Raw genomic sequence first — 461,373 nt, 5'->3', positions numbered from 1 at the left:
AACATGGTCGCAAGGCGCTTTCGTCTTGCTGGACAAGCAACACGATATGTCCGGCATCGTGGTACTGAAAGGACTGCAAGCCGATACCCGCTACGAGTATCAGGCGGGCTGGCTGACCACGGTTGACCCGTGTGAAACAGTCGATACCGTCAATGAACTTGCACTGCGATGGCCCGAACCTGTTTATACGCTTAAAACCTGCTCGAACAATAAGCACCTGCCCCGGTCTTATATCCTTGGTTCGTGTCGTTACTTGCACATGACGTTAGGCATACCCTTTTTCCCCGAACGAGGGGACCGTATATTTGCAGCGATCAATACGCTGATCCAACACTGCGAAACACCGGTTGACGGGATACTGATGTTGGGGGACCAAGTGTATGTCGACGATCTGAACATTGTCGCGCCAGACCGCGAATACCAGGACATTCTGCACAAATACCAGACCGCGTTTTCTCAGCCACATATCCGCCAGCTGATGGCCAGCGTGCCGACGTACATGATTCTGGATGATCATGAAATCGAGGATAACTGGCCGGCCAAAGCCAGCAGCAGTGACCAATCGCTGTTCAACAATGCCATCCGCGCCTATGAGCTCTATCAGTGCAGCCACAGCCCGGCCCACGCGCTTTTACCTTCAGGACAACTGGAGCGCAGCATTCCCCACTACTGGTATCAATTCGCTGATGGAGACATTGAATGGTTCGTACTGGATACCCGGACCCGGCGCACGCTTTCCAAAGAAGACCGGCGCATTCTCGACAGTGAACAGGAACACGCGCTGCTCGACTGGCTTGTCACCAGCAGTGCGAGGGTCAAGCTGGTAGTCAGCAGCGTCATGTTCTATCCGGACCTCAAGAGCGATGGCGGCGATGCCTGGAAGTCCTTCCCGGCGCAACGCGACCGAATCCTTGAAACCATCCACAGCAACAAGATCCAGAATGTAATCTTTATCGCCGGTGATGTGCACGGCTCGATGACCAGCCAGCTGACCCATAGTCAAGACCCGGACTTCATGGTCCACACCATCGTCTCCTCACCGCTGTGCAACAGCAGGCTGATACCGTATGCCAAAGCCGACAGTTTCATCCTCGACCAGCCGCTCGCCAGCCTTGGCGGCAGCAGCTATAACCAGAAGCTCACCAGCAACGTGATCAGCCAGGACAACTTTGCGCGCATAACCATCGATTCCGAGCACATCGGCGTCGATTATTACGACAAACACGGCACCCTCGTGCAATCAGTGAATATTGCGCTGCGCTGACGCCCAAGGCCCTCTGTACTTATGTGGCAGGTGTGGACTTGCGTCTGCCGCTGGACATCGGTTTCCCTGCCACCTGCAGAAATCCTTCGCCCTGCCGACAAACGTTTATAGCACTTAGCCTTCATCCTTACTTGTCAGTCTGTGCCGCATGATGCAACCTTGCCACAAGCAACAGTAAAGAGGGCGCGAGCCCGGCGCGATCAGCATTTTCGAAGCGAGTTTCCCCCATGAAAAGCCAACCCGATGCCGCCAGCCGTATGGTGGCCGAGGTAGTGACGCAGTTGCCTGTGCCCTCGCGGCTCGGCATGCTGCGTTTCGAACGGCTGAATGAGGCTAGCTGGGCGCTGCTGTTCCTTGATCCCAATTGCGAACGTCAATTCGGTCTGGCTGCCGTCGAACTCTGTGCACTGGTGGACTCGCCCTATGCCAGCCTGATGGAGCCTGAAGCGCGCTATCAATTGCATGACGCGATTCAGCAGCAGTTGACCACCAGCCCGCATTACCTGATCCGCTACACGCTGCACACCGCCCAAGGGCCTTTGAGCCTGCTTGAACTGGGTGAAGCCTACAAACAACACAATCGGCACCTGCTACGCGGTTACCTGATGGTGGTCGATGGCCCGTTCAGCAACAACCCGCAACTGCCGGCACTGGATCTGGAGACCCAGAACACTCGTCTGCAGATCGCCCTGGAACTCAACCAGCGGGCGCAGCAGGAACAACTCCAGCACCTTGAACGGGTGCGGGCCCAGCAGGAGCTGATTCTGCTCCTGGCCCGTCAGCGCTACAGCACCAATAATTCCCTGCTGGAAGCCGCCGAACTGATCACCCGCAGCGCCTGCGACATCTATGAGATCGATTGCGCAAGCATCTGGAATCTCGTAGACCAGCGACTGGTGCCGATCTCCGCGTATAACCGTGGCTCCCGGGAATACTGGATGCCCGACGTCATCGACGCGAGCGTGTTCCCCGATTACCTGGAAGCGCTGCACACCAGCCGGGCGATCGACGCCCACAACGCCATACACGATCCACGCACCCGGGAAATGGCCGAGCACCTGAGAGCGCACAACGTCAACGCCATGCTCGACGCCAGCATCCGCATCGACGGCCAGCTGGTCGGTGTGCTGTGTCTGGAGCAGATCGGCGTGACCCGCGCCTGGCAGTCGGATGAAATCGCTTTCGCTGGCGAGCTGGCCGATCAGTTCGCTCAGGTCATCAACAACCACAACCGACGTACCGCCACCAGCGCCCTGCACCTGTTCCAGCGCGCGGTCGAGCAAAGCGCCAACGCCTTTCTGCTGGTCAATTGCGAGGGCGTGGTGGAGTACGTCAACCCGAGCTTTACCGCGATCACCCAATACAGCACCGAAGAAGTCCACGGCCACAAACTGTCGGAACTGCCGGCGCTGGAAAACCTCAGCGAATTGCTGTTCGACGCGCCATCGAGCCTGGCCAAGAGCAACAGCTGGCAGGGCGAGTTCAAGAGCCGGCGTAAAAACCTCGAACCCTACTGGGGTCAGCTGTCGATCTCCAAGGTCTACGGTGACAATCGCGAACTGACCCACTACATCGGCATCTATGAAGATATCACCCACACCAAGCTCGCCCAGCAGCGCATCGAGCGCCTGGCCTACACCGACAATCTGACCAACCTGGGCAACCGTCCGGCGTTCATCCGCAACCTCGACGAACGCTTTGCCCGCGACAGCGACACGCCGATCAGCCTGCTGCTGGTGGACATCGACAACTTCAAGCGGATCAACGACAGCCTCGGCCACCAGACCGGCGACAAACTGCTGATCAGCCTGGCCCGCCGTCTGCGCAACAGCCTCAGCTCGAGCGGCAGCCTGGCGCGTTTCGCCAGTAACGAATTCGCCGTGCTGCTCGACGACACCGACCTTGAGACCGGCCAGCAGGTCGCCCACCAGTTGCTGATGACACTCGACAAACCGATGTTCGTCGACAACCAGTTGATCAGCGTCACCGGCTCCGTGGGCCTGGCCTGTGCGCCGCTGCATGGCCGCGACCCGCAAACCCTGATGCGCAACGCCGGGCTCGCCCTGCACAAGGCCAAAGCCAACGGCAAGCATCAGGTTCAAGTGTTCACCGAAGCGCTGAACGCCGAAGCCAGCTACAAACTGTTCGTCGAAAACAACCTGCGTCGCGCCCTGACCCAGAACGAACTGGACGTGTTCTACCAGCCCAAGCTCTGCCTGCGCAGCGGTCGTCTGCTGGGGATGGAAGCCTTGCTGCGCTGGAATCACCCGGAAAAAGGCATGATCCGCCCCGACCAGTTCATCAGCGTTGCCGAAGAAACCGGACTGATCATTCCCATCGGCAAATGGATCGCCCGTCAGGCCTGCCGCATGAGCAAAGACCTGACCGCCGCCGGTCTGGGCAATCTGCAAGTGGCGATCAACCTGTCGCCCAAGCAGTTTTCCGACCCGGACCTGGTGGCGTCCATCGCCAACATCCTCAAGGAAGAAGCGCTGCCGGCAAACCTGCTGGAGCTGGAGCTGACCGAAGGCTTGCTGCTGGAAGCCACCGAAGACACCCACTTGCAACTCGACCAGCTCAAGCGTCTGGGCCTGACCCTGGCCATGGACGACTTCGGCACCGGTTACTCATCCCTGAGTTACCTGAAGAAATTCCCGATCGACATCATCAAGATCGACCGCAGCTTCATCCACGAAATCCCGGACAACCAGGACGACATGGAAATCACCTCCGCGGTGATCGCCATGGCCCACAACCTGAAGCTCAAAGTGGTCGCCGAAGGTATCGAGACCGCCGAGCAACTGGCGTTCCTGCGCCGCCACCGCTGCGACGTCGGCCAGGGTTATCTGTTCGACCGGCCAATCCCAGGCTCCGAGCTGATCGAAAAGCTCAAACGCTACCCGCGCGGCCCAATCGCCTGACAGCGCTGTAACACTCGGGCAAACTGTCAGTCTGATTCCTTACCGTTAACTCAATCTGACTGAGAGGACTGATCATGGTCTTGCGCTCGGAAATTCTGGTGAACAAAAACGTGCTTCCAACCAAAGAACAGGCTCTGCCTGGCCGCGAAACTCCGATGACCGTGCCGGAAAAACACTTCGTCCACGACGCGCCGCTGCTGGGCCCGTTCGTCACCGACGTGGATTTCGCGATCTTCGGCCTGGGCTGCTTCTGGGGCGCGGAGCGCAAGTTCTGGCAGCGCGAAGGCGTGGTCAGTACGGCGGTGGGTTACGCCGGTGGCTTTACGCCGAACCCGACGTATGAAGAAGTCTGCTCGGGCCTTACCGGCCACAGCGAAGTGGTACTGGTGGTCTACGAGCCGGAAAAAGTCAGCTACGAAGCGCTGCTGAAGATGTTCTGGGAACTGCACAACCCGACCCAGGGCATGCGCCAGGGCAACGACATCGGCACCCAGTACCGCTCGGTGATCTATGCCACCAACCCGACTCAACTGGCTGCGGCCAAGCACAGCGAGCAAGTATTCCAGGCCGAGTTGACCAAGGCAGGCAAAGGCACCATCACCACCGAAATCGAAGAAGCACCGACGTTCTTCTTCGCCGAGGCCTATCACCAACAGTACCTGGCCAAGAACCCTGAAGGGTATTGCGGGATTGGCGGTACAGGCGTGACTTGCCCGATCTGATTTTCGGACGCTGAAAAGCTTCGTCGGATCGCCGCCCGGAGCAAGCCCGCTCCCACAGGTTATGTGATCGACATAAATCCCTGTGGGAGCGGCGGTGCGACGATTCGACTTGCCCGCGAAGACGACCTGCCAGCCGGTGCAAACATCACTGACATGAACCGGATTAACGGATCACTTACTCCGAAATCAACCAATCCATCTGCCAGCCACCCTGAGTCTGCCCCAGTTTCTTCGACAGCCACGGCAGCAACTCACGCAACTCCTCCTCCAGCCCCCACGGCGGATTGGCAATCGCCAGCCCTGAACCGTTCAGGCTATTGGGCGTATCCAGCGGATGCACCAGCAACTCCACCCGCAACAGCTTCGGCGCACCGGTGCCGGCCAGGTCCTGATAGAAGCGGCGCAACATCCGCTGATCCTTCACCGGATACCAGATCGCTGCCACGGTCTGGCGCATCCGGCCAATCGCCTCTTTCAACGATGCCGCACAGCGCTGCATCTCATCGAGCTGCTCGAACGGCGGATCGATCAACATCAACGCGCGCTTCTCCGCTACCGGCAGCAAGGCCCGCGGCACATGCCAACCTTCACCCAGGTGCACCGCAACGCGGCGATCACCTTTCATGTTGTCCTTGAGCAAGCGCCCGTCTTCCGGATGCTTCTCGTTGAGCAACAGCCGATCCTGCGAACGAGTCAAACGCCGCGCCAGCTCCGGCGAACCCGGGTAATAACGCAACTCGCCATCCGGATTCATCTCATGCAGCACTTGCATGTAATCAGCGGTCAGCAATGGCAAATCCGGCTCACCCCACAACCGGGCGATACCTTCCAGATACTCGCCAGTGCGGCTGGCCTCGTCGCCCTTGAGGTCATACAGACCAATCCCGGCGTGAGTATCGAGATAGGCAAACGGCTGCTCCTTGCGCGACATCAAGGCGATGAGGCGGGTCAAGGTCAGGTGTTTGAAGACGTCGGCGTGGTTGCCGGCGTGGAAGGCGTGGCGATAGTTCATGGTTGCTCCTGCGCAGGAGCCGAAGTTTACCTTGTACGGCGCGCAACGTCAGGGGTTCACAGCTGGGCGGACAGACGCCGCACAACTTGTGGCGAGGAGGCTTGCCCCGTCGGCTGGTCCGCGCCCGGGCGAAGCAGTCGCAAAAACCTCCAGAATCTTTGTCGCCTGACAGGACGCTTTCGCGGGCAAGCCCGGCTCCCACAGGGTGATGCGATCTAATGTGGGAGCGTGGCTTGCCCGCGAAGACGCCAGCAAGGCACCTGCCGTTTAATCGGCAGACATAAAAAAACGGCCCGCCTCCAGAAGGAGGCGGGCCGCTTTTATGCCACCTGATGATCAGAGCATCAGCTCATCTCACTCAGCTGTTCAGCTGGAAGTCTTTCTCGGCAGCGGCGAAACGCTTGAGCATACCGGCAGTCGGAGCACCCATCTTGCTGACGAAGAAGATCGCCAGGCTGGCGAAGATGAAGCCCGGGATGATTTCGTACAGACCCAGCAGTTCGAAGTGCTTCCAGACGATCACGGTGATCGCGCCGACCAGGATACCGGCCAGTGCGCCATTACGGGTCATGTCTTTCCAGATGACCGAGATCAGTACAACCGGACCGAAGGCGGCACCGAAACCGGCCCAGGCGTAGCTGACCAGACCCAGTACACGGTTTTCCGGGTTGGCAGCCATGGCGATGGCGATCAACGCAACCAACAGCACCATGGCACGACCGACCCATACCAGCTCGACCTGAGAAGCTTTCTTGCGCAGGAAGGTCTTGTAGAAGTCTTCGGTCAGGGCGCTGGAGCACACCAGCAACTGGCAGCTCAAGGTGCTCATCACGGCAGCCAGAATGGCCGACAGCAAGATACCGGCAATCCATGGATTGAAGAGGATCTTCGCCAGTTCGATGAACACCCGCTCGTTGTTGTCACTCACCGGCATCGCCACGGCAGGGTTCGCCGAGAAGTAGGCAATACCGAAGAAACCTACAGCCACGGTGCCGCCCAGGCACAGAATCATCCAGGCCATGGAGATGCGACGGGCATTGGCGATCGACTTGACCGAATCCGCCGCCATGAAGCGCGCGAGGATGTGCGGCTGGCCGAAGTAGCCCAGACCCCAGCCCATCAGCGAGATGATGCCAATGAAGGTGGTGTTTTTCAGCATGTCGAAGTTGCCTGGATCTTGCGCTTCGATGGCCAGGAAGGTGGTATCGACGCCGCCGGTAGCCAGCAGCACGATGATCGGCGTCAGCAACAGCGCGAAGATCATCAGCGTGGCTTGCACGGTGTCAGTCCAGCTCACAGCCAGGAAACCACCGACGAAGGTGTAGGCAATGGTCGCCGCAGCGCCGGCCCACAGCGCAGTCTCGTAGGACATGCCAAAGGTGCTTTCAAACAGACGAGCACCGGCAACGATGCCGGAAGCGCAGTAGATGGTGAAGAACACCAGAATCACGATCGCCGAAATGATCCGCAGCAGACCGCTTTTGTCTTCAAAACGGCTGGAGAAGTAATCCGGCAGGGTCAGTGCGTCGCCGTTGTGCTCGGTCTGCACGCGCAGACGCCCGGCCACGAACAGCCAGTTCAGGTAGGCGCCGACGATCAGGCCGATGGCGATCCAGCTTTCCGACAGACCGGACATGTAGATAGCGCCCGGCAAGCCCATCAACAACCAGCCGCTCATGTCCGAAGCACCAGCGGAAAGCGCGGTTACCACGCTGCCCAGGCTACGGCCGCCCAGAATGTAGTCGGAAAGGTTGTTGGTGGAGCGATAGGCCATGAAGCCGATCAGCACCATTGCCGCGATGTAGATCACGAACGTGATCAGGGTTGGATTACTTACGCTCATTGTGTGAAGCCCTGGCATTGTTTTTATGTAGCGGCGGCTGTTGAACCGTCGGCAAACGACTGCGTTTGTCAGACGGTTCCGGGGTCCGCGCATTTATGACTGATGTTTCCCCAGGAAAGCCATCAGCCGATGAACCGATCTTTTGGACCGGTTGCACCTTGGGCGCGAATGCTATTCAACAAAGTAAATAAGGTGCAACCTGTTTCACTCGAATAAGTTGCACCTAGTCGGATTCTCAGTGAAAAAACCTGTTTTTGCTCCTTTTCGGAGCAAGAATCTGTTTTCCCATAAGTAAAAGCACCAAGCAAGCGCAGCTTTCTCTATGGCGGAATTTATTTCCTGACGAGTTGCCTGTTTTTCCGATAAAAAAAGGGTTGCACCCGGTTGCACCTCTGTCTGCTCGCGGCTAATCTTGCCGCCAGCTGATGTCACGCAGTCGTGGCAAACATGAGGATAAAAATATGGCTACCACCACCCTTGGGGTCAAACTCGACGACCCGACCCGCGAACGCCTCAAGGCCGCCGCGACCTCGATTGATCGCACGCCGCACTGGCTGATCAAGCAGGCAATTTTCAATTACCTGGAGAAACTCGAGGGTGGTGCAACCCTGTCCGAGCTGAACGGTTTGAATGGCAAGGAAGTTGACGAAGCGGGCGAGATCCACGTCGATCACGCGCACCAGTGCTTCCTCGAGTTCGCTGAAAGCATCCTGCCGCAATCGGTGCTGCGCGCCTCGATCACTGCCGCCTACCGTCGCCCGGAGCCGGAAGTGGTGCCGATGCTGATGGAACAGGCTCGCCTGCCCGCCGCGATGGCCGACGCCACCAACAAGCTGGCTGCCTCGATTGCCGAGAAACTGCGCAATCAGAAGAGCGCCGGCGGCCGTGCCGGTATCGTTCAAGGCCTGTTGCAGGAATTTTCCCTGTCGTCCCAGGAAGGCGTGGCGCTGATGTGCCTGGCCGAAGCGCTGCTGCGCATCCCGGACAAAGGCACCCGTGACGCGCTGATCCGCGACAAGATCAGCACCGGTAACTGGCAGCCGCACCTGGGCAACAGCCCGTCGCTGTTCGTCAACGCCGCCACCTGGGGCCTGCTGCTGACCGGCAAACTGGTCGCCACCCATAATGAAGCCGGCCTGACGTCGTCCCTGAGCCGCATTATCGGCAAGAGCGGCGAGCCGATGATCCGCAAGGGCGTCGACATGGCCATGCGCCTGATGGGCGAGCAGTTCGTCACCGGCGAAACCATCGCCGAAGCCCTGGCCAACGCCAGCAAGTTCGAAGCCAAGGGCTTCCGTTATTCCTACGACATGCTCGGCGAAGCGGCACTCACCGAGCACGACGCGCAGAAGTACCTGGCCTCGTACGAACAAGCCATCCACTCGATCGGCAAAGCCTCTCACGGTCGTGGGATTTATGAAGGTCCAGGCATTTCCATCAAGCTGTCCGCCCTGCACCCGCGTTACAGCCGGGCCCAGTACGAGCGCGTGATGGACGAGCTGTACCCGCGCCTGCTGTCGCTGACCCTGTTGGCCAAGCACTACGACATCGGCCTGAACATCGACGCCGAAGAAGCCGACCGCCTCGAGCTGTCGCTGGATCTGCTGGAGCGCCTGTGCTTCGAGCCGCAACTGACCGGCTGGAACGGCATCGGTTTCGTGATCCAGGCGTACCAGAAGCGCTGCCCGTACGTGATCGACTACGTGATCGATCTGGCGCGCCGCAGCCGTCATCGCCTGATGATCCGCCTGGTGAAGGGCGCGTACTGGGACAGCGAAATCAAACGCGCCCAGGTCGAAGGCCTGGAAGGCTATCCGGTCTACACCCGCAAGGTGTACACCGACGTTTCCTACATCGCGTGTGCTAGAAAACTGCTGTCGGTGCCGGAAGTCATCTACCCGCAGTTCGCCACCCACAACGCCCACACCCTGTCGGCCATCTACCACATCGCCGGTCAGAACTATTACCCCGGTCAGTACGAGTTCCAGTGCCTGCACGGCATGGGCGAACCGCTGTACGAACAGGTGGTAGGTAAAGTTGCCGAAGGCAAGTTGAACCGTCCGTGCCGCGTCTATGCGCCGGTCGGCACCCACGAAACACTGCTGGCCTATCTGGTCCGTCGTCTGCTGGAAAACGGTGCGAACACCTCGTTCGTCAACCGCATCGCCGACCAGTCCATCTCGATTCAGGAGCTGGTGGCCGATCCAGTGGCCAGCATCGAGCAGATGGCCACGCTGGAAGGCGGCTTCGGCCTGCCGCACCCGCGCATCCCGCTGCCGCGCGATCTTTATGGTGCCGAGCGCGCCAACTCCAGCGGCATCGACCTGGCCAACGAACATCGTCTGGCGTCGTTGTCCTGTGCGCTGCTGGCCACTGCGCATAACCACTGGAAAGCCGCGCCGATGCTCGGCTGCGCGTCCAGCACTGAAACCCCTGCGCCAGTCCTGAACCCGTCGGATCTGCGTGACGTGGTTGGCCATGTGCAAGAAGCCACCGTCGACGACGTCGACAACGCCATCCAGTGCGCCCTGAACGCCGCCCCGATCTGGCAGGCCACCCCGCCCGCCGAACGCGCCGCGATCCTCGAACGCGCTGCCGACCTGATGGAAGGTGAGATCCAGCCGCTGATGGGCCTGCTGGCTCGCGAAGCCGGCAAGACCTTCGCCAACGCCATCGCCGAAGTGCGTGAAGCCGTGGACTTCCTGCGTTATTACGCAGTGCAGGCGCGCAACGATTTCACCAACGACGCCCACCGCCCGCTGGGCCCGGTGGTCTGCATCAGCCCGTGGAACTTCCCGCTGGCAATCTTCAGCGGTCAGGTCGCTGCTGCTCTGGCCGCCGGTAACCCGGTACTGGCCAAACCGGCCGAACAAACCCCGCTGGTGGCCGCGCAAGCCGTGCGCCTGATGCTCGAAGCCGGGATTCCGCAAGGCGTGCTGCAACTGCTGCCGGGCCGTGGCGAAACCGTTGGCGCCCGTCTGGTCGGCGACGATCGGGTCAAAGGCGTGATGTTCACCGGTTCCACTGAAGTCGCGCGTCTGCTGCAACGCAACGTCGCCGGTCGCCTGGATGCTCAGGGCCGTCCGATTCCGCTGATCGCCGAAACCGGCGGCCAGAACGCGATGATCGTCGACTCTTCGGCGCTGACCGAACAAGTGGTTATCGACGTCGTATCCTCGGCCTTCGACAGCGCCGGTCAACGTTGCTCGGCGCTGCGGGTGCTGTGCTTGCAGGAAGATTCCGCCGACCGCGTCATCGAAATGCTCAAGGGTGCCATGGCGGAATGCCGTCTCGGCAACCCGGAGCGCCTGTCCGTGGACATCGGCCCGGTGATCGACGCCGAAGCCAAGGCCGGCATCGAGAAGCACATCCAGGCCATGCGCGACAAAGGTCGCAACGTGTACCAGGTGGCCATCGCCAATAGCGAAGAAGTCAAACGCGGCACCTTCGTCATGCCAACCCTGATCGAGCTGGAAAGCTTCGACGAGCTGCAACGGGAGATCTTCGGTCCGGTGCTGCACGTGGTGCGCTACCAGCGCAAAGAGATCGATCAGCTGATCGGGCAGATCAACGCTTCCGGCTACGGCCTGACGCTGGGCGTACACACCCGCATCGACGAAACCATCGCCAAGGTGATCGACAACGTCAACGCCGGTAACGTCTACGTCAACCGCAACATCGTCGGCGCTGTGGTCGGTGTGCAGCCGTTCGGTGGCGAAGGCCTGTCGGGTACCGGTCCGAAAGCCGGTGGTCCGCTGTACTTGTACCGCCTGCTGTCGACGCGTCCTGTCGATGCGATCGAACAGTCCTTCGTGCGCGGCGATGCCCTGAGCGCGCCGGATGTGCGTCTGCGCGATGCCATGAGCAAGCCGCTGACGGCCCTGCAAACCTGGGCCGACAGCAATAAGTTCAGCGACCTGAGCGCCCTCTGCGTGCAGTTCGCCGCCCAATCGCAAAGCGGCATCACCCGCACGCTGAACGGCCCGACCGGCGAGCGCAACAGCTACGCGATCCTGCCGCGCGAGCATGTGCTGTGCCTGGCGGACGTCGAAGCCGACCTGCTGAGCCAACTGGCCGCGGTAGCAGCGGTGGGCAGCTCGGCGGTATGGCCGGAAGCGCAGTTGACCAAGGCTTTGTTCGCACGTTTGCCGAAGGAAATTCAGGCGAAGATCAAGCTGGTGGCCGACTGGACCAAGGACGATGTGATCTTCGACGCGGTCCTGCATCACGGCGATTCCGACCAGCTGCGTGCGGTCTGCCAGCAAGTGGCCAAACGTGCCGGCGCGATCGTCGGGGTTCACGGCCTGTCCCACGGCGAAACCAGCATTGCGCTGGAACGTCTGGTGATCGAGCGAGCACTGAGCGTCAACACTGCTGCTGCGGGTGGTAACGCCAGTTTGATGACTATCGGTTAAACCGAAAAAGCCAGGCGCCTGCAATGGGCGCCTGGTTATTTACCCCCACAATTTTGTGGGAGCGGGCTTGCCCGCGAAGGCGTCATGCCTGACACACCGCGTCGTCCTCTTCGCAGGCAAGCCAGCTCCCACAGGGTCTGCAGCATGCCTCCTCTGTGTTTTGCCCCTCCATCACCCAGATCAATCATCCTGTTCAGCACACGCTCCCCACGCCTAGACTCGGCCTATTCCAAAAAAAGGTAAGCCGCCATGTCCGAGACGTTGCTCAGTTCCCGCAATCTGGCTTTCGAGCTGTACGAAGTCCTCGATGCCGAGGGCCTGACTCAGCGTGAGCGGTTTGCCGAACACAATCGCGAGACCTTCGATGCCGCCATCGGCACGGCACGCAGCATTGCCGAGAAGTTCTTTGCCCCACACAACCGCAAGGGCGACGAGAACGAGCCGCGCTACGAGGACGGCAAGGCGATCCTGATTCCAGAGGTGAAACCGGCGGTCGATGCCTTCCTCGAAGCCGGCTTCCTCAACGCTGCGCGCAGTTTCGAAGCCGGTGGCATGCAATTGCCGACCCTGCTCTCGCAAGCCTGCTTCGCGCATTTTCAATCGGCCAACGCAGCATCGACCTCGTACCCGTTCCTGACCATGGGCGCGGCGAACCTGATCGAAAGCTTCGGCACCGATGAGCAGAAACAGCGCTTCCTGCAACCGATGATCGACGGGCGTTTTTTCGGCACCATGGCCCTGACCGAGCCCCATGCCGGTTCCTCGCTGTCGGACATTCGCACCCGCGCCGAACCGGCCGCCGATGGCACTTACCGACTCAAGGGCAACAAGATCTTCATCTCCGGCGGCGATCACTCGCTGTCGGAAAACATCGTGCACATGGTGCTGGCCAAGCTGCCGGATGCACCGGCCGGGGTGAAGGGCATTTCGCTGTTTATCGTGCCCAAGTTTCTGGTCAAGGATGACGGCAGTCTCGGTAAACGCAACGACGTACTGCTGGCCGGGCTGTTCCATAAGATGGGCTGGAAGGGCACCACCTCGACCGCACTGAACTTCGGCGATAACGGGGAGTGTGTCGGCTATCTGGTGGGCAAACCACACCACGGCCTGAGCTACATGTTCCAGATGATGAACGAGGCGCGGATCGGCGTCGGCATGGGCGCGGTGATGCTCGGCTATGCCGGTTATCTCTACTCGCTGGAATACGCTCGCGAGCGCCCGCAAGGTCGCCTGCCGGACAGCAAGGACCCGAATACCGCACCGGTCTCGATCATTCAGCACGCCGACGTCAAACGCATGTTGCTGACCCAGAAAGCCTACGTCGAAGGCGCTTTCGACCTCGGCCTGTATGCCGCGCGCGTGTTCGATGACACCACCACCCTTGCGACCGAAGCCGAACGCAAACAGGCCCACGAGCTGCTGGACCTGCTGACGCCGATCGTCAAATCCTGGCCGTCGGAGTTTTGCCTGAAGGCCAATGAACTGGCGATCCAGATCCTCGGCGGTCACGGCTATACCCGCGAATACCCGGTGGAACAGTACTACCGTGACAACCGCCTGAACCCGATCCACGAAGGCACCCACGGCATCCAGTCGCTGGACCTGCTGGGGCGAAAACTCGCGCAGAACGGCGGCGCCGGGCTCAAGCAATTGATCCGCTTGATTGCCGACACTGCCGAACGCGCCCGCACTCATGAATCCCTGAACGCATTGCGCCAGCCCCTCGAGAAGCTGGTTGCCCGGTTGCAAAGCGTGACCATCGGCCTGCTGACCGATCTGGGCCAAGGCAAGGTCAACAGCAGCCTGGCCAACTCGGCGCTGTACCTCAAAGTGTTCGGCCACACGGTAATCGGCTGGCGTTGGCTGGAGCAGGCGATCCGTGCCGAAGAAGGGTTGGCCAAGGGGAATGCAGCGGATCTCAGCTTCTATAAAGGCAAACTGCAGGCCGCCCGGTACTTCCTGACCTGGGAAGTGCCGGGCTGTCATCATGAGCTGGCGATTCTTGAGGCGCGGGATGATACATGCCTGGCGATGCAGGATGAGTGGTTCTGATCGGAGCTTTGTAGCGCTGCTGAAATCCATTCGCGGGCAAGCCCGCTCCCACATTTGACCGCGTTGTCTGGTTTATCGCGGACTACTGTGGGAGCGGGCTTGCCCGCGAAGGCGTCAGCACAAACAACATAAATTTCAGCTCAGCCTGAACCCACCCATCTGCCGCGCCAAATCATCGGCCAGCCGCTGCAAGGTCTGGCAATCTTCGCGACACGCCCGCACTTCTGCAGCCGTCGCCCGCGCCAGATCGGAAATCCCCTGCACATTCCGGTTGATCTCTTCAGTCACCGCCGACTGTTCTTCAGTAGCGGTCGCCACCTGATGGTTCATGTCGCTGATACGTTCAACCTGCCCGGTAATCGCCGTCAGCGAAGCACCGGTGCGTTGGCTGGATTCGACCCCAGTGCCGGTCGCCGCTTGCCCGGAATGCATTGAAGACACCGCATTCTCCGCGCCCTGCTTGAGGCTGCCGATCATCTGCTGAATCTCGTCGGTGGACGACTGAGTCCGCCGCGCCAAGGTCCGCACTTCATCGGCAACCACCGCGAAGCCACGCCCCATATCCCCGGCCCGCGCCGCTTCAATCGCCGCATTCAACGCCAATAGATTGGTCTGCTCGGAAATCCCGCGAATCACCGCCAACACCTGATCGATAGAGGCCACCTGATTCGCCAGTTCGCCCACCGCACCGGCGGCAATACCAATCTCATCGGACATGCTTTCGATATGCCGGATTGATCCACCGACCACTTCCCGAGCCTGCAAGGCTTCGTCGCGAGCGGTTTGCGAGGCGACGGCCGCATTGCCGGCGTTCTGCGCGATTTCCTGCACAGTGAGGCCCATCTCATGCACCGCAGTGGCGACCATGTCGGTCATTTCCTGCTGACGACCGGAACGTTCGGCGGTGTTGTCCACCACCAACGCGACTTGCCCGACGGCGGTGCGTAAACGCTCGCTGGTGGCCAGGACTTCGCCGATCATCTCGCGCTGGCTGTCGAGGAATCGATTGAAACCGCGGGCCAGATCACCCAGCTCATCGGCGCGACTGGAATCTAACCTGTGAGTCAAATCGCCACCACCGCTACCAATCGCCACCAATGCCGTTGTTACCTGACGGATCGGCCGCACCAACCCACGGGCCAGCAATACCACCAATAACAGACAAACCAGGGCCACACCCAAGCCAATGGCGCTGGTCATCCACATCGCCTGCCGGGCCTCGGCGTAGATCTGCGATTGCGGCACTTCGGCCACCAAGGTCCAGCCCAGATCCCGCAACGGCAGGCTCAGAGCCAGGAAGTCTTCGCCATCACGGATGAAACTGCTGCTGATCAGCCCTTGATGCCCCATCACCGCCTGTGCCGCCGGGCCGCCGATCTGCTCGGCCAATTGACGTTTTCCGCTGAATTCAGCCTCCGGATGAACCTGAATCAAACCGTCGGAACGCACCAGATAGACCTTGCCGCGTTCGCCGAAGCTGAAGTTTTGAATCAGCTCCGACAGCTCGCGCATGCTTAGGCCCAACCCGGCAACACCCACGACTTTGCCCCCCCGCAAGACCTTGAAGTCGATAAACAGCGCAAGCTCACCGGTACTGGTGTCTTTGTCGATATTCAGGGTGCGTGGTTGGTTGCTGTCGAGGAAGGTGTAGAACCAGGCATCGGCTGGACTGGATCGGCTCAGGGTCCGATCAAGGCCTTTTTCGGTGTAGTAGTGACTTGAAGCAGAACCCGCGATCACCGCGGTAAAGGCGTTGTGCTCGGCGCGAATGCCTTCCAGATAGCTGACAAAGCTGTTGGTCCGGGCACTGTCTTCGCCCCCGGCCAACCAGTCGCGCACCATGCTGTTGCTGGCGATGTCTTTGGCGGCGGTCAGCGGCTGGACCAGAATCCGTTCGATGTCATTGCGCATCGCTTCAATGCTGGAGGGCAGTGCCTTCTCCACCAGATAGCTCTGGGCCAGGCGGTTGACCACCAGGGTATAAATGCCGACCACGATCAGAATACTGACCAACAGGGCGGTGCCCATACTCAGGATCAACTGCCATTGAATACTACGTCGCCAGAACTGCATGGAGCACCCCCAAAGAATAAGAGGCTGAAACACTGCAACAGCCGTGCCGATTGTATACAAACTGAAAAACAGTTTGTTCGACGATCTATTCTTTGGTTGTGCTCAATTTGATCAGGCCTGAGCGATCGTCCTTGAAATCACTTCAACCGTGGCGCTGACTTGCTCTTGGTAACGGTCGAGTTCCTGTTTGTGGCGTTTTTGCATGTCGAGTTGCTGCGAACATAGATTCATCGCCGCCAGCACCAGCAGCCTGTCCCCGATCAAGGTCGGGTATTTCTTCTTGGTGTCGGCCAAAGCGGCCTTCAACATTAGCGCGGCGTCCAGCAGGGTCTGCTCTTCCCCGGCCGGAGCCTTGATCGAATAGTCCTCCCCGAGAATCGAGACGACTTTTATCCCGTCGGCGCCATTTTTCATGCGCTGACAGGACCGGTGCTGACACGCTCAACCAGGGCTTGAATACGTGCCACGGTGGCGCCCTGCTTTTCTTCCTGCTCCATCAGGCTCAGTTGCAGGCTTTCGTTTTCATCCTTGGCCTGGGCCAGTTCCGCACTCAGGGTTTCGTTCGTGCCGAGCAGCTCGTGGTTCTGTTGCACCAGGTCGCTGACCAGCTGTTCCAATTGACTTAGGGATGCTTCCAACATTTTGATTTTCCAGGCATTTTCAAAGGGCGCGTACGATAAAGAAAAGCCATCACGGATGCCAGGGTTATCCGGGCGCCAAGCCTTGATTTTCCTGGCGACGACCTTGCTTGCGAGTTTTAAAGACTGCGATTCATCCAGCAGGTTCCAGACACTTCGTCGCACTGCCTCGCCTGCGACAAAAGCGCGCAGGGGCTCAAGACTTTGCTCTTATGACCGATAGGTCACCTATACCCAGTCTCAGGCCCCCCGCACGGACGCGCTCTTCTCAGGTAGACATCATGTCCCTTCGCAATATGAATATCGCACCACGGGCGTTTCTCGGCTTTGCCTTGATCGGCAGTCTGATGCTGATCCTGGGTGTGTTTGCCTTGAACCAGATGAGCAAGATCCGCGCGGCCGGTGAAGACATCACCCTGAACAGCGTGCCCAGCATCAAGAGTCTCGATGAGTTCACTCAACTCACCTTGCGCTTGCGGGTACTGTCCTACCGTCTGCTGGTCAACCGCGAGCCGGATGTCCAGCAAAAGACCATGGAGCTGTTCGACACCCGCAACCAGCAGATCCGTGCCGCCCAATCTGTCTACGAAAAGCTGATCAGCAGCCCGCAGGAACGCGCAGCCTACGACCAGTACGTGCAGCTGCTGGGTCAATATCGCCCGATTGAAGACCGGATGAAGTCACTGTCGCGCAATAACCAGATCGACGAACTGCGCACGCTGTTGAACACCGAATTGCTGAGCAACTCCGAAGCGATCAACTCGGTGCTGAACCGCCTGCTGGAAATCAACACCCAAGCGACTACCGACACCAGTCAGCGAGCCGCCGATCAGTACGCCTGCGCGTTCAACCTGGTAGTGACATTGCTGGTCATCGCCACCGGCCTGACCTGCCTGTTTGCCTGGTTGTTGACCAACAGCATCACCCAACCGATCGCCAACGCCCTGAGCGCCGCCGAAGAGATTGCCGAAGGCAACCTGACCCGGCCGATCAAGGTCGACGGCAGCGACGAAGCCGGGCGCCTGTTACTGGCCATGTCGAAGATGCAGGACAAACTGCGTGACACCCTGCAACGGATTTCCGGTTCGGCCACGCAGCTGGCTTCTGCCGCTGAAGAATTGAACAGCGTCACCGACGAAAGCGCCCGTGGCCTGACCCAGCAGAACAACGAAATCGAACAGGCTGCCACCGCAGTCAATGAAATGACCAGCGCCGTGGAAGAAGTCGCGCGCAATGCGGTGAGCACCTCCGAAGCCTCGAAAAACGCCACCACCTCTGCCGGTGACGGCCGCGATCTGGTGCAGGAAACGGTCAGCGCCATCGAACGCATGAGCGGCGACGTGCAGAGCACCGCGACCCTGATCGGCAACCTGGCGGAAGAATCGCGGGACATTGGTAAAGTGCTGGATGTGATTCGCGGGCTGGCCGACCAGACCAACTTGCTGGCCTTGAACGCAGCGATTGAAGCCGCACGCGCCGGTGAAGCCGGTCGCGGTTTTGCCGTGGTAGCGGATGAAGTGCGTGCCCTGGCGCATCGCACCCAGCAGTCCACCAGCGAAATCGAACGCATGATCGGCAGCATCCAGAGCGGTACCGAACACGCCGTCAACTCGATGCGCAACAGCACCGAGCGCGCCGAGTCGACGCTGAACATCGCCAGGGGCGCCGGCCTGTCGCTGGATACCATCAACAGCGCCATCGTCGAAATCAATGAACGCAACCTGGTCATCGCCAGCGCCGCCGAAGAACAGGCGCAGGTCGCCCGTGAGGTCGACCGCAATCTGGTGAACATTCGCGATCTTTCGGTGCAATCGGCCACTGGCGCCAACCAGACCAGCGCCGCGAGTAGTGAGCTGTCGCGATTGGCGGTGGATTTGAACACTATGGTTGGGCGGTTTAGCCTCTAATCGATTGATCGTCAGATCGTTCCCACGCTCTGCGTGGGAATGCAGCCCGTGACGCTCCGCGTCACAAAGCGGACGCAGAGCGTCCAGTGAGGCATTCCCACGCGGGAGCGTGGGAACGATCGCCTCCAAAAGCTTTTTGACAGCACCGCATTTCAACAGGTTAGAATCGCTGGCACGCAGACTGCATGGTCAGTTTGTGCCCGCCTTTCTGCTTCTGGAGTACCGCCATTGAATGCGACCACCATCAACAGCCTGTTCTTGATCGGCGCGTTGCTGGTAGGTGCGAGCATTCTGGTGAGTTCTCTTTCGTCCCGTCTCGGCATCCCGATTCTGGTGATTATCCTGGCCGTGGGCATGACTGCCGGCGTTGACGGCGCCGGCATCGTCTTCGACAACTACCCCACCGCGTATCTGGTCGGCAACCTCGCCCTTGCGGTGATCCTGCTCGACGGTGGCCTGCGCACCCGGGTCGCGAGTTTCCGCGTGGCGCTATGGCCGGCACTCTCGCTGGCCACGATCGGCGTGCTGATCACCACCGGTCTGACCGGCATGGCGGCTGCCTGGTTGTTCGACCTGAACCTTATTCAAGGCTTGCTGATCGGCGCCATCGTCGGTTCAACCGACGCCGCTGCGGTGTTCTCGCTGCTGGGTGGCAAGGGCCTGAACGAACGGGTTAGTGCCAGTCTCGAGATCGAATCCGGCAGTAACGATCCGATGGCGGTGTTCCTTACCGTGACCCTGATCGACATGCTCGCCAGCGGCGAGACCGGCCTGCACTGGAGCCTGCTGGCTCACCTGATCCGCGAGTTCGGCATAGGTGGCATTATCGGCCTCGGCGGCGGCTGGCTGATGCTGCAATTGGTCAACCGGATCAAGCTGGCCTCCGGTCTTTACCCGATTCTGGTGGTCAGCGGCGGCCTCGTCATCTTCGCCCTGACCAACGCCCTGCATGGCAGCGGTTTCCTCGCGGTGTACCTGTGCGGGCTGGTGATCGGCAACCGCCCGGTGCGCAGTCGTCACGGCATTCTGCACATGCTTGATGGCATGGCCTGGCTCGCGCAGATCGGCATGTTCCTGGTGCTGGGCCTGCTGGTTACGCCCCACGATTTATTGCCGATCGCCCTGCCCGCTCTGGGTCTGGCGCTATGGATGATTCTGTTTGCCCGGCCACTTTCGGTAATCGTCGGCTTGCTGCCATTCAAGGCCTTCCACGGGCGCGAGAAGGCCTTTATCGCCTGGGTCGGGCTGCGCGGCGCAGTCCCGATCATTCTCGCGGTGTTCCCGCTGATGGCCGGGCTGCCCCATGCTCAGCTCTATTTCAATCTCGCGTTCTTTATCGTGCTGGTCTCGCTGCTGGTGCAAGGCACCAGCCTGCCGTGGGTCGCCAAACTGCTGAAAGTCACGGTCCCGCCAGAGCCTGCACCGATCTCCCGAGCGGCGCTCGAAGTCCATGTCACCAGTGAGTGGGAGCTGTTCGTCTACCGCCTCGGCGCTGAAAAATGGTGCATCGGCGCCGCACTGCGCGAGCTGAAAATGCCCGAAGGTACCCGCATCGCGGCACTGTTTCGGGGTCAGCAACTGCTCCATCCGTCGGGTAGTACGGTGCTCGAAGTCGACGATTTGCTCTGCGTAATCGGCCATGAACACAACCTTCCAGCCCTCGGAAAGCTGTTCAGCCAAGCGCCACAACGGGGTCTGGATTTGCGCTTCTTCGGCGACTTCGTACTCGAAGGAGACGCCCAGCTGGGCGCGGTTTCGGCGCTGTACGGGCTGCAACTCGACGGCCTCGATCCGGACATGCCACTGAGCCGCTTCATTACCCAGAAAGTGGGCGGTGAACCCGTAGTCGGTGACCAGGTGGAGTGGAACAACACCATCTGGACAGTTGCGGTGATGGACGGGAACAAGATTGGTAAAGTGGGCGTCAGATTCCCCGAAGGAAGTCGCCCGGGTCCCGGGCTCTTCCTCTAAACTGCCCACTTTCCATCTGTTTCGATCGGTATCTATGTCAACCCTGCGCACTTATCTTGCCATTGTCCTGCTTGGGCTGAGTCTTTCCGTCGGCGTACTGCAAGCGGCTGATCTGCCCAGCAGTGAGTCAGTCCAGCAGAGCCTGAACAAAATTGCCGAGCGCAAACTGCCCGAGGCTGACCAGAAGGCCCTGCAAGCGATTCTGCAGCAGACGCTGACCCAGTTAGCGAACAAGCAGGATTACGAGCAGAAACTGGCCAGCCTCAAACAGCAACTGAGCACGGCGCCACGCCAGAACACCGACAACCAACGCGAACTGGCGCGCCTCAAGGCCACCAAAGTGATACCTGTGGCGCAGCGTTATGCCACCCAGCCAGTTCCGCAGCTCGAGCAATTATTGACCGAGCGCAGCAATCAACAGGGTGAATTGCAGAAAGCCCTGGCCGAGGCCAACAGCCTGACCATCACCGCCCAGACCCGTCCGGAACGGGCTCAGGCCGAGATCAGCAGCAGCCAGACACGCATCCAGCAAATCAACAACCTCCTGAAAATCGGCAAGGACAACGGCAAGCCACTGAGCGCCGAACAGCGCGTTCTGTTCGATGCCGAACTGGCCGCGCTCAACGCGCTGATTCCGTTACGCCGTCAGGAACTGGCCGGCAACAGCCAACTGCAGGACCTGGGCAACAGTCAGCGCGACTTGCTGACGGAAAAAACCGCGCGCATGGAGCAGGAAATCCAGGACCTGCAAACCCTGATCAACCAGAAGCGCCTGGCGCAGTCCCAGGAGACGGTGACCCAACAGTCGATCGAAGCGCAAAAGGCCGGCGGCAGCACTCTGCTCGCCACCGAAAGCGCAGCCAATCTGAAACTGTCCGACTACCTGCTTAAAAGCACCGACCGCCTCAACGAAGTCACCCAGCAAAACCTGCAGACCAAGCAGCAACTCGACAGCGTGACCCAAAGCGATGCAGCCCTGGACGAGCAGATCAGTGTGCTCAAGGGCAGCCTGCTGCTCTCCAAGATTCTCTACAAACAGAAACTATCCCTGCCGCGCCTGAGGCTCGACCGTGATCTGGCCGACCAGATCGCCGATATTCGCCTGTACCAATTCGAGGTCAGCCAGCAACGAGAGCTGCTCAGCAACCCGAGCAGCTACGTCGATACCCTGCTGGCGACCCAGCCGCCGGAGCAAGTCACGCCCCAACTGCGCAAGACCCTGCTCGAGCTGGCGATCACCCGCGCCGATCTGCTGGAGCGGCTGAACCGCGAGCTGAGTGCCGTACTCAACGAGTCCATCACCCTGCAACTGAATCAGAAACAGCTGCTCAGCACTGCGCAAAGCCTGCGTGCGACCCTCGATGAACAGATGTTCTGGATTCCCAGCAACAAGCCGCTGGACTTCGAATGGATGCGAGCGGTGCCTGATCGGCTGGAAAGACAGGTCACCACCCTGCCATGGGCGTCAAGCCTGAGCGAGCTGGCCGACGGCCTGACCCAGCGCCCGCTGCTATTCCTGCCGCTGGCGTTGCTGATCGGCGCCTTGCTGTGGCGCCGCAAATACCTCTATGCCCGGCTGAACAAGGTCCATCAGGACATCGGCCATTTCAAACGCGACAGCCAGTGGCATACGCCGCAGGCGATTCTGATCAACATCCTGCTGGCGATGCCGGTTTCCCTGGCATTGGCCTTGTGCGGCCTGGCCTTGCAGATCGATGCCCGCGGACAGAACACCAACCTGGGCGCCGCGCTATTGCAAATTTCCCAGGCCTGGCTGGTGTTCTACACCGCCTACCGGATCCTCGCGCCGGGCGGTGTAGCCGAACTGCATTTCCGCTGGGAAAAACGTCAGGTTGAATTTCTCCAGGGCTGGATCCGCCGACTCGGGCTAGTGGTGTTGGCGCTGGTGGCAGTGGTCGCCGTCGCGGAACTGCAACCCGCGACATTGTCCGAAGACGTCCTCGGTATGCCCGTGGTCCTGACCTGCTACGCCTCGATGGCCTGGCTACTCAGTCGCCTGCTGATCAGCAGCCCGACGCACCACAACACCTCGCTGTTCCGCAAAGCCGTCGGGGTAATATTCACCGCCCTGCCGATCGCCTTGTTCATCGCCGTGTGCTTCGGCTACTACTACACCGCGCTGAAACTCAGCGACCGACTGATCAACACCCTCTACCTGCTGATGTTCTGGCTGGTGATCGAAGCCACCTTCGCCCGTGGCCTGGGGGTCGCGGCGCGGCGCCTGGCCTATCAGCGTGCGCTGAGCAAACGCCAGGCGGCCAAGGAAGCCGGTGATGGCGAAACAGTGGTTGAAGAGCCCACACTGGACATCGAGCAGGTCAACGAACAGTCCATGCGCTTGATCCGTCTGGCGCTGCTCGGTGGTTTCATCGCCGCGCTGTATTGGGTCTGGTCGGACCTGATCACGGTCTTCTCCTATCTGGACAACGTCACCCTCTACGAATACACCAGCGGTACCGGTGCCAACATCAGTATGGTGCCGATCAGCATTGGTGACGTGCTGGGGGCGATCATCATCATCGGCATTACCTTCGCCCTGGCGCGCAACCTGCCCGGTCTGCTCGAAGTGTTGGTGCTGTCCAAGCTCAACCTGGCCCAAGGCAGCGCCTACGCCACCACCACATTGCTGTCCTACGCAATCGCCGGGGTCGGTTTCGTTTCCACGCTGTCCGCACTTGGCGTGAGCTGGGACAAATTGCAATGGCTGGTGGCGGCGCTCTCGGTGGGTCTGGGTTTCGGCATGCAGGAGATCTTCGCCAACTTCATCTCGGGGATCATGATCCTCTTCGAACGCCCGGTACGGATCGGCGACACCATCACCATCGGCACCCTGTCCGGCACGGTGAGCAAGATCCGCATTCGTGCCACGACGATCACCGACTTCGACCGCAAGGACATCATTGTCCCGAACAAGACGTTCATCACCGGGCAACTGATCAACTGGTCGCTGACCGACACCATCACTCGGGTCACCCTCAAGCTCGGCGTCGACTACGGCTCCGACCTTGATATGGTCCGCGACCTGCTGCTCAAGGCCGCCAATGAAAACCCGCGCGTGCTCAAGGAACCAGCGCCGTCGGTGTACTTCCTGAATTTCGGCGAGAGCACGCTCGACCACGAGCTGCGTATTCACGTACGCGACCTCGGCGACCGCAACCCGGCGCTCGATGAGATCAACCGCTTTATCAACCGCGAGTTCAAGAAACACCACATCAACATCTCGTTCCGGCAGATGGAGGTCTACCTGAAAAACCTCCAGGGCCAGGAATACAAAATGGTGCCCATCGAACCGACCACCAAAACCATCGCTCCAGTGCCCACTGGCAAACTGTCGCCGGAGCCGCCGTCGGCCGAACTCGACTAACCACGCTATCCCTAGCAGAATGCTCGGACATTCTGCTGGAGATGGCCGTTGAAAGCCCTCGACGAACTGACCTTCGACAATCGCTTCGCCCGCCTGGGCGACGCGTTCTCAACCGATGTGCTGCCCGAACCCATCAACGATCCGCGCTTGGTGGTGGCCAGCCCCGCCGCCATGGCGCTACTCGATCTGGACCCGGCGGTAGCCGAGACGCCGGTGTTCGCCGAACTGTTCAGCGGGCACAAGCTCTGGGCGCAAGCCGAGCCTCGGGCGATGGTCTATTCCGGGCATCAGTTCGGCTCCTACAACCCACAACTGGGGGACGGTCGCGGGCTGTTGCTGGGCGAGGTCTACAACGAAGCTGGCGAACATTGGGACCTGCACCTCAAGGGCGCCGGACAGACGCCCTATTCGCGCATGGGCGATGGTCGAGCGGTGCTGCGCTCATCGATTCGCGAGTTTCTCGCCTCTGAAGCGCTGCATGCGCTGGGCATTCCCACTACCCGTGCAATGTGTGTGATTGGTTCGAGTACAGCCGTCTGGCGCGAGAAGCAGGAGCGCGGGGCAATGGTGCTGCGCCTGGCGCCAAGCCATGTGCGCTTCGGGCATTTCGAATATTTCTACTACACCAAAAAACCCGAGCAACAGAAGCAGCTCGGCGAGCATGTGCTGGCGATGCATTTCCCGGAGTGTCTGGAGCAACCCGAACCGTATCTGGCGATGTTCCGCGAAATCGTCGAGCGCAACGCCGAGCTGATCGCCAAATGGCAGGCCTATGGTTTCTGCCACGGCGTGATGAACACCGACAACATGTCGATCCTCGGCATCACCTTCGATTTCGGCCCATTCGCTTTTCTCGATGACTTCGACGCCAACTTCATCTGCAACCACTCCGATGACCAGGGCCGCTACTCCTTCAGCAATCAGGTGCCCATCGGCCAGTGGAACCTCAGCGCCCTGGCCCAGGCCCTGACGCCGTTCATCAGCGTCGACGCGCTGCGCGAAACCCTTGGCCTGTACTTCCCGCTGTACCAGGCTCACTACCTTGATCTGATGCGTCGCCGCCTCGGCCTGACCACCGCCGAAGACGACGACCAGAAACTCGTCGAACGCCTGCTGCAATTGATGCAAAACAGCGGCGTCGACTACAGCCTGTTCTTCCGTCGACTGGGCGATGAATCCGCCGAGTTGGCGGTCGTTCGTCTGCGCGCCGACTTCGTCGATCTGCAGGGCTTCGATGCCTGGGCCGAGCTTTATACCGCGCGCGTTGTCCGCGAAAATAATGACGATCAAGAGCAGCGCCGCACCCGCATGCACGCGGTCAACCCGCTCTATATCCTGCGCAACTATCTGGCGCAGAAAGCCATCGACGCGGCTGAAAGCGGTGACTATGCAGAGGTTCGTTGCCTGCACGCGGTGCTGAGCAATCCGTTCGAAGAACAGCCGGGAATGGAAAACTACGCCGAACGCCCACCCGAGTGGGGCAAGCATCTGGAGATCAGTTGTTCGTCGTGAGGATGGGTTCAGTCTTGAGGGTCAATTGCACTGACAACTCGTGAAACGATGTCCATCATCGTCACGTCGTCGAGACGCTCAATGAACTTCGCAGAGCCCTCTCGGACTCGTTGCTCGATATCGAAGCTGCGCACCTGATTACACACAGCGACACCATTGGTTTCGTGCCCGGTGACAACCACGGCCAAACCTGAGTTTCGGCTGAAGCTACCGCCACTGGTCACCGGGACGGTCATGCTCACACCCAAGGCATTGATCTCTCGCGGTGTTATCACAACAAAACGGTGGCGGTTCATCATCTCTCGACCCGCCACCGGGTTCGGATCAATCCAGTAAACATCGCCTCGTTGCGGGGCCAGTCGACGAACCATCAGCCCAACTCCCGGCCAACTGGATCGCCTTCACGGGCCCAAGCCGTTTCAGCGTTCAACTCGGCGATTGCGTCGGAACCCTCCAGCAGTTGAGCCAAGGTATAGCGTTTGCGCACTGGCTGTGCGACCGGCCGAGCGATCAACTCGCCATCGACTACATTCAGCTCCAGTTGCGCACCCACCTCCAGATGAAGCAGTTTCAATAAAGTCGGCGGGATGGTCATCACTGCGGCACCGCCTTGTCGGCGGATTTTGGAAGTCACGGACATGAGTGGACTCCGATACAAAATAAGGTTGATATCGATGCCTCGATAAGTGCAACAAACGTAGCACAAAAATGGGAGCAAAGTGAAATCCTCACTAGGTCACTTGAAAGTAATGAACGCTGTTCCACAGCCTAGACCTGAGGCATCAGCGGCCAACCTCAAATATGTGAGCGTATGCGACAGCCGCCTGCGTCTTGATAATCTCCGCCTGCGACTCCAAATAAGCCTCATTGCCTATTCTCCCGGAGCCCGCTCATGTCCGACCCACTGCTGATCCCCTGCCCTCACTGCAACGGCCTCAACCGCATCCCCGCCGAACGCCTGAACGACAAGCCCAAGTGTGGGCGCTGCAAAGCCGAAGTCCTGCTGAGCAAGCCCTTTGAATTGACGCAGGGCGATTACGCCAGTCAGATAAAAGGCGATTTGCCGTTGCTGGTGGATGTATGGGCGCACTGGTGCGGGCCATGCAAGTCATTTGCGCCGGTGTTCGAGCAGGCGGCGGGGGAGTTGGCGGGCAAGTGCCGCCTGGCAAAACTGGACAGTGAGGCCAATCAGCAGCTGTCGGCACAGTTGGGGATTCGTTCGATTCCCAGCCTGATTCTGTTCAAGAACGGCCGGGAAGTGGCACGCCAGAGCGGTGCCTTCCCGCTGCCACAGTTGCTGAGCTGGTTGCGCAGTCAGGGCATCTGACTGCTAGCTGTCAGGCGTTTTCCAGCAGTGCGTGCAACTCAACGAATTGCCGGGTCAGTTTGTGCCGTGGGTCAAGGTGGATCAGCGGCATGTTGGCCTGATGGGATTCGCGCATGCGCACTGAGCTGCCCAGGTACACCGGCAGCACCGGCAGACCTTCGCCGATCAGTTCGTCGAGCATCTGTTGCGGCAGGCTGGCGCGGGCCTGGAACTGATTGACCACGATGCCTTCGACTTGCAGGTCTTCGTTGTGGTCCTCCTTGAGCTCTTCGATTTCCGCCAGCAGGCCATAAAGCGCCTGGCGCGAGAAGCTGTCGCAGTCGAAGGGGATCAACACGCGGTCGGCAGCGATCAAAGCAGACACTGCATAGAAGTTCAGCGCCGGCGGGGTGTCGAGATAGATCCGGTCGTAGTCCTCTGCCAGCTCATCCAGCAGCTTGCGCAGTTTGTTGATCTTGTGTTTCGCCTCGAGCTTGGGCTGCAGGTCCGCGAGCTCGGCGGTGGCGGTGACCACGTGCAGGTTGTCGAACGGGGTTTCGTAGATATCCACCTGGTTTTTCTTCGAAAACGGCCCGGAAGACAGGGTCTGCTTGAAAAAATCAGCGATGCCCATGGGGATATCGTTGCCGGTAAGCCCGGTGAGGTATTGGGTGGAGTTGGCCTGGGCATCGAGATCCACCAGCAGTGTCCGATAGCCTTCATGGGCACTGACCGCTGCCAGATTGCAGGCAATGCTGGACTTGCCTACGCCACCTTTCTGATTGAACACCACGCGCCGCATGTCAAAACCTCCGTGTATCAAAGAATGACCGAGTGTAGTGGTCCACGGCTCTGCTTAGCTACCTCGTCGGAGGAAGACTACGCAGTCAATTTCACTCTCTTCAAAAAAACACGGACCATTCACTCAATTGCTTAGGAATCGACTGGCAGATGCTGCCTCGAAAAACCGGACAATACCAAACAGCACTTTTCCCTGGAAAATCTGTCTATTCCATTGAGCAATATGTAACCAGCGTTTGCTACAAGTCAGCTGTGCCGGGATAATGCGCCCCACTCGGCCATAGCGCCATGTCAGGCCGGTCGCCCAGAGCGATCCGCCGCGTCAAGGAAGCCCGCAGGGGCGGGATGAATGTCTGTGATCAACTTCAACATCGCCCAATGGCGCGCCTGGGCCCCTGGGCTCGAAAGCGTGGGCGATTGGCAGACCTGGAGTCGACAACCGGTCGTGCTCGACAGTAGCGATGCCGCCCCCGACGTCTCATTTCTCCCCGCGATGCAGCGCCGGCGCCTCAGTCGCCTGGCGCGGATGGCCTTCAGTGTTGGCTGGCCATTGGCCGAGGGCCATGAACAGCTACCATTGGTCTTTATTTCCCGTCATGGCGAAACCCCGCGGATCTTCGAGATTCTCGGTGATCTGGCGGCCGACCAGCCATTGTCGCCTACCCAGTTCAGCCTGTCGGTGCATAACGCGATAATCGGTTTGTGGTCGATCATGCGCGGCGAAACCAGTGAAATGACCGCCCTCGCCGCTGCCGGCGACGGCCTCGAACACGGCATGTTAGAGGCCGCAGCGCTGCTTGACGAAGGCGCACCAGCGGTGCTGCTGGTGGTCACCGAAGAGCAGCCACCCGAGGCCTACGCCAGCTGGATCGATGACGTGCCCTTCCCGTACGCCGTCGGCCTGTTGCTGACCCCAGGCAATGACTGGCAGCTGTCGCTGAGCAGTGCCACAGGCGAATCGGCCAAAGCCGACTGGCCCCATGCCCTGAGTCTGTTGCGTATGCTGTTCAGTGCGCAAACCACCTGCCAACATGCCTGGAAGAACCGTGTATGGAACTGGCAACGCAACCAGTAACCGGAAAAAAGCGTGACGCCTATTACTGGCGCCTGCTGGCTACCGCTGCAAGCTTCGCGCTGTTCGGCCTGGTCGGATTATGCCTGCGGCTGGCGGTTTTCCCGCTGCTCAGCCGCCTGCCGGGCGATGCTCAGGTGCATCGGCAACGGGCGCGGCGCACCATCGGTCGATTGTTCTGGTTTTTTATTCGCTTCATGGCCCGCACCGGGGTATTGACCTATGAGGTCATCGGTGCGGAAAAACTCGGCCGCCCGGGACAGATGATCATCGCCAATCACCCGTCGCTGATCGATGTGGTGTTTCTGATCGGTCTGGTGCGCAATGCCAACTGCGTGGTCAAGAAAAGCCTGTGGCAAAACCCCTTCACTCGCGGCCCGCTACGTTCCACCCAATACATCAGCAATGATGGCAGTATGGACATGCTCGATGCCGCCGCGGATGCTCTGCGAAGCGGGCAGACGCTGATCATCTTCCCCGAGGGCACCCGCACCCGGCCTGGCCAGCCGCCGGCCTTTCATCGGGGCGCCGCGGCAATCGCCCTGCGGGGTGCGAAAATCGTGACCCCGGTGGTGATCAAGGTCAACCCGACCACCCTGACCAAAGCCGAACCCTGGTATCGCATCCCGCCGCGCCGCGTGCACTTCAGTTTCCGTGTCGGCGCCGATATAGATCCACAGACCTTTGCAACGCAGGGCTCGGCACCGCAGGCCTCGCGCAAGCTCAACGATTATCTGCACCACTACTTTATCAAGGAGCTCGCCGAAGATGAGCGATCTACGTAACGACATCAAACAGCTGATCATTGACGCCCTGGGCCTCGAAGACATCAGCGCCCAAGACATCGGCGACGAGCAGATTCTTTTCGGTGAAGGCCTGGGCCTGGATTCGGTAGATGCCCTCGAACTGGGTCTGGCGATCCAGAAAAAGTACGGCATCAAGATCGACGCCGACGCCAAGGACACTCGCAATCACTTCACCAATGTGGCCAGCCTTGCGGCTTTTGTCACTGCAAAACAGACAGCTTGAGACCGGACCATGCAAACTCGTGATGACATTTTCAACACCCTGCGCGATGCCTTGGTCGAACTGTTCGAGCTGGACCCCGAACGCGTCACCCTTGAATCCAACCTGTATCAGGACCTGGAAATCGACAGCATCGACGCCGTTGACCTGATTGACCATATCAAGCGCCAGACCGGCAAGAAAATCGCCGCCGAAGAGTTCAAGGCGGTGCGCACTGTCAGTGACGTGGTCGAGGCGGTCTATCGCCTGGTTCAACCGGCCGCATGAACCGATTGATCGGCCTTGGCCTGCTGCTGGCGGGCCTGCTGTACCCCTTTGCGGTGTATTACGGCATGGAGCATTTCGCGCCGTGGCAGTTCGGTCTGCTGCTCGGCGGCCTGTGGCTCGCCCGCGCGCTGACTGGCGGGCGGCGTCCCGGCAGCCTGTGGATGGCCACCGCTGCGATTGCTTTTTGTCTGTTGCTGGCGCTGTTCGATAGCCCGCTGTTGCTGCGCTGGTACCCGGTGCTGATCAGCGGTTTCATGCTGGCGCTGTTCGGCCTGAGCTTGAAATACGGACCGCCGATGGTCGAACGTCTGGCGCGCTTGAGCGAGCCGGAACTGCCAGACAAGGCGATTCGCTATACCCGGCAGGTAACGATTGCCTGGTGCGTGTTTTTTCTCTGTAACGGTTTGCTCGCCGCCGCCCTGACCCTCTGGGCGCCGCTGAGTTGGTGGATGTTGTACAACGGCCTGATTTCCTACGGGTTGATGGGCTTGCTGTTTGCCATTGAATGGCTGTTACGACAACGCGTACGAGGCCGCGCATGAATTGGATAAAACTTGAGCATCTGTTGCTCAAGGCTCAGCCGGGGCGCGCCGTCACGGCTGACCCGGCAATGAATCACGTTGAGCTTTGCGAGCAGGCGTCCAGCCTCGCTGCCGGCCTGCAAGCCCACGGCGTGCAGCGCATTGCCGTGTATCTGGAAGACGCCGGTGAGCTGGCGATAGCCTTGCTCGGCGCCTGGCGGGCCGGGGTCAGCGTGTTGTTGCCCGCTGACCTGCAAGCCCAGACCCGTCAACGCTGGTCGAATGAGGTCGACCTGTGGCTGACTGACCAGGCGGACGACGCAGCGCTCAGCGATCTGTTTCAAGCTCCGTTGCCCGCCGCCGAACTGGATCCGGATCAATGCCGCCTGAGCCTGTGCACATCCGGCTCCAGTGGCGAACCCAAGCGCATTGAAAAAAACCTGCGGCAACTGGCCAACGAAGTCGAAGCCCTGGAGCAACTGTGGGGCGCCGATCTGGGCGAGGCCTGTATCATCGGCAGCGTCGCGACCCAACATATTTATGGTTTGCTGTTCCGCGTGCTCTGGCCACTGTGTGCCGGACGCCCGTTCGTGCGTCAACAACTGCCGTTTCCCGAAGACTTGCAGCGCGCCAGCCGCGAACACCCGGTCTTCGCCTGGATTGCCAGCCCGGCGTTGCTCAAGCGCATGGGCGACAACCTCGACTGGCCGGCCTTGAGCTGTGTGCGACGGGTGTTTTCTTCCGGCGGCGCGCTGCCGGCCGAGGCCGCGCAGAGCCTGAAGCAACGCCTGCAACAATGGCCGACGGAAATTTTCGGCAGCTCGGAAACCGGCGGCATCGCCTGGCGTCAGGGCGACAGTCTCTGGCAGCCGTTCGCCGATGTACAACTGAGCCAGGACAATGACGGTGCGCTGCGCATTGCTTCGCCATACCTGCCCGTCGGTCACGTCGAACAGACCTTCGATGCTGCACGAATTGCCGCTGACGGGCGCTTCGAGCTGCTCGGGCGATTGGACCGGATCGTCAAACTGGAAGAAAAACGTATCTCGCTGCCGATGCTCGAACAGGCACTGCTCAATCATGAATGGGTCGCCGACGCGCGCCTCGGCGTGGTTCAGGAAAACCGTGCATCCCTTGGTGCCTTGCTGGTGCTGAGCGAACAAGGCCTGCATGCCCTGCGCAATCAGGGGCGGCGCACCCTGACCCAGGACCTGCGCCAACACCTCAGCCAGCATTGCGAGGCCCTGGCCTTGCCACGGCGTTGGCGCTTGTTACGGCAACTGCCGTTTAACGCCCAAGGCAAACTGCCGCAAGCCGAGGTCGAAGCCCTGCTGCTGGCCCCACGCCCGAAAGCGCCGCAAGTATTGGAACAAGTCGAAGCCAATGGCGAGTGGAGCCTGCAACTGGCGGTTCCGCCGGACCTGGCCTGTTTCAGTGGCCATTTCCCGAAAACGCCGGTATTGCCCGGCGTGGTGCAAATCGATTGGGCGCTGAGCCTGGGTCGGCAGTTGCTGGCGTTGCCGGAGAAATTTGCCGGAATGGAAGTGTTGAAGTTTCAGCAACTGATGCGCCCCGGAGATCTGGTTCAGCTGCATCTGCGATTCGACCGTGAGCGCGGCAAGCTGTATTTCACTTATCGCAACGACACTGCGACCTGCTCCAGTGGGCGGATATTGTTGGAGGCAGCGCATGCATAACCCCTGCGCCATCATCCCGGTCTACAACCACGAAACCACCGTCACGGCCGTGGTCGAGGCGCTGCTCGCCAACGGTCTGCCGTGCGTGCTGGTGGACGATGCCAGCAGTCCGGCCTGCGCTGCTGTACTTGAGCAACTTGCCCGGCGCGACCAGATCTTTCTGGTCAAACTCGCCGTCAACCAGGGCAAGGGCGGTGCGGTCATGGCCGGCTTTCGCGAAGCCTCGCGCCTGGGTTTCAGCCACGCCCTGCAAGTGGATGCCGATGGTCAACACGACCTGCGCGACATCAAGACCTTCATCGACGCTTCGCGCACTCATCCGCAAGCGCTGATTTGTGGATACCCGCTATACGACGCCAGCGTGCCGAAAGGCCGTCTATACGCACGTTACCTGACTCACGTGTGGGTCTGGATCAACACCCTGTCATTGCAGATTCCCGATTCCATGTGCGGTTTCCGCGTCTATCCATTGTCGCCGACTCTGGCGCTCATCAACTCGGTGAAGGTCGGCAAACGCATGGACTTCGACACGGACATCATCGTGCGGCTGGCCTGGCGTAATCAGCCGATGCACTGGCTGCAAACCAGGGTCCATTACCCGCAGGACGGTATCTCGCATTTCCGTCTGTTCCACGACAACGTGCTGATTACCAGCATGCACACCCGGCTGTTCTTCGGCATGCTGGTGCGCGCGCCGATGATCCTTTGGCGACGGTGGCAGGCATGAGCATCAACGCAGACAAAGCGCATTGGGCCGAGCGCAAGGAACGCGGCAGTTTCTGGCTGATGAAGCTCACCGCGTTCGGCGTCAAAGTGCTCGGTCGTCGAGCGTTGAGCCCGCTGCTGTACGGTATCGTCTTGTACTTTTTCCTGTTCGGTCGCAGCGCCCGCAAGAGTGCCTGGCAATACCAGCAATACCTCGCCGACTGGAGTGGACGCAGCGAATTGCGCCCCACCCACTGGCGGGTATTCGGCCAGTTCATGGCCTTCGCCGACTCCTTGCTCGACAAGCTCGATGTATGGAACGGCAAGCTTGGCATCGAGCACATCGAAATCGTCGACCCGGCGCTGCTGCGCCAACAGTTGCGCGGCGAGCGCGGGCAAATGCTGGTGGGCGCCCACCTGGGCAACCTTGAGGTCTGTCGCGCGCTGGCCGAACTGGGCGAAAAAGTGACGATGAACGTGCTGGTGCACACCAAGCACGCCGAACGCTTCAACCGCCTGCTCGGCGAAGCCGGCGCGATCAATCTGCGACTGATTCAGGTCAGCGAGCTGGACCCGGCAATCATGCTGCAACTCAACCAGCGGCTGGATCGCGGCGAGTGGCTGGCGATTGCCGGCGATCGCGTACCGCTGCATGGCGGGCGTATCGCGCGAGTCGACTTTCTCGGTCATCGGGCAGCATTCCCACAAGGCCCCTGGCTGCTGGCCGGGCTGTTGAAGTGCCCGGTCAATCTGTTGTTTTGTCTGAAGCACAATGGGCGCTATCGAGTGACTCTCGAACCCTTCACCGAGGCTGTAATCTGGAAGCGTAGCGACCGCGAACAAGTGATCGCCGATTGGACAGCACGCTACGCCGAACGCCTGGGGCAGTACTGTCTCGAAGCGCCCCAACAATGGTTCAATTTTTACCCTTACTGGAAGACCGATGACGACGCATCCGCTTGAGCCGGTAACCTTCGGCGAACTCCCTTTGCGCATCGAAGACGTGTTGGCCCTGGCCAACCGTCAGGTGCCGACGCAGTTGCAAGGCGACCCTGAGTTCCGTCAGCGCATCGCCAAGGGCGCGCAATTCCTCGACTCCTTGCTGGACAAGGAAGGCGTGATCTACGGCGTCACCACCGGCTATGGCGATTCCTGCGTGGTCGCGGTGCCTTTGCATCATGTCGAGGCGCTGCCCCGTCATCTGTACACCTTCCACGGCTGCGGACTGGGCAAAATGCTCGATGCTCAGGCCACCCGTGCGGTACTCGCGGCGCGTTTGCAGTCGCTGTGTCAGGGCGTGTCCGGGGTTCGCGTGGAACTGCTGGAGCGTCTGCAAGCTTTCATCGATCAGGACATCCTGCCGCTGATCCCGGAAGAGGGCTCGGTGGGCGCCAGTGGTGATCTGACGCCGCTGTCTTATGTGGCCGCGACCTTGTCCGGCGAGCGTGAGGTAATGTTCCGGGGTGAGCGCCGACAAGCGGCCGACGTGCACCGCGAACTCGGCTGGACTCCGTTGGTGCTGCGCCCCAAAGAAGCCCTGGCGCTGATGAACGGCACCGCGGTGATGACCGGTATCGCCTGCCTGGCTTACGCCCGCGCCGATTACCTGCTGCAACTGGCCACACGTATCACCGCACTGAACGTGGTGGCGCTGCAAGGCAACCCGGAGCATTTCGACGAGCGCCTGTTCGCCACCAAACCGCATCCGGGGCAAATGCAGGTCGCCGCGTGGTTGCGCAAAGACTTGGCCATCGACGCGCCGACCGCGCCGCTGCATCGCCTGCAAGATCGTTATTCGCTGCGCTGCGCGCCCCACGTACTCGGCGTGTTGGCCGACAGCCTGAACTGGCTGCGCTCGTTCATTGAAATCGAGCTCAACAGCGCCAACGACAACCCGATCATCGACGCCGAAGCGGAACGCGTCCTGCACGGCGGGCACTTCTACGGCGGGCATATCGCCTTCGCCATGGACAGCCTGAAAACCTTGGTGGCCAACGTCGCCGACCTGCTGGACCGACAGCTCGCGCTGCTGGTGGATGTGCGTTACAACCACGGTCTGCCGAGCAACCTGTCCGGCGCCAGCGCTGAGCGGGCAATGCTCAACCACGGCTTCAAAGCGGTGCAGATTGGCACCAGCGCCTGGACGGCCGAAGCACTGAAAAACACCATGCCGGCCAGCGTGTTCTCGCGCTCCACCGAGTGCCATAACCAGGACAAAGTCAGCATGGGCACCATTGCCGCCCGCGATGCGATACGTGTGCTGGAGCTGACCGAACAAGTCGCCGCCGCCACGTTGCTGGCCGCCAATCAAGGCGTCTGGCTGCGCAGTCAGGCGCAAGACGCGCGGCCATTGCCGCCGGCTTTGGCCCAGATGCACGAAGAGCTTGCCAAGGACTTCCCGCCGGTCATCGAAGACCGCGCGCTGGACGCCGAATTGCGCCTGTGCCTGCAACGTATCGCCGAGCAACACTGGAGGCTGCATGCGTAGCAAGGGAGTAATTCACGCCGATACGGAAATCCTCGTGCCGTTCTTCGACATCGACACGATGGACGTGGTCTGGCACGGCCATTACGTCAAATACCTGGAAGTCGCCCGCTGCGCCTTGCTGGACAAGATCGGCCACAACTACATGCAAATGAAAGCGTCCGGCTACGCCTGGCCGGTGATCGACCTGCAACTGCGCTACGTGCGCGGCGCCACCTTCGGTCAGAAGCTCAATGTGCGCGCAAGCCTGGTGGAGTGGGAAAACCGTCTGAAGATCAACTACCTGATCAGCGACCTCGAAAGCGCCGAACGCCTGACCCGCGCCAGCTCCGTGCAGGTTGCGGTCGATCTCGCCAGCCGCGAAATGCAGCTGGCCTCGCCGCAAGTATTTGTCGATGCGGTTGAGAAGGTGCTGCCATGAACCTGTTCGGGTACACGCCCCTTCGTAGCAGCTGGCGAAGCCTGCGTTCGGCCGCGCAGCGGTCGCAATCCGGGGCATCCGATTCTCCTGAAAGACCGCGGACTCAGGCTTTACGACCGCTGCGCGGCCGGACGCAGCCTGGCGGCAGCTGCTATGGGAAGTGGATAGGTCTCCTGGCTTTGCTCGGCTTTTCATCGCTAGCGCAAGCCTTCGACCTGCACCAACTCAGCGATCAGCTGGCCAAGCCTGAAGTGATCCACGGCAGCTTCATTCAGGAAAAACACCTGCGTGCCCTGCCGCAGCCGCTGACCAGCAAAGGCACGTTCGTGCTGGCGAAAGATCACGGTCTGCTCTGGCTGCTCAAGAGCCCGCTGCAACAGGACTACCGCATCAGCACCAAGGGCATTGCCCGCCGCGACGGCAACGGTTGGCAATTGCTGCCGAACAAGAGCGCCGGTGCCGAGCAGAACCGTATATTCCTCGCCGTGCTGCAGGGCGACAGCAGTGGCCTGCAACGGGACTTCGACCTGCAACTGCAAGGCGACGCCCAGCAATGGAAGCTGACGCTGACCCCACGCTCCGTGCTGCTCAAGCAAGTCTTCACCCAGATCAACATCGACGGTGGTGAACTGGTGAAACGCATCGAGCTCCTCGAAACCCAGGGCGACAGCACCGTATTGCGCATGCACGACAGCACCAGCGCCAAACCTCTGAGCGATGCGGAGCAACATGACTTTGCCCAGTGAACGCTGGTTGCCGCGCCTGTTCCTGATCCTGCTGGTAGCCGTATTGGCCCTGGCCGGCTGGCAATGGCGTGGCGCGGCGCCGCTATCCGCCAACCTGATGGAACTGGTGCCGGGCACCGCGCCGGATCCACTGGAGCTGCGCGCCGAACAACGCATCCAGGAGCCGCTGAACCGCGAAATGCTGGTACTGGTCGGCCACGCCGATCGCCAGCAGGCCATCGCCATGGCTCAGCAACTGGGCGAGCGCTGGCAGGCCAGTGGTTTGTTCGAGAAGGTCCAGTGGAACCTGCAAGCGGACTTGCCGGCATTGCGTACGCAGTTGCTGCACGGGCGACTGGCGATGCTTTCGGCGGCGGATCGGCAACAGCTGATCGAGCAGCCACAGGCGTTTATCCAGCAACGCGTACAAGCGCTGTTCGACCCCTTTACCGGCTTCAGCCTGGTGCCAAGCCAGGACGACTGGCTGGGTTTGACCGGGCGTATCCAGAACAGCCAGCCGCAGCGTGGCGCGGTGCAGCTGGATATTGGCAGCGGCGCGTTGATCGCCGATGCCGACGGCAAGAGTTGGGTGCTGCTGCGGGCTCGCACGCAAGGCAACGCCTTCGATATGCACTTGCCGCTGCAAGTCGCCGAGCTACTCAAACAGAGTCGAGAACAAGCAGCGCAGGCCAACGTGCAATTGCTCGCGGCCAGCGGCCTGCTGTACGCCGCCGCCGGCCAGCAACAGGCAAGCCGCGAAATCACCTGGGTTGGCGGCGGTGCCACCGTCGGCATTCTGTTGCTGCTGTTGTTCGCCTTCCGGCGTTTTCGCGTGCTGCTGGCCTTCGTGCCGGTGCTGGTGGGCATGCTGTTCGGCGCGGTGGCTTGCGTGGCGCTGTTCGGCCATATGCATGTGATGACCCTGGTGTTGGGCTCAAGCCTGATTGGCGTGGCGGTCGATTACCCGCTGCATTACCTGTCCAAGAGCTGGAGCCTGAAGCCTTGGCACAGCTGGCCGGCGTTGCGCCTGACCTTGCCAGGGCTGACCCTGAGTCTGGCCACCAGTTGCATCGGTTATCTGGCGCTGGCCTGGACGCCGTTCCCGGCATTGACCCAGATTGCGGTGTTCTCCGCCGCCGGTTTGCTCGGCGCCTATTTGTCCGCCGTGTGCTTGCTGCCGGCCATGCTCAAGGGCATCGATCTGCGCCCGGCGCAGTGGCCGCTGCACGTCGCACAATTTTTGGTGGACACGCGTAATGCGCTGCTGCGTCGGGTTCGCAGCCCGCTGCTGTTGGGATTGCTGCTGCTGTTTTGCTTTGGCGGCCTGTGGCAACTCACCACCAGGAACGACATCCGCCAATGGATCAGCGCACCGCCACAACTGATGGACGAAGCTCAGACGATTGCGCGGGTCACCGGCTATCAGCCCACCAGCCAGTTCTTCCTGGTGCGCGCTGCCGATCAGCAACAACTGCTTGAACGTTCCACGGCCCTGAGCCAGCGCCTGGATCAACTGGTCAATCTGGAAAAGCTTCAGGGCTACCTGTCGCTGGATCAACTGGTCAGCCAGCCCAGCGAACAACAACAGGTTCGCGAGGCGCTGAACAAACTGCCGCCGTTCTGGCAGCCGCTGCTCGATCTCGGTATACCGGCCAGCGCACTGCAAGCCGAGCTGACGCAGTTGCACAAACTCCCTATCCAGGACATCGACGCCGCCCTGATCGGACCGCTGGCTGAACCATGGCGCTCGTTGTGGCTGGGAGCCACCGACGATGGCGTGGCCGGGATCGTCAGCCTGCAAGGGTTGAACAACCCGGAGTTGCTGCGGGTTCAGGCGCTGGATTTGCCTGGCGTGCAGTTGGTGGATCGACTGGGGGATCTGAACAAGGTGTTCGCCGCGACCCAGATCAGCGCCGCTGAATTGAAACTGCTGTCTTGCATCCTGATCGTGCTGCTGCTGATCCTGCCGTTTGGCTTCGGTGGTGCGCTGCGGATCGTCGCGCTGCCGTTGCTGGCGGCGCTGTGCAGTCTGGCCAGCCTCGGCTGGCTGGGGCAGCCGCTGACCTTGTTCAGCCTGTTTGGCCTGCTGTTGGTGACGGCCATCAGCGTCGACTACGCGATTCTCATGCGTGAGCAAATTGGTGGCGCGGCGGTGAGCCTGCTCGGCACCCTGCTGGCGGCAGCGACCACCTGGCTGTCGTTCGGCCTGCTGGCGATTTCCAGCACGCCAGCGGTGAGCAACTTCGGCCTGTCGGTGAGCCTGGGGCTGGCCTTCAGCTTCATCCTCGCACCATGGGCCAGGCATCAGACCCACGCCAGACCCGTCGCGGAGCCAGTAGCATGATGATCGCCTTGTTCTGGCTACTGGCCTTGGCGCTGTTTGCCGTGGCGACCCGTGTGGGTCATCGCTTCGGGCTGATCCCGATCGTCAGCCAGCTGCTGCTGGCGACTTTCGGCCTGCCGCTGTTGATGCTGTTGTGGATCGAACCGCACTGGCAGTTGAGCGGCGCCGAACTGGTGTCGCCGGGCTGGCTGAAAAATCTCTACAGCCTGAGCTTCGCGCTGCTGCTGGGGCACATTCTCAGCGACGTGATCGACCTGCGGCTGGATCGCCAGAGCCTGAAAATCGCCCTGCCGAGTTTTTGCATTCCGTTCGCCATCGGGCTGGCCACTGCTGTTTGGCTGTTGCCGAGCCAGCCGTGGTTGAGTTCGCTGGCGGTGGGTTTGCTGTTCGCGATCACCGCGATTCCGGTGCTCTATCTGTACCTGCGCCATATCGACTATCCACCTGCGGCAACTCGCCGGCTGGTGCAGACCGCAATCCTCATCGACCTGACTTGCTGGAGCCTGTTCGCCATCGCCCAAGGCAGCCTGCACCTGAGCAGCCTGCTGTTGCCATTGGCCGGCGCCTGTCTGCCGTTGTTGCTGCGTGTGCTCGGTGTGCGCCAGCCGCTGCTCCACAGCCTCGGCTTCTTTGTGCTGCTGGTGGTCGCTGAGCACTTCAAGCTCAACGCGCTGATTTTCGGCATCGGTTATTTGCTGTGCATGGCCGCCCTCAAGCTGCCGCTGGTGCTGCCGTTGAAGGCCGCCTGGATGAGCCGTTTACAGACCTATATTGCGATTCCACTGATCCTGACCTTCGGCATCGTGCAGATCAACGTGCATAGCGCCATGGACAGCCTCAGCTGGGTCCAGCTTGGCGCATTGCTGGTCTTGCCGATCCTCAGCAAACTGCTGGGCAACTGGCTCGGTTTGGGCTGGGCCGGCGCGTCCTTTGTCGGCGCCAGCCGCTGGCGGGAAAGTCTGCTGCTGAACATTCGTGGGTTGAGCGAGATCGTCTTCCTCAACCTGCTGCTGCAACAACAGCTGATCAGCCCGGCGCTGTACTTCGCGTTGATGCTGATGGGCTTGATCGCAACCTTGCTGCCGGCACTCGCCGGTATCCGCCGTATTCCTTCACACACCGCCGTCCCGGCAAGGAGCACCAGTGCCAACAGTTGAAATGGAAACTCGCCAGGTTGTGGTGATTGGCGCCGGTCCATCCGGTGCAATCGCGGCCGCGCTGCTCAAGCGTAAAGGTCACGACGTGCTGATTATCGAGCGCCAGCACTTTCCACGGTTCTCCATCGGTGAAAGCCTGCTGTCCCACTGCCTGGATTTCGTCGAAGAAGCCGGCATGCTCGACGCCGTGAACGCCGCTGGTTTCCAGCTGAAAAACGGCGCGGCCTTCGCCTGGGGCGAGCGCTACAGCGCCTTCGATTTCGGTGACACCTTCAGCAACGGCAAGCCGACCACCTTCCAGGTGCTGCGCGCCGACTTTGACAAACTGCTGGCCGATCAGGCCGAGTTGCAAGGCGTAGATATTCGCTACGGCGAAGAGATCATTGGCGTCGACTTCGACCTGCCAAAACCCCAGCTGAGCGCTCGTCGCGAAGATGGCAGCGAATACCGCATCGAGGCCGACTTCGTGCTCGATGCCAGCGGTTATGGCCGCGTATTGCCGCGCTTGCTGGACCTGGAAGCACCGTCGAATTTCCCGGCGCGTCAGGCGGTGTTCACCCATGTTGAAGACCACATCGACAGCCCGCGTTTCGAGCGCGAGAAAATCCTCATCACCACACACCCGATCCATCGCGATATCTGGTTCTGGACCATCCCGTTCAGCAACGGGCGCTGCTCGGTGGGCGTGGTGGCGGCAAAGGAACATTTTGCAGGCCGCACTGGCGACCCGGATGAATGCCTGCGCGGCTTCATCGCTGAAACCCCGAGCCTTTCAGGCGTGCTGCAAAACGCCGTGTGGGACACTCCGGCGCGAGCCATCGGCGGTTACTCGGCCAACGTCAAGACCCTGCACGGACCGGGCTTCGCTCTGCTGGGTAATGCCGCGGAATTCCTCGACCCGGTGTTCTCCTCCGGCGTGACCATCGCCATGCGTTCGGCGAGCATGGCCGCCGGCGTGCTGCATCGCCAGTTGCAGGGCGAAAGCGTCGACTGGCAGCGCGAGTTCGCCGAACCCTTGAAGCGCGGCGTGGATACCTTCCGTTGCTACGTCGAAGGCTGGTACGCCGGGACTTTCCAGGATGTGATTTTCCATTCGGGCGGTGCGTCGGAGATTCGCCGCATGATCAGTTCGATCCTCGCCGGCTATGCTTGGGATGAGCGCAACCCGTTTGTCAGCGAACCCAAGCGTCGCCTGCGAATGTTGTCGGAAATCTGCGCGAGTGATGTGGAATGATCCGTGCCCTGCTCTTGAGCTGTGTCCTGCTGCTGAGCGCCTGCGCCAGCCAGGCGCCATTGCCCGAGAGAAACCCGACCTTGCTGCTGCCACTGCAATTGCACATCGAACGCCAGCAGGCCGAGCAACGTCAGGACTGGCTGCTGGTGATCCAGCGTGAGGGGCAAAGCATCCGCTGGTCGATGATGGATCCGCTGGGAATCCCGCTGGCCCGTCAGCGACTGATTGATGGCGAGTGGCAGGCCGACGGCCTACTCCCGCCCAATCCGGAAGCCCGCGAGCTGTTCGCCGCCTTGCTGTTTGCATTGACACCCAAGGGCGAACTGCTTGGCAACTATCCGACGGCACAGCAACAAGGCTCGCAGCGCTCCCTCGGCCCGCGCTGGAAGATTCGCTATCAACAACCATTGGACTTCGATCTGAACCTGCCTCAAAACCTGCATTATCATGTCAGTCCGCTGACCACCGGGATTGCCCCATGACGGCTTATTTGAATGCCCTTGGGCTGATCTGCGGTTTAGGCCGCAGCAAGCGCGAAGTCGCGCGCAACCTGTTTGCCGGCGACGGCTCAGGCCTGCGCGTCGAAGCCGGCTGGGTGCCTGATCGTGCGTTGCCAGTGGTGGCAGTGCAGGGCGAGCTGGCGAGCATTCCCGCCGAACTGGTCCGGCAAAGCAGCCGCAATAACCAGCTGTTGCTGGAAGCTGCATTACAGATTCGTGATGACATCGACCAGGCAATTCAGACCTACGGTCGCGGTCGCATCGGCATCGTCCTTGGCACCAGCACCTCGGGCATCGATGAGGCCAGTCGCGGCATGACCAGCTACCTGCGCGACCACCAGTTCCCCGCCGGCTACGACTATCAGCAACAGGAACTCGGCGCCCCGGCGAACTTCCTCGCCGACTGGCTGCAACTGAGCGGTCCGGCCTATGTGATTTCCACCGCCTGCACCTCCAGCGCCCGGGCCTTGATGAGTGCTCAACGGCTGTTGGACCAGGGCCTGTGCGATGTGGTGCTGTGCGGCGGTGTCGATAGCTTGTGCAAGCTGACACTCAATGGTTTCTCAGCGCTGGAAGCCGTGTCCGAGCAGCGCTGCAATCCGTTTTCGGTCAATCGCAACGGCATCAATATCGGCGAAGCGGCGGTGCTGTTCCTGATGAGCAAAAGCGCCAACGGTTGCCCGCCGATTGCCTTGCTGGGTGGCGGCGCCAGCTCCGATGCCCACCATATTTCCGCGCCGGAACCGAGCGGTCGCGGCGCGCTGCAAGCCATGGACAAAGCCTTGAACCGCGCGCACTTGAGCCCTGAGCAGATCGGTTACCTGAACCTGCACGGCACCGCAACGCAACACAACGACGCCATGGAAAGCCTGGCGGTCGCGGCGTTGTTCCCGGGCGGCGTGCTCTGCTCATCGACCAAGCCCATGAGCGGTCACACCCTCGGCGCGGCCGGGGCATTGGAAGCAGCCTTCTGCTGGTTGAGCCTGGCCGCCGACAACAGCGAACACGCCTTGCCACCGCATGTCTGGGACGGCCAGGCCGATCCCGAACTGCCGCCACTGAAATGGGTGACGACCGCTGATCGCCTCGACCAGACCGCACCACGCTGCCTGATGAGCAACTCTTTTGCCTTCGGTGGCAACAACGTCAGCCTGATTATCGGAGACGCCCCATGATTGATTGGCCGCTCGCCGAACTGACTCCCCACGCTGGCGACATGATCCTGATCGATCAGGTGCTGGCGTTCGATGAAGAACAAATCCACACCCGTCTCACCGTCAAGCCCGGCGGCTTGTTTAACCAGACAGACGGCAGCCTGCCAGCCTGGGTTGGCGTCGAGCTGATGGCGCAGACCGTCGCCGCCTACGCCGGTTGTCGCGCGCGACTGCGCGGCAATGCCGTCGAGTTGGGTTTTCTGCTCGGTACGCGTAAATTCGAATGCAATGTCGAACACTTCCCCGCCGGCACCGAACTGACCATCCACGCCCTGCGCTCACTGGAAGACGACAACGGCATGGGCATATTCGAATGCCACATCAACGCGCCCGGCATCCATGCCACCGCACGCCTGAATGTGTTCTGCCCGCCTCAGCCGGCCAACTATCTTCATGAATCCCCGGCCTCTTCAACAGGAACCCAGCCATGACTGAATCCGTACTGGTCACCGGCTCCAGCCGTGGTATCGGCCGTGCCATTGCCTTGCGTCTGGCCCAGGCAGGCTTCGATCTGGTGTTACATTGCCGCAGTGGTCGCAGCGACGCCCAAGCGGTTCAGGCCGAAGTCGAAGCACTGGGCCGCAGCGCGCGCATCCTGCAATTCGACGTGTCCGATCGCGCCAGCTGCAAAACCATTCTCGAAGCCGACGTCGACTCCCACGGCGCCTATTACGGTGTGGTACTGAACGCCGGCCTGACCCGTGACGGCGCCTTCCCGGCGTTGAGCGAGGAAGACTGGGATATGGTGATGCGCACTAACCTGGACGGTTTCTACAACGTGCTGCACCCGGTGATGATGCCGATGATTCGTCGTCGCGCCGCTGGGAGAATTGTCTGCATCACCTCCGTTTCGGGGCTGATCGGCAATCGCGGGCAGGTCAACTACAGCGCGTCCAAGGCCGGCCTGATCGGCGCGGCCAAAGCCCTGGCCATCGAACTGGGCAAACGCAAGATCACCGTCAACTGTGTTGCACCGGGCTTGATCGACACGGCGATGCTCGACGAAAACGTCCCGGTCGAAGAACTGCTGAAAATGATCCCCGCACAACGCATGGGTACCGCGGAGGAAGTCGCCAGCGCGGTGAATTTCCTGATGTCCGCCGAAGCGTCCTATATCACCCGGCAGGTCTTGGCCGTCAACGGAGGCCTGTGTTGATGAAGCGCGTCGTCGTCACCGGCATGGCCGGCATCACCTCATTGGGCAGCGACTGGGAAACCATCGCCGCCAACTTCCGCGCCAACCGCAGCGGCATCCGCCGCATGGATGAGTGGGATCGCTTCACTGAATTGAACACCCGGCTGGCCGGGCCGATCGATGACTTCAAAGTGCCCGCCCATTGGACCCGCAAGCAATTGCGCAGCATGGGCCGGGTCTCGCGCCTGGCGGTTGGCGCAGCCGAACAAGCCTTGGCCGATGCCGGCCTGCTGGGCGATGAGTCGATCAAGGACGGCCGCATGGGCGTGTCCTGTGGCTCCTCCACCGGCAGCACCGACGAGATCAAAGCCTTCGGCAAGATGCTGCTGAACTCGGTGGCAGAGGGCCTCAACGCCAACTCCTACGTGCGGATGATGCCCCACACCACAGCGGCCAATATCAGCATCTTCTTCGGCCTTACCGGCCGGCTGATCCCGACGTCCAGCGCCTGTACCAGCGGCAGCCAGGGCATCGGCTATGCCTATGAATCGATCAAGTTCGGCCGTCTGCCGCTGATGCTCGCCGGCGGCGCCGAAGAGCTGTGCCCGACCGAAGCCATGGTCTTCGACGCGCTCTACGCCACCAGCCTGAAAAACGATGCACCGCAGACCAGCCCGCGCCCTTACGACACGGCTCGTGATGGTTTGGTGATCGGTGAAGGCGGCGGCATGCTGGTACTCGAAGAACTGGAACATGCACTGGCGCGCGGTGCACACATTCACGCCGAGATCGTCGGTTTCGGCAGCAACGCCGACGGCCAGCACGCCACCCGTCCGGAGGTGGTCACCATGCGCCGGGCCATGGAACTGGCGCTGGAAGACGCCGGGCTGGAGCCGTCCGCCATCGGCTACGTCAATGGTCACGGCACCGCCACCGAGCAGGGCGACATCGCCGAAACCCTGGCCACCAGCAGTCTGTTCGGCAGCCGTATGCCCATCAGTTCGCAAAAGAGCTTCCTGGGCCACACCCTTGGCGCCTGTGGTGCGCTGGAGTCGTGGTTCAGCATCGAAATGATGAACCGCGACCAGTACGTGCACACCTTCAACCTCGATGACATCGACCCGCGTTGTGGCGAACTGGACTACCTGCGCGGCGAATTCCGGCAGATGAGCAACCAGTACGTGATGAACAACAACTTTGCTTTTGGCGGGGTGAATACTTCGCTGATTTTCCGTCGCTGGCAGTAACTGGCAATTGAGTCGTCGTACACGACGAAAGCAGCCTGGAATGAATTCTCGCTGCCCATGAACGACAAAGGGCGCCTTTCGGCGCCCTATTCACAGACAGGTTGGCTTGTCATCGCCCTATTCCTGTCTGGCTCTGCGATGGCTGGTTACCCAGGATCCTCAGAGTCTCACAAGCCCCTTTCGGGAACGCGGCCAGTATTGCCCGAAACCAAGCAACCGGCAACCGGTGGCAAACCGCCCAATAACCTCAGCACAAAGGCTTTATAGCCCGAGGGCGCTACGGACAGCTGCTTTGATCGCGGCAAACTCCTCTACTGAAAGTTGTGAGATTTCGTAAACACGCTTTCCTTGCCGATCTCTTCGCTTGATCCGGTCAAGTCTGGGAAGACTGACGGTTGCGACCATATCGCACTTTGCCCAACAAACAGGACTCCCTCCTTGAAGATGGTTTTCAAGCTCCAGATGGTGATCGAGAAAAGACTCTGGAGCCGTGGTGCTCAGCGGCACAACCGTCACCAATAGCCTGTTGGTCCTGTGTTTGCGTATGACGACAACGGGCCGGACCTTGACCATCTCAGGTATTTCATAGCCTCTGAAATCGCAAATCAGCACGCTGCCTTCCTTGGGTTGGTATTGAAGTGGCATCCATGGCACTCGCCAAAAAGAAATCGATTCTGCGCAAGTGTTGAACAAATCCCTAAGCCCGATCCGTTACCTGAAATGTCAACTCCTCGAATCGCTCTCACACCGAAGCATCCCTGTGATCAACCAACTACATTCGCTCTAGCAGGGCCGGCTCAAAACCACCGCACATGAACTATCGGTTTGTGCCTCAACCAATAGGCTCGGCCCTGGTCAACAACTCGACAAACGCCTTGGCCATCGGCGAGTTTTGATCTTTCCTCTGCACCAGCCACACCGCCGAGATCGCTTGCGGGTCGAGCAGCGGTCGATAGACCACGCCGTCGATGCGCATTCGCCGATAAGACGCCGGCAGCACCGACACACCGAGCCCGGCTGCCACCAAACCGATGATGGTCATCGCCTCACCGGCCTCTTGAGCGAAGTGCGGGCTGAAGCCGGCATCGCGCGCCAGGCTGAGCAGTTGCGTATATAACCCGCTGCCATAGCTACGTGGGAAAAACACAAAAGGCTCGAGGGCCAGCGCCGACAGGAACAAACCCTCCTCACTGCCAGCCACCAGTGGGTGCTTGGCACTGAGTACCGCCACCAAAGGCTCGCGCATCAACTCGACTACGGTCAACGAATCCGGCAGGGGCAACGGCCGCATGATGCCAACCTGGATTGACTCATCCACCAGCGCATCGGCAACCCGGGTGCTGCTCATTTCCCGCAGGTTCAGGTGCACCGACGGGAAGCGCTGGCGAAACGCGAAAATCGCTTGCGGGATAGTCGAGCTGAACGGTGCCGACGAGGTAAAGCCGATCTTCAGTTCGCCCAGCTCACCCAGTTGCGCGCGTCTGGCCACGTCGGCGGCTTTGTCGACCTGCGCCAGCACCAGACGCGCCTCTTCCAGAAACAACCGCCCGGCTTCGCTGAGCTCGACCCGACGATTGGTCCGCTCGAACAAGCGCGCGCCGACCTCTTGCTCCAGCGCCTGAATCTGCTGACTCAACGGCGGCTGGGAGATACCCAGCACCTGTGCGGCGCGGCCGAAGTGCAGTTCTTCGGCGACGGCGATGAAGTAGCGCAGATGACGCAATTCCATGAAAACTCCATTAGGTCGTTAAACCTATCAAACAGGTCGAACAATATATTGGAAAGAATCATTAGCCAGCTATATGCTTTTTTCATTGCCTGACCGGCTGCGCCCCACCGAGGTTCCCCGTGAAAACTGCCGTTGCCCCGCTAGCCCATGAAATGCCGCCTTCTGCGCTGGACGATGGGGTCGCTGAACTGCACGACATCTACATCGAAAAAGGCACGCCGATGTTCATGCGCACGGCGCTGGCGCTGTTTTCCGGCGGTTTCGCCACCTTCGCCCTGCTCTATTGCGTACAGCCAATGATGCCGCTGCTGTCCCACGAGTTTTCCATCAACGCCGCGCAGAGCAGTCTGATCCTCTCGGTCGCCACCGGCATGTTGGCCATCGGGCTGCTGATCACCGGACCGATTTCCGACCGTATCGGGCGCAAACCGATGATGGTCGCGGCGCTGTTCGCCGCGGCCCTGTGCACCCTCGCCAGCGCAATGATGCCGAGCTGGCAAGGGGTGCTGGTGATGCGCGCGCTGACCGGTTTGTCCCTGAGCGGGCTGGCAGCGGTGGCCATGACTTACCTGAGCGAAGAAATCCACCCGCAACACCTCGGCCTGGCGATGGGGCTGTATATCGGTGGCAACGCGATTGGCGGTATGTCTGGCCGCTTGATCACCGGTGTGTTGATCGATTTCGTCAGCTGGCATACAGCGATGCTGGTGATCGGCGGACTTTCGCTGATCGCCGCAGCGGTGTTCTGGAGAATCCTTCCGGAGTCGCGCAACTTTCGTGCTCGCTCGCTGCACCCGCGCAGCCTGATCGACGGCTTCACCATGCACTTTCGCGACGCCGGTCTGCCGTGGCTGTTTCTGGAAGGCTTTCTGGTGATGGGCGCCTTCGTGACGCTGTTCAACTACATCGGCTATCGCCTGCTGGCCGCGCCATACCACATGGACCAGGCGTTCGTCGGCCTGCTCTCGGTGGTGTACCTGTCGGGCATCTACAGCTCGGCGAAAATCGGTGCGCTGGCCGACACATTCGGCCGGCGCAAAATGCTCTGGGGCACTATCGTTTTGATGCTCGCGGGGATTGCCCTGACCATGTTCACCCCCTTGGTACTGGTGCTGATCGGCATGCTGCTGTTCACGTTCGGCTTCTTTGGCGCGCACTCGGTGGCCAGTAGCTGGATCGGGCGCCGGGCGACCAGGGCCAAAGGCCAGGCTTCGTCGCTGTACGTGTTCTGCTATTACGCCGGGTCGAGCATCGCCGGCACGGCAGGCGGCGTGGCCTGGCACCTGGGGGGCTGGAACGGGATCGGGTTGTTCATTGGCGGATTGCTGGTGATTGCACTGCTGGTGGCGTTGAAGCTGGCCAGGCTGCCGTTGTTGCCGAACAATCAACCGATGTAGGCAGAACATCTAGAATGCCTGCAACACCAGCCGCGCCTCCAATAGCTTGCCGCGTTTCTCCAGGGTCAGCGATTGCAGCGCGGCACCTTCTTGCTCGGTGTTGTCCAGCCAGGCCAGCAAGACCAGCGCGTCGCCGCTGACCGTCAGCCGCAACAAGTTGCCCTCTACGTCGAACTGTTGCAGTTCAAGGCCAGCCGCGACGACACGCTCACTGACCTGAGTGGACAGCGGTTGAGTCGTGGTGGCGCGCCCAACGGGTGGCTGAGCGCGCTGGACCTCCATGGCCAGAGCAAGCCGTTGCTGATACTGCCGCTCGGCCACCAACAACCGTTGCTGAGCCGGTTGCCAAACCATGCTGAAGGCCAGCACTGCCAGCATAAACACCCCAAGTCCACTTAACAGCTGTCGATCACGTAGCGACTGGCGGTTCCATATTTCAGTCACGACCACAGGCAAAGCTATGGATTTGCCCATCATGATTTTTCCTCGAGAGTCAGTACTGCCTGCACCCGGTTCTGCTCCTTGCTGGCACCGCCAAGCTTGATCGACATACCGCTCTTTTGCCCGCGCTCACGCAGTTGTTCCAGTTCCGCGAAACTGCTGGCGGTGAGTTGCATTTTCCAGCCCTCACCGGCCCGGAATTCGATACGCTGAACCTCGACGCTGCTGCCGCCAATAACCTGCTCAGTCAGGTTCACCAGGCGGGAGATCTGTGTGTGCTGATTGACACTGCCTTTGCTTTGCAAAGCCTTGAGTTGCGCAGACAGATCAACAATGCGGGTCTGCTCCGGATACATCGCCTTGAAGCGCTGTACACTCTGGGAATACAGCCGCTGAGCCTCGCGCTCGAAAAAATGGCTGCGGGCTTCAGTGAAACCCCAGGACAACGCGAATAGTGCCACCCCCGCCAGTAAGGCTGTCGACCATGGCCAGCGGCGGCGAGCCTGGCGGAACTCGCCTTGTAGCAGGTTGATCGATTGCCCTGCGTTCCCCAGCAACAAACTATTGTGCCCCTCATCCAACCAGCAGATATCCGCGGGAAAGAGCGGTTCGAGTGTCGCCACCGCCTCTGCCGGCACAGCCAGGCGAAAATCCAGCGCACCGCCGAGGATCCATCGGCCAAACCACCACACGGCATAAGCCTGATCGTCCGGCAACAGTTGCGCATCGACATGGATGCCTGAGGTTTCGATACCCAGTTCGGTGAGCAGGTCCAGCAGCGCCTTGAAGCGAGCCTTGTGGATAACCAGAACCGGATAGCAGCCCTCCTGATCGCGCTGCCCGACACACAGATGCAGAACTTCAAGCTCTTCCCCCAGTTGATCTTCGATGGCAAAGACGATTGCCTGAACACTCGGCCGCCGCCTTGAGGGCCACTTTTGGGTACGAAACCAGCCACACATTTCCATCGGTAGCAGCACTTGAATTGCCTGCCCGTCCAGGTCTTTTGCGGCTTCGGCCAAGGTGGTGGCTTGCCGCTCGCCAGATGCCCGCAATATGCAGCTCGGCCAGTCGGGCGACGGATCGGTCAGCCCTTCGGCGCTCAGGAAAAGCCAGGTTTTCATCGGAAAGATTCACTTGTAAGCGGGGCCAGAAGGCGTCGTTGCTTGATGCTCCACTGGCGGCTTTTGAGATCACGTTCGACATCCGTGACCAGCCGTAAGTGGCTTTGCCCAAGGGCGACTTCAACCGTGATGCGGAACCAGCGACTGCTCACGCCAAGGCCATGACTGCTCAGGCTCAGCCCAGAGAGCAGCGGCTCTTCGGTAAACGCTTGAGCAGAGCGGTAGCCTTGTGCCGGACGCTGGCTGACGACGGCTCCGGCGATGGCCGGGGTCATGCCCTCCAGCGTCATCAACAACTGAGCCGGCGCGGTATTGACGTTCAGGCTGGCGTCCTTGGGCAGTAGCGCGACCCACGGTTGCAGGCGCCGGAGTACCTCGCCATCGATTCCCGGCAGCAAACGCAATTGGCTGAGGTCGTTCAAACCATCCGCCAGGCTCGAGGTTTGCAACGCCTGCAAATCCAACGGAGGTATTCCCAGCCCTGTCAGTAACCGCGACCAACGCTCCAGAGTGACCTGATCGATCTGCCCGTTCTTGAACAAGGTATTGAGGTTGAAGCGTCCGCCCAGATCTTCGATGCTGACCCGAATGTCCCCGTTTTCCACCTCGAACGGCGGCTTGGGCCGAGCCCATTCCTGCGCCAGGTTGACAGTCCTCTGTTCGTCCAGCTCAGGGTTGCGCAATAGCTGCATGGCCCAGGCTTCGCCGGAGAATCCCAACTGCCGCAACTGCACCTGGTGGAGTTGTTGCGCACTGCTTTGCACGACGAGGCGATGATTTCGCAACATCCCGGCGGTGATCAGCAGCGCCAGACTCATGATCAACAGCACGCTGATCAGCGCCACGCCACGTTGGCGAGCATTCATTGCGCGCTCCCCGGCAAGAGCACCACGCGACGGATCTGCTCAAAGCGTCCCGTCGACAGCGTGACTTCCAGCGCTTTGGGCCGGGATTCAGGTTTGGCCTGGCTTGCCGGCCAATCGTTGCGCCATCCCGTCTTGCTGTCGAACAATCGCCAACTCAAGGCACTGACTTCGGCAAGGAGTTTTTGTCGTTGGAGCAACGGCTGCTCGGCACCGCTGCTTTCACGCCAGAGCGTGCCCTTGTCGAGGCGATAGCTGACGTTCTGCAATTCGCTGCGTGGTTGATCCAGCGGGTTACGCCAGTTACTGCGCTGCAACTGTAAAAGCGTCTGTTTCAATACGATGGATTGCTCGGTCACCTGCAAAATATCGCGTTCGATTACCGCGAGCGCGCGCTGCAGGTTTCTGAGCTCTCGTTCATGGACAGCGGTGCTGCGTTCGGCGCGTACCACGCCATCGAACAGCCTCCAGCAGGCGAGCCCAAGCAAGGCAAAGATCGCCATGGCGATCACCAGCTCGAGCAAGGTGAAGCCCTTCGGACTATTCATTGCGAGCCTGTAGCCAACTGGTGGTGCGGTGTACGATCTGATCACTGCCTGAACGGCTAACGCTGAGATCGACCTTGAGCAGACGCGGATCTGCTGCCGGCCCGACGGCCTGGTTCAGGACCCAGTCACGTCGGTCGAAGTGCCGGATCAGCTGCTGGCGACCTTGGGGCAGCGCTGCCTGCAGGTGTAACTCACTCAGTTGATTGTCGGCCAGCCAGGCACCGCAGAGCTGCTCCTCCAGACGGACATTCTGCTTCAGGGCATATTGGCCGGCGGCCATCACGGCAGCTGCCAGTGTTGCGAAAACAACCAGAGCGATCATGATTTCCAGCAGGGTGAAACCTCGATGGACTGTCCTGGATTTACGCTGCCTTCTGGGTTTCTTTCGTTTCTTGCTATTCATCGATCGTCGGCTCGCCTAGTCCGTCACTGGAGATGCTTGACCAGCGCTGCTCATCCGTTTCGATGTGCAGCGTGAAGGCACTGGTTTCATCGCTGCTGAGCAGCCACAAATGGGGTTGTCCGGGTCGATCCCCGAGTTTCAACGCTTGCCCCTCCTGCTCCAGACGCAGTTGCAACCCGGCAGGCAAGCGATAACCCGCTCCTACCAGGCGCCAATCCGAACCATCGAGCTTCAGCACCTGATAACCGTCGGTCTCCAGCCGCACGCCGTACTCACGGCCTTCAAGTACTGCTTGCTCTCGAAGTTTGTGCAGAAGCTGAATCAACCCGCTGGCTTCCTGCCGCGCCTGGCGCGCAGGATTGTTGCCGGTCGCAAAGCTCACCATACCGAGCAGAACACCGATCAACACGATGACCACCATCAACTCCAACAAGGTGAAACCCCGCGAATGCTTCGGCACGTATCAGCCTTCCCAGTTGCCGATATCGGCGGCATAGCCTTCGCCACCGGACACACCATCGGAGCCCAGGGAATACAGGTCATAGCCACCATCGGCGGAATTCACACCGGGATTGAGGTATTGATACGGCGTGCCCCATGGATCGATCGGCAGGCTTTTGAGATAACCCTGGGGGTTCCAGTTCTTCGGCACCGGCGCGCCCAGCGGACGCTTGCTCAGCGCTTCCAGACCTTGCTGGGTCGAGGGGTAGTGGAAGTTGTCGAGGCGATACATCTCCAGGCTGGTGGCAATGGCCTGAATATCGGTTTTGGCCGCGGTGACCTTGGCTTGGTCGGGGCGGCTCATGAACTGCGGGACGACAATGGCGCCGAGCACGCCGATGATGACCACCACGACCATGATTTCGATCAGGGTGAAGCCGCGTTGGGCCTTGGCTGTTTTGTTCTGGACAGGGTTCATGGGTCAACTCACCAGTTGGTTAAGGCTAAGAATCGGTAACAAAATGGCCATGACGATCAGCAGCACAACGCCACCCATCAGCACCAACATGGCCGGTTCGAACAAACTCACGACCAGCGCAATGCGCGCCGCGAGGGTTTTCTCCTGCTGCTCGGCAGCCCGCGCGAGCATGCTATCGAGCTCGCCCGCGCGTTCACCGCTGGCGATCATGTGCAGCATCATTGGGGGGATATCGCCGCTCAGTTCGAGCCCTCGGGTCAAGGTCCCGCCCTCACGCACTGAACATGCGACGTCGCGCATGCGCGCGCGAATGGTCAGATTGCCGATCACCGCTGCGGCGATTTCCAGGGCGTCGACCAGCGGTACGGCGCTCTTGCCGAGGATCGCCAGCGTGCTGGCAAACCGCGCCGCCTCCATGGCCCGAAACAACCCGCCCAGCAGTGGCGCCCTCAAGACCAGCGCATGCCAACGCAAACGCAACGAGGGTTGGTGCAGAGCCCAACGCACCGTCACGGCGAGACCCAACAACAGCGCCAGCAACACCAGACCGTGGCTGCGCAGGCCGTTGCTCAGGGCGATCATTGCCTGGGTCAACAGCGGCAACGGCTGACCGCTGTCGACGAAGATTTTCACCACGTCCGGAACCACGTACCCGAGCAGAAAACCGACAATCGCCAGCGACGCGAACAGCAGGATCATCGGATACACCAATGCCAGCTGAATTCGCTGGCGAGACAACTGACGAGCCTCGGTATAAGCCGCCAATTGCTCGAGTACATGGCCCAGATGACCGGAACGCTCACCCGCCGCAATGGTGGCGCGAAACAGTTCTGGAAAGGCCCGTGGGAAACCAGCCAGCGCCGCTGCCAGTGCATACCCTTCCATCACCCGCGCCCGTACCGCCGACAGCAAGCTGCTGACCCGACGCTTCTCGCTTTGTGCCGCGACCGCACGCAGGGCTTCTTCGAGCGGCAACCCGGCCTGAATCAAGGTGGACAACTGCAGGGTCAGCAAGGCCAGTTCGCTGGCACTCAACCTTGTGGTGTTTCCAAAGACGGCACCTTGAGGTCCCTGGTTCTTTGCCGCCCGCAACTCAGTCGGCAACAAGCCGCGTTCGCGCAATAGCTGCCGGGCGTGGCGTGGGCTGTCTGCCTCCTGCTGCCCTCGGCAATAACGACCATTGCGGTCCTGAGCCTGGTACTCGAATGCCGGCATGTCTTAGTCCTCCTGAGTGACCCGCAGCAACTCGTCGAGGCTGGTCAGACCTTCCAGTACCAGCCGCTGGCCATCCTGAAACAGACTGCGCGACACCAGCCGTGCCTCGCGGGCAAGTTCCTGCTCACTGGCGCCCTGATGAATCAACTCGGACAAGGCTGCCGTGACGCTGACCAACTCATAAATCCCGATCCGCCCGCGATAGCCTTGCTGGCATCGGTCGCAACCCTGGGCCTTGAACAGGCGCGGAGCGGCCTGACTGTCGAGCCCCAGTCGCTGGCAGGCGGCAGCGTCGGTGAGATCGGGCACCTTGCACTCCGGGCAAAGAGTGCGCAGCAGACGCTGGGCCAGGACTCCGACCAGCGATGAGGCCAACAGGTAGGCATCGACGCCCATATCCACCAGCCGGGTGACCGCGCCGACCGCGCTGTTGGTATGCAGGGTCGACAGCACCAGGTGTCCGGTCAACGAAGCCTGTACCGCAATTTCAGCGGTTTCCCGGTCGCGGATTTCGCCCACCATCACCACGTCCGGGTCCTGACGCAGAATGGCCCGCAGACCTCGGGCAAAGGTCATCTCGACCTTCGGGTTGACCGGTGTCTGGCCGATCCCCGGCAAGTGGTATTCAATAGGGTCTTCGACCGTAAGGATGTTGCGGGTCTGGTCATTAAGGCTGCTCAGCGCCGCATACAGGCTGGTGGTCTTGCCAGAACCGGTCGGGCCGGTCACCAGAAAGATCCCGTGGGGTTTGCCGAGAATCTGCTGAAAGCGCGCCAGAGTGTCGACAGGCATGCCCAGGCGTTGCAAATCGAGGCGGCCGGCCTGCTTGTCGAGCAGCCGCAGGACCACTCGTTCACCGTGAGCCGAAGGCAAGGTCGAGACCCGCACATCGACCTCGTGCCCGGCCAGTCGCAGCGCGATTCGACCGTCCTGCGGGATACGTTTCTCGGCGATATCGAGGCGGGCCATGACCTTGATCCGCGACACCAGCAGGTTGGCCAACTCGCGCTTGGGTCTGAGTACTTCGCGTAACTGCCCGTCGACCCGCATGCGCACCGACAGATACTGTTCGAAGGTTTCCAGATGAACATCCGAAGCCTTCTCTCGCACCGCCTCACTGAGCAGTGCGTTGATCAGTCGGATAATCGGCGCATCACCTTCCTGTTCGAGCAAGTCGGCGGTCTGCGGCACCTGATCGGCCAGGCTGAGCAGATCAAGTTCTTCATCCAGCCCTTGGGCGACCTGTTCGGCAGCACTCTGGCCATCGCTGTAGCAACTCGCCAGACGCGCCGCGAACACGGCAGGCTCAAGCACCTGAAGTGGCAGCTCATGCCCGATCAGACGCCGGGCCTCCGCCAAGGCAGTTAACGGTGTATCGGTACGAATCGACAGACTCAATGCCTCGCCCGTCCCTTCCAATAGCACCCCGAAACGCCGGGCGAAGCCAAATGGCAGCTGCTCGCAAAACGCCCACTGCCGCGTCATGGCGCACTCGGCGCAGGCTTGCGCAGGTCGATGGATTGCGCATCAGTGGAGCCGTCGAACAGTTGGTGCGGGTCACGGGGCAGCAGCAGCGAATTATTCTGTCGCGCCGTCGGCTGACTGAGGTCGCGCAAGTCGTTGTAACGATCCTGACTGATCTCGGCGAGATCCTGCTTGCTGCGCACAATCGTCGGACGCAGAAAGACCATCAAGTTGCTTTTAGTCTGAGTGTCTTTGGTCCAGCGAAAGAGCGCCCCCAGATACGGGATATTGCGCAACAGGGGGACACCGCTTTCCTGGGTGAGCACACTGTCCTTAATCAGGCCGCCGATGACAATGATGTCGCCATCGTTAGCCAGGATCGTGCTTTTCAATGCGCGTTTGTTGGTGATCAGGTCCGAAGAATCCACACCGGATACCGAGGGTGCGATATCCGAAACCTCCTGTTCGACCTCCAGGCGCAAGGTGGAACCATCATTGATGTGCGGTTTGATCTTCAGACGAATCCCGACATCCTTGCGCTCCACGGTCGTGAAGGGGTTGTCCGCACCACTGCTATTGGTGGCATAGGAGCCGGTCTTGAACGGTACGTTCTGACCCACGATGATTTCCGCCTCCTGGTTATCCAGAGTCAGCAGGCTCGGGGTGGACAGGAGGTTGCTACGGGAGTTGCTGGCCAAAGCGGAAATCAACGCGCCGAAACGATCTCCGCCAAGCCTGAGAAGCGAGCCCTCTGGAGCGGTTTTTTTATCATCAAACTCTATCCCCCCGACAATCGGAATGTTGGTGCCGGGAAAGTTGATGAAGCCTTTGGCATCCCCGGTACTGATTCCCCACTGAACCCCCAGCGCTTCGACAATGTCGCCGGAAATCTCCACGATAGCGGCATGGATCAGCACTTGGGCGCGCGGTTGATCCAACTGACGGACGATGTTCTCGATCGTCCTGACCTGGGCCGGATCTGCGACTAACACCAGCGCATTCTGGCTCTCATCAGCCTTGACCATAACCTGTGTGGCTGGAGTGGAATCTTTTGCGCTGCCAAGAGGGGCGTCCTGTTTCAGGCCCTGCCCCATGGCATCCAGCACCTCGGCCAACTGCTTGGCATCGCTGTGCCGCAGGCGGATCACCCGGGCGTTATCGAGCTTGGCAGTCGCCGGGATATCCAGCGAACGAGCCAGCCTGGTCAAGCGTTGACGCACGGCCTGCGTACCGATGATCACCAGGCGGTTAGCGCGTGAATCGGCAATCACCAGGCTCCCCGTATCCGCTCCAGGTTTGCCAAGAGACGACTCCATCACCTTGGCAACATCAGTCGCCAGACCATGGCGCAACTCCACGACGACATGGGCATTCTTTGCCCCGGAGTCCAGCTTGCGAACGACCTGCCCGATGCGCCGGACATTGCTGGCTGTGTCAGTGACCACCAGAGCATTGGCTGAAACCGACGGACCGACATAGCCATTGGCCGACACCAGTGGTCGTACCAGACCTGCGAGGTCAGCGGCGCCGCTGGAATTGAGTTCGATCACCTCCGTGACGAACTGCGCTGCTGGCGAGGTTTGAGCATCACCGTTGCCAGCTCGTGTCTTGGCTTCCGTCACCGGCGTGATCAGTATTCGATCGCCCTGATCGATCACCGTGAAGTTGTGGGCATCAAGCACCGAATAGAACAGCCGGCGGACCCCTTCGCGGTCCAGCGCCTGCCTGGACATCACAGTGATACGACCCTGAACCCGAGGGTCAAGGATCACCGTCGTGCCTAGTATCGACGACATTTCCTCCACGACATCTCGCAGTTCGGCGTTGTTCATTGCCAGTTGCCATTGCTGCTCCTCGGCCAATGCCGAACCCTGGAGCAGCAATGCCGCCAACGCTGTAACCCGCAACGCCAGGCGCAATACGCCCAACCTGAAACTGTTCATTCAATCACTCTGAGGCAGATCGGCAGTCGGCCGAAGATAATGGGGAGAAGGTGCGGGGGCCGGGGCCGGGGCCGGGCCCTGACCTCCCGCCTTGACCGCCTGCAAGGAGCGCCCGCCAGTCAGTTGTAGAGGTAACAACTCCTCACGACCCTTGCGCCAGAGCACTACTTGCGCAATTTCCACGCGACGCAGGACGCTGCCGCCGGGCAAGCTTTCGCCAACCTGATAAATGCGCTCACCATCGGCCCCCGCCAATAACGCCCGGGACTCGCCGGTACTGGAAACAAAACTCGCACGTAGCGTCAGCGGTTCGGCACTGCGCACCAATGCACTTTCCGCGGCCAGACCGAGCACCGTCGCGACGGCGGCAGGATCCAGCTGAGCCCGCGAATCAACAACGGCTGCAGATGCGACTGGAAGCTCACGTTGCATCGCCATGGCCTCGCGCAGCGCCCACTCTTTCCAGGTCAAGGACGCTCCGTAACCCAACGGTAGAACCAGCAAAACGACCCTGAGCAAGACTGGCCAATGACCGGACACTGCCACTACTGAAAACTTCAATCCCGATTCACATCAATCATGTTTTTCTGTCCAGCTGAGACTCGGAAAGACATACGTTCAAGAACGCTGCGCCCCGAGAGTTCATGTTTAATGACGGCAGTTACGTGCAAGGCGATCAAGAGCGCGAGCAACAGACAAGCCCACACATGAACCGTTACAGACAGCGCGATAAAATCAGGGTCATCCAACGGTTGAGGGATAAAGAAAAGATCGAAGACACTGATCGCTCGATCCATCATTAAAATACCCGTCACCAATACAACACCAATGACCAGATAAATAAACCTGTGTACGAACAGCGCGAGATACTCGGCGAGTGAACGACAGTGCGCGCCCGCAGAGCGCTGATACCTAAAAGAAAGGTAAAGTCTTAAAGCAAAAAATGGCAAATACAGCGTGGTCAACGATACATTAACGAAAGCCACCCACTCCTTGACCGCCAATGGCACATCGAATAGCGATACATAGAAACCGCTTATCAGCGCCCACAAAATAACTATTGCGGATAACCAGTGCAAAAATTTTTGTTGCCCTGAATAACCTGACTCTCTCATCTTCAAGCTCATAACCCAGTCGCGCTGATAACAAATCGCAGTCAGCCAGAGACTCCAGACAATCACGTATTAGTGACTGCCCGGAGCGTTGCCAGATCAAGCTATTTCTGGTCCCAGGCCATATGCCAGTGAGCACCGACACCGGGTTCAAACCCATTAGCCGTTGGACTGTATTGCTTGCAGTAACCGGACTCTGGGAATGGCTTGCATTCATAGATCAGACCGTTTTTTGGCTGCAAGACTTTAGTACCCGCCGTGTAGCTGCCAACGTTTTCCGGGAATACAAAATCATAGTCCCCACCACCGCCTTCACCGGTCATCTCGGTTTCCTCGAAGGCCTGGCGTGTGGTACGACCATCTTCGGTGGTCCCTACCAGTTTCACACCGTGTTTACCCGGCGCTGTACGCACATCGACGTTCAGCCAGATATTGCTTTGCGCAACCACGAGTTGTTTGGTGTAACCCACTTGCTTGTTGTTGGCATCGAAAATGGTTGCCTCGATATTCATCGTTCGATTGTTAACAATGGGAAACGATACTTTCGCGACGCCTTTTTCCAGCTTGTATTCAGTGCCAAGGCCGCCGAAGTTCATTCGGGCATCGGCATCCTCTTGCATGTCCAGCGCCACTTCGTAACGGATGACACCGCTCTCTTTCTGGGCATACAGCTTGTTCGTGCCCTTCACCGGCTCGATATCACCTTGTTCATTGCGGATGCCCGCGCGTATCAGCTTCTGGGTCTTGTTGATCTGCTCGGCCAATTTGAACGACCAGTTTTCCGGCTTGCCTTCCTCGGCGTTGTCAATGGAGATTTCGACGCTGTACTGCGCGTTCTCCCCAGTGGAGGTGAAGGCTCGGGCCTTGACTTTGTCACCTGCCAATAAGGTCGTTGCAGGGGTAATGCTGCCAACAGAATTCCAGCCGCCCGGCAGTTCGGCTTCGGCCAGGATATTCACGTCTACGACGTTATGAAACGCCGCATCGGTGTCGCCAACGGTCCACAATCCGAGAATCACATGATGACCGGTCTTGTCTGCAGGAATGACACACGCATGCTTATCACCGGAGACCGGCAGTACATTCCCACCGTCGACAAAGCAGAACGGCGTACTATCGAAAGAGGCACGCTTGAGCGGCTCATTCGGATTCCAGCCATTTTTTGTGATGAAGTATTCATGTTTGGTGGCCGGGTGAGCGGCCGTATATTTCCAGTCGAAACTGATATTACGGTCTTTGATTTCGGTCAGGTGCCAGCGAGTAGCCGACTGAGCATCCACTGCAGAGAACAGGCCGATACCACCACTGGCAATCTTGCCATCAACCGGCCCCTGCAGAGGAGCACCACCAACACCGGCAGGAAACCCCTTGAAGGTTTCACCCACGCTTTGCGGTTCGTACTGCGCGCCGCCACAGTCTTTATTGAGACCTTTCTGGCAGAGAAATGCGCGGGACGGTGGTTCATTCAAATAACCATGAGCGGCAACATTCTGTGATGCCAACATCATCGCCAATAGGGTCAACGAAGAAGCACATACGGCTAACACGCTCCCTTTATACACAGTTTTTTTCATATTATTAACTCCAAACCGATTATTAATGTCGCAACAGAAACTTGTGAAACTTTTTATCGAACTACAAACGCCCACAACCTGCTTGCGCCGAAATTGGAATTCCAGCCGTAGTATCGAGCAACATTATTTAAGACCAAAGTACGACACAACAAAAATCGAGCGTTGAAGTTTCGCGCAACAAAAAAGACTTAAACCCTCAAGCAGCTCAATTGTTTTTTTGTGGACTATTGGCCAAGCAGAAGACTGAGTGGAATGTGGGGAGCACTCTACAGTTATGAGTTGTCTTTATATGTAGGAAAAATCTTACATCAGCACAAGAAATATCATCATGCCTATTAATCGGGCAAGGTTAGTAACACAGACTTACAAAGGACGGCATTTTTTCTAAAAAAGAGAGGGAGTCGCGCATCAAGGGAGAAACGCCTGTCCGGTGTTGCCAGACAGGCTGTAACAGGTAATCCAGGAAAGGATTACTGATGGTATTGTGCAGAAAGCTCATGCACCGCGCGCAGGAAAGCGCCGGCGTGTTCCGGGTCGACTTCCGGGGTGATGCCGTGGCCAAGATTGAATACGTGGCCGCTGCCTTTGCCGTAGCTGGCGAGGATGCGACCGACTTCGGCGCGGATGGCTTCAGGCTTTGCGTAGAGCACGGTCGGGTCCATGTTGCCTTGCAGGGCGACTTTGCTGCCGACGCGCTGGCGAGCTTCGCCGATGTCGCAGGTCCAGTCCAGGCCAAGGGCGTCAGCGCCGGCGTCGGCGATGCTTTCCAGCCACAGGCCGCCGTTTTTGGTGAAGAGGATCACCGGCACTTTGCGGCCTTCGTGTTCGCGGATCAGGCCGCTGACGATTTTGCGCATGTAAGCCAGGGAGAATTCCTGGTACGCCGCCGCCGAGAGGCTGCCGCCCCAGCTGTCGAAGATCTGCACCGCTTGCGCGCCGGCCATGATCTGGCCGTTGAGGTAGCTGGTGACCGTCTGCGCGAGTTTGTCCAGCAGCAGATGCAAGGCTTGCGGGTTGTCGTAGAGCATGGTTTTGGTCTTGCGGTAGTCTTTCGACGAGCCGCCTTCGACCATGTAAGTGGCCAAGGTCCATGGGCTGCCGGCAAAGCCGATCAGCGGCACGCGACCGTTCAGTTCGCGGCGGATGGTGCTGACCGCGTCCATGACGTAGCCGAGGTCTTTGTGTGGATCAGGGATTGGCAGGGCTTCGATGTCGGCCATTGTGCTGACGACTTTCTTGAAGCGCGGACCTTCGCCAGTTTCGAAGTACAGGCCTTGGCCCATGGCATCAGGGATGGTCAGGATATCGGAGAAGAGGATCGCCGCATCCAGTTCTGGATAACGGTCGAGCGGCTGCATCGTGACTTCGCAGGCGAACTCCGGGTTCATGCACAGGCTCATGAAATCACCGGCCTTGGCGCGGCTGGCGCGGTATTCAGGCAGGTAGCGACCGGCCTGACGCATCATCCACACGGGGGTGACGTCTACGGGTTGCTTGAGCAGGGCGCGAAGGAAACGGTCGTTCTTCAGGGCAGTCATGTCGGCATCCGGAAAAAAAGTGCGGGCATTTTCTCAGAGCGCGACGCAAAAGGCACGGCAAGAGCCGTGCCTTTTGTCTATCGGGTCAATTTGTCGCGCTGGTTAAACTCGGCAGCACGTCTCCAAGACCCGTGGGGGAGCTGCGACCAAGCGTGTTCCTGAAGGGCTGAGAAGGTTTCACATGCAGGTCCCTTAGGCTTGCATGCACTTGCTCGTCAGAGATATCCGCAATCTCGACGTCACATTTGCTCGCACTCTTCCGAGACCCGCTTAACAGCGAATTAACCGCTCCTTCCTAGCATCCGCGCCACTTTATGGAGGGGTGTCGATGTATAGAAAACTGCGTTTCGCGTCAGGTTCACTGGTACTGGCGATTATTGTCAGCGGCTGTACTCAGGCATCCGACACGCTGGAATCCGCACCTGTAAAGGTGAGCATCGAAACCCTGGAAGCCAAACCCCTTTCCATCAGCAGCGAACTGAGTGGACGCATTGCGGCACCGCGAATGGCCCAGGTACGCGCCCGAGTGGCTGGGGTGGTGCTCAAAAGTGTGTTCGCGCAAGGCAGTGAAGTGAAACAGGGCGACGTACTGTTTTACATCGACCCTGCGCCCCTTCAGGCTGATCTGGACAGCGCCCTGGCCGGGCTGAAAAGAGCTCAAGCCGATGCCTCACGCGCGCGCCTGCAAGAACAACGCTACCGCCGATTGATCTCAGGCAATGCGATCAGCGCCCAGGAGTATGACAACACGCGCGCGGCTGCTCAGCAGGCCGAGGCTGACGTCGCGGCCAACCAGGCGATTGTGCAACGCGCCCGTCTGAATTTGAGTTATTCCACCGTCACCGCCCCCATCTCCGGGCGCATCGGTCGCGCCCTAGTGACCGAAGGCGCCTTGGTCGGACAGAACGAATCGACACCGCTGGCACTGATTCAGCAACTGGACCCGATCCACGTCGACCTTACTCAATCGACCCGTGAACTCAACGAACTACGCCGTGCATTCCGCTCCGGCCAATTGCAGCAACTTGGCCTGGACCAGGCCAAAGCTACTTTGCTCCAGGACGATGGCAGCCTCTATCCGTTGCCCGGCAAGCTGCTTTTCAGCGATATCACCGTCGATCCGGGTACCGGCCAAATCATCCTGCGCAGCGAGTTTCCTAACCCCGATCTCGATTTGCTGCCCGGCAGCTTTGTGCGTGTGCGGCTGGAGCAGGCCATCGACCAACGCGGTATCAGCGTTCCGCAGCGCTCCATCGTGCGCAACAGCGCAGGGTTGGCCCAAGTGTTCCTGGTCGATGACGAGCTGCGCGTGAGCCTGAAAACGGTGCAACTGGGAGCAATGAATCAAGACCGGTGGATCGTCACCGACGGCCTCAAATCGGGCGACCGCATCGTCGTCGAAGGACTGCAACATGCTCGCCCCGGCGAGAAAGTGCAAATCGACAACTCCGCTCTTCCACTTGCCCAGGCTACTGGTCAATAAGCAGGAGGCTAGTTTATGCCGCAGTTCTTTATCGACCGCCCGGTGTTCGCCTGGGTAATCGCCCTGTTCATCCTGCTCGCTGGCGCACTGGCTATACCGCAGTTGCCAGTGGCTCAATACCCCAACATTGCCCCGCCCAAAATCGAAGTTGTCGCTACCTACCCGGGGGCTTCGGCACAGGCGATGGATCAAAGTGTCGTCAGCCTGATCGAGGAAGAGCTCAGCGGGGCTGATCATCTGTTGTATTTTGAATCGCGCAGTAGCCAGGGCTCCGCCACGATCACCTCGACATTTAAACCAGGCACCAATCCGGAGCTTGCACAGGTCGACGTACTCAATCGCTTGAAAGTCATCGAGTCGCGCCTTCCACAAGCGGTGATAGAACAGGGCTTGCGCGTGGAGAAAGTCTCCACAGGCTTCCTGTTGTTCATCTCGCTTATCGGCACCAGCGATGATGTCGACAACGTTGCCCTCAGCGACTACCTGGCGCGCAATGTGGTAAACGAAATCAAGCGCCTGGACGGCGTCGGCAAGGTCCAGATGTTCGGCTCCGAGCGAGCCATGCGTATTTGGGTCGATCCGCAAAAACTGATTGCTTTCAACCTCACACCTGCGGACGTCAATGCCGCGATCGCTGCTCAGAACACCTTGATAGCAGCCGGCAGCCTCGGGGAATTACCAGTTGGTAGCAGTCAGGAAATCACCGCGATCGTCCTCGTTGAAGGCCAATTGTCGAGCCCTGAAGCGTTCGCCGACATTGTGCTGCGCGCCGACACCAATGGGGCCATCGTGCGCCTGGGCGACGTCGCCCGGGTCGAAATAGGCAGCCAGGAATACCAGTTCGGCACGCGTCTCAATGGCCAACCTTCCAGCGAACTGGGTGTGCAACTGACGCCCGGTGGCAACGCATTGAGCACTGCGACGCTGGTGCGCGCAAAGATGGATGAGTTGACGCTCTATTTCCCGGCTGACGTGAAGTATCAGATCGCGTATGACACCTCGCCTTTCGTCAAGGTCTCGATCACCAAAGTGGTTTACACACTGCTCGAAGCGATGGTGCTGGTGTTTGCGGTGATGTACCTGTTCCTGCAAAACATCCGCTACACATTGATTCCGACATTGGTGGTGCCGGTGGCCTTGATGGGCACCTTTGCGATCATGCAGGTGCTGGGGTTCTCCATCAATGTGCTGACCATGTTTGGCATGGTGCTGTCGATCGGCATCCTGGTGGATGACGCCATCGTGGTGGTAGAGAACGTTGAACGAATCATGCTCCAGGAGCGGCTCTCGCCCAAGGAAGCAACGCGCAAGGCGATGAAGCAAATCAGCGGGGCCATCGTCGGCATTACCCTGGTGCTGGTTGCCGTATTCATCCCGATGGCGTTCATGCAGGGCTCCGTTGGGGTCATTTACCAGCAGTTTTCTCTGACCATGGCCACGTCCATTCTGTTCTCGGCATTCCTTGCCCTGACCCTGACACCGGCGCTGTGCGCCACGCTGCTGAAGCCCTTTGAACCGGGCGACCACGCTGCCCGCGGGTTCTTTGGATGGTTCAACCGCCGATTCGAACAACTGACCGACCGCTATCAGGACGGGGTCGCTTATGCGCTGAAACGCAGCGGGCGTTATCTGTTCATCTATGGCGGGCTCCTGATTGTGCTGGTGGTGAGTTTCAGTCGCCTACCCTCCTCGTTTCTTCCGGTCGAAGACATGGGCTATACGATCACCGACATTCAACTGCCCCCCGGTGCGAGCCAAAATCGCACGGTCGAGGTCATCAAGCAGATCGAAGCGCATAACGCCACCGAGCCGGGTGTGGACAACAGCACGTTCGTTCTCGGTTTCAGTTTTTCCGGCAGCGGACAGAACGCCGGATTGGGTTACACCGTGCTCAGGGATTGGTCGCAGCGGGGCAGCAATGACACGGCGGCAGCCATCGCCGAACGGGCGAACGCGGTCGTGAGCCAAATCAAAGGGGCAGAAGTGTTCGTCGTATTACCACCACCGATTGATGGTCTCGGCACGTCCAGCGGTTTCGAATTCCGCTTGCAGGACCGTGGCGGCCTTGGGTATGCGACGCTGATGAAGGCGCGCAGCGATTTGCTGGAAGCAGCTCAAGCCAGCCCGATCCTGATAAACGTCCGCGAAAGCGCCTTGGCCGAAGCGCCGCAGGTAAAACTGGACGTCGACCGCCGACACGCCAATGCGCTGGGCGTCTCCTTCGCCGATATTGGCAACGTAGTGTCCACCGGCATCGGTTCGGCCTATATCAATGACTTCCCCAATCAGGGGCGGATGCAACGGGTGGTGGTCCAGGCTGAGGGCGACCAGCGCAATCAGGTCGACGATCTGTTGAAGATGCACGTACGCAACAACGAGGGGAAAATGGTGCCTTTGTCCGCATTCGTCCAGGCCAATTGGATTCAAGGGCCTGCGCAATTGAACCGTTACAACGGCTACCCGTCGATCAGCATCTCCGGGGAACCGGCCCCCGGCTTCAGCACCGGAGAAGCCATGGCGGAAATCGAACGTCTGGTGGCGCAAGGACCAGCCGGTCTGGGGCAGGAATGGACCGGGCTATCGTTGCAAGAACGCTTGTCCGGCAATCAGGCGCCCATCCTGCTCGGCCTGTCGTTGTTGGTTGTGTTCCTGTGTCTGGCGGCGTTGTACGAGAGTTGGTCAATTCCGACGTCAGTGCTGCTGGTCGTGCCCCTCGGCGTGCTCGGCGCGGTCCTGGCGGTCACCCTGCGCGAGATGCCCAACGACGTATTCTTCAAGGTCGGATTGATCACCATCATTGGCCTGTCGGCGAAGAACGCGATTCTGATCATCGAATTTGCCAAGAGTCTCTATGACGAAGGTCACGATCTGATCGACGCCACGCTGCAAGCCGCGCGGTTGCGGTTGCGGCCGATTGTGATGACATCGCTGGCGTTCATTCTTGGCGTGGTGCCCATGGCGATTGCCACGGGTGCCAGTTCGGCGAGCCAACAGGCCATCGGCACGGGAGTGATCGGCGGGATGTTCACCGCGACGCTGGCGGTGGTGTTTGTACCGGTGTTTTTTGTGGTGGTGATGCAGCAGGTGAAAACCCGTCGTCGCTGAAGATCAACTGCAGGAGCGGGCTTTCTCGTAAAGAAAAAGCCCGCTGCCACATTTTGACCGTGCTGAGGACCAGGACCGAAGGTTAAACGCCCAAGTAATCCAGGATCCCTTCGGCGGCGTTGCGGCCTTCGAAGATCGCCGTTACTACCAGGTCAGAACCGCGCACCATATCGCCACCGGCGAAGATTTTCGGGTTGCTGGTCTGGTGCTTGTACTGGCCTTGTTCCGGCGCCACGACGCGGCCCTGGCTGTCGGTCTGGATGTCGAACTGTTCGAACCACGGCGCAGGGCTTGGGCGGAAGCCGAAAGCGATGACCACCGCATCAGCCGGGATGATCTCTTCGGAACCCGGAATCGGCTCGGGGCTGCGACGGCCACGGGCGTCCGGTTCGCCGAGACGGGTCTCGACCACCTTCACACCTTCGACGCGGTCTTCACCAACGATAGCGATCGGCTGGCGGTTGTAGAGGAACTTCACGCCTTCTTCCTTGGCGTTCTTCACCTCTTTGCGCGAGCCTGGCATGTTCGCTTCGTCACGACGATAGGCGCAGGTCACCGACTTGGAGCCCTGGCGGATCGAGGTGCGGTTGCAGTCCATCGCCGTGTCGCCGCCGCCGAGTACCACGACCTTCTTGCCTTTCATGTCGACGAAGTCTTCCGGCGACTTTTCAAAGCCCAGGTTGCGGTTGACGTTGGCGATCAGGAAGTCCAGCGCGTCATACACGCCCGGCAGGTCCTCACCGGCAAAGCCGCCCTTCATGTAGGTGTAGGTGCCCATACCCATGAATACGGCATCGTATTCTTCGAGCAGTTGCTCGATGGTCACGTCCTTGCCCACTTCGGTGTTGAGGCGGAACTCGATGCCCATGCCGGTGAAGACTTCGCGCCGATTGCTCAGCACGGTCTTTTCCAGCTTGAACTCGGGGATGCCGAAGGTCAGCAGACCACCGATTTCCGGGTTCTTGTCGAACACCACCGGGGTCACGCCGCCGCGTACCAGCACGTCGGCACAACCCAGGCCAGCAGGCCCTGCGCCGATCACCGCAACACGCTTGCCGGTCGGAATGACCTTGGACATGTCCGGACGCCAGCCCATGGCGAACGCGGTGTCGGTGATGTACTTCTCCACCGAACCGATGGTCACCGCGCCAAAGCCGTCGTTGAGGGTGCAGGCACCCTCGCACAGACGATCCTGCGGACAAACCCTACCGCAGACTTCCGGCAAGGTGTTGGTCTGGTGCGACAGCTCGGCGGCGGCGAGGATGTTGCCCTCGGCCACCAATTTGAGCCAGTTGGGAATGAAGTTGTGCACCGGGCACTTCCATTCACAGTACGGGTTACCGCAACCCAGGCAGCGGTGGGCCTGATCGGCCGACTGCTGGGGTTTGAAGGGTTCGTAGATTTCCACAAACTCTTTCTTGCGTTGACGCAACAGTTTCTTCTTCGGATCCTTGCGCCCGACCTCGATGAACTGGAAGTCATTATTCAGACGTTCAGCCATGTTAAAACCTCATCAAACTCTTCAGGCGCATATCACTGCGGGTTGGCACGGGTGCTGGAAAGCAACGATTTCAAGCTGGCAGCCTTGGGCTTGACCAACCAGAACCGACGCAGATAGTCATCGAGGTTTTCGGCGAGGTTACGACCCCACTCGCTATTGGTTTCCTCGACGTATTCGTTCAGCACACGTTGCAGGTGGCTGCGATAGGACTCCATCGCTTCGCCGCTGATCCGCTGGATTTCCACCAGTTCGTGGTTGACCCGGTCAACGAAGGTGTTGTCCTGGTCCAGCACGTAGGCGAAACCGCCGGTCATGCCCGAGCCAAAGTTGTAGCCGGTCTTGCCCAGTACGCAGACGAAACCGCCAGTCATGTACTCGCAGCAGTGATCGCCAGTGCCTTCGACCACGGTGTGAGCACCGGAGTTACGCACGGCGAAACGCTCGCCCGCCGTACCGGCAGCGAACAGCTTGCCGCCAGTGGCGCCGTACAGGCAGGTGTTGCCGATAATAGCGCTGTCCTGAGTCTTGTAGGCGCTGCCGATCGGCGGAACGATAACCAGCTTGCCGCCGGTCATGCCTTTGCCGACGTAGTCGTTGGCGTCGCCTTCCAGGTACATGTTCAGGCCGCCAGCGTTCCACACTCCGAAGCTCTGACCGGCAGTGCCTTTGAAACGGAAGGTGATCGGCGCTTTGGCCATGCCCTGGTTGCCGTGAGCACGGGCGATTTCACCGGAGATCCGCGCGCCGATGGAACGGTCGCAGTTGCAGATATCCAGCGCGAAATCAGCGCCGCTCAGGTCGTTGATGGCCGAGGTGGCCATCTCGACCATTTGCTCGGCCAGCAGGCCTTTGTCGAACGGCGGGTTGCGCTCGACCTGGCAGAATTGTGGCTTGTCTGCCGGGATGTGATCGCTGCCGAGCAACGGGGTCAGGTCCAGGTGATTCTGCTTGATGGTCTGACCTTCGAGAATTTCCAGCAGATCGGTGCGCCCAATCAGCTCTTCGAGGGAACGCACGCCCAGCTTGGCCAGCCACTCACGGGTTTCTTCGGCGACGTAGGTGAAGAAATTCACCACCATGTCGACGGTACCGATGTAGTGATCCTTGCGCAGTTTTTCGTTCTGAGTCGCAACGCCGGTGGCGCAGTTGTTCAGGTGGCAGATACGCAAGTATTTGCAGCCCAGCGCGATCATTGGCGCGGTGCCGAAGCCGAAGCTTTCAGCGCCAAGAATCGCCGCCTTGATCACGTCGAGGCCGGTTTTCAGGCCGCCGTCGGTCTGTACCCGAACCTTGCCGCGCAGGTCGTTGCCGCGCAGGGTCTGGTGGGTTTCGGCCAGGCCGAGTTCCCACGGTGCGCCGGCGTATTTGATCGAAGTCAGCGGCGAAGCGCCGGTGCCGCCGTCATAGCCGGAGATGGTGATCAAGTCCGCGTAGGCCTTGGCCACACCGGCGGCGATAGTACCGACGCCCGCTTCTGCGACCAGTTTCACCGAGACCAGCGCCTTCGGGTTGACTTGTTTCAGGTCGAAAATCAGCTGCGACAAGTCTTCGATGGAATAGATGTCGTGGTGCGGCGGAGGCGAAATCAGGGTCACACCCGGCACTGCATAACGCAGCTTGGCGATCAGACCGTTGACCTTGCCACCTGGCAACTGACCACCTTCGCCCGGCTTGGCGCCCTGAGCGACCTTGATCTGCAGCACTTCGGCGTTGACCAGGTATTCCGGGGTGACCCCGAAACGGCCAGTCGCGACTTGCTTGATTTTCGAGCTCTTGATGGTGCCGTAACGCGCCGGGTCTTCGCCGCCTTCACCGGAGTTGGAACGCGCACCCAGGCGGTTCATGGCTTCGGCCAGGGCTTCGTGAGCTTCCGGCGACAGAGCACCGAGGGAGATGCCCGCGGAGTCGAAACGCTTGAGCACCGACTCCAGCGGTTCGATTTCGCTGATATCCAGCGGCTGCTCAAGGGTTTTGACCTTGAACATGTCGCGGATCATCGAGATCGGACGGTTGTCCACCAGCGCCGTGTATTCCTTGAACTTGCTGTAGTCGCCCTGCTGCACAGCGGCCTGCAAGGTGCTGACCACGTCCGGGTTGTAGGCGTGGTATTCGCCACCGTGGACGAACTTCAACAAACCGCCCTGCTGGATCGGCTTGCGCGGGCTCCAGGCTTCGGCAGCCAAGGCTTTCTGCTCGGCTTCGAGGTCGACGAAGCGCGCACCCTTGATGCGGCTCGGCACGCCACGGAAGCTCAGGTCGCACACCTCTTCGGACAGACCGATGGCTTCGAACAGCTGCGCACCGCGGTACGAAGTGACGGTCGAGATGCCCATCTTCGAGAGGATCTTGAGCAGGCCTTTGGTGATGCCTTTGCGGTAGTTCTTGAACACCTCATAGAGGTCGCCCAGCACTTCACCGGTGCGGATCAGGTCGCCCAGCACTTCGTAGGCCAGGAACGGATAAACGGCAGAGGCGCCGAAACCGATCAGCACGGCGAAGTGGTGCGGATCGCGCGCAGTGGCGGTCTCGACCAGAATGTTGGAGTCGCAACGCAGGCCTTTTTCGGTCAGGCGGTGGTGCACCGCGCCAGTGGCCAACGAAGCGTGGATCGGCAATTTGCCCGGGGCGATGTGGCGGTCGCTCAGCACGATCTGGGTGCGACCGGCGCGCACGGCTTCTTCAGCCTGATCGGCGACGTTACGCACCGCCGCTTCGAGGCCAACGCTCTCGTCGTAATTGAGGTCGATGATCTGACGCTCGAAGCCTGGGCGGTCGAGGTTCATCAGCGAGCGCCACTTGGCCGGGGAAATGACCGGCGAGCTGAGGATCACGCGCGAGGCGTGTTCCGGCGACTCCTGGAAGATGTTGCGCTCGGCGCCGAGGCAGACTTCCAGCGACATGACGATGGCTTCGCGCAGCGGGTCGATCGGCGGGTTGGTCACCTGCGCGAACTGCTGACGAAAATAGTCGTAAGGCGTACGTACACGCTGGGACAGCACGGCCATCGGCGTGTCGTCGCCCATGGAGCCGACCGCTTCGTAGCCTTGCTCGCCGAGTGGACGCAGCACCTGGTCGCGCTCTTCGAACGTGACCTGGTACATCTTCATGTACTGCTTGAGCTGGTCGACATCATAGAACGCCGAACCGTGGTCGTTGTCTTCCATGGTCGCCTGGATGCGCAGGGCATTCTTGCGCAGCCATTGCTTGTACGGATGACGCGACTTCAAGCGGTTGTCGATGGCATCGGTGTCGAGGATCTGACCGGTCTCGGTATCCACCGCGAAAATTTGCCCCGGACCCACGCGGCCCTTGGCGATCACGTCTTCAGGCTGGTAGTTCCAGACACCGATTTCCGAAGCCAGGGTAATGAAACCGTTCTTGGTGGTGACCCAACGCGCTGGACGCAGACCGTTACGGTCGAGCAGGCACACCGCGTAACGACCATCGGTCATTACCACGCCGGCCGGGCCGTCCCACGGTTCCATGTGCATCGAGTTGTATTCGTAGAACGCCCGCAGATCCGGGTCCATGGTTTCGACGTTCTGCCACGCAGGCGGAATGATCATCCGCACGCCACGGAACAGGTCGATGCCACCGGTGACCATCAGTTCGAGCATGTTGTCCATGCTCGAGGAGTCGGAACCGACGCGGTTCACCAGCGGGCCGAGTTCTTCCAGATCCATCAGATCGTTGGCGAACTTGGTGCGACGGGCCACGGCCCAGTTGCGGTTACCGGTGATGGTGTTGATCTCGCCGTTGTGGGCGAGGAAGCGGAATGGCTGAGCCAGCGGCCATTTCGGCAGGGTGTTGGTCGAAAAGCGCTGGTGGAACACGCAGATCGAAGTTTGCAGGCGCTCATCACTGAGGTCCGGATAGAAGGCGGTCAAATCCGCCGGCATCATCAGGCCTTTATAAATGATGGTCTTGTGGGAAAAGCTGCAGATGTAGTGATCGACATCGGCGGCGTTGGCCACGGACGAACGACGACGGGAACTGAACAGCTTGATCGCCATGTCCTGATCGCTCAGGCCTTCGCCGCCGATGAACACTTGTTCGATCTGCGGCAGGCGCTCCAGCGCCAGGCGGCCGAGGACGCTGGTATCGATCGGCACTTTGCGCCAGCCGACCAGGGTCAGACCTTCGGCAAGGATCTCGCGGTTCATGTTCTCGCGAGCGGCTTCGGCTTTGACCGGATCCTGGTTGAAGAAGACCATGCCCACGGCATATTGCCTGGGCAGTTCGACGCCGAAGGTTTCCTGGGCGATGGCACGCAGGAACACATCCGGTTTTTGAATCAGCAGACCGCAACCGTCACCGGTCTTGCCGTCGGCGTTGATCCCACCGCGGTGGGTCATGCAGGTCAGGGCCTCAATGGCCGTTTGCAAAAGGGTATGACTGGGCTCGCCCTGCATATGGGCTATCAGGCCGAAACCGCAGTTATCCTTGAATTCATCTGGTTGGTACAGACCTGCTTTCATAGACACTTTCTCACCAGGCTGCCTCTTAACGAGGCAAATTTCTTTTCAATTCAACCACTTACCATCCACGCCGAACGTACGCCAGCTTTGCGGGGGCAAAAGGGAGGTCATTGTACACACCGACACAGAGGCTCACAAATTTGACGACGAAATGTCGCAAATCTATGTCGCATTTGTGAAAGGTTTAAAGCGATATGCTGTGCTAGTCAAAACTTTTTTTAATTTTGACTGCAACGACTCAAAGACTACTGTGACGCAGACGCCACAAGGCACGCGGCCCGGAGGCGGCATGCCCTTGCAGAAATTTTGAGGTGCCGGGAGAGGCGGCCTGGGTAAGGCCGCCGAATCTTCAGCGAGTTGTTGCCAGTTCCTGTTGGACGCTGGCGACAGTGCGAGGCCAAGGTTTACCAGCCTGAACCTTCGCTGGCAAGACCTTGATAGCGGCGACGGCTGCGTCGCGGTTGGCAAAATTACCGTAAGTGATCACGTACAGTGGTTTGCCTTGCAGGTTTTTCTTGAAATAACGGTACTCACCGCCCTGCTCTTTGACGAAGCTTTGCGCAGCGGCTTCAGATCTGGTGCCGAGGATCTGCACCACGTAGTTGCCCGGCGTCTGGCCGGCGTACCAGCTACCGCCGGTAGCGGCTTTGGCGACGGTAGCTGGCTTCTCGGCAGGCTTGGCGGCTGCGACTGGCTTGGCCGGCGCTGGAGCCGGTTTGGCAACAGGCACAGGGGCTGGCTTGGTAGCAGCGACCTGGGCTGGCTTGGCGGCCGGAACTGGTGTTGGGGCTGGTGTTGGCGCCGGACCTGCCGCAAGGCCTGCAGGCGGCGCGACAGTGGTCACGGTCGGCGGCGTATCGCTGGAACCTTCGACCGGCACACCGTCGTCGCCTTCGGTAATACCCCCGGCGGCTTCAGCCAAAGGACCGCGCATCACCGGTTGCGACTGCCCGACCAGCGGCAGCGGCATTGGCTGCGAAGAACCGGCGAATTCGACATTCGGGCTGCCGTTACTGTTCGTTTGCGGCGCCGCTTGCCCTAATGGCAATTGCGCCTGTTCGGTGGCTGGAGCACCGGTAGTCGGCGCCTTGCTACGGCCCGGCATCATCCAGGCCGCTGCTACCGCCACCACGACGACAGCGGATATCGCCAATACGTGTTTCTTCGGCATATTGAACCCCATACTTGGACGCTTGACCGCTGAGCGGCTGGCAATCATGGCTTCGATCATTGCATCGCGGGCGACCTGGTTGATAGTGCCGGGCCAGCCATCGGAGCTTTCATGAATATCAGAGATCTGATCCGCCGTGAAAAGTTCGATTCCCCGGCCGGCACCTTCGAGACGCTGGGCCAGATACTCACGGGTTTCTTCTTCGGCGTAGGGTTGCAATTCAATGACGTGGAAGCGCTCTTCCTCGGCACTCAACTGCTCAAGTCCTGCGATCAGCGAAGACTCACCGAACAGGAATACATGCGGACGACCTTCGGGAGCACCCGCGGCCAGCGCCAACAGCGCCTCCAGCGCGGACTCGTCGAGTTGCTCGGCATCATCCACCAGCAAATAAACTTCCTGACCGGTCAGTGCAAGTTGCACCACCTGTGCCAGAACCGCCCCGATTTCAGCCTGGGCAACGTTCAGAGCCTGGGCCACCTGACGCAGCACACCTGCCGCATCGCTGGCGCCACGGGCGGAAACCACCACGCTTTGCACTGACTGCTTGTTGGTGCTCGCCACCAGCGCCTGACGCAGCAAGGTCTTGCCGCTGCCTTGTGGCCCGGTGACTACCAGCAGCAGCTGGCTGTAACGGGCCAGGTGATGCAATTGCCCCAACACCGGCTTGCGCTGAGCGGGGAAGAATTTGAAGCCAGGCACCCGTGGAGCGAAAGGGTCATGACTCAATTGGTAATGGCCGAGGAACGCCTCGTCGGCATGCAAACTAGTCATCGGGATCTTATTAACCTTTAAGCTGAGCCAAAGCGCGGTAATCCGCACCCAGCGTGGCCTGCAAAACCTCTTTCGGATAATCGTCGGTCACTACGGCTTCGCCCATTCGGCGCAATAGCACCAGACGCAAACGACCGTCGATCACTTTCTTGTCAATTGCCATATGTTCGAGAAAATCTGCTTCGGTCATATCCGCCGGGGGAATGACCGGTAGCCCGGCACGCTGGAACAGGCGAATCCCGCGATCACGCTCTTGCGCGGTGATCCAGCCCAGTCGCGTGGACATCTCAAGGGCCATCACGGTTCCGGCGGCAACCGCCTCACCATGCAACCAGACACCATAGCCCATGTGGGTTTCGATGGCGTGACCGAAGGTATGTCCCAGGTTGAGCGTGGCACGCACCCCGGACTCACGTTCGTCGGCTCCAACCACAGCAGCCTTGGCTGCGCAGGAGCGTTCGATGGCAACGGTCAGGGCCGCCTGATCCAGAGCCCGCAGTCGATCGACGTTTTCTTCGAGCCAGGTGAGGAATGGCTCGTCGCAGATCAACCCGTACTTGATGACTTCCGCCAGACCCGCAGACAGTTCCCGGGGAGGCAGGGTATTGAGCGTCGCGGTATCGATCAGCACCACATTGGGCTGATAGAAGGCACCGACCATGTTCTTGCCCAGCGGATGGTTGATCCCGGTTTTGCCGCCCACTGATGAGTCGACTTGCGACAGCAGCGTGGTCGGCACCTGGATGAAATCGACGCCACGCTGATAGCAGGCAGCCGCAAAACCGGCCATATCACCAATAACGCCGCCACCGAGAGCAATCACCGTGGTGCGCCGATCATGCCGCGCAGTCAGCAAACCGTCGAAAATAGTCTGTAGGGTTTCCCAGTTCTTGAAGGCTTCGCCGTCGGGCAAGACGATGGAAATAACCGAAAACTGCGCAAGGCTGCGGGTCAGACGCTCGAGATACAGCGGCGCAACGGTCTCGTTGGAGATGATTGCCACCTGCCGCCCGGCGATATGTGGCGCCAGCAATTCGGGCTGATCCAACAAACCTTCGCCAATATGAATCGGGTAGCTACGCTCGCCTAAATCGACCTTAAGTGTCTGCATGTGTCCCCACAGTAAAAATGGAAGCCGGTGTCCTACGCTGCATTAACGGTCGGCAACACCTGATTTTCTGACGTCATCCGATAGCCATAGGCCATGAGCTGAAGCGCTCATGACCGGACGCCGAGGATAGCGCATTTCGCCTTGCGCATTAACGGGGAGGAAGCTGTTGCAAGCGCTCAAGAATATCCAGAACCACCATTCGCGGCGGTCGCTCATCAGTTTCCACCACCAGATCGGCGATTTCCCGATAAAGCGGGTCGCGAATTGCCAGCAGATCTCTGAGGGTTTTCGCCGGATCTGCGGTGCGCAACAGCGGACGATTGCGATCGCGGGAGGTGCGGCCGACCTGCTGCTCCACGGAAGCATGCAGATAAACCACACGCCCGCCAGCATGCAATGCCCGACGATTGGCATCGCGCATCACCGCACCGCCGCCAGTCGCCAGCACCACACCATCAAAGGCACAGAGCTCGGCAATCATCGCCTCTTCGCGATCACGAAAGCCCGGCTCTCCTTCTTTATCGAAGATCCACGGGATATTGGCACCCGTGCGCAATTCAATTTCCTTATCGGAATCTTTGAACGGCAGGCGCAGCTCTTTGGCCAGCAAACGTCCAATGGTGCTTTTTCCAGCCCCCATTGGTCCAACAAGAATCAAATTTCGCACAGAATCAACGACTCACAGCAATCGCCTGGTTATTCATGATACGCGGAGTCAGGAATACCAGCAGCTCGGATTTTTTCTCCGAAACTACATCCCTTCGGAAAAGGCGGCCAAGATACGGCACATCTCCAAGAAATGGCACCTTATCTACAACCTTGCTTTGAGTATTTGAGAAAACACCGCCGATTACGATGGTCTCACCGTCGTTGACCAGGACCTTGGCGTTGACTTCGTTTTTCTTGATCGGCGGGACATCGTTGAGTTTGTTCAGATAGTCCGGCTCATCCTTGGTGACCTTGACCTCCATGATGATGCGATTGTCCGGGGTGATCTGCGGTGTCACCTCCAGCGACAGTGACGCCTCCTTGAAAGACACCGAGGTTGCACCGCTGGAACTGGCTTCCTGATAAGGGATTTCCGTGCCTTTGAGGATCTTCGCGGTTTCCTTGTCGGAAGTGACCACCTTGGGCTGGGAGACAATTTCCCCGTTGCCGGTCTTCTCCATGGCCGTCAGCTCCAGGTCCAGCAGCACGTTATCGGTAATGAAAGCGATGCCCAGACCCGATGTGTTGCCGACCGTGCCCATATCGACGAATGGCGAGTTGGTATTGGTGCCCGTCGGCGTGCCGATAGTCGATGACCCGGCGGTCCCGTTGCTGACGCCCGAGGTGTTCCAGTTCCCCTTGTTCTGGATCGAGCCACCCCAACGCACGCCAAGGCTTTTGTCGTAATCGACATTGGCCTCGACGATTCGCGCTTCGATCATCACCTGACGCACCGGGATATCCAGCTGGGCAACGATGCGCCGCAACTCATCGAGACGGTCCTGGGTCTGGTAGGCAATGATGTTGTTGGTCCGCTCATCCACGGTGATAGACCCGCGCTCGTCGATTTTCGCCTCGGCACTGGTCACCGACTGGAACAGCTTGGCGATATCGGCAGCCTTGGCGTAATTGACCTGCAATAGCTCACGTCGCAGTGGCGCCAGTTCGGCGATCTGCTTTTGCGACTCAAGCTCCTGACGTTCGCGGGCGGCGATTTCATCCGCCGGGGCAACCAGCAGGACGTTGCCGATCATGCGCTTGTCGAGTCCTTTGGTTTTCAGCACAAGGTCCAGGGCCTGGTCCCACGGCACATTCTGCAAGCGCAAGGTGATGCCGCCCTGCACCGTGTCGCTGGCAACCAGGTTGAGATTGGTGAAGTCGGCGATCAACTGCAGCACCGAGCGCACATCGATATCCTGAAAATTCAGCGACAGTTTCTCGCCGCTGTAGGCAAAGCGATCGGCGTTACGCTTGTGCAAGTCGTCAGTGGTCATGGGCCGGACACTGACGGTCAGCTTGTTGTCGGTCTGATAAGTCGAATAGTCGAAGGCACCACCACTGGGCTCAATGGTGATGCTGGCTTTATCGGAGGACGCACTGGCGTTGACGAACTGCACTGGAGTGGCGAAATCCTTGACGTCCAGCCGGACCCGCAGCGGTTCGGGCAGCTGGGTTTTTGCGAAATTCAGGGTGATTTTGCCATCGTGCTCCTGGATATCCGGGCTGATGCCCGGATCCGACAACTCAATCACGACATTGCCTTCACCCAGCGCCCCGCGCTGAAAATCCACACCTCTGATGGCTCTACCTGTTGGCGCAAACGCTTTGGCCGGCGCAGGCGCGGCCACTCGCGGGGTACTCGACTGGGGCTTTTGTGCAACCGCCGCGCCCTGACCGACCACCACAAACAGGTTGTTGCCTTCGACGCGCGCGCTATAGGGTGCCGGCGTCGTCAGATTGATGATCAGCCGAGCGCGATCCTTGGCCTCGACTACCGTCACACTCCGTGCGTTGCCTGTGCCCAGATCGCGACTCTTGCTCGCCAGTTGAGTGGTTACCCCCGGCAGGTCGAGGGCAATTCGCGCCGGCTGCTCGGTGGTGTAACCATGGGGCGCGGGAGGCGGTCCATCGAATCCCAGCTTCAATTCGATTCGGTCACCCGGCAGCGCGGCAACATCCAGCGTCTTGAGGCTCAAAGCCTGTACCACCGGCGACATCAGCACCATCCATAGCGCAAAACCGAGGGATGCAATAGTCCTGTTCATGATTCGAATTCCACTATTGGTGCTCTTTCAAAGGAATGGTCCGCGGTCGCTCCAGCCAGGCACCCTCGCCATCAGGAACGATTTCAACCACATCGACTTGCGAGGCACTAATGGCCATGATCCGGCCATCGTTGCGCCCCAGGTAATCGCCGACTTTCAACCGATGCACACCGCCGGCACCACGCAGCAAGGCAAAGGAGCCTGAGGCATTGGAGATCGTGCCGACCATTTCAAACTGCTCGATATTGAAACCTTCGAGAAACTGCTTCAGCCGATTCGGGTCCGGCTTTACGTTGCGCGATCCATGCTGGCGGCCCGCCAGATCTACCCTGACCGGCGGTAGAAACGGGCTGCGCAAGGACTCGGCGTTGTAGGTGAACGCCTGGTAAGACCTGAATGTCGGTGTGGGTTCAATCTTGCCGGGAGGTCGCAGGCGCACCTCGTTCATGTAGGCGTCCAGATCGCTGAAGTCACTCTCGCTACCGCAGCCGGACAACCCCATCAGTACCACAATCATCAAGAACCAGTGGGCCGCATTCATTTCAGCAGCCCCTTGTCGTTGTAGCGATAGGTCCTGGCCAGGATGCTCATGCGCAGTTTCGAACCGATGTCCGGCGTGACCGGCTTGATCTCGAAATCATGCAGGGTGACGATCCGCGGCAAGCCGGCCACGCCACTGACAAAGGTCGCCAAGTCATGGTAGGCACCGGTGACGGTGATCTGAATCGGCAATTCGATGTAAAACTGCTGAGTTACCTCTGGCAGCAACTTGATCTCCTCGAACTCCATCCCGCTACCCAGGCCCATACGCGTGATGTCTTCCAGCAAACCGGGAACCTCGGTATCACCGGGAAGCTGACGCAGCAGCAATCCGAAGGAGTTTTCCATCTCCTTCATCTGCTCGGTGTAACGCTCCAGGTTCGCCGCCATATGGGCCTTGGACGCGAACTGCTCCTTCAGGGTTGTTTCATCCGCACGCTGCTGGTCGAGCTGATTCTGCAGATCCTTGACGAAGAAGTTGTAACCCAGGGCCAGCACCAGGACCATGAGCAAGGCGCCGACCATGGCTTTGACGGCCGCCGGCCACGCCCCCATGTTGCTCATGTCCAGATCGTTCAGGTCGATCTTGCGCAGCCCCTCGAACCATTCGGACGGAGTCATTTCGCACTCTCCGCGTTGGCCGGCTGAGTCTGACGAACGGTCAGCCGAAAGACGTTGGCCTGATCCACCGCACCGCTCGTATTGGCCTTGACCTCGGTCAGGCTCGGCGCCTCGAGCCAGTCGGAAGCATCCAGATTGCGCATCAAGTCGGAGACTCGATTATTCGACGCCGCCACCCCCGTTATGGAAAGAGTCTTGCCAGTCATCTTCACCTCAGTGAAATACACCCCGTCCGGCAGCGTGCGGGCCAGTTGATCGAAGATTCGCCCGCTGACTGGCCTATTGCCCTGCAAGTCCTGGATGATTTTCATCCGCTCCACTAGCTGCTGACGACGGGTCTTCAACTCGCTGATCTGCTTGATCCGCTCATCGAGCAGAGCAATTTGCTGACTGACATGATGATTACGGGCCGTTTGCCGATTGATCTCACCGCCGATGTACTGGTCAGCGCTAACCACCGCACCTACCGCCACCACCAGCACAGCCACCAAGGCCGTCAGAAACCGCTTGCGGCGCTCTTCTCGCAGCTCTTCGCGCCAGGGTAAAAGGTTGATCCGCGCCATCAGTCGAAACTCCTGAGGGCCAGACCGCAGGCAATCATCAGGGCTGGTGCATCATTGGCCAACGCACCGGCGTTGACCTTGCTGCCCAGCGTCATATCGGCGAACGGGTTGACCACCTGAGTCGGCGTACCAAGGCGTTGCTCGATCAGTCGATCCAGCCCGGAGACCGAGGCCGTGCCGCCCGCCAACAGGATGTAGTCGACTGCGTTGTATTGCCCCGAGGCAAAGAAAAACTGCAGAGAGCGTGAGACCTGCTGCACCACAGCGTCCTTGAACGGCTGCAGAACCTCGCGGACGTAATCGTCCGGCAAGCCCCCCTGTTTTTTTGCCAACCCCGCCTCTTCCATCGACAAGCCGTAGCGGCGCTGGATTTCCTCGGTCAATTGGCGCCCGCCGAAAAGCTGCTCGCGGGTATAGATGATCCGCCCGTCATGCAGGACGCTCAGGGTGGTCATGGTGGCACCGATGTCGACCACCGCCACCGTCAAACGGTCCTCAGAGCCGGCCAACTGCGCTGCGAGCAAACCGAACGAACGCTCCAGGGCATAAGCCTCGACATCGACCACCCGGGCGGTCAACCCGGCAAGGGCCAGGGCCGCTTCACGGACCTCGACGTTTTCCTTGCGGCAGGCCGCCAGCAGCACTTCGACGCGCTCGGGATTGCGTGCCGAGTAGCCCTGGACTTCAAAATCGATGGCGACTTCTTCGAGTGGATAGGGAATGTACTGATCGGCTTCGAGCTTGAGCTGGCTTTCCATCTCGTCATCGGAAAGCCCGGCGTCCATCTCGATAGTCTTGGTGATCACCGCCGACCCGGCCACCGCAACGGCCACGTTCCTGACACCGGTCCTGGCCTTGAGCAGCAGACGCGACAAGGCCTGCCCCACCCCCTCCAGCTCGGCGATGTTCTTCTCGACTACAGCGTTGGCCGGCAGCGGTTCTACCGCATACGCCTCCACCCGGTAGCGGTTCCCCGAGCGACTTAGCTCCAGAAGCTTGACCGAGGTGGAGCTGATATCGATCCCCAAAAGCGTATTGGCTTTTTTGTTGAAGAGTCCTAGCACTAGCAATTCCCTATGACTATCCGTGAGTTACGGACTCTTTATTATTCGATGCGTTCAATGGCTGTGTCTTGACAGAAGACGCCAATGACGCTCGCGACCGAAAAATGCTTATAATGCCTAGCGTTTTTCCGCTTTTATCTCAAGCGTGGGTCGATCCTGTTTACCGTGAAGCTCCTGACGCCCAATTCATTCTCTTCTCTGGAAATTCAAAAGCCTTGATTCGTCTGCTGAAATTTTTCGGGTGGTCCATCGTTGCTGTTTTCTGCGGACTGCTCCTCGGCCTGAGCGGTGCGTTTCTTTATCTTAGCCCTGGGTTGCCGTCCGTGGAGGCGCTAAGAAGCATTCAGCTGCAGATTCCTTTGCGGGTCTACAGCAGCGACGACAAGTTGATCGCAGAATTTGGCGAAATGCGCCGCACACCGATCCGTTTCGCCGACATTCCCCCCAATTTCATCAATGCATTACTTTCTGCTGAAGACGACAATTTTGCCAATCACTATGGCGTCGACCCCAGCAGCCTGATGCGTGCCGCCACACAATTGGTAAAAAGCGGACACATTCAGTCCGGCGGCAGCACCATTACCATGCAGGTCGCGAAGAACTTCTTCCTCACCAGCGAACGCAGCTTCTCGCGCAAGACCACGGAAATCCTCCTGGCCTTGCAGATTGAACGTCAGCTGACCAAGGATGAAATCCTTGAGCTCTATGTCAACAAGATCTACCTGGGCAACCGCGCCTACGGGATCGAGGCGGCAGCGCAGGTTTATTACGGCAAATCGATTCGCGATGTCACGCTCGCGCAGATGGCGATGATCGCCGGCCTGCCGAAAGCACCTTCGCGTTTCAACCCCCTGGCCAACCCGGCACGCAGCAAGGAGCGGCGCGACTGGATCCTGGGGCGCATGTACAAGCTCGGAAAAATCGACCAAGCGGCCTATCAGTCGGCCGTGACCGAGCCGCTCAATGCCAGTTACCACGTCCCGACGCCAGAAGTTAATGCACCGTACGTCGCTGAAATGGCTCGCGCCGAAATGGTCGGCCGTTATGGTAGCGCCGCTTACACCGAAGGCTTCCGCGTCACCACCACGGTGCCGAGCAATCTGCAGGAAATGGCCAACACCGCCGTCCATGAAGGCCTGATCACCTACGACCAGCGCCATGGCTACCGCGGACCGGAATCTCGCTTGCCGGGCAAGACCCGTGAAGCCTGGGCCCTGGAACTGACCAAGCAGCGTCAAATCAACGGACTTGAACCGGCCATCGTCGCTCAGGTCGACAAGAACGGTTTGCAGGTCCTGACCCGCACTGGCGAAGAACACGTCAGTTGGGACAGCATGAAATGGGCCCGACCGTTCCTGAACACCAACAGCATGGGCGCCAATCCGAAGCAGCCGTCGGAAGTTGCTCAGGTCGGCGATCTGATCCGCGTGCAACGTCAGCCGGACAGCTCGTTGAAGTTCGGCCAGATCCCGCTCGCCCAAGGCGCATTGGTCTCGCTCGATCCGACCAATGGTGCCATTCGCTCTCTGGTTGGCGGCTTCGCTTTCGAGCAGAGCAACTACAACCGCGCGCTGCAGGCCAAACGGCAGCCGGGTTCGAGCTTCAAGCCATTCATCTATAGCGCCGCGCTGGACAATGGTTACACCCCAGCCACTCTGGTGAATGACGCGCCGATTGTGTTCGTCGATGAGTACCTGGACAAGGTCTGGCGTCCGAAGAACGATACCAACACCTTCCTCGGCCCGATCCGTATGCGCGAAGCCTTGTACAAGTCGCGTAACCTGGTATCGATCCGCCTGCTGCAAGCGCTGGGTGTCGACCGCACCATCGATTACATCAGCAAGTTCGGCTTCAACAAGCAGGACCTGCCGCGCAACTTGTCCCTGGCACTGGGTACAGCAACCCTGACCCCGATGGAAATCGCCACCGGCTGGGCCACCTTCGCCAATGGCGGTTACAAGATCACCCCGTACATCATCGACAAGATCGATAGCCGCAACGGTGACAACCTGTTCACCGCCAACCCGCCCAGCGTCCCGGTCGGCGACACCGCCAGCAGCGCGATTGCAGCGCCGGTAGCCAATACCTTTACGGTCAACCCGACACCTGGCGAAGCCCCCGCAGCGCAGACTGCGATGCAAACGCCAGCAGTCGCTGAACGCATCATCGACGGCCGCACCACTTACATCCTCAACAGCATGCTGGAAGACGTGATCAAGCTCGGCACAGGGCGTCGCGCACTGGCGCTGGGCCGCACCGATCTGGCGGGCAAGACCGGGACCACCAACGAATCCAAGGATGCCTGGTTCTCCGGTTACAACGCCGATTACGTGACTACGGTCTGGACCGGTTTCGACCAGCCGGAAAGCCTTGGTCGGCGCGAGTTCGGCGGCACCGTCGCACTGCCGATCTGGATGAGTTACATGGCCGCGGCCCTCAAGGACAAACCACCCCACACCCAGAACGAACCGGAAGGCATCCTCAGCCTGCGGATCGATCCGCTCAGTGGCCGCGCAGCTACACCAGGCACGCCGAACGCCTACTTCGAGCTATTCAAGAGCGAAGACACCCCGCCTTCAGTCAACGAGCTGGGTACCGGCAATATACCCGGCAGCCCGCTGCCAGCGGATGAAGCGGCGCCGATCGATTTGTTCTGATCACCACGATACTAAAAAGCCCCGCCTTCGAGAGAAGAGCGGGGCTTTTTGCTGCGCCTGGAATTGCGCACTGGCTGAAATCAGGCTCGCCTGTCATGCCGCCATCGCGAGCAAGCTCGCTCCCACAGAGGTACATGCATTCCAATGTGGGAGCGAGCTTGCTCGCGATGAGGGCCTGACAGCCAACACAAAAACCCACAGGCAATAAAAAGCCCCGACTCTCACAAGCCGGGGCTTTTTTGTTTGACGCGACTACGGCTTAGCCGTTGAAGACGTCATCCACGCTTTTGAGCGGGTAGTTCTTCGGATACGGCAGGGTAGCAACGCCGGTCTCGATCGCGGCCTTGGCCACGGCATCGGAGATCACGGTGATCAGACGTGCGTCCATTGGTTTCGGAATGATGTACTCACGACCGAATTCCAGTTTGATGCCGCCGTAGGCGTCACACACTTCCTGAGGCACCGGCAGCTTGGCCAGTTCGCGCAGGGCGTTGGCGGCAGCCACTTTCATTTCTTCGTTGATGCGCTTGGCGCGAACGTCCAGAGCACCACGGAAGATGAACGGGAAGCCCAGTACGTTGTTGACCTGGTTCGGGTAGTCCGAACGGCCGGTAGCCATGATCACGTCGTTGCGGGTAGCGTGAGCCAGTTCCGGAGAGATTTCCGGATCCGGGTTCGAGCAAGCGAAGACGATCGGGTTGGCAGCCATCAGCAGCAGGTTTTCTGCGCTCAGCAGGTTTGGGCCGGACAGGCCGACGAACACGTCAGCGCCCTTCAGCGCGTCGGACAAGCTGCGCTTGTCGGTAGCGTGAGCGAACACCGCTTTGTACTGGTTCAGGTCATCACGGCCAGAGTGGATTACGCCGGTACGGTCAACCATGAAGATGTTTTCGATATTGGCGCCCATGCTCACCAGCAATTTCATGCAGGAGATAGCGGCAGCACCGGCGCCCAGGCAGACGATCTTCGCCTCAGGCAGGGTTTTGCCAGCGATTTCCAGGGCGTTGATCATGCCGGCCGCAGTAACGATCGCGGTGCCGTGCTGGTCATCGTGGAATACCGGAATGTCGCACTGCTCGATCAGAGCGCGTTCGATTTCAAAGCACTCTGGTGCCTTGATGTCTTCCAGGTTGATGCCACCGAAGGTGATGGAGATGCGCTTGACGGTGTCGATGAAGGCTTGCGGGCTTTCGGAGTCGACTTCGATGTCGAACACGTCGATGCCGGCGAAGCGCTTGAACAGCACGCCCTTACCTTCCATCACTGGCTTGGACGCCAATGGGCCGAGGTTACCCAGGCCGAGAATCGCGGTGCCATCGGAAATGACTGCAACCAGATTGCCCTTGCCGGTGTACTTGTAAGCGAGTTCAGGGTCGCGGGCGATTTCGCGGACTGGTTCGGCTACACCGGGGCTGTAGGCCAGCGACAGGTCGCGGGCGGTAGCGGTGGCTTTGGTGAGCTCGACGCTCAGCTTCCCTGGACGAGGATGGGCATGATATTCGAGAGCGGCAGTTTTCAAATCAGACATATGGGCATTCCGCTTTTTACTGTGGGACTGACGGACCGCCGAGGATACTCGTGTCGCAAAGTCCCTACAAGACTGACCGGTCACTGGTGTCAAGGGCCCTACCCTAAGACTTTGGGCCAAGAGCCACGAAACTGAAGGGATAGACTGTTCACAATCAATAGAAAAAATGTCTACAATTTTTTATTACGGTGCCGTCTGCAACATCGCCGGATCGGTCAGCAGCAAGAGCCAGCGTGCCTGCCCGGGTTTCAGCCCGCCGCGGCGCGAACGATCCACCACCCAGCCACGAGCCTCGATCTGCTTGCCTTTGAGCTTTTCAAGCGACGTGACATCGAATTGATCCAGCATATCGGGTGCAACCCGCAATACAACCGAATCCTGCAACTCGATCCAAACCCCGCCGCGATTGCGCTGAACCTTGCTCACACGACCACTGAGCATGGCGAAACCGGATGCGCTGATCTGCTCCGCTTTCAGTACAGGTAATTGGCGCCACAACCCGAGGCCGGCCTGACGTGCACTGCGTTCCGCCGCTTGCTGGCAGCCGACCAAATCGACGTTCGGTGCCACCACCACCTGAAAACCGAGGCCTTCTGCAAGCATCTGAGCTTCGAAATTGGCACCATCAACGCCGTAGACATGGGCCAGAGTCCGGCCGTAATGGTCCTTGCTTTCTTTACCCGGCAGCAAACCGACCCGCCCGTCGCTGGCGGCCACCAGGGTTTCCAGGCGTTTGCGCGCCGCCACGGCGAACGGCTCGTCGGAACGGCCCTGTTTGCCCAGCTCCGGCGTATTCAAACCGATCATACGCACACTGCGGCCATCGCTGAGGCGCAAGGTGTCGCCATCCACCACCCGCTGCACCGCGACCGACGTCAGCCCGCTCGGCACCGGGCAGAAGGCTTGGGCACCGGAAAGCCAAATCGCAGACACAAAAAAGGCGCCCGCGAGGGACGCCTTTTTCATCAGCAAAGAAAAGCCCATCGGGCCCTTCAACCTTACTCTGCAGCTGCAGGAGCTTTGGTCTTGCCAAAAGCACCGAAACGGTCTGCGAAACGCTGTACACGGCCGCCAGTATCCAGAGTCTTCTGCTTACCGGTGTAGAACGGGTGGCATTCGTTGCAAACGTCGATCGCCAGTGGCTTGGCATAGGTCGAACGAGTTTCGAACTTGTTGCCGCAGCTGCAAGTTACGGCAATTGCCGGGTATTCTGGATGGATATCGGTTTTCATGGTGTATTCCTCAGGCTAGCGTGCCGCCACCCAACACTATTGTTGAATACCGCACGTAATTAGGCCGCGGATTCTACCAGACCTTTGCAATCGCGCAAGCTGTCCCTTAAACCAGCCGTCTGCTAGGCTCCGGGCCTTCTTCACCGCCCGCTTACCGAGAAATCCCCGCGTGCCCGACGCCATTCTGCGCCTCGCTTTGCCCTCGCCGCTGCGCCGCCTGTTCGACTACCGCGCCCCCGCGGGTGTTCTGCGTGCTCATCTGCATCCGGGCATGCGCCTGCGCGTGCCGTTCGGTCGTCGCGAGATGATCGGCATTCTGGTGGAGATCACCGACCACAGCGAAGTCCCGGCGGAAAAGCTCAAACCGGCGCTGGCACTGCTCGACGCCACACCGCCCTTGCCTCCGGCGCTGTTCAAGCTGTGCCTGTGGACTTCCCAGTATTACCAGCACAGCCTGGGCGACACCCTGAGCTGGGCGCTGCCCGTATTGTTGCGCCAGGGCGAACTGGCTGAAGCTCGTCAGGAACGCTTCTGGTCGATCACTCCGGGCGCACGCCTCGACGATCCGCGCATCAGCCGGGCGCCACGCCAGCGCGAAGCCTTGGCAACACTGGCGCAGCATCCCCACGGCGTGGCCCATCAGTTGCTCGGCAAACTGATGCTGAGCAAGGACAGCCTCGACCTGTTGCTGGCCAAAGACCTGGTGCAGGTGGAAATCCGCAAGCATGCGCCCGGCGAACGCCATGAACACTGGCTGGCGCAACCGGAGCTGCCGCTCAACCCGGAGCAGCGCGCCGCCTATGAAGCGATTCGCGCAGGCTTCGACAGTTTCCATGCGTTCCTGCTGGCCGGGGTCACTGGCAGCGGCAAGACCGAAGTCTATTTGCAGTTGATCCGTGAAACCCTCGAGGCTGGCAAGCAGGCATTGGTGCTGATTCCCGAGATCAACCTCGGCCCGCAAACCCTGGCGCGCTTCGAACAACGCTTCAACGCCCGCATCGCGCTGGTGCACTCGGCAGTCAACGACCGCGAACGGCTGGAGGCGTGGCTCGCAGCCCGAGATGGCGACGCCGATATTATTATCGGCACGCGCTCGGCACTGTTCACACCGATGAAGAACCCCGGCCTGATCATCATCGATGAAGAACACGACGGCTCCTATAAACAGCAAGAAGGCCTGCGCTATCACGCCCGCGATCTGGCCCTGGTGCGCGCGCGCCAGGAAAACATCCCGATCGTGCTCGGCTCGGCTACGCCTTCGCTGGAAAGCCTGCACAACGCCTACACCGGTCGTTACGGCCTGCTGCGCTTGAACCAACGGGCCGGCGGCGCGCAGCAGCCACGTTTCCTGCGCCTGGACGTTAAAAGCCGCCCGCTGGACAGCGGCATTTCCGGGCCGATGCAGCAAGCCATCGGCCAGACCCTCGCGGCCGGGCAGCAAGTACTGGTGTTTCTCAACCGCCGCGGCTTCGCGCCGACGCTGCTGTGCCACGACTGCGGCTGGATGTCCGAATGCAATCGCTGCGATGCGCGGATGACGGTACATCAGCGCTCCGGCGAACTACGTTGCCATCACTGCGGCTATGTCGAGCGCGTACCCCGCCACTGCCCACAATGCGGCAAAGTTGATTTGCGTCCCGTTGGCGCGGGTACTGAGCGAGCCGAAGAGCGACTGGGGATTCTCTTTCCGGATTACCCGGTGCTACGAGTCGACCGCGACAGCACCTCGCGCAAGGACGCGATGAATCAGCTGTTCTCCACCATCCAGAAAGGTCAGCCGTGCATTCTGGTGGGGACGCAAATGCTCGCCAAAGGGCACCATTTCCCGCGGGTGACCCTGGTGTCTATTCTGGACGCCGATGGCGGGCTGTTTTCCGGCGACTTCCGCGCCAGCGAGCGCATGGCGCAGTTGATCGTCCAGGTCGCCGGGCGTGCGGGGCGCGCCGAAGAACCCGGCAAAGTGATCATCCAGACCCACTTGGCCGATCATCCGCTGCTGGTGCAGCTGGCCGAACAAGGCTATTTCGCCTTTGCCGAGCAAGCCTTGAGCGAACGCCGGGCCGCCGGCCTGCCGCCTTTCGCGCACTTGGCACTGTTACGGGCGGAAGCGCACAAACCGGGGCAAGCCGAAGGCTTTCTCGATGAGGCCTGCAGCGAAGCCGAGCGTTTGCTGGGCGAGCAGAATCTGACCGGCATCGAGCTGCTCGGCCCGGTGCCGGCGCCCATGGAGCGCCGTGCCGGCCGTTACCGCGCGCAACTTTTGCTGCAAGCCAGCGCCCGGGCACCGCTGCATCGATTGCTGAGCAGTTGGCTGCTGGCGCTGGAGCAAATGCCCAGTGGGCGGCAGGTCCGTTGGTCGCTGGATGTTGATCCGGTGGATCTGTATTGATTGGTATATCGCTTTCGTGGGCAAGCCCACTCCCACAGGGTTCCCTATATCCTGTGGGAGCGGGCTTGCCCGCGAAGGCGTCAGAATAGTCACCACATATCCATAACCTGCCCGCTATAGTTGGCAAGCCCGTCTTCGCAACGGATAATGCCCAGTTTTTCCACCAGCGCATCGAAGCGCCGCCGCGCCTGCGGTCGAAAGAGAAGACCATGAAAGACACCATTCGCCAGCTGATCCAGCAAGCCATCACCCAACTCGTCAACGAAGGTGTGTTGCCTGAAGGCCTGACGCCGGCGATCCAGGTGGAGAATTCCCGCGACAAGACGCACGGCGACTTCGCCAGCAACATCGCCATGATGCTGGCCAAGCCTGCGGGCATGAAGCCGCGCGATCTGGCAGAAAAAATCATCGCCGCCCTGCCGGCTGACGAGAACGTCTCCAAAGCCGAAATCGCCGGCCCTGGCTTCCTGAACTTTTTCCAGAACACTCAAGCCCTGGCGACCCGCCTGGACGCGGCGCTGGCCGACGACCACATCGGCGTACGCAAAGCCGGCCCGGCACAGCGCACAGTGGTCGATCTGTCGGCGCCGAATCTGGCCAAAGAGATGCACGTCGGCCACCTGCGCTCGACCATCATCGGCGATGGCGTGGCACGGGTTCTCGAGTTTCTCGGCGATACCGTGATCCGTCAGAACCATGTCGGCGACTGGGGCACCCAGTTCGGCATGCTGATGGCTTATTTGCAGGAAAATCCGATCACCAGCGACGAGCTGTCGGATCTGGAAAACTTCTACCGCGCCGCCAAGCAACGCTTCGACGAATCCGCAGAGTTCGCCGATCGCGCCCGTGGCCTGGTGGTGAAGCTGCAGGCCGGTGATCCTGATTGCCTGGCGCTGTGGACGAAGTTCAAGGACATCTCGCTGTCCCACTGCCAGAAAATCTACGAACTGCTGAACGTCAAACTGACCCCGGCCGACGTCATGGGTGAAAGCGCCTACAACGACGATCTGGCCAATGTCGTCAGCGACCTCAAGGGCAAAGGCCTGCTGGTCGAAAGCAACGGCGCCCAGTGCGTATTCCTCGAAGAATTCAAAAATGCCGATGGCGACCCGCTGCCGGTTATCGTGGTCAAGGCTGACGGCGGTTACCTCTACGCCACCACCGACCTGGCAGCCGTGCGCTACCGCAGCGGCGTACTGAAAGCCGATCGCGCGCTGTACTTCGTCGACCAGCGCCAGGCCCTGCACTTCCAGCAAGTGTTCGAAGTGGCGCGCCGCGCCGGCTTCGTGACCCATCCGATGGAAATGGAGCACATGGGCTTCGGCACCATGAACGGCGCCGACGGCCGTCCGTTCAAGACCCGTGACGGCGGCACCGTGAAGCTGATCGACTTGCTGATCGAAGCCGAAGAGCGCGCCTACACGCTGGTGAAGGAAAAGAACCCGGAACTTGCCGAAGCCGATCTGCGCAATATCGCCAAGGTCGTGGGCATTGGCGCGGTGAAGTACGCCGACCTGTCCAAGCATCGCACCAGCGACTACAGCTTCAACTTCGACCTGATGCTCAACTTCGAAGGCAACACCGCGCCTTACCTGCTGTACGCCTACACCCGTGTGGCCGGGGTGTTCCGCAAACTGGGCAAGGACTTCAGCGAAGTGGAAGGGCAAATCGTGCTCCAGGCGCTGCACGAACATGAACTGGCGGCCAAACTGGCGCAATTCGGCGAAGTGCTGAACAACGTCAGCGACAAGGGCACGCCGCATATTCTCTGCACCTACCTGTACGACGTTGCCGGTCTGTTCTCCAGCTTCTACGAGAACTGCCCGATCCTCACTGCAGAAACGCCGGCACAGATGCAGAGCCGCTTGCGTCTCGCGGCATTGACCGGCCGCACACTCAAGCAAGGCCTGGAATTGCTGGGTCTGGAAACTCTGGAGCGCATGTAAGTTGGCGGCCAAGAAAAAACCTGCACCCAAGCGTGGCGCCAGCCGTTATCAAGCTCCTGCAAAACAACCGATCCCGGGCTGGCTATGGATGGCCATCGGTCTCACCGTGGGCGCTTTCATCGTCTTTTTGATGAAGCTCGAACCGGGCCAGGGCGATGACGTCAAGCGGGTCAAGCAAGAGCAGCAGAAAGCCACCAGGATTGCCGAAGCCAACAAGACGCCTCCGAGCCCACAGCAACCGGTGAAGCCGAAATACGACTTCTACACCCTGCTGCCGGAATCCGAGGTCATCGTGCCGCCGGATGCCGTGCCGGAAAAAACCCTGCCGACTCCGCAGCCGGTGCCCGTGACCCCGGTGACTCCGGCCGAAGCAGCGAAGATCGACACTGCAAGGGCCCAGGCGGCACTCGCCGGCATTACCCCGCCGCCAGCACCGCCCGTCTCGAAAGCAGCGCCGGTGACCAGGTTCTTCCTCCAGGCCGGCTCGTTCCGCAAAGAGGCGGATGCCGACAAGGTTCGCGCGCAGATCATCCTGCTCGGGCAGGCGGTTTCCGTTGAGTCCGGGACGGTGAAAGATGAAACCTGGTATCGGGTGCTGGTCGGGCCGTTCAGCAATCGTGAACAGCTGACCACGGCACAGAAACAATTGGCCGGCAGCGGTTTCAGCAATCTGTTGTTACAACAACGCCAAAGCCGCTAACGCTAAACCCTGTGGCGAGGGAGCTTGCTCCCGCTCGGCTGCGCAGCAGTCGTAAACCCGGCCAATGCGGTTCATCTAACGTGCTGCGGTTACCTGTTTTGGGAGCGCTGCGCACTCCAGCGGGAGCAAGCTCCCTCGCCACAGGTGCTGCCCTGACCACAGGTTGAGCAGCAAACACCGCTCGTCCCCCGGCCTCTCCCACGGTTGAAATACGCCCCACCACCCCCATATGAGTTTCCATCAGGGCATTTTCGCCCCGCTGCGTGGAGACTCTCCCTTGACCACCATCGTTTCAGTTCGCCGCCATGGCAAAGTCGTCATGGGCGGCGACGGCCAGGTTTCTCTCGGCAATACCGTGATGAAAGGCAACGCGAAAAAAGTTCGCCGCCTGTATCACGGTCAAGTCATCGCCGGCTTTGCCGGGGCTACCGCTGACGCCTTCACTCTGTTCGAGCGCTTCGAAGGCCAGCTCGAGAAGCATCAAGGTCATTTGGTTCGCGCAGCCGTAGAGCTCGCCAAAGAATGGCGCACCGATCGCTCCCTCAGCCGCCTGGAAGCCATGCTGGCAGTCGCCAACAAAGACGCATCCTTGATCATCACCGGTAACGGTGACGTGGTTGAGCCCGAAGAAGGTCTGATCGCCATGGGTTCCGGTGGCGGTTACGCTCAGGCCGCAGCCAGCGCCCTGCTGAAAAAAACCGATCTGTCAGCTCGCGAAATCGTCGAAACCGCGCTCGGCATCGCCGGTGACATCTGCGTGTTCACCAACCACACCTTCACCATTGAGGAGCAGGACCTCGCCGAGTAAGCCTGTGCAGGCCTAGCGCCACGGCTTTCATTCTTGCTTGAGGACCGCAAATTATTATGTCCATGACTCCCCGCGAAATCGTCCACGAACTCAATCGCCATATCATCGGCCAGGACGATGCCAAACGCGCCGTCGCCATCGCGCTGCGTAACCGCTGGCGCCGGATGCAGCTGCCCGAAGAGCTGCGCGCCGAAGTGACGCCCAAGAACATTCTGATGATCGGCCCGACCGGCGTCGGTAAAACCGAAATCGCCCGGCGCCTGGCCAAACTGGTCAACGCTCCGTTCATCAAGGTCGAAGCGACCAAATTCACCGAAGTCGGCTATGTCGGCCGCGACGTCGAGTCGATCATTCGTGATCTGGCCGATGCAGCGATCAAGCTGCTGCGCGAACAGGAAATGACCAAGGTTCGTTTTCGCGCCGAAGACGCTGCCGAAGACCGCATCCTCGATGCACTGCTACCTCCGGCACGCATGGGCTTCAACGAAGACGCCGCGCCGAGTCATGATTCCAACACCCGCCAACTGTTCCGCAAGCGCCTGCGCGAAGGCCAGCTGGATGACAAAGAGATTGAAATCGAAGTCGCCGAGTCGGTCGGTGTCGACATCTCTGCGCCACCAGGCATGGAGGAGATGACCAACCAGCTGCAGAACCTGTTCGCCAACATGGGCAAGGGCAAGCGCAAGAATCGCAAGCTCAAGGTCAAGGAAGCGCTGAAACTGGTACGCGACGAAGAAGCCGGTCGCCTGGTCAATGAAGAAGAACTGAAAGCCAAGGCCCTGGAAGCGGTCGAGCAACACGGCATCGTGTTCATCGACGAAATCGACAAGGTCGCCAAGCGCGGCAATTCCGGTGGCATCGACGTGTCCCGTGAAGGCGTACAGCGCGACCTGCTGCCGCTGATCGAAGGCTGCACGGTCAACACCAAGCTGGGCATGGTCAAGACCGACCATATCCTGTTCATCGCTTCCGGCGCGTTCCACCTGAGCAAGCCGAGTGACCTGGTGCCTGAGCTGCAAGGCCGTCTGCCAATCCGCGTCGAACTCAAGGCGCTGACCCCTGAAGACTTCGAACGCATCCTCAGCGAGCCCCAAGCGTCGCTCACCGAGCAATACCGTGAGCTGTTGAAGACCGAAGGCCTGGTCATCGAGTTCTTGCCCGACGGCATCAAACGCGTGGCCGAGATCGCCTGGCAGGTCAACGAAAAGACCGAGAACATCGGCGCCCGTCGTCTGCACACCTTGCTCGAGCGCCTGCTTGAAGAGGTGTCGTTCAGTGCCGGTGATCTGGCCAGCGCCCATGATGGCAAAGCGATCCTGATCGACGCCGACTACGTCAACAGCCACCTCGGCGAATTGGCGCAGAACGAAGACCTCTCTCGTTATATCCTGTAAGCAATACTTACAGTGGTAGCGGACCTGTGGGAGCGAGCTTGCTCGCGATAGCGGTATGACCTTCAACGACACTGTTGAATGTTATGGCCTCATCGCGAGCAAGCTCGCTCCCACAAGGTCCCACACGAGACGGACTACAGGTCATGACCAAACTCCCCATCGCCATCGAACTGCACAAAGCCTCGAAAACCCTGACGCTGAAATACGCGCCGGATGAGGTGTATCAGCTGCCCGCCGAATTCCTTCGCGTGCACTCTCCTTCCGCCGAAGTCCAGGGCCATGGCAAACCTATCCTGCAGTTTGGCAAGATCGGCGTAGGCCTGAACAAGGTCGAACCGGCTGGTCAGTACGCACTGAAATTGACCTTCGACGACGGCCACGACAGCGGCCTGTTCACCTGGGAATATCTGTACCAACTGGCGCAACGCCAGGACGCACTTTGGGCGGATTATCTTGCAGAGCTCAAGGCGGCCGGAAAGTCCCGCGACCCGAGCGAATCCATCGTCAAGCTGATGCTCTAAATCAAGCCTCTCGCTCTTTAGAGGGCATTTTCTAATTTCATCTGTTTGAATGCTCCGCTGCGCTGGCCGACGATTGGCACGCTTGCGAAAAAAATTAAACTCGGGTAACCAATGGAACTGGCAAGTTCCCTGCAGTGCTCTGTGCAATAAAAAGCAGCCATGCGCAATTAACGGTCACCCGAGCAGTAGTACCTGGCGTTGCTGTGTGACTTCACAGTGGGTCCCGGTACTCGTCTCAGGACAATGGAGCGTCGTAGATGAGTAATAAGAGTAACGATGACCTGAAACTTCAAGCTTCGGAAAACACCCTGGGGCTGAACCCCGTCGTCGGTTTGCGTGGAAAAGATCTGCTGACTTCGGCTCGAATGGTCCTGACCCAGGCCATCAAACAACCCATTCACAGCGTCAAGCACGTCGCACATTTTGGTGTTGAGCTGAAGAACGTGTTGTTCGGCAAATCGACGCTGCACCCGGAAAGCGATGACCGTCGCTTCAACGACCCGGCCTGGAGTCAGAACCCGCTCTACAAACGCTATCTGCAAACCTATCTGGCGTGGCGCAAGGAGCTTCACGACTGGATCGGCGACAGCAACCTGCCCGAACAGGACATCCACCGCGCTCACTTCGTGATCAACCTGATGACCGAAGCCATGGCTCCGACCAACAGTGCGGCCAACCCGGCGGCGGTCAAACGCTTCTTCGAGACCGGCGGCAAAAGTCTGCTCGACGGCCTCTCGCATCTGGCCAAGGACCTGGTACACAACGGCGGTATGCCGAGCCAGGTGAACATGGGCGCCTTCGAAGTCGGCAAGAGTCTGGGGACGACTGAAGGTGCAGTGGTTTTCCGCAACGACGTACTCGAACTGATCCAGTACCGGCCTATCACCGAACAGGTGCATGAGCGCCCGCTGCTGGTAGTCCCGCCACAGATCAACAAGTTCTATGTGTTCGACCTGAGCCCGGACAAAAGCCTGGCGCGCTTCTGCCTGCGCAACCACCAGCAGACCTTTATCGTCAGCTGGCGCAACCCGACCAAGGAGCAGCGTGAGTGGGGTCTGTCGACTTACATCGACGCGCTGAAAGAAGCCGTCGACGTGGTTGCCGCCATTACCGGCAGCAAAGACATCAACATGCTCGGCGCCTGCTCCGGCGGCATTACCTGCACCGCGCTGCTGGGTCACTACGCCGCCCTCGGCGAGAAGAAGGTCAATGCCCTGACGCTTCTGGTCAGTGTGCTCGACACTACCCTCGATTCCCAGGTTGCGCTGTTCGTCGACGAGCAGACCCTGGAAGCCGCCAAGCGCCACTCGTATCAGGCCGGCGTGCTGGAAGGCCGCGACATGGCCAAAGTCTTCGCCTGGATGCGCCCCAACGATCTGATCTGGAACTACTGGGTCAACAACTACCTGCTGGGTAACGAACCACCCGTCTTCGACATTCTGTTCTGGAACAACGACACCACCCGGTTGCCAGCTGCGTTCCATGGCGACCTGATCGAAATGTTCAAAAATAATCCACTGATCCGCGCCGACGCACTGGAAGTGAGCGGCACGCCGATCGACCTTAAACAGGTCACTGCCGACATCTACTCACTGGCCGGTACCAACGACCACATCACACCCTGGAAGTCTTGCTACAAGTCGGCGCAGCTGTTCGGCGGCAAGGTCGAATTCGTGCTGTCCAGCAGCGGGCATATCCAGAGCATTCTGAACCCGCCGGGCAATCCGAAATCACGTTACATGACCAGCATCGACATGCCGGCAACCGCCAACGAATGGCAAGAAAACTCAACCAAACACACCGATTCCTGGTGGCTGCACTGGCAGGCCTGGCAAGCCGAGCGCTCGGGCAAACTGAAAAAATCCCCGACCATTCTGGGCAACAAGGCCCATCCGTCCGGAGAAGCCGCGCCGGGCACCTATGTCCATGAGCGTTAAGTTGTAGGCAGTCGAGAAGTCCGCGGCGCTCGGAGGTGCCGTGAGCCCTACCCATACAGCCGAGGCCAGGCCTCGAGTAATCTGGAGCACGCTCAGGACGGCGTGCCCGACGGTTTAACCCACAGGGCTTCCGAGATGCCGCAACCGTTCATTTTCCGTACTGTCGACCTGGATGGCCAAACCATCCGCACCGCGGTACGCCCCGGCAAGTCTCATATGACGCCCTTGCTAATCTTCAATGGCATCGGCGCCAACCTGGAGCTGGTGTTTCCGTTCGTCCAGGCGCTTGACCCGGACCTGGAGGTGATTGCCTTCGACGTTCCCGGTGTTGGCGGCTCGTCGACGCCCAACAGGCCTTATCGCTTTCCCGGCCTGGCCAAACTGACCGCGCGCATGCTCGACTACCTGGACTATGGCCAAGTCAATGTCGTGGGCGTGTCCTGGGGTGGCGCACTGGCCCAGCAGTTTGCTTACGATTACCCGGAGCGCTGCAAGAAGCTGGTTCTGGCAGCCACCGCCGCAGGCGCCTTTATGGTGCCGGGCAAGCCGAAAGTGTTGTGGATGATGGCAAGCCCACGGCGTTACATCCAGCCGTCCCATGTGATTCGCATTGCGCCGCTGATCTATGGCGGATCCTTCCGTCGCGACCCCAACCTGGCCGCAGAACACGCCAGCAAGGTGCGTTCGGGCGGCAAGCTGGGTTACTACTGGCAGCTGTTCGCGGGTCTGGGCTGGACCAGCATTCACTGGCTGCACAAGATCAATCAACCGACCCTGATACTGGCCGGTGACGACGATCCGCTGATCCCGCTGATCAATATGCGCATGCTGGCCTGGCGGATTCCCAACACCCAGCTACACATAATCGACGATGGTCATTTGTTCCTGATTACCCGGGCCGAAGCCGTCGCACCGATCGTCATGAAGTTTCTCGAAGAGGAGCGCCAGCGGGCAGTGATGCATCCGCACCCGACGCCGCCTGGCAGACCATAGAGACCGGATAATCGCCTGCGCAAGAATGGTCTGGAGCGACTATGGTGTCAGTCTTGGATTGATATGTAATGGCTTGACGAAGGAGTGTTGACTCATGCGAGACAAACCCGCGACGGGCTCTTTGCCCACCCCCGCCGCATTCATCAATGCCCAGAATGCGATTACCGGTCTGCGCGGCCGGGATCTATTCTCGACCTTGCGCAGCGTGGCCGCCCACGGTCTGCGTCACCCGGTGCACAGCGCCCGCCATGCTCTGGCCCTGGGCGGTCAGCTGGGCCGGGTGTTGCTGGGCGAAACCCTGCACACGCCGAACCCGCAGGACAACCGCTTTGCCGACCCGACCTGGAAACTGAATCCGTTTTATCGTCGCAGCCTGCAGGCCTACCTGAGCTGGCAGAAGCAGGTGAAAAAATGGATCGATGAAAGCGACATGAGCCTGGATGACCGCGCCCGCGCGAACTTCGTCTTCGCCCTGCTCAATGATGCCGTGGCCCCTTCCAATACCCTGCTCAACCCGCTGGCTATCAAGGAGCTGTTCAACTCTGGCGGTAGCAGCGTGGTTCGTGGTCTCAGCCATCTAATCGATGACCTGATGCACAACAACGGACTGCCCAGCCAGGTCAACAAACACGCCTTCGAGATCGGCAAGACCGTGGCAACCACCGCAGGTTCGGTGGTGTTTCGCAATGAAATGCTTGAGCTGATTCAATACAAGCCGATGAGCGAAAAGCAGTACGCCAAGCCGTTGCTGATCGTGCCGCCACAGATCAACAAGTACTACATTTTCGACCTCAGCCCAGGCAACAGCTTCGTCCAGTACGCGCTGAAAAATGGCCTGCAAGTGTTCGTGATCAGCTGGCGCAACCCGGATGTTCGTCATCGCGAATGGGGCCTGTCCAGTTATGTGGAGGCGCTGGAGGAAGCACTGAATGTTAGCCGCGCGATCACCGGCGCGCGTGACGTCAATCTGATGGGCGCCTGCGCCGGGGGCCTGACCATCGCCGCCCTGCAAGGCCATCTGCAGGCCAAGCGGCAACTGCGGCGGGTCTCCAGCGCCAGCTACCTGGTCAGCTTGCTGGATAGTCAGATGGACAGCCCGGCCACGCTGTTCGCCGACGAACAGACGCTGGAAGCAGCCAAGCGCCATTCCTATCAACGAGGTGTACTCGACGGGCGCGAGATGGCGAAAGTCTTCGCCTGGATGCGCCCCAATGACCTGATCTGGAACTACTGGGTCAACAACTACCTGCTGGGCAAGGAGCCGCCGGCCTTCGATATCCTGTACTGGAACAACGACAACACGCGCCTGCCAGCGGCATTGCATGGCGACCTGCTGGACATCTTCAAGCACAACCCCATGAGCCACGCCGGTGGACTGGAAGTGTGCGGCACGCCCATCGACCTTCAGAAGGTCAATGTGGACAGCTTCAGCGTGGCCGGTATCAACGACCACATCACTCCGTGGGACGCCGTTTACCACTCGACCTTGCTGCTGGGTGGCGAACGGCGCTTCATACTGTCCAACAGCGGGCACATCCAGAGCATCCTCAACCCGCCGGGCAACCCCAAGGCCAACTACATCGAGAATCCCAAGCTCAGTGGCGATCCACGCGCCTGGTACTACGACGGCACTCACGTTGAAGGCAGCTGGTGGCCACAGTGGCTGAGCTGGATTCAGGAGCGCTCCGGCGCCCAGCGGGAAACCCTGATGACCCTCGGCAACCAGAACTATCCACCGATGGAGGCGGCGCCAGGTACCTACGTGCGCGTGCGCTGAATCTTCTCTACGCCACGGTCGGGCTATTGGCCGTGGCATGACTCAATAACCAAGAAGACTGGATGAAAACCCGCGACCGGATCCTCGAATGTGCCCTGCAATTGTTCAACCAAAAGGGCGAACCCAATGTCTCCACCATGGAAGTTGCCAATGAGATGGGCATCAGCCCAGGCAACCTCTACTACCATTTTCATGGCAAAGAGCCGCTGATCCTCGGTTTGTTCGAGCGCTTCCAGACCGAACTGGTGCCGCTGCTCGACCCGCCGGCGGACGCACAACTGGACGCTGAAGATTACTGGTTGTTCCTGCACCTGATCGTCGAACGTCTGGCGCACTATCGCTTTCTGTTCCAGGACCTGTCCAACCTGGCCGGACGCTTGCCGAAACTGGCCAAAGGTATTCGCAACCTGCTCAATGCCTTGAAGCGTACCCTGGCTTCGTTGCTGGCACGCTTGAAGGCGCAGGGGCTGCTGGTCAGCGAGACTCAGGCGCTGGGGCAACTGGTCGAGCAGATCACCATGACGCTGCTGTTTTCACTCGACTATCAACGGATTCTCGATCGCGAGGGAGAAGTACGAGTGGTGGTGTACCAGATCATGATGCTGGTAGCGCCGCACTTGCTGCCACCCGTGAAACTGGCGACCGAGCAAATGGCGTTGCGGTATCTGGATGAGCATGATTGAGATAATTGGGTAGGGCGAAAGAGTTTTTGTGTCTGACAAATAGCTTTCGCGGGCAAGCCCGCTCCCACAAGAGCGGCGCTGTACCTGTGGGAGCGAGCTTGCCCGCGAAGAGGCCCGATCAGGCACCGGGAAATTTTCCGTCAAAAACAAAAACGCCCGACCTTTGCAGGCCGGGCGTTTTTGTGAGTCCCGAAAAAATCAGGACTGACTGGTAGGCGTCGGTGAAGCCGGCGCAACAGTCGGGGTGACCGCAGGAGTCGGTGCAGCAGCGGAGTTACCTGTGCTGACCGGGACTACGGGTTTTGCGGCAACTGCTGGCTTGGGTGCGGCAGCTTTTGGCGCAGCTGGCTTCTTGGCAACCGGCTTCTTCGCAGCGGCAGGTTTAGCTGCTGCCTTGACTGCTGGTTTAGCTGCGGCGGTTTTGGCGGCAGGTTTGGCTGCAGGTTTCGCCGCCGCTTTTACCAGTGGTTTGGCTGCAGTTTTTGCTGCTGGTTTGGCCGTAGCGGTTTTGGCAGCGACTGGCTTGACCGAAGCACCGGTCAGGCGTTCGATCTGCTTGGTCAGAGTATCGACCTTGCTGTGCAGCGCCTTCACTTCATTGCGGCTAGGCACGCCCAGACGCGAAATGGCACTGTTCAGACGCTTGTCGAAAGCCTCTTCCAGCTCGCCCCATTTGCCCAGCGCACGGTCTTTGACATCACCGACGCGGGATTTGGCCGAACTGGCGGAGTCCTTGGCGGCATCGACTGTTTTACCGACAGCGCTTTTGGTGAGCTTCTCGGCTTTCTCGCCATCTTTGACCAGAGTCTCGAACAGCTTGCTGCCGTCAGTGTCGATCTTCGAGTACACGCCTAAACCAGCCAGCCAGATTTTGCGGGAGTAGTCTTCGACTTTCCCAATCCAGGAGCTGCCTTCTTTTTCAGTAGTCTTTTTACCAGCCATCCCGTTCTCCTTAAGATTTACGCGCGACGCGTTCGAGCAATGCCGTCAGCCCATCGAGCTTGGCAGAGAGTGTCTCAACATCATGTTTAGACGCAATGCCGAAGCGATTCAAGGTACTTGCGACACGCGTGTCAAAAGCCTTCTCGACTTTATCGAGCTGCACTTCGACTTTGCCTTTGAAACTGGTGACGTCGCTCTTGACGTTATCAATCTGACTGTTGGCGGCTTCAAGCTGTTCAGTCACAACTTTTTTGCCTTTCTTTTCAACAGTTTGACCAGTCTTTACCAACTCTTGAAAATACTCGCTACCTTCGTGACCGACCTTGGCGTAGGCACCCAGGCCAGCCAGCCAGATCTTGCGGGCATACACTTTCACTTCGCTCAGAGTAGTTGGCTGAACGTCGACTTTTTTCTTCAGACTAACTTTGGCCATGGTGCACCTCACGCGCAAAAGGTTTGAGGAACTGCCCGCTGGAATGAGGGCTCAGGCACAAAGTAGTGAGAAAAATTAGAAACGGCACCCTAACAACTGACACAAACCTTTGGGCACACCACAAACAAATGTGGGAGCGACGGTGCGACGATTCGACCTGCTCGCGAAGAGGCAGGCACATTCAACATTGATGTCGACTGAAAGACCGCTTTCGCGAGCAGGCTCGCTCCCACAGGGATCGCATTCCACAATTGGATCGGGTCACGCCAAGGCTTTATCCAGCGCCCTTTCGATTTCCGATTTGATGGTGCCGCTCATGGCGGACATCAACAGGCCCAGTTCGACATCGACCCTGATCGAGTCCTCGCCCACATGCACCGCCCCTTTCACACCGGAGCGTTTGAGGTTCAGGGTGTCGCCGGACCACTGCGGCTCCAGGCCATATTGATCGGACAGTTTCTGCGCCAACTTGTCGGCCTTCTCGCGGGCCGCTTCCTTACCCAGGCCGTGGGCACGCTCAACACTAATACGGGCCATCGAATGACTCCTGCTTTATGAATACTTCCTGAAGCATCTTGACCGTTGCTGCGTCAAAACGTCCTGGCGGTTGCCTATCTTACATTCAGCCTTGCCAAGACAAAGACCGTCACCGGGATTAGAATGTCCCGCAATCTCTTTTGGTGACAGCGATATGACTGATCAGCGCAAAGGCAGCGATGCCGAACCCACCACTCACTTCGGCTTCAAAAACGTTCCGGAAAGCCAAAAGGCGGAAAAAGTCGCTGAGGTTTTCCACTCGGTGGCCGCCAAGTACGACCTGATGAACGACCTGCTGTCGGGCGGCATGCACCGGCTGTGGAAGCGTTTCGCGATCGAGCTGTCCGGCGTACGCACCGGCAATCGTGTGCTGGACATCGCTGGCGGTACCGGCGATCTGACCAGAAAGTTCTCGCACCTGGTGGGCCCGACCGGTCAGGTGGTATTGGCTGACATCAACGAATCCATGCTCAAGGTCGGTCGCGATCGTTTGCTGGATCTGGGTGTGGCCGGCAACGTCGAGTTCGTCCAGGCCGACGCCGAAAAACTGCCGTTCCCGGACAACCATTTCGACTGCGTGACCATCGCCTTCGGCCTGCGCAACGTGACGCACAAGGAAGACGCCCTGCGTTCCATGCTGCGCGTACTCAAGCCCGGCGGGCGTCTGTTGGTGCTGGAGTTCTCCAAGCCAACCAATGCGTTGATGTCCAAAGCCTACGACGCCTATTCGTTCGCCTTCATGCCACTGATGGGCAAGCTGATCACCAATGATTCGGAAAGCTACCGCTACCTGGCCGAGTCGATCCGCATGCACCCGAACCAGGAAACCCTGAAGTCGATGATGGTCGAGGCCGGTTTCGACCGAGTGACCTATCACAACATGACCGCCGGCATCGTCGCCTTGCATCGCGGCATCAAACCCTGATGTTGCTCAGCGGCCTGCTCGCCGGCGTCGAACACGGTCTGAACCGCGTGCTGCGTCTCGACAGCACGGCCTTGCCGCGCCTGGCGCATCTGAACGGCAAGGTGATTGCTGTCGATTGCCGCAGCCCGGCGTTGCAACTGTTCATCATGCCCAGCGATGAAGGCCTGATGCTCGCCGCCCATTGGGCCGCCGATGCCGATTGCACCTTGCGCGCTCCGGCGTCGAGCTTGCTGAACCTGGCGCTGAGCAAGGACAAGACCTCGATTCTTCACGCCCCTGAAGTCGAACTCGAAGGTGACAGCGCCGTACTGCTGGAACTCGCGGCAATCCTGCAAGACCTCGAGCTGGACTGGGAGTACGAGCTTTCACGCTGGCTTGGCCCGGTCGCCACTCCGCTGATCGGCGACTATTTGCGCAGTCGCGCACGCTGGTATCAGCAAGGTTTCGCCAGCCTGAACCAGAACCTTGCCGAGTACCTCAGCGAAGAGTCGCGCGCCCTGGTAGGCCAACGCGAAGCCGAAGCCCGCTTTAGCGAACTAGACCAGATCAAGCTCGATCTGGAACGTCTTGAGGCGCGTTTCGAGCGTCTTTCCCGATCCCTTGATTCAAGCGATAACGCATGAAGCTGCTTGCCGTCCGCCGTTTGTTGCGCATCCAGCGCGTCGTAATCCGCTACCGCCTCGATGACTTGTTGTTCGCTCTGCCGCTGCCCTGGTTTCTCCTGGCGCTGCGCCATGCCTTGCCGTGGCGCTGGTTTCCGCGCAAGACACTGGCGCTTACCCGCGGTGCCCGCCTGCGCCTGGCGTTGCAGGATCTAGGGCCGATTTTCATCAAGTTCGGGCAGATTCTTTCCACTCGCCGCGATCTGTTGCCCGAAGACATCGCCGACGAGCTGATGCTGTTGCAAGACCGCGTACCGCCGTTCGACTCTCAAGTGGCAGTGGATCTGATTGAAAGCCAGCTCGGCAAGAAAATCAGCGAAGTCTTCAGCCGTTTCGACTTCGAACCGCTGGCCTCGGCCTCGGTGGCCCAGGTTCACGCCGCGCAGCTGAAAAGCGGTGAAGAAGTGGTGGTCAAGGTCATACGCCCGGGCCTCAAGCCAATCATCGCCCAGGACCTGGCCTGGCTGTTCATCCTCGCCCGCGCCGCCGAGAAACTCTCCGCCGACGCCCGCCTGCTGCACCCGATGGAGGTGGTCCAGGACTACGAAAAAACCATCTTCGACGAACTCGACCTGTTGCGCGAGGCGGCTAACGCCAGCCAGTTGAGACGTAACTTCGAAGACTCACCGTTGCTTTACGTGCCGCAGGTCTACTGGGACTGGTGCCGGCCGAAAGTCTTGGTGATGGAGCGCATCTACGGTGTTCAGGTCACCGACCTGGCAACCCTGGCCGACCAGCGCACCGATATGAAAATGCTCGCCGAACGCGGCGTGGAGATCTTCTTCACCCAGGTGTTCCGCGACAGTTTCTTCCACGCCGACATGCACCCCGGCAACATCTTCGTCAGCACCGTGCAGCCGTGGAGTCCGCAGTACATTGCCATCGACTGCGGCATCGTCGGCAGCCTGACCCCGCAAGACCAGGACTATCTGGCGCGCAACCTGTTCGCCTTCTTCAAGCGCGACTATCGCCGCGTCGCCCAACTGCACATCGATTCGGGCTGGGTGCCGGCGGAAACCAAACTCAATGAATTCGAAGCGGCGATCCGTACCGTTTGCGAACCGATTTTCGAAAAACCATTGAAAGACATTTCCTTCGGTCAGGTGCTGATGCGTCTGTTCCAGACCGCACGGCGCTTCAACATGGAAGTGCAACCGCAGCTGGTGCTTTTGCAGAAAACCTTGCTGAACATCGAAGGCCTGGGCCGTCAGCTGTACCCGGATCTGGACCTGTGGAATACCGCCCAGCCGTTCCTCGAACGCTGGATGCGCGATCGGGTCAGCCCGAAAACCCTGCTGGGCAACCTGCAGGGTCAGGTCGAGCAACTGCCGCGCCTGGCCAACATGACCCGCGATCTGCTGGAACGCATGTCGCAACCCCATGCCGATCCGCCGCGACAGTGGCACAAGCGCAAGGACGACCTGTTCCTGCGCCTGCTCGGCACCGCACATCTGGCCGGCGGTACGATACTCGCTGCCGGTGGTCCGTTGAATGAGTTGGGGCATTGGCCGGCCGGAATCATGGTTGCCGTCGGCTTGTATCTGGTCGTGCGCCGATAGCCAGTGGCGCGAGGGGCTGGCACACTGTTTCAAACGCCTGGGCACAGCAACAAGCGCTGAGCCCGCTGTCGGAGTCGAAGATGAAAGATTGGCTGGATGAGATCAAATGGGACAGTGACGGCCTGGTGCCGGCGATTGCCCAGGATCACCAAACCGGGCGTGTGCTGATGATGGCCTGGATGAACCGCGAAGCACTGGTACTGACCGCCGCTGAAAACCGCGCCATCTACTGGTCCCGTTCCCGTGGCAAGCTGTGGCGCAAGGGTGAAGAGTCCGGCCATGTGCAACAACTGCATGAGATGCGCCTGGACTGCGACGGCGATGTCATCATCCTGATGGTCGAACAGATCGGCAACATCGCCTGCCACACCGGCCGCCAAAGCTGCTTCTACCGCGTCTATGAAAACGGCGAGTGGAAGACCGTCGACCCGGTACTCAAAGACCCGCACGCTATCTATTCGGCAGGACACTGAACATGAGCGATACCCTGACCCGTCTGGCCCAGGTGCTGGAAGAGCGCAAAGGCGCAGCGGCCGACAGCTCCTATGTCGCCAGCCTGTACCACAAGGGCTTGAACAAGATTCTGGAAAAAGTCGGCGAGGAATCGGTGGAAACCATCATCGCCGCCAAGGACGCCGCCATCAGCGGTGACTGCAGCGATCTGATCTACGAAACTGCTGATTTGTGGTTCCACAGTCTGGTCATGCTCGCCCAACTGGGGCAGCATCCACAGGCCGTGCTGGACGAGCTGGAGCGGCGCATCGGTACGTCCGGGCATGTCGAGAAGGCTTCGCGCCCGTCCGCTTGAACACTACTTAAGAGAGGAATTGCAGCATGGGCATTTTTGACTGGAAACACTGGGTCGTCATCCTGGTTGTCGTGGTACTGGTGTTCGGCACCAAGAAACTTAAAAACCTCGGCACCGACGTCGGCGAGTCGATCAAGGGCTTTCGCAAAGCCATGAACGACGACGAAAAATCTGCTGATCCGAACGCAACACCGGCCCAGCCAGTTCCACCGGTACAGCCACAGACGTCGACCCTGAACGAGCCACACACCATCGACGTGAAAGCACAAAAAGTCGAAGAGCCGATCCGCAAAGACTCGTGAGCACTGACTAATGTTTGGTATCAGCTTCTCTGAACTGCTGCTCGTCGGCCTCGTTGCCCTGCTGGTGCTCGGCCCCGAGCGTCTGCCGGGTGCTGCGCGCACGGCCGGCCTTTGGGTCGGGCGCTTGAAACGCAGCTTCAACGCGATCAAACAGGAAGTTGAACGTGAAATCGGTGCCGACGAGATTCGCCGGCAACTGCACAACGAACACATTCTGTCGCTGGAGCAGGAGGCGCGGAAAATTTTCACGCCGACTCAGCAGGAGCCAACGCCGGTGCCGCCGGTGGCAGAGCCGACGATTCATGCCCCGACGGCTGAAGCTACGCCGGTGCTTGCAGCCGCCGAACCTGCACCTGCAACTCCTGTAGAACCTGCTCCTCCTGCGGCTACGCCTGTTGCGCCAGCCCCCCACGACCCAACATTGCCGTCGCGAGCCCCATGAGCGCTGATAAACCGGAAAACGACCAGCACATGCCGCTGGTTTCGCACCTCACCGAGTTGCGCACCCGCCTGCTGCGCTGTGTCGCGGCGATTTTCGTGATCTTCGCCGGGCTGTTTGCCTTCACCCAGCAGATCTACACCTTCGTCTCCACGCCGCTGCGCGAGTACCTGCCGGTGGGCGCGACGATGATCGCCACCGATGTGTCCTCGCCGTTCCTCACACCGCTCAAGCTGACGATGATGGTCTCGCTGTTTTTAGCGATCCCGGTGATCCTGCATCAGATCTGGGGCTTTATTGCGCCCGGCCTGTACAAGCACGAGAAGCGCATCGCGATGCCATTGCTGGTCTCGAGCATTCTGCTGTTCTACACCGGGATGGCTTTCGCCTACTACCTGGTGTTCCCGCTGATCTTCAAGTTCTTCGCCGCCGCCACCCCGGCCGGCGTGGAAATGATGACCGACATCAGCAGTTACCTCGATTTCGTCATGACGCTGTTTTTCGCCTTCGGCGTAGCGTTCGAAATCCCGGTGGCCGTGGTGCTGCTGGTGTGGATCGGCGTGGTCGACGTCAAATACCTGAAGAAAATCCGCCCGTACGTGATCATCGGCTGCTTTGTGGTCGGCATGATCCTTACCCCACCGGACATCTTCTCGCAGACGTTGCTGGCGGTGCCCATGTGGATTCTGTTCGAAATCGGCATCCTCTTCAGCAGCCTGATCAGCAAGCGCGGTGAGCACCCGGACGACCAGCCGGCTGACGATCACAACGACCAGCCACCAGCGACCCAAGCGTGAACCTGCTGCTCCTCGAAGAGGCCGACTTCATTGCGGCCGACCGGGTGATCCTGCGTGATCGGCGCCTGACCCACATGCAGGAAGTCCATCGCTCTGTCGTCGGTGACAGCCTGCGGGTCGGGCGCATCGGCGGGCTGATGGGCAGCGCCGAGCTGCTGCGTCTGGAAGCCTCTGAGGCGGAACTGCGGGTCAGCCTCGACCAACCGCCGCCGGCCAAACTGCCGTTGACGCTGCTACTGGCTCTGCCACGACCGAAGATGCTCCGTCGTGTGCTGCAAACCGTCGCCGCGATGGGTGTGCCGCGGGTGGTGCTGGTCAACAGCTACCGGGTCGAAAAGAGCTTCTGGCAAACACCGTTCCTTGAGCCTGAAGCGGTTCGCGAGCAATTGATCCTCGGCCTGGAACAGGCCCGGGACAGCGTACTGCCGCAAATCATCATCGAAAAACGCTTCAAACCCTTCGTCGAAGACCGTCTGCCAGCAATGGTCGAGGGCACCCTCGGGCTGGTCGGTCATCCCGGCAACTACCCGCCCTGCCCACGCGGCCTGAATGAGCCGGTAACCCTGGCCATCGGCCCGGAAGGCGGCTGGATTCCCTACGAGATCGACCTGCTGGCCAAGGCCGGCCTGCAACCGGTACAGCTCGGCGAGCGCATCCTGCGGGTCGAAACGGCCGTGACCGCCCTCCTCTCACGACTGTTCTAAAGCCCGGCACAACTCCTGTGGCGAGGGAGCTTGCTCCCGCTCGGCTGCGCAGCAGTCGCAAATGGGTGACCGCGGTGTATCTGATCAAACAGGGATACAGATTTCAGGACCGCTTCGCGCTCCAGCGGGAGCAAGCTCCCTCGCCACAATAGTTCGCAGCTTCGCGCCTACAGATTGCCTCCGGCCTGCCGATACACTCCCAATAGACCCATTCATGCCCCAAGGGAGTGCACAGCATGTACCGATGGTTAGCCCAGAGCCTGGGAAATGTGAGCGTCAATCTGAAACTCGGCACAGGCTTCGGTCTGGTGCTGCTCCTGACCCTGTTGATCACCGTTACTGGCTGGATGGGCCTGAGTAATGTGATCGAGCGCGGCGACAAGCTGGGTTACATTTCCACGCTGAACGAGCTGACCAAAGACCTGCGCATCGCCCGCCTGGACTACGAAGTGCGCAGAGGCGAACAAGGCCCGGCTGCGGTCAGCGACCTGCTGAACAAGCTCGACGATGGCTTGCACATCGCACGTAAACTGCTTAAACAACCTGACAGCCTCGCCATGCTCGACCAACAACTGGCCGCCATGAGCGAATACAAACGCGCCTTCGCCGACATAACTCAGGCAACCGCCAACCGCGAAGCCGCCCGCGCCAAACTCGGCGCCACCGCCGACAACGCCGTGGCCCGCGTGGCTGAAGTCGAGAAGTCGATACTGCAAGGCGACAGCGTCGCGCAGTTCAACAGCGTGATCGATCTGAGCAAGCTGATCCAGCAAGCGCGCTTCCAGGTTCGCGGCTACACCTACAGCGGCAAGCCCGAGGCCGAACAACCGGCGCTGGACGCGATCGACAATGCCCTGAAGAACCTCGCCAGCTTGCCAGCCACACTGCCGGAACAGCACATCGCCAACCTGCAACAGGCCACTGATTCGCTCAAAGGCTACCGGGCAGCCGTTAGCCAGTTCCGTGACTCCCAAGTGGCCAGCGCTGCCGCCCTCAAACGCATGGCAGACCAGGACAACATCCTGTTCGACACCAGCAAGCAGCTGACCGCCGCGCAAACCGCCAAGCGCGACAGCGATGCAGCGCAGGCAAAAAACACCCTGACCCTGGTTACCGTGCTGGCGCTGGTGTTCGGCCTGATTGCCGCCTGGGCCATTACCCGGCAGATCGTCATTCCACTGCAACAGACCCTCAAAGTGGTCGAGCGCGTGGCTGCCGGCGATCTCAGCCAGAACCTCGACGTCCAGCGCCGCGATGAACTTGGCCAACTGCAACGCGCCATGCAACGCATGACCGTCAGTCTGCGGGAACTGATCGGCGGCATCAGCGAAGGCGTGACGCAGATCGCCAGCGCCGCCGCGCAGCTGTCAGCCGTCACCGAACAGACCAGCGCCGGGGTCAACAGCCAGAAAGTCGAGACCGACCAGGTCGCCACCGCCATGCATGAAATGACCGCCACGGTGCAAGAGGTCGCGCGTAACGCCGAAGAAGCCTGCGAAGCCGCTATCGCTGCCGACCAGCAGGCTCGTGAAGGCGACAAGGTGGTGGGTGAGGCGATCGCGCAGATCGAACGCCTGGCCACTGAAGTTGGCAACTCCACCGACGCCATGAGCCATCTCAAGCGCGAAAGCGACAAGATCGGCAGCGTGCTCGACGTGATCAAGTCGGTGGCGCAACAGACCAACCTGCTGGCCCTCAACGCGGCCATCGAAGCCGCCCGCGCCGGTGAGGCCGGACGCGGTTTCGCGGTGGTCGCCGACGAAGTGCGCAGCCTCGCCCTGCGCACCCAGAAGTCCACCGAAGAAATCGAAGAGCTGATCGTCGGCCTGCAAAGCGGCACCCAGCAAGTCGCCAACATCATGGACAACAGCCGCAGTCTGACCGACAGCAGCGTCGAGCTGACCCGTCGTGCCGGTGGCTCACTGACCAACATCACCCGCACCGTGTCAGCGATTCAGGCGATGAACCAGCAGATCGCCGCAGCCGCCGAACAGCAAAGCGCCGTGGCCGAAGAGATCAACCGCAGCGTACTGAATGTGAGGGATGTTTCGGAACAGACCTCGGCCGCCAGTGAAGAGACCGCCGCTTCCAGCGTTGAACTGGCACGGCTGGGGACTCATCTGCAGATGTTGGTGGGTAAGTTCAGGGTTTGAAGATTACCTCGGTCCACTCAGGACCGAGGTGATGCCTTCGCGGGCAAGCCCGCTCCCACAAATACACCGCGTACAAACTGTGGGAGCGGCGGTGCGGCGATCCGACTTGCCCGCGAAGACGGCCTCTCAGGCGACGAGCCTATAAGACTTGCCGCAAAAACGCCTGAGCCCGCAAATCCTTCGGCGAAGCAAAGAATTCGTCCGGCGGGGAATCTTCCAGCAGCTTACCGTGATCGAAGAACAGCACCCGATCCGCCACTTCCCGGGCGAAGCCCATTTCGTGGGTGACGCAGACCATGGTCATGCCTTCCAGGGCCAGGGTTTTCATCACGTCGAGGACTTCACCGACCATTTCCGGGTCGAGCGCCGAGGTCGGTTCATCGAACAGCATGACCTTGGGTTCCATGGCCAGCGCCCGGGCTATTGCCACGCGCTGTTGCTGGCCGCCGGAAAGGCGTGACGGGAACTCATTGGCCTTCTGCGCGATACCGACCTTTTCCAGCAACGCCCGGGCCTTGGCTTCGCGCTCCTGCTTGCCGCGCTTGCGCACGACTTTCTGCGCCAGGCAGAGATTTTCCAGCACCGTCATGTGCGGGAACAGGTTGAAATGCTGGAAGACCATGCCGACTTCGCGGCGGTAGGCGTTGACGTCGGTTTTCGGGTCGGCCAATTCCAGGCCGTCGATGCTGACGGAACCCGAGTCGAACTCCTCCAGACCATTCAGGCAGCGCAAGAAGGTCGATTTACCGGAGCCGGACGGGCCGATCACCACCAGTACTTCGCCCCTGGCCACTTGTGTGGTGACGTTATCCACCGCGCGGACCACCTGCCCACGGGTGTCGAAGACTTTTACCAGATCGCGGACTTCAATCACTTTGCGCGAGCCTCCGCTCAAGCCGGCTGGCGATTTTCGACAGCGGCAGGTTGATCAACAAATACAGGCCCGCCACGCAGAACAGAATTTCGAATGGCGAGAACGAGGTGGTGATGACTTCCCGACCGCTCTTGAGCAGCTCGGTAATGGCGATCACCGACACCAGCGAGGTGTCCTTCACCAGGCTGATGAACTGCCCGGCCAACGGCGCAAGAACGCGCTTGAAGGCTTGCGGCAGAACCACATGGCGCATCGACTCTCCAGCGCTCAAACCCAGCGAACGCGCGGCTTCGTTCTGGCCACGGGCAATCGACTGCACGCCCGAACGAATGATTTCCGCCACATAGGCGCCAGTGAACAGCGACAGCGCGGCAATCCCGGCGAACTCACGGGAGAGGTTCAATACTGTGCCGATGAAGAAATAAAAGATGAAAATCTGCACCAGCAGCGGCGTACCGCGCACCAGTTCGACATAAATCGTCGACAGATCGCGCAGGGTCGAGTTGTTCGACAGCCGGCACAGCCCGGTAGCCAGTCCGATCAGCAGCCCGAGCACACCGGAAACCACCGATAGCCAGAGCGTGGTCCACAGGCCCCACAACAGCGGTCCGGCGGCCCAATGGCGGGTGACACCAATCACATCGCCTTCGGCCACGTCATCGCCTCGGGCCACTTGCAGGCTGTTGTCGTCGACGCTCAGGTGCTGTTCGTCACCGGCGTCGTTACGCAGGGTGACTTCGGCCTTGTCGCCTTTGCGCACCAGTTCACTGACGGTGGAGATGTCCGCCGCTCGCTGGGATTCTTCGGCGTGGTAGGCGAAATATTGCGGCACGCGGTTCCAGCGCCATTCGTAGGACATCAGCGAGGTGGCGTAATACAACGCGCCGGCCAGGCCGATCAGCACCAGCACGGTTAAAACGTGCCAGGGCCATTGGGCTTTTTTCTGTTTCATTGCTCTGCAAGTTCCGAGGTCAGTGTCGCTAGATAGGCCGTCTTCGCGGGCAAGCCCGCTCCCACAGGGTATGTGTCAGGCCACAAATGCGTGATCGACCGATAACCTGTGGGAGCTGGCTTGCCTGCGAAAGTGGCGACGCGGTCTAACTGGTGCGCGCCGCCAAATGTCAGCCTTACTCCATATCCTTGAGCCAGGCGGTGTCTTTGAACCACTTGTCATGGATACGATCGTAGGTGCCGTCTTCGTGGATCTGGCGCAGGAAGTTGTTGATGAAGTTGATGCTGTCGTAGTCACCTTTCTTCAGACCGAAGGCCAGCGGTTCGTAGGTGAACGGCTTGTCGAGGAACACCAGCTTGCCGTTACCCACTTTGTTTAACGCCACGACGTTGTAGGGCGCGTCGTAGATGAAGGCGTCGGCCTTGCCGTTGACCACGTCGAGCACCGCTTCCTGCTCGTTGTCGTAGCCATGGTAGTTGGCTTTGGAAATCAGCTTCCTGGCGACCATCTCACCGGTGGTGCCCAGTTTGGAGGTGATGCGGTAGTCGGCGCTGTTCAGGTCTTTATAGGACTTGATGGTGCCTTCCAGTTCCTTGCGGATCAGCAGGGTCTGGCCAACCACGATGAAGGGGTCGCTGAAGTTCAGGCGCAGATTGCGTTCCTGGGTCAGGGTCATGCCGCTGCCAATCATGTCGAACTTGTCGGTCAACAGAGCCGGGATGATGCCGTCATAACCGGTGGAAACCATCTCCAGCTTGACGCCCATGGCCTTGGTCATGGCTTTGAGCAGGTCGACTTCGAAGCCAATAATCTCGCCGCGCTTGTTGGTCATTTCGAATGGCATGTAGGTCGGGTCCATGCCGACTTTCAGCGTGCCGCGCTTGACTGCGTCATCGATGGCGCCGGCCTGAGCCGTGTTGACTGCGATCATTGCCGTGACGCCGACCAGCAGCATCGAGAGATACTTTTTCATCATCAAGTCCCATGAACCCATTTTTTTGAGGCACGCAAAAAGCAGGTTTTCGTTGGAAAACCGGCAGATACGAACAATAAGTTGTCCGGGCGCACCAATTCGGGGAGCGATGCTAACTCACTCGTTTGTTTGCACAAGGGTTCAGGCAGGATTTGTTGTTGCGCGGCGGCAGAAAGGACGGTGGGAATGATCAAGCCCCACAAACAAAAAACCCCGCTTCTTCTCAGGAGCGGGGCTTTTCATCAGGCCAGCTGTACTTCAGCAGACAGTGGCTTCAACGGCAGTAACGGCGCATGCGGATCGGCTTCGATCGACTGGCGCCAGGCGCTCAGCCACTCGGCGTGACCTTCGCTCCAGACCTGCTCATGCAAACGACCCAAAGCCACCGGATCGCTGAGCAGAGCCAGGCGCTCGTCGTTGCCGAGTGCCGCAGGGCCGACTTTCAGCGCATGACGAACCCGCTCGACACGCAACCACTCGATCGGCTCAGCCTGAGTGTGACGCGAGGTAGCCAGGGCACAAGCCAAAGCGTTCTGCTGCGGATCGACGACTGCTCGCACGAAGCCTTCTTTGAGTGCATGCCAACGGTTTTCGTGGGTGTACTGATCGGTCGCCAGCAAGGCCTGTGGCGGTGCGTATTCTTCAGGGATCAGGAACAGGCTTTCATCACGGGATTTGAGACCCAGCCCGACGCGGCTGGAGATCACCGAAACCGGGATCGACAGCATCAGCGAGCCGACAATCGGCACCAGCCACCAGAGGAAACTCGGGTTGAGCCAGATCACCAACAGGGCCCAGAAGAAGCCCAGCAACGTTTGTGGACCGTGGCGTTTTACCGCTTCGCTCCAAGGCGTGGAGTCGTCATCACGTTGCGGCGAGTTCCAGGTCGCGGCCCAGCCGAGGAACGCGGCGAGAACGAAGCGCGTGTGGAAAATCATCCGCACCGGTGCCAGCAGCATGGAGAACAGCATCTCCAGCAGCATCGACAGGGTGACCTTGAACTTGCCACCGAACTCTTTCGCGCCCTTGGCCCAGATCAGGATGATGCTCAGCAACTTCGGCAGGAACAGCAGCACGATAGTCGTCGAGAACAGCGCAATCGCTTTGTCCGGCTGCCATTGCGGCCACAGCGGATACAGCTGCCGCGGTTCGAGGAAGTATTGCGGCTCCATCAGCGTGTTGACCGCCAGCAAGGCCGTCGACAACACCAGGAAGAGGAACCACAACGGCGCCGACAGGTACGACATCACGCCGGTCAGGAACACCGCACGGTGCACCGGGTGCATGCCTTTGACCAGGAACAGCCGGAAGTTCATCAGGTTGCCGTGGCACCAGCGACGGTCACGCTTGAGTTCGTCCAGCAGGTTTGGCGGCAGTTCTTCATAGCTGCCGGGCAAGTCGTAGGCAATCCACACGCCCCAGCCGGCACGGCGCATCAGCGCAGCTTCGACGAAGTCGTGGGAGAGGATCGAACCGGCGAACGCGCCCTTACCGGGCAATGGCGCCAGGGCGCAATGCTCGATGAACGGTTTCATGCGGATGATTGCGTTGTGACCCCAGTAGTGGGATTCACCCAACTGCCAGAAGTGCAAGCCAGCGGTGAACAACGGACCGTACACACGTGTGGCGAACTGCTGCATACGCGCATAAAGAGTATCCATGCCCGAGGCACGCGGCGCGGTCTGGATGATCCCGGCGTCCGGCGTGGCTTCCATCAGGCGCACCAGACTGCTCAGGCATTCGCCGCTCATCACGCTGTCGGCGTCGAGCACGACCATGTACTTGTAGTCACCGCCCCAACGACGGCAGAAGTCGTCGAGGTTGCCGCTTTTACGTTTTACCCGGCGGCGACGGCGGCGATAGAAGATCTTGCCAAAGCCCTTGGCTTCACGGCAGACATCCAGCCAGGCCTGCTGCTCGGCGACGCAGATGTCGGCGTCGTTACTGTCGCTGAGCACGAAAAAGTCAAAGCGATCCAGGTTACCCGAGGCCGCAACCGATTCGAAGGTTGCCCGCAAACCGGCGAACACCCGCGGCACGTCTTCGTTGCAGATCGGCATCACCAATGCGGTGCGCGCGTCCTTGGCGATCGGCTCGTTGCCAGCGCTGGCGCCGGAAATGCGGTACTTGTCACGCCCGGTGATCAACTCGAGGAAGCCCATCAGTGCGGTCCAGAAGCCCGCCGAGACCCAGCAGAACAGAATCCCGAACATAATCAGGATGCTGGTTTGCAAGGCATATGGCAGCACTTGCGTGGCGGTTTGGGTCAGCGGTTGATGCAGGACTTCGTCCAGGTCGACGAACGACCAGCCCTGGTACGGCATGATGCCTTTCATGTACCAGCCGGCGACGATGGTCTGACCGAGCATCAGCACCAGCAGAATGTAACGGCGGATCGAACCGACCGTACGCCAGCGAGCCGCCGGCAGCACGTTCTCATCCTTCGGCGGCGCAGGCGGGTTGGTGCGTCCGGTCAGGCGACGCCAGCCACGCACCAGAATATTGGTGCGCCACGGCTCCGGCACAACCCTGGTCCGGCGGATCGGCGGGGTTGCCTTGAGGCAGACCCGGCCTTGCGCATCGACCGCCAACATCTCGGCCTCCTCCAGCTCTTGCGCGGAGTTCAAGGTCAGGCGGCGGCCTACTGAAGCTTGTACGGTCTCGGCAGATGCGTCGAAAGCCCCGGACGACAGGCGTTCATGCAGCTCACTGAACGATTTGCAGCCCGCCAGTTCGGCGCGCTGCGCATCGCTCATCGGTAGATGCGCCAGATACTCGGCAAGAGTCTCTGGCTGTGCTTGATAATTACTCATCGGCAGGCAACTGGTAGCTCCAGGTCTCGGTCAATACTTGTTCAGTTTTTACCGGTTCCGAGGTGGCGGGGGCCGCTTCGGCAGCAACAGGCTGCTTGGCGTCTTGTTCTTTCTGCACGTTCTGCTCTTGTTTCTCTTTCTGCTCTTGCTGCGCGTGTTTCTCTTGTTGCCTGGCGGCGATTTTCTCGGCCTTGGCAATGGAAGAGTTGGCGGTCACGGCAGGAGCTTTGACCGGCTCGGCAGCCACGATGTCCTTGACCAGCGCGGCACGCATCTCGGTCGACTTGCTCGGATCCTTGATTTTCATGCGTAGCGTCAGGCGCCAGCCCTGGGTCTCTGGATTGTAGCGAACGCTGTTTTCCACCAGTTCGGCGTTGTCGCCAACGCTGACCTGGCTGCGAACTTCCGCGTCCTCCGGCAGAGCCTTGAGGGACGGACCTTCGAAGTCCACCAGATAAGCGACGCTGCCGTCCGGCTGACGGATCAGGTTGGACTGCTTCACGTCACCGGTAGAGCGCAGAGTCTGCTGGACCCAGGCGCTGTCGACCGGATGCAGTGCAGCTTCGTCCATGGTCCAGTGCATGCGGTAAGCGAATTCCAGCGGCTGGCCTGGCTCAGGGAGTTTTTCCGGGCTCCAGAAAGCCACGATATTATCGTTGGTTTCGTCGGCGGTCGGAATCTCGACCAGATCAACGGAGCCTTTGCCCCAGTCACCCTTGGGTTCGATCCAGGCGCTTGGGCGCTTGTCGTAGCGGTCGTCGAGGTCTTCGTAGTGGCTGAAGTCACGACCCCGTTGCAGCAGGCCGAAACCACGCGGGTTCTCGACCGAGAAGTTGCTCACGGCCAGGTGTTTCGGGTTGTTCAGCGGACGCCAGATCCATTCGCCATTGCCGGCATGGATCGACAGACCGCTGGAGTCGTGCAGCTCGCGACGGTAGTTGAGCACTTTCGACGGCTGGTTGGCGCCGAACAGGAACATGCTGGTCAGCGGTGCAATGCCGAGCTTGTTGACCTTGTCACGCAGGAACATCTGCGCCTTGACGTCGACGATGGTGTCGCTGCCCGGACGCAGAGTCAGTCGGTAGGCGCCAGTCGCGCGTGGCGAATCCAGCAAGGCGAAGATCACCAGATGCTTGTCGCCCGGTTTGGGTTGCTGAATCCAGAACTCGGTGAAGCGCGGGAATTCTTCGCCGGACGGCAGCGCGGTATCGATGGCCAGCCCACGGGCGGACAAACCGTAGATGTGACCTTTACCGATAACGCGGAAGTAGCTCGCGCCCAGCATGGTCATGATCTCGTCTTGCTTGTCGGCCTTGTTGACCGGATACAGCACACGGAAACCGGCATAACCCAGTTGTTCGGTGGCCTTTGGATCGAATTTGACGTCGCCGAAATCGAAACGACTCGGGTCGTACTTGATCTCTGCGACGGTGCTCGCGGTGATTTCGTTGATCTTCACCGGCGTGTCGAAGTGCATGCCCTGGTGATAGAACGACAGCTTGAACGGGGTCTTCTGGTCGGCCCATTCGGCTTTTTCGGTGCGGAAACGAATTTTTTGGTAGTCCGCGAATTTCATTTCGCGAAATTCGTTCGGCAGATTACTGCGTGGAGCTTCGTACTTCTGCCCGGCCAGCTCTTTTGCCTTGACCGATACATCATCCAGATTGAATGCCCAAAGCTGGCCGGCGCTGAGCAGACAAAGCAGTGCAGAGCCTGTCATCAGTGCGTTTCGTAACCGTTTGGCAGACAATTTTGGTGCATTACAGGGACTAACAATCACGAGCAACCCTCGCCGAAAACAGATCAAAAAACCAACGGCCAGCTATCTATATGCCAGGTTGGCGAGCATTGTTCCGACTCCGATGGGGCTAAATGATTCCCCAAACGGTCCCGGACAAGTCTCTACCTAAGTCAAAATGGACCAACGAACGCTGATCCCCGTAGCGCGCGATTATCTAGCAGGCTGCGTTACAACGCATCAGGGATAACGAAGTATTTATCGCGAAAACACCCTGCTTTCGACCAAAAAGGGCTTAAAAGGGTGTTTCAAGCGCTTTCAGGTCTGTAACAGGAAGGTTACCGGGCCATCATTGACCAAATGCACCTGCATGTCCGCGCCAAATATCCCTGATGCCACATTGCCATGCAACTGCTGCGCCCGTGCAACTAAATAGCCAAACAGCTCTTCACCCAAGGCAGGAGTCGCGGCCGTGGAAAAGCTCGGGCGCAAACCATTTTTTGTATCCGCGGCCAGGGTGAACTGCGACACCAGCAACAAACCGCCACCGACATCGGCCAAAGACAGGTTCATCTTGCCCTCGGCATCACTGAACACCCGATAGTTAAGCAGCTTATGCAGCAGTTTGTCGGCACTGGCCCGGGTGTCCTCCGGTTCGACGGCCACCAGCACCAGCAACCCCTGGTCGACCGCGCCGACAATCTCTCCCGCCACTTCGACTCGCGCGCCACGCACACGTTGCAGCAGGCCCTTCATGCTTCTTCAGGCGGCAGGTCGAGCAAACGCCGGGCCATGTGGCTGGCCGCGCGCACCAGCGCATCGGTAATGCCAGGTTCCGACGCCGCGTGACCGGCATCGCGAATGACCTGTAACTCACTGTTCGGCCAGGCCTGATGCAGCTCCCAGGCGTTATCCAGCGGGCAGATCACATCGTAACGGCCATGGACGATCACACCCGGCAAGTGGGCGATTTTCTGCATGTCGCGAATCAGCTGGTTAGGCTCAAGGAAGGCGTTGTTTGTGAAGTAGTGGCATTCGATCCGGGCAATCGACAGCGCGCGCTGTGGCTCGGAGAAACGATCGACCACCAGCGGGTTGGGACGCAAGGTTGCGGTACGCCCTTCCCACGTCGACCAGGCTTTGGCCGCGTGCATCTGGGCGATCTGGTCGTTGCCGGTCAGACGCTTGTGGAAGGCCGTGAGCAAATCATCGCGCTCATCGAGCGGGATCGGTGCCACATAGTCCTGCCAGTAATCCGGAAACAGGCGGCTGGCACCACCGGCCTGGTAGAACCATTCGATCTCCTGCGCACGGCAGAGAAAGATCCCGCGCAGAATCAAACCGTGAACCCGCTCCGGATGGGTTTGCGCATAGGCCAGCGCCAGGGTCGAGCCCCAGGAGCCACCGAACAGCACCCATTTGTCGATACCCAGGTGCAGGCGAATCCGCTCAAGATCGGCAACCAGATCCCAGGTGGTGTTGTTTTCAAGGCTGGCATGAGGTGTCGAGCGACCGCAACCGCGCTGATCGAAGGTAATGATGCGATACAGGTTCGGATCGAAGTAACAACGGCTTTGCGCATCGCACCCCGCTCCTGGTCCGCCGTGGATGAACACCACCGGCAAACCTTCCGGTGAACCACTTTCGTCGACATACAGTACATGTGGCTTATCGACGGCCAGATCGTGCCGGGCGTAGGGTTTGATCTGCGGGAACAAAGTCTGCATTGCGCGCTCCGTAAGGGGTCGAGGTCATCCCTGTAGGGACTTCTATTATTCTGCCGTCCGGCATCATAAACCCGAATTGTGCAATGAGCATGTCCTTGAAGAAATTGGGGGTGTTTCAGGATAACAACGACCCTGACCGAAGGCGGACGCGGAGCGTCCAGGGCGGCATTCCCACGCAGAGCGTGGGAACGATCTTTGACAGGGGTCGCCTCAGCGCGCGTAGTGCTTCTGCCCCCAATCCAGCAGCCCTTGCAACAGTTCCTTGAGCACCACTTGAGTCGGCGCGGCCAGATCAGGGCGATAACGGAACGGCTCGATCTCTTCCATATAAGTGCGTTGCCCCAGCTCAAGCTGCACCGCATGGATGTTTTCGGCCGGGTTGCCATAATGCCGGGTGATGTGGCCGCCCTTGAAGCGACCGTTCAGCACATGACTGTAGTCCGTGTGTCGAGCACAGATGGCCTCCAACTGATTAGCAAGCTGCGGATCGCAGCTGGCGCCATTGAAGGTACCGAGGTTGAAGTCCGGCAATTGCCCTTCGAACAGGTGCGGGATCACCGAGCGGATCGAATGCGCGTCGAACAGCAGCGCATAACCGAATTCGGCCTTCAGCCGCGCCAGTTCTTGCTGCAAGGTGCTGTGATACGGCGTCCAGACCTGCTCGAGATAACGGGCGCGCTCCTCGGCAGATGGCTCCAGCCCTTCGCGGAACAACGGCACACCGTCGAACAGCGTCGCCGGGTACAAACCGGTGGTGGCGCCGACATATAAAGGCTTGTCGTCGGAAGGCCGATTGAGGTCGATGACGAACCGCGAATATTCGGCCGCCAGGGTGCTGGCGCCCAACTCCTGCGCAAACTCATAGAGCTGCGGGATATGCCAGTCGGTGTCCGGCAGGCTTTGCGCCTCGGGAATCAGTCCGGCTTCTACCGCAGGTGTCAGACGCAGGCCGGCATGGGGCATGCTGATCAGCAACGGCAGCCGGCCTTGTTTGAAGTTCAGAACCTTATCCACAGCCATTCTCCTAAATCGTGACTTCGACGCCGTGACGCACGACGCGTTTATCCAGGTCGCCGCCCAGCCAATACGCCAGATCCGCCGGACGATCGATCTGCCAGGCGACGAAATCCGCCACCTTGCCGACTTCCAGCGAACCATGGGTTTTGTCCATGCCCAGCGCCGTGGCTGCATGAATAGTCGCGCCGGCCAAGGCCTCTTCCGGGGTCATACGGAAACAGGTGCAGGCCATGTTCAGCATCAGCCGCACCGACAACGCCGGCGAGGTGCCTGGGTTGAGGTCGCTGGCGATGGCGATTTTCACCCCGTGTTTGCGCAAAGCCTCCATCGGTGGCAGCTGGGTTTCGCGCAAAAAGTAGAAAGCGCCCGGCAGCAAGACCGCAACGGTGCCGGATTTGGCCATGGCGATGGCGTCGTCTTCGGTCATGAACTCCAGATGGTCGGCCGACAACGCGTGATAACGCGCCGCCAGACTCGATCCATGCAGGGATGACAGCTGCTCGGCGTGCAGTTTCACCGGCAAACCGAGGTTCTGCGCGGCGATGAACACCCGCTCGACCTGCGCCGGCGAAAACGCCAGGTACTCGCAAAACGCATCCACCGCATCCACCAGCCCTTCAGCGGCCAGCGCCGGGAGCATTTCGCTGCAGATGTGCTCGATGTAGTCGTCAGCGCGATCCGCATATTCCGGCGGTAGGGCATGAGCAGCCAGGCAGGTGCTGCGCACACTGACCGGGAGTTCAGCGCCAAGACGGCGAGCGACCCGCAGCATTTTGCGCTCGTTGGCCAGGTCGAGGCCGTAGCCGGACTTGATCTCGACACTGGTGACGCCGTCGCGCAGCAAGCTTTTCAAGCGCTTATGCGCACTGGCGAACAACTCATCTTCGCTGGCGGCCCGAGTCGCGCGCACGGTGCTGGCAATGCCACCACCGGCGGCGGCGATTTCGGCATAACTCACGCCCTGCAAACGCTGCTCGAACTCGCCGCTGCGATTGCCGCCGAACACCGTGTGGGTATGGCAGTCGATCAGCCCGGGGGTGACCCAGGCTCCAGCGAGGTCGTGCACCTCAGGGTATTCGCCAGCCGGCAGCTCACTGCGCGGGCCGATCCACTCTATGTGCGCTCCTGACGTCACGATGGCGGCATCCTCGATGATCGAGTAGTTGCCCTGCGCCATGCTTGCGACGTGGCAGTGTTGCCAGAGAGTTTTCATCCGAGGCCTCCGTTAAGTTATCGATGAGACAAAGAAGGGTCGCGGTTGACCTCGACCACCTGTCCGGCCGCCGGTTTGACCCACAGTTTATAAGCGATCACCAGCAGCACGATCCACACCGCACCCACCACCAGCGCTGCCTGGGTATCCGGGAAGTAACCCAGTACGCCGAAGACGAACAGCATGAACACAATCGCCGCCGCCGGCGCATAAGGCCAGAACGGAACCGGGAATTGCAGCTGAGCGACTTGTTCGCGAGTCATGGAACGACGCATGGCCACCTGGGTGATCAGAATCATCAACCAGACCCAGACCGTGGCGAAGGTCGCAATCGAGGCAATCACCAGGAACACGTTTTCCGGGATCAGATAGTTCAGCACCACGCCACCCAACAGAGCTGCGCCCATGACCACCACGGTCATCCAGGGCACGCCTTGTTTCGACAGTTGAGCAAAACCTTTTGGCGCCTGACCCTGCTGCGCCAGGCCGTACATCATGCGTCCGGCACCGAAGATGTCGCTGTTGATCGCCGAGACTGCTGCCGAGATCACCACGATGTTGAGGATGGTCGCCGCCGAGCTGATGCCCAGGTTGTCGAAAATCTGTACGAACGGGCTGCCCTGGCTGCCAATCTGCGGCCACGGATAGATGGCCATCAGTACAAACAGCGTCAGCACGTAGAACAGCAGAATCCGTAGTGGCACCGCATTGATCGCCCTTGGAATCACCCGCTGTGGGTCCTTGGCCTCACCCGCAGTGATACCGATGATTTCGATACCGCCGAAAGCGAACATCACCACCGCCAACGATGCGATCAAGCCACCGATGCCGTTAGGCATAAAGCCGCCATGGGCCCAGAGATTGCTCAGGCCGGTGGCCTGTTCAGTGCTGGCCGAACCGATCCCGAACAGCATGATGCCGAAACCGCCGAGGATCATCGCGACGATGGCGGCGACTTTCAGCAGCGACAGCCAGAACTCCATCTCACCGAAGACTTTAACGTTGCACAGGTTAAGCCCGCCGATCAGGAACACGATGCCCAGCACCCAGACCCAGCGTGCGACTTCCGGGAACCAGAAGCCCATATAGATGCCGAACGCGGTGACGTCGGCCAGGCAGACGATGATCATCTCGAAGGCGTAGGTCCAGCCGAGGATGAAACCCGCCATCGGTCCCAGGTAGGTGCTGGCGTACTGCCCGAAGGAACCGGCGACCGGATTGTGCACGGCCATTTCGCCAAGGGCACGCATGACCATGAACACCGCCGCGCCACCAATCAGGTACGCCAGCAATACCGCAGGACCGGCCATTTGAATGGCCGAAGCAGAACCGTAAAACAGCCCGGTGCCGATCGCCGACCCCAGCGCCATGAAGCGAATATGTCGAGCCGATAGCCCGCGTTTCAAGCCTTTTGCTTGCTGCTGCATTTCTCGTCCTTAGTTGTTTTTATCGGAGAAGATCGTTCCCACGCTCCTGCGTGGGAATGCCTCAATGGACGCTCTGCGTCCGCTTTGAATGTGACGCGGAGCGTCACGGGCTGCATTCCCACGCAGAGCGTGGGAACGATCAGTGCATCAAAGGCTAGGCAGCAACTTCGCCAATACCAGTTCGTTCAAGCAACGGCTCGCCAACAACTCGCTCGCTGCGTTGATGTCCGGAGCGAAGAAGCGATCCTTCTCGTAGAACGGCACTTTGCTGCGCAGGATGGCGCGGGCTTTTTCGAGTTTGCTCGAAGTCTTCAGACCGTCGCGCAGGTCCAGGCCCTGGCAGGCGGCGAGCCATTCCACAGCGAGAACGCCACGGGTGTTTTCGGCCATTTCCCAGAGACGCTTACCCGCGGCAGGCGCCATGGAGACGTGGTCTTCCTGGTTGGCGGAAGTCGGCAGGCTGTCGACCGAATGCGGATGCGACAGCGCCTTGTTTTCGCTGGCCAGGGCCGCAGCAGTCACCTGAGCGATCATGAAGCCGGAGTTGACTCCGCCATTGGCCACCAGGAATGGCGGCAATTGCGACATGTGCTTGTCCATCATCAGCGAGATGCGGCGTTCGCTCAGCGAGCCGATTTCAGCGATGGCCAGCGCCATGTTGTCCGCGGCCATGGCCACTGGTTCGGCGTGGAAGTTACCGCCGGAAATCACGTCGCCTTCAGCAGCGAACACCAACGGGTTATCCGACACGGCGTTGGCTTCGATGCTCAGCACTTCGGCAGCCTGACGGAACTGGGTCAGGCAGGCACCCATGACTTGCGGCTGGCAGCGCAGGGAGTACGGGTCCTGAACCTTCTCGCAGTTCTCGTGGGAATCGGAGACTTCGCTGCGCTCACCCAGCAGGTCGCGATAAGCGGCAGCCGCGTCGATCTGGCCTTTTTGACCACGAGCAGCGTGAATACGAGCGTCGAACGGCGAGCGCGAGCCCAGTACCGCTTCAACGGTCATACCGCCAAGAGCCAGAGCGCCAGCGAACAGGTCTTCGCCTTCGAACAGGCCACGCAGCGCGTAGGCGGTGGAAACCTGAGTACCGTTGAGCAGCGCCAGACCTTCTTTGGCCGCCAGTGTCAGCGGCTCCAGACCGGCTTGCTTCAAGGCGCTCACAGCGTCCAGCCATTCACCTTTGTAGCGGGCCTTGCCTTCGCCCAGCAGCACCAGCGACATGTGCGCCAGTGGTGCCAGATCGCCGGAAGCACCGACCGAACCCTTGAGCGGAATATGCGGGTAAACCTCGGCGTTGATCAGTGCGATCAGCGCATCGATCACCTGACGACGGATCCCGGAAAAACCACGGCTCAGGCTGTTGACCTTGAGCACCATCACCAGTCGCACCAGCGCGTCACTGATTGGCTCGCCAACACCGGCAGCGTGGGACAGCACCAGGGAACGCTGGAGATTTTCCAGGTCCTCGCTGGCGATGCGGGTCGAGGCCAGCAGACCGAAGCCGGTATTGATGCCGTAAGCAGTACGATTTTCAGCGAGGATCTGTTCCACGCAGGCAACGCTGGCTTCGATCTGTGCCGAGGCGCTGTCGTCGAGGCTGATGGTTACTGGCTGCTGGTAGACGGTACGCAGTTGGGCAAGGGTCAGTTGGCCAGGAATAAGGTTAAGCGCAGTCACATTTATGCTCCTTTTGAGAGTTTATATTAACTATCCAGACGCTCCGGATGATTCCGTTGTCCGTCGCTACCCGCATTTTATCGGGGTAGCGCCTTGGCACGCTGGCTTTTGTTGGAATCAGTGCAGATTCGGTAAAGCGGTTTGCAGCAATTTCGGGTCTTTCAAAACACTTGCGGCGCTGGCGATATCCGGCGCCAGCCAGCGGTCCTGGTCATAGGCAGGAACGCGTTCGCGCAGTAGTCTCCATGCGGCGTCAGTGCCCGCGCCGAAGCGCTGATCCTTGAGAAATTCGAAGGCCTGGGCCGCCAGCAAGTATTCGATGGCGAGGATCTGCGTGCAGTTTTCCAGCGCCTGATGCAACTTCAGTGCGGCATTGGTGCCCATGCTCAGGTGGTCTTCCTGCAGGCCCGAGGTGACGTAGTTGTCGAGCACCGCCGGTTGCGCCAACTGACGGTTTTGCGCGCACAGCGAGGCGGCGACGTACTGGACGATCATCATCCCCGAGTTAACCCCGGGATTGCTCACCAGAAATGCCGGCAAGCCGCTGACGTGCGGGTTGATCAGACGATCCAGACGACGCTCGGCAATCGAGCCGATTTCCGCCATGGCAATCGCCAACAAGTCCGCAGCCAAAGCCACCGACTGGCCGTGCGGGTTAGCCTGGGACATCACCCGATAGTTGTCCGGTGTGCCCAACAGCAGTGGGTTGTCGGTGGTGGAGTTGAGTTCGGTTTCGATCTGCCGGGTGGAGTGGTCCAGTTGATCGCGAGCCGCGCCATGCACTTGCGGGATCGAACGAATGCTCAGTGCGTCCTGGGTACGAATACCTTTGCTACTGGCGATCACTTCACTGCCGTCGAGCAGGCTGCGCAGGTTAATGCCAACCTGCTGCATGCCCGGATGCGGCTTGAGGGCGATGATTTCAGCGTCGAACGCGTCGATCTGACCGCGCTGGGCTTCGAAGCTCATGGCGCCGATCACGTCGGCCCACTGGACCAGTCGTGTCGCGTCAGCCAGGGCCAGACAGCTCAGACCGGTCATGCACGGAGTGCCGTTGACCAGGCACAGTCCGTCTTTCGCGCCGAGTTGCACCGGCGTCAGACCTTCTTCAGCCAAGGCTTGCTGCGCCGAGACGATCTGCTCGCGATAGCTGACCTGGCCGACACCCAGCAGACAGATGCCGATATGCGCCATGTGCGTCAGGTAGCCGACCGAACCCTGGGACGGCACTTGCGGCGTGATGCCACGGTTGAGCAAAGCCAGCAGCGCTTCAACCACCTGCCGATGCAGGCCGGATTTACCGTGGCTGTAATTGATGATCGCCGCGCACATGATCGACCGCGTCTGCTCGTCGGTCAGCGGTGCACCGACGCCACAAGCGTGACTGAGCAAGGTATTGCGCGACAGTTGGCTCAGTTGCTCGCCTTGCAGCGAGACATTGCACAGCGCACCCAGACCGGTATTGACGCCATACGCGCGCTCGCCACTGACGACGATGCGCTGGACGATGGCCTGGGCATTGTCTATGCGCGCCCATGTTTGCGCCGACAGCTCAAGCTGTGCGCCATGACGAGCTACGGCAACCACATCCTGCCAACGCAACGGGGCGTCGGCGATAACGATTTTTTCAGCCTGGGACATCATTAACCTCAACCATACATTCTGAATACTGATGCAGCTTCACCGACGCTTTCGCGGGCAAGCCCGCTCCCACAAGGGACAGCGCTGAACCTGTGGGAGCGGGCTTGCCCGCGAAGGGGCCGGCACAGCCACCACAAATCTCTTAAACCACCGCCGCCCGCCGCTGCACAAAGCGGTCGACATACTCATCCGCCGGCGAGTGCAGGATCTCCCGTGGCGTACCGACCTGAATCAACCGACCGTCCTTGAGAATCGCAATGCGATTGCCGATGCGCACGGCTTCGTCGAGGTCGTGAGTAATGAACACGATGGTCTTGTGCAGCGTCTTTTGCAGCTCGAGCAACTGGTCCTGCATCTCGGCGCGGATCAGCGGGTCGAGGGCGCTGAAGGCTTCGTCCATCAGGATGATGTCGGTGTCCGCCGCCAGTGCGCGGGCCAGGCCGACGCGCTGACGCATGCCACCCGACAGCTGATGCGGGTATTTGTTTTCGTAGCCCTTGAGGCCCACGGTATTGATCCAGTGCAGCGCGCGTTCGGCGCACACTTCCTTGGTCTCGCCACGGACCTTCAGGCCGTAGGCAACGTTGTCCTGCACACTCTTGTGGGGCAACAGGCCGAAGCTCTGGAACACCATGCTGATCTTGTGCCGACGGAATTCGCGCAGGGCTTCCATGTCGTATTGCAGGATGTCCACGCCGTCCACCAGGATCGCACCGCTGGTCGGATCGATCAGGCGGTTGAAGTGGCGAACCAGGGTCGACTTACCAGAACCGGACAAACCCATGATCACGAAGATCTCGCCGGTGCCGATGGACAGCGACAGATCATTCACGCCGACCACGCAGCCGGTCTCGGCCAGTACCTGATCCTTGCTCTTGTTCTGGCGAATCATCTCCAGCGCGTCCTTGGAACGGGCGCCGAAAATCTTGAAGACGTTTTTGACTTCGATTTTGCTGATGGCTGCGTTACTCATTTGTTCACCTCATGCCGTGGCCGACCGTAGGCCTGAGTAATGCGGTCGATGACCACTGCGAGAATCACGATCGCCAGACCGGCTTCCAGGCCGCGACCGACGTTGAGGGTCTGGATACCTACCAGGACATCTTCACCCAGGCCACGGGCACCGATCATCGAGGCAATCACCACCATCGACAGGGCCATCATGGTGGTCTGGTTGATCCCGGCCATGATGCTCGGCAGGGCCAGTGGCAGTTGCACGCCAAACAGTTGCTGCATGCGGTTGGCGCCGAAAGCGTTGATGGCTTCCATCACTTCGTTGTCAACCTGACGAATACCCAGATCCGTCAGACGAATCAGCGGCGGTGCGGCGTAGATCACCGTGGCGAAAATCGCCGGGACCTTGCCCAGACCGAACAGCATCAGCACCGGAATCAGGTACACGAAGCTCGGCATGGTCTGCATGATGTCCAGCAGCGGCATCAGGAACGAACGCAGGCGATTGCTGCGCGCCGACAGAATGCCCAGCGGAATGCCGATCAGTACCGAAATCACCGTCGCCACCATCATCAGCGCCAATGTCTGCATAAGCTTGTCCCAGAGGCCAACCGCGCCCACCAGGAACAACAAGCCGACGATCACCGCAGTGGTCACCACTTTACGGGTGGCGTGCCAGGCAATCCCGGCGACGATTGCCAGCATCAGCCACCAAGGCGCCGCACGCAGCAGGCCTTCGAGGTTGACGATGGCCCACAGCAGGGTGTCAGAGATTTGCCGGAACACGTCACCGTAGTTGGTGACCAGCGAATCGACCCAACTGTTGACCCAGTCGGCGATGGAGAATGTGAAATTTTCGGGAAACATAAAGGGGCTCTCGATCAAGTGGTTGAGGTGAAACTCCCGGCTGACCTAACGGCCAACCGGGAAGGTTCAACCTACAAAGCCGCGTCGATTTTCCTGGCTGCGTCGTCACTCACCCACGCGTGCCAGACTTCAGGATGTTCCTTGAGGAAGATCTTCGCCAGCTTCGGCGATTCGATACGCTCCTTGGCCATGCGCCCCAGGTTCTGGTTGAGCAGGTCGATAGGCAGGTTGACCTTCTCCAGCACTGCGACCAGTTCCGGTGCTTGTTCGTGGAACGTCTTGGACAGGCCGACCTTGATGGTCACGCTCTTGTCCACGCCCGGTTTCTCTTCCAGTTTCACCAGATCCACCTGGCCCATCAGCGGCGTTGGCGACCAGTAGTAAAACAGGATCGGCTCGCCGCGCTTGTAGCTGGAAAGAACAGCCGCATCCAGCGCCGGGCCAGTGCCTGGACGGAAGTTGGTGTAGCTGCTTTCCAGACCGTAGCTTTTAAGCATATTGCTGTTGTCCAGTTCACAGGTCCAGCCGGCCGGGCAGTTGTAGAAACGGCCTTTGCCTGGCTCTTCCGGGTCTTTGAACACGGCGGAATACTTGGCCAGATCAGTAATGTTTTTCAGGCCTGGAGCCTTGGCTTCCAGTTTGCGCTTGGCGTCGCCTTCAATCACGTAGCGCGGCACGTACCAGCCTTCGATAGCACCCACCACTGGCGCGCCGACACCGACGACCTTGCCGGCCTTCTCAGCCTTGTTCCAGACTTCGCTGCGGCCTACCCACTCCTCGGCGAAAACCTGTATGTCATTGCTGCTCAGGGCGTTTTCCATGGTGATGGAGTTACCCGGCAGACTGTCGGTTTTGCAGTCGTAACCTTTTTCCAGCACGACTTGCAGCACGTCAGTCAGCAGCATGGCGCTTTCCCAGTTCAGACCGGCAAACTTCACCGGTTTGCCGGATTCGCACCAACCTGCTGCCTGAGTGGCACCGGCACTGGCGAGTACACCCAAGGAAAGCATAGTGGTCAGCAGGGTCTTATTCATTTTCATTGTGTGACGCTCCTAAACATGAAATGGATTACGGCAGTCAAAAGGCATCCAGCCCTGTCCACGTCCAATCAAGGTCTAGACCGCAGCAGCGCGGCCTGCCCCACTTAGCTTTTGTTCGATGACCGCGCCCTGCTCGATCGGCAGGATGAGGCGGTCGGGCACTGCGTACTCGATCCCTGTAGGAGCCTGGCTTGTGTGGGAGCGGGCTTGCCCGCGAAGGCGTCCGACCTGATACACCGCGTCGTATTCTTCGCTGGCAAGCCAGCTCCCACAGGATTTGCTCGCCCCCCGAGGTTTTGCGTTATCAGCCAGTGATCATCGGCAGATTCAGACCTTGCTCGTTGGCGCAGTCGATAGCGATCTGATAACCGGCATCGGCGTGACGCATGACACCGGTGGCCGGGTCGTTGTGCAGCACACGAGCGATACGCTCGGCTGCTTCGTCAGTACCGTCGCAGACAATCACCATCCCGGAGTGCTGGGAGAAGCCCATGCCGACACCGCCGCCGTGGTGCAGGGAAACCCAGGTCGCGCCGCTGGCGGTGTTGAGCAAGGCGTTGAGCAGTGGCCAGTCGGACACGGCATCGGAACCGTCCTGCATGGATTCGGTTTCGCGGTTCGGGCTGGCCACGGAACCGGAGTCCAGGTGGTCGCGACCGATCACGATCGGCGCCGACAACTCACCGCTGCGAACCATCTCGTTGAACGCCAGACCAAGCTTGGCGCGCAGGCCCAGACCGACCCAGCAGATACGCGCTGGCAGACCCTGGAAGGCAATACGCTCGCGCGCCATGTCCAGCCAGTTGTGCAGGTGCGCGTCGTCCGGGATCAATTCCTTGACCTTGGCGTCGGTTTTGTAGATATCTTGCGGATCGCCCGACAGCGCAGCCCAACGGAACGGGCCAATGCCACGGCAGAACAGCGGACGGATATACGCCGGTACGAAGCCTGGGAAATCGAACGCGTTTTCTACGCCTTCTTCCTGAGCCATCTGACGGATGTTGTTGCCGTAGTCGAAGGTCGGAATACCCATTTTCTGGAAGTCGAGCATCGCTTTAACGTGCACGGCCATGGATTGCTTGGCGGCTTTGACCACAGCGGCGGGCTCGGTCTTGGCGCGAGCGCGGTATTCGTCCCAGGTCCAGCCAGCCGGCAGGTAACCGTTTAGTGGGTCGTGGGCGCTGGTCTGGTCGGTGACCATGTCCGGGCGCACGCCGCGCTTGACCAGTTCTGGAAGGATTTCAGCCGCGTTGCCCAGCAGGGCGATGGAAATCGCTTTGCCTTCCTTGGTGTATTTGGCGATACGCGCCAGAGCGTCGTCGAGGTCGGTGGCTTGCTCATCGACATAGCGGCTGTTCAAACGGAAATCGATACTGACCTGTTGGCATTCGATGTTCAGCGAGCAAGCGCCGGCCAGGGTCGCGGCCAGGGGCTGAGCGCCGCCCATGCCGCCGAGGCCTGCGGTCAGAACCCAACGACCTTTCAGGTCATCGTTATAGTGCTGGCGACCGGCTTCGACGAAGGTTTCGTAAGTGCCCTGGACGATGCCCTGGCTGCCGATGTAGATCCAGCTGCCGGCGGTCATCTGGCCGTACATGGCCAGGCCTTTGGCGTCCAGCTCGTTGAAGTGCTCCCAGCTCGCCCAGTGTGGAACCAGGTTGGAGTTGGCGATCAGTACGCGAGGAGCGTTGGTGTGAGTCTTGAACACGCCGACCGGCTTGCCGGATTGCACCAGCAGGGTCTCGTCGTCATTCAGGTTGGTCAGGCTCTCGACGATCTTGTCGTAGCATTCCCAGTTACGTGCCGCACGACCAATACCACCGTAAACCACCAGTTCTTTAGGGTTCTCGGCGACTTCCGGGTCGAGGTTGTTCATCAGCATCCGCAGCGGCGCTTCTGTCAGCCAGCTTTTGGCGGTCAGCTTGTTGCCGCGGGCGGCGCGGATTTCAACGTCACGACGCTTAGTAAAAGAAACAGGGGTCGTAGGTTTATTCTCAGTCACGAAAAGAACTCCTCAGCAATCAATCCAAAACCAACCCAGGCAGTGGGCGAGCAAGCCAATGCGCACACTGTGCACACCGGCGAATCAGTGGACGATGGTCGAGTCTTCGTGACTCATACGCATACGTCTTTACTTGTACATACAAGCATATGCAATCAAGCGGCCAACTCGCTGATTGAGCGCTCAAGAAAGTTTTGAAAGGAGCTGAAAGCCGTTTGGATCAAGGGTTCTGAGACAAGATGATTTTTTTCGAGAGATTTCTCGGAAGAGAAACAGCTGTTACCGAAACCTGGTTTTGCGCCACGCTGGGGCGTTCGGTAACAATTTGAGAGATGTTGGTGCGCGATGGGAAACAGGTTGAACCAGGTGAAACATTCGCGGGCAAGCCCGCTCCCACGGAGTCCGAGTCAATCTATTTTTTTGTGATCGACAAATAACCTGTGGGAGCGGGCTTGCCCGCGAAGAAAGCGCTGCGGTTTTGGATCAGACCACTGTCAGCTCAATCACACAGCACTGACCGGTGACAGCAATCTCAAGCAATTCACTGTTACCGCTGAACTGCAGGCAATCATGTCGCCCGAGCACTTCAGGCGCGCGGTTACCCAACTCGACCCGGGTCTGCTCAGCCACACTGAAAATCAGCACCGTATTCGCCGAGCTGAAAAACCGCTGTTCACCCTCAAGCCATTGCAACCGCGCGCTGAAGCGTTCCGGTGCATAGATCAGATTGAAGTCACGAATCGGTCCGCCGAGCAAAGCGCAGAAAACCTGGCTCTCGCCGCTGAAGGCAAACGGATCCAGCGGTAACAGTGACCGCGTATCCTGCCCGTCGACCCGCAAGGTCATTCCCGGACCTTGCAGCACAGTGATAACCCGCTGATAACCGGCGAAGGTAGAGAACCCACCCGACTCACCAATATCGGCAATCGACAGCCGCCAGCCAAACCCATCCAGGCCAGTGCCTGCATCGCGGGTGATCTCTTCAGTGCTGCCGCCGCCGTTTTTCCACGGCATGCGCGGATAGTTGGCCGCGCGCAAAACGTTCAACTGACTCATTTATGTCTCTTTATTTGTGTCTTTTTATTTGTGTCTTTTTATTTATGAAACCGTCCTTCCAGACGATGACGGGAACCGGGGTGGATCAAGCGCGCGGCGGTCACTGGCTGACGGCCGGACCAGGTGCGGCGACGAATCAGCAGGCACGGCTCGCCGCGGTCGATCTGCAGCAGCTTGCATTCTTCCGGCTCGGCCAGAATCGCTTCGACCACGTGTTCGCCTTCGGTCAGCGGTGCGACCTGGTTCAGATAGGCGTAGGGCGTTTGCAAGGTGAAGTCTTGTTTGAGGTAGTCCGGTGCCACCGCTGCATTGACGAAACGGTCTTCGATTTGCACCGGAATATCGTTCTCGAAATGCACGATCAGCGAATGGAAGACCTTCTGCCCTTCGCGCATATCCAGCGCGACGGCACGCTCGGAGCCGGCGGACTCTTCGCCAAGGGTAATCACCTTGCAGGTATGGCGATGGCCACGGGAGGCGATTTCATCGGCGATGTTATGCACTTCGAACAGGGCCGACTGGCTTTTGGGCTCGGCGACAAAAGTCCCGACACCCTGCATACGCACCAGCAGACCGTCAGCCGTCATCTCGCGCAAGGCGCGATTGATGGTCATGCGGCTGAAACCCAGCTGGTTGACCAACTCGCTTTCCGACGGAACGCGATAGTGCGGCGGCCAGTTTCCACTCTCGATTTGCTGAGTGATCATCTGTTTGACGCGGGCGTACAAGGGCGCCGGACTGTCGCCCATATGGGCAGCCAGCGGGGAAACGGCAGGCGGAGTCGGCACGGGGAATCCTTGGTCGTTGATAAAGGTGGATAGCTTGCCGGAGTTTACCGAGCAGGCAAACGTCTGTATATGTATATACAAATAACACACGATGGGGTGCTGAACCATGTCCGCCTTCTTTGCCGAACGCGCGCTACTGCCTAGTGGATGGGCCAATAATGTACGTTTTGAGGTCAGCGCCGATGGCTTGCTGACCCACATCCAGGCCGATGCCAGTGCAGATGGTGCCGAGCGATTAAGCGGTCCGCTGCTGCCGGGCATGCCCAATCTGCACTCCCACGCATTCCAGCGGGCGATGGCCGGGCTGGCGGAAGTTGCCGGCAATCCGAACGACAGTTTCTGGACCTGGCGCGACTTGATGTATCGCCTCGTCGGAAAAATCAGTCCGGAGCAACTCGGGATCATCGCCCGTCAGCTCTATATCGAAATGCTCAAGGCCGGCTACACCTCGGTCGCCGAATTCCATTATGTGCATCACGACACCACTGGTCAGCCCTATGCCGACCCGGCCGAACTGTCGTTGCAGATCAGCCAGGCAGCCAGCGCTGCCGGCATCGGCCTGACCCTGCTGCCGGTGCTCTACAGCCACGCAGGCTTCGGTGGCCAGGCGCCCAATGAAGGCCAGCGGCGCTTTATCAACAGCACCGAAAACTATCTGAATTTGCAGGCACGCCTGCAACCGCTGCTGGTACGGCAACCGGCTCAGCAATTGGGGTTGTGTTTCCACTCGTTGCGCGCGGTAACACCGCAGCAAATCAGTGACGTGCTGGCGGCCAGTGATAAACAGTGTCCGGTGCATATTCACATTGCCGAGCAACAAAAAGAAGTCGAGGACTGCCTGAGCTGGAGCGGTCGTCGTCCGCTGCAATGGCTGTACGAAAATACCGAGGTCGATCAACGCTGGTGCCTGGTTCACGCGACTCACGCCAATCCGCAAGAAGTCTCGCTGATGGCCAACAGCAAGGCCATCGCCGGCCTGTGCCTGACCACTGAAGCCAACCTCGGCGACGGGATTTTCCCGGCGGTGGACTTCCTCGCTCAAGGCGGACGGATGGGCATCGGCTCCGACAGCCATGTATCGCTGAGCGTGGTGGAAGAACTGCGCTGGCTGGAATATGGCCAGCGTCTGCGCGATCAACGACGCAACCGCTTGTATCGCGGCGATCAACCGATGGTCGGCCGCACGCTCTACGACGCCGCACTGGACGGTGGGGCGCAAGCCCTGGGGCAGCCGATCGGCGCCCTGGAAGTCGGCAAGCGTGCCGACTGGCTGGTGCTCGACGGCAATGACCCATACCTGGCCACGGCCAATGGCGACGCAATTCTCAATCGCTGGCTATTCGCCGGTGGCGATCGCCAGGTTCGGGACGTGCTGGTCAACGGTCAATGGGTGATCCGCGACGGCCATCATGCCGGGGAAGAAGACAGCAGCCGGGCGTTTACCCAGGTGTTGCGCGAGTTGTTGGGCTAAACAAGCATGATCGTTGATGATCGTTGATGATCGTTCCCACGCTCTGCGTCACTAGTGTCCGGAAAACGAAAACGCCCCCGACCTTGCGGTCGGGGGCGTTTTTTTTAACAGCTAACTAATGAATCAGTTGCCGCTTTTCTTGGCAGCGCGGGTGCGCTCGCTTTCGCCCAGGATCTTCTTGCGAAGACGGATGGACTTCGGCGTAACTTCACACAATTCGTCTTCTTGAACGAATTCCAGAGCTTGCTCCAGAGTGAAGCGGATAGGCGGAACCAGTGCGATGGTTTCGTCTTTACCGGAAGCACGCATGTTGTCGAGCTTCTTGCCTTTGGTTGGGTTTACACCCAGATCGTTGTCGCGGCTGTTGATGCCGACGATTTGACCTTCGTACACGTCTTCGCCGTGACCGAGGAACAGCTTGCCACGAGCCTGCAGGGTTTCCAGCGAGTAAGTCAGCGCCTTACCGGTAGCAACCGAAACCAGCACGCCGTTCTGACGGCCGGACATGTCGCCGGACTTCATCACGTCGTAACGGTCGAAGATCGAGGTCAGGATGCCTGCACCGGAGGTCAGGGTCAGGAACTCGTTACGGAAACCGATCAAACCACGAGCCGGGATGTTGTACTCAAGGCGAACGCGGCCTTTGCCATCCGGAACCATGTTGGTCAGGTCGCCTTTACGGATACCGATCTGTTCCATGATCGCGCCCTGGGATTCTTCCGGCAGGTCGATGGTCACGTTTTCGTACGGTTCGTGTTTCACGCCGTCAACCAGACGGATGATCACTTCCGGACGACCAACACCCATTTCGAAGCCTTCGCGACGCATGGTTTCGATCAGTACCGAGAGGTGCAGCTCACCACGGCCGGAGACTTTGAACTTGTCGGCGGTGTCGCCTTCTTCAACGCGCAGAGCAACGTTGAACAGCAGCTCCTTGTCCAGACGTTCCTTGATGTTACGGCTGGTGACGAACTTGCCTTCTTTACCGCAGAAAGGCGAGTCGTTTACCTGGAAGGTCATGGAAACGGTTGGTTCGTCAACGGTCAGCGGCTTCATCGCTTCGACGTTCAATGGGTCGCACAGAGTGTCGGAGATGAACAGCTGGTCGAAGCCGCTGATGCAGACGATGTCGCCGGCAGCTGCTTCGTCAACGTCGATACGGTGCAGACCGTGGTGACCCATCAGCTTGAGGATACGACCGTTACGGCGCTTGCCGTCAACGTCGATGGCCACAACCTGGGTGTTCGGCTTGACGCGACCACGAGCGATACGGCCAACGCCGATAACACCCAGGAAGCTGTTGTAGTCCAGTGCCGAGATTTGCATCTGGAACGGACCGTCACGGTCAACCAGTGGAGCAGGAACGTGGTCGACAATGGCCTGGTACAGCGGGGTCATGTCTTCCGCCATGGCGGTGTGTTCCAGACCGGCAATACCGTTCAGGGCCGAGGCGTAAACGACTTGGAAGTCGAGTTGCTCTTCGGTAGCACCCAGGTTATCGAACAGGTCGAAGATCTGGTCCAGAACCCAGTCCGGACGCGCGCCTGGACGGTCAACCTTGTTGATCACCACGATTGGACGCAGGCCGGCTTCGAAAGCCTTCTTGGTCACGAAACGGGTTTGCGGCATAGGGCCGTCTTGAGCGTCAACCAGCAGCAGAACGGAGTCAACCATCGACATTACGCGTTCAACTTCGCCGCCGAAGTCGGCGTGGCCCGGGGTGTCCACGATGTTGATGTGGTAGCCGTTCCAGTTGATGGCGGTGTTTTTCGCCAGAATGGTAATACCGCGCTCTTTCTCCTGGTCGTTGGAGTCCATCACGCGTTCGTCGTTGAGCTCGCCGCGTTCCAGGGTGCCGGATTGACGCAAGAGTTTGTCTACCAGGGTGGTTTTACCATGGTCAACGTGAGCAATGATGGCGATGTTGCGTAGATTTTCGATCACTTGTGTATCTCGATCAGAGGATTCGGTGTGCTGACAAGTCTTGGCAGCGATTTACAGTAGAGTCAGGCCTTGCCGTTACAGCTTGACGGCGGCGTCGGGGGGCCGGTGACGCAGGCCACAGGCATACAGCCCCGGGCTCTTAGCTCGGTCGATAAACGCGCACATTGGCATGCCCCTCACTGAGCAAATGGTGGGCATGCAGGCGACTCATCACGCCTTTGTCGCAATACAGCAGGTACTGGCGAGTAGGGTCCAGTTCCTTGAAACGAGCGTTCAATGCATAAAACGGCATCGCTTGTACCTCGATGCCAGGCAGCGCCAGCGGCTCGTCTTCCTGAGCATCCGGATGACGGATGTCAATCACGATCTGACCGGCCAGCGCTTCACTGACTTCTTCGACCTGCAAATCCTGGCCCAATTCATCGATAACCCGATCGATCGGCACCAGCTTGGCGTTCTCGAGCGCACGCTCGAGCACCGCCATATCGAACTGTTGTTCTTCGTACTCCACGCGGTTGCGCTTGGCGTGGGTCTTGGGGTTGACCGAAATCACCCCGCAATATTCCGGCATATGTTTAGCGAAGTCGGCAGTGCCGATCTCGTTGGCCAGATCAATGATGTCCTGCTTGTGACTGGCGATCAGCGGGCGCAGCACCAGCTTCTCGGTCACGCAGTCGATCACCGACAGATTCGGCAGCGTCTGGCTGGAAACCTGGGAGATCGCCTCACCGGTAACCAGCGCGTCGATTTCCAGCCGGTCGGCAATTCTTGAAGCAGCGCGCAACATCATACGCTTCAATACTACGCCCATATGACTGTTATCGACTTTACCGAGAATTTCTCCGAGCACTTCCTCGAACGGCACGCTGACGAATAGCACGCGCTGGGAGCTGCCGTACTTCTTCCAGATGAAATGCGCGACTTCCATCACGCCCAGTTCGTGGGCGCGGCCGCCGAGATTGAAGAAACAGAAATGGCTCATAAGCCCGCGGCGCATGATCTGGTAGGCCGCCACCGTCGAATCGAAACCGCCGGACATCAACACCAGGGTCTGTTCAAGGGCGCCCAGCGGATAACCGCCGATGCTGTTGTGCTGGCTGTGAATCACAAACAACCGTTGGTCGCGAATTTCCATCCGCACTTCGATTGCAGGCGTTTTGAGGGAAATTCCGGCGGCGCCGCACTGACGACGCAGCTGGCTACCGACGTATTTCTCGACTTCCATCGAGGTGAATTCGTGCTTGCCGGCGCGCTTGCAGCGCACTGAAAAGATCTTGCCCGGCAAGGCATCGCCGAAGTGCTGTTTGCACTTGGCGACGATGTCATCGAAGTCGCCCAACGGGTATTCATCGACCTGCAGGAAATGCGCGATGCCCGGCATGCAGCTCAGGCGATCCATCATGTCCTTCAAGGCTTTCGGCTCGCTGACACGGGTTTCCAGCACGAGGTTGTCCCACACACCGTTCACCACCACAGCCGGGTCCAGATCGCGGAGCACGGCACGGATGTTTTTGGCCAGCTGGCGGATGAAACGCATCCGTACCGGGCGGCTCTTGATGATGATCTCGGGGAAGACTTTTACGATTAGTTTCATGAAAACAGCGCGCGAGGGGCCAGCCGAAAAAGGGGGGCGCGGATTATAGCGGAAATTGCTCAAGGTTTAACCAGTTAATATGCAGATGGTTGCTCTCGCACTAAAACAGGGCGCGGCGGGCTTACAGAGCTACATTTCAGTGCGTTGGTTTTACGGAATTTCCCGTTTTCACCTTTATATGCGTGAGTTTGGGGCAAAAAACCCATCTCGGGGCACTGGCATGCAATTTGCTCCCTTGTGAGGCAGGTTGCCATGGCAGAGTATTCGCGCCGGCATCACCCACATTCCAAGGGCATCCACTACTAAGCCCGAAGCCACCCGGAGGACACTATGTCGAAGTCGGTTCAACTCATCAAAGATCATGACGTCAAGTGGATTGATCTGCGCTTCACGGACACCAAAGGCACTCAGCACCACGTGACCATGCCGGCTCGCGATGCGCTGGATGAAGCTTTCTTCGAAGAAGGCAAAATGTTCGACGGTTCCTCCATCGCTGGCTGGAAAGGCATCGAAGCCTCCGACATGATCCTGATGCCGGACGACTCCACTGCCGTTCTCGACCCGTTCACCGAAGAGCCGACCCTGATCCTGGTTTGCGACGTGATCGAGCCTTCGACCATGCAAGGCTACGACCGTGACCCACGTGCGATCGCCAAGCGCGCCGAGGAATACCTGAAGTCGACCGGTATCGGCGACACCGTATTCGTAGGTCCGGAACCAGAATTCTTCATCTTCGACGAAGTGAAGTTCAAGTCCGACATCTCCGGTTCCATGTTCAAGATCTTCTCCGAACAAGGTTCGTGGATGTCTGACCAGGACGTGGAAGGCGGCAACAAAGGCCACCGTCCAGGCGTCAAAGGCGGCTACTTCCCGGTTCCTCCGTTCGACCACGACCACGAAATCCGTACCTCCATGTGCAACGCCATGGAAGAAATGGGCCTGGTCATCGAAGTTCACCACCACGAAGTGGCGACTGCCGGCCAGAACGAAATCGGTGTGAAGTTCAACACCCTGGTTGCCAAGGCTGACGAAGTTCAGACCCTGAAGTACTGCGTACACAACGTAGCCGACGCTTATGGCCGCACCGCGACCTTCATGCCTAAGCCTCTGTACGGCGACAACGGTTCGGGTATGCACGTTCACCTGTCCATCGCCAAAGATGGCAAGAACACCTTCGCTGGCGAAGGCTATGCCGGCCTGTCCGATACCGCTCTGTTCTTCATCGGCGGCATCATCAAGCACGGTAAGGCACTGAACGGCTTCACCAACCCGTCGACCAACTCCTACAAGCGTCTGGTCCCAGGTTTCGAAGCTCCAGTAATGCTGGCCTACTCGGCTCGCAACCGTTCCGCTTCGATCCGTATTCCTTACGTGTCCAGCCCTCGCGCTCGCCGTATCGAAGCTCGCTTCCCGGATCCAGCAGCCAACCCGTACCTGGCCTTCGCTGCCCTGGTAATGGCCGGCCTGGACGGTATCCAGAACAAGATTCACCCAGGCGATGCTGCTGACAAAAACCTGTATGACCTGCCGCCTGAAGAGGCGAAAGAGATCCCACAAGTTTGCGGCAGCCTGAAAGAAGCCCTGGAAGAGCTGGACAAAGGTCGTGCGTTCCTGACCAAAGGCGGCGTTTTCAGCGACGATTTCATCGATGCTTACATCGCCCTGAAAAGCGAAGAAGAAATCAAGGTTCGTACCTTCGTACACCCACTGGAATACGAGCTGTACTACAGCTGCTAATCCAGTAACGCTTGCGCAAGCGGCGTAACAGAGGCCTCCTTCGGGAGGCCTTTTTTGTGGGCCATTTCTGACACGAATTCGGACCTCACCCCAAGACATTCACAGACAAATCCGACATTAATCCCGTTGCGGTGCACGTAGCCTGACAGCCCTCACGCCACACACCTCAACGGATAGAGCCATGAAAACAACAAATGCCCCCGGAACCTTACTCGTTACTCTCGCCTGCCTATCCCTACTGGCCTGCAGCAATACCAACGAAAAACCCGGGATCGAAAAGGAAGTCTTGCTCCAGAGCAGCAGCTCCTGGGACGGCACGCCCTACGCTTCCTATCCAAAAGGCAGCCCCGAACTGACCCTGCTCAAACTCAAGATACCTGCCAACACCGAACTTAAATGGCACACTCACCCAATTCCAAATGCAGCTTACATATTGGCCGGAGAGCTCACCGTGGAAGCCAGAGACAGCGGCCAGACTCGAGTACTCAAGCAGGGGCAGTCCTTGGCCGAGATGGTCGACACCGTGCATCGCGGCAAGACCGGCGACAATCCGGTAGAACTTATAGTGTTCTATGCTGGCAGCCAGGGCATTGCGCTGTCGGAGTAACGCGGCTCAATCCATCGGGAAATCTGAATGCGGCCATTTCTTCCATTCCTGCTTTTACTTCTCGCCCTGCCGGTGGCCGCGCAGATCTACAAATACACCGATGCCAATGGCAACACCGCCTACAGCAGCCAACCGCCCGATGGCACCCGCAGCCAGGCCATCGAACTACCGCCGCTCAACAGCGTCGAGCGCCAGCAACCCGTTCCACCACCCGTCAGCCCGACACAAAACACCAGTAAGCATGCCACTGGCGCTGCGTACGGGGTCCTGGAGCTGAGCGGATTGCCCAGCGACGAAGCCCTGCGCGCCAACAATGGCACCTTCACCGTGGACGTCCTGCTGCAACCGCGCCTGCAAGGCGGGCATCGTCTGCGCCTGCTGCTGGACGGCCAACCCTATGGTCAGCCGAGCAATGTCCCACGCCTGCAACTGGTGAATGTCGATCGCGGCGAGCATAGTCTGGCGGTGCAAGTGCTGGATGGAGAGACCATTGTGCAACAAAGTCCGACCGCCACCTTTACCGTGCAACGGGTGCATAAACCTTGATGCCTTCCAACAGTGCCCTGGCGCTCTGCCTGCTACTGATCGCTCTTCCGGCAGCAGCAGAGGTCTACACCTACATCGACGCCCAAGGGCATCGGGCCTTCACCGACCAACCACCGCCGGGCAACGCCAAACGTGTTCAATTGGCACCGGGCAATCGCATGTCAGCGAACCCGAGCGGAGCCACTTCAACGTCGTCAGCAAAAAAGCTCAGGAGCAACCGCTCTTCCACTATCAGATGTTGCGCGTTCTGGTGCCGGATCCGGATGCCACTATCCGCAACACCCAAGGCGAGCTGATTGTCAGCGTCACCAGCGAGCCCGGCTTGCAACGCGGTCACCGCTATCGCTTGTTGCTGGACGGCCGGCCGACCGCCGACCCAGGACCCAGCCCGGTATTTGCCCTGAGCAATATCGACCGCGGCAGTCATCACCTGGCGGTGGAAATTCTCGACGAGCAAGGGCGGATGGTCGAACGCACGCCCAGCCAGCCCTTCCATATGCTGCGTGTCTCCCTTGCCCAGAAGCGTCAGGCCAAACCTTGCACCCTTGCCGATTACGGCCAGCGTCCAGAATGTTCCTTGGCAGACAAACCTAAAGAAGAAAAAAGCATTTTTTCATTCTTTTAAACGCCGCTCCGAATGGCGCACTATGTTGGTGCAATGACTTGCACCCTATTCACTAATCAACCCATTTTGGTTCGGAAATATCAGGCGAAGCTGGCAGAACGCCACGCAATCGAGCTTTAAACGCCTGTTTCAGGCGTTTGGCGCTTCTTTTCGGAGCCTTGGTTTGGTTTTTGCATTTTCCTTGCATCAGCGCTTTATTCGCGCGCGCAATCCGGGACCGGCCTCGGGTTGCTCTGCTCCAAAAGAGGTCCTAATGACCATCAGCGACGCACTGCACCGCTTGCTACTCGACAACCTGACTACCGCAACCATTCTGCTCAACAGCGATCTGCGCCTCGAGTACATGAACCCGGCGGCGGAAATGCTGCTGGCCATCAGCGGCCAGCGCAGTCATGGGCAATTCATCAGTGAGTTGTTCACCGAATCGGCCGAAGCCCTGAGCTCGTTGCGCCAGGCCGTCGAGCAGGCGCATCCGTTCACCAAGCGCGAGGCAATGCTCACCGCCCTGACCGGCCAGACCCTGACCGTCGATTACGCCGTGACGCCGATCCTCAGCAATGGCGACACCCTGCTGCTGCTGGAAGTCCATCCGCGTGATCGCCTGCTGCGAATCACCAAGGAAGAGGCCCAGCTGTCCAAACAGGAAACCAGCAAAATGCTGGTGCGTGGCCTGGCCCATGAGATCAAGAACCCTCTGGGCGGGATTCGCGGCGCTGCGCAGTTGCTGGCCCGCGAGCTGCCGGAAGAAAGCCTCAGGGACTACACCAACGTCATCATTGAAGAGGCCGATCGCCTGCGTAACCTGGTGGATCGCATGCTCGGCTCGAACAAACTGCCGTCACTGGCGATGACCAACATTCACGAAGTGCTCGAGCGCGTGGGCAGCCTGGTGGAAGCCGAAAGCCAGGGCTGCATCACTTTGGTGCGCGACTACGACCCAAGCATTCCCGATGTATTGATTGACCGCGAACAGATGATTCAGGCCGTGCTCAACATCGTGCGCAACGCCATGCAGGCCATCAGCAGCCAGAACGAACTGCGCCTGGGCCGGATCAGCCTGCGCACCCGTGCGATGCGCCAGTTCACCATCGGCCATGTGCGCCATCGGCTGGTGACCAAGATCGAAATCATCGACAACGGCCCGGGGATTCCCGCCGAGTTGCAAGAAACCATCTTCTTTCCAATGGTCAGCGGCCGTCCGGACGGTACCGGGCTGGGCCTGGCCATTACTCAGAACATCATCAGCCAGCACCAGGGCCTGATCGAATGTGACAGCCATCCTGGCCACACCACGTTCTCGATCTTTCTGCCACTGGAACAAGGAGCCCCGACGACATGAGCCGTAGTGAAACCGTATGGATCGTCGATGACGACCGTTCTATCCGTTGGGTTCTGGAAAAGGCCTTGCAACAGGAAGGCATGACCACGCAAAGCTTCGACAGCGCCGATGGCGTGATGAGCCGCCTCGCTCGCCAGCAACCGGACGTGATCATCTCCGACATCCGCATGCCGGGCACCAGTGGTCTGGACCTGTTGGCGCGGATTCGCGAACAGCACCCGCGCTTGCCAGTGATCATCATGACCGCGCACTCCGATCTGGACAGCGCTGTCGCGTCCTATCAGGGCGGCGCTTTCGAATACCTGCCCAAGCCGTTCGATGTCGACGAAGCCGTCTCCCTGGTCAAGCGCGCCAACCAGCACGCCCAGGAACAGCAGGGCCTGGAAGTCGTTCCAGCGCTGACCCGCACCCCGGAAATCATCGGCGAAGCGCCGGCGATGCAGGAAGTGTTTCGCGCTATCGGCCGTCTCAGCCACTCCAACATCACCGTCTTGATCAACGGCGAATCCGGTACCGGTAAAGAGCTGGTGGCCCACGCCCTGCACCGTCACAGCCCACGGGCGGCGTCACCGTTCATTGCCTTGAACATGGCAGCGATTCCCAAGGACTTGATGGAGTCCGAACTGTTCGGCCACGAGAAAGGCGCGTTCACCGGTGCCGCCAACCTGCGCCGTGGGCGTTTCGAACAAGCCGATGGCGGTACGCTGTTTCTCGATGAGATCGGCGACATGCCGGCCGACACCCAGACGCGTCTGTTGCGGGTACTGGCTGACGGTGAGTTCTACCGGGTCGGCGGTCACACGCCGGTCAAGGTCGATGTGCGGATCATCGCCGCGACGCACCAGAATCTGGAAACCCTGGTTCACGCCGGGAAATTCCGTGAGGACTTGTTTCACCGCCTCAATGTGATTCGCATCCACATTCCCCGGATGTCGGATCGCCGCGAAGACATTCCGACCCTGGCCAGGCACTTCCTCAGCCGTGCCGCGCAAGAACTGGCGGTCGAGCCGAAACTGCTTAAAAGCGAAACCGAGGAATACCTGAAAAACCTGCCCTGGCCCGGCAACGTGCGCCAGCTGGAGAACACCTGCCGCTGGATCACAGTGATGGCTTCGGGTCGCGAAGTGCACATCAGCGACCTGCCGCCGGAACTGCTGAACCTGCCGCAAGATTCTGCACCGGTGACCAACTGGGAGCAGGCATTGCGCCAGTGGGCCGATCAGGCGCTGGCACGCGGTCAATCGAGCCTGCTCGACAGCGCGGTGCCAAGCTTCGAGCGGATCATGATCGAAACCGCCCTCAAACATACCGCCGGCCGCCGCCGCGACGCCGCCGTGCTGCTGGGCTGGGGCCGCAACACCTTGACCCGCAAGATCAAGGAGCTGGGGATGAAGGTCGATGGTGGTGATGATGACGAGGGTGATGAGGGCTAAACAGCCTTTAGATCTGCGCTGATCTCTAGATCCAATCGCGAGCAGGCTCGCTCCCACAGGGATTTCGAGTGTTCACAAATTATGTGACCACTGAAGATCCAGATGTGGGAGCGAGCTTGCTCGCGATGCTTTTGGGGTCAGCATGCACCGCCGCAATGCACCGTGAACCGCAATCGCGCACGACAACCGGGCTGAAACCCCGCCTTCTTGCGCAAAAAAATCCATATCGCAAAAACACGAAAGCCCCGAATCACGGGGCTTGCGGCGCTGCTCAGTGACTTTCTATTTCAACTTGTTAAAAACTGGCACGCCCCCTGCAATAACTCAATCACTACCCAGTTTCGGGGACCTTGGTACAGGCAGGCCGGGGATTCCCCTCTTTACACCGGGCTCATACCGCAACTGCGACGAGCCCATACCGTTTTGGGGTCCTTGGTACAGGCAGGCCGGGGATTCCCTCTTTACACCGGGGCTCACGACGCTCACAGCGACGAGCCCCATCCCGTTTCGGGAACCTTGGTACAGGCAGGCCGGGGATTCCCTCTTTTATTGCTCCCGGAGATGGATCTCCAGCCGCCAGCGGTCCTCGACCTCAGCGCCAGCCCACTCGCCATGTAATGGCCGAGCCGCCACCAGCGTCAGCAACAAACCCTCATCACTCAAACGCACCCGCCAGTTCACGTCTTTGTCGTTGACCTTCAACTGACCTTTCTGCGCCTTGCCCGTCGCATCGAACAACAGCGCGACGGTCCCGTCGATAAGCTCACCGTGGATCTTCGGCTCATTGTTGAACCACACCACCAAACCGTCAGCGGCAACCTCCACCTGCTGCAGCTCAGTAGGCTCAGGCGCCGTCAGACGACCGATCATCAGCCCCACCATCACACCGAAAATGGCCATCGCGCCGAGCACCTTCGGGAATAGCTTCGGCCGCGGGTCTTCTTCAGGCGTAGAATGCAGCCCATCTTTACCTTCGGAGCCGTGCATGTTTCACGTCATCCTTTTTCAACCAGAAATTCCGCCGAATACCGGCAACGTTATCAGGCTGTGCGCCAACAGTGGCTGCCACCTGCATTTGATCGAACCGCTGGGCTTCGAGATGGACGATAAACGCCTGCGCCGGGCCGGTCTCGATTATCACGAGTATGCCACTTTGCAACGCCATGCCGACCTGGCCAGTTGCCTGGAAAGCCTCGGTCACCCACGGCTGTTCGCCTTTACCACCAAGGGCTCGCGGCCTTTCCACGACGCGAGCTTCGCCGAGGGCGATGCTTTCCTGTTTGGCCCGGAAAGTCGTGGCTTGCCGGCCGAGGTACTGGACGCTCTCCCAGCCGAGCAACGCCTGCGCCTGCCGATGCGTGAAGGCTGCCGCAGCCTCAACCTGTCCAACACAGTGGCCGTGGCGGTTTACGAAGGCTGGCGTCAGTTGGGCTTCAAGTAACACCACATAACAAATGTGGGAGCGAGCTTGCTCGCGAAGGGGTCATCAGCTTCAACATTAATGTTGACTGACATACCGCTTTCGCGAGCAAGCTCGCTCCCACATTGGACTTGCTTCGACGCGCAAAACCGCTTATTGAACGGTCGGAGTCTCGCCAGCTGCCTGCATGCGTTGCAGTTCTTGCGCATACAGTGCGTCGAAGTTCACCGGCGCCAGCATCAGGGCCGGGAACGAACCGCGAGTCACCAGGCTGTCCAGGGTTTCGCGAGCGTACGGGAACAGGATGTTCGGGCAAAACGCGCCCAGGGTGTGGCTCATCGAAGCGTCGTCGAGGTTCTTGATCAGGAAGATCCCGGCCTGTTGCACTTCGGCGATGAACGCGACTTCTTCACCGTTCTTCACGGTCACCGACAGGGTCAGCACGACTTCGTGGAAGTCACCTTCCAGAGCTTTCTGACGGGTGTTCAGATCCAGACCGACGCTCGGCTCCCACTGCTGACGGAAGATCGCCGGGCTTTTCGGGGCTTCGAAGGACAGGTCACGCACGTAGATGCGCTGCAGGGAGAATTGCGGAGCAGTTTCGTCTTCGCTGGCAGCAGCAGTGTTCTGTTCATCAGTCATTGCAGATCCTTCTCACTTTTAGGGTCTTGTAGGGTTTTGAATTCAAGCCTCGAGCAGCGCGTCCAGCTTACCGGCGCGCTCCAGGGCGTGCAGCTCGTCGCAACCACCGACATGGGTGCTGCCGATCCAGATTTGCGGCACGGACGTACGACCGGCCTTGCTGGACATTTCAGCGCGCACCTGCGGCTTGCCATCGACCTTGATCTCTTCGAAGGCTACACCTTTGCTCTCGAGCAGATACTTTGCACGCGAGCAATAAGGGCAATAGTCGCTGGAATAGACAACGACGTGGTTCATATCACTTCACCAGCGGCAGATTGTCGGCTTTCCAGCTGGAAATACCACCGGACAGCTTAGCGGTGGTGAAGCCGGCCTTTATCAGTTCGCGGGCATGAGTGCCGGCAGTCTGGCCCATGGCGTCGACCAGAATAATGGTCTTGGCCTTGTGCTTTTCCAGTTCACCGACGCGAGCGGTCAGTTTGTCCTGAGGAATGTTCAACGCGCCTACGATGTGACCGGCGGCGAAATCCTTGGCCGGACGAATGTCAATTACCACGCCTGCGTCTTTGTTAACTAGCCCGGTCAGTTCACCGGTGCTCAGGCTGCGGCCGCCGCCTTGCATCTGATAAGCGATCAGCAACGCCAGCAGTACGACGAAGATACCGACGAGCAAATAGTGGTTAGTGGCAAATTCAATCAGGTGAGCAACCATCAAGGAGGTTCCAGGGCGTTAAAATGTCGGCCAGTATACACAGCCGCCATGGTCGACCAAACCCCGCCCGGCGGTGACGGCGATTGAACTTGCCTTTAAACTGCCACTCTTTTTTCCATACCCTTTTTAATCCAGCCACGAGTGGGATCTATGACTACCACGCCTAAACCTTTGGTCCTGATAATTCTGGATGGCTTCGGCTACAGCGAAAGCCAGGAACACAACGCCGTCTATGCGGCCAAAAAGCCGGTGCTAGACCGTTTGTGCGCCACGGTGCCGAACGGCTTGATCTCGGGCTCGGGCATGGACGTCGGCCTGCCGGACGGACAAATGGGCAACTCGGAAGTCGGCCACATGAACCTCGGCGCCGGCCGCGTGGTGTACCAGGACTTCACCCGGGTGACCAAATCGATCCGCGACGGCGAGTTTTTCGAGAATCCGACCCTCTGCGCTGCCGTAGATAAAGCCGTTGCCGCTGGCAAAGCGGTGCATATCCTCGGTTTGCTGTCCGACGGCGGCGTGCACAGCCATCAGGACCACCTGGTGGCCATGGCCGAGCTGGCATTCAAGCGCGGTGCCGAGAAAATCTACCTGCACGCCTTCCTCGATGGCCGTGACACGCCGCCGAGAAGCGCCCAGTCGTCGATTGAACTGCTGGACGCAGCCTTCGCCGCACTCGGCAAGGGCCGGATCGCCAGCATCATTGGTCGTTATTTCGCCATGGACCGCGACAACCGCTGGGATCGCGTGTCCCAAGCCTACAACCTGATCGTCGACGGCAACGGCGAATTCAACGCCGCCACCGCTCAGGACGGCCTGCAAGCGGCGTACGAACGTGGCGAGAACGACGAATTCGTCAAAGCCACGACCATCGGTGAGCCGGTCAAGGTCGAAGACGGCGATGCCGTAGTGTTCATGAACTTCCGTGCCGACCGCGCCCGCGAGTTGAGCCGAGTGTTCGTCGAAGACGATTTCAAAGACTTCGAGCGCGCCCGCCAGCCGAAATTGGCGGATTTCGTCATGCTGACCCAATACGCAGCCAGCATTCCGGCACCGTCGGCGTTCGCGCCAGGCAGCCTGGAAAACGTGCTGGGCGATTATCTGGCGAAAAACGGCAAAACCCAGCTGCGCATTGCCGAGACCGAGAAGTACGCCCACGTGACCTTCTTCTTCTCCGGCGGCCGTGAAGAACCCTTCCCGGGCGAAGAGCGCATCCTGATCCCGTCGCCGCAAGTCGCCACTTATGACCTGCAGCCAGAAATGAGCGCGCCAGAGGTCACCGACAAAATCGTCGATGCCATCGAAAACCAGCGTTACGACGTGATCATCGTCAACTATGCCAACGGCGACATGGTCGGCCACAGCGGCGTGTTCGACGCGGCAGTGAAGGCCGTTGAATGCCTGGATCTGTGCGTTGGCCGGATTGTCGACGCACTGGAAAAAGTCGGCGGCGAAGCGCTGATCACCGCTGATCACGGCAACGTCGAGCAGATGTCGGACGACACCACCGGTCAGGCCCATACCGCCCATACCACCGAACCAGTGCCGTTCATCTATGTCGGCAAACGCGACCTCAAGGTCCGCGAAGGTGGCGTACTGGCCGACGTCGCGCCAACCATGCTCAAACTGCTGGATCTGAAGCAGCCCGAAGAAATGACTGGCACTTCGATATTGGTCTAATGAGATAGGAAACACACCGCAAATCGAGTGTGGGAGCGAGCTTGCTCGCGATAGCGGACTGACAGTCAACATCAATGTTGAATGTAATGCCGTCATCGCGAGCAGGTCGGATCGCCGCACCGTCGCTCCCACATTGGTTTTGCGGTGTTTTTAAGTGCCTGGCCTGCCTGAACCCCACTCCAGTCATCACACAGCCTGAATTGGGCGTTTTTTTTGCGGTCCGCGGCGGGCATACTAGGCTGTCCCTTTCCTTGGTGTCGCCCGCCTCTATGCTTCGCGCCCTGATAGCCCTTGCTCTGATCTGCCTGCTCCAACCGGCCTTTGCCGATGAGCGCACGCAAACCCAACAACAGTTGGACGCCACGCGTCAGGATATTGCCGAGCTGAAAAAGCTCCTTGGCAAGCTGCAGGAAGAAAAATCCGGTGTGCAGAAAGACCTGCGTGGTACCGAAACCGAGATGGGCAAGCTGGAGAAGCAGGTCGAGGCTTTGCAAAAAGAGCTGAAGAAGAGCGAAGCCGAGCTGCAGCGACTCGATGAAGAGAAAAAAAAACTCCAGAGCGCGCGCATTGAACAGCAACGACTGATCGCCATTCAGGCCCGAGCGGCCTACCAGAACGGCCGTCAGGAATACTTGAAGCTATTGCTCAACCAGCAAAACCCGGAAAAATTCGCCCGGACGCTGACCTATTACGACTACTTGAGCCAGGCGCGCCTGGAGCAGCTGAAAAACTTCAACGAAACCCTGCGCCAACTGGCCAACGTCGAGCAGGACATCGCCCTGCAGCAAGCTCAGCTGCTGGTGCAGAAAAGCAGCCTCGACAGCCAGCGCGACGAACTCGACAAAGTCCGTAAAGAGCGCCAATTGGCACTGGCCAAGCTTAACGACGATGTAAAAGCCCGCGACGAGAAACTCCAGGCCCGCCAGCAAGATCAGGCCGACCTGTCGAAAGTCCTGAAAACCATCGAAGAAACCCTGGCCCGTCAGGCCCGTGAGGCAGAAGAAGCGCGACAAAAAGCACTGATCGCCCAGCAGGAAGCCGAAAAAAAGCGCTTACTTGAGGCACAAGCGGCCGCCAGCGACGATAGCCCGCGCAAACCGGCCAAAGCAGTACCCGGCCCCCTGGTTTCCAGTGCCGGAGAATCCTACGGCGGCCCGTTTGCATCAGCGCGCGGCAAACTTCCATGGCCAGTTGATGGTCGACTGCTTGCGCGCTTTGGCGAGACCCGTGGCGATGATGCCCGTACCAAGTGGGACGGCGTGATGATCAGCGCCTCTGCCGGCAGCCAGGTACACGCTGTGCACGGCGGTCGCGTGGTGTTTGCCGACTGGTTGCGTGGCGCCGGGTTGCTGGTCATTCTTGACCATGGCAACGGCTACTTGAGCCTGTACGGGCACAACCAGACATTACTTAAAGAAGCTGGCGACATTGTCAAAGCCGGTGAATCCATCTCCACTGTAGGTAGCAGTGGCGGCCAGGACACTCCTGCGTTGTATTTCGCTATTCGTCAGCAGGGTCGCCCAAGCGATCCGGCACAATGGTGTCGCGTGCAAGGATAAGCGCGCCATCCAAATTTCAGGAGTTCGTTCGACATGCTGCATTTGTCCCGCCTCACCTCGCTGGCCCTGACGATCGCCATTGTGATCGGTGCGCCCCACGCGTTTGCTGCCCAAGCCGCTCCTGCGCCAACAGCCGCGACTACCAAGGCGCCATTGCCGCTCGATGAGCTGCGCACCTTTGCCGAAGTCATGGATCGAGTCAAGGCAGCGTATGTCGAACCCGTAGACGACAAGACCCTGTTGGAAAATGCCATCAAGGGGATGCTCAACAACCTCGATCCGCACTCGGCCTACCTCGGCCCGGAAGACTTCGCTGAGTTGCAGGAAAGCACCAGCGGCGAATTCGGTGGTCTGGGCATTGAAGTCGGTTCCGAAGACGGCTTCATCAAAGTCGTCTCGCCGATCGACGATACCCCGGCGTCCAAAGCCGGCATTCAGGCCGGCGACTTTATCGTCAAGATCAACGGCCAGCCGACTCGCGGCCAGAGCATGACCGAAGCAGTCGACAAGATGCGTGGCAAGATCGGCGAGAAAATCACCCTGACCCTGGTTCGCGACGGCGGTGCGCCGTTCGACGTGACACTGGTCCGCGCCACCATCCAGGTCAAGAGCGTGAAGAGTCAGTTGCTCGAGTCCGGCTACGGTTACATCCGCATCACCCAATTCCAGGTCAAGACCGGCGAAGAGGTCTCCAAGGCTCTGGCCAAGCTGCGCAAGGACAATGGCAAGAAGCTCAGCGGTATCGTCCTCGACTTGCGCAACAACCCGGGCGGCGTGCTGCAGTCGGCGGTTGAAGTGGTCGACCACTTCATCACCAAAGGCCTGATCGTTTACACCAAAGGCCGTATCGCCAACTCCGAACTGCGCTTCTCCGCGACCGGCAAAGACGAAAGCGAAGCCGTTCCATTGGTGGTGTTGATCAACGGTGGCAGCGCCTCGGCGTCGGAAATTGTCGCCGGCGCCCTGCAAGACCAGAAACGCGCGATCGTGATGGGCACGACCAGCTTCGGCAAGGGCTCGGTGCAAACCGTGCTGCCGTTGAACAACGACCGCGCACTGAAGATCACCACCGCGCTGTACTACACGCCGAACGGCCGCTCGATTCAGGCCCAGGGCATCGCGCCGGACATCGAAGTGCGCAGGGCTAAAATTACCAACGAGCAGGACGGCGAATACTTCAAGGAAGCCGATCTGCAAGGTCACCTGGGTAATGGCAACGGCGGCGCCGACAAGCCAACCGGCAAAGCCGGCAAGGCCAAGCCAATGCCACAGGACGATGACTATCAGCTGGCCCAGGCCCTGAGCCTGCTCAAAGGTTTGAGCATCACCCGCGGCAACTGAGATGCGCTTTGCGCTCATCCTCGGCTTGCTGTGCTGTCTGGCGGACGCTGCTCATGCAGCGTCCACCGAGACGGCAACACCCCCACACAAGGCTTACCTGAGCCTGATCATCGATGACCTCGGGCAAAACCTGCCACGCGACCGCCGCGTGCTGGCGCTGCCCGGGCCGGTGACCGCGGCGATCATGCCCGACACTCCCCACGCTGCTGAATTTGCCCGCGAAGCGCACCGTGCAGGAAAGATCGTCATCCTGCACATGCCCATGGATCCGGCCACAGGCCCGTTCGCCTGGCATCCCGGCCTGCCCATGGAAGAGCTTGAAAAACGCCTGAATGCGGCGTTCCAGGCCGTGCCCTACGCCAGCGGCATCAACAACCACATGGGCAGCCGCATGACCGTCGAACCCAAGGCCATGGCCTGGCTGATGGCAGACTTGCAGCGCCGCCACAAATTCTTCGTCGACAGCCGCACCAGCGGCAGAACCGTGGCCGCCGCCGAAGCGCAGAAGATTGGACTGGCGAACGTGTCGCGGGATGTGTTCCTCGACGATGAGCAGACTGAACAGGCCATCACTGCTCAATTGCAGACCGCAATCAACCTGGCACGCAAACAGGGCTCGGCGGTGATGATCGGCCACCCCTATCCGCAAACCCTGGCTGTACTCGAACGCGAACTGCCAAAGCTCAAGGCCCAGGGCATTGAGTGGATCAATATCAAGTCGATGATCAGCCTGCGCGGCAATCGCGCGATGACCGGGCATGGCAAGGGTGGGGCGTACCGGTAAAGCGAGTATCCAAAGCCGAACATCGTTTTGTGGCGAGGGAGCTTGCTCCCGCTCGGCTGCGCAGCAGTCGTAATCCGGTAGATGCGGTTTACCTGAAACACCGCGGTGCCTGGTTTTAGGGCCGCTTCGCGCCCCAGCGAGAGCAAGCTCCCTCGCCACAGGTTCAGCGCTGGCGGCTAGAGATACCGAGCCATGATGTCGTCGACCACGCCCTCCTTGCGCAACTGATCCAGCGCAGCCTGAAGCTTTGCCACCACCTCATCCGGCACGTTCTTGTTCAACGCCAGATAGAGCTCTGCGCTGTTAAAACGCAATACCGTCTTGAGCCCGGTCACCCCGTCCTGCCGCGCGAGGTAGCGACCGGCCGGGTCGCCGGTGGCCCAGAGATCGATCTGACCGTGGACGAGTTTCTTCGCGTTGTCCTGATCACGCAGCACCACGATGGGTGCCAGGCCTTGCTTGGTCAGAGTCTCGGCAATCGCATCGCCTTTGTAGGCGCCGATCTTGTACTTACGCGCTTGAGCGAGTGACTCCAGGGTGATCTTGCTGTCAGCCTTGGCCAGCATGATCCAGTCGTCCGGGCCGATGGGGCCGACCCATTTGAAGAGTTTTTCGCGATCCGGCAAACGCGCCATGACGAACACGCCATACCCCGGCTTTTCCAGGGCGAGTTTGTAGACTCGCTCCCAAGGGAAGCGCAAGGTCAGGCTGTAGTTGATCTCGGCGCGCTTGAACATTTCACGGACGATATCCACGGCGATACCGTTGATGTTTTCGTCTTGAGCGAAGTTTTTACCGTTCTTCGCCATGTTGTACGGCGGGAAATTTTCCGTCAGCAACACCAGCGAGGTGTCGGCGTTGTCTGCTGCGTGAGCGGCGCCAGCGAGCAATACCGAAGCGCTGGCGAGTACAAGGAGAAGACGTTTGAACATGACCGACTACCCAAATCCATGGCGTGCCCAAGAGTGCCGTGAGCCCGCCATGCTGTCCAGTGGCCTTTATCGAACCACAATACCGCGATGCGCCATGTAGGCTTTGGCTTCCGGCACCGTGTATTCGCCGAAGTGGAAGATACTGGCCGCCAACACTGCGCTGGCGTGGCCTTCCAGAATGCCGTCAGCCAGATGCTGCAGATTGCCGACACCGCCGGACGCAATCACCGGAATCCCCAACGCATCGCTGATGGCACGAGTGACGCCCAGATCGAAGCCGTTCTTCATGCCGTCCTGATCCATGCTGGTCAGCAGGATTTCACCGGCACCCAGGCCTTCCATCTTCTTCGCCCACTCCACTGCGTCCAGACCTGTCGGCTTGCGACCGCCGTGGGTGAAGATTTCCCAGCGCGGGGTTTCACCCGGCAAGGACACCTTCTTCGCATCGATAGCAACGACGATGCATTGCGAGCCGAAATGCTGCGCCGCCTCACCGACAAACTCAGGATTGAACACCGCTGCGGTGTTGATCGAGACCTTGTCCGCGCCGGCATTGAGCAGATTGCGAATGTCCTGCACGGTGCGCACACCGCCGCCGACCGTCAGCGGGATGAACACCTGGCTGGCCATGCGTTCGACGGTATGCAGCGTGGTATCGCGGCCATCGACGCTGGCGGTGATATCGAGAAAAGTAATTTCGTCCGCGCCTTGCTCGTCGTAGCGACGAGCGATTTCCACCGGGTCGCCGGCATCACGGATGTTCTCGAACTTGACGCCCTTGACCACGCGGCCGTTATCAACGTCCAGGCAAGGGATGATGCGTTTGGCCAGCGCCATGGTGAGTCCTCAGCCTTTGTACGAATCGCAGAAAGCTTGCGCTTCAGCGACGTCGAGGGTGCCTTCGTAAATCGCCCGGCCGGTAATCGCGCCGATAATCCCCGGCGCCTTGGCGTCGAGCAGCGACTTGATGTCACCCAGGTTGTGAATACCGCCGGAGGCGATCACCGGGATTCGCGTAGCGGCCGCCAGTGCGGCGGTGTACGACACGTTGCAGCCCTGCATCATGCCGTCTTTGGCGATATCGGTATAAACGATCGCGGACACACCGTCGGCTTCGAAACGCTTGGCCAGGTCGATCACCTGCACGGTGCTGATTTCAGCCCAGCCGTCGGTGGCGACAAAACCGTCTTTGGCGTCCAGACCGACAATCACCTTGCCCGGGAACGCGCGGCAGGCCTCGGCAACGAATGCCGGATCCTTGACCGCCTTGGTACCGATGATCACATAGCTTACGCCAGCCTTGACGTAGTGCTCGATGGTTTCCAGCGAACGGATACCGCCACCGATCTGGATTGGCAGGTTCGGGTAGCGCCTGGCAATTGCAGTGACCACTTCGCCGTTGACCGGCTGGCCTTCGAAAGCGCCGTTCAGGTCGACCAGATGCAGACGGCGGCAACCGCCTTCCACCCACTTGGCAGCCATGCTCACCGGATCATCGGAGAACACCGTGGAATCTTCCATGCGGCCCTGGCGCAGACGTACACAGGCACCGTCTTTAAGATCGATAGCGGGAATAATCAGCATCTGGCAAACCTTCAAATTCGATTTTTCAGCTTCACTCGGAAATCAGTTTTTCTCGAGCGCCCACAAGTCGCTTTCGATGCTCTCGAACCTCTCTTTGAGGTGCGTCTGCACATCGAAAATCGCCCTGTTGTAATAATGCGGAGCAATTTCGCGGGTAAACAGATCAAGGATTTCAGCCGCCTCGAAGGAGCCCAGGTCGAGCTCGAAGCGGTCTTCCATGAAACGCTTGATCTTGCTGTTGGCTTCGTTCTCCTGCTCAGGCGTGAGCGTGAGCATCGGCGGCTTTTTCCTGGCCATTACCAGCGACCATCCCACGCGGCGAAGTTCTGCAGCAATTGCAGGCCATGGGTGTGGCTCTTCTCCGGGTGGAACTGCACGGCGAAACGCGAGCCATCAGCCAGCGCTGCAGCGAAATCGACGCCGTAGTGACCGCCACCCACCACCTGCCGCGGGTTGCCGGCAGCGATGTAGTAGCTGTGCACGAAGTAGAACCGCGCCAGGTCCGGAACGTTGTGCCACAGCGGGTGATCCACCGCCTGGCGCACTTCGTTCCAGCCCATGTGCGGGACTTTCAGGTGTTCGCCGTCTTCGTGCAGACCTTTGCCGAAGAACTTCACCTGGCCTGGAAACAGGCCGATGCAGTCGACGCCATCGTTCTCTTCGCTGTGGTCGAGCAAGGCTTGCATGCCGACGCAGATGCCGAGAAACGGGCGATCCTGGCTGACTTCACGCACCAGCGAGTCGAAACCCAGACGACGGATTTCCGCCATGCAATCACGAATCGCGCCAACGCCGGGGAATACCACCCGGTCGGCTTCGCGAATCACGTCGGCATCGCTGGTGATCAACACCTTGCCGGCACCGACGTGCTCGAGGGCCTTGGCCACCGAGTGCAGGTTGCCCATGCCGTAATCGATAACCGCGACCGTCTGCATCAGAGCACGCCCTTGGTCGAAGGCATTTGCCCGGCCATGCGCTCATCCAGCTCGACGGCCATGCGCAGCGCGCGGCCGAACGCCTTGAACACGGTCTCGATCTGGTGGTGGGTGTTGTGCCCACGCAGATTGTCGATGTGCAAGGAGACGTTGGCGTGGTTGACGAAGCCCTGGAAAAATTCCTGGAACAGGTCGACATCGAAGCCGCCGACGGTAGCGCGGGTATAGGGCACGTGCATCTGCAGGCCTGGACGGCCGGAGAAGTCGATCACCACGCGCGACAGCGCTTCATCGAGCGGCACATAGGCGTGGCCGTAACGACGGATGCCTTTCTTGTCGCCGATGGCTTTGCTGAAGGCCTGACCCAGAGTGATACCGACGTCTTCCACGGTGTGGTGGTCGTCGATATGCAGGTCGCCCTTGCTCACGATATCAATGTCGATCAGCCCGTGACGGGCGATCTGATCCAGCATGTGCTCAAGAAAAGGAACACCGATATCAAATCGGGCCTTTCCGGTGCCATCCAGGTTAATCGAGGCTTTGATCTGGGTTTCCAGAGTGTCGCGCTCGACGGACGCCTTACGTTCGGCCATCACCAGCTCCGCAAAATCATTGGGCGAAAAAGGCAGCCATTATAGGCTCGCGGGCGCCAAACAGAAACACGAAGGACGATATCACTGACGAGCTGAAAATAGCGCCGCCAGCGATATACATGTCAGTACAAGCGGTTTCGTTGCAAAACCGCGAAACAAATGTGGGAGCGAGCCTGCTCGCGATGAGGCCTCCACATTCAACATCTCTGTCGACTGTCAGACCGCTATCGCGAGCAGGCTCGCTCCCACAAAGGTGATGCGTTTACTTAATGGAACAACACTGCAGTCTTCTGCAACGTCACCCAAACACCCCAAGCCAGCGGAATACCCACAACCAGCCACGCCGCAACCGCCAACGGCACACTCCCCGAAGCGGCTTTCCACTCCAGAACGGTGGTGCTGTCAGCGCCCTTGTCGTGGCCCAGCGCCTGCTCGGCGGCCAGTTCGGCATCGGTCATGAAGTACTTATCGGCCACCGGACGCACCAGCAGGTTGCAAAGGAAACCCAGCACCAGCAGGCCTGCGAGGATGTACAAGGTGATGTCGTACGCCGCGGCGCGCTCGACGCCGATGCTCAGCTGATACTCACGCAGGTAGTTCACCAGCACCGGACCAAGCACGCCGGCTGCAGCCCAGGCAGTGAGCAGACGACCATGGATCGCGCCGACCATTTGCGTACCGAACAGGTCCGCCAGGTAAGCCGGAACCGTTGCAAAACCGCCGCCGTACATCGACAGGATGATGCAGAATGCCGCCACGAACAGCGCGATGCTACCTAGGTGACCGAGGTTCGGAATCAGTGCGTAGAGCGCAAAACCCAAAGCGAAGAACACGAAGTAAGTGTTTTTGCGCCCCAGATAGTCCGAGCACGAAGCCCAGAAGAACCGGCCGCCAATGTTGAACAGGCTCAGCAGGCCCGTGAAGCCCGCCGCGATTGCAGCGATTTGACCAAGTTGCGCGGCGTCCAGCTGACCGAAGGTCAGACCGTTACCCAGCAATTTACCGGCGAAGACTTCCTGCAGCAGCGGCGAAGCCATGCCGAGGATGCCGATACCGGCAGAAACGTTCAGGCACAGCACCAGCCAGACCAGACGGAATTGCGGAGTCTTCCAGGCCACGTTCACGTGAACGTGACGATGAGTGATCATCGCATTGCCGGCTTTTTTCGCTGGCGCAGTCCAGCCTTCAGGCTTCCAGCCGGTTGGCGGAACGCGGTACGACAGCGCGCCACCGATCATGAACACGAAATAAATCGCCGCCATTACCAGAAAGCTCTGCCACACGCCGACGCCCGCTGGCGAAGCGAAGTGCCCCATCAAGGCTGCCGCCAGCGGAGCACCCACCATCGCGCCGCCACCGAACCCCATGATCGCCATGCCAGTCGCCATGCCACGCTTGTCCGGGAACCACTTGATCAGGGTCGAGACCGGCGAGATGTAACCCAGTCCCAGGCCGATACCGCCGATGACCCCGGAGCCGATCCACATCAACCATATTTGATGGGTATAGATGCCCAGCGCGGAGATCAGCAGACCGCCACACCAGCACAGTGCCGACACGACACCGGCCTTGCGTGGCCCGGCATGTTCCAGCCAGCCGCCCCAGATCGCTGCCGAGCAGCCGAGGAAGATGAAGAACAAGGTGTAGATCCAGCCGAGCATCGAGATCGGCCAGTCACACTGGGACGAGAAAATTTGCGCGACAAAGCTCATGTCCGCCGCGCACGCCACCGGAGCGGTCACGCCCACAGCCTTGGACAGCGGCAACCAGAACACCGAGAAGCCGTAGGCCATACCGATGCACAAGTGAATGGCCAGAGCGGCCGGTGGTACCAGCCAACGGTTGAAACCGGGCCTGGCGATGATGCGTTCCTTGGACAAGAACGCTGGCTGGGCGGCGATAATGCCTGCCTCGGTGCTAGTGCTCATTCGTGTTTCTCCCTTTTTTATATGGGTCCGCCAGCCACTCTCCATCCCACAGCCTTAATGCACGCCGGCATGACCGTTGGTTTATCGGGTGAAGCTTCACCGGGTGCGACATCAAGTCGCAGAAGGACGGGCGAACTGAGGGAGGTTACCATTTGCCCATGGCAGAAAAACCAGACCGATATCACTTTTACCCTGTCACCTGCTCTCGAACTGTCCAAGGAAATCCCATGCCCATCGTTGTCGAGTCGCTGAACGAAGCCACCTATCAGGATCAGCAAGACCTGCAGAAAATCTATCGCGATGCTCCGCACTGGCTGCTTGCGCCGTTCAGCGATGATCTGCAGTTGATCGAAAACAGCCTGCAAAACGGCACACTGATCGCCGGGCGCTTCAATGACCGATTGCTGGGTGCGGCACGCCTGCAAAGGCACGATGACGTCTGGTACTTGTCCCATTTGTGCGTACGAAAAATTACCCGGCGCCGCGGTGTGGCCGAGCGTTTGGTGAGCGAAGCACAAAAAATGGCTGAACGAACTGGCGCGAAACTGCGTCTACTGGCACCTGCCGGGCACCCGGAAGTGCAAGCACTGGCAGCCAAACTGCAACTGCCGCTGGAGGTGCTCCAGGATCCGTGACCAGCCGTCAGGTTCAGAGGGCTATACTCCCCGGCTAAATACGTATTCGACACACTACAAGGACTCGCCCATGAAAGCGTTTGGCAAAATCCTGGGTTTGGTAATTCTCGGGCTGTTGCTGATCATCGTGGCTCTGGGCTTTGCCCTGACCCACCTGTTCGATCCCAACGACTACAAAGACGAGATTCGCCAGATTGCCCGCGACAAGGCCCATATTGAGCTGACGCTCACCGGCGATATCGGTTGGAGCCTGTTCCCCTGGCTTGGCCTGGAATTGCACGAGGCCAGCGTCGCGACCCTGGCCAACCCGACCCAACCTTTTGCCGACCTGCAGATGCTCGGCCTGTCGGTACGGGTCCTGCCGCTGTTGCGCCGCGAAGTGCAGATGAGCGATGTCCGCGTCGAAGGCCTGAACCTGCGTCTGAATCGCGACAAGGACGGCCACGGCAACTGGGAAGACATCGGCAAGGCTGCACCCGTGGCCACGCCCGCTGGCGGTAATGCACCAGCGACCACTGAACCGGCGCAAACCACCACCTCAGCCCCTGGCAAAGTAATCCAGCCGGCCCGCCTGGACATCGACAGCCTGACCGTGAACAACGCGCGCGTTGAATACAACGATGAACGAAGTGGCAAACAATTCAGCGCCGAAAGCATCCAGCTGAGCACCGGGCCGGTGCATGACACGACGAATATCCCGGTCAAACTGACCGCATTCCTGGGCAGCAACCAGCCCGTATTGCGCGTCAGGACCGAACTCAACGGCGAACTGCGCTATGAGCGCGCACTCCAGCGCTATCAGTTCGAAGACATGAAACTGACCGGCGAAGCCTCTGGCGAACCGCTGCAAGGCAAGACCATGACCTTCGCCGCCCAGGGCCAGTTGCTGCTCGACAAGGCCGCCAACGTTGCCGAATGGACCGGTCTGAAAATCTCCGCCAACCAACTGCGCGCCTTGGGCGAGCTGAAGGTCAACGATCTGGACAAGACGCCGCAGATCAGCGGCGGACTGTCGATTGCACAGTTCGATCTGGCGAAGTTTGTCGACAGCATCGGCCAGAAGCTTCCAGCGATGGCCGAGGGCAGCCTGAGCAAGGTTGAACTGGCCAGCCGCGTCAAAGGTACGCCCACCAGCATCGCCCTCGAAGACCTGAATCTGAAACTCGACGATGGCACCTTCACCGGGCGCATTGCCGTCGATGATTTCGCCAAGCAGTCACTGCGCGTGCAGCTCAAGGGCGACACGTTCAACGTCGATCGCTACCTGCCGCCAGAATCCGCAGAAGCCAACAGCGCGGCGGTGGCCCGTAAGGCCGAAGTGAAAAGCAGCGAAGACACTGCCACGGCCGGTCCCGCCACCTCCCCTCTGCCGCCGGCACCGACCAAGGGCGCCTGGAGCACTGAAAAACTGCTGCCGGTCGAACGCCTGAGCAAACTGGATATCGATGCTGACCTGAGTTTCGGCCAACTGATCCTGGACAAATTGCCGATCCAGAACGCAGCGCTGAAAGCTTCCGGCCAGGGCGGTCTGCTCAAGCTCGAAAACCTGCGCGGGGATCTCTACAACGGTAGTTTCGAAGCCAATGGCAACCTTGACGTGCGCCAGCCAGTGCCGTTGTTGAGCATGCAGACGCGCATCAACAAAGTACCGGTCGAACGCATCCTCGAAAGCCAGGGGCAAACACCACCGGTCAAAGGCCTGGTTACGCTGAACAGCCACCTGACGGGCAGCGGCAATAGCCAGAAGACCCTGATCGACAGCCTCAACGGCACTGCCAGCTTCGTCCTCAACGATGGCGTACTGCTCAACGCCAACCTCGAGCAACAACTCTGCCAGGGCATCGCCACACTCAACCGCAAATCCCTCGACGGTCCATCGCGGGGCAAGGACACACCGTTCCAGGAGCTCAAGGGCAACCTGACCGTGCGTAACGGCGTGGCCAGCAACCCGGATCTGAAAGCGCGTATCCCCGGCTTGACCGTCAACGGCAACGGCGACGTCGACCTGCGAGTGCTGGGCATGGACTACCGCGTCGGCATCGTCATCGAAGGCGACAAGCGCGACATGCCGGACCCGGCCTGCGAGGTCAACCAACGCTATGTCGGCATTGAGTGGCCGCTGCGTTGTCGTGGTCCGCTGGAGCTGGGCGCCAAGGCCTGCCGTCTGGACAATGATGGCCTGGGCAAGGTCGCGGCCAAACTGGCCGGCGACAAGCTCAACGAAAAGCTTGAAGAGAAACTCGGCGACAAAGTCAGTCCGGAACTCAAAGACGCCCTCAAGGGGCTGTTCAAACGATGAAAGCCGAGCAATTTTCAACCGCGGTGCTGGATTGGTACGACCGCCATGGCCGCCACGATCTGCCTTGGCAACAGGGCATCACCCCGTATCGGGTGTGGGTCTCGGAAATCATGTTGCAGCAGACTCAGGTCAGCACCGTGCTGAACTACTTCGACCGCTTTATGGCGTCCTTGCCGACGGTCGAAGCCCTGGCCGCTGCACCCGAAGACGAAGTGCTGCATCTGTGGACCGGCCTGGGTTATTACACCCGCGCCCGTAACCTGCAGAAGACCGCGAAAATCATCGTCGCCGACTACGGCGGCGAGTTTCCCCGCGACGTCGAGAAGCTCATCGAGCTGCCCGGTATCGGCCTGTCCACCGCCGGCGCCATCGCCAGCCTGAGCATGGGCCTGCGCGCGCCGATCCTCGATGGCAACGTCAAACGGGTGCTGGCGCGCTTTACCGCACAAGAGGGCTACCCGGGCGAACCCAAGGTCGCCAAACAGCTGTGGGCCAATGCTGAGCGCTTCACACCCCACAGCCGGGTCAACAACTACACCCAGGCGATGATGGATCTTGGCGCGACACTCTGCACCCGCAGCAAACCCAGCTGCCTGCTCTGCCCGCTGGAAAGCGGCTGCGAAGCGCACATGCTTGGTCTGGAGACCCGCTACCCGGTGCCCAAACCACGCAAGAGCGTCCCGCAGAAGCGCACCCTGATGCCGATGCTGGCCAACCGCGATGGCGCCATCCTGCTTTACCGACGCCCCTCCACGGGCCTGTGGGGCGGTCTCTGGAGCCTGCCGGAACTGGATGACCTCGGCGACCTGGAACATCTGGCACTGCAACACTCGCTGGAACTGGGCAAGCATCACGAACTGCCGAGCCTGATTCACACCTTCAGCCATTTCCAACTGGCTATCGAACCCTGGCTGGTTCAGGTCCATTCGTGCGGCCATCACGTGGCCGAGGCCGACTGGCTCTGGTATAACCTCGCCACCCCGCCGCGCCTGGGCCTTGCCGCCCCGGTGAAAAAGCTGCTCAAACGCGCGGCCGACGTATTGAACGCAGGAGAGTCGTCATGACCCGCACCATCATGTGCCGCAAGTACAAAGAAGAACTGCCCGCTCTTGAGCGCGCCCCATTCCCGGGCGCCAAAGGCCAGGACATTTTCGATCACGTCTCGGCCAAGGCCTGGACTGACTGGCAGAAGCACCAGACCCTGCTGATCAACGAAAAACGCCTGAACATGATGAACGCCGAAGACCGCAAATATCTGCAGGGCGAGATGGACAAGTTCTTTTCCGGCGAGGATTACGCCAAGGCCGACGGCTACGTGCCACCCGCTGAATAACCCGCTGCAATTGGGTTGGGACCGTAAGCGACGGTAATAATTAAACTTTTTTTCAAAACTTGCTTGACGACCCCCCGAAAAACCAGTTTAATGCGCCCCGTTGCCCAGATAGCTCAGTCGGTAGAGCAGGGGATTGAAAATCCCCGTGTCGGCGGTTCGATTCCGTCTCTGGGCACCACATTCAGCTTTGATGTGGTGTCAACCACCACATCAAAGCCCACAAAAAACCCGCCTTGTGCGGGTTTTTTGTTGTCTGGGATTTCATAAGCTCAGGTTGCGCCATGGGCATCTATGTCACAGGAAAACTGGCGGCCAAGCTGGCAACCGCCAGCTTGTTCCAAGCGCTGCGTTCAGACCATTTTTTCAGCGACCATTACCCGATTGCGGCCGGTCCGCTTGGCCTTGTACAGCATCTCGTCGGCAGCCTTGAGAACAGCTCCGACTTCATCGACATGCTGCAACCGGTGGGCAACACCTATGGAAATGGTAATCTGCCCGACGGGCTCAATCAGCAATTGCTCGACCTGTCGCCGCAGACGCTCGGCAACCTGTTCGGCGATCTCGGGGGCAACGTCAGGCAGCAGAATGAGAAACTCCTCGCCCCCCACCCGGCAGAGCACATCGTCATTCCGCGAGCCGTTGCGCATCAACCGGGCCAGACTCTGCAACACCTGATCGCCCACATCATGTCCGTGCGTATCGTTGACGGATTTGAAGTGGTCGATATCCAGCGACACTACCGCGAAAGGCCGCTGCTCGGATTTCAATAGGTCCAACGCCAGGTCCAGGCCACGGCGATTGTGCAATCCGGTCAAAGGATCGGTCTGCACATCCAGGCGGAGTTTGTTGATCTTGTAATGCAGGAGGTTGATGCCAACCAGCATCGCGCGCTTGATTTCAGAGGATTCGAAGTACCAGGAGCGCACATTCTGGATACGCTCGGCAGTCGCCGATCGATCCATATCCTGGGCACTATCAGCCAGTTGCCGCAGCGGTCGGGAAATCAGCTGGGCGAACCACCAGATGAACAGCAGGGTCAGCAGCGCCAGCGGTAAGGTATTGCGCAGCACGCTGAACATTAACTCATTCAGCGAAGCCAGGCTGGCCTGTGTCGGTCGCTGTGCTACGACCCCCCAGCGAGTCAACGGCACCACGGCATAGCCAGCCAACATATCGACGCCCTCACTGTTGTGCAGACGCATGCCGCCCGTGTCGCCACTGATCAGCGCATCGATCACCGGGTTCTTTCCAACTGCTTCACCCACCCGAGCAGGGTTTGGGTGATACAACAAGCGCCTGTTCTGATCGACTACATACAGATAGGAGCCATCGCGGTAGTAATGTTCACCAAGCAGGTTGTTGAGGATGCTCTTCTGCTTCAGGTAGACAGTACCGCCGATATAGCCCAGGTATTGCCCGGCATTGTCGATAACAGGGTACGAAATGAATACCAACAGATTGCCTGCCACCGAGACATAGGGCTGACTGACCAGCGGCCGCCGTTCACGCAAGGCCTCGATGGCACCAGGCGACTCCAGCTTTTTCCCGCGAATCTCAAGGGTATCTGGCGAGGTAGCCAGTACCCAGCCGTTAGCATCGACAAACACCACGGAGTTGAAACTGTTCGTCTGCAGGCGCAGACGTTCGGCCTCAGTCATCAGCAGGGAGGTATCCCTGAAATTTTTGGCCAGCAGGCCGGCGCTGTAGGCTAGTTGTTGATGTGTTGACTGCAGGAATTGATCAACGCTGTCGGCCAGCTTGCTTGCATAAGCGCGATTGCTCGCCAGCGTATTGTCGATCAACAATTGACGCTGGACGCGATAGCTGGCGTAGAACGTGTTGGCCAGGGTGATCAGGGCACTGAGAAAGGCAAGGGACAGGATCAGGCGGCGTAAATTCACACGAAACACGTGTGAAAAAGAGATGTTCGACGCCATTAGATCAAATCCACGATGTAGTAAAAGGCCAGCATCTTAGAGGATGTACGAAGCCTTTCGTACTGACCCGCTGAAATCTCTACCACTTCAAGCTGGAGCAGTCCTGCCTCTACCGGCGCTATCTCCATCCCCAGCAGATTCGGCTTGCTTCGTTGCAGCCCACAAAAAACCCGTGTACGGGCTTTTTGTGGCCTGTGATTTTTGTAGGAATGCTAACGACTGCCAGGGGTTAATTTGTATCACTCCAGTGAAATACCAGATCACGAACCGCCCCGCCTTTGAGTTCAACATCACTTCGTTTTTCCTGACCTGCGCGAGTGGCGACGACGAGGTATTTACCCGGCGGCAACTGAACGTAAACGATAGGACCGATGTCACTCAGGGCCAGTACTGATTGCCCCTGCATGTTCTGAATCGCGAGACTGACATCAGGCGTGTATTCATTGGCCGGGCCAGCGGAAAAGGTCATATGCAGGTTGTACCCCTTGACCTGCTGAATGGCCCGTGACTCGTCCAGACCAATGCCGCCTGACAGGTAGGTAACTCCATTTTGCTGTTTCGGTTCCAGCTGCACACCAGACATATCAATCGGCTCGTTGGTCGCAGTGGCAGCCTGCAGCACCGCCGGAGATACCCCCAACAGCCCAAGCATGACAGCCCCAAATGCGAATAAACGGAAGGACTTCATAATGATGACTCCCGGGTTCCTGTAGAACCCAACAAATGGGATGCCACCATTGAGAAGCCATGCCATAAAACGGTGGTGTCCCGATTCAGGTCTCTCCCCTGTACTGTTGATCCGTCTGGCTTTAATAAGTTTATGCATTGCTCGGCCATTTAGATCAATTTGGCGTGAATCCTCCAAAAAACCGGAATGGATGGGGCCAGACAGTAAGGCCTTTAAAAAGCAGAGCCGATATTTTCAGCCGCGCCTATAGTGAGCAGCGGCTTGATCGTTCTTCCGCCCTTCCTGAAAAAGAGCAAGTGCCCATGAGCCTGCAGAGTCCATCCTTGCTCTCGCAATCGACGACCGTTCAAGCTCCGCCGCCATTGCTCAGGACCGGGCCCAGCGAGTCATTCAAGGAAATTGCCGCCGATGGTTTCGTCCTTGGTGGTTTCACCTGGCGCCATCGTCATGGAGACGTCGAGCGTGCGGTGGTGATCATCAATGCGGCAACCTCAGTGCGCTGCCGGCATTACTTTCGCTTCGCTGATTATCTGTTCGACAACGGTTTCGACGTCATCGCCTACGATTATCGCGGGATCGGCGAGTCACGACCGGCATCCTTACGTGGCTTTGACGCGTCGTGGTCAGATTGGGGCGCGCTCGATTTCGAGGCGATGTTGCAACGCGCACGCCGGGAATTTCCCGGCCAGCCCATAGACGTGGTCGGCCATAGCTTCGGCGGCTGCGCGGCCGGGCTCGGCGCCTCGGGGCAGCTGATCCGACGCCTGGTGACCGTGGGCGCTCAATTCGCCTACTGGCGCGATTACGCTGCGGCCAACCGTTGGCAGATGTTCTGCAAGTGGCATCTGCTGATGCCGCTGGTGACGATGTTCTGCGGTTACTTCCCCGGCAAGCGTCTGGGCTGGCTTGAAGACACCCCTGCCGGCGTGGTCCGGGACTGGAGCACCCCGACCGCACAGTACGAGAGACGCCCCAGCGGGCGAATGTTTGATGAGCTGCCATTTTCCACTGTCACGGCGCAAACACTTGCCATCAGCCTCAGCGACGATCCCTACGGCACCATTTCAGCCATCGAGCGACTGCTTGGCTACTTCACTGCCAGTACGAACACGCACCTGCGAATCGCCCCAGAAGACATCGGCGAAGTAGAAGTCGGACATTTCGCTTTTTTTCGTAGCCCTTACCAAGCCACACTATGGCCCATTGCATTGTCCTGGCTGCAAAACGGCAAGCTTGCCCCCGGTACCCAGGGGCAATTAATACCACGCCTTGCACCTGACTGATCTGCCCCCTCTCAACGGAATACGGAACGAAGCCCATGGCATCCGCGAACAAACAACACAAACGCGCCTCCCGCGCTAAAGCCAAGGCCAAACAGAACCGAACCCAGCGCGCGGGCGCCCCAGTCGAAGCGCTGGATCCGAATGACGATCGCATCGACTTTGAATCGGTGGACTTGACCGAGCTGTTCCAGAAAATGCGCGCCGCCGCAACCACCAGCCAGCAAGCGATGTGCGCGGCCTTTCTGGGAGATCCGCTGCTTGAGCTGGTGCTTGAGCAGGAAGGTGAAGAAGGCGCGACCGACTTCATACTCGCGGCACTCATCGAGTATCGCCAGTGGTCTACCGAGGCGGACGAGGCAGCAGCTCTTGCCTGGATCGAGAGCGCGCAATTCCAGGCCGACTACGTGGCTGCGTCGGAGGCATTGTTGAAGTCTTCAGACTGACTTATTCGAGCCGACTCAAAACGGCCGCCGTCATCACATGACGGCGGCCGTTTTCGTTAGAAGAGTGCCACGATTCCCCTCCACCCTTCGTCAGTCATGACGTATATCCCGTTGACATATCCCGCCCACATTCTATGCTTGGGCTTGCTGCCGCTATACAGAGCCAAGGAGAATCGAATGGAACAGACCACCCTTTTCATGAGCAATCGAAGCCAGGCAGTTCGGCTGCCCAAAGCAGTGGCAATGCCTCAAGACGTGAAGCGGGTCGATGTCGTGGCGATCGGCCGAACCCGTATCATTACCCCTGCTGGCGAAGCCTGGGATAGCTGGTTCGACGGAGAAAACGTGAGCCCCGACTTTATGGCCGGTCGTGAACAACCAGCCGATCAGGAGCGCGAGTCGTTCTAATGATCAAGTTCATGCTCGATACCAACATCTGCATCTTCACCATCAAGAACAAACCACAAATCGTGCGCGAGGCGTTCAATCGTCACCATGGTCAACTGTGCATCAGCGCTGTCACGCTGATGGAACTGATCTACGGTGCTGAAAAGTCAGCAGCACCGGAAAGGAATCTGGCGGTAATCGAAGGTTTCTCCGCTCGGCTTGACGTACTGCCCTATGACTATGAAGCAGCTGCGCATACCGGCATGATCAGATCCGAACTTGCTAAAGCGGGAACACCGATAGGCCCGTATGACCACATGATCGCTGGCCATGCTCGCTCCCTGGGCCTGATTGTAGTGACGAACAACCTTCGAGAATTTGAACGTGTTCACGGCTTGCGCGTTGAGGACTGGGTAACCCCCCGCTGAAACCGGGCTGCTTCCAGTCCGGCTACGTTGCTGCGTCAGAGGCATTGCTGAAGTCTTCAGACTGACTTTTTCGAACTGACAAAAAACGGCTGTCGTCATCACATGACGGTGGCCGTTTTCATTTGTAGCCTTTTCCTTCCGAACAACCAGACCCTTCCCACAAAGCCGGATCAGCGTTTACAGGCATCCTCTTCTGCCTGATTCGGTCAATGCTCCTGCCGCACTCGACCGCGCACAGCTCTTACTGCGGGAGACTCCATGAGCACACTCACCTCAATCAACGATCAGAATCTACAACTCGCCCCACTGCTCGGCAGTCTCGGCGAGTTGATCCGCCAGGCACGCCAGAAAGCGCTGCGAGCGGTGGACACGCTGCAAGTGCAAACCTGCTGGCAAATCGGTCGGCATATTGTTGAATTCGAGCAGGAAGGCGCTGAGCGGGCCGCCTATGGCAAGCGATTGCTGCCAACACTGGCCAAGCTGCTGACTGAAGAGTTTGGAAAAGGCTTCGATGAGCGAAACCTGCGCCACATGCGAGACTTCTACCGAACATTCCCAATTTGGAACGCAGTGCGTACCGAATTGAGCTGGACCCACTACCGCACTCTGCTACGAGTTGAAAACAACAACGCCCGCCAGTGGTACATGAACGAAACCGCCACGCTTAACTGGTCAACCCGCGCACTGGAACGACAAATTGCAACGCTCTACTACGAGCGCCTGCTGGCCAGCAAGGATCGCCCTCTGGTCGAGCAAGAAGCAGCCACCCATCTTCAGACTCTCAACAAAAGCCCGCGAGAGTTCGTGCGCGACCCTGTGGTGCTGGAGTTCCTTGGTCTGCCTAACGCCGGAACCCTTCTGGAAAACGACCTCGAACAAGCGCTGATCGATCAACTGCAAGGATTCTTGCTGGAACTCGGCAAAGGCTTCGCTTTCATCGCTCGGCAGCAACGCATCAGTACCGAAAGCAAAGATTTCTACCTTGATCTGGTGTTCTACAACTACCTGCTCAAATGTTTCGTGATCTTCGACCTCAAACGCGGCGAACTGAGCCATCAAGACATCGGCCAGATGGACATGTACGTGCGTATGTACGACGACCTCAAGCGACGGGCCAACGGTGGGCATTATTCTTTGTGCGCAGAAAGATGAGTCTGTGGTGCGCTACTCGGTACTCCAAGGCAACGAACAGCTGTTCGCCAGCAAATACAAGCTTGTGCTACCGAGCGAAGAAGAGCTTCGCACCGAACTGGATCGCGAGCGGGCGGTACTGGAGGAGCGCCTGCTCAGTCAGGGTCCGCAATCGGAATGATTTATCGGCTCTTCACTTTGCGCTTTAATGCCCGGCAATATCCCTCCTGAAAATGACCGAAACCAATGGCATCCCTGAACAAACAACAGAAACGCGCCAAACGCGCGAAGGCCAAAGCCAAGCAATTGCGCATGGGAACCAGAAAACCCCTGGGATTGAATGACGATCCGGCCGACATAGGCGAACAAATTCCAAAAGATATCCTGGATATGTTCTACCTCATGAAGGACGCGGAAGAGACCAGTCGCGTCGAGATGCTGGTAGGGATGCTCCACTCGCTCAGCAAAATCATCGACGACCAGCCGGAACTGCTGGACATGGAAAATGCCGAGAACGAGGCAATGGCCGCCACCCACCTGGCCGCGGACCTGCTGATTGATTACCGCATGTGGGCCGACGGTATTGATCGCGAGCAAGCCCAACGCTGGCTTGAAGATCCTGAAGTCATAGCTGATTTCGGGACCGCGCTGGACAGCTACAAAAAGGCACTCGATGTGCTTATGGAAACGAACGAGTAAATCCATTCGTTAAAGCACCCAGAAACAAAAACGGCCGCTGTCATCCCTGACAGCGGCCGTTTTGCATGACGTGATTGAATCAAACCATCAATTCAACACCACCGCCCCAAGCTTCTCGAGCCTGCGGCGACGCGCCACCAGCAGACCTGCCGCGATCACCAGAATGCTCAGCGCACCGGTCGCGAGGATTTCCACGCGATGCGCTTCCTGGAACAGCATGATGGTCAGTATCCCGACGATGAACACGATCACCGCGTAGGTCAGGCCCGGGAACAGCCACATCTTGTAGGCGATTTTCTCGCCGACGGCCATGCGCTTCTGGCGCATGCGCAACTGGGATACGGCGATCACCAGGTACACCAGCAAGGCGATAGCACCGGAACTGGCGAGCAGGAATTCGAACACCGCAGCCGGAGCCACGTAGTTGGCGAATACCGCGAGGAACGCAGCTGCCGTGGACAGGATCACAGCCCAGTACGGCGTGCCGCTGTTGTTGGTGATTTTTGCGGCGGCCGGTGCATCGCCACGATTGCCCAGGGAGAAGAGCATGCGCGAGGCGGTATACAGCGCCGAGTTCAGGCAACTGGTCACGGCAACCAGGACCACCAGATCAACGATCAGTTTGGCGTTGGGAATGCCCATGCGGTCGAGCACGGTCTGGTAGGAACCGACCTGCGCCAGGCCTGCGTCGTTCCACGGCACCAGCGCCACAACGATGAAGATCGATACCAGATAGAACAAGCCAATCCGCCAGATCACCGAGTTGGTGGCCTTGGAGATTTGCTGGCCAGGATTCTTCGATTCGGCGGCGGCGATGGTGACGATTTCGGTGCCCATGAACGAGAACATCGTGGTCAGCATCGCGGCCAGAACCGCGCCCATGCCGTTGGGCAGGAAGCCTTGGGTATCGAACAGGTGCGAGACACCACTGACCTGGCTAGTCGGCAGCAGGCCGAAGATCGCCAGCACGCCAAGGATGATAAAGCCGATGATCGCGACCACCTTGACCAGTGCGAACCAGAATTCGAACTCACCGTAATTCTTCACACTGAACAGATTGGTCACCGTCAGCAGCAAGGTAATGACCAGCGTGAACGCCCAGATTGCCACGTCCGGGAACCAGGCGTGGAGGATGGTCGCGGCGGCGTTGGCTTCCAGCGGGATCACCAACACCCAGAACCACCAGTACAGCCAGCCAATGGTGAAACCGGCCCAGTGACCGATCGCCCGATCGGCATAGGTCGAGAACGAGCCGGTGTCCGGCGAAGCAATGGCCATTTCGGCCAGCATGCGCATTACCAGTACCACCAGCGTACCGGCGGCGGCATAGGCCAGCAGCACAGCGGGACCGGCGGCGGCGATGGCGTGTCCGGAGCCGACGAACAGGCCGGCGCCGATGACTCCGGCGATCGACAGCATGGTCACATGCCGCGGTTTGAGCCCCTGTTCGAGACCATTGGAGCTTTGGGTATTGCTCATTGAAACTACCTTTGCGATGAAGAGCGATTCAGTCCACCCCGTCTGCAGACTTTCTCGTAAAAAGTATCCAACGGGGCGTTCCTTATTTTTTACGCAAGTTTTGCGCCAAAATATTTCAGAGTCCCGGCATACGGGGACTTCGGGACGACCGGTCGATAATCGCAAGTCATTGAGTTTAATGGCTATTTGCCACAGCGTTACCCTGCACCCCACTTCAAGGACGAAATACCGCACCGGAAACACCCTGAAAAAATCAGTCGCGCACAATAAAGGGGCAGATCAGTTATCTGATGCCGCTTAGCGCTTCCAACACCCGGTCAAAGCTGGCACCATCGCGCCCTTTTTCAGGCGACACCCGCCGGAATTTAGGTTCAAACGAGTGTTCGGTTGTTGATGGCGCGACAGTCTGCTGTACCGATGCGACAACCTGCCACACACCACCCGTTTACCCCCCGTAGCGCTGTTGGCTGTCATTCCAACGCTATGCTAGCTTGGCCGCCTCGCCAGGAAGGCCACCAATAGCAGGAGTGCAATAGAACACAATGAGGACTGCAAATGGCTGAGGCCACGCCCGCGCTTGAAATCCGCAACTTGCATAAACGCTACGGCACGCTTGAGGTACTCAAGGGTATCTCGCTGACCGCACGCGACGGCGATGTGATCTCGATCCTGGGTTCCTCCGGTTCCGGCAAGTCCACTTTCCTTCGTTGCATCAACCTGCTGGAAAACCCGCATCAGGGCCAGATTCTGGTGGCCGGCGAAGAGCTCAAACTCAAGGCCGCGAAAAACGGCGAGCTGGTCGCTGCCGACGGCAGGCAGATCAACCGCATGCGCAGCGAAATCGGTTTTGTGTTTCAAAACTTTAACCTCTGGCCACACATGAGCGTGCTCGACAACATCATCGAAGCACCGCGCCGCGTACTCGGCCAGAGCAAAGCCGAAGCCACCGAAATCGCCGAAGCCCTGCTGGCCAAGGTCGGCATCGCTGATAAACGCCACGCCTACCCCGCGCAACTCTCCGGCGGTCAGCAGCAACGCGCGGCGATCGCCCGCACCCTGGCGATGCAACCCAAAGTCATTCTGTTCGATGAGCCGACTTCGGCCCTTGACCCGGAAATGGTTCAGGAAGTACTTAATGTGATCCGCGCACTGGCTGAAGAAGGCCGCACGATGCTACTGGTCACCCATGAAATGGGCTTCGCCCGTCAGGTTTCCAGTGAAGTCGTGTTCCTTCATCAGGGTCTGATCGAAGAGCAAGGATCGCCACAGCAGGTTTTCGAAAACCCGCTTTCGGCACGCTGCAAACAGTTCATGTCCAGCAACCGCTAACGGAGCAAACCCCAATGCAGAGCTATAAAAAATTCCTCCTGGCCGCTGCCGTTTCCCTGGCATTCAGCGCCACCGCCGCTGCCGAAACCCTGAAGATGGGCATCGAAGCGGCCTACCCACCGTTCAACAATAAAGATGCCAGCGGCCAGGTCGTCGGTTTCGACGTCGAAATCGGCAACGCCCTGTGCGCCAAGATGAAAGCCGAGTGCAGCATTGTCACCTCCGACTGGGACGGCATCATCCCGGCCTTGAATGCCAAGAAGTTCGACTTCCTGATCTCATCGATGTCGATCACCGACGAACGCAAGCAAGCCGTCGACTTCAGCGACCCGTACTACTCGAACAAACTGCAATTCATCGCGCCTAAAGCCAAAACCGACTTCAAGACCGACAAAGACTCGCTGAAAGGCAAAGTCATCGGCGCCCAACGCGCGACTCTGGCCGGTACCTGGCTGGAAGACAACCTGGGTGACACGGTCGAGATCAAACTCTACGACACCCAGGAAAACGCCTACCTGGACCTGACCTCAGGCCGCGTCGACGCGATCCTCGCGGACAAGTACGTCAACTATGAGTGGCTCAAAAGCGATGCCGGCAGAGCCTACGAGTTCAAGGGCGACCCGGTGGAAGAAAGCGACAAGATCGGTATCGCGGTACGCAAGGGCGACCCGATTCGCGAGAAGCTGAACGCTGCGCTGAAAGAAATCGTGGCTGACGGCACCTACAAGAAGATCAACGACAAGTACTTCCCGTTCAGCATCTATTGATACTGACTTGCTGACCGTCACCGCAACCCAGCGGTGACGGTCCTTGGCAAAGCCTGCTGCGATCTAAAAAAAGAATTCCATGAATATCGATCTCTACGGATTCGGCCCGGCGCTCGCCGCTGGCGCGCTGATGACCGTCAAACTGGCTCTCTCGGCATTGTGCCTGGGGCTGGTTCTCGGTCTGCTCGGCGCCTTGGCCAAGACTTCCCCGTACAAGCCGTTGCAATGGCTTGGCGGCACTTACTCGACGCTGGTTCGAGGCATTCCGGAACTGCTTTGGGTACTGCTGATTTACTTCGGCACGGTCAACCTGATGCGCGCGCTGGGTGAGTTTTTCGGCAACCCCGATCTGGAACTCAATGCCTTCGCTGCCGGTGTGATCGCCCTTGGCTTGTGCTTTGGCGCCTACTCCACGGAAGTTTTCCGTGGTGCGATCCTGGCGATCCCCAAAGGCCACCGTGAAGCCGGCGTGGCCCTTGGCCTGTCGAAATTGCGGATTTTCACCCGGTTGATCATGCCGCAGATGTGGCGCATTGCCCTGCCGGGGCTGGGCAACCTGTTCATGATCCTGATGAAGGACACCGCGCTGGTGTCGGTGATCGGTCTGGAAGAGATCATGCGTCACTCGCAAATCGCGGTGAACTTCTCCAAACAGGCGTTCACCTTCTATATGGTCGCAGCCTTCATGTACCTGGGCCTGACGATTCTTGCCATGACCGGTATGCACTTTCTGGAACGACGCGCCGCTCGCGGCTTCGCGAGGAGCACGCAATGAACTGGGAAGTGATCATCAAATGGCTGCCGAAGCTGGCGCAGGGCGCAACCCTGACCCTGGAACTGGTCGCCATCGCCGTCATCCTCGGCTTGCTGCTGGCCATTCCGCTGGGCATCGCTCGCTCGTCGCGGCTCTGGTACGTGCGCGCCCTGCCTTATGCGTACATTTTCTTCTTCCGTGGCACGCCGCTGCTGGTGCAGTTGTTCCTGGTCTACTACGGCCTGGCGCAGTTCGACGCTGTGCGTGAGAGCGCCATGTGGCCTTACCTGCGCAGTCCGTTCTGGTGCGCCACCGCCACCATGACCTTGCACACGGCGGCCTACATTGCCGAGATCCTGCGCGGCGCAATCCAGGCCATTCCACCCGGCGAGATCGAAGCCGCCCGAGCCCTCGGCATGTCGCGGCCCAAAGCGCTGTTCTACATCATCCTGCCGCGTGCGGCACGGATCGGTTTACCGGCCTACAGCAACGAAGTGATCCTGATGCTCAAGGCCAGCGCCCTGGCCAGTACCGTGACCTTGCTGGAACTGACCGGCATGGCCCGGACCATCATTGCGCGGACCTATATGCCAGTAGAAATTTTCTTCGCTGCCGGCATGTTCTACCTGCTGATGGCCTACGTTCTGGTACGCGGCTTCAAGCTGCTGGAACGCCGGTTGCGGGTCGATGCCTGTCAGGGACGCTGATCTGTCGCAGGTTTTGAAGGGCGAGCGACTGCTCGCCCGTTTCAAGGCACTGGATGCGTTTCTGATCGAGCATCAGGCACTGTGGCGACCGCGCCCTTTCACCCATCGGCAACTGCCGTGGGAAGCGCAGCATCCCGAGTTGGCCAACTGGCTACGGCAACGTTCGCTGGACGACGCTGAAGCCAGTCACAACTATCCGCAACACCTCGATGCCCCGGCACCGTTCTCCGAGCTGGCGGCCACATCGGCCGCCCTCAGCGCTGTCGGCGAACTGCCCAGCCAGCCGCTTGAACCTGCTGCCCACCGCTTGAACGTCGATGTCCCCGGGCGCAAATGGCAGCAGATCGAGGCCTTCGCCAGTTGCCTGCAATTTGCCGAAACACCCAAGCACTGGCTCGATTGGTGTTCAGGTAAAGGCCACTTGGGACGTCGTCTGCTGCAAGCCGGGCAACAGCTGACCTGCCTGGAATACGACCCGGCGCTGATCGATGCAGGCGAACAACTCAGCCGACGTCATCAACTGCCTGTTACCCATCTCCAACAAGACGTCCTGGCAGCGAACACGGCAGCTCGCCTGACCAGCGAACACACCCCGGTCGCCCTGCATGCCTGCGGCGATCTGCATGTGCGCCTCATGCAACTCGCCAGCAATGCAGGCTGCAAGCAACTGGCAATCGCCCCCTGCTGCTACAACCGCATCCAGAGCAGCGAGTACCAGGCACTTTGCGTCGCAGCCAAGGCATCTGGCCTACAGTTGTCACTCGATGATCTGGCGCTGCCTCTCAGCGAAACCGTCACCGCTGGCGCTCGCGTACGACGCCTGCGTGATACCTCGATGGCCCGGCGCCTGGCCTTCGATCTGCTGCAACGGCAACTGCGCGGTTGTGACCAGTACTTGCCGACACCGTCACTGCCCAGCGCCTGGCTGGACAAGCCATTCGCCGATTACTGCCGCGATCTCGCCGCACTCAAGGACTTATCCACAGTCGCCGAGCAGGATTGGTCGGCACTGGAAGCTGCCGGCTGGAAACGACTGGCGCAGGTGCGCAATCTGGAATTGGTGCGTGGCCTGTTTCGTCGGCCACTGGAACTCTGGCTAGTGCTCGATCGCGCGCTTTTTCTGGAAGAACAAGGCTACGACGTGCGCCTCGGATTATTCTGCGAAACCCCGCTGACACCGCGCAATTTGCTGCTGCTGGCTGAACGTCGGTAATTCGGATCCATTGCCCCTCTAGCCTGTGGATAACTCTGTTGATGAATTTCGCGCGAAGGCTCTGAAAGCAACGCCTCAGCGCAAAAAACTCTACTGGTCATTTTTTGTTCATAAAATAAACGACCGAAAAAACAGCCAGTTGCGAAGCAATAATATCGGATCCAAAAAATAGCCCATTCCTTGCCTTTTCGCCCAATCAGTTGTGCATAAGCATTCGAGCAAAAGCACATAACCCCTTTCGAAAAGCTGAGCTATCGTCTTCAGACGCCAGAATGCACTGGCGAAAGGACAGCAAGGAGCCGGCACACCATGAGCACAGTGAACAGTGCGCAGGAAGCTGTAGATACCGTCGCCGATCAGGCCATTCTCGCCGCGATTCAGAAAACCTTCGCCGTCGGCGGCGCCATCATCAATAACGCGACCGGCGAAGTCATCGCCGCCATGCACAACAACGTACTGATGCCCTTTCCGGGTAACACCACCACGTACTTCTTGCCTCACGACCCGACCGCCCACGGCGAGCGACAACTGGTCGACTGGTACTACGAAAACGCAGCGGCGCAGAACCTTCCTCCGCCCAACCAACTGACGGTCGTGACCACCCTGGACCCTTGCGCCATGTGCGCGGGCTCGTTGCTCACCGCTGGCTTCAATGTCGCCGTCAGCGCGATCGATACCTATGCCGGGATCAACTACAACAGCGAGTTCGACTTCCCGTCCCTACCCCCAGAGATTCGCCAGCAGGCGCAAGCCACCTGGGGCTATTACGCCGTCGGCGATCCGCTCGATCGTGCCTACCAGGGATCAAAAAGCCCGATATTCGCCGGTCAGTGCATCAATTCACGGGCCTACTACCTCACCGCTTCGATATTCGACGCCAGCGTCAATACGGTGCGTGAAGCGAGCAACAACAGCGGTGTGGATCCCTCTGAACTGAAGAACCCCGCAACACTCCCGGCCGACAGCCCGGTGCGCAAGGCGTTGACCAGTTTGAGCCCTTACGCCTTGACCGTCAGCTGTACCAACCCGCGAGACCCGGGTGCGGAACTGGCGCCGCCGCTGTTAGCGACCGCGCAGCAAGCCAGCGTCTTCAACTCCGTGGCCTTGCTCGACCCATTCGGCAATCTGCTGGTGTGCCTGGGCGGGGTAGAGAACGAATCACCGATCAAAACCGCCTTCATGGAAACCACCCGCGGCTACGCCGTCATGCGCTGGACCTTGATGAATGACCCACACCCGGAGGTTCGCGCACAAGCCGAGCAATACCTGACCCACCCCAAATACGGCACCTTCGTGTTCCTCTACGCCCCCGACCCGAGCACCCCGCAAGCCGTGATGGCCCTCGGTGCTTACGGCTCGACCATGGAAGGCGAGGTTCCGCAGAGTTATCCGTCGAACCTGCAATACGTGCTGCTGCCGGGTAACACCACACCTCAGGCGCTGTCGACCCTGGCCCAGGACCTTCCGCCGTTCTACACCGAAAGCGTGCAAGTGGGTCCGGCTCAAGTCCTGAGCCAGGATCTGATCGATGCGGTCAAGAAAGGCGTTTAAGGTCGCCTGATCCCTGAGCACTGTAGGAGCGAGCTTGCTCGCGATGGACGTTAACGAAAACGCGTGTTTTCTGAATAAACGCGTCGCCCTTGAGTCCATCGTCGGAACGCCGCCCGGAGCAATCAAGCGTCGACCGGCTGCTCCTACAAAGGCGTTTGGATCCATCACCTCGCCAGCCTGTGGATAACTCTGTTGATGATTTTTACAGAAAGCCACTAAATCCATAGCTCGACGAGCAAAAACCCGCCTGGTCATTTTTTGTTCATAAAATAAATGATCGAGAAAACAGCCAGTTGCACAATGATGAGAACCGCTCCACAAAATCAGCCGAAAAATCCTCCGGCGGGCAATCCGTTGTGCATAAACCCTGAAGCGAAAGGGCATAACGACCACTCAGGGACGACGCCTTGGGCTGCGCTCTTCTAGACTCAATAGAGGGTCGTAGACAGAATCGAACACGTCGCTTTGGTGCAGATGAATCAAAGGCAGCGTGGCAAGCTGCCGGTTATGCCCTGAACAGGTGCGGCAAAGACCGCACTGGGCCCAAACAAGATGCCCGCTCAGGGTGCCCTGGCCAACGGCCTGAAAATGCCACGATACCGTGACGTGGTGTGAGTGCCGCAGCCGACACTTTCGGACAACCGACAACCGCCTGGTTTGCCCGTGATCGTGAGGATTGCTGTATGCCTGATGAGATGTTGCACCTGCCTATGGTCAACAGCCTGCTGGAGCGCCACAAGGGCTCCCCGGGCGCACTGTTGCCGATCCTTCATGAGATTCAGGAGGGCATCGGTTACATCCCCGATGTCGCCATCCCCGAGATTGCCCACGCCCTCAACCTGAGTCAGGCCGAGGTTCGCGGGGTGATCAGCTTCTACCATGACTTCCGCACCGCGCCCCCGGCCCGACATATCCTGCGCCTGTGCCGGGCCGAGTCCTGCCAGAGCCGCGGCGCCGAGCAGCTCGCTGCGCAGTTGCGCGAACGCCTGCAACTGGACGACCACGGCAGCAGCGCCGACGGCAACATCAGTCTGCGCCCGGTGTATTGCCTCGGAGCCTGCGCCTGCTCGCCCGCCCTGGAGCTGGATGGCCAGCTGCATGCGCGGCTCAGCGCCGAACGCCTGGATGCCCTGCTCGACGCTTGCCGGGAGGACGCATGATGCCGTGCCTCTATCTACCCGCTGATTCGCTGGCCCGTGCCGTGGGCGCCGATGAGGTGGCCGCTGCCCTTGCCACGGGGGCACAGGAACGCAATCTGCCGCTGGACCTGCAACGCACCAGCTCTCGCGGCCTGTACTGGCTGGAACCGCTGCTGGAAATGGACAGCCCGCAAGGCCGTATCGGCTTCGGCCCGCTGACCGCTGCCGATGTGCCGTCCCTGCTCGATGCGCTGCAAGGCGAGCCGTCCGCCCACCCACTGGCCTTGGGCCCGGTGGAGCAGTTGCCTTATCTAAAGACTCAACAACGCCTGCTGTTCGCCCGCGCCGGCATTACCCGGCCGCTGTCCCTGGAGGATTACCGGGCCCACGGCGGCTTCGAGGGCTTGACCCAGGCCATCGCCCTGGGCGGCGAGCAGACCGCGACCGCGGTGTTCGATTCGGGTCTGCGTGGCCGTGGCGGCGCGGCCTTCCCGGCCGGGATCAAATGGCGCACGGTGCGCGGCACCCAGGCTGCGCAGAAATACATTGTGTGCAACGCCGACGAAGGCGACTCCGGCACCTTCGCCGACCGCATGCTGATGGAAGGCGACCCCTTCCTGCTGATCGAAGGCATGGCCATTGCCGGTCTCAGCGTCGGGGCCAGCTACGGCTACATCTATGTGCGCTCGGAATATCCACAGGCCGTGGCCACACTGCGCGAGGCGCTGGAAATCGCCCGGTCCGCCGGTTACCTCGGCGCCAATGTCGGCGGCAGCGGCCAGGCCTTCGATATGGAAGTGCGAGTCGGTGCCGGCGCTTACATCTGCGGTGAGGAAACCGCACTGCTGGACTCTCTCGAAGGCAAGCGCGGGATCGTCCGCGCCAAGCCCCCCATCCCCGCCTTGCAGGGTCTGTTCGGCCTGCCGACGCTGGTACACAACGTGCTGACCCTGGCCTCGGTGCCGCTGATTCTGGCCAAGGGCGCGCAGTTCTATCGCGATTACGGCATGGGCCGCTCCCTGGGCACCATGCCCTTCCAGCTGGCGGGCAATATTCGTCATGGCGGCCTGGTGGAACGGGCCTTTGGCCTGACCCTGCGGGAACTGGTGGAAGACTACGGCGGTGGTACCGCCAGTGGCCGGCCGCTGAAGGCCGCCCAGGTTGGCGGCCCCCTCGGCGCCTGGGTGCCACCAGAGCAATTCGACACGCCGCTGGATTACGAAGCCTTCGCCGCCATCGGCGCGATGCTCGGTCACGGTGGGGTGGTGGTGGCTGACGACAGCCTGGACATGGCCCGCATGGCGCGCTTCGCGATGCAGTTCTGCGCCGAGGAATCCTGTGGCAAATGCACCCCATGCCGCATCGGCTCGACCCGCGGCGTGGAGGTGATCGACCGCCTGCTGGCCGCGCCTGACCAGAGCGGTCGTGATGAGCAGGTGATCATCCTCAAGGACCTGTGCGACACCCTGCAATACGGTTCGCTGTGCGCGCTGGGCGGCATGGTCTCCTATCCGGTAGCCAGCGCCCTCAAGCACTTCCCCGCCGACTTCGGTCTGCAGCCCTCGGAGGCCGACCAATGATCACTCTCTTTGACCCGAACACCGATATCGATCTTGGAACCCCGGCCCGCGACAGCCAGGTGCAAATCACCCTGAACATCGACGGCCGCAGCATCAGCGTGCCCGAAGGTACCTCGGTGATGCGCGCCGCCGCGCTGCTGGGCACCACCATTCCCAAACTGTGCGCCACCGACAGCCTGGAAGCCTTCGGCTCCTGCCGCATGTGCCTGGTGGAGATCGACGGCATGCGCGGCTACCCGGCGTCCTGCACCACGCCGGTCAGCGAAGGCATGAGCGTGCACACCCAGACGCCGAAGCTCGCGACCCTACGCCGCAACGTCATGGAACTGTACATCTCCGATCACCCGCTGGACTGCCTGACCTGCTCGGCCAACGGCAACTGCGAGCTGCAAACCGTAGCCGGCCAGGTCGGCCTGCGGGAGGTGCGTTACGGCTATGAAGGCGACAACCATCTGGCCGACCTGAAGGACACCTCCAACCCCTACTTCGACTACGACCCGAGCAAGTGCATCGTCTGCAACCGCTGCGTGCGCGCCTGCGAAGAAACCCAAGGCACCTTTGCCCTGACCATTACCGGGCGCGGTTTCGAATCCCGGGTCGCGGCCGCCGGTGGCGAGAACTTCCTCGACTCGGAATGCGTGTCCTGCGGCGCCTGTGTGCAAGCCTGCCCCACCGCGACCCTGATGGAAAAAAGCGTGGTCGAACTGGGTCAGCCCGAACGCAGCGTGATCACCACCTGTGCCTATTGCGGCGTGGGCTGCTCATTCCGCGCCGAGATGAAAGGCGACCAGCTGGTGCGCATGGTTCCAGACAAGAACGGCCAGGCCAACCACGGCCACTCCTGCGTCAAAGGGCGCTTTGCCTGGGGCTACGCCACCCACCCGGATCGCATCACCAAGCCGATGATCCGCAAGCACATCAACGACCCTTGGCAGGAAGTCAGCTGGGATGAAGCGGTGACCTACGCCGCCAGCGAATTCCGCCGGCTGCAGCAACAATACGGCCGCGACTCCATTGGTGGCATCACCTCCAGCCGCTGCACCAACGAAGAAACCTATCTGGTGCAAAAACTGGTGCGCGCCGCCTTCGGCAACAACAACGTCGACACCTGTGCGCGGGTCTGCCACTCGCCGACCGGCTATGGCCTGAAACAAACCCTGGGCGAGTCCGCCGGCACCCAGAGTTTCGACTCGGTGATGCAGGCCGACGTGATCCTGGTGATGGGCGCCAACCCCAGCGACGCCCACCCGGTGTTCGCCTCCCAGCTCAAACGCCGCTTGCGTGAAGGCGCGCGGCTGATCGTCATCGACCCACGACGCATTGATCTGGTGGACTCGGCGCATGCCCGCGCCGAACTGCATCTGGCCCTGCGCCCAGGCACCAACGTCGCCATGCTCAACGCCCTGGCCCACGTCATCGTCACCGAAGGCCTGCTCGACCAGGCCTTTATCGACGCCCGTTGCGAGAGCAGCGATTTTGCCCACTGGAGCGAATTCGTCAGCCGCGCGGAAAACTCGCCGGAAGTCCTTGGCGCCATCTGCGGCGTAGCCGCTGCCGACATCCGTGCCGCCGCCCGTCTGTATGCCACCGGCGGCAATGCGGCGATCTACTACGGCCTGGGCGTCACCGAGCATAGCCAAGGCAGCACCTCGGTCATGGGCATCGCCAACCTGGCCATGGCCACCGGCAACATCGGCCGCGAAGGCGTGGGCGTGAACCCGCTGCGCGGGCAGAACAACGTCCAGGGCTCCTGCGACATGGGCTCCTTCCCCCACGAGCTGCCCGGCTACCGGCACGTCTCCAACGAGGTGGTACGAGCGCAGTTCGAACAGGCCTGGAACGTCACCCTGCAACCCGACCCGGGCCTGCGCATCCCCAACATGTTCGAGGCAGCCCTGGGCGGCAGCTTCAAGGGCCTGTATTGCCAGGGTGAAGACATCGCCCAGAGCGACCCCAATACCCAGCACGTCACCGCGGCGCTGTCGGCCATGGAATGCGTGGTGGTGCAGGACATTTTCCTCAACGAAACCGCCAAGTTCGCCCACGTGTTCCTGCCGGGCTGCTCGTTCCTGGAAAAAGACGGCACCTTCACCAACGCCGAGCGGCGCATCTCCCGGGTGCGCAAAGTCATGGAGCCGCTGGGCGGCAAGGCCGACTGGGAAGGCACCGTGGCCCTGGCCAACGCCCTGGGTTACCCCATGAACTACCGGCACCCGTCAGAAATCATGGATGAAATCGCCAGCCTGACGCCGACCTTCACCAAGGTCAGCTATGACTCACTGGAGCGCCACGGCAGCCTGCAATGGCCGTGCAACGAGGCGGCGCCGGACGGCACGCCGACCATGCACATCGAGGAATTCGTGCGCGGCAAGGGGCGCTTCATGCTCACTGGCTACGTGCCCACCGAGGAAAAGGTCAACAATCGCTATCCCCTGCTGCTGACCACCGGGCGCATCCTCAGCCAGTACAACGTCGGCGCCCAGACCCGGCGTACCGACAACGTCGCCTGGCACGCCGAAGACCGCCTGGAAATCCACCCGACCGACGCCGAAAGCCGTGGCATCAACGAAGGTGACTGGGTCGGCATCGGCAGCCGCGCCGGACAGACCGTACTGCGTGCGCGGGTCTCCGAACGGGTAGCCCCGGGAGTGGTGTACACCACCTTCCACTTCCCTGAATCGGGGGCCAACGTCATCACCACCGACAACTCCGACTGGGCCACCAACTGTCCGGAGTACAAGGTCACCGCCGTGGAAGTCAGCCGCGTCTACCACCCTTCCGAGTGGCAAAAACGCTACCAGGAATTCAGCGACGAACAACAACGCCTGCTCGACGAACGCCGCCAGGCACGCACCGCCGGAACAAAAGCCGAGGTACGCCGATGAGCACCGCCAGCCTGATCAAAATGGCCAACCAGATCGCCCAGTACTTCGCCGGCGAACCAGACCAGCAACAGGCCGTGCTCGGCGTGCGTAATCACCTGCAGATGTACTGGACGCCCGGCATGCGCAAGGAGTTGCTGGCCTGGCAGACGGCGCATCAGGGGGCAGACTTGCACCCACTGGTGCAGGCGGCGGTAAATGGGGCTGGCTGGGAGGCTTAGGTTTACACAATCCCTCGGGATTGCCCCCTGGCCTGTGAAGACAGGCCAAGGGGCGTTCCAGAGGCTTTTAAAGTCGACCATTCGAGGGCGCGGAGAACCCACACACCCCCAAGCGCAAAGCCTCAGCACGCCCCACGCAAAAAATAGTCAGATTTCAGGGGTTTACAGAACCAAACCAATCGCTATAATCGTCGCCCAACACGCCGGTATAGCTCAGTTGGTAGAGCAACTGACTTGTAATCAGTAGGTCCCGGGTTCGACTCCTGGTGCCGGCACCATACAAAACGAAGGCTCGCAGAAATGCGGGCCTTTGTTGTTTCTGGCCTCCAGAAATCCAGCTGCCACAAACAGTCCCTGTAGATACCGTTTTAACCCTCACCTGCACCAAAATCTGGCTACACACCTACCCGTTACAATTTCACTTCAGCGTGACGTTGACGACCTGCTCCAGCGACCTAAAATGCACTCCAATACACCCGCCAAGCCTAGGTTGACCCAGTCAGCAAGCTCAAATCGTGCGGGTTTTTTATGTCTGGAGAAAACTGCATGAGGCCCTTCAACAAGCCGGCCCTCAGCGTAGAACAGCTATTGGAATGGCTAAAGCACGAGGCATGCACGTCGATCTGTCCACTGATGGTCAAGCTGGCTGAAGTTGAGATTGCCGGTACTCGACATCGATTCGCTACTCACTTATTGCCTAGGAAAACCCTGGCAGTTCAGCCGCTAAATGAAGGTCAGAAAACGGCCAAATCCGGTCATTCGAGACCCGCGAGAGTAGCTTGGCGAACTACGCAGGCAGTCCATCCGAGCAAGGGCATGGTCCAGCCCGGTCGGTGTCACCTGTGACACGCAAACCTACGGTTTCAGAGCGACTGCGCCAACAGCGAACCCGTCGCGAACTGAAAAGGCCGTCTCGCGAGACGGCTTAGTTTTCTCAGGATCGGAACAACCCGACCTATTCGCTGCGATGGCTTTCCATGTCGGCAATGACCTGTGCAGATACGTCGAACACGAGGCGGTGGTTGTCGAACAGATCGTCCTGATCCGATACGAGGTCGACGGCGATATGCCCGCAGTTGAACATCAGCAATAGTTGACCCCCGTCCGGCAGCGGGACGATACGAATAGCTTCGGCTTCACCTGTGGTGGAGATGATGGCTTTGGCGATAAGCAGACGGGTGTGTGAATCAATCAAAAGAGTAGGCATGGCAGCTACTCCGCTTTAGCGAGTATTTCTCAAGCGCCCCCACAAGTAGGATTAAATCGGCGCACCTTTGAGTGTAGCCCATGCGCACAGGCTGCCTAGAGGGATCAAGATCGGCGACCGGCAGAGAACGGCCAGAATCGGGCATTAGTCGCGCGATGTAAAACGTATACGGGGTCAGCGACCAGAAAGCGTTGAACGGAGGCAACCGGCCCGACGCGAAACGCAGGATGTACCGATGGAGCGAGGCGCCCAGGTTTTGGCCGCTGGCGTCGAGATAAAACGGTAAAGGGTCTCTTCCCTGTAATTGCCTTAGACGCCAGTGCCCGTGTCGAAGAACCAGAGATTTACCATAAACGCCGTTATTCGCATTGACGTAGGGGCTCGGGCGGATTTTCCCCTGCACGGCTAGCTCAGGCTATGGCTTGTTGATATCATTTTGATCTCGCTTTGATAGCAATCTCCTTTCCAACACCAGGACGTGCGACGTGGCCAAGTTTTTCTATGCCGATTGTGTAATTACCGATATTGAAATCACGACCAGTACCGAGCATCAAATGATTGTGACGGCCCGGATTGATGGGCGAGAGCTCAAAAAGCTGAGCATGAGCGAGGAGATGGTTCGGTATTTCAATGGGGTTGGCCAAGGCACACAGAATCGAATCTGGTTCTATAGAATCGGCTTGCTCGGCGTCACCATCATCGCCGCGGTTGAAAATGCGGCCGGTGAACGTCTGGAAAGATTTGCCGTTTCGATGGGGATGAAGCTCTATGACCTGTTCATTCGGCCGGCTGCTGCGGGGTTCCTGCTCTGGGTTTTGGTGTGGGTGGTTTTATTCATTCCGGTCGCCGGCCTCGGTGTCAGTTCCAGGGACTCTTACGACATTATTAACCCGATTGGGATCTATGGCGGCATTGCCTTGGGCCTCTGGGTTTCCTATAAGTCGCTGGATAGTTATAAAAAATTGGCGAATCTGGATGCCTGGGAAGCCGGTGATATGAGCCGCTACACCAAAGCGGTGAAGCCGAAGTTCGGATCAGGCCTCGCGGCAATGAAAAAATAGGGTATTTCCGAGACATACCAGACCACTCGGTCGCTTGTTAAAAATCCCGCCCTCTTCGGCGGGATTTTTTGTGCTTTGGTTTTAACAAAAAACTCCGTTATTCGCAGTCTCATTCGCTTACCTTGGCTCGACTTACCGGCTGCTTTGGGTCGTATAGCGACCATCACTCATTGTGACTGATTCACCCTTGTCCTCCCTCAACGTGGAGGACGAGCCATGAACACTATTGCTAAATACAGCCATCAGCCTTGGAACAAGGGAAAGCTTGTCGGGCAGAAAGCCCCGCTCCGAGTCAGAGATATCTGGGCCATCCGCGTAAGACTTCAGCTTGCTGAGAAGACACGTGATTTGGCGCTCTTCAACTTGGCCATCGACAGCAAGCTGCGTGCCTGTGACTTAACCAAGCTGCGAGTACGAGACATAGCCCATGGGGAACATGTGTCGTCACGAGCCATCGTGATGCAGCAGAAAACCCAGCATCCAGTGCAATTTGAAATCACTGAGCAAACCCGAATGGTTCTGGAGGCTTGGATGCATCAGGCCCGCCTCCGCAGCGAGGACTTCTTGTTTCCGACCCGGTTGCACGACTCAGACCATCTTTCCACCAGGCAATACGCTCGAATAGTCAAAGCGTGGGTGACAGCCATTGGCCTTGACCCAACCATGTACGGTACTCACACGCTACGGAGAACCAAAGCATCGTTGATCTATCGCAGGACGAAGAACCTGAGAGCTGTCCAACTCCTGCTTGGTCATACGAAGCTTGAAAGCACTGTCAGATACCTGGGAATCGAGGTCGATGATGCCCTGGAAATGGCGGAACAGACGGAAGTCTGATCATCCATAGTGACGGTCGATGCTAGACCGTCGCTATCCGACCCTTAGCTGCCTGTCAGACCTAGCATTACATCCTCGTCTCTCCGCGCGCCTGGTCCGACAATGTCCTAACATCTTCATTGGACATGAATGCAAAAAGGAGTTTTCTATACTCTTCCAGCGCCTCCTCCAACTCATCCAACTCAAGTTTAATTTTAGTCAGGTCTAATATTTCGCTGTCTTGAAGATCCAACGTTTTAATCACAAGCTCCCCAAGAGCTTCCGGGCTTTCTCCAATCGGCATAACCGTCCTAAAAAATAGGCCTGCCCCCAAACCAAATAAGTTCAAAACCCTCCCACGTTTAGAGCCTACAATTATCGCGATACGCTTTTGTGCTTTAGGATCTATGATGGATAAGTCGCTTCGGTCTTTAAGGTAGTTTTGTATCTCATGGAGGCGCGCACCTTGCCGCCTAAGAACGGCATCCCAAATTTTCAAACGCATAGCTAATGCTTCACTGCTTGCGCTTTTTACATATTCAATTGGGTTTGGTGAAGCAAGCTCTAACAGTTGGCACCCATCCTCTTGTACGTCCTTTAAAAGGTAGTAGATTTTGAGTAATCCAAGATTGTCAGCTCTCTTTTCTGCTTCCTGTGCCTTTTTATTAAATCTGATCAGCGCTTCAGCTAGCGTTTTAACGAGCGTACCTAATTCTGCGATCATGCTGCACCTTGAAAATTAAGGGTTTTCAGCCAGCGATGGCGTATTAAAAAAACAGGAGACGGACAGCTCCGACCCGAAGCGCCAAGGGCTTACATCGCTCCCTTGGCAACCGGGCGCACACGACCCTTTGCAGACATGACCGTAAAGTTTTAGCAGGCGCCATGCCGAATGTAATGCGTTCCTAGAACACCGACGCGAACAACTACTTCATGCGCTGGAAAGCTATACGCCAACAATTCGGATATCTGGCGCTGATATGTCTCGTAGTGGTCCAGCGTAAAATCATCAAAGTGGACTATTACGTACACCAAGCCAGACGGTGCAAGAGACTTAATCTGCGCCACCGCAGCCTGAATAGTTAAATCAAGCTTATTAAGGAGCTGGGGGGTTAATTCATAGTAAATGGAGCTATCAAATGACTCTCCGGCAACCGTTTTATCTATTTCATCCTGAGACACATTGATGGTTTTCACTTCGCAGTAGCACGGCACACCATTAGCTTCGTACGAAATATCCGGGGACTTTTGATTTTTCACGGTTCGCAATAAGCGAATATTGCATAGTTCCTGCGAAACAAGGTACTCGTATGCCAATGCTTCATTCAGTAGATCAAAAAACTGATGCTTTCCCCGAAGTTCTCGTGACCCAGGGAATACCTTCTGTGCTTTTTCAGAAAGGACCAACCAAGAATCTGAATCCAGTATGCGGAGTGCATTTTCGTAGACATGCACCTGAGGAAAGGAGTCAGGAAACAAAGACTCTGTTTCACGCCTGCTCTTTATCCACCAGTCATTTGGATGTTTCTTTTCTATCTCTTCAATTAGCTCATTAAATCCGGGCATGCCATAGCGCCTATTGGGCGACATTACTGTCGTATAGCGTTCCTTGTCGTCCTGTCAGCCCTTAACCCATCTATCGACGGGAAACGTGATGGGGTGCCGGCAAGCCCGATTACGGTAAAGAGGGTAGCAGGACATCACCTATATGCCACTGGTCTGTCGGCTCGTAGCCCAGCACGGCGGAATCTGCACCCCGACGGTGCCGACCGGCGTATCCCCGAGTAGCCCCGACCCGAAACGCCAAGGGCCTGCATCCTCCCTTTGGCGACCGGGCGCACACGACCCAATATAGCTGCCACCCGCGAGCCCGGCACCGCCATGTGGGATAAGTGTTAACCCCTGAGATCGCTACCGAGCGAGTTTCTTAGCTCACCAATTCCTGAAGAAAATCCGTGAGCGCTTTCTTTGGATCGTCCTCTTCCGAAACGATCATCTCGATTCCCCACTGACCCAACACCTCCTGTGCGACAGGGTTTGGTCGATTCGTGAAGACGTAGGACTTTGGTCTGGCAGATGGCAGCACCGAGCGCCCCCACATCTCTGTCAGCCGATAAAACAGGAGTCGAATGTTGATATCCGAAATGCTGTATCCGATGAAGAGAACGGAATTCCCCAAGACATCGTTGCTGAGCTTGATGTCCAGCGGAGAGTCATAATTCAATCGCTGAAAGTAACTGGTTTCGTCGAGAACGATTGATGTCTCGTCATCAAAGTCCCCATGGAATTTCACTATCTGGCGCCGGCCTTCAGTGGCAGATACGAGGTCGGCCACGCTTGCGATCTTGTCGTATGGCACATCGAACTTGTCGTGGGCCATTTCCAGCCATCGATCGTAGTTGGTGGTGTAGATCCGCGAAAATCGTCCAAGGGTAATCAGTCGATGGATTTCAGAAGTGGAGATATCTGTACTGGGCTTGTGCCATTCGCGATCCATCCAGCTCCGAAGCGGCCCAAGAGTACCTTTCTTCCTCTTGTAGTATTCCGCAAGTGCAAGCGGTGTTCCGTAAGTGGAGAAGATCTTCGGGTCGTAGCCCAGGTCCTGAGCGATGCGTGCGATAAGCTCGCCCCAGGTAGGCAAGCTAAGATTGGCAGACACCCCAGCGCCTACAAAAAGCATTAGCTTGCCGGTGCGGTGCGCACGTAGCAACTCAGCGTTCATCTTACGCCCTCACAAGTTTTGAGATATTCGGCGAACTGGTCGAGAGCTTTTCGGCGCATGGAAATAGCGTCCTTGGCCGGTCCCATCTCAGCGAAAGTTTGGGTGTGCCCGTTCGGGACGAAAACGCAGTCCCATTGAAAGTCCGTTGGACCGGCCGGTACAAGAGGCACCGTTCCCTCGATGGAGCCTTCGAACAGACGAATCTCGCGCCCATCACAATACCCGAGCACCGTTTTTGCGGTCACTGCGGCATCTTCGAGACCCGCTACAAGCTTAACGAATCGATCTGCCTCCAGCTTGTCCCAGAATATCTGGGTCAAGCCTGCAGGAAGCCCATTGAGCCCGCTCAGGTAGAGCCCTGTGTGCTCGACGAAGAGCGGGCGACCTATAGCCTCAAATGCCTTGGTCAACTTGTCCCGCACCAAGCTGTGGACATCCTCGGTCTGCAGCTCTTCAATTTTCCGCGACACCGACACGACTTCCACTCCGACAGGGGCAAGAATTCGCTGTACCTCGTTGACCTTGTGCTGATTCCCAGACATGAATCGGATTTTCAATCTAGACCCTCTATAAATGAGTACCGCTTGGCGACGTCGAACTGCTCGTAAATATCACTGGCGGAGAGTCCCTCGGTCATCGCCGTCGCATGATCATCTGCTAGGCCTCGCTGATGAATTGCTGGATTGTCCGAGCAAATTACAAAAGGGACCTGGTGACGCCGAAACTCCAACAGAGGATGGGCCTCGTCGACAGGAACAGCTCCGGTGAGCCTGTTGCTGATTGGGCATACTTCGATGCAGATATCTTGCCTTGCCAGAAGATCTAGCAGGTGAGGGTCCTTGCTAGCCGCTGTTCCATGGCCAATACGATCTGCGCCAAACAATTCCACGGCTGCCCGAACGTTGTCCACGCGACCAGTTTCGCCCGCATGGATGGTGATCCCGAGTCCGAATCGATCCTTCGCCTTCCGAAATAGCGACGGTAATTCGGCTGGATACGCAATTTCCTCGTCGCCTGCCAGATCAAGCCCCACCACATCACCCGGTTCACCGAGATCTTGGTAGGCCTGAAGAAGTTTGGACAAGCCAACCGAGCTGTAATCGCCGCGTGTCACCGTGAGGATCAAACCGAGACGCATACCGAAGCGGTTAGATGCAGCTCTGGAGGATTCTAAAAGGCGCTCCAGGGCTTGAGTGGGCGAGCAATTTTGTAGAGCGGCAAGGTACAAAACGCTGCTTCGGAGTTCTACGAAGCGCACGTTGTTCTGCGCGAGGCTCGCAACGACTGCCAAGGAAAGGCGATCCAGGTTCTCGCGTTTTTTGGGGAAGAGCCGCAACACCTGCCAAGGGGTCAGGTATGACGCCAACGACTGACACGGGGTGTGTCGCAACATGTCCCGCTCAACTAGGAAACCAGGCGGTAGCTCTGTTAATTCGTCCGCAAAGATGTCTTGAATAGTCGAAAGCGGGATTGCTCCGTTCATGTGTACATGAAGTTCTGCGCGATCCCGCTCGCTGAGCTCCGCCGCCAAGCTCTTGTGCACAATCTCATGCCCGATGGCCCCATTCCGCGTCTTGGCTAGGTCAATCTGGCATTGATTCAATCGCTATCCTTAGTCGCTAGTCGCTAGTCGTGAGTCTCGTTTTCACTCCCCCGACTGCCTGCTTGTTTACGATAATCTCAAAAAGCCACCCTGTTTATCAGTTGGTCAGGTAGTTCGTCTACAGTTGCTGACTCAGTATTTCTTTACAGCCAAGGCTCGAGGGGGTTGGCACTTTAGAACCAGATGTGGGTCGGTGGCAGTTGAGAACATGATCATTTAGTGTCGCAGCAATGATGCTGGACGCGGCGCCAGGGGGCACAGATGGATTTCAGAGCAGCTTTAGCCGAAAACTCCAAAGCTACCTGATCGTAGATGACCGCTTTTGGCCGTCTTCTGCCTGTCGCCACGGCAGCTTTTGGCGGATTCCTGCCTATTCTCTACGGAGGGGATGAATCGACAACGTTCGAATTCAGGAGGTTTACCATTCCGTATGCGGCTCTGAATTACTTGCAGACCGACAACGTGCTGACATCTAAAAAATCCCGAGTTCGATTCCACCGAACGCCATAACTAGCTGATTTATTTATAGTTACTAGTTGGGGTACGCCGAATTTTCCAGCGAACTCCAGATGCCCGAAAAAACTAGTCTCGCCGAAACATACCGTTCGTCTGGTGCCGCAAATCAAACTCCAGAGTGATCCACCGAAAGCTCTGAAAGCCACGAAAAATCACTGCGATTTTCCGGTCAGGAGCGGCGTACCCCTACGCCACGTCTATCAATCCCCCTCACCGACCTGCAAATACCGCACGGCCAAACCCCGCGAACGCGCCTAAAACCTTTTGACGGCGGCGGCATGTACCTTTTCGTAAAACCCAACGGCGTGAAGACCTGGCGCTTGAAGTACACCATGCCCACCGGCACGGAAGGCACACTCATTATTGGCAACGAGTCCATGCCATCGAATCAATATTTCTGAGTCAGCACACCAGAGGGAGCGCCCCGATAAGGCGGTATGGTGATTTAATCCAGATTAATCACTACGACCCCTTTGGTCGGACCTTCCTCGGATACCGGAGGCGGTATGAAAATGTTATTTCTCATTCGCCATGCCAAGTCGAGTTGGGATGACGCTGCGCAGCCCGACAAAGACCGCCCATTGAACGATCGCGGCAGACGCGACGCGCCCAAGATCGGTGAGCGCTTGGCCAAGCGCGATCTGAAGCCCGATCTGATCCTGTCGAGTCCGGCCGTGCGTGCGCTCGAGACGGCGAAGATCATCGCCAGGAAGCTCGATTACCGGCGCAAGGACATAGTCGTGGACGATCGGCTGTATGCCGTCGAGGCGAATGACCTGCTCGAGGTCATCCGCACGCTGGGCGACCGGCTGAAGTCCGTGATGATCTTTGGCCATAACCCCGCGTTGGTCGAACTCGCGCAGCGGCTCTCCAGCGAGATCACCGACATGCCAACGTGCGCCGTCGCCGAGTTCAGGTTCGATGCGAAGTCATGGTCAGAAATCGGCGATATCGAGCCCGCACGAGTGGCGCTCGACTATCCAAAAAAATCCTAGGGAAATTCTGGAAAAGTGCGACTCCTTTGGCCCTATCCACTTCTCAGAGGTCATTGTTCCCGGATGCCGCTCCCGCCTGGGGCTATTTGCCGAGAAAGGGGGCGGTTTCCACTTCCAGCATCAGCAACACCATTTCCGTCAACTCGGCGTCGGACTTCTGTCCCGCATAGAGGTCATGGAGTGCTTTGGCGAAGGGAATGCGCAGGTCCTGGTTTTCTTCGCGGGCGGTATCGCTGTATTGCATCAGTTCGCTGATGGCTCGCAGCACAGCCGCTTGCCACCGAGCGGTGGTCCTGGGACCATCGCTGGTGATTGCAAGCAACTTATCCTTCGTCAGCTGGCGAAGGGCTGGTTCCCGCAACGGCTTAAGCGGCTTTGGGTTGCGAGTGATCTTTGACATACCGGACGATACTCAGTGTCTCCTGCCGGAACTGCTCGTAGTCGATCTGCTGGGCGTTAATAAAGGTGCTGCCCATCATGGTCAGCGAGCCCATAAAGCTGGCTTCGGAAATTTCCTCGTCGCTCGCGCCAAACAAGCGCGCGGCTTCGGTATGGAACAGGGCGCAATACTTACAACGGGTCGCCCCGGACACCGCCAGACCTATCAACTCCTTGTACTTATTAGGAATCTTGGTATCTGCCAGCCAGAAGTCCCGAGCCATGCCCCAGAATCCGTTCGCTCCGCCTTCCGGCATCTGCTTAATCCACTCTGGTACCTGACCTAGGGTCTGTTCAATTTCTCGATAAGTATCTTGAATGGCCATTTGACACCTCCTGCCTCTCTGGAAACATCTGCTCCAGAGGTACAACTAGTTTAGTTCGCTGGCAGCCATGCCAGAGCCGGCAACAGGACGACTCCAGCAATGAATGCTTAAACATCGTAGAAACAACAGGATGGATTTAGATTTTTTTGGCGTAATGACGTACCACTAAGTACCTGGAGTTATCAAATTTGGCGGGGTGACTCAGAGACAAATAGCCCGGCACTTGGCCGGGCTCAGAAAGAACGCAATGGACAACTCGGTCCAAGCCCCAATGCCGTTCAGTTAAGGGATTTCAGGCTCACCACACTCCTCGTAGCAGCTGGCGAAGGCTGCGCGGCCGGACGCAGGCTTCGCCAGCTGCTACGGTTCGCGTGAAGGAAAACCTTGTGTACCTGAGTGTTCATAGTGCGCGCTCCAATATCGCAGCGCAGTCGACGTTGATCGACGACGCTGCGAACAGGTCTTAGTGACCGGCACTCTGACCACCATCAACGTGCAGGATTTCGCCGGTGACGAATCCGGCGGAGTCCAGGTACACAACGGCCTGGGCGATGTCGCTGATCTCACCCATGTGCCCGACCGGGTGCAAACTCCCCAGCGCTTCATGGGTTTCTTCGCCGTGCATCGGAGTTTTGATGATGCCGGGGCTGACCGCGTTCACACGAATGCCACGCTTGGCGTATTCGATGGCCAGGGATTTGGTCGCCGCGTTGAGGCCCCCTTTGGTCAACGACGCTAGTACCGAAGGCACGCCGTCGATGGCGTGGTCCACCAGGCTGGTGGTGATGTTGACGACGTGGCCGCTGCCTTGTTTTTCCATCTCGGCGATGGCGAGTTGGGTGATGTAGAAGAAACCATTCAGGTTCACCGACAGCACCGCGGCGTAGTCTTCGTGGGTGTAGCTGGTGAACGGCTTGGCGACGAAGATCCCGGCGTTGTTGACCAGGGTGTCGATACGGCCAAAACGCGCGATCGCTTCACCAATCACGCGCTCGGCGATCGCCGGGTCGCCGATGTCGCCCGCCACGGTGAGGATGTCCGGGTCGGTGGACGGTTTGATCGAACGCGAGGTGGCAACCACCCGGTAATCGAGATCACGGAAGGCCTTGACCATACCTGCGCCGAGACCTTGGGATGCGCCAGTAATAACAATGACTTTTTTCGAACTGCTCATGATGAACCTCTACAAAATATTGGGGTTTGAAAAGTGATCGATCAGGCTTCGGCGGGCGCCTGCGCCATTTGCCTCAGCATGTGTTCGTAGTACTCGACCGATTGCGAACCGGACACCAGCTGACGACCGTTGAGGACCATGGCCGGTACCGAATTGATGCCGTGCTCGCGGTAGAACACTTCAAGCTCACGCACCTCGTTGGCGAACTCTCCAGACGCCAACACCTCATGCGCACGGGCCGTATCCAACCCCGCTTCAGCGGCCAGGCGCACCAGCGTCTCGCGATCGCTCGGGTTCTGGCCGTCGGTGAAACAAGCGCGCAGCAAGACTTTCTTGAGCTCGATCTGACGCCCTTCCTGCAACGCCCAGAACAACAGACGGTGAGCATCAAAGGTGTTGTAGAAGTGGCTGCGTTTTTCCAGATCGAACTGGAATCCGATGGCCTGACCACGGACCATCAGCATCTCTTTACCGGAGGCGACTTCCTCGGCACTGCGCCCGTATTTACGCATCATGTGCTGGACCGCGTTCTCGCCGACCGCCGGCATATCCGGGTTCAGCTCGAAAGGCTTGAAGGTCAGTTCGACCGAAACCTAACCAGCCAGGTTGTCGATGGCTTGCTCCAGTGCCGTCGCGCCCAAGGCGCATCACGGGCACACCACATCGGAGACGAAATCGATGGTGACGGACGGAGTCATGACTGATCCAGCGCGAGTTGTCTTCGGTACTCGGTGGTGGTCATCCCGGCATACCCCCAGTTATCGGTGTCGATTTCTTCGATCACGATGTGGGTCAGGTCCGGGCGTTTGTGGAGGACGCGTTCCAGGGTTTCAGTGATTTCAGCGATCACCTGAGCTTTCTGCTCCGAAGTGACGCCGTCGCGGGTAATGCGTACGCTGACGAAAGGCATGACAACTCTCCAGTGACCTCCCTTCGACATGATGGGTAGGTAGTGGAGGTCAATGTATTGGGTTGTTTTGGAGGGATAAAGACGGGTACAGGAACATCATTAGTGACGTGATGTAATGAGTTCGGCGAAGGTACATTGATAGGCGGGAGACTAGCTGGGCCTGCCGAGGCCATGGCATTAGCCAATGACCACAAGCAGCTATCTGCGCCCTATTAACGAAAAGCCCGGCACTTGGCCGGGCTCAGAAAATGTCGCGAATTTTATGGCGAGCTTATAATAATTCTTCCCTGCACTAATCTCATACCGCGTGTAAGTCACGTAACGCTTCAGGATGTTGGCTTGCCACGCGCAGCAGCGTCTGCGCAGCTCCCGTAGGTTGTCGACGCCCTTGCTCCCAGTCCTGCAACGTACGCAAACTGACTCCAAGCAGCTTGGCGAACGCATTTTGAGAAACACCCACTTTGGCCCGCGCTTCGGCAGCAGCTGACAGCTGCACCTCCGTTACGCGAGCGCCTTTGCCGGCTTTCATTTGACGCACAGAGTCCAGCAAGTCCTTCTGGAACTGTTCCAGTTCATTGTCCATTGCTGATTTCCTCCTTCAGCTGCTTGAGGAAGGCTGCGGGTAAATTGTCGAACTTCGCCTTGGTATAGGCGATTAGCAACCAAATAGAGCCTTCAGAAAGCGTGTTGTAGTAAATGACACGTGTACCACCTCGTTTGCCCATCCCGCTACGGGACCAACGAACCTTACGCAGACCTCCGCTGCCAGGAACAACATCGCCGGCCAACGGATTGACCGCCAACCAAGCAATGAATTCATGTCGTTCGCCATCGTCCCAGATGGACTCAGCATAGCGCTTGAAAATTTCGGTTTCGATAATGGTATACATGACCAGACTATACGGCATAGCCGTATAGTCGGACAATGCACGTTTGTCTGCTTGGATCTGACACTTGGCTGCACGCCGAAATCATCCCGTGATCGACTAGCACTAAATTCAACTCTAACCCTTGTACTAGAGCCTTTGATACTCATCCCGGATTTTATTGAAATTATGGCTGGCCAATAATTATTGCCCACCCATAAAAATCCCCAATTCCGCACAATAGCGGCTATGCGCAGGAGACCTTCGGGTCTGCCGATGTCGCGAAGATGCTTGCCGAGGATGCGGCGATGGAACGAGGCTCGGAGCGCAATGCCTGGGCTTCAGTGCGCACAACCATCCAGACCACAAGCCTGGATGCTCGATAAAGATTCGACCGTCGCAGTGCCGACCGACTGGCTCAGCCAGGTGGCGAAGGCTTCAGGTTTGCCGAGCCAGGGGCCGATGTCGATCCGTGTGAACTGGCCTCCTTGCTCCAGCACCAAAGTCGGGAAGCCCTGGCCGCCGACCTGCGCCAACAGCGCGCGGCTTTCTTTTATATGGTTCTGGGTTGCGCTCGCAGCGGCTGCTTCAAACGCTTCATCGAAGGCTCGAGGTTCGAGACCGATGGCCCCGGCGAGTTCCAGCAAAACGTCTTTATCGGCGATGCGCCGTCCTTCCACGTAATGCGCTGTTTGCAAACGACCCAACAACTCAAGGCCACGTCCGGCCAGTTGCTCGGCAGCGAGGATGGCCGCAATCGGCGGCGCCGAATCGAAGACCGCCGAGTGATCGCGCAACAAGCCTTCGAAATACGCCTCGCCGAACGGCTGTCCGGTGTGTTCGGCGATGCGCCGGTCATGGGGCATGACGTAATCGCGCAACTGTGGCGAAACGCTCTGGCGATTATTACCCGTCATCATGCCGCCGCCGTGGGCGATGATCGGCAGAACGGCCTGTGCCGCTTGCACCAGCGGTTTGGCGCCATAGCACCAGCCGCACAGAGGATCGTAGATGTAGTGAAGGGTCGCAACGGACATGATTGGCTCCAGCAAAAGTCGTGAAAACTCGATGCCGGCAGCCTAATCCCCTGCGCGCCAGTGAAAAACGCTGGAATGGCTTTTAGTCTGTTTCGTGAATCGGTCGAATGCTGGCGAGGGGGTAAGCCCTAATGCCAGTAAGTTAAGGCGCAGGACCCGTGGGAGCGGGCTTGCCCGCGAAGAACGATGACGCGCAATGCCTGAAAAACCGCAGTGTTCGCTTCGCGGGCAAGCCCGCTCCCACAGGTTTCTTACAGTTCCTGAAAACACCGGTCAAAAAAAAAGCGCTGCCATCCGGGCAGCGCTTTTACCAATCCTTTGTTTTCTTATCCTTCCATCACATCCCACAACGCTTCCAGTTCTGCCTCGCTGAATAAACCAGCGGGGTAGCGCTCGATCATCATCCGGCGCGGATCAGTATCTCTGATCTGACGCGTTCCATTGGACTTCAACCAGTGCGCCAGAACCTGGAGCGATTCGCTATTCATTGCCAAGGGATGGGATGCCCGCTCGCTGACCACGTTCATTTCGGCGTTCATTTCAACGCTCTCTCCCGGTTTGTGAGCGGCTAACTTATCCAAGGTTTATGACAGAACATCGCAGTTCTTCACGTCCGTGAATGACTCCCAGACAGATACAAGAGCTGTGCCAATGTGTCGATTTGTTTGAACGTTGGTACAAAAAAGCCCGCAGTCCTGACGGGCTGCGGGCTTGATGCGGGTCTAGCTATTGGATCTATCGCCTCTGCCGACCTTCAGGTGACAACAGCTGTTACAACCTCACTCAACCTTTGTGCGGCGCTGGCTGTTGTTGGGTAAGGCAATGGATATTGCCGCCGCCCAGTAACAGTTCACGGCCGGGCACCATCACCACCTCGTGCTGCGGGAACAGGTTCTGGAGAATCTCTTTCGCCTGGTTATCCAGCGGATCGTCGAAGCTCGGCGCAATGATGCCGCCGTTGACGATCAGGAAGTTGACGTAGGAACCCGCCAGACGCACCGAAGGATTACGCTCTTGAGTGCCGTCCACCGGATCGACGCCGGCACACTCTTCTTCGGTCGCGTAGAGCGGCCCCGGAATCGGCATTTTGTGCACCGTGAAGGTGCGCCCCTTGGCGTCGCGGCTGCTTTCCAGCACTTTCATCGCCGCCTGGCAACGCGGGTAGTTCGGGTCCTGCGGGTCATCCGTCCAGGCCAACAGCACTTCACCCGGGCGCACGTAGCAGCAGAAGTTATCCACATGGCCGTCGGTTTCGTCGTTGTACAAACCGTCCGGCAGCCAGATGATTTTATCCACAGCCAACTGCTCGCTGAGTACCGCTTCGATCTCGGCACGGTTCAGGTGCGAGTTGCGATTGCGGTTGAGCAGGCATTCTTGCGTGGTGATCAGCGTGCCTTCGCCGTCGACGTGAATCGAACCGCCTTCAAGCACGAAGTCTTCGGTACAGTAACGCTGGCAGCGCTCGATCTCCAGAATCTTGCCGGCAACCTGCTCGTCACGGTTCCACGGCGAATACAGACCGCCGTCGAACCCGCCCCAGGAGTTGAAACCCCAGTCGACACCGCGGACTTCACCGTTGTCGTTGATGACAAAGGTCGGCCCCGTATCACGGACCCAAGCGTCGTCGCTGGACATCTCTACCAGGCGAATATTCGGCACATTCAGACGCGCCCGAGCGTTTTCGTACTGCGCGGCGGAAACCGCCACGGTTACCGGTTCGAAACGCGCGATGGCCTTGGCCACTGCCGCATGCGCGGCCTGCGCCGGCTTGCCACCCAGGCGCCAGTTGTCCGGACGCTCGGGCCAGATCATCCAGGTCTGGGTCTGCGGTGCCCACTCGGCCGGCATGTAAAAGCCGTCGGCGCGAGGCGTGCTGTGCAAAGTGGTCATGGCGATCAGGACTCCAGCGAACCGTCGAGGGTCTTGATCGCACCGTACAGGTTCGGGCGACGGTCACGGAACGAACCCCAGGCACTGCGGGTGTGCTCCAGTTCGTCGAGGTCGAAGCTGTGGACCAACACGCCTTCTTCGGTTTCGTTGAGTTCTTCAACTTTTTCACCGAACTGGTTGGCGATGAACGACGAGCCGTAGAAGGTGATGTCGTAGCCGTCCTGCTCTTCATTGCCGATGCGGTTGCTGGCGATCAGCGGCATCAGGTTGGCGCCGGCATGGCCCTGCTGCACGCGCTGCCAGTGGTCGCGGGACGAGATGGTCTTGTCGTGCGGCTCGCTGCCGATGGCGGTCGGGTAGAACAGAATTTCCGCGCCTTGCAACGCCATGCTGCGAGCGCACTCCGGGAACCACTGATCCCAGCAGATGCCGACACCGATCTTCGCGTAACGGGTGTTCCAGACTTTGAAGCCGGTATCGCCCGGGTTGAAGTAGTACTTTTCGTGGTAGCCAGGGCCATCCGGGATGTGGCTTTTACGATAAATCCCGAGGTTGCTGCCATCGGCATCGATGATCGCGATGCTGTTGAAGCGTGCGCGGCCGGCCAGTTCGAAGAAGCTGATCGGCAGCACGACTTGCAGCTCTTTGGCGACTTTCTGGAAGTGTGCGATGGCGACGTTGGTCTCAACCGGAGTGGCCAACTGTAGGTAATCCGGATTCGGCTTCTGGCAGAAATACGGGCTCTCGAACAATTCCTGGATCAGGATGATTTGCGCGCCCTTGGCAGCGGCCTCACGGACCAGCTTCTCAGCGGTCTCGATGTTGGCTTCAAGGTCCCAGGAACAGGCCATCTGGGTAGCGGCGACAGTAACGATACGGCTCATGAATCATCTCCTGGGCAGGTGCAGAGGGTCGATATTGGCATCGACCGATGACAGAAATGGGAACGGTGAGGCGTGAGTTAGCCACGCGTTGGTGTTATGGCGACTTTATATCCGATAAAAATCGGCTTTAAAAGCATTTAAATCTCAATCCATCGAAATTATTTCAAATAATACCGATAACAATCGAATTAACCACCTATTGATCGTTCCCACGCTCTGCGTGGGAATGCAGCCCGTGACGCTCCGCGTCACAAAGGCGGACGCAGAGCGTCCATAGAGGCATTCCCACGCGGGAGCGTGGGAACGATCTTTCTTGAGTGCTTTTACAGCCCTTCATCCAACACCTTCGACAAGGTATCGACAAAGAAATCCACGCTTTGTCGGGTGGTGACCATCGGCGGTTTGATCTTGAGGATGTTCAGGTAGTCGCCGGTTGGCTGCATGAAGATTCCCAGCTCGCGCAAGCGATCGCACAGCGCGGTGGTTTCTTCGGTGGCCGGCTCCAGGGTTTCACGATTGCGGATCAACTCCACCCCCAGATAGAAGCCCGAGCCATGGACCGCACCGACCAGTGGATGACGGTCGATCAGCGCTTCAAGACGCTCCTTGAAATGCCCGCCAACGATCTGCGCGTTCTCCCATAGCTTCTCTTCTTCCATCACGTCCAGCACCGCCATGCCGATCCGGCAACTGACCGGGCTGCCACCCGCCGACGAGAAAAAGTAACCCTCGGCTTCCAGCGCTTCAGCGATTTCCCGACGAGTGATCACCGCGCCCAATGGCTGACCGTTGCCCATGCCTTTGGCCATGGTGATGATGTCCGGCACCACGCCCTGCTCTTCGAAACCCCAGAAGAACTTGCCCATCCGGCCATAACCGACCTGCACTTCATCGGCGATGCACACACCGCCCTGCGCGCGAACCAGCGCGTACACCTGTTGCAGGTAACCGGGCGGCAGCGAAATACCCCCGGCATTGCCATACACCGGCTCGCAGATGAAACCGGCCAACTGGCGGTTCTGCTCGGCCAGCTTCGCCAGATTGTGCTCGACGCTGCGTACGTAATCCGGCGCACTGTCGAGGCCACGGAACTCGCCGCGATAAGTGTTCGGAGCGGTCACCGGGTGCACCCAATCTGGACGGCTGCTGAGCGCTTTGGGATTATCGGCGATCGACGTCGACACCGCGTCGGCGGCCACCGACCAGCCGTGATACGCCTCAAGCACGCTGAGCATGTCGCGCCCGCCGCTGTAGGCCCAGGCCAGACGAATCGCCAGGTCATTGGCCTCGGTGCCGCTGTTGACCAGAAACACCCGATCCATGGAGTCCGGCGCCAGTGCCAGCAAACGTTCGGAGAACTCGGCAATCGCCGCGTAGTGGAAACGCGAGTTGGTGTTGAGCAGCGACCACTGCCGGCTGGCTTCAGCGGCCATGCGCGGATGACCGTGACCGAGCACTGCGACATTGTTGAGCATGTCCAGATAGGAGCGGCCCTGCATGTCGATCAGGTGATTGCGCCAGCCACGCTCGATGCGCGGCGGGTCGACGTAATAGTGTTTTTGCGAGCGGGCGAAACTGGCGTCGCGCCGGGCCAGCAAGTTCTGTGAATCGAGTTCCGGCTCAGCATCGCAGGCCAGGCCCAACAGCGCCGCCGGCGACGGGCATAACGCCTGCCAGGCGGGCGCTTGTGAAGCCGTGCAGAACAGCGGCGGACTGAATTCCAGGCCTCGGCACAACTGCACCCGAAATGCGCCGTCGACCTCACCCAACACCTGGCCTTTGACCAGCGCGGCTCCCGAATGCAACGAAGGTCTGACACCCCACAGGCGCACGCTCAACTGCGCGCTGTCCAGTCGCAAGGCGCCATCGGCCGCCAGGTGCAAAACCCCGGCAAACGGGGCCTCCACGGCAGTGCCTCGCGGTACCTGCAATTGCACATGCAACGGGAAGGTATCCGGTTCAGCGGCACTGTCCGGGCGAGTCCGGGACAAACGGTATTGCCCATAACGGCTGGCCGCCAGGTGGTGCGCTGAAGCGGCCTCGGCCAGCAAGCGCTCGTCGATGCCCTCCTGCTCCCAGTTGCCAGCCTCGAAATGCGGACTGAGCACACCGAGATCGATCAGCGCGAACTCACGCCCCACCAGCCCCGGCAGCAACGGCGCGAAGCCTTCGCTGGCAATCGGCGGCAGCGAATGCCCGACCGCGGTGAGGATCGCCGCCTCCATCAGGTCGAACGGGACCGACGTGGCGACGCGGAAAATTTCCCACTCGTGGGTAAGGTTGTCGCGGCTGTAGTGATTCTGCGGATCGATGCTGACCTGCTGCTCCCCGCTGAGCACCAGCACCGCCGCACGAGCGACGATCAGCGGCCAGAGCGCCAGCAACTCCTCGTGCTGCAACGGATTGACCGCGTGATAAGCCTGGACCGCCGGCAGAATGCAGAACGGATCACCGTCGGCATGATGTAGCAGCGCAGCGCACGTCACCGACAGATCGGTAATGCGCCAGGTGCGAATCAGGTCGCCGAAATCGATAACACCCTGCAACTGCCATTGGCGGTGCTGATCCCGCAGCCAGACCACGTTGTCATCCGTGATGTCCATGTGGATCGCCTGCACCGGCAGCTTCGCCACCAGCGGTTGCAAACGTCGTTCGGCGTGCAGCGCAGCATCAGCGATCGACGCTCGCTGGCGTTCATCGCTGATCACCGGCAACAGATGAGTGATCAGCGCGTTGGCGTGGCGGGCATCCCATTGCAGCGCGCGTTCCAGCCCCGGGTGCTGGAAGTTGGCCAGGGCCAGATCCATCTCTCCACAGAGTCGTCCCAGACCGGACACCAGCTCATGTCCCAGGTGCTTGAGGTGGGTCAGCGACTGGCCTTCGATGTAATCGAGCAACCGCACGTGCACCGCTTGTCCGGCCACTTCCAGAGAGAGCAGGTCTTCACCGTTGTTGGCCGCAATCACCCGCGGCACATGCAACTCGGGGTGCGCGCCCAAGTGCCTGAGCGCCGCGTGCTGGGCTTTAAGCTCGATCTGCGCGTAGTCGCCGCGACAGATTTTCAGGACGAAGCGCCCCTCGTCGCTGTCTAGCCGGTAGTTGAGATCCTGCTGGCTGCCCAGCGAGTGCAGCGTGCCGCTCAGACCGTAATGCGCCTGCAGCATCTCCAGCGCTTGCTGCGCAGTCACTTGCGGGCCCGGCAGACTGGCGCGATGAATCAACGTGGCGAGCGACATACAACGACCTCTGGAATTTTTATCAGGCACCTATATCGCCACTGCGACCATCGATACGCAACCCCCTTGATGCAGGTCAGTCATCGGCGACGGCTGAATATTCAAGCGCCCCAGCCATTCAAAGACGCTTCCTACGCAATGCGTCGAAGGGCAGGAATGTTCGGTTTTTACCTCCACCCATAGGCTGGCTGGGATATTCCTATCGGGATCAATGGAGAAAACCTGGATGAAAGATAACCTCTCACACATGATCATGGGCCTTCAGCCTGATGACGACTTCCCATGCTTTGAAAAAAACCTGGCCATTTCAACAATCGATCTTGTACCGATCATGGGTTGGCAAAACGACAATGACTGTGTCTTTGACTATCACCTCACCGAGCAACAAATTCGCGATATAGAGAAATCCTGCTCATTGGAGTTACCTAAACATTTAGTGCTTTTTCTGATCACTGACGCCTGATTGCTATTCAAACCTGCCCCACCCGGCCTGACCCGAAATCTGATCAACCCCTCTTGCACAGCCCCGCACCTACCGACAAGCTATGCCCATTCGCTCTACGCCCGTCTTACGGAAGAAGGCTACCGATATGCGCATTCTCATAACCGGCGGCGCCGGTTTTATTGGTTCGGCCCTGATCCGCCATCTGATTCAGCACACCGAGCATGAAGTGCTCAACCTGGACAAGCTGACCTACGCCGGCAATCTGGAGTCGCTGAGCAGCATAGCGACCGATACCCGCTATGAGTTCGTGCAGGCCGATATTGTCGATCAAGCCGCTGTCAGCGCAGTGCTGGCGCGGTTCCAGCCCCATGCCATCATGCATTTGGCGGCGGAGTCTCATGTCGACCGCTCCATCGATGGTCCGTCGGATTTCATCCAGACCAACATCGTTGGCACTTACAGCCTGCTGGAGGCCACTCGCGCCTATTGGCAGACACTGGCCGAACCCGAGAAAAGCGCCTTTCGTTTCCACCATATCTCCACAGACGAGGTCTACGGCGACCTGCATGGCGTCAACGATCTGTTCACCGAAACCACGCCTTACGCACCGAGCTCACCCTATTCGGCCAGCAAAGCCGCGTCCGACCATCTGGTTCGCGCCTGGCAGCGCACCTACGGCTTACCTGTGCTGCTGACCAACTGCTCGAACAATTACGGGCCGTTCCATTTCCCCGAGAAACTGATTCCACTGGTGATCCTCAACGCCTTGGCCGGGAAACCGCTGCCGGTGTACGGCAACGGCCTGCAAGTGCGCGACTGGTTGTTCGTCGAAGATCATGCCCGTGCACTGCTCAAAGTGGTCACTGAAGGTGTGGTCGGCGAGACCTACAACATCGGCGGTCATAACGAGCAGAAGAACATCGATGTGGTGCGCGGCATTTGCAGCCTGCTGGAAGAGTTGGCGCCACAACGCCCGGCCGGCGTTGCGAAATTTGCCGAGCTGATCACGTTCGTCAAGGACCGCCCCGGTCACGACCTGCGTTACGCAATCGATGCCAGCAAGATCGAGCGCGAACTCGGCTGGGTTCCCGAAGAGACCTTTGAAAGCGGCCTGCGCAAAACCGTGCAGTGGTATTTGGATAACCTGGAGTGGTGCCGCCACGTTCAGGACGGCAGCTATAAAGGCGAACGTCTGGGCTTCACTGATTTCAAGGATCTGATCGCCTGATCGAGACATTGTTCTAATATGCCCGTTTTCCGGGCAACGCCGATCACGGCCATTACCCGTTCACTATTGCTGGAGAAAACCAATGAATGTAGTCACCACCGACCTGCCCGGTGTTCTGATCATCGAACCCAAGGTGTTTGGTGACGAGCGCGGTTTCTTCTATGAAAGCTTCAATGCCAAGGCTTTCGAGGCAGCAACCGGTCTGAACACGCAGTTTGTTCAGGACAACCATTCCCGCTCGCAAAAAGGTGTGCTGCGCGGTTTGCACTATCAGCTTGAAAACACTCAGGGAAAACTGGTGCGGGTCACCGCCGGCGAAGTACTTGATGTAGCAGTGGACATCCGCCGCAGCTCGCCGCATTTCGGCCGCTGGGTTGCCGTGCGTTTGTCGGCTGAAAACCATCGCCAGCTCTGGGTCCCGGAAGGTTTCGCCCATGGTTTCGTGGTGCTGAGCGACTTCGCTGAATTCCTCTACAAAACCACCGACTACTACACGCCATCGGCCGAACGCTGCATTCGCTGGGACGACCCGACTCTGGCCATCGACTGGCAGGTCAGTGAAACACCGCAGCTATCGGCAAAGGATCTGGCCGGCAAAACTCTGCAAGAGGCCGATTTGTTCCCGTGAGCGTTCTCGTTCGCGGCTAGGCATAATGCGCTTGTACCCACAGGCGCTCGACAACCATGACTCCAACCCTTCCCCGCAGACCCCGTTGGCGCAGTCTGGCGCTGCTCGCCTTGTGCCTGGCGCCGTTGCTGTGGCCGCTGGAGCACCTGGCCGAGCGTTACTACCGCAGCGAACTGGCGGGGCAGAACCGTCAGACCCTCGATCTGTACGTCGCCAACCTGCTGGGCACGCTGCATCGCTACGAAGTGCTGCCGCAGATCCTTGGTGATTTGCCGGCCCTGCGTGCCACGCTTGCCGCGCCGGACCAGAGCGTCACTCAAAATCATGCCAACCAACTGCTCAAAGACATCTGCGTCCAGACCGGTGCCGAAGTCATGTACCTGATGGACCCCACCGGCAAAACCCTGGCGGCGTCCAACTGGGACAAAAAAGACAGTTTTGTCGGGCGTAATTTCTCTTTCCGGCCGTATTTCATCGAAGCCATGGCCGGGCGCCTGGGGCGCTTCTTCGGCCTGGGAACAACTTCAGGCAAACGCGGTTATTTCTTTGCCGCCGCCGTGCGCGATGGCGAGCAAATCATTGGCGTACTGGTGACCAAGGTCGACCTCGACCACACTGAAAGCCTGTGGGGCAAAACCCCGGAACAACTGCTGGTGACCGACCACAACGGCGTGGTGATCCTCACCTCGCGGCCGGAATGGCGCTTTCGCGCGACCCGCCCGCTGACCGACGAAGAGCGCAAGGCGATTACCGCGGTCCAGCCGTACCCGACCCGCGATCCGCAGCCACTGGAGCTCATTTCTGACGCCTGGTTGACCCAGACCCGGCAAATCGAGGAAACCGGCTGGAGCGTCAGCATCCTCGCCCCGCGCACCCTGATTGACCGCCCGGTGCGCACCGTGGTGGCGATCGGCGGCGCGACGCTGTTGGTGTTGATGCTGCTGCTCGGCCTGATGATGCAGCGGCGGCGTCATTACCTGGCCCGCATCGCCTTCGAAGCCAAGGGCCGTCACGAGCTGGAGATACGCGTCGCCGAACGTACCAGCGACCTCGAAGGCCTCAACCGTCGCCTCAAACAGGAAGTGCTGGAGCGCGAACATGCCCAGCAGGAGCTGGTCCACGCACAGGATGATCTGGTGCAGGCCGGCAAGCTATCGGCGCTGGGCACCATGTCGGCAAGCATCAGCCACGAACTCAATCAACCGCTGGCGGCGATTCGCAGCTACGCGGAAAACGCCGAAGTGCTGCTCGATCACGATCGCACCGAGGACGCCCGCGGCAACCTGAAACTGATCAGCGAGCTGACCGAACGCATGGCCTCGATCATCGCCCACTTGCGGGCCTTCGCCCGTCGCGATCGGCATGCGCCGGAAAGCGTCGCCCTGCAACCGGCGCTGGACGATGCACTGGCCTTGCTGGCCAAACGCAGGCGCGCCATGGAAGTGGAATTGATCCGCGACCTGCCGGCCGCCACCCTGTGGGTCGAGGCCGGAGAAACCCGCCTGCGCCAGGTGCTCGGCAACCTGCTGGCCAATGCCCTCGATGCGCTGACCGAAAAGGGCCCACCGCGCAAACTCTGGCTGAGTGCCGAATCCACCGCCGAGGGCGTCAACCTGTACATTCGCGACAATGGCCCGGGGTTTTGCATGGAAGCCCTCGGCCGCGCCAGCGAGCCTTTCTACACCACCAAGACCCGCACCCAAGGGCTCGGGCTGGGACTGGCGATCTGCGACACCCTGATGCGCGCCTTTGGCGGTGAACTGTCATTCGCCAACCACCGCGATGGCGGCGCCTTGCTAACCCTGCGACTGCGCGCCGGTGCGCCGGGAGTCAACCTGCAACCCTCCGAGGACCGTAGTGCATGAGCAACGCAATCGACAACCGCATCCAGGTGGTGTTGATCGACGACGATCCACATTTGCGCCAGGCCCTGAGCCAGACCCTCGACCTCGCCGGGCTGAAAGTCCTGCCGCTGGCTGAGGCCAAGGGCCTGGTCGGGCGTCTTGAACGTGACTGGTCGGGCGTGGTGGTCAGCGACATTCGTATGCCCGGCATGGATGGCCTCGAACTGTTGACCGAACTGCACGAGCAAGACCCGGAGCTGCCGGTGCTGCTGATCACCGGTCACGGTGACGTGCCGCTGGCGGTGCAGGCGATGCGCGCCGGGGCCTATGACTTCCTGGAAAAACCCTTTGCCAGCGACGCCCTGCTCGACAGCGTACGTCGCGCCCTGGCCTTGCGCCGGCTGGTGCTGGACAACCGCAGCCTGCGCCTGGCCCTGAGCGACCGCAATGAGCTCAGCACGCGGCTGGTAGGACAGTCGGCGCCGATGCTGCGTTTGCGCGAGCAGATCGGCGCTCTGGCAGCGACCAAAGCCGATGTGTTGATCCTCGGCGAGACCGGTGCCGGCAAGGAGGTGGTGGCCCGTGCGCTGCACGATCTGTCGAACCGTCGCAGCGGGCCATTTGTCGCGATCAATGCCGGCGCCCTGGCGGAATCGGTGGTCGAGAGCGAACTGTTCGGCCACGAACCGGGCGCTTTCACCGGCGCGCAAAAGCGCCGCATCGGCAAGTTCGAATTCGCCAACGGCGGCACGCTGTTCCTCGATGAAATCGAAAGCATGAGCCTGGATGTGCAGGTCAAAATGCTGCGCTTGCTGCAAGAACGGGTAGTCGAGCGTTTGGGCGGCAATCAGCTGATCCCGCTGGATATCCGCATCATCGCCGCGACCAAGGAAGACTTGCGCCAAGCGGCGGATCAGGGGCGTTTTCGCGCCGACTTGTATTACCGCCTGAACGTCGCACCATTGCGCATCCCACCGCTGCGCGAACGCGGCGAAGACGTGTTGATGCTGTTCCAGTACTACGCCGACGAAGCCAGCGCCCGCCACGGCCTGCCGCCCCACGAACTGCAACCGAAGCAACGGGCATTGTTGCTGCGCCATAACTGGCCGGGCAATGTGCGCGAACTGCAGAACGCCGCTGAACGCTTCGCCCTCGGCCTGGAACTGGCCCTGGACAACAGCGCCCCGGACGGCAGCGGCGCACCGATTACCGCAGACATCAGCGGCGGCCTGAGCGAGCAAGTGGAGAGCTTCGAGAAAACCTTGATCGCCGCCGAGCTCGCACGCTCCCACAGCTCGCTGCGCAGCCTCGCCGAAGCCTTGGGCATTCCGCGTAAAACCCTGCATGACAAACTGCGCAAACACGGCCTGAGCTTCGCCGACGGCGGCACCCACAGCAGCGCCGACGAACTCGATTGAGCCATGCCGACTAATCTTTGAATAGCATCCTGAAACAAGAGGTCCGTGCATGAACCGCGACAGTCGTCACCTGGAATCAATCCTCCATAGCGACATCCCCCTCACGCGGGACATGGGCCTCAAAGTGCTCGACTGGCAGACCCGACAACTGCGCCTGCACTTGCCGCTGGAAGCCAACGTCAATCACAAAAGCACCATGTTCGGCGGCAGCCTGTACTGCGGCGCGGTGCTGGCCGGTTGGGGCTGGCTGCATTTGCGCTTGCGTGAAGAAGGCATCGAAGACGGGCATATCGTGATTCAGGAAGGACACATCAGCTATCCGTTGCCGGTCACCAGCGATGCGACAGCGATTTGCGATGCGCCGAGTGCGGCGGTATGGAAAAAGTTTCTGGCGATGTACCAGCGTTACGGACGGGCCCGGCTGACGCTGCACTCACGCATCGTCAATGCCGGCAGCGATGAGGAGGCAGTGCGGTTTACCGGGCAGTATGTGTTGCACAGGTAGTTTGGGCGCTGACTTCAAGATCCACCCCTCACCCTAACCCTCCCGGAACGCCGGACCGCCCCAAAGGGGCGAGGGAACTGATCTCGGGTGTCTGTCGAGCTGCTGCGACCTGTGAAACCAAGTCGATTGTGGATTCAGCCTGGTACTTTCAGGTCGCAGAACATCCTCAGAAACCCACATTCTGCTCCCTCGCCCCTTTGGGGCGGGGGCGTTCCGGGAGGGCTGGGGTGAGGGGTGGATTTTGGATCTGACTTTCAAGACCGGGCCAACACCAACAACCTCTCCCGCCAGGCGGCTTTGGCCGGCAACGCCAGGAAGAATGCATTAAGCAGCGATTCGCGCGCCGGATAACTGAATGGTTCGCCGTTCAAATTCAGCACCTCGCCACCCGCCCCTTCCAGCACGCCTTGTGCGGCAGCGGTGTCCCATTGGGACGTCGGCGCCAGGCGTGGATAACAATCCGCAGCCCCTTGCGCCAACAGGCAGAACTTCAGCGAACTGCCGATGTTCGCCAATTGCAGCTCACCCAGGCTGTCACTCAACCCGGCCAGCAAACGCTCCTGCTCAGGACTCGAATGCCGACGGCTGGCGACCACGGTGAACGCCTCCCCCGCGGCCGGAGTCTCGCGCACATGGATCGGCGCAGGCTCAGCGCCTTTGTCCGCACGCCAGGCACCCAGGCCGGCCCCACCGAAATAGCAGCGGCCGTTGGTCGGCATCGACACCACGCCAAACACCACGCGGCCCTGTTCGATCAACGCGATGTTGACGGTAAATTCTTCACTGCCGCAAATGAATTCCTTGGTCCCGTCCAGCGGGTCCACCAGCCACCAGCGCTGCCAACCGGCACGCACGCTCAACGGGATGTTCGCGTCTTCTTCCGAAAGCACCGGGATACTGGGGTCCAGCGCCGTCAGACCGGCGAGGATCAGATGATGAGCCGCCAGGTCAGCCGCGGTCACCGGCGAGTCATCAAGCTTGGCGGTAACCGCTACGTTGGCGCGCCAGAACGGCAGGATGGCTTCACCAGCCTGAAGTGCCAGTTCGATGACCGGCGCCAATAACGGATGGGGGAGATTCATGGAAAACTCGCTCATGGCTGGAATGCCCCACGCTCGGTCAGCAGATCACGGGCCAGGTACAACGCCGCCAAGGCACGGCCTTCGGTGAATTGCGGGTTCTGCGCCAGAGCAGACAATTCCCGCAGATTGACGCGATCCACGCGCATCGGCTCGGGCTCGTCGCCCTCAAGTCGTTCTTCGTAAAGCTCGGTCGCCAGCACCACCTGAATCTTCTGGCTCATGTAACCGGGCGACAACGACAACTCGGTCAGATGCTCAAGCTGACGCGCGCCAAAACCGGCTTCTTCCTTGAGCTCCCGCTCGGCCGCCGCCAACACATCTTCGCCGGGCTCGATCAGCCCCTTGGGCAATGACAATTCGTATTCGCCAGTGCCGCCGCAATACTCTTCGATCAATACCGCATGGTCGTCATCGACCATCGCCACAATCATCACCGCGCCATAACCGACACCCTTGCTGACCAATCGCTCATAGGTACGTTCGACGCCATTGGAAAAGCGCAACTGCAACTCTTCGACGCAGAACAAACGACTGGTGGCGACGATCTCGCGGGCGAGTACGGTGGGTTTCTGGCGCATGACAAGCTCCTTGGCGTGAACGCGCTACTATACCCGGGCTTTCCCGATTGTTTGTGTCGGATATCTTTCTATCGTTCGAGAAGTTTTCCATGCCCTCATTGCCCTGGCGCGACATCGATACCGTTCTGCTGGATATGGACGGCACGCTGCTGGACCTGCACTACGACAACCATTTCTGGATGGAACACCTGCCCCAGCGTTACGCCGAACTGCATGGCGTGAGCCGGGCCATGGCCGAGCTTGAGCTGCAACCGTTGTTCGAGCGCAATGCCGGTCAGTTGCAGTGGTACTGCCTGGACTTCTGGAGCGCGGAACTGAAACTGTCGGTGCGCGAACTGAAACTGGAAACCGCTCATCTGATTGCCCTGCGCCCGGGCGCCGACACCTTTCTGGAGGCGATCAAGCAGGCCGGCAAGCGTGTGGTGCTGATTACCAACGCCCACCGCGATTCACTGTCATTGAAGCTGGAGAAAATCGAACTGGCGCCGTATTTCGAACGCCTGATCAGTTCCCACGATTACGGCTTCGCCAAGGAAAGCCCGCAGTTCTGGGATGCCTTGCAAGCCGACATCGGCTTCGACCCGGCCCGCAGCCTGTTTATCGACGACACCTTGCCGATCCTGCGCAGCGCCCGCGACTTCGGGGTTGCGCATCTACTGGCAGTCAGCCAGCCGGACAGCCGCAAAGGACCGAAAGACACCGCAGAATTTGCGGCCGTGGGGGATTATCGGGAGTTGATAGCAGGGCTTTAGACCGAGTCGGTCGAGCGCGACCCCGGCTCATCGCGAGCAGGCTCGCTCCCACAAGGTCAGCGCAGATCCTGTGGGAGCGAGCCTGCTCGCGATTGCCTTCACGCGGTTTTGAAAGTTATTCAGGAATCCGCAACACCTGCCCCGGATAGATTTTGTCCGGGTGCGACAGCATGGGTTTGTTGGCTTCGAAGATTTTGTTGTACTTGTTGGCGTCGCCGTATTCAGCCTTGGCAATCGCGCTGAGGGTGTCGCCTTTTTTCACGGTGACGAAACGCGCCGCCGGAGCGACAGGGCCGGTCACGGTGATCTGGTCGCAGGAGCGAGGTTGCGATCCGACCAATGACTCAAAGCGCGTTAGAATCCCCAGCCTGACCGCGCCCTGGAGCGAAGATGGACATCAAACAGCTGAAATTCCTCATTGCCCTCGACGAAACCCGTCACTTCGGCCAAGCCGCGGCCCGCTGTCACATCACTCAGCCAACCTTGTCCATGCGCTTGCGCAGCCTCGAAGAAGAGCTCGAGTTGCAGTTGGTCAACCGCGGTCAGCGCTTTGAAAGTTTTACCGCACCGGGCGAGCGTGTGCTGGCCTGGGCCCGCACCGTGCTGGCAGCCTACGACGGTCTGCAAGCCGAGGCCGCGGCTTGTCGCGGCAATCTGGTCGGGACCTTGCGTCTGGGCGTCGTGCCGCTGTCGAGCTTCGACCCGCTGGCGCTGATGCAACGCCTGCACAAAGAACACCCGAGCCTTCGCTTCGAACTCTCGGCACTGAGTTCCGAGGAGATTCTTGAGCAACTGGCGAGCAATCGCCTCGACCTCGGCGTTTCGTACCTGGAGCGACTGGACAGCGAACGCTTCGACTCGCTGGCGTTCAGCGAATCCCGCATGGGCCTGCTCTACGACCAACGCTTCTTCAGCTTCGGCGAAAAGCCCTTGAGTTGGGAGGCGCTGATCGAGTTGCCGCTGGGCATGCTCACCAGCGGCATGCACTTTCGCCAGTCCATCGACCACAACTTCCATAGCCGCGGCCTCAACCCGCAACCGCTGCTGCAAACCGACGCCGTCCATCAACTGCTACAAGCGGTACACGGTGGCCTGTGCTGCGCGGTGATACCCCTGGACGGTGGCCTTGAAGCCTTGACCGACGACTTGCGCCTGCAACCGATTGAAGACGCCCAGACCCTCGCCCGCCTGGGCTTGATCATGCGCCGCGGCGCACCACGTTCAGCCTTGGCCGAGGCCTGTTTTGCGCTGTATGAACAATCGCTGACAGAGTCTTGATCGACGGCATCTATCGGCAGATCGGTATAAGCGATTAGACGCGACACTTTGACGCGCCTAGTCTTATCAGTAGTCAATACGACCTGAAACTGCCGGTAATACTCATGAACGCCAAGCGCCCGACCCGCGCGGCGCCTGCCCTTGAAACGCCCGCGCCCGCCGCCAGTCAGAGCTACCACTACTGCAACCTTGAGCAAACCGAATCGGCCAGCACTGCGCTCGCTGAGGAAGTTGCATTGGCGATTGCCTACAATGGCATCAACCAGGCGGTGATGCTGGTCACCCCGAGCGACCTTGAAGACTTCATCGTCGGCTTTAGCCTGGGCAGCGGCATCATTACCGACGTCTGCGACATCTACGACCTGCAACTCAGCGGATCCGGCTCGGCGCAGTACGCGCAAGTGCAGATCGCCAGCCGCGCCTTCTGGAACCTCAAACAGCAACGCCGCCAACTGGCCGGCACCAGCGGTTGCGGGCTCTGCGGGGTAGAAGCGGTTGAGCAGGCATTGCCTGATCTGCAGGTGTTGCCCGGCGCGCCCTTGCCGCCGGCCGAGTGGCTCGACGGGTTGCGTCAGCGCATCAGTGCTTTTCAGCCATTGGGTCAGCACAGCGGCGCAGTGCATGCGGCAGTGTTCATGAACAACCAGGGCGAACTGCTACTGGGTCGCGAAGACATCGGTCGGCACAACGCCCTCGACAAACTGATCGGCGCGCTGATCCGGCAGAACATCCCCACTGCTGGCGGCCTGGCCATTGTCACCAGCCGTTGCAGCCTGGAATTGATCCAGAAAGTCTTGCGCGCCGGCATTCAGACCTTGGTCAGTCTGTCGTCGCCCACCGGCCTGGCCCTGCAATGGGCGCGCCGGCACAACCTCAATCTCATCCACCTGCCGCAAAAAAGTGCGCCGCGGGTCTATAGCCCAGCGATGGAGAATCAAGCGTGAGTCCTCAGCATCAAGCCGACCAAAAGCCAACCCCGCGTTACAAGCCCTACAGAGGCGCGGCCGGCGGTTGGGGCGCACTGATCAGCGTCGCTCAAGCCTGGTTGACCAGCGACAACGCACTGAAAAACCTCCGCATGATGCTCAAGACCAACCAGAACGGCGGCTTTGACTGCCCGGGTTGCGCCTGGGGCGACTCGCCGGAAAGCGGCATGGTCAAGTTCTGCGAAAACGGCGCCAAAGCGGTCAACTGGGAAGCCACCAAACGCCGGGTCGACGGCACCTTCTTCGCCAAACACAGCGTCAGCTCATTGCTGGAACAGAGCGATTACTGGCTCGAGTATCAGGGTCGCCTGACCGAACCGATGAGCTACGACGCTGAAACCGATCGCTACACACCCATCAGCTGGGATGCGGCTTTCGCGTTGATCGGCAAACACTTGCAGAACCTCAGTAGCCCCGATCAGGCCGAGTTCTATACCTCCGGCCGGGCCAGTAACGAAGCGGCATACCTTTATCAGCTGTTCGTGCGCGCGTTTGGCACCAACAACTTCCCCGACTGCTCGAACATGTGCCACGAAGCCAGCTGTGTGGCCCTGGAGCAAAGCGTCGGTGTGGGTAAAGGCACAGTAACCTTCGACGATTTCGAACACGCCGATGCGATTTTCGTCTTGGGGCAGAACCCTGGCACCAACCACCCACGAATGCTCGAACCGCTGCGCGAAGCAGTGAAACGCGGCGCTCAAGTGGTCTGTGTCAATCCGCTCAAAGAGCGCGGACTGGAGCGCTTCCAACACCCGCAACACCCTATCGAGATGCTCACCAACGGTGATCGCCCGACCAACACCGCCTATTTCCGGCCGGCGCTGGGCGGCGACATGGCGTTGCTGCGCGGTATGGCCAAATTCCTGCTGCAATGGGAGCGCGAAGCGCAGCTGACGTATGAACCGGCGGTGTTTGACCACGACTTCCTCAACGAACACACCGCTGGTGTGCTCGATTACCTGGCCGCCATCGACAAAACTCCATGGGAACAGATCGTCGAACAGTCCGGGCTGCCCCTGACCGATATCGAACAAGCCGCACACATGTACGCCAAGAGCAAAAATGTGATCATGTGCTGGGCAATGGGCATCACCCAGCATCGCCATTCGGTAGCGACCATCCAGGAAATCGCCAACCTGATGCTGCTGCGCGGCAACGTCGGCCGGCCGGGCGCCGGCCTGTGTCCGGTACGTGGCCACAGTAACGTGCAGGGCGACCGCACCATGGGCATCAACGAGCGCCCTGCGGCATTCTTCCTCGATGCGCTGGAGCGGCGCTTCCAGTTCAACGTACCGCGGGAAAACGGTCACAACGTGGTGGAAGCGATTCATGCGATGCTCGACGGGCGCTCGAAAGTCTTTATCGGCCTGGGCGGCAACTTCGCCCAAGCCACCCCGGACAGCACACGGACCTTCCAGGCCCTGAGCAACTGCGACCTCACCGTGCAGATCAGCACCAAGCTCAACCGCAGCCATCTGGCTCACGGTAAAGCAGCGCTGATTCTGCCGTGCCTGGGCCGTACCGACATCGACATGCAAACCGAAGGCCCGCAAGCGGTGACCGTGGAAGACTCGTTCAGCATGGTCCACGCCTCCAACGGCCAGTTGCAGCCGCTGTCCAGACAGATGCGTTCGGAGCCATCGATCATTGCCGGCATCGCCGCCGCGACATTGGGTACACACCCGGTGGACTGGAACTGGATGGTGGCCGACTACAGCCGCATCCGCGAGCTGATCGCCGACACCATTCCCGGCTTCAAGGACTTCAACCAGCGTATCGAGAACCCGGGCGGTTTCTACCTGGGGAGCTCTGCCGGTGAGCGGCGCTGGAACACCCCGTCAGGCCGCGCCAACTTCCGCGCGAACGTCCTGCCGGTCGATCTGGTGCACGAGCGCACCCGCGCCACTGGCGTGCTGCCAGACCTGATCATGCAGTCGATGCGCTCCCACGATCAGTACAACACCACCATTTATGGCCTCGATGACCGGTATCGCGGTGTGAAGGGACAACGTGATGTGTTGTTCGTCAACGAAGCCGACATTATCCGTCTGGGCTTCAAACCCGGGCAGAAGGCTGACATCGTGTCGATCTGGGACGATGGTCGCGAGCGTCGGGTAAAAGGCTTCACCTTGCTGGCGTTCGATATTCCCGCCGGACAAGCCGCTGCCTATTACCCGGAAGTGAACCCGCTGGTGCCTCTGGAAAGCACCGGCGATGGCAGTCACACACCGACATCGAAGTTCATCGCGATTCGATTGGAAGCGGCGAGTGATAATGGGTTGATCATGGCGAAGTCGGCGTAAGGCAGGAGAATTTGCGTCGTCGGCAAGGCCGTCTTCGCGGGCAAGCCCGCTCCCACAGGTATTGCGCTGTCCCTTGTGGGAGCGGGCTTGCCCGCGAAGGCGTCAGAGCGATCAATAGAGATCTACTTGCCGCCCACCACCAATAACTTTCCTGCGCCCACAAAAAAGGCCGTTTCCCCACGAAAACGGCCTGTCACCAGTAGCAAAAGACCGGCGAAAAACACTTAAGTTCCACCCAAAAAACAGTAACTTATAGAATTGTGTACAAGTCGTGTTACTCGTCGGATTTCGATTGTAACGATGGCAACACAGCCTCAGGATCGCGCCGTCATCCCCTTGAGGTTCCCCCATGAAGTTCTCCTCGATTCTCTTGTTGTCCCTTGGCCTGGTCAGTGGCATTGCTTCTGCCGGAGGCACCACCCAAGCAGGTGTGGGCGGCGCATTGGGCGGGGTTCTAGGCTCGGTCGTCGGTCAGTCGATTGGCGGCAATACCGGTTCTACCATTGGTGCAGCCTTGGGCGGCGCGGGCGGTAGTGCGGTCGGTGCCGACAAACGCAGCCGTGGCGAAGCAGCCATTGGCGGCGCACTCGGTGCCGCGGGCGGCAACGTGGCCGGTCGCGCCCTGGGCGGCACCACCGGCAGCATGATCGGCTCCGCAGCCGGCGGTGGCGTGGGTGGCGCGCTGGGTAACCATTTGGGCAACGACAATGAGGATGACGACGACCGCCGTTACAGCCGTCGCGGGCACGATGATCGCCGCTACTACCGTGACCACCCGGGCCGCGGCCATGCCTACGGGCATCGCAAGCACAAGCACCGTTATCACGACGACGACTGATGCCTGAAAAGCTTCGCGGACAGGTTCATCGAAAAATCGCAGCCCCGCAGGTTGCGATTTTTTTTGAGGCTCACACCACCAACCGCTCCAAGGCCCCGCGCAAACCGGCAGGAATCGCCACTGGCTGATTCGACGCCCGATCCACAAACACATGCACGAACCGCCCCGCCGCACAGACGTCCTCCTCTCCCGCCTTGAACACCGCCAATTCGTACTGCACCGAACTGTTGCCCAGTTTGCCCACCCGCAAGCCGATTTCAATGCGCTCGGGGAAAGCAATGGAAGCGAAGTAATCACAGGCCGAACTCACCACAAAACCCACCACCTCGCCGTCATGAATATCCAGTCCACCGACTTCGATCAGATAAGTATTCACTGCCGTGTCGAAGAAACTGTAATAAGTGACGTTGTTCACATGGCCGTAGACATCGTTGTCGTGCCACCGGGTGATGATCGGCTGGAAGTGACGGTAATCAGCGCGTTGCGGCATGCGATCGGTCATTGAGTGGTCTCTGTTTTGATGTCAGCGCAGTCTACCGATCCGCAAAGCCTTTACCCACTGCCGACAACTCCCCGATCAACCGCGCCGGCGTCCATAATTCACCTTGCTCAGCCTCGAGCCGCAATAACCGCCCATGGATATCCGCCAGGCCCTGCTGATCCGCCCAAGCCATCGGCCCGCCTTTATCTGCCGGGAAACCGTAGCCGTTGAGGTACACCAGATCGATGTCATGGGCTGACTCGGCAATGCCTTCCTGAAGGATCTTCGCCCCTTCATTGACCAGCGCCAGCAGGCAGCGCTCGAGGATTTCCTCAGACCCTATTTCGCGGCGCTTGTAGCCCAGCCCTTCGCTGACCTGCAGCACCAGCGCATCGACTTCCACATCGTGTCCGGCCTGACGGCTGCCCGGCTCGTAGTGGTAATAACCGTTGCCGCTCTTCTGGCCGAAACGACCGAGTTCGCACAGGCGGTTTTCCACCTGCACCTCTGGCTCGTCCTGACCAACGCCCGCCAACTGCCGCGCCCGCCACCCCAGGTCAATACCGACTACGTCGTACATGCGAAACGGCCCCATGGCAAAACCGAAGCCTTGCAGTGCTGCATCCACCTGCTGTGGATAAGCGCCTTCGAGCAACATCTTGCGCGCTTGCAGCACATACGCATTGAGCATTCGATTACCAATAAAGCCATGGCAGTTGCCCGCCACCACACTGACCTTGCCCATGCGCCGGCCCAGATCGAGAGCAGCCTTTAGCACCGTCGGCGCGGTTTGCGCGCCACGGACGATTTCCAGCAGTTTCATAATGTGCGCCGGACTGAAGAAGTGCAGGCCCAGCACCTGTTGCGGGCGGCGGGTAGCAGCGGCGATGGCGTCGATATCCAGCGCAGACGTATTGCTGGCCAGAATCGCCTCAGGCTTGAGCAAGCCGTCCAGTTCGCGGAAGATTTTCTGTTTGAGTTCGAGGTTTTCGTAGACCGCCTCGATCACCAGATCCACCTCGCGGATCGCCGGATAATCGGCCGCCGCCGTGACCCGGGCAATCCGCGCATCGGCCTCGGCCTGATCGATCCGGCCCTGCCGCACGTTGTGTGCATAGGTCTCGGCCACAGTCGTCAGCGCCTGTTCGAGCATCCGGGCATTGTTGTCCACCCATTGCACCGACACCCCGGCGTTAGCCAGGCACATCACAATGCCCCGGCCCATGGTGCCCGCGCCAATCACGGCGGCGCGCTGAATATCGAACGGCGTCTGGCTCATGTTTGCTCTCTTGTTGGCGATCCAAAGACAACAGCCACCATAGTCAGCCCAGCCGTATTTTTGAAATTTATTCGTGTGATGGGCGGCATTCAGCGGATGGATTTTCCGTCTGAGAGATCTGTCTAGAGATTCGCCTCAGCCCACTCCCGCACCTCGGCGTAGGGGTAATCCTCCAACGCCGCAAATCCCGGAATCGCCCGGGCCTTGAGTTTGGTGAACAATGGCACACTGATTCCGCACAAAAACCGTGTCAGCCGCTCCGCACCTGGCAAACTGGCGTTGTACTGCTGGTGCCTGTGGATAAAGTCGCCGCACAGTGCCTGGAAGTTCTTATCCACAAGCGCTGGCAACACGGGAGGTTCTGGCAGGCGAGCGACCTGATCGTGGCACACCGAACAATGCCCGCACTGCTGCGGCGCGTTTTCGTCGCCGAAATACTGTGCCAGTCGATAACCGAGGCAATGCTCGGTGGCGAACAAATCCAGCATCGCGTGGATCCGTGCGATCTCGGTGCGTTCGTGCTGTGTGAAGTACCCATGCAATTGCGCGCTCAACGCCTGCGCATCGAAATCCGTTATCAGCAGGCTGTAGACCTCGGTCATCTGCTTGCTTTCCAGTTCGACCCAGCCCTTCTCCTGGAAATAATCCAGCGCCTTCACCACACGGTTTCGCTCGGCCTGATGCTGTAGATACAGCGCATCGAAGTTCACCGTGGCCCAGGTCCGGGCGCGGCTCGACGTCTGGATAATCGCCGAGACAAAGTCCCGCCGCTCGCCCTCGAAACGCGCCAGCAAGGCGTCGGGCTCGAGCAAAAACCTGAAGCGGTATTCGGCAAAGTAAGCATAACGCGGCGCGATCAAACCGCGCAGTTCCAGTTGCACCAGCAAGGTCTTGAGCGGCAACTGGCGAATGTTGCTCTGATCCGCCAGCGGCCCCAGCAGAAACTCCCATTGCCCATCGGGGCTGGCCGCCTGCAGTTCATCCAGCACACAACGAATGCCGTCCAGCTCCGGCGTGTCGCCGTAAACGAAGTTTTCCAACACATTGAGGCTGTCGCGGTTGGCCAGCACCAGACAGTCGGAAGGCTGGCCATCACGGCCGGCGCGGCCGATTTCCTGGCTGTAGTTCTCGATGGATTTCGGCAAGTCGAAATGCACCACGTTGCGGATGTCGCTCTTGTCGATGCCCATGCCGAAGGCGATGGTGGCGACGATGCAATTGGACTGCCCGCCCATGAACCGCCGCTGAATCGCTTCGCGCTGCTCATGGGGCAAACCGGCGTGATAAGCCTCGGCCTGGATACCGTGCCGACTCAAGTGCTGAGCAATCTGCTCGGCAGTCTTCTGCAAGGTGACGTAGACGATGCTCGGCTGCCCGGCGCGCTGGCCCAGCCACTCGACCAAACGCCGACGCTTGTCCTGCCCGCGTACCGGCTCCACCAGCAAGTTGAGATTGGGCCGATAGAAACCGGTGGTCACCACATCGTCCGGGGCGATGGCGAATTTCGCCTGCATGTCGGCGATCACCTTCGGCGTCGCGGTAGCGGTCAGCAGCAAGGCTTGAGGGATGTTGAACTGGCGCTGATAGGCCGGCAGTTTCAAATAGTCCGGGCGGAAGTTATGCCCCCACTCCGAGATACAGTGCGCCTCGTCCACCACCAGCAACGAGATCGGCACCTGCTGCAAAAAGTTGCGGAAGCGCTCGTTCTTCAGGCGCTCCACGGAGATCATCAAAATCTTCAACTCGCCGGAGCGCGCTCGCGCCATCACCTCATTGGCCTCATCGCGGCTCTGCGCCGAATCGATACTCGCCGCAGCAATGCCATGGCGCTGCAAGAACCCCAGTTGGTCCTGCATCAACGCCAGCAACGGCGAGACCACCAGCGTCAGGTGCGGCAGCAGCAAGGCCGACAGCTGATAGCACAACGACTTGCCGGACCCGGTAGGAAAAATCGCCGCCGCCGACCGCCCGGCCAACACCGCACTGACCGCCGTCTCCTGGCCCGGCCGAAACTGTGGATAACCGAAGACCTGTTCAAGGGTGTTGTGCATAAGCTGTCACTCCGTTGACCGCTGAGATGCCTGAAGCCTAGCGCGGCAAGCTCAGCGGATCGAGAAAAGGTCGGTGGTAAAACACTACAGGTTGATACAAACGGCACAACTAATTACCTCACGGCCCCACCCCTTCAGCCGATAAGGTTCATCGCTCATGCCTCGATTCACCTGGCGTGAGCAAAAAAACCGGGCATGTCAGGTCAATACACCGTCCGCGCCTCTCGCCCGTAGAAAAACCACCGTCCGCGGCCCCTCATCACAACAGGAAGCCTGATGCCCGCGGATCCTACATGAAGGATCGCATCATGCAGTTTATGTTTTCAGTGCTGTCGCGCACCGGCCAGCTGGCCGTGCCGCTGTTATTGGCCGGATGCCTTACCGTCCCGGAAAAACCCACAGTAGAGCCAGGCGCAAAAGCCTTTGAAACACCCGAGTACCAGGCGCAAAAAGGCTTGGCCGTGATCAAGGCCTCGACGCTTTACGCCCGCGGCGGCACAGGTCAGGGCGTGAACGTTGCCCTGATCGACTCAGGCTTGAACGCCAGCCTGCCAGCGTTTCAGGGGCGCCTGGCCGACCCTGGCTACGACTTTGTGCGCAACCTGCCCGGCACCATTGACCCCAAGGGCCACGGCACGCAAATGGCCGGCATCCTCGCCGCGAACAAGGACGATCAAGGCATGCACGGCATGGCCTTCAACGCTCAACTAATCCCGATGCGGTTCGGTGACGACAAGGAACCCTTCTACTTCGACAGCGAAATCGCCAGGTCCTGGCAGGCCGGATTCGACAAGGGTGCACACATCATCAGTAACTCCTGGGCCAACCCGATAGAAGCCAACACCAATGAAACCGCGATCTATGAACGGTTGATGGGTGACTCACTCGAAGTGGCCAAAAAGCTGGTGGAGCAAGGTGCGGTGTTTGTGTTCTCCACCGGCAATGAAGTCAAGCGTGAACCCTTGGCCGAACCGGGACTTCCGGCCTTGGTGCCCGAACTGGAAAAGGGCTGGATTGCGGTCATGGCCCTGAAGAGTGATGGCACCGCCATCAATCTCAAGTCCAACTACTGTGGTCTGGCGGCGCGCTGGTGCATCGCTGTGCCAGGCGGTGACGGCGGAGCCGGCCTGCTGACCACCGGCAACGACGGCAGCTATGTGCAAACCGCCGGCACCTCGCCTGCTGCCGCACTGGTCAGCGGCGCCCTTGCGGCCCTGCAAAGTCGTTACCCTAAACTCAGCCCGCAGCAAGTGCGCGAGTTGTTGCTCAGCAGCGCCAACCGCACCGGCATCTACGCCAATAGCGAAGCTTATGGGAGAGGCTTGCTGGACCTCGATGCCGCCTCGCGCCTGGCACCTGAATAAATGGTCGAATAGTCAGGCAAGTTCTCAAGGCCGAATCTCGACACAAGTGATGTCATCGTCACCGCTCGCATTCTCGATCGTTCCTGCTTCCAGAGAGGCCAATTGTCTGTCCCTGGACAGATCCGCCCAAAATCCGTCACTGGCCAGCAGCCAGCGTGAACCGGGCTGGAGATCAAATCGACTGATGCAAGGATCCAGTTCACGTCGCCCACTGAAACTACGTGTCAGCCGGTGACGGCCAACATCACGAGCAATGTCCGCATGAGCAAGGTCGCCACGCCAGTTAGGCTGGCAGTGAGGCACCGTCAGCCATTCAATTGAATCCCCTTGCGAGTGTCGGCCGAAGCAGCAATCTCCACCATGGATGACCGTGATAACGTCGGGGCCAAACACCGCTATCAAATAGCTGACGCACGCCACCTTGTACTGACTGACCAACGCATGTCGAGCACTGGACAAAAGCTCCAGGAGCATCGTGTCTGCTCCACCCGCCCTCAGCAGATCTTCGTTCAGCGCAGAGAATCCGGCCTCCAAATACCTGACCAGTGCATAAGCCAGCTCACCACTCTCGGCGGATGTGCTGCTGCCGTCGGCGATTACGTACAAATGGAAGTCGCCCTGGCTGGCGAAGCCGGCATGATCGCGATTATCGGCGGTGCGGCTTCCTTGAAAGGTCATCAGTCTATGGCTGGGCACCCGGCTAATTTCCTTCACACATCTTGGCAAAACGACGACGAAGTATTTGCTCGCGCTCACCATCATTTCGCGTAGCGCTTTGCAGGACGTAACCGAAATCCCGGTTTCGGAGTAAAGCTGTGAAGTGCTCGGCCAGATACTGTTTTAGGGGCGCTGCAGCTTCACTGACTTCGGCGATCAGTTCTTCGCGGCCATCGACCAGGTTGACGATGTCTTCTATGTCTTTGCTGTTGAGCACATCACCCAGGCCCCTACCGGCGTAGGCTGCGAATTTGGTTGCCAAAAAGCAGGCTGGAGAGAACACCCTGATTTCAAGACCGCTCGGCAAGGTATGCAACTGTGCCTGCTGAAAACCTTGATCAAACCAGATATTGGAATAGCCCAGGATGGATTCATCTGACGGCATAAAATCAACTTTTAAATCGCCCAGACGCATCCGGCAGTTCACCTCATCCTGAGGGCTCTCCATGAAGCCGCGCTGACGAAGTTGCTCCATCAACCTGGGCCAGCCTGCATAACCCGTGAGGTGAACAACCAAATCCACATCATCAGTAAAACGCAGATCTTCCAGCGTGACTTCGTCAGTCACCAACAACGCCGTAGTGCAACCACCGACAAACGCTACTTGCTGCCTTAACTCATCACCCAAAGCATGTGCGACAACGTCCAGCATTTCCAGAAGCTCTTGCTGTTTCTTACTCATGAAGAATCCATTTTCTTAGCATTGAATTCGCGACCTCAGCTTCTCGCGGACTTCCGATGCGAACCGCATCGATCAACGCCAGATAGTGATACAGCAAATAATCCGACTTCACGGCCTGAGGCACTGTCTTGTAAATCGGAGTGATCGCCTGACCTTTTCTCTTCCCTTGCGCCGAAGGCCAAACCGGGATCAGCTCACCGGCACTCATTAGCTTGCCCTCAAGGATGGGCGCAGCAAACGCAGTAGGAATACCTCTCACCATTGCGCCCGGCCTGGCGGGAAAGAAATACTTGAACCCATGCGCCACCAGATCCAGTAAACCTCGTCGGTTGACGCGCGGAAGGTTCTCTTCCAGGTATGAAATCACCAATCCCACCTCCCGACAGCGCTTGAGGGAGCTGGATATCTCGCTTTTGCCCAACCCCAGGGCAGCGGCCAACCCACGAACGGTATAGCTTTCCGTATTAACCGGGGGTTCGTCATAGGGGTCATCGTCCCAACCTTGCCAGTCCAGCGCATCGGAAAGTTGAACACCAATGCTTTTCACTGTCCGCTCAATGTCGATGTAATGTCCCGCGCTCTCTCTGATCTCTTGAGCCTCCTGCTCATCAAGTCGACGAGTAACATTGAGCCGGATTTTTTTGCTCTCATCCCCCAGCTCCTGCTCCTCCAGGCTGACGAGCTTGAAGAGAAGCAAAATATCTTGACCTTTCATAAACCACCTCACCACGCTTGTCCGCAGTCCGTGGACTGAGGACACTGTAAGATAGAAGTGGGTTTACCTGTCAACCGGAAAAACAAGCAGGCCTTTTAGCCGGTATTGAGTAGGACCTACTGATAAACGCACAACGCGCCGGAGTTCGGCGCGTTGTGGGTTCAGCTCAGCATAAGAGAATCAGCCGTTTTTGACCCGCTCGATGGCCTTGTCATACACCGGATTGGCTTTCTGTTCCCTGGCCAACTGGTAATGACGCAATGCATCGGAGAACTGCCCTGCGGCTTCATAGATACGGGCAATGTTGTAGCAGGAACTGGCGCGCACAGTGGCCGCCGAATTGCCGCTGGCCAGAGCGATGGCCTTGCGGTTGGCCCAAATCGACTCAGCCGTGTTGCCGGCCTTCTGATACGCCAGACCGAGGTTGCTGTAGGCCTGGCCGTAAGCGTTGTTCAGCTCGATAGCCTGACGGTAGAAGTCGATGGCCTGGGACAGGTCGCCAGCGTGGTAGGACGCTTCACCTTTCTGATTCAGGGTTTTCGCATCAGACTGTGCGGTCGAGCTTACAGCGACGGCGGTCACTGCCACGTTGTCATTCAGCAGCGGCGATACTTCGTTCAATACGTTCGCCGCATCGACCGTCGCGCCGGTGAAGTTGTTGATGTCCTGGAAGTCGCCGCTGCCGGTCATGCGGAACACGGTCCACAAGTTACCGCTGCGGTTCTTCGGAACGTAATAAGTGCGGACCAACGACTGGCCCATGTACACGAACACCGTGGCCTGGCTGTTCGACAACGCACGCGAACTCGGGTTACCGCCATTGGAGTAGTCATGCACGGCATAGACGTAGCTTTCGCCGTAATGCTTCTTCTCAAGGGTGATGGTTTCCGGGCCATAACTGGTGGTGTCGTCGACATCCAGATGGGCGTCGGTGCCCTGCTGGCTGTCGAAGTAGATGTTGTTGCCCGGGAAGATCATGTGGGAATCGAGGTCATTCGGGGTTTCACCCCAGGTCAGCACGACACGCAGACCGTCGAGGTTTTCCATCACCGGGCTGATGGCATAGGTCATGCCTTTGCACGGGCATTTCACCACCAGATTGGAGTAGCCGGTTTTTTTGATGATCAGCAGATTGCTCGCATCATCGGCAAACTCGGTGATCAGGCTGACCTGGCCTTGAGCATTGGTGCGACCCACCACGCTCTGCGCGCCATTGCGCTGCAACAACAGCTCGGCATCAGCGATCTTCTGATCCTTGACCACCGCACTCAATACTTCGATCGGCAGTTGTTCGGCCTGCACCGAGAAAGCCGCTGCCCACAGCGACAACACTGAAGCCACGCGAAACAATCGCATACCTAATTCCCTTTAAGTGTAAGAAGCGGACATCGAGAAATGTCCTACAGATTTTGGCGGGAACCATACACAAAATTTGCCGTTTTCGCCCCATATTCGTTGGAGGGATGAACCTTTACCGGGCAGCAGCGAACTGCCGGCCCTGATCGTTTGAACTACAATTGCCTCGTGCACGGTGAGGCCAATGTGATGAGCGAACTGACGTTTGAGCAAAAGCAGGGTCATTACGACAAGATCCGCCGGTCAAACTATTTGGCGAGTCTGCGTCTGGAAGGCTTTGACACAACAGGTGCCGACGCCGACAAACCGCCCCCCACCCGGGAAGCGGTACTGCGTAAATACCTCAAGAAGCCAAGCTGATGCCCGGTCAATATGGGGGCAACCTGGATCCTTATCGCTATCCAGATAGCGGTGTCCTGCGCAACCGCCTCAATATTCACGACGAAAGCCTCCTTCAGGAAGCGGAACGAGAACTCTGCGAAATCGCTGCTTGCACACTTCGTCTATCCCCGCCGCCCTATGACCTGAGCTTTTTTCAGCTGATTCATAAAACGCTATTTTCGGACCTCTACGATTGGGCCGGTGAGCTGAGAACAGTGAATATCCAGAAGGACGACACCCTGTTCTGCACCGCCGAACGAATCGTCCCTGAGGCCGAAAAGATATTTCGCGCCATGGAAAAAGCCTCCTGGTTCACCGGTGCATCCAAAGCCGATCTGGTGGTCAAGGTTGCCGAGGCTTATGGCGATCTCAACGTCATTCACCCTTTCCGGGATGGCAACGGTCGGGCTCAACGCATCCTGTTCGAGCACATCATCATCAATGCCGGTTTTTCCGTCGATTGGTGGCTGGTCGATATTGCTGATTGGGTCCCGGCCAACATAGACGCCGTAGCCTGCGACTACCGGGGGCTGGAGGCGATATTCAAACGCTGTATCGGCAAGTTCCCGCGCTAGATGATCTGAACTTTATAACCCAACACTGTAATCGACTTAACAAACCCAACTTCCACTTATAGCGCCAAACTTACATACAACCAGAACAAACCCGGCAACACTTACAAACTTCCCCATCGAACTTTTCCACGTAAACTTTCATGCTCCTTAACTTCACAAGAGCATTACAAGTGACTACATTAACCATCTATTTTTGCGGCACTAGCTCCACCAAGTTTGATACTGCAAATGATGCCTACTGGAATGGTGAACTCATTTCCACACTGGCCGCTCACGAACTTGGCAAGGAGTTTGCACACTGGCTAGTGGTCGATGGCCCGGGCAGCAGTAATCTTCAAGCTGACGAACTGTTCTTCAAATCGGAGCACTACGGAATGTCCGGCAGCCTGTTTGGCAAGGGCTGGGAAGAAAACGTAAAACACGCAATGCAGGTCGTGAAAGGCACATGCGCATGGGAGCGGCTGGAGCTGACGGAAGCCGAATATAAACGACTGAAAGCCGCGGGTGTTCCTATTGACGAGGTCACTGCGGAAGGTTCGTGGTTCTGGCGAAAGTACAATTACGGTGACAGAACCGTCACCCAGCAGAAGCTGCAGGAACAGATCATCAAGACCTTTCGCAAGGATGGTGTCATCCCGACTCAGGTCAATCTGGTGGGCTGGAGCCGCGGCGCGATCAGCTGCCATATGCTGGCCAACATGATGCTCAAGGACAGCGAACTTAAAAATGTCCCTATCAATATCTTCGCGGTTGATCCGGTTCCAGGTCCAATGAACTTTCAGGCCGAGCGGGTTACCTTGGGCGCCAACGTAAAAGAGTATGTTGGCTTCTACGCAAGGGATGAGCGTTCCAGGGGTTTTTCCTGCGTTATTCCGCAAACCCTTGGCTCCACTAAAACCCATCTATTCCCAATGGCTGGCCGCCATGGAACATTAGTCGGCAATGCCGCGGCCAATGGCATCAAAGGACCAAAAGTATTATTTGAACCCGGTCTAATCGTTCGTCACTTTGCGGAAACGTGCCTGACGCGATGGGGTGTCAACCTGGATAAGAAAATCAACTTGTCCAGCGCTGTTCTGCAAAACCATCACAACGCGATAAAGGCCGCCGAGGCCAAATACACGTTGATGCATAAAGAGTCGTACACCTATTTCACCGAACTCGACCACGGGGAACGTGCCGTTTCTTTGGGTAGCAAAGGCGTCAGCTTCTCTGCTGTGAAGGGTGCGCAGTTCAAACCGGCCAACGGTTTGGCGGCGAGCCTGACATTCGATGGTTCGGCCTATCAGGACATTCGTTGATACACGTGCACTGAGGCACCCACGCGCTCTACCTGCTGACCCAGGTCGCAACGCATGATGAATTGGAAAGCCCCTGCCTGACATCACGCACTAACAGGCAAGCCACGCCCTTGTGGGCTTGCCTGTGATGAATACGCCGCGTAATTTCAGTTCCAACCAGGATTTGCCTGAGCCTAATCGGATATACCTGCATGAACCTCGCTCCCAACTTCCCCGATGACCATGCCATGCACCTGCTCATGCAGTTGCTGCACGAAGAGCTCGGTCTGCCCGAACGTAAAACCATCAGCCTCAACACCTCAATCAATTTCGACCTGGGTTGCGACGGCGCCGATGCCCGGCACCTGATGGAAGCGCTGGAAGAACAGTTCGCCATCGACTTCATCGACTACGACGCCTATCGCTACTTCCAGCCCGAAGGCTTTGACGTGTTCCTCAAGCGCCGAGCCAAGGGACGTAGCGACAAAGTTCCGCTGACCATTGGCATGCTCTACCAAGCGATAAAGATGCAACGATGGGATACACAGGCGTTGGAAGGCGTCTGTTCGAATGCGTAAGTGGCATTATTCTGGCTGTTTAACACTTTTTCAGCTGGAATAATGGCAGTTGCACTTTTGATGGTCTGAATCGCACCCACAAAAAAGCCGCCCCAACGGGCGGCTTTCTCTTACCTCAAACCACTACCGATTCTTACAACTTCGGACCAGCAGCCTTGATCGCATCGCTCACATCAAACTTCTTGAAGTTCTCAACGAACAGACCAGCCAACGCTTTAGCAGCTTCGTCGTAAGCAGCCTTGTCAGCCCAGGTGTTACGTGGGTTCAACAGGCCGGTTTCAACGCCCGGTACAGCCAGTGGCACGTCGAGGTTGATGGTGTCGAGGTGTTCGGTTTCTACGCCGATCAGCGCGCCGCTCTGGATCGCTGCGATGACGCCACGGGTGGTCGGGATGTTGAAGCGTTTGCCGACGCCGTAGCCGCCGCCGGTCCAGCCGGTGTTGACCAGGTAGACCTTGGAGCCGAAGCCGCGGATGCGTTTGATCAGCAGTTCAGCGTATTCGCCGGCCGGACGCGGGAAAAACGGTGCGCCGAAGCAGGTGGAGAAGGTCGATTTGATGCCGCTGCCGGAACCCATTTCGGTCGAGCCCACCAGTGCGGTGTAGCCGGACAGGAAGTGGTAGGCCGCTTGTTCTTCGCTGAGGATCGAGACTGGCGGCAGTACGCCGGTCAGGTCGCAGGTCAGGAAGATCACAGCGTTTGGCTCGCCGCCGAGGTTTTTCGGCGCGCGTTTTTCGATCAGTTCACGCGGGTAAGCGGCGCGGCTGTTCTGGGTCAGGCTGTCGTCGGCGTAGTCGGCCTTTTTGTTGGCATCGAGTACGACGTTTTCCAGTACGGCGCCGTGCTGGATGGCTTTCCAGATGACTGGCTCGTTCTTCTCGGAGAGGTCGATGCACTTGGCATAGCAACCGCCTTCGATGTTGAACACTACGCCAACGCCCCAGCCGTGTTCGTCGTCGCCGATCAGGTAGCGGCTTTCGTCAGCGGACAGGGTGGTTTTACCGGTGCCGGACAGGCCGAAGAACAAGGTTACGTCGCCCTCTTCGCCCATGTTGGCCGCGCAGTGCATCGGCAGAACGTCGACTGCTGGCAGCAGGAAGTTCTGGACCGAGAACAGGGCTTTTTTCATTTCGCCGGCGTAGCGCATGCCAGCGATCAGCACTTTCTTGGCCGCGAAGTTGATGATCACGGTGCCGTCGGAGTTGGTGCCATCACGCTCTGGTACGCACTCGAACTCAGGAGCGTTGAGGATCTGCCACTCGTCCTTGCCGCCAGCGTTGTACTGTTCCGGGTTGATGAACAGGCAACGGCCAAACAGGTTGTGCCAGGCAGTCTGGGTGGTCATTTTGACCGGCAGGTAGTGCGCAGGGTCGGAACCGACGTGCACATGGGAAACAAAACGCTCGCGCTCGCCCAGGTAGGCTTCAACGCGGTTCCACAGGGCATCGAACTTGTCGGCCGGGAACTTGCGGTTGATCGGGCCCCAGGCGATGGCGTCCTGGGTGGAAGGCTCTTCAACGATGAAACGGTCGACTGGCGAGCGACCGGTGCGGTGACCGGTTCGCACTACCAGAGCGCCGGTATCGGACAGCTCGCCTTCACCGCGGTTCAGGGCTTCTTTAACCAGATCGTCAACACTCAGATCGGTGTACACGGCGTTATTGGCTTGCGTCATGAGGTTCCCCGTCGGCCAGTGGCCGAGTGCTCCAAACGTTTTGTAGTAGAAAGTCGTGCACTACTACCGCGAAAAAAGTGGGCCGGATTATGCCAGAAAAGACCAAAAAAAGTAGGGCCCTCCCGTCAGAACGGCGATATTCCGGCACCAAGCAGTGAATTTACCTGCGCTGAAGCGTTTTAGTGACGGGTATCTGACGGCGTATCGACGCCCGCTCCAGCGAACAATTGAGCGACATCCGCAGCGTCGAACAGGTAGCGCTCATTGCAGAACTGGCAATCGATCTCGACGCTACCGCCGTTTTCGATGACCAGTTGTTGAGCGTCTTCCTGGCCCAGGCTCACCAGTGCATTGCCCGAACGATCGCGCGAGCAGCTGCAGCGAAAGCGTAGTGACTGCACGTCGAACATGCGCACGGCTTCATCATGGTAGAGGCGGTGCAGCACGGTTTCGTTGTCCAGGCTGAGCAGTTCGTCAGCGGTCAGAGTGCTGGCCAGGGTGGTGATGTGCTGCCAGCTGGCGGCGCGCTCTTCCTCGTCCTTGATCCGATCGGCCGGCAATTGCTGCAGCAGCAGACCACGGGCGCGACGACCATCGGCGTTGAGCCAGAAACGCGTGCCAACTTGCTGGGACATGACGAAGTAGTTGGTGAAGCATTCCGACAAATCGGCGCCGTCGAGGTCGACGATGCCCTGGTAGCGCTGGCCATGGGTTGGATCGACAGTCAGCGCCAACACGCCTTGCGGCATCAGGTCGTTGAGGGTGGCGTCCGGAGTGATCTGCTCGGCGTGATAACGGGCCAGGCCACGAATTTCGCGCTTGCTGGAACACTCGATCATCAGCAAGGGCACCGGACCTTCGGAACGGGCCTGGAGGATCAGCAAGCCATCGAACTTCAAGGTGCCGACCAGCAACGCCGCCGCTGCCATCAACTCGCCGAGCAGTTGCGCGACTGGCTCCGGGTAGGGGTGTTTAGCGAGAACTTCGGCGTAGCTACGCTCCAACGCAACCAGCTCGCCGCGGGCGTCGCTCTCATCGAAGATGAAGCGTTGGGTGTAGTCGTTATCCGGTAGATCGGTCATAGGTCTGGGTATCTGAAGTAATGACAAAAATGGTTACAGGGTATTCTGGCACCGAATGGGTGCCTGATTCCCGGCCACCGGAAGCATTTTATGAACAATCCGGGTTTGTTCCAAGCAAGGTGAGTGTCAGGGAAGAACGTATCTACCGGTTTTACGACTGCTGCGCAGCCGATCGCGGGCAAGCCTTGCTCCTACAGCCCTCAATCGCTGTTGCTTCCATGAAACTTGAACAAATCCCGCCGCTGTTTCTTGGAGGGCTTGCCTTCGGTGCTGACGCCCAAGGCGCCGGCCTTGCGCATCGCGGCGGCGTTTTCGCGCTTGGCGATGCTGGCTTCGGTTTCGGCGTACAGCAGATGGGCTTCCGGCGCGCCCCGGCGCACGGCCGATAGCGCCAGGACCGTCACGGTGCGCTCTTCGAAACCGGTGCGGATCTGAAACTCATCGCCGATTCTCGGCTCTTTGCCCGGCTTGCAGCGCTCACCCCGGCAGTGCACTTTGCCGCTTTCAATCGCCGCTTTGGCCAAGGCGCGGGTTTTGTAAAAGCGCGCAGCCCATAACCACTTATCCAGACGGACTTTGTCGTCCTCTTCGGTTTTTTGTGCCATGGGATTTCCTCATTCTGAAATATTTCTGAACTGTACTACCGTTTCTCTTGTGCCATGAATTACACCAGCTCAGTTTAGAATGCGTGCCTCTCCAGAGCCTCGTTCGAGGGCTGGAAATCCGGGCCGTAGATATCTGTCGCCTTTTACCCATTATTCTGCGTGAATACCGCGAATTCGGCCGCTTGCGGCGCGAGCGGTTTTTTCACCGGTTGAGCACATTTGAAGACTTTTGACCATTTGACCGTTGTCGGTCTGCGCGAGTGGGTGGCGCTTCCAGATTTGGGAGTGGCAGGCCTGCGGGCGAAGATCGACACCGGCGCCAGCACCTCCAGCCTGCATGCCACCGAGATCGAGCCGTTCGAGCGCGACGGGGAGCAGTGGGTGCGTTTCAACGCCCACCTGGGCACCGTGGTGCAACTGCGCCATCGTCACTGCGAAGCGCCGCTGGTGGCGATGAAAACCATTAAAAGCTCCAACGGCCAGGCGCAGGTGCGTTACGTGATCAGCACCACCCTGGCACTGGGCGACCGGATCTGGCGGGTGGAATTCACCCTGGCCTGCCGCAAGGCCATGCGTTATCGCTTGTTACTCGGTTCCAAAGCCCTGATCGACGGCCAGTTGGTAGTCAATCCGGGTATCAAATACGTTCAAGACAAGCCGGCATTCCCGGCATCCACTACCTCTGCCACAGGTGTTGCATGAAGATCGCTGTGCTGTCGCGTAACCCGCGTCTGTATTCCACTCGTCGTCTGGTCGAGGCCGGCACCGAGCGTGGCCATGAAATGGTGGTGATCGATACCCTGCGCGCCTATATGAACATTGCCAGTCATAAGCCGCAGATCCACTATCGCGGCAAGCCACTGGCAGGCTTCGATGCGGTGATCCCGCGGATCGGCGCTTCGGTGACGTTCTATGGCTGCGCGGTATTGCGCCAGTTCGAGATGATGGGGGTGTTCCCGCTCAACGAATCGGTGGCCATCGCCCGCTCGCGGGACAAACTGCGTTCCCTGCAATTGCTTTCACGACGCGGGATCGGCCTTCCGGTCACAGGTTTTGCCCACTCACCGGACGATATTCCCGACCTGATCGAGATGGTCAACGGTGCGCCGTTGGTGATCAAGGTGCTGGAAGGCACCCAGGGCATCGGCGTGGTGATGTGTGAAACAGCCACGGCAGCGGAATCGGTGATCGAGGCGTTCATGGGCCTCAAGCAGAACATCATGGTTCAGGAATACATCAAGGAAGCCGGTGGTGCGGATATCCGCTGCTTCGTGGTCGGCGACAAGGTGATCGCGGCGATGAAGCGTCAGGCCAAGCCCGGCGAGTTCCGCTCCAACCTGCACCGTGGCGGTAGCGCCAGCCTGATCAAAATCACCCCCGAAGAGCGCATGACCGCCCTGCGCGCGGCCAAGGTCATGGGCCTGAGCGTGGCGGGTGTGGATATCTTGCGTTCCAACCACGGGCCGTTGGTGATGGAGGTTAATTCCTCGCCGGGGCTGGAAGGGATTGAAACCACGACGAACAAGGACGTGGCAGGGATCATCATTGAGCATCTGGAGAAGAATGGCGGGCCGAATATGACACGAACCAAGGGGAAGGGTTGAGGCTCTGCCCGGATCCATTGTGGCGAGGGAGCTTGCTCCCGCTGGAGGCCGAAGGACTCCCAAAGCCAGCAACCGTTTTCTATCAGATAAAATACGGTAGCTGGTTTTACGACCGCTGCGCGGCCGAGCGGGAGCAAGCTCCCTCGCCACAGGGGACCGCGTCCATCTGCTACACCGCATCCCTCGGCAACATCAGCCCCAGCGGCAAGCGCACCCGCGCTTCCAGCCCGCCGCCTGCGCGGTTGCGCAGTTCGACATTGCCGCCGTGCATGGAGGCGATCCGTTTGACGATGGCCAAACCAAGCCCGGTGCCTTTGCCGCCTCGGGCGCGGTCGCCGCGAGTGAATGGGTTGAAGATCGCTTCCAGCTCCGACTGATCAATACCAGCCCCGCGGTCCATCACGCTCAACACCACGTAAGGCGCGCTCATGTCTCCCGACACATAGGCGGCCACTTCGACTCCGGTGCCGGCGTGATGCAAGGCGTTGCCGATCAGGTTGTTCAACAGACGTTTCATCGAAACCCGACGCAACGGGAACGGCTGGATCGGCTCCAGACGCAGGCGAACCCGTTCATCGTTCTGGTTGTAAGGCGCCGCAACTTCACGCACCAGATCGCTGAGGTCGACTTCTTCGACCGTCTCGTCACGACCATCGCGAATGAACGCCAGGAACTGATCGAGAATCGCGTCCATGTCTTCGATGTCGCGAATCATGTCGTCGGTCAGGTCGCTGTGGTCGCCCATTAGCTCCAGAGAAAGCCGTAAACGAGTCAACGGCGTGCGCAGATCATGGGACACGCCGGCCAGCATCAGCTCACGCTCACGTCCGGCCTGTTCGACGTCCTCGGCCATCTGGTTGAAGGCCCGATACACCTCGGTCATTTCACTCGGGGTGTCGCTAATCGGCAGACGCACGCTACGCCCCTGGCCCAATTGGCGGGCGGCATACACCAGACGCTTGAGGGGTTGGTTGAGTTGGCTGACGAAGATCCACGCCGAGGCTGTGGATAACAAACCGATCGCCAGGAACCAGCCCAACACGCTCCAGATTCTCTGGCCACGCAACGGGTGTGGATACAATGGCACTTTCAACCAGCCGTCCCCCAGACTCGGCGCGCGCACCCACAGGGCCGGCGGTGCGTGCATGCGCAAGCGCACTTCGGTGTCGGCGCCCAGTTCATCCTGCATCTGTCGCTGGTAGATCTCGCTGTACGGCCAGTGCTGCTCGCCTTCCGGCACGCCAGCACCCACCACGCGAATCAGCGGTGCGGCTTCGGCGATTTTTTCGCGACTGGCTTCGTCCGCCGCCCAATAAGACCGCAAGACCAGTGCGACACCGTGGCTGTACTGGCGATCCACCAGCACGTCTTCGTTCATCAACAGATAAACCAGGGTCAGCGCCTTGGAAAACAGCACGACGATCAGCACCAGCCAGAGGGTGCGGGAGAAAAAACTTTGGGGGAACCACAGGGGGGTTTTCATAAACAGCAACTACACACTTTGCAGGAGCGAGCGGCGCTCGCAGAATTGCGGATTGCGAGTCGCCCGGGCGGTGTCATGTGACAAAGCGCCCGGGAAACCCGCTCCTACAAATCACCGGTCACTTGGTCGCGGTGCCGTCCGGCACGAATACATAACCTACGCCCCAGACTGTCTGAATATAACGCGGTTTGGACGGATCGGGTTCGATCATCCGGCGCAGGCGGGAGATCTGCACGTCGATGGAACGCTCCAGGGCATCCCACTCGCGGCCACGGGCCAGATTCATCAGTTTGTCGCGGGTCAGCGGCTGACGAGCGTTCATCACCAGCGCCTTGAGCACGGCGAACTCACCGGTGGTGAGCATGTGTACTTCGTCGCCACGCGTGAGTTCGCGGGTAGCCAGGGACAGTTCGTAGTCACCGAAGCTCACGCTTTCGTCTTCGCTGCCCGGTGCGCCCGGCACCGGTGCCGATTGACGGCGCAGGACCGCTTTGACGCGGGCCATCAGTTCGTCCGGGTTGAACGGTTTGGCCAGGTAATCGTCGGCGCCCAGTTCGAGGCCATGGATGCGGCTCAGCTCATCGCCCTTGGCAGTGAGCATGATAATCGGGATCTGATTCTTCGCCATGCGCAGGCGCTTGAGGGCGCTCAGGCCGTCTTCGCCGGGCATCATCAGGTCGAGCACCACCAGGTGGAAAACCTCACGGCCCAGCAGACGGTCCATTTGTTCGGTGTTCGGCACCGCCCGGGCACGGTAGCCCTTGCTGACGAAAAAACGTTCCAGCAGGCTGCTCAGCCCCGGATCGTCATCAACGATGAGAATTTTTTCGCCTTCAGCAATTTGTGCAGTGCTGCTCATAGGATGCTCCTTTGATCTCGGCGCGCATTATGGCGTAGCTGCCGTTATACGCACCGAGTGCATTGTTAGCAGATTTTTCCTCGATCGCCAGAAAACCAGCCCTTATGCCTACATGGCACGATGCCCCGAAGAACCGAACGCTGGTTATAATGCGCCGCCTTTTGTGTAGGGCAACGTCTGATCGTTACTGTGAGTGGCCGCTAACTATTTTTCATGGTCGCGCAGTAATTTTTCGATTTCACGGGTCAACAGGCTGCCTTTTGATCCAGGTAGCGGCGCCGGCCAGGCCGCTCAACCAGACTCGCCAAGCCTTATAGAACAGTGCCTGCGAGCCTGCTTTCACAATTTGCCAGGTGGTTTTATGGACAGCATCAACAGCCGCATCGCCGAGGAACTCGGTGTACGCCCGCAACAGGTCGAAGCGGCCGTCGCGCTACTGGATGAAGGCTCCACGGTGCCCTTCATCGCCCGTTACCGGAAAGAAGTGACCGGCAGCCTCGATGACATTCAGTTACGGCATCTGGAAGAGCGCCTGCGCTACCTGCGAGAACTCGACGAACGGCGCATCAGCATCCTCGCCAGCATCGAAGAGCAAGGCAAGCTGACGCCGGAGTTGGCCCGCGACATCAAACTTGCCGACACCAAGACCCGCCTCGAAGACTTGTACCTGCCGTACAAACAGAAGCGCCGCACCAAGGGCCAGATCGCCCTGGAAGCCGGCCTCGGCGAGCTGGCTGACGGCTTGTTCAACGACCCGACACTGACCCCGGACACCGAAGCCGCGCGCTTCGTCAACGCCGAAAAAGGCGTTGCCGATGTCAAGGCGGCCCTCGAAGGCGCCAAGTACATCCTCATGGAGCGCTTCGCCGAAGACGCCAACCTGCTGGACAAGCTGCGCAGCTACCTCAAGCAGGAAGCCACCCTCAGTGCCCGCGTGATCGCCGGCAAGGAAGAGGAAGGTGCCAAGTTCCGCGACTATTTCGAACACGATGAACCGCTGAAAAGCATGCCGTCGCACCGTGCGCTGGCGATTTTCCGTGGTCGCAACGAAGGCATCCTCAGCTCCTCGCTGAAAGTCGGCGAAGAGCTGCCGGGCGCCATGCACCCGTGCGAAATCATGATTGGCGAGCGTTTCGGTGTGCAGAACCAGAATCGTCCGGCCGATAAGTGGCTGGGTGAAGTGGTGCGCTGGACCTGGAAGGTCAAGCTTTACACCCACCTGGAAACCGATTTGCTGGGCGAACTGCGCGACGGCGCGGAAACCGAGGCGATCAACGTATTCGCCCACAACCTGCACGACTTGCTGCTGGCCGCACCGGCCGGCCCGCGCGCGACCCTGGGCCTTGACCCCGGCCTGCGTACCGGCTGCAAAGTCGCGGTGGTCGATGCCACCGGCAAGCTGCTGGACTACGCCACCGTTTACCCGCACGTGCCAAAAAACCAGTGGGACCAGACCATCGCCGTGTTGGCCGCCCTGTGCGCCAAGCACTCCGTGGATCTGATCGCTATCGGCAACGGCACTGCCAGCCGCGAAACCGACAAGCTGGCCGCTGAACTGATCAAAAAATACCCAGCCATGAAGATGACCAAGGTCATGGTCTCCGAAGCCGGCGCTTCGGTGTATTCGGCATCGGAACTGGCATCGAAAGAATTCCCGGACCTCGACGTGTCGATCCGTGGCGCGGTATCGATTGCCCGTCGCTTGCAGGATCCGTTGGCTGAGCTGGTGAAAATCGATCCGAAATCCATCGGTGTCGGCCAGTACCAGCACGACGTGTCGCAGCTGAAACTGGCGCGCGGCCTGGATGCAGTGGTCGAGGACTGCGTGAACGCCGTCGGCGTCGACGTGAACACCGCTTCGGTGGCGCTGCTGGCGCGGATTTCCGGCCTCAACGCGACGCTGGCACAGAACATCGTGACTCACCGTGATGAAAACGGTGCGTTCAAGACCCGCGCCGCGCTGAAGAAGGTCGCTCGCCTGGGTGAAAAAACCTTCGAACAGGCTGCCGGTTTCCTGCGGGTGATGAACGGTGACAACCCGTTGGATTCGTCTGCGGTTCACCCGGAAGCCTATCCGCTGGTACAGCGTATCGCCGCGGAAACCGACCGCGATATCCGTTCGCTGATCGGCGATGCGAGCTTCCTCAAGCGTCTCGACCCGAAGAAGTACACCGACGAAACCTTCGGTCTGCCAACGGTCACCGACATTCTTCAAGAACTCGAAAAACCTGGTCGCGACCCGCGTCCCGGGTTCAAGACTGCCGAGTTCCAGGACGGTGTCGAAGACCTCAAGGACCTGGAACTGGGGATGATCCTCGAAGGCGTGGTCACCAACGTGACCAACTTCGGTGCTTTCGTCGATATCGGCGTGCATCAGGACGGTTTGGTGCACATTTCCGCCCTGTCGGAGAAATTCATCAAGGATCCGCGTGAAGCGGTGAAGGCCGGTGATGTGGTCAAGGTGAAGGTCATGGAAGTCGACATCCCGCGCAAACGCGTCGGCCTGTCGATGCGCATGAGCGACACCCCGGGCGAGAAGATCGACGGTGCCCGTGGCGCCCGCCCTGGCTCGGCTCCACGCCAGTCGCAAAACACTGCTCCGCGTAAAGAAGCCACGGCGCCAGCGCCGAGCAACAACGCCATGGCTTCACTGTTCGCCAACGCCAAGCAGTTGAAGAAACGCTGATGGAAATCCCCGCCGGCCTCACTCAGAGCGCCTTCAGCGAGTTGATCGGTTGTCGCTTGCAGCGTCTGGACGTCGGCATTGCCGAAGTCGCCCTGACGCTGACGCCGCCGCTGCGCAACCGCGGTGGCAAGCTGCATGGCGGGGCGTTGTTCAGCCTGGTGGATATTGCCATGGGGCTGGCCTGTTCCAGCTCCCATGGTTTCGACCAGCAGAGCGCGACCATCGAGTGCAAGATCAACTATATGCGTGCCGTTTCTGACGGCGATGTGCTGTGCGTCGCCAAGGTGATCCACCCTGGCCGGCGTACGCTGGTGGTCGAAGCGGATGTGATGCAAGGCGACAAGCTCGTCGCAAAAGCACAAGGCACGTTCGCTGTCCTATAGCTCCCTGCCATCAATTTGAGTTAATTTCGGCGCAATGCATCCTGTAGGAGCGAGCTTGCTCGCGAAGGCGGCGTGTCAGGCGACTTAAATGCTGACTGATACTCCCTCTTCGCGAGCAAGCTCGCTCCCACAGAGGATTGCGGCGATCAATCTTTGGCTGGCTGGCACAGCTCCAAAAAACCAGGCGACAACGCCAGTTTCAACTTCACCCTTGTAGACCGTCTTGCCCACCCCCATATTGGGGCGACTGACGCGTGAAGGAATCCAACTTGAGCGAACTTCTCAACCGCCGCCTGGCTCTGCTTGGCGAGCGCGCTAACCTCTCTCTGCTCGAACAGTGCCTGCACGGCATCGAGCGCGAATGCTTGCGCGTCACCGGTGAGGGCCGTCTGGCGCAGACGCCGCATCCCGAAGAACTGGGATCTGCACTGACCAACGAGCAAATCACCACCGACTATTCCGAGTCGCTGCTGGAGTTCATCACTCCAGCCCTGCCCGACCCGGCGCAAATGCTGAGCAGCCTCGACAAGATCCACCGTTTTGCCTACAGCAAACTCGGCAACGAGTACCTGTGGAGTCCATCGATGCCGTGCCCGTTGCCGGCCGAGGAAGATATCCCGATCGCTTACTACGGCACCTCCAACATCGGTAAGCTCAAGTACGTGTACCGCAAGGGTCTGGCCCTGCGTTACGGCAAGACCATGCAATGCATTGCCGGGATTCACTACAACTTCTCCCTGCCGGAGAAACTCTGGCCGCTGCTCAAGCAGGCCGAGGGGTTTGTCGGCACTGACCGCGACTATCAGTCGGCGGCCTATATCGCGCTTATCCGTAACTTCCGTCGTTATAGCTGGCTGCTGATGTACTTGTTCGGCGCTTCGCCGACGCTGGATGCAGGCTTCCTGCGCGGTCGCTCCCATCAGCTTGAACAGCTGGATGCAGACACCCTGTATCTGCCTTACGCCACCAGCCTGCGCATGAGCGATCTGGGTTACCAGAGCAACGCTCAAGCCGGTCTGACGCCGTGCTACAACGATCTGGAAAGCTACACCCATAGTCTGCGCAAGGCTGTCGCCACGCCCTATGCGCCATACGTCGAAATCGGCACCCATCAGAACGATGAATGGGTTCAGCTCAACACCAATATCCTGCAGATCGAAAACGAGTACTACTCCAACATCCGCCCAAAACGCGTGGCCTACACCGGCGAACGGCCGATCCAGGCGCTGGTGGCCCGTGGCATTCAGTACGTCGAAGTGCGGTGCCTGGACATCAACCCGTTCCTGCCGATGGGCATCGATCTGCCGGAATCGCGTTTCCTCGACGCCTTCCTGCTGTATTGCGCGCTGAATGAAAGCCCGCTGCTCGAAAACAATGAGTGCGGCAACTGCACCTCGAACTTCCTCACCGTGGTCAAGGAAGGTCGCCGTCCGGGCCTGCAATTGCAGCGCCAAGGTCAACCGGTGGATTTGAAAGAGTGGGCCAGCGAGTTGCTTGAGAAGATTGCGCCATTGGCCGCGCTGCTCGATCAAAGCCACGGCGGCGATGCCCACAGTAAAGCGCTGGACGCGCAACGGGCGAAGGTCAAGGATCCATCCCTGACCCCGTCCGCTCAGGTGCTGGCCGCCATGCATGAGCGTAAAGAGAGCTTCACCCGGTTCTCCCTGCGCCAGAGCCAGGCTCACGCCGAGTACTTTCGCAGCGAACCGCTGAGTGCCGAAGACCAGGCTCGTTTCGAAGAGTTGGCCCGCAGTTCGCTGGCGCAACAGGCGGAGCTGGAGCAGAACGAAGTCGGCGATTTCGATGTGTTTGTCGGGTCGTATCAGGCGAGTATTCTGGCGATCAGCAACTAACCCCTGAAGGTCCCGCGGACCTTATCGCGAGCAGGCTCGCTCCCACAGGATTTGTGTGACCCCTGTGGGAGCGAGCCTGCTCGCGATGACCGCGCAGCGGTCGCTCTTAGAATTTTCCGCTCATATACTCATTCCAAAAAGTTATTTATTTTAGAATTCTTAGATCATTTAGTCTCTTTGTCAGCCGACCCTCGGCCGTCTGACAAGGAGCTTCTCAATGAAAACGTATTTTCCCCTTCGCCTCCTGGCAGCCGCGTCCCTGGCTGCGGTGAGCTTCTTTGCCCAGGCGGCTGACGTTACCGTCGCCTACCAGACCACCGTTGACCCGGCGAAAGTCGCCCAGGCCGACGGCGATTATGAAAAAGCCACCCATGCCAAAATCGACTGGCGCAAATTCGACAATGGCGCCGACATCATTGCTGCCATCGCCTCGGGCGATGTGCAGATCGGCTACCTCGGCTCCAGCCCGCTGACCGCTGCGATTACCCGCAAAGTCCCGGTGCAGACCTTCCTTATCGCGACCCAGATCGGCGCCGCCGAAGCCCTGGTGGCCCGCGATGGTTCCGGAATCAAAACCCCGCAAGATCTGATCGGCAAGAAGGTCGCCGTGCCTTTCGTTTCCACCGGCCACTACAGCCTGTTGGCAGCGCTGAAGCACTGGAACATCGACCCGTCGAAAGTGCAGATTCTCAACCTCGCCCCGCCGGCGATCGTGGCGGCGTGGAAACGCGGCGACATCGACGCGACCTACGTCTGGGATCCGGCACTGGGCGTGGCCAAGGAAAATGGCAAAGTGCTGATCACCTCGGGCGAACTGGCCAGGTTCGGGGCGCCGACCTTCGACGCCTGGATCGTGCGTACAGATTTCGCCGAGAAACACCCGGAAATCGTCACCGCGTTCGCCAAAGTCACCCTGGATGCCTACGCCGCTTATCGCAAGGACCCACAAGCCTGGCTGGCTGAAAAAAGCAACGTCGACAAACTGGTGAAGCTCTCCGGTGCCAAAGCCAGCGACATCCCATTGCTGCTGCAGGGCAACGTCTATCCGTTGGCGGCTGACCAGGTGATCACCCTCGGCGCGCCGACCACCAAAGCCATCACCGATACCGCTGTGTTCCTCAAGGAGCAAGGCAAGGTCGAAGCGGTACTGCCGGACTATGCTCCGTACGTCAGCGCCAGGTTCATCACTAACTGATCGGGAGCAAACAGCGATGGCCTTGTTAGAACTGGAGCGCATCAGCGCACAGTACCCCGGCGCGGTCGAGCCGGTGCTGGCGGATATTTCCCTGAGCCTTGGGCCACAGCAATTACTGGTCGCCCTCGGCCCTTCCGGCAGTGGCAAGACCTCGCTGTTGAACCTGATTGCCGGTTTCGTCGAGCCGAGCGCCGGGCGTATCACCCTCGACGGCGTGCCGGTCAAAGGCCCGAGCGCCGAGCGCGGCGTGGTGTTTCAGGATGACGCGCTGCTGCCGTGGCAGGATGTGTTGGCCAACGTCGGCTTCGGTCTGGAGCTGGCGGGCATTCCCAAGCCGCAACGGGAAATCCGTGCCCGGGAAATGCTTGCACTGGTGGACCTGGCCGGCTTCGATCAGCGCCGCATCTGGCAACTGTCTGGCGGCCAGAAGCAGCGTGTCGGTCTGGCCCGAGCCCTCGCCGCCGACCCACGGGTGTTGCTGATGGACGAACCCTTCGGCGCCCTCGACGCCTTCACCCGCGAGCAGATGCAGGAACTGCTGCTGCAAGTCTGGAAGCGCACCGCCAAACCGGTGTTCCTGATTACCCACGACATTGAAGAAGCCGTGTTCCTCGCCACCGACCTGATGTTGCTGGCACCCAATCCGGGGCAAATTGTCGAGCGTCTGAGCCTGGACTTCGGTCAGCGTTACGCCACCGGTGAATCGGCCCGGGCGATCAAGTCCGACCCGCGTTTTATCGAAACCCGCGAACACGTGCTGGCCCGAGTGTTCTCCCAACGCAGCACCGTCCAGCGGCAGGAGCGTGCATGAGCAGCTACGGATTACCGGCCACGGCCACCAAAACCGCCGTCAGCTCATCCGCGGTGATTGCTGCTCGTCGTGGTCTGAATACCCGCTGGATCAGCCTGCTGACCCTGATCACGCTGCTCGCCATCTGGTGGGCCGTGACCGCCAGCGGATTGATTGAACCGCTGTTTTTGCCGCCACCCTCCGCCGTACTGCAAAAAGGCTGGTTGCTGGCGACTACGGGCTATATGGATTCGACGCTGTGGCAGCATCTGGGCGCCAGCCTCAGTCGTATCGGGCTGGGCCTGGGCTTTGCGGTATTGACTGCCGTCCCGGTCGGCATCGCTATCGGTCATAACCGCATCGCGCGCGGCGTTCTCGACCCGCTGATCGAGTTCTATCGCCCTATTCCACCGCTGGCCTATCTGCCATTGATCGTCATCTGGTGCGGGATTGGTGAGCTGTCCAAAGTACTGCTGATCTACCTGGCGATCTTCGCCCCGATTGCCATCGCCACCGCCACCGGCGTGCGCACCGTCGACCCGGCCAAACTGCGCGCCGCGCAATCGTTGGGCGCGACACGGGCACAGTTGATTCGCCATGTGATTCTGCCCAGCGCCTTGCCGGACATTCTCACGGGTGTGCGGATTGGCCTGGGGGTCGGTTGGTCGACCCTGGTTGCCGCCGAATTGATTGCCGCCACCAGTGGCCTGGGTTTTATGGTCCAGTCGGCCGCGCAATTTCTGGTCACCGATGTGGTGGTGCTGGGGATTCTGGTGATCGCGCTGATCGCCTTCGTCATGGAAATGGGTCTGCGCGCCCTGCAACGCAAGCTGGTGCCGTGGCACGGCCAGGCACATTGATACGCACTGCAGAACTGACCACGCCGACATTTCGGCGCCGAATTCGAGAACGACCATGAGCCTGACCATCACTCCCCTCAGCTGTGCACTCGGCGCCCGGATCAGTGGCGTCGACATCTCCCAACCGCTGAACGTAGAACAACGCGACGCCATCGAGCAGGCGCTGTTAACGCATCAAGTGCTGTTCTTCCGCGAGCAGCCATTGAACCCACAGCAGCAGGCGCGTTTCGCCGCCAATTTCGGTGACCTGCATATTCACCCGATCTACCCGAATGTGCCGGAACAGCCTGAAGTGCTGATCCTCGACACCGCCGTCACCGACGTGCGTGATAACGCCATCTGGCACACCGACGTGACCTTCCTGCCGACTCCGGCGCTGGGCGTAGTTCTCAGCGCCAAGCTGTTGCCGGCGTTTGGCGGCGATACCTTATGGGCCAGCGGCATCGCGGCTTATGAGGCGTTGTCGGCGCCGATGCAAACCCTGCTGCAGGGGCTGACCGCGACCCACGACTTCACCAAATCCTTCCCGCTGGAACGCTTCGGCACCACCGCCGAAGACCTGGTGCGCTGGGAAGAAGCCCGCCAGAAAAATCCACCGCTGTCGCACCCGGTGATCCGCACTCACCCGGTGAGCGGGCGCAAGTCGCTGTTCGTCAACGACGGCTTCACCACTCGCATCAACGAGCTGTCGGAAACCGAAAGCGAAACAATCCTGAAACTTCTGTTCGCCCACGCCACCCGCCCGGAATTCACCATCCGCTGGCGTTGGCAGGAAAACGATGTGGCTTTCTGGGACAACCGAGTAACGCAGCATTTCGCAGTTGATGACTATCGCCCGCAACGGCGCGTGATGCACCGCGCAACCATTCTTGGGGATGTGCCGTTTTAGCAGGCCAATGATCGTTCCCACGCGGGAACGATCATCTGTTTCAAGCCGACAACTCTCGCAATGCCGCTGCAGCCAGAAACCCGGACCGTGAGCTGTAACGATGATCCCGTTTTACGGTTTGATCGATACGCTCAAGCAGGTGCTCAGGAAGCGTGGCATTAAATCGAACCGACTTCCCAAAGTAAGGTGTCACGTCAAACTCAACTACACCCCATACACCGCCGGCAAAGTCGGGATTATCAAGGTGATCATCTATTTCGTGCACCTGTGGAAGTGGATCGCCATCCGCGACCAGCCCTTCGTAATGCAAGGACAATGCTTCTTTCACGTTTTCGAATGCCTGCGCCACAGTGCTACCTGCTGAGAAGCAACCCGGCACGTCAGGGACAATCACTCCATAGTCTGAGTCGGCATCCTTGTGCAGAACGACTGGGAATTTCATGTTGGTGGACCCTTCCTCTAAATCCGGTTTCGCTGGAGACCGGCTTTTTTTCAATGCGACCCCATGAGGGCTCTCGTACCCGCTTACCGGCTTCATTTCAGTCCGGCCTGTTTCAATATGCTGTTGATCGTACCTTTCGGAAGATCGGAGTCCGGGTGCTTGATGGTGACCCTACCCGGCTTGTTCGGATGTTTGTATTGGTGATGACTGCCTTTCACCGCCACCAAATACCACCCGTCCTCCTCGATCGCTTTGATCATTTCCCGACTTCGCATCACCCTCGCCCTTTTCGACAGCATCTGTGGAGCACTGTACGCAATAAAGGGCAACCTCAATACACACCATACACACCCTGTTAAATATTAGTCCACAACCTCCTCGCCCGTTTCTACCCAGACCAACGCTTACTGAGCCGTGGCAAACACCTCGCTCAACCAATCCACAAACACCCGCACCCTCGGCGACATGTGTCTGTTGTGCGGATAAAGCACTGAGACCGGCATGGGCGGCGGTGGCGTGTCGAGGAGGATTTCCTGCACCAGTCCTTGGGAGATCTGCGTCGCCATGCGGTAGTGCGGGCACTGGATAAGGCCCAGGCCGGCGACCGCCGAGGCGGCGTAGATTTCTGCGCCGAACACCGACAGCGCGCCATCGATAGGGATTTCTTTCAGCTCGCCGTCGACCATGAATTCGAACGGGAATAGTTTGGCGGTGGTACGCGAGACGTAGTTCACCGCGCGATGCTGTGCCAGGTCGTCAAGGCACTTCGGTTCACCGTATTTACGCAGGTAGGCCGGGCTGGCGCAGGTCACCTGGCGCAAGGTCGCGATGCGGCGACCAATGAGCGACGAATCGCCCAAGATACCGGCCCGCAACACGCAATCGACGCCTTCAGCGATCAGGTCGACGAAGCGGTCTGCTTCGCTGATGGACAACTCGATCTCCGGGTAACGCTCCATGAACTGCGGCAACGCCGGGATCACGAAGTACTTGGCCAGGGTGCCATGCAAATCGACTCGCAACCGCCCTTTCGGCGCCACCGAGCGAAACGCCAGCTCTGCCTCTTCCAGCTCCGCCAGCAACTGAACGCAACGCAGGTAGTACGCCTCGCCATCCAGGGTCGGGCGCACACGGCGGGTGCTGCGTTCGAGCAGCCGGGTGCCGAGCCAGGCTTCGAATTGGTTGAGGGTATGGGTCAGGGTGGCGCGGGGCAGGTTCAGGTCATCGGCGGCTAACGTGAAGCTGCTGCGCTCGTAGATCCGCACGAAAACCTTCATCGCTTTGACTTGATCCACGCTGGGCTCCTGGCACTCGATTGTTGGCGATTATTGAACAGTAAAGACAAATCTGCTGCATTTATCGCCATGAGTAAACATGTGAATCTGCTCCCACACCCAGCAAACAACTCACTGGCTCCAGGAAAACTTCGCCATGACTACTCACACTTCGAAAGTCGCAATCGTTACCGGCGCCTCCCGCGGCATCGGCGCGGTGATCGCCAGACAACTCGCCTCTCAAGGCTTCGCGGTTGCCATCAACTACGCCAGCAGCGCCAGGGAAGCCTCGGCGCTGGTGGTGGAACTGCGCCAGGCCGGTCACCAGGCCATAGCGATCAAGGCCGATGTGGCCAACGCTGCCGACGTGAGCCGGATGTTTGATGAAGCCGAAGCGCAACTGGGCAAGGTCGACGTACTGGTGAACAACGCCGGAATCCTCAAAGTCCTGCCGCTGGCCCAGCACAGTGATGAATCGTTCGAGCAGACCTTCGCCATCAACACTCGCGGCACCTTCAATACCCTGCGCGAAGCGGCAACCCGCCTGAATGCCGGCGGCCGGATCGTCAACTTCTCCAGCAGCACCGTGGCCATGAACCTGCCGGGCTACGCGGTATACATCGCCAGCAAAGCCGCGGTGGAATCCTTCACCCAGGTGTTCGCCAAGGAACTGCGCGGTCGCAACATCACCGTCAACGCAGTCGCTCCCGGCCCGGTCGCCACTGAGTTGTTCCTGAACGGCAAAAGCGAAGAGCAGATCCAGACCTTCGCCAGAATGCCGCCTCTGGAACGTCTCGGTCAGCCAGAAGACATCGCTGACGTCGTCTCCTTCCTGGTCAGCCCGGCGGCCAGCTGGGTCAACGGGCAAATCCTGCGCGCCAATGGCGGCCTGGTTTAAGCCCGCGATCAACGGATCGGCTTGAGACTATTCGCGGGCAAGCCCGCTCCCACAAGGTCCACGCGATACCCTGTGGGAGCGGGCTTGCCCGCGAAGACGGCAGAACAGACAACTGAGCTCTGTGAGCTCTACTTCTGCGTTCCGTCATCATGCTGCAGATTGGCCTGGGTCAGGTTGCAGCCTGCCGGCACGCTGCGGGTCAGCCAGACGTTGCCGCCGATGGTCGAGCCTTTGCCGATGGTGATCCGTCCGAGAATGGTCGCACCGGCGTAGATCACCACGTCGTCTTCGACAATCGGGTGGCGCGGGTGGCCTTTTTGCAACTGACCGTCCTCATCGGCGGGAAAACGTTTCGCACCCAGGGTCACGGCCTGATAAATGCGCACTCGCTCACCGATGATCGCGGTCTCGCCGATGACCACTCCCGTCCCGTGATCGATAAAGAAGCTGGCGCCGATCTGCGCGCCGGGGTGGATATCGATGCCTGTTGCCGAGTGGGCGATTTCCGAACTGATCCGCGCCAGCAACGGCAGTCCGGCGCGGTACAAGTGATGAGCCAGGCGATGGTGGATCACCGCGAGAATCCCCGGATAGCACAGCAACACTTCATCCACACTGCGCGCCGCCGGGTCTCCGTGGAAGGCCGCCAGCACGTCGGTATCGAGCAGGCTGCGCAGCCCCGGCAAAGCCAGCGCGAAACCCTGGATCAGCTGGATCGCCTTGATCTCGACGTCGTGATCGACCTTGGCGCTTTGCCGGGCCACATAACGCAGCTCAAGCCGTGCCTGGGCCAGCAAGGCATTGAGCGCCACATCCAGGGTGTGGCCAACGTAAAAGTCTTCACTCTCTTCGCGCAGATCCACCGGGCCCAGACGCATCGGAAACAGCGCGCCACACAGTGCTTCGAGAATCTCGGCCATGGCGGCACGAGACGGCAATTCGCGCCCGCCCTGCTCGTCGCTGATGCGCCCGTTCTGAGTGCGCCACTGGTCTCGGGCTTCACGCAGTTGGTCGACGATGGTCTGCAACTGCCAATGGCTGGAACGCTCGCTCACGGTAAAGACTCCTCATTCATGCGGCCGGACTGTCTGGCCACGGAAACGGCATTCACTTTACGGTACGCACTCAAACCTGAATTAAGAACGAATTGTGCTGTTAACCGAACATTTGGGCATAAGCGTTTGGCGGTTGCTGGAGTAATAAGGCCTGCCTATAGTCCAGACATCTCCTACAGCCAGCGCGGACCCCATGATCAAACAACAGCTTGCTCGCTTCAATCGCCTGGAACTCCTCGGCAATGCCACCGCGCTGGAAAAGCTCGACCGCCTGTCGACCTGGCTGGGTCGCGATATTTATGTCAAACGCGATGACACCACCCCGCTCGCGCTGGGCGGCAACAAGTTGCGCAAACTTGAGTATCTGGCCGCCGATGCCCTGGCCGCTGGTGCCGATACGCTGATCACCGCGGGCGCTATCCAGTCCAATCATGTACGCCAGACCGCGGCGCTGGCCGCCAGGCTGGGTCTTGGTTGCGTCGCGCTGCTGGAAAACCCCATCGGCACTCAAGACAGCAACTACCTGGCCAACGGCAATCGCCTGCTATTGGATTTGTTCGACGCCAAAGTCGAGCTGGTGGACAACCTGGACAACGCCGACGATCAATTGCACGCCCTCGCCGAGCGCCTGCGGTCCAACGGCAAAAAACCGTATCTGGTTCCGATTGGCGGCTCCAACGCCTTGGGGGCTTTGGGTTACGTACGGGCCGGCCTGGAGTTGGCCGGGCAGATCGAAGATAGCGGTTTGAAATTCGCCGCCGTGGTATTGGCCTCCGGCAGCGCCGGGACCCATAGCGGTCTGGCCCTGGCGCTGAGCGAAGTGCTGCCGGATTTGCCGGTGGTGGGTGTCACGGTTTCCCGCACTGATGAAGCCCAGCGGCCGAAGGTGCAAGGTCTGGCCGAGCGCACCGCCGAACTGCTCGGCGTGAGTTTGCCGGCGAGCTTCAAGGTGCAGCTGTGGGACGAATATTTCGCCCCGCGCTATGGCGAGCCGAATGCCGGCACGCTGGCGGCGATCAAACTGGTGGCAAGTCACGAAGGCTTGTTGCTGGATCCGGTATACACCGGCAAGGCCATGGCCGGATTGCTCGACGGCATCGGCCGCAATCGCTTTGATGACGGCCCGATCATCTTCCTGCACACCGGTGGGGCGCCGGCGTTGTTTGCGTATGCGGGGATGTTTTAAGAGCGAGCGTTGCCGATTGTTCCCACGCTCTGCGTGGGAATACCTCCATGGACGCTCCGCGTCCAAGTGACGCAGAGCGTCACAGGCTGCATTCCCACGCAGAGCGTGAGGAACGATCAATGTGATCGCTGTTATTCATAAAAAGAATAACAAAGTAAATTTATATTATTTTCATGTCTAAAAAAGCCGTCATATAGTCGTGCCGCAGGCGAATATGCCAAAAGACGCATAGGCTGCTTTAAGGCAGGATGTTGCAGTCATCCAGATCCATAGATTTGCCTGCTTTTCCAAATGCATCTTCATAAGAAAATACAGGGGCTTTTCATGAATTTTTCCGCACTACGTAGAAATCTGCTTATCGGTTCGCTGGGGCTGGCACTGGGTGCCGGTCTGCTGGGGCAAGCAGTGGCCGGTGAGCAGCTGAAAAAGATCAAGGACGCTGGCGTGATCAACGTCGGTCTGGAAGGCACCTATCCTCCGTTCAGCTTCGTCGATGAAAGCGGCAAGCTGGCCGGCTTCGAAGTGGAATTCTCCGAGGCGCTGGCCAAAGAGCTGGGCGTGAAGGTGAAGCTGCAGCCGACCAAATGGGACGGCATTCTCGCGGCGCTGGAATCCAAGCGTCTGGATGCAGTGATCAACCAGGTCACCATCTCCGAAGAGCGCAAGAAAAAGTACGACTTCTCCACGCCCTACACCATCTCCGGGATTCAGGCCCTGACCCTGAAAAAGAATGAGGGCACCATCAAGACCGCCGCCGATCTGGCCGGCAAGAAGGTCGGTGTGGGCCTTGGTACCAACTACGAGCAGTGGCTCAAGGACAACGTCCCGCAAGCCATCATCAAAACCTACGACGATGATCCAACCAAGTACCAGGATCTGCGCGTAGGCCGCATCGACGCCATTCTGGTAGACCGCCTGGCGGCTCTCGAGCTGGTAGGCAAAGCCAAGGACACCGCAGTCTCCGGCGCACCCTTCTCCCGCCAGGAAGCCGGTATCGCGCTGCGCAAAGGCGAGCCTGAACTGCTGACCGCCATCAACCAGGCCATCGAGAAACTGCGGGCGGACGGCACCTTGAAGAAACTCTCGGAAAAGTACTTCAACGCTGACGTCACTCAATAATGGAAGCACTGCACTTCCCGCAGCTCCAGGCGGCGCTGCAGCTTGCGCTGGACTCCGCGCCCTTTCTGATCAAGGGCGCGTACTACACGGTGTTCCTCAGTCTGGGCGGGATGTTTTTCGGCCTGTTGCTGGGGTTCGGCCTGGCCTTGATGCGCCTTTCGCGCTTCAAGCTGGTGAGCTGGATCGCTCGCGTCTACGTGTCGTTCTTTCGCGGCACGCCGCTGCTGGTGCAGTTGTTCGTGATCTATTACGGCTTGCCGCAATTGGGTATCGAACTTGATCCACTGCCAGCGGCATTGATCGGCTTCTCGCTGAACATGGCCGCCTATGCCTGCGAAATCCTCCGTGCCGCGATCAGTTCGATCGAACGCGGCCAGTGGGAAGCTGCCGCCAGTATCGGTATGACGCGCGCACAAACCTTGCGCCGGGCGATCCTGCCGCAAGCGGCGCGCACCGCTCTACCGCCGCTGGGCAATAGCTTTATTTCGCTGGTCAAGGACACCGCGCTGGCAGCCACTATTCAGGTCCCGGAGTTGTTCCGTCAGGCGCAGCTGATTACCGCCAGAACCTTCGAAATTTTCACCATGTACCTTGCCGCCGCACTGATCTACTGGATTCTGGCCAGCATGCTCGCGCACCTGCAGAACCGTCTGGAAGAGCGGGTCAATCGGCACGACCAGGAGTCTTGAACGCATGATTGTGGTTGAAAAACTGACGAAGCAATTCAATGGTCAGACGGTCCTCAATGGCATCGACTTGCGGGTCGGGGAAGGTGAAGTGGTTGCAATCATCGGGCCCAGCGGGTCGGGCAAGACCACCTTCCTGCGCTGCCTGAATTTTCTCGAAGAACCCAGCAGCGGCCGGATCAAGGTGGGTGACATCGAGATCGATGGCAGCCGCCCGTTGAACCAGCAGCAAGGGCTGGTGCGCAGGTTGCGTCAGCACGTGGGTTTCGTGTTCCAGAACTTCAACCTGTTCCCCCATCGCACGGCGCTGGAAAACGTTATCGAAGGCCCGCTGGTGGTAAAAAAGATGCCCAGGGACAAAGCCGTCGCCCTGGGCCGCGCGCTGATGGCCAAGGTGGGGCTGGCCGGCAAGGAAGACGCTTATCCACGCAGACTTTCCGGTGGTCAGCAACAGCGTGTCGCGATTGCCCGGGCACTGGCTATGGAGCCGGAAGTGATTCTGTTCGATGAACCCACCTCAGCCCTGGACCCGGAACTGGTGGGTGAAGTGCTGGCGACTATTCGCGGACTGGCCGAAGAGAAACGCACCATGGTGATCGTCACCCACGAAATGGGCTTTGCCCGGGATGTGGCCAACCGGGTGGTGTTTTTCGACAAGGGTGTAATCGTCGAGCAGGGAGAAGCCAAAGCGTTGTTTGCCAACCCGAAAGAAGAGCGCACCCGGCAGTTTCTCAGCAAGTTTCTTACTGTCGACATTTAATTATCGGATCCAACAACTCGCACCAGGGAAGGAGCGAGTATTACCGAGATACATCTGCGTTTAAGTTCCCCCCCTTCCCGCCGACCAGCAGCTTTGTATAGCGGCAGCTCGCGCTAAAATAACATCTCCGGTTATCCGTCATATCAACCACTCGGCAGTGTGATTATTAATTGTATGCTGCGTCCATACATACCTCCGGTTACACATTCCCCTCAAAAAGCCACAATAATCCCGGCTGTGACTTGTTTGGCTTTATCGGCCGGCAAGGCAGTGGCCCGGCGCAATAGCCTGCGGGTAAAAGTAACAGGGAGCACACACTAAAATACCAATTGCACGTAGGTTTTTTCTGAATAGATGCCTATCGATAAGTTTACCGATGCCTTTGCTTGACATGAACTATTCCGCCCCCTTAGCTAAACAAAAAAGACATCAGGGTTAATTACACACTCTGACATTTTTAAGTTAGTTGGCTTATCACTTTTGTAACTTGCGTGGCGCTATATAGGTAAAGGCTTGGCACTGACGTTGTGTTCCTGCCCGAAACGGATTTCGCCGCACTCTATCAAGGAGAACGACATGACACGTACCTCGGCAAAACCTGAACTTGGCGCTCCGTTTCTGACGCAGAATCCTATCCATGGCATAGGCGTCATAGCTGCCGCTCATCTGCTGATCGACATACCGCCCTATGCCGCTATGAACGAAGGTGACCTCATCGAATTGTTCTGGGACGGCTGCTATGTGGCGTCCAGGTCACTCAGGGCTGCCGACATCGGCCAGCCTGTCAGCTTGCGGGTGCCGGAGAGTTTTATTCAAAACGGTACTTCGCGAATCCATTACCGGGTCATGCAAGTCGGGCAGGGTCCCGCGCTGTCGGCCGCACGACGGGTTCAGGTCAAACTCGACTGCCCGGGCGGGCAGCCGTCGGAACTCTGTGGTGACGAAAACCAGAGCCTTGAGCCGCTGGGTATCCCGCAGATGATCCGCCGCCAGGGGGTCAACCCCAACCAGATCAAGCGCGGTGTACCACTGACCATAGAACCCTACCTGAACATGGCGGCCGAGGATGCGATTACCCTGCGTTGGGGCGACGTGCGTATGGACCTGCCCAATGTCACAGCCGATGAAGTCGGCAAACCCATCAACGTCTGGGTGCCACCGGCAGTGATTCTGGAAGCAGGGGAAGACAATCAACTGGAAATCACCTACTGCATCCTTGACCGGGTGGGTAACAACTCGCGCTGGGCGCCGCCCCGAAAACTGAAAATCGGTTGTACCAACCCGTACAGCAAAATGCCGAGGAGAACGGTGCTTCAAGCCGCCGAAACCAGACGCCGCTAAGGCCATCCCCCGCCTGCTCTGGGGCTTATGCTCCAGAGGCGGGACATTGACGACAGACCTTCTATGTATATTCCTAAAAGTTAGTTTATTAATTATTTATACGCGATTAGGGTATATATACCGGACCACCGGACATTCTTGTTTTCCGATTTCGCCGCAGCTTTCGCGGCATTTCCATGAGATGTGAGGTAGGTATGGTCAAAATCACCCCGGTGCAAATCGCCAGGGCATTGCGTGCAGCCAAGGAGCGGCACTGATGTCTAGTCTGGTAGATGCATCCGTCCAGAGTGATCTGGACATCGCCCCGCTGTTGTTGCCCGCACGCATCTTGCGTAACGACGCCCAAGCGTTACAAGCCGCCCATGAACTCGCTGACGCCGCCCGCCTGCAAGCATCGCAGCGCGACCGACAGCGCAAGTTGCCATGGTCGCAAATCGAGCAGTTCACCCGCAGCGGCCTGGGCAGTATTTCCATTCCCCGTGAATTCGGTGGCCCACAGGTTTCATTCGTCACTCTGGCTGAGGTGTTCGCGATCATTTCCGCGGCCGACCCGGCGCTGGGGCAGATCCCGCAAAACCAGTTCGGCATTCTTAACGCCCTATTGGACAGCGCCACCGAACGGCAAAAAAAGCAGCTGTTGCAGAGCGTCCTCGAAGGCTGGCGGATCGGCAACGCCGGGCCGGAACGCGGCACCAAAAACACCCTTGAGCTCAAAGCCAGGATTACCGCCAAAGGTGACGGCTTCGTCATCAGCGGCCAGAAGTTCTACTCCACCGGTGCCTTGTTCGCCCACTGGATTGCCGTCAAAGCCCTGAACGACGAAGGCAAGCAAGTGATGGCGTTTGTCCGCCGAGGCACGCCGGGCCTGCGCATCGTTGACGACTGGTCAGGCTTTGGCCAACGGACCACCGCCAGCGGCACCGTGCTGCTCAACAACGTGCCTGTCGAAGCCGAACTGGTGGTGGATAACTGGCGGTTGAGCGAAGTCCCGAATATCCAGGGCGCGGTGTCGCAATTGATTCAGGCCGCCATCGATGCCGGCATTGCCCGTGGGGCGATCGACGACAGCATCAGCTTTGTCCGCGAACGCTCGCGGCCGTGGATCGACGCCAAGGTCGAACGCGCCAGTGATGCCCCCTACGTGATCGCCGACATCGGCAAGCTGAAAATCGAACTGCATGCTGCCCAAGGGCTGCTGCGCAAGGCGGGTCAAGTGCTCGATCAGGTCAGAGCCGCACCCGTGACTGCCGAATCCGCTGCCCGCGCATCGATCGCCGTGGCCGAAGCCAAAGTACTGACCACCGAAATCTCGCTGCTGGCCAGCGAAAAACTTTTCGAACTGGCCGGCAGCCGCGCAACCCTCGCCGAATTCAACCTCGACCGCCACTGGCGCAACGCTCGCGTCCACACCCTGCACGACCCGGTGCGCTGGAAATACCACGCCGTGGGCGCCTATCACCTAAATGGCACCTTGCCGGCCCGGCACTCCTGGATCTGACGACCAGAACATTTTTGAGCAGACTTCTGGAGAAACACATGACTCTTTCTCAACACGTCGCGGTGATAACCAGCGATGAACAAGCCCTGATCGTCGCCAGCGACCTGGCCGAAGACTTCAAACGCGACAGCGCATTACGCGATCGCGAACGCCGTCTGCCGCATCCCGAGCTGGAAGTGTTTTCACGCTCCGGCCTGTGGGGCATCAGCGTGCCAAAAGCCTACGGCGGCGCGGGCGTTTCCAACGTCACCCTGGCCAAGGTCATTGCGCTAATCGCCCGGGCCGACGCCTCCTTGGGGCAGATCCCGCAGAATCACTTCTATGCCCTCGAAGTGCTGCGGGTAAACGGTAACCCTGAGCAACAAAAACGCCTCTACGCCGAAGTATTGGCCGGTCAGCGTTTCGGTAATGCTCTGGCGGAACTCGGCACCAAAACCGCTCACGACCGCGTCACCAGCCTGAACCGCGATGGCGAGGGTTATCGTATCAACGGCCGCAAGTTCTACTCGACCGGCGCCATTTACGCACAACGCATTCCGACGTCGGTGGTGGATGCAAACGGCGTCCAGCAGTTGGCCTTCGTCGCTCGCAACAGCACAGGCCTGAGCGTGATCGACGACTGGAGCAGCTTCGGCCAGCGCACCACTGGCAGCGGTTCGGTGGTGTTCGATAACGTGTACGTCGCGGCCGAGGATGTGATCCCGTTTCAAAGCTCCTTCGAGCGCCCGACGCCGGTCGGCCCGCTGGCGCAGATTCTCCACGCCGCCATCGACACCGGTATCGCCCGCGCCGCTTATGAAGACGCGCTGCACTTTGTGCGAAGCAAAACCCGGCCGTGGATTGATTCCGGCAACGATAGAGCCACTGAGGATCCGCTGACCCTCAAGAGCTTCGGCCACTTGAGCATTCGCCTGCACGCCGCCGAAGCACTGCTGGAGCGCGCCGGCGAATTCCTCGACAAGGCGCAAGCTCAAACCAACGCCGAGACCGTCGCCGCTGCTTCAATTGCCGTCGCCGAAGCTCGCGCCATCAGCAGCGAAATTTCCCTGGCGGCCGGCAGTACCTTGTTCGAACTGGCCGGCAGCCAGGCAACCCTGGCCGAGCATGGTCTGGACCGCCACTGGCGCAACGCCCGGGTACACACCCTGCACGACCCGGTGCGCTGGAAATACCACGCGGTCGGCAACTACTACCTCAACGATGAAAATCCTCCGCTGCGGGGGACCATTTGATGGCCGAGCCGTTGAATACAAGGAAAAAGATCCTGCTCAATGCTTTCAACATGAATTGCATCGGGCACATCAACCATGGCCTGTGGACTCATCCGCGGGACACTTCGACCCAATACAAAACCCTCTCGTACTGGACCGAACTGGCGCAACTGCTGGAACGCGGGCTGTTCGACGGCTTGTTTATTGCCGACATCGTCGGCGTCTACGACCTGTATCAAAACTCGGTGGACGTGCCACTCAAAGAGTCGATCCAGCTACCGGTCAACGACCCGTTGCTGCTGGTGTCGGCCATGGCTGCGGTGACAAAAAATCTCGGCTTCGGCCTGACCGCCAACCTCACCTACGAAGCGCCGTATCTGTTCGCCCGGCGCATGTCGACCCTCGATCACCTGAGTAGTGGCCGGGTCGGCTGGAACATCGTCACCGGCTACCTCGACAGCGCCGCCAAGGCCATGGGCCTGAACGAACAGGTCGAGCATGACCGGCGTTACGACCAGGCCGATGAATACCTGCAAGTGCTCTACAAACTCTGGGAAGGCAGCTGGGAAAACGACGCGGTACTTAACGATCCAAAGCAGCGGATCTATGCGCAGCCGGAAAAGGTCCACAAAGTCCGGCACCACGGCGAGTTCTATCAGGTCGAGGGCTATCACCTCTGCGAGCCTTCGCCGCAACGCACACCGGTGCTGTTCCAGGCCGGTAGTTCGGATCGAGGCTTGCAGTTCGCCGGACAGCATGCCGAGTGCGTGTTTATCAGCGGGCAGAACAAGGCGTCGACCAAGGTGCAAGTGGACAAGGTCCGCGCCAGTGCCATCGAGGCCGGTCGCAACCCGGCAGACATCAAGGTGTTCATGGGCCTCAACGTGATTGTTGGCACCACTGAAACGCTTGCCTGGGCCAAGCATGCCGAATACCTGAGCTACGCCAGTGCCGAGGCCGGCGTTGCGCATTTCGCCAGTTCCACCGGCATCGATTTCGCCGAATACGAGCTCGATGAGCCGATCCAGTACGTGAAAAGCAACGCCATCCAGTCCGCCACCAAGACCCTGCAAAACAACGACTGGACCCGGCGCAAATTGCTCGAACAACACGCCTTGGGCGGACGCTACATCACCCTGGTCGGCTCGCCCGAACAGGTCGCCGATGAGCTTGAATCCTGGATCGCCGAAACCGGTCTGGACGGCTTCAACCTGACCCGTATTGTCACACCGGAAAGCTATGTGGATTTCATTGAACTGGTGATTCCAGAGTTGCAGCGCAGAGGGTCGTACAAGACAGCGTATGACCAAGGGAGCCTGAGGGAAAAGTTGTTTCATGCAAAGGCGCATTTACCCCAACAACACACGGGCGCCAGCTACCGACACTGACCCCTGTGGCGAGGGAGCTTGCTCCCGCTGGACCGCGTAGCGGGCCCAAAAACAGCCACCGAGTTGTTTCAGATAAAACTCGGCGGCCGTTTTGCGACTGCTTCGCAGCCGAGCGGGAGCAAGCTCCCTCGCCACAGTGAAGCGCCACGAACTCAAAAACTGACTACTGACTGGAAACTACCCATGACCAAAAACCTCTTCACCCAACCAGTCAAAGCACTGGCCCTCGCCCTCGGACTGTTCAGCGCCGTCACCCACGCCGCCGACACACCACTGAAAGTCGGCACCACCGCCGCCTTTGCCATTCCACTGGAAGCGGCCGTCATCGAGGCCGGCAAGCAAGGCCTGAAAGTCGAACTGGTGGAGTTCAGCGACTGGATCGCGCCCAACGTCAGCCTAGCCTCGGGCGATATCGACGTGAACTACTTCCAGCACATCCCGTTCCTCGAAAACGCCAAGGCCGCCGCCGGGTTTGATCTGGTGCCATTCGCCCCAGGGATCATCAACAACGTCGGCCTCTACTCGAAGAAATACAAAAGCTTCGACAAGCTGCCGCAAGGCGCCAGTGTTGCCATCGCCAACGACCCGATCAACAGCGGGCGCGGTTTGCAACTGCTGGCCAAGGCCGGGCTGATCACCCTCAAACCAGGCGTCGGCTACAAAGCCACCGAGGACGACATCATTGCCAACCCGAAGCAACTGAAAATCCTTCAGGTCGAAGCCGTGCAACTGGTGCGCGCCTACGAGGACGCCGATCTGGTGCAGGGCTACCCGGCCTATATTCGCCTGGCAAAAACCTTCGATGCCAAATCTGCCTTGCTGTTCGACGGCCTCGATCACAAGGAATACGTGATCCAGTTCGTGATCCAGCCCAAGAGCAAAACCGATCCACGGCTGATCCAGTTCGTCGACATCTACCAGCATTCACCGGTCGTGCGCGCGGCATTGGATAAAGCCCACGGCAAGCTCTATCAAGCCGGCTGGGAAGGCTGAACATGAGTGCAACGAACGCCCAACGCAGGCTGCTCGATCCGCCTGCACAGCATGCCGAACAGACCGAGTTGCGCCCGGAACTGAATCGCGCTCACGTGCGCTTTATCGGCCTCGGCAAGACCTACGAAGGTCAGCAGGGTCCGGTCAATGCCTTGCACGGTATCGACCTGGCGATCCAGCGCGGCGAAGTGTTCGGCATCATCGGCCGCAGCGGCGCCGGCAAGTCATCGCTGATCCGTACCATCAATCGTCTGGAACAGCCGAGCACGGGCCGGGTGCTGATCGATCATGTGGACATCGGTGACTTCGATGAGGACGGGCTGGTGGTGCTGCGCCGGCGCATCGGCATGATCTTCCAGCACTTCAATCTGATGTCGGCCAAGACCGTCTGGCAGAACGTCGAGTTGCCGCTCAAGGTCGCCGGGGTGCCCAAGGAGCAGCGCGAGCGCAAAGTCCGTGAACTGCTGGAGCTGGTGGGCCTGCAAGACAAGCACAAGGCCTATCCGGCGCAGCTGTCCGGCGGGCAAAAACAACGCGTCGGGATCGCCCGGGCGCTGGTCCATGATCCGGCGATTCTGCTCTGTGACGAAGCCACTTCGGCACTGGACCCGCAGACCACTCAGTCGATCCTCGGCCTGCTGCGCGAGATCAATCGACGGCTGGGCCTGACCATCATTTTGATCACCCATGAGATGGCGGTGATCCGCGATATCTGTGATCGGGTGGTGGTGCTCGAACATGGGCGCATTGTCGAGCAAGGGCCGGTCTGGGAAGTCTTCGGCGACCCGCGGCATGAGGTCAGCAAAACCTTGCTCGCACCCTTGCAACACAGCTTGCCGGACGAGCTGCAAAACCGCCTGCACGCGCAACCCCAGTCAGCGGACGCCGCCGTGGTACTGCGCTTGCAGTTCACTGGCAGCACGGCTGACGAACCGGATCTGGCAGCGCTGTTCAGCGCCCTCGGCGGCCGTGTGCGCTTGCTGCAGGGTGGTGTCGAGCGGATTCAGGGGCATGCGCTAGGACAACTGCTATTGGCGGTGACAGGCTCCTCACTGGGCGCGGAAGAATTACGTCAACGCGCCACGCAATGGGCACAACAGGTCGAGGTGCTGGGCTATGTGGTTTGATCGTTTACTTCAGGGCGTCATCGATACCTTCCTGATGGTCGGCGTGTCGTCGCTGATCGCGTTGCTGGCGGGTATTCCGTTGGCGGTGATTCTGGTCACCAGCTCCAAGGGCGGCATCTACGAAGCCCCGGCGCTGAACCGTGCGCTGGGGGCCTTCGTCAATCTGTTCCGCTCGATCCCGTTTTTGATTTTGATGGTCGCGCTGATTCCTTTCACCCGGCTGATCGTCGGCACCACTTATGGCGTGTGGGCCGCGGTAGTCCCGCTGACCATCGCCGCCACGCCATTCTTCGCGCGCATCGCCGAAGTCAGCTTGCGCGAGGTCGACCACGGCCTGATCGAAGCCGCCCAGGCCATGGGTTGCCGGCGCTGGCATATCGTCTGGCATGTCTTGCTGCCGGAAGCGCTGCCGGGGATTGTCGGCGGTTTCACCATCACCCTGGTGACCATGATCAACTCCTCGGCCATGGCTGGAGCGATTGGTGCGGGCGGGTTGGGTGATATCGCCTACCGTTATGGCTATCAGCGGTTTGACAGCCAGATCATGCTCACCGTGATTGTGCTGTTGGTGATTCTGGTGGCAGCGATTCAGCTGGGCGGGGATCGGTTGGCCAAGGGCCTGAACAAGCGCTGAGTTTGCCGGGAGATCTGGGTCGTCTGTCATGACGCCTTCGCGAGCAAGCTCGCTCCCACAAGGTCACGGCTTTGCCTGTGACTATGAGCCATGAGGTATATTTGGCGAACTCACCCTCGCCAGCAGCCCATCATGAAACTCGCCCCGACCGACCTTGATCAGATCACCTCCACCACCCTGGGCCACTACAACCAGGTGGCGGAGAGCTTTCGCGAAGGGACTCACGATCACGATGTCAGCCAGAACATCGCCGCGCTGCTGCGGCATATACAGGGCGAGGCGCCGTTCACCATTCTCGACTTCGGCTGCGGCCCGGGGCGCGATCTGCAGACCTTCACGCGGATGGGCCATACCGCCATCGGCCTCGACGGCTCGGAGCGTTTTGCGCAAATGGCTCGTGAGGACAGCGGTTGCGAGGTCTGGCAGCAGGACTTCCTCAAGCTCGACCTGCCTGCCGAACGTTTCGACGGGATTTTCGCCAATGCGGCGCTGTTTCATGTTCCCGGGCAGGAATTGCCTCGGGTTCTGAAGCAATTGCACACTACCTTGAAAGCCGGCGGCGTGCTGTTCAGCTCCAACCCACGGGGCGAGAACCAGGAAGGCTGGAATGGCCCGCGTTATGGTGCGTATCACGATCTGGAGTCGTGGCGCGGGTTGTTGACTGAGGCAGGATTTGTCGAGTTGGAGCATTACTACCGCCCGGCCGGGCTGCCGAGGGAGCAGCAGCCTTGGCTGGCGAGTGTGTGGCGTAAAGCTTAAGAACATCCAATGCTCATCGGCACCAGGAAGTCGGTATTAACCGAGACTCAAGTTGGCCGTCATGACGTCTTCGCGGGCAAGCCCGCTCCCACAGGTTTATCGGTTGAATACAAAAATGTGGGCAGCTGCAGACTATGATTGGGTGGAGGCAACGGGCTTGTGCCCGTTACCCCTCCCACACCACCGGACGTGCGGTTTTCCGCATCCGGCGGTTGAACAGCTCAGCAAGGTGCTGAGGCGAAGTCCTGCGGCGTCCACAGTCCCCAGCGACGCATCATGTTCAGACTCATCGCCTGCTGCATCACCGGGTGGCGCGCCGCTCGCCAGGCACCGTCGTGGAAGCTTACTCGCGCGAGTTGCCGGCTTGCGATACCAAGCCCGCGCAGTTTGCGCATTCGTCCCTCACGACTGTGCCAGCGCTGCCAGAAACATTTGCGCATATGTCGGCGAGTCCATTGCGATAACCGCTTGAAGTCGTCCTTCACCCAGCGGAAGTATTCGTACCACCCCCGGATGTAACGTCCCCATTGAGCCACGAGTTCGGTGCTCGTCAGACTTTGCCTGGCCGACCACAGCTCGCGAACTTTCTTGCGGTATTTCTTCACGGTCTTGCCGGACAGTTGGCCATTCCCTTGTTCGTCGATGTTGTAACCAAGGAAGTCGCGATCCCAAGGCCGTCCCGTTCCACTCTTGCTGGCACTCACTTTGAGCTTGAGGTGTTTCTCTATCCAAGCCGTCACACTGCCCAGCACGCGATCCGCACTGCGTTCGCTGGTGACATAAATCACCAGGTCGTCGGCGTAGCGACAAAAGCTCAGCCCTCGGGCTTCCAGCTCTTTGTCCAGTGCATCCAGATAGAGGTTGGCAAGCAGCGGGCTTAGCGGGCCTCCTTGCGGAGTTCCGGCCGTCCTTTTGACCCGCTGACCGTCCAACAGCATATCCGCTCGAAGCGTCTGACCGATGTAACTCATCAGCCGCTTGTCACGGATATCCCTGGATATGAGGCTCATCAACCTGTCGTGATTGACCTGATCGAAGAAGGCTTCGATGTCGATATCCACGACCCAGGTCTTGCCTTCCAGGACAAAGGCCTTGGCGGCTCGTATGGCATCGAGATTGCTCCTGCCTGGCCGGAAACCGTAGCTGTGTTCGCTAAATTTGGCATCCCACAGCTGCGTCAGGTGCTGCTGGACCGATTGCTGGATCAAGCGATCCTGCGTATTCGGAATGCCCAACAGCCGCTCCCCGCCTTGCGGCTTGGGGATCCTGAGACCTTTGACAGGACCCGGTTTATAGGTCCCGTCCAGAAGCTTGCTCTTGATGGCCGGCCAATGCGTTTGAAGGTGTGCGGTGAGTTCGTCGGTAGTGATTCCGTCGACCCCTGGCGCCCCTTTGTTCGACCGGACCTTCTTGAGCGCTCGGTGCATATTCTCCTTTTCGACAATCGTTTCCATGCAGGTTTCGCTCAACACGTCTCTATTCCCGTTCCGTCTGCCTGCTGACTCGCCCCTTCCTTGCGCGCATTGGTCGAGGTCCACCCGACTTTCCCACGCACGGCCTTCCCGCTACGTGCCACATGGCATTTCCGGGTGCGGTTTCAAAGGGCTCTCGCTTTGTAGGCAGTAGTCTATGGTGAGTGTTTCTGTTCTTCAGCCCTTCGCTCCAGATCCATTACGACCCTTCTTCACTACTACGGCATCTGCTGACTTCTCGCGGGCTACGCCCGCGAGATCTCCCCGGGTAAGGTGCCAAAACCTTCGGCTCGGGCCGCCAAGCTCTACCTGATGCGTCTTTCGGTGACGGTTGGATTTCGTGGCTCCCAGCACACTTATCGCCCGCATCCGGCCTCGCTGCTTGTTCGTGTTCCTGCGGTCGCGCCTTTGCTACACGCTTCTTTCAGGCTGGCCTCGCGGCTTCCCCCTTGCGTTTCGCTACAGTTCTCGTCACTCATTCTGGTCACCACTTTTCAGGTGACTGGCTTTGGCCCATGCCGGGCACACTGGGAGCGGGCTTGCCCGCGAATGGATCAGTCAGCGCTGCAAATCGACCTGATACTCCGTCACCTTCCCATCCGCCTCGAATGCCGTAATGCCTTGCCCTTCATAAACTCTGCCGCCGACTTCACGCGCTTGCAGATCGAAGTTGGCCACCAGCCGCGTCCCATCGGAAAAGGTCGTCTGTTGCACCTGTCGATCCGTCGTCAGCCAACGAAAATCCGTCAATGCCTGAGTGGCGAGGCGCTCGTGCAGCGGGCGGAAGAAGGCGTCCTGACGCTGGATCAACGGTAGCCGCTGTTCCAATGTGCCGGTGCTCAGATGATAGAGCGGCGGGACGTTGTAGAGCAGCTGGGTCAGCTCGTTTTCCGCCCATACATTGCTCAGTTTCAAGTTGTCGAACAGCCAGTGATGAGTGGTGATCACCGAGCCGTGAAACACCGCTTGATACAGCGGCAAACGCGTGGCCGGGTCGAAATGAACCGTGCGGTAGGGCTCTTTGATCGGCACCGACTTGAAGAACACGCTTGGCTGTTCCGGTGGATACCAGTTGCCCAGGTAGTATGGCGACTGCTTGTTCTTGCTCAGGTCCGGGTCTCCCCAGCCAATCACCGGGGTTTGCATACCGTGGGCGAACAGGATGCCTTGGGCGGTGGCAGCGTTGCCGTCTTCGGAGCCCGCCGGTAGTTTCAGGGTGTCGGTGATCCAGCGTGCGGCATCGATATTGCCCGCGGCATTTTGTGCCTGAGTCATGGTCGCGCCAGGGCGGTAGCTATCGAACAGCATGCTGGTGGCGTAAGCATCGAGAAACCAGCTGTTGAAACCGGCTTTGGCCTGAACGGCCTTGACCCGCGCCTCGAGCAAAGGCCGGACACACCGTGGGTCGGTGTAATGGCCGGACTGCTGGAAGCCGCTTTTCAGTTCATCGTTTTTCAAGACGATCGCGCAATTGCGATTGGCCCTGAAGCCCAGGTGGGCGGTGGTCCAGTCCGGATTTTCACTGGACGTCAATGCCGTTTGATAGGAGTCATAGGGAGCCATCAGATAGCCGGCCTGCACGCCTGCACGCACCGCTTCGGGATGCCAAAGCCCCCCTTCCCAACCCTCGCCCAGTCCCAACCACAAACGCAGCAGTTGAGCGGCTTGCAGCTGTTTAATCGTCTCCAGAGACAAGGTACTTCCCCAGCGTTCAGGATTCGACGTGAGCGCCGTAGCGAACACCGTTGCGACTTCACGGCGCAACTCACCGTAGCGACCGGCCAGTTTTTGCATGTCGGGTTCCGTGGTGGCTTGCCAGCGTTCTCGAGCCTTCTTGTTCAGGGCGCTGTTGAGGCTGCGCAGCATCGTGGCTTGTTGATAGCGGTCGAGGGGCGGCTGAGCCTTGCTCAGGATTTGCGTAGCTTCGCTGTCCAGATAACCACGCAGTTCGGTTGCCAACGTTTCCTTACCGCGCAGCAACTCCAACAGTTGTGGCCAGCTGCGCACATCGTCCATCCCGAGCAGGTCGTTGCCCCATAGGTAGATATGGCTCGCACCCAGCAATTTGTTCGCTTCAGGCGTTTTCAGCAGTTTGTCGCGGAGGGGTTCATAGTCCCCGGTTTCGATCAGCCATTGTCGATAACGCTTGGCGCCGGCCAGAGGGTCGGCATCCCCCAGATACAGGCTGAAGGTCAGCGGCGCCGCAGGGTCCAGCGAGGTGAATTCATGGCTGGCGGCAAGCGCCAGGGTCTTGCCTTCGGCGCTCAGTGTGAGGCGATTGTTATAGGGGTTGGTCATCAACCAGTTCAGCGTGAAGCTTGCGTGATCCACGCCCCACAGTGGCAGGCTCAGGTCTTGGGTGGTGTTGAAATCCCCCTGATCCAGCAGAAATCTCTGCCAGAGCGAATTACCGGTCGGCACGTAATGCCCTTCGGCCAGCGGCCAGATCAGTCCCTTGCCCATGGCGCTGCCGGGTTGTTTGAGGAAGCTCAGTTCACCGGCGCTGCGGGCTCTAATCGAGAGGGAGAGTTCGCGTTGATCGAGCCGGGCGCTGAGGGTCCAGGCGCCGTCATCCCATTGCCAATCGGCTTGATCCGCGGTCGTTTCCAATCCGCTGACACGATGCGCCGTCACTCCGGCTGAAGCCTGCACTGCCGGGTTCTGAGCGGGCGTAACGCGAATCGCCAGCGTCGCCGGATCGAGTTCGACGCGCCAGAGGTTGCTTTCCAGCACCGTGCTGGCCAACGCACCTGACGACAGCAACAGCGCGCAGCTCAGCAGTGCGTAGCACAGACAACGAGTGACAGGCGACATGGGCGTTCCTTCTCGAGTGAAGAGACGCAGGGTAAGCCAATCGAGGAGCGAGGCGCACGGGTACAGATTCTGAAAAGAACGCCAGATCATTCCCACACCGAGAGGCACTGGTATGAGAGATCGTTCCCCACTCTCGAATGGGAATGCCGGCAATTGCGAGACATACCGTTTCTTAACTGGCTGGCATGCTGATGGTACTGAACGAACCGGAAACCAGCCTGCACCCGGACCTGTTGCCCGCCCTGGCACGGCTGATCATCCGCGCGTCAGAACAATGCCAGGTGTGGGTAGTGTCCCACGCCAGCCGCTTGATCGCGGCGTTGCATTGGCCGGATTGATCGGTGATTTGCTGTGGAGGCGGGAAACAGCTATGTTCCCTTGGGTTGTAAGAAGGGTCTTTTTTTAGAGATCGCTCTCCATGGACGGACAGCTTTTGGCCAGACTCGCCGGCCAGACAACCACAAGGACGCGAACAATGGCTGACGCAAAGGCACCACAGCGGATGGATCCGCAGGAGGTCGTGAAATGGCTCGTGGCGTTACGCCGGGCGTTGGAGAATAGACCGAGCGCTGTGGTCAGCGATCCTGGATAGTGTGGCGAGGGAGCTTGCTCCCGCTGGGTGGCGAAGCCGCCCCAAAACCTGCAACAGTGTTCTGTCTGGCACACCGCATGTATCGGTTTTACGACTGCTGCGCAGCCGAACGGGAGCAAGCTCCCTCGCCACAGGTATGGGCTCGACGCCTTGCTTGATCGATCCCCAATCCAATAAAAAACGCCGACGCTTTACCAGCCGTCGACGTTGAAACCTTGAAGGGGATTGTGCGTTAGAAAGAAAGCGCGCCGAATCAGAACGCCGGCAACACTGCGCCGCTGTATTTCTTCGCGATAAAGGCTTTCACTTCCGGGCTGGTCAGTGCCTTGGCGAGCTTCTGGATGGCGGCGCTGTCCTTGTTGTCCGGACGGGCCACCAGGAAGTTCACGTACGGCGAATCTGCGCCTTCGATCACCAGTGCGTCTTTAGCCGGGTTCAGACCGGCTTCCAGCGCGTAGTGTAGTTGGTGTTGATCATGTCCAGGTCAACCTGATCCAGCACGCGCGGCAGCATGGCTGATTCGAGTTCTTTGAACTTGAAGTTGTGCGGGTTCTTGGCAATGTCTTTCGGGGTCGCCAAAGCGTTTTTCGGATCTTTCAACTCGATCAGACCGGCCTTTTGCAGCAGGATCAGTGCACGACCGCTGTTGCTGCCTTCGTTCGGGATGGCAATGGTCGCGCCGTCTTTGAGTTCAGCCAGACTTTTGACTTTCTTCGAGTAACCGCCGAAAGGTTCGACGTGAACGCCGATCACCGTCACCAGGTTAGTGCCTTTGCCTTCGTTGAAGCTTTTCAGGTACGGCAGGGTCTGGAAATAGTTGGCGTCCAGACGCTTCTGATCGACCTGCACGTTGGGTTGTACGTAGTCGGTGAAGATCTTGATTTCCAGATCCACGCCTTCTTTGGCGAGGGCCGGTTTGATCAACTCAAGAATCTCGGCGTGTGGCACCGGCGTTGCGGCAACCACCAGTTTCTCGTTGGCCTGAGCCAAGCCCGCAGTCAGGGCAGCCGCCAATGCGGTGAACAACAGAACCTTTTTCATGCAGTGTCCTTATCGAAAATCACAGTCGTCATCGACGACGGCTTCAAGTGAGGTGCCAGTGAAGTGCTATCGCTGGCGTGGAGCGGACAATACCGAGATTTTTTATTCCCGAACAATATCTTTTATTCACTTTCATATTCCATTTTGTTCATACAGGCGTCGCCCGCTCTACGCCGCGACCTCTAAGGACTGCGTAAGCCGTTCAAGCAGGCTTTTCAGGGTCGCCCGTTCGCCAGCAGAACCACCGCTGATGATTCGCCCCAGCTGTTGCTCGATCAACGGCAACGGCGTCAGGCTTTCCGGCAAATTGAGATGCTCGGGCAAAATCTCGTCGCCACTGCTCACCAGCAGTGCAAAGTGAATGACGTTCTCCAGCTCCCGGGTATTGCCCGGCCAGCTATGTTGTTCCAGCAGTAGCTGCGCCGCCTCGCTGATCAACGGCACCGGCAAATCCAGGCGTTGGCTGTAGATACCGAGGAAATACTCGGCCAGCGACAGGATATCGCCGACCCGTTCGCGCAACGCCGGCAGCTCCAGTTGGCCTTCGCTGAGGTAGCGATAAAGCCGTTCATGGAATTTCCCGGCACTCACCGCTTGTGCCAGGTCGATGCTCGTCGCCGCCACCAGTCGCACATCCACCGGACTTGGCTGCTGAGCGCCGACACGAGTGACTTCGTGATTTTCCAGCGCGGCGAGCAACTTGATCTGGATCGGCAATGGCAGGTCGCCGATTTCGTCCAGGTACAAGGTGCCGCCATTGGCTGAGCCGAACCAGCCGGCGCGGCTGCTGGCCGAGCCGGTGTAACTGCCGGCGGCATAGCCGAATAACTCAGCGTCGGCGTACGTCGGGCTGATCGCTCCGCAGTTCACCGAAACAAACAGACCACCGCGGTCACTGGTACGGTGAATATGCCGCGCCAGCAATTCTTTACCAGTGCCGGTTTCACCGCGGATCAGTACAGAAATCGAGCGTGGTGCCAGCTGTTCGAGCTCTTGGCGCAGTTGCCGTGAACGTGGGTCGACAAATACCAGCGCCTTGGCGCGAATGCTCAGCGGGCTTTTTTCCGCGTCAGGGAAGGTCAGTAGCGGCTGACCGAAGGTTTCATGCAGGCTCATGGCAGACTCCCGCCCAAATCCGCCGGGAGACGGGGGGCGTTAAAAAAATAGAAGACTCAAGCGCGACGCAGGGAATGCTGTTCCATGCGATTTTGCAGACGGTAGAGATACGCGAAACCCTGCTCCCAGCGTTGGTGGCCGGACTTCACATTGATGTGGCCGGCGCCAGCCAGAATCCCGGCTTCGGCGCCCCAGTTGCGGGCCAGCTCAAGGGCACGGGTGGCGCTGACGGCGCTGTCGTTGTCCGAGCTGACGACCTGACTGGGGAATGGCAGCAGGTGCGTCGGAATCGGTGCGAAATTACGCAAGGCCGGCGCGCAGGCAGGACGTTCGACATCGGCCGGCGCGACCAGCAAGGCCCCGCGGACCTGACGCAAAAAGCTCACAGGTGCCTGTGCGGCCCAATGAGCAACAGTGATGCAACCCAGACTGTGGGCGATCAGGATCACTGGCGTGCTGTCAGCGGCGATGGCCTCGGCCAGTGCCGCGACCCAATCTTCACGACGCGGAGTCAACCAGTCGGCCTGCTCCACACGCGCGCTGTTCGGCAAACTGTTCTGCCAATGGCTTTGCCAATGATCTTCTGGCGATCCTTGCCAGCCCGGCACGATCAGGTAGCGAATCGATTCGTTGCGCATGGGGAGCCCTCCGGCTAGGTGTCTGTTCCTGGTCGAGTATAGGGATCGGAGCTATGCGCGTTAAGGAATAAGAAGCTATTTATTAAGATCATAAAAGAATATGTGTGTGTATTCAGGCGCCCGGGACTTGCAGAAGTACCCTGCATGCTTCCATCCTCTGCTTATTGATGTTCGCATCGTGCCCTGCCGACCCGCGCAGGGCGCTAACCGTGAACGCAACCTGTTGACCGGAAGCGCCAATCATCATGATTGAACCTACCTCCCTCGCCAGCTGGACCCGCGCCCTGCGCAAGCAACTAGACGCCCTTGGCTTCGACAGCGACGCACTGTGCCGCGAAGCCGGCCTCGACCCGCAACTGATGGGCGACCCGAACGCCCGTTATCCGCTGTCCGCCACCACTCGACTATGGGAAGTGGCGGTCAAAGCCAGTGGCGACCCTGCAATCGGCTTGCGGGTCTCGCGCTTTGTCAGCCCGACCACCTTTCACGCGCTGGGGTATGCGCTGGTGGCCAGCGGCAGCTTGCGCGAAGTCTTCGAGCGGATCGTGCGTTATCACCAGATGGTCAGTGACGCGCTGGAGCTGGAGTTGACCCTGCACGGTGACCGTTACTGCTTTCATTTGAAGGTGCCTGCGGGCAGCCCGTCGCTAGCGTACGAGGCCATTGATGCCTTTGCAGCGATCTATGTCCGCACCTGCCGCAACCGTCTGGGCCGGGATTACGCGCCGCTGGCGGTGTACCTGCGCCGACCGGAGCCGGCCGATCCGAAGCAATGGCATACGGTGTTCCGCGCGCCGATCTTTTTTGCCGCTGACGAGGACCGGCTGGAGTTCGCCGTCAGCGATTTCGACTGCCATCTGGATGACGCCAACCCGGAACTGGCCGAGCACAACGAAACAGTGCTCAAACGCGCCCTGGTGCCACTGCAACCACTGACCTGGGAACGCAAGGTCCGCGCAGCGATTGAAGCGCAATTGCCGGAAGGCGAGCCCTCTGCCGACCGCATCGCCCAGGCCTTGCACCTGAGCCTGCGCAGTCTGCAGCGGCATCTGGCGGATGAGGGTTGTCGCTTTGATACCTTGCTCAATGAATGCCGGGAAAACCTGGCGCTGCTGCACCTGCGCGACCCGCAATGTTCGTTGAGCGAAATCAGCTATCTGCTGGGTTTTGCCGACACCATCAGCTTCAGTCGCGCGTTCAAGCGCTGGACCGGGATGACGCCGGGGCAGTTTCGGGATGGGTTGGGGTGATAGATGCTGGAGGTTTATGTCGGCTGTTCCGGCCTCTTCGCGGGCAAGCCCGCTCCCACACTGGATCGCAGTCGTACACACATTAGGTGTTCACTGAAGATCTAATGTGGGAGCGAGCCTGCTCGCGATGGCATTGGCCCAGACACCACAAATCACCGCCTCCGATCACGCCTGAGCAACTTACGCACCCGCGCCACCAACTCGGCCACCGCAAACGGCTTGAGCAAATAATCATCGTCATGCAGCTCAAGCCCCCGCAACCGATCTTCAATCCCGTCTTTGGTGGTCAGGAACAGCACCGGCGTCGCGCCGCGCTGGCGAATCTGCTGCAGCAATTGCCAGGCATTGAGCCCGGGCAACATGACGTCGAGGATGATCAGGTCGTACTCGGATTGCTCTTCGAAAAGACGCCGCCCCTGCATCCCGTCGACCGCCACATCCACCGCATAACTCGCTTCGCTCAGGCCTTGAGCCAGGAGCTTCGCAAGCTCGGGTTCGTCTTCCACTAACAGCAAACGCATGGCACACCTCGATTAATCATCATTACAGGCTAGGCGCCTTGGCGGCCATTGCCCATCACTAACGGTTATTTCGGATAAGCCGACTCATTCACCCTTGTGCCGCAACACGTAATTTCTCCAGGTCGACAACCTCGATCTCACCATAACTCAGGTTGAGGATGCCCTGGTTTTGCAGCTCTTTGAGGAGCTGATTGATGGTCTGCCGGGAGAGCGAGAGCATCAACGCCAACTGCTCCTGGGGCATCTGAAGAATGCGCCGCGCGTGTTCCGTCTCGCCGTAGCCTTCGGCGATCAGCAGCAGGCGGTGAGCCACCCGCACTGGCGCCGGCATCAGGCTCAGCTGTTCGAGGTTGATGAAGGTCAGGCGCAGTTTGTGGCTCATTAATAATGCCAGGTGCCGCCAGTATTGCGGCTGATCTTCCAGCAGTTCGAGCAACGCGGCCTGAGGCACATGCAGCAAAATGCAGAGGCCAACTCCAAATGCATCGTGGGTTCGCGGCTGGCCATCGAACAGGCCGATTTCGCCGAACCAGTGCGGCGGCTCGACCAGGCTCAGCAACGCCTCCTTGCCCTGCTCATTCACCGCGCCAATGCGCACCACGCCGTCAAGCACCGCATACAAACCACAGGGCGGATCGCCACGGCTGAACAGTCGTTGCCCCGGCGCCAGGCGCCGTACTTTGGCGATGGCCAGCAGACTATCCTGTAACAAGGCAGGCAAATGGTTGAACCACTGACCACTCAACAAGCGCGGACGCCAGGCCTGCATATCCATGAGAACTCCGAGATGATTGTCGCCTGGCTGACAGAGCGAAGACTTGAGTGCAGGGCATGATCGAACGCCCTACAGGAGGAAATTACAATGAAAAGCCTCGTTGACCATCTCAGTCAATACGCCGCCTACCACCGTGACCCGCGAAATATCGCCAGCCACTTTATCGGCATTCCGTTGATTGTGGTCGCTGTTGCGGTGTTGCTGTCACGGCCAGAATGGCCGGTGGCCGGGCTCTGGATGTCTCCAGCGGTGCTACTGGCGTTGGCCTCGGCGTGGTTCTATTTACGTCTGGAACTGCGCTTTGGCGTGCTGATGACGGTGCTGCTCGGCCTGTCCGTTTGGCTAGGTCATGTGCTCGCGCAACAGAGCACGCTCGTCTGGCTCGGTAGCGGAATCGGTATGTTCGTGGTCGGCTGGGCGATTCAGTTTGTCGGCCATCACTATGAAGGGCGCAAACCGGCATTTGTCGATGATGTGTCGGGATTGATCGTCGGGCCGCTGTTTGTCGTGGCCGAACTGGCGTTCATGCTGGGATTGCGGCATGACCTCAAAGAGCAGATCGAGGCGCGGGCGGGTGGGGTGCGGGTCAATCCGAAACGCGCCGCCATGTAGATCGCAATCGCGAGCAGGCTCGCTCCCACATTTTGATCTGTGTTGTACCCTAAATTGGCGGCACACCATCAATCCACTGTGGGAGCGAGCCTGCTCGCGATGCTTTTAGAGGTTGGCGACTTTCTGCCAGACCTTCGGTTTGAAGAACAACGTCTCGCCGCGCGCCAGGCCGATCAGGCTGTCGTGGTCTTTCACCACTTCCGCTTCGATCAATTCGCTTTGCCCTTCGACTTTCAGCGTCACCCGGGTAGTCGCACCCAACGGACGAATATCGCGCACTTCAGCGGCGTGGTGATCTTCCAGTTCATGGCGCGACAGCGACACTTCGTGGGGCCGGAACAGCACGTGGCGGTCTTCACCCAGGTGCAGACGATTCGAGTCGCCAAGGAAGTGGTAAACGAAATCGCTGGCCGGGTTTTCGTAGACGTCACCCGGTGAGCCGATCTGCTCGATCACCCCCTTGTTCATCACCACGATGCGGTCGGCGACTTCCATGGCCTCTTCCTGGTCGTGGGTCACGAACACCGAGGTCAGGTTGATGTCTTCGTGCAACCGCGCCAGCCAGCGGCGCAGCTCTTTACGAACCTTGGCATCCAGCGCGCCGAAAGGTTCGTCGAGCAGCAGGACTTTCGGCTCCACCGCCAGAGCACGGGCCAGGGCGATACGTTGACGCTGGCCGCCGGAGAGCTGTTCCGGGTAGCGATCGGAGAGCCAGTCCAGTTGAACCATGTTCAGCAGTTCGTGGACTTTGACCGCGATCTGGCTTTCCGTCGGACGCTGGTTTTTCGGCTTCATGCGCAGACCGAACGCGACGTTGTCGAACACGGTCATGTGGCGGAACAACGCATAGTGCTGGAACACGAACCCGACGTTGCGATCACGCACGTCGTGGCCGGAGACGTCTTCGCCGTGGAACACGATGCTGCCGTCATCCGGAGTTTCGAGGCCGGCGATGATCCGCAGCAAAGTGGTCTTGCCGCAGCCGGAAGGACCGAGCAGCGCCACCAGTTCACCGCTCTGGATGTCCAGATTGATGCCGTTCAGGGCCTTGAAGGCGTGGAAATTCTTGCTGACATTACGGACTTCGATCGACATGATTTATTCCTCCGCCGCACTGGCGCGCAGGCGGTTAATACGGTTCTCGCTCCACTGCTTGAGCAGCAGGATGAAGAGCGCCAGGATCAGCAACAGGCTCGCAACAGCGAACGCCGCAACGTGGTTGTATTCGTTGTAGAGAATCTCGACGTGCAGCGGCAGCGTGTTGGTCACCCCGCGAATGTGCCCGGAAACCACCGAGACCGCGCCGAACTCCCCCATCGCCCGCGCGGTACAGAGCACCACGCCGTAAATCAGACCCCATTTGATGTTCGGCACCGTGACGTGCCAGAACATCTGCCAGCCGTTGGCGCCCAGCAACCGTGCGGCTTCTTCTTCCTGAGTGCCCTGCTCCTGCATCAGCGGGATCAACTCGCGAGCCACGAACGGCACGGTGACGAAGATGGTCGCCAGCACGATGCCCGGCAACGCAAAGACGATCTGAATATCATGTTCCTGCAACCAGGGCCCGAACAGCCCCTGAGCACCGAACATCAGCACGTAGACCAGACCTGCGATCACCGGCGAGACCGAGAATGGCAGGTCGATCAGCGTCACCAGCATGCTCTTGCCGCGGAACGAATATTTACTGACGCACCAGGCGGCGCTGACGCCGAACACCAGGTTGAGCGGCACTGAAATCAGCACGGCGATCACCGTCAGTTTCAGTGCCGACAGTGCATCCGGCTCGAAGATCGCGGTGAAGAATGCGCCGAGGCCGAGTTTCAGGCCCTGAGACACGACGATCAACAGCGGCAGTAACAGGAACAGAGCGAAGACCAGCCAGCCGAGGCCGATCAGAATGCGCCGCGAGGTGGCACTGCCACGGCGGGCAGCGTTGGCCGAGGAAGCGGCGGCAATAGACGATTGGGACATGTTCCGGGCCTCCTTATGGTTTTTCGATGCGCCGCTGCAACAAGTTGATCAGCAGCAACAGGACGAAGGAAACCACCAGCATCAGCACGCCGATGGAGGTGGCGCCGGTGTAGTCGTATTGGTCTAGCTTGACCATGATCAGCAGCGGCAGGATTTCGGTTTTCATCGGCATGTTGCCGGCGATGAAGATCACCGATCCGTACTCGCCGACACCCCGGGCAAAGGCCAGGGCGAAACCGGTCAGCCAGGCGGGCAGCAAGGCCGGCACCAGAATGTAGCGGAACACCTGCAACGGCCTGGCACCCAGGCAGGCAGCGGCTTCTTCGACTTCACGAGGGATGTCGGCCAGAACCGGCTGCACCGTACGCACCACGAACGGCAGGGTGACGAAAGTCAGTGCCAGGGTGATACCCAGTGGGGTGTAGGCGATCTTGAAGCCCAGGTCGGCAGCGAACTGCCCGACCAGTCCGGTCGGTGTGTACAGCGCAGTCAGCGCGATACCGGCCACGGCCGTGGGCAGCGCGAACGGCAGGTCGATCATCGCATCGATGATCTTGCGCCCGGGGAAGGTGTAGCGCACCAGCACCCAGGCCAGCAACGTACCGATGATGCCGTTGATGATCGCGGCGTACAGCGCGGTGCCGAAACTCAGCTTCAACGCCGCCACCACCCGCGGTGCGGAGATGATCGCCCAGAACTGATCCCAGGTGAGTTGAGCGGCATGCACGAACATCGCCGCCAGGGGTATGAGCACAATCAGGCTGAGGTACACCAAGGTGTAACCCAGCGTCAGCCCGAAGCCGGGTATGACGGGGGAGATACGACGCGACATAAAAGTCCTTGGTTGACTGACGCACGAAGCCCGGAATCAGATCCCGGGCTCATTGCTGGCTACAGAGCGACAGGCTCCGCAGATTACTGAGCCGTGTAAATCTGGTCGAACACACCACCGTCATTGAAGAACTTCGGTTGGGCAGTTTTCCAGCCGCCGAAATCTTTGTCGATAGTCACCAGGTCCAGTTTCGGGAACTGCCTGGCGTACTTGGCGGCCACGTCCTTGTCACGTGGACGGTAGAAGTTCTTCGCCGCGATTTCCTGACCGGCCGGGCTATACAGGTGTTTCAGGTAGGCTTCGGCGATCTCGGTGTTGCCCTTTTTCTCAGCGTTTTTATCCACCACTGCCACTGGCGGCTCGGCGAGGATCGACAGCGATGGCACCACAATGTCGAACTTGTCAGCACCGCCATCTTCTTTCAGCGCCAGGAACGCTTCGTTTTCCCAAGCCAGCAACACATCGCCCTGACCGTTGTTGACGAAGGTGATGGTCGAACCGCGAGCACCGGTGTCCAGTACCGGAACGTGCTTGAACAGCTCTTTGACGTATTCCTGAGCCTTGGCTTCGCTACCGCCGGCTTTCAGGCCATAGGCCCAGGCGGCAAGAAAGTTCCAACGCGCACCACCGGAGGTTTTCGGGTTCGGCGTGATCACTTCAACGCCGTTTTTGGTCAGATCGCCCCAGTCCTTGATGCCTTTCGGGTTGCCCTTGCGCACCAGGAACACGATGGTCGAGGTGTAAGGGGTGCTGGCCTCTGGCAGGCGCTTTTGCCAGTCTGCCGGCAGGGATTTGCCGAGCTTGGCGATTTCGTCGATGTCACCGGCCAGGGCCAGGGTCACTACGTCAGCGCGCAGGCCATCAATCACCGCCCGGCCTTGTTTGCCCGAGCCACCGTGGGATTGCTGGATTTTGACATTATCGCCAGCGTGATCTTTCTTCCAGAAATTGACGAACTCAGCGTTGTAATCCTGATACAGCTCACGGGTCGGGTCGTATGACACGTTGAGCAACTCGTAATCCTTGGCAACCGCGGAACCAGCAAAAATGGCACTGGCGAGCGCGGCCAGGGCGTAACGGCGAATCGACGACATAGTGAAGCTCCTGAATTTTTTAGTGTGTTGGCTTTTCTTATGGCGCTTCAGGCCCGCATTCGTGCTTGAACGCTCTTTTTTCTGCTGGGGGTCATGAATGACGCCCTCCGGTTGTCCAGTCGGGCCTCTCTTGTCAGGAGAGGATGACGCGGGGTTCAGCCCGGTTTGTTACCCGGGTTCTGCAAACGGAATTTCTCTTTACGTTCGATCTGTACCACTTGAGCGTTGTGCACGGTGATTTCCACTGCCCCGAAGCGAAGGTCGCGCAACGCGCTCTGGATCTCGCGCAAAATGGTTGCTTCGTCCTGACCGTCAACGCTACGTAGAGATGCGCTCATGGTATTGCTCCTTCAATGAGATGTGCCTGGCAGTGGCGGCACTGCTTGCGGCTTGGGAGCAATAGTAGACAGGCGTTTATATTCTTAAAAATACTATTTAAGAATGTTTATATAACCAAAATAAATTAGTCGATGGGACGCGGGTTTGCGGGGGATTGGGGACAGATGCCAGACACTTACCTGTGGCGAGGGAGCTTGCTCCCGCTCGATCGCGAAGCGGTCGCAATCCAAGCAATGGGTTACGCCTGAAAGAATGCGGTCAGGCATTTTGCGACTGCTACGCAGCCGAGCGGGAGCAAGCTCCCTCGCCACAAAAGCCTGTTCTTCAGCGAATAGCTGGCGCTCTCGCCCAGTCCAGCTGCTGCGCCTGTACCGGCCGCCCAAACCAGTACCCCTGGCCCAGGTCGCAGGCATGATCGAGCAGGAAACCCGCCTGCTCGATCTGTTCGATGCCTTCGGCGTGCACTTGCATGCCCATGCTTTGCGCCAAAGCGATAATCACCCGAACGATGGCCGCATCATCGTCGTCCCAAGGCAACCCGGCGACAAAACCCTGATCGATCTTGAGTTTCTGCACCGGCAAGCGTTTGAGCCGCAGCAGCGATGAATAGCCGGTACCGAAATCATCGATAGCCAGGCGCAAGCCCAATTCGCGCAGCCGGTGCATTTGCTCCAGTGCCACTTCAGGATCTTCCATCACCGCGCTTTCGGTGACTTCCAGCTCCAGAAAGGCCGGATCCAGCCCCGTGTCGCGCAACACCTGAGCGACCTGCTGATACAGCTCGCGACGGGCGAACAGGCGACTGGAGACATTCACCGCGACAAACGACAACACCACTCCCGCCTTCAACCATTGACACATCTGCTGACAGGCTTGCTGCATGACCCAGGCATCGATCTCGGCAATCAACCCGGTGCGTTCGGCAATCGGGATGAACTCACCCGGCGCTACCAAACCACGCTCCGGGTGCTCCCAGCGCACCAGAGCCTCGACGCCGATCAACCGGCTGGACTGCAAGTCATGCACCGGCTGGTAGTACACCCGCAGCTCCTGCTGCTCGAGGGCGCGGCGCAATTCGCTGGCCATTTCGACCCGGTGCTGGGCATGGGCAGTGAGTTCTTCGGTGTACAAGGCATAGCCTTCACGCCCGGCGCTTTTAGCCTTGAACAGCGCCGAATCCGCATTGCGCAGCAATTGCCCGGCACTCAACGCATCGCTGGGGAACAGGCTGATGCCGATGCTGGCGTTAATAAACAGTTGATGCCCGTCGAACCGGAACGGTTCTTTCAGGCCGTCGATGACCCGCTGAGCCAACGCTGCCGCCTGCATCAGTTGCGGGCAACTCTCGGCCAACACGGCAAACTCGTCGCCGCCCAGCCGCGCCAGGGTAATGCCAGGACCGAACAGGCCTTTCAGACGCTCGGCCACGGCCTTGAGCAATTGATCGCCAACGTTGTGGTCAAGGCTGTCGTTGATGATCTTGAAGTGATCCAGATCGATCAGCAGCAAGGCGCAACCGCGCTTGTGGATCTGTGCCGAGGCCAGCGCCTGTTCGGCCCGGTCAGTGAACAGCAAACGGTTGGGCAGATCGGTCAGCGGATCGTGATGCGCCAAATGCGCCAGTTCATGCTCGGAGTCCTTGATCGCGCTGATGTCCGAGAACACCGCGACGTAATGGCTGAGCTCACCCTGATCATCCTGTATCGCCCGGATGGTCTGCCATTGCGGGTAGATTTCACCACTCTTGCGCCGGTTCCAGATCTCGCCGCTCCACTCGCCAGTGCTGTTCAGAGACTGAAACATCGCTTCATAGAACGCCGGCGGATGATGGCCGGACTTGAACATGCTTGGCAGGCGGCCGAGCACTTCTTCACGCTGATAGCCGGTAATTTCCATGAACGCACGGTTCACATGGACGATCAGCCCCTGACGGTCGCTGACCAGCACCCCTTCACGAGTGCAATCGAACACCGCCGCCGCCTGCCGCAAACGCTCGCGGTCCTCATTGCGGTGCCGCAATTTTGCGCCAACACCGAGAAAACCCAGCAATCGCGCACGGGCAATGAAGATCAGCCCGGCACTGAACACGGCCCAGACATACCCGTTGATCAGTTGCCATCGGGCCAGATCGACCGAATCATCGAGGAAACTGTTCAATAAATGACCAGACAGTAGCAGCCAGAGCACTGACAGCAGCAGGTAGAGCAGCGCTGCACGCAAGGCATCGCGATAAGAAACCGACATATGGCAGATAATATCCCTACGAAAAACTTGGGATTATAGAGGAAGAAACATTCCGCCACTCTTATCTGAAAGGGCGACTGGTTTTATCTGTGGGCTAAGTGATAATGCATCCGCTGTTTTTCATTTTTTCGAGGGCCATACAGCCTATGTGGTACAACGGTTTTCTCGACTTGTCGCCTTGGCAACTGGTGGCAGTCACCCTGTTGATGACCCACGTGACCATTATCGGCGTCACGGTCTATCTGCACCGCTATTCAGCCCATCGCTCTCTGGAGCTCAATGCCGGCCTGAAACATTTCTTCCGCTTCTGGCTGTGGCTGACCACGGCACAGAACACCCGTGAGTGGACCGCTATCCACCGCAAGCACCACGCCAAATGCGAAACCGTCGATGACCCGCACAGCCCGGTGATCAAAGGTCTCTCCACGGTATTGCGCAAGGGCGCCGAGCTGTACCGCGCCGAAGCGGAAAACCCCGAGACCCTGCGCATCTACGGCAAGAACTGTCCGGACGACTGGATCGAACGCAACCTTTACACGCGTTTCCCGCTGATTGGCGTGGCAATCATGGGCGTCATCGACCTGCTGCTGTTCGGCACCATCGGCATCACCATCTGGGCGATCCAGATGATGTGGATCCCGGTCTGGGCCGCCGGTGTGGTCAATGGCCTGGGTCATGCCATCGGCTACCGCAACTTCGAATGCCGCGATGCGGCGACCAATCTGGTGCCCTGGGGCATCCTGATCGGCGGCGAAGAACTGCACAATAACCATCACACCTACCCTAACTCGGCCAAACTGTCGGTGAAGAAGTGGGAGTTCGACCTCGGCTGGGCCTGGATCCAGGTCTTCAGCCTCCTGCGTCTGGCCAAGGTTCAGCGGGTCGCGCCGATCGCCCACCGGGTTGAAGGCAAAGGCAACCTGGACATGGACACTGCCATGGCGATCCTCAACAACCGCTTCCAGATCATGGCCCAGTACCGAAAATTGGTCATCGCGCCGCTGGTCAAACAGGAGCTGGAAAAGGTCGATCATTCGGTCCGTCATCAATTCCATCGGGCCAAACGTCTGCTCTCGCGAGAAACCAGCCTGCTGGATGACAAGCATCACCTGCGCATCCAGACCATGCTCGAGCACAGCCAGGCGTTGAAGGTCATTTACGAAAAACGCCTCGCCCTGCAGCAGATCTGGCTCAAGACCAGTACCAATGGTCATGACATGCTGGCGGCGATCAAGGATTGGGTTCATGAAGCCGAAGCCAGCGGGATTCAATCGCTGCGTGACTTCGCCCATCAATTGAAAACCTACTCGCTACGCCCTGCTACCGCCTGACCTGTGGCGAGGGAGCTTGCTCCCGCTCGGCTGCGCAGCAGTCGCAAACCTGTCGACGCGTTTTAACAGACAAAACGCAATCGCAAAGTTTGGGGCGGCATGACCGCCCAGCGGGAGCAAGCTCCCTCGCCACAAAAACGGGAACTTAGCTGTAAATCCCCTATCTCAAAGAACAATTCGCCATCCAGGCGGGCTTTGTTGTGGCCGCTTTCGAAGTTTGAGCGGCACGCGCTTTGAGATCTGTGCCGATGGTCCATAAAGATCTACAAATTCCATCCTCTCAACCGTGGCCCGATGCTGCGCAAACGCTGCTGGCATTGATGCATGCCCAGGGTGAAGTCGCGCGCTTGAGCGAGCGTGAACAACTGTTCAGTTCGTTGCTGGTCAGCGTCAATGCGGTACTTTGGGCATTCGATTGGGAAGCTAAACAAGTGCTGTATGTCAGCCCGGCCTACGAGCGCATCTTCGGCCGCTCCGCCGGCTCGCTATTGGCTGACCACAACGAGTGGCGCGATAGCGTTTACCCGGACGACCTCGAGTACGCCGAACGCAGCCTGGCCGAGGTGCTACACAAAAATGCCGTCGAAGATCGCGAGTACCGCATCATCGCCGCCGACGGTCAGGTACGCTGGATCAGCGATAAATGCTTCATCAACCGCCAGACCGAGCCCGGGCAACCGGTGATCGTGGTCGGTATCGCCGAAGACATTACCGGGAAAAAACAGCTGGAAACCGAGCTGCAACGCCTGGCCACCACCGATGCCCTGACTCAGAGCAGCAACCGTCGACACTTTTTCGAATGCGCCACTCTCGAATTCGAAAAGGCACGACTGCAAGGCTCACCGCTGACCTTTCTGCTGCTGGATATCGATGATTTCAAAGTGATCAACGACACCTACGGGCACCCGGAAGGCGATCTGGTGCTGCAGCGCATTGCCGAAAGCGGCCGTGCGGTCTTGCGTCGGGGTGATCTGTTCGGCCGTATCGGCGGGGAGGAGTTCGCGGCGATCTTCCCCGGCTGCGCGCCTGACATGGCCATGCAAGTGGCCGAACGTCTGCAACGGGAAATTCAGCGCCTGAGCTTCAACCACGAAGGACAGACCTTCGGCATCACAGTAAGCCAGGGCTTGACCAGCCTCACCGACGACGACCAAACCCTCGACAGCCTGTTCGCTCGTGCCGATGCCGCGATGTATGAGGCCAAGCGTCAGGGCAAAAATCGGGTTGTTTCGGGGTGAGGTTCACCTGACTCAGGATCGATCACGATCTAAATGTGGGAGCGAGCTTGCTCGCGATGGCATCACCGCGGTGCATCTGTCAGACCGAGGCGCTTCAATCGCGAGCAATCGAGCGTCGACCGGCTGCTCCCACAGGTCTTGCGCCGTTGCCGAAGGTTCGGGCCGCTATAAAAAAACCCGCTGCGAAGCGGGTTTTTTGTCGATCAGGTCACAGCCGGCTATCAGAGCTCGGAGAAGCACTCTTCGATGATTGCCAGACCTTTGTCCAGTTGCTCGTCCGGTGCAGTCAGCGGCACCAGTACGCGCAACACGTTGCCGTAAGTACCGCACGACAGCAGGATCAGGCCCTTGTCGCGAGCCTTGGCCACAACCTTGGCCACAGCAGCGGCGTTCGGCTTGTGGCTGTCGCCGTCTTCGAACAGCTCGACCGCGATCATCGCGCCCAGTGCACGGACTTCGCCGATGACCGGGTACTTGGCCTGAATGGCTTTCAGGCCAGTTACCAGACGCTCGCCGACTGCCTTGCAGCGGTCCAGCAGGTGCTCTTCTTCGAACACTTCCATCACCGCCAGTGCCGCTGCGCAAGCGATCGGGCTACCAGCGTAGGTGCCGCCCAAGCCGCCTGGAGCGATGGCGTCCATGTATTCGGCCTTGCCGCACACACCGGCCACCGGGAAGCCGCCAGCGATGGATTTGGCGAAGGTGGTCAGGTCGGCAGCAACACCCATCTGTTCCATGGCAAAGAAAGTGCCGGTACGGCCAGCGCCGGTTTGCACTTCGTCAGCGATCAACAAAATGCCGTGCTGGTCGCACAGGGCACGCAGACGCTTCATGAATTCTTTTGGCGCGACGTAGAAACCACCTTCGCCCTGAACCGGCTCGATGATAATTGCAGCGATGTCACGCGGCTCGGCGTCGTTCTTGAAGATACGCTCGATGCTGGCGATCGAATCATCGATGCTCACGCCATGCAGTTCGTTCGGGTACAGCGCGCGGAAGATGCCGCCTGGCATCAGGCCCATACCGGCCGAGTAAGGCACGACTTTACCGGTCAGACCCAGGGTCATCATGGTACGACCGTGGTAAGCGCCGGTGAAGGCGATCACACCGGCACGGCCAGTGGCGGCGCGGGCGATCTTGATGGAGTTTTCTACAGCTTCGGAACCGGTGGTGATCAGCAGGGTTTTCTTGGCGAAGTCGCCCGGAACCTTGGCGTTGATCTTTTCGCACAGTTCTACATAAGGCTCGTACGCCAGAACCTGGAAGCAGGTGTGGGTCAGCTTGTTCAGTTGCGCAGTCACGGCCGCGATGACTTTCGGGTGCAGGTGACCGGTGTTGAGTACCGCGATGCCGCCGGCGAAGTCGATGAACTCACGACCTTCAACGTCGGTAACCGTAGCGTTCTTCGCCGAATCGGCGAAGATCGGGTGAATCTGGCCAACGCCGCGTGGTACAGCAGCTTCACGGCGTTTCATCAGGGATGCGTTAGTCTTGCTCATAATGTCCTCATTTGCCGCTCATCGGTCGGCGTGATTCAAGGAATACGTGGCAGGGAGGCAACTACGGCAGCATGCGATGATCGACTGCCACAGCTTTCCCGGCCACAAAGAAAAATCGGTTGAAGCGCAGAAAGGGGACAGCGCTCTCGTGCCCCTCTCCGCTCAATGCCTTGCCGGGGTTAGATGCCCAGGCAGAGGTATTTGATTTCCAGGTAATCTTCGATGCCGTACTTGGAGCCTTCACGGCCCAGGCCCGAGGCCTTGATGCCGCCGAACGGCGCGACTTCGTTGGAGATCAACCCGGTGTTGACGCCGACCATGCCGTATTCCAGGGCTTCAGCCACACGGAACACACGGCCCAGGTCACGCGCATAGAAGTACGAGGCCAGACCGAACTCGGTGTCGTTGGCCATCGCGATCACATCGGCTTCATCTTTGAAGCGGAACAGTGGCGCCAATGGGCCGAAGGTTTCTTCCTTCGCCACGGCGGCATTGTTTGGCACATTGGTCAGAATGGTCGGCTCGAAGAAGTTGCCTTCCATGCTCTTGCCGCCCGCCAACAGGGTCGCGCCTTTGCTGAGGGCGTCAGCGATGTGCTCCTGAACCTTGGCCACGGCCTTGCCATCGATCAGCGGACCCGTAGTGGTGCCATCATCCAGACCGTTGCCGATCTTGAGTTTGGCCACTGCCACTTTCAGTTTTTCGGCGAACGCGTCGTAGACCGAATCCTGAATGTACAGACGGTTGGCGCAGACGCAGGTCTGGCCGTTATTGCGGTACTTGGAGATGATCGCGCCTTCGACGGCCTTATCCAGATCGGCGTCGTCGAACACGATGAACGGCGCGTTGCCGCCCAGCTCCAGGGAAACCTTCTTGATGTCCTTGGCGCATTCGGCCATCAGCTGACGACCGATTTCGGTCGAGCCGGTGAAGGACAGTTTGCGTACGATCGGGTTACTGGTCAGCTCACCGCCGATGTCGCCGGCGCTGCCGGTGACTACGCTCAGCACGCCTTTCGGGATACCGGCACGGTGTGCCAGCTCAACCAGGGCCAGCGCCGAGAACGGGGTTTGCGACGCCGGCTTGATCACCATGGTGCAACCGGCGGCCAGAGCCGGGCCGGCTTTACGGGTGATCATCGCGGCCGGGAAGTTCCACGGAGTGATCGCGGCAGTCACACCAATCGGCTGCTTGATCACGATCAGGCGCTTGTCCGGCTGGTGGCCAGGAATCACGTCACCGTAGATGCGCTTGGCTTCTTCGGCGAACCACTCGATGAAGGAAGCGGCGTAAACGATCTCGCCCTTGGCTTCAGCCAATGGCTTGCCTTGCTCGAGGGTCATCAGGCGACCGAGGTCGTCCTGGTTTTCAATCAACAGTTCGAACCAGCGACGCAGCTTGTTCGCACGTTCTTTGGCGGTCAGCGAACGCCAGGCCGGCAGCGCTTTGTCAGCGGCTTCGATGGCCCGGCGGGTTTCGGCAGCGCCCATTTTCGGCACGGTGCCCAGAACTTCGCCCGTTGCCGGGTTGGTGACCTTGATCGTCTGACCGTTGTCCGCATCGACCCAAGCGCCGTCGATATAGGCTTGCTGGCGGAACAACTGGGTGTCTTTGAGCTGCATGTGGGCTTTCCTTAACAGCACCGCACAGGGCGGAGCGAATTATTGATTGTAGAAAGGCGCCTCAAGGGCTGCCGTCAGGAAGTTCATTCACCGGCCCGAAGCACATAAATAGCGCACATAATAGAACTCGCGCGGTTCAGCACCCAGACAAGAGCGTTTGAAATCTCAAACGAATCCTAGGATCAAAGGGGGTAAAGGACAATAGGCTGTTCGAAAAAAAGAACGAAAATGGCGCTTTTGCTGATTTTTTCTGATCAACGTAGTCAACGGTCGTTTAGCGGCCGGAAAAATCAGGCGATTCAGCAGCATGGACGCCCGCAACGCATATGAGTATCATGGCGCCCGCATTGCACCAGTAGCTCAGCTGGATAGAGTACTGCCCTCCGAAGGCAGTGGTCGTGGGTTCGAATCCCGCCTGGTGCACCATCTTCTTTCCCTTGTATTACAAGGGGATAGCGCTCCTGACAGAAACCTGTCCTAGTCCTGAAAGTCGTTTTTGCCACAAATTTGCCACACTTAATGTGGTGGGGATGGTAGGAATGGCAACAATCAGGAATCGCGGCGAGTATCAATGGGAAGCGCAAATTCGCCGCAAGGGCTATCCAGCCCAAAGAAAAACCTTCGAAACTAAAGCCGATGCCCAAGCCTGGGCGCGCATGATCGAAAGCGAAATCGACCGAGGCATTTTTGTCTCTCGCGTCGAGGCAGAGCGCACCGCCTTTCATCAACTCATTGATCGCTACATCTCCGAGATTGCTCCGAAGCACAAAGGCGTCTATTCGGAAATCAAACGTCTGGAAGCCCTTAAGCGCCATCCATTGGCGACACGTATCGTTGCCACCCTCACCTCTTCCGACTTTGCCCGTTACCGCGACGAGCGCCTGAAGATTCGCAAGGGCAATACGGTTAAGCGCGAACTGGCGTTGGTCCAATGCGTAATAGAAGTCGCTCGCCGCGAATGGGGAATTCACCTCGCAGAGAACCCGGTGCGCATGGTCAGTCGGCCCAGCTACAACGATGAACGCTCGCGACGCCTGGACCCAATCGAGGAGCAATACATCCTCAGCGCCTTGGAGCTTCGAGAGCGCCGCGCCGATGGAACCTATGCGGACGCCTCGCACAACCCTTGGATACGGTCCATCGTGCAACTGGCAATTGAAACCGCCATGCGCCGTGGCGAGCTATTCGAGTTGCGCTGGAAGCATGTGAATCTGGATCGCAAAACCGCGCATCTTCCAGCGACCAAGAACGGACTCCCAAGAACCGTCCCACTCTCCCCGAAAGCTATTCAGCTGCTGAAGGATTTGCCACGCTCACTTTGCGGCCGAGTCTTCCCCACCACCGCAGACGCCCTCAAGAAGGCCTTCACACGCGGTTTGGAGCGAGCAAGGACGAAATACTTAGAAGATTGCGAACGCGCTCTGGTAACGCCCCAGGAAGATTTTCTGCTCGACCTGCGCTTCCACGACCTACGCCATGAGGCCACCTGCCGGCTGGCCACCAAACTTCCCAATCTGATCGAGCTCGCCAGCGTGACGGGACACCGCGAGGTGAACATGCTGAAACGTTACTACAACATCACCGCAGAAGAACTTGCGGCGAAGCTAGCTTGATGGTCAGTCGATAATCTCAAGCCCCAGAGAGCGAGCCAGCTCTCTGGTCTCTGAATCCGTTCGCACACGGTTTAGCGCCGTCTCCTCGCGTTCCCGCTTCTTGAGCAGATAGACCTCGTTGAAACACTCGATAACCCGCTCACGGGTTAAGTCCGAGATAGCTACCCGGCGCTTGAGGGTGTTCAGAATATTGCGCGCACTGAGCTGAGCCGCCTCCCGCAGATACGTCCTCAACAACAAGTCGCGAAAAACCCAATCACTGACCCACGCCTTCGATAAAGCCCAAAACAACAGCCGTTGATAGGTATCCCAAGCCATGCGCGTTTGGCCGCTAAGATAACGCCGCAGAATCCGTCCATCTGCATCCTTGAAACCGTATATGCCGAGCTCCGTAAGCAATCGCTCCAAGGCGACCTTCGACATACCCGACTTGTGCAAAATCCCGGAGAACAGGTACTCCACCAGATCCACCGGAACGCGGATAACAAAGTTTTTCCGGCCCGATCCCTGATGACTTTCAATCTCACGGAAAACGAGCTGAAAGACTTCTTCAGGATTGATATCGGATTCAAAGGATGATGGCTGCATGTGCCCATTCTTTGGCTAACATGCGGATTCCACGACACTTGGACACTCAGCCCACGATCATTTGGACACTCATTCCACGCTCACTTGGACAGGCAGTCGGAGCGCAGCGACGCAGGTTCGCATTGTTAGTCTGAAGTCCCGGTTGCAGTCAATTTCGTTGCGCGCCTGCGCATCGATTCGCCCTTCAGTTCGATGCGGTAAGCGTTGTGCACCAGCCGGTCGAGGATCGCATCGCCCAAGGTCGGATCACCGATTAGCGCATGCCATTTATCCACCGGCATCTGGCTGGTCACCAGCGTCGAGCGGTTTCCGTAACGGTCGTCCAGCAGTTCCAGCATGTCGCGCCGCTGCGCGGCGGTAAACGGTGCAAGGCCCCAGTCGTCCAGGATCAGCAGATCGGTCTTGGCATAACCCGCCATGAGTTTGGCGAAGCGACCGTCGCCGTGGGCCAGGCCCAGTTCTTCCATCAAGCGAGGCAGACGCAGATAACGCACGCTGTAACCGTCCCGGCAGGCCTTATGGGCCAGCGCGCAGGCGAGCCACGTTTTGCCTACGCCTGTCGGGCCGCCGATGATCAGATTCAGGCCGTCGCGCAGCCATTGGCCGCTACCGAGTTGCAGGATCAGGGCCTTGTCCAGGCCGCGCGGGCTGCGGTAATCGATATCTTCCAGGCAGGCGTTGTGGCGTAGTCTCGCGGCTTTGAGGCGAGTGGTCAGCCGAGCATCTTCACGCTCGGTCACTTCGCGGTCGACCATCAGGCCGAGGCGTTCGTCGAAGCTGAGATCGCTGATGTCGGGCGTTGCGTGTTGCTCGCTCAGCGCTTTGATCATGCCGTGCAGCCGCAGGGTTTGCAGCTTGTCCAGAGTCGGGTTGGGTAGCATCTTGATGCTCCTTTTCAGGTCAGTGGTAGTAGTCGGGGCCACGCAGGTTGATGTGTTCTTCGGGCAGCAGTGGCAGGTTTTGCTGGGTCAGCGGCAGCCGTTCCAAGCCTTGGCGCAGGATCGATTCGAGGCTTTTGTAACTGCATGCGCCGAGTGCCAGCGCACGCTGGCAAGCGGCTTCCAGCCGCTCTTCGCTGTGCTGTTTACTCAGGCGCAGGATGCCCAGACAGGCACGGAAGCCGTGCTGCGGATGAATTCGGCGCTCGAGGATGTAGGCGATGACGCCGGCCGTGTTCGGGCCGGTCTGCTCTGCCCAACGGATCAGCCGTTGTGGCGTCCACTCGGCATGTTCGCGGTGGCTCTTGGGCATGTGCTCGGTGTGGGTGGTGTGGCGACCTTTGTGCTGCGAGCGCAGATGACTGGCCACGCGCTGATTGGCGTGGAAGCACTCGACAGTCTGCGCGGTCAGCCGCACTTCGAGTTGGTGCTTCACCAGCTGGTACGGCACCGAGTAGTAATGGCCGTCGACTTCGACGTGGTAGTCGATGTGTACCCGCACTTTTTTCCACTCGGCGTAAACGTAAGGATGTTCCGGCAGCGGTTGCAGCACGGGCCGGTCGATGTTCTCGAAGGCCGACCGGCGCGAGCCGGGCAGCTTCTTGAAGGGCTTTTGATTGAGGCGATCCAGCAGCAGTCCGATTGCTATGTTGAGTTCGCCGAGAGAGAAGAACTGGCGGTCGCGCAAGACCGCTAGGATCCAGCGCTCGACCACTTGCACACCAACTTCAACCTTGGCTTTGTCCTTGGGTTTTCGGGATCTCGCGGGCAGCACCGCTACGCCGTAATGCTCGGCCAGATCACGGTAGCTGGGGTTGATGTCGGGCTCGTAGCGATGTGCTTTGGTGACGCCACTGCGTAGATTGTCCGGCACCAGAATCTGTGAGGTGCCGCCCAGAAAAGCGAAGCACCGAGTGTGCGAGCCCAGCCAGTCTGGGAGTTTTTGCGACCAGGTGGCCTCGGCGAAGGTGTAGCTTGAGGCGCCCAGGACGGCGACGAAGATCTGCGTCTGACGGATTTCGCCGGTTTTCCGGTCGATAACTGGCACGGTTTGGCCAGCGTAATCGACGAACAGTTTTTCGCCAGCTCGGTGCTCCTGACGCATGACCACATCGACCTTGGCGGCCCAGAGGCGGTAGTGCTCGCAGAACCAGCTGTACTGGAAGCCTTGCGAATGGCTGAGCCGATACTCTTGCCAGAGCAGAGCCAGAGTCACGCCGGGGCGGCGCAGTTCTGCGTGAACATGAGCCCAGTCGGGCATCGGCCGTTGATCGCTGGGAACCGTCGGCGCTGGCGGGAACAGACAGCGTTCCAGTTCAGCATCCGACAACGCCGTCGGCCAGGTCAGCCCGCAAGCGTTGAAGCGATGCAGGTAGTTGCCGGCGCTGCCACTGCTGATGCGAAGGCTGGTGGCGATCTTGCGCACGGACAGGCCGGCGTCGAACTTTAGGCGTAGTACCTCTCGGATTTTACGCATGGATATACGCTCCACGACGACCTCTTCGCTTCGAGAAAAGAGGTCGATGGTAGTGAATAATCCTGCGTCGCTGCCTGCCTGAGCATGGGTTGGGTCAGTGGAAAATCACTGTCCAAGTGCTCGTGGAATGAGTGTCCAAGTCAGCGTGGAATCACTGTCCAAGTGTTCGTGGAATGGGTGTCCAAGTGCGCGTGGAATCCCCAGCTAACAGCCGCATCTGTCAAAAAGGTGTCCTAGTTGATCGGTCCTCGATTGGCGAAAGCTGCACGTACTCCATAGCAACCGAGCGACTGTAACGATGAGCGTCGATTACGAAACCATTCAAAAAATCCAGAAGCTTTCAGATGACGTGCTGATAGGCGTAGCCGAGGTCGCGGCGCTAACAGGATTCAGCGTGTTAACCGTGCGTCAGCGCAAACTGCCGGGGCTTGATCCCCTTCCGGGACTATCGCGGCTACGCTGGCGTCTCGGCGATCTTCGCCAGTGGATGCGCCATGGTCCCGAATGCACTTCGGCTTCGCCAGTCAAGCCAGTGTTAAAAACTACGCCAGGAAATCGAGTTGGCCGCCCCACAAAAAAAGAGCAAGTAGAGGCTAGAAAATGAGCACTCGCACACCTGCCTCCATTCAAAATTAAGCAGTGGTCACTTCGTTTATAAACGAGCCGCTAATGTCGCCAGAGCTCCAAACGAATGACATCACGAATTCAGGGAGCAGGCGTCTTGCACAACTCGCCAAACTTGAAGCTCGAGCAAGAGCGGCTAACAAAGCGCAGCTCAAGCCAAAGCCTGCGATTACAACCCCAACGCTGAGAACATGGCCGGATGAGGTTCGCGGCATACCGAATGCGTTCTTGCGGTCGGCGCTTTTCGGAGCAGTAAGGAAGGGCAGTCGGACTGATCTAAAAATGGTGGTGATTAACTCAATCGGGGGCGTGCAAATTTCTTATACAGGAACGCGTCTCGACCAGATTGACCTTTCCGTATGGCTAAGCGTGTTGCACCTCTCTCGACGGCAAATGCTAGGCCAGGAGCTCCGCTACAAGGCTTACGGCGTGCTTAAACTCATGAAAAAGACCGACACGGGTAAGAATAGGAAGCTGCTGCACGATCGCTTGCTGCGATTGGCAGCGTGCACCGTTGAGGTAGTGCTGGGTGATATTTCCTACACCGGTAGTCTGATCAAAGACTTCTATAAGGACGAGAATAGCTTGGAATACGTCGTAATCCTTGACGCCAGGCTAAACGCACTGTTCTCCAAATCTGGCTTCAGTTACATCGACTGGAGTATTCGGTCTGCATTGGATGGCCAGCCACTTGCCCAATGGCTTCATGGATTTTATTCGAGCCATGCAAAAGCTTACGGACTTAAAGTAAGCACGCTGCACCAGCTCTGTGGAAGCGAAGCCCGCGAAATCTGGAAATTTACCCAAACGTTATGTCGCGCGTTCGACGCTTTGAGCGCTGCCTACAACAAACACGGTAAATCATTCGAGTACGCCATTCGAGGCGATTTGGTACACGTCCAAAGACAGGAAAGCCAGACACAGTGCCGACATCTCTTGAGGGTGGAAAGAACAAAAATGATGCGTGCCGTTCTAGCGGGTAGAGAATACCGTTCTAGCAGGTAACGCTTACCGTTACGGCGGGTAGCGTGGCCCGTTCCAAAAGGTAGGCTATCCACAGTCAATAGTGCCTGTCAGCCTGATAGCACAAAGGCCGCAGCATGTGCCCTCTAAAAACTAATCTCAACCTAATCAGTACTAATCGGATCTCGGACGGAAGTTCAGCCCCTAACGAGCAGTCGAGGGATTGTCCGCAGCCGGCTCAAACGCGGAAGATGAATGCTATGGCTAACCGGAGTCGTACCACCGTTGAGCGAATAATCCTCCAAGCCCGGATATGGGGGTGGGATATGTCCTGGTCGTTCAGCATGGCCACGCCGACCGATACCAGGACAATCGGTCACCATTATTCAGAGCATACTGCGATCAAGCTTTACGGCTCCGTCCGATACCCTGAAGCATTCAAATACCCAGCCCTAGAATGCTACCTATACGTTGACCCATTACTCCTAAACGACAAGTCGGTTCCTCGCTGCATCGGTTCCATGCAGGCGACTGGCAAAAAACTCATCGCATATGTCGCTGTTCACAATGACCGCTTCAACAGCTTAGTCATCGCTGCAAGTCGACTTGTTGCCCTGGAGATCAATGCGGAGCCGCTGAGATACCGCAAGGCCAAGGTGATGGGTATCCACCTAAGCACCGAGCTGGAGTCTGATTGGTAATGGTTTTTTGATCATCGGAGCGCTAGTGTCCAGTGCTCGTTTACTAGCCCTGCCCCCGGTGCTGAGAAACTATGACGAGGTCCAAAATCCTCATTCCTCGTCAAAGTAATCGCTATCCAGTTTCGGCAGTTTGAGAAGCCGGGACGTTACCCCAACCTCGTAGTCCATCATCAGGTTGACCAGGCGGATGCCATCCACCAGCACCATGCCTTCCACTGAACGGGCAAAGTCGATTCCTTGAGCAGTGAAACCTGACGTAGTAATAAATACCTCTCGCTTGGCCTTTTGCCCGGCAAGTGCTCCATAGAAAGCTTGCAGCTCAGGACGGCCTACAGTGCCTTGCCAGCGTTTTGCTTGGACATAGACTTTTTCCAGCCCGAGCTTATCAAGCGAGATTACCCCGTCAATTCCGCCATCTCCGCTACCACCAACACGTTGCAAATCGTTTCGGCTAGCCCCGTAGCCAAGGCTGTGCAACACGTCGAGCACAATAACTTCGAAGCGGTTGGGGCTGACTTGTAGCAGGTTATCCAGTAGATCTGCTGCTGTTGCATCACGTAGCTCACGCAGAGCCTGTTCCAACCGATCGTCGGGGCTCACAGTTGCTGATATCGGCGTATCTGCACCCTGCTCTAGCCCATCTAGCGGGACGGCATCTGTGGGGCTCCTAAGCTTCACGTCCATGAAGCCGATGGCGAGTTGTTCAACCTGATCCGCCGTGAGCGGTGACGGGTGCTGTGTGGAATAAGCAGTGCCAGCTTCGGTGAGCCTCCAATAGCCTCGTTTGGCGCTGGAGGATAACCCTGCGCGCTTGAGACGGTCGTGAGCCCATCCAGCGCGGTTCTTATAGGTCGCTTGCCCACTCGCAATCAGCTCTTGAAGCTGTGGTTCAGATAAATTCAAAGCCTGGGCCGCAGCTTCATGCGCGTCGCGTGCTGTCGCGCCCTCCGGATTCGCCGCCAGGTAGCGCAAGATCGGCTCAATGAATTTGTCGTATGTAGGAACGGACATCAGGATTCCCTTCGCAAGGTTGCTAGCGTGGGCAAATGTGGTAAGCCGCATGCTATCCGGAGTTTGGAAAATTATTTTTGAGGTCTGTGCCTGATGATCGTGGAGTGAATCCAAAAGACAGCTGCTGCCTACGACCGCCCATGCAGAGCCTGGGCAGTAGCAGCCAGCCTGATCACTAATTGATAATGACCTCGCACTACTCTGTGAAACCTGCGAACTCCGCAATGAAAACGACGACCCGCATGCCGCCACTCTCGCAAAAATCTTTCGATATGTGAGGAGCTATTTGCTCTTAGCGAACGCTGGCGGGGCAATGCGCTGTCGGCGCTGGCTTGGATTGACAGAGTCAAGCAGAACTTCCTTGATGCGCTGAGCAGAAATCTCGAGCTCTTCGGAGGAGGCGTTCTGGATAGCACGAATCAACCGCTCACGATTGGAGCGCTTCAGATCCATAATCTCGGCGAAGCTACTTTCGGAGTCACTGGACTGTTCCATAACTATCTCCAAGGTATCCTGAGAGAATTACCTGAGATCTACACGCCAGTGTCAAATAGCTCCCTCAGATTCGTCACTTTAGCCTTTGTGCCTCCGCATCACCACAACCGTCCCAAAATCGTCTCACGCTTATCAACGTCACGCGTGCACGCATGCTGTTTATACCCTCCCTCTGTATCAGAAAGTCACTCAAGGCCAGGGGCAACTCGGTAAATCCTAGCTGTCGCTCTAGCGTCTTTCTCGCCATCCAATCGTCGTATCCTCAGCCGCTGATGGATGATGCATTCTTTGCTTATGTAATCGTTTTAAATTCGCCTTTTTTTCGTACCCAAGGCGTCCCCTCAATGCTTACGACTTTTGCATCCCGGCTGTAATCGGGTAGTGCACAACTCATCTAAATTCTGAAAGCAAAGACTAGGACAAGGTAGGGTTTGTGATACCGCCAGTTCCTGGCGACTCACAATCGGCGCGCACCAGTCGTTACACTCCCTTTGCTTGCCTACCTTCCCTACTCAGGGCAAGCCCCGAGACCCCAACACCTGGAAAAAGGAAAGCTCATGAGCCGTAGCGAACAACGCCGACGCACAGGATGGCTGCCGGCAATTCGTTGCTTTGAGGAAGAAGAAGCACTGGTACGCGAGAAAGCCCACGACAGCGGAATGAGTGTTGGTCAGTTCGTGCTGGCCGCCGCATTGAAGCGACAGACCAGAAGCAAAATTGACTCCCACGTAATCAACGAGCTGCGGCGCCTAGGTGGCCTTCAGAAGCATCTTTTCACAGAGGGCAACGGCGCGCTTTCTAAGGAGTACGCAAATGTCTTGGTTGAGATAACCGAGGCTATCAAGCGTATCGGGTGTTGAGGTAAACCCGTTGGCGCCTTGGTGACTCACAGCCCTGTACGTATCTCATGCATTGCCAGGACTTCGTGCTCTGCTAGACCATGACTGCACTGTTCCAACCCTGCCGTCGAGCTCAGCACTTGATGCTCGATTTCCTGTTGCTCCAACAATCTTCCCAACAAGATGACCTCACCGTCCGCCTCCAGCTTACGAAGCTGCTCAGGACAGCTAAACGCCCAACGATCAAGTATTTGCCAGCCACGGGCGTGATAAGACGGAGAGCGGAGAACAGATTGAATGGAGGAGCTTGCCAACACGTTGGCGGCAATTGATAGCGGCGCGCGGTCACTGAGCATGTGTATCTCCCATTTTACGGAGGCGTGTGATCATTCTTGCATTTTGCGCAATGGAGGAAGACCGGAAGCCGCCCTGTTGCTTCAGCTCTCCAATGTGCTGATGGCAGAATCCAAGCGCAGCAAGGGCAGCGATATCGTTACGGGAAAGTGCCCGATTAGCCAAGCGCATCATTGCATTGGCCTGCTCCAGTCGAGTGATATCTGTCATCTCAGTACTATTTCTGATTGGTTTGCTCATGGATTCCTTCCAATGAATGATGGACGACGATCAGTAATCCTAGCCCCATGCTGCATCTAGCTGCCAAGCAAAATACTGAGCCGAGCCTCAGTGCTGAGCACCTCTGCTGACCTGAGAACAATGCTAAATACCGGAACTTCAAGATTGCTGGTCAGAACCTCCAACCGATGATTGCGCTTGCCGGCCGGTACGATCCGCCAGGAATTCACTTCATCGAACCGAAAGAAATGCTCTGCGCCGTTAACCGGATAGACCAACAGCCTCCGCGCTGAAGCATCAATACCCAGGTAGGCATCGTTCATCTTCGCGAATACTTCGAGGTGCGGATGAAAACCTACAGCCATGAACCCCGCGATCTGCAGCTGCAGCTTCTCTGCATAGCGTTGATCCACACACCAGAACAACCATGCTCCTCCAACGAAGTAGAAGGCTAGAGCCCAGAATAGCCAGCGAACAGCAGGGTCAGCACCGCCAGAAAATCCCAAGAAGAACGGCAGGCTGAAACCGCACAGAACCATCACAACCAGCAGCAACGCGCCAACAGGCAGACACCCGATAGCCCACAGCACTCGAAAAAACTCCCATAGCACTCTCATCACCACCCCCTCGAATCACCCATTCAGCACAAAATAACTGAAAATCAGATATCCCAAAAGCAGATATAGCTTTGCAGGCCGCACCTTCCCGGATACGGCCATGACCAAAGCTATTTATCGACGTGAGCATGAGATTTTTCTTCAGGTGCTGAAACGCACGCGCTTAGAGTCCGGGCTGACTCAGGCTCAATGCTCGGCGGCTCTTGGGCGGCCTCAGTCGTTCATGAGCGATGTAGAACGAGGAATAAGGAGGCTTGATACCGTTCAGCTTCGTGACTTATGCCTTGTTCTAGGGACTGATCTAACGAACTTCTCCAAGGCGTATGAACAAACCCTCAAGGACGAGTAGTGAACACCCTAATTCAACGTTTTAAGTCCACGAGCATCGGAAAGATGCTGCCACAGGCAGGTCGTCAGGATGCATAACCATTCGGTAGCGACCGCACCTCGAACTGGATTCGGCAAGCCCAATTGTCGGATAAGCTTAAACCACCCTCGAGAGCCTGAGAAAAGCTGTATATGCAGCAAATACTAAGCCGATACTGCTACCAGGTTGACAAAAGTTGACAAGCAGCTAGAGTGCGCACCATGGAAAAAACACTAGCTACCACACAGATCACCCAAGCCATGGAAACGGCAGGGCTCAGCCAGGCGACGCTCGCTGAGCGTCTTGGCGTATCTCGCGAAGCCGTTTCGAAATGGCTAAAGAAAGACTCCTTTCCTAAACCAGACAAGCTACTGCGCCTAGCAACAATTCTAGGGCTCAGCTTCAGCGAGCTGGTTGTGAAAGACGATCCCCATGCTCCAGTTGTTGCTTTTAGAAAGGTGAAAGCAACAAAAACAACTGAAGCACACTATGCTCATGCGCAGACAATGGGGAAAATGCTTAGGCATTTAGTTCCCTATCTTCCTTTTGATAAACTTGAAATGCCACCAGTTCTGAAGAGCCCAGTACTGGAATATGGTTACCTTCAAGAAGTTGCAAAAAAGATCAGAACAGAAATCGATCTAGATGAAGAATCGAAAATTGATTTCGAGCATTTAATACTTCACTTCAAAAAATTACAAGCCGTTCTTGTTCCGGTGCTCTGGGGAAACAAAAACAGGCACGAGAATGCCACCCATATATTTCTTCCAGATTCAATGACAACTTGGGTCTATCTTAATTTGGATGTAAATATTTTAGACTTTAAGTTTTGGATGGCTCACGAGCTCGGACACTGCCTTGCACCGGATATTCGTGGGAATGAGGGAGAAGATTTTGCTGACGCTTTCGCAGGAGCATTACTTTTTCCTCACGAGTTAGCTAAGAAAGCTTACAAGATCATTTCAAATCTAGACACCGAACGATCACAAATTAGCGAAATAAATAGAACAGCATGCGACTATGTAATCTCACCTTACTCAGTTTATTGTCAGATTAACTCGTATGCCGAAAACACAAGCCAAACACCTCTTGATCTTGTACCAGCCATTCATAAGGCATCAACAAATATCAACCGCGAGCTCCCGCTGGCAAGCAAAGTAATCTTTGAAGACAACTTAGAACCTGATTCATTACTTTATATTGAACGCACCAAGGAAATATTCAAAACTTCTTTTTTCGACATTTTAGGCGAATACCTGAAAGAATCAGGAAAAGGACCAGGTTTAGTTCAAACCATCATGGACGTCTCTGCACTTGACGCCCGGAGTATTCACTCTGAGCTCTTATAATGTCGCAATCCAAAATCCTAACAGATACAAATAGCTATCTTAGACTAGCTAACAACATTCGACCTCTTCTTTGTGTGGAATTTGGAACAGAAAAGTATTGCTTGTATGTACTGCGTGAAACCGGCCTTGAGATTCAAAAAAGCAATCGCCTAAAGCACAAGTTCTACTGGGCTCTAGAGGACGAGCATTGTATCGAGCGTGCTGCTACCCCGGTAGTTTCTAGGAAGCACAAAAAGGAAATTGAGGCGGCCTTCTCTGTTATTTGGGAGCATGTTCAAGCAGAGTTACCCGGCCCGTCAAGAACCGATGCCATGTATCTGGCGCACGGCTTCGTGTTAGGTTTCCCCATTGTCACCGATGACCGCGACATGCGATCACTAGCGGAAGTGTTCAGCATACCAACACATAAGACGCTTGAGTTGTTAAAAATAATGGTTGATGTGGCGCACATAACGCTAGCGAAAGTTACCGCTATAGTCGCTTACTGGAAATACAATGAGGACTTTCCGGCCGACGTTCATTCAGATACGCAAACGATCTTCGCGGGACAAGTTAGCATAGTATAATGCTAACTTTCCGGAACATGCTCAAGCAGCCCATTTACGCCCGTCACTAGCGTAGTCCATTATTAACTCGAAGACATTGTCGCATTTCTCTTTAAAAATGACCCGATCATAACTATCAGGCAAGTTGCTGTTCAGAACCTGTTCCACGGTGGTTCTCACCACACGTTTAGTCTGGCCGTCTTTAAACCAATCCTGTACTAGCACCTTAGGTTGACCTTCTAACAGGCGCAGGAGAAGAGACTTGGCCGCCAATTTAACCTTCTGCGTTTCATCCTGAGTCATGTTGTCTTTTTTCAAAAGATCGAACAGCTCCAATTCGTCTTCGCTCAGCCCCTCTTGAGTATGACGCTCTTCCTCGGCGCTTAGTGCTTCGAGGTAACGCATCAATTCTTCGTGATAGTCTTCAGTAGCAGAACCACCGGAGTTATAACGATCAATAATCTCCTGCAAGCGTTGGGCAAAATCGCTGCGGGTTTTATTGGCGGCCAGCATCTGCGCCACCTTCCTTTCCAGAAACCCACGCAGATCGGCGATCTCAATATTCTTATAAGCAGTTTGCTTGAACTCTTCACGTAGCTTGTCGAAATCGATCTTGCTCAAATCCCAAGTACGTCCTTTGCGCACGATCTGATAGGAGCCCTGCGACTCTTGTTGATGGAAGGCTTCGGCGTTATCCACCACCACACTTTCATCCAGTAGTTCATCGATGCGCCGGGTTACCACATCGATATCCACCTGCTCAGCCAGGCTATCAACCACACCGCGCAGATAATCAAATGCCGCCACTACACGCACCAATGAGTTACCAAGTATTTCCGGTTTGCATGCCTCATATAAGGCAGCAATCGTGTTCTGGTAGACGTTGAAGGTTTTGCGCCACTCCTCGTTGCCGAGCAAGATGTTAGCGAACTCATTGAAGCGGCTGAGACTCTTGAAGATCTCCTCACGCCCGAGAACCTCCTCCAAAGCAATGTCACGCTCGCGACAGTAACCCAGTCCCTCAGCAATAGCGTCGTCCAACAACCCGCGCAGCACACTCTTGTCCTGCACAGGAGGCTCATCAGTGCCTTCTTCGCCTTGAGCGTAATCCTTCAAGGCTTGCTTCATATTGCGGAAGACGTTGTAGTAATCGACGATTTCGCCGTTGCCTTTGCTCACCCCGTTGATCTGGTGCGAGGTCACCCGGTTAGCGCGGGCGATGGTCTGCATCAGGGTGTGGCCCTTCATCGGCTTGTCGAGATACAGGGTGGATACGGTCGGCGCATCGAACCCGGTCAGCCACATGGCGCAGACGAATACCAGTTGCAGAGGGTGTTCTGGGTCTTTGAAGTTGTGCTCGACATCATGGCCATGCGCATCCAGAGCATTCATACGCTGGCGATGCCGGGCGATTTCTAGGCCCTGCAGCTTGAACTTCTCCTCCTCGCCGGCCTCCTCGCTGATCACCACAGCCATCTGCACCTCGTGCATATAAGCGACGATCTTTTTCAGCCGGGCTTTTTCCACCTCGTTGGGCGTTTCCTTAATCCGTCCACGCAGGGCTTTAAGTTCTTCCTTCCACAGCCGCTGGACTTTGTCGTACAGCTTCACCGCGGTGAACTTGTCCACGGCGATGACGATACCCTTACCCAGATAACCACGGCGGGGGAAGTGGTAGACGATGTCACGTGCAATCGTCTCTAGGCGATCGTCGCGCTTGATCACCTGCACTTCCTGGGCGAACTGGCGTTCGAGCTTTTCCTGCTGCGCCTCGTCGAGGTTTTCCTCTTCGAGGATCTGGTAGAACTCGTCGCTAAGGTCGTCGTTCTGGATCAGCACCTCGGGCACGCGCTTTTGATAGAACAGTGGCACAGTCGCGCCATCGTCCATAGATTGCTGGAAGTTGTATTCGGAAACGTAATCGCCAAACCATTGGTTGGTCTTACGATCCCGACCTAGCAACGGCGTGCCGGTAAAGGCGACGAAGTTAGCCTTGGGCAGGCCGGCACGCATGTTCTCAGCCAGACTCTTGTACTGGGTGCGATGCGCTTCATCAACGATCACCACAATATCGTCACGCCTCGACAGCAGTGGGTAGGCCTTGCCTTTGTCGTAGCGGAATTTCTGGATCAGTGTGAAGACCAGGCGCTTGCTCTGACCGAGGAAGGTGCGCAATTCTGCGCTGTTTTTCGGCTGCGCCGCCTCGTGTTTCTGCACCGTGTTGGTATTGAGGAAGTTGCGATAGATCTGCCCGTCCAAGTCGTCACGGTCGGTGATCACCAGAAAGGTGAAGTGCCCTGGCAGTTTGCGCAGGATTTTGCGCGCATAGAAGATCATTGAAAAGCTTTTGCCCGAGCCCTGGGTGTGCCAGAACACGCCAAGCTTGCCGCGCAAGGCCTTGCGTTGCTGAAAGCGCGAAAAGGCACGGTTTACGCCGATAAACTGGTGGTTTTGGGCGATAATCTTTTGCGTTTTCTTGTGGAACAACACGTAGTTTTCCACATAGTCCAGCAGCCGCTCAGGAGCCAACAGGCCGTCGATCACTCGTTCGATGCTAGCGCCCTGTTCCTTGATATGTGCACGGTCGAGCTTCTCCTTCTCGTCGTCTACCCGCAGCCAACTGAAAAAGTGCTCCCATTCGGCAGTCAGGCTACCGACACGGGTTTCCAGGGCATTGCTCAGCACGCAGAAGGCGTTTGTCAGGAACAGCTGCGGAATAGTCTGCCGGTAACGCACCAAGTTGTCGTCATAGGCATTACGCACCGGAATATTCGAGTTCTTCAACTCGATAAATACCAGCGGAATGCCGTTCACATACAGCAGCACATCCGGGCGCAGGTATTTGTCATTCACGCCCTTGATCCACAGCTGGGTGACGGCGAGAAAATCGTTATTGCAAGCCTCTGTGAAATCGATCAGCCGCAGCTGTTCCTGCTGCCACTGGCCGTCGCGCTGGTAGCGCACCGCGATGCCATCGCGCACCAGGCCGTCCAGTTCGCGGTTAGCGGCAACTAGGGTCATCGCCTGACGGCGATCAGCGAACTGCGCCAGGGCCTGCTCCAGCTCCGCATCGGGGAGCTGCGGATTTAGCCGCCGGGCAGCGGCATGCAATCTGTCGCCGAGGATAACTTCACGTTTGTCGCGACGGCTGGAACCGTCCTGCAAATCGCCGGGCTGCGCGGTCATGCAGTTGAGCAACTGATAACCGTATTGCTCGTGCAGCCGACGCAGCAGGGTGCGCTCAATGTCGTTCTCGGAAAACAGATTAGGCATGGGCTACTTCCTGTCGGGCCGCGGCGGCCTCGCGCATGCTAGGGGGAAACTGGATATCCAGTTGGTCCACGGGGAATTTGCCGGAGATGAGGCGCGTCAGCAGCATGTCTCGCTGGGCAAGCAGACTTTTACAAATATCGGTTAATGCATCAAGTTCAATATGTATTGGGTCCACTACAGCACAGAATTTTTCTCTAAGGCTCTCGGGTGGCATTATAATTTTTTGCCTGACAACCACCTCTGGACTAAGATGCAAAACATTAGTTCCGTTGGCAAATTCCTTAATATAGCGACCAAAGCCTGATAGGCGCATATAGCTATACAAGTATGATTTTGATATTTCTTTTGGCGTTAACTTTATGACATCAAGAGATATTACGGCGCCTTGAGCACCAATATTTGGAATTCGCGCCACACGCCCAACAACCTCCCGTTCCTGTGTCATATCGGTTACAGCCATGACAATGTCGCCATCATAGACAACTTGCTCTGGTTTAAATTTTCCTGAATAATGCTTCAATCCTTCCCCGCGATATCCCCCACCTCTATTAAACGACTTGAGGGTGACGAAAGGTATATCGCTCTCCTTCTCAGAAAGCTCTTCACCTTTATATGCTTTCCCTTTCACATAATGAAAGTATTTTTTAGCCTCAGCTATATCCCAGCCGACAGGCACACCTTTTTCAAATTTTGCCTGCTGATAGTTAGGAAAGCGAAAGCGCACAAACCATTCACGGTAAAGCTCTTCGGCCATCTGCTCTAACAACTCGATACGGCGACGATTATTTTCGATCATGTCGTCATAGGCCGAAAGAATAGCAGCGATTTTTTGTTGGTCTTGGAATGAAGGAATTTTAAACTTTATACTAAGTAGTTTTTCTTGGCTCAAATTATCTTGAGTTGTGCCTTGAGAAATACTTTTCATCTGTTGCTTGTAAGTGTCTAAGCAGTATTTTACAAAGCGTACGTCTGCGACATTTTTTTTGGGCAGGAACCCAATAATACTATCAGGAAAGCATGCTGGGATTTTCAATATTGCGGTTTCTGCAATATTTGCGGCTATTGTTATGCAAAGAGTTCCCGGCTGCCAAAGCTTACTCTGCGCCAGCCCCCTTTCATTATATGTCTGACTAAAGCTGGATAAGTAGAAGTGTGCTGCTTTTACATCACCGGTCTGAACAAACGGGTAATCTCCACCATATAGCGAAGGATCATTGCGTGGGCGATGTTTAGACTTGCCCCTATTTATGGAGCCGATATCTGCTAACGATTTAAATTGCTGCTCGTAGCTTTGCATCATCAACACCTAGATTCATAAATTTTTTCGAGATTAGCCGACTATTCTTAAATTGACTCAACATCCAAAAGCCCCACACTTTATTGCAGCTTTTTGCCTCGGCGGCATGCCGACGCTCGATCTTCTTCAGGTCTTCGGCGGGCGGTAACTGTTCGGGCATTCTGCCACGCTCACAGAATAGAGCTCGGACATTGGCGTTATGCTTCACATGCTTGTCGGTGATGGCTCGCCAGCTGTCGAGACTGTCCTTGCATATATTGAAGCTAATAATTTCTTTGGCGAAGCCCTTGAACTTGACGTTGATAGCGTGAAGACAGTCCGCAGGCGGGCGGCCCCGCAGCATACTTAAATGCTCCTTCGCCTTACCCACGTTTGGCAGCACCTCTTACACCTCACCAGTTAGTTGGCGGATGTTGTGGGCGATGACGCCTTCCAGCTCGCGGGCCTCATCGTTGAGACGTGTTAGCTCGTCGTTCATAGTCAGCAGGCCGTCGATAAACTCTTCCTCGGTCTTGCCGTCCACTTCGATTACGACGCCAACATAGCGGCCTGGGTTGAGCGAGTAGTCCTGGTCCTTAACCTCCTCAGGCGTGGCTAACTTGCATAGACCAATAACATCTTCGTACTGAGCAGTAGGAAAGCGTTCCTGCAGCCAGTGGATGTGCTGGAAGTAGCTTTCCGCACCTTTGACTTCGCCATGCAGTTTTTCTAGAGCGGTTTTCAGAAGCTTGGTTTCACGGTCAGTGCTCCCGCGCTTGCCTTCCGCTTTGGCTGCATCGCCCAAGCGTTTCTCGTGCTGGCGCACCGCCTTGTCGAGACGTTTTAGGTTGGCATGTAAGGCGGCGAAAAAGGGATCGAAAGTTTCGCGCAGGGCATGCTGAGCGTGATTCTTAGCATCTACTACTTTATCGTTCAGGTACTTGGCCTGATAGGCAGAATAGGCATCCTGCAACGGTTTCAACTCGACCCATTGTTCACGCAGATCCTGCACCGCCTCCCGACCTTCCGCTTCCTGCAACAGATCCAGCAGTTGATCGGACAATGGCTGGATATGCGGCTGGTTTTCCACCAAACGTGCCACGCCGGCGGCGAAGTAACGCTCAATGAGACGCACAAATTCATCACGCTGGCCGCGATGCAGCTTGCTGATGATGGCGATGTTTTGCACTTGCTCGTCGTTAAGCTCGCGCAGGGAGCGGGTGAGCTGAGTGAAGATATTACGCGCGTCGATAAACAGGATGCACTGGTCCTGCTTGGCCTTGTCGAAAAACCACAGGGTAGCCGGCAGAGTGACTGTGTAGAACAGATTCGATGGTAGGCTGAGCATGCCGTAGATCAAGTTGTTCTCAATTAACGTCTGCCGAATCTCGGCCTCGGAGTGGCGGGCGTCGGAAGCAGAGTTGGCCATCACCAAGGCGGCGCGGCCCTTAGGTTTTAGCGAGGTGGCGAATAGGTTGATCCACAGATAATTGCCGTTGGGAACGGTTTCCTTACCTTCCTCGCCTTTCTTAGTCTTGGATTTGTTGCGCGGGATTCCATAGGTGTTGAAACGGTGATCGTTCTCCACCGTAGCCAGGGATACGTCGTCGACATTGAACGGTGGATTGGCCATCACGTAGTCGAACTGACCGAAACTGTTATGCGGGTCTTCGTAATAACTGTTGGCCTGCATGATGGTGCCGCGCAGGCCGTTTACTGCCAAGTTCATCTTAGCCAGCTTGACGGTTTCCAGGGTCTTTTCCTGGCCGTATACATAGATATCGCCGTCATTGGCGTGATTGGCGTCAGCACGGTGCTGCTCAATGAATTGCGCGGACTGGACGAACATACCCGCAGAACCGCAGGCCGGGTCATATACCTTGCCTCCATGGGGCTCGATGATTTCCACCATCAGTTTGACCACCGAACGCGGGGTGAAGAATTCGCCTCCACCCTGCCCTTCGGAGAGAGCGAACTCGGCGAGGAAGTACTCGTAAATCTGACCGAAGATATCGCCGCTGGAATCCTGGGGAATGTCGTTGAAGGTACGCAGCAACTCCTTGGGGATGCCCTTGTTTTGCGCCGAGCGGGTCAGGCGGAAGTACTCGTCCTGCGGTAACACGCCTTGAAGCTCGGGTTTGTATTGCTCGATGGCCTTCATCGCCTCATTGATAGCCTTGGCGATGTCCTTGCTATCTTCCAAGTTGAGAAGATAGTCATAACGGGCGTGATCGGGTAGATAGAACCCGCATTTCTCGATGGCGATATCGGCCAGCGACTTTTCCAGGCGGGTGTCTTTGTAGGCGAGGAAGTCGCGATGAATGGCCTTCTCGTGTTGCTTGAACTTGTTGTCCGCGAACTTTAGAAAGATCAGCCCCAAGACTGGAGTGGAGTATTCGCTAGCCTTCAGATCGGAGTTAGCACGCAGATTATCAGCGGCGCGCCATAGGTCGGCTTCGAGTTTCTGCAACTGCTCTTTGGTCATAGATCCTGCTTAAGGAATTCGAGGTGTGGCTTTAGGCAATGAGCAGGAGTATCCCAAGGAGGGAGGGTGGATACCAGCCAAAACGTGCGCTTGAGTGCTCTGCGTTAAGCTGATGTATAAAAAGTTCTCAAATTTTCCGGACTTGAGCCGCTAAAAATGCCACATTTTTGCCACACTCATCCCGCTAGCCGGCGCGAAAATCCGCTTACCCCAGCTAACCCAACCCATTGTTTTTCCAGATAAACAGAGCTAACGTGTTGATTCTAAACGTCGACTTTTAGGACTCCGAAGGCAGTGGTCGTGGGTTCGAATCCCGCCTGGTGCACCAAACGCAAAAACGAGAAAGCCTCAGATCTTAGGGTCTGGGGCTTTTTTGTGCCCATCCTTCATGCCTCAGGGCGAGCTGCTGGAGGGATTCAGTTGTTCGGTTTAACCGGACTACACGGAGGATTGGCCAAAAAAGCTCCTCGGATGGCCTGGCGTTCCACCGACACAAATCCCGAAATAACCTCGAAACACCGATGAATTGCGTTGCAGCCCTACTCACTTTCTTCTTGCAGCTCGTCCCCATCTTCGCCCAAGCTCAACCAGTCATAGGTGTTGTACCGTGTATACGTTTCGGCATCTAACATAGTGAAATCCTGAAGCGGTGTGACTACCGCATCATCAAAAATCAGTCCGGTCGGCAGGGCTGGCGCAGCATCAATTAATGCATTCAAATAATGCTGGGCTTCGTCGAGGTTCCGCTTATATTGGGGCTTGATCAAAAACCGGAAGGAAATGATATATGGTTCGGAGGAGTCCGGAAGCTCAATCTTTGGCTCGTACGAAACCCACGCGCTATGAAGCAGATCACCTCGCTCAGATATGAACTGTTCGATCTGAACCCCCAGCCCAATTGGACCGTCTGCACTTTGGATACGAAGGCGCTCGACCAGGTTGTCCGGCATCGCGAGCCGCGTGTAACTATGGCCCAGCCAGTATCCAAAAGTCTCTTTCGACAACGGATCTAGATTCAACTCCCGCTCTCTTTCGAGAGTTGGAAGCACGGATCGGGGTGTCCAGATACGACGCTGTATCTTCAGCTCAAGGTGCAGCTTCTCTGCAATAGGCAGATGCAGTTTTCGCGGATTCGAAGCGTTAAGGCATTTCGCATATGCTTTCTTCTTAACAAGTTTACATGCCACCCACTCCACCGATGGGGCATCCTCGTAGTTACGGGCATGTACTGTGCAAGAATGGGAAGCAAGAATCCAAAAGGTAGGAAGCTTCCCTTCTAACTGCTCGGAGAGCACCTTTTCCGGGATGAAGCTTGATAAAGCTTCACCGGCAACCAGGTCGCCCTGAAGCCACCCTTGATTACTGATTGCTTCAACAACCGAGTCGCCAGAGAAGCCGTCGGACATAGTTAGCCCATCGAAGATTGACTGGAATGGTTGAGGCGGGCGATCGTCCGTTGGTCACGCGCTTTAAGTTGTTGTACTTTCGTGGCGAGCTCACCAATAAAGGCTTCAACCGCACTATAGCCACCTTCAGCCCAGCCATCATCGGAAAGTACATCTTGGATAAGCCGTCCATCGGCAGAAGGGTAGAAAATAGCGCGTTGCATATAAGGCGCATCCTCAGCGCTCATAGCTGACAAGATTTCCGCCAACGCACGGATGCGGTCTGGATTGTCCGCAGAAGTCTTCTTAGAACGCCAGTTGTATACCGTCTGCCGGGATACCCCAAATAACTCTCCAAGCGCATTATCCGAGAATCCGAATCTACTCCGAAGCCCTTCAATGAGGGAAGGGGTAACGTCTGGTATTTGGGCAGTATGTACCGAAACTTGAATCCAGTTAGCTCGCAAATGCCTAATCATCCTAAAGCCGGAGCTGATTGGCAGCAGGGAAGCTTCGGTACTTTCTCTACGCAGATCGATCGCGCTGGCCAGCGCTGCCAGCGGAGTGACCAACAACGGGTTTACCGTACTACTAGCAGACCGAGGATTCTGCTCAGGTTTCTCCCACACTGAATTCCAAAAATTTTCAGAGTCTCGATCTGACGTCCACACACTTGCTGATTGAGTATTCATTTTCCATTCCAAACGTTAAAAGCATATTCCGTTGCTACGCTTCGAAACGCCGTGTTCGCCATAGAGTGAAGATGCCCGAGGCGCTCAACGATGTCTTGAGTGGTCAATCGCTCTGTGACAGGCAGTGGCCAGTATGCGTCGGTGTCGAGCAATGCTCCATTATCACTAAGCTGAGTAAAGGCTAGCGTATTCTGTGAGAATCGCTGACCTCCAGCTCGAGACTGCTTAGCAATCTCAAACACCATTGCTGGTTCCACAATGTCATCTGGCACCCACATTCCAGGCTGCCGCCAACACCGAATGTGCAAGAACTGCGGATCAAAATGGTACGTCGTGGTGGATACCCCTAGCGGGGGCTTACCAACACCATGACCAATTCCTGCTATGGCTTCATTCTCGAGAGGAAGCAACGCCTCAGGAAGGTAATCCTGCAAGCGTTCACCTTCAACAGGTTCGATTTTATCCACATACCGCATACCCATGCCGATAACATCAAGACCGTCGGTCGCACTCTGAACAGCGTCTACACAGGTTCGAAATAGCTCTACATGTCGATCGAAATGTAAGTAGCCAATACTCTGTAAAATCAGATGATCATTAGCCAAGACGCAAGCATATTTCAGATCCCGATCAAGAAACGCCCAAGAGTTCGGCTCACCTGCCTGTGGCACGCTGATGCCTGGCCCTTTCGTCATCTGGAAAAACTCGGGCAGGATCTTGCGAATTTCATGTTGAATCGTCGGAATTAATTTCGGCATCAACAAGACGGTGGAAAATCTGAGAACGCTTAACGCGTAGACCAATGGTGCATTAGGCAGCACACCTTCTCGCTCAGACATGATCCCTCCTAGGCTTCGACGTGCTCGATACGGATGCGCATCCTACCGTATTTGACAAAGCAATTGACAACATCTGTATAGCAGGTGTCGTGTTGATGTCCAGTTTTGCCTCCACCCTTCGTCTAACCGTATCCCTCGCTAATGGCGTTTTCGCGCGCCACTCGTCTCACACCCTACATATTCACGTAAAACAAGCAGTCTCAGCTTTACTTAAGCCTCTGCCCGAGAACGATTCGCTGTCTATTACAAGCCTAGCTTGCTGTAACACTGAACGGACTCGTAACACTCAACCCCTATGATGTCTCTCTGCTGTGTAACGCTTAAAAAATCTAATGATTTCAGTGTGTTAACTTCGCCCGTAACACCTATAACTCTCGTAACACGTCCTTTTTAGCTCCCCTGCCCCCCATTAGTGATGATTCCATCAGCGAAGGAACGACCTCATGAGGTTGGACTTCTGGAATTTGACGGGGCCCCTGAGGTTTTCGGTTCAACACGGGGCGAGTAACCCGCCCGATTTTGTTAGCGGAAAGGTTCCCAGCTTAGTGAACAGGTGAACTGGGCGAACTGCGGTTCACCTGTGCATTTGCCTTATGGCGTTGGAGGTCGCCGGACCCTGAGCAGTTCCGATTGGTACGGGACAAAGAACCCGCGGGATCGTGTTAGCGGCTGGGATTTTTAAGTTGGTTGACAGGTCGACGTGGTTGACATGATCGCTGTGGTTGACGGGGCTCAATCGTTCGCTATCGAGAACACTATCGACCATCGTTACCGAGGCGGTAACGATGGCCTTTTCTCTTCAAGATCCTTTCAATTTCAACGTTGAAATTTCAGTACGCTGGGGCAACTGCCGCTACCAAGATCTCGCGGGTTTCCGACCCCGTGTAACGAGCAAACCCTCAGGGTCCCCAGCAGATTCTGAAACCCAAGCTGTCATCCCCACCGTTTCGGCTGGCGCACGCGCCGTAGCAGTGCTATTGAAAATGACTAGTCGACTGGCAAGGAAAGCAATGATGAGTGATGAGCAAGATTCGCCGATTAAGGAGAGTGCACCATTCACTCCCACCCCGTCCCTGCCGATGAACTCTCACGTTACAGCGTCGAGAGCGACCTCCATGCTGAAAGAGACATCGCTAATTATGTAGAGGGCCAGGCACCCGATGAGATTGTTCAGCATGTAGAGCGAATCAAAAAAGAAATTGTGCTGGGAGACATCTATGAAATTTGGGACGTAACGACCGATAAAGATCGTTGGTGGGTCATTACGAACCTCACGAATTTATACTCCCAGAAGCATTTCCCGACACTCGACTACACCATCTCTTTCCACATTGGCCTGATGATGCGGCTCAGGAGCCGGCCTGATCGGATAGATAGCTCGGACCCCACACCGTTTGATGAGGTCTTTCGACGCATGGACCAGGCGGATGCTCGTCATGACGCGGCGGTTGAAGCAGAAGACTTTCAAGCTGTAGGCATGCTGTTGCGCGAGGCATTGGTCTCGCTGATGGGTGCAGTCAGAAGATTGAGCGAAATTCCCCAAGAAGCGGAACGCCCTCAGGATGCCAATTTCATCGCATGGATCGAATTGTTGATGAATCATCTATGTGGAGGCGGGAGCAACAAGGAGTTGCGTCAGCATTTGAAGAATCTGGCCAAGGAGGCTTGGCAGCTATCGAACTGGTTGACCCACACCAAAAGCGCAAGCAGGACGGCATCTTCGATAGCCATACACACCTGCCAAACAGTCGTTGGTCATTTGATGCAGATTCTCAAACGCGAAGAACAGGATAGGACAGACCAATGCCCGATTTGTAAATCTCGCGACATTCGCAAGCACTACGATATCGACATTGCTCCTGATGGTGACTCATATCTCAGTTGTGGGGTTTGCGACTGGAACGATCATCCGGGCACAAATCCTAAGGGATGATTTTGTTCACAGCTACCACCACAGCAGCAGTCGCTGTGTATGCCCATGTGTATGCCTTGCTGAAGCGCGCTCAGACAAACCCTTACAGAATGGGCCTCATAGCCTTCAGTTCAAACGACGCCTGGGCACCAGATACAAACGAAAAAGCCTCAGGTCTTAGGGTCTGGGGCTTTTTTGCGTTCTGGATCCAGCAATTGCTGTCAGTGCCTGAAACACCTACCTTATCCTGCGTTTTCCTCAATGCGTTCAATATGGCGATGATGATGACGCACACCGTCGGGCTCGTCCGTTCATGCTTCTGTGCATCACCCAGCATCTGATGAAGGTCATCAACCCATCATCGAGCTGGGGGAAACGCTTGAAGGCACTGCTGGAAAATGACTTCCCCAATCTGACCCATCTGGGTCTCAGTCTGGACGGGATGGGGATCGACCAAGACTGGCAGAAACGCGACTGGTAAGGCGGAAAAGTCCAGGCAATAAAAAACCCCTGAGCAGTCTCAGCACCGAAGCGCATCAACCGACAGGGGCCGTGTTGTGGGCGATTATAAGGGTTGAGGACATCTCGTCAACTACCGGTAAGCACTGGCGATCTAGTCAAGGCAGAGGCAACCGTCAAGGAAAACTTGACAGTTCAAATCGATGGCTCGTGTCAGGTCAGCCGCCTGCTGATGCACCAGTCGCTGCCGATGATCATCGCCGTGAGCTACCACGTACGTTCAATCCACGGTCCCCATTTCCGTCAGTTGCCCACACCTACCCTGGCCGAGATCCGACCCAACAGAACACAAAAAAACGCCGAAGCGGTTTTTCATTCTGTCGTCCAGTCAAGATCGTCGTCCCAATCCTCATCCTCCTCGAAGTCGTCGTCATCGACGTCCTCTTCTTCCGGCTGATTCAGCAGAAAATCCTTACGACTCTCGGTAATCGCTCGTCGCAGTTCCTCACCCTTTACCGGACAGTTGAGCATTTGGGCGATGCGGTCGATTTTTTGTGCCACGGCTTCTTCCAACGCATCAGCAATTGGCTCGATAGTGCGCCCTTTCAATTATCGACGCCAATCCGCTGATCGCTATTCACCTCACTGTTCCTGCAACTCCTTGAGCCGAGCCGCCAGATTTTCCTCTGGATAGCGTTTGTGCAATGCCGCCAGTTGATCTTCCGCAGCTTTTACCTGACCCAGGCCACGCAGGCGCAAGACTTCTCGCAGTTCGTCATCCAGTGTTTTGGCCGGTTCCGCTGCACGTTTGCTCACCTTGGCCTTCGCCTCATCCGCCATGGGTTTGCTGGTTTGCTCCTGCATTTCAGCCTTGAACGACTCGGTCTGCGCCGGTTTGGCGAAATTGGCCATCGGAGCGGCAGGTGCAGGTGCAGGGGCTGACAAGGCGCCGGTAGGTGCGCTCTGAATCGGTTGCGGCACTGGCCGGACAAGTTCAGACGATACGGGTGCAGCTTGACGCTCGGCGCTGACTGACGCGGGCGGCATCGCCTCAGGTGCAATGTCGTACATCGGCTGCTGCTCCGGCGAGCGTTGCACCAACGTCACCATCAACGCGACACCGACCAGGCTGGCAAACGCCACTTGCCAACGCGGCCGCTGACAGGCTTGCCACCAGCGTTGCCACAGGCTTGGCGACGGCGCGGGAGCTTCGCGGCGAGCGGCGGCGAGGATCATTGAATCCAGTCTGGCCGGCGGTTCACCCGTCGCCTGTTGGCGAAAATGTTTGAGGACATCTTCTTCGGCCGATTCCGGCGTCTGTCGAGAATCAGTCATGTGAGTACCTCCTCGGCGAGGAGCCGACGCAGTTTTTGCTGTGCATAACGGAAACGGCTTTTCACCGTCTCCAGCGGCGTCTCGGTCAGGATCGCGATCTGTGGCAGCTCAAGGTCGCCGTGGACCCGCAGCAGGAAGACTTCGCGCTGATCGGCGGGCAAGTCCTGCAGCGCCGCCTCCAGACGCACGCTGTCGCGACTCAAGGTCAGTAGCTGCTCCGGCCCTGCCGCATCATCGATCAGCGCATGAGTCTGTTCGTCATAGCTATCGTGCAGGGGATTTCGAATACCCTGTTTACGCCAGTGATCGATCAGGCGGTTGCGGGCGATCTGATAGAGCCAGGTGCGAAAGTTCGCCCGTCCCTGGGGCTGACTGGTGCTGCGGATCAGGCTCAGCCAGGTTTCCTGGTAGACCTCTTCGGCCAGCTCGGTTTTGCCGCTCAAACCAAGGAGGAAACGGTACAGGCCCTGGCGATGACGCGCATACAAAACCTCGAACGCCGCCGCATCGCCGGTGCGATAGCGCGCCAGCAGCGCTTCATCGCTGCCGGCGCTGTCGGTGGATGACGCATTCGCAGCAGACATGTCAGTAACGGACTCCTTGGCTCTGCTCCCGGCGGTGTTATTCGACCCTGCTGTCGCCGGCTGCATTCGGGCGCTGACCCAGCGTTGCTGCCGGAGTTTGCAGGCTTTGCGCCAGCTCGACCAATTGCACAAACTCGCCACGCAGACCAAACCGGTCATCGCCCCGTGCGCCGCGAGCCAGTGTCGCGGTATCGCTCATCCCAAACGAGCCGGTGTAGCGTCCGTCCTTGAGCTGCTGGGAAAACGCCGCGACTGCCGCCGCGAAGCGTAGATCATCGCTGGCCTGGGCCAGTTTTCCAGAGTGTTCGCCCTGCACAATCGGCCGCTCGATCAAGCGGCTGCTACCGCCCTCAGGCAGTTGATAGCGCACTCGCAGCATCGCCAGTTCATTGGCTTTGCCATCCCGCGGATTCGCTTGCTCATTCGTGTAACGCAGCGGCTCAAGCCAGCCTTTTTCACCTTTGGGCACGATTTCGTACAACGCCGTGACCGTGTGCCCGGCACCGATCTCGCCCGCATCGACTTTGTCGTTGCTGAAGTCTTCGCGTTTCAACGCACGATTCTCATAGCCGAGCAGCCGATACTCACTGACTTGCGCGGGGTTGAACTCCAGTTGCAGTTTGACGTTTTTCGCCACCATCGCGAGGGTCGAACCGAGTTGATCGACCAGCACCTTGCGCGCCTCGCGCAGGTTGTCGATGTAGGCATAGTTGCCATCGCCGGCATCGGCTAGTTGTTCCATCAGGTGTTCATTGTAGTTGTCCACACCAAAACCCAGGGTGGTCAGGGATACGCCGGTTTTGCGCTTATCCACAGCCATCTGCTTGAGGCTGTCGAAATCGCTGACGCCGACGTTGAAGTCGCCGTCGGTGGCCAGCAGGATGCGATTGATGCCTTTGGCGATAAACCCCTGCTGAGCCATCTGGTAGGCCAGCTCGATACCCGACGCACCGGCTGTCGAGCCGCCGGCGGTCAATTGGTCGATGGCGGTGCGGATCTTCGCCTTGTCGCGCCCGGAAGTCGGCTCCAGGACCACTCGCGATTCACCGGCATACACCACCACCGACACCCGATCCTGCTCACGCAATTGATCGACCAACAGCTTCAGGGTGCTTTTGACCAGCGGCAGCCCTTCGCGGCGATCCATGGAGCCGGACACGTCGACCAGAAACACCAGATTCGCCGGCGCCAGTTCAGCCACTGCGCGATCCGAGGCCTTGATGCCAACGCGCAGCAGACGGGTGTGCGGGTTCCAGGGCGACGGCGCCAGCTCGGTGGTCACGCCAAACGGCGTGCCGTCGCTCGGCAGGGCGTAATCGTAGGGGAAGTAGTTGACCATCTCCTCCAGACGCACCGCGCCTTCCGGTGGCAAGCGACCCTGATTGAGCAGGCGCCGCACGTTGGCGTAGCTGCCGGTGTCGACATCGGCACTGAAGGTCGAAACCGGCGCTTGGGCGACGCTCTGGATCGGGTTATCCGCCAAGGCCTGATACTGCTCGCGCTGTTCATCCCGATAGCCCGCCGGGTAAGCCTCACCGGCGGCTATGGGCGCGTACATCGCGGCAGGTGCGGGCACCGCTCGCTGGCTGTGTTTGGCCACTGATGCATCGGCCATCACCGCCTCGCGTTTCGCCGAGGATTTCACCTCGGACTGCAACGCACCTTGCACCGGCGGCTGGGGAGCGGCCACATCGGGGGGCGATGACACACCACAGCCGGCAACGCTCACCAGCAACCCGATAGCGAAGCCCTGCGCGGCAGGGCGAAGAAAATGCAGAGGAAGTGACATGTGGCTGACCTCAGGAGGAAATGATCCATTCATCCTGTGAGACGGACAGCCTTGGCGATTCGGGTTAAGCCGCGAGAAATAATTTTTCAGCGCTGATAACGCCGCACCACACTGCTGTTTTTCAGCACATGACCTTTGATTTTCTCCAACAGCTGCGCACGGGTCAGATCGGCGGGCAATGCATCGGGGGCGAGGTCGAGGGCATAGAGCTGAATCAGGTAGTGATGGGCGCTGTCGCCCACCGGCGGGCACGGGCCGATGTAGGTGGTGGTGTTTTTGCTGTTGCTCCCGCCAACCCCCTCGAGGGCAGATTTTGCGCCGACACCGGCCGGAATGTGGTGAGTGGCGGCCTTGATCCCGTAATGCACCCAGTGATCGACACCCTGGCCTTTCTGGCCGTCCGGGTCGTGCATGACGATGGCGTAGCTGAGGGTACCTTCAGGGCCAGGGGTCCAGCTCAGGGCGGGGGAAACATTTTGCCCGCCGCAGCCACTGGCATCACTGGCGCTGGCCGTGGTGAACAACCTGTCGTCCGATACACCGGGAATGCTGACGCTGAAACGCTCCTCGGCCTGCGCCGGCAGTTGCACGCAAAGCGCAACTGCAACGGCCGCCAGCCAAGGGGTGAGCGAAGCAAATCGGGTCATACCAGAGCACCTTATCCTGAGAGGGCCGTCGTCGGCCCGCAAACTATAGCTGGACCGATCGTGAGGTGGCAGTGGGGATTGGCTGATCCTCGCAGGTATGACCAACTCTTCACTCCGAATTACCAACGACTTTCCAGACCGCGTTGCAGGCGCAATTGCATTCATGAAAAAACCCACTGAACCGGCAAGACTCAGTGGGTTTCAAAGCTGCATGCTTAAGCTGTTGTTGCTGATCCGACAGATGATTTACTGGACGGTGACAGTGCCACCTATTTTGTTCATCACGAAGCCAATGAACTCCTCAACGGTCATTTTCTGGCCGTTGAAATCCACCTGATTGTTGGCGTAGCGCAGTTTGCTCACGATGTTGTTGCCGTCCAGTGTCGCCAGTTGAGTCCCGGCCGCCATGCTGCTGACCATTTCACTGGCCATGGTCCCTTGCTCGGCAATCGCCTTGGCATCGCTCTGACCTTCCATCTGCGCCTGCATACTGGCCACATCGGAGATCATCGCCTTGGACAGCAACAGATTGAAATCCAATAGCGCGATAAGCTGCTTGCCCACTTCAATTGTCGGCAGGTCCATCGATTGCGGCTTGGCCAGATCGACGACCAGGCTCACACGACTTTCGCCGTTGGCGGTATTGAACGAAAGGTTTTCCAGGGCGATCTGCGGCTTGGCATCCAGCAGTTTTTCCAGATCAGCCTTGACCTGAGCCTCCTCGGCTTCAGTCAGGTTCAGCTCTGGCGCCGGCTCACCCGCGGCAGCCGCAGCGGCGGCGGCAGCCTCGTAGGGTTGCAGCTTGGTCTGGTAAACCTGCATCAGCGACATGGTGGCCGGAATATCGAGGTTTTTCATGCTCAAGGCCATCTGCGCGGCGCCGATCGACTTGCCGTCGAGGGCGATTTCGCCAACCTTGTAATCGGCGCGACCCGCTGCGTTAGTCCCGGACTCCTGGGTGAAGCTTTTCATTTCGGCTTTTTTGAAAGTCAGTACCGACTGCTTGTCGCCGAAGGTGGTCCTGGTGCTGGTCAGCTCGACGGTGTTTTGCCCCAGGTAATAGCCGTAGCTGCTTTTGCTGAGGTTGCTGGCCAGCGTCAGGCCGTTCAATTCAATCTTGACCGGCGCCTGGTCTTCGGAGGTCGTGGACAGTGTGAGGCTATCCATATAGCCGTCGGCTTTGATCTTCTGCCCCTGAGGGCTGGCAGAAACCTTGAAGTTCAGACCGGAAAACTTGAGGCTGGACTGCTCGTCCAGCACCAAATCCAGTGGCAGCAGTTCGAGGGTGCCTTCGGTGGCGCGGTCGTAGCCGATGTTGACCACGCCCTTGAGCGGGGAAACATCCTTGGTGGCGGCGAACCATTTTTCGGTAAACGGGGTCTTTTCCAGCTCGTAGTGGCTGCTCGCCAGGACCGGCAACCACTTGAACGTAACCAGACGCGAGAATGGCAACGGACCGTGTTCGATACGGTCGACGAACAGTAATTCAACGCCTTCAGGGGCCTCGCTGAACATTGCGCCCTGACCTTTGAAGCGGTAATGCGCGGTACTGCTGAACAACTGGCGGTCTACCGAGACCAATTCCAGGGTCGCGGTGCCGTTCGAGCCGACCATGGCGCCTTGCAGCTCTTTGTTGGCATCGGAAATCGAGGTTTGCAGCACCCCTTCCAGTTTGGTGCCGGTATACCAGCCGCCGCCGGCACTGATTGCACCTATTGCGACAACGATCCCTAACAGTACGCCTGCAGATTTATTCATGTTTGACCCGCTCAGTGTCCATTGTTGAAAGTGTGGTCGTCTTCCCTGAACCCCTGACGGGTTGCGGCTCGACTCCGCTTGAAGTGGTGAGAGATTAGCATTTGCCGCACGGGGTGACTCAATATGAGTATGAAACAACGATCATTCCCACGCGGGAGTGTGGGAATGATCTTTATATGACTCAGGAATACTGAACTTCAATCTCATCCAGTTGATGATCAAAACTCTTCAGGCGTGCCGTCCAGGTGTACACCAGCACTTCAAAGTCCCGATTGATCACCGTCCCGGCGGGTGATTCCGAGCGCGGGTCGTAGAAATCCAGTTGATAGCGCTCCCGGGCCATGGCAGTGGCGACGTCGGAGAGTTCGCGGGCGTTGTTCAGCCAGTGCCGCCCGTGGGCGATTTGTTTGTCGAGAACCAGGCATTGCTGCTTCAGGGCTTCAAGGCTTTTTTCCAGTGGTGTGCCGCTGAGTTCGCCCATGACTTCCTGGAAGGTGCGGCCCGGTTGCCAGTAACTGCCCCAGAAGTAGCGGTCAAACACCGTTTCAACCCGGCGCAGCGCAACCTTGGTGTCCCAGATCAGCACCAGGGTTTTGCCTTGTTCGAGCTGTTTTTTCTTGATCCGCTGGCCCTGAAGCAAGGCCCAGGCAACGACTGCAATCGACAGCACGGCGATCAGTGCGATGACGCTGTCGAGAAAAAGCAGCGCTTTGTCGATCTGCTGAGCCAGCATGATGCCGTAGAAATAGGTAGCGGAAAGCAGCACCACCGCAGTGATGGCGCACCAGAAGCCGGGAGCATAAGGGTTTTTCATTGTTGGAATCCCCATGACCAATAGAGCCTTGATCCATGCACAGGCGCAAACAGCCGCGCGCCGACCAACTGATCAAAGCATAGCAACGGCTTCAGGGTTTCGCGTGCCCGGAACCTCGCGTTCGTCCACTTTCCCAACCATCACCAGGAACAAATCGATCTAGCTCATGGCAATTTGAGTGGCGCAGACGGCATGCCGAGCAGGTAAATCTGGTTTCTAGACAAGCGCCATACTTTGTTTGATAAGAGCTTGCTCCCGCTGGGGCGCGCAGCGGCCCTGAAATCAGCCGCCGCGCTTGTTCAGTAGGTCTCAGTCGCCAGTTTTACGACTGCTTCGCCCGAGCGCGGACCGGCCGACGGGAGCAAGCACCCTCACCACAGGTTCTGCGCCAGACACCTCTTTCAGTAATCGTCAGGTCGTCTTCAATGCTTGGGCGACTAGGCGATGCTGCACTTCTTCCATCATGTCCAAGCCATCGCGCAACGACACAAACGCTGCGTTGACCAAGCGATAAAGATCCTGATCGTCGATATCGCGGATGGTGACCGAGGTGAGGGTTTCCAGCAGATCGGTGCCAATGCGCACACGGCTACAAGCGGTTTCGTGCAGAAGATGGGTAGCCGCGAAGGTGTTGAAGGCTAGAACAGAGGCGGCGGTTGGGTTGGATTTCAGCGGACGGTATGGAGTCATCGTGTACATCTCGCAGATAATTTTTTGGAGCCTCCATTGATCGTCGCCAAACGAAAAAGGGTGGCAGCTGTACGCAGGTTGGCGAACCGGTTATCTACGAAACCCGGCAGACCCGAAGGTCTCCCGCGCACAGCCGCCATAGATCAGCATGCCTTCACCCAAAGGGTAGAAGCATGGAATCAGTGCGCTGAAACGCGTCGTAGAAAAAGGATCGCCAAATCCTGTCACCGATGTGCGGCGACGGGGCGAACTATAGGGGGGATGGTTCGGGGTGTGCAACCAGACAGCTGGGCTGCTTACTTTTCTTAGCGTTTTTTAGCTCGTTCATACACGGCGCTGCGCTCGCGCTTACCGACAGCCACCACCGAGACGACCACGCGCTCGTCAATCACTTGATAAACCAGCCTGTACCCGGATGCCTTCAACTTGATCTTGTAGCAGTCAGGCATACCGTGCAGTGAGTCCGATTGAACCCTAGGCAACTCAAGCCGTTCAGCCAGCTTCTTTTTGAACTGCTCACACAGGGTATGCCCCAACTTGTCCCACTCCTTGCGTGCGGACGGCAGGAATTCAAGCTTATAAGTCATCCAGGCTTACCGGTATGGGCGTCTCATGACTACGAGCACGAACGAGCTCGGCCAACTCCATATCATCCAACCGTTCCATCATGGCCTCAAACACATCGGCCGGGACCATATACCCCATGACACGGTTGTGATTCAGCACTGCAACCGGCCCGCCATGGGCGCCACTCAATACTGCTGAGGGATTTTTTTTCAACTCGGACACACTGACGGCCATGTCGGCCAGAACACTTTGCATGATTAAGACCTCTATTCAGGTCTTAATTCTGGTCTATTGACTGTTTATGAGCAACCCAGAAAAAACTCACAAATACGCTTTAACCCCAGATTTTTTCAACGCTCACCAGATTTTTGTATATTTAGGCGATTCCCCTCAGATTTTTACACCCCCCGCCCCTTCCTCAGCAACACATCCAGCTGATCCACCACCTCTGCCCAATCAGCGTCGTCCAGAATCTCGTCGCGCAGAAAATCCGCCTGGCTCTCGGTCCAGAAGAAGGCGTCGGCCAGATGTAGCTCGGGTTTGAGCGGCGAGTGAGTGGCGATGAATTGGTCGATGCTGACGGGGTCATCGTCCAGGCCGAGTTGTTTGAACAGGGATGGCAGGCTGTGGATGGGTGATTCCATGGGGAGCTCCCGGGTTTCAGTTGTTGAGTTGGCTGCAGGTCTTTTTGCGACTGCTTCGCAGTCGATCGCGGGCAAGCCTCGCTCCTACTAAGGAGCGAGTTTGCCCGTGAAGGTGGCGCAACAATCACTGCAGATCGTCATGAATGACTGACCTCGCAAACTTCGGCATGGGGGACCATTTTCAGGTACTGGTCCATGCTCAGGTGGACAAGGTTGTTGTGGTTGCCGGCCTCGAGGTAGATGTCCTTCTGGCGGGTCAGCATTGGGTCGATGACCATGTCCATGCCATAGGATTCGCCCAGCGCAGGCACAGCGCCACGTTCACAGTCGTTGAACAGGTGGGCCAGTGTGCTTTCGCGGGTGATTTGCCATTCGCTGCTGCCACGAACCTTGCTCAGGTCCAGATGCCGGCTGGCGGGCAGGACGGCCATCAGGTAGTGGCCGTGGTGGTCGTCGAGGATCACTGATTTCGCCACGCGTTCAGCGGGGATGCCCGCCACCCGGGCGGTTTCCAGGCTGCTCGCCGAGTGCGGATGAGTCACAACGTCATATTCGCATTTGGCCTGTTCCAGGCTCAAATGCACGGTTCTTGCCATACGCATGATACACCTCGGTGTCCGAAGCAATGGCTTGCGGACAGTGGGTAAATAACTTGATTGCCCCTTAAAGAGTCTAGGCCGTGCATCGGGTACCGACCACCCTTGTCCCGACAAACTGCTGACCGGTTTGCCGACATAACTGATCAAAGTTCGCTCAGCCCATTGCTCAACTAAACTCCAGTTCAAGGGCCAACGAATGGGTGACAGCCCTGAGGCGCATGACTCTCCGGGAGGGTCATATGGGCAAGTGTGTATGGCGGGCAATGTTGTTGTGGTTGCTGATCGGGCTACCGACCGGGCAGGCGTGGGCTGTGGACCCGGTAATGGTGCTCACGGTGAACGATGTGATCAGCCCGGCCAGCGCCGACTATGTTATTCGCGGCCTGAACAAGGCAGCCAAAGAGCATGTGCAATTGGTGGTGCTGGGCATCGACACGCCGGGAGGGCTGGACACCTCGATGCGCTCAATCATCAAGGCGATCCTCGCCAGCCCCGTACCGGTGGCCAGTTTCGTCGCCCCCAGCGGTGCCCGTGCCGCCAGCGCCGGGACCTATATTCTCTATGCCAGCCATGTCGCCGCCATGGCGCCAGGCACCAACCTGGGCGCTGCGACACCGGTACAAATCGGTATACCCGGGCAGCCAGGTCCACCGGCGGCGCCACGTTCCGACAAAAATCCAGAGCCCGAACCCACCACAAACACCCTGACCCACAAACAGATCAACGACGCTGCCGCGTATATCCGAGGCCTGGCGCAATTGCGCGGGCGCAACGTCGATTGGGCCGAGCAGGCGGTGCGTGAGGCGGTCAGCCTGTCGGCTCAGGAAGCGCTGAAGCTCAAGGTGGTCGACTACGTGGCGGACGATCTGAACGGTCTGCTCAAACAACTCGACGGCAAGACCCTGAACGCCGCCGGCCAGGAGGTGCAGCTGCATACCTTTGGCGCCGTGCTGATCCACCATGACCCGGACTGGCGCACAAAACTGTTGTCGGTGATTACCCATCCCAGCGTGGCGTTGATCCTGATGATGATTGGCGTGTACGGCCTGTTCTTCGAGTTCATGTACCCGGGCACCGGTGCCGGCGGCGTGCTGGGCGGAATCTGCCTGCTGCTGGGGTTGTATGCCCTGCAACTGCTACCGGTGAACTACGCCGGCGTGGCGCTGATTCTGCTGGGCATCTCCTTCATGGTGGCCGAGGCCTTTTTGCCGACGTTCGGGGTGATCGGTTTCGGCGGGATTGCGGCTTTTGTGGTGGGTGCGGTGATTCTGATGGACACCGATGTGCCGGGTTACGGCATTCCGCTGTCCTTGATCATCGTCCTGGCCATGTTCAGTGCCGTGCTGTTCATGGCACTGGCGGGCATGGCGATCAGGGCGCGACGGCGACAACAGGTCGCCGGTGATGCAGGACTGGTGGGCAGCATCACGCCAGTAATCTCCGTGCAACCCGATAACCCTTACAACGGCTGGGTGCAGCTACAAGGGGAAAACTGGCAGGTGCTGAGCCCGATGCCACTGCGACCCGGACAACAGGTGCAGGTGGTGGCGCGCAAGGGCCTGCTACTGGAAGTGACTGCGGCGCAGGCGGCACCACGAGGAGGATGACCATGGGTCTGGAATTGGGTTTTGGCGCGCTGTTGGCGCTATTGATCGCGTTGGCAGTGTCAGCGTTTCGCATCCTGCGTGAATACGAGCGCGGGGTGGTGTTCCAGCTCGGACGCTTCTGGCAGGTCAAAGGCCCTGGACTGATTATATTGATTCCGATGGTCCAGCAAATGGTCCGGGTGGACCTGCGCACCGTGGTACTCGATGTGCCGCCGCAGGACGTGATCACCCGCGATAACGTCTCGGTGAAGGTCAATGCAGTGCTGTACTTTCGGGTACTCGATCCGCAGAGGGCAATTATCCAGGTCGAAGACTTTCTCATGGCCACCAGCCAACTGGCGCAAACCACCTTGCGGGCGGTGCTGGGTAAACATGAACTGGATGAACTGCTGGCCGAACGCGAACGCCTGAACTCCGATGTCCAGCAAGTGCTCGATGCCCAGACCGATGCCTGGGGGATCAAAGTGGCCAACGTCGAGATCAAGCACGTCGACCTCAACGAATCGATGATCCGCGCTATCGCCAAACAGGCCGAAGCCGAACGGGAACGGCGGGCCAAGGTGATCCACGCCGAAGGCGAATTGCAGGCCTCGGAAAAGCTGATGCAAGCCGCCGAAATGCTCGGCCGCCAGCCTGGCGCGATGCAGTTGCGTTATATGCAGACCCTGGGTGCGATTGCCGGTGACAAGACCTCGACCATCGTCTTCCCAATGCCGATCGAGTTGTTGAAAGGCATGGCGGATTTGTCATCGAAGGGGTGAGTGGGCAGTCAGCCGAACCTCTGTGAGGCTCAGATCATTCGCGGGCAAGTCGATCGACACCGGCAAAAGCCTCCGTTCGCTGCTCGGCATTCAGGCCGAAGAACCCGGCCAATCGACCGTCCATCGCGGCAGGCAACTCGCTGTAGTTGACGACCAGGCCGCCAAACTCGCGGCAGTGCTCAAGACCCGTTTGCAGCAACTTGCCAATATGCCGGGCAATGTAGTCTTCGCGACTGCTGAACGACGCCCGACCGAACTCAGCGAAGCCAGTTGTTTGTTGTGCGCCAGCTCTTCGTTGGCACCACGATTGGCAGCCTGAGCAGCATTGGTTTCAGTGGATACGCCTTCGCCAGAGCGCGGTATGATCGCAGCCCTTGAGTTCATGCGTTTCAGGATTAAGGACAATTCATGCGTATTGGTCTTCTGTCGTCTTTGACACTGGCGCTTGGCGCCGCGTTTACGCTCCCCGCCCAGGCCAGTTACGATCAGGACGCCTGTAGCCCCAACTGGTCACTGACCGGGGGCGGCCACTGCAATAACGTGCCATTCCTCAACCCCGGCAATGACAGCCGCGCCAACCTGCGGTTGCTGTTGTCCGATCAGGGCGCCCTGCCTCTGAACCCGACGCCTCTGAGTAATTTCGACCGCGAAGCCGGTTACGGCCCGGTGCCGTTCGACTTGCGCCGTCTCGATCCGGCCCCGGACGTCGCGCCAGCCGCAACGCCGGATGCCCCACCGGTTTCGGTACTCGATGAGCCGCTGCGCCAACTCGGCATCAGTCAGGAAATCGGCACCATTGCCGGCAATGAATTTGTCGAAGGCGAAGGTAGCCGCTGCCGCAGCAACAATGAAGACAGCGCCGCGGCCTTCCTTGAATCGCCGCGTGCAGCTGGGAGGCCGAGCAGCAAAACAGCCTGTTGCCGAGTGCTATCCAGTCCGAGCCGGGCAAAGCCTTCCTCACCTATTTGCGCGGCGCCGCCGGGTTTTACAGCGGCCGTTTCACTGAGGCGAGCCAGCAATTCGCGCTGCTGGCCGACAGCAATCAGCCATGGCTGAAGGAAACCGCGCTGTATATGACCGGCCGCATCCCGCTCAACGCCGCTCAGGCAGACGCCTTCGACGACATGGGTCTGCCGACGCTCGAGCAGGTGGATAACACCCACCTGCAATTGGCCGAGCAAGGTTTCGAGCGCTACCTGCAGACTTATCCACAGGGCGAATACAGCGCTTCGGCCAAAGGTTTGATCCGTCGGGTCCATTGGCTGGCTGGCGACGATCAAAAACTTGCCGACGACTACGCCTGGCAACTCACCGAGTCCAAAGAAACCCAGCGCAACAAGACCCTGCCGGAGTTGGTGGAAGAGGTCGACAGCAAGCTGCTGAATACCTCGAGCACCGAGATCCACACTCCGCTGTTGCTGGCGATCAACGATTTGATGGCCATCGGCGCCTATCAAACGCCGTTCACGCTGAAAGCGCTTCAAGCGCAAAAAGCCGTGTTCGCTCAACACCCGGTGCTGTACGACTACCTGCAAGCGGCTGTGTATCTGCACATCGAGAAGAACCCGGAACAGGCCCTGAAAGTCCTCCCCGGCAGCGTCCCGGACACGCTCGACTATCTCGCTTTCAGTCAGCAGTTCCTGCGTGGTCTGGCCCTTCATGAACAGCAGAAATGGACGGACGCCGAAACGCTGTGGCTGGAGTTGCTGAGCAAGGTCAAACAACCGCTGCAACGCGAGCAGGTCGAACTGGCGCTGGCGTTCAACTACGAACGCAGCGAGCGACTGGCCAAGGTGTTCGCGGCCGATTCACCGATCAAGACACCCGCGGTACGTTATCGCCTGCAACGTCTGGTGGCCGATGCGCCGTTGCTGCGCCAGCAAATCAGCCAGGGAGCGGACGCCACCGAACGTGACAGCGCGTTGTTCGTGTTGCTCTACAAAGAATTGCTGCGCGGTCAGTACCCGGAATTTTCCGAAGACCTCAAACAGCTGCCGGCCGAGCCATCGGCCGAAAAACTCGGAGTCAGCCTCGGATATTTGTATGGCAGCGGCCAGGCGCTGACGATGTTCCGCTGGCAGGGCGACAAGGCCGAATCCAGCTACAGCTGCCCGACCATCGCCGAGACCGCCGCCGCGTTGCAGGCTGACGGCAAAAACCCCAAAGGCCTCAACTGTCTGGGTGAATTCATCCTGCGCAACAGCCTTGATGACGCTCCGCTGGAAGCCAAATCCTACCCGGCCGAACTCGGCGCCACGCCTTCAGCGTTCAAGGGTGAAATCTACTCGCGTCATGAAGGCTATCGCCAGGTGATCGCCAATACCAACGCGCCCAAGGAAGACCGCGCCTATGCGCTGTTTCGCGCGATCAACTGCTACGCGCCATCGGGCAATAACAGCTGTGGAGGCAAAGACGTTGATCCAGCGGCGCGCAAAGCCTGGTTCCGTCAGTTGAAAAGCGCTTTTGCCGACACCCAGTGGGGCCAGTCGCTGCAGTATTACTGGTAAGCCATGCAGCGTTTCTGGTGCTGCCTGTTGCCTATCTGGCTGATGTTGGCAGGCTCCGCACAGGCCGCCGTCGACGCCAGCGAGCATGACGCCTTCTGGCTGTGGAGCGGCGTCAAATCGCAACCGGTGCTGGCCCAGGCCAAGACCTTGTACATCCTGCAAGGTCAGATCAGCGAGTCACGCCGTTTCCCCCAACACGGCGTGCGCTTCATCGCCCAGGGCATCGCCATTCCACGCCTGACCCAAGGCGAAGTCTGGGTGGTCTACCGCGCCCATACCTTGCGCTGGCCGGACCCGGTCTACAGCCAACTGCTCGGGCAAGTGCAACGCTGGCAGCAAGCGGGCAACCCGGTGGTCGGCATCCAGATCGACTTCGACGCCCGCACCCGCTACCTGAACGAGTACCTCAGCTTCCTGCGAGACCTGCGCCAGCGCCTGCCTGCGCAGTACAGCCTGAGCATCACCGGACTGATGGACTGGAGCAGCAATGCCGACCCTGAAGTGATCGGCCAGCTCAAAGGCGTGATCGACGAAGTGGTGGTGCAAACCTACCAGGGCCGCCACAGCATCCCCAATTACAGCGCCTACCTGCCACGGCTGAACCGCCTCGGATTACCGTTCAAGGTCGGTTTGATTCAGGGCGGGGAATGGGAGGAGCCGGGGTATTTGAAGGACAGTGAGTGGTTCAGGGGGTATGTGGTGTTTTTGCAGAATCGGTAGCACCTACAGCGAAAAGACTTTAGCGATACGCGCCAGCGAAAGCTGCATCGGCTCGCCTTGACCGGCCTGCTCGGCTTCCTCCTTCGCGGCCTGCCGAATGAATGTCCGTAGGTCCTCGCGTATCCTTTGTGGCAGGTCAATCCGAGCCGTTTCAACGAGCAATTGTGATAGACGCAACACATCGCGCAGATGCTTGACCACATTTCTGGAATCGATCGACTCGGGGTTTTGCGCCTTACGGGCTTTCAAATCCAGCCACGCATTGGCTTTCAGAGGAATCAAACCGTTTTGATCAACCCAAGCGATACCCAATGCTCGCTGGCTGGTCGCAAGAATCACTTCGTAGTAATCATCGTCCAGCAGCAACGCTGACAAACTAGCCAGTTCCTCACCCACTGGAATCGGCACGACCCGTTGATCCTCGTGTAACTCAAGGTCCACTGGCGTTCGGGCAAATAGCTCCAGCATTGATGGAAACCCCGCGGTTACCGGATGAGAAAACCGATAAAACTGCGGCTGATGACCTACCTCTCGACGTTCATAACCCCCATCTTCGACAAACCGCCAGAACGCGGCCCCAAACTCTGCATCCCTGGCCTCAATGAGCAAAACGATATCCAGGTCCCGAGTGGCACGAAAATCGACGCCAAATTGCTCCATGGCCAAATGCGCGGCGGTACCTCCGATCAGTACGAAACGATCCTCATAACCGGCGAAATGCTCCCGAAAACGCTCAAGTCCTTTTATTGCCACTTTATGCTCTCCAGCAAGCTGTCCAACGCCTGCGAAACTCGCTCGTCGGGATGGTCTTTAAGGCTGAGCCAGAGTGAAAGAGGATCGACTACGGCCCCGCCGCCAAAAGGTTCAGGCCGGTAGACCCAGGATTCAAGCTTGAAGTTATAACCATCCGTTGCCATGGCTTTTCTATTCAACTCGGACGTCAATCGCTTGAAAGTCAGGCGCATCGCCAAGCTCGGCTCACTTTCAGTTTCCAGCCATATAGATTGCTTTAGCTGCCCGAGAACGCCCGGCCCCAACGCAAAGACATCAAGAGCGGGCTCAGCCAGAAGACTCACCTTGGCGAGCGCAGATTCCCCGGACAGCGGTAACGAAATAACATCGAATGGCCAATGCCCCGCTATCGGCTCGACCGCCCTTACAGGATTGCGCAACAGGCAAATAGCCCGCTCCCATACTTGCTTTTTGGCGCCCCGATACTGAAGTCGGACCTGCCTGTTGTCTTTGCTGTGAGTCACCAAACCGGCCTCAATCAGCTCTTGATAAGCCCGAGTGATCGTCATACGCGAGTAGCGCAGATCCGCGCCAATCCGAAATGGCTCCATAGACTCCATCTCGACACATAACAATCCCTTGACCAGAAGCGCCTGAGCACTCGGACTAAGCGTGGATTGCTCGGATGCAGTTTTTAACCGCAGGTTGCGCCGCCGACGCATATGCTCGCGCAGTTCGATCCCCAGATCAGGAAGGTAAATTTGCACCTGCGGAATGACAAAAGGAATCGCCTGCTCGATCAACCGGGGCCGCTGATGCGCCGGGATGTCATCGCTGACAAATACCACCAGACAATGGCCGACCTCACTGACGCGTTGCAATCGCTTACCCAGTGCTGTCGGGGTCAGCCCTTCAGAGCCTGGCCGGGCAAACACGAATACGCATTGCACGCCGATGATCTGCGATTGGTAAAACTCGTAGTCCTTGAGAAATAACGCCGGCAGTTGCTCGGCTTCAATCCAGGGTCGCAACATGATTTCAACGCGAAGGCTTTCTAGCAGGTACTGCCGCAACTCTTGCTGTAAGTGCTCCACAGGTCAGTCCCAATATGTAACATTGAACAGAAACATAACATCGGCGATGTCATATAACAACTCAGTGTTACATAACAACCACCGTCTCGCTCACCGCTGCATCCCCCACCGCTTCACCGTCACCCGCTCCAGGGTGTCGAACACCAGGTTCTCCACCAGTAATCCAATCAGAATCACCACCGCCAACCCGGCAAAGACCTTGTCGGTGTACAGCTCATTGCGATTCTGGAAGATGTACCAGCCCAATCCACCCTTGCCACTGGTGGCGCCGAATACCAACTCCGCCGCGATCAGCGTGCGCCAGGCGAAGGCCCAGCCGATTTTCAGTCCGGCAAGGATCGACGGCAGCGCGGCCGGGATCAGGATGAACAGCACGAAGCGAATGCCTTTCAGACCATAGTTGCGCCCGGCCATGCGCAGGGTTTCCGAGACGCCGAGAAATCCCGCGTAGGTGTTCAAGGCCAGCGCCCAAAGCACCGAATGCACCAGCACGAATATCAGGCTGTTCTGCCCCAACCCGAACCACAGCAAAGCCAGCGGCAACAGGGCAATCGCCGGCAACGGGTTGAACATCGAGGTCAGGGTGCTCAGCAGATCGCGACCGAACTGGGTCGAGACCGCCAGGGTGGTCAAGGCGAAGGCCAGGACAATGCCTATCACGTAGCCCTTGAGCAGCACCACCAGTGAAATGCCGACCTTGCCCAGCAACTCGCCACTGAGCAGGCCGTCGTACAGCGCGCTGCTGGTTTGCAGGAAGCTGGGCAGCAGCAGGTCGTTGTTCTGGTAGCGCGCCACCAGTTCCCAGAGCACCGCCAGCAGGATCAGAATCAGGCTTTTGCGCAACCAGCCTTGTTGCCAGAGGCGCTGACCGAGGGGCAGTTCGCGCTCCAGCGGGACGGTCAGTAGCGGTTCCAGAACAACTTCGTATTCCCGGCGTATAGATGATGAATGGCTCATCGGGCGATCCTCTTGAAGCTCAATAAGCGATACGGATATCGGTGAAATTCAGTTCTTGCCCGGTTTCAGGCGTCTGACCTTCGTTAAACAACAGACGATGAATGCGCCGCGCCGATTGCTGAAAGTCCACGCCACCGAGGCTGTGCAAGTCGTACTGATGGCTGTGGATCTCTGCGCGAACACGCCCCGGATGCGGCGACAGCAGCAGGATCCGGTTGCCGACCACCAGCGCTTCTTCGATGGAGTGAGTGACGAACAGCAAGGTGAAACGCACCTCTTCCCAGAGCAGCAGCAATTCTTCCTGCATCTTGCGTCGGGTCAGGGCGTCGAGAGCGGCGAAGGGTTCGTCCATCAGCAGGATTTTCGGCTGCATGGCCAGGGCCCGGGCAATCGCCACGCGAGCCTTCATGCCGCCGGACAAGGTGTGCGGATACGCATCGGCAAATGCCGCCAGACCGACCTTGTCCAGATAGTGCAGCGCCCGCTCTTCAGCCTCGCGGCGCTTGAGGGTTTTCGAGGCGAGCAAGGGAAACATGACGTTCTGTTTGACGGTTTTCCAGGGCGGCAGTTGATCGAACTCCTGGAACACCACGATCCGGTCCGGTCCCGGTTGGCTAACCCTTTGCCCTTGCAGACGGATCTCGCCTTCGCAGGGCTGAATGAACCCGGCGACGGCCTTGAGCAAGGTCGATTTGCCGCAGCCGGATGGGCCAAGCAGAACAAAACGGTCGGCAGGATCAATCTCGAAACTGACCTGGTGAGTCGCCCGAACGACGCGCTGTGGGGTGCGGTATTCCAGGCTGACCTTGTCGACCGAAAGCAGCGCGGCGGCGCTTGCGATCGGGTTGCTGGCCGCGTGGCCTTGCAGGGGCGCATTCATTTCTGTCAGCTCCCTTGCAGCGGTTTTGCATCCTGGAAGAAGTAATCCTTCCACGACTCGGGTTTGTTTTTGATCGCGCCGACGCGGTAGAGGAATTCGGCCAGCGGGTAGGTGTTTTTCGGCGTCACGCTGAATTCGAACTGCGGGTTGTCGATGATTTTCAGCAAGTCGGCGCGGTCGATCCTGGCCTTGGTCACGCGGATGTAGGTGTCAGCGGCTGCGCCTTTGTCGTGCTGGGCGAACTCGGCAGCTTCGGTCAGGGCCTCGATGAAAGCCTTGTAGGTTTTCGGGTTCTCATTGCGGAATTTCTCGGTGGCGAACAGCACGGTGGGCGAATTCGGACCGAGCAGGTCGTAGGTGTTCAGCACCACATGCACGTTGGGGTTTTGCAGCGCCTGATCCTGGAAGGGCGGGTTGGAAAAGTGTCCGCTCAGTTCGGTGCCGCCGGCGATCAGCGCTGCGGTGGCGTCCGGGTGCGGAACGGCGATGGTGTACTTGTCCAGGCGATTGAATTCCTTGTCGCCCCACTGCTTGGCTGCAGCGTATTGCAGGAAGCGCGACTGCACCGAAACGCCGACTGCCGGCACCGCGATGCGGTCCTGCTCGGTGAAGTCGGCGATGGTTTTGACCTTAGGATTGTTGCTAACCAGGTAGTACGGGAAGTTGCCCAGCGAAGCCACGGCCTTGACGTTCTGCTTGCCATGGGTGCGGTCCCAGATGGTCAGCAGCGGGCCGACCCCGGCTCCGGCAATGTCGATGGAACCGGAAAGCAGCGCATCGTTGACCGCTGCCCCACCGGACAGCTGAGTCCAGTCGACCTTGATGTCGATGCCCTCTTCCTTGCCGTGTTTCTCGATCAGGTGTTGATCGCGCACCACGTTGAGCAGCAGGTACACAATGCCGAACTGCTCGGCGATGCGAATCTCGCCTTCGGCGTGGGCAGCGGTCGGTGCGATAAGGCTACCGGCGAGCAAGCTGAACCCCAGACCGATGCTGGCGGCCAGTCGGCCAATTTTCGGTGCGAACGAATTAGGTTTGGACATGGAAATACTCCTGACGAAATGAAATGCCGTGGCCGATCAGAAAGGGGCGTCGCCCTGGATGGTGGTGCGATAGAGCTTGCGTCGCAGATGACTCGGGCAACCGGCGGCGAGGTGAATCAGCGAGCGGTTGTCCCAGAACACCAGGTCGTGAGGCTGCCATTGATGGCGGTAGAGGTTTTCCGGCAGCACGCTGTGGGCGTAGAGCTCATTGAGCAGTTGCTGACTTTCGTCTTCCGGCAAACCGACGATGCGGGTGCTGAAACCTTCGCTGACGAACAGCGCCTTGCGAGCGTTTTCCGGGTGGGTTCGGACGATCGGGTGCACCACTTCGTTGACCTGAGCGAGTTGTTCCGGGGTCAGGGTCGGGCGCCAATTACCTTCAAATTTGGTTTCGCTATAGCGCGCGGTGTAGGAGTGTGCGGCCGAGCGTCCTTCGACCGCCTTGCGCAACGCTTGCGGCAGGTTGTCCCAGGCTTTGTGCATGTCGGCGAACAGGGTGTCGCCACCTTCGGACGGCAGCTCCTGGGCATGCAGCATGGAGCCCAGACTCGGCAGTTCTTTGTAGGAAAGGTCGGAGTGCCAGAACTTGCCGGCATCGCCCAGACCGATGGATTGGCCGTTCTCGATGATGTTGGAGACGATGAGGATTTCCGGGTGGCCGGCCAGCAGAAACTGTTCGAGCACGTGGATCTGCAACACGCCGAAGCGACGGCTGAAGGCGATCTGCTGTTCGGGGCTGATGCGCTGGTCGCGGAACACCACGACGTGATGCTCCAGATGTGCGCGGTGAATACGGGCGAAGTCCTGGTCATTGACCGGCAGAGCCAGGTCGAGGCCGATAATTTCGGCACCTACGGCGCCGTTGAATGGACGGATTTCGAAGGATTGCGGTGCGATGCTCGCAGCAATCGCAGAGACAGAGGGTACAGACATACATCACTCCCACGCAGTGCACGCCCAGTGGTGCGCGCGTCGATCAGAAACTCACGGGGGTCCCGTGTTCGTTCATTTCGTGCGGCGCGCCGATTGGTCGGCCTGTACGCAGGGGTTTGACTTTATAGGTATAAGAACTGAATTTTAAATACCGTTAACGAATAACGATATAGCTTTGAAAGGGTATGGAAAGGACTGGCTCAAACCTTCAAAGCTCAAGCACTCAGCGATTGCGATGGTGTCTGATAAGTAGTCTTCGCGGGCAAGTCGGATCGCCGCATCGCCGCTCCCACATTGAATCTGTGCCAGGCCACCATAATGGGATCGGAACATAACCTGTGGGAGCGGCGATGCGGCGATCCGACTTGCCCGCGAATGAAGACGCCGGAGATATCAGCCCTGAAATGCGGCTAAATCACCGCTCGTGCAACGCCTCGGCCCGGGCGCGGATGATGGGTTTGAGCAGGTAGCTGAGGATGGTTTTCTTGCCGGTGATGATGTCCACCGAGGCGACCATGCCCGGAATGATCAACAGTGGATGTTCATCGGTCCCCAAGTGGCTGCGGTCGGTGCGCAGTTTGATCACGTAGTAAGTGGTCTTCTTGTCTTCGTCGGTGATGGTGTCGGCACCGATCTGCTCGAGCCTGGCTTTCAAGCCGCCATAGATGGTGTAGTCGTAGGCAGTGAATTTGACCGTAGCTTCTTGCCCTGGGTGCAGGAAGGCGATGTCTTGCGGACGAATCTTCGCTTCTACCAGCAGGGTGTCATCCAGCGGAACGATTTCTACCAGATCGCTGCCCGGCTGGATCACACCGCCGATGGTGTTGACCAGCAGTTGCTTGACGATGCCGCGCACTGGCGAGGTCACCAGCGTACGGCTGACGCGGTCTTCGAGGGCCTTGCCGGTAGCACTGGCCTTGTTCAGGTCAGTGCGGGCTTCGTTGAGCTGGGTCAGGGCCTCACTGCGGAACTTGCCACGGGTCTCGTCGATTTTGCGGGCGACTTCCTTGATCGCCGATTCGGCACGCGGGATCGCCAGGGTGGTGGCGTCCAGTTGGCCGCGGGTTTCGATTTCGCCGCGTTTGAGCCGCAGAACCTCCACCGGAGAAACCGCACCCTGAGCCACCAACGGCTCTGACATGGCGATTTCCTGGCGCTGCAAACTCAAACCGCTGCGGTACTGAGCCTGCTTGGAGGAGAACTCGCGCAGCTCTTGCTGACGCTGGATCAGTTGCTCCTGCAAGCCACCGATTTCATCATGCAATTGCTGACGGCGGCTGATGTACAGCGATTCTTCGCTGGCGGCCTGACCGGGCACGGCTTTGAGCACATCGGCCGGGAAGTTCAGCGGACGGTCGTCGACTTCCGCGCTCAAGCGCTCCACGCGCAACAGCATGGACAAACGATCAGCCTCGGTCTCGCCGACATTGGACGCAAAACGGGTGTCGTCCAGCCGAATCAGCGGCGCACCGGCTTCGACAATCTGTCCTTCGCTGACGAACAACTCTGCAATGATCCCGCCTTCCAGGTTCTGGATTTTTTGCACTTTGGACGATGGAATCGCCTTGCCGTCGCCCTTGGTGACTTCGTCGATCACCGCGAAATTGGCCCACAGCATCAGAAACACAAAGAAGCCGATGATTGCCCAGATGGTCAGTCGCACCACGCGCGGGGCATCTTCGATCAGTGCTTTGTTGACCTCCGGCAGTGGTTGCCCTTGCAGGGATGCGGAGCCTTTGAAGTAACGACGGATCGAGTCCTTGAATCCAGACTTAAGCAACACTGATCTGCCCCTTCTTCAACGCTTCCATCACGACAGCTTTTGGCCCATCGGCAAGAATTTGCCCACGATCGATCACCAGTAGCCGGTCAACCAGCGAGAGCAACGAGGCCCGGTGCGTCACCAGCACCATGGTCTTGTTTTCCACCACAGCTTGCAGGCGTTGTTTCAAGCGTTCTTCACCGGTGTTGTCCATGGCGCTGGTCGGTTCGTCGAGCAGCAGGATTGGCGGATTGAGTAACAGCGCACGGGCCAGGGCGACGTTCTGCCGCTGACCGCCGGACAGGTTCTGTCCACGCTCGCCGACTTGCAGTTCGTAGCCTTGCGGATGCAGACGGGCGAACTCATGCACACCTGCCAGTTCGGCCGCCTGCAGCACCAGCTCATCCTCTATATAGCGGGCGCCGGACACCAGGTTGTCGCGCAAGGTGCCGGCGAGCAACTGGATGTCCTGCGGCACATAACCGATGTTGTGGCGCAGTTCGCTGACGTCGATCTGACGGATATCGACACCATCCACCAGCAAGGCGCCGTCGTCAGGTTGATAGAGCCCGACCAACAGCTTGGCCAGCGAGCTTTTCCCCGAGCCGCTGCGACCGATGATGCCGATCTTCTCGCCCGGCTTGATCACCAGGTTGATGTTTTTCAGCGCCGGGTTCTGCTGGTTCGGGTAGGTGAAGTTCAGCTGACGGCACTCGATGGCGCCCTGCAGAACCTTGCGGCTCAGCGGACGTTCCTCGAAGTTGCGCTCTTGTGGCAGTTCCATCATCTGGTCGACCGAGGTCATGGTGACCCGCGCCTGCTGGTAACGGGTCAGCAGGCCGGACAACGACGCCAGCGGGCTGAGGGCGCGGCCACTGAGCATGTAGCAAGCAATCAGGCCGCCCATGCTGAGGTTGCCGTCGATGATCTGGTACACGCCGAAGACGATCATGATCACCCCGGCCAGTTGCTGGATCAGCAGGGTGATATTCATCGCCAGGCCCGAGAGCATTTTCACCCGCAGTTCAAGGCGGCTGAGGGTGCCGATGGTTTGCTCCCATTGGTACTGACGTTCGCTTTCAGCGTTGTTGACCTTGACCGCGTCGAGCCCGGCGAGGGTTTCGATCAGGCTCGACTGACGCTCGGCGGCCAGCGCCATGGTCCGTTCCATCGTCGCCACCAGCGGCTTCTGCAACGCATAGCCGATCAACAGGGCAATCGGGAAGGCCAGCACCGGAATCCACACCAGATGCCCGCCGAGGATGGCGATTACCATGAAGATCAGCAGGGTGAACGGTAGGTCGATCAGACTGGTGAGGGTCAGCGAGGCGAGGAAGTCGCGCAGGCTCTGGAACTCATGGATGTTCTGGGCAAAGCTGCCGACCCGCAGCGGGCGGTATTTCATGGCCATGCCGACGATGCGTTCGAACAGCGTCGCCGAAATGATCAGGTCGGTCTTTTTTCCGGCCAGATCCAGGCACAGGCTGCGCAGACTCTTGAGAATCAGGTCGAACACGTAGGCGCCGGTGATACCGATGGCCAGCACCCACAGCGTGGCGGCGGCCTGGTTTGGCACGACGCGGTCGTAGACGTTCATCACGAACAGCGGCGCGGCCATGGCGATGATGTTGATCAGGAAGCTGGCCGCGATGGCGTCGATATACAGCCAGCGCGAACGCTTCAACGTGTCGCGGAACCAGGAGCGTGCACGCGGGATCAGTGTGCCGTGGTTCACATCGAATTTATGTTGGGGCTGGGCAAAGAACACCTGCCCGGTATAGTCATCCGCCAACAGTTCACGGCTGACGCTGACTTCACCACCGTCGCTTTCGCTGAGCAGCAATCGCGCGTTGTCCTCACCATCCCAACCGACCAGGACGGCACTGCGGCCATCCTTGAGCAGCAACAAGGCGGGCATGGCAATCGCCGGGATCAGCTCCAGCTTGCGTTGCAGTACTCGCCCTTGCAGGCCAGCCCGTGCAGCCGCGCGCGGGAGCAATTCGACGCTCAGACGCTGCTTGGGCAATGGCAGACCGGTGGTCAGCATCGCCGCGCTGGCAGGCTTCTGGTGCAGCGTGCAGAGGGTTAGCAAACCGTCCAGTAACGGATCGTCGTGCAGCGCGCGTGGATCATGACTGAGATGAACTCGACTGACTTCTGATTCCACGCTGGGCACTCTTGACTGACGGTTGGACGATTATGCGGGGCTACTCAATTCATCCCGGGCAATTGAACCTTGGGCTTCACGTCGTTCTGCACGACGGCTGCCATTGGTGCGACCACTCCCTGGCTCTTGAGCAATTCGCCCATGGTCGCCTTGATTCGATACTGAGTAAATAACTGAATGTTCTTGATCTCCGTCAGGCGACGGGAAGCGCTAAACAGTTCGTTCTCACTGTCGAGCAAGTCGAGCAAGGTGCGCTCGCCGAGGCTGAATTGTTTCTGATAGGCCGAACGCACATTGGCGCTGCGATCCACGTATTGCTGAGCGATCGGCACCTGAGCGTTGGCGTTGTTCAAGGCGTTCCAGGCCAGACCCAATTCTTCGTTCAACACCCGCAGGGCGTTATTGCGAATGTCTAGCGCTTGACTGGACTGGTAGGACTTGGATTCCAGATCAGCCTTGTGACTGCCACCGGCGAACAGGTTGAAGCGCATGCGCAACATGGCCTGCCATTCGTTGCTGTGGCCGTTCTGCCCATCCAGATCGTTATCGGCCGTGCGGCCCAGTTCTGCATCGAAGCGCGGGTAGAACGTCGACTTGGCAGCTTCGTATTGTTTCTCGGCAGCGACGATGTCGGACTCGGCCGAGCGCAGGATCGGGCTGTTTTCCAGCATTTGCCGGCGAGCTTCATTCAGGTCGGCCGGTAGCAGCGCGACGAAACCCGCCGGGCGCTCCAGTTGATCAGGCATCTGGCCAACGGCGCTGAGGAAGTTGGTCTGGGCATCGGCCAGGTTGGTTTGTTCGGTGATCAGGTTGTTGCGAGCCTGGGCCAGACGCGCTTCGGCCTGATCGAGGTCGGCACCACTACCGACACCGCGCTGGGTACGCAACTTGATCTGGTCGAAAATGCGTTCGTGGTTGCGCAGGTTGTCTTCGGCCAGTTGCACGAAGTCGCGGCGGGTCAGCACATCCAGATAAACCTGGGCGACGGTCAGCGCGGTGCGCTCCGAAGAGCCAAGCAAAGAATAAGCACGGGAGTTTACGTTGGCTTGTTGACGCCCAACTTCACTGGACGTCGCAAAACCGTCAAAAACCATTTGCGACAGACGCAGGCTCGACTCGCTGCGGTTCAGGGTTTCCCAGTGATTGTTGCCGGTTCCGGAGCGGGTAGTCGGGCTGTCGGTGCCTTCACGGCCATAACCGCCGAGCAGATCGACCCGCGGCAGGTATCCGCCTTTGGCTGCTTTTAATTGGTAATCGGCCGAAAGACGGCTGTTCACGCCTGCCTGGATTTCCGGATGGACATCCAGCGCTTGTTGCATGGCTTCGGGCAGGGTTTGTGCTTGTACAAAACTGGCGGCGAGGGCGAACGGTAAAGCCTTCAACAGGTGCGAACGCATGTTAAAAATTCCTGGGACTTCTTGTCTCAAATCACAGCAGCTCTTGGCGCTGCGTCGGAAAATGGCAACCGGAATGACCGTATGTCGGAAAGTTCAAAATCGGAACTGAGTCACACGCTGTAGGACAGGTCGCCGCATAAATATCAATGTGACATTACTGGGGCGATTGTTTAGGATGGCAGCCAGAAGGTCAATAGATTGGCATAAAGTTAATAACGAAAAAATATAGTCAAAATATTGGCGATAAAAAGCGTCAAAGTAACTTGAAAGTACGTCCAGACTGATTCGGCGAACGCCCGTCAGGTCCATGGAAGCCTACTGAACGCTACACCTGGAGAGTCTTCAATGAGCAGTGTTGTTGCCATCGTCAAAAGCATTGTCGGTCAAGTTTTTGCAGTGTCCCCTGAGGGCATCAGACGCGTACTCATTGAAGGTGATCGCCTGTTCGTTGGCGACCAGGTCGACACCGGTCTGGCGGGCGCCGTTACCCTGGAACTGGCCGACGGTCGTACCCTCGACCTGGGCCGCGACACGCAATGGAGCGGCACCGATCCGGACTCCAGCACCGACCTGGCCGAAGCGACCGCGCAAGCCGCACCGTCGGTAGACGAACTGCAACAAGCCATCGCCGCCGGTGCCGACCCGACCACCGACCTTGAAGCCACTGCTGCCGGCCCAAGCGCGGCTAGCGCAGGTGGTAGTTCAAGCGGCCACAGTTTCGTGGCACTCGAAGCGACGGCCGCCCGGGTTGACCCGACCATTGGCTTCCAGACCGCGGGCATCACCTCTGCGACCTCCGCAGTGGTAAACACCACTGGCGGCCAGACCACCGATACCAGCACCACCGCAGCGCTGCGCGATTCGACTCTGACCCTGAGCGCCACGCCAACCATCACCGAAGCCGGTGGCGTGCTGGTTTACACCGCGACCGTCACCCAGGCAGCGCTGACGGACCTGAGCGTGACCCTGTCCAATGGCTCGGTAATCGTGATTCCGGCCGGCCAGTTGACCGGTAGCGTCAACGTCCCGCTCGCACCGAATGACAGTGTCTACACCGACCCAGGACAGATCACCGTCAGCGTGACCGGCATCACCGGCGGTGGCGGCCTGGCCCTCACCGTCGACCCGGCGCCTGCGGTCACGCAAGTCACCGATACCATCGACACCACCACGGTCACCCTGACCGCGGGTTCGACCGTCACCGAAGGCGGCCAGATCACTTACACCGCCACCCTGAGCAATCCGGCCGGCACGCCAGTGACCGTGACCTTGTCCAATGGCTCGACCATCACCATTGACGCGGGCAAAACCACTGGCACCGTCACCGTCGACACCCCGGCGAACGACGTTTATGTAAACGGCAGCACCGTCAGCACCACCATCACAGGCGCTACCGGCGGCGATTTCGAAAACCTGGTGGTCAACGGCACCGCAGCGGAAACCAAAATCTCCGATGTCAACGACCAAGTTACCGTCAGCATCGAAGGCAATGGCCCGGTGCTGGAAAACGCCGCGCCGACCTTCACCATCAAGCTTGACCAGAAACTCGACCACAACCTGACGGTGACCCTGAGCAACGGCCAGACGGCTGTGATTATCGCCGGCCAGACCCAGGTCACTTACGCCGCGCCAGTGCAAGGCGATGACGTCTATACCGACGGCGCACCGCTAAAACTGAGCATCACCAACGCTTCGGTTGACGGCAAAACCTTCGAAAACCTGGTGATCGGCGGCGAAGCCACGGTCCAGGTCAACGACACCAGCAGCGAAGTCATCGCCACCCTGACCGCCGACAAGACCACCGTCGCCGAAGGCGGCAGCGTCACCTACACCGTGACCCTGACCAACGCCAATGGCCTGCCGGTCAATAACCACGGCGAGCTGACCTTCACGCTCACCGACGGCACCACCGTCACCGTCCCGGCCAACAGCAGCACCGGCACTGTGATCATCACCGCTAAAGACGACATCTTCACCGGCGGCCAGCCAACGATCGTCAAACAGCTCGAAAGCGTCAGCGGCGCCGCGGCTGAGACCTTCGAAAAACTGACTCTGGGCAAAGAACAGCTCACCACCACCGTTACCGATGAACCAGGTACTCAAGGTGACAAGGTCACCGTCGGCATCACCGGAGACGCATCGGTTACCGAGGGCCAGACGGCGCATTACACCCTCAGCCTGAGCAATCCATCTCACGCAGAAGTCACCGTGACCCTGACTTACAGCGGCACTGCGGCCAATGGTGTGGTCTTCACCGGGGTGACCACCGTCAAGATCCCGGCCAACAGCAGTGGCGTCGGCTTCGACATCAAGACCATCGACGACAAACTCGTCGAAGATTCCGAGAACTTCGTGGTCAAGATCGACAAGGTCAGCGGCGGTAACTTCGAGAACATCGCGGTCGACCCTAACAAGGTCAGCGTCACCACGACGATCGTAGATAACGACCACGCGCCGGTGTCCGTCGGTGGCGCTGTCAGCGGCATTGAGGATCGTGAAATCACCCTGAGCTGGGATAACTTCAAGGTCACCGATGCTGATGGCGACAGTGCGCTAAGCCTGACTATCACCAAGCTGCCAGGCGCTGGCACCTTGATGTTCAACAACGGTACGGGCTGGGTGAATGTCACCGAGAACCAAACCATCAGCCAGGCTGACATCGCTGCCAACAAACTGAAGTTCGTGCCGCTTGAGAACCAATCGGGTACCGATGGGTACGGCGGTACTGACGTCGGCAACATGCAGGCCGATTACGCGCAGATCAAGTTCAAGCCTACCGACGGTCTCAACGTGGGCAATGAAGCCACCTTGAAAGTCGACATTACCCCGGTTGCCGATGCACCGAGCCTCACCGTCGCTGGCAACAACGTGAACTCGGTCGGCCTGATCAAGGAAGTCTGGACCGGCCTGTCCGGGCTGGGCACCAGCGGCAGCGGCGCCCCTGCCGGTACGCTGAAGTCAGTGATCGACGCCGCAGGAACGCCGAACAGCAGCAACCTGGTGACCAACGTTCAGTCCGACGGCAGTGTGGTCGCCGGTACTGCATCGAAAACCTCCGGCCTGATCTACCTCGAAGCTAACAAGTCCTACACCTTCACAGGTACCGGCGATGACAGTCTGCTGGTGACCATCGGCGGCAAGAATGTTGCCGACATCACCTGGAGTGCAGGTGGCAAACTGAGCGGTTCGTTCGAGCCGACCACCAGCGGTTACTACACCCTCGACATCTACCACCACAATCAGAATGGGCCGGGTAACTACGACGTCAACCTGTCGGTCAATGGCGGCCCCGCGGTCGACCTGAGCAATGCCGGTGTGCCGCTGTACACCGGCGTGTCCGATCTGACCAATGCCGGCGTATCGGTGTCCGATCTGCACGGCACCAATGGCGAAGGTTATTACGAAGGCTACAAGCTCAACGAAGGGGCGGAAAACGGTAGTGTGCATCTGGCAGCGATCAAAACCGCGCTGACGGATACCGATGGCTCTGAAACCCTGAGCGTGACGATCAGCGGCTTCCCGAAAGGCATGGTCGTCAGCGATGGTGCAGGCCACATCGCGACCGTCGGCGTATCCGGTGAAGCGGATGTCACTGGCTGGACTCTCAGCACGCTGACCCTGACCCCGCCACCGTACTACAACGGCCAGTTCACTCTGACCGTCACCTCGACTTCCACCGAAAGCCTCGGCGGCTCGCAGCCGAGTACGGCGCAGATTCCGGTCACTATTTACCCGGCGGTCTATAAACCGATCACAGCCACCGCAGCTAATGACAATACTGTGGGTACCGATGGCAATGACATCGTCGTCGCTGACATTGGCGGCCTGGCGGTGGTGCCGGGCCAGAACTACAACATCGCGTTCATGGTGGACAGTTCGGGCAGCATGGACGACGCCATGGCTGCCGCCAAGATATCCCTGGAAGCGGTGTTCACCTCGCTGATTGCCAGTGCAACCTCCAAAGCCAACCCAGGCATCGTGAAAGTCTTCCTGGTGGACTTCGATAGCACGGTCAAACAATCGATTTCGGTCGACCTGTCGAGCACGAATGCTTTCGAGAAACTGACGGACGTTCTGGACAACATGAGGTCCGGCGGCTACACGAACTACGAGGATGTTTTCAAGACGACGGCCAACTGGTTCAACAGCTCCGATGCAAAGAGCAATCCGAATGCGATCAACCAGACCTACTTCATCACCGATGGTGAACCAACCGCCTATATGTCGAGAGAGCAGACCAATCCGGTGGTCGTCGACTACCACAACAAGAGCAGCAACACTGATCTGAATCTGGACGACCTGCTCACGCTGAAAAACTACACCCCGGGCATCGCCTTCAATGCTGACATCGGTGGCGCCAGCCGCGTGCTGGTCGATGCCAACGGCACCCTGTACAAATGGTCCGAGGACAAGAAGGGCAACTGGGAATCCTCCGAGATTGGCAAACGCATCACCATTCACCCTCAGGGTGACGGGACTTATGAGGTTTCGATGGTCACCGTCGATGACAACAGTGCAGCAAACGCCCAAACGGCTTTCGCACTGCTGGCGAATGCCAATAGCTCGGTCGTGGCGATTGGTCTGAACAGCGATGTCGACCCTGACGATCTGGCTCCCTACAACACCAAGGGAGAGCCGCAGACCAACATCAATCCTTCGGATTTGGCCAGCGCGATTCTCGGCCACAGCCAAGCAACGAGCGATACAGTCAACAGCGGTGACGGTAATGACATTCTGTTTGGCGATCTGGTGAGTTTCAGCGGTATCACCGGTGAGGGCTACACCTCTCTGCAGGCCTTCGTCGGTCAGCAAAATGGGGTAGAAACCAGCAAAGTCACCACCAGCAACGTGCACCAGTACATCACTGAGTACTACAACGCCTTCGACGTGTCCGGCAGTCACGACGGTGCCGATAAGCTGCTGGGCGGTGCGGGCAACGACATCATCTTCGGCCAGGGTGGCGATGACCTCCTCGATGGAGGCAATGGAAATGACATCCTGCTCGGCGGTACTGGCATTGACACGCTGTTGGGTGGCGCGGGCGATGACACGCTGTTGGGCGGCGAGGGCAACGACATGCTGTTCGGTGGTAAGGGCAGCGACATTCTGACGGGCGGCTCGGGTGCCGATACCTTCGTCTGGAAGGTGGGCGACACCGGTAACGACGTGATCAAGGATTTCAACCCCGACGAAGGCGATCGCATCGACCTGCGTGACCTGTTGCAGGGTGAGGCCGACAGCACCATCGGAAAATTCCTGAAGATCAGCACCACCGTCGAAGGTGTGTCGACCCTGCAGGTCAGTTCCGAAGGCAAGTTCAATGCCACCGACGGTGTTGCCAATGCTGACGTGACCATCACGCTGAAAGGTAATGACTGGGCGGGCGTTAGTGTCAACTCGCTGATCTCCGGCGGTGATCCGACCATCAAGGTCGACCACAACAACAGCTGATCCGGGATTTGACGGCCGCTCGTTACGAGCGGCCGTCACGCACCTGCCAATCGTCACGCGCCGTGACGATTTTCTCTGCGCACCGCATACTCGTGCCCAGTTGGCCTATGCTGCTGACAGCATGACGCTGGTCCATTCATGAGGGATTCTCAATGTTCTACGTGCAACGCGATGCTCAAGGTCAGCTGATTCGCGTGGAAGCCAGCGCCTACGCCGAAGCGACGGAAACACTCCCCGCCGACCATCATGAGATCCAGGCGTGGTATGCCAACGAAGTCGTGGAAACCAGCCTCAAACAGCTGAAACAGAGCGACCTGGAAATGATCCGGGTACTCGACGACTTGATTCAGGTGCTGACCAGCAAGGGCGTGATTCGCGTCACCGACCTGCCACCCGCGGCCCAGGCCAAGCTGATGGACCGGACCCAGGCCCGTGAAGCCTTGGGCGGGTTGAGCCAACTGATCGATGATGATGAGACGGGGTTGATCTGAAACCTGTGGCGAGGGAGCTTGCTCCCGCGGGCCGGTCCGCGCTCGGGCGCAGCAGTCCCAAAACCAACCATCGCAATGACCCAGATGGAACGCATGCACCGGTTTTACGACTGCTGCGCAGCCGATCGCGGGCAAGCCCGCTCCCACACTGGATCGGTGTCAACCCACGATGGTGTGATCAGTGCTGATCTTATGTGGGAGCGAGCTTGCTCGCGAAGGCAATCTCACTGACAACACAGCATCAAACCCTCATCGCCAAGGCGCCGGCTCGCCGAACAGCTGGCCTTGCACGCCGTACAGGCCCATCTCGCGAATCACCCGCAGCTCGCCTTCGGTCTCCACCCGCTCGGCAATCAGCGGCAGGTCGATACTGTGTGCAGCGCGCTGGATCGCTTCGATAAACAGCCGTTTATCACTCTCTTGATCGATCGCACGGATGTAGCTGCCGTCGATTTTCAGGTACGCCAGACCCAGCCGCGCCAGATTGCCGATCATACTGAAACGCCCACCGAAGCGTTGCAGACTCAGAGAGAAACCCAACTCGCGCAAACGTCGGGTCAACTGCTCCAGCACCGCTTGCTCCGGTAGCTGCTCTTCGCCGATTTCCAGGGTCAGCCTTGGCCCGAGACTGGAGTGCTGACGCAGCAAATCGAATACCCGGCTCAATGCCTGCGGATCAGCCAGCGTCGCAGCGGACAGGTTCAGCGCCAGCGACTCTTCATGCCCGGCCATTTGCGTCAGGACCAGCTCCAGCATCAAGCGATCCAGGCGTGCGGTCCAGCCAAAGCGCTCGAGCCACGGCAGGAAGCGCCCTGCTGGAATGGTCTGGCCCTGCTCATCGAGCAAGCGCGAAAGCACTTTGTAGTGCAGCACCACCTGCGTGTCCTGGCTGGCCACCACCGGCTGGAAGTACAGCTCAAAACGCTGCTGACTCAACGCCCGATCCAGCAACGTATGCCAGGCATGATGGTCGTCGCCGACGCTGGCTGCAGCGCCGTGATCGAGACAAGACCAGTTTGGCTCGCCCTGGGTTTCAGCCTGGGCCAGCGCCTGATCGGCGAGACCGAGCAAGGCTTGCGGCGAGTCGCCATGGGCAAACGGCGCCAGACCGATATAAGCCACCGGCGACACGTCCGAGGCGCCGGTCGCTTGCAGGCTGAGCAAGGTGCTTTCCAGGCTTTGCGCCAGTTGCAGGGCCTCTTCGCGGACCAGCCCCGGCGCCAGCACGGCGAATTCGCCACCGCGAATCCGCGTCACCAGGTTCTGGGTTTCAGGGTATCTGGCGCACTCGCGCAGCAGTTGTTCGCCAACCGCCCGCAACAACTGGTCGGTGCGTTGCCCGCCCAGACGTTGATTCAAACCGGCCAGATCCTTGACCCTCAGCAGCAACAGATAACCGGAGCTGGCTTGCTCCGGGTTACTCGCCCGGGCATTGAGTTGCATCTCGAAATAACGCCGATTGGCCAAGCCTGTCAGATTATCCTGATAGGACTCGATCCGCAGTTTCTCACTGCGCTCGGCCTGCTCCTGAAACAGCGCCTTGAGCTTTTCGACCATCTGGTTCATGGCCTGGACCACGCGGCGCAATTCCGGCGTACGCGGCAGCTCGGGCAGGCTGAGGAATTCGCGGCGGGCGATGGCGTGGGATTGCTTGACCATATAGTCCAGCGGCTTCAATTGCCGACGCAGCAACAGCGCCCCCAGCACCGCGCTCACCGCTCCGCAGGCCAGCAACCAACCCAGGCTACCCAAGGCGCTCTGCCAGAGCTTGGCCACGGCAAACATCGGATGGCTGACCACCTCGACCCGCGCCGCCTGCTCCCAGCCTCGGCTGACGATGGCATCACCACCGGCCGCTTCCAGGCCGATCAACTTGACGAACCAGCCCGGTACGCTACCGGCCTCGGGAATCGCGCTGCGCTCGACGAGAGCCTTGTCCGTCGCCAGGTCAACCACCCGGATGCTCGCGTAATAGCCGCTGTCGAAAATCGAACTGACCATCAGCTCGACCATCGCCGGGTCGTCGATATTGGGCGTCAGGGACAGCGCCAGCGCCGTGGCGGCATCTTGCGCGTGGGAGCGCAACTGATTGACGTATTGAGTCCGCGAGCTTTCCAGGCTGACCATGAAGCTGCCGCTGAAGGCGACCACCAGGAACAGACAGATAGCGATCAACAGTTGTTTGAACAGGGACATCTGAACTCGTGCTCCTAGTTAGTCGTCTCGACTGGAAAACCTTCGGCCTGCATTTTCTTCAACACATCCTGCCAGCGCGACAGGCGCTTGGTATCGCCGACTTTCTTGCTGCCCTTGGCACCCGGCAGCCACAACCCCTCGGCATTGAAAGAGTAAACCGGCAGCAAGTCGGTTCGCTGGCCGGCCGGTTTGATGGCATCGATCAGGCTGTCGAGAACCAGCGGCATGGCCTCGGGGCTCGAATAGTAGGTCAACACCATGTGCGCGCGGTTCAAACGCAAGGCTTTGACGTAGGTGATCCGCAGTTTGTCGCTGGAAACCCCGAGATGACGCAGGCTGAAGTACTTGGCAATCGCGTAATCCTCACAATCGCCTGCGCCCTTCCACAACGCCTCGATCGGCGTCTCCCAATAATCGACCTGATGCCACAGATCGATGTCTTCTTCGTAGCGCATTTGCTTGTTGAAGAACAGGTTGACCACTTTGAGCTGCTCCAGCTCACCGACCTGCTTTTGCGTGGCCAACAAACGCTGCCAGGCATCGATCCGTTGCCCCCCTTCAGCCAAAGGCCCGTAAAGCGCCTGGGCCCGACGACTGATCAGCGAGAAATCCCAATCGGCCTGCAGACTGCCCAGCAGAACGCCAGCCAGTAGCAGCGTAGAGCAAAGCCAGCGCAGGGTCCGAGGGAGGGGGGAACGTACCGCCAATGCGATGAGTCCAAGGAGGCTGTTGGAAATCGATTGATGGTGCAGGTTCGATAGGTAAAAGACAATGGCACCGTGCAATCACGGCGCTAAACTAAGCGAGTGATCAGAGGGGCTCAGCGGTTTGACAAGTACCCGGACAGTCACTAGTGTGCATTTGGATCCAATTAAACCCATTTTCAGAAACAGGGTAGCGTCGTCGTGACACAGAAGCCGAACCCTTTGAGCAGTATTCCGGTCAGCGGGCCAATACCCGCCCATCTCGCACGTTCAGTGATTGAGGAAACCCTGCGCTCGGCCATCCTCGATGGCCGCTTGCCATGCGGAACCGCCCTTCGCCAGCAAGACCTGGCCGACCTGTTCGGGGTTAGCCGCATGCCCGTGCGTGAGGCCTTGCGACAGCTCGAAGCGCAATCGTTGCTGCACGTTATCACCCACAAAGGTGCTGTCGTCGCGCCCTTGGTCGAGGGCGATGCCGCAGAGACTTACGCGCTGCGCATCCTGCTGGAGTCCGAAGCCCTGCGGCTGTCGATTCCCTTGCTTGACGCCGACGATTTCGCTCGGGCCGCGGGCTATATCGATAGCCTCGAGACTGAAACCAATTTCGCCGAAATTGGAACGCTCAACCGCCTGTTCCACATGGCCCTGTATGGCAAGGCCGGCAACCGCCGGCTGTTGAATCTGGTCGAAAGCGGGCTGATCGAAGAAGAGCGCTTTCTGCGCTTCAATCTTGAGGCCATGGGTTTGGGCAAACTCGCCCAGGATGACCATCGGTACCTGCTTCAAACAGCCAAAGACCGGGACATCGAGCGGTGTGTAAAAGCACTTGAGAATCACCTCAACCGAGGCGTCGAAGTCATTACCCGCTACCTGAACACTCTTGGCAAAAAAGCGCCGCAGTGAAGCGCGCGGGGGAAGCTGTGCACACTCAAGACAGCAAGTGGCTGACGGTGCTCGACACCGACCAGCCCACCGACATCCGATTGATCTGTTTCTCTCAGGCCGGGGCCGGCCCCGACCCGTTCTGTAGTTGGGCCGAAGGGCTGAATGATCACATCGAATTGCTCACCTTCATACTTCCAGGCCATGGCGAACGCCGGGACGAAACACCCTACTCTGAATGGCCACCGCTGCTCGCGGACTCATTCACGGCACTCAAACCTTACCTGTCCGAGCCGCATGCCTTGTTCGGTCACGGATTTGGCGCCCTTCTGGCCTATGAGCTGGCCAGGCTGAACGAAGCCCAGTGCCCGGGGCAGACCCGCCATCTGTTCATATCCGGCTGCCGCAGCCCGGATTGCCAGCCTGTTTTACCCCTTGACCTCGTACCCCTTGACCCTGCCCCCCTTGATGAAGATGGCACCCCATGGGCTGATCAAGAGGCCCTGATGCGCGGTGAGTTGAAGCTCATGGAGTCCTGGACTGACTCGTCAAACCGCAGCCTGAGCGTACCATTGACCGCCATTTATGGCAGTGAAGACCCACTGGCCCCGCTTGAAAGCATGGTGAACTGGCGTGAGTTCACCCGCCGCGAGTTCGAGCTCATCGAAGTGACCGGCAACCATCTCTTCATCACGCCCCAGCGCCAACGTCTGTTGCAGATCGTCAACACTCATCTCGGGCTGCTCAGCGAGTAAAAAATCCTTCCTTTTTGCCCCCACCGGTGGGGTGCGTCCTTTCAAGCCTTTGCAGCGGTTAGAGGCTGAGTACCAGCTCCCACTTCGAGCATTTACCCCCGTTTCTATTCATGCGTCAGTGATAGCAGCGCCTTCCATTTGGGCCCACTCTTGAGTTTGTCGACCAAAAAATGGACGAGCGGCGTGCGAATCTGCCTGCACAGCCCTCACGCAATGGACGAACAGAAGGAGGCTTGCCACAGGAAGGGAAGGATCGGGCTACGGTCGGCCGCCCTCCTACACCATTAAATAACTTCAACTCGTCAATCAGTAAGTTGCTCCGAGTGAGGCATTCACTCATTAGTATTAATTCTGACTTATATAAGCCGGAAGGAGCAACTTCACCTCAATAAAACTTGAGTCAGTGGTTTTACTGGAACTTCTTGCACCTGAAAAACCGCACGTTACAAATAGTATAAAAAACACTTGATCACTACTAACTTCGTGTATTAATTTTTCTCCGCCGACATGAACTTACCCAACCAGCCCCTGTCGCCGCACTCTGCATCGTCGGCATCGGAAGCTGAAAAGCGATCTACGGACAGGCCCACACGTCATGGCGCACAAGCACCATGCATCCTGGTCCTGCCTTGCATAATCAGCCTCAATCTTTGAACTTCATCAACTGTTGCTTGAGGCACTTGTTCGCCCTTCAAAAAGTTAATCCTGTTCAGCCTTATTGATAAAAACGTTATTAGCCCTGCGCCCATCCATCCTGACAAGTTAGAGGCCACACCATGAAAGCAACTAAAGAACTGCTCCAACTAAAAAAAGCAGAACTGAGCGCACATCCGATTTTTTCGGAAATAAGCTCGCTGCCGATACTCCAGCGATTCATGGAGACCCATGTGTTTGCCGTATGGGATTTCATGTCGCTGACCAAACGCCTGCAGCAGGAACTCACCTGCGTCCAGCTGCCATGGCTTCCGCCGCAAGACCCTCAAGCGTCTCGGCTGATCAATGAGATCGTTTTGGGTGAAGAGTCGGATGATCGAGTCGATCACGGTCACTACAGCCATTTCGAGTTGTACCTGGATGCAATGCGCGAAGTCGGTGCCAGCACCGCGGCGGTCGAACGCTTCGTGGCGTTGCAGCGCGAAGGCGTGAGCTACGACACCGCTCTGCAGAGCGTGGAGGTTGACCCTGCCGCGGCGAACTTCGTCAGGCACACGCTGCACACGGCGCTGCACGCCCCGGGCCACAGCGTCGCCGCAGCGTTTTTGCACGGTCGCGAAAGCGTCATCCCGCAGATGTTCCAGCGCATCCTCGACGATTGGGGCATTGGCATCGAGCAGGCGCCGACCTTTCGCTACTACCTGGAACGGCATATCGAGGTCGATTCCGAAGACCACGGCCCGGCCGCGGAAAAACTCCTCGCGCGTCTGGTCGATGGCGACTCGCAACGCGAAGAGGACGTTTACGCCGCCGCCATCGCCGCGGTGCAAAGCCGCATCGCACTGTGGGACGGCTTGCGTCTGAGCATGGGTGAAGCGATCGCCGAGGTGAGCGCATGAACGCCGCCGACTACCAATCCTTCGCCGAGGCCTGGGAAAGCCGCGCAACCATTCGTACCCGCCCGCGGCGCATGGTCGAGAACGACGACAAGCTGATCTATCCACTGAGCCGTCAGCCCCTGGTCCTGGGCGAAACCTTTTTGCGCGAGTGCCCCGAGCAGCGGGATTTTGCCCTAGTGCAGACGCTCTATAAGTTCATCAACGATGTGGTGATCTTCGAAACCGAGATCGTCGACAAAACCGCACGCAGCATCGCCAAGAATCGCTTCGCCCTGCCCTTCCCGTTCGCCTGTCGGTACGACGCCATGACCGTGGTGGTGGATGAGGATTACCACGCGCTGGTGGCAATGGATTTCATGCAGCAGACCATCGCCATGACCGGCATCACGCCGATCGAGCTGCCCCATGAAATCGAGCTGAGCCGGGCGATTCCAGCGGCCCTGGCACTGGCGCCAGAGCATCTACGCGCTGCCGTGGAGCTGATCTGCGTGGCGATTGCCGAGAACACCGTGACCAATGATGTCGCGGCGTTCGCCAAGGACGACACGGTCAAGCAATCGATCAAGGGACTGATGGCCGACCACCTGCTCGACGAGGGCCGCCACTCCGGATTCTGGGCACGGCTGGTGCGGATCTACTGGCATGGCGCAAGCGAAGCCGATCGCCAAAGCATCGCGCACATCCTGCCGGTGTTCATCGCTCACTACCTGACCAACGACATCCAGAAAGCCTTCGACTTTCAGTTGATCGAGCACTTGCAGCTCAGTGACGGCGCACGACTGGCACTCAAGGGCGAAGTATCCGGGCTGGCCTTCCCGATCAATCGCCATCACCCGCTGGTCGCCAACATCGTGCGGTTCTTCCGCAGCAGCTCGTTGCTGGATTCGCCGTGCGTCCAGGACGCCTTGAGCGACTACCTGGTTTAACCGAGGAGAACATCATGAGACGTCTCGACATTCTGCTCATAGGCCAGAGCCAGGCCTTGAACGACCTGGCGCTGGAACTGGAACAACATGGCCACTCACTTGCCCGCCTGACGGACTGTCGGGCCCTGAACGAACAACCGGTCAGCGCCGCCGACCTGCTGATCGACGACGGCAGCCTGACGATCCTGGCACAGCGCCTGCGGGACTTTGGCGACTGTGCACAGCTGAGCTTGCGGCTGAGTGTGGGGCCACTGGGTGAATATGGCTTACCGCAACTCGAGGTGCTCTGCTGGTTTGGCTCGGGCACCGCACAGCGCTTGATTAGCCGATTGCCGATTGCCAACGAAACCTCAGGCAACGGCCAGGTACTGCGCGTCAGGGCCGTTAGCGAACTGGTGGACAGCGTTGCCCTGTTGGTCAGCCGTTTCTCTCGCGATGCCGAGTATTTCCCGCAGGCCGTGCCAGCCGAACCTGATCGCCATGAGCATCAAGAAAACCTGTTGCTGCTAGAGCAGCTGGCCTACGCACATCGGTTCAATCTCACCCACCAGCCGGACCTGTTGCTACTGGCACACATCCCAATGATCGAAAGGCTCGAGCAGAGCCTCAAGGGATTCGCCGGCCGGCCAGCGCTGAACATTGCCGGCGCATCCATCAGCTATGCAGATTTGTACGCTCAAAGCCGAGCGATCCAGCAACGATTGCGGCCGCTGCTGGAGCAATACGGATCCGCCGACGGGCCGTTGGTGGTGGGGATCTGCCTGCCGAAATCCAGCGCCCTTTATGCAGGCATTCTGGCAATTCTCGGTAGCGGCGCGGTGTATCTGCCACTTGAACCGGGCCATCCGCTGCAACGTCAGCAATACATTCTGGAGAATGCCGGCGCGGTGCTGTTGCTTCACGATGGCCAGCATGCGCTCAGCGCCGAAATGCCCGGGTTGGACATCAGCCGAATCGAAGCCTCCCAGGCAGACCTCTCGCTGGCGTTGATGCAGCGACGCCCCGATAGCGAAGCGCCCTGCATGGCGCTGTACACCTCAGGTACCACCGGCCATCCCAAAGGGGTCTTGCTCAGCCAGCGCAATCTGGCGCACTTCACCGCCTGGTACGCCGCCTATGTGCAGCTGACCGAGCACAGTCGGGTCTTGCAGTTCTCATCCCTGAGCTTCGACTCATCGCTGATCGACATCTTCCCGACGCTGATCCAGGGCGCCGAGTTGATCGTCCCCAGTGACGACGAACGTCGCGACCCGCTGCAACTGGTCGAACTGATCCGCCAACAGCAGGTCAGCCACGCCTTCCTGCCGCCAGCGCTATTGAGCATTCTGCCGCTGGATCAATTACAGGGCCTTGAGCATGTGATGACCGGCGGCGACGTCTGCGAACCCTATGTGATCGAGCGCCTGACCCGGCAATGCCGGCTGTACAACCTCTATGGTCCGACGGAAGCCACGGTGCTGATCACCGCCCGGCAACTCCAGGCCGGCGACAGTAACCGCACCCTGGGCTCGCCGATTGCCAACAGCCAGGTGCTGATTCTCGATGAAGACTTCCAGCCCGTTGCCGAGCAGACCGTTGGCGAGCTGTACATCGTCGGGCCCGGGGTTTGCCTGGGCTATTTGAACAACCCGCAGCAGACCGCCGAACGCTATCTGCACCTGCCATTGCCCGAGGGCGAAAGCCTGCGCACCTATCGCACCGGCGATATGGCGAAGTGGACTGCCGATGGGATCGAGCTCTGCGGTCGACGAGACAATCAGGTCAAGATTCGCGGTTTTCGGGTCGAACCGGAAGAGATCGAACGCTGCTTGCGCGACAGCCAATTGTTCCGTCAGGTGGCGGTGGTCATCGATAGCAATCGACGGATTCTGGCCTTCCTCGCCCAACCTCAGGAAGACCAGCCGGGCAGCGCCCGCGAAGCATTGAAAGCGCACGCGATACAATTTCTGCCGGACTACATGCAGCCAGCTGCCTGGACCGAGCTGGCGAGCATGCCCTACGCCAGCAACGGCAAAGTCGATCGCAAAGCCTTGCTGGAACTACCCGTCAGTTTCCTTGAGAACCACCAGCGCCGACTACCCGAGACGGCCGACGAAGCGCAGTTGCTCGACCTCTGGGCCGAGCTGCTGGAGTTGCCGGCCAGCGACATTTCCACCGACGAAAGCTTCTTCAATCTCGGCGGCCACTCGATCCTCTTGTCACGAATGCTCCTGCGTTTGCGAGAGCAGTTCGGGCGCAGCATCTCGATCAACCGCTTCATCGAAGTACCGACCATTGCCAAACTGGCGACGCTGGTCACCGGCAGCGGTACCGAAGAGGTGCTCAGCGAAAAGGCCATGGCCGACGCCTTCCGCGAACTGGATGTACACGCCTTGCCGGTCAGCCGAATGGGCGATGTGCACAAGGTCATCGTGACCGGCGCCAACAGCTTTGTCGGCGTGCACATCGTCGAAGCGCTGCTGGCCTGGGGCGCAACCGAGGTGGCGTGTCTGGTGCGCGACGGTGCCGGGCAATCGGCCGCTGAGCGTTTTGCCCATTCCTTGCGCGAGAACCGTCTGGAGCATCTGGACCTGAGTCGGGTGCGGGTTTATGCGGCGGATATCACCCGCCCTGAATTGGGGCTCGCACCGCAGGTTTACGAACGGCTCGATCGGCAGTTCGGCGCCCTGGTGCACAACGCCGCCAACGTCAATCACGTGATGGATTACGAGTCGCTGGCCCGGGATAACGTCGAGCCGATTTTCGAATGCCTGCGATTGTGCGAAGGACGCAGTAAAAAAATCTTCAACTTCGTCTCCACGCTCTCGGCCTCCAGCACCATCGACGCCGATGGCCGGGTTCTCGAACAGCCTGCCGCGCAGACGCCACCGATTTACATCAAGAACGGCTACAACCTGTCCAAGTGGGTCGGCGAACGGATTCTCGAGCGCGCTCGCGAACGAGGGGTCCGGGTCAATCTCTATCGGCCCGGCAATATCAGTTTCAATAGCCTTACGGGCGTCTGCCAACCCCACAAGAACCGCCTGATGTTGATGCTCAAAGGTTCGATTCAATTGGGCCAGGTGCCGGAATTCAGCCTGAACTTCGACTTGATGCCGGTGGACTTCCTCGCCCGCTTCATCGCCTTTCACGCCAGTCGCTATCAGCCCGAGCAGGCGGTGTTCAACCTGCACAACCCCGAGCCGCTGAGCTGGGACGCGTATGTCGCGTCCTTTCGCGAGGCCGGCCGTGAGTTTCGCATGGTCAGCGTCGCCGACTGGCAACAACAACTGGGCCGGGTCGATAGCGAAAACGCGCTGTTCGGCGTGCTGGGTTTTTATCTCAACGGATTCGAGGAAGACATCGGCGATATCTCGATGATCGGCCACGACAACGCCCAGGCCGGCGTCCGGCTGATGGGCGAGCACTACCCGCAAAAATCCCCCGCGCTGCTGCGCAAGGGCTGCGATTACCTGAAAGAAATCGACTTCATCTGATTCACCCCACCCAACTGGAGCACACCATGACTACTTTGCAACCCGACACCCTGATCAAGAATCCCCATGGCTGCCACGTTGTGTCCTCGGTCGAGGTTCCTGCCGATGCACCGCGTGTGTGGGAGGTCGTCGGCAACTTCGCCGGCTTCGATAAGTTCATCCCCGCACTGTCGCACATCGAGATGACCGGTGAAGGCGTGACCTCGCTGCGCAAGAAGTTCTTCAAGGACGGCAATCTGGTGGTCGAGCAACTCAACTCACGGGACGATCAGGCGCTGAGCATGACCTGGACGATGATCTACAACACCTTGGGCGTCGCCAACCTGTGGGCCGCCATGACTGTCGAGCCGCTGGGTACGGGTAAATCCCGAGCGACCTGGACCATCATCGCCGAACCGGCTCAGGGCGGTGCCGATGCGATGCCAGGGTTCAAGGACTTCGTTCAGGGCTTTGCCGATGACTCGATGAATAATGTGCTCAAGCTGTTTGTGTAGGGCACAAGTTCATCGGTGACAGACACACCGCAATCGCGAGCAAGCTCGCTCCCACACTGGATCGCAGTCGAACACAAACTCTGTGTTCGCTGAAGATCAAATGTGTGCGAGCTTGCTCGCGATGAACGATAACGCGGTCTGACGGACAGATCTCAATCAGATCTTGAAGCTATCAACCAATTGCTTCAGGCGGTTAGCCTGCAACGACAAGGCATCACAATCCTTCAAGGTTTCATTGGGGTTGACCACGCCCTGCTGATTCAGCAGGTTGATCTGGTTGATGTCGAGGGTTTCACCACCGCAGTCTGCTCTTCCTGGATGGATGCTCAACAAGGAACGACCCTGGAGTAGACCGTTTCCAATCCGCAGCCTACCGCTTGTGGCTACTCCCAAAAAACAAAACCCCTGTCTGCGTGAGCAGACAGGGGTTTCGGAATTCAATCTTGACGATGACCTACTCTCACATGGGGAAACCCCACACTACCATCGGCGATGCATCGTTTCACTGCTGAGTTCGGGATGGGATCAGGTGGTTCCAATGCTCTATGGTCGTCAAGAAATTCTGTGACCAGCCCGTTACCGCAGTAACGTGCCAGCAAAAATCGGTGACTTCTACTAAAACAAAACCCCTACCTGCATACGCAGATAGGGGTTTCGGAATTTAATCTTGACGATGACCTACTCTCACATGGGGAAACCCCACACTACCATCGGCGATGCATCGTTTCACTGCTGAGTTCGGGATGGGATCAGGTGGTTCCAATGCTCTATGGTCGTCAAGAAATTCGGTAGCCGGCTCGTTTACTCAGTTGAGTTCACGCTCCAGCGAATGGGTATGTAATAGATTTGTGTGTTGCGAACTTTCGACTGTTGCGTCTTCACACACCGCAATCTGGTGCCCTTTCGGACAAGCAAATTGCTTGGGTGTTATATGGTCAAGCCTCACGGGCAATTAGTATTGGTTAGCTCAACGCCTCACAGCGCTTACACACCCAACCTATCAACGTCGTAGTCTTCGACGGCCCTTCAGGGGACTCAAGGTCCCAGTGAGATCTCATCTTGAGGCTAGTTTCCCGCTTAGATGCTTTCAGCGGTTATCTATTCCGAACATAGCTACCCGGCAATGCCACTGGCGTGACAACCGGAACACCAGAGGTTCGTCCACTCCGGTCCTCTCGTACTAGGAGCAGCCCCTCTCAAATCTCAAACGTCCACGGCAGATAGGGACCGAACTGTCTCACGACGTTCTAAACCCAGCTCGCGTACCACTTTAAATGGCGAACAGCCATACCCTTGGGACCGGCTTCAGCCCCAGGATGTGATGAGCCGACATCGAGGTGCCAAACACCGCCGTCGATATGAACTCTTGGGCGGTATCAGCCTGTTATCCCCGGAGTACCTTTTATCCGTTGAGCGATGGCCCTTCCATACAGAACCACCGGATCACTAAGACCTACTTTCGTACCTGCTCGACGTGTCTGTCTCGCAGTCAAGCGCGCTTTTGCCTTTATACTCTACGACCGATTTCCGACCGGTCTGAGCGCACCTTCGTACTCCTCCGTTACTCTTTAGGAGGAGACCGCCCCAGTCAAACTACCCACCATACACTGTCCTCGATCCGGATAACGGACCTGAGTTAGAACCTCAAAGTTGCCAGGGTGGTATTTCAAGGTTGGCTCCACGCGAACTGGCGTCCACGCTTCAAAGCCTCCCACCTATCCTACACAAGCAAATTCAAAGTCCAGTGCAAAGCTATAGTAAAGGTTCACGGGGTCTTTCCGTCTAGCCGCGGATACACTGCATCTTCACAGCGATTTCAATTTCACTGAGTCTCGGGTGGAGACAGCGCCGCCATCGTTACGCCATTCGTGCAGGTCGGAACTTACCCGACAAGGAATTTCGCTACCTTAGGACCGTTATAGTTACGGCCGCCGTTTACCGGGGCTTCGATCAAGAGCTTCGCGTTAGCTAACCCCATCAATTAACCTTCCGGCACCGGGCAGGCGTCACACCCTATACGTCCACTTTCGTGTTTGCAGAGTGCTGTGTTTTTAATAAACAGTCGCAGCGGCCTGGTATCTTCGACCGGCATGAGCTTACGGAGCAAGTCCTTCACCCTCACCGGCGCACCTTCTCCCGAAGTTACGGTGCCATTTTGCCTAGTTCCTTCACCCGAGTTCTCTCAAGCGCCTTGGTATTCTCTACCCAACCACCTGTGTCGGTTTGGGGTACGGTTCCTGGTTACCTGAAGCTTAGAAGCTTTTCTTGGAAGCATGGCATCAACCACTTCGTGTACCAAAGGTACACTCGTCATCAGCTCTCGGCCTTAAGATCCCGGATTTACCTAAGATCTCAGCCTACCACCTTAAACTTGGACAACCAACGCCAAGCTGGCCTAGCCTTCTCCGTCCCTCCATCGCAATAACCAGAAGTACAGGAATATTAACCTGTTTTCCATCGACTACGCTTTTCAGCCTCGCCTTAGGGACCGACTAACCCTGCGTCGATTAACGTTGCGCAGGAAACCTTGGTCTTTCGGCGTGGGTGTTTTTCACACCCATTATCGTTACTCATGTCAGCATTCGCACTTCTGATACCTCCAGCAAGCTTCTCAACTCACCTTCACAGGCTTACAGAACGCTCCTCTACCGCATCACCTAAGTGATACCCGTAGCTTCGGTGTATGGTTTGAGCCCCGTTACATCTTCCGCGCAGGCCGACTCGACTAGTGAGCTATTACGCTTTCTTTAAAGGGTGGCTGCTTCTAAGCCAACCTCCTAGCTGTCTAAGCCTTCCCACATCGTTTCCCACTTAACCATAACTTTGGGACCTTAGCTGACGGTCTGGGTTGTTTCCCTTTTCACGACGGACGTTAGCACCCGCCGTGTGTCTCCCATGCTCGGCACTTGTAGGTATTCGGAGTTTGCATCGGTTTGGTAAGTCGGGATGACCCCCTAGCCGAAACAGTGCTCTACCCCCTACAGTGATACATGAGGCGCTACCTAAATAGCTTTCGAGGAGAACCAGCTATCTCCGAGCTTGATTAGCCTTTCACTCCGATCCACAGGTCATCCGCTAACTTTTCAACGGTAGTCGGTTCGGTCCTCCAGTTAGTGTTACCCAACCTTCAACCTGCCCATGGATAGATCGCCCGGTTTCGGGTCTATTCCCAGCGACTAGACGCCCTATTAAGACTCGCTTTCGCTACGCCTCCCCTATTCGGTTAAGCTCGCCACTGAAAATAAGTCGCTGACCCATTATACAAAAGGTACGCAGTCACCCAACAAAGTGGGCTCCCACTGCTTGTACGCATACGGTTTCAGGATCTATTTCACTCCCCTCTCCGGGGTTCTTTTCGCCTTTCCCTCACGGTACTAGTTCACTATCGGTCAGTCAGTAGTATTTAGCCTTGGAGGATGGTCCCCCCATATTCAGACAAGGTTTCTCGTGCCCCGTCCTACTCGATTTCATGACTAAGAGATTTTCGCGTACAGGGCTATCACCCACTATGGCCGCACTTTCCAGAGCGTTCCGCTAATCTCAAAGCCACTTAAGGGCTAGTCCCCGTTCGCTCGCCACTACTAAGGGAATCTCGGTTGATTTCTTTTCCTCAGGGTACTTAGATGTTTCAGTTCCCCTGGTTCGCCTCTTACGCCTATGTATTCAGCGTAAGATAACCATCTTATGATGGCTGGGTTCCCCCATTCAGACATCTCCGGATCAAAGTCTGTTTGCCGACTCCCCGAAGCTTTTCGCAGGCTACCACGTCTTTCATCGCCTCTGACTGCCAAGGCATCCACCGTATGCGCTTCTTCACTTGACCATATAACCCCAAGCAATCTGGTTATACTGTGAAGACGACATTCGCCGAAAATTCGCAATTTAACTCACAAATTTTACCTTAGCCTGTAACAACACCAGTGAAAGTGCTGTCCAGTCTATCTTTCTATCACATACCCAAATTTTTAAAGAACGATCTAATCAACAAAGATCAGAAATCAACATTCACCATCACCTTGATGGAATGCTCATTTCTAAGCTTTACAAGTCAGAAGCAGTTAGTGGTGGAGCCAAACGGGATCGAACCGTTGACCTCCTGCGTGCAAGGCAGGCGCTCTCCCAGCTGAGCTATGGCCCCGTATTTCTACAGGCGTTTCCCACACAAAATTGGTGGGTCTGGGCAGATTCGAACTGCCGACCTCACCCTTATCAGGGGTGCGCTCTAACCAACTGAGCTACAGACCCAATTTCGAGCTATAAGGCCGACCTCACCCTGCTCTTTACCGCAAAGCATGGGGTGCGCTCTAACCAACTAAGCTACAACCTTTTAGGGCTGCTTCTTTATCGTCTTCTTCAATGAATCAAGCAATTCGTGTGGGAACTTATGGAGCAGCTGATGTCGTCGATTAAGGAGGTGATCCAGCCGCAGGTTCCCCTACGGCTACCTTGTTACGACTTCACCCCAGTCATGAATCACACCGTGGTAACCGTCCTCCCGAAGGTTAGACTAGCTACTTCTGGTGCAACCCACTCCCATGGTGTGACGGGCGGTGTGTACAAGGCCCGGGAACGTATTCACCGCGACATTCTGATTCGCGATTACTAGCGATTCCGACTTCACGCAGTCGAGTTGCAGACTGCGATCCGGACTACGATCGGTTTTCTGGGATTAGCTCCACCTCGCGGCTTGGCAACCCTCTGTACCGACCATTGTAGCACGTGTGTAGCCCAGGCCGTAAGGGCCATGATGACTTGACGTCATCCCCACCTTCCTCCGGTTTGTCACCGGCAGTCTCCTTAGAGTGCCCACCATGACGTGCTGGTAACTAAGGACAAGGGTTGCGCTCGTTACGGGACTTAACCCAACATCTCACGACACGAGCTGACGACAGCCATGCAGCACCTGTCTCAATGTTCCCGAAGGCACCCATCCATCTCTGGAAAGTTCATTGGATGTCAAGGCCTGGTAAGGTTCTTCGCGTTGCTTCGAATTAAACCACATGCTCCACCGCTTGTGCGGGCCCCCGTCAATTCATTTGAGTTTTAACCTTGCGGCCGTACTCCCCAGGCGGTCAACTTAATGCGTTAGCTGCGCCACTAAGAGCTCAAGGCTCCCAACGGCTAGTTGACATCGTTTACGGCGTGGACTACCAGGGTATCTAATCCTGTTTGCTCCCCACGCTTTCGCACCTCAGTGTCAGTATCAGTCCAGGTGGTCGCCTTCGCCACTGGTGTTCCTTCCTATATCTACGCATTTCACCGCTACACAGGAAATTCCACCACCCTCTACCATACTCTAGCTCGACAGTTTTGAATGCAGTTCCCAGGTTGAGCCCGGGGATTTCACATCCAACTTAACGAACCACCTACGCGCGCTTTACGCCCAGTAATTCCGATTAACGCTTGCACCCTCTGTATTACCGCGGCTGCTGGCACAGAGTTAGCCGGTGCTTATTCTGTCGGTAACGTCAAAACCATCACGTATTAGGTAATGGCCCTTCCTCCCAACTTAAAGTGCTTTACAATCCGAAGACCTTCTTCACACACGCGGCATGGCTGGATCAGGCTTTCGCCCATTGTCCAATATTCCCCACTGCTGCCTCCCGTAGGAGTCTGGACCGTGTCTCAGTTCCAGTGTGACTGATCATCCTCTCAGACCAGTTACGGATCGTAGCCTTGGTGAGCCATTACCTCACCAACTAGCTAATCCGACCTAGGCTCATCTGATAGCGCAAGGCCCGAAGGTCCCCTGCTTTCTCCCGTAGGACGTATGCGGTATTAGCGTCCGTTTCCGGACGTTATCCCCCACTACCAGGCAGATTCCTAGGTATTACTCACCCGTCCGCCGCTCGCCACCAGGTACAAGTACCCGTGCTGCCGCTCGACTTGCATGTGTTAGGCCTGCCGCCAGCGTTCAATCTGAGCCATGATCAAACTCTTCAGTTCAAACATCTTTGGGTTTTGAGAAAACCCTAAACTTGGCTCAGCAATCGTTGGTTACATCTTTGATTTCTCGCGGAGTAACTTGTGATGCTGATAATCTTGTTGACTATCAGTCAGACTCCACAAGCACCCACACGAATTGCTTGATTCAGTTGTTAAAGAGCGGTTGGTTAAGATCTTTCGTCTCAACCGAGGCGCGCATTCTACGCTTTCCCCTGCTACTGTCAAGCGGTTATTTTCAGAAGTTTTCAAAGTTTCGCTTGGAAATCTCTAACAACTTCAACCACTTGGCGCTTCCGATCACTCGTTAGCGGGAGGCGAATTCTACAGCGTTACTCGCCGCTGTCAACACCTCTTTTACACCGCTTTCGACCGAGTGGATCGAACCGTTGATAGAGCCAAACAACACGACTCCAGCAACTCCTTCGGGGCTTCGATGAACCGAAGCAACTCGCTGTCGAAAACTGCGTAACTCTTTGTTTACCAAGGAGTTTTCCGTTTCGACTGCGCCGGAAGTGGGGCGAATTATAGACTTCCAGAATCTGCCGTCAAGCACTGATTTAGCTTTTCTATCAATGACGTGTAGAAAGCCGAAAAACGGGCTGTTTTCCCCTCTATATAGAGAACAGAACAGCGGCCTCTATATAGAGGGAATCCTCAGAGCACCCCAGCCTCTTTAAAAGCCGCGACCGCGGATGCCTCGATACCCAACACCCGCTGCAGAACCTCCAGCGTGTGTTCGCCTAATAGAGGAGGCGCATTACGGTATTCAACCGGCGTCTCGGAAAGACGGATCGGACTAGCCACCTGGGGAACCAGCCCGGCCAAAGCATGAGGTAGCTCGATTGCCAGCCCGCGCGCCTTGACTTGCGGATCGGCAAACACCTGAGCCAGATCATTGATCGGCCCGCAGGGCACTCCGGCCTGTTCCAGCTGCACCACCCACTCGGCAGTCGTCTTGAAGACCGTTGCCTGACGGATCAGCGGGATCAATACCGCCCGATTGGCCACCCGCAGCTTGTTCGTGGCAAACCGCGGATCGTCCGCCCACTGAGGCTGCCCTGCCACTTCAGCGAACTTGCGGAACTGCCCGTCGTTCCCGACGGTAAGAATGAAGTCGCCATCCGCGGTCGGGAAGTCCTGGTACGGCACGATATTCGGATGAGCATTGCCTAACCGCTTGGGCGAAACCCCGGTGGTCAGGTAGTTCATTGCCTGATTGGCCAGGCAGGCGACCTGAACGTCCAGCAACGCCATGTCAATATGCTGCCCGCCACCGTCATGATCCCGATGAGCCAGCGCCGCCAGAATCGCCACTGTCGAGTAGAGACCGGTCAGAATATCCGTCAGCGCTACTCCGACTTTCACCGGCCCGGCACCTTCGCTACCTTCAGGAAGGCCGGTCAGACTCATCAAGCCGCCCAACCCCTGAATCATAAAGTCATAACCGGCCCGCTTGGCATAAGGGCCAGTCTGACCAAAGCCGGTGATCGAGCAATAGATCAGCTCAGGGTTAAGTGCCTTGAGGGAGGCGTAGTCCAGGCCATAAGCCGCCAGACCACCGACCTTGAAGTTCTCGATCAGAATGTCTGACTTGGCCGCCAGCTCACGCACCAGACGCTGACCTTCCGGTTGCGTGAAGTCGATGGTCACCGATTGCTTGTTGCGATTGGCCGACAGGTAGTAGGCCGCCTCGCTGGTGTTCTCGCCATAGGCGTCTTTAAGGAAGGGTGGCCCCCAGGCGCGCGTGTCATCGCCATTCCCCGGGCGCTCGACCTTGATCACCTCGGCCCCGAGATCCGCAAGGATCTGTCCGGCCCAAGGACCGGCCAGCACTCGTGACAAGTCCAATACCCGTAGATGTGAAAGCGCGCCCATGGACGTTCTCCTATTAATAGAACGCCTGGATGCCGGTCTGCGCACGACCAAGAATCAGCGCATGCACGTCGTGAGTACCTTCATAGGTATTCACCACTTCCAGGTTCACCAGGTGACGGGCGACACCGAACTCGTCGGAGATACCGTTGCCACCCAACATGTCACGGGCCATGCGAGCGATGTCCAGCGACTTGCCGCAAGAGTTGCGCTTCATCATGGAAGTGATCTCGACCGCTGCGGTGCCTTCGTCTTTCATCCGGCCCAGACGCAAGCAACCTTGCAGGGCGAGGGTGATCTCGGTCTGCATGTCAGCCAGTTTTTTCTGGATCAACTGAGTGGCTGCCAATGGCCGGCCAAACTGCTGACGGTCCAGCGTGTATTGGCGAGCGGTGTGCCAGCAGAACTCGGCAGCCCCCAGCGCGCCCCAGGCGATGCCGTAACGAGCCGAATTAAGGCAGGTGAAAGGGCCTTTCAAACCACGGACGTCCGGGAAGATGTTCTCTTCCGGGACAAATACGTTGTCCATAACGATCTCTCCGGTGATGGAGGCGCGCAGACCTACCTTGCCGTGAATCGCTGGAGCGCTCAGGCCTTTCCAGCCTTTCTCGAGCACGAAGCCGCGAATGTCGCCGGCATCGTCCTTGCCCCAGACCACGAACACATCGGCGATCGGACTGTTGGTGATCCACATCTTGCAGCCAGTCAGGCTGTAGCCGCCTTCCACTTTGCGTGCACGAGTGATCATCGAGCCCGGATCGGAACCGTGGTCAGGCTCGGTCAGACCGAAGCAACCGATCCATTCACCCGAAGCCAGTTTTGGCAGGTACTTCTGCTTTTGCGCTTCGGTACCGAATTCATTGATCGGCACCATCACCAGCGAGGACTGCACGCTCATCATCGAGCGATAGCCGGAGTCGACACGCTCGACCTCACGAGCAATCAGACCGTAGCTGACATAGTTCAGACCACTGCCACCGTATTCTTCAGGAATGGTCGCACCCAACAGACCCACGTCACCCATCTCGCGGAAGATCGCCGGGTCGGTCTTTTCATGGCGGAAAGCTTCGAGAACGCGCGGCGCGAGCTTCTGCTGAGCGAATTGCCGGGCAGTATCCTGGATCATGCGTTCTTCTTGGGTGAGCTGTTGATCCAGCAGCAGGGGATCGATCCAGTTGAAGCTAGCTTTACCGCCCATGGGTGAGTCCTCACGAATCAAGTGAAATATCGTGGAGTGATCCTAGGCCGGGCCAGCGGAGACAGCAAACGAGGATTTTGCATACTGTTGTGCTAATTTCTCACTCCGTAATAGCGTTAAAGTTGCTTATAGACGCTTTATTAGTGAGGTTGCCGTACATGCGCAGGAAGATTCCGAGTACAGCTGCATTGATCAGCTTTGAAGCGGCCGCCCGGCACGAGAGTTTTACCAAGGCCGCGCAAGAGCTTTCCCTTACGCAGGGAGCCATTTGTCGACAGATCGCCGGCCTGGAGGATTTTTTGAGCGTCGAACTGTTTCGGCGCTCACGGCGGGGCGTGAAGCTGACCGAAGCAGGGCTATCTTATAGTCGCCGGGTCGCGACACAGCTGGACGCCGTGGAGCGCGATACGCTGTCGGTGATGGGACAGCAGGGCGCCAACGTCATCGAATTGGCCGTGGTCCCCACGTTCGGTACTCAATGGCTGTTACCTCGACTCAAGGATTTTCAGCAGCGGCATCCGGAAGTCACGGTCAACCTTACAAACCGCACACGGCCATTCCTGTTTGCCGACACCGACTTCGATGCGGCCATTTATTTTGGTGATGCCGATTGGTCGGGCACCGAGTCCCATCGGCTGATGGGTGAAAACCCCATGCCGGTTTGCAGCCCGCGACTTCTGGGGCCTGCAAGCCAGTTGAGCGCCGAAGAGATCGCAGAACTGCCACTGCTGCAACAGACCACCCGACCTTATGCCTGGCGTCAATGGTTCAACTCACAGAGCCTGAATATCCCTCGAGACATGACAGGGCCGCGTTACGAGCTATTCTCCATGCTTGCCCAAGCCGCCATGCACGACATGGGCATCGCATTGATTCCACCGTTCCTGATTCAGCGTGAATTGGCGGAGAAGCGCCTGGTGATCGCCAACCACCAGGCACTGTCCAGCATAAAGGCCTATTACCTGATGATTCCTGACCGAAAGGTCGAATCGGCCTCTTTAAGGGCATTCCGCGATTGGTTGGTGAGCCAGGCGCAGAGCTACAGCCTAGAAGAATAGGGGGCATCGCTATTAGCTGACCCCGTAGTCAGCAAAATCAAAGTACTACAGATATAACTATATGTCGCTATTAATGAAACTGTATTGACAAGAGGAACAATCGTCCAACAAGCCCCTAAAGACGTGGCTTCCAGTAGCTATTTCGAAGCAATGCCGCCTCATTCACCGCGCCGATGAGTAAATTATTGAATTTCATTAAAAATTCATACAAGACACGGCTTACAAGGGGTCCAGCCATACTGTGCGACATTCGGTCACAGGGTGACTTGTAGTTAATTTTCCGTCACCCGTCATAATCCCTTGAAGGGCACAAAGTTCGCCTGCAAAATGCCGCGGCCCCGCCTTGTTACCGCGGGGTCGTGCTGATCGGCCGCCCCAGCAGCACCATCCGGAGTGCGCTGGCCTTCTTATAAAGATCAACAGCAATAAGATGATCATGCAGGAGATTTGACGTGCACATTGGTGTTCCTCTCGAAACCCAGACCGGTGAAACGCGGGTTGCCGCAACCCCGGAAACCATCAAGAAGCTGATCGGCCAGGGTCATAAAGTCACTGTGCAAAGCGGCGCCGGCATTAACGCCAGCGTTGTCGACAGTGCCTATGCAGCAGTAGGCGCGACCATCGGCAGCGCCAACGATGCGTTCGGGGCAGAGCTGATTCTCAAGGTCGTCGCCCCCAGCGACAGCGAACTCACGCTGATCAAGAGCGGCACCGTGTTGGTGGGCATGCTCAATCCGTTCAGCAATGAAACCATTGCCAAACTGGCCGAGTGTGGCATCACCGCCTTCGCCCTCGAAGCCGCACCGCGCACCTCCCGGGCACAGAGCCTTGATGTGCTGTCCTCCCAAGCCAACATTGCCGGCTATAAAGCCGTGCTGGTGGCCGCTTATCATTATCCGCGCTTCATGCCGATGCTGATGACCGCTGCCGGTACCGTGAAAGCGGCACGGGTGCTGATTCTCGGTGCCGGTGTGGCCGGCTTGCAGGCGATTGCGACTGCCAAGCGTCTCGGCGCGGTGATTGAAGCCTCGGACGTGCGTCCGGCGGTGAAGGAGCAGATCGAATCCCTCGGCGCCAAATTCGTCGACGTGCCTTATGAGACCGATGAAGAGCGTGAATGCGCCGTCGGTGTCGGCGGTTATGCGCGGCCGATGCCGGCGAGCTGGATGCAACGTCAGGCATTGGCGGTCCATGAGCGCGCCAAGCAAGCGGACATCGTCATTACCACCGCGCTGATCCCGGGTCGCAAGGCACCAGTATTGCTGAGCGCTGAAACCGTCGCGCAAATGAAGCCAGGCTCGGTGGTCATCGACCTCGCGGCGGCGCAAGGCGGCAACTGCCCGCTGACCGTCGCCGATCAGGTGATCATCGCTCACGGCGTGACCATCGTTGGCCACACCAACCTGGCGGCACAGGTCGCTGCAGATGCCTCGGCGCTGTATGCCCGCAACCTGCTGGACTTCCTGAAGCTGGTCTTCACACCGGAAGGCCAGTTCCAGCTCAACCTCGAAGACGACATCGTCGCCGCGTGCCTGATGTGCCGCGACGGCCAAGTCATCCGCAAAAACGCCTAAGCAGGGATTCAGACGATGGAAGAGCTTATCTCCCCCGGTATCTACAACCTGATCATCTTCGTGCTGGCGATTTATGTCGGTTATCACGTGGTCTGGAACGTTACACCTGCACTGCACACGCCATTGATGGCAGTGACCAACGCCATTTCGGCGATTGTCATCGTCGGCGCCATGCTGGCGGCTGCTTTGACCGTAACACCGCTGGGCAAGACCATGGGCACTCTGGCCGTGGCGTTGGCCGCGGTAAACGTGTTCGGTGGCTTCCTGGTCACCCGGCGCATGCTGGAAATGTTCAAGAAAAAAGCGCCCAAAGTTAAAGAGCTGTCGCTGGAACAAGAGGTGCAGAAGCAATGAGCATGAATCTCGTAACCACCCTGTACCTGATCGCATCGATCTGCTTTATCCAGGCACTTAAAGGCCTGTCGCACCCGACCACCTCGCGGCGCGGCAATGTGTACGGCATGCTGGGTATGGCGCTGGCAATCATCACCACGGTCGGCCTGGTCTACAAACTCGGCGCCGAGCTCGCTACAGCGGGTATTGGTTATGTCATCGTCGGCCTGCTGGTCGGTGGCACCGCCGGTTCGATCATGGCCAAGCGCGTCGAGATGACCAAGATGCCGGAACTGGTCGCCTTCATGCACAGCATGATCGGTATGGCCGCGGTATTCATCGCGATCGCCGCCGTGGTCGAGCCGCAATCGCTGGGTATCGTCAAGCAACTGGGCGATTCGATTCCTGCCGGTAACCGCATGGAGCTGTTCCTTGGCGCGGCCATCGGTGCCATTACCTTCTCCGGTTCGGTGATCGCCTTCGGCAAGCTGTCGGGCAAGTACAAGTTCCGCCTGTTCCAGGGCGCACCGGTACAGTTCGGCGGTCAACACAAGTTGAACCTGGTGTTGGGCTTGTCTACCCTGGGCCTGGGCCTGGTGTTCACGCTCACCGGCGACCTCACGGCGTTCGCAGTGATGCTGGCGTTGGCTTTCGTACTGGGCGTGCTGATTATCATCCCGATCGGCGGCGCCGACATGCCGGTAGTGGTGTCGATGCTTAACAGCTACTCGGGTTGGGCGGCGGCCGGTATCGGTTTCTCGCTGAACAACTCGATGCTGATCATCGCCGGTTCCCTGGTTGGCTCATCGGGCGCGATCCTCTCGTATATCATGTGCAAGGCGATGAACCGCTCGTTCTTCAACGTGATCCTCGGCGGTTTCGGCGGCGCAGCCGACGTGGCCGGTCCTGCCGGCTCCAAGGAAGCGCGCCCGGTGAAGTCCGGCTCGTCCGACGACGCCGCGTTCCTGCTGACCAACGCCGATACCGTGATCATCGTGCCCGGCTATGGCTTGGCAGTGGCGCGTGCCCAGCACTCGCTGATGGAGCTGGCGGAGAAGCTGACTCACCGTGGCGTCACCGTAAAGTTCGCCATTCACCCGGTTGCCGGGCGGATGCCGGGGCACATGAACGTCCTGCTGGCCGAGGCCGAAGTGCCTTACGAGCAAGTGTTCGAGATGGACGACATCAACTCCGAATTCGGTCAGACCGACGTGGTACTGGTGCTCGGCGCCAACGACGTGGTCAACCCGGCGGCGAAGAACGATCCGAAATCACCGATTGCCGGCATGCCGATTCTCGAGGCCTATAAAGCCAAGACCGTCATCGTCAACAAGCGCTCGATGGCCAGCGGCTATGCCGGTCTGGACAACGAACTGTTCTACCTGGACAAGACCATGATGGTGTTCGGCGACGCCAAGAAAGTCATCGAAGACATGGTTAAAGCAGTCGATTAAACCGGCTTCAGCGCAACACCGAAAACCCCGGCCTTTAATAGGCCGGGGTTTTTTATTGCCTGCAAAAACCCGACCAAAGGCTCTAAATCAAGGCTCGGCATTCGACCATGGTAGCGGGAGGAATTTTTTTGAAATCACTAGACTGCGCATCTTGCTTTCGTTGCCCGAGATAACAGTCCATGTACTCTGATCGTATTCGCTTGCCTTCGTTGTTAAGTAAGGTCATGAGCGCGGCTGATGCCGCAGCCTTGATTCGGGACGGCATGACCGTCGGCATGAGCGGTTTTACCCGCGCCGGCGAAGCCAAGGCCGTGCCCCACGCATTGGCCGAACGCGCCAAGGTAACGCCGCTGAAAATCAGCCTGATGACCGGCGCCAGCCTGGGCAATGACCTCGACAAGCAGCTCACCGAAGCCGGCGTACTGTCGCGGCGCATGCCGTTCCAGGTCGACAGCACTCTGCGCAAGGCCATCAACGATGGCTCGGTGATGTTTATCGACCAGCACCTCTCCGACACCGTTGAGCAACTGCGCAACCGCCAGATCAAGGCGGTGGACCTGGCGGTGATCGAGTGCGTCGCCATCACTGAAGAAGGCCATCTGGTCCTGAGCACCTCGGTGGGTAACTCGGCCAGCTTCGCGATCCTGGCCAAAGAGGTGATCGTCGAGATCAACCTGGCCCAGCCGTTGGAGCTGGAAGGGCTGCATGACATCTATATACCGAGCTATCGGCCGACCCGCCTGCCGATTCCGGTACTCAAGGCTGACAGCCGCATTGGCAGCCATGCCGTACAGATCGACCCGGCGAAGATCGTCGGCATTGTCATCAGCAACCAGCCCGACTCACCGTCCACCGTATTGCCGCCGGACGTGGAAACGCAGGCCATCGCCAATCATCTGGTCGAGTTCTTCAAGAATGAAGTCCGCGAGAATCGCCTGACCAACAGCCTGATGCCGCTGCAAGCGGGCATCGGGACCATCGCCAACGCGGTGATGCACGGGCTGATCGAGTCGCCGTTCCACGATATGACCATGTACTCCGAAGTGTTGCAGGACTCCACCTTCGACCTGTTCGACGCTGGCAAGCTGAGCTTCGCCTCGGGCAGCTCCATGACCTTGTCCGCGAAAAAGCATGCCGAGGTCTTCAGTGATCTGGGCCGTTACAAGCCGCAACTGGTGCTGCGCCCACAGGAAATCTCCAACCACCCGGAAGTCATCCGCCGCCTGGGCATCATCGGCATCAACACCGCGCTGGAGTTCGACCTGTACGGCAACGTCAACTCCACCCATGTCTGCGGCACGCGAATGATGAATGGCATCGGCGGCTCGGGCGACTTCGCGCGCAATGCGCACCTGGCGATCTTCGTCACCAAGTCGATTGCCAAGGGCGGCGCGATTTCCAGCGTGGTGCCAATGGTCAGCCACGTCGACCATACCGAGCATGACGTCGACATCCTCGTCACCGAGATCGGCCTTGCGGACCTGCGCGGCCTGGCACCGCGGGAGCGGGCACGGGTGGTCATCGACAACTGCGTGCATCCGGCTTATCGCGAAGCATTGAACGACTACTTCAAAGCGGCCTGCGCAGTGGGTGGGCACACGCCACACATCCTGCGTGATGCACTGAGCTGGCACATAAACCTCGATGAAACCGGGAAAATGCTCGCGGTGTAATTGATACAGTTGGCAGCTGACGCAAACGCAATTTCGTCAGCTTGCCGCTGTTACGGCAATACCTTCCAAAAACTGTACTGCTGTACCGGTCTTTTCCTACCGAATTATCTTACATTTTAGGCTACAGCACCCACAAGCGCACCATTACGGTGCAGATAGGTACAGTTGCCTCATTTATGAGCAGTACAGCACCCTTAAACAGTTAACTGGTCCCTCACAATACAGGTGAACTGTATCTAGAGAGACTTGCGCAAGAAGAGGATCATTGGCATCAGTTAAACCACTACCTAATCCCGCCATAAGCGGAAGGATGTCAACCATGGAACGTACACTCAGTTCCGACATGTTCTTCGAAGACAAAGCTGTAAACACCCAGGCTTCCATGCCTTTGCGCGTTATCGCTAACCTGATGCTGTGGCAGCGCCGCATCTCCAGCCGCCATCAATTGGCTCGCCTGGATTCGCGTCTGCTGGCTGATGCCGGGATTAGCGAAGCACAACGCTACGAAGAGCTGAGCAAGCCGTTCTGGCGCTAAGTTAGCGTCGCTGGCTCTGACCCACCGGGTCCACCGCCAGCAACCCGAATTGCACAAACAAAACCCGTCGCAGGTAACTGCGACGGGTTTTGTCGTTTCAGGGTCCTAAATCGAGACCTTACAGAAGGTCTATCGCCAGACAGGTACAGTTTGCTTTAATATCAAACTTAACCAGTACAGCTCAACACTGATGTACATCCAACAAAAACGTGGCGAACTCTGCAGTGCGCACGTCTGTCTGATACTCAAGGCGCTACGCAACTCACAGTGGCTGCCCGGTATTTTGCTCGGCTCCATTTTTATCTATTCACAGGAGTTACCCCATGTCCCGTCTTCGTCTGCTCAGCGCTGCAGCCCTGCTGATCATGGCCGCCAATGCCCATGCCTCCAGCTTTATCGTGACCACGGACGCTATCGTCGGTGGGCTCAAGTCCACCTCGGACGCCACGTCCGATCTGAGCTCTTCGCTGCGTGACGACAAGATCGTCCGTGAAGCCCGTGACGATGCCGCCAGCTTCGTCGCCACCGAAGGCGCCATTCGCGGCGTAAAACTGGAAAGTGCGTTTGATCACATTCGCCAGCAGACGCCGCAATTGAATGCGAGCGACGCACAGCTGGCACAAGCGATCCTGGCAATCTGATCGCAGCACGCAAGCGGGGCACGCCTGCCGTGCCCCAATCCTTCAATGCGGGCTAGCGATGAGCGCACTGGAATCCGTCCTGGCTTATCTGCGTCAAACCCAGCCAAAACTTCGTGCCAGCAACTTTGAACTGGCACCGGCAATTCTCGTCCAATAATTATCAATGTTTTCCGGAGTCGTTCCATGCGTACCCCACTGATTGCTGCCGCCCTTGGCCTGCTGCTGTTGGCCGACGTGACCCAGGCGCACACCCTGGTAGCCACCAGTAACGTCGTTATTAATGCCTTTCAGCGCTCGATCGATTTCACCTCGGATACCACCACGTCCATTCGCGACTCGAAAGTCGTGCGCGAGGCCCAGGACGATGCGGCCAGCTTCGTTGCCAGCCAAGGCAATATTCGCGGCGCGCAACTGGAAGCCGCCTTCGCCACCCTGCGTACCCGAGTGCCGGAAGCCCGCGATGCCAGTGATCAGGTTCTCGCCGAAGCCATCCTTGCACTGTGAGGTCGCTTGCCGCTTGGCTACTGGTTGGGGTTATGTTGCTACTGGGCAGCACGGCTCAGGCCGGCTTGCAATTACGACTCAAGACCGATGGCCTGAGCCCTGCCGAGCGACATGCCAGTCAAGCGCTGCTCGATGAGGCAATGCAGGCGCTGCCACCGCGCTTTATCGAGCAACTGGACCGCCGCATCGATGTCGGCTGGACCAGCGACATGCCAGGCAACGCTTATGGTCAGGCATCGCTGGTGGCCGAACTCGACCTCAATCGCAACCTGCTGGCCAGTCTCTCCGACGGCTCCGCCGCGACGAAAAAAACCCGCCGCCCTCACGGCACCGTGCGCCGGGAGTTGCTCGCCACGGTGCTGCACGAGCTGACCCACATCTATGATCGCTCGCGTCTATGGCCGGATGCCGAGCGCATGTTGATCCAGCGCTGCGCACGACAGAACGACAGCTCAGGACTGATCGGCATCCCGGACCAATGCCGTGGCCAGACGGCGCGGCGTTTTACCCTCAGTGATGACCCGCGCCTGCTGGATCTGGCCGGCTGGCCGCAGTACGTCGGACGCCGTGGCGAACGCGAGCAGCAAAACCGACAAATCGTCCGCAGCCCGGATATCTACGAGACCAGCAGTCCGAAAGAGTTCGTCGCGGTCAACATGGAGTACTTCCTCCTTGACCCAAGCTACGCCTGTCGTCGTCCCGCACTGTATAGCTACTACAAAGAACACTTCGGCTGGGCGCCCGCAGCCAGGGACACCTGCGCCAGGTCTTTTGCCTTCCTCAACGCCGGCAGTGACTTTGCCAAACAGCCGTTAGGGAAGGTCGATCCGGAACGGGTGTATGCCGTCGACTACCTGCTGGCCGAAGCCAACCAGAACTGGGTGAGTCGCTGGGGTCATAGCATGTTGCGGCTGGTGATCTGCGCACCTGGCCGCCCCCGCGGGCCCGACTGCCGTCTGGATCTGGATCAGCATCTGGTGCTGTCCTATCGCGCCTTTGTCGGCGACTTGCAGCTGTCGAGCTGGGATGGTCTGGTCGGGAAGTATCCGTCTCGACTATTCGTATTGCCGCTGGCGCAAGTCATCGACGAATACACCAAGACTGAACTGCGCAGCCTGGCCTCGGTGCCGCTCAAGCTGTCGCGCGGCGAGATCGAAGACGTGGTCGAGCACGCGGCCGAGATGCATTGGAGCTACGACGGCAACTATTTTTTCCTGTCCAACAACTGCGCAGTCGAAAGCCTCAAGTTGCTGCGCAGCGGCAGCAACAACCCGCAGCTGACGGGTCTGGACAGCATCATGCCCAACGGTTTGCTGGAAGTGCTCAAAGGCCGCGGGCTGGTGGACACCAGCGTGCTGGACGACCCGCGCGAGGCCTTGCGCCTGGGCTATCGCTTCGACTCGTTCCGCGATCGTTATCAGGCGATGTTCGAGGTGTTGAAGAAGCATCTGCCGATCAAACAGACCTCTGTCGAAGACTGGTTATCGCTGAGCGCAGCAGAACGTCGTCAATGGTTCGACCAGGCCGACCTGCGCACCAGCGCCGCTTTGCTGCTGCTGGAGCAGGCGAGTTTCCGCCAGCAATTGTTGCTGGCTCAGGATGAAGTCAAACAGCGTTACCTCGGTGCCCCCGATCTGAAAAGCGGCGGCATGGAAAAAGCCAACAGCACCTTGCAGCAGATCCTTGCCAATAGTGGCTTCCTCAGCCGCCCGGCCGAACTGCTTGGCAGCGGCGGTTATGGCTTGCCTCAGGCCAATGAGTGGCAGCGACTGGAATCCGAGAGCAGCCTGCGTCAGAAACAGTTGCAAGCCTTGAGCGGGGATCTGGACAAGGAGGTGCGGGCGTTGCTTAAGCCGGGTCGCGCTGCGGAAATTGCAGCGAATGAAGCCAACCTCAAGCAGGTAGGCGAGCATTTGCGGACATTGCACAAGGCGGCGGGTGGGCTCGAGCTGCCTTAAGATCAAAAGCTTCGCGGGCAAGTCGGCCTCATAGGCGACACACCTCTTACAAACTTTCCTCTGCCTCCTCCGGCAACTGCTCATCCAGATGCAGCCAGGGTAATCGGCTGTCGGTCCAGATATGCCGGTCAGCGGGTGCCAGCTCTGGATGGTCGAGCGTGGCGATGGTCACATCGATGCTGTCTGGGCTGAGCTGGGTGATCAGCGCCAACTGCGCGCCGCAGTTCGGGCAGAAATACCGCGTGCAGCTTTGCGACGAGTCGTACTGCGCCGGGGTACCGGACAACCATTGGAAAGCCGAACGGGGCAGGGTGATCCAGGTGGTCACCAGCCCGCCGCTGACTCGCCGACAAATCGAACAGTGGCAGTGAGCAATATTGCGTAGAGGTCCGCTGAATTGATAACGCAGCTTGCCGCAGTGGCAGCCGCCGGTGTGGACTTCGGCCATCTCGATCCCTCCTCAGCTGTTGACGGCGCCTTGAGTACGACGCTGTAAGCCCTACAGACATTTGAGAGACATCCTACAGATATCCAACAGACATCCGACAGACATCTCGTCAGTCGTTTCATCAGCGAAAGCTGGCTGAAAGCTTCCGCGATTAGGATCGCCCCCACTACCGGCAACAGACCGGTTGGCCAATGCAAGCGTTTCGACCTCTTGCGGCCCTATTAACAACAACAATGGTGATTCTGATGTTTGCTGCTATCCACCTGTTCGCTCCGACTCCCCCCGTACGTTTCGTGCTTCCCGTTCTGCGCTGACCTCATCGGTTCGCCATTCCCTAGCCGCGCTACGCCTGGAGTATTCCTATGCTGACTTTCCTTGGCTTTGCCATGGTCATCACGTTCATGTTCCTGATCATGACCAAGCGCCTGTCCGCGCTGATCGCATTGATCATCATCCCGATCCTGTTCGCACTGTTCGGTGGTTTCGCGCCGAAAATCGGCCCGATGATGCTCGAAGGCATCACCAAACTCGCCCCGACCGGGGTGATGCTGATGTTCGCCATTCTCTATTTCGCCTTGATGATCGACTCCGGCCTGTTCGACCCGGCGGTGCGCAAGATCCTCAAACTGGTCAAGGGCGACCCGCTGAAGGTCTCGGTCGGCACTGCGGTACTGGCGCTGATCGTGTCCATGGACGGTGACGGCGCCACCACCTACATGATCTGCGTGGCTGCCATGCTGCCGCTCTACAGCCGTATTGGCATGAGCCCGCGGGTCATGGCCGGTCTGATCATCCTCGCCGGTGGTGTAATGAACATGACCCCGTGGGGCGGCCCGACTGCACGCGCGGCCAGTGCCCTGCATGTCGACCCGTCGGACATCTTCGTTCCGATGATTCCAGCCATGTTCGCCGGCGTCCTGGCGATCCTGGCGATTGCCTATATGTACGGCAAACGCGAACGTGCGCGTCTGGGTGAGCTGCACCTGCAAGGTGACGAAATCGACCACAGCGAAATCAGCGTTTCGCAGTTCCCGGATGCCCGTCGCCCGAAACTGATCTGGTTCAACGGTGCACTGACGCTGGTGCTGATGGGCACACTGGTCGCCGGTCTGCTGCCACTGCCCGTGCTGTTCATGGTCGCCTTCAGTGTCGCCATGATCGTCAACTACCCGTGCCTGCAACAGCAGAAGGACCGTGTTGCGGCCCACGCCGGTAGCGTACTGGCGGTGGTCGGGCTGATTTTTGCTGCGGGTATCTTCACCGGTATTCTGTCCGGCACCGGCATGGTCGACGCGATGTCGAAAAGCCTGCTGGCAGTGATTCCAGAAGCGCTCGGTCCATACCTTGCCGTGATCACTGCGCTGGTGAGCATGCCGTTCACTTTCTTCATGTCCAACGATGCTTTTTATTACGGCGTGTTACCGGTTCTGGCCGAAGCTGCCAGCCACTACGGCATCACTGCCGTGGAAATGGCACGTGCCTCGATCGTCGGCCAGCCCGTCCACTTGCTGAGCCCTCTGGTACCATCGACCTACCTGTTGGTGGCACTGGCCGGGATCGAGTTTGGCGATCACCAGCGCTTCACCTTAAAGTGGGCAGTGCTGGTTTGCCTGTGCATAATGTTCGCCGCTTTGCTGATGGGGATTTTTCCACTGTTCAGCACTCTATAAGTTCAAGACCTGCCACGACGGATCCAGACTTCGATTTTCGAAGTTTGGCCCCTTCGCGGTTTAACACTCGCTCAAAGGAATACACATGGAATGGCTGACCAACCCGGAAATCTGGGTTGCCTTCTTCACGCTGACTGCCCTGGAGATCGTCCTGGGCATCGACAACATCATCATGATCTCGATCCTGGTCAGCCGTATGCCCAAGCATATGCAGGCACGTACGCGGATCTTCGGTCTGGCGCTGGCCATGATCACGCGGATTCTGTTGCTGCTGTCGATTACCTGGGTCATGCGTCTCACCACCGACCTGTTCGTGGTCCTCGAACAGGGTTTTTCCGGGCGCGACCTGATCCTGTTCTTCGGTGGTCTGTTCCTGCTGTGGAAAAGCTCCCAGGAGATGTACCACGCACTGGAAGGTGAAGACGAAACCGCCGACGAGCTGAACGGCAAGGGCGGCAATTTCCTCTACACCATCATCCAGATCGCGATCATCGACATCGTGTTCTCCCTGGACTCGGTGATTACCGCGGTCGGCATGGTTTCCCATGTACCGGTCATGGTTGCTGCAATCGTCGTCGCGGTGCTGGTGATGATGATGGCTTCCGGCACCATCAGCGAGTTCATCGACAAACACCCGTCGCTGAAAATGCTCGCGCTGTCGTTCCTGTTGATAGTCGGTACCGTTTTGATCGCCGAAGCCTTCGATGTGCACGTACCAAAAGGCTACGTCTACTTCGCCATGGCGTTCTCGTTGGCAGTGGAGGCCATCAACATCAAGATGCGCACTGCCATTGCGAAAAAGCGCAAACAACAGGAACCAGTGAAACTGCGCAAGGACATCCCGGGTCAATAACCTGAGAACGCGCGGTTAGAGAAGGGGCTTTCGAGCCCCTTTTTCACGTCTGCATAAAGCTGATTTCATGACAGTTTTGTTTCAATCGACTCTTTAGCTATGCGATGCTGGCGCCAAGCCCGTTAGCCAACTACAGCTTAAGTACAAGACGTAGAAGATCGCGAGGCACCGTCACAACTTGCCCCTTTGGGGCGCTGTTCACCACAGGGGGCCCTGTATGCTGACCCTGCTCAATCTGCTTTCCGCCGTGACCTTGTTGATTTGGGGCACGCACATCGTCCGAACCGGCATCCTGCGGGTCTACGGCTCGAATCTGCGCCATGTGATCAGCCAGAACGTGTCCAGGCGTCCGCTGGCCTTTGTCGCCGGGATTCTGGTGACCGCCACAGTCCAGAGCAGCAACGCCACGGCGATGCTGGTCACCTCGTTCGTGGGTCAAGGCCTGATGGCGCTGACGCCAGCGCTGGCAACCATGCTGGGGGCCGACGTCGGTACTGCGCTGATGGCGCGAGTGTTGACCCTGGACCTGTCCTGGTTGTCGCCGCTGCTGATCTTTCTCGGGGTGATTTTCTTTCTGTCGCGCAAACAGACCCGCGTCGGGCAACTCGGACGTGTCGGCATCGGTCTGGGGCTGATCATTCTCGCCCTGCAACTGATCGTCGAAGCCGCTGTGCCCATCACCCAGGCGCAAGGCGTGAAGGTGGTGTTTGCCTCATTGACCGGCGATATTTTGCTAGACGCCCTGGTCGGCGCGCTGTTCGCGATGATTTCCTATTCCAGCCTCGCGGCGGTCCTGCTCACCGCAACCCTGGCCAGCGCGGGGGTGATCAGCCTGCCGGTGGCCATCGGCCTGGTGATCGGCGCGAACATCGGCAGCGGTGTGCTGGCGTTCCTCAGTACCAGCATGCAGAACGCCGCCGGCCGACAGGTCGCGCTGGGCAGCCTGCTGTACAAACTGATTGGCTTGTTGCTGATCATCCCGGTGCTCGATCCGCTGGTGAAGTGGATGGACTCCCTGGATTACGGTCCGCAAGGCCTGGTGATCGGCTTTCATCTGCTCTACAACACCGTCCGGTGCCTGTTGCTGCTGCCCAGCGTTGGGCCAATGGCACGCATTTGCGCCTGGTTGCTACCTGAACGCCCGGAAATCAACGGGCTGGCCCGGCCGCGCCACCTGGACGCGACCGCTCTGGTCACACCGAGCCTGGCGCTGGCCAACGCGGTGCGGGAAACCCTGCGTATGGGTGACCTGATCGACAATATGCTTGAAGCGATGCTCGATGTGCTGCGCGGCAAACAAACCGCCGTCACTCAGGAAGTACGCCGTTTGAGCGATGACGTTGAGGCGCTCTACAGCGCGATCAAACTCTATCTGGCGCAGATACCCCGCGAAGACCTCAGTGAACAGGACAGCCATCGCTGGGCCGAGATCATCGAGTTGGCGATCAACCTGAAACTCGCCGCAGATTTGATCGAACGCATGCTGCGCAAGGTTCAGCAGCAGAAAACCTCGCAACGTCGCTCCTTCTCCGAAGTGGGTCTGGAAGAGCTGGCGGGCTTGCACAGCCAATTGATCGCCAACCTGCGCCTGGGCCTGTCGGTGTTCCTCAGTGCCGACCCGGAAAGCGCCCGGCAATTACTGCGCGAGAAACGTCGCTTCCGCGCTCAGGAACGGCGCCTGGCCCATGCCCACGTCAGCCGCCTGCAACGCAAGATCGTGCAAAGTATCGAGACCAGTTCACTGCATCTGGAGTTGATCGCCGATATGAAGCGCCTGAATTCACTATTCTGCAGCAGCGCCTATGCAGTGCTGGAAACCTCCGACACCGGAGCGTTGGTGGTGGACGAAACTGCTGACACCACACATTCGCCTTGAACGTCTGGCGCTGGTTGTAGGAGCGAGCTTGCTCGCGATGGACGTTAACGATAACGCGTGTTTTCTGAATATACGCGTTGCCCATGAGTCCATCGCGAGCAAGCTCGCTCCTACAGGGCGCAATGTTCGCTTAACTTACCGGCATTAGGACAAGCGCCCTCGCCACACTGGCGCACCAACGGTATGGTGTCGAAGATTTTTCCTACTAAGACTGCGAACTACCGAATGCCAAACTGCACTCTTTACATACAGCGCTTCCTGGAATTGATGAAGCGCTATCCAGGGGTGATTGCGCTCGGCGGTTTTGTCTCCGGGGTCGGCAGTTTCATGCTGGTCGATCGTCAGCAAAGTCTGGCGACATGGATCGCGACCATCATGCTGGTGAGTTGGATCTGGCTGATGCTGGAAAACAGCCTGACCCAACTCTTCACCAAGGTCTTCAAACGCGAGATTCCGCAGCCTTTACTGCGTTACGCGACGCAGATGATCCATCAGGAAAGCCTGTTTTTCGTCCTGCCGTTCTTCTTTATCACCACCACCTGGAACAGCGGGCAACTGCTCTTCACCGGCTTGCTCGGCGCTGCGGCGCTGGTCTCGATCATCGACCCGCTGTATTACAAATGGCTGGCGCCACGGCGCTGGTTGTTTCTGGCGCTGCACACCCTGACCTTGTTTGCCGTGTTGCTGACGGCGCTGCCCGTCATCCTGCACCTGACCACCGCGCAAAGCTTCAAGCTGGCGCTGGGCATCGCCATGCTGCTGTCTTTCCCCAGCCTGGCGTCGAGCTTTCCGATTCGCAACTGGCGCGGCGGGCTGATTTTGCTGGGAGTGACGCTGGCCATCGGTGGCGCCGGTTGGCTACTGCGCTCCTGGGTTCCACCGGCGACCCTGTGGATGACCGAGGTGGCGATCAGCACTGAACTCCAGGACAGAACCCCCGGCGACAGTCTTGAGCAAGTCAGCGCCAGCCAGGTACGCAGCAGCGGTCTGTACGCCTTCACCGCGATCAACGCGCCACGGGGGCTGGAAGAACGGATCTATCACGTCTGGAAACTCAACGGTAAAGAGGTCGACCGCATCGCTCTGGATATCCACGGCGGGCGCAAGGAAGGCTACCGGGCCTGGACCCACAAACAGAACTTCCCGGACAATCCGGTTGGCCGCTGGCAAGTTCGCGTGCTGACCGAGGACGGTCAGGTGATCGGCGTGCTGCGCTTCAAAGTGACCGACTCAGGTCAAAACGTCGAGATGCCGAGCGAGGGGTAGCAGCAGGCGGAGCCTGCGTCCGGCTTGTAGCAGCTGCCGAAGGCTGCTAGGGGACCTGTGCGCCGGCTGCACCAAAGAACCAGTAACAAACCAGAATCGCTGCCACCACACCCGCAAGCTCGGCCAGCAGCGCGCAACCCACCGCATGGCGGGCGCGTTGAATGCCGACGGAACCAAAGTACACCGCCAGTACATAGAAGGTGGTTTCGGTACTGCCCTGAATGACTGCTGCCGCCAGCGCCGGGAAGCTGTCCACGCCCTTGGTCTGCATGGTTTCGATCAGCATTGCCCTCGCGGCGCTACCGGAGAAGGGTTTGACCAGCGCCGTCGGCAACGCGTCGACGAAACGGGTGTCCCAACCAGCCCAGGCCACCAGATGACGAATCCCCTCCAGACCGAAATCCAGCGCCCCGGACGCCCGCAATACGCCTACCGCACAAAGCATCGCCACCAGATATGGCAGCAGATTTTTGGCAACATCGAAACCCTCTTTGGCACCTTCGATGAACGCCTCATAAACCTTGACCTTCCTTAGCGCGCCAATCACCAGAAACAACATGATCAAGCCAAACAGCGTCAGGTTGCCAAGAATCGACGAGAGGCTGGCCAGCGCGGTGGCGGAAAGCGTCGCCAGCAAGGCCATGAAACTGCCCAGTATCAGCGCGCCCGGAATCAGATAGGCCAGGACCACCGGGTCCCACAGCCGCAGACGCTGCATGAATGCCACCGACAGCAGCCCCATCAGGGTCGAGGCGCTGGTGGCCAGCAGGATCGGCAGGAATACCAGTGTCGGATCAGGGGCGCCTTGCTGGGCGCGATACATGAAGATCGTTACAGGTAGCAGGGTCAGCGACGAAGCGTTCAGCACCAGAAACAGAATCTGCGCGTTACTCGCCGTGGTCGCGCTGGGATTGAGGTCCTGCAAGGCGCGCATGGCCTTCAGGCCGATGGGAGTGGCCGCGTTATCCAGCCCCAGGCCATTGGCAGCGAAGTTCAGGGTGATCAAACCAATGGCCGGGTGACCGGCGGGTACTTCCGGCATCAGGCGCAAGAACAGCGGACCGAGAGCCTTGGCCAGCCAGTCGACGATCCCGGCCTTTTCGGCAATCCGCAGAAAGCCCAGCCAGAGGGTCAGGGTGCCGAACAGCAGAACCATCACCTCCACCGACAACTTGGCCATGCCGAAGATACTTTCCACCATCGCCGAGAAGATCCCGGCATTGCCGCCAATCAACCACTGTGCCAGTGCCGAAACGGCAGCCACGATGAAGAAGCTTAGCCATAGGCCATTGAGCATCAGTTAAATCCCCCAAAAGATGCGGCGAATGATAGCTGTCAGTTGCCAGAAACAACAAACCCCGGTTTCCCGGGGTTCGTTGCAAGAGGTCTGAAGGACCTTAGCTGTTAGAGATCTCGCCGGCTGGCAGCGGCTCTTTGCTGCGCCAGTGCGGCAGGGAGTTCCAGTAGCGCTCGCCTTTGGCGTCGTCGTACATGCCTTCCCAACGGGAGATGACCAGCACGGCGAGGGCGTTGCCGATTACGTTCAGCGCGGTACGGGCCATATCCATGATGCGGTCGACACCAGCGATGAACGCCAGGCCTTCCAGTGGGATACCCACACTGCCCAGAGTCGCCAACAACACCACGAAGGACACACCCGGCACACCGGCAATACCTTTGGAGGTGACCATCAGGGTCAGCACCAGCAGCAATTGCTGGCTGATGGACAGATCGATGCCATACAGCTGCGCGATGAAGATCGCCGCGATACTTTGATACAGGGTCGAGCCGTCAAGGTTGAAGGAGTAACCGGTCGGCACCACAAAGCTGCAAATGGCTTTCGGCGCGCCGTAGGCTTCCATCTTCTCGATCACTCGCGGCAGCACGGTCTCGGAGCTTGCGGTGGAGTAGGCGAGCACCAGCTCATCCTTGAAGATGCGCATCAGCTTGATCACCGAGAAGCCGAACAGGCGGGCGATCAGACCCAGTACCACGAAGGCGAAGAACGCGACCGCCACATAAACCAGGATCACCAGCTTGGCCAGCGGCAGCAGGGAGGCAAAGCCGAAGTTGGCGACGGTCACAGCGATCAGTGCGAAAACGCCGATCGGGGCGTAGTTCATGATCATGTGAGTGACCTTGAACATGCTTTCCGATACGCCCTGGAACATCTTCACCAGCGGCTCACGCAAATCGGACTGCAGGCTCGACAAGCCAAGGCCGAACAACACCGAGAAGAAGATGATCGGCAGCATCTCGCCACGCGCCATGGCGGCAAAGATGTTCGACGGGATCAGGTTGAGGATGGTCTGGATGAACGCGTGCTCATGCTGGACCTCAGCGGCAGTCGCCTGGTACTTGGAAATATCCACAGTACCCAGGCCGCTCATATCGATCCCGGTACCGGGCTGGAATACGTTCGCCAGTACCAAGCCGACCAGAATCGCGATGGTGGTGACCACTTCGAAGTAAAGGATGGTCTTGAGACCAATGCGCCCGAGTTTTTTCGCGTCACCGACACCGGCAATACCGACGATCAGCGAGGAAATCACAATCGGGATCACGATCATCTTGATCAGACGGATAAAGATATCGCCCGCCGGTTGCAGGACGTTGCTGATCCACCAGGCTTTTTCGGCACTGAAATGGTTGAGCAGCGCACCAATTGCAATCCCCAGCACCAGACCGATGAGGATCTGCCAGGCGAGGCTAAGCTTTGCCTTCTTCATATCATTACCCTTTCTTATAAGTGGACTCGGGAAGATGCGCAAACTGGAACGCTCAAGTGCGGAAAAGTCTGTGCATCTGCCCCCGGATAAAGTCACCGCGAGCGAGCAATCACGGCTCTCTGGCAGGCGGAAAAAGGCGCAACTATTCCGATGCAAGAGGGGCGCGTCTAATGCCATAAACGCCTACCCTATGCCGAATCGGCATGAACTCTCTCAAACAAAACCATCGTCCCAACCGGTTCGAATACGACATTCAGGAAGCCATAAGCGCCACGAGCCGGCCATTACAGGGGATATGCGGGATTTATAAGCAGCAGGAGTACCGGCAAAAAAATAGGAAATAACCTACAAAGAAAATCGAAAGCAGAACCCGAATCAGAGCCAGGTTTCTCGATATACGGTCGCGACGAAACACCGCGAAACGGTTGAGAAAGACAAATAGAGAGATTTTTCAGAAGGTGAGGAACCAGCGGATAGCTCTAGGACGAGCATATTCAAGCACGCCGCAAGCCCGCCAAGTCCTCAACGACTAGCGAGCTTGCGGTACGGCTTTCTCCTGACCCGGCCCTTGCGCAGGCAAAGTAGAACTCAGCGTCTTTAACCAGACGCTCATATTCATCCTCGGCCGCGACGGCCGAAGAAGAAGGACGCAATGAACATCACCAGGAACACGACAAAGAGAATCTTGGCGATACCCGTGGCGGTGCCCGCGATACCACCGAAGCCCAATACTGCAGCCACAATGGCAATAATCAAGAATGTGATTGCCCAGCTCAACATGGTGATTCTCCTTACGCTTCCACTAGAGGCGTTGCTTGTATTGCGATTCCGGCGCAGCTACCCGCGCCAGGTCTTTGCGCCTAAAACACCAAGCGCTCTTGAGGAACGAACTCAGTCAATGGCTGTGCCTGGTCGACATCCATCATGTGCATCGTGGCGGAGTCAGCAGACTGACTGCTGACCGCGCTGAAATGGGTCTGCGTCATGTGATGAATCGGCACGGGGGGTGTCACTTCCTGCCGGCTCTGCTCCCAGCGCTGAAATTGCTGACCCACAATAAGCGTGACCAGCAGCGCCAGACTCGCAACCAGCCCTTGCTGCAGATGCAGAGGTGAAATATGCAACTGGGCGAGACGTTGGCGATTCATCCTGAAGCTCCTCCACACGGGTGGTTGTTCGGAAGAAGGCGCGTCTTCAGCAGCGCCTTGGTTACTCAGACCATTGCAGCCTGCATGCCAGCGTTAACTCACAGATAACTTAAATAAAATCAATAACTTATAAATGCATCGAGAATGCTTTCGAACGCATCTTGCACGATGGCTTCCAAGGCTTCGTGCGTAATGCACGATCAATGTGCAGGAAACTGAAAGCTTTTGGAGTCAGAAGTGATCTGTGGATGTCAGAAGGAGGAAGCAAGGGCCGATGGGTGCTCAGATATTTTTAAAAAACCAATATAAATCAGCCTATTAGTTATCTACAAAATAGAGAGCTAACCTGCACCCAGTGGAATCAATCAGAATCGACCATGCAACTTGCCCGATCTTTCCGATACTAAATAAAATCATTCATTAAAGGAGCGCCGGGAAATGGAATCAGCCACGGAACATCAAGGCCGTATTCTTCTGGTGGATGATGAATCCGCCATCCTCCGCACCTTCCGTTACTGTCTGGAAGACGAAGGCTATACCGTAGCCACCGCCAACAGCGCGGCCCAGGCCGATGCTTTATTACAACGCCAGGTATTCGACCTGTGTTTCCTCGACCTGCGGTTGGGCGAAGACAATGGCCTCGACGTACTGGCCCAGATGCGTATCCAGGCTCCGTGGATGCGTGTGGTGATCGTCACCGCCCACTCGGCCGTGGATACCGCCGTCGATGCGATTCAGGCCGGTGCCGCGGACTACCTGGTCAAGCCCTGCAGCCCCGATCAACTGCGCCTCGCCACTGCCAAACAACTGGAAGTGCGTCAGCTCTCGGCGCGCCTGGAAGCGCTCGAAGGGGAAATGCGCAAACCCAGAGACGGCCTGGACTCTCACAGCCCGGCAATGAAAGTGGTGCTGGAAACCGCACGACAGGTAGCTGGTACCGATGCCAATATTCTGATTCTCGGTGAGTCCGGCACCGGTAAAGGCGAACTGTCCCTGGCTATTCATGGCTGGAGCAAGCGCGCGAAGAAATCCTGCATCACCATCAACTGTCCATCGCTGAGCGCCGAGCTGATGGAAAGCGAGATGTTCGGCCACAGCCGTGGAGCCTTTACCGGCGCCAGTGAAAGCACCCTCGGACGGGTCAATCAGGCCGACGGCGGGACGCTGTTCCTCGATGAAATCGGCGACTTCCCGCTGGCCTTGCAACCCAAATTGTTGCGCTTCATTCAGGACAAGGAATACGAGCGCGTCGGCGACCCGGTGACCCGTCGCGCTGACGTACGCATCCTCGCCGCGACCAACCTCAATCTCGAAGACATGGTCCGCGACGGCCGTTTCCGTGAGGACCTGTTATACCGGCTGAATGTCATCACTTTGCACCTGCCTCCGCTGCGCGAGCGCAGTGAAGACATTCTGACCCTGGCCGATCGCTTTCTGGCCCGCTTCGTCAAGGAATACGCGCGTCCGGCGCGCGGCTTCAGCGATCAAGCGCGCGAGGCCCTGCTCAACTATCGCTGGCCGGGCAACATCCGCGAACTGCGCAATGTGGTCGAACGCGCGAGCATCATTTGCCCTCAAGAGCGGGTAGAAATCAGCCATCTGGGCATGGCCGAACAACCGACCAACAATGCTCCGCGGATTGGTGCGGCGTTGAGTCTGGACGAACTGGAGAAAGCCCACATCGGCGCAGTACTGGCCACTAGCGACACCCTTGATCAGGCCGCCAAAACCCTCGGCATTGATGCTTCGACGCTGTACCGAAAACGCAAACAGTACAATTTATGAGCAGCGGCCGATGAAGCTTGCGATGAAACTGCGTACTCGGCTGTTTCTGAGTATCTCGGCGCTGATCACCGTTTCCTTGCTCGGGCTTCTGCTCGGGCTCGTCAGCGTCATGCAGATGGCAAACACCCAGGAATCGCTGATCCGCAACAACTTCATCACGCTTGATCTGGGACTCAAGCTGCAACAGACCCTGGACGACCAGTTGATCAACATGCTCAACGAGAAGCCCGACCTGGCGGCGTTGGAGGCATCCAGACAACACTACCTGGAGCTGCTCGATCAAGGTATCCCGCTTGAGCAAGGCATTGATGGGCAGCGCAGTGGCTTTAGCCGGGCCCGGGCTGACTATCTGGGTTTTCTCAATACATTCGGCCAGTCTCGGGAGCAGTCTGGCAGTCTGATCGGAAACCAGGACCTCACCGAAAAATTCAACGTGCTGCGCAATGGCCTGATTTTCGAGCACAAACTGGCACTGGACAATATTAATGAAACCCAACGCCAGACCCGAGAACGAGCGCTATTGATCTGCGGGTTGCTCGGGTTGGTGGGGCTGGCGGTGTTGATCATTGGCTTCATCACCGCCCACGGCATTGCCCAACGCTTCGGCAACCCCATCGAGGCGCTGGCCAAGGCTGCGGACAACATCGGCCAGGGCAATTTCGAAGTGACACTGCCGATCTCCTCGGCTGCGGAAATGAATCAGCTGACCCGCCGTTTCGGGATCATGGCCGAGGCCCTGCGTCAGCATCAGGCGACCAATATCGATGAGCTGCTCTCCGGCCAGCAACGCTTGCAAGCGGTGCTCGACAGCATCGATGACGGATTGCTGATTATTGACCGCCAAGGCCGCCTGGAACATCTCAATCCCGTGGCACAACGGCAGTTGGGCTGGGACGAGGATCGTCTGGGACAGGGGCTGGGCACAGCCCTTGAACGCGCGGAACTCGATGAGCAGCTGCAGCTGATCCTGCGTGGCGGTAGCCTGGACAGGGCACCGGAGGACTTGAGTATCAACGTTGACGGCGAATCGCGGCTGCTGACTTACAGCCTGACACCTGTCAGCCATACCCAGGGACACATACTCGGCGCGGTCATGGTGCTGCACGACGTCACCGAACAACGCGCCTTCGAGCGGGTCCGCAGTGAGTTCGTGTTACGGGCGTCTCATGAGCTGCGTACACCGGTCACCGGCATGCAGATGGCCTTTGGTCTGCTCCAGGAGCGCGTGCATTTTGCTGACGACTCTCGCGAAGCCGACCTGCTCAACACCGTCAACGAAGAAATGCAGCGCTTGATGCAGCTCATCAACGACCTGCTGAACTTCTCGCGCTATCAAAATGGTCTGCAAAAACTCACCCTTGCGCCCTGCACCATTGATGAACTGCTCGAACGCGCTCAAGCTCGCTTCGCTGAGCAAGCCCGCGAGCAGGGCATCGAGTTGCTGGTGGAAGTGCTGCCGCCACTGCCCAGGTTGCAAGCCGACCAGGCACAACTCGAACGGGTGCTGGATAACCTGATTGGTAATGCACTGCGTCATACCGCCAGGGACGGCCAGATTCGTTTACAGGCCCGTAGACATGACGAGCGGATGATTATCAGCGTCGAGGATAATGGCGAAGGCATTGCTTACGGCCAACAGGGGCGGATTTTCGAGCCCTTCGTACAGGTCGGTCGCAAGAAGGGCGGCGCCGGTCTGGGCCTGGCGCTGTGCAAGGAAATCGTGCAATTGCACGGCGGGCGGATGGGTGTCTACTCACGGCCGGGGCAGGGCACGCAGTTCTATATGGCGCTTCCCTTATAAACGCGTGGCGCACAATCAGATGTCATCATCCAGACGTCGCGTGGCCAACCGGCGACCACAGGTGATCAACTCAATGAACTGCACGGCACTCAGGGCATGGGCAAACAACCAGCCTTGCCCGTAGTTCACCCCCTCGCTGCTCAACAGCGAGGCTTGGGCTTCAAATTCGATCCCTTCGGCAATCACCTTGAGTTCCAAGGCATGCGCCATGCGAATGATGTGCGGCGCCACACCACTGCTGGCGGCATCGTGCCCCAGAGCATCGATAAAGGCTTTATCGATTTTCAGGTAGTCCACGGGCAGGGTTTGCAGGTAGGCAAGGCTGCAATAGCCAGTGCCGAAATCATCGATCAGCACTTGATGCCCGAGATCACGCAAAGCCTGCAGGTTGTCCCGTGCGACCTCCACGTCGATCAAGCCTCGCTCGGTCACCTCAAAGGCAATCTGCCGCGCTGGAACCCGATGCACGGCCAGCAAACGAGCCATGACCTGGCCGACGCGCGGCACCATCACATCGCAAGCCGCCAGATTGACCGAAATGTATAGCTGCGGATTGGCCCGTAATAGCTTACCTAGCTGTTCAAGCAGACGCTGCAGCACGAAGTCGGTGATCTGGCGGATCTGCCCGGTATTTTCCGCCAAGGGGATGAACAGATCCGGGCTGGTCAAGGTCCCGTCCGGCCGACGCCAGCGCAGCAGTGCTTCGGCGCCGACGCATTGGCGGCTACGCAGATCGAAAATCGGTTGATACAAGACCTGCAACTCGCCACGACGCAAAGCACCCTGCAACTCGCCACCCAGCGACCGACGCTGGCGAACCGACAGCAAGACCAGCCACCCGATGAAAATCGCCAATAACAGACTCATCGGTAGCAACCAGTGCCAGGCTGCTGTCATTTCCACCTGCAAACTTGTGCGAGGGGTGATGAGTACGAGTTGGTATTCGGGGTTCCTGGTCGGCATCCGATAAATCAGCTGATCCTGCGTTACCAGAAGGGCATCACTGCTCACAGGGGGCCAGGGCTCGGCTGGTGGCCAGGGCTGAGGCGCACCCAGCACCGGGACTGCCCTCGTGCCATGGTCGAGTACCACCAGTAAGCTGCTACCCGGAGGCAAGTCGACCATGTCGGTCAAATGACCACGAGAGGTCGCGACACGAAAGTTGCCGCGTCCGAGCATCAACGCCGCACGGTTTTCATCAGGTTCTGTCGAGGTATTCAACCAGTAGCTGTAGGTCGGCCCCTTGATATCCGGAGGTCGCGCAGCAGAAAGGGTGTCTTGGTGCGGGCGGTTTGAGCAGGCCTGAATGGCGTCGATGTAAGCCGCTTCATAAACGAAACGGTAACTGAAACTCACCTGTTGCAATGCCGTGATCATCTCGACATTACAACCGCGCAGTGGCTGGGCTTCCAACTCATCAAGGCCTTCGCGCAGTTGGCCGAACAGTTGCTCCAGTCGCTCGACAAAGCGCTCGCCTTGAGCATTCATCTGCTTGCTTTCGCGTTGTTGCACCTGATGCAGCGCTACGCCCAGACTGCCCAGCAGCAACAAGGTGGCGCTGAGTGCAGCCGCTATCATCGCCAAAAACCAGGGGCGATGAAACCAACTATGCAGCGTCTCGCGAGCGGCCGGCATCATTGAATATCCAAAGGATTACCAATGAGTTATAGCAACTGATTGAGAAATCGCCGCGACCGTCGGGCGGTGTCATTATTTTGTCTGACTCAAGACGTGCAGGATTGCCGCACTTTCCGCGTCCGGCGTACCGTCGTAGCGTGACGGTCGATAGTGCATCTGGAACGCGGCCAGTACATGACGGGTCGCGATATCCAGCTCACCGGTCTGCGGTGTGGCATAGCCCAAGCGGGCCAACTCTTGCTGAAACCAGGCGATGCCCGGTAACTGAGCTGCAAACAATGTTTGCTGGCGAGCCACGGCCTGAGCGTTCGGCCAAATCGTCAGCCCCTCGTCGGCCAGACGCTTCCAGGGGAACAGCGGCCCCGGGTCGAGCTTGCGCATGGGTGCAATGTCACTATGCCCGATGATATGACGCGGATCGATGTTGTAACGCTTGCTGATGTCCTTGAGCAGAACGATCAATGCCTCGACCTGGCCCTCGGTATAGGGATACCAAAGCCGACCGGTCGGCGTATCGCGAAAGCCCGGATTGACGATTTCGATGCCGATGGAGCTGGAGTTCAACCAGGTCCGACCCAGCCATTCACCTTCCCCGGCATGCCAGGCCCGAAAGTTCTCATCGACTAATTTGTAAATGGTCGGCCGATTGTCGTCACCAATCAGGTAATGACTGCTGACTTCGCCATGGGTCAGCAAGGCCAGCGAATCATCCTGTGAAGCCGAGGTGTAATGGAGTACCACGAACTGAATGCGGCTATCGTGATTGACCGAAGGATGACGGGTGTCGATTCGCGGTCCGCTGGCACAGCCGGTCAAGACAAGAAGCGACAGGACGAGGGAAAAAAATTTCATGGCGCAAGCACTACGCTGAAGACAGTAATGCAACAGTGTAACGTACTGCCTTCCGGATAATTTGCAAAAGCCCCGCTATTAAACAAAATGGAACAATTGGGATCAGCCCAATTCCACCCTGTTGCGTCCGGCATCTTTGGCGCGGTAAAGCGCCTGATCGGCTCTTTTAAGCACCAGTTCGCTGCGTTCACCCGGTTTGAATGCGGTCATGCCCATGGAGACGGTTATCGTCACCCGCTCACCTTTGAAGTGAAACGGGCAAGCCTCGATGGCTGCGCGCAAGGTTTCCGCCAGCTTTACGCCAACCGGTAATGTGGTGTCAGGCACCAGCAGGACAAACTCCTCGCCGCCGAATCGGGCGATGAAGTCCGAACCGCGCAGACGCTTGCGCAGAACGCCGGCAATGATCTTCAGAACCTTGTCGCCGGCCAGATGACCGTAGTTATCGTTGATGCGCTTGAAGTGGTCGAGATCAAGCATTGCCAGCAATAGCATGTTCCCCTGTTGCTGCCATCGAGCGACTTCATGATCCAGCCGCTCACTCCAGGCGGCCCGATTCGGTAGGCCGGTCAGCGGATCGATCAGCGCCTTTTGCCGCTGCTCCTCAAGATGCTCGCGATAGCCCTGAGCCTCCTGCTCCATACTCGCCACGCGCTCGGCCAGCCCTTGCAGGCGCCCGGCCACTTCCTGCTCACGCTGATCGCGCTGCTTCTGGTGCTGATCCATGGTGCCGAGCAAGCCTTCAAGGTGGTTCTCCAGCACATGCTTGAGGCTGTCCAGATCCGCCGCGTCTTGCACGCTGCTCTGCAGGCCATCGACCTGTTCACGAATCTGGGTATCCATTTCACGCGCAGCTGAATGGCCATCGGCATGGCCCTCACTGGCCGCTTGCAGATTGCTTTGGAATGACTCAAGTCGCTCATTGAGTTGCTTGAGGTACACCTCAAACTCATGCTGCCCGCTGTCAGTGATTGCCAGCATCAAGACCGCCAGATCGTCGAGGATCGTCAGCAACTCGTACCAGTTCAGACCATGTTGCAGTCGATCACGCATGGCTTCGGCTTGCGGCCGGTGACGTTCGGGCAGGGACAAGTCATCGAGCAGACCCAGCAGCGTATCTTCAATATGCTTGGCCACCGAGCTGTAGGACGGTTCCGGCGAATCAGGCAGGGCATAGAGGACATCCGGCTCAGGGCGCTCTGGATCAAAAGCCGTCAGTGCCTGCCCCATTGCCGACGGCAACGGCAGGCTGTCGAGAGAGGAAGGTGCCTCGTGCCCGGAGTCAGAGAATACCGGGTGGGTCAGCTCGTCAGGATTGACATCAACCTGAGCGGGAAATGCTTCAAGGCTGGCCGTCAGAGCCGGTTGCGGCGCAGCGACGAGTTCCTCTTGCTGAACCGGCAGTGGCGTCGGCGCTTCTGGCTTCAGCACCGACGGGACAAAAGCCTGCACTTCGATCAATGGCTTTTTATCAGTCGGCTCTGGATTCGAAACCGGCTCGACTACTGCAACCACAGATACCGGCGCTTCTACGGTCGGTGACGGTACTACCTGCGCAATCGCCACAACACCTGGCGCAACAGGCACAGGCTGGAAAGCTACGCGAACAGGTTCATGCGCCGTCTCGACAGCTTGGGTCGGCATCTGTTCAACGGGTTCGCGCCCACCAAACAGGCGTTGCAGCAAACCGGGAGGATCTGGTTCTGCCGGGTTCTCCAGCAGGCTCAATGCCTGACCTTGCAAGCCACTCAGTTCGCCGAGCAGCAAGGGCATTTCACGGGCCTGGCTGACACGTCCGTCCAGCCGCTTGGCAAAGCTCTTGAGCGGCCGACTCACTTCTCGAGGCAGCGGCAAGGCCTGTAACTGAGTGACCAGAGCCGTCAGCGCAGAATTGATTTGATCAACGCGAGTTTCCCGGCGCTGCTCGGAATCGAGTACGGCTTTCTCCAGGCGCGGCAGCAATGCCGCCAGGCCCGCGTCCATATCGTCGGTGCGAACGACCTCGCGCATTTCCTTCATGCATTGGTCAACGGCCCGGTCAGTGCCTTCGGCCGCCAGTGTGCTGCGGACCAGGCCACGGCGAAGCAAATCGAGACGGGCATCCCAACGGCGCTCAAGCTTCTCCTGCTGCTCGACGCTTTTGAGGTACTTCTCTTTCCAGCGCTGTGCTTCGTCGCTCATTCAAGGGATCCGCGAGGGGCAGGACTCAGCGCGGGAAATGCATCAGCCGTGAGCGAACCCGGCAGACGAATTTCTACCGCGACCGGCAGGTGATCGGAAATGGGCTGAGCCAACACCTGGACCCGTTCAAGGGTCAGGCTCGGGCTGAGCAGAATGTGATCGAGGCATCGTTGCGGTCGCCAACTGGGGAACGTCGCCTCAAGCTGTGGCGCGAGCAAACCCAGATCGCGCAATGGGGAGCTTTGCAGCAGGTCGCTGGCATGGGTGTTCATGTCGCCCATCAGCACCTGGTGTTTGTACCCACCAATCAGCTCGCGAATATAGGCCAGTTGTCGGGTTCGGGTACGTGCACCCAGCGCCAGATGCATCATTACCACCACCAACGCCTCCGGTCCCTCGCCGAAGCGCACCAGAATCGCACCGCGGCCCTTGGGACCCGGCAATGGATGATCTTCGATAGCCCATGGACGCAAACGGCTGAGCACACCATTGCTGTGCTGACCCAGGTGACCGAGATTGCGATTGAGCTGTTGATACCAATAGGGGAAGGCGCCGAGTTGGGCCAGGTGTTCGACTTGATTGACGTAGCCCGATCGCAGGCTACCGCCATCGGCTTCCTGCAAGGCGACCAGATCGAAGTCGCCCAGCAGATTGCCGATCTTTTGCAGATTGTCGGCACGCCCGGTATGCGGCAACAGATGTTGCCAGCCACGGGTCAGGTAATGCCGATAGCGCTCGGTACTGATGCCAACCTGAATATTGAAACTGAGCAAACGCAGACGACTGTCCGCGGGCAAGCCCGTCGATCCAAGATGATGCGCGTTGACCTGCGGGTCATGCAGGCCAACGACGCGCTCAGTACCCCAGCGGCGCATGGCAGGCGCCGCTTACTTAGCGGCGCGCTCCTTGCCGATCAGTTGATCGGCCACGCTCAAGGCGCCTTCAGGACCGCCGGCGGTGCCGAGGTCGAAGCGGTACTTGCCGTTGACGATCATGCTCGGTACACCGGTGATCTGATAGGCCTGAGCCTTCTTCTTGGCATCTTCAACCTTGCCTTTGACGGCGAAGGAGTTGTAGGTGCTCAGGAATTTATCCTTGTCGACGCCTTCGGTCGCCAGGAACTCGGCCATTTCTTCTGGAGTAGCGAGTTTCTTGCCACCGTGGATGGCTTCGAATACGGCTTTGTGAACCTTTTGTTCCACGCCCATGGATTCCAGGGTGATGAACAACTGGCCGTGAACGTTCCAGATACCGCCGAACATGGCCGGGATACGTACGAAGTTCACATCGGCAGGAAGCTTTTCAACCCAGGGATTGATGGTTGGCTCGAACGCGTAGCAATGCGGGCAGCCGTACCAGAACAGCTCCACCACTTCGATCTTGCCAGGCACGGCAACCGGAACGGCACTGCTCAATTCGACATATTGTTTACCGGCTTCAAGCGGCTCGGCAGCTTGGGCGGTCATGCCGAACAGGCCGGCGGTGACGAATGCGGCGCTGAGAATCAGATTACGCATGCTTTACTCCTTGTCGTAAGGTCGCCTCGTGCGACCTGCATTCAGACAGGTCCAGTCGGGTTTGAGTTCTCTAGTGTAACGGCAGCAGCCACAAAAAAGGGCGGCCAAAGCCACCCTTTTATGTTTGCATCGTCGGATTAATCGATCGTTAACGTTGCGAAAGCCCCCCAAACATTTCATCTCAGGCCCTGCGCAACGCCAATCGATGCGCCCTTAGTGCAGGCCCTGAATGTAGCTGGATACCGCTTCGATATCCTTGTTGCTCAATTTGGACGCGATGCTTTGCATCATCTTCGCGTCGCCGTCGTTGGTGCGATTGCCTTCACGGAAGTCGGTCAACTGCTTGGCGGCATACTGAGCGTGCTGGCCGCCCAGGTGCGGGAAGCCTGCTGCCGCATTGCCTGCGCCGTTCGGCGAGTGGCAGCCAGTGCACGAAGGCATGCCTTTTTCCAGATTGCCGCCACGGAACAGTTCTTCACCGCGAGCCACGAGCTTGGGATCGGCTGCGCCAACACTGCCCTTCTGGCTGGAGAAATAGGCAGCGAGATCGGCCAGGTCCTGATCACTCAGGTTGGTCAGCATGCCGGTCATTTCCAGGACGGTGCGCTTGCCGGACTTGATGTCATGCAATTGTTTGTTCAGGTAACGCTCACCCTGACCCGCCAGTTTTGGAAAGTTTGGCGCCATGCTGTTGCCATCCGGGCCATGACAGGCGCCACATACTGCGGCTTTCGCCTGACCAGCAGTAGCATCGCCTGCAGCATGGGCAATGCCGGAGATCCCCAGGGTCAACAGCAGACTCACGATCAATTTGTTCATCAGCTAATCCAACTACGGCTAAGGGTTAAAGAGTTATGGACCGGGATCACTCACTCATCCAGTGGATGATTGCCTGGTAATCCTCGGCACTGCAGTCCATGCACAAACCACGCGGCGGCATCGCCTTGAAACCCTGGGTCACGTGTTGCACCAGCGTCTCCATACCTTGCGCCAGTCTTGGCTTCCAGGCGTCCTGGTCACCCTTCACAGGCGCCGTTGGCAGTTGGCCGGAATGACAGGCTCCACAAACACGGTTGTACACAGCTTCCGGATCCTGTGTAGCCTGCGCGCTGTAAAGCGGCATCAAGACACCGGCAGCTAGCAGCCATTTCGTCATAAAACGACCTTTTCAGGGTTGAGAGCGAGCTGCGTTCTAGTGCGCAATTTCGGTCAATCGCTCCCGTGAACTTCATCCTACGCTGGGACAAAGCGCACACAAAATCTGCGGCATTATATACTGGCGTTACTGAAACGGAAACGACACTGCTCGCCGCGTCCATCCTCGGCACCGCCCACATCGGAAATCCCATGCAACTCAAGAACCCCATTCTCGGCCTGTGCCAACAGTCCACCTTCATGCTCAGCGCGGCCAAAGTCGACCAATGCCCCGACGACGAAGGCTTTGAAGTCGCCTTCGCCGGGCGTTCCAACGCCGGCAAATCCAGCGCCCTGAACACCCTGACTCACGCCAGCCTGGCCCGAACCTCGAAGACTCCGGGTCGTACGCAACTGCTGAACTTCTTCAAGTTAGACGACGATCGCCGTTTGGTCGACCTGCCAGGTTACGGCTACGCCAAGGTACCGATCCCGCTGAAACTGCACTGGCAGCGTCACCTGGAAGCGTATCTGGGCGGTCGCGAGAGCTTGAAAGGTTTGATTTTGATGATGGACATCCGTCATCCAATGACCGATTTCGACCTGCTGATGCTCGACTGGGCCGTTGCCAGCGGCATGCCGATGCACATTTTGCTGACCAAGGCCGACAAACTGACCTACGGCGCAGCGAAAAACACCCTGCTCAAAGTGCAGGCGGACATTCGCAAGGGCTGGGGCGATACCATCACCATCCAGTTGTTCTCGGCGCCAAAACGCCTGGGTCTGGAAGACGCCTACACGGTACTGGCGGGCTGGATGGAACTGGCGGATAAGGGCACAGAGGCCGCTGAATAAGGAATTTCAGGCAAAAAAAACCCCGGACTTCGTATGGGGAGAAGAAGTTCGGGGTCCAAGTTCCGGACCGCTAGGGCGGGGTCCAGATATCTGCCAACACTTAACACAACATAGGAGCATCGAAGGGCTTCACCAGCCATTCAGTAACTCTGAGTGGCGGTTCACGGATTTAGTTCCGGGAAGGTTCAAAAACCATTGGTAATAATCGCCAGATCTTTCTGAACTATTAGCCCTTCGCTGGTTTTTGCCGCGGCACTAGTTTTTTGCCGCGGCACTATGCCGCAGCAAAATGCACCTTCAAGACGGCTTAATGAGCCTCGTCCCAGTTATTTCCAACGCCAACTTCGACCAAAAGCGGTACATCCAGCGATGCCGCACCACTCATATGAACGCGAATTTCATCGCGAACCCGATCCACCAGGTCCTCACGAACTTCAAGCACCAGTTCGTCGTGCACCTGCAGGATGACTTTGGCGTCCAGCCCTGAGGACGTCAGCCAGTTATCCACAGTGATCATGGCTTTCTTGATGATGTCCGCCGCCGTGCCCTGCATCGGTGCGTTGATCGCAGTGCGTTCGGCGCCTTTGCGCAGGGCCGGGTTTTTGGCGTTGATTTCGGGCAGGTACAGGCGACGGCCGAAGATGGTTTCGACGAAACCCTGCTCTGCAGCCTGGGCGCGGGTGCGCTCCATGTACTCGAGCACGCCTGGGTAACGAGCAAAATAGCGGTCGATATAGGCTTGTGATTGCTTGCGGTCGACGCCGATCTGCTTGGCCAGGCCAAACGCGCTCATGCCATAAATCAGCCCGAAGTTGATGGCCTTGGCGCTGCGACGCTGATCAGTGGTGACCTCTTCCAGCTCGACCCCGAATACCTCGGCAGCGGTCGCTCTGTGCACGTCCAGATCGTTGCGGAAGGCGTGCAGCAAGCCTCCGTCCTTGGCCAGGTGGGCCATGATCCGCAGTTCGATCTGCGAATAGTCGGCCGCCAGCAGTTTGTAGCCTTGGGGCGCGACGAACGCCTGACGAATCCGCCGACCTTCGGCGGTACGGATCGGGATGTTCTGCAGGTTCGGATCGATGGAAGACAAACGCCCGGTCGCCGCCACCGCTTGCTGGTAGGAAGTGTGAATGCGCCCGGTACGCGGGTTGATCTGCTCCGGCAAGCGGTCGGTGTAGGTGCTTTTCAACTTGCTCAGGGAGCGGTATTGCATCAGCACCTTGGGCAGCACAAAGTCCTGTTCGGCCAGCTCCGCCAGCACAGCTTCGGCCGTCGAGGCCTGGCCTTTGGCGGTTTTGCTGAGAATTGGCAAGCCGAGTTTCTCATACAGAATCACGCCCAATTGCTTCGGCGAACCGAGGTTGAACTCTTCGCCGGCAATGGCAAAGGCTTCGCGCTCGAGGGCGATCAGTTTTTCGCCCAGCTCAACGCTCTGAATGCCCAGCAGATTGGCGTCGACCAATGCCCCCTGACGTTCGATCCGCGCCAATACCGGCACCAGCGGCATCTCGATTTCGCTCAACACTTTGCAAAGGCTCGGGATGGCCGCGAGCTTTTCCTGCAGGGCCAGATGCAAACGCAAGGTAACGTCCGCGTCTTCGGCCGCATATGGCCCGGCCTGTTCCAGAGAAATCTGGTCGAAGGTCAGTTGCTTGACGCCTTTGCCGGCGATGTCCTGGAAGCTGGTGGTGGTGTGGCCCAGGTACTTGGCCGCCAGGCTGTCCATGTCGTGGCGGGTCGCCGTTGAATCCAGCACGTAGGATTCGAGCATGGTGTCGAAGGCGATGCCTTGCACCGAAATGCCACAGGCTTGATCACCACCGATGGCGCAGTTGGCCAGAATGTTCGTATCGAACTTGGCGTGCTGGCCGACCTTGAGTTTGTTCGGATCTTCCAGCAATGGCTGCAAGGCCCGCAGGACGGTGTCGCGATCCAGTTGCTCAGGCACGCCCATATAAGAGTGGGTGAGCGGGATATAGGCGGCTTCGTTGGCTTGTACAGCGAAGGACAGCCCTACCAGTTGCGCCTGCTGGGCGTCGACCCCGGTAGTTTCGGTGTCGAAAGCGATAAGGCTGGCTTTGCCGAGCTTCTCCAGCCAGACGTCGAATCGCGCCTGATCAAGGATGGTTTCGTACTGCGCCTCGGCGTCGACGGCAACCTCTTCAACAGCTTCAACGATTTCCCGACCCGCGCGCTTGGCTTCGCGTTGCAAGTCTTCGAACCAGCCTTTGAATTCGAGCAAGGTGTAGAGCTCAGCGAGCTTTTCGCGATCCGGCTCACCGAGATGCAGGTCGTCGAGCCCGATATCCAGCGGCACGTCGATCTTGATGGTCGCCAGTTGATAGGAGAGAAACGCCATCTCCTTATGCTCTTCGAGCTTGGCCGCCAGGGTCTTGGCGCCGCGAATCGGCAGGGTCGGGACGATGTCGAGCTGCGCGTACAACTCGACCAGACCGCCATTAACGCCCACCAGCAGACCGGAAGCGGTCTTCGGGCCTATGCCCGGCACACCCGGAATGTTGTCGGAAGAATCGCCCATCAATGCCAGATAATCGATGATCTGCTCGGGAGCGACGCCAAACTTCTCTTTCACGCCAGCCACATCCAGCGCGCTACCGGTCATGGTATTGACCAAGGTAATGTGCCCATCGACCAGCTGTGCCATATCCTTGTCGCCCGTGGAGATCACCACCGGGCGATCCGCTGCCGCGCTGCTGCGGGCCAGCGTGCCGATCACATCGTCGGCCTCTACGCCTTCGACGCACAGCAGCGGGAAGCCCAGGGCAATCACACTCGCATGCAATGGCTCGATCTGCACTCGCATGTCGTCGGGCATGCTCGGGCGGTTGGCCTTGTATTCGGCGTACATGTCATCGCGAAATGTCCCACCCTTGGCGTCGAAAACCACCGCGAACGGGCTGTCCGGGTACTGCTTGCGCAGACTCTTGAGCATGTTCAATACACCCTTGACCGCGCCGGTCGGCAGGCCTTTGGACGTAGTCAGCGGTGGCAGTGCGTGAAAGGCGCGGTACAGGTAAGAAGAACCGTCCACCAGGACGAGGGGGGCTTGGCTCATGATCAGGATCAACCTTTTCGGCGGGTCCGGCGCTAGAATAGCGGGACCGTTGACGACAAAGGGACAAGGTTATCATGCGCACACTAAATCGCCTGTTGCTGGCTGGCTTGTTTGCAATCACTCCATTGGCTGTCATGGCGGCGGATGACGCGCCCTCGGCGGACCCGGATGTAACGATCCGCACGGAAGGCGATAAAACCATTCAGGAATACCGGCAGAACGGTTTTCTGTATGCCATCAAAATCACTCCGAAAGGCGGTAAACCGTACTTTCTGGTGCGCGCTGATGGCTCGGACGGTAACTTCATCCGCTCGGACCAGCCGGATATGCTGATTCCGTCGTGGAAAATATTCGAGTGGTAAGCCGTTCTTAACTTTAATCGGCGCTTGCTCAACCGCAGCGCCCGTACTGGCAGTTTTAACCATGTCTGTGTTCACCCCCCTGGCTCGGCCCGAGCTGGAAACCTTTCTCGCCCCTTACGGGCTCGGCCGCCTGATTGACTTCCAGGGGATTGCCGCTGGTAGCGAAAACACCAACTTCTTTATCAGCCTCGAGCAAGGCGAGTTTGTCCTGACCCTGGTAGAGCGCGGGCCGGTCCAGGAAATGCCGTTCTTCATCGAATTGCTCGACGTGCTGCATAACGCCGATCTGCCGGTACCTTACGCCCTGCGCACCACCGACGGCATCGCCTTGCGCGAACTCGCCGGTAAACCTGCACTGCTGCAACCACGGCTGGCCGGCAAGCACATCAAAGTGGCCAACGCGCAGCACTGCGTACAGGTCGGCGAGCTGCTGGCTCATCTGCACCTGGCGACCCGGGCCAACATGATCAAACGCAAAACCGATCGTGGCCTGGACTGGATGCTGGAAGAGGGCACGCAGTTGCTTTCGCACCTGAATGCCGAGCAAAGCGATTTGCTGCAACGGGCTCTGGACGAAATCACGCAGCAGAAGACGAAAATTCTGGCGCTGCCACGGGCCAATATCCACGCCGATCTGTTCCGCGATAACGCGATGTTCGAAGGCACGCACCTGACCGGGTTGATCGACTTCTACAACGCCTGTTCAGGACCGATGCTCTATGACGTGGCGATTGCCTTGAATGACTGGTGTTCGGATGAAGCCGGGCTGATCGACGGGCCGCGCGCGCGGGCCTTTCTGGGGGCTTATGCGGCGTTGCGCCCGTTCACCGCTGCCGAAGCCGAGCTGTGGCCGACGATGTTGCGGGTGGCCTGTGTGCGTTTCTGGCTGTCACGACTGATCGCCGCCGAGTCCTTCGCCGGACAGGACGTGCTGATCCACGACCCGATGGAGTTTCAGCAGCGGTTGGCGCAACGGCAGAAGGTCAGGACACCGTTGCCGTTTGCCATTTAATTGTGGTGAGTGGGCAAGCACGTACTTGATGCAAAGAAAACCTAATGTGGGAGCGAGCTTGCTCGCGATTGCGGTGGGTCAATCAACATTGATGCTGAATGTTATTCCGTCATCGCGAGCAAGCTCGCTCCCACATTCGATCTTCGCCGTGTTAAGACTTGTGTCCGCTTAACTGACTGGCATTGAGGCGAGGGGGCTCGCCACAGGTTGTGCCGACGCTTACAACGACTCCAGACACCCCGCCAAATCATTCCCCAGCTTCTCCAGCACCTGCTCATAACCCTGGGCAGTCGCTGGCGTGTAGCCGCCTAACGCATCCAGCTCCGCCAGTTTCACCGGTAAACCGGCGACCAGCGTCTCCGCCAGCCGTGGACGTAGCGGTGGCTCGCTGAATACACAGGTCTTGCCGACTTCCTGCAAGCGCTTGCGCATCGCGGCTACATGCTGAGCGCCTGGTTGCACTTCGGCCGCGACGCTAAACACCCCGGCATGCTTGAGACCGTAGGCCGCCTCGAAATAATCGAACGCTTCGTGGAAGACAAAGTAAGGCTTGCCTTCAATGCCGGCCAGTCGGGCTTTCAGGCGCGTGTCCAAAGCATCCAGACGCTCATCGAAAGCCTTGAGATTGCTCTGATAGCGAGCCGTATTGGCCGGATCGGCAGCGCTCAGGTCCGCAGCGATCTTCGCCGCAATTACCCGAGCGTTGACCGGCGACAGCCAGAGATGTGCATCCACGCTGCCAGGCCGATGATCGTGATCATGCTCGTCAGCCTCTTCAGCCTCTTCAGCATGGGAGTGGCTATCTTCGGCGAAATGTCGCAACTTCAGCCCCGGCAGGTCCTGCACGGCAACAGATGGCAGGTTGCGCCCCTTGAGCACGCGAGGCAGAAAACCTTCCATGTCCGGACCAATCCAGTAGAGCAAATCCGCCGACTGCACCCGCCGTACGTCGGAAGGGCGCAAGGCAAAGTTATGCGGGGACGCGCCCGGCGGCAGCAAGACCTCGGGAACCCCCACACCGTCCTGCACCGCTGCGGCGATCAACTGCAGGGGTTTGATGCTGGTGAGAACTTTCACTTCGGCGTGAGCAGGGTTGATCACGAACAAACTGGCGGCAAAAGCGACATAAATGGCAAAAAGTCGGGACACGATGACCACTCGGAGAGGCGAGAACGAGTAACATAATAACGTCTCTCACAAATATCGTCGCCGCTCATGCCTAAAACACCGCTGGCCAGCCGTCCCCATGACCATTCTCACTGCGTGCATAGCGCGCTGTCGGAAGCCGATGCCCTGTGTGTCCGTCAAGGCTTGCGCCTGACCGCACTGCGTCGGCGCGTGCTCGAACTGGTCTGGCAAAGCCACAAACCCCTTGGCGCCTACGACATCCTCGCGGTGCTCAGCGAACAGGATGGCCGTCGCGCCGCGCCGCCGACCGTTTACCGGGCGCTGGATTTCCTGCTGGAAAACGGCCTGGTGCATCGCATCTCGTCCCTCAACGCATTCGTTGGCTGCAATCATCCGGAACACGCCCACCAGGGCCAGTTCCTGATTTGCCGTGAATGCCACGCGGCCATCGAACTCGAGCAAAAATCCATCAGCGAGGCAATCATCACCAGCGCTCGCGATGTCGGTTTTATGGTCGAAGGGCAAACCGTCGAAATCGTCGGTATCTGCTCGGGTTGCCAGGGGGCTTGATGAGCACTGCGTTGATCCGTCTCGATCAGGTCGCGGTGACTTTTGCCGGGCAAAACGTGCTGGACAATATCCAGCTCAGCGTCGAGCCGGGGCAGATCGTCACCCTGATCGGCCCCAATGGCGCCGGCAAGACCACTCTGGTGCGTGCCGTACTGGGTTTGCTCAAACCGGACAGCGGCAGCGTCTGGCGCAAGCCGAAACTGCGTGTCGGTTATATGCCGCAAAAGCTGCACGTCGATCCGACCTTGCCCTTGTCCGTGCTGCGTTTTTTGCGTCTAGTGCCAGGCGTGGATCGGTCCCGAGCCTTGGCCGCACTCAAAGAGGTCGGCGCCGAACAGGTGATCGACAGCCCGGTCCAGAGCGTCTCCGGCGGCGAAATGCAGCGCGTGCTGCTGGCCCGCGCCTTGTTGCGCGAACCGGAACTGCTGGTGCTCGATGAGCCCGTGCAAGGCGTCGACGTTGCTGGCCAGGCCGAGCTGTACAGCCTGATCACGCGCCTGCGCGACCGCCACGGTTGCGGGGTACTGATGGTTTCCCACGATTTGCATCTGGTCATGAGCACCACCGATCAGGTGGTCTGCCTGAATCGCCATGTCTGCTGCTCCGGGCATCCCGAGCAGGTCAGCGGCGATCCGGCATTCGTCGAGCTGTTCGGCAAGAACGCGCAAAGCCTGGCGATCTATCACCACCATCACGATCACGCCCATGACCTGCATGGCTCCGTGGTCAGCGAGGCCCCGGCGGCCCACGTCCATGTTCACGGAGATAGCTGCAAGCATGGCTGATTTTCTGTTTTACGCTTTGCTGGCAGGCCTGGCCCTGGCGATGGTAGCGGGTCCGCTGGGCTCATTCGTGGTCTGGCGGCGCATGGCCTATTTCGGCGACACCCTTTCCCATGCGGCCTTGCTCGGCGTTGCCCTCGGGTTTCTGCTGGATGTCAGCCCGACGGTTGCGGTCACCGTAGGCTGCCTGTTGCTGGCGGTGTTGCTGGTGACCTTGCAGCAGCGCCAGCCGCTGGCTTCCGACACGTTGTTGGGGATTCTTGCACCGAGCACGCTGTCTCTGGGTTTGGTGGTACTAAGCTTCATGCATGAAGTGCGGATCGACCTGATGGCCTATCTGTTCGGCGACCTGTTGGCGATCAGCCCCACTGACCTGGCGTGGATTCTCGGCGGCAGCGCGGCGGTGTTGCTATCGCTGGTGGCATTGTGGCGGCCAATGCTGGCAATCACCGTGCACGAAGAGTTGGCCAAGGTCGAAGGCCTGCCGATAGCAGCATTGCGTCTGACCTTGATGCTGTTGATTGCGGTAGTGATTGCAGTCGCAATGAAGATCGTCGGCGTATTGCTGATTACCTCGTTGCTGATCATCCCCGCTGCCGCCGCTCAGCGTCACGCCCGATCGCCGGAGCAGATGGCCCTTGGCGCAAGCCTGTTGGGAATGCTTGCGGTATGTGGCGGCCTGGCGTTGTCCTGGTTCAAGGACACCCCGGCCGGCCCGTCGATTGTGGTCACAGCCGCCGCGCTGTTTCTGCTGAGTTTTGTCCTGCCCCGAAGAGGGGTGTAGACTTGCTCGTTTTTTGCGCAATTAGAGAGTCGCAGGAATGAAGCCGTTCGCCTCCCGTTATCTGCTCCTTGTCGCATTTTCCCTGCTGGGCGCCTGCCAAAGCACGCCGCCCGTAGCCACCGAGGTTCCTGATGCCCGGGCCACTGCCATCGCGCAGCTGGAACAAAACCTCGCCAGCAGCGAGCTGTCCACCGCCGAGGATCAGTTGAGCGCCTTGCAGGCCCAGTCGCCCAACGATCCAGCGCTGGAACAGTATCAACGGCAATTGGCCGAAGCCTATCTGCAACGCAGCCAGACCGATCTGCAAAAAGGCGATGTCAACGCCGCAGCCACGGCCCTGAGCCGGGCCCGCGCGCTGATGCCTAAAGCCCCGGCGCTGACCGGCGGCGTCAACAGCGCCATTACCCACGCCCGCAAAGCCGAGCTGGATAAAGCCGAAGCCGCCCTGAAAGCCGCCGAAGCCAAACCTGTCGCCAAGGTGATCGACCCTGCCGCCGAAAGCACTACCGTTGCCTTGAACCTCACCGACATCACAAAACTGCGCAAGCAACTGGATGCGATCGCCACCGATGTGGTGAATTTTCAGTGCGATGTGAGCATTCAGGCGCCGCGCACCGAAGACTATCCCTGGCTGGCCACGCTGCTGACCAATCGGGTGAAGAAGCTCGACCCGGAGTTCGATCTCAAGCTGGAACGGCAGATCCTTCGCAACATCCCGGCGCAAATGGTTTTGAGCCCGCGTAAGCCTCAATAAAATCTTCGCGGGCAAGCCCGCTCCCACAGGTTCTGCGCCGTCCTTGTGGGAAGGGCCGGGCGACGCTTCGCTTGCCCGCGAAGGCTTGCGTCCAGTCACCAAAGCACTTTCAGACCGGTTATTGCCAAATGACTGGTCGAATGCGAAATAAATGCTAAGAACCTCTATACGGACAGGCTAAAATGCGCGCCCCGGCTAACCGCTGACCCTTTTCTAACGCGCCCACAAGGTTCGCTACGTGATCGAGTTTCAAAACGTCCATAAAACCTACCGGGTCGCCGGTAAGGATATTCCCGCCCTGCATCCGACCAGTCTGCGTGTCGAGGATGGTCAGGTATTCGGCCTGATCGGCCATTCCGGCGCGGGAAAAAGTACCCTGCTGCGTCTGATCAACCGCCTGGAAGCCCCGAGCGGCGGCAAGATCATCGTCGATGACGAAGAAGTCACCGCGCTCGACGCCAATGGCCTGCGGCGTTTTCGTCAGCAGGTCGGAATGATCTTCCAGCACTTCAATCTGCTGGCGTCCAAGACCGTCGCCGACAACGTTGCGCTGCCACTGACCCTCGCTGGCGAATTGTCCCGCAGCGAGATCGACCGGCGTGTGGCCGAGTTGCTGGCGCGGGTTGGTCTGGCCGACCACGCCAAAAAATATCCGGCACAGCTGTCCGGTGGTCAGAAGCAGCGCGTCGGCATCGCCCGCGCCCTGGCAACCAAGCCAAAAATCCTGCTCTGCGACGAAGCCACCAGTGCCCTTGACCCGCAAACCACGGCGTCGGTCCTACAGTTGCTGGCGGAGATCAACCGCGAGCTGAACCTGACCATCGTGCTGATCACCCATGAGATGGACGTGATCCGTCGGGTCTGTGATCAGGTAGCGGTGATGGACGCTGGCGTGATCGTCGAGCAAGGCACGGTGGCAGAGGTGTTCCTGCACCCCAAACACCCGACCACCAAGCGCTTCGTGCAAGAAGACGAGCAGATCGACGAAAATGAACAACGCGACGATTTCGCCCACGTACCTGGCCGCATCGTGCGTCTGACCTTCCAGGGTGAAGCAACCTACGCGCCGCTGCTGGGCACCGTCGCTCGTGAAACGGGCGTGGACTACAGCATCCTTGCCGGTCGTATCGACCGCATCAAAGACGTCCCTTATGGGCAACTGACCCTGGCCGTCACCGGTGGAGACATGGAAGCGGCTTTCGCCCACTTCACCGCGGCGGACGTCCATATGGAGGTGCTGCGCTAATGGAAGCCCTGACTGTTTTCTTCGCCAATATCGACTGGTTCGAAATCTGGCTGGCCACCGGCGACACCCTGCTGATGCTCGGCGGTTCGCTGCTGTTCACCGTGCTGCTCGGCCTGCCCCTGGGGGTGCTGCTGTTCCTGTGCAGCCCGCGCCAGTTGCTCGAGCAGAGAAGCCTCTACGCCCTGCTATCGCTGGCGGTGAACATCCTGCGTTCATTGCCGTTCATCATCCTGTTGATTGTGATGATTCCTTTCACCGTACTGCTCACCGGCACCTCGCTGGGTGTAGCCGGGGCGATCCCGCCGTTGGTAGTGGGTGCGACACCCTTTTTCGCGCGACTGGTGGAAACCGCGCTGCGTGAAGTGGATCGCGGCATCATCGAAGCGACCCAGGCCATGGGCGCGACCACCCGGCAGATCATCATCAATGCCTTGCTGCCGGAAGCGCGGCCGGGCATTTTTGCTGCGATCACGGTGACGGCGATCACGCTGGTGTCCTACACCGCGATGGCCGGCGTGGTCGGCGCGGGCGGTCTGGGTGACCTGGCAATCCGCTTCGGCTACCAACGCTTCCAGACTGACGTCATGCTGGTCACGGTGATTTTGCTGCTGGTGCTGGTACAGGTTCTGCAAACCGTCGGCGATAAGCTGGTGGTGCACTTTTCCCGAAAATAAATGTAACCGCCGGCCACGGCTGGCAGGCGCCTGAAACAGGCGCCTAACAAGGAGTTTGCTGGATGAAAAAACTACTCGTCGCTTTCGCCGCCGTCGCAGCGTTTTCCGCTCAGGCAGCAGAAACCCTGACCGTGGCCGCTACCCCGGTTCCGCACGCGGAAATTCTCGAATTCGTTAAACCGGCGCTGGCCAAAGAGGGCGTCGACCTCAAGGTCAAAGTCTTCACCGACTACATCCAGCCGAACGTACAGGTTGCCGAGAAGCGTCTGGACGCCAACTTCTTCCAGCACCAACCGTACCTGGATGAGTTCAACAAGGCCAAGGGCACCCACCTGGTCAGCGTTGCCGGCGTGCACCTGGAGCCGCTGGGCGCTTACGCCAGCAAGTACAAAACCCTCGCAGAACTGCCCGGCGGTTCCAATGTGGTGATCCCGAACGACGCCACCAACGGCGGCCGCGCTTTGCTGCTGCTGGAAAAGGCCGGATTGATCAAGCTGAAGGATTCGAACAACATCCTCTCGACGGTCAAGGACATCACCGAGAACGCCAAAGACCTGAAGTTCCGTGAACTGGAAGCCGCCACCATCCCGCGCGTACTGACTCAGGTCGACCTGGCGCTGATCAACACCAACTACGCACTGGAAGCCAAGCTCGATCCGTCCAGGGATGCGCTGGTCATCGAAGGCAAAGACTCGCCTTACGTGAACATTCTGGTTGCCCGCCCGGACGACAAGGATTCCGACGCCATGAAGAAACTGGTTGCCGCCTTGCATAGCCCGGAAGTGAAAGCTTTCATTTTGGAAAAATACAAAGGCGCGGTACTGCCAGCGTTTTGATCTGCTGATGTCACGAAAAAAGGGGCGCAATGATTGCGCCCCTTTTTTATGCCTGGTGTCCCGCCCCATGTGGGAGCGAGCTTGCTCGCGAAGGGGCCGTCACCGCCAACGTTGATGTTGAATGTACGTCCGCTATCGCGAGCAAGCTCGCTCCCACAGGTTTTGGGTGTTTACTGGCGCTTGAGCATCACCGGCAACTGAACCACCAATTTCTGGTTGTTCAACGGCGCGCGAATGAAACCGCGCTGCGTACCGTCCGGGCCGATCACGGCCAGGTTGCCGCTGTGGTCGACGGTATAGTTGGGCTTGCTGGTATCCGCCGGAATGAATGGAATGCTTACGGCGTTGGCGAGCTTCTGCACGTCTTCTACCGAGGCGCCGGTCAGGCCTTTGAAATCCGGGTCGAAGTAGCCCAGATACTGCTTGAGCTGCTTGGGGTTATCACGGGCCGGGTCGACGCTGACCAGGATGATCTGCAGCTTGCCGACTACTTCCTTGGGTAACTCGCTCTTGATCTGTCGCAGTTGGGCGAGAGTGGTCGGGCAGATGTCCGGGCAGAAGGTGTAGCCGAAGAACAGCAGGGACCATTTGTCTTTCAGCTCGTTGACCAGCACTGGCTGGCCATCCTGGTCGGTCATCTGCACGTCTGGCAGATTGCGGCTTTGCGGCAACAGGATAATCCCTGCATCGATCAGCGCGGTCGGGTCACCCTGGCTCCTGCCATTGAGCACTTTGTTGATCGTAAGCCCCAGGATCAAAGCCACCAGGGCGACAAGAATGAAGACGGTTTTCTGAGTTCGAGTCATAGGTTCAACAATAAGTAGTGGTCAACGAGCAGCGCGATAAACAGCAGGAACAAGTAGTAGATAGAGTACTTGAAGGTGTTGATCGCCGCGTGCGGCCGAGTGCCACGGTACAGCACAAAGGCCCATTGCAGAAACCTCGCACCAAGGCCCAAGGCACAAATCAGGTAAAGCATGCCGCTCATGTGGATCACATACGGCAGCAGGCTGACCGCGAGCAGGATAAAGGTGTAGAGCACAATGTGGACCTTGGTGTAGTGCTCGCCATGGGTCACCGGCAGCATCGGGATATCGGCCTTGGCGTATTCCTCTTTGCGGTGAATTGCCAGCGCCCAGAAGTGCGGGGGCGTCCAGGCGAAGATGATCAGCACCAGCAACAGCGATTCGGCGCTCACATGTCCGGTGACAGCGACCCAGCCGAGTAACGGCGGTGCCGCACCGGCCAGTCCGCCGATGACAATATTCTGCGGCGTGGCGCGCTTTAGAAAGCCGGTGTAAACCACTGCGTAGCCGAGCAGCGAGGCCAGCGTCAACCAGGCGGTCAGCTGATTGGTGAAGGTCAGCAGTAGCGCCTGACCCGCCAGCGCCAACACCAGAGCGAAGGTCAGCGCCGCAGCCGGTGAAACCCGCCCTTCGGCCAAGGGCCTTTTATGGGTTCGAGCCATGACGGCATCGATCCGCCGGTCCACTACGTGATTGACCGCCGCCGCGCCTCCCGCGCACATCGCGATCCCTAGATTGCCGAACACCAGCACCGTCCACGGCACGCCGGCGCGGGTGGCGAGAAACATTCCGATCAGTGAGGTGATGAGCATCAGCACCACCACTTTGGGCTTGGTCAGCTCCAGATAGTCACGCCAGATCGCCTGACTGTGACGTTCGCCGATCAGAGTCGCCATGGCATCTCTCCTTTTATTGTTGTGGGACCCGCTGTGTGTTTACGCGGGCTGAACCGCCAACGCACAGGGACATGACGCTTGACCCGAACCAGGCTGGTTCGCGCGTGGTAATTGACCAGTACCATTGTCAGCAACAATGCCGCTCCACCCGCGTTGTGGGCGACGGCAACCGGCAGCGGCAGATGAAACAGCACATTGCTCACACCCAGACTGATCTGTGCGGCCAACGCCACCAGCACCAGCCCGGCGAGCCGGGTCATGCCAACCGCTCGCAGTTGCCAGGCCAGCCCCAGCAGCACCAGCGTCACCAACAGCGCGCCGATGCGATGGGTGAGATGAATCGCGGTGCGGGCATCACTGTCCAGCTGACCGCCGAGATAATTCGGGCCGATGTGCTGGGTCAGGTGAAAGCCATTGGCGAAGTCAGCCGCCGGCAACCACTGCCCATGGCAGGTAGGAAAGTCGATACAGGCCACCGCCGCATAATTGGAGCTGACCCAGCCGCCGAGGGCGATTTGCCCGATCACCAGCAATAACCCGGCAGTCGCCCAGTACTGCAAACGGCGCGGCACCGTCAGCGCCGGCAACACGCCAGACAAGCGCAGTGTCAGCAGAAACAACAGGCTCAAGGTCGCAAAGCCGCCAAGCAAATGCGCTGTGACCACTTGCGGCCAGAGCTTGAGAGTGACCGTCCACATGCCGAACGCCGCTTGAGCGAATACCACCGCCAGCAAAAACAGTGGCAACTTCAACGGCTGCCCCGGGTGACGGCGATGGGTCCAGGCACGGGCGGCCAAGAGCACAATCAGCAACCCTAAAGTCCCGGCGAAGTACCGATGGACCATTTCGTTCCAGCCCTTATGGGCCACAACCGGCGCGTCGGGGAAATGCAGTTCGGCATGGGCCAGCTGGGCTTCGCTTTTCGGCACACTGATAAAGCCATAGCAGCCCGGCCAGTCCGGACAGCCAAGCCCGGCATGGGTCAGCCGGGTATAGGCGCCGAGCAGCACCACAATCAGTGCCAGCAAGGTGGCAAACAGCGCGAGGCGAAATCCAGCTTTAGCCATGACGATGCCCTTATCCGATGTTCGACAGTTTCAGCAGTTGGCGCAGGTCGTTGAGCAGATCCTTCCCTTTGACCCGGGCGTCATAGCGCAGCACCAGATTGCCGTGGGGGTCGATGATCCACAGCTGGGCCGCGCCGTTGCCTTGCGTGGCCTTACTGTAGTTTGGCAGATCGAGTGGATAACGCTGCAGCTGCGGATATTCGCGTTGCAGCCTGGCGTCATAGTCGGCGTCCAGCGGTTGGGCGGTAGCCAGTGCATGACTGGCGCGGGACGCATCGCGGCCCAGGCCGATCTGGATCTGCCGGGCTAAATACACCAGCTGCTGACAGTCCACCGAACACTCCTGCGGCGCGCTGACCAGTATTTGCCAACGGCTTTCCTCGGCCACCACGCCAAGATCGGCGCGGCTTTGCCCGTTACCGATCAATTCACCGTGATAACTGCGACCCTCCGGCACCCAAAACTGCAATTTGTACATGCCCGTGGCGAGGATCATCGGACCGATCACCCCGAGGACAATAAGGATCAGCTGCAAACGTCCGCGTCGGCGACTGTGTGGCGTCTGCGTCTCAGACATGTTGGGTGGATTCATGGCCGCTCCCATGGTGTTTCTCCCTTGCGTTGTGCCAACCGAGATAGAGATAAAGGCCGAACAGCGCCACCGCCAAGGCGAACCACTGCACGGCATAACCGAGGTGTTTTTCCGGTCCCATGGCCACCACTGGCCAATCGACCAGATAGGAAGCAGGTCCGCTTTCTACGCGTAATTCGTAGGCAAAACCGCTACGCCCCAACTCCGTCCAGAGCGTGGCCGGGGCCACTGCCGTTACCAACCGCGGCCATTGCGCACCCGTCGGATCGGCCTGCAACTGGAAGGTGGCGCCCGGGGCGACGTAGACCCAGGCATCGAGGTTCAGCGCTTGCGCGGGGGTAGTGAACACTGGCGGCGTACGCCGATCCGGCCATGGCAGCCAGCCGCGATTGAGCAATAGCCAGACACCACTGGCCTGGTCGAGAAAGGGTTGCAGCAACTCGACACCCGCCTTGCCGTCGCGGGTGCGGTTATCCAGCAGAACGCTGTGTTCGGCATCGAACCGCCCGTACAGGTGCACTCGCCGGAACGCCGGATCCTCGGAGTGCAACTGATCGAAGGGCATTGGCTCCGCTGCCCGACGCTCGGCATAGTTCTCAAGCAACACACGTTTCTGCTCGCCCCGACCCAGTTGCCAGAAGCCGAGAAAGACTAGTAGCGGCAGCAACACCAGGACCACAAGAGTCGGCGCAACGCCTGGATGAAAGCACTTCATGCCGTCGCCGCAGATACAGGAATTCGACTAGCTATACTGACTCGCATCGCGTTCCCCCCGGAGTATCACCATGCTTAAAGCCGCAATCGTTCTGATGCTGATAGCCACGGTAGCCAGCCTGTTCAGCGGCCTGTTTTTTCTGGTCAAGGACGAAAGCAGTTCCCACCGATTGCTCATTGCCCTGACTGTTCGTGTCAGCCTGGCCGTGATCACCGTCGGCTTGATTGCCTGGGGTTTCTTCAGCGGCCAATTGATCTCCAGTGCTCCCTGGTAGCTTTTGGGTAACAGCCCTCAGAGCACGTAAACGAAGATAAACAAGCCGATCCACACCACATCGACGAAGTGCCAGTACCAACTGGCCGCTTCAAAGCCGAATTGCTGCTCGCCACTGAAATGCCCACGCATGACCCGCATCAGCATCACGAACAGGATGATGGTGCCGATGGTCACGTGAGCACCGTGGAAACCGGTGAGCATGAAGAAGGTCGCGCCGTAGACACCCGATCCCAGGGTCAGCCCCAGCTCGTGATAGGCGTGGATGTACTCCTCGGCTTGAAAACCGAGGAAAGCGCTGCCCAGCAGTATGGTCAGCGCCAGCCAGATTTTCAGTGCGCCGCGATGGCCTTTCTTCAAGGCATGGTGGGCGATGGTCACGGTGACGCTGGAGCTGACCAGCAAGACAGTATTGAGCAGCGGCAAGCCCCAGGGGCTGATGACGTCCTTGGGCGCCGGAAAGAGTTTCGGGTCGGGGTTGTTCAGCAGTGGCCAGACGAACTCGAAGCTCGGCCACAGCATATGCGCGATACCTTTTTCCCCCGCGCCGCCCAACGCCGGCCCGGATATGTTGCGTACGTAGAACAAGGCACCGAAGAAGGCGATGAAGAACATCACTTCGGAAAAGATGAACCAGCTCATGCCCCAGCGGAACGTGCGATCCATCTGCTGGCTGTACAGCCCGGCGCGGCCTTCCTTGATGACCGTGCCAAACCAGCCAAACATCATGTAGGCCACCAGCAAACTGCCGATGAAGAAGATCAGCGGGCCGTGGGAGTCCGGTCGGCCAGCCTTCAGGTCGTTGAACCAGGTGCCAAGACCGAACATGGTGATCAACAGAGCAAACGTGGCAATGATCGGCCATTTGCTCTGGGCGGGAACGTAGTAATGCTCATGAGTCGCCATTTATTGTTCTCCTTATCGGGCACGCTTGAACGTTTATCCGCCGGTATTGGTAGCGACCGGTGGATGACGCGCGGTGATATCGAACAGCGTGTAAGCCAGCGTCAGGTGCTTCACATCCTTGGGCATGTCACGGTCAACGATGAAGCGCACCGGCATCTCGATCCGTTGACCGGGCTGCAGCACTTGCTGGGTAAAACAGAAGCATTCGGTCTTGTGGAAATACATCGCCGCATTCCCCGGAGAAATGCTCGGGATCGCCTGGGCACTCATCGGGTGGTCGGTGGGGTTATAGGCGACAAACACCATCTCGTTCACCGCCCCCGGATTGATCACCATCTCATCGGCCTTGGGATAGAAATCCCAGACCATGTCCACCGCATTGGTCGACAGAAACTGCACGCGGATCTGCCGCGAGGTGTCGACCACCTGCGCACCTTCGTATTGCCCGGCGGTTTTGCCGTTGATGCCGAATGCCTTGCACATCACGTCGTAGATCGGCACCAGAGCAAATCCGAAAGCGAACATCGCCGCCACCACCACCAACAGCCGCGTCACCAGCTTTTTCGTGGAGATTGAGTCAGCCATGGTGCAAGCCCTCCACACAAAACCCTGTGGGAGCGAGCTTGCTCGCGAAGCAGGCGCTGCGATTCAACAGAAACACTGCGTTATCGTTCTTCGCGAGCAAGCCCGCTCCCACAAAGGCAACGCTGTTCATTTCACTTCCGGCGGAGTGGTGAAGGTGTGGTACGGCGCCGGTGACGGGATGCTCCACTCCAGACCTTCCGCGCCCTCCCAAGGCTTGGCTGGCGCCGGTGGGCCACTGCGGATGCACTTGATCACGATGAACAGGAAGAACAACTGCGTCACGCCGAATGTGAAGGCTCCAACCGAGGACACCATATTGAAATCGGCAAATTGCAGGTTGTAGTCCGGAATCCGCCGTGGCATGCCCGCCAGTCCCACAAAGTGCATCGGGAAGAAGGTCATGTTCATGCCGACGAACGACAGCCAGAAATGCAGCTTGCCCAGGGTTTCGTCGTACATGTGTCCGGTCCATTTCGGCAACCAGTAGTACGCGGAGGCGAAGATCCCGAAAATTGCTCCCGGCACCAGTACATAGTGGAAATGCGCGACCACGAAGTAGGTGTCCTGATACTGGAAGTCCGCCGGGGCGATGGCCAGCATCAGTCCGGAGAAACCGCCGATGGAAAACAGGATGACAAAGGCCACCGCGAACAGCATCGGTGTCTCGAAGGTCAGCGAGCCCTGCCACATGGTGCTGGCCCAGTTGAACACCTTGACCCCGGTCGGCACCGCGATCAGCAGCGTTGCGTACATGAAGAACAACTCGCCCACCAACGGAATACCCACCACGAACATGTGGTGCGCCCAGACGATGAACGACAGAAAGGCAATACTCGCCGTGGCGTAGACCATCGAGGTGTAGCCAAACAGCGGTTTGCGCGAGAAGGTCGGGATGATCGCGCTGACGGCGCCGAAGGCCGGCAGGATCATGATGTACACCTCGGGGTGGCCGAAGAACCAGAACACATGCTGGAACAGCACCGGATCACCACCACCGGCGGCACTGAAGAAGCTGGTGCCGAAGTGGATGTCCATCAGCATCATGGTCACGCAACCGGCCAGCACCGGCATCACCGCGATCAACAGGAACGCTGTGATCAACCAGGTCCAGACGAACAAGGGCATTTTCATCAAGGTCATGCCTGGAGCGCGCAGATTGAGGATGGTGGAGATCACGTTGATCGCGCCCAGGATCGAGCTGATGCCCATGAGGTGAATGGCGAAGATGAAAAAGGTCACGCTTTCCGGTGCATAAGTGGTCGACAACGGCGCGTAGAACGTCCAGCCGAAATCCGGCCCGCCGCCAGGGGAAAACAGGGTCGACACCAACAGCAGGAACGCCGCCGGCAGCAGCCAGAAGCTGAAGTTGTTCAGCCGTGGCAGGGCCATGTCCGGCGCGCCGATCATCAGCGGGATCATCCAGTTGGCGAGACCGACGAACGCCGGCATCACCGCACCGAAGACCATGACCAGCCCGTGCATGGTGGTCATCTGGTTGAAAAACTCCGGCTGGACGATCTGCAGGCCCGGCTGGAACAGCTCGGCGCGGATCACCATGGCGAACGAGCCGCCGAGCAGGAACATGGAAAAACTGAACCACAGGTACATGGTCCCGATGTCTTTGTGGTTGGTGGTCAGCACCCAGCGCATCAAGCCTTTGGCCGGGCCATGGGCGTGGTCATGGGCTACATGAGTGTGGTCATTGGTCAAAGTACTCATGTCCTGTCTCCTGCAAACGGGTGAGCGGTGCGGTCAAGGGCAATGAGCCCCGATCGCTTGCGGGAACACGCAATAGACCGGGTCATTTGCTTTGCGCCTGTTTCAGAGCCAGCACGTCTTTGGGCGTGACCATGTCCCCCTTGTTGTTGCCCCAGGCGTTACGCTCGTAGGTCACGACAGCGGCGATATCGACTTCAGATAGCTGTTTGCCGAAAGCCGCCATCGCCGTGCCTGGCTTGCCGTGGAACACCATATTCAGGTGAGCTTCTATCGGCCCGGTGGCGATTTTCGAGCCTTTGAGCGCCGGGAACATCGGCGGCAGACCCTGGCCTTCCGCCTGGTGACAGGCGACGCAGGCGGTGTGATAGACCTTGTCGCCGCGAGCCACCAGTTCGTCGAGCGTCCATTCCTTGCCGGTCAGCTCTTTCAGCTTGGCGCTATCGACCTTGCGGTCGGCCAGCCAGGTGTCGTAATCCGCCTTGCTCTTGACCTCCACCACGATCGGCATGAAGCCATGGTCCTTGCCGCACAGCTCCGTACACTGACCGCGGTAGATACCGGGCTTGTCGACCCGGGTCCAGGCTTCGTTGACGAACCCCGGAATCGCGTCACGCTTCACCGCGAACGCCGGCACCCACCAGGAGTGAATGACGTCGGCAGCGGTCACCAGAAAGCGCACCTTGGCGCCAACCGGCAGCACCAGCGGCTGATCGACTTCCAGCAGATAGTGTTCGCCTTTGGTGGCCTGGTTATTAATCTGTTCGGCGGGGGTGGCCAGATTGCTGAAGAACTCAACGTCCTGCCCGAGGTATTTGTAATGCCATTTCCACTGATAGCCGGTGACCTGGATGTCCACATCCGGCTCACTGGTGTCATACATTTTGATCATGGTCACGGTTGCGGGAATGGCCATCACCACCAGAATCACGAACGGCACCACAGTCCAGAGGATCTCGACCGTCGTACTTTCATGAAATTTGGCAGCTACCTGGCCGGTTGAGCGGCGGTGGACAATCATCGACCAGAACATGGCACCAAAGACAATGACGCCGATCACCACACAGATCCAGAAAATGGTCATGTGCAGGTCGAATACCGCGTTACTCACCTCAGTAGCCCCTGGCGCCATATTCACCGTCCAGGCAGCTTGCGCCTGGCTGAATATTGACCACAACACAAGGCCCACCCAGACTTGTGGATGTCGCATCATTGCGGGTTCCCCTTATAGTTCTTTTTATCCCGCCGGCTTTCACCTGCGGTCAAGGAAGCGGCTGCCTGGACTACGAACTCAAACCGTCACACCTTGGCTGCACATGCAGTCGGACGTCCCCAGCTAATCTTCTTACAGACCCGAGTATAGACAGCGACTGCGACCTCGCAATGTGATGGCGTAAATCAGCTGAGACAGATTGTGTTTTGCGCCAGCAACCACGGATGGAGGGATACCAGACGAATGGTGGCAAATCGATATAACGTATACACATAACCATGAAATAATTATGACAAATGCGTCTTAGCAAATTTTGTAAGCCAGCTACTTTATGTCTTCCCTATTTCATTGCCTTGTTTCCTGGAGTTTTCATGAACACCGCCGCATTGCGCGAGCAGATCCAGCGTGCCCAACAACATGAGGCCGAAACCGGCCACCTGACGCGTCAGCTGGAAACCCAATTGCCACACCTTCACCCGGCCATCCAACTGCCGGATGTCGATGCCAAGGACGTTTTGACGCGCTTTGTCACAGCTTATATCGAACAAGTCCCGGACCTGCTCGATGCGGCCAACGAAGTGGCGCGTGAAGCGGGCATCGAAGACCAGATCAAACCTGTTCTGAAAATCGCCGAGCAGTTCTTCATCCAGCCGCCGGCAATCATGGAAGGCCATGAAGGGCTCGATAGCCTGCTGGACGAAGCCTACCTGGCCCATCGTCTGGTCGAGGAGGTCAACGATCTCTACATCAAACATTTCGGCCAGCCACTGATTCCGCTGGACATGACCGTCGCCAACCTGATTGCCCACCAATTGATCGGCGAAGAATTCGCCAACCAACTGGATGAGGCCGTGCATCACGCGGTAGACGAAATGCTCAATGAAGAGAGCTTCGCGCTGGAGTCCGTCGAGGCTTACCGCGAAAAACTCAACAGCCCGGACACCGGAGCCGCGTGGAAACGCTGGCCATGCCTGTCGCGCCAACTGGGCGTAGGGCTGGAGCTGGATAAGCCGGCTGCTTGATCCTCTATTGGAAGCCGAGCACAAAACCCTGTGGCGAGGGAGCTTGCTCCCGCCGGCCGGTCCGCGCTCGGGCGCAGCAGTCGTAAACCCGGCACATGCGGTGTGTCTGACAAAACCGGGTTTGCAGGTTTTGGGGTCGCTGCGCGACCCAGCGGGAGCAAGCTCCCTCGCCACAAATTGCGCTCGACTCAGGATCTAGATCAAACCCCGGCTGACCCCATGCCAACCGTCGTGCGCAAGCGCCCTTCCAGTCTGCGCTTCAATCCGCGCGCCTCAATTATCAGCTTCGAACCTTTGGCCGCATTGGCCCGGCCCCATTCCTCCAGCAACTCAAGGCAGGAATGGTCGATGTAACTCAGATTGCTCAACGGCACATGCACTGTGGCACCCGCCGGAATGGTCGCCAGCACCTGGGTCAGAGCAGGCACCTTGAGAAAGGTCGCCGCGCCTGTCAGTCGCAACTCCATTTCACCCTCACGGGACAGATCGATCAGGCCGATTTTCAGCCTCGACGCCTTCCAGGCCAGTTTCGCCAAGGTCAAACCGAAGCCAATCAGTACGCCGGTCAGCAGGTCGGTGAAAATGATTGCCAGAGCTGTCGCCGCATAGGTCAGCATCGGCATCCGGCCATAGCGCCCCAGCCCGCGAAAGGCCTTGAGGTCGACCAGTTTTATACCGGTGTAAACCAATACTCCGGCGAGGCTCGCCACCGGAATGCTGTGCAGCACACTGGACAGCAGCAACACAAACGCCAGCAACCACATGCCGTGGAAAATCGCGGAAAACCGTGTCGTAGCACCGGCCTGCACATTCGCCGAGCTGCGGACGATCACCCCGGTCATCGGCAACGCACCAAGCAGACCGCAGAGCATATTGCCGACACCCTGCGCCGACAGCTCCCGATCGAAATCCGACCGCTGACCGCTGTGCATGCGATCCACCGCCGCTGCCGACAACAGCGTTTCGGCACTGGCGATAAAGGCCACGGCGAACGCCGCGATCAGCACATTGGGATCAGCCAGATTGAGCAGGTCGGACGGTCGCAGCCAATCGATCGCTTCTGCCAGATTGGCCGGCACTTCGACGCGCTTCACTTGCAATGCGAGGGCAAGGCTCGCGACAGTCGCCAGGCCGACGCCGAGCAGGGCACCAGGAACAAACCGCAGCGACAGTGGACGCCACTTGTCCCACAACCACATCACCACAATCGTCGACAGCCCGAGCAGCCCAGCCTGCCAGCCGAGCCCGCCACCCAATGTCGGCAAGGCCTGAGCCAGAGCGACAGGGAAGCCCGTCAGGTTATCCAGCCCGGACGGTTTGGGGGAGCCGTCGAGCATCACATGGACCTGCGACAGCACGATCAACACACCGATCCCGGCGAGCATCCCATAGACCACCGCCGGTGCCGTGACCCGGAACCAGCAGCCCAGACGCAAACGTCCGGCGACCAATTGCAGAAAACCGGCCAGCAACAGAATCGGCCCAAGCATGGCCACTCCGTGCTGACGTACCACTTCAAACACCAACACCGCCAGGCCCGCCGCCGGACCGCTGACCTGTAGCGGCGAACCCGCCAGCCAACCGACCACCAGGCCACCGATAATCCCGGTGATCAGGCCTTTGGCCGGCGGCATGCCGGACGCGATGGCGATCCCCATGCACAAGGGCAGGGCGACGAGAAACACCACCACCGAAGCCAGCAGCTCCCGTGGCAAAACAGCTTTTAATTGCGCAGCACGCATAAGGACTCTCCCGAGGTTTTCTTCAGGCGTGGCAAAGCCCGACCGCTGGATTCGCAGTCACGGCTAAGCCACACAGGGGATTAGGAGGATTTAGAAGCGCGCTTTGGGCGTCGCAACGGGAATCGGATGGCTGCCATCGAGCGGCAGGAAACAGCCCCGGTCCGCGTCGTAGGCTTTGATTTCACTGGTTTCGATGTTGTAGACCCAGCCATGGATAAACAGCTGACCGTTGGCCATGCGCGACGCCACCGACGGGTGAGTCCGCAAGTGCTGTAGCTGAGCGATGACGTTTTCTTCGGTCAGCACATGCATGCTTTCGCTTTCATCAGCGCAATTGCAGTTGTCCTGCACCATTGTCTTGGCCACCTCCGCATGGCGCAGCCAGGCTTTGACCGTGGGCATTTTTTCCAGGCTTTGCGGGTTGAGCACCGCGCGCATCGCGCCGCAGTCGGAGTGTCCGCAAATGATGATGTGCTGCACGCCCAGCGCCAGAACCGCGTACTCGATAGCGGTGGAGACGCCCCCGTTCATTTGCCCGTAAGGTGGCACCACATTGCCCACGTTGCGAGTCACGAACAGGTCGCCGGGGGCACTTTGGGTAATCAATTCCGGGACGATGCGCGAATCGGCGCAGGCGATGAACATCGCTCTTGGCCGTTGGGCCGTGGCGAGTTTTTTGAAGAGTTCTTCCTGTTGCGGAAAGATCTCGTGATGAAAGTGCAGAAAGCCGTCAACGATATGCTGCAGCGCTGCATCGGCGCTTTCGGCCTCGGGGAGGGCAGAAGCCGACGCAGCCAAAGGCTGTTTATCCTTGTCACTCATGATTCATCCTCTTTGACGGATTAAAGGAATTTTCCGGTTTTATCCAGTATGAAGCCAGTGATTGGCTAAAAAACACTCAACCCACTGACCGCGACCCATCAGTCACTCGATGAACAAGGTAGCCGTCGAAACTTAACTCAAACTGAATCGAGCGCTCTAGGACGCCTGTTCCAGCTCGTTAAAAACGTGACCAGAGTATAAATGGTCCCTCCATCAGCACTATTCAACGATAAACCAATTCCCCTTAAAGCAGCGACATCTGGCCGCCTGGCGGACAAAAAGCCTCGCAATCGAGATTGAAACCCTCCCGTCGATTCAGCCCCAGACGTTTGATGGCTTTGGCGAAACGTTGTGCCAGCAAATCCGCAAAGGGTCCTTCGCCGCGCATGCGTGCACCGAAGTGACTGTCGTACAGCTCACCGCCACGGCTTTGGCGAATCAGGCTCAGCACATGGGCCGCTCGCTGCGGGTAGTGAGCGGCCAGCCACTCCTCGAACAGCGGCGCAACCTCCAGCGGCAGGCGCAGCATCATGTAAGCCGCGCTTTGTGCGCCGGCGGCATGGGCTTCGCCGAGCAGGCTTTCCAGTTCGCTGTCGTTGATCATCGGAATCATCGGCGAACACAGCACACCCACCGGGATCCCGGCCTCATGCATGACCCTGATCGCCCGCAACCGGGCTTTGGGGGCTGCGGCTCGCGGTTCGAGGATGCGTTTGAGCTCATCATCGAGGGTGGTCAGGCTGATCATCACCGCCACCAGGCGCTGCTGCGCCAGTTCGGCGAGCAAGTCCAGATCACGAAGAATCAGCGAGCCTTTGGTAATGATGGTCACCGGATGGCGGTAGCGCAGCAGTACTTCCAGGGTTTGGCGAGTGATTTTGTGCTCGCGCTCGATCGGCTGATAAGGATCGGTATTGGACCCAAGGTTGATTGGCGCGCACTTATAACCGCGCTTCGAGAGCTGCTCTTCCAGTACGTCAGCGGCGTTGGTCTTGGCGATCAGCCGAGTCTCGAAATCCAGCCCCGGCGACAAATCCCAATAGGCATGGCTGGGCCGCGCATAGCAGTAGATGCAACCGTGCTCGCAGCCACGATAGGGATTGATCGAGCGATCGAAGGGCAAGTCCGGCGAAGTGTTGCGAGTAATGATGGTTTTCGCCGTCTCGATGCGCACCTCGGTGCCTTGGGTCATCGGCGCTTCCTGATACCAGCCGTCATCCTCGACGACCGAACGGTTCGGTGCGAAGCGGTTGTGCGGATTGGTCGCGGTGCCGCGTCCGCGAGGGGGTAAGGGCGTCATCTCGAACGAACCTCGAAAGCTGTATGGACATACAGTATACGAGTGCCTGAATTCTGACCAGTGCCGTTCGGCACTTCAGAAGTGCTACACACTATAAGAATGTCTGAAGAGTTATGTATCCAAGTCCGCGACAGTTCTCAGAGAGAAACGATGACACATATAAAGTCTGCACAGCCCCCAATAGCATCTATGGTTAGTTTTATTCACATGCAACATCACTAAAACAAACATACAGGTATCAAGTAATGTCGTTTTTCAATCAGCGCGGTATCTTCATGCAACTGCTGGCTCCCACCATAGTGAATCCAAATGAAGCACAAGTTTCAATGCAACTGGCACGAAAAGAGTTGGGTTGGGATGCTGAAAACCAAGTGCAAACCGAGACCCTTGTCGACTCTACCTTCGTAACCGCCGTCTCCCGCGATGGTGGCCGCTCCTTCAGCATCCGCGCCAACGCACCGGATGTTGACGGCAACCGTGTTATCAACGACGCGGACAAGAGCAAACTTCTCGCGTTGGCCGTGGCTTACTCCCGCATCGTCAATCCTTGATAAGTGCTACACAGCTTACATAAAAAAGGCGTTAGCCCCGTGCGAAGTTTCTTCGCGCGGGAGATCTATTTATATAGACCATGCAACCATCAATTATGTTTAGCTATTTACCCAAGCGCATCGGCCGATGTCGGTTTCATATCACCGGCTCGGGCTAAATAAGCGGGTTCAAAACCGCCGATGCTGAATAGTCGGCGGTTTTGAGGGGGAGGGTCGAGACTCAGTGCTGATCGTCAGCCTTTTTCTTCAGCTTCGGGTTCGGGAAAAACTGCACCGCCTGGACTTTCGCATCCGGCACCTTCAACGCCGAGACATTGACCCGCGTGCCCAACTCCTTGGGCACCGACAGACCTTGCTCGTTGAGCGTGTCGGAATAACCGCAGGCCACGCATTCGCGGTGCGGCACGTCATCTTCGCTCCACATCATCAACTTGTCCGGCTCGCTGCACGCCGGGCAGACTGCACCCGCGATGAAGCGTTTTTTGGTTTTGCTCACAGGCCCGTCACTCATGCTGCCGCGTCCTCACTCAGGCCGCTATGGCGCAAGAGTGCGTCAATCGACGGCGCACGTCCGCGGAAATCGACGAACAGCACCATCGGCTCCTGCGAACCACCACGGGCCAGAATCGCTTCGCGGAATGCGCGACCGGTGTCGGCGTTGAACACGCCTTCTTCCTCGAACTTCGAGAACGCGTCAGCCGACAGCACTTCAGCCCATTTGTAGCTGTAATAACCCGCCGCATAACCGCCAGCGAAGATGTGCGCAAAGCTGTTAGGGAAGCGGTTGTACGCCGGTGGACGCATGACCGAGACCTCGTCACGCACGCCTTCGAGCACCTGCAGCACACTACGACCGTCGCCGTGGGTGGTGTGCAATTCGAAGTCGAACAACGAGAATTCCAGTTGGCGGACCATCATCAGCCCGGACTGGAAATTTTTCGCTGCGAGCATTTTTTCCAGCAGATCCTGAGGCAGCGGTTCGCCGGTTTCGTAGTGACCGGAAATCAACGCCAGGCCTTCAGGCTCCCAGCACCAGTTCTCCATGAACTGGCTCGGCAATTCCACCGCATCCCATGCCACGCCGTTGATCCCGGACGCGCCGGCATGCTCGATACGGGTCAGCAGGTGGTGCAGGCCATGGCCGAATTCGTGGAACAGGGTGGTGACTTCATCGTGGGTCAGCAGCGCGGGCTTGCCGCCGACGGCCGGAGTGAAGTTGCAGACCAGATTCGCCACCGGGCTTTGCAACACGCCTTCAGCGGTGCGGCGACGGTCGCGAGCGCCGTCCATCCAGGCCCCGCCACGCTTGTTGGCGCGGGCATAAAGATCGAAGAAGAAACGCCCGATGTGCTGACCGTTTTCCTTGATTTCAAACAGGCGAACATCCGGATGCCAGGTGTCGAAACCTTTCTGCTCGGTGATTTCGATGCCGTACAGACGCTGAACGATAGCGAACAGCCCGCCCAGCACCTTGTCGATCGGGAAGTAGGCGCGCAGTGTTTCCTGAGCCACGCTGTAACGCTGCTCGCGGAGTTTTTCACCATAGAAACCGCTGTCCCAGCTTTGCAGGTCCGGGCAGCCTTGTTCGGCGGCGTAGGCCTTGAGTTGCTCCAGGTCCAATGCGGCGAACGGCTTGCTGCGTTTGGCCAGATCGCGCAGGAAGCTCAGCACCTGATCGCTGGACTCGGCCATTTTGGTCGCCAGACTCAGCTCGGAGAAACTGGCGAAACCCAGCAGTTGAGCCAGTTCCTGACGCAGGTCGAGGATTTCTTCCATTACCGGGCCGTTATCGTTCTGACCGGCATTCGGACCTTGGTCCGACGCGCGGGTGCAATAAGCGGCGTAGACTTCTTCGCGCAGCGCGCGGTCGTGGGCGTAAGTCATCACCGCGAAGTAGCTTGGGAATTCCAGGCTGATCAGCCAGCCTTGCAGACCTTTAGCCTCAGCCGCAGCCGCCATTTGCGCCTTGGCCGAGTCGGTCAGACCGGCCAGGGCCGCTTCGTCGGTAACGTGCTTGGTCCAGGCCTGAGTAGCGTCGAGCAACTGGTTGGAAAACCGGCTGCCCAGTTCGGACAATTTGCTCTGCACTTCGGCGTAACGCTTTTGTTGCGCCTCAGGCAGGTCGATACCCGACAGGCGGAAATCGCGCAGGGCGTGTTCGAGGATGGTTTTTTGCGCCACGTCGAAACCAGCGGATTCCGGGCTGTTGGCCAAGGCTTCGAAAGCCTGGAACAGTTCGCGGTTCTGGCCCAATTCGGTGGCATAGGCGCTCAAGGCCGGCAGGCAGGCCTCATAAGCTTCACGCAGTTCGGCACTGTTGCACACGGCGTTCAGATGGCTGACCGGGCTCCAGGCAGCGCCCAGGCGATCGTTGAGTTCATCCATGGCCAGCACCAGACCGGCCCAGTCAGGCTGTTTGCCCTGACTTTCCAGGATGCCAACGATAGCGGCGCGGTTGTCAGCGAGGATCTGTTCGATGGCCGGTTGCACATGCTCGGCACGGATCGCCGAGAACGGCGGCAGGTCGTAGGGCTGCAGAAGAGGGTTGTTCACGCTCACGGTTTGACACCTTGGCTGGAAGAAACATTGGGCCATCTTAATTACAATCGACGCTCACCGCAGCTATCGGCTCCATTAATAAATGTCACAGAGGGAACGCCACTTGGCCATTCGCACCTACCAGAACCACACGCCGACACTCGGCGAACGAGCCTTTGTCGACAGCTCGGCGGTGGTCATCGGCGACGTTGAAATCGGTGCCGACAGCTCGGTCTGGCCGCTGACCGTGATCCGCGGCGACATGCACCGCATCCGCATCGGCGAACGCACCAGCGTGCAGGATGCCTGTGTGCTGCACATTACCCACGCCGGCCCGTTCAACCCGGACGGCTTCCCGCTGCTGATCGGCGATGATGTGACCATCGCCCACAAAGTGATGCTGCACGGCTGCAAGGTTGGCAACCGGATACTCATTGGTATGGGCAGCATCGTCATGGACGGCGCGGTGGTAGAAGACGACGTGATCATCGGCGCCGGCAGCCTGGTACCGCCGGGCAAGCGTCTGGAGAGCGGCTTTCTCTACGTGGGCAGCCCGGTCAAACAGGTCCGGCCACTGACTGACAAGGAGCGCGCCTTTTTCACCTACAGCGCGGCGAACTACGTGAAGCTCAAGGATCTGCATCTGGCCGAAGGTTACGACCAGCGCCATTAATCAGGAATCACCATGCGTTACCAAACCATTCTGTTCGACCTCGATGGCACCCTGACCGACCCTCGTGAAGGCATTACCCGTTCAATCCAGTTCGCCCTGAGCAAACTGGGCATAGATGAGCCGGACCTGACCAAACTCGAGCACTTCATTGGCCCGCCGCTGCTGCAAGCCTTCATGCAGTTCTATGACTTCGATGAGGCCAGGGCCTGGGAAGCGGTGAATTTTTATCGCGAGCGGTTCAAGGTCACCGGACTGTATGAAAACCGCGTATTCGAGGGCGTCGCACCGCTGCTGGAAACCCTGAGCGGGCAAGGGCGGCAGCTGTATATCGCCACCTCGAAACCCTGGGTGTTTGCCCGGGAAATCGCCAGACACTTTGATTTCGCCAGGCACTTCAAAGTGATCTACGGCAGCGAACTGGACGGCACTCGCACCGACAAAGTCGAATTGATCGCCCATCTGTTGGCCGAAGAAGGCCTGGATCCAGGCGATACGCTGATGATCGGCGACCGCAAACACGACCTGATCGGCGCCCGCAGTAATGGGCTGGATGCGGCGGCGGTGGGTTATGGGTTTGGTAGCCGTGAGGAGTTGAGCGCTGAGCAGCCGGCGTATCACTTTGAAACATTGACCGAGTTGCATCAGGCGTTTTTGCAGCGCTGATCAAATCCATTCGCGGGCAAGCCCGCTCCCACAGGTATCGCGGTGCTTTTGTGGGAGCGGCGGTGCGGCGATCCGACTTGCCCGCGAAGACGTCGGGTCAGCGAGCGGAAAGACTGGAACCCGCCAACGCCTTCAGCGCCGCCTTACGCTGCTCAACCGGCAAAGCCCCCAATTTCTCCACCTCGCCATAAAACACCAGCCAATCCCCACCCGTTTGCTTGAACAACTGCGCAAACGCCGGCACCCACTGATCGTAGAGTCCAAACGGCAGCAATCGGGCGTTGTTCATTGGTGCGTTGATCCAGGCGTCGTAACGCTTCGCGCCGGCCCATTGATTGTCGCGCAGTTGTCGATAGTCGCGGCGCAACTGCTCGAACTCCGCAGCTTTGCGCTGGCGCATCTGCTCAATCGACAGGGGTGACGCATACAGCCGCTCAAGCCGCGCGCGGGTGTCCAGAATCAGCTGGATAAACTGATCACGCTGCTGCACATCGGCCCTGCCGGTCGGTGGCAATCCACGGGCCGCACGCCACTGGCGAGTCCCTTCCTGCTCGACGAAGGTGGCGAATGACTCGTTGAACCCGGTGTCGTCCTTCAGATAAAACCGCTGGTGCGCCAGCTCATGGAAAATCAATGTCGCCAGGCGTTCTTCGCCCCAACCCATCATTGAATTCATGATCGGGTCATTGAACCAGCCCAGGGTCGAATAGGCCTCCACGCCGCTAATCGACACGTCCATGCCTTGCTGGCGTTGCAATGCCGCCTCACCTCGCGCCGCGCCCTGGCTGTAAAAGCCGCGATAGGCGACGCAACCGGCAATCGGGAAGCAGTGATTGTTCGGCATCAGCGAAAACTCGGCCGTGGCGTATACGTTCCACACCACAAATGGCCGGCCGATATCGGCGTAGAGGCGATAGCTTTTGTTATCCGGCAGGTGCAAGTGCTGGCTGGCGAACTCGCGGGCCTTTTGCGATCGGGCTAAATGCTCGCGCAATGTCGGATCGCGAGCCGGATCGGCAATCACCTCGACCACAGGCTCGCGGGCCTGCAGCAACTGCCATTGTCCACCCGCCAACTGGCTGTAATAACTGAGACTGGAACAACCGTTCAGCAGCAAAAGCACAAGTGCCGGAAACAAAATGCGCAAAAGACGGTCGAGTACCCCATGGCGCATACATTGCCTATTCAAATCGAATCATCCCGTGAGCGTCTATTATCAAGACTATCTCTCCTGCCCGGAGCTTCGCTATGCGCACGTTAATGCTAACGGGTGGCCTGCTGATGTTAGCCGGCTGCGCTGGACTGCCCGACCCTGATCCAGCCCAAGCCTGGATCGATCTCGACACCCGTCAGGACAGCGTGCTGCAAGCGCTGGAAGTCGACGAAAAAACCTCGATCGACAAGCGCTATTTCGAAGTTCAACCCGGCAGCCATGAGCTGACCGTTCGTTATCAATTCGCGGTAGAGCCGACCAATATCGGCCCGGGCACCGAACCGCTCTGGCGCGATTGTCAGTTGAATGTGAAATTCAAGGATTTCAACGCCGGTCAACGCTATCGACTGCAGACAGGGAACATCGGCTTCCGGCCGTGGGCCAAGCTCTATGACCAGCAGCGAAAGGTAGTTGGCCAAGGGCAACCGGCAGGCTGTCAGCGCACCTGATCGGCGCTATGCTGCAAGCCTGACCGCTCGGAGTTCCATCATGCGCTCGCCATTGCTGTTACTCGCCCTCGGCTCTCTCGCTGCCTGTGCCAGCCCTCTGCCGGCCGTCGACCCGCAACAAGCCTGGGTCGACCTTGATACCCAGACCCCGGGCGGAAAACTGGTCATGGCTGAGCGCCTGGACAACCAGCGGCTAAGTGACGGGCGTTTTTTCCAGGTCACCCCCGGCAGCCATGAACTGGAAGTGCGCTTCGACTTCGAGATACATGGGGGTGGGATGAACATAATGAACGAACCCCAGGAGCGCCTCTGTTACCTGACGGTGCGCTATGACCATTTCGAGGCCGGCCAGCGTTATCGGCTGGAAGCCCGCTCGCTGGGTTTCAATGCCAGCGCCCGACTGTACAACACCAAACGCGAGATCGTGGCAGAAGACCGCTTGGTGAATTGCGTGCCCTGAGGGCGGCTATCTGTCGTTCTTTTGATAGATGATTTTCTTGGTGCCGCCTTCGCAGGTACCGACCACCATATTCTGATCATGCACCTCGTCATTGCTGACGATCTCCAATGTGTAGGACGTCACCTTGTTGGCCTGGATCTTCGTTTCGATTTCGGCCTTGAGCTCCTCACAGGATTTCGGTGCCGCCAGGGTCGAGGTGGCCAGCGCGCAACAGATAACCGCCAAAGCAAAACGTTTCATGGTTACAACTCCCTTTGATGCAGCGCGCATAGTCATACGCTGAAGCCACTTTCGCTCATTCGACCATAGTTTTGCAAAGCAAGTTCTGATGCAGCTCACAGCCTGCGAAACCGATGCCGACTGGAGTGCTGTGTATTAACGAGTAAGTCTTCGCGGGCAAGCCTGCTCCTACAGTGAATGGTGTATCCCCTGTGGGAGCGGGCTTGCCCGCGAAAGCGATGGTTCAGTCAACGCCAACCTCGCAGATTAATTAACCAACGTCCCATCAAGCGTGATTTTGGCATTCAACACCTTCGACACCGGGCAACCTTCCTTGGCTTTTTTGCTCAATTCCTCGAATTGCTGCTGAGTGGCGCCAGGGATTACCGCCTTGAGCGTCAGATGCACGGCGGTAATCGCAAAGCCACCGTCCACCTGGTCCAGCGTCACCTCGGCATTGGTATCGATGCTGGTGGCTTTCAGGTTGGCCTCGCCGAGAATCATCGAAAAGGCCATGGAGAAACAACCCGCGTGAGCGGCACCGATCAGCTCTTCGGGGTTAGTGCCCGAGCCGCCTTCGAAGCGCGCCTTGAAGCCATAAGGAGCATTTTTCAAAGCCCCGGTTTCGGTCGAGATAGAACCAACGCCGGTTTTCAGATCGCCTGCCCAATGAGCCGATGCTTTCTTTTTGATACTCATCTCTGCCTCCTCAAGATCCAGCGCGAAGGATCGCGCCTTCATGGTTTTCCGCTATCAGGTTTCTGAGGATAGAAGGCCTGGCAAAGTTCACCTTGTCGGATCGAACCGCTTATCTGGTAGGCAAATTCATCTCAGCTATTGAATCTCGGGTATATGCCCACATTGCATAGAACAGGCTTATAGAAATCGGCAGGTTTTGGCTCGTGACAAAAGCCTGCGCACCCATTGGAGAAGCAGGTTTATGAAACGACTGTCTGATATCAAGTTCTCGACCCTCGACCTGGTGCCCGTGCGTGAAAACGGCAGCCCGGCGCAATCGCTGCGCAACTCGCTGGACCTGGCGCAACACGTCGAGAAGTTTGGCTACAACCGCTTCTGGGTCGCCGAACACCACAACATGGACGGCATCGCCAGCTCGGCGACCTCCGTGTTGCTCGGCTACCTGGCCGGCGGCACCTCGACTATTCGCGTCGGTTCCGGCGGCGTGATGCTGCCCAACCATGCGCCGCTGGTGATCGCCGAGCAGTTCGGCACCCTGGAAAGCCTGTATCCGGGCCGTATCGACCTCGGTTTGGGGCGCGCCCCCGGTTCCGATCAGATGACCGCTCGCGCCCTGCGCCGTGAACGCTCCGGCAGCGCCGACGATTTTCCCGAAGATGTGGCCGAACTGATGAGATACCTCGGCCCGCGCACACCTGATCAAAAAGTGATCGCCGTCCCGGGCACCGGCACCAACGTGCCGGTCTGGCTGTTGGGTTCCAGCCTGTTCAGTGCGCAACTGGCCGGGGAGCGCGGTTTGCCCTACGCTTTCGCCTCGCATTTCGCACCGCGCTACATGCACGAAGCGATTCGCGTCTACCGCAACCACTTCAAACCTTCGGCGACGCTCGACAAGCCTTATGTGATGCTCGGCGTGCCGCTGGTGGCCGCGGACACCGACGAACAGGCCGATTATCTGGCGACTTCGGTCTATCAACGAATTCTCGCCCTGATGCGCGGCCACAGCCTGGTGCAACGTGCGCCGGTGAAAACCATGGATGGCCTGTGGTTGCCCCATGAGAAAGAAGCGGTGGCGAGCTTCCTCGGCCTGGCGATGGTCGGCAGCCCGGAAAAAATCCGCGCCAAGCTGGAAGTGCTGATCGAACAGACCCAAGCTGATGAGCTGATATTCACCTGCGACCTGTACGAACATGCCGATCGCCTGCATTCCTACGAATTGCTGGCACAAGTCATGAAGGGCTGACGTTCAAAACCCATAAAAAAGCCGACGCAACCGCGTCGGCTTTGATGTCCAGGCAGGATTAACCTTGCTTGTAGACGATTACCTTGCTGCCCTTTTCACAGGTGCCAACCACTTTGCCGTCAGCCGCGGTGCCTTTATCGACGATTTCCAGCGCGTAATTCGCAATGCCCTTGGCATCGAGTTTCGCTGCAATCTCGGCCTTCAACTCTTCGCATGGTTTGCCGGCAGCCAAGGCTGTTCCTGCAAAGCTCAACAAAGCTGCCGCCAATATGAATTTTCTCATCGGTCACATTCCCCTGGTCGAATCAAAAAGGGGCGTCGACGCTCTACGCTGCCGCGCCCAAACTATGGCGCGTTGCCACTTCCTATGGCAATCATCCAGCGCACAAGTTCAGACGCCTGGCTCAAACTCAGCTACTGGCAATCCGGAACCCGACCTTGAGGGTTACCTGAAAGTGCGCCGCCTTGCCGTCCTTGATATGCCCACGGGTTTCGGTCACTTCGAACCACTCCAGTAACTTGAGGCTTTTACTGGCCTCGGCCAGCGCATTGTTGATGGCGTCTTCAATGCTGGTGGGGGAAGAGCCAACCAGTTCGACTTTCTTGTAGGTGTGATGGTCAGTCATGGCGTTCTCCTTAGGGTGTGAATACAGCCTAGCAGCGATTTTTCTTATTTCTTCTGTCGACCATTTCCACGTGAAATTTCAGATTTACTGCACTTTCCCAACCGCCTGGAGTCCCAAACAACACAGGTCACTCATCATCAATGCAGGAGAACCACCATGGCTAACACCTCGTTACGTAAAGCCTCATTGCAAAGCATGGAAGCCGAGATCGAGAGTCTGCTCAAGTCGCTGGAAAGCCTTAAAGAAGATGCCTCGGACGAGTCGCGCAAAACCCTCAAAGTGCTGAAAAGCAACGCCGAGAATGCGCTGAGACACTCCCGTGCACTGCTCAGCGATGCCTATGAAGAAGTCAAAGTCAAAACCCGTGAAACCGGGATCGCCACTCGCGATTACGCCCAGGAACATCCTTGGACCACCGCCGGTGTCGCGGTCGGTGCTCTCGGTCTGCTGGCCGCTTACCTGCTGTGCAAACGCGGGGATTAAGTCGTTTGGCGCAGCTCATGCTTGAGCCACTGCGCCAACTGCCGAGCGCGCCCGTCCGCGGCGCGCTTGGGTAGCCACAACGCCAGTTGCGCCGGGGTTTCGCAAAAGCCCCACGGTGCAACCAGGCGACCGGCGCGCAAGTCCTCGGTCACCAATGGCTCGGGCGCAATCGCCACCCCAAGGCCCGCTACCGCCGCTTCCAGCAAATAATACAAATGCTCGAAACCCTGACCGAACTTCAAGGCCTTGGCATCGATGTCGTTCTGCTGTGCCCAAACAGGCCAGGCTTGCGGCCGCGAAGTGGTGTGCAATAACGCCTCATTCAGCAGCGCCTCGGCCGGGGCCTCACGCAAACGCTCGTAACCGGCGAAACGCGGGCTCATGACCGGGCCGATGCGTTCGCTGGCCAATTCATAAACCTGCATGTCCGCCGGCCACGGAGGCTCGGCGAACACCAGCAAAGCGTCCAGCCCGGGTCGTCGTGGATCGAGATCGCCTTCGCCAGCCGACAGGTGCAAGCGCAGGTCCGGCAAATCGGCATTCAATCGCCCCAGACGCGGAATAAACCAGCGCGCCAGTAAACTGCCCGAGCAGCCGAGCACGAACGGCGCATCAGCACTGCCTTGGGTCAGTTCGGCACAAACCGTGCGCAAGCGCTCGAAGGCGTCGCTACTGGCGTCGCGTAATCGCACACCGGCATCTGTGAGTTTCAGGCCGCGCCCATCCTTGATGAAAAGGCTGACACCGAGATGCTCTTCGAGCACCTTCAGCTGCCGACTCACTGCACCGTGGGTGACGTGCAGCTGTTCGGCAGCCTGGCTGACGCTGTTCAGCCGGGCAGTCGCTTCGAAGGCGCGCAGCGCGTTCAACGGGGGAAGGTCATGGCTCATGGGATCTGTGAGTTTTCCTGACAGGTTGTGGCGATCTTATCGGTTTTCAGCCAGGTACGTCAGGGGTAGAGTGAACGCCATTGTCCTTCTACGCATTCAGATGGAGCGCCCCATGACCCAGACTAATCTGCGCAACGGCCCTGACGCCAACGGCCTGTTCGGCGCGTTCGGTGGCCGCTACGTCGCCGAAACCCTGATGCCGTTGATCCTCGATCTGGCCCGCGAATACGAAGCGGCCAAGGAAGATCCAGCATTTATCGAAGAGCTTGCCTACTTCCAGCGCGATTACGTCGGCCGCCCAAGCCCACTGTATTTCGCCGAGCGTCTGACTGAATTCTGCGGCGGCGCGAAGATCTACCTCAAGCGCGAAGAGCTGAACCACACCGGCGCGCACAAGATCAACAACTGCATCGGCCAGATTCTGCTGGCGCGGCGCATGGGCAAAAAACGCATCATCGCCGAGACCGGCGCCGGCATGCACGGCGTGGCGACTGCCACCGTGGCCGCGCGTTTCGGCCTCGACTGCGTGATCTACATGGGCACCACCGACATCGAACGCCAGCAAGCCAACGTGTTCCGCATGAAGCTGCTCGGCGCTGAAGTGATCCCGGTAGTGGCCGGCACCGGCACCCTGAAAGACGCGATGAACGAAGCGCTGCGCGACTGGGTGACCAACGTCGACAGCACCTTCTACCTGATCGGCACCGTGGCCGGTCCGCATCCGTATCCTGCGATGGTTCGCGACTTCCAGGCGGTGATCGGCAAGGAAACCCGCGATCAGCTGCAAGCCCAGGAAGGCCGTCTGCCCGACAGCCTGGTGGCGTGCATCGGTGGCGGTTCCAACGCCATGGGCCTGTTCCACCCGTTCCTCGATGACACCAGCGTGCAGATCATCGGCGTTGAAGCAGCCGGTCACGGCATCGAAACCGGCAAACACGCCGCCAGCCTCAATGGCGGCGAGCCGGGTGTGTTGCACGGCAACCGGACCTTCCTGCTGCAAGACGATGACGGCCAGATCATCGACGCCCACTCGATTTCCGCCGGCCTCGACTACCCAGGCATTGGCCCTGAACACGCTTGGTTACACGACATCGGCCGCGTCGAATACACCTCGGTCACCGATCACGAAGCACTCGATGCGTTCCACAAGTGCTGCCGTCTGGAAGGCATCATTCCGGCGCTGGAAAGTGCCCACGCCCTGGCCGAAGTGTTCAAACGCGCGCCAACCCTGCCAAAAGATCACCTGATGGTGGTCAACCTGTCCGGCCGTGGCGACAAAGACATGCAAACCGTGATGCACCATATGGAACAGTCCCAGCAGGAGAAACACTGATGAGCCGCCTGCAAACGCGCTTTGCCGAACTCAAGGAACAGAACCGTGCCGCCCTGGTGACCTTCATCACCGCCGGTGACCCAAGCTATGACACCTCGCTGGCGATCCTCAAAGGCTTGCCTGCGGCTGGCGCCGATGTGATCGAACTGGGCATGCCCTTCACCGATCCGATGGCCGACGGCCCGGCGATTCAACTGGCCAACATCCGTGCGCTGGGCGCCAGGCAAAACCTGGAGAAAACCCTGCAAATGGTCCGCGAGTTCCGCGCCGGCAACAGCGATACTCCGCTGGTGCTGATGGGTTACTTCAACCCGATCCACCATTACGGCGTGCCGCGCTTCATCGCTGAAGCCAAGGAGGCCGGCGTCGATGGCCTGATCGTGGTCGATCTGCCGCCGGAGCATAACGGCGAACTCTGCGACCCGGCCCAGGCCGCCGGTCTGGACTTTATCCGCCTGACCACGCCGACCACCGATGATGTGCGTCTGCCGACCGTCCTCAACGGCAGTTCCGGTTTCGTCTACTACGTTTCGGTGGCCGGTGTGACCGGTGCCGGTTCCGCAACCCTGGAGCACGTAGAAGAAGCAGTCGCGCGGTTGCGTCGCCACACCGACCTGCCGATCAGCATCGGTTTCGGCATCCGTACGCCCGAGCAGGCCGCTGCCATCGCTCGCCTGGCTGACGGTGTTGTGGTGGGTTCGGCGCTGATCGACCAGATCGCCAATGCCGCAACGCCTGAGCAAGCGGTCGAGGGTGTCCTCAGCCTGTGTTCAGCGCTGTCCGAGGGCGTGCGTAAAGCCCGCGTCAGCTAAATAAGCGACGGTGCACAAAAGGGGTTTAGACCAAGTGTCTAAGCCCCTTTTTTTGGTTTTGGATTTTTGCGTTGTTTGAGCTGACGCCATCGCGAGCAAGCTCGCTCCCACAGGGGATGATGTCGCTCTTGTGGGGGCGGGCTTGCTCGCGATGAGGCCCTGACTGTCGCCGCAGAATCTGAACCTGCTCAAAAAACAGACAAATCCAGCGGCCTTACCGCCCCCATCCAGATCGCATGCTCGGTATGGTCTATCAGGTCATCCCCGGTATCCGGATGCACAAACACCACCAACCCTTTGCGATTGAGCGCCAGCCACGGCAAGACCTCACCGAGGTACTCGGGCTCGAAGGCCAACTGGCAGCTCCAGTCCGGGTGCGGCCCTACCGGTTTTTCATGCACACGGCCCATTTTCAACGGGAATAACTGCGCCGCCTGCTCACACAAGACTCGGGCCTGATCGATGGTGTTGGCGTCAAAATAGACATGGGCGTGGTAGCCCTTGATACGTTGCATCTGGAACCCTCGCGACACTGTCGAACCCTTCAGGCAGCCCATAGGTCAAAGTTAATACCTGCAGGAAAGAAAGAAGTTCAGCCATGAAAAACGCCGAAACCCCGGTGGTCAAACTGGTGCTCTATGGTGCCATGAGTAGCCTCGGCAGTGCGCTGATGGCTGAGATGCTGCGGCGCCAACACGAGGTCATCGCCATTCTCGATGACCTGACGGCGCTGGCGCCACGTCCGGGTTTGCGCACCAAAATCGGTAATCTGTTCGATGCCCAGCGGGTCAAGCAAAGCGTCGCCGGCTGTTCGGCGGTGATCTGCCTGCTGGATGCGCCAGGGCTGCCGATGAGCCACGAACACGTGGAAAAATCCGTCATCCCGGGACCTGTCGAGCAAGTCCTGGCCGTCGATGCGTTGATCGACGGGATGCAGGCGATGGGCATCCATCGGCTGTTTCTGGTGGGCGACTTTGCCGTGCTGGATGACCAGGAGGAGGACAGCCTGCAACGACACGCCGCCGAAGAAATCCTCGACGCCCTGCAAAGCAGTGCCTTGCACTGGACGCTGGTGAACGCACCGCGAGGTATGGCCGGGCTGACCATCGAGCATTTCAGCCATGTCAGCAGCAGCCTTGAACCGGGTCTGGCCCCAGTGCTTGAGCGGCTCAATCGCGTCGCGGTCGGTATTGCCGATGAGCTGCACCTCAACCTGCACATCGGCCAACACGTAAACTTCGTGGCGACGACCCCTAAACCGCAATAGACGGCAGGGCGACACCGATCAGCGATTCGGCACTGCTGGCCTGTTCTGCCATCAACCAATCGACGAACTTCTGAATCAGCGGCCCGCGGCGTTTGCGCTGGGGCAAAACCACGTAATAGCCAAAGCTTGAGATCGCCGTTTCGGCGATCGGCCGACAGAGCCAACCCTGCTCCAACATATTGTCCACAAGGTGCCGCCAGCCGATGGCCACGCCCTGGCCGGCAATCGCGGCTTGAATCAACAGTGTGTAGTTGTCGAAGCGCAATGGCCCCGGGGCGGGCGCCGAAGCGATGCCCAGCTGGCGAAACACGCCACTCCAGTCGAACCAGTGGCTGCTGTTTTCACCGCGTAAATGCAGCAGCGGAAACTCCAACAGCGAATGAGCCGGTAAGGGCGTCGGACGATCCTTCAACAATTGTGGGCTGCACACCGGAAACACTTCTTCGCTGAACAACCAATGGCTTTCACCCTGCTTGAAACGCCCATTGCCAAACAATACGGCGACATCAATATCGGTGCGCAACATGTTGTGACTGCGTTCGCTGGTGACCAGGCTGACATCAACTTGCGGGTTGGCTTCATGGAAGCGCTGCAGCCGCGGCATCAGCCAGTAAGCAGCGAAGGCGAAGTCGGTCGCAACCTGCAACACCTCATGCTGATGCTGGGCGCTGATCGCGCTCAAACCGGCGTCGATGCTCTGCAATCCCGCCTGCACCTGTTCGAACAGAATCATCCCGGCCTCGGTCAGTTCGATACCGCGATAGATCCGGTCGAACAACCGCGTACCCAGCTGCTCCTCGAGCCGCTTGATCTGCTGGCTGACGGCTGGCTGGGTGGTGCCGAGCTCCACCGCCGCGGCGGTAAAGCTGCGGTGGCGGGCCGCGGCTTCGAAAGCGCGAAACAGGTCCAGGGACAAATCACCAAGGGCGTCATACATAAGCTGTGCTTATCCTAGTCATTGCCGTGCATGGGCTTTACCACCCTATTTTCGGGCTGCATTCTCGATCACAGCACTTTCGCATAAATATTCACTATGGAATGCCGCGATCACATGAAGCGCAAGAACATTCTTTTCATCATGGCCGATCAAATGGCCGCGCCAATGTTGCCGTTCTACGGCCCGTCGCCCATCAAACTGCCCAATCTGAGCCGCCTCGCCGCGCAAGGGGTGGTGTTCGACGCCGCCTACTGCAACAGCCCGCTCTGTGCGCCTTCGCGCTTTACCCTGGTCAGTGGGCAGTTGCCGAGCAAGATCGGCGCCTACGATAACGCGGCCGATTTCCCTGCTGATGTGCCGACGTATGCCCACTACCTGCGGCGCCTCGGCTACCGCACCGCGCTATCGGGCAAGATGCATTTTTGCGGCCCGGATCAGCTGCACGGCTACGAAGAACGCCTGACCAGTGATATCTACCCGGCCGATTACGGCTGGTCAGTAAACTGGGACGAACCGGATGTACGCCCGAGTTGGTATCACAACATGTCCTCGGTGCTGCAGGCCGGCCCGTGCGTGCGCACCAATCAGCTGGATTTCGATGAAGAGGTGGTGTTCAAGGCTCAACAGTATCTGTTCGACCACATCCGTGAGGGTGGCGATCAGCCGTTCTGCCTGACGGTCTCGATGACTCACCCCCACGATCCGTACACCATTCCCAAAGCGTTCTGGGACCTGTACCGCGACGAAGATATCCCGCTGCCGCAGACGCCAGAGCAGACCGATCTCGATCCGCATTCCCAGCGTCTGCTCAAGGTTTACGACCTGTGGGACAAGCCGCTGCCTGTGGATAAAATCCGTGACGCGCGCCGGGCCTATTTCGGCGCATGTAGCTATATTGATAGCAACGTCGGCAAACTCCTGCAAACCATCGAGGAAACCGGGCTTATCGACGACACCATCATCGTATTCTCCGGTGATCACGGCGACATGCTCGGCGAGCGTGGGCTCTGGTACAAAATGCACTGGTTCGAAATGGCCGCCCGTGTGCCGCTGCTGGTCAGTGCGCCAGGGCAATTCGCGGCTGGGCGGGTCAGTGCTGCGGTGTCCACCGCCGACCTGCTGCCGACCCTGGTGGAGCTGGCTGGCGGAGAGCTGGAGCCGGGCTTGCCGCTGGACGGCCGCTCGCTGGTCCCGCATCTGCAAGGTCAGGCTGGTCACGACGAGGTCTTTGGCGAGTACATGGCCGAAGGCACCATCAGCCCGTTGATGATGATCCGTCGCGGCGCCTGGAAGTTCATCTACAGCGAAGACGACCCGTGCCTGCTCTTCGACATACACAACGACCCGCGTGAGCAGGAAGAACTCAGCCAATCACCGCAACATCGGCAGCTGTTTGACGATTTTCTCGCCGAAGCACGGGCGAAATGGAATATTCCGGCGATTCACCAGCAGGTGCTCGCCAGCCAGCGTCGCCGACGCTTTGTCGCCGAATCGCTGACCATCGGCAAGCTGAAGAGCTGGGATCACCAGCCGCTGGTAGACGCCAGTCAGCAATACATGCGCAACCACATCGACCTCGACGATCTGGAGCGTAAGGCTCGTTATCCACAACCCTGCCAAAACCAATAACGTAAGGGGAAGAGCATGCAAAAGTTATCCACAATACTGACCGCGGGCCTGTTGGCTCTGAGCAGTGTTTCGGCCTACGCCGAGCAGAGCTGCGACACGGTGAAAATGGCCGACCCGGGCTGGAGCGACATTGCCGCGACCAACGCCATCACCGGTTTCTTGTTGGACGGCATGGGCTACAAGGCCAAGGTCGATACGCTGGCGGTGCCGATTACCTTTGGCGGGCTCAAGGACGGTCAGGTGGATGTCTTCCTCGGCAACTGGATGCCGGCGCAGCAGGGCTTCTACGACAAATTCGTGGCCAATGGCGATGTCACCCAACTGGCGAAGAATCTGGATGGCACCGAGTTCACACTGGCGGTGCCGGATTACGTCTGGGACGCGGGGGTGCATGACTTTGCCGACCTGAACAAATACGCCGAGCTACACCCAAAAGAAGTCGACAAGAAAATCTACGGCATCGGCTCCGGCGCGCCGGCGAACATCTCGTTGCAAGACATCATCAAGAAAAACGATTTCGAACTGGGTCAGTGGAAGCTGATCGAATCCAGCGAACAAGCGATGCTGGCCGAAGTGTCCCGGGCGGTTAAGAAGCAGAAGTTTGTGACCTTCCTCGGCTGGACCCCGCACCCGATGAACGTGCAACTGAAAATGCATTACCTCAAGGGTGGCGAGAAGTACTTCGGCGACACCGGCAGCGTCTACACCCTGACCCGCAAGGGTTATGCACAGGCCTGCCCGAACGTCGGCAAGCTGCTGACCAACCTGAGTTTCACCCAGGAAATGGAGAACAGCATCATGGCCGAGGTGGTGAACAAGAAAGTCACCAACGCCCAAGCCGCCAAAGCCTGGATCAAAGCCAACCCGGCGGTGCTGGATAAATGGCTGGACGGGGTGAAAACCGAGGATGGGAAGGATGCGTTGGTGGCGGTGAAGGCGAAGCTTTGAGTGATCGTTCCCACGCTCTGCGTGGGAATGCCGCCATGGACGCTCCGCGTCCGCTCTGGATGTGACGCAGAGCGTCACGGGATGCATTCCCACGCAGGAGCGTGGGAACGATCAATCGGCCAACTCAACCTTGCACCCAACCCTCTGAAACCCCACCCTTACACCTTTTTTGCACATCTCTGACCGAGAGGATCCATGGCCTGGCCCAATCGCCATAAACTCTTCCCCTTCCTGAGCTGGTTGCCACGGCAAACCCGCGCCAGTGTCGGCCGCGATTTGATCGTCGGCCTGAGCGGAGCGATTCTGGCGCTGCCGCAGTCCATCGCCTACGCGCTGATCGCCGGCCTGCCGCCGGAGTACGGTTTGTACGCCGCGATAATCCCGGTATTGATTGCCTGCCTCTGGGGTTCGTCTTGGCATCTGATCTGCGGCCCGACCGCGGCGATTTCCATTGTGCTGTATGCCAGTGTCAGCCCTTTGGCTGTACCCGGTTCGCAGGACTACGTCACACTGATCCTGTTGCTGACCTTCCTCGCCGGAGTTTTCCAGTGGCTGCTGGGCATGCTGCGCTTCGGCGCGCTGGTGAATTTCGTCTCCCATTCGGTGGTACTGGGCTTCACCCTTGGCGCCGCAGTGGTGATCGCGCTTGGGCAATTGCCCAACCTGTTGGGTCTGGACCTGCCCAATCAGGCCACGGCGCTGAACAGTCTGATATCGCTGATCAGCCATGTCGGCGCTCTGGATTGGCCGTCACTGGTTCTGGGGCTTGGCACTCTGGCGCTGGGCATCATTCTGAAACTCCTGCTGCCACGCTGGCCGACACTGTTGATCACCTTGGCGCTGAGCGGCCTGCTGGTTTGGCTATGGCCGGCGATGTTCGGTCATGTAAAGCTGGTGAGTTCGTTCGTCGGCAAGCTACCGCCCTTCAGCCCGCTGCCGATGGATCTGGATCTGGTGCTGCGCCTGTTACCCAGCGCGGTAGCGGTGGGGATGCTCGGTTTGGTTACCAGCCTGTCGATTGCCCGCTCGTTGTCCGCTCGTTCGCAGCAGCTTCTCGACGCTAACCAGGAAGTTCGTGCTCAGGGCCTATCCAATATCGTCGGCGGCTTTTTCTCCGGTTCTCTATCGGCCGGCTCGTTCACCCGTTCTGGCCTGAGCTACGAAGCCGGCGCCTGCTCGCCGTTAGCCGGGGTGTTTTCCGCGTTATGGGTGGCGTTGTTCGCCGTGACCGGCGCGGTGTTGATCGCGCGTATCCCGATCCCGAGCATGGCCGGGAGTATTCTGCTGATCAGTTGGGGACTGGTGGACCACCGCGGTATTCGGTCGCTATTCCGGGTCAGCCGCGCCGAGTTCGTGGTCATGGCGCTGACCTGCGTCGCGACCTTGTTGCTGGAATTGCAGACTGCAATCTACGCCGGGGTACTCGCCTCGCTGTTCTTCTACCTCAAACGCACTTCGCAACCGCGGGTGCAGCATTGGCGCGACGGTGAGGACGATGTTCTGCGGGTCGGGGGCTCGATTTTCTTCGGCGCCAGCCATTACCTGCAAGTGCGCCTGCAACGCCTCCATGGTTCGAGGGTGGTGATCGATGCGCAGCAGATCAACTTCATCGACTATTCCGGGGTGGAAATGCTTCATCAGGAAGCACGGCGGTTACTGCGGCAGGACCGCAGCCTGACCCTGCGACGGGCGCGGCCGCAGGTGGTGGAAGAATTGAGGAAGCTCGAAGGGACGGAGAAATGCCCGATTCTGTTTGAGGATTGAACACGCCCCCTGTGGCGAGGGAGCTTGCTCCCGCTCGGGGGCGAAGCACCCGTAAAACCGGTGGACGCGTTATACCTGACAGACCGCAATTGCAGGTTTTAGGACTGCTACGCAGCCCAGCGGGAGCAAGCTCCCTCGCCACAAAAGCCCGCGCCGCCAGTTACAACGCCAACAACCGCCGCAACTCTGCCAGCACCGGCGCCGTATCCGGGCGCACGCCGCGCCACAGGTAGAAGGCTTCGGCCGCCTGTTCCGCCAGCATCCCCAGACCATCCATTGCTACCGCAGCGCCGTGTTCACTGGCCCAGCGGCAGAAGGCAGTCGGTTCCTTGCTGTACATCATGTCGTAGCAAACCGTCTTGCCCGGCTCGATCAAGCTGCCGGCAATCGGCGGTACATCGCCCGACAGGCTGGCTGACGTAGCGTTGATGATCAGGTCCACCGGCTCTTGCAGCCAGTCGAAGCCGCTGGCGGACACCGGACCGAGATCGGCGAACAACTCAGCCAGCAACTCGGCTTTTTCCAGCGTGCGGTTGGCGATGATCACCGACGACGGTTGCTCGGCCAGTAACGGCTCCAGCGCACCGCGCACCGCGCCGCCGGCACCCAGCAGCAGAATGCGTTTGTCCTTGAGGCTTAACCCGGCATTGACGGTCAGATCCCGCACCAGCCCGGCGCCATCGGTGTTATCCCCCAGCAAGCTGCCGTCGGCGAGTTTGCTCAAGGTGTTGACCGCTCCAGCCCTCTGCGCCCGTGCCGTCAGGCTATTGGCCAGGCGATAGGCTTCTTCCTTGAACGGCACCGTGACGTTAGCGCCCCGGCCTTCAAGGAAAAACGCCTTGGCACAGCTGGAAAAGTCGTCGAGCGGCGCCAGCAAAGTGCTGTAGTCCAGTCGCTGAGCGGTCTGCTCGGCAAACAGGCGATGGATAAGCGGCGATTTGCTGTGGCCAATCGGGTTACCGAATACGACGTAACGGTCCATCAACATTCCTCATTCAGCCCTTGGCCAGCCAGTCACGGTCCTGCAGAAAGTATTCGGTCAACCGTGCTTCTTCGCTGCCAGGCTCGGCTTTCCAATCGTAGCTCCAGCGCACTTGCGGTGGCAGCGACATCAGAATCGATTCGGTACGCCCGCCCGATTGCAGGCCGAACAGCGTGCCACGGTCGTACACCAGGTTGAACTCGACGTAGCGACCCCGGCGAAACTCCTGGAATTCCCGTTGTTTCTCGGTGTACGCCTGCGCTTTGCGACGATGGACGATTGGTAGATAGGCTTCGATATAGGCGTCACCGATGGCGCGGATGAACGCGAAGCTGGTGTCGAAGTCCCACTCGTTCAGGTCATCGAAGAACAGGCCGCCGATGCCTCGCGGCTCGTTGCGGTGCTTGATGTAGAAATAGCTGTCGCACCAGGCTTTGTAACGCGAGTAGACGTCCGGCCCGAAGGGCGCGCACGCTTGCTCGGCGACGCGGTGCCAGTGCACGCAGTCTTCTTCGACGCCGTAATACGGGGTCAGGTCGAAACCGCCGCCGAACCACCAGACCGGCTCTTCACCTTCCTTTTCGGCGATGAAAAAACGCACATTGGCGTGAGAGGTCGGCACATGAGGGTTGTGCGGGTGAATCACCAGGGACACGCCGAGGGCTTCAAAACCGCGACCGGCCAGTTCAGGCCGATGGGCGCTGGCGGACGGTGGTAAACCGCTGCCGAACACGTGGGAAAAGTTCACGCCGCCTTTTTCGATGACTTGACCATTCTCGATCACCCGTGTGCGGCCACCACCACCGGCAGGCCGGGTCCAGGCGTCTTCGACGAAACGAGTGCCACCGTCTTCGGCTTCCAGAGCAGCGCAAATACGGTCTTGCAGGTCGAGCAGATAGGCTTTTACGGCCTCGGTGCGGGTAGTCATGGCATCACCTTGAATCGGGCAAAGCTACGCGGCACTTCGATCGGAGCGGGAGGCCGGCGCAAATGGGCGCGTAGCATAACACTGCAACTTGCCCCACCGCAGTTGACGAAGGTCAAGCTTAGGAGTCCGATAGGGACCTTTCGCAAAATGCCCCAAGGAGATTGCAGATGGCCAAACGTATCCAGTTCCGTGCCCATGGCGGCCCCGAAGTACTCGAATATGTGGACTATCAACCGGCAGCGCCGGGTCCGCAACAGGTTCGCGTCAGCAACAAGGCCATCGGCCTGAATTTCATCGACACCTACTTCCGCAGCGGCCTGTATGCGCCGCCGTCCTTGCCATCGGGCCTGGGTGCCGAAGGCGCGGGCGTGGTCGAGGCCGTCGGCAGCGAAGTCACTCAATTCAAAATCGGCGATCGCGTCGCCTATGGCAGCGGTCCGCTGGGCGCTTACAGCGATGTGCATGTGCTGCCGGCGAGCAATCTGGTGCAACTGCCGGACGCTATCAGCTTCGAAACGGCCGCTGGCGTGATGCTTAAAGGCCTGACCGTGCAATACCTGCTGCGTCAGACCTATGACCTCAAAGGTGGCGAAACCATCCTGTTCCACGCAGCGGCCGGTGGCGTTGGTTCCTTGGCCTGCCAATGGGCCAAGGCGCTGGGCGTGAAGTTGATCGGCACGGTCAGCTCGCCTGAAAAAGCCACCCTCGCCAAATCCCTCGGCGCGTGGGAAACCATCGACTACAGCAAGGAAAACGTCGTACAGCGTGTGCTGGAACTGACTGACGGCAAGAAGTGCCCAGTGGTCTATGACGGTGTCGGCAAAGACACCTGGCTCACCTCGCTGGACTGCCTGGCACCGCGCGGCCTGTTGGTGAGCTTCGGCAACGCCTCGGGTGCGGTGGACGGTGTGAACCTGGGCATTCTGGCGGCGAAGGGCTCGTTGTACGTGACCCGCCCGACGCTGGCGACCTACGCCAACAATGCCGAGAACCTGCAAACCATGGCCGATGAGCTGTTCGGGATGATCATCAGCGGCAAGATCAAGGTTGATATCAGCCAGCGGTATCCACTGGCTGAAGCGGCCAAGGCGCAGACCGAGTTGTCGGCACGACGTACGACCGGGTCGACGATTTTGTTGCCGTAAGGCTGGCTGCCTTTGTGGCGAGGGAGCTTGCTCCCGCTCGACCGCGTAGCGGTCGCAAATCCTGCGAGTGCGTTCCGTCAGATAAAACGCGGTTGCAGGTTTTAGGATTGCTGCGCAATCCAGCGGGAGCAAGCTCCCTCGCCACAGGGGTTCTGCTGTGGACTCAACCCGGACGAACGATTTTGCCGGTCGCCAGATCACGAATCAGGCTCGGGTTCTTGCGCCCGCCGAGGTTACCGCCCAGCACCAGATCGATTTGCCCACGGAAATACTGCTCGACGCGAATCCGTGTACGCGCCGCCGGCCGGCCCTGAGGGTTGGCCGAGGTCGACACCAGCGGTCCGACCAGCGCGCACAAATCCCGGACTTGCGGGTGATCACTGACCCGCAAGGCCACGGTGTCGTGAACTCCGGTGATCCATTCCGGCAGCAAGCCCTGATGCGGCACCAGCCAGGTATTGGGCCCGGGCCAGGTGCTGGCCATGCGGTCCATCCAGGTTTGCGGAAAATCTTCGAAGAGAAAATCGAACTGACGGATGTTGTCAGCGATCAGGATCAAGCCTTTATCCACAGACCGCGACTTGATCGCCAACAAGCGATCCACCGCCTCTTCGTTCCATGGGTCGCAACCCAGGCCCCAGACGGCTTCGGTTGGGTAGGCAATCACCGCCCCTGCGCGAATTTCTCGTGCGGCTTGTTGCACACGCCAACTGTTGACCATTACTGACTCTCCGGAATAAGGCTGAGCGCAGTTTACCGATCTTCCTTATAAAACCTAGTTTACGCGTGCAAACCAGCGTCCGCTTTCGCAGACGGCACGGCCGTCCATCTCGAACTCCGTCAGCGCGGCCAAGACTTTCGGCAACGCCCAGCCGCTGGCACCGGCCAAGGCTTCACTGGTGTGGGGCGCTGCATGCAGCAAGCGCAACAACGGATGATCGGCTTTCACTGGCGCCACCTCGGATGGCGCCAGATTTTGCCAGCCACGCAAGGCTTCGAGGATATGTTCGATGGTTTCCACCAGCACCGCACCCTCGCGGATCAACTGATGGCAACCACGGGCACCGGGATGGTGGATCGATCCCGGAATTGCATACACCTCTCGGCCCTGTTCGGCCGCAAGGCGAGCGGTGATCAACGAACCGCTGGCAACGCTGGCTTCAACCACCAGCACGCCCAGGGACAAACCACTGATAATTCGATTACGCCGAGGGAAGTTGCTGGCGTGGGGCCCGGCGTCCAGCGGGAACTCGGAAACCACCGCGCTGCCTTGGGCAATCATCGCCTCGGCCAGCTGGCGGTTGCGCTGTGGATAAAAATTTTCGAGCCCCGTGCCCAGCACGCCGACAGTCTGCCCGCCCACGTCCAGTGCCGCCTGATGCGCGGCGCTGTCGATACCCAGTGCCAAACCGCTGGTGATGACAAAACCGGCACCGGCAAGGCTGCGGGAAAACGCCGCGGCGGTGTCCATTCCAGGGCGGGAAGCCCGGCGACTGCCGACCATCGCCAACTGCGGTTTTTCCAGAATGCCCGGATCGCCGGCCACAAATAACAGCGGCGGGGCATCGCACAGTTCCGCCAGCAGAGCAGGGTAGCCAGGCTGGTCCCACATCAGTAAATGCTGGCCCGGACGCTCAAGCCAGGCCAATGCATGGCTGGCGCCATCGCGAATTTCGGGGCTGCGCCGGGCATCAAAACTCGCAGCAGGCAGACCCAGCGCGCGCCATGCGCCGGCGGGTGCGCTGATGGCCGCGGAGGCCGAACCAAAGGCTTCGAGCAACTTCTGAAAGCGCCGGGGACCGAGTTCCGGCAAACGGTGCAAGCGCAAACGGGCTTCCAGTTCCGCAGGCGAAACCGGGGTAATAGCGAACGGCGACATAGATCATCCTTGATCGTTATAAGGCTTGCCGAAACAGCAACAAGCTGTGGATAAGTCTGTTGGTAACTTGTTGAGAATTACTGTTTTTTCTAAGGATTTCGGACCTTGTCCATCACCGCCAAAGACCGTGATGCATTCAGCACAAGGCCATAGCTGAGCTTTTCGTAGGTGCGGAACACCATCAGCAACCCGGCACGCTCATCAGGGATTTTCACTTCGCTGCCCGTCACCCGATCACGGACGGTTTCGCCGGTTTTCATCACCGCCAGCACGTTGCCTTCCGCCAGGCCATCACGACGGCCCTTGTTCAGTGTCACCACGTCGAGCACGCCAATCTGCGTCACACCGCGTGGTACATCGATGATCAGGCCGTTGATCTCGCCTTGTGGCGAGCTGGGCATGAAGGTCGAGTTGATCGCCCGCTCTTCGCCGCTGAACAACCGGTCGCCGAGGCGAACCTCTTGAGTGGTGCGTTGCAGGGCCAATGTCGCGACATCGCCCTCAGTGGCAACGATTTCACCGCCACCGATATCGTCGGCGTTGATCCCGAGGAACTCCTTGTTCTGCGGGTCGGTGTAGACCTTGCCCTGACGGAAGATGCCGTAGACCGATTGAGGCGGGTCGAATTTGCCCCGTGCGTAGATCCGGTCCCCCGTGCCACTGAGCACCCGCTCAGCATCACCGGCGACGATATACGGCGCTTTGTCGAAGTCCGAGGCCGTGTCGACGATGCGGTTGCTCAGCAAGAAGCTGTTGATCGCTTGCAGCGGAATACTCGGAATGGCGTCGGCCACCGGTGTGCTGCGAATTCGCGGAGACAGTTTGATGGTGCCTCGCGACGCCCCGCGATTGAGGGTCAAGCGTGGCTGGCCGTTGACGTAGACCAGTGACAGCGAGTCGCCGGGGTAGATGAGATTGGGGTTTTCGATGTGCGGGTTGACCTGCCAGATCTCCGGCCATTTCCAGGGTTCGCGGAGAAATTTCCCGGAAATGTCCCAGAGTGTGTCACCCGTCACCACGGTGTAATGCTGTGGAAAACCGTCCTTGAGTTGCACTTGCGCCTGCGCGATACCGGCCGAGGCCAACAACAGCAGGGCGAGTAGTGATTTCCTCATGCAGTGAATCCCTTTATTATGTACGTTCGCGTGAAACGCCAGAGCCCCGTGGCTCGCTCCCTTCCAGGAGAACGTTTTACAACGGTAGCCGGAGTCTGCGGACCTGCCAGGCAATCGACTTTGACTTTACCTCACACGTGCAGCAATTACGCTTATGGCCATTTTAGACATCCTCGAATTCCCTGACTCGCGCTTGCGCACTATCGCCAAACCTGTGGCCGTAGTGGACGACGAAGTGCGTCAGTTGGTCGATGACATGTTTGAAACAATGTATGAAGCTCCCGGCATCGGCCTGGCGGCGACCCAGGTCAATGTGCATAAACGCATCGTTGTCATGGACCTCTCCGAAGACCGCAGCGAACCACGGGTGTTCATCAACCCCGAGTTTGAAGTCCTGACCGACGAGATGGGCGAATATCAGGAAGGCTGTCTCTCGGTACCGGGTTTCTACGAAAATGTCGTACGCCCGCAGCGTGTGAAGATCAACGCGCTGGACCGTGACGGTCAACCTTACGAGATCATCGCCGAAGGCCTGCTGGCAGTGTGCATTCAACACGAATGCGACCACCTCAATGGCAAATTGTTCGTCGATTACCTGTCCACGCTCAAACGCGACCGGATCAAGAAGAAGCTGGAAAAACTGCATCGCCAGCACGCTTGATTCCCTTCTTCCAAAGGCTTGCAGCGGCAAGCCTTTTTCTTTTTCGCGTGCTTTCAACCGAGAACTCCCATGACTGAGCCACTGCGCATCGTCTTTGCCGGCACCCCAGAATTTGCCGCCGAACACCTCAAGGCCCTGCTCGACAGCCCGTATGAGATCGTTGCGGTCTACACCCAGCCGGATCGTCCGGCGGGTCGTGGGCAAAAACTGATGCCGAGCCCGGTCAAGCAACTTGCACTGGAGAACGGGATCGTCGTCCTGCAACCGCCGACCCTGCGCAATGCCGATGCTCAAGCCGAACTGGCCGCCCTCAAGCCGGACTTGCTGGTGGTAGTCGCCTACGGCCTGATCCTGCCGCAGGTGGTGCTGGATATCCCGCGGCTAGGCTGCATCAACAGCCACGCGTCGTTGCTGCCGCGCTGGCGTGGAGCGGCGCCGATTCAGCGCGCGGTCGAAGCCGGTGATACCGAAAGCGGCGTGACGGTGATGCGCATGGAACTTGGCCTGGACACCGGGCCGATGCTGCTCAAGGTCACCACGCCAATCGGCGCCGACGATACCGGCGGTAGCCTGCATGACCGACTCGCCGAGATGGGCCCGCCAGCTGTGGTTCAAGCGATCGCCGGCCTGGCCGCTGGCATTCTGGAAGGGGAAGTGCAGGACGACAGCCTCGCCACCTACGCCCACAAATTGAACAAGGACGAGGCGCGCATCGACTGGAGTCGCCCGGCCGTCGAGCTGGAACGGCTGGTCCGCGCCTTCAATCCATGGCCGATCTGCCATAGCACCCTCAATGGCGAAGCCCTGAAAGTCCTTGCTGCGAGCCTCGCCGATGGCCAGGGCGCCCCGGGTGAAGTGCTCAGCGCCAGCAAGGACGGCCTGATCGTCGCTTGCGGTGAGCAGGCCTTGTGCCTGACCCGTCTGCAGTTGCCCGGCGGCAAGGCGCTGAACTTCAGCGACTTGTTCAATAGCCGCCGCGAGAAATTCGCTGTAGGCACCGTGCTCGGCCAAATGGCAGACGCTCAATGAACCCGCGTCTGGCCGCTGCAAAAGCCCTGACAGCCGTACTCAACGGTAAAGCTTCACTCAATAGTTCCTTGCCGACGCAGCTTGATAAAGTCGAGCTTCGTGATCGTGGGTTTACCCAGGATCTGGCCTTCGGTACCGCCCGCTGGCAACCGCGTTTGTCGGCCTTGGCGGCCAAGTTGCTGCAAAAACCATTCAAAGCCGCCGACTCCGATGTCGAGGCGTTGCTGTTGGTTGGCCTCTATCAACTGCTCTACACCCGCGTCCCGGCCCATGCCGCCATCGGCGAAACCGTCGGTTGCGCCGAGAAGCTGAAAAAGCCTTGGGCCAAGGCCCTGCTCAACGCCGTGCTGCGCCGCGCTCAGCGCGAAAGCGAAGCGCTGCTGAGCGAGCTTGAGCACGACCCGGTGGTGCGCACCGCCCACCCGCGCTGGCTGCAAAAATCCCTGAAAGCCTTCTGGCCTGAACAGTGGGAAGCCATCTGCGCAGCGAATAACGCTCACCCGCCGATGATCCTGCGGGTCAATCGTCGCCATCATTCCCGCGATGCTTATCTCAAGCTGCTGAGCGACGCCGGTGTGGCTGGCAAAGCGTGTGTCTACAGCCAGGACGGCATCGTGCTCGACGAGCCGGGCGACGTCCGCAATCTGCCGGGCTTTGCCGAAGGCTGGATCAGCGTACAGGACGAAGCCGCGCAACTGGCCGCCGACCTGCTGGATCTCGCGCCAGGCCAACGGGTGCTCGACGCCTGCTGCGCGCCGGGCGGCAAGACTTGCCACATCATGGAGATCGAACCTGAGTTGGCCGGCGTGGTGGCGGTGGATCTGGAAGCCAAGCGTCTGGTTCGCGTAAAAGAGAACCTCGAGCGTCTTGGCCTCAGCGCCGAGCTGATTGCCGCCGACGGCCGCGACACCGCCAAATGGTGGGACGGCAAGCCATTCCAGCGGATTCTGCTGGACGCGCCTTGCTCGGCCACCGGGGTGATTCGCCGTCACCCGGACATCAAACTGACCCGTCAGCCCGACGACATCGCCGCGTTGGCCATGCTGCAAGGCGAACTGCTCGACGCCCTGTGGCCGACCCTCGAAGTCGGCGGCATCCTGCTGTACGCCACCTGCTCGACCTTGCCGACCGAGAACACCGAAGTCATCGAGGCATTCCTTGCCCGTACCCCGGGCGCTCGGGAGTTGGACATCGCCGGTCAGCTTACACAGAAGGGCGAGCGCCAGCCTGCCGCGGGCCTGAAACAGCCCCACGGTCGCCAGTTGCTGGCGCAAGAGGGCGGCCATGACGGTTTCTACTACGCCAAGTTGATCAAGATTGCCGCCGCGCGCGGTTAACCGGTTTAAGGGAGTGACTGGATGAAAATCATCATCCTCGGCGCAGGGCAGGTCGGCGGTTCGCTGGCGGAACACCTGGCCAGCGAAGCCAACGACATCACGGTGGTCGACACCGACGGCGAGCGTCTGCGCGATCTCGGCGACCGGCTCGATATCCGTACCGTTCAAGGCCGCGGTTCGCTCCCGACAATACTGCGTCAGGCCGGCGCGGACGATGCCGACATGCTGGTGGCGGTGACCAACAGCGACGAAACCAACATGGTTGCTTGTCAGGTCGCCCACACCCTGTTTCACACCCCGACCAAGATCGCCCGTGTCCGCGAAGCGGCTTACCTGACTCGCGCCGGTCTGTTCGACAACGATGCGATTCCGGTCGACGTGCTGATCAGCCCGGAGCAGGTGGTCACCAACTACATCAAACGTCTGATCGAACATCCCGGCGCCTTGCAGGTGATCGACTTCGCCGAAGGAAAGGCGCAACTGGTGGCGGTCAAGGCCTACTACGGCGGACCGTTGGTGGGTCAGCAGTTGCGGCAATTGCGCGAGCACATGCCCAACGTCGACACCCGGGTTGCAGCCATCTTCCGTCGCGACCGGCCGATCCTGCCCCAGGGCGATACGGTGATCGAAGCGGACGACGAAGTATTTTTCATCGCTGCCAAAGCGAATATTCGTGCGGTAATGAGCGAAATGCGCCGCCTCGATGAAAACTACAAACGCATCGTGATCGCCGGTGGCGGACAGATCGGCGAGCGCCTGGCCGAGGCCATCGAAAGCCGCTACCAGGTGAAGATCATCGAGATGAACCCGGCGCGTTGCCGCTACCTCTCGGACACCCTCGACAGCACCGTGGTGTTGCTGGGCAGCGCATCAGACCGCGACTTGCTGCTGGAAGAGAACATCGCCGACGCCGATATCTTCCTGGCGCTGACCAACGATGATGAAGCCAACATCATGTCATCGCTGCTGGCCAAACGCCTGGGTGCAAAGAAGGTGATGACCATCATCAACAACCCGGCCTATGTCGATCTGATCCAGGGTGGCGACATCGATATCGCCATCAGTCCGCAGCTGGCGACCATTGGCACCTTGCTGGCCCACGTGCGTCGCGGCGATATCGTCAGCGTTCACTCGTTGCGCCGTGGTGCAGCGGAGGCCATTGAGGCCATTGCCCATGGCGACGCCAAGTCGAGCAAAGTGATCGGCCGCGCTATCGAAGACATCGGTTTGCCGCCGGGCACGACGATCGGTGCGATCATCCGTGACGAAGAAGTCATCATCGCCCACGATGACACGGTGATCACAGCCGGTGACCACGTGATTCTGTTCCTTGTGGATAAAAAGCATATTCGCGATGTGGAGAAGCTGTTTCATGTGGGGTTGAGCTTTTTCTGATCCAGAATTTGCGTAAGCAGTTATGCCGTCATCGCGAGCAAGCTCGCTCCCACACTGGATCTTTGTCATACACAGAATCTGTGTTCACTGAAGATCTACTGTGGGAGCGAGCTTGCTCGCGATAGCAATTGCAGCCTTGCCGAAACCAGTCAGATTCAACCCTTTAAGGAATCCACAGATGATCGAATCCCTGGAAAAAATGCTCGCCAAGGGTGTGGATAACTCCCTGCTGCGCTTCGGCCTGGGCAAGGGGTATCTGGATCTGGGCGATAACGCCAAGGCGGCCGAGCATTTCCAACGCTGTGTAGATTTCGATCCGAAGTATTCCGCTGCCTGGAAGCTGCTCGGCAAGGCACATCTGGCGCTGGCCGATTACCCGGCTGCTCGCCAGGCCTGGGAACAGGGGCTCGAAGCCGCGCGCGGTCATGGCGACAAGCAGGCGGAAAAGGAAATGACGGTGTTTCTGAAGAAACTCGAGCGCAAGGCGAACTGATCAATTCAGTCCTATGCCTTCGGCGTCAAACGGCTGTGGATAACCTTGAGCCAAAAGTTACCCACAGATCATGCCCATTCGATCAGTACCAGCGCGCCTCGCCCGCCGGACGCTTCTTGAAGCGCTTCATGCTCCACATATACTGGCTCGGATAAGCCCGCACGTATTTCTCGACGACCTGGCTCATCGCCGCGCAGGAAGTCTCGGTATCGGTGCTGTACATGGCCTCTGGCGCGGCTTCGAGGATCACTTTGTAACCCGAACCGTCAGGCAGGCGCAGGGCATGCAGGAACACGCCGACCGCTTTACCGCCAGCGAGCATGTTCGGCACAAATTTGCTGGTCAGCGCCTTGGTCGCGAAGAACGGCACGAAAATTCCGGCGGATTCGGCCGGTTCCGGGTCAGCCGGGATACCCACCGCCCCCCCTTTGCGCACTTCCTTGATGACACTGAGGATGCCTTCCTTGGTGGACGGCGCGACACGGTTGCCCAATTGCACTCGCTGTTTGCGCAGCAACTCATCCACCGCCTTGAGCTTGGGTGGTCGATAAAAAACGATCGGTTTGCACTGACTGCAATAGAAGTGGTTCAACACTTCCCAATTACCGAGGTGGCTGGTGATACCGACCACGCCCTTGCCGGAGGCCAACGCGTCTTTCAGCACATCGAGGCCTTCGACTTCACGCACCAGGTCGATGGAGCGCTGGGCCGGCCAGATCCAGGCGCAGGCGCTTTCGGTCAGCGATTTACCAATATCCATCAGGCTTTGCCCGACCAGACGCTCGCGCTCGGCGGCGTTCATTTCAGGAAAGCATTTCGCCAGATTGATCCGCACCACGTCGCGGGAACGGTTGGGGGTTTTCCACATCACCCAGCCAATCGCCGTGCCTACTGCTTGCACCGCCCACCACGGCAGCAGGGCAAACAACCTCAGAGCGCCTACCAGCAAGGCGCCTTTCAACTTATCCACAGGTCACTCCTGATCTAAAAACCGACGTCATGAACCTTGTCGCGAGCCGGCTATTCTAACCGCCCACTGCACAAGATGGCGTAGCGATCACAATTGCGGGTGTGATCCATGACCATGCCGGACGCCTGCATCAAGGCATAACAGATAGTCGGGCCGACAAAGGTGAAGCCGGCTTTCTTCAAGCCTTTGCTCATCGCTTCGGCCTCTGGCGTAACCGCCGGGACCTCACTGCGGTCCTTGAAATGATTGACCATGGGCTTGCCGCCGACGAACGACCACAGCAGCGCAACCGGGTCTTCCAACGCCAGCCAGGCCTGGGCGTTGCGCCGGGCGGCGGTGAGTTTCAGGCGATTGCGGATGATCCCCGGATCGAGCAGCAAATCGTCGATTTCGGCGTCGCTCATCTGCGCCACGCGCTGTACGTCGAAGCCGAACAGCACCTGACGATAACGCTCACGTTTCTTCAGGACGGTGATCCATGACAGCCCCGCCTGGAACCCTTCGAGCAAAAGCAACTCGAACAGTCCCTGCGCATCGCGTAGCGGCACGCCCCACTCTTGATCGTGATAAGCCATGTACAACGGATCTTCGGTACACCAAAAGCAGCGTGGCATAAGGCTCCAGGGGGCGTGCGCAGGACCGAATCGGGTATACTCCCGCTCTTTAAATCGCAGCCCAAGAAACAGGTGAATTTCGTGAGCCAGCCTACGCCAGCCGTGCGTACCTTCCAAGACTTGATCCTCGCCCTCCAGCAATACTGGGCCGAGCAAGGTTGTGTGGTACTTCAGCCCTACGATATGGAAGTAGGCGCCGGCACTTTTCATACCGCCACGTTTCTTCGTGCCATTGGCCCGGAAACCTGGAACGCCGCTTATGTGCAGCCCAGTCGTCGCCCGACTGACGGCCGCTACGGCGAAAACCCGAACCGTTTGCAGCACTACTATCAGTTCCAGGTGGTATTGAAGCCAAACCCGGATAACTTCCAGGAACTGTACCTGGGCTCGCTCAAGCACGTGGGTCTCGACCCGCTGGTGCACGACATCCGTTTCGTCGAAGACAACTGGGAATCGCCGACTCTGGGCGCCTGGGGTCTGGGCTGGGAAGTCTGGCTCAACGGCATGGAAGTGACTCAGTTCACTTACTTCCAGCAGGCGGGCGGCATCGAGTGCTACCCGGTGACCGGCGAAATCACCTATGGCCTGGAACGTCTGGCCATGTACCTGCAGGGCGTGGATTCGGTCTACGACCTGGTCTGGGCCGACGGCCCGTTCGGCAAAGTGACCTATGGCGACGTGTTCCACCAGAACGAAGTGGAGCAGTCGACCTACAACTTCGAACACGCCAACGTCGAGAAGCTCTTCGAACTGTTCGACTTCTATGAAAGCGAAGCCAAGCGCCTGATCGAACTGGATCAGCCGTTGCCGCTGCCAAGCTACGAAATGGTGTTGAAGGCCTCCCACACCTTCAACCTGCTGGATGCGCGCCGGGCGATCTCGGTGACCGCGCGTCAGCAATACATTCTGCGTGTACGCACCCTGGCGCGTTCTGTTGCGCAAGCCTACCTGCTGGCTCGCGCCAAGCTGGGCTTCCCGATGGCGACCCCGGATTTGCGTGATGAAGTACTGGCCAAGCTGGAGGCTGCACAATGAGTGCTCAAGATTTTCTGGTTGAACTGGGCACCGAAGAACTGCCACCCAAAGCCCTGAATACTCTGGCCGAGGCGTTCCTTGCCGGTATCGACAAAGGCCTGCAAGCCGCTGGCCTGAACTACGAGGCTAAACAGGTCTACGCCGCGCCGCGTCGTCTGGCCGTGCTGATCACGGCGCTGGCCACCCAGCAGCCGGATCGCAGCATCAACCTCGATGGCCCGCCACGTCAGGCCGCGTTCGATGCCGAAGGCAACCCGACTCAGGCCGCCCTGGGCTTCGCCAAGAAGTGCGGCGTCGACCTGAGCGAAATCGATCAGAGCGGCGCGAAACTGCGCTACAGCCAACGCATCGAAGGCAAGGCCACTGCCAGCCTGCTGCCGACCATCGTCGAAGACTCCCTGAACGACCTGCCGATTCCAAAGCGCATGCGCTGGGGCGCTCGCAAGGAAGAGTTCGTTCGCCCGACTCAGTGGCTGGTGATGCTGCTCGGTGACCAGGTCATCGACTGCACCATCCTTGCTCAGAAAGCCGGTCGCGACTCCCGCGGTCACCGCTTCCATCACCCGGAAAGCGTACGCATCACTTCGCCGGCCAACTACCTGCAAGACCTGCGCGGCGCTTACGTGCTGGCGGACTCCAACGAGCGTCGCGAGCTGATCAGCAAGCGCACCGCCGAGTTGGCGGCGCTGCAGGAAGGTACGGCGATCGTTCCGCCGAGCCTGCTCGACGAAGTGACCGCGCTGGTGGAATGGCCGGTGCCGCTGGTCTGCTCGTTCGAAGAGCGTTTCCTCGAGGTACCGCAGGAAGCCCTGATCACCACCATGCAGGACAACCAGAAGTATTTCTGCCTGCTGGATGCCGACGGCAAGTTGCTGCCACGCTTCATCACTGTGGCTAATATCGAAAGCAAAGATCCGCAGCAGATCATTTCGGGTAACGAGAAAGTGGTTCGCCCACGTCTGACCGACGCCGAGTTCTTCTTCAAGCAAGACAAGAAGCAGAAGCTCGAAAGCTTCAACCTGCGCCTGCAGAACGTGGTGTTCCAGGAGAAGCTGGGCAGCGTCTACGACAAGGCCGAACGTGTTTCCAAACTGGCCGCGTTCATCGCTCCACACATTGGCGGCAACGCCCAGTGGGCGGCGCGTGCCGGCCTGCTGTCCAAGTGTGATCTGGCGACCGAGATGGTCGGTGAGTTCCCGGAGATGCAAGGTGTCGCCGGTTACTACTACGCCCTCAACGATGGCGAGCCGGAAGATGTCGCACTGGCGCTGAACGAGCAATACATGCCGCGCGGTGCCGGCGCTGAACTGCCGACCACCCTGACCGGTGCGGCCGTGGCGATCGCCGACAAGCTCGACACCCTGGTCGGTATCTTCGGCGTCGGCATGCTGCCAACCGGTAGCAAAGACCCGTATGCCCTGCGTCGTGCCGCTCTCGGCGTGTTGCGGATCCTGATCGACAAGAAGCTCGAGCTGGACCTGACCGACGCCGTGGCCTTCGCCGTCGCCGCGTTCGGCGCCAAGGTCAAGGCTGCCGGCCTGGCTGATTCGGTGCTGGAGTTCATCTTCGACCGTCTGCGTGCACGTTACGAAGACGAAGGCGTGGATGTGGCTACCTATCTGTCGGTTCGCGCCCTGAAACCGGGTTCGGCACTGGACTTCGATCAACGCGTGCAAGCGGTGCAAGCGTTCCGCAAATTGCCGGAAGCGGCTGCATTGGCTGCGGTGAACAAGCGCGTATCGAACCTGCTGAGCAAGGCCGAAGGCTCGATCCCGAGCACGGTCGAAGCCAAGTACTTCGATAACGCCAACGAGTTCTCGCTGTACTCGGCGATCCAGCAGGCTGATCAGGCGGTCCAGCCAATGGCTGCGGCGCGTCAGTACAGCGAATCGCTGGCGCGTCTGGCAGCGTTGCGTGAGCCGGTCGATGCGTTCTTTGAAGCCGTGATGGTCAACGCTGAAGATGCCAAGGTACGTGCCAACCGTTATGCACTGCTGGCGCGTCTGCGTGGACTGTTCCTCGGTGTCGCCGATATTTCGTTGCTGGGGTAAGGTTGTTGAAACTGCTGATTCTCGATCGGGACGGAGTGATCAATTACGACTCCGACGCTTACATCAAGTCGGTGGAGGAGTGGATTCCGCTCCCCGGTTCGATCGAAGCCATCGCGCAGTTGAGCAAGGCCGGCTGGACGGTAGCCGTCGCTACCAACCAGTCGGGCATTGCTCGCGGCTACTACGATGTCGCGACCCTGGACGCCATGCACGAGCGCTTGCGCTCGCTGGTAGCGGAGCAGGGTGGAGAAGTCGGGTTCATCGTCTATTGCCCCCACGGGCCGGACGATGGCTGCGATTGCCGCAAGCCGAAACCCGGGATGTTGAAAACCATCGCCGCGCATTACAACGTATCGCTGACGAATCTATGGTTCGTCGGCGATACTCTCGGTGACCTGGAAGCCGCCAAAGCCGTCGACTGTCAGCCAGTTTTGGTAAAAACCGGTAAAGGCGAAAAGACTCTGGGTAAAACCCTACCGGTAGGCACCTTGATTTTTGACGATCTGGCGGCGATTGCCGCTGAACTTGTCCATAACTGAACTTATCAATAACTGAATTTATCAATAAATAGGGCTCTTCTGACATCCTGACCAAGGGGTTCCGGAGTGCGCTTTTAATAGGCAAATGCCGCTATGTCGATCCTGCAGGCAATCAGAACCTTTTTCTTTTACCTGCTGCTGGGTACCACCTCGTTGCTCTGGTGCAGCCTCAGCTTTCTTATCGCGCCTTTTTTACCGTTCAAGGCACGTTACCGTTTTATCAACGTGTACTGGTGCCGGTGTGCGCTGTGGCTGAGCAAGGTGTTCCTCGGTATCCGTTTTGAAGTGCAGGGCGCCGAGAACGTACCTGAACAGCCGTGCGTGATTCTGTCGAACCACCAGAGCACCTGGGAGACGTTCTTCCTCTCGGCCTACTTCGAACCATTGAGCCAAGTGCTCAAGCGCGAGCTGCTCTACGTGCCGTTCTTCGGTTGGGCCATGGCCATGTTGCGACCGATCGCCATCGATCGCGACAACCCCAAGGCAGCGCTCAAGCATGTCGCGAAAAAGGGCCACGAACTGCTCAAGGATGGCGTCTGGGTGCTGATCTTCCCGGAAGGCACACGGGTTCCATTTGGCACGCTCGGCAAGTTCTCCCGTGGCGGTACCGCGTTGGCCGTCAACGCCACGCTGCCGGTTCTGCCGATTGCGCACAACGCCGGCAAGTTCTGGCCGAAGACTGGCTGGGCCAAAAAGACTGGCACCATCACCGTGGTGATCGGCGCACCGATGTATGCCGAAGGCACCGGGCCGCGGGCCATCGCCGAACTCAATGACCGGGCTGCCGCCTGGAATGAGCAGACCCAGAGAGACATGGGTTCCCTGCCGCCAATCCCTGCTGAACCGGAAAAACTGGCTGTCTGAGATTCTGTGGATAACCTGTGTATCACTTCGTTCAAAACTGTCTTATTTGTTACTTAAGATAATGATTTATATAGATATTTTTTAAGCTAATAAATCGACGAAAAACGTGCATAAGTTTTTATCGCGATAAAAAAACCGGTCCTTGAGACCGGTTTTTTTTGCCTGCTGAATATCTTGAATCCGTCTACCATGTCGTTACCGGTAGACCAGCTTTGGAGCTGCGCTCCTCCTCAGTGCAATCAAGACACTCTAGAATAGGTCCATTGAGCTGGATGAGTCCGAAAATCGGTATCCCATTGCTCTATAACCGATTTGGCGTTTATCCCACATCCTCAGTAAAGCTGGGTGCCCTGCATCTACAAAATCGATAATGCGCACATCTGCCTTGTTCGCATGTTCACGGTGCAGCCGTCCTGCGTACTGCTGAAGTGTGCCCTTCCAGGAAATCGGCATCGCCAATATCAGAGTATCTAAAGGAGGATGATCAAAGCCTTCACCTACCAATTTTCCAGTAGCCAACAGCACCCGAGGCGCCTCAGGGGCTAATGCTGCCAGCTCGCTCATTAGTGCAATGCGCTGCTTTTTCAAAATCCGCCCATGTCGCGTGAAAAGATTCTGCACGCGCCCGAGCAATCCAGCTTCTATAGCGCTCAAGTGATCGGTCCGCTCCGTCAGCACCAGTATTTTTCGACCCTGCCGGAATGCCATATCGACTTCAGAAATGATCTTGGCGGTTCGCTCTGCATCGTCCATCCATGACGCACTTAAGCTCTGCCCAAGTGGCACGGTGATAAATCCAGAAACACCCTGCAGCCCTCGGCACTCATTCCGCTGCGGTTTGGTCTTGCAGCTTTTTCACCGCGGACGCAATTTGTTTGATGCTGTTTTCAGGGGTAGGGAGGTCTTCAGGCATAGTGCCTCCCAAATCGGCGATAGTTTCGCGGACCTTCCTGCCAACCTCCAAGTGCACTTGGTTTGCGTGCTGCTTGCCCTTGACGTCATCGCGGCGAAGCTTTTCTTCAGCCTGTGTAGCACGGAACAGGTTGGCCGCTAATTCAGTAGAGCCCATATGATCAAGAATCTTCTGGCTCTTCTTCAAGCCCTTTCGCCGGTGAATAGCTTTCTGATCAAGCCCTCCATAGAGGCCCTGATATCCATGATTCTGGAATATGGCGAAATCAAGCCCCGTTTCGACCCCGGCCTGCTGAGCCACCTCGACGAGCTGCTTATTGTGCTCTTTCAGCTCATTGCGCAGCAGTACGCGCTTCTGATCTTCCTTCAGCTGCTGGAAGGTAGCGTCGTCAGCAAGCTCCTGACGACGCGTCTGAATGGCGAAGTACGTCTGCCCAGCAGCGATCACCGGCTTGGAGGGATCACCGTTCTGAACGACCAGGTAGCAGGCATAGCGTGAGAGCTTCACATCCTGCAATTCCCGTTGGGCGCCCGAACCAATAGTGACCATTCCGAGCGTATCCTCGAAATGGTCTTGAATAGCGTGCCCACTGTTCACGCAGGCTTCTTTAGCTCGTGCCAAAACCGGTTGAAAATGTCGATATTCTGAATAATCGAGTAGCTTAGACAGGCTTCTCGCAGACCAGTATTCCGCGCCGTGTTCGTCGATCTGCTTCTGCCGTTCAAAAGGCTGATGTTGCTCGTTCATTTGCCTTATTCCTCGTCGTTCAAGATGGAATGGTCACAGCGAGGTTTACGACGCACCCGGCCGTCCAGCTCCTCAAGGGGCCTGCTCTGACTTAGCTTGAAGTCAACCGCCCAACCACGCAGCACCGGGTTTATTCGCTCGATGGTAGTCGGTAGGTTCTGGCTCCACCAGATCCTTGAGGATTCAAGGTTGTACGAAACTTCCTTTTTGCTTCCGATGATGTGCCATCGTGATAGCGACCTGCTAGCTTTCCATCCTCTTATTCGCAATCATCACCCCGATATTCGCCCGGCACAGCGCTCTCGTCGAGGTGAAAAAGGGGACAGAAGCCCAAAGCCTCTAAGGATCAGCTTGCCGACTCCCAGAGCCGAAAATCTTCCCTCTCTTTAACGACAAAACCCCAGCAGACCTTTCGGTCAACTGGGGTTCTGGCAGCAGAGCAGTGGGACGTTAACTATGGCCAAACCGCTTAACTTTGAACGAAGTGGCGACTAACGTTTCCCACCTACACCTGATCAGAAGTCCAGGTTAGACACCGCCAAGGCGTTGGTTTCGATGAAGTCACGACGTGGCTCGACCGCATCACCCATCAGGGTGTTGAAGATCTGGTCGGCACCGATGGCGTCTTCGATCGTCACTTTGAGCATCCGGCGCACGCTTGGGTCCATGGTGGTTTCCCAAAGTTGGTCCGGGTTCATCTCACCGAGACCTTTGTAGCGCTGGATGGTGTGACGCTTGGTGCTTTCGGCCATCAACCATTCCAGGGCTTCCTTGAACTCGGTGACGGCTTTCTTGCGCTCGCCGCGTTGAATATAAGCGCCTTCGTCCAGCAAGGTGCTCAGCTGAGCGCCAAGGGTGACGACGGTCTTGTAGTCATTGCTGCCGAAGAAGTCGCGGTTGAAAGTGATGTAGTTCGACAGGCCGTGGGAGATCAGTTCGACCTCTGGCAGCCAGACGTTACGTTCACGGTCTTCACGCAGGCTGGCTTTGTAGACCAGGCCGGATTTCTCAACGGTACGCAGACGAACTTCGTACTGGGCCAGCCAATCCTGCATGGCTGCGTGATCGGACAGCTGCTCCATGCTGACAGCCGGCAGGTAGATGAAGTGCTCGGTCAGTTCCTGCGGATACAGGCGCGACAGACGCTTGAGGGTCTTCATCACCATGCGGAAGTCATTCACCAGACGCTCAAGCGCTTCACCGGAGATACCCGGGGCTTCTTCGTTCAGGTGCAGGCTTGCATCTTCAAGGGCCGACTGCGTCATGTACTCTTCCATGGCGTCGTCGTCTTTGATGTATTGCTCTTGCTTGCCTTTCTTCACTTTGTACAGCGGCGGCTGAGCGATGTAGATGTAGCCACGCTCGATCAGCTCAGGCAGCTGACGGAAGAAGAAGGTCAGCAGCAAGGTACGGATGTGCGAACCGTCGACGTCAGCATCGGTCATGATGATGATGTTGTGATAACGCAGCTTCTCGATGTTGTACTCGTCGCGACCGATGCCGCAACCCAGCGCAGTGATCAAGGTGCCAACCTCTTGCGAGGAAATCATCTTGTCGAAGCGGGCTTTCTCAACGTTAAGGATTTTACCTTTCAGAGGCAGAATCGCTTGAGTCTTGCGGTTACGTCCCTGCTTGGCGGAGCCGCCAGCAGAGTCACCTTCCACCAGGTACAGTTCGGAAAGGGCAGGGTCTTTTTCCTGGCAGTCAGCCAGTTTGCCCGGCAGACCGGCGATATCCAGCGCGCCTTTACGACGGGTCATCTCGCGGGCTTTACGCGCTGCTTCACGAGCACGCGCCGCATCGATCATCTTGCCGACAACCAGCTTGGCTTCGTTCGGGTTTTCCAGCAGGAAGTCGGAGAAGTACTTGCCCATTTCCTGTTCGACAGCGGTCTTCACTTCAGAAGAAACCAGCTTGTCTTTGGTCTGGGAGCTGAACTTCGGATCCGGCACTTTTACCGAGATGATCGCGGTCAGGCCTTCACGGGCATCGTCACCGGTGGTCGCGACCTTGTGCTTCTTCGCCAGACCTTCAGCTTCGATGTAGGTGTTCAGGTTACGCGTCAGCGCCGAACGGAAGCCCACCAGGTGAGTACCGCCATCACGCTGCGGAATGTTGTTGGTGAAGCACAGCAGGTTTTCGTTGAAGCTGTCGTTCCACTGCAGGGCGACTTCTACGCCGATGCCATCTTCACGCTGGACGTTGAAGTGGAATACCTGGTTGACCGGAGTCTTGTTGGTATTCAGGTATTCAACGAACGCGCGCAGACCGCCTTCGTACTTGAACAGTTCTTCCTTACCGCTGCGTTCATCCTTGAGGACGATACCGACACCGGAGTTGAGGAAAGACAGTTCACGAATCCGCTTGGCCAGGATGTCCCAGCTGAAGTGGATATTCTTGAAGGTCAGGTCAGAAGGCTTGAAGTGAATCTGGGTGCCGGTGGATTCAGTCTCACCGACGATTTTCATCGGCTCTTGAGGAACACCGTGGACATAGGTCTGTTCCCAGATCTTGCCGCTGCGACGAACCGTCAGCACCAGCAACTCGGAAAGAGCGTTCACTACCGACACACCTACACCGTGCAAACCGCCGGATACTTTGTAGGAGTTGTCATCGAACTTACCGCCGGCGTGCAGCACGGTCATGATGACCTCGGCTGCCGAAACGCCTTCTTCTTTATGCACGTCTACCGGAATGCCGCGACCGTTGTCGCGCACGGTGATGGACTCATCCGGGTGGATAATGATACTGATGTCGTCGCAATGGCCAGCCAAAGCTTCGTCGATCGAGTTATCAACCACCTCGAACACCATGTGGTGCAGACCGCTGCCATCGTCGGTGTCACCAATGTACATACCGGGACGTTTGCGTACGGCATCCAGGCCTTTCAGCACTTTGATGCTGGTTGAGTCGTACGTATGTTCTTCGCTCATGCCTTCACTCCCGATGGTCGTGGGTCTGGGTGATACGGCCCTGTTCCACGTGGAACAAAGCGACTGGCGTTTCCGTCTGCCAGCCTTCCCTCAATAATTCGTGGTCTACACAGGTGATAAACACCTGGCAGCGTAAGTCTTCCAACAAGCGGCAAAGTGCGCGGCGGTGCTGCTCGTCCAGCTCGGACGGCAAATCATCCACTAGATAAATACACTGGCCACGCCGGGCCTGGCTGACCAGATGCCCTTGGGCAATCCGCAATGCACAGACCACCAACTTCTGCTGACCGCGAGACAAAATGTCCGCGGCGTTATGTGCGCCCAATCTAAGACGCAAATCAGCGCGTTGTGGTCCGGCCTGGGTGTGCCCCATTTGCTGGTCCCGCTGAAGGGACGTGGCGAGCACTGCACTCAGTTCTCGCTCCTTGTCCCAACCCCGGTAATAGCTAAGCGTTAAGCCCTCGAGCTCAACCAGTTCGCTCAAGGTCTGTTCAAAGACTGGTTTCAAGGCTTTGATGTAAGCGCGGCGGTATTCATCAATTTCAACGCTGGCCTGGCACAGTTCTCTGTCCCAAACCGCTTGCGAAACGGCGTCAAGTGTACCATGCCGCAGCCATGAGTTCCGCTGCCGAAGGGCCTTCTGCAGCCGCTGCCAGGTGGACATGAAACGTGGTTCCACGTGGAACACACCCCAATCCAGAAACTGCCGACGGATTTTAGGAGCACCTTCCAACAGTCGGAAGCTGTCCGGGTTGATCAATTGCAGCGGCAGTATTTCGGCCAGCTGCGCCGCACTGCGAGCGTTCTGCCCGTCGATGCGAATTTGAAACTCCCCTTGGCGGTCACGGGAAATCCCCAAGGCGCTGTGCCCACCCTCAGCCAACTCAACCTGGCCAAACACCGTGCACGCCAATTGTTCGTACTGAATAACCGGCAACAGACGGGCACTGCGAAACGAACGGGCGAGCCCCAGCAAGTGGATGGCTTCCAGAACGCTAGTTTTGCCACTGCCGTTGGCGCCGTAAAGAATATTGATGCGAGGGGAAGGGGAGAAGGTCACCGGGTGCAAATTGCGCACCGCGGTGACCGAGACGCGACTGAGGGACATCTAGCTTCTGCTGAGCATGGTTACAGGCGCATCGGCATAACAACGTAAGCCGAGTCATCGTTGTCGGACTCTTGCACCAGCGCACTGCTGTTGGAGTCAGACAGAATCAAGCGCACTTGTTCGGTGGTCATCACGCCCAAAACGTCGAGCAGGTAGCTCACGTTGAAGCCAATCTCCAGCGAACCGCCGTTGTATTCCACGCCGACTTCTTCTTCGGCTTCTTCCTGTTCCGGGTTATTCGCCTGGATCTTCAACTGGCCGTTGGCCAATTGCAGACGAATACCACGGTACTTCTCGTTGGAAAGAATCGCGGTACGGCTGAATGCTTCGCGCAGTGCCTGACGATCGCCCAGTACCAGCTTGTCGCCGCCTTTAGGCAGAACGCGCTCGTAGTCCGGGAACTTGCCGTCGACCAGCTTGGAAGTGAAGGTGAACTCGCCGGTGGTCGCACGGATGTGATGCTGACCCAAGACGATGCTGACAAGACCTTCCGGCTCGGTCAGCAAGCGCGCCAATTCCAGAATACCTTTGCGTGGCACGATCACCTGGTGGCGATCCGGCTGGCCGATATCGGCTTGCATCGAGCACATGGCCAGACGGTGACCGTCGGTGGCTACGGCGCGGATGATGCCGGCAGACACTTCGAGCAGCATGCCGTTGAGGTAATAACGCACGTCCTGCTGGGCCATGGCGAAGCTGGTGCGCTCGATCAAACGACGCAGTTTGCTTTGTTCCAGGCTGCAGGTCAGCGAACCCGGACCTTCTTCGACGGTCGGGAAATCGTTGGCCGGCAAGGTGGACAAGGTAAAGCGGCTACGGCCGGCTTTCACCACAAGCTTCTGCTCGTCGACCTTGATATCGATCAGGGCGTCGTTCGGCAGACTCTTGCAGATGTCCATCAGCTTGCGCGCCGGAACGGTGATTTCGCCTGGCTCGGCGGGCTCTTCAAGTTGTACGCGACCGACCAGCTCGACTTCCAGGTCAGTACCGGTCAGCGACAATTGCTGACCCTCGACAACCAATAGCACGTTGGAAAGCACCGGCAAGGTCTGTCGGCGCTCGACGACGCCTGCGACCAGTTGCAGGGGTTTCAACAGGGCTTCGCGTTGAATGGTGAAATGCATGGTCTAGTCCCTTGCCTTAATAAGCTGCGCTGGTGTTCATCAAGTGGTCAGTGTACGCAGCAGGTTCTTGTAGTCCTCGCGGATGTCCGCGTCGGATTCCTTGAGCTCGTTGATCTTGCGGCATGCGTGCAAGACCGTAGTGTGATCCCGGCCGCCGAACACATCGCCGATTTCCGGCAGGCTGTGGTTGGTCAGCTCTTTGGACAATGCCATCGCTACCTGGCGTGGACGTGCGACCGAGCGCGAACGGCGCTTGGACAACAGGTCGGAAATCTTGATCTTGTAGTACTCGGCGACCGTGCGCTGAATGTTATCCACAGAGACCAGTTTATCTTGCAGCGCCAGCAAGTCCTTCAGGGATTCGCGAATCAGCTCGATGGTGATGTCACGTCCCATGAAGTGCGAGTGGGCGATAACACGTTTGAGTGCACCTTCCAGCTCACGCACGTTGGAGCGAATACGCTGGGCAATAAAGAACGCCGCGTCGTGAGGCAGATCGACTTTGGCCTGATCTGCTTTCTTCATCAGAATTGCAACGCGGGTTTCCAGTTCCGGCGGCTCCACGGCAACCGTCAAACCCCAGCCGAAGCGCGACTTCAAGCGCTCTTCAAGGCCTTCAATTTCTTTAGGGTAACGGTCACTGGTGAGAATGACCTGCTGGCCACCTTCAAGCAGTGCGTTGAACGTGTGGAAGAACTCTTCCTGGGAACGTTCCTTGCGGGCGAAGAACTGGATGTCATCGATCAGCAGCGCATCGACCGAACGGTAGAAACGCTTGAACTCGTTGATCGCATTGAGCTGCAACGCTTTGACCATGTCCGCGACGAAGCGCTCGGAATGCAGGTACACGACCTTGGCATTCGGGTTCTTCTTTAATAGATGGTTACCCACAGCGTGCATCAAGTGGGTTTTACCCAAGCCAACTCCACCATAAAGGAAGAGCGGGTTGTACCCATGCTTGGGATTGTCCGCGACCTGCCAGGCTGCTGCCCGGGCCAACTGGTTGGACTTACCTTCGACGAAGTTCTCGAAAGTGAAGGTTCGGTTCAGGTAACTGGTGTGCTTGAGCGCGCCTTCAACCTGCACGGTGCGCTGCTCGGAGCGTACCGGGGCTTGTTGCGAGCTGGCGCCGGCCATTGGGTCGAAGCTGTCACGAGAAGGTTCTTCGCTAACCTCGGCAACCTTTTGCGTAGCTCGTTTGGCTGTCGCGGTCGGCGCTGGGGCATTGGCCGCAGGTGCAGCCGCAGCCTGTGCCTGAGAAGCCGCAGCAGCCAAAGGCGCGTTAGGCGCAGCACGAGGTGCCGAGCTGCGTTTGCTTCCTATTAATAAGGAAAGCGCAGGCGCCAGGCCATTGCCATGCTCATCGAGCAGCTCGAGCACGCGGCCCAGGTATTTTTCGTTGACCCAATCGAGAACAAAACGATTCGGTGCGTAGACACGCAACTCGTCGCCTTCGGCTTCGACCTGTAGTGGACGGATCCAGGTGTTGAATTGCTGGGCAGGCAGCTCATCGCGCAGAAGATCCACGCACTGCTGCCAAAGTTCCACTGACAC

At 58.7% G+C, this 461,373-nt stretch carries 413 protein-coding genes, 5 tRNA genes, 4 rRNA genes and 15 pseudogenes (1 of these 437 only partly in view); 211 read left to right on the top strand and 226 right to left on the bottom strand.

The window, feature by feature from the left end; all coding sequences use genetic code 11:
• The 3 genes from AC3I0A_RS02185 to msrA form a co-directional block, all read left to right on the top strand.
• A protein-coding gene (locus AC3I0A_RS02185) for an alkaline phosphatase D family protein (RefSeq protein WP_489376013.1) crosses the window boundary here: on the top strand, positions 1-1,264 show its 3' portion. Its footprint begins 131 nt before the window's first position; only the last 1,264 of its 1,395 coding nucleotides appear in the window; its start codon lies off the left edge, out of view; the stop codon is at positions 1,262-1,264.
• A 227-nt stretch (positions 1,265-1,491) separates the two neighbouring features.
• Positions 1,492-4,185 carry a sensor domain-containing phosphodiesterase gene (locus AC3I0A_RS02180; RefSeq protein WP_489376012.1) on the top strand — a complete coding sequence of 898 codons (2,694 nt, stop codon included), beginning with the start codon at positions 1,492-1,494 and terminating at the stop codon, positions 4,183-4,185.
• A 74-nt stretch (positions 4,186-4,259) separates the two neighbouring features.
• Positions 4,260-4,907: a peptide-methionine (S)-S-oxide reductase MsrA gene (gene msrA, locus AC3I0A_RS02175; RefSeq protein WP_489376010.1), complete on the top strand. Its 648-nt coding sequence runs from the start codon at positions 4,260-4,262 to the stop codon at positions 4,905-4,907.
• 175 nt (positions 4,908-5,082) lie between these two features.
• Here msrA and AC3I0A_RS02170 read toward each other — a convergent pair whose 3' ends face one another.
• Positions 5,083-5,919 (bottom strand): 23S rRNA (adenine(2030)-N(6))-methyltransferase RlmJ, encoded by an 837-nt coding sequence (locus tag AC3I0A_RS02170; protein WP_489376008.1) that lies wholly within the window; start codon positions 5,917-5,919, stop codon positions 5,083-5,085.
• Positions 5,920-6,277: 358 nt separating this feature from the next.
• Positions 6,278-7,762, bottom strand: coding sequence for a sodium/proline symporter PutP (gene putP / locus AC3I0A_RS02165; RefSeq protein ID WP_489376007.1), 1,485 nt, complete (start codon positions 7,760-7,762; stop codon positions 6,278-6,280).
• A 461-nt stretch (positions 7,763-8,223) separates the two neighbouring features.
• On the opposite strand from putP, the gene putA reads away from it, so the two are divergent.
• Together putA and AC3I0A_RS02155 are read left to right on the top strand one after the other, a co-directional pair.
• Positions 8,224-12,177 (top strand): trifunctional transcriptional regulator/proline dehydrogenase/L-glutamate gamma-semialdehyde dehydrogenase, encoded by a 3,954-nt coding sequence (gene putA / locus AC3I0A_RS02160; RefSeq protein WP_489376006.1) that lies wholly within the window; start codon positions 8,224-8,226, stop codon positions 12,175-12,177.
• Positions 12,178-12,426: 249 nt separating this feature from the next.
• Positions 12,427-14,229, top strand: a complete 1,803-nt coding sequence (locus AC3I0A_RS02155; protein ID WP_489376005.1) for an acyl-CoA dehydrogenase — start codon at positions 12,427-12,429, stop codon at positions 14,227-14,229.
• Between the two features lie 135 nt (positions 14,230-14,364).
• Here AC3I0A_RS02155 and AC3I0A_RS02150 read toward each other — a convergent pair whose 3' ends face one another.
• The 4 genes and pseudogenes from AC3I0A_RS02150 to AC3I0A_RS02135 form a co-directional block, all read right to left on the bottom strand.
• The gene (locus tag AC3I0A_RS02150) at positions 14,365-15,072 is read right to left on the bottom strand and encodes a methyl-accepting chemotaxis protein (RefSeq protein WP_489378384.1); all 708 of its coding nucleotides are present in this window, start codon (positions 15,070-15,072) and stop codon (positions 14,365-14,367) included.
• A 204-nt stretch (positions 15,073-15,276) separates the two neighbouring features.
• Positions 15,277-16,140: pseudogene (locus AC3I0A_RS02145) on the bottom strand (cache domain-containing protein); the annotation flags it as partial.
• Between the two features lie 273 nt (positions 16,141-16,413).
• Complete coding sequence (locus AC3I0A_RS02140) at positions 16,414-16,716, bottom strand: cell division protein ZapA (protein WP_489376003.1); 303 nt, start codon at positions 16,714-16,716, stop codon at positions 16,414-16,416.
• On the bottom strand, positions 16,713-16,943 hold the full coding sequence (locus AC3I0A_RS02135) for a hypothetical protein (protein ID WP_489376002.1): 231 nt from the start codon (positions 16,941-16,943) through the stop codon (positions 16,713-16,715). Before AC3I0A_RS02135 ends, AC3I0A_RS02140 begins: the two co-directional genes overlap by 4 nt.
• 209 nt (positions 16,944-17,152) lie before the next feature.
• On the opposite strand from AC3I0A_RS02135, the pseudogene AC3I0A_RS02130 reads away from it, so the two are divergent.
• The 5 genes and pseudogenes from AC3I0A_RS02130 to selO all read left to right on the top strand — a co-directional run.
• Positions 17,153-17,944: pseudogene (locus AC3I0A_RS02130) on the top strand (MCP four helix bundle domain-containing protein); the annotation flags it as partial.
• Between the two features lie 30 nt (positions 17,945-17,974).
• A complete protein-coding gene (locus AC3I0A_RS02125) occupies positions 17,975-18,847 on the top strand; it encodes a methyl-accepting chemotaxis protein (protein ID WP_489378382.1) in 873 nt (290 codons plus the stop codon).
• Positions 18,848-19,075: 228 nt separating this feature from the next.
• Positions 19,076-20,818 carry a potassium/proton antiporter gene (locus AC3I0A_RS02120; RefSeq protein WP_489376001.1) on the top strand — a complete coding sequence of 581 codons (1,743 nt, stop codon included), beginning with the start codon at positions 19,076-19,078 and terminating at the stop codon, positions 20,816-20,818.
• Between the two features lie 34 nt (positions 20,819-20,852).
• A complete protein-coding gene (mscK, locus tag AC3I0A_RS02115) occupies positions 20,853-24,203 on the top strand; it encodes a mechanosensitive channel MscK (protein ID WP_489376000.1) in 3,351 nt (1,116 codons plus the stop codon).
• 48 nt (positions 24,204-24,251) lie between these two features.
• Positions 24,252-25,715: a protein adenylyltransferase SelO gene (gene selO, locus AC3I0A_RS02110; RefSeq protein WP_489375999.1), complete on the top strand. Its 1,464-nt coding sequence runs from the start codon at positions 24,252-24,254 to the stop codon at positions 25,713-25,715.
• An 8-nt stretch (positions 25,716-25,723) separates the two neighbouring features.
• On the opposite strand, the gene mazF is transcribed toward selO, so the two are convergent.
• On the bottom strand, positions 25,724-26,086 hold the full coding sequence (gene mazF / locus AC3I0A_RS02105; protein ID WP_489375998.1) for a type II toxin-antitoxin system toxin MazF: 363 nt from the start codon (positions 26,084-26,086) through the stop codon (positions 25,724-25,726).
• Positions 26,086-26,355, bottom strand: coding sequence for a type II toxin-antitoxin system antitoxin MazE (mazE, locus tag AC3I0A_RS02100; RefSeq protein WP_489375997.1), 270 nt, complete (start codon positions 26,353-26,355; stop codon positions 26,086-26,088). Before mazE ends, mazF begins: the two co-directional genes overlap by 1 nt.
• 252 nt (positions 26,356-26,607) lie before the next feature.
• Between mazE and trxC the strand changes: the two genes are divergently transcribed.
• The gene (gene trxC, locus AC3I0A_RS02095) at positions 26,608-27,042 is read left to right on the top strand and encodes a thioredoxin TrxC (RefSeq protein WP_489375996.1); all 435 of its coding nucleotides are present in this window, start codon (positions 26,608-26,610) and stop codon (positions 27,040-27,042) included.
• Between the two features lie 10 nt (positions 27,043-27,052).
• Here trxC and AC3I0A_RS02090 read toward each other — a convergent pair whose 3' ends face one another.
• Positions 27,053-27,823 (bottom strand): ParA family protein, encoded by a 771-nt coding sequence (locus AC3I0A_RS02090; protein WP_489375995.1) that lies wholly within the window; start codon positions 27,821-27,823, stop codon positions 27,053-27,055.
• A 348-nt stretch (positions 27,824-28,171) separates the two neighbouring features.
• On the opposite strand from AC3I0A_RS02090, the gene AC3I0A_RS02085 reads away from it, so the two are divergent.
• The 19 genes from AC3I0A_RS02085 to AC3I0A_RS01995 are packed head-to-tail and all read left to right on the top strand — an operon-like array spanning position 28,172 to position 45,572.
• Positions 28,172-28,897, top strand: coding sequence for a beta-ketoacyl synthase chain length factor (locus AC3I0A_RS02085; protein WP_489375994.1), 726 nt, complete (start codon positions 28,172-28,174; stop codon positions 28,895-28,897).
• Positions 28,873-29,679 carry a lysophospholipid acyltransferase family protein gene (locus AC3I0A_RS02080; RefSeq protein ID WP_489375993.1) on the top strand — a complete coding sequence of 269 codons (807 nt, stop codon included), beginning with the start codon at positions 28,873-28,875 and terminating at the stop codon, positions 29,677-29,679. Before AC3I0A_RS02085 ends, AC3I0A_RS02080 begins: the two co-directional genes overlap by 25 nt.
• Positions 29,663-29,923: a phosphopantetheine-binding protein gene (locus tag AC3I0A_RS02075; RefSeq protein ID WP_489375992.1), complete on the top strand. Its 261-nt coding sequence runs from the start codon at positions 29,663-29,665 to the stop codon at positions 29,921-29,923. The genes AC3I0A_RS02080 and AC3I0A_RS02075 overlap by 17 nt, the downstream gene beginning before the upstream one ends.
• A gap of 9 nt (positions 29,924-29,932) precedes the next feature.
• A complete protein-coding gene (locus AC3I0A_RS02070; protein WP_489375991.1) occupies positions 29,933-30,187 on the top strand; it encodes an acyl carrier protein in 255 nt (84 codons plus the stop codon).
• Positions 30,184-30,729, top strand: coding sequence for a COG4648 family protein (locus AC3I0A_RS02065; RefSeq protein WP_489375990.1), 546 nt, complete (start codon positions 30,184-30,186; stop codon positions 30,727-30,729). Before AC3I0A_RS02070 ends, AC3I0A_RS02065 begins: the two co-directional genes overlap by 4 nt.
• Complete coding sequence (locus tag AC3I0A_RS02060) at positions 30,726-32,405, top strand: ApeI family dehydratase (protein WP_489375989.1); 1,680 nt, start codon at positions 30,726-30,728, stop codon at positions 32,403-32,405. Before AC3I0A_RS02065 ends, AC3I0A_RS02060 begins: the two co-directional genes overlap by 4 nt.
• Positions 32,398-33,132, top strand: a complete 735-nt coding sequence (locus AC3I0A_RS02055) for a glycosyltransferase family 2 protein (RefSeq protein ID WP_489375988.1) — start codon at positions 32,398-32,400, stop codon at positions 33,130-33,132. Before AC3I0A_RS02060 ends, AC3I0A_RS02055 begins: the two co-directional genes overlap by 8 nt.
• A complete protein-coding gene (locus tag AC3I0A_RS02050; protein ID WP_489375987.1) occupies positions 33,129-34,073 on the top strand; it encodes a lysophospholipid acyltransferase family protein in 945 nt (314 codons plus the stop codon). The genes AC3I0A_RS02055 and AC3I0A_RS02050 overlap by 4 nt, the downstream gene beginning before the upstream one ends.
• Positions 34,054-35,598 carry an HAL/PAL/TAL family ammonia-lyase gene (locus AC3I0A_RS02045; protein WP_489375986.1) on the top strand — a complete coding sequence of 515 codons (1,545 nt, stop codon included), beginning with the start codon at positions 34,054-34,056 and terminating at the stop codon, positions 35,596-35,598. The genes AC3I0A_RS02050 and AC3I0A_RS02045 overlap by 20 nt, the downstream gene beginning before the upstream one ends.
• On the top strand, positions 35,591-36,016 hold the full coding sequence (locus tag AC3I0A_RS02040) for an acyl-CoA thioesterase (RefSeq protein WP_489375985.1): 426 nt from the start codon (positions 35,591-35,593) through the stop codon (positions 36,014-36,016). Before AC3I0A_RS02045 ends, AC3I0A_RS02040 begins: the two co-directional genes overlap by 8 nt.
• Entirely contained in the window at positions 36,013-36,762 is a 750-nt protein-coding gene (locus AC3I0A_RS02035; RefSeq protein ID WP_489375984.1) for an outer membrane lipoprotein carrier protein LolA, read from the top strand. The genes AC3I0A_RS02040 and AC3I0A_RS02035 overlap by 4 nt, the downstream gene beginning before the upstream one ends.
• Positions 36,746-39,085 carry an MMPL family transporter gene (locus AC3I0A_RS02030; RefSeq protein WP_489375983.1) on the top strand — a complete coding sequence of 780 codons (2,340 nt, stop codon included), beginning with the start codon at positions 36,746-36,748 and terminating at the stop codon, positions 39,083-39,085. The genes AC3I0A_RS02035 and AC3I0A_RS02030 overlap by 17 nt, the downstream gene beginning before the upstream one ends.
• Positions 39,082-40,242 carry a cation:proton antiporter gene (locus AC3I0A_RS02025; protein ID WP_489375982.1) on the top strand — a complete coding sequence of 387 codons (1,161 nt, stop codon included), beginning with the start codon at positions 39,082-39,084 and terminating at the stop codon, positions 40,240-40,242. The genes AC3I0A_RS02030 and AC3I0A_RS02025 overlap by 4 nt, the downstream gene beginning before the upstream one ends.
• The gene (locus tag AC3I0A_RS02020) at positions 40,229-41,476 is read left to right on the top strand and encodes an NAD(P)/FAD-dependent oxidoreductase (protein WP_489375981.1); all 1,248 of its coding nucleotides are present in this window, start codon (positions 40,229-40,231) and stop codon (positions 41,474-41,476) included. Before AC3I0A_RS02025 ends, AC3I0A_RS02020 begins: the two co-directional genes overlap by 14 nt.
• Positions 41,473-41,958 carry a DUF3261 domain-containing protein gene (locus AC3I0A_RS02015; RefSeq protein WP_489375980.1) on the top strand — a complete coding sequence of 162 codons (486 nt, stop codon included), beginning with the start codon at positions 41,473-41,475 and terminating at the stop codon, positions 41,956-41,958. The genes AC3I0A_RS02020 and AC3I0A_RS02015 overlap by 4 nt, the downstream gene beginning before the upstream one ends.
• Positions 41,955-43,151, top strand: a complete 1,197-nt coding sequence (locus AC3I0A_RS02010) for a beta-ketoacyl-[acyl-carrier-protein] synthase family protein (protein WP_489375979.1) — start codon at positions 41,955-41,957, stop codon at positions 43,149-43,151. The genes AC3I0A_RS02015 and AC3I0A_RS02010 overlap by 4 nt, the downstream gene beginning before the upstream one ends.
• The gene (locus tag AC3I0A_RS02005) at positions 43,148-43,621 is read left to right on the top strand and encodes a hotdog family protein (RefSeq protein WP_489375978.1); all 474 of its coding nucleotides are present in this window, start codon (positions 43,148-43,150) and stop codon (positions 43,619-43,621) included. The genes AC3I0A_RS02010 and AC3I0A_RS02005 overlap by 4 nt, the downstream gene beginning before the upstream one ends.
• The gene (gene fabG / locus AC3I0A_RS02000) at positions 43,618-44,346 is read left to right on the top strand and encodes a 3-oxoacyl-ACP reductase FabG (protein WP_489375977.1); all 729 of its coding nucleotides are present in this window, start codon (positions 43,618-43,620) and stop codon (positions 44,344-44,346) included. The genes AC3I0A_RS02005 and fabG overlap by 4 nt, the downstream gene beginning before the upstream one ends.
• Complete coding sequence (locus AC3I0A_RS01995) at positions 44,346-45,572, top strand: beta-ketoacyl-ACP synthase (protein ID WP_489375976.1); 1,227 nt, start codon at positions 44,346-44,348, stop codon at positions 45,570-45,572. The genes fabG and AC3I0A_RS01995 overlap by 1 nt, the downstream gene beginning before the upstream one ends.
• A 261-nt stretch (positions 45,573-45,833) precedes the next feature.
• On the opposite strand, the gene AC3I0A_RS01990 is transcribed toward AC3I0A_RS01995, so the two are convergent.
• Complete coding sequence (locus AC3I0A_RS01990) at positions 45,834-46,217, bottom strand: type II toxin-antitoxin system PemK/MazF family toxin (RefSeq protein WP_489375975.1); 384 nt, start codon at positions 46,215-46,217, stop codon at positions 45,834-45,836.
• Positions 46,218-46,404: 187 nt separating this feature from the next.
• Positions 46,405-47,301: a LysR family transcriptional regulator gene (locus AC3I0A_RS01985; protein WP_489375974.1), complete on the bottom strand. Its 897-nt coding sequence runs from the start codon at positions 47,299-47,301 to the stop codon at positions 46,405-46,407.
• 152 nt (positions 47,302-47,453) lie between these two features.
• On the opposite strand from AC3I0A_RS01985, the gene AC3I0A_RS01980 reads away from it, so the two are divergent.
• The gene (locus tag AC3I0A_RS01980) at positions 47,454-48,698 is read left to right on the top strand and encodes an MFS transporter (protein WP_489378381.1); all 1,245 of its coding nucleotides are present in this window, start codon (positions 47,454-47,456) and stop codon (positions 48,696-48,698) included.
• A 9-nt stretch (positions 48,699-48,707) separates the two neighbouring features.
• On the opposite strand, the gene AC3I0A_RS01975 is transcribed toward AC3I0A_RS01980, so the two are convergent.
• The 14 genes from AC3I0A_RS01975 to hemE all read right to left on the bottom strand — a co-directional run bounded on the left by AC3I0A_RS01975 (position 48,708) and on the right by hemE (position 61,842).
• Complete coding sequence (locus AC3I0A_RS01975) at positions 48,708-49,172, bottom strand: type II secretion system protein M (protein ID WP_489375973.1); 465 nt, start codon at positions 49,170-49,172, stop codon at positions 48,708-48,710.
• Entirely contained in the window at positions 49,172-50,263 is a 1,092-nt protein-coding gene (gene gspL / locus AC3I0A_RS01970; RefSeq protein ID WP_489375972.1) for a type II secretion system protein GspL, read from the bottom strand. Before gspL ends, AC3I0A_RS01975 begins: the two co-directional genes overlap by 1 nt.
• The gene (locus AC3I0A_RS01965; RefSeq protein WP_489375971.1) at positions 50,260-51,129 is read right to left on the bottom strand and encodes a type II secretion system minor pseudopilin; all 870 of its coding nucleotides are present in this window, start codon (positions 51,127-51,129) and stop codon (positions 50,260-50,262) included. Before AC3I0A_RS01965 ends, gspL begins: the two co-directional genes overlap by 4 nt.
• Positions 51,126-51,674, bottom strand: a complete 549-nt coding sequence (locus tag AC3I0A_RS01960; RefSeq protein WP_489375970.1) for a type II secretion system protein GspJ — start codon at positions 51,672-51,674, stop codon at positions 51,126-51,128. The genes AC3I0A_RS01965 and AC3I0A_RS01960 overlap by 4 nt, the downstream gene beginning before the upstream one ends.
• Positions 51,667-51,996 carry a type II secretion system minor pseudopilin GspI gene (gene gspI / locus AC3I0A_RS01955; protein ID WP_489375969.1) on the bottom strand — a complete coding sequence of 110 codons (330 nt, stop codon included), beginning with the start codon at positions 51,994-51,996 and terminating at the stop codon, positions 51,667-51,669. Before gspI ends, AC3I0A_RS01960 begins: the two co-directional genes overlap by 8 nt.
• A gap of 73 nt (positions 51,997-52,069) precedes the next feature.
• On the bottom strand, positions 52,070-52,537 hold the full coding sequence (gene gspH, locus AC3I0A_RS01950; protein WP_489375968.1) for a type II secretion system minor pseudopilin GspH: 468 nt from the start codon (positions 52,535-52,537) through the stop codon (positions 52,070-52,072).
• Between the two features lie 3 nt (positions 52,538-52,540).
• Positions 52,541-52,996 carry a type II secretion system major pseudopilin GspG gene (gene gspG, locus AC3I0A_RS01945; protein WP_489375967.1) on the bottom strand — a complete coding sequence of 152 codons (456 nt, stop codon included), beginning with the start codon at positions 52,994-52,996 and terminating at the stop codon, positions 52,541-52,543.
• 3 nt (positions 52,997-52,999) lie between these two features.
• Complete coding sequence (gene gspF / locus AC3I0A_RS01940) at positions 53,000-54,211, bottom strand: type II secretion system inner membrane protein GspF (RefSeq protein WP_489375965.1); 1,212 nt, start codon at positions 54,209-54,211, stop codon at positions 53,000-53,002.
• 3 nt (positions 54,212-54,214) lie between these two features.
• Positions 54,215-55,696: a type II secretion system ATPase GspE gene (gspE, locus tag AC3I0A_RS01935; protein WP_489375964.1), complete on the bottom strand. Its 1,482-nt coding sequence runs from the start codon at positions 55,694-55,696 to the stop codon at positions 54,215-54,217.
• Complete coding sequence (gene gspD, locus AC3I0A_RS01930) at positions 55,693-57,618, bottom strand: type II secretion system secretin GspD (protein ID WP_489375963.1); 1,926 nt, start codon at positions 57,616-57,618, stop codon at positions 55,693-55,695. Before gspD ends, gspE begins: the two co-directional genes overlap by 4 nt.
• Complete coding sequence (locus AC3I0A_RS01925; protein ID WP_489375962.1) at positions 57,619-58,089, bottom strand: type II secretion system protein N; 471 nt, start codon at positions 58,087-58,089, stop codon at positions 57,619-57,621.
• A gap of 86 nt (positions 58,090-58,175) precedes the next feature.
• Positions 58,176-58,745, bottom strand: a complete 570-nt coding sequence (locus AC3I0A_RS01920; protein ID WP_489375961.1) for a cytochrome b — start codon at positions 58,743-58,745, stop codon at positions 58,176-58,178.
• 89 nt (positions 58,746-58,834) lie between these two features.
• Complete coding sequence (gene gbpA, locus AC3I0A_RS01915; protein WP_489375960.1) at positions 58,835-60,304, bottom strand: N-acetylglucosamine-binding protein GbpA; 1,470 nt, start codon at positions 60,302-60,304, stop codon at positions 58,835-58,837.
• A gap of 470 nt (positions 60,305-60,774) precedes the next feature.
• The gene (gene hemE / locus AC3I0A_RS01910; RefSeq protein ID WP_489375959.1) at positions 60,775-61,842 is read right to left on the bottom strand and encodes a uroporphyrinogen decarboxylase; all 1,068 of its coding nucleotides are present in this window, start codon (positions 61,840-61,842) and stop codon (positions 60,775-60,777) included.
• A gap of 328 nt (positions 61,843-62,170) precedes the next feature.
• On the opposite strand from hemE, the gene AC3I0A_RS01905 reads away from it, so the two are divergent.
• Positions 62,171-63,325: an efflux RND transporter periplasmic adaptor subunit gene (locus tag AC3I0A_RS01905; RefSeq protein ID WP_489375958.1), complete on the top strand. Its 1,155-nt coding sequence runs from the start codon at positions 62,171-62,173 to the stop codon at positions 63,323-63,325.
• A 15-nt stretch (positions 63,326-63,340) separates the two neighbouring features.
• A complete protein-coding gene (locus AC3I0A_RS01900) occupies positions 63,341-66,430 on the top strand; it encodes a multidrug efflux RND transporter permease subunit (protein WP_489375957.1) in 3,090 nt (1,029 codons plus the stop codon).
• Positions 66,431-66,512: 82 nt separating this feature from the next.
• Here the strand turns inward: AC3I0A_RS01900 and AC3I0A_RS01895 are convergent, their stop codons facing one another.
• From AC3I0A_RS01895 to AC3I0A_RS01850, 10 genes are all read right to left on the bottom strand, one after another.
• Positions 66,513-67,931: an FAD-dependent oxidoreductase gene (locus AC3I0A_RS01895; protein WP_489375956.1), complete on the bottom strand. Its 1,419-nt coding sequence runs from the start codon at positions 67,929-67,931 to the stop codon at positions 66,513-66,515.
• A gap of 32 nt (positions 67,932-67,963) precedes the next feature.
• Positions 67,964-72,409 (bottom strand): glutamate synthase large subunit, encoded by a 4,446-nt coding sequence (gltB, locus tag AC3I0A_RS01890; RefSeq protein WP_489378379.1) that lies wholly within the window; start codon positions 72,407-72,409, stop codon positions 67,964-67,966.
• Positions 72,410-72,758: 349 nt separating this feature from the next.
• A complete protein-coding gene (locus AC3I0A_RS01885) occupies positions 72,759-74,354 on the bottom strand; it encodes an AAA family ATPase (protein ID WP_489375955.1) in 1,596 nt (531 codons plus the stop codon).
• A 10-nt stretch (positions 74,355-74,364) separates the two neighbouring features.
• Entirely contained in the window at positions 74,365-75,465 is a 1,101-nt protein-coding gene (gene aroB, locus AC3I0A_RS01880; RefSeq protein ID WP_489375954.1) for a 3-dehydroquinate synthase, read from the bottom strand.
• 148 nt (positions 75,466-75,613) lie between these two features.
• Complete coding sequence (aroK, locus tag AC3I0A_RS01875; RefSeq protein ID WP_489375953.1) at positions 75,614-76,132, bottom strand: shikimate kinase AroK; 519 nt, start codon at positions 76,130-76,132, stop codon at positions 75,614-75,616.
• 4 nt (positions 76,133-76,136) lie between these two features.
• Positions 76,137-78,218: a type IV pilus secretin PilQ gene (locus AC3I0A_RS01870; protein WP_489375951.1), complete on the bottom strand. Its 2,082-nt coding sequence runs from the start codon at positions 78,216-78,218 to the stop codon at positions 76,137-76,139.
• Between the two features lie 13 nt (positions 78,219-78,231).
• On the bottom strand, positions 78,232-78,759 hold the full coding sequence (locus AC3I0A_RS01865) for a pilus assembly protein PilP (protein WP_489375950.1): 528 nt from the start codon (positions 78,757-78,759) through the stop codon (positions 78,232-78,234).
• Entirely contained in the window at positions 78,756-79,379 is a 624-nt protein-coding gene (gene pilO / locus AC3I0A_RS01860; protein ID WP_489375949.1) for a type 4a pilus biogenesis protein PilO, read from the bottom strand. Before pilO ends, AC3I0A_RS01865 begins: the two co-directional genes overlap by 4 nt.
• A complete protein-coding gene (locus tag AC3I0A_RS01855; RefSeq protein WP_489375948.1) occupies positions 79,376-79,942 on the bottom strand; it encodes a PilN domain-containing protein in 567 nt (188 codons plus the stop codon). The genes pilO and AC3I0A_RS01855 overlap by 4 nt, the downstream gene beginning before the upstream one ends.
• Positions 79,942-81,006: a pilus assembly protein PilM gene (locus AC3I0A_RS01850; RefSeq protein ID WP_489375947.1), complete on the bottom strand. Its 1,065-nt coding sequence runs from the start codon at positions 81,004-81,006 to the stop codon at positions 79,942-79,944. Before AC3I0A_RS01850 ends, AC3I0A_RS01855 begins: the two co-directional genes overlap by 1 nt.
• A 218-nt stretch (positions 81,007-81,224) precedes the next feature.
• Between AC3I0A_RS01850 and AC3I0A_RS01845 the strand changes: the two genes are divergently transcribed.
• The gene (locus AC3I0A_RS01845; protein ID WP_489378377.1) at positions 81,225-83,663 is read left to right on the top strand and encodes a penicillin-binding protein 1A; all 2,439 of its coding nucleotides are present in this window, start codon (positions 81,225-81,227) and stop codon (positions 83,661-83,663) included.
• 259 nt (positions 83,664-83,922) lie between these two features.
• Here AC3I0A_RS01845 and AC3I0A_RS01840 read toward each other — a convergent pair whose 3' ends face one another.
• The 3 genes from AC3I0A_RS01840 to rpmE form a co-directional block, all read right to left on the bottom strand.
• Positions 83,923-85,191 (bottom strand): malic enzyme-like NAD(P)-binding protein, encoded by a 1,269-nt coding sequence (locus AC3I0A_RS01840; RefSeq protein WP_489375946.1) that lies wholly within the window; start codon positions 85,189-85,191, stop codon positions 83,923-83,925.
• Between the two features lie 183 nt (positions 85,192-85,374).
• A complete protein-coding gene (locus tag AC3I0A_RS01835) occupies positions 85,375-86,175 on the bottom strand; it encodes a thermonuclease family protein (RefSeq protein ID WP_489375945.1) in 801 nt (266 codons plus the stop codon).
• 14 nt (positions 86,176-86,189) lie between these two features.
• Positions 86,190-86,423 (bottom strand): 50S ribosomal protein L31, encoded by a 234-nt coding sequence (gene rpmE, locus AC3I0A_RS01830; RefSeq protein WP_489375944.1) that lies wholly within the window; start codon positions 86,421-86,423, stop codon positions 86,190-86,192.
• Between the two features lie 169 nt (positions 86,424-86,592).
• Here rpmE and AC3I0A_RS01825 point away from each other — a divergent pair, with 169 nt between their 5' ends.
• From AC3I0A_RS01825 to AC3I0A_RS01780, 10 genes are all read left to right on the top strand, one after another.
• Positions 86,593-88,812 carry a primosomal protein N' gene (locus AC3I0A_RS01825; RefSeq protein ID WP_489375943.1) on the top strand — a complete coding sequence of 740 codons (2,220 nt, stop codon included), beginning with the start codon at positions 86,593-86,595 and terminating at the stop codon, positions 88,810-88,812.
• Between the two features lie 209 nt (positions 88,813-89,021).
• Positions 89,022-90,758, top strand: coding sequence for an arginine--tRNA ligase (gene argS / locus AC3I0A_RS01820; protein WP_489375942.1), 1,737 nt, complete (start codon positions 89,022-89,024; stop codon positions 90,756-90,758).
• Position 90,759: 1 nt separating this feature from the next.
• Positions 90,760-91,458, top strand: a complete 699-nt coding sequence (locus AC3I0A_RS01815; RefSeq protein ID WP_489375941.1) for an SPOR domain-containing protein — start codon at positions 90,760-90,762, stop codon at positions 91,456-91,458.
• A 277-nt stretch (positions 91,459-91,735) separates the two neighbouring features.
• Positions 91,736-92,266: an ATP-dependent protease subunit HslV gene (hslV, locus tag AC3I0A_RS01810; protein WP_007899242.1), complete on the top strand. Its 531-nt coding sequence runs from the start codon at positions 91,736-91,738 to the stop codon at positions 92,264-92,266.
• 56 nt (positions 92,267-92,322) lie between these two features.
• A complete protein-coding gene (hslU, locus tag AC3I0A_RS01805) occupies positions 92,323-93,660 on the top strand; it encodes an ATP-dependent protease ATPase subunit HslU (RefSeq protein ID WP_489375940.1) in 1,338 nt (445 codons plus the stop codon).
• Between the two features lie 143 nt (positions 93,661-93,803).
• Positions 93,804-94,181: a gamma-butyrobetaine hydroxylase family protein gene (locus tag AC3I0A_RS01800; RefSeq protein WP_489375939.1), complete on the top strand. Its 378-nt coding sequence runs from the start codon at positions 93,804-93,806 to the stop codon at positions 94,179-94,181.
• Between the two features lie 257 nt (positions 94,182-94,438).
• Entirely contained in the window at positions 94,439-96,118 is a 1,680-nt protein-coding gene (gene phaC, locus AC3I0A_RS01795; RefSeq protein ID WP_489375938.1) for a class II poly(R)-hydroxyalkanoic acid synthase, read from the top strand.
• A 135-nt stretch (positions 96,119-96,253) separates the two neighbouring features.
• The gene (phaZ, locus tag AC3I0A_RS01790; RefSeq protein WP_489375937.1) at positions 96,254-97,111 is read left to right on the top strand and encodes a poly(3-hydroxyalkanoate) depolymerase; all 858 of its coding nucleotides are present in this window, start codon (positions 96,254-96,256) and stop codon (positions 97,109-97,111) included.
• A gap of 94 nt (positions 97,112-97,205) precedes the next feature.
• Complete coding sequence (gene phaC / locus AC3I0A_RS01785) at positions 97,206-98,888, top strand: class II poly(R)-hydroxyalkanoic acid synthase (RefSeq protein ID WP_489375936.1); 1,683 nt, start codon at positions 97,206-97,208, stop codon at positions 98,886-98,888.
• Positions 98,889-98,950: 62 nt separating this feature from the next.
• Positions 98,951-99,571, top strand: a complete 621-nt coding sequence (locus AC3I0A_RS01780) for a TetR/AcrR family transcriptional regulator (protein ID WP_489375935.1) — start codon at positions 98,951-98,953, stop codon at positions 99,569-99,571.
• Positions 99,572-99,769: 198 nt separating this feature from the next.
• On the opposite strand, the gene AC3I0A_RS01775 is transcribed toward AC3I0A_RS01780, so the two are convergent.
• From AC3I0A_RS01775 to AC3I0A_RS01765, 3 genes are all read right to left on the bottom strand, one after another.
• Positions 99,770-100,513: a phasin family protein gene (locus AC3I0A_RS01775; protein WP_489375934.1), complete on the bottom strand. Its 744-nt coding sequence runs from the start codon at positions 100,511-100,513 to the stop codon at positions 99,770-99,772.
• Positions 100,514-100,523: 10 nt separating this feature from the next.
• A complete protein-coding gene (locus AC3I0A_RS01770) occupies positions 100,524-100,946 on the bottom strand; it encodes a phasin family protein (protein WP_489375933.1) in 423 nt (140 codons plus the stop codon).
• A gap of 261 nt (positions 100,947-101,207) precedes the next feature.
• On the bottom strand, positions 101,208-101,483 hold the full coding sequence (locus AC3I0A_RS01765) for a polyhydroxyalkanoic acid system family protein (RefSeq protein ID WP_489375932.1): 276 nt from the start codon (positions 101,481-101,483) through the stop codon (positions 101,208-101,210).
• A 154-nt stretch (positions 101,484-101,637) separates the two neighbouring features.
• On the opposite strand from AC3I0A_RS01765, the gene ubiE reads away from it, so the two are divergent.
• The 11 genes and pseudogenes from ubiE (at position 101,638) to AC3I0A_RS01710 (ending at position 109,832) form a co-directional block, all read left to right on the top strand.
• Positions 101,638-102,408 (top strand): bifunctional demethylmenaquinone methyltransferase/2-methoxy-6-polyprenyl-1,4-benzoquinol methylase UbiE, encoded by a 771-nt coding sequence (gene ubiE / locus AC3I0A_RS01760; protein ID WP_007989286.1) that lies wholly within the window; start codon positions 101,638-101,640, stop codon positions 102,406-102,408.
• Complete coding sequence (locus tag AC3I0A_RS01755; RefSeq protein WP_489375931.1) at positions 102,408-103,031, top strand: ubiquinone biosynthesis accessory factor UbiJ; 624 nt, start codon at positions 102,408-102,410, stop codon at positions 103,029-103,031. The genes ubiE and AC3I0A_RS01755 overlap by 1 nt, the downstream gene beginning before the upstream one ends.
• Entirely contained in the window at positions 103,028-104,629 is a 1,602-nt protein-coding gene (gene ubiB / locus AC3I0A_RS01750; protein WP_489375929.1) for a ubiquinone biosynthesis regulatory protein kinase UbiB, read from the top strand. The genes AC3I0A_RS01755 and ubiB overlap by 4 nt, the downstream gene beginning before the upstream one ends.
• Positions 104,630-104,709: 80 nt before the next feature.
• A complete protein-coding gene (gene hisI, locus AC3I0A_RS01745; protein WP_489375928.1) occupies positions 104,710-105,102 on the top strand; it encodes a phosphoribosyl-AMP cyclohydrolase in 393 nt (130 codons plus the stop codon).
• A 2-nt stretch (positions 105,103-105,104) separates the two neighbouring features.
• A complete protein-coding gene (locus AC3I0A_RS01740) occupies positions 105,105-105,437 on the top strand; it encodes a phosphoribosyl-ATP diphosphatase (RefSeq protein ID WP_489375927.1) in 333 nt (110 codons plus the stop codon).
• A 26-nt stretch (positions 105,438-105,463) separates the two neighbouring features.
• Positions 105,464-105,739, top strand: a complete 276-nt coding sequence (locus AC3I0A_RS01735) for a twin-arginine translocase TatA/TatE family subunit (RefSeq protein ID WP_489375926.1) — start codon at positions 105,464-105,466, stop codon at positions 105,737-105,739.
• Between the two features lie 10 nt (positions 105,740-105,749).
• Positions 105,750-106,181, top strand: a complete 432-nt coding sequence (gene tatB, locus AC3I0A_RS01730; protein ID WP_489375925.1) for a Sec-independent protein translocase protein TatB — start codon at positions 105,750-105,752, stop codon at positions 106,179-106,181.
• Positions 106,178-106,975, top strand: coding sequence for a twin-arginine translocase subunit TatC (tatC, locus tag AC3I0A_RS01725; RefSeq protein ID WP_489375924.1), 798 nt, complete (start codon positions 106,178-106,180; stop codon positions 106,973-106,975). The genes tatB and tatC overlap by 4 nt, the downstream gene beginning before the upstream one ends.
• On the top strand, positions 106,972-107,679 hold the full coding sequence (locus tag AC3I0A_RS01720) for a 16S rRNA (uracil(1498)-N(3))-methyltransferase (RefSeq protein WP_489375923.1): 708 nt from the start codon (positions 106,972-106,974) through the stop codon (positions 107,677-107,679). Before tatC ends, AC3I0A_RS01720 begins: the two co-directional genes overlap by 4 nt.
• A gap of 236 nt (positions 107,680-107,915) precedes the next feature.
• A pseudogene (locus AC3I0A_RS01715) lies at positions 107,916-108,929 on the top strand (methyl-accepting chemotaxis protein); the annotation flags it as partial.
• Positions 108,930-108,959: 30 nt separating this feature from the next.
• Entirely contained in the window at positions 108,960-109,832 is an 873-nt protein-coding gene (locus AC3I0A_RS01710; protein ID WP_489378376.1) for a methyl-accepting chemotaxis protein, read from the top strand.
• 139 nt (positions 109,833-109,971) lie between these two features.
• Here AC3I0A_RS01710 and AC3I0A_RS01705 read toward each other — a convergent pair whose 3' ends face one another.
• The 18 genes from AC3I0A_RS01705 to hutC form a co-directional block, all read right to left on the bottom strand.
• Positions 109,972-110,706: an amino acid ABC transporter ATP-binding protein gene (locus AC3I0A_RS01705; RefSeq protein ID WP_489375921.1), complete on the bottom strand. Its 735-nt coding sequence runs from the start codon at positions 110,704-110,706 to the stop codon at positions 109,972-109,974.
• On the bottom strand, positions 110,699-111,658 hold the full coding sequence (locus AC3I0A_RS01700; protein ID WP_489375920.1) for an amino acid ABC transporter permease: 960 nt from the start codon (positions 111,656-111,658) through the stop codon (positions 110,699-110,701). Before AC3I0A_RS01700 ends, AC3I0A_RS01705 begins: the two co-directional genes overlap by 8 nt.
• Positions 111,659-111,833: 175 nt before the next feature.
• Positions 111,834-112,631 (bottom strand): transporter substrate-binding domain-containing protein, encoded by a 798-nt coding sequence (locus AC3I0A_RS01695; protein WP_489375919.1) that lies wholly within the window; start codon positions 112,629-112,631, stop codon positions 111,834-111,836.
• Positions 112,632-112,873: 242 nt separating this feature from the next.
• Complete coding sequence (gene mdoH / locus AC3I0A_RS01690; RefSeq protein ID WP_489375918.1) at positions 112,874-115,444, bottom strand: glucans biosynthesis glucosyltransferase MdoH; 2,571 nt, start codon at positions 115,442-115,444, stop codon at positions 112,874-112,876.
• Positions 115,437-117,224, bottom strand: a complete 1,788-nt coding sequence (locus AC3I0A_RS01685; protein ID WP_489375917.1) for a glucan biosynthesis protein G — start codon at positions 117,222-117,224, stop codon at positions 115,437-115,439. The genes mdoH and AC3I0A_RS01685 overlap by 8 nt, the downstream gene beginning before the upstream one ends.
• A 276-nt stretch (positions 117,225-117,500) precedes the next feature.
• Entirely contained in the window at positions 117,501-117,938 is a 438-nt protein-coding gene (gene dtd, locus AC3I0A_RS01680; protein ID WP_489375916.1) for a D-aminoacyl-tRNA deacylase, read from the bottom strand.
• Positions 117,935-118,909, bottom strand: a complete 975-nt coding sequence (pip, locus tag AC3I0A_RS01675) for a prolyl aminopeptidase (protein WP_489375915.1) — start codon at positions 118,907-118,909, stop codon at positions 117,935-117,937. Before pip ends, dtd begins: the two co-directional genes overlap by 4 nt.
• Positions 118,910-119,119: 210 nt before the next feature.
• A complete protein-coding gene (hutG, locus tag AC3I0A_RS01670; RefSeq protein WP_489375914.1) occupies positions 119,120-119,923 on the bottom strand; it encodes an N-formylglutamate deformylase in 804 nt (267 codons plus the stop codon).
• Positions 119,924-119,933: 10 nt separating this feature from the next.
• Complete coding sequence (hutI, locus tag AC3I0A_RS01665) at positions 119,934-121,139, bottom strand: imidazolonepropionase (protein ID WP_489375913.1); 1,206 nt, start codon at positions 121,137-121,139, stop codon at positions 119,934-119,936.
• A 17-nt stretch (positions 121,140-121,156) separates the two neighbouring features.
• On the bottom strand, positions 121,157-122,566 hold the full coding sequence (locus AC3I0A_RS01660) for an amino acid permease (protein WP_489375912.1): 1,410 nt from the start codon (positions 122,564-122,566) through the stop codon (positions 121,157-121,159).
• 147 nt (positions 122,567-122,713) lie between these two features.
• Positions 122,714-124,246 carry a histidine ammonia-lyase gene (hutH, locus tag AC3I0A_RS01655; protein ID WP_489375910.1) on the bottom strand — a complete coding sequence of 511 codons (1,533 nt, stop codon included), beginning with the start codon at positions 124,244-124,246 and terminating at the stop codon, positions 122,714-122,716.
• A gap of 117 nt (positions 124,247-124,363) precedes the next feature.
• Positions 124,364-125,887 (bottom strand): histidine ammonia-lyase, encoded by a 1,524-nt coding sequence (hutH, locus tag AC3I0A_RS01650; RefSeq protein ID WP_489375909.1) that lies wholly within the window; start codon positions 125,885-125,887, stop codon positions 124,364-124,366.
• 142 nt (positions 125,888-126,029) lie between these two features.
• On the bottom strand, positions 126,030-126,860 hold the full coding sequence (locus AC3I0A_RS01645; protein WP_489375908.1) for a quaternary amine ABC transporter ATP-binding protein: 831 nt from the start codon (positions 126,858-126,860) through the stop codon (positions 126,030-126,032).
• Complete coding sequence (locus AC3I0A_RS01640) at positions 126,857-127,708, bottom strand: ABC transporter permease (protein ID WP_489375907.1); 852 nt, start codon at positions 127,706-127,708, stop codon at positions 126,857-126,859. The genes AC3I0A_RS01645 and AC3I0A_RS01640 overlap by 4 nt, the downstream gene beginning before the upstream one ends.
• Before the next feature lie 71 nt (positions 127,709-127,779).
• On the bottom strand, positions 127,780-128,748 hold the full coding sequence (locus AC3I0A_RS01635; protein WP_489375906.1) for an ABC transporter substrate-binding protein: 969 nt from the start codon (positions 128,746-128,748) through the stop codon (positions 127,780-127,782).
• Positions 128,749-129,052: 304 nt separating this feature from the next.
• The gene (gene hutU, locus AC3I0A_RS01630) at positions 129,053-130,750 is read right to left on the bottom strand and encodes a urocanate hydratase (protein ID WP_489375905.1); all 1,698 of its coding nucleotides are present in this window, start codon (positions 130,748-130,750) and stop codon (positions 129,053-129,055) included.
• 483 nt (positions 130,751-131,233) lie between these two features.
• Positions 131,234-131,806: a HutD/Ves family protein gene (locus AC3I0A_RS01625; RefSeq protein WP_489375904.1), complete on the bottom strand. Its 573-nt coding sequence runs from the start codon at positions 131,804-131,806 to the stop codon at positions 131,234-131,236.
• A gap of 38 nt (positions 131,807-131,844) precedes the next feature.
• Entirely contained in the window at positions 131,845-132,555 is a 711-nt protein-coding gene (gene hutC / locus AC3I0A_RS01620; RefSeq protein WP_489378374.1) for a histidine utilization transcriptional repressor HutC, read from the bottom strand.
• Positions 132,556-132,700: 145 nt separating this feature from the next.
• On the opposite strand from hutC, the gene AC3I0A_RS01615 reads away from it, so the two are divergent.
• Positions 132,701-134,065: a formimidoylglutamate deiminase gene (locus tag AC3I0A_RS01615; protein WP_489375902.1), complete on the top strand. Its 1,365-nt coding sequence runs from the start codon at positions 132,701-132,703 to the stop codon at positions 134,063-134,065.
• 123 nt (positions 134,066-134,188) lie between these two features.
• Here the strand turns inward: AC3I0A_RS01615 and typA are convergent, their stop codons facing one another.
• Together typA and thiI are read right to left on the bottom strand one after the other, a co-directional pair.
• Positions 134,189-136,009 (bottom strand): translational GTPase TypA, encoded by a 1,821-nt coding sequence (gene typA, locus AC3I0A_RS01610; protein WP_489375901.1) that lies wholly within the window; start codon positions 136,007-136,009, stop codon positions 134,189-134,191.
• A gap of 139 nt (positions 136,010-136,148) precedes the next feature.
• Complete coding sequence (gene thiI / locus AC3I0A_RS01605; protein ID WP_489375900.1) at positions 136,149-137,603, bottom strand: tRNA uracil 4-sulfurtransferase ThiI; 1,455 nt, start codon at positions 137,601-137,603, stop codon at positions 136,149-136,151.
• Between the two features lie 330 nt (positions 137,604-137,933).
• On the opposite strand from thiI, the gene glnA reads away from it, so the two are divergent.
• The 6 genes and pseudogenes from glnA to ntrC all read left to right on the top strand — a co-directional run bounded on the left by glnA (position 137,934) and on the right by ntrC (position 143,890).
• Positions 137,934-139,340, top strand: a complete 1,407-nt coding sequence (glnA, locus tag AC3I0A_RS01600; RefSeq protein ID WP_489375899.1) for a glutamate--ammonia ligase — start codon at positions 137,934-137,936, stop codon at positions 139,338-139,340.
• Positions 139,341-139,521: 181 nt separating this feature from the next.
• Positions 139,522-139,947, top strand: a complete 426-nt coding sequence (locus AC3I0A_RS01595) for a cupin domain-containing protein (protein WP_489375898.1) — start codon at positions 139,522-139,524, stop codon at positions 139,945-139,947.
• A gap of 27 nt (positions 139,948-139,974) precedes the next feature.
• A complete protein-coding gene (locus tag AC3I0A_RS01590; protein ID WP_489375896.1) occupies positions 139,975-140,493 on the top strand; it encodes a DUF4124 domain-containing protein in 519 nt (172 codons plus the stop codon).
• Positions 140,493-141,118: pseudogene (locus AC3I0A_RS01585) on the top strand (DUF4124 domain-containing protein). The gene AC3I0A_RS01590 and the pseudogene AC3I0A_RS01585 overlap by 1 nt, the downstream one beginning before the upstream one ends.
• A 253-nt stretch (positions 141,119-141,371) precedes the next feature.
• On the top strand, positions 141,372-142,457 hold the full coding sequence (gene glnL / locus AC3I0A_RS01580) for a nitrogen regulation protein NR(II) (RefSeq protein ID WP_489375895.1): 1,086 nt from the start codon (positions 141,372-141,374) through the stop codon (positions 142,455-142,457).
• On the top strand, positions 142,454-143,890 hold the full coding sequence (ntrC, locus tag AC3I0A_RS01575; protein WP_489375894.1) for a nitrogen regulation protein NR(I): 1,437 nt from the start codon (positions 142,454-142,456) through the stop codon (positions 143,888-143,890). Before glnL ends, ntrC begins: the two co-directional genes overlap by 4 nt.
• Before the next feature lie 546 nt (positions 143,891-144,436).
• On the opposite strand, the gene AC3I0A_RS01570 is transcribed toward ntrC, so the two are convergent.
• Positions 144,437-144,877 (bottom strand): hypothetical protein, encoded by a 441-nt coding sequence (locus tag AC3I0A_RS01570; protein ID WP_489375893.1) that lies wholly within the window; start codon positions 144,875-144,877, stop codon positions 144,437-144,439.
• Between AC3I0A_RS01570 and AC3I0A_RS01565 the strand changes: the two genes are divergently transcribed.
• Complete coding sequence (locus tag AC3I0A_RS01565; protein ID WP_019691309.1) at positions 144,876-145,331, top strand: tRNA (cytidine(34)-2'-O)-methyltransferase; 456 nt, start codon at positions 144,876-144,878, stop codon at positions 145,329-145,331. The two genes, AC3I0A_RS01570 and AC3I0A_RS01565, sit on opposite strands and share 2 nt — an antisense overlap.
• A 132-nt stretch (positions 145,332-145,463) precedes the next feature.
• Here the strand turns inward: AC3I0A_RS01565 and secB are convergent, their stop codons facing one another.
• Genes secB through AC3I0A_RS01550 form a run of 3 tightly spaced genes read right to left on the bottom strand, consistent with a single transcriptional unit; the run spans position 145,464 to position 146,664 of the window.
• Positions 145,464-145,952 (bottom strand): protein-export chaperone SecB, encoded by a 489-nt coding sequence (gene secB / locus AC3I0A_RS01560; protein WP_419113763.1) that lies wholly within the window; start codon positions 145,950-145,952, stop codon positions 145,464-145,466.
• A gap of 42 nt (positions 145,953-145,994) precedes the next feature.
• Entirely contained in the window at positions 145,995-146,249 is a 255-nt protein-coding gene (grxC, locus tag AC3I0A_RS01555; protein WP_489375892.1) for a glutaredoxin 3, read from the bottom strand.
• Between the two features lies 1 nt (position 146,250).
• Positions 146,251-146,664, bottom strand: coding sequence for a rhodanese-like domain-containing protein (locus tag AC3I0A_RS01550; protein WP_489375891.1), 414 nt, complete (start codon positions 146,662-146,664; stop codon positions 146,251-146,253).
• 150 nt (positions 146,665-146,814) lie between these two features.
• Between AC3I0A_RS01550 and gpmI the strand changes: the two genes are divergently transcribed.
• The 4 genes from gpmI to AC3I0A_RS01530 all read left to right on the top strand — a co-directional run bounded on the left by gpmI (position 146,815) and on the right by AC3I0A_RS01530 (position 152,028).
• Positions 146,815-148,344 (top strand): 2,3-bisphosphoglycerate-independent phosphoglycerate mutase, encoded by a 1,530-nt coding sequence (gene gpmI, locus AC3I0A_RS01545; RefSeq protein ID WP_489375890.1) that lies wholly within the window; start codon positions 146,815-146,817, stop codon positions 148,342-148,344.
• 269 nt (positions 148,345-148,613) lie between these two features.
• Complete coding sequence (locus tag AC3I0A_RS01540) at positions 148,614-149,903, top strand: murein hydrolase activator EnvC family protein (RefSeq protein WP_489375889.1); 1,290 nt, start codon at positions 148,614-148,616, stop codon at positions 149,901-149,903.
• A gap of 33 nt (positions 149,904-149,936) precedes the next feature.
• Positions 149,937-151,244, top strand: a complete 1,308-nt coding sequence (locus AC3I0A_RS01535; protein ID WP_489375888.1) for a S41 family peptidase — start codon at positions 149,937-149,939, stop codon at positions 151,242-151,244.
• A gap of 1 nt (position 151,245) precedes the next feature.
• Entirely contained in the window at positions 151,246-152,028 is a 783-nt protein-coding gene (locus tag AC3I0A_RS01530) for a divergent polysaccharide deacetylase family protein (RefSeq protein ID WP_489375887.1), read from the top strand.
• Positions 152,029-152,204: 176 nt separating this feature from the next.
• Here AC3I0A_RS01530 and AC3I0A_RS01525 read toward each other — a convergent pair whose 3' ends face one another.
• The 7 genes from AC3I0A_RS01525 to AC3I0A_RS01495 all read right to left on the bottom strand — a co-directional run bounded on the left by AC3I0A_RS01525 (position 152,205) and on the right by AC3I0A_RS01495 (position 158,000).
• Entirely contained in the window at positions 152,205-152,960 is a 756-nt protein-coding gene (locus tag AC3I0A_RS01525; RefSeq protein ID WP_489375886.1) for a substrate-binding periplasmic protein, read from the bottom strand.
• 66 nt (positions 152,961-153,026) lie between these two features.
• On the bottom strand, positions 153,027-153,797 hold the full coding sequence (gene hisF, locus AC3I0A_RS01520; RefSeq protein ID WP_489375885.1) for an imidazole glycerol phosphate synthase subunit HisF: 771 nt from the start codon (positions 153,795-153,797) through the stop codon (positions 153,027-153,029).
• Between the two features lie 9 nt (positions 153,798-153,806).
• Complete coding sequence (hisA, locus tag AC3I0A_RS01515; RefSeq protein ID WP_489375883.1) at positions 153,807-154,544, bottom strand: 1-(5-phosphoribosyl)-5-[(5-phosphoribosylamino)methylideneamino]imidazole-4-carboxamide isomerase; 738 nt, start codon at positions 154,542-154,544, stop codon at positions 153,807-153,809.
• 42 nt (positions 154,545-154,586) lie between these two features.
• Positions 154,587-154,841 (bottom strand): DUF2164 domain-containing protein, encoded by a 255-nt coding sequence (locus AC3I0A_RS01510; protein WP_489375882.1) that lies wholly within the window; start codon positions 154,839-154,841, stop codon positions 154,587-154,589.
• On the bottom strand, positions 154,841-155,479 hold the full coding sequence (gene hisH, locus AC3I0A_RS01505) for an imidazole glycerol phosphate synthase subunit HisH (RefSeq protein ID WP_489375881.1): 639 nt from the start codon (positions 155,477-155,479) through the stop codon (positions 154,841-154,843). Before hisH ends, AC3I0A_RS01510 begins: the two co-directional genes overlap by 1 nt.
• Complete coding sequence (gene hisB, locus AC3I0A_RS01500) at positions 155,479-156,072, bottom strand: imidazoleglycerol-phosphate dehydratase HisB (RefSeq protein ID WP_150643277.1); 594 nt, start codon at positions 156,070-156,072, stop codon at positions 155,479-155,481. Before hisB ends, hisH begins: the two co-directional genes overlap by 1 nt.
• Positions 156,073-156,338: 266 nt before the next feature.
• The gene (locus tag AC3I0A_RS01495; protein ID WP_489375880.1) at positions 156,339-158,000 is read right to left on the bottom strand and encodes an OFA family MFS transporter; all 1,662 of its coding nucleotides are present in this window, start codon (positions 157,998-158,000) and stop codon (positions 156,339-156,341) included.
• 227 nt (positions 158,001-158,227) lie between these two features.
• Between AC3I0A_RS01495 and AC3I0A_RS01490 the strand changes: the two genes are divergently transcribed.
• The 5 genes from AC3I0A_RS01490 (at position 158,228) to AC3I0A_RS01470 (ending at position 162,445) form a co-directional block, all read left to right on the top strand.
• A complete protein-coding gene (locus AC3I0A_RS01490) occupies positions 158,228-158,635 on the top strand; it encodes an acetyl-CoA sensor PanZ family protein (protein WP_489375879.1) in 408 nt (135 codons plus the stop codon).
• 70 nt (positions 158,636-158,705) lie between these two features.
• Positions 158,706-160,934, top strand: a complete 2,229-nt coding sequence (locus tag AC3I0A_RS01485) for an AsmA family protein (RefSeq protein ID WP_489375878.1) — start codon at positions 158,706-158,708, stop codon at positions 160,932-160,934.
• Positions 160,931-161,998, top strand: a complete 1,068-nt coding sequence (mutY, locus tag AC3I0A_RS01480; protein ID WP_489375877.1) for an A/G-specific adenine glycosylase — start codon at positions 160,931-160,933, stop codon at positions 161,996-161,998. Before AC3I0A_RS01485 ends, mutY begins: the two co-directional genes overlap by 4 nt.
• Positions 161,995-162,267: an oxidative damage protection protein gene (locus AC3I0A_RS01475; RefSeq protein ID WP_489375876.1), complete on the top strand. Its 273-nt coding sequence runs from the start codon at positions 161,995-161,997 to the stop codon at positions 162,265-162,267. The genes mutY and AC3I0A_RS01475 overlap by 4 nt, the downstream gene beginning before the upstream one ends.
• Positions 162,268-162,369: 102 nt before the next feature.
• Positions 162,370-162,445, top strand: a tRNA-Phe gene (locus AC3I0A_RS01470).
• A gap of 172 nt (positions 162,446-162,617) precedes the next feature.
• Here the strand turns inward: AC3I0A_RS01470 and AC3I0A_RS01465 are convergent.
• A complete protein-coding gene (locus AC3I0A_RS01465) occupies positions 162,618-164,204 on the bottom strand; it encodes a sensor domain-containing diguanylate cyclase (RefSeq protein ID WP_489375875.1) in 1,587 nt (528 codons plus the stop codon).
• A 229-nt stretch (positions 164,205-164,433) separates the two neighbouring features.
• Entirely contained in the window at positions 164,434-164,892 is a 459-nt protein-coding gene (locus tag AC3I0A_RS01460) for a carboxypeptidase regulatory-like domain-containing protein (RefSeq protein WP_489375873.1), read from the bottom strand.
• A 302-nt stretch (positions 164,893-165,194) separates the two neighbouring features.
• Between AC3I0A_RS01460 and AC3I0A_RS01455 the strand changes: the two genes are divergently transcribed.
• From AC3I0A_RS01455 to AC3I0A_RS01430, 6 genes and pseudogenes are all read left to right on the top strand, one after another.
• Positions 165,195-166,175, top strand: coding sequence for an alpha/beta hydrolase family protein (locus tag AC3I0A_RS01455; RefSeq protein ID WP_489375872.1), 981 nt, complete (start codon positions 165,195-165,197; stop codon positions 166,173-166,175).
• 35 nt (positions 166,176-166,210) lie between these two features.
• Entirely contained in the window at positions 166,211-166,618 is a 408-nt protein-coding gene (locus AC3I0A_RS01450; RefSeq protein ID WP_489375871.1) for a hypothetical protein, read from the top strand.
• A gap of 177 nt (positions 166,619-166,795) precedes the next feature.
• The gene (vapB, locus tag AC3I0A_RS01445) at positions 166,796-167,026 is read left to right on the top strand and encodes a type II toxin-antitoxin system VapB family antitoxin (protein WP_489375870.1); all 231 of its coding nucleotides are present in this window, start codon (positions 166,796-166,798) and stop codon (positions 167,024-167,026) included.
• A complete protein-coding gene (gene vapC / locus AC3I0A_RS01440; protein WP_489375869.1) occupies positions 167,026-167,433 on the top strand; it encodes a type II toxin-antitoxin system tRNA(fMet)-specific endonuclease VapC in 408 nt (135 codons plus the stop codon). Before vapB ends, vapC begins: the two co-directional genes overlap by 1 nt.
• A 258-nt stretch (positions 167,434-167,691) precedes the next feature.
• A pseudogene (locus AC3I0A_RS01435) lies at positions 167,692-168,745 on the top strand (PDDEXK nuclease domain-containing protein).
• Positions 168,746-168,810: 65 nt separating this feature from the next.
• Entirely contained in the window at positions 168,811-169,263 is a 453-nt protein-coding gene (locus tag AC3I0A_RS01430; protein WP_489375868.1) for a hypothetical protein, read from the top strand.
• A gap of 87 nt (positions 169,264-169,350) precedes the next feature.
• Here the strand turns inward: AC3I0A_RS01430 and gabP are convergent, their stop codons facing one another.
• A complete protein-coding gene (gabP, locus tag AC3I0A_RS01425; RefSeq protein WP_489375867.1) occupies positions 169,351-170,742 on the bottom strand; it encodes a GABA permease in 1,392 nt (463 codons plus the stop codon).
• A gap of 555 nt (positions 170,743-171,297) precedes the next feature.
• Between gabP and AC3I0A_RS01420 the strand changes: the two genes are divergently transcribed.
• The 11 genes from AC3I0A_RS01420 to AC3I0A_RS01370 all read left to right on the top strand — a co-directional run bounded on the left by AC3I0A_RS01420 (position 171,298) and on the right by AC3I0A_RS01370 (position 183,163).
• Entirely contained in the window at positions 171,298-172,071 is a 774-nt protein-coding gene (locus AC3I0A_RS01420; protein ID WP_489375866.1) for an ABC transporter ATP-binding protein, read from the top strand.
• A 14-nt stretch (positions 172,072-172,085) separates the two neighbouring features.
• Positions 172,086-172,838 (top strand): ABC transporter substrate-binding protein, encoded by a 753-nt coding sequence (locus AC3I0A_RS01415; RefSeq protein WP_489375864.1) that lies wholly within the window; start codon positions 172,086-172,088, stop codon positions 172,836-172,838.
• 79 nt (positions 172,839-172,917) lie between these two features.
• Positions 172,918-173,613, top strand: coding sequence for an ABC transporter permease (locus AC3I0A_RS01410; protein WP_489375863.1), 696 nt, complete (start codon positions 172,918-172,920; stop codon positions 173,611-173,613).
• Entirely contained in the window at positions 173,610-174,299 is a 690-nt protein-coding gene (locus AC3I0A_RS01405) for an ABC transporter permease (protein ID WP_489375862.1), read from the top strand. Before AC3I0A_RS01410 ends, AC3I0A_RS01405 begins: the two co-directional genes overlap by 4 nt.
• Entirely contained in the window at positions 174,280-175,512 is a 1,233-nt protein-coding gene (locus AC3I0A_RS01400) for a methyltransferase (RefSeq protein ID WP_489375861.1), read from the top strand. The genes AC3I0A_RS01405 and AC3I0A_RS01400 overlap by 20 nt, the downstream gene beginning before the upstream one ends.
• 309 nt (positions 175,513-175,821) lie before the next feature.
• Positions 175,822-177,063: a nucleoside deaminase gene (locus AC3I0A_RS01395; protein ID WP_489375860.1), complete on the top strand. Its 1,242-nt coding sequence runs from the start codon at positions 175,822-175,824 to the stop codon at positions 177,061-177,063.
• Between the two features lie 683 nt (positions 177,064-177,746).
• Positions 177,747-178,223, top strand: a complete 477-nt coding sequence (locus tag AC3I0A_RS01390; protein WP_489375859.1) for a formate dehydrogenase subunit gamma — start codon at positions 177,747-177,749, stop codon at positions 178,221-178,223.
• Positions 178,220-179,782: a formate dehydrogenase beta subunit gene (locus AC3I0A_RS01385; RefSeq protein WP_489375858.1), complete on the top strand. Its 1,563-nt coding sequence runs from the start codon at positions 178,220-178,222 to the stop codon at positions 179,780-179,782. The genes AC3I0A_RS01390 and AC3I0A_RS01385 overlap by 4 nt, the downstream gene beginning before the upstream one ends.
• Positions 179,779-182,667 (top strand): formate dehydrogenase subunit alpha, encoded by a 2,889-nt coding sequence (fdhF, locus tag AC3I0A_RS01380; protein ID WP_489375856.1) that lies wholly within the window; start codon positions 179,779-179,781, stop codon positions 182,665-182,667. Before AC3I0A_RS01385 ends, fdhF begins: the two co-directional genes overlap by 4 nt.
• Entirely contained in the window at positions 182,664-182,885 is a 222-nt protein-coding gene (locus AC3I0A_RS01375) for a formate dehydrogenase subunit delta (RefSeq protein WP_489375855.1), read from the top strand. Before fdhF ends, AC3I0A_RS01375 begins: the two co-directional genes overlap by 4 nt.
• A 202-nt stretch (positions 182,886-183,087) precedes the next feature.
• A tRNA-Thr gene (locus AC3I0A_RS01370) sits at positions 183,088-183,163 on the top strand.
• A 677-nt stretch (positions 183,164-183,840) separates the two neighbouring features.
• Here the strand turns inward: AC3I0A_RS01370 and AC3I0A_RS01365 are convergent.
• A complete protein-coding gene (locus tag AC3I0A_RS01365; protein ID WP_489375854.1) occupies positions 183,841-184,092 on the bottom strand; it encodes a hypothetical protein in 252 nt (83 codons plus the stop codon).
• Between the two features lie 485 nt (positions 184,093-184,577).
• On the opposite strand from AC3I0A_RS01365, the gene AC3I0A_RS01360 reads away from it, so the two are divergent.
• A complete protein-coding gene (locus AC3I0A_RS01360; protein WP_489375853.1) occupies positions 184,578-185,153 on the top strand; it encodes a hypothetical protein in 576 nt (191 codons plus the stop codon).
• A gap of 216 nt (positions 185,154-185,369) precedes the next feature.
• Positions 185,370-185,990 carry a tyrosine-type recombinase/integrase gene (locus AC3I0A_RS01355; protein ID WP_489375852.1) on the top strand — a complete coding sequence of 207 codons (621 nt, stop codon included), beginning with the start codon at positions 185,370-185,372 and terminating at the stop codon, positions 185,988-185,990.
• 67 nt (positions 185,991-186,057) lie between these two features.
• Here AC3I0A_RS01355 and AC3I0A_RS01350 read toward each other — a convergent pair whose 3' ends face one another.
• The 5 genes from AC3I0A_RS01350 to AC3I0A_RS01330 form a co-directional block, all read right to left on the bottom strand.
• Positions 186,058-186,693: a hypothetical protein gene (locus tag AC3I0A_RS01350; protein ID WP_489375851.1), complete on the bottom strand. Its 636-nt coding sequence runs from the start codon at positions 186,691-186,693 to the stop codon at positions 186,058-186,060.
• A 149-nt stretch (positions 186,694-186,842) separates the two neighbouring features.
• Positions 186,843-187,535, bottom strand: a complete 693-nt coding sequence (locus AC3I0A_RS01345) for a hypothetical protein (protein WP_489375850.1) — start codon at positions 187,533-187,535, stop codon at positions 186,843-186,845.
• 361 nt (positions 187,536-187,896) lie between these two features.
• Positions 187,897-188,691 carry an SIR2 family protein gene (locus tag AC3I0A_RS01340; RefSeq protein WP_489375849.1) on the bottom strand — a complete coding sequence of 265 codons (795 nt, stop codon included), beginning with the start codon at positions 188,689-188,691 and terminating at the stop codon, positions 187,897-187,899.
• Positions 188,688-189,248 carry a non-canonical purine NTP pyrophosphatase gene (locus AC3I0A_RS01335; protein WP_489375848.1) on the bottom strand — a complete coding sequence of 187 codons (561 nt, stop codon included), beginning with the start codon at positions 189,246-189,248 and terminating at the stop codon, positions 188,688-188,690. The genes AC3I0A_RS01340 and AC3I0A_RS01335 overlap by 4 nt, the downstream gene beginning before the upstream one ends.
• On the bottom strand, positions 189,245-190,294 hold the full coding sequence (locus AC3I0A_RS01330; protein WP_489375847.1) for an adenosine deaminase family protein: 1,050 nt from the start codon (positions 190,292-190,294) through the stop codon (positions 189,245-189,247). Before AC3I0A_RS01330 ends, AC3I0A_RS01335 begins: the two co-directional genes overlap by 4 nt.
• A gap of 671 nt (positions 190,295-190,965) precedes the next feature.
• Between AC3I0A_RS01330 and AC3I0A_RS01325 the strand changes: the two genes are divergently transcribed.
• Both AC3I0A_RS01325 and AC3I0A_RS01320 read left to right on the top strand, forming a co-directional pair.
• Positions 190,966-191,211: an Arm DNA-binding domain-containing protein gene (locus AC3I0A_RS01325; RefSeq protein WP_489378373.1), complete on the top strand. Its 246-nt coding sequence runs from the start codon at positions 190,966-190,968 to the stop codon at positions 191,209-191,211.
• A gap of 105 nt (positions 191,212-191,316) precedes the next feature.
• Positions 191,317-191,805, top strand: coding sequence for a SixA phosphatase family protein (locus AC3I0A_RS01320; RefSeq protein ID WP_489375846.1), 489 nt, complete (start codon positions 191,317-191,319; stop codon positions 191,803-191,805).
• An 82-nt stretch (positions 191,806-191,887) separates the two neighbouring features.
• Here the strand turns inward: AC3I0A_RS01320 and AC3I0A_RS01315 are convergent, their stop codons facing one another.
• The 7 genes and pseudogenes from AC3I0A_RS01315 to AC3I0A_RS01285 all read right to left on the bottom strand — a co-directional run bounded on the left by AC3I0A_RS01315 (position 191,888) and on the right by AC3I0A_RS01285 (position 195,543).
• Positions 191,888-192,127, bottom strand: a complete 240-nt coding sequence (locus AC3I0A_RS01315; protein ID WP_489375845.1) for a hypothetical protein — start codon at positions 192,125-192,127, stop codon at positions 191,888-191,890.
• A gap of 43 nt (positions 192,128-192,170) precedes the next feature.
• Complete coding sequence (locus AC3I0A_RS01310; protein WP_489375843.1) at positions 192,171-192,569, bottom strand: carboxymuconolactone decarboxylase family protein; 399 nt, start codon at positions 192,567-192,569, stop codon at positions 192,171-192,173.
• A 463-nt stretch (positions 192,570-193,032) separates the two neighbouring features.
• A complete protein-coding gene (locus AC3I0A_RS01305) occupies positions 193,033-193,743 on the bottom strand; it encodes an SDR family NAD(P)-dependent oxidoreductase (protein ID WP_489375842.1) in 711 nt (236 codons plus the stop codon).
• A gap of 41 nt (positions 193,744-193,784) precedes the next feature.
• Positions 193,785-194,384: pseudogene (locus AC3I0A_RS01300) on the bottom strand (DsbA family oxidoreductase).
• Between the two features lie 53 nt (positions 194,385-194,437).
• Entirely contained in the window at positions 194,438-194,653 is a 216-nt protein-coding gene (locus AC3I0A_RS01295) for a tautomerase family protein (RefSeq protein ID WP_489375841.1), read from the bottom strand.
• A 298-nt stretch (positions 194,654-194,951) separates the two neighbouring features.
• Entirely contained in the window at positions 194,952-195,236 is a 285-nt protein-coding gene (locus AC3I0A_RS01290) for a helix-turn-helix domain-containing protein (protein WP_489375840.1), read from the bottom strand.
• Positions 195,226-195,543, bottom strand: coding sequence for a transcriptional regulator (locus tag AC3I0A_RS01285; RefSeq protein ID WP_489375838.1), 318 nt, complete (start codon positions 195,541-195,543; stop codon positions 195,226-195,228). Before AC3I0A_RS01285 ends, AC3I0A_RS01290 begins: the two co-directional genes overlap by 11 nt.
• Before the next feature lie 263 nt (positions 195,544-195,806).
• Here AC3I0A_RS01285 and AC3I0A_RS01280 point away from each other — a divergent pair, with 263 nt between their 5' ends.
• Complete coding sequence (locus AC3I0A_RS01280) at positions 195,807-195,905, top strand: hypothetical protein (RefSeq protein ID WP_489375837.1); 99 nt, start codon at positions 195,807-195,809, stop codon at positions 195,903-195,905.
• On the opposite strand, the gene AC3I0A_RS01275 is transcribed toward AC3I0A_RS01280, so the two are convergent.
• The 5 genes from AC3I0A_RS01275 to AC3I0A_RS01255 form a co-directional block, all read right to left on the bottom strand.
• Positions 195,861-196,556, bottom strand: coding sequence for a DsbA family protein (locus tag AC3I0A_RS01275; protein ID WP_489375836.1), 696 nt, complete (start codon positions 196,554-196,556; stop codon positions 195,861-195,863). The genes AC3I0A_RS01280 and AC3I0A_RS01275 overlap by 45 nt on opposite strands.
• Before the next feature lie 326 nt (positions 196,557-196,882).
• Complete coding sequence (locus AC3I0A_RS01270) at positions 196,883-197,095, bottom strand: hypothetical protein (RefSeq protein ID WP_489375835.1); 213 nt, start codon at positions 197,093-197,095, stop codon at positions 196,883-196,885.
• A gap of 244 nt (positions 197,096-197,339) precedes the next feature.
• Positions 197,340-198,446: an agmatine deiminase gene (aguA, locus tag AC3I0A_RS01265; protein WP_489375834.1), complete on the bottom strand. Its 1,107-nt coding sequence runs from the start codon at positions 198,444-198,446 to the stop codon at positions 197,340-197,342.
• 5 nt (positions 198,447-198,451) lie between these two features.
• Complete coding sequence (gene aguB / locus AC3I0A_RS01260) at positions 198,452-199,330, bottom strand: N-carbamoylputrescine amidase (protein WP_489375833.1); 879 nt, start codon at positions 199,328-199,330, stop codon at positions 198,452-198,454.
• 323 nt (positions 199,331-199,653) lie between these two features.
• Complete coding sequence (locus AC3I0A_RS01255; protein ID WP_489375832.1) at positions 199,654-202,566, bottom strand: aminotransferase; 2,913 nt, start codon at positions 202,564-202,566, stop codon at positions 199,654-199,656.
• Positions 202,567-202,792: 226 nt separating this feature from the next.
• Between AC3I0A_RS01255 and AC3I0A_RS01250 the strand changes: the two genes are divergently transcribed.
• The 6 genes from AC3I0A_RS01250 to AC3I0A_RS01225 all read left to right on the top strand — a co-directional run bounded on the left by AC3I0A_RS01250 (position 202,793) and on the right by AC3I0A_RS01225 (position 208,634).
• Entirely contained in the window at positions 202,793-203,029 is a 237-nt protein-coding gene (locus AC3I0A_RS01250; protein ID WP_489375831.1) for a DUF7683 domain-containing protein, read from the top strand.
• Positions 203,030-203,156: 127 nt separating this feature from the next.
• Positions 203,157-204,239 (top strand): dTDP-glucose 4,6-dehydratase, encoded by a 1,083-nt coding sequence (gene rfbB, locus AC3I0A_RS01245; RefSeq protein ID WP_489375830.1) that lies wholly within the window; start codon positions 203,157-203,159, stop codon positions 204,237-204,239.
• Between the two features lie 82 nt (positions 204,240-204,321).
• The gene (gene rfbC / locus AC3I0A_RS01240; RefSeq protein WP_489375829.1) at positions 204,322-204,867 is read left to right on the top strand and encodes a dTDP-4-dehydrorhamnose 3,5-epimerase; all 546 of its coding nucleotides are present in this window, start codon (positions 204,322-204,324) and stop codon (positions 204,865-204,867) included.
• Positions 204,868-204,923: 56 nt separating this feature from the next.
• Complete coding sequence (locus AC3I0A_RS01235; protein ID WP_489375828.1) at positions 204,924-206,732, top strand: sensor histidine kinase; 1,809 nt, start codon at positions 204,924-204,926, stop codon at positions 206,730-206,732.
• A complete protein-coding gene (locus AC3I0A_RS01230; RefSeq protein ID WP_489375827.1) occupies positions 206,729-208,129 on the top strand; it encodes a sigma-54-dependent transcriptional regulator in 1,401 nt (466 codons plus the stop codon). Before AC3I0A_RS01235 ends, AC3I0A_RS01230 begins: the two co-directional genes overlap by 4 nt.
• A gap of 49 nt (positions 208,130-208,178) precedes the next feature.
• Positions 208,179-208,634 (top strand): thioesterase domain-containing protein, encoded by a 456-nt coding sequence (locus AC3I0A_RS01225; RefSeq protein ID WP_489375826.1) that lies wholly within the window; start codon positions 208,179-208,181, stop codon positions 208,632-208,634.
• Positions 208,635-208,888: 254 nt separating this feature from the next.
• Here AC3I0A_RS01225 and cysQ read toward each other — a convergent pair whose 3' ends face one another.
• Complete coding sequence (cysQ, locus tag AC3I0A_RS01220; RefSeq protein ID WP_489375825.1) at positions 208,889-209,716, bottom strand: 3'(2'),5'-bisphosphate nucleotidase CysQ; 828 nt, start codon at positions 209,714-209,716, stop codon at positions 208,889-208,891.
• Between the two features lie 11 nt (positions 209,717-209,727).
• Positions 209,728-210,294 carry an ADP compounds hydrolase NudE gene (nudE, locus tag AC3I0A_RS01215; protein WP_489375824.1) on the bottom strand — a complete coding sequence of 189 codons (567 nt, stop codon included), beginning with the start codon at positions 210,292-210,294 and terminating at the stop codon, positions 209,728-209,730.
• 89 nt (positions 210,295-210,383) lie between these two features.
• On the opposite strand from nudE, the gene yrfG reads away from it, so the two are divergent.
• Positions 210,384-211,046 (top strand): GMP/IMP nucleotidase, encoded by a 663-nt coding sequence (gene yrfG, locus AC3I0A_RS01210; RefSeq protein WP_489375823.1) that lies wholly within the window; start codon positions 210,384-210,386, stop codon positions 211,044-211,046.
• 115 nt (positions 211,047-211,161) lie between these two features.
• Here the strand turns inward: yrfG and AC3I0A_RS01205 are convergent.
• Positions 211,162-211,359: pseudogene (locus AC3I0A_RS01205) on the bottom strand (LysM peptidoglycan-binding domain-containing protein); the annotation flags it as partial.
• Positions 211,360-211,436: 77 nt separating this feature from the next.
• On the opposite strand from AC3I0A_RS01205, the gene AC3I0A_RS01200 reads away from it, so the two are divergent.
• The 4 genes from AC3I0A_RS01200 to AC3I0A_RS01185 all read left to right on the top strand — a co-directional run bounded on the left by AC3I0A_RS01200 (position 211,437) and on the right by AC3I0A_RS01185 (position 216,451).
• The gene (locus tag AC3I0A_RS01200; RefSeq protein ID WP_489375822.1) at positions 211,437-212,324 is read left to right on the top strand and encodes a LysR family transcriptional regulator; all 888 of its coding nucleotides are present in this window, start codon (positions 211,437-211,439) and stop codon (positions 212,322-212,324) included.
• 104 nt (positions 212,325-212,428) lie between these two features.
• Entirely contained in the window at positions 212,429-213,268 is an 840-nt protein-coding gene (gene fdhD, locus AC3I0A_RS01195; protein WP_489375821.1) for a formate dehydrogenase accessory sulfurtransferase FdhD, read from the top strand.
• Positions 213,265-215,613, top strand: coding sequence for an FdhF/YdeP family oxidoreductase (locus tag AC3I0A_RS01190; RefSeq protein ID WP_489375820.1), 2,349 nt, complete (start codon positions 213,265-213,267; stop codon positions 215,611-215,613). The genes fdhD and AC3I0A_RS01190 overlap by 4 nt, the downstream gene beginning before the upstream one ends.
• A 349-nt stretch (positions 215,614-215,962) precedes the next feature.
• Positions 215,963-216,451 carry a hypothetical protein gene (locus AC3I0A_RS01185; protein ID WP_489375819.1) on the top strand — a complete coding sequence of 163 codons (489 nt, stop codon included), beginning with the start codon at positions 215,963-215,965 and terminating at the stop codon, positions 216,449-216,451.
• Positions 216,452-216,521: 70 nt separating this feature from the next.
• On the opposite strand, the gene AC3I0A_RS01180 is transcribed toward AC3I0A_RS01185, so the two are convergent.
• The 3 genes from AC3I0A_RS01180 to AC3I0A_RS01170 all read right to left on the bottom strand — a co-directional run bounded on the left by AC3I0A_RS01180 (position 216,522) and on the right by AC3I0A_RS01170 (position 220,262).
• A complete protein-coding gene (locus AC3I0A_RS01180) occupies positions 216,522-216,953 on the bottom strand; it encodes an acyl-CoA thioesterase (protein WP_489375818.1) in 432 nt (143 codons plus the stop codon).
• A gap of 31 nt (positions 216,954-216,984) precedes the next feature.
• On the bottom strand, positions 216,985-218,211 hold the full coding sequence (locus AC3I0A_RS01175; protein WP_489375817.1) for a 3-hydroxyacyl-CoA dehydrogenase: 1,227 nt from the start codon (positions 218,209-218,211) through the stop codon (positions 216,985-216,987).
• Positions 218,212-218,333: 122 nt separating this feature from the next.
• Positions 218,334-220,262 (bottom strand): RecQ family ATP-dependent DNA helicase, encoded by a 1,929-nt coding sequence (locus AC3I0A_RS01170; protein ID WP_489375816.1) that lies wholly within the window; start codon positions 220,260-220,262, stop codon positions 218,334-218,336.
• Positions 220,263-220,570: 308 nt separating this feature from the next.
• On the opposite strand from AC3I0A_RS01170, the gene AC3I0A_RS01165 reads away from it, so the two are divergent.
• A complete protein-coding gene (locus tag AC3I0A_RS01165; RefSeq protein WP_489375815.1) occupies positions 220,571-221,626 on the top strand; it encodes a S8 family peptidase in 1,056 nt (351 codons plus the stop codon).
• Positions 221,627-221,650: 24 nt separating this feature from the next.
• Here the strand turns inward: AC3I0A_RS01165 and AC3I0A_RS01160 are convergent, their stop codons facing one another.
• The 4 genes from AC3I0A_RS01160 to AC3I0A_RS01145 all read right to left on the bottom strand — a co-directional run bounded on the left by AC3I0A_RS01160 (position 221,651) and on the right by AC3I0A_RS01145 (position 225,096).
• A complete protein-coding gene (locus AC3I0A_RS01160; RefSeq protein WP_489375814.1) occupies positions 221,651-222,388 on the bottom strand; it encodes a PP2C family protein-serine/threonine phosphatase in 738 nt (245 codons plus the stop codon).
• The gene (locus tag AC3I0A_RS01155; protein WP_489375813.1) at positions 222,327-223,025 is read right to left on the bottom strand and encodes a hypothetical protein; all 699 of its coding nucleotides are present in this window, start codon (positions 223,023-223,025) and stop codon (positions 222,327-222,329) included. Before AC3I0A_RS01155 ends, AC3I0A_RS01160 begins: the two co-directional genes overlap by 62 nt.
• Complete coding sequence (locus AC3I0A_RS01150) at positions 223,018-223,740, bottom strand: hypothetical protein (protein ID WP_489375812.1); 723 nt, start codon at positions 223,738-223,740, stop codon at positions 223,018-223,020. The genes AC3I0A_RS01155 and AC3I0A_RS01150 overlap by 8 nt, the downstream gene beginning before the upstream one ends.
• Positions 223,741-223,920: 180 nt before the next feature.
• Positions 223,921-225,096, bottom strand: a complete 1,176-nt coding sequence (locus AC3I0A_RS01145; RefSeq protein WP_489375811.1) for a tetratricopeptide repeat protein — start codon at positions 225,094-225,096, stop codon at positions 223,921-223,923.
• 189 nt (positions 225,097-225,285) lie between these two features.
• Here AC3I0A_RS01145 and AC3I0A_RS01140 point away from each other — a divergent pair, with 189 nt between their 5' ends.
• From AC3I0A_RS01140 to AC3I0A_RS01125, 4 genes are all read left to right on the top strand, one after another.
• Positions 225,286-225,456, top strand: a complete 171-nt coding sequence (locus tag AC3I0A_RS01140) for a YhfG family protein (RefSeq protein ID WP_489375810.1) — start codon at positions 225,286-225,288, stop codon at positions 225,454-225,456.
• Positions 225,456-226,052 (top strand): Fic/DOC family protein, encoded by a 597-nt coding sequence (locus AC3I0A_RS01135; protein ID WP_489375809.1) that lies wholly within the window; start codon positions 225,456-225,458, stop codon positions 226,050-226,052. Before AC3I0A_RS01140 ends, AC3I0A_RS01135 begins: the two co-directional genes overlap by 1 nt.
• 170 nt (positions 226,053-226,222) lie before the next feature.
• Positions 226,223-227,353 carry a hypothetical protein gene (locus AC3I0A_RS01130; protein ID WP_489375808.1) on the top strand — a complete coding sequence of 377 codons (1,131 nt, stop codon included), beginning with the start codon at positions 226,223-226,225 and terminating at the stop codon, positions 227,351-227,353.
• Between the two features lie 191 nt (positions 227,354-227,544).
• The gene (locus AC3I0A_RS01125; protein WP_489375807.1) at positions 227,545-227,910 is read left to right on the top strand and encodes a DUF1493 family protein; all 366 of its coding nucleotides are present in this window, start codon (positions 227,545-227,547) and stop codon (positions 227,908-227,910) included.
• A gap of 133 nt (positions 227,911-228,043) precedes the next feature.
• Here the strand turns inward: AC3I0A_RS01125 and AC3I0A_RS01120 are convergent, their stop codons facing one another.
• The 3 genes from AC3I0A_RS01120 to AC3I0A_RS01110 all read right to left on the bottom strand — a co-directional run bounded on the left by AC3I0A_RS01120 (position 228,044) and on the right by AC3I0A_RS01110 (position 231,272).
• Positions 228,044-229,585, bottom strand: coding sequence for a phosphoenolpyruvate carboxykinase (locus AC3I0A_RS01120; protein WP_489375806.1), 1,542 nt, complete (start codon positions 229,583-229,585; stop codon positions 228,044-228,046).
• Between the two features lie 179 nt (positions 229,586-229,764).
• Positions 229,765-230,667: an Hsp33 family molecular chaperone HslO gene (hslO, locus tag AC3I0A_RS01115; protein WP_489375805.1), complete on the bottom strand. Its 903-nt coding sequence runs from the start codon at positions 230,665-230,667 to the stop codon at positions 229,765-229,767.
• Positions 230,668-230,867: 200 nt separating this feature from the next.
• Complete coding sequence (locus AC3I0A_RS01110; RefSeq protein ID WP_489375804.1) at positions 230,868-231,272, bottom strand: RNA-binding S4 domain-containing protein; 405 nt, start codon at positions 231,270-231,272, stop codon at positions 230,868-230,870.
• A 219-nt stretch (positions 231,273-231,491) separates the two neighbouring features.
• Between AC3I0A_RS01110 and rimB the strand changes: the two genes are divergently transcribed.
• Together rimB and rimK are read left to right on the top strand one after the other, a co-directional pair.
• Complete coding sequence (gene rimB, locus AC3I0A_RS01105; RefSeq protein WP_489375803.1) at positions 231,492-231,974, top strand: retropepsin-like aspartic endopeptidase RimB; 483 nt, start codon at positions 231,492-231,494, stop codon at positions 231,972-231,974.
• The gene (gene rimK / locus AC3I0A_RS01100) at positions 231,971-232,876 is read left to right on the top strand and encodes a 30S ribosomal protein S6--L-glutamate ligase (RefSeq protein WP_489375802.1); all 906 of its coding nucleotides are present in this window, start codon (positions 231,971-231,973) and stop codon (positions 232,874-232,876) included. The genes rimB and rimK overlap by 4 nt, the downstream gene beginning before the upstream one ends.
• Positions 232,877-233,045: 169 nt before the next feature.
• Here rimK and AC3I0A_RS01095 read toward each other — a convergent pair whose 3' ends face one another.
• Positions 233,046-234,359: an ATP-binding protein gene (locus AC3I0A_RS01095; protein WP_489375801.1), complete on the bottom strand. Its 1,314-nt coding sequence runs from the start codon at positions 234,357-234,359 to the stop codon at positions 233,046-233,048.
• 118 nt (positions 234,360-234,477) lie between these two features.
• Positions 234,478-235,218, bottom strand: a complete 741-nt coding sequence (ompR, locus tag AC3I0A_RS01090) for an osmolarity response regulator transcription factor OmpR (RefSeq protein ID WP_489375800.1) — start codon at positions 235,216-235,218, stop codon at positions 234,478-234,480.
• Between the two features lie 361 nt (positions 235,219-235,579).
• On the opposite strand from ompR, the gene AC3I0A_RS01085 reads away from it, so the two are divergent.
• The 7 genes from AC3I0A_RS01085 (at position 235,580) to tauD (ending at position 243,874) form a co-directional block, all read left to right on the top strand.
• Complete coding sequence (locus AC3I0A_RS01085; protein WP_489375799.1) at positions 235,580-237,904, top strand: Tex family protein; 2,325 nt, start codon at positions 235,580-235,582, stop codon at positions 237,902-237,904.
• Entirely contained in the window at positions 237,904-238,287 is a 384-nt protein-coding gene (locus AC3I0A_RS01080) for a PaaI family thioesterase (protein WP_489375798.1), read from the top strand. Before AC3I0A_RS01085 ends, AC3I0A_RS01080 begins: the two co-directional genes overlap by 1 nt.
• 269 nt (positions 238,288-238,556) lie before the next feature.
• Positions 238,557-240,140, top strand: a complete 1,584-nt coding sequence (gshA, locus tag AC3I0A_RS01075; RefSeq protein WP_489375797.1) for a glutamate--cysteine ligase — start codon at positions 238,557-238,559, stop codon at positions 240,138-240,140.
• 217 nt (positions 240,141-240,357) lie between these two features.
• Positions 240,358-241,335 carry a taurine ABC transporter substrate-binding protein gene (tauA, locus tag AC3I0A_RS01070; RefSeq protein WP_489375795.1) on the top strand — a complete coding sequence of 326 codons (978 nt, stop codon included), beginning with the start codon at positions 240,358-240,360 and terminating at the stop codon, positions 241,333-241,335.
• 16 nt (positions 241,336-241,351) lie between these two features.
• Positions 241,352-242,146 carry a taurine ABC transporter ATP-binding subunit gene (tauB, locus tag AC3I0A_RS01065; RefSeq protein WP_489375794.1) on the top strand — a complete coding sequence of 265 codons (795 nt, stop codon included), beginning with the start codon at positions 241,352-241,354 and terminating at the stop codon, positions 242,144-242,146.
• Positions 242,143-242,985 (top strand): taurine ABC transporter permease TauC, encoded by an 843-nt coding sequence (tauC, locus tag AC3I0A_RS01060; protein ID WP_489375792.1) that lies wholly within the window; start codon positions 242,143-242,145, stop codon positions 242,983-242,985. Before tauB ends, tauC begins: the two co-directional genes overlap by 4 nt.
• 55 nt (positions 242,986-243,040) lie before the next feature.
• Positions 243,041-243,874 carry a taurine dioxygenase gene (gene tauD / locus AC3I0A_RS01055; RefSeq protein ID WP_489375791.1) on the top strand — a complete coding sequence of 278 codons (834 nt, stop codon included), beginning with the start codon at positions 243,041-243,043 and terminating at the stop codon, positions 243,872-243,874.
• 40 nt (positions 243,875-243,914) lie between these two features.
• Here the strand turns inward: tauD and AC3I0A_RS01050 are convergent, their stop codons facing one another.
• The 3 genes from AC3I0A_RS01050 to AC3I0A_RS01040 all read right to left on the bottom strand — a co-directional run bounded on the left by AC3I0A_RS01050 (position 243,915) and on the right by AC3I0A_RS01040 (position 245,611).
• Positions 243,915-244,316 (bottom strand): type II toxin-antitoxin system HicB family antitoxin, encoded by a 402-nt coding sequence (locus tag AC3I0A_RS01050; RefSeq protein ID WP_489375790.1) that lies wholly within the window; start codon positions 244,314-244,316, stop codon positions 243,915-243,917.
• Positions 244,317-244,408: 92 nt separating this feature from the next.
• A complete protein-coding gene (locus AC3I0A_RS01045) occupies positions 244,409-244,591 on the bottom strand; it encodes a type II toxin-antitoxin system HicA family toxin (protein ID WP_489375789.1) in 183 nt (60 codons plus the stop codon).
• 129 nt (positions 244,592-244,720) lie between these two features.
• Entirely contained in the window at positions 244,721-245,611 is an 891-nt protein-coding gene (locus AC3I0A_RS01040; RefSeq protein ID WP_489375788.1) for a LysR family transcriptional regulator, read from the bottom strand.
• A gap of 136 nt (positions 245,612-245,747) precedes the next feature.
• Here AC3I0A_RS01040 and AC3I0A_RS01035 point away from each other — a divergent pair, with 136 nt between their 5' ends.
• Positions 245,748-246,488, top strand: a complete 741-nt coding sequence (locus AC3I0A_RS01035; RefSeq protein ID WP_489375786.1) for an SDR family oxidoreductase — start codon at positions 245,748-245,750, stop codon at positions 246,486-246,488.
• A 128-nt stretch (positions 246,489-246,616) separates the two neighbouring features.
• On the opposite strand, the gene epsC is transcribed toward AC3I0A_RS01035, so the two are convergent.
• Positions 246,617-247,543, bottom strand: coding sequence for a serine O-acetyltransferase EpsC (gene epsC / locus AC3I0A_RS01030; RefSeq protein WP_489375785.1), 927 nt, complete (start codon positions 247,541-247,543; stop codon positions 246,617-246,619).
• Between the two features lie 193 nt (positions 247,544-247,736).
• Here epsC and AC3I0A_RS01025 point away from each other — a divergent pair, with 193 nt between their 5' ends.
• The 12 genes from AC3I0A_RS01025 (at position 247,737) to AC3I0A_RS00970 (ending at position 260,245) form a co-directional block, all read left to right on the top strand.
• Positions 247,737-248,729, top strand: a complete 993-nt coding sequence (locus AC3I0A_RS01025; RefSeq protein WP_489375784.1) for a D-cysteine desulfhydrase — start codon at positions 247,737-247,739, stop codon at positions 248,727-248,729.
• 324 nt (positions 248,730-249,053) lie between these two features.
• Entirely contained in the window at positions 249,054-249,848 is a 795-nt protein-coding gene (tcyJ, locus tag AC3I0A_RS01020; protein WP_489375783.1) for a cystine ABC transporter substrate-binding protein, read from the top strand.
• Positions 249,848-250,537, top strand: coding sequence for a cystine ABC transporter permease (tcyL, locus tag AC3I0A_RS01015; RefSeq protein ID WP_489375782.1), 690 nt, complete (start codon positions 249,848-249,850; stop codon positions 250,535-250,537). The genes tcyJ and tcyL overlap by 1 nt, the downstream gene beginning before the upstream one ends.
• 4 nt (positions 250,538-250,541) lie before the next feature.
• Positions 250,542-251,294: an L-cystine ABC transporter ATP-binding protein TcyN gene (gene tcyN / locus AC3I0A_RS01010; RefSeq protein ID WP_489375781.1), complete on the top strand. Its 753-nt coding sequence runs from the start codon at positions 250,542-250,544 to the stop codon at positions 251,292-251,294.
• 576 nt (positions 251,295-251,870) lie between these two features.
• Positions 251,871-252,635: a hypothetical protein gene (locus tag AC3I0A_RS01005; RefSeq protein WP_489375780.1), complete on the top strand. Its 765-nt coding sequence runs from the start codon at positions 251,871-251,873 to the stop codon at positions 252,633-252,635.
• A 256-nt stretch (positions 252,636-252,891) separates the two neighbouring features.
• Complete coding sequence (locus AC3I0A_RS01000) at positions 252,892-254,133, top strand: SfnB family sulfur acquisition oxidoreductase (protein ID WP_489375779.1); 1,242 nt, start codon at positions 252,892-252,894, stop codon at positions 254,131-254,133.
• 38 nt (positions 254,134-254,171) lie between these two features.
• Positions 254,172-255,365: an SfnB family sulfur acquisition oxidoreductase gene (locus AC3I0A_RS00995; protein WP_489375778.1), complete on the top strand. Its 1,194-nt coding sequence runs from the start codon at positions 254,172-254,174 to the stop codon at positions 255,363-255,365.
• Positions 255,365-256,732, top strand: a complete 1,368-nt coding sequence (locus tag AC3I0A_RS00990) for an LLM class flavin-dependent oxidoreductase (protein ID WP_489375777.1) — start codon at positions 255,365-255,367, stop codon at positions 256,730-256,732. The genes AC3I0A_RS00995 and AC3I0A_RS00990 overlap by 1 nt, the downstream gene beginning before the upstream one ends.
• Before the next feature lie 183 nt (positions 256,733-256,915).
• A complete protein-coding gene (locus AC3I0A_RS00985; protein WP_489375776.1) occupies positions 256,916-257,725 on the top strand; it encodes a MetQ/NlpA family ABC transporter substrate-binding protein in 810 nt (269 codons plus the stop codon).
• Between the two features lie 2 nt (positions 257,726-257,727).
• Positions 257,728-258,852: a methionine ABC transporter ATP-binding protein gene (locus tag AC3I0A_RS00980; RefSeq protein WP_489375775.1), complete on the top strand. Its 1,125-nt coding sequence runs from the start codon at positions 257,728-257,730 to the stop codon at positions 258,850-258,852.
• Positions 258,842-259,486: a methionine ABC transporter permease gene (locus AC3I0A_RS00975; RefSeq protein ID WP_489375774.1), complete on the top strand. Its 645-nt coding sequence runs from the start codon at positions 258,842-258,844 to the stop codon at positions 259,484-259,486. Before AC3I0A_RS00980 ends, AC3I0A_RS00975 begins: the two co-directional genes overlap by 11 nt.
• 132 nt (positions 259,487-259,618) lie before the next feature.
• Positions 259,619-260,245, top strand: a complete 627-nt coding sequence (locus AC3I0A_RS00970) for a class I SAM-dependent methyltransferase (protein WP_489375773.1) — start codon at positions 259,619-259,621, stop codon at positions 260,243-260,245.
• 221 nt (positions 260,246-260,466) lie between these two features.
• Here AC3I0A_RS00970 and ltrA read toward each other — a convergent pair whose 3' ends face one another.
• Together ltrA and AC3I0A_RS00960 are read right to left on the bottom strand one after the other, a co-directional pair.
• The gene (ltrA, locus tag AC3I0A_RS00965) at positions 260,467-261,699 is read right to left on the bottom strand and encodes a group II intron reverse transcriptase/maturase (RefSeq protein WP_489372898.1); all 1,233 of its coding nucleotides are present in this window, start codon (positions 261,697-261,699) and stop codon (positions 260,467-260,469) included.
• A gap of 576 nt (positions 261,700-262,275) precedes the next feature.
• Complete coding sequence (locus AC3I0A_RS00960) at positions 262,276-264,531, bottom strand: glycoside hydrolase (RefSeq protein ID WP_489375772.1); 2,256 nt, start codon at positions 264,529-264,531, stop codon at positions 262,276-262,278.
• A gap of 188 nt (positions 264,532-264,719) precedes the next feature.
• Here AC3I0A_RS00960 and AC3I0A_RS00955 point away from each other — a divergent pair.
• Positions 264,720-264,854, top strand: a pseudogene (locus tag AC3I0A_RS00955) (AAA family ATPase); the annotation flags it as partial.
• A 522-nt stretch (positions 264,855-265,376) separates the two neighbouring features.
• Here AC3I0A_RS00955 and AC3I0A_RS00950 read toward each other — a convergent pair.
• The 3 genes and pseudogenes from AC3I0A_RS00950 to AC3I0A_RS00940 form a co-directional block, all read right to left on the bottom strand.
• Positions 265,377-266,164: pseudogene (locus tag AC3I0A_RS00950) on the bottom strand (MetQ/NlpA family ABC transporter substrate-binding protein).
• Positions 266,165-266,332: 168 nt separating this feature from the next.
• Positions 266,333-267,280 carry a sigma 54-interacting transcriptional regulator gene (locus AC3I0A_RS00945; RefSeq protein WP_489375771.1) on the bottom strand — a complete coding sequence of 316 codons (948 nt, stop codon included), beginning with the start codon at positions 267,278-267,280 and terminating at the stop codon, positions 266,333-266,335.
• A gap of 56 nt (positions 267,281-267,336) precedes the next feature.
• Entirely contained in the window at positions 267,337-267,918 is a 582-nt protein-coding gene (locus AC3I0A_RS00940) for an alpha/beta hydrolase (protein ID WP_489375770.1), read from the bottom strand.
• A gap of 245 nt (positions 267,919-268,163) precedes the next feature.
• Between AC3I0A_RS00940 and AC3I0A_RS00935 the strand changes: the two genes are divergently transcribed.
• Positions 268,164-269,168: an AraC family transcriptional regulator gene (locus tag AC3I0A_RS00935; RefSeq protein ID WP_489375769.1), complete on the top strand. Its 1,005-nt coding sequence runs from the start codon at positions 268,164-268,166 to the stop codon at positions 269,166-269,168.
• A 152-nt stretch (positions 269,169-269,320) separates the two neighbouring features.
• Here AC3I0A_RS00935 and AC3I0A_RS00930 read toward each other — a convergent pair whose 3' ends face one another.
• The gene (locus tag AC3I0A_RS00930) at positions 269,321-269,689 is read right to left on the bottom strand and encodes a response regulator (RefSeq protein ID WP_489375768.1); all 369 of its coding nucleotides are present in this window, start codon (positions 269,687-269,689) and stop codon (positions 269,321-269,323) included.
• Between the two features lie 88 nt (positions 269,690-269,777).
• Positions 269,778-270,464 (bottom strand): Crp/Fnr family transcriptional regulator, encoded by a 687-nt coding sequence (locus tag AC3I0A_RS00925; RefSeq protein ID WP_489375767.1) that lies wholly within the window; start codon positions 270,462-270,464, stop codon positions 269,778-269,780.
• 87 nt (positions 270,465-270,551) lie between these two features.
• On the opposite strand from AC3I0A_RS00925, the gene AC3I0A_RS00920 reads away from it, so the two are divergent.
• A complete protein-coding gene (locus AC3I0A_RS00920; protein ID WP_489375766.1) occupies positions 270,552-271,076 on the top strand; it encodes an Mpo1 family 2-hydroxy fatty acid dioxygenase in 525 nt (174 codons plus the stop codon).
• A 105-nt stretch (positions 271,077-271,181) separates the two neighbouring features.
• Here AC3I0A_RS00920 and AC3I0A_RS00915 read toward each other — a convergent pair whose 3' ends face one another.
• From AC3I0A_RS00915 to dibA, 6 genes are all read right to left on the bottom strand, one after another.
• Positions 271,182-272,171 (bottom strand): sulfate/molybdate ABC transporter ATP-binding protein, encoded by a 990-nt coding sequence (locus tag AC3I0A_RS00915; RefSeq protein ID WP_489375764.1) that lies wholly within the window; start codon positions 272,169-272,171, stop codon positions 271,182-271,184.
• 3 nt (positions 272,172-272,174) lie between these two features.
• Positions 272,175-273,047: a sulfate ABC transporter permease subunit CysW gene (cysW, locus tag AC3I0A_RS00910; RefSeq protein ID WP_489375763.1), complete on the bottom strand. Its 873-nt coding sequence runs from the start codon at positions 273,045-273,047 to the stop codon at positions 272,175-272,177.
• Between the two features lie 13 nt (positions 273,048-273,060).
• Positions 273,061-273,879, bottom strand: a complete 819-nt coding sequence (gene cysT / locus AC3I0A_RS00905) for a sulfate ABC transporter permease subunit CysT (protein ID WP_489375762.1) — start codon at positions 273,877-273,879, stop codon at positions 273,061-273,063.
• Between the two features lie 83 nt (positions 273,880-273,962).
• Positions 273,963-274,973 (bottom strand): sulfate ABC transporter substrate-binding protein, encoded by a 1,011-nt coding sequence (locus AC3I0A_RS00900; protein ID WP_489375761.1) that lies wholly within the window; start codon positions 274,971-274,973, stop codon positions 273,963-273,965.
• A gap of 155 nt (positions 274,974-275,128) precedes the next feature.
• On the bottom strand, positions 275,129-275,311 hold the full coding sequence (oscA, locus tag AC3I0A_RS00895; protein WP_028943833.1) for a sulfur starvation response protein OscA: 183 nt from the start codon (positions 275,309-275,311) through the stop codon (positions 275,129-275,131).
• A gap of 325 nt (positions 275,312-275,636) precedes the next feature.
• Positions 275,637-277,556: a phosphodiesterase DibA gene (dibA, locus tag AC3I0A_RS00890; protein WP_489375760.1), complete on the bottom strand. Its 1,920-nt coding sequence runs from the start codon at positions 277,554-277,556 to the stop codon at positions 275,637-275,639.
• A 146-nt stretch (positions 277,557-277,702) separates the two neighbouring features.
• On the opposite strand from dibA, the gene desA reads away from it, so the two are divergent.
• Positions 277,703-278,887: a delta-9 fatty acid desaturase DesA gene (desA, locus tag AC3I0A_RS00885; RefSeq protein WP_489375759.1), complete on the top strand. Its 1,185-nt coding sequence runs from the start codon at positions 277,703-277,705 to the stop codon at positions 278,885-278,887.
• 248 nt (positions 278,888-279,135) lie between these two features.
• A complete protein-coding gene (locus AC3I0A_RS00880) occupies positions 279,136-280,125 on the top strand; it encodes a GGDEF domain-containing protein (protein ID WP_489375758.1) in 990 nt (329 codons plus the stop codon).
• A gap of 221 nt (positions 280,126-280,346) precedes the next feature.
• Here AC3I0A_RS00880 and gabT read toward each other — a convergent pair whose 3' ends face one another.
• Both gabT and gabD read right to left on the bottom strand, forming a co-directional pair.
• Entirely contained in the window at positions 280,347-281,624 is a 1,278-nt protein-coding gene (gene gabT / locus AC3I0A_RS00875) for a 4-aminobutyrate--2-oxoglutarate transaminase (RefSeq protein WP_489375757.1), read from the bottom strand.
• Positions 281,625-281,803: 179 nt separating this feature from the next.
• Positions 281,804-283,246, bottom strand: a complete 1,443-nt coding sequence (gene gabD / locus AC3I0A_RS00870) for an NADP-dependent succinate-semialdehyde dehydrogenase (protein ID WP_489375756.1) — start codon at positions 283,244-283,246, stop codon at positions 281,804-281,806.
• A 349-nt stretch (positions 283,247-283,595) separates the two neighbouring features.
• Here gabD and AC3I0A_RS00865 point away from each other — a divergent pair.
• Positions 283,596-283,672: transfer RNA gene (locus AC3I0A_RS00865), tRNA-Arg, on the top strand.
• Positions 283,645-284,859, top strand: a complete 1,215-nt coding sequence (locus tag AC3I0A_RS00860; protein ID WP_489375755.1) for a site-specific integrase — start codon at positions 283,645-283,647, stop codon at positions 284,857-284,859. The genes AC3I0A_RS00865 and AC3I0A_RS00860 overlap by 28 nt, the downstream gene beginning before the upstream one ends.
• A 3-nt stretch (positions 284,860-284,862) precedes the next feature.
• Here AC3I0A_RS00860 and AC3I0A_RS00855 read toward each other — a convergent pair whose 3' ends face one another.
• The 3 genes from AC3I0A_RS00855 to istA all read right to left on the bottom strand — a co-directional run bounded on the left by AC3I0A_RS00855 (position 284,863) and on the right by istA (position 287,862).
• A complete protein-coding gene (locus AC3I0A_RS00855; RefSeq protein WP_489375754.1) occupies positions 284,863-285,447 on the bottom strand; it encodes a hypothetical protein in 585 nt (194 codons plus the stop codon).
• Between the two features lie 125 nt (positions 285,448-285,572).
• Complete coding sequence (gene istB / locus AC3I0A_RS00850) at positions 285,573-286,328, bottom strand: IS21-like element ISPsy14 family helper ATPase IstB (RefSeq protein ID WP_489374734.1); 756 nt, start codon at positions 286,326-286,328, stop codon at positions 285,573-285,575.
• Positions 286,329-286,347: 19 nt separating this feature from the next.
• On the bottom strand, positions 286,348-287,862 hold the full coding sequence (gene istA / locus AC3I0A_RS00845; RefSeq protein ID WP_489374736.1) for an IS21 family transposase: 1,515 nt from the start codon (positions 287,860-287,862) through the stop codon (positions 286,348-286,350).
• A gap of 298 nt (positions 287,863-288,160) precedes the next feature.
• Here istA and AC3I0A_RS00840 point away from each other — a divergent pair, with 298 nt between their 5' ends.
• The 3 genes from AC3I0A_RS00840 to AC3I0A_RS00830 all read left to right on the top strand — a co-directional run bounded on the left by AC3I0A_RS00840 (position 288,161) and on the right by AC3I0A_RS00830 (position 290,150).
• On the top strand, positions 288,161-288,466 hold the full coding sequence (locus AC3I0A_RS00840; protein ID WP_489375753.1) for a helix-turn-helix transcriptional regulator: 306 nt from the start codon (positions 288,161-288,163) through the stop codon (positions 288,464-288,466).
• Between the two features lie 65 nt (positions 288,467-288,531).
• The gene (gene trfA / locus AC3I0A_RS00835; protein WP_489375752.1) at positions 288,532-289,491 is read left to right on the top strand and encodes a plasmid replication initiator TrfA; all 960 of its coding nucleotides are present in this window, start codon (positions 288,532-288,534) and stop codon (positions 289,489-289,491) included.
• A 284-nt stretch (positions 289,492-289,775) separates the two neighbouring features.
• The gene (locus tag AC3I0A_RS00830) at positions 289,776-290,150 is read left to right on the top strand and encodes a hypothetical protein (RefSeq protein ID WP_489375751.1); all 375 of its coding nucleotides are present in this window, start codon (positions 289,776-289,778) and stop codon (positions 290,148-290,150) included.
• A gap of 90 nt (positions 290,151-290,240) precedes the next feature.
• Here AC3I0A_RS00830 and AC3I0A_RS00825 read toward each other — a convergent pair whose 3' ends face one another.
• Positions 290,241-291,161, bottom strand: coding sequence for a restriction endonuclease (locus AC3I0A_RS00825; protein ID WP_489375749.1), 921 nt, complete (start codon positions 291,159-291,161; stop codon positions 290,241-290,243).
• Between the two features lie 282 nt (positions 291,162-291,443).
• Positions 291,444-291,656 carry a hypothetical protein gene (locus AC3I0A_RS00820; RefSeq protein ID WP_489375748.1) on the bottom strand — a complete coding sequence of 71 codons (213 nt, stop codon included), beginning with the start codon at positions 291,654-291,656 and terminating at the stop codon, positions 291,444-291,446.
• Between the two features lie 557 nt (positions 291,657-292,213).
• Between AC3I0A_RS00820 and mobA the strand changes: the two genes are divergently transcribed.
• Positions 292,214-292,516 (top strand): plasmid mobilization protein MobA, encoded by a 303-nt coding sequence (gene mobA, locus AC3I0A_RS00815; RefSeq protein ID WP_339541323.1) that lies wholly within the window; start codon positions 292,214-292,216, stop codon positions 292,514-292,516.
• A 26-nt stretch (positions 292,517-292,542) separates the two neighbouring features.
• On the opposite strand, the gene AC3I0A_RS00810 is transcribed toward mobA, so the two are convergent.
• From AC3I0A_RS00810 to AC3I0A_RS00800, 3 genes are read right to left on the bottom strand one after another with little or no spacing between them, the layout of a single operon-like run.
• Positions 292,543-292,851, bottom strand: coding sequence for a hypothetical protein (locus tag AC3I0A_RS00810; RefSeq protein WP_489375746.1), 309 nt, complete (start codon positions 292,849-292,851; stop codon positions 292,543-292,545).
• The gene (locus AC3I0A_RS00805) at positions 292,841-293,089 is read right to left on the bottom strand and encodes a hypothetical protein (protein ID WP_489375745.1); all 249 of its coding nucleotides are present in this window, start codon (positions 293,087-293,089) and stop codon (positions 292,841-292,843) included. Before AC3I0A_RS00805 ends, AC3I0A_RS00810 begins: the two co-directional genes overlap by 11 nt.
• A 56-nt stretch (positions 293,090-293,145) precedes the next feature.
• Positions 293,146-293,685: a hypothetical protein gene (locus AC3I0A_RS00800; RefSeq protein ID WP_489375744.1), complete on the bottom strand. Its 540-nt coding sequence runs from the start codon at positions 293,683-293,685 to the stop codon at positions 293,146-293,148.
• Between the two features lie 100 nt (positions 293,686-293,785).
• On the opposite strand from AC3I0A_RS00800, the gene AC3I0A_RS00795 reads away from it, so the two are divergent.
• The 3 genes from AC3I0A_RS00795 (at position 293,786) to AC3I0A_RS00785 (ending at position 295,967) form a co-directional block, all read left to right on the top strand.
• Positions 293,786-294,034, top strand: a complete 249-nt coding sequence (locus AC3I0A_RS00795) for a helix-turn-helix domain-containing protein (RefSeq protein ID WP_489375742.1) — start codon at positions 293,786-293,788, stop codon at positions 294,032-294,034.
• Positions 294,035-294,273: 239 nt separating this feature from the next.
• On the top strand, positions 294,274-295,401 hold the full coding sequence (locus AC3I0A_RS00790; RefSeq protein ID WP_489375740.1) for a helix-turn-helix domain-containing protein: 1,128 nt from the start codon (positions 294,274-294,276) through the stop codon (positions 295,399-295,401).
• The gene (locus AC3I0A_RS00785; RefSeq protein WP_489375739.1) at positions 295,401-295,967 is read left to right on the top strand and encodes a hypothetical protein; all 567 of its coding nucleotides are present in this window, start codon (positions 295,401-295,403) and stop codon (positions 295,965-295,967) included. The genes AC3I0A_RS00790 and AC3I0A_RS00785 overlap by 1 nt, the downstream gene beginning before the upstream one ends.
• A gap of 21 nt (positions 295,968-295,988) precedes the next feature.
• On the opposite strand, the gene AC3I0A_RS00780 is transcribed toward AC3I0A_RS00785, so the two are convergent.
• From AC3I0A_RS00780 to AC3I0A_RS00750, 7 genes are all read right to left on the bottom strand, one after another.
• A complete protein-coding gene (locus AC3I0A_RS00780; protein WP_489375737.1) occupies positions 295,989-299,219 on the bottom strand; it encodes a type I restriction endonuclease subunit R in 3,231 nt (1,076 codons plus the stop codon).
• Entirely contained in the window at positions 299,212-300,516 is a 1,305-nt protein-coding gene (locus tag AC3I0A_RS00775) for a restriction endonuclease subunit S (protein ID WP_489375735.1), read from the bottom strand. Before AC3I0A_RS00775 ends, AC3I0A_RS00780 begins: the two co-directional genes overlap by 8 nt.
• Entirely contained in the window at positions 300,491-300,886 is a 396-nt protein-coding gene (locus AC3I0A_RS00770) for a hypothetical protein (protein WP_489375733.1), read from the bottom strand. Before AC3I0A_RS00770 ends, AC3I0A_RS00775 begins: the two co-directional genes overlap by 26 nt.
• Positions 300,887-300,901: 15 nt before the next feature.
• Complete coding sequence (locus AC3I0A_RS00765) at positions 300,902-302,980, bottom strand: type I restriction-modification system subunit M (protein ID WP_489375732.1); 2,079 nt, start codon at positions 302,978-302,980, stop codon at positions 300,902-300,904.
• A 539-nt stretch (positions 302,981-303,519) separates the two neighbouring features.
• Entirely contained in the window at positions 303,520-304,386 is an 867-nt protein-coding gene (locus AC3I0A_RS00760) for a hypothetical protein (RefSeq protein WP_489375730.1), read from the bottom strand.
• 2 nt (positions 304,387-304,388) lie between these two features.
• Positions 304,389-305,057, bottom strand: a complete 669-nt coding sequence (locus tag AC3I0A_RS00755) for a transcriptional regulator (protein ID WP_489375729.1) — start codon at positions 305,055-305,057, stop codon at positions 304,389-304,391.
• Positions 305,054-305,896 carry a TIGR04255 family protein gene (locus tag AC3I0A_RS00750; protein ID WP_489375727.1) on the bottom strand — a complete coding sequence of 281 codons (843 nt, stop codon included), beginning with the start codon at positions 305,894-305,896 and terminating at the stop codon, positions 305,054-305,056. The genes AC3I0A_RS00755 and AC3I0A_RS00750 overlap by 4 nt, the downstream gene beginning before the upstream one ends.
• 1,201 nt (positions 305,897-307,097) lie before the next feature.
• Between AC3I0A_RS00750 and AC3I0A_RS00745 the strand changes: the two genes are divergently transcribed.
• From AC3I0A_RS00745 to rhuM, 3 genes are all read left to right on the top strand, one after another.
• Complete coding sequence (locus AC3I0A_RS00745; RefSeq protein ID WP_489375726.1) at positions 307,098-307,829, top strand: gamma-glutamylcyclotransferase; 732 nt, start codon at positions 307,098-307,100, stop codon at positions 307,827-307,829.
• A 292-nt stretch (positions 307,830-308,121) separates the two neighbouring features.
• Positions 308,122-308,289: a hypothetical protein gene (locus tag AC3I0A_RS00740; protein ID WP_489375724.1), complete on the top strand. Its 168-nt coding sequence runs from the start codon at positions 308,122-308,124 to the stop codon at positions 308,287-308,289.
• Between the two features lie 93 nt (positions 308,290-308,382).
• Complete coding sequence (gene rhuM / locus AC3I0A_RS00735) at positions 308,383-308,724, top strand: RhuM family protein (protein WP_489375723.1); 342 nt, start codon at positions 308,383-308,385, stop codon at positions 308,722-308,724.
• Here the strand turns inward: rhuM and AC3I0A_RS00730 are convergent.
• From AC3I0A_RS00730 to AC3I0A_RS00675, 12 genes and pseudogenes are all read right to left on the bottom strand, one after another.
• A pseudogene (locus tag AC3I0A_RS00730) lies at positions 308,640-308,889 on the bottom strand (hypothetical protein). The gene rhuM and the pseudogene AC3I0A_RS00730 overlap by 85 nt on opposite strands.
• Before the next feature lie 20 nt (positions 308,890-308,909).
• A complete protein-coding gene (locus tag AC3I0A_RS00725) occupies positions 308,910-309,602 on the bottom strand; it encodes a hypothetical protein (RefSeq protein WP_489375722.1) in 693 nt (230 codons plus the stop codon).
• Entirely contained in the window at positions 309,599-310,186 is a 588-nt protein-coding gene (locus AC3I0A_RS00720; RefSeq protein ID WP_489375721.1) for an RNA polymerase sigma factor, read from the bottom strand. The genes AC3I0A_RS00725 and AC3I0A_RS00720 overlap by 4 nt, the downstream gene beginning before the upstream one ends.
• A 37-nt stretch (positions 310,187-310,223) precedes the next feature.
• Entirely contained in the window at positions 310,224-311,975 is a 1,752-nt protein-coding gene (locus AC3I0A_RS00715; RefSeq protein ID WP_489375719.1) for a vWA domain-containing protein, read from the bottom strand.
• Positions 311,976-312,061: 86 nt separating this feature from the next.
• On the bottom strand, positions 312,062-312,622 hold the full coding sequence (locus AC3I0A_RS00710) for a YbhB/YbcL family Raf kinase inhibitor-like protein (RefSeq protein WP_489375717.1): 561 nt from the start codon (positions 312,620-312,622) through the stop codon (positions 312,062-312,064).
• Positions 312,623-312,868: 246 nt separating this feature from the next.
• Positions 312,869-314,380: a YdgA family protein gene (locus AC3I0A_RS00705; protein WP_489375716.1), complete on the bottom strand. Its 1,512-nt coding sequence runs from the start codon at positions 314,378-314,380 to the stop codon at positions 312,869-312,871.
• A 181-nt stretch (positions 314,381-314,561) separates the two neighbouring features.
• Positions 314,562-315,194, bottom strand: a complete 633-nt coding sequence (locus AC3I0A_RS00700; RefSeq protein WP_489375715.1) for an NADH:ubiquinone oxidoreductase subunit N — start codon at positions 315,192-315,194, stop codon at positions 314,562-314,564.
• Between the two features lie 411 nt (positions 315,195-315,605).
• Positions 315,606-315,884: a hypothetical protein gene (locus tag AC3I0A_RS00695; protein WP_489375713.1), complete on the bottom strand. Its 279-nt coding sequence runs from the start codon at positions 315,882-315,884 to the stop codon at positions 315,606-315,608.
• A gap of 305 nt (positions 315,885-316,189) precedes the next feature.
• Positions 316,190-316,471 carry a type II toxin-antitoxin system RelE family toxin gene (locus tag AC3I0A_RS00690; RefSeq protein WP_489375711.1) on the bottom strand — a complete coding sequence of 94 codons (282 nt, stop codon included), beginning with the start codon at positions 316,469-316,471 and terminating at the stop codon, positions 316,190-316,192.
• On the bottom strand, positions 316,461-316,706 hold the full coding sequence (locus AC3I0A_RS00685; RefSeq protein ID WP_489375710.1) for a type II toxin-antitoxin system Phd/YefM family antitoxin: 246 nt from the start codon (positions 316,704-316,706) through the stop codon (positions 316,461-316,463). The genes AC3I0A_RS00690 and AC3I0A_RS00685 overlap by 11 nt, the downstream gene beginning before the upstream one ends.
• A 143-nt stretch (positions 316,707-316,849) precedes the next feature.
• Complete coding sequence (locus tag AC3I0A_RS00680; protein ID WP_489375709.1) at positions 316,850-317,095, bottom strand: DUF2789 domain-containing protein; 246 nt, start codon at positions 317,093-317,095, stop codon at positions 316,850-316,852.
• Between the two features lie 137 nt (positions 317,096-317,232).
• Positions 317,233-317,697, bottom strand: a complete 465-nt coding sequence (locus AC3I0A_RS00675; protein WP_489375707.1) for an aminoacyl-tRNA deacylase — start codon at positions 317,695-317,697, stop codon at positions 317,233-317,235.
• A 236-nt stretch (positions 317,698-317,933) separates the two neighbouring features.
• Here AC3I0A_RS00675 and AC3I0A_RS00670 point away from each other — a divergent pair, with 236 nt between their 5' ends.
• Positions 317,934-319,301, top strand: a complete 1,368-nt coding sequence (locus AC3I0A_RS00670; protein WP_489375706.1) for an NfeD family protein — start codon at positions 317,934-317,936, stop codon at positions 319,299-319,301.
• Between the two features lie 2 nt (positions 319,302-319,303).
• Complete coding sequence (locus AC3I0A_RS00665; protein WP_489375705.1) at positions 319,304-320,062, top strand: slipin family protein; 759 nt, start codon at positions 319,304-319,306, stop codon at positions 320,060-320,062.
• Between the two features lie 34 nt (positions 320,063-320,096).
• Here AC3I0A_RS00665 and AC3I0A_RS00660 read toward each other — a convergent pair whose 3' ends face one another.
• A complete protein-coding gene (locus AC3I0A_RS00660; RefSeq protein ID WP_489378620.1) occupies positions 320,097-320,261 on the bottom strand; it encodes a hypothetical protein in 165 nt (54 codons plus the stop codon).
• Between the two features lie 44 nt (positions 320,262-320,305).
• Positions 320,306-320,395 (bottom strand): annotated as a pseudogene (locus AC3I0A_RS00655) (efflux RND transporter periplasmic adaptor subunit); the annotation flags it as partial.
• Positions 320,396-320,470: 75 nt separating this feature from the next.
• Here AC3I0A_RS00655 and AC3I0A_RS00650 point away from each other — a divergent pair.
• Together AC3I0A_RS00650 and AC3I0A_RS00645 are read left to right on the top strand one after the other, a co-directional pair.
• Positions 320,471-322,569, top strand: a pseudogene (locus AC3I0A_RS00650) (PA5441 family protein).
• 3 nt (positions 322,570-322,572) lie between these two features.
• Complete coding sequence (locus AC3I0A_RS00645; protein WP_489375703.1) at positions 322,573-323,289, top strand: DUF3142 domain-containing protein; 717 nt, start codon at positions 322,573-322,575, stop codon at positions 323,287-323,289.
• Between the two features lie 3 nt (positions 323,290-323,292).
• Here AC3I0A_RS00645 and AC3I0A_RS00640 read toward each other — a convergent pair whose 3' ends face one another.
• The 9 genes from AC3I0A_RS00640 to AC3I0A_RS00600 all read right to left on the bottom strand — a co-directional run bounded on the left by AC3I0A_RS00640 (position 323,293) and on the right by AC3I0A_RS00600 (position 334,254).
• Positions 323,293-324,042, bottom strand: coding sequence for a nucleotidyl transferase AbiEii/AbiGii toxin family protein (locus AC3I0A_RS00640; protein WP_489375701.1), 750 nt, complete (start codon positions 324,040-324,042; stop codon positions 323,293-323,295).
• A complete protein-coding gene (locus AC3I0A_RS00635; RefSeq protein WP_489375700.1) occupies positions 324,033-325,115 on the bottom strand; it encodes a hypothetical protein in 1,083 nt (360 codons plus the stop codon). Before AC3I0A_RS00635 ends, AC3I0A_RS00640 begins: the two co-directional genes overlap by 10 nt.
• A 90-nt stretch (positions 325,116-325,205) precedes the next feature.
• Positions 325,206-326,072 (bottom strand): ABC transporter permease, encoded by an 867-nt coding sequence (locus AC3I0A_RS00630; RefSeq protein ID WP_489375699.1) that lies wholly within the window; start codon positions 326,070-326,072, stop codon positions 325,206-325,208.
• 19 nt (positions 326,073-326,091) lie between these two features.
• The gene (locus AC3I0A_RS00625) at positions 326,092-326,952 is read right to left on the bottom strand and encodes an ABC transporter ATP-binding protein (protein ID WP_489375697.1); all 861 of its coding nucleotides are present in this window, start codon (positions 326,950-326,952) and stop codon (positions 326,092-326,094) included.
• A 5-nt stretch (positions 326,953-326,957) separates the two neighbouring features.
• Positions 326,958-327,995 (bottom strand): ABC transporter substrate-binding protein, encoded by a 1,038-nt coding sequence (locus AC3I0A_RS00620; protein WP_489375696.1) that lies wholly within the window; start codon positions 327,993-327,995, stop codon positions 326,958-326,960.
• Positions 327,996-328,031: 36 nt separating this feature from the next.
• Complete coding sequence (locus AC3I0A_RS00615) at positions 328,032-328,928, bottom strand: TauD/TfdA dioxygenase family protein (protein WP_489375694.1); 897 nt, start codon at positions 328,926-328,928, stop codon at positions 328,032-328,034.
• Positions 328,929-329,343: 415 nt separating this feature from the next.
• The gene (locus tag AC3I0A_RS00610) at positions 329,344-330,711 is read right to left on the bottom strand and encodes an HlyD family type I secretion periplasmic adaptor subunit (RefSeq protein WP_489375693.1); all 1,368 of its coding nucleotides are present in this window, start codon (positions 330,709-330,711) and stop codon (positions 329,344-329,346) included.
• Complete coding sequence (locus AC3I0A_RS00605) at positions 330,701-332,857, bottom strand: type I secretion system permease/ATPase (protein WP_489375691.1); 2,157 nt, start codon at positions 332,855-332,857, stop codon at positions 330,701-330,703. The genes AC3I0A_RS00610 and AC3I0A_RS00605 overlap by 11 nt, the downstream gene beginning before the upstream one ends.
• Positions 332,858-332,901: 44 nt before the next feature.
• The gene (locus tag AC3I0A_RS00600; protein ID WP_489375689.1) at positions 332,902-334,254 is read right to left on the bottom strand and encodes a TolC family outer membrane protein; all 1,353 of its coding nucleotides are present in this window, start codon (positions 334,252-334,254) and stop codon (positions 332,902-332,904) included.
• A 345-nt stretch (positions 334,255-334,599) separates the two neighbouring features.
• Here AC3I0A_RS00600 and AC3I0A_RS00595 point away from each other — a divergent pair, with 345 nt between their 5' ends.
• Together AC3I0A_RS00595 and AC3I0A_RS00590 are read left to right on the top strand one after the other, a co-directional pair.
• Positions 334,600-339,705 carry a retention module-containing protein gene (locus tag AC3I0A_RS00595; protein WP_489375687.1) on the top strand — a complete coding sequence of 1,702 codons (5,106 nt, stop codon included), beginning with the start codon at positions 334,600-334,602 and terminating at the stop codon, positions 339,703-339,705.
• A gap of 152 nt (positions 339,706-339,857) precedes the next feature.
• Positions 339,858-340,196 carry a tryptophan synthase subunit beta gene (locus tag AC3I0A_RS00590; protein WP_489375685.1) on the top strand — a complete coding sequence of 113 codons (339 nt, stop codon included), beginning with the start codon at positions 339,858-339,860 and terminating at the stop codon, positions 340,194-340,196.
• Positions 340,197-340,445: 249 nt separating this feature from the next.
• Here the strand turns inward: AC3I0A_RS00590 and lapD are convergent, their stop codons facing one another.
• Both lapD and lapG read right to left on the bottom strand, forming a co-directional pair.
• The gene (gene lapD, locus AC3I0A_RS00585) at positions 340,446-342,392 is read right to left on the bottom strand and encodes a cyclic di-GMP receptor LapD (protein ID WP_489375683.1); all 1,947 of its coding nucleotides are present in this window, start codon (positions 342,390-342,392) and stop codon (positions 340,446-340,448) included.
• Positions 342,393-342,406: 14 nt separating this feature from the next.
• Entirely contained in the window at positions 342,407-343,099 is a 693-nt protein-coding gene (gene lapG / locus AC3I0A_RS00580; protein ID WP_489375682.1) for a cysteine protease LapG, read from the bottom strand.
• Between the two features lie 198 nt (positions 343,100-343,297).
• Here lapG and AC3I0A_RS00575 point away from each other — a divergent pair, with 198 nt between their 5' ends.
• The 6 genes from AC3I0A_RS00575 (at position 343,298) to AC3I0A_RS00550 (ending at position 351,182) form a co-directional block, all read left to right on the top strand.
• A complete protein-coding gene (locus AC3I0A_RS00575; protein WP_489375681.1) occupies positions 343,298-343,999 on the top strand; it encodes a GntR family transcriptional regulator in 702 nt (233 codons plus the stop codon).
• A 17-nt stretch (positions 344,000-344,016) separates the two neighbouring features.
• Positions 344,017-344,733 carry a thioesterase II family protein gene (locus AC3I0A_RS00570; RefSeq protein ID WP_489375679.1) on the top strand — a complete coding sequence of 239 codons (717 nt, stop codon included), beginning with the start codon at positions 344,017-344,019 and terminating at the stop codon, positions 344,731-344,733.
• Positions 344,734-345,509: 776 nt separating this feature from the next.
• Positions 345,510-346,286, top strand: a complete 777-nt coding sequence (locus AC3I0A_RS00565; RefSeq protein WP_489375678.1) for a DUF3050 domain-containing protein — start codon at positions 345,510-345,512, stop codon at positions 346,284-346,286.
• Complete coding sequence (locus AC3I0A_RS00560; RefSeq protein WP_489375677.1) at positions 346,283-347,212, top strand: diiron oxygenase; 930 nt, start codon at positions 346,283-346,285, stop codon at positions 347,210-347,212. The genes AC3I0A_RS00565 and AC3I0A_RS00560 overlap by 4 nt, the downstream gene beginning before the upstream one ends.
• A 14-nt stretch (positions 347,213-347,226) precedes the next feature.
• Positions 347,227-350,688 carry an amino acid adenylation domain-containing protein gene (locus tag AC3I0A_RS00555; protein WP_489375676.1) on the top strand — a complete coding sequence of 1,154 codons (3,462 nt, stop codon included), beginning with the start codon at positions 347,227-347,229 and terminating at the stop codon, positions 350,686-350,688.
• 26 nt (positions 350,689-350,714) lie between these two features.
• Positions 350,715-351,182: an SRPBCC family protein gene (locus AC3I0A_RS00550; RefSeq protein WP_489375675.1), complete on the top strand. Its 468-nt coding sequence runs from the start codon at positions 350,715-350,717 to the stop codon at positions 351,180-351,182.
• Positions 351,183-351,338: 156 nt separating this feature from the next.
• Here the strand turns inward: AC3I0A_RS00550 and AC3I0A_RS00545 are convergent.
• The 9 genes and pseudogenes from AC3I0A_RS00545 to AC3I0A_RS00505 all read right to left on the bottom strand — a co-directional run.
• Positions 351,339-351,508, bottom strand: a pseudogene (locus tag AC3I0A_RS00545) (hypothetical protein); the annotation flags it as partial.
• Positions 351,509-351,623: 115 nt separating this feature from the next.
• Positions 351,624-351,739, bottom strand: a 5S ribosomal RNA gene (gene rrf / locus AC3I0A_RS00540).
• 108 nt (positions 351,740-351,847) lie between these two features.
• Positions 351,848-351,963 (bottom strand): 5S ribosomal RNA (gene rrf, locus AC3I0A_RS00535).
• 150 nt (positions 351,964-352,113) lie between these two features.
• Positions 352,114-355,005: ribosomal RNA gene (locus AC3I0A_RS00530) — 23S ribosomal RNA — on the bottom strand.
• Between the two features lie 239 nt (positions 355,006-355,244).
• Positions 355,245-355,320: transfer RNA gene (locus AC3I0A_RS00525), tRNA-Ala, on the bottom strand.
• 30 nt (positions 355,321-355,350) lie between these two features.
• Positions 355,351-355,427 (bottom strand) — tRNA-Ile (locus tag AC3I0A_RS00520).
• Positions 355,428-355,589: 162 nt separating this feature from the next.
• Positions 355,590-357,128 (bottom strand): 16S ribosomal RNA (locus tag AC3I0A_RS00515).
• The 16S, 23S and 5S rRNA genes sit together here with 2 tRNA genes alongside, the layout of an rRNA operon.
• A 654-nt stretch (positions 357,129-357,782) precedes the next feature.
• Positions 357,783-359,003, bottom strand: coding sequence for a CaiB/BaiF CoA transferase family protein (locus AC3I0A_RS00510; protein ID WP_489375674.1), 1,221 nt, complete (start codon positions 359,001-359,003; stop codon positions 357,783-357,785).
• 13 nt (positions 359,004-359,016) lie between these two features.
• Positions 359,017-360,198, bottom strand: coding sequence for an acyl-CoA dehydrogenase (locus AC3I0A_RS00505; protein ID WP_489375673.1), 1,182 nt, complete (start codon positions 360,196-360,198; stop codon positions 359,017-359,019).
• A gap of 158 nt (positions 360,199-360,356) precedes the next feature.
• Between AC3I0A_RS00505 and AC3I0A_RS00500 the strand changes: the two genes are divergently transcribed.
• The 9 genes from AC3I0A_RS00500 to AC3I0A_RS00460 all read left to right on the top strand — a co-directional run bounded on the left by AC3I0A_RS00500 (position 360,357) and on the right by AC3I0A_RS00460 (position 369,928).
• Complete coding sequence (locus AC3I0A_RS00500; RefSeq protein ID WP_489375672.1) at positions 360,357-361,256, top strand: LysR family transcriptional regulator; 900 nt, start codon at positions 360,357-360,359, stop codon at positions 361,254-361,256.
• Between the two features lie 452 nt (positions 361,257-361,708).
• Positions 361,709-362,830, top strand: coding sequence for a Re/Si-specific NAD(P)(+) transhydrogenase subunit alpha (locus AC3I0A_RS00495; protein WP_489375671.1), 1,122 nt, complete (start codon positions 361,709-361,711; stop codon positions 362,828-362,830).
• Between the two features lie 15 nt (positions 362,831-362,845).
• Positions 362,846-363,184, top strand: coding sequence for an NAD(P) transhydrogenase subunit alpha part 2 (locus AC3I0A_RS00490; protein WP_489375670.1), 339 nt, complete (start codon positions 362,846-362,848; stop codon positions 363,182-363,184).
• The gene (locus AC3I0A_RS00485; RefSeq protein ID WP_489375668.1) at positions 363,181-364,617 is read left to right on the top strand and encodes an NAD(P)(+) transhydrogenase (Re/Si-specific) subunit beta; all 1,437 of its coding nucleotides are present in this window, start codon (positions 363,181-363,183) and stop codon (positions 364,615-364,617) included. Before AC3I0A_RS00490 ends, AC3I0A_RS00485 begins: the two co-directional genes overlap by 4 nt.
• A 179-nt stretch (positions 364,618-364,796) precedes the next feature.
• Entirely contained in the window at positions 364,797-366,290 is a 1,494-nt protein-coding gene (gene scpC / locus AC3I0A_RS00480) for a succinyl-CoA:acetate CoA-transferase ScpC (RefSeq protein WP_489375667.1), read from the top strand.
• Positions 366,291-366,672: 382 nt separating this feature from the next.
• Positions 366,673-366,825, top strand: coding sequence for a DUF1127 domain-containing protein (locus tag AC3I0A_RS00475; RefSeq protein ID WP_370694728.1), 153 nt, complete (start codon positions 366,673-366,675; stop codon positions 366,823-366,825).
• A 323-nt stretch (positions 366,826-367,148) separates the two neighbouring features.
• On the top strand, positions 367,149-367,466 hold the full coding sequence (locus tag AC3I0A_RS00470) for a DUF2388 domain-containing protein (protein ID WP_489375666.1): 318 nt from the start codon (positions 367,149-367,151) through the stop codon (positions 367,464-367,466).
• Between the two features lie 183 nt (positions 367,467-367,649).
• Positions 367,650-367,970: a DUF2388 domain-containing protein gene (locus AC3I0A_RS00465; protein ID WP_489375665.1), complete on the top strand. Its 321-nt coding sequence runs from the start codon at positions 367,650-367,652 to the stop codon at positions 367,968-367,970.
• Positions 367,967-369,928, top strand: coding sequence for a DUF7844 domain-containing protein (locus AC3I0A_RS00460; protein ID WP_489375664.1), 1,962 nt, complete (start codon positions 367,967-367,969; stop codon positions 369,926-369,928). The genes AC3I0A_RS00465 and AC3I0A_RS00460 overlap by 4 nt, the downstream gene beginning before the upstream one ends.
• Positions 369,929-369,974: 46 nt before the next feature.
• On the opposite strand, the gene AC3I0A_RS00455 is transcribed toward AC3I0A_RS00460, so the two are convergent.
• Entirely contained in the window at positions 369,975-370,376 is a 402-nt protein-coding gene (locus AC3I0A_RS00455; RefSeq protein WP_489375663.1) for a GFA family protein, read from the bottom strand.
• A 362-nt stretch (positions 370,377-370,738) separates the two neighbouring features.
• Between AC3I0A_RS00455 and AC3I0A_RS00450 the strand changes: the two genes are divergently transcribed.
• The 4 genes from AC3I0A_RS00450 to AC3I0A_RS00435 all read left to right on the top strand — a co-directional run bounded on the left by AC3I0A_RS00450 (position 370,739) and on the right by AC3I0A_RS00435 (position 376,041).
• Positions 370,739-372,046: a CitMHS family transporter gene (locus AC3I0A_RS00450; RefSeq protein ID WP_489375662.1), complete on the top strand. Its 1,308-nt coding sequence runs from the start codon at positions 370,739-370,741 to the stop codon at positions 372,044-372,046.
• Between the two features lie 85 nt (positions 372,047-372,131).
• Positions 372,132-372,899 (top strand): TerC family protein, encoded by a 768-nt coding sequence (locus AC3I0A_RS00445; RefSeq protein ID WP_489375660.1) that lies wholly within the window; start codon positions 372,132-372,134, stop codon positions 372,897-372,899.
• Between the two features lie 217 nt (positions 372,900-373,116).
• Positions 373,117-374,775, top strand: a complete 1,659-nt coding sequence (locus AC3I0A_RS00440) for a Na/Pi cotransporter family protein (protein ID WP_489375658.1) — start codon at positions 373,117-373,119, stop codon at positions 374,773-374,775.
• Positions 374,776-375,000: 225 nt separating this feature from the next.
• Positions 375,001-376,041: a DUF5924 family protein gene (locus tag AC3I0A_RS00435; RefSeq protein ID WP_489375657.1), complete on the top strand. Its 1,041-nt coding sequence runs from the start codon at positions 375,001-375,003 to the stop codon at positions 376,039-376,041.
• Positions 376,042-376,087: 46 nt separating this feature from the next.
• Here the strand turns inward: AC3I0A_RS00435 and AC3I0A_RS00430 are convergent, their stop codons facing one another.
• The 4 genes from AC3I0A_RS00430 to AC3I0A_RS00415 all read right to left on the bottom strand — a co-directional run bounded on the left by AC3I0A_RS00430 (position 376,088) and on the right by AC3I0A_RS00415 (position 379,918).
• Complete coding sequence (locus AC3I0A_RS00430) at positions 376,088-377,338, bottom strand: nucleoside recognition domain-containing protein (protein ID WP_489375656.1); 1,251 nt, start codon at positions 377,336-377,338, stop codon at positions 376,088-376,090.
• A 100-nt stretch (positions 377,339-377,438) separates the two neighbouring features.
• Positions 377,439-378,770, bottom strand: a complete 1,332-nt coding sequence (gene gltP / locus AC3I0A_RS00425) for a glutamate/aspartate:proton symporter GltP (RefSeq protein WP_489375655.1) — start codon at positions 378,768-378,770, stop codon at positions 377,439-377,441.
• Positions 378,771-379,385: 615 nt separating this feature from the next.
• Positions 379,386-379,550: a DUF1328 domain-containing protein gene (locus AC3I0A_RS00420; protein WP_003170804.1), complete on the bottom strand. Its 165-nt coding sequence runs from the start codon at positions 379,548-379,550 to the stop codon at positions 379,386-379,388.
• 80 nt (positions 379,551-379,630) lie between these two features.
• Positions 379,631-379,918, bottom strand: coding sequence for a hypothetical protein (locus AC3I0A_RS00415; RefSeq protein WP_489375654.1), 288 nt, complete (start codon positions 379,916-379,918; stop codon positions 379,631-379,633).
• Positions 379,919-380,356: 438 nt separating this feature from the next.
• On the opposite strand from AC3I0A_RS00415, the gene algB reads away from it, so the two are divergent.
• Both algB and AC3I0A_RS00405 read left to right on the top strand, forming a co-directional pair.
• Positions 380,357-381,703, top strand: coding sequence for a sigma-54-dependent response regulator transcription factor AlgB (gene algB / locus AC3I0A_RS00410; RefSeq protein WP_489375653.1), 1,347 nt, complete (start codon positions 380,357-380,359; stop codon positions 381,701-381,703).
• Positions 381,704-381,713: 10 nt separating this feature from the next.
• Positions 381,714-383,504, top strand: a complete 1,791-nt coding sequence (locus AC3I0A_RS00405; protein ID WP_489375652.1) for an ATP-binding protein — start codon at positions 381,714-381,716, stop codon at positions 383,502-383,504.
• Between the two features lie 15 nt (positions 383,505-383,519).
• On the opposite strand, the gene AC3I0A_RS00400 is transcribed toward AC3I0A_RS00405, so the two are convergent.
• The 7 genes from AC3I0A_RS00400 to AC3I0A_RS00370 form a co-directional block, all read right to left on the bottom strand.
• Positions 383,520-385,142, bottom strand: coding sequence for an EAL domain-containing protein (locus AC3I0A_RS00400; protein WP_489375651.1), 1,623 nt, complete (start codon positions 385,140-385,142; stop codon positions 383,520-383,522).
• A gap of 72 nt (positions 385,143-385,214) precedes the next feature.
• Positions 385,215-385,994 (bottom strand): N-acetylmuramoyl-L-alanine amidase, encoded by a 780-nt coding sequence (locus tag AC3I0A_RS00395; RefSeq protein ID WP_489375650.1) that lies wholly within the window; start codon positions 385,992-385,994, stop codon positions 385,215-385,217.
• 102 nt (positions 385,995-386,096) lie between these two features.
• Entirely contained in the window at positions 386,097-388,175 is a 2,079-nt protein-coding gene (locus tag AC3I0A_RS00390; protein WP_489375649.1) for a diguanylate cyclase, read from the bottom strand.
• Positions 388,172-389,050 (bottom strand): endonuclease/exonuclease/phosphatase family protein, encoded by an 879-nt coding sequence (locus AC3I0A_RS00385; RefSeq protein ID WP_489375648.1) that lies wholly within the window; start codon positions 389,048-389,050, stop codon positions 388,172-388,174. The genes AC3I0A_RS00390 and AC3I0A_RS00385 overlap by 4 nt, the downstream gene beginning before the upstream one ends.
• 12 nt (positions 389,051-389,062) lie before the next feature.
• Positions 389,063-389,692, bottom strand: a complete 630-nt coding sequence (locus AC3I0A_RS00380) for a thiol:disulfide interchange protein DsbA/DsbL (RefSeq protein ID WP_489375647.1) — start codon at positions 389,690-389,692, stop codon at positions 389,063-389,065.
• Positions 389,693-389,905: 213 nt separating this feature from the next.
• Entirely contained in the window at positions 389,906-390,511 is a 606-nt protein-coding gene (locus tag AC3I0A_RS00375) for a c-type cytochrome (RefSeq protein WP_489375646.1), read from the bottom strand.
• Positions 390,512-390,557: 46 nt separating this feature from the next.
• A complete protein-coding gene (locus AC3I0A_RS00370; protein ID WP_489375645.1) occupies positions 390,558-390,848 on the bottom strand; it encodes a c-type cytochrome in 291 nt (96 codons plus the stop codon).
• Positions 390,849-391,039: 191 nt separating this feature from the next.
• Here AC3I0A_RS00370 and yihA point away from each other — a divergent pair, with 191 nt between their 5' ends.
• Positions 391,040-391,681 carry a ribosome biogenesis GTP-binding protein YihA/YsxC gene (yihA, locus tag AC3I0A_RS00365; protein ID WP_489375644.1) on the top strand — a complete coding sequence of 214 codons (642 nt, stop codon included), beginning with the start codon at positions 391,040-391,042 and terminating at the stop codon, positions 391,679-391,681.
• 307 nt (positions 391,682-391,988) lie between these two features.
• On the opposite strand, the gene polA is transcribed toward yihA, so the two are convergent.
• Positions 391,989-394,757 carry a DNA polymerase I gene (gene polA / locus AC3I0A_RS00360; RefSeq protein ID WP_489375643.1) on the bottom strand — a complete coding sequence of 923 codons (2,769 nt, stop codon included), beginning with the start codon at positions 394,755-394,757 and terminating at the stop codon, positions 391,989-391,991.
• 74 nt (positions 394,758-394,831) lie between these two features.
• Here polA and AC3I0A_RS00355 point away from each other — a divergent pair, with 74 nt between their 5' ends.
• Both AC3I0A_RS00355 and AC3I0A_RS00350 read left to right on the top strand, forming a co-directional pair.
• Positions 394,832-395,119, top strand: coding sequence for a DUF2782 domain-containing protein (locus tag AC3I0A_RS00355; protein ID WP_489375642.1), 288 nt, complete (start codon positions 394,832-394,834; stop codon positions 395,117-395,119).
• A gap of 61 nt (positions 395,120-395,180) precedes the next feature.
• A complete protein-coding gene (locus AC3I0A_RS00350) occupies positions 395,181-396,131 on the top strand; it encodes a homoserine kinase (protein WP_489375641.1) in 951 nt (316 codons plus the stop codon).
• Between the two features lie 219 nt (positions 396,132-396,350).
• Here the strand turns inward: AC3I0A_RS00350 and znuA are convergent, their stop codons facing one another.
• Complete coding sequence (gene znuA, locus AC3I0A_RS00345) at positions 396,351-397,280, bottom strand: zinc ABC transporter substrate-binding protein ZnuA (protein WP_489375640.1); 930 nt, start codon at positions 397,278-397,280, stop codon at positions 396,351-396,353.
• 66 nt (positions 397,281-397,346) lie between these two features.
• Here znuA and zur point away from each other — a divergent pair, with 66 nt between their 5' ends.
• The 7 genes from zur (at position 397,347) to AC3I0A_RS00310 (ending at position 402,905) form a co-directional block, all read left to right on the top strand.
• Positions 397,347-397,829, top strand: coding sequence for a zinc uptake transcriptional repressor Zur (zur, locus tag AC3I0A_RS00340; RefSeq protein WP_489375639.1), 483 nt, complete (start codon positions 397,347-397,349; stop codon positions 397,827-397,829).
• Positions 397,829-398,614 (top strand): zinc ABC transporter ATP-binding protein ZnuC, encoded by a 786-nt coding sequence (znuC, locus tag AC3I0A_RS00335; RefSeq protein ID WP_489375638.1) that lies wholly within the window; start codon positions 397,829-397,831, stop codon positions 398,612-398,614. Before zur ends, znuC begins: the two co-directional genes overlap by 1 nt.
• Positions 398,607-399,395, top strand: a complete 789-nt coding sequence (gene znuB, locus AC3I0A_RS00330; protein ID WP_489375637.1) for a zinc ABC transporter permease subunit ZnuB — start codon at positions 398,607-398,609, stop codon at positions 399,393-399,395. Before znuC ends, znuB begins: the two co-directional genes overlap by 8 nt.
• Before the next feature lie 37 nt (positions 399,396-399,432).
• Positions 399,433-400,149, top strand: coding sequence for a PA5502 family lipoprotein (locus AC3I0A_RS00325; RefSeq protein WP_489375636.1), 717 nt, complete (start codon positions 399,433-399,435; stop codon positions 400,147-400,149).
• A 238-nt stretch (positions 400,150-400,387) separates the two neighbouring features.
• The gene (locus tag AC3I0A_RS00320; RefSeq protein ID WP_489375635.1) at positions 400,388-401,395 is read left to right on the top strand and encodes a methionine ABC transporter ATP-binding protein; all 1,008 of its coding nucleotides are present in this window, start codon (positions 400,388-400,390) and stop codon (positions 401,393-401,395) included.
• Positions 401,395-402,069, top strand: a complete 675-nt coding sequence (locus AC3I0A_RS00315; RefSeq protein ID WP_489375634.1) for a methionine ABC transporter permease — start codon at positions 401,395-401,397, stop codon at positions 402,067-402,069. Before AC3I0A_RS00320 ends, AC3I0A_RS00315 begins: the two co-directional genes overlap by 1 nt.
• Before the next feature lie 62 nt (positions 402,070-402,131).
• On the top strand, positions 402,132-402,905 hold the full coding sequence (locus AC3I0A_RS00310) for a MetQ/NlpA family ABC transporter substrate-binding protein (RefSeq protein ID WP_489375633.1): 774 nt from the start codon (positions 402,132-402,134) through the stop codon (positions 402,903-402,905).
• 170 nt (positions 402,906-403,075) lie between these two features.
• Here AC3I0A_RS00310 and AC3I0A_RS00305 read toward each other — a convergent pair whose 3' ends face one another.
• Genes AC3I0A_RS00305 through AC3I0A_RS00285 form a run of 5 tightly spaced genes read right to left on the bottom strand, consistent with a single transcriptional unit; the run spans position 403,076 to position 406,981 of the window.
• A complete protein-coding gene (locus AC3I0A_RS00305; protein ID WP_489375632.1) occupies positions 403,076-403,711 on the bottom strand; it encodes an SCO family protein in 636 nt (211 codons plus the stop codon).
• Positions 403,708-404,607, bottom strand: a complete 900-nt coding sequence (cyoE, locus tag AC3I0A_RS00300) for a heme o synthase (RefSeq protein WP_489375631.1) — start codon at positions 404,605-404,607, stop codon at positions 403,708-403,710. The genes AC3I0A_RS00305 and cyoE overlap by 4 nt, the downstream gene beginning before the upstream one ends.
• The gene (locus AC3I0A_RS00295; RefSeq protein WP_489375630.1) at positions 404,595-405,674 is read right to left on the bottom strand and encodes a COX15/CtaA family protein; all 1,080 of its coding nucleotides are present in this window, start codon (positions 405,672-405,674) and stop codon (positions 404,595-404,597) included. Before AC3I0A_RS00295 ends, cyoE begins: the two co-directional genes overlap by 13 nt.
• 10 nt (positions 405,675-405,684) lie before the next feature.
• The gene (locus AC3I0A_RS00290) at positions 405,685-406,278 is read right to left on the bottom strand and encodes a hypothetical protein (RefSeq protein ID WP_489375629.1); all 594 of its coding nucleotides are present in this window, start codon (positions 406,276-406,278) and stop codon (positions 405,685-405,687) included.
• Positions 406,244-406,981, bottom strand: a complete 738-nt coding sequence (locus AC3I0A_RS00285) for an SURF1 family protein (RefSeq protein ID WP_489375628.1) — start codon at positions 406,979-406,981, stop codon at positions 406,244-406,246. Before AC3I0A_RS00285 ends, AC3I0A_RS00290 begins: the two co-directional genes overlap by 35 nt.
• 70 nt (positions 406,982-407,051) lie before the next feature.
• Here AC3I0A_RS00285 and AC3I0A_RS00280 point away from each other — a divergent pair, with 70 nt between their 5' ends.
• Entirely contained in the window at positions 407,052-407,255 is a 204-nt protein-coding gene (locus tag AC3I0A_RS00280) for a twin transmembrane helix small protein (RefSeq protein ID WP_489375627.1), read from the top strand.
• 17 nt (positions 407,256-407,272) lie between these two features.
• Here the strand turns inward: AC3I0A_RS00280 and AC3I0A_RS00275 are convergent, their stop codons facing one another.
• From AC3I0A_RS00275 to coxB, 4 genes are all read right to left on the bottom strand, one after another.
• Entirely contained in the window at positions 407,273-408,160 is an 888-nt protein-coding gene (locus AC3I0A_RS00275) for a cytochrome c oxidase subunit 3 (RefSeq protein WP_489375626.1), read from the bottom strand.
• 33 nt (positions 408,161-408,193) lie between these two features.
• Complete coding sequence (locus AC3I0A_RS00270) at positions 408,194-408,745, bottom strand: cytochrome c oxidase assembly protein (RefSeq protein ID WP_489375625.1); 552 nt, start codon at positions 408,743-408,745, stop codon at positions 408,194-408,196.
• Between the two features lie 126 nt (positions 408,746-408,871).
• On the bottom strand, positions 408,872-410,464 hold the full coding sequence (gene ctaD / locus AC3I0A_RS00265) for a cytochrome c oxidase subunit I (RefSeq protein WP_489375624.1): 1,593 nt from the start codon (positions 410,462-410,464) through the stop codon (positions 408,872-408,874).
• 82 nt (positions 410,465-410,546) lie between these two features.
• A complete protein-coding gene (gene coxB, locus AC3I0A_RS00260) occupies positions 410,547-411,674 on the bottom strand; it encodes a cytochrome c oxidase subunit II (RefSeq protein WP_489375623.1) in 1,128 nt (375 codons plus the stop codon).
• A 371-nt stretch (positions 411,675-412,045) separates the two neighbouring features.
• Here coxB and AC3I0A_RS00255 point away from each other — a divergent pair, with 371 nt between their 5' ends.
• Complete coding sequence (locus AC3I0A_RS00255) at positions 412,046-412,696, top strand: hypothetical protein (RefSeq protein ID WP_489375622.1); 651 nt, start codon at positions 412,046-412,048, stop codon at positions 412,694-412,696.
• A gap of 200 nt (positions 412,697-412,896) precedes the next feature.
• Here the strand turns inward: AC3I0A_RS00255 and AC3I0A_RS00250 are convergent, their stop codons facing one another.
• The 3 genes from AC3I0A_RS00250 to AC3I0A_RS00240 all read right to left on the bottom strand — a co-directional run bounded on the left by AC3I0A_RS00250 (position 412,897) and on the right by AC3I0A_RS00240 (position 416,560).
• The gene (locus tag AC3I0A_RS00250) at positions 412,897-414,438 is read right to left on the bottom strand and encodes a SulP family inorganic anion transporter (RefSeq protein ID WP_489375621.1); all 1,542 of its coding nucleotides are present in this window, start codon (positions 414,436-414,438) and stop codon (positions 412,897-412,899) included.
• 90 nt (positions 414,439-414,528) lie between these two features.
• On the bottom strand, positions 414,529-415,260 hold the full coding sequence (locus AC3I0A_RS00245) for a carbonic anhydrase (protein ID WP_489375620.1): 732 nt from the start codon (positions 415,258-415,260) through the stop codon (positions 414,529-414,531).
• 244 nt (positions 415,261-415,504) lie between these two features.
• The gene (locus AC3I0A_RS00240; protein WP_489375619.1) at positions 415,505-416,560 is read right to left on the bottom strand and encodes a PA0069 family radical SAM protein; all 1,056 of its coding nucleotides are present in this window, start codon (positions 416,558-416,560) and stop codon (positions 415,505-415,507) included.
• Positions 416,561-416,805: 245 nt separating this feature from the next.
• On the opposite strand from AC3I0A_RS00240, the gene AC3I0A_RS00235 reads away from it, so the two are divergent.
• Positions 416,806-417,111, top strand: coding sequence for a hypothetical protein (locus AC3I0A_RS00235; protein ID WP_489375618.1), 306 nt, complete (start codon positions 416,806-416,808; stop codon positions 417,109-417,111).
• A 220-nt stretch (positions 417,112-417,331) separates the two neighbouring features.
• Here AC3I0A_RS00235 and AC3I0A_RS00230 read toward each other — a convergent pair whose 3' ends face one another.
• Positions 417,332-417,622 (bottom strand): YheV family putative zinc ribbon protein, encoded by a 291-nt coding sequence (locus tag AC3I0A_RS00230; RefSeq protein ID WP_489375617.1) that lies wholly within the window; start codon positions 417,620-417,622, stop codon positions 417,332-417,334.
• Entirely contained in the window at positions 417,619-419,706 is a 2,088-nt protein-coding gene (gene prlC, locus AC3I0A_RS00225; RefSeq protein ID WP_489375616.1) for an oligopeptidase A, read from the bottom strand. Before prlC ends, AC3I0A_RS00230 begins: the two co-directional genes overlap by 4 nt.
• 67 nt (positions 419,707-419,773) lie before the next feature.
• On the opposite strand from prlC, the gene AC3I0A_RS00220 reads away from it, so the two are divergent.
• Together AC3I0A_RS00220 and AC3I0A_RS00215 are read left to right on the top strand one after the other, a co-directional pair.
• Positions 419,774-420,322 carry a gamma carbonic anhydrase family protein gene (locus AC3I0A_RS00220; protein WP_489375615.1) on the top strand — a complete coding sequence of 183 codons (549 nt, stop codon included), beginning with the start codon at positions 419,774-419,776 and terminating at the stop codon, positions 420,320-420,322.
• Between the two features lie 12 nt (positions 420,323-420,334).
• Positions 420,335-420,985 (top strand): HAD family hydrolase, encoded by a 651-nt coding sequence (locus AC3I0A_RS00215; RefSeq protein ID WP_489375614.1) that lies wholly within the window; start codon positions 420,335-420,337, stop codon positions 420,983-420,985.
• Between the two features lie 97 nt (positions 420,986-421,082).
• On the opposite strand, the gene AC3I0A_RS00210 is transcribed toward AC3I0A_RS00215, so the two are convergent.
• Complete coding sequence (locus tag AC3I0A_RS00210) at positions 421,083-422,159, bottom strand: aminopeptidase (protein ID WP_489378615.1); 1,077 nt, start codon at positions 422,157-422,159, stop codon at positions 421,083-421,085.
• A gap of 74 nt (positions 422,160-422,233) precedes the next feature.
• On the opposite strand from AC3I0A_RS00210, the gene AC3I0A_RS00205 reads away from it, so the two are divergent.
• Together AC3I0A_RS00205 and AC3I0A_RS00200 are read left to right on the top strand one after the other, a co-directional pair.
• Complete coding sequence (locus AC3I0A_RS00205) at positions 422,234-422,647, top strand: PA0061/PA0062 family lipoprotein (protein WP_489375613.1); 414 nt, start codon at positions 422,234-422,236, stop codon at positions 422,645-422,647.
• Positions 422,648-422,687: 40 nt separating this feature from the next.
• Positions 422,688-423,107 carry a PA0061/PA0062 family lipoprotein gene (locus tag AC3I0A_RS00200; RefSeq protein ID WP_489375612.1) on the top strand — a complete coding sequence of 140 codons (420 nt, stop codon included), beginning with the start codon at positions 422,688-422,690 and terminating at the stop codon, positions 423,105-423,107.
• 6 nt (positions 423,108-423,113) lie between these two features.
• Here AC3I0A_RS00200 and AC3I0A_RS00195 read toward each other — a convergent pair whose 3' ends face one another.
• Together AC3I0A_RS00195 and AC3I0A_RS00190 are read right to left on the bottom strand one after the other, a co-directional pair.
• Positions 423,114-423,347 carry a DUF1161 domain-containing protein gene (locus AC3I0A_RS00195; RefSeq protein WP_489375611.1) on the bottom strand — a complete coding sequence of 78 codons (234 nt, stop codon included), beginning with the start codon at positions 423,345-423,347 and terminating at the stop codon, positions 423,114-423,116.
• Between the two features lie 246 nt (positions 423,348-423,593).
• Entirely contained in the window at positions 423,594-424,025 is a 432-nt protein-coding gene (locus AC3I0A_RS00190) for an OsmC family protein (protein ID WP_489375610.1), read from the bottom strand.
• A gap of 241 nt (positions 424,026-424,266) precedes the next feature.
• Between AC3I0A_RS00190 and AC3I0A_RS00185 the strand changes: the two genes are divergently transcribed.
• Positions 424,267-425,268 (top strand): LLM class flavin-dependent oxidoreductase, encoded by a 1,002-nt coding sequence (locus tag AC3I0A_RS00185; RefSeq protein WP_489375609.1) that lies wholly within the window; start codon positions 424,267-424,269, stop codon positions 425,266-425,268.
• Between the two features lie 58 nt (positions 425,269-425,326).
• Here the strand turns inward: AC3I0A_RS00185 and AC3I0A_RS00180 are convergent, their stop codons facing one another.
• Together AC3I0A_RS00180 and AC3I0A_RS00175 are read right to left on the bottom strand one after the other, a co-directional pair.
• On the bottom strand, positions 425,327-425,551 hold the full coding sequence (locus AC3I0A_RS00180; protein WP_489375608.1) for a DUF1161 domain-containing protein: 225 nt from the start codon (positions 425,549-425,551) through the stop codon (positions 425,327-425,329).
• A gap of 127 nt (positions 425,552-425,678) precedes the next feature.
• Positions 425,679-425,894: a dodecin gene (locus AC3I0A_RS00175; protein ID WP_489375607.1), complete on the bottom strand. Its 216-nt coding sequence runs from the start codon at positions 425,892-425,894 to the stop codon at positions 425,679-425,681.
• A gap of 156 nt (positions 425,895-426,050) precedes the next feature.
• Here AC3I0A_RS00175 and AC3I0A_RS00170 point away from each other — a divergent pair, with 156 nt between their 5' ends.
• Positions 426,051-426,377, top strand: coding sequence for an ElaB/YgaM/YqjD family protein (locus AC3I0A_RS00170; RefSeq protein ID WP_489375606.1), 327 nt, complete (start codon positions 426,051-426,053; stop codon positions 426,375-426,377).
• On the opposite strand, the gene AC3I0A_RS00165 is transcribed toward AC3I0A_RS00170, so the two are convergent.
• Positions 426,374-427,267 (bottom strand): LysR family transcriptional regulator, encoded by an 894-nt coding sequence (locus tag AC3I0A_RS00165; protein WP_489375605.1) that lies wholly within the window; start codon positions 427,265-427,267, stop codon positions 426,374-426,376. The genes AC3I0A_RS00170 and AC3I0A_RS00165 overlap by 4 nt on opposite strands.
• A 112-nt stretch (positions 427,268-427,379) precedes the next feature.
• Between AC3I0A_RS00165 and trpB the strand changes: the two genes are divergently transcribed.
• Positions 427,380-428,600, top strand: a complete 1,221-nt coding sequence (gene trpB / locus AC3I0A_RS00160; RefSeq protein WP_489375604.1) for a tryptophan synthase subunit beta — start codon at positions 427,380-427,382, stop codon at positions 428,598-428,600.
• Positions 428,600-429,412 carry a tryptophan synthase subunit alpha gene (gene trpA, locus AC3I0A_RS00155; RefSeq protein WP_489375603.1) on the top strand — a complete coding sequence of 271 codons (813 nt, stop codon included), beginning with the start codon at positions 428,600-428,602 and terminating at the stop codon, positions 429,410-429,412. Before trpB ends, trpA begins: the two co-directional genes overlap by 1 nt.
• A gap of 188 nt (positions 429,413-429,600) precedes the next feature.
• Here the strand turns inward: trpA and AC3I0A_RS00150 are convergent, their stop codons facing one another.
• Positions 429,601-429,927 (bottom strand): DOPA 4,5-dioxygenase family protein, encoded by a 327-nt coding sequence (locus AC3I0A_RS00150; RefSeq protein ID WP_489375602.1) that lies wholly within the window; start codon positions 429,925-429,927, stop codon positions 429,601-429,603.
• 83 nt (positions 429,928-430,010) lie between these two features.
• Between AC3I0A_RS00150 and AC3I0A_RS00145 the strand changes: the two genes are divergently transcribed.
• Positions 430,011-430,679, top strand: a complete 669-nt coding sequence (locus tag AC3I0A_RS00145; RefSeq protein ID WP_489375601.1) for an NAD(P)-dependent oxidoreductase — start codon at positions 430,011-430,013, stop codon at positions 430,677-430,679.
• On the opposite strand, the gene AC3I0A_RS00140 is transcribed toward AC3I0A_RS00145, so the two are convergent.
• The gene (locus AC3I0A_RS00140) at positions 430,666-431,616 is read right to left on the bottom strand and encodes a choline sulfate utilization transcriptional regulator (RefSeq protein ID WP_489375600.1); all 951 of its coding nucleotides are present in this window, start codon (positions 431,614-431,616) and stop codon (positions 430,666-430,668) included. The genes AC3I0A_RS00145 and AC3I0A_RS00140 overlap by 14 nt on opposite strands.
• Positions 431,617-431,730: 114 nt before the next feature.
• Here AC3I0A_RS00140 and betC point away from each other — a divergent pair, with 114 nt between their 5' ends.
• The 3 genes from betC to AC3I0A_RS00125 all read left to right on the top strand — a co-directional run bounded on the left by betC (position 431,731) and on the right by AC3I0A_RS00125 (position 435,957).
• Positions 431,731-433,245 (top strand): choline-sulfatase, encoded by a 1,515-nt coding sequence (gene betC / locus AC3I0A_RS00135; RefSeq protein ID WP_489375599.1) that lies wholly within the window; start codon positions 431,731-431,733, stop codon positions 433,243-433,245.
• A 15-nt stretch (positions 433,246-433,260) separates the two neighbouring features.
• A complete protein-coding gene (gene choX / locus AC3I0A_RS00130) occupies positions 433,261-434,193 on the top strand; it encodes a choline ABC transporter substrate-binding protein (RefSeq protein WP_489375598.1) in 933 nt (310 codons plus the stop codon).
• Between the two features lie 195 nt (positions 434,194-434,388).
• Positions 434,389-435,957 carry a SulP family inorganic anion transporter gene (locus AC3I0A_RS00125; RefSeq protein ID WP_489375597.1) on the top strand — a complete coding sequence of 523 codons (1,569 nt, stop codon included), beginning with the start codon at positions 434,389-434,391 and terminating at the stop codon, positions 435,955-435,957.
• A gap of 160 nt (positions 435,958-436,117) precedes the next feature.
• Here AC3I0A_RS00125 and aroE read toward each other — a convergent pair whose 3' ends face one another.
• Entirely contained in the window at positions 436,118-436,939 is an 822-nt protein-coding gene (gene aroE / locus AC3I0A_RS00120; RefSeq protein WP_489375596.1) for a shikimate dehydrogenase, read from the bottom strand.
• Between the two features lie 13 nt (positions 436,940-436,952).
• Positions 436,953-437,867 carry an oxygen-dependent coproporphyrinogen oxidase gene (gene hemF / locus AC3I0A_RS00115; protein ID WP_489375595.1) on the bottom strand — a complete coding sequence of 305 codons (915 nt, stop codon included), beginning with the start codon at positions 437,865-437,867 and terminating at the stop codon, positions 436,953-436,955.
• Between the two features lie 167 nt (positions 437,868-438,034).
• Between hemF and AC3I0A_RS00110 the strand changes: the two genes are divergently transcribed.
• Positions 438,035-439,012: an NADPH:quinone reductase gene (locus tag AC3I0A_RS00110; protein WP_489375594.1), complete on the top strand. Its 978-nt coding sequence runs from the start codon at positions 438,035-438,037 to the stop codon at positions 439,010-439,012.
• Positions 439,013-439,175: 163 nt separating this feature from the next.
• Here the strand turns inward: AC3I0A_RS00110 and tsaC are convergent, their stop codons facing one another.
• The 3 genes from tsaC to AC3I0A_RS00095 all read right to left on the bottom strand — a co-directional run bounded on the left by tsaC (position 439,176) and on the right by AC3I0A_RS00095 (position 442,006).
• Positions 439,176-439,733, bottom strand: coding sequence for an L-threonylcarbamoyladenylate synthase type 1 TsaC (tsaC, locus tag AC3I0A_RS00105; protein WP_489375593.1), 558 nt, complete (start codon positions 439,731-439,733; stop codon positions 439,176-439,178).
• Between the two features lie 54 nt (positions 439,734-439,787).
• On the bottom strand, positions 439,788-440,891 hold the full coding sequence (dprA, locus tag AC3I0A_RS00100; protein ID WP_489375592.1) for a DNA-processing protein DprA: 1,104 nt from the start codon (positions 440,889-440,891) through the stop codon (positions 439,788-439,790).
• Between the two features lie 89 nt (positions 440,892-440,980).
• The gene (locus AC3I0A_RS00095; RefSeq protein ID WP_489375591.1) at positions 440,981-442,006 is read right to left on the bottom strand and encodes a LysM peptidoglycan-binding domain-containing protein; all 1,026 of its coding nucleotides are present in this window, start codon (positions 442,004-442,006) and stop codon (positions 440,981-440,983) included.
• A 154-nt stretch (positions 442,007-442,160) separates the two neighbouring features.
• On the opposite strand from AC3I0A_RS00095, the gene def reads away from it, so the two are divergent.
• The 5 genes from def (at position 442,161) to AC3I0A_RS00070 (ending at position 446,921) form a co-directional block, all read left to right on the top strand.
• Complete coding sequence (gene def / locus AC3I0A_RS00090) at positions 442,161-442,667, top strand: peptide deformylase (protein WP_489375590.1); 507 nt, start codon at positions 442,161-442,163, stop codon at positions 442,665-442,667.
• A gap of 69 nt (positions 442,668-442,736) precedes the next feature.
• On the top strand, positions 442,737-443,696 hold the full coding sequence (gene fmt, locus AC3I0A_RS00085) for a methionyl-tRNA formyltransferase (protein WP_489375589.1): 960 nt from the start codon (positions 442,737-442,739) through the stop codon (positions 443,694-443,696).
• Entirely contained in the window at positions 443,693-445,033 is a 1,341-nt protein-coding gene (rsmB, locus tag AC3I0A_RS00080) for a 16S rRNA (cytosine(967)-C(5))-methyltransferase RsmB (RefSeq protein ID WP_489375588.1), read from the top strand. The genes fmt and rsmB overlap by 4 nt, the downstream gene beginning before the upstream one ends.
• Before the next feature lie 21 nt (positions 445,034-445,054).
• A complete protein-coding gene (gene trkA / locus AC3I0A_RS00075) occupies positions 445,055-446,428 on the top strand; it encodes a Trk system potassium transporter TrkA (protein WP_489375587.1) in 1,374 nt (457 codons plus the stop codon).
• 178 nt (positions 446,429-446,606) lie between these two features.
• Complete coding sequence (locus AC3I0A_RS00070; protein ID WP_489375586.1) at positions 446,607-446,921, top strand: tetratricopeptide repeat protein; 315 nt, start codon at positions 446,607-446,609, stop codon at positions 446,919-446,921.
• An 82-nt stretch (positions 446,922-447,003) separates the two neighbouring features.
• Here AC3I0A_RS00070 and AC3I0A_RS00065 read toward each other — a convergent pair whose 3' ends face one another.
• Positions 447,004-447,891, bottom strand: a complete 888-nt coding sequence (locus tag AC3I0A_RS00065) for a lysophospholipid acyltransferase (protein WP_489375585.1) — start codon at positions 447,889-447,891, stop codon at positions 447,004-447,006.
• 50 nt (positions 447,892-447,941) lie between these two features.
• Positions 447,942-448,505, bottom strand: coding sequence for a DNA-3-methyladenine glycosylase I (gene tag / locus AC3I0A_RS00060; RefSeq protein ID WP_489375584.1), 564 nt, complete (start codon positions 448,503-448,505; stop codon positions 447,942-447,944).
• Positions 448,506-448,586: 81 nt separating this feature from the next.
• Between tag and glyQ the strand changes: the two genes are divergently transcribed.
• The 4 genes from glyQ to AC3I0A_RS00040 all read left to right on the top strand — a co-directional run bounded on the left by glyQ (position 448,587) and on the right by AC3I0A_RS00040 (position 452,994).
• Positions 448,587-449,540, top strand: a complete 954-nt coding sequence (gene glyQ / locus AC3I0A_RS00055) for a glycine--tRNA ligase subunit alpha (RefSeq protein ID WP_003213601.1) — start codon at positions 448,587-448,589, stop codon at positions 449,538-449,540.
• Positions 449,537-451,591 (top strand): glycine--tRNA ligase subunit beta, encoded by a 2,055-nt coding sequence (gene glyS, locus AC3I0A_RS00050; protein ID WP_489375583.1) that lies wholly within the window; start codon positions 449,537-449,539, stop codon positions 451,589-451,591. The genes glyQ and glyS overlap by 4 nt, the downstream gene beginning before the upstream one ends.
• A gap of 5 nt (positions 451,592-451,596) precedes the next feature.
• Positions 451,597-452,130: a D-glycero-beta-D-manno-heptose 1,7-bisphosphate 7-phosphatase gene (gmhB, locus tag AC3I0A_RS00045; RefSeq protein WP_489375582.1), complete on the top strand. Its 534-nt coding sequence runs from the start codon at positions 451,597-451,599 to the stop codon at positions 452,128-452,130.
• 93 nt (positions 452,131-452,223) lie between these two features.
• Positions 452,224-452,994, top strand: coding sequence for a lysophospholipid acyltransferase family protein (locus tag AC3I0A_RS00040; RefSeq protein ID WP_489375581.1), 771 nt, complete (start codon positions 452,224-452,226; stop codon positions 452,992-452,994).
• Between the two features lie 249 nt (positions 452,995-453,243).
• Here AC3I0A_RS00040 and AC3I0A_RS00035 read toward each other — a convergent pair.
• The 7 genes and pseudogenes from AC3I0A_RS00035 to dnaA all read right to left on the bottom strand — a co-directional run.
• A pseudogene (locus AC3I0A_RS00035) lies at positions 453,244-453,786 on the bottom strand (DEAD/DEAH box helicase); the annotation flags it as partial.
• Positions 453,787-453,817: 31 nt separating this feature from the next.
• Positions 453,818-454,654, bottom strand: a complete 837-nt coding sequence (dinD, locus tag AC3I0A_RS00030; protein ID WP_489375580.1) for a DNA damage-inducible protein D — start codon at positions 454,652-454,654, stop codon at positions 453,818-453,820.
• A gap of 35 nt (positions 454,655-454,689) precedes the next feature.
• Positions 454,690-454,803: pseudogene (locus AC3I0A_RS00025) on the bottom strand (group II intron maturase-specific domain-containing protein); the annotation flags it as partial.
• A 366-nt stretch (positions 454,804-455,169) separates the two neighbouring features.
• Positions 455,170-457,587, bottom strand: a complete 2,418-nt coding sequence (gyrB, locus tag AC3I0A_RS00020) for a DNA topoisomerase (ATP-hydrolyzing) subunit B (RefSeq protein WP_489375579.1) — start codon at positions 457,585-457,587, stop codon at positions 455,170-455,172.
• Positions 457,588-457,591: 4 nt separating this feature from the next.
• The gene (gene recF, locus AC3I0A_RS00015; RefSeq protein ID WP_489375578.1) at positions 457,592-458,695 is read right to left on the bottom strand and encodes a DNA replication/repair protein RecF; all 1,104 of its coding nucleotides are present in this window, start codon (positions 458,693-458,695) and stop codon (positions 457,592-457,594) included.
• Between the two features lie 20 nt (positions 458,696-458,715).
• Positions 458,716-459,819 carry a DNA polymerase III subunit beta gene (dnaN, locus tag AC3I0A_RS00010; protein WP_489375577.1) on the bottom strand — a complete coding sequence of 368 codons (1,104 nt, stop codon included), beginning with the start codon at positions 459,817-459,819 and terminating at the stop codon, positions 458,716-458,718.
• 39 nt (positions 459,820-459,858) lie between these two features.
• Positions 459,859-461,373, bottom strand: a complete 1,515-nt coding sequence (dnaA, locus tag AC3I0A_RS00005) for a chromosomal replication initiator protein DnaA (RefSeq protein ID WP_489375576.1) — start codon at positions 461,371-461,373, stop codon at positions 459,859-459,861.

This window comes from Pseudomonas sp. KH_024_B2, from assembly GCF_057839965.1.
Note: the sequence above shows the minus strand (reverse complement) of the source record. Positions and strands in the feature narration are given on the sequence as shown.

Bases quoted from the DNA above. Each gene is read 5' to 3' on its own strand.
- AC3I0A_RS01235 (WP_489375828.1), top strand. From the start codon at position 204,924: ATGACTCCAACCCTTCCCCGCAGACCCCGTTGGCGCAGTCTGGCGCTG.
- AC3I0A_RS00685 (WP_489375710.1), bottom strand. From the start codon at position 316,706: ATGCAAAGTGTTCTGGCCGACATGGCCGTCAGTGTGTCCGAGTTGAAA.
- AC3I0A_RS00185 (WP_489375609.1), top strand. From the start codon at position 424,267: ATGAAACGACTGTCTGATATCAAGTTCTCGACCCTCGACCTGGTGCCC.
- AC3I0A_RS00645 (WP_489375703.1), top strand. From the start codon at position 322,573: ATGCAGCGTTTCTGGTGCTGCCTGTTGCCTATCTGGCTGATGTTGGCA.
- hisF (WP_489375885.1), bottom strand. From the start codon at position 153,797: ATGGCGCTGGCCAAACGCATCATCCCTTGCCTGGACGTTGATAACGGC.
- AC3I0A_RS00285 (WP_489375628.1), bottom strand. From the start codon at position 406,981: ATGAAGTGCTTTCATCCAGGCGTTGCGCCGACTCTTGTGGTCCTGGTG.
- secB (WP_419113763.1), bottom strand. From the start codon at position 145,952: ATGACTGATGAACAGAACACTGCTGCTGCCAGCGAAGACGAAACTGCT.
- AC3I0A_RS01350 (WP_489375851.1), bottom strand. From the start codon at position 186,693: ATGATCGCAGAATTAGGTACGCTCGTTAAAACGCTAGCTGAAGCGCTG.
- AC3I0A_RS01135 (WP_489375809.1), top strand. From the start codon at position 225,456: ATGCCCGGTCAATATGGGGGCAACCTGGATCCTTATCGCTATCCAGAT.
- AC3I0A_RS00385 (WP_489375648.1), bottom strand. From the start codon at position 389,050: ATGCGCCGCTGGGGTACTGAGCGCGTCGTTGGCCTGCATGACCCGCAG.
- gspI (WP_489375969.1), bottom strand. From the start codon at position 51,996: ATGATCGCTCTGGTTGTTTTCGCAACACTGGCAGCTGCCGTGATGGCC.
- putA (WP_489376006.1), top strand. From the start codon at position 8,224: ATGGCTACCACCACCCTTGGGGTCAAACTCGACGACCCGACCCGCGAA.
- AC3I0A_RS00400 (WP_489375651.1), bottom strand. From the start codon at position 385,142: ATGATGCCGGCCGCTCGCGAGACGCTGCATAGTTGGTTTCATCGCCCC.
- AC3I0A_RS00505 (WP_489375673.1), bottom strand. From the start codon at position 360,198: ATGGGCGGTAAAGCTAGCTTCAACTGGATCGATCCCCTGCTGCTGGAT.
- def (WP_489375590.1), top strand. From the start codon at position 442,161: ATGGCCATTTTAGACATCCTCGAATTCCCTGACTCGCGCTTGCGCACT.
- AC3I0A_RS01285 (WP_489375838.1), bottom strand. From the start codon at position 195,543: ATGTATACCATTATCGAAACCGAAATTTTCAAGCGCTATGCTGAGTCC.
- ntrC (WP_489375894.1), top strand. From the start codon at position 142,454: ATGAGCCGTAGTGAAACCGTATGGATCGTCGATGACGACCGTTCTATC.
- AC3I0A_RS01225 (WP_489375826.1), top strand. From the start codon at position 208,179: ATGAACCGCGACAGTCGTCACCTGGAATCAATCCTCCATAGCGACATC.
- dprA (WP_489375592.1), bottom strand. From the start codon at position 440,891: ATGTCGCCGTTCGCTATTACCCCGGTTTCGCCTGCGGAACTGGAAGCC.
- AC3I0A_RS01250 (WP_489375831.1), top strand. From the start codon at position 202,793: ATGAAAGATAACCTCTCACACATGATCATGGGCCTTCAGCCTGATGAC.
- AC3I0A_RS00970 (WP_489375773.1), top strand. From the start codon at position 259,619: ATGAAACTCGCCCCGACCGACCTTGATCAGATCACCTCCACCACCCTG.
- gspL (WP_489375972.1), bottom strand. From the start codon at position 50,263: ATGAAAACCTGGCTTTTCCTGAGCGCCGAAGGGCTGACCGATCCGTCG.
- grxC (WP_489375892.1), bottom strand. From the start codon at position 146,249: ATGAACCACGTCGTTGTCTATTCCAGCGACTATTGCCCTTATTGCTCG.
- thiI (WP_489375900.1), bottom strand. From the start codon at position 137,603: ATGAAACTAATCGTAAAAGTCTTCCCCGAGATCATCATCAAGAGCCGC.
- AC3I0A_RS02075 (WP_489375992.1), top strand. From the start codon at position 29,663: ATGAGCGATCTACGTAACGACATCAAACAGCTGATCATTGACGCCCTG.
- rfbC (WP_489375829.1), top strand. From the start codon at position 204,322: ATGAATGTAGTCACCACCGACCTGCCCGGTGTTCTGATCATCGAACCC.
- AC3I0A_RS00125 (WP_489375597.1), top strand. From the start codon at position 434,389: ATGGCCTGGCCCAATCGCCATAAACTCTTCCCCTTCCTGAGCTGGTTG.
- AC3I0A_RS01495 (WP_489375880.1), bottom strand. From the start codon at position 158,000: ATGAGCACTAGCACCGAGGCAGGCATTATCGCCGCCCAGCCAGCGTTC.
- gltP (WP_489375655.1), bottom strand. From the start codon at position 378,770: ATGAAGAAGGCAAAGCTTAGCCTCGCCTGGCAGATCCTCATCGGTCTG.
- rpmE (WP_489375944.1), bottom strand. From the start codon at position 86,423: ATGAAAACCGATATCCATCCAGAATACCCGGCAATTGCCGTAACTTGC.
- AC3I0A_RS00690 (WP_489375711.1), bottom strand. From the start codon at position 316,471: ATGACTTATAAGCTTGAATTCCTGCCGTCCGCACGCAAGGAGTGGGAC.
- AC3I0A_RS00420 (WP_003170804.1), bottom strand. From the start codon at position 379,550: ATGTTGAGCTGGGCAATCACATTCTTGATTATTGCCATTGTGGCTGCA.
- AC3I0A_RS01375 (WP_489375855.1), top strand. From the start codon at position 182,664: ATGAGCACCGCCAGCCTGATCAAAATGGCCAACCAGATCGCCCAGTAC.
- AC3I0A_RS01625 (WP_489375904.1), bottom strand. From the start codon at position 131,806: ATGAGTCAGTTGAACGTTTTGCGCGCGGCCAACTATCCGCGCATGCCG.
- AC3I0A_RS00305 (WP_489375632.1), bottom strand. From the start codon at position 403,711: ATGACTCGAACTCAGAAAACCGTCTTCATTCTTGTCGCCCTGGTGGCT.
- tsaC (WP_489375593.1), bottom strand. From the start codon at position 439,733: ATGGTCAACAGTTGGCGTGTGCAACAAGCCGCACGAGAAATTCGCGCA.
- AC3I0A_RS01525 (WP_489375886.1), bottom strand. From the start codon at position 152,960: ATGTTCAAACGTCTTCTCCTTGTACTCGCCAGCGCTTCGGTATTGCTC.
- AC3I0A_RS01485 (WP_489375878.1), top strand. From the start codon at position 158,706: ATGAAAGCGTTTGGCAAAATCCTGGGTTTGGTAATTCTCGGGCTGTTG.
- tauD (WP_489375791.1), top strand. From the start codon at position 243,041: ATGAGCCTGACCATCACTCCCCTCAGCTGTGCACTCGGCGCCCGGATC.
- AC3I0A_RS01695 (WP_489375919.1), bottom strand. From the start codon at position 112,631: ATGAAAAAGTATCTCTCGATGCTGCTGGTCGGCGTCACGGCAATGATC.
- scpC (WP_489375667.1), top strand. From the start codon at position 364,797: ATGTACTCTGATCGTATTCGCTTGCCTTCGTTGTTAAGTAAGGTCATG.
- hslU (WP_489375940.1), top strand. From the start codon at position 92,323: ATGTCCATGACTCCCCGCGAAATCGTCCACGAACTCAATCGCCATATC.
- AC3I0A_RS02155 (WP_489376005.1), top strand. From the start codon at position 12,427: ATGTCCGAGACGTTGCTCAGTTCCCGCAATCTGGCTTTCGAGCTGTAC.
- gspE (WP_489375964.1), bottom strand. From the start codon at position 55,696: ATGACGCGGCAGTGGGCGTTTTGCGAGCAGCTGCCATTTGGCTTCGCC.
- AC3I0A_RS01535 (WP_489375888.1), top strand. From the start codon at position 149,937: ATGCTGCATTTGTCCCGCCTCACCTCGCTGGCCCTGACGATCGCCATT.
- AC3I0A_RS02090 (WP_489375995.1), bottom strand. From the start codon at position 27,823: ATGCGGCGCGTGGTGTTCAATCAGAAAGGTGGCGTAGGCAAGTCCAGC.
- fabG (WP_489375977.1), top strand. From the start codon at position 43,618: ATGACTGAATCCGTACTGGTCACCGGCTCCAGCCGTGGTATCGGCCGT.
- AC3I0A_RS01000 (WP_489375779.1), top strand. From the start codon at position 252,892: ATGTCTAGTCTGGTAGATGCATCCGTCCAGAGTGATCTGGACATCGCC.
- AC3I0A_RS00665 (WP_489375705.1), top strand. From the start codon at position 319,304: ATGGGTCTGGAATTGGGTTTTGGCGCGCTGTTGGCGCTATTGATCGCG.
- mutY (WP_489375877.1), top strand. From the start codon at position 160,931: ATGAAAGCCGAGCAATTTTCAACCGCGGTGCTGGATTGGTACGACCGC.
- AC3I0A_RS00615 (WP_489375694.1), bottom strand. From the start codon at position 328,928: ATGTCTGTACCCTCTGTCTCTGCGATTGCTGCGAGCATCGCACCGCAA.
- AC3I0A_RS00230 (WP_489375617.1), bottom strand. From the start codon at position 417,622: ATGAGTGACGGGCCTGTGAGCAAAACCAAAAAACGCTTCATCGCGGGT.
- AC3I0A_RS00040 (WP_489375581.1), top strand. From the start codon at position 452,224: ATGTCGATCCTGCAGGCAATCAGAACCTTTTTCTTTTACCTGCTGCTG.
- AC3I0A_RS00180 (WP_489375608.1), bottom strand. From the start codon at position 425,551: ATGAGAAAATTCATATTGGCGGCAGCTTTGTTGAGCTTTGCAGGAACA.
- AC3I0A_RS00620 (WP_489375696.1), bottom strand. From the start codon at position 327,995: ATGTCCAAACCTAATTCGTTCGCACCGAAAATTGGCCGACTGGCCGCC.
- ubiE (WP_007989286.1), top strand. From the start codon at position 101,638: ATGACTGATCAGCGCAAAGGCAGCGATGCCGAACCCACCACTCACTTC.
- AC3I0A_RS00245 (WP_489375620.1), bottom strand. From the start codon at position 415,260: ATGAGTGACAAGGATAAACAGCCTTTGGCTGCGTCGGCTTCTGCCCTC.
- AC3I0A_RS00675 (WP_489375707.1), bottom strand. From the start codon at position 317,697: ATGCGTATGGCAAGAACCGTGCATTTGAGCCTGGAACAGGCCAAATGC.
- AC3I0A_RS01200 (WP_489375822.1), top strand. From the start codon at position 211,437: ATGGACATCAAACAGCTGAAATTCCTCATTGCCCTCGACGAAACCCGT.
- AC3I0A_RS01565 (WP_019691309.1), top strand. From the start codon at position 144,876: ATGTTTCACGTCATCCTTTTTCAACCAGAAATTCCGCCGAATACCGGC.
- AC3I0A_RS00590 (WP_489375685.1), top strand. From the start codon at position 339,858: ATGTTCTACGTGCAACGCGATGCTCAAGGTCAGCTGATTCGCGTGGAA.
- mobA (WP_339541323.1), top strand. From the start codon at position 292,214: ATGAGCCGTAGCGAACAACGCCGACGCACAGGATGGCTGCCGGCAATT.
- AC3I0A_RS00825 (WP_489375749.1), bottom strand. From the start codon at position 291,161: ATGTCCGTTCCTACATACGACAAATTCATTGAGCCGATCTTGCGCTAC.
- AC3I0A_RS01595 (WP_489375898.1), top strand. From the start codon at position 139,522: ATGAAAACAACAAATGCCCCCGGAACCTTACTCGTTACTCTCGCCTGC.
- AC3I0A_RS00170 (WP_489375606.1), top strand. From the start codon at position 426,051: ATGGCTAACACCTCGTTACGTAAAGCCTCATTGCAAAGCATGGAAGCC.
- AC3I0A_RS00930 (WP_489375768.1), bottom strand. From the start codon at position 269,689: ATGCGTTTGCTGTTAGTGGAAGACGAACCCGAGCTTGCGAAGCTCCTG.
- ompR (WP_489375800.1), bottom strand. From the start codon at position 235,218: ATGAGCAGCACTGCACAAATTGCTGAAGGCGAAAAAATTCTCATCGTT.
- gpmI (WP_489375890.1), top strand. From the start codon at position 146,815: ATGACTACCACGCCTAAACCTTTGGTCCTGATAATTCTGGATGGCTTC.
- AC3I0A_RS00475 (WP_370694728.1), top strand. From the start codon at position 366,673: ATGCCTTTGCGCGTTATCGCTAACCTGATGCTGTGGCAGCGCCGCATC.
- AC3I0A_RS02080 (WP_489375993.1), top strand. From the start codon at position 28,873: ATGGAACTGGCAACGCAACCAGTAACCGGAAAAAAGCGTGACGCCTAT.
- trkA (WP_489375587.1), top strand. From the start codon at position 445,055: ATGAAAATCATCATCCTCGGCGCAGGGCAGGTCGGCGGTTCGCTGGCG.
- AC3I0A_RS01615 (WP_489375902.1), top strand. From the start codon at position 132,701: ATGTCCGCCTTCTTTGCCGAACGCGCGCTACTGCCTAGTGGATGGGCC.
- gspF (WP_489375965.1), bottom strand. From the start codon at position 54,211: ATGCCGGCATTCGAGTACCAGGCTCAGGACCGCAATGGTCGTTATTGC.
- aroB (WP_489375954.1), bottom strand. From the start codon at position 75,465: ATGCAGACACTTAAGGTCGATTTAGGCGAGCGTAGCTACCCGATTCAT.
- prlC (WP_489375616.1), bottom strand. From the start codon at position 419,706: ATGGCCCAATGTTTCTTCCAGCCAAGGTGTCAAACCGTGAGCGTGAAC.
- AC3I0A_RS00415 (WP_489375654.1), bottom strand. From the start codon at position 379,918: ATGAATCGCCAACGTCTCGCCCAGTTGCATATTTCACCTCTGCATCTG.
- AC3I0A_RS01160 (WP_489375814.1), bottom strand. From the start codon at position 222,388: ATGATGGTGAGCGCGAGCAAATACTTCGTCGTCGTTTTGCCAAGATGT.
- lapD (WP_489375683.1), bottom strand. From the start codon at position 342,392: ATGTCCCTGTTCAAACAACTGTTGATCGCTATCTGTCTGTTCCTGGTG.
- AC3I0A_RS01635 (WP_489375906.1), bottom strand. From the start codon at position 128,748: ATGAAAATGAATAAGACCCTGCTGACCACTATGCTTTCCTTGGGTGTA.
- AC3I0A_RS01045 (WP_489375789.1), bottom strand. From the start codon at position 244,591: ATGCGAAGTCGGGAAATGATCAAAGCGATCGAGGAGGACGGGTGGTAT.
- AC3I0A_RS00145 (WP_489375601.1), top strand. From the start codon at position 430,011: ATGAAAAACGCCGAAACCCCGGTGGTCAAACTGGTGCTCTATGGTGCC.
- AC3I0A_RS00940 (WP_489375770.1), bottom strand. From the start codon at position 267,918: ATGCGCAACGAATCGATTCGCTACCTGATCGTGCCGGGCTGGCAAGGA.
- AC3I0A_RS00760 (WP_489375730.1), bottom strand. From the start codon at position 304,386: ATGTCCGACGGCTTCTCTGGCGACTCGGTTGTTGAAGCAATCAGTAAT.
- AC3I0A_RS01305 (WP_489375842.1), bottom strand. From the start codon at position 193,743: ATGAGCAGTTCGAAAAAAGTCATTGTTATTACTGGCGCATCCCAAGGT.
- rsmB (WP_489375588.1), top strand. From the start codon at position 443,693: ATGAACCCGCGTCTGGCCGCTGCAAAAGCCCTGACAGCCGTACTCAAC.
- AC3I0A_RS01355 (WP_489375852.1), top strand. From the start codon at position 185,370: ATGAACACTATTGCTAAATACAGCCATCAGCCTTGGAACAAGGGAAAG.
- tcyL (WP_489375782.1), top strand. From the start codon at position 249,848: ATGGAAGCACTGCACTTCCCGCAGCTCCAGGCGGCGCTGCAGCTTGCG.
- trpA (WP_489375603.1), top strand. From the start codon at position 428,600: ATGAGCCGCCTGCAAACGCGCTTTGCCGAACTCAAGGAACAGAACCGT.
- AC3I0A_RS00800 (WP_489375744.1), bottom strand. From the start codon at position 293,685: ATGAGAGTGCTATGGGAGTTTTTTCGAGTGCTGTGGGCTATCGGGTGT.
- cysT (WP_489375762.1), bottom strand. From the start codon at position 273,879: ATGTCGCGTCGTATCTCCCCCGTCATACCCGGCTTCGGGCTGACGCTG.
- AC3I0A_RS01175 (WP_489375817.1), bottom strand. From the start codon at position 218,211: ATGAGCCAGACGCCGTTCGATATTCAGCGCGCCGCCGTGATTGGCGCG.
- yrfG (WP_489375823.1), top strand. From the start codon at position 210,384: ATGCCCTCATTGCCCTGGCGCGACATCGATACCGTTCTGCTGGATATG.
- AC3I0A_RS02085 (WP_489375994.1), top strand. From the start codon at position 28,172: ATGTCTGTGATCAACTTCAACATCGCCCAATGGCGCGCCTGGGCCCCT.
- AC3I0A_RS01365 (WP_489375854.1), bottom strand. From the start codon at position 184,092: ATGCCTACTCTTTTGATTGATTCACACACCCGTCTGCTTATCGCCAAA.
- pilO (WP_489375949.1), bottom strand. From the start codon at position 79,379: ATGACTCCGTCCGAATGGTTCGAGGGGCTGCGCAAGATCGACCTGAAC.
- AC3I0A_RS01155 (WP_489375813.1), bottom strand. From the start codon at position 223,025: ATGAGTAAGAAACAGCAAGAGCTTCTGGAAATGCTGGACGTTGTCGCA.
- AC3I0A_RS02055 (WP_489375988.1), top strand. From the start codon at position 32,398: ATGCATAACCCCTGCGCCATCATCCCGGTCTACAACCACGAAACCACC.
- AC3I0A_RS01735 (WP_489375926.1), top strand. From the start codon at position 105,464: ATGGGCATTTTTGACTGGAAACACTGGGTCGTCATCCTGGTTGTCGTG.
- tauB (WP_489375794.1), top strand. From the start codon at position 241,352: ATGGCCTTGTTAGAACTGGAGCGCATCAGCGCACAGTACCCCGGCGCG.
- AC3I0A_RS00095 (WP_489375591.1), bottom strand. From the start codon at position 442,006: ATGAGGAAATCACTACTCGCCCTGCTGTTGTTGGCCTCGGCCGGTATC.
- AC3I0A_RS01885 (WP_489375955.1), bottom strand. From the start codon at position 74,354: ATGACTAGTTTGCATGCCGACGAGGCGTTCCTCGGCCATTACCAATTG.
- AC3I0A_RS00445 (WP_489375660.1), top strand. From the start codon at position 372,132: ATGGAATGGCTGACCAACCCGGAAATCTGGGTTGCCTTCTTCACGCTG.
- AC3I0A_RS00175 (WP_489375607.1), bottom strand. From the start codon at position 425,894: ATGACTGACCATCACACCTACAAGAAAGTCGAACTGGTTGGCTCTTCC.
- AC3I0A_RS01050 (WP_489375790.1), bottom strand. From the start codon at position 244,316: ATGAAATTCCCAGTCGTTCTGCACAAGGATGCCGACTCAGACTATGGA.
- AC3I0A_RS00810 (WP_489375746.1), bottom strand. From the start codon at position 292,851: ATGCTCAGTGACCGCGCGCCGCTATCAATTGCCGCCAACGTGTTGGCA.
- pip (WP_489375915.1), bottom strand. From the start codon at position 118,909: ATGCAGACTTTGTTCCCGCAGATCAAACCCTACGCCCGGCACGATCTG.
- msrA (WP_489376010.1), top strand. From the start codon at position 4,260: ATGGTCTTGCGCTCGGAAATTCTGGTGAACAAAAACGTGCTTCCAACC.
- hisA (WP_489375883.1), bottom strand. From the start codon at position 154,544: ATGCTGATTATTCCCGCTATCGATCTTAAAGACGGTGCCTGTGTACGT.
- AC3I0A_RS01895 (WP_489375956.1), bottom strand. From the start codon at position 67,931: ATGGCTGAACGTCTGAATAATGACTTCCAGTTCATCGAGGTCGGGCGC.
- oscA (WP_028943833.1), bottom strand. From the start codon at position 275,311: ATGAGCGCATCTCTACGTAGCGTTGACGGTCAGGACGAAGCAACCATT.
- AC3I0A_RS00600 (WP_489375689.1), bottom strand. From the start codon at position 334,254: ATGCGTTCGCACCTGTTGAAGGCTTTACCGTTCGCCCTCGCCGCCAGT.
- AC3I0A_RS01460 (WP_489375873.1), bottom strand. From the start codon at position 164,892: ATGAAGTCCTTCCGTTTATTCGCATTTGGGGCTGTCATGCTTGGGCTG.
- AC3I0A_RS02030 (WP_489375983.1), top strand. From the start codon at position 36,746: ATGACTTTGCCCAGTGAACGCTGGTTGCCGCGCCTGTTCCTGATCCTG.
- algB (WP_489375653.1), top strand. From the start codon at position 380,357: ATGGAATCAGCCACGGAACATCAAGGCCGTATTCTTCTGGTGGATGAT.
- AC3I0A_RS01400 (WP_489375861.1), top strand. From the start codon at position 174,280: ATGCCTGTCAGGGACGCTGATCTGTCGCAGGTTTTGAAGGGCGAGCGA.
- ctaD (WP_489375624.1), bottom strand. From the start codon at position 410,464: ATGAGTACTTTGACCAATGACCACACTCATGTAGCCCATGACCACGCC.
- AC3I0A_RS01995 (WP_489375976.1), top strand. From the start codon at position 44,346: ATGAAGCGCGTCGTCGTCACCGGCATGGCCGGCATCACCTCATTGGGC.
- AC3I0A_RS01165 (WP_489375815.1), top strand. From the start codon at position 220,571: ATGCAGTTTATGTTTTCAGTGCTGTCGCGCACCGGCCAGCTGGCCGTG.
- AC3I0A_RS01900 (WP_489375957.1), top strand. From the start codon at position 63,341: ATGCCGCAGTTCTTTATCGACCGCCCGGTGTTCGCCTGGGTAATCGCC.
- AC3I0A_RS01095 (WP_489375801.1), bottom strand. From the start codon at position 234,359: ATGAAAACCCCCCTGTGGTTCCCCCAAAGTTTTTTCTCCCGCACCCTC.
- AC3I0A_RS01145 (WP_489375811.1), bottom strand. From the start codon at position 225,096: ATGCGATTGTTTCGCGTGGCTTCAGTGTTGTCGCTGTGGGCAGCGGCT.
- rfbB (WP_489375830.1), top strand. From the start codon at position 203,157: ATGCGCATTCTCATAACCGGCGGCGCCGGTTTTATTGGTTCGGCCCTG.
- AC3I0A_RS01395 (WP_489375860.1), top strand. From the start codon at position 175,822: ATGAGCACAGTGAACAGTGCGCAGGAAGCTGTAGATACCGTCGCCGAT.
- AC3I0A_RS01965 (WP_489375971.1), bottom strand. From the start codon at position 51,129: ATGAATGCTCGCCAACGTGGCGTGGCGCTGATCAGCGTGCTGTTGATC.
- AC3I0A_RS01550 (WP_489375891.1), bottom strand. From the start codon at position 146,664: ATGGTTGCTCACCTGATTGAATTTGCCACTAACCACTATTTGCTCGTC.
- AC3I0A_RS00210 (WP_489378615.1), bottom strand. From the start codon at position 422,159: ATGCGCCATGGGGTACTCGACCGTCTTTTGCGCATTTTGTTTCCGGCA.
- AC3I0A_RS01540 (WP_489375889.1), top strand. From the start codon at position 148,614: ATGCTTCGCGCCCTGATAGCCCTTGCTCTGATCTGCCTGCTCCAACCG.
- AC3I0A_RS01340 (WP_489375849.1), bottom strand. From the start codon at position 188,691: ATGAACGCTGAGTTGCTACGTGCGCACCGCACCGGCAAGCTAATGCTT.
- AC3I0A_RS01110 (WP_489375804.1), bottom strand. From the start codon at position 231,272: ATGGCACAAAAAACCGAAGAGGACGACAAAGTCCGTCTGGATAAGTGG.
- AC3I0A_RS02040 (WP_489375985.1), top strand. From the start codon at position 35,591: ATGCGTAGCAAGGGAGTAATTCACGCCGATACGGAAATCCTCGTGCCG.
- hutC (WP_489378374.1), bottom strand. From the start codon at position 132,555: ATGGGCGACAGTCCGGCGCCCTTGTACGCCCGCGTCAAACAGATGATC.
- AC3I0A_RS01410 (WP_489375863.1), top strand. From the start codon at position 172,918: ATGAATATCGATCTCTACGGATTCGGCCCGGCGCTCGCCGCTGGCGCG.
- AC3I0A_RS00720 (WP_489375721.1), bottom strand. From the start codon at position 310,186: ATGTCTGCTGCGAATGCGTCATCCACCGACAGCGCCGGCAGCGATGAA.
- AC3I0A_RS02150 (WP_489378384.1), bottom strand. From the start codon at position 15,072: ATGGGCCTCACTGTGCAGGAAATCGCGCAGAACGCCGGCAATGCGGCC.
- gltB (WP_489378379.1), bottom strand. From the start codon at position 72,409: ATGAAAGCAGGTCTGTACCAACCAGATGAATTCAAGGATAACTGCGGT.
- AC3I0A_RS01920 (WP_489375961.1), bottom strand. From the start codon at position 58,745: ATGAGCTTGAAGATGAGAGAGTCAGGTTATTCAGGGCAACAAAAATTT.
- AC3I0A_RS00235 (WP_489375618.1), top strand. From the start codon at position 416,806: ATGTCGTTTTTCAATCAGCGCGGTATCTTCATGCAACTGCTGGCTCCC.
- AC3I0A_RS01740 (WP_489375927.1), top strand. From the start codon at position 105,105: ATGAGCGATACCCTGACCCGTCTGGCCCAGGTGCTGGAAGAGCGCAAA.
- AC3I0A_RS00470 (WP_489375666.1), top strand. From the start codon at position 367,149: ATGTCCCGTCTTCGTCTGCTCAGCGCTGCAGCCCTGCTGATCATGGCC.
- aroE (WP_489375596.1), bottom strand. From the start codon at position 436,939: ATGGACCGTTACGTCGTATTCGGTAACCCGATTGGCCACAGCAAATCG.
- AC3I0A_RS01415 (WP_489375864.1), top strand. From the start codon at position 172,086: ATGCAGAGCTATAAAAAATTCCTCCTGGCCGCTGCCGTTTCCCTGGCA.
- AC3I0A_RS00750 (WP_489375727.1), bottom strand. From the start codon at position 305,896: ATGTCTGAGCGAGAAGGTGTGCTGCCTAATGCACCATTGGTCTACGCG.
- AC3I0A_RS01780 (WP_489375935.1), top strand. From the start codon at position 98,951: ATGAAAACCCGCGACCGGATCCTCGAATGTGCCCTGCAATTGTTCAAC.
- AC3I0A_RS00595 (WP_489375687.1), top strand. From the start codon at position 334,600: ATGAGCAGTGTTGTTGCCATCGTCAAAAGCATTGTCGGTCAAGTTTTT.
- cysW (WP_489375763.1), bottom strand. From the start codon at position 273,047: ATGTCCCAATCGTCTATTGCCGCCGCTTCCTCGGCCAACGCTGCCCGC.
- AC3I0A_RS00880 (WP_489375758.1), top strand. From the start codon at position 279,136: ATGGTCCATAAAGATCTACAAATTCCATCCTCTCAACCGTGGCCCGAT.
- AC3I0A_RS01405 (WP_489375862.1), top strand. From the start codon at position 173,610: ATGAACTGGGAAGTGATCATCAAATGGCTGCCGAAGCTGGCGCAGGGC.
- AC3I0A_RS01385 (WP_489375858.1), top strand. From the start codon at position 178,220: ATGATGCCGTGCCTCTATCTACCCGCTGATTCGCTGGCCCGTGCCGTG.
- dtd (WP_489375916.1), bottom strand. From the start codon at position 117,938: ATGAAGGGCCTGCTGCAACGTGTGCGTGGCGCGCGAGTCGAAGTGGCG.
- AC3I0A_RS01475 (WP_489375876.1), top strand. From the start codon at position 161,995: ATGACCCGCACCATCATGTGCCGCAAGTACAAAGAAGAACTGCCCGCT.
- tatC (WP_489375924.1), top strand. From the start codon at position 106,178: ATGAGCGCTGATAAACCGGAAAACGACCAGCACATGCCGCTGGTTTCG.
- AC3I0A_RS01150 (WP_489375812.1), bottom strand. From the start codon at position 223,740: ATGAAAGGTCAAGATATTTTGCTTCTCTTCAAGCTCGTCAGCCTGGAG.
- gyrB (WP_489375579.1), bottom strand. From the start codon at position 457,587: ATGAGCGAAGAACATACGTACGACTCAACCAGCATCAAAGTGCTGAAA.
- AC3I0A_RS00780 (WP_489375737.1), bottom strand. From the start codon at position 299,219: ATGCCTAATCTGTTTTCCGAGAACGACATTGAGCGCACCCTGCTGCGT.
- aguB (WP_489375833.1), bottom strand. From the start codon at position 199,330: ATGAGCCGTATCGTTACTGTCGCCGCTACCCAGATGGCCTGTTCCTGG.
- tcyJ (WP_489375783.1), top strand. From the start codon at position 249,054: ATGAATTTTTCCGCACTACGTAGAAATCTGCTTATCGGTTCGCTGGGG.
- hemF (WP_489375595.1), bottom strand. From the start codon at position 437,867: ATGACTACCCGCACCGAGGCCGTAAAAGCCTATCTGCTCGACCTGCAA.
- AC3I0A_RS01975 (WP_489375973.1), bottom strand. From the start codon at position 49,172: ATGGGCAAATCCATAGCTTTGCCTGTGGTCGTGACTGAAATATGGAAC.
- choX (WP_489375598.1), top strand. From the start codon at position 433,261: ATGCAAAAGTTATCCACAATACTGACCGCGGGCCTGTTGGCTCTGAGC.
- AC3I0A_RS00200 (WP_489375612.1), top strand. From the start codon at position 422,688: ATGCGCTCGCCATTGCTGTTACTCGCCCTCGGCTCTCTCGCTGCCTGT.
- AC3I0A_RS02015 (WP_489375980.1), top strand. From the start codon at position 41,473: ATGATCCGTGCCCTGCTCTTGAGCTGTGTCCTGCTGCTGAGCGCCTGC.
- AC3I0A_RS02025 (WP_489375982.1), top strand. From the start codon at position 39,082: ATGATGATCGCCTTGTTCTGGCTACTGGCCTTGGCGCTGTTTGCCGTG.
- phaZ (WP_489375937.1), top strand. From the start codon at position 96,254: ATGCCGCAACCGTTCATTTTCCGTACTGTCGACCTGGATGGCCAAACC.
- phaC (WP_489375938.1), top strand. From the start codon at position 94,439: ATGAGTAATAAGAGTAACGATGACCTGAAACTTCAAGCTTCGGAAAAC.
- gspD (WP_489375963.1), bottom strand. From the start codon at position 57,618: ATGAACAGTTTCAGGTTGGGCGTATTGCGCCTGGCGTTGCGGGTTACA.
- AC3I0A_RS00435 (WP_489375657.1), top strand. From the start codon at position 375,001: ATGCCAAACTGCACTCTTTACATACAGCGCTTCCTGGAATTGATGAAG.
- AC3I0A_RS00440 (WP_489375658.1), top strand. From the start codon at position 373,117: ATGCTGACCCTGCTCAATCTGCTTTCCGCCGTGACCTTGTTGATTTGG.
- glnL (WP_489375895.1), top strand. From the start codon at position 141,372: ATGACCATCAGCGACGCACTGCACCGCTTGCTACTCGACAACCTGACT.
- AC3I0A_RS01775 (WP_489375934.1), bottom strand. From the start codon at position 100,513: ATGGCTGGTAAAAAGACTACTGAAAAAGAAGGCAGCTCCTGGATTGGG.
- AC3I0A_RS01390 (WP_489375859.1), top strand. From the start codon at position 177,747: ATGCCTGATGAGATGTTGCACCTGCCTATGGTCAACAGCCTGCTGGAG.
- hisH (WP_489375881.1), bottom strand. From the start codon at position 155,479: ATGCAGACGGTCGCGGTTATCGATTACGGCATGGGCAACCTGCACTCG.
- AC3I0A_RS01255 (WP_489375832.1), bottom strand. From the start codon at position 202,566: ATGTCGCTCGCCACGTTGATTCATCGCGCCAGTCTGCCGGGCCCGCAA.
- AC3I0A_RS01275 (WP_489375836.1), bottom strand. From the start codon at position 196,556: ATGTCCGTTGCGACCCTTCACTACATCTACGATCCTCTGTGCGGCTGG.
- AC3I0A_RS00975 (WP_489375774.1), top strand. From the start codon at position 258,842: ATGTGGTTTGATCGTTTACTTCAGGGCGTCATCGATACCTTCCTGATG.
- glnA (WP_489375899.1), top strand. From the start codon at position 137,934: ATGTCGAAGTCGGTTCAACTCATCAAAGATCATGACGTCAAGTGGATT.
- AC3I0A_RS01765 (WP_489375932.1), bottom strand. From the start codon at position 101,483: ATGGCCCGTATTAGTGTTGAGCGTGCCCACGGCCTGGGTAAGGAAGCG.
- AC3I0A_RS00990 (WP_489375777.1), top strand. From the start codon at position 255,365: ATGGCCGAGCCGTTGAATACAAGGAAAAAGATCCTGCTCAATGCTTTC.
- AC3I0A_RS00785 (WP_489375739.1), top strand. From the start codon at position 295,401: ATGTCGCAATCCAAAATCCTAACAGATACAAATAGCTATCTTAGACTA.
- AC3I0A_RS01085 (WP_489375799.1), top strand. From the start codon at position 235,580: ATGGACAGCATCAACAGCCGCATCGCCGAGGAACTCGGTGTACGCCCG.
- AC3I0A_RS00565 (WP_489375678.1), top strand. From the start codon at position 345,510: ATGAAAGCAACTAAAGAACTGCTCCAACTAAAAAAAGCAGAACTGAGC.
- AC3I0A_RS01140 (WP_489375810.1), top strand. From the start codon at position 225,286: ATGAGCGAACTGACGTTTGAGCAAAAGCAGGGTCATTACGACAAGATC.
- fmt (WP_489375589.1), top strand. From the start codon at position 442,737: ATGACTGAGCCACTGCGCATCGTCTTTGCCGGCACCCCAGAATTTGCC.
- AC3I0A_RS00190 (WP_489375610.1), bottom strand. From the start codon at position 424,025: ATGAGTATCAAAAAGAAAGCATCGGCTCATTGGGCAGGCGATCTGAAA.
- tatB (WP_489375925.1), top strand. From the start codon at position 105,750: ATGTTTGGTATCAGCTTCTCTGAACTGCTGCTCGTCGGCCTCGTTGCC.
- AC3I0A_RS00215 (WP_489375614.1), top strand. From the start codon at position 420,335: ATGCGTTACCAAACCATTCTGTTCGACCTCGATGGCACCCTGACCGAC.
- AC3I0A_RS01905 (WP_489375958.1), top strand. From the start codon at position 62,171: ATGTATAGAAAACTGCGTTTCGCGTCAGGTTCACTGGTACTGGCGATT.
- nudE (WP_489375824.1), bottom strand. From the start codon at position 210,294: ATGCGCCAGAAACCCACCGTACTCGCCCGCGAGATCGTCGCCACCAGT.
- AC3I0A_RS00715 (WP_489375719.1), bottom strand. From the start codon at position 311,975: ATGTCACTTCCTCTGCATTTTCTTCGCCCTGCCGCGCAGGGCTTCGCT.
- AC3I0A_RS02050 (WP_489375987.1), top strand. From the start codon at position 33,129: ATGAGCATCAACGCAGACAAAGCGCATTGGGCCGAGCGCAAGGAACGC.
- AC3I0A_RS01855 (WP_489375948.1), bottom strand. From the start codon at position 79,942: ATGGCGCGGATCAACCTTTTACCCTGGCGCGAAGAGCTGCGAGAAGAG.
- AC3I0A_RS02005 (WP_489375978.1), top strand. From the start codon at position 43,148: ATGATTGATTGGCCGCTCGCCGAACTGACTCCCCACGCTGGCGACATG.
- AC3I0A_RS01755 (WP_489375931.1), top strand. From the start codon at position 102,408: ATGTTGCTCAGCGGCCTGCTCGCCGGCGTCGAACACGGTCTGAACCGC.
- AC3I0A_RS00550 (WP_489375675.1), top strand. From the start codon at position 350,715: ATGACTACTTTGCAACCCGACACCCTGATCAAGAATCCCCATGGCTGC.
- vapB (WP_489375870.1), top strand. From the start codon at position 166,796: ATGGAACAGACCACCCTTTTCATGAGCAATCGAAGCCAGGCAGTTCGG.
- AC3I0A_RS00370 (WP_489375645.1), bottom strand. From the start codon at position 390,848: ATGACGAAATGGCTGCTAGCTGCCGGTGTCTTGATGCCGCTTTACAGC.
- AC3I0A_RS00500 (WP_489375672.1), top strand. From the start codon at position 360,357: ATGCGCAGGAAGATTCCGAGTACAGCTGCATTGATCAGCTTTGAAGCG.
- AC3I0A_RS02045 (WP_489375986.1), top strand. From the start codon at position 34,054: ATGACGACGCATCCGCTTGAGCCGGTAACCTTCGGCGAACTCCCTTTG.
- AC3I0A_RS00900 (WP_489375761.1), bottom strand. From the start codon at position 274,973: ATGTCGTCGATTCGCCGTTACGCCCTGGCCGCGCTCGCCAGTGCCATT.
- AC3I0A_RS01025 (WP_489375784.1), top strand. From the start codon at position 247,737: ATGATCAAACAACAGCTTGCTCGCTTCAATCGCCTGGAACTCCTCGGC.
- argS (WP_489375942.1), top strand. From the start codon at position 89,022: ATGAAAGACACCATTCGCCAGCTGATCCAGCAAGCCATCACCCAACTC.
- AC3I0A_RS01865 (WP_489375950.1), bottom strand. From the start codon at position 78,759: ATGAATGCGGCCCACTGGTTCTTGATGATTGTGGTACTGATGGGGTTG.
- AC3I0A_RS01990 (WP_489375975.1), bottom strand. From the start codon at position 46,217: ATGCCACTTCAATACCAACCCAAGGAAGGCAGCGTGCTGATTTGCGAT.
- AC3I0A_RS01310 (WP_489375843.1), bottom strand. From the start codon at position 192,569: ATGGCCATTCAAGATACTTATCGAGAAATTGAACAGACCCTAGGTCAG.
- AC3I0A_RS01120 (WP_489375806.1), bottom strand. From the start codon at position 229,585: ATGACGCAAGCCAATAACGCCGTGTACACCGATCTGAGTGTTGACGAT.
- AC3I0A_RS01125 (WP_489375807.1), top strand. From the start codon at position 227,545: ATGAACCTCGCTCCCAACTTCCCCGATGACCATGCCATGCACCTGCTC.
- AC3I0A_RS00740 (WP_489375724.1), top strand. From the start codon at position 308,122: ATGCTTCTGTGCATCACCCAGCATCTGATGAAGGTCATCAACCCATCA.
- cyoE (WP_489375631.1), bottom strand. From the start codon at position 404,607: ATGGCGACTCTGATCGGCGAACGTCACAGTCAGGCGATCTGGCGTGAC.
- AC3I0A_RS00485 (WP_489375668.1), top strand. From the start codon at position 363,181: ATGAGCATGAATCTCGTAACCACCCTGTACCTGATCGCATCGATCTGC.
- trpB (WP_489375604.1), top strand. From the start codon at position 427,380: ATGACCCAGACTAATCTGCGCAACGGCCCTGACGCCAACGGCCTGTTC.
- tag (WP_489375584.1), bottom strand. From the start codon at position 448,505: ATGCCACGCTGCTTTTGGTGTACCGAAGATCCGTTGTACATGGCTTAT.
- istA (WP_489374736.1), bottom strand. From the start codon at position 287,862: ATGCGTAAAATCCGAGAGGTACTACGCCTAAAGTTCGACGCCGGCCTG.
- hisB (WP_150643277.1), bottom strand. From the start codon at position 156,072: ATGGCCGAACGTAAGGCGTCCGTCGAGCGCGACACTCTGGAAACCCAG.
- AC3I0A_RS00455 (WP_489375663.1), bottom strand. From the start codon at position 370,376: ATGGCCGAAGTCCACACCGGCGGCTGCCACTGCGGCAAGCTGCGTTAT.
- AC3I0A_RS02170 (WP_489376008.1), bottom strand. From the start codon at position 5,919: ATGAACTATCGCCACGCCTTCCACGCCGGCAACCACGCCGACGTCTTC.
- AC3I0A_RS00795 (WP_489375742.1), top strand. From the start codon at position 293,786: ATGACCAAAGCTATTTATCGACGTGAGCATGAGATTTTTCTTCAGGTG.
- betC (WP_489375599.1), top strand. From the start codon at position 431,731: ATGAAGCGCAAGAACATTCTTTTCATCATGGCCGATCAAATGGCCGCG.
- AC3I0A_RS01835 (WP_489375945.1), bottom strand. From the start codon at position 86,175: ATGGGCTTTTCTTTGCTGATGAAAAAGGCGTCCCTCGCGGGCGCCTTT.
- AC3I0A_RS01455 (WP_489375872.1), top strand. From the start codon at position 165,195: ATGAGCCTGCAGAGTCCATCCTTGCTCTCGCAATCGACGACCGTTCAA.
- trfA (WP_489375752.1), top strand. From the start codon at position 288,532: ATGTCGCCAGAGCTCCAAACGAATGACATCACGAATTCAGGGAGCAGG.
- AC3I0A_RS01280 (WP_489375837.1), top strand. From the start codon at position 195,807: ATGCTTGCCGAGGATGCGGCGATGGAACGAGGCTCGGAGCGCAATGCC.
- AC3I0A_RS01510 (WP_489375882.1), bottom strand. From the start codon at position 154,841: ATGGCCAGGAAAAAGCCGCCGATGCTCACGCTCACGCCTGAGCAGGAG.
- AC3I0A_RS01185 (WP_489375819.1), top strand. From the start codon at position 215,963: ATGAAGTTCTCCTCGATTCTCTTGTTGTCCCTTGGCCTGGTCAGTGGC.
- AC3I0A_RS00380 (WP_489375647.1), bottom strand. From the start codon at position 389,692: ATGCGTAATCTGATTCTCAGCGCCGCATTCGTCACCGCCGGCCTGTTC.
- AC3I0A_RS00165 (WP_489375605.1), bottom strand. From the start codon at position 427,267: ATGAGCCATGACCTTCCCCCGTTGAACGCGCTGCGCGCCTTCGAAGCG.
- AC3I0A_RS00325 (WP_489375636.1), top strand. From the start codon at position 399,433: ATGAAGCCGTTCGCCTCCCGTTATCTGCTCCTTGTCGCATTTTCCCTG.
- fdhD (WP_489375821.1), top strand. From the start codon at position 212,429: ATGAACGCCAAGCGCCCGACCCGCGCGGCGCCTGCCCTTGAAACGCCC.
- AC3I0A_RS01290 (WP_489375840.1), bottom strand. From the start codon at position 195,236: ATGGACAATGAACTGGAACAGTTCCAGAAGGACTTGCTGGACTCTGTG.
- AC3I0A_RS01320 (WP_489375846.1), top strand. From the start codon at position 191,317: ATGAAAATGTTATTTCTCATTCGCCATGCCAAGTCGAGTTGGGATGAC.
- AC3I0A_RS01345 (WP_489375850.1), bottom strand. From the start codon at position 187,535: ATGCCCGGATTTAATGAGCTAATTGAAGAGATAGAAAAGAAACATCCA.
- hutH (WP_489375909.1), bottom strand. From the start codon at position 125,887: ATGTCCCAGGCTGAAAAAATCGTTATCGCCGACGCCCCGTTGCGTTGG.
- AC3I0A_RS00805 (WP_489375745.1), bottom strand. From the start codon at position 293,089: ATGAGCAAACCAATCAGAAATAGTACTGAGATGACAGATATCACTCGA.
- AC3I0A_RS01080 (WP_489375798.1), top strand. From the start codon at position 237,904: ATGGAAATCCCCGCCGGCCTCACTCAGAGCGCCTTCAGCGAGTTGATC.
- AC3I0A_RS01700 (WP_489375920.1), bottom strand. From the start codon at position 111,658: ATGAAACAGAAAAAAGCCCAATGGCCCTGGCACGTTTTAACCGTGCTG.
- mscK (WP_489376000.1), top strand. From the start codon at position 20,853: ATGTCAACCCTGCGCACTTATCTTGCCATTGTCCTGCTTGGGCTGAGT.
- AC3I0A_RS00465 (WP_489375665.1), top strand. From the start codon at position 367,650: ATGCGTACCCCACTGATTGCTGCCGCCCTTGGCCTGCTGCTGTTGGCC.
- AC3I0A_RS01570 (WP_489375893.1), bottom strand. From the start codon at position 144,877: ATGCACGGCTCCGAAGGTAAAGATGGGCTGCATTCTACGCCTGAAGAA.
- AC3I0A_RS00355 (WP_489375642.1), top strand. From the start codon at position 394,832: ATGCGCACACTAAATCGCCTGTTGCTGGCTGGCTTGTTTGCAATCACT.
- AC3I0A_RS01770 (WP_489375933.1), bottom strand. From the start codon at position 100,946: ATGGCCAAAGTTAGTCTGAAGAAAAAAGTCGACGTTCAGCCAACTACT.
- AC3I0A_RS01530 (WP_489375887.1), top strand. From the start codon at position 151,246: ATGCGCTTTGCGCTCATCCTCGGCTTGCTGTGCTGTCTGGCGGACGCT.
- gabP (WP_489375867.1), bottom strand. From the start codon at position 170,742: ATGAGCAATACCCAAAGCTCCAATGGTCTCGAACAGGGGCTCAAACCG.
- yihA (WP_489375644.1), top strand. From the start codon at position 391,040: ATGCAACTCAAGAACCCCATTCTCGGCCTGTGCCAACAGTCCACCTTC.
- AC3I0A_RS00310 (WP_489375633.1), top strand. From the start codon at position 402,132: ATGAAAAAACTACTCGTCGCTTTCGCCGCCGTCGCAGCGTTTTCCGCT.
- cysQ (WP_489375825.1), bottom strand. From the start codon at position 209,716: ATGAATCTCCCCCATCCGTTATTGGCGCCGGTCATCGAACTGGCACTT.
- AC3I0A_RS00630 (WP_489375699.1), bottom strand. From the start codon at position 326,072: ATGAGCCATTCATCATCTATACGCCGGGAATACGAAGTTGTTCTGGAA.
- gbpA (WP_489375960.1), bottom strand. From the start codon at position 60,304: ATGAAAAAAACTGTGTATAAAGGGAGCGTGTTAGCCGTATGTGCTTCT.
- AC3I0A_RS00250 (WP_489375621.1), bottom strand. From the start codon at position 414,438: ATGCGTGCTGCGCAATTAAAAGCTGTTTTGCCACGGGAGCTGCTGGCT.
- AC3I0A_RS00150 (WP_489375602.1), bottom strand. From the start codon at position 429,927: ATGCAACGTATCAAGGGCTACCACGCCCATGTCTATTTTGACGCCAAC.
- AC3I0A_RS00255 (WP_489375622.1), top strand. From the start codon at position 412,046: ATGAACACCGCCGCATTGCGCGAGCAGATCCAGCGTGCCCAACAACAT.
- rimK (WP_489375802.1), top strand. From the start codon at position 231,971: ATGAAGATCGCTGTGCTGTCGCGTAACCCGCGTCTGTATTCCACTCGT.
- AC3I0A_RS00205 (WP_489375613.1), top strand. From the start codon at position 422,234: ATGCGCACGTTAATGCTAACGGGTGGCCTGCTGATGTTAGCCGGCTGC.
- AC3I0A_RS00390 (WP_489375649.1), bottom strand. From the start codon at position 388,175: ATGAGCGACGAAGCACAGCGCTGGAAAGAGAAGTACCTCAAAAGCGTC.
- putP (WP_489376007.1), bottom strand. From the start codon at position 7,762: ATGAGCGTAAGTAATCCAACCCTGATCACGTTCGTGATCTACATCGCG.
- AC3I0A_RS02060 (WP_489375989.1), top strand. From the start codon at position 30,726: ATGAATTGGATAAAACTTGAGCATCTGTTGCTCAAGGCTCAGCCGGGG.
- AC3I0A_RS00980 (WP_489375775.1), top strand. From the start codon at position 257,728: ATGAGTGCAACGAACGCCCAACGCAGGCTGCTCGATCCGCCTGCACAG.
- AC3I0A_RS00830 (WP_489375751.1), top strand. From the start codon at position 289,776: ATGTCCTGGTCGTTCAGCATGGCCACGCCGACCGATACCAGGACAATC.
- AC3I0A_RS01420 (WP_489375866.1), top strand. From the start codon at position 171,298: ATGGCTGAGGCCACGCCCGCGCTTGAAATCCGCAACTTGCATAAACGC.
- AC3I0A_RS00915 (WP_489375764.1), bottom strand. From the start codon at position 272,171: ATGTCGATCGAAGTCCGTAATGTCAGCAAGAATTTCCACGCCTTCAAG.
- AC3I0A_RS02180 (WP_489376012.1), top strand. From the start codon at position 1,492: ATGAAAAGCCAACCCGATGCCGCCAGCCGTATGGTGGCCGAGGTAGTG.
- hemE (WP_489375959.1), bottom strand. From the start codon at position 61,842: ATGACTGCCCTGAAGAACGACCGTTTCCTTCGCGCCCTGCTCAAGCAA.
- AC3I0A_RS01985 (WP_489375974.1), bottom strand. From the start codon at position 47,301: ATGGAATTGCGTCATCTGCGCTACTTCATCGCCGTCGCCGAAGAACTG.
- AC3I0A_RS00280 (WP_489375627.1), top strand. From the start codon at position 407,052: ATGCTTAAAGCCGCAATCGTTCTGATGCTGATAGCCACGGTAGCCAGC.
- AC3I0A_RS00935 (WP_489375769.1), top strand. From the start codon at position 268,164: ATGATTGAACCTACCTCCCTCGCCAGCTGGACCCGCGCCCTGCGCAAG.
- desA (WP_489375759.1), top strand. From the start codon at position 277,703: ATGTGGTACAACGGTTTTCTCGACTTGTCGCCTTGGCAACTGGTGGCA.
- AC3I0A_RS01960 (WP_489375970.1), bottom strand. From the start codon at position 51,674: ATGAATAGTCCGAAGGGCTTCACCTTGCTCGAGCTGGTGATCGCCATG.
- AC3I0A_RS01295 (WP_489375841.1), bottom strand. From the start codon at position 194,653: ATGCCTTTCGTCAGCGTACGCATTACCCGCGACGGCGTCACTTCGGAG.
- znuC (WP_489375638.1), top strand. From the start codon at position 397,829: ATGAGCACTGCGTTGATCCGTCTCGATCAGGTCGCGGTGACTTTTGCC.
- AC3I0A_RS00995 (WP_489375778.1), top strand. From the start codon at position 254,172: ATGACTCTTTCTCAACACGTCGCGGTGATAACCAGCGATGAACAAGCC.
- gabT (WP_489375757.1), bottom strand. From the start codon at position 281,624: ATGAGCAAGACTAACGCATCCCTGATGAAACGCCGTGAAGCTGCTGTA.
- AC3I0A_RS02035 (WP_489375984.1), top strand. From the start codon at position 36,013: ATGAACCTGTTCGGGTACACGCCCCTTCGTAGCAGCTGGCGAAGCCTG.
- AC3I0A_RS00560 (WP_489375677.1), top strand. From the start codon at position 346,283: ATGAACGCCGCCGACTACCAATCCTTCGCCGAGGCCTGGGAAAGCCGC.
- AC3I0A_RS01660 (WP_489375912.1), bottom strand. From the start codon at position 122,566: ATGCAGCAGCAAGCAAAAGGCTTGAAACGCGGGCTATCGGCTCGACAT.
- trxC (WP_489375996.1), top strand. From the start codon at position 26,608: ATGTCCGACCCACTGCTGATCCCCTGCCCTCACTGCAACGGCCTCAAC.
- AC3I0A_RS00775 (WP_489375735.1), bottom strand. From the start codon at position 300,516: ATGCAAAGCTACGAGCAGCAATTTAAATCGTTAGCAGATATCGGCTCC.
- AC3I0A_RS00920 (WP_489375766.1), top strand. From the start codon at position 270,552: ATGAAAAGCCTCGTTGACCATCTCAGTCAATACGCCGCCTACCACCGT.
- AC3I0A_RS02065 (WP_489375990.1), top strand. From the start codon at position 30,184: ATGAACCGATTGATCGGCCTTGGCCTGCTGCTGGCGGGCCTGCTGTAC.
- AC3I0A_RS01870 (WP_489375951.1), bottom strand. From the start codon at position 78,218: ATGAACAGGACTATTGCATCCCTCGGTTTTGCGCTATGGATGGTGCTG.
- AC3I0A_RS00840 (WP_489375753.1), top strand. From the start codon at position 288,161: ATGAGCGTCGATTACGAAACCATTCAAAAAATCCAGAAGCTTTCAGAT.
- recF (WP_489375578.1), bottom strand. From the start codon at position 458,695: ATGTCCCTCAGTCGCGTCTCGGTCACCGCGGTGCGCAATTTGCACCCG.
- AC3I0A_RS00790 (WP_489375740.1), top strand. From the start codon at position 294,274: ATGGAAAAAACACTAGCTACCACACAGATCACCCAAGCCATGGAAACG.
- AC3I0A_RS00670 (WP_489375706.1), top strand. From the start codon at position 317,934: ATGGGCAAGTGTGTATGGCGGGCAATGTTGTTGTGGTTGCTGATCGGG.
- AC3I0A_RS01450 (WP_489375871.1), top strand. From the start codon at position 166,211: ATGGCATCCGCGAACAAACAACACAAACGCGCCTCCCGCGCTAAAGCC.
- gspG (WP_489375967.1), bottom strand. From the start codon at position 52,996: ATGAACCCTGTCCAGAACAAAACAGCCAAGGCCCAACGCGGCTTCACC.
- AC3I0A_RS00680 (WP_489375709.1), bottom strand. From the start codon at position 317,095: ATGGAATCACCCATCCACAGCCTGCCATCCCTGTTCAAACAACTCGGC.
- AC3I0A_RS00700 (WP_489375715.1), bottom strand. From the start codon at position 315,194: ATGAAAAACCCTTATGCTCCCGGCTTCTGGTGCGCCATCACTGCGGTG.
- glyS (WP_489375583.1), top strand. From the start codon at position 449,537: ATGAGTGCTCAAGATTTTCTGGTTGAACTGGGCACCGAAGAACTGCCA.
- tauA (WP_489375795.1), top strand. From the start codon at position 240,358: ATGAAAACGTATTTTCCCCTTCGCCTCCTGGCAGCCGCGTCCCTGGCT.
- AC3I0A_RS00110 (WP_489375594.1), top strand. From the start codon at position 438,035: ATGGCCAAACGTATCCAGTTCCGTGCCCATGGCGGCCCCGAAGTACTC.
- AC3I0A_RS02135 (WP_489376002.1), bottom strand. From the start codon at position 16,943: ATGTTGGAAGCATCCCTAAGTCAATTGGAACAGCTGGTCAGCGACCTG.
- AC3I0A_RS00450 (WP_489375662.1), top strand. From the start codon at position 370,739: ATGCTGACTTTCCTTGGCTTTGCCATGGTCATCACGTTCATGTTCCTG.
- AC3I0A_RS00195 (WP_489375611.1), bottom strand. From the start codon at position 423,347: ATGAAACGTTTTGCTTTGGCGGTTATCTGTTGCGCGCTGGCCACCTCG.
- AC3I0A_RS00625 (WP_489375697.1), bottom strand. From the start codon at position 326,952: ATGAATGCGCCCCTGCAAGGCCACGCGGCCAGCAACCCGATCGCAAGC.
- AC3I0A_RS00395 (WP_489375650.1), bottom strand. From the start codon at position 385,994: ATGAAATTTTTTTCCCTCGTCCTGTCGCTTCTTGTCTTGACCGGCTGT.
- AC3I0A_RS00555 (WP_489375676.1), top strand. From the start codon at position 347,227: ATGAGACGTCTCGACATTCTGCTCATAGGCCAGAGCCAGGCCTTGAAC.
- AC3I0A_RS01800 (WP_489375939.1), top strand. From the start codon at position 93,804: ATGACCAAACTCCCCATCGCCATCGAACTGCACAAAGCCTCGAAAACC.
- AC3I0A_RS02070 (WP_489375991.1), top strand. From the start codon at position 29,933: ATGCAAACTCGTGATGACATTTTCAACACCCTGCGCGATGCCTTGGTC.
- AC3I0A_RS01270 (WP_489375835.1), bottom strand. From the start codon at position 197,095: ATGAACGCCGAAATGAACGTGGTCAGCGAGCGGGCATCCCATCCCTTG.
- AC3I0A_RS00510 (WP_489375674.1), bottom strand. From the start codon at position 359,003: ATGGGCGCGCTTTCACATCTACGGGTATTGGACTTGTCACGAGTGCTG.
- AC3I0A_RS00290 (WP_489375629.1), bottom strand. From the start codon at position 406,278: ATGGGAGCGGCCATGAATCCACCCAACATGTCTGAGACGCAGACGCCA.
- AC3I0A_RS00375 (WP_489375646.1), bottom strand. From the start codon at position 390,511: ATGAACAAATTGATCGTGAGTCTGCTGTTGACCCTGGGGATCTCCGGC.
- gabD (WP_489375756.1), bottom strand. From the start codon at position 283,246: ATGCAGCTCAAAGACACCCAGTTGTTCCGCCAGCAAGCCTATATCGAC.
- AC3I0A_RS00765 (WP_489375732.1), bottom strand. From the start codon at position 302,980: ATGACCAAAGAGCAGTTGCAGAAACTCGAAGCCGACCTATGGCGCGCC.
- tauC (WP_489375792.1), top strand. From the start codon at position 242,143: ATGAGCAGCTACGGATTACCGGCCACGGCCACCAAAACCGCCGTCAGC.
- AC3I0A_RS00490 (WP_489375670.1), top strand. From the start codon at position 362,846: ATGGAAGAGCTTATCTCCCCCGGTATCTACAACCTGATCATCTTCGTG.
- AC3I0A_RS01645 (WP_489375908.1), bottom strand. From the start codon at position 126,860: ATGAGTAACGCAGCCATCAGCAAAATCGAAGTCAAAAACGTCTTCAAG.
- AC3I0A_RS01840 (WP_489375946.1), bottom strand. From the start codon at position 85,191: ATGTCTGATTTGAAAACTGCCGCTCTCGAATATCATGCCCATCCTCGT.
- dinD (WP_489375580.1), bottom strand. From the start codon at position 454,654: ATGAACGAGCAACATCAGCCTTTTGAACGGCAGAAGCAGATCGACGAA.
- AC3I0A_RS00270 (WP_489375625.1), bottom strand. From the start codon at position 408,745: ATGGCTGACTCAATCTCCACGAAAAAGCTGGTGACGCGGCTGTTGGTG.
- AC3I0A_RS01005 (WP_489375780.1), top strand. From the start codon at position 251,871: ATGACACGTACCTCGGCAAAACCTGAACTTGGCGCTCCGTTTCTGACG.
- AC3I0A_RS00725 (WP_489375722.1), bottom strand. From the start codon at position 309,602: ATGACTGATTCTCGACAGACGCCGGAATCGGCCGAAGAAGATGTCCTC.
- AC3I0A_RS00275 (WP_489375626.1), bottom strand. From the start codon at position 408,160: ATGGCGACTCATGAGCATTACTACGTTCCCGCCCAGAGCAAATGGCCG.
- AC3I0A_RS01180 (WP_489375818.1), bottom strand. From the start codon at position 216,953: ATGACCGATCGCATGCCGCAACGCGCTGATTACCGTCACTTCCAGCCG.
- mazF (WP_489375998.1), bottom strand. From the start codon at position 26,086: ATGGTTCGTCGACTGGCCCCGCAACGAGGCGATGTTTACTGGATTGAT.
- mazE (WP_489375997.1), bottom strand. From the start codon at position 26,355: ATGTCCGTGACTTCCAAAATCCGCCGACAAGGCGGTGCCGCAGTGATG.
- AC3I0A_RS01980 (WP_489378381.1), top strand. From the start codon at position 47,454: ATGCCGCCTTCTGCGCTGGACGATGGGGTCGCTGAACTGCACGACATC.
- AC3I0A_RS00140 (WP_489375600.1), bottom strand. From the start codon at position 431,616: ATGTATGACGCCCTTGGTGATTTGTCCCTGGACCTGTTTCGCGCTTTC.
- vapC (WP_489375869.1), top strand. From the start codon at position 167,026: ATGATCAAGTTCATGCTCGATACCAACATCTGCATCTTCACCATCAAG.
- AC3I0A_RS01490 (WP_489375879.1), top strand. From the start codon at position 158,228: ATGCCCATCGTTGTCGAGTCGCTGAACGAAGCCACCTATCAGGATCAG.
- AC3I0A_RS00710 (WP_489375717.1), bottom strand. From the start codon at position 312,622: ATGACCCGATTTGCTTCGCTCACCCCTTGGCTGGCGGCCGTTGCAGTT.
- AC3I0A_RS00695 (WP_489375713.1), bottom strand. From the start codon at position 315,884: ATGACTCCATACCGTCCGCTGAAATCCAACCCAACCGCCGCCTCTGTT.
- mdoH (WP_489375918.1), bottom strand. From the start codon at position 115,444: ATGAGTAATTATCAAGCACAGCCAGAGACTCTTGCCGAGTATCTGGCG.
- znuB (WP_489375637.1), top strand. From the start codon at position 398,607: ATGGCTGATTTTCTGTTTTACGCTTTGCTGGCAGGCCTGGCCCTGGCG.
- AC3I0A_RS00820 (WP_489375748.1), bottom strand. From the start codon at position 291,656: ATGGAACAGTCCAGTGACTCCGAAAGTAGCTTCGCCGAGATTATGGAT.
- AC3I0A_RS00985 (WP_489375776.1), top strand. From the start codon at position 256,916: ATGACCAAAAACCTCTTCACCCAACCAGTCAAAGCACTGGCCCTCGCC.
- AC3I0A_RS00755 (WP_489375729.1), bottom strand. From the start codon at position 305,057: ATGAATACTCAATCAGCAAGTGTGTGGACGTCAGATCGAGACTCTGAA.
- AC3I0A_RS01430 (WP_489375868.1), top strand. From the start codon at position 168,811: ATGGCATCCCTGAACAAACAACAGAAACGCGCCAAACGCGCGAAGGCC.
- fdhF (WP_489375856.1), top strand. From the start codon at position 179,779: ATGATCACTCTCTTTGACCCGAACACCGATATCGATCTTGGAACCCCG.
- istB (WP_489374734.1), bottom strand. From the start codon at position 286,328: ATGCTACCCAACCCGACTCTGGACAAGCTGCAAACCCTGCGGCTGCAC.
- AC3I0A_RS01640 (WP_489375907.1), bottom strand. From the start codon at position 127,708: ATGTTTCCCGAAAATTTCACATTCTCCATCGCCGACTGGGTCAACAGT.
- AC3I0A_RS00350 (WP_489375641.1), top strand. From the start codon at position 395,181: ATGTCTGTGTTCACCCCCCTGGCTCGGCCCGAGCTGGAAACCTTTCTC.
- hutI (WP_489375913.1), bottom strand. From the start codon at position 121,139: ATGAAAACTCTCTGGCAACACTGCCACGTCGCAAGCATGGCGCAGGGC.
- dibA (WP_489375760.1), bottom strand. From the start codon at position 277,556: ATGTCGGTTTCTTATCGCGATGCCTTGCGTGCAGCGCTGCTCTACCTG.
- hisI (WP_489375928.1), top strand. From the start codon at position 104,710: ATGAAAGATTGGCTGGATGAGATCAAATGGGACAGTGACGGCCTGGTG.
- AC3I0A_RS01465 (WP_489375875.1), bottom strand. From the start codon at position 164,204: ATGGCGTCGAACATCTCTTTTTCACACGTGTTTCGTGTGAATTTACGC.
- aguA (WP_489375834.1), bottom strand. From the start codon at position 198,446: ATGACCACTTTGCACAGCACGCCTCGCGCCGACGGCTTTTACATGCCG.
- AC3I0A_RS01230 (WP_489375827.1), top strand. From the start codon at position 206,729: ATGAGCAACGCAATCGACAACCGCATCCAGGTGGTGTTGATCGACGAC.
- AC3I0A_RS02010 (WP_489375979.1), top strand. From the start codon at position 41,955: ATGACGGCTTATTTGAATGCCCTTGGGCTGATCTGCGGTTTAGGCCGC.
- dnaN (WP_489375577.1), bottom strand. From the start codon at position 459,819: ATGCATTTCACCATTCAACGCGAAGCCCTGTTGAAACCCCTGCAACTG.
- ltrA (WP_489372898.1), bottom strand. From the start codon at position 261,699: ATGGAAACGATTGTCGAAAAGGAGAATATGCACCGAGCGCTCAAGAAG.
- polA (WP_489375643.1), bottom strand. From the start codon at position 394,757: ATGAGCCAAGCCCCCCTCGTCCTGGTGGACGGTTCTTCTTACCTGTAC.
- AC3I0A_RS01710 (WP_489378376.1), top strand. From the start codon at position 108,960: ATGCAACGCATGACCGTCAGTCTGCGGGAACTGATCGGCGGCATCAGC.
- AC3I0A_RS00925 (WP_489375767.1), bottom strand. From the start codon at position 270,464: ATGGATATGCAGGCCTGGCGTCCGCGCTTGTTGAGTGGTCAGTGGTTC.
- AC3I0A_RS00855 (WP_489375754.1), bottom strand. From the start codon at position 285,447: ATGCAGCCATCATCCTTTGAATCCGATATCAATCCTGAAGAAGTCTTT.
- phaC (WP_489375936.1), top strand. From the start codon at position 97,206: ATGCGAGACAAACCCGCGACGGGCTCTTTGCCCACCCCCGCCGCATTC.
- AC3I0A_RS01590 (WP_489375896.1), top strand. From the start codon at position 139,975: ATGCGGCCATTTCTTCCATTCCTGCTTTTACTTCTCGCCCTGCCGGTG.
- AC3I0A_RS00960 (WP_489375772.1), bottom strand. From the start codon at position 264,531: ATGTCGCCTGTCACTCGTTGTCTGTGCTACGCACTGCTGAGCTGCGCG.
- AC3I0A_RS00070 (WP_489375586.1), top strand. From the start codon at position 446,607: ATGATCGAATCCCTGGAAAAAATGCTCGCCAAGGGTGTGGATAACTCC.
- AC3I0A_RS01170 (WP_489375816.1), bottom strand. From the start codon at position 220,262: ATGCACAACACCCTTGAACAGGTCTTCGGTTATCCACAGTTTCGGCCG.
- AC3I0A_RS00295 (WP_489375630.1), bottom strand. From the start codon at position 405,674: ATGGCTAAAGCTGGATTTCGCCTCGCGCTGTTTGCCACCTTGCTGGCA.
- AC3I0A_RS00705 (WP_489375716.1), bottom strand. From the start codon at position 314,380: ATGAATAAATCTGCAGGCGTACTGTTAGGGATCGTTGTCGCAATAGGT.
- ubiB (WP_489375929.1), top strand. From the start codon at position 103,028: ATGAAGCTGCTTGCCGTCCGCCGTTTGTTGCGCATCCAGCGCGTCGTA.
- AC3I0A_RS01035 (WP_489375786.1), top strand. From the start codon at position 245,748: ATGACTACTCACACTTCGAAAGTCGCAATCGTTACCGGCGCCTCCCGC.
- AC3I0A_RS02140 (WP_489376003.1), bottom strand. From the start codon at position 16,716: ATGAAAAATGGCGCCGACGGGATAAAAGTCGTCTCGATTCTCGGGGAG.
- AC3I0A_RS00430 (WP_489375656.1), bottom strand. From the start codon at position 377,338: ATGCTCAATGGCCTATGGCTAAGCTTCTTCATCGTGGCTGCCGTTTCG.
- hslO (WP_489375805.1), bottom strand. From the start codon at position 230,667: ATGACCGATCTACCGGATAACGACTACACCCAACGCTTCATCTTCGAT.
- AC3I0A_RS00945 (WP_489375771.1), bottom strand. From the start codon at position 267,280: ATGAGCCTGCATGAAACCTTCGGTCAGCCGCTACTGACCTTCCCTGAC.
- tcyN (WP_489375781.1), top strand. From the start codon at position 250,542: ATGATTGTGGTTGAAAAACTGACGAAGCAATTCAATGGTCAGACGGTC.
- zur (WP_489375639.1), top strand. From the start codon at position 397,347: ATGCCTAAAACACCGCTGGCCAGCCGTCCCCATGACCATTCTCACTGC.
- AC3I0A_RS00405 (WP_489375652.1), top strand. From the start codon at position 381,714: ATGAAGCTTGCGATGAAACTGCGTACTCGGCTGTTTCTGAGTATCTCG.
- AC3I0A_RS02125 (WP_489378382.1), top strand. From the start codon at position 17,975: ATGTCGAAGATGCAGGACAAACTGCGTGACACCCTGCAACGGATTTCC.
- AC3I0A_RS00240 (WP_489375619.1), bottom strand. From the start codon at position 416,560: ATGACGCCCTTACCCCCTCGCGGACGCGGCACCGCGACCAATCCGCAC.
- coxB (WP_489375623.1), bottom strand. From the start codon at position 411,674: ATGATGCGACATCCACAAGTCTGGGTGGGCCTTGTGTTGTGGTCAATA.
- AC3I0A_RS00315 (WP_489375634.1), top strand. From the start codon at position 401,395: ATGGAAGCCCTGACTGTTTTCTTCGCCAATATCGACTGGTTCGAAATC.